Below are 329,630 nucleotides of genomic sequence, written 5' to 3' on the forward strand. Positions count from 1 at the left end.
CGCGCATAAAATACATTCGTAGAGACCATTTAGTTTTTCGCGCTGCTCAGGTGATTGCAGGCGCTCCGTTGGAGGTGGTGGCTGATCGTTGATTAGGAAAGGATGGATTTTTTCATATTGCTCATAGAACTGGTTCATATCGATAACCAAATCACGAACCACGGGTAGGCCTGGTAGTGGGCGAATAGTTATCTTTTCAGGCAAAGTATTCATGTTAGTTAAACATGCTAAGGCGTTTTTACCATTGATGTTCATACCATCAGATCCGCAAATGCCTTCACGGCAGGAACGGCGAAAGGTGATGGTTTCATCTTGTTTTTTAAGGCGTATCAATAGATCAAGCAACATACGGTCTGAATCTAATAACTCAATCGTATAGCTTTGCATACGTGGCGCGGCGTCCTTATCAGGGTCGTAGCGATAGATTTCGATGGTGCGATTACCTCGGCTCATAATGCTAAACTCCAGATGTAGGTGGTGGTTTTATGTAGAACAATAGCTCTACTTACGAACGGCTTTAACTTGCGCAGGCGTTACTTCGCCGCCATTATTCCTACAAGTATTGAGAACATAAGTCACGACGTTTGGTATTCTTTCGTCATCTAGCGCTAAAAGACAGGTTAAGGCTAAATTTGAATAGTTAAATATTTCTTTATGATGATTAAAAGTAGAATCGAATAAAAGCATAATAAGTTCTTTTTATTATGTGAAGCGGCTTAAGCTCTCTTACCCATATTTAAAAATAACAATAACTGATATCCCTGATAAGACTAGGCTCTTTAATATTCATCCTAAATGAAAACTATTACTTATGCGACTTATATATTCTAAATGAAGTATATATATCTACTTAACAAATAAATCTTCTATAACTTTAAATAATACTCATTAAATAAATATTTCTTGGGTATACCCCAGCGGAACCAGCTATTTCACTCTTCAAACCTATTAATAGACCACTTAAAATAGACCGCTATAATGGAGCTACTTATAACAGACTAACCAAATACACGCCACATTATCCAAAATAGCCCTGCCATAACCACAGCAATGATAAAGATTCGCTTCGCCCAATAAGGGATAATTGGTTTTTTATAGCCCAAATCATTGAGCTGACTGTCAACGGCATCTTGTAGACTCTGGAAGCCTTGCTCCGTTGGTGTGGTTTTAACGCGAGTCTTTGTCAATCGATCTGTCTCTTCTTTCACTTGCTCTCTATCAAAGCTAAAGGCTTGGCTTGGGATACCTTGTTTATTGGCGATAGTGATTAGTGTTTGCTGCTGTTTGTTCTTCAGTGCAAGCTCGTAAGCATCTATCCGAGATTTGGCGGCATCCATACTGATATTTTCATCTGCGGCCAATGTTTTAATTGCCTGCACTAAATTGCCTTTTTCGACCATCATCATCACGGTTTTTGGCAGTTTTTTATTGGCGGGCGTTGAGCATGAATCAGAGTCAAACATGACGGTCCTTATTTGAGCGTAATAATGGATAGATGAAGTTATTATAACCATTTTATCGCCACAAAATTCAAGCAAAAAAATACCGCAAGCATTATGATGTCTGCGGTATTGTTCATGGCGCTTATCGTACTTCAATAAACATCTTGCGATAGACGCTTTGTTAAATCATCTAGGATAATTTATAGGTCTTTCCAGCGTTGGATAGACTCTTTGATGACTTCTTTAGCTTCTGCTACGTCACCCCAAGATTCGACCACAGTGGTACCTGCTTTTTTAAGGTCTTTATAGTGGCTGAAATGGAATTGTAACTGGTTGATTAGCTGCTTTGGTAAATCTTCTAGGCTATTGTAAGCATTGCCTGTATCACGGTCGTCAGCAGGTACGACAACGATTTTGTCATCAACTTCGCCATCATCAACGAATTTCATGACGCCAATGACTTTTGCCTTTAAGAAAATTCCAGTCGGTAAAGGCTGTTCTGTGATGATTAGGGCATCTAACTCATCGCCATCTTCATCAAGGGTTTGCGGGATGAAACCATAGTTACAAGGTTTGGCAAAAATCTGTGGATCAACACGGTCAAGCTCAAATACGGCCAACTCGCGATTCCACTCAATTTTATGGCTGCTGCCGGTTGGGATTTCTACTACCACATTAATGATGCCACCATCGACGTCGCCTGCGTCTAAAATTTTATTAAAATCTGCCATAAATTGCTCCAATGTACTTTTGTTATGAATACTTCAAGAATAAAGGGTTTAATATTGGCGTGCTAGGATGATTGCTGCGCCCAATTTGTGCCGCCTGCGATTATAACAAGTTTGACTCAAATTTTCTCACAATGCTTAAGTCTAAGCGTGCACGATATTATGCAAAAAAGGATTATGCAAAAAACAGTAGTGAAAAACAGTAGATAAAAAAGACTTAAAAGAATTACTTTGAGGCCAGCGCGCGCAATTTTATGTGTCCAGCATGACGCTTGGCAATATTATCGATGAGCTTTTGGGTCACTTGCTCATAACTTAAAGCATTAGGAATTGGCTGAAATGGGTTTTCATCTGTTTGCATACACGTTTCCTCATCCATAGTCACAAAGTCAGCCAGTCGTAGCATTTGCATACCCGCATAGCCACACGGATTAATCGCATTAAAGGCCGATAAATCACAATCTAAATTAATAGCGACACCATGATAGCTAAAACCATGTTTAATTTTAAAACCAAGAGACGCGATTTTGCCCAACATAATGGCGTCATCAGCGGGTGTGTTAGAGAGTGGTTGAGAGTTCTCGTTGCTGGCAGTATTGATATGGCTATATAAATAAACACCGGGTGCATCACGGCGGGCATGGGCGCTGATGGAATCACTATTAGACGCGTGGCTTTTTAAGCAGTCATTGATCACATCTTCAATTGCTTGTTCGGCGTGCGATACCATATTGCGCACACTCCAGCCCAAACTGTCCAAATCAAACAACCAGTAGATAACCAGCTGCCCATGCCCGTGCCATGTCACCTGACCACCACGGTCTGTTTTGATAATAGGGGTGTCTGTACGTTGCAGGATATGTTCTTCTTTACCTGCTTGTCCGAGGGTATAGACATCATTATGATCGACCAGCCATAGCTCGTCAGGCGTGCGTAGACCTTGCTCTTTTTTGAGTGCGATACGCGCTAACGTCCGTGATAGCATGGCATCAAGGGTAGGTACATAATCAGCAGCTGAGAGTGATTTGCTTATAAGCATGTCATTGAGTGATTGTGTGACGTTTTGCATGAGGATGGCTGTCTTATGGTGTTGTTATTCAGGAATAGAAGGCTCAGATTATTGCTATTTGCATGCTGTTTTTTAAATCTAAATATTTAGATTTTAGCTGCTTAGCATCCGGTTTTAAAAAAGGTGACTGTTGCTGATATTCAGTGTAGCAGTTTTAGCATTTGTGCCCAAATTTAAATTTGCATTCGCTGCGCTATCGGTTAAACCTATTTAGCTACAGTAAAAATGCTGAAGAATACTTCTAATATAAGCGTTAACTGACACGTATTTTATACAAACTCAGTAGTCAATCAAAGAGGCTATTCATTAGCTATTCGATGCGCTACATTAAACCACATTAAATAAAATAATGTTGAATGGTATTGAATGGAATCTCATCTGCCTTCATTATTGAATACTGTTAATTAAAAGCTATTAATTGGCGGCGAATATATAAGTGCCCTATAAGATAAGGTCGGCATATATAGCCCCCGATCAAGTATTCAGAGTCTTAAATCTACTACAGCGTGCCGACTCTAACGCCTATGACAAGGAAGATAAATGACCGATAATAATCAAGACGCGCCGTCTCAGAATGAGCAAGCCACAACCTCAAGCCAAAATAGCCATACAGTCGAAGCGCTTAGTATCGTTAAGACAGTCGCTGATATGCAGGCGCAATTTTCACGCCTACAAACTTTGAGCCGTAATCAGCCAATTAATGATTGGGCAACTCGTGAAAATCAACTCGACAACCTAGAAGTAATGCTGAGCGACAATCAGGAGCTGCTTGCCAAAGCGATTAGTGCCGATTTTGGTTATCGTAGCCAGTCAGAGACCCAATTTGCCGAGTTGTTTCCAAGCTTTACTGGTATTAGTCATGCTAGAAAAAATGGTAAAAAATGGATGAAGCCGCAGCGTGTATCGATTTCAGCGCTTTATATGCCGGCCCACAATGAGATTCAGCCGCAGCCGTTGGGCGTGGTCGGTATTATGGTGCCTTGGAATTACCCGCTATTTTTAGCAGTTGGACCGATGATTGATGCGCTGACAGCGGGCAATCGCATTATGATTAAAATGAGCGAGGCAGCACCGCAATTTGCCCAAACGTTTGCAGAAACCGTTTCGCGTTATTTTTCACCCGATATGGTTTGTGTGGTACTTGGTGAAGTTGAGATTGCTGAAGCCTTTAGCAAACTGCCCTTTGATCATTTATTGTATACGGGCTCTACCGCGGTAGGCAAAAAGGTGATGGCTGCTGCTGCGCCGAATTTAACGCCGGTCACCCTTGAGCTTGGTGGTAAGTCGCCTGTTGTTGTTTTAGAAGGTGCAAACTTAGAAAACGCCGTCAATCGCGTGATGATGGGTAAAACCCTCAATGCTGGTCAGACCTGTATTGCACCTGATTATGTGCTGCTTCAGCGTCAATATCATGAAGAGTTTATTCGTCTGGCGAAAGAATGGATGGAAAAACATTATCCCAATATTGAAGACAATCCTGACTATTCACGTATCATCAATGGTGAGCAGTTTAAACGCGTCAAAGGCTATCTAGATGGTTTAGCAGACGAGGGTATTCATCCGCTGACTGATTCTGACGCCAATATTGATAGTCGATTGATGCCACCAGTGATTGTCAGTGAACCTGCCTCTGATAGTGATGTCATGCAAAACGAGATTTTTGCACCGATTTTACCGTTAGTGCACTATGATACGCTTGATGATGCCATTCGTTTTATCAATGAGCGTCCACGCCCATTGGCGCTATACGTCTTTGGTGATAATAATAGTGAGATAGATCGGGTTCGCAATAACACCGTATCGGGTGGTCTCTGTATCAATGAAGTCGTTATGCATGTGGCACAGCATGATTTACCATTTGGCGGTGTGGGACACTCAGGTACGGGCGCTTACCACGGTAAAGCTGGCTTTGAGCGCCTCAGTCATATGAAGCCTGTCTTTGTACAATCGAAGTTGAATGGACTGAATATTTTGTTACCGCCATACGGTGGCTTGTTTAAAAAAGCCATGGCGCTGTTTTTGAAGTAGCCGATATTAAAATAACCAATGTTCAAGTGGTTCTTGGTTAAGCAAGCAACCTTATAAAAAATAGTATCTACTGAGGTAGGTGCTATTTTTTTGCCTAAAATTTAATCTCTAATAGCCAATCGTTAAAAACCAACAATTAAAATTAATGAGCATTTGTCATCCTATCTATAAATCGCTACACTTTGTAGTAAGCCTAAACGATTGTAGTGCCAATTTTAGATAGACCAGTAATAATTAATTTAGTCAACAGTAACGAAGCTTGTTATAAGCAATACGCTTTTAGTTTAAGGTATCAGTGCTATTAACTTTAGCGTTAATACTAATACTAATAATAAAAATCATAAATAGGATATCCCATGCGCCAATGGATTGCGTTAAGTTTACTGTGTATGAGTACGTTGTTGCTGCCGATATCAGCGTCCGCAGCTTGCGCCGCACCCATCAAATTTGGCGCGCTGACATGGGAGAGCGGTCAGTTTATCTCTGGGGTACTTAAATACATCGTTGAAGATGGCTACGATTGTACGATTGAAGAGGTGCCGGGTGCCGGTCCTGCGCTTGAGACGGCATTGTCACAAAATGATATTCAAGTGATTGGAGAGCAGTGGGTTGGACGCTCGCCAATCATGGAGCAAGCCATTGCAAAAAATAAAGTAGCAGTCATCGGCGATACGCTGAAGGGCGGCGCGACCCAAGGTTGGTATGTACCCAAATATGTCCTAGACGAAAACCCAGGTCTACGCAGTTATCAGGATTTACCCAAGTATGCTGAGCTGTTTAAAGATCCTGAAGAGCCAAGCAAGTCACGCTTTATGAACTGTCCATCTGGTTGGACGTGTGAGGTTTTTAATACTCGCCTGCTTAAAAATACGGGTTTGGATAGTATTTTTAACAATGCCCATCCCGGAACGGGTGCGGCGCTTGATGCCGAGATTGCATCTGCTTTTGAACAGCATAAACCGCTATTATTTTACTACTGGCAGCCCACGGGCTTGATGGCAAAGTATGACTTTGCACCATTAGCATTTCCTGATCATGACGACGCTTGCTGGCAAGACTTGCTACTCGCCGATGGCACAGCCAACTGCGTCTCTGGATTTCCGGTATCTCCTTTAGGTATCGCGGTATCGACACCATTTATTGAGTCTAATCCCGAGCTGGCTGATGTCTTTAAAAAGGTTCAGTTTAGTTCCGATGAGCTCAACGGCGCTATCTTAGAGATGAGTGAGAGTAAGCGCAGTGGTGATGAGCAAGCCTTAACGTTTTTGCGTGAGAATCCGAGCGTGTGGCAAGCGTGGTTATCTGATGAAGCAGCCACCAGTCTTGCTGCGAAGTTAGGTATTAGCCTAACAGGCGATGCTGTTGCTAATACTGGCGTCGGTAATAATAGTGCAGCCAGTGATAAACCATTTAGCCTCTCGTCGAGCTTTCCTTCTTGGTCGCTTGAGACCCCGCTTAATAATACATTAGCAAGCACTGTTCAAAACTACGGTGACGTATTCCGTACTATCAGTACGGTGGCGTTAACCTATCTGTTGCTACCCATTGAGCGTCTATTAACGGTTATTCCGCCTTGGTTAATCATTGCGCTTGTGACGGTGTTGGCATGGTTTGGTGTGCGTAAGATTTGGTTTGCGCTGGCATGCGGGGCAGGGTTATTCCTCATTGGTGCATTTGGATTATGGGACGCTTTGATTGATACTTTTGCCCTGCTCATCGTATCAGTGTTGGTGACGGTAGTGGTCGGTATTCCCATTGGCATTGCTATGTCGGGTAGTAAAATCCTTCGCAAGATTGTGACGCCGATACTAGATGTGATGCAGACCATGCCAAGCTTTGTCTATCTGATACCGGTGCTGATGCTGTTTGGGATTGGTAAAGTGCCTGCGCTATTTGCCACTATTATTTATGCCTTGCCGCCCCTAATTCGCCTGACAACTTTGGGAATTACGCAAGTCAATCATGAGATGGTAGAGGCGGGGCGCTCATTTGGTAGCACACACTTGCAGCTACTCATCTGGATCAAATTACCGCAAGCGCTGCCTAGTATCATGGCGGGTATTAACCAAGCGGTAATGATGTCGCTGTCTATGGTGGTACTAGCTTCTATGATTGGCGCACCTGGTCTTGGTGAAGATGTATTGCAGTCTATCCAAACGCTCAATATCGGTCAGGGCTTGCAAGCAGGCACGGCAATTGTCATCGTTGCTATTATCATTGACCGTATCACGCAAGCGTTTGGTCAAGGTAAGCGTGCTCGGCAAAAAACCATCGACGCTGGCAGACATCCTATTGGTTAATTATTAATCATAAAGACAAAATGAGAACCATCATGAATCATATTCAATTGGAAAATATCAGCAAGATTTATAATGCCAATAGCTCGCAAGCACAATCGGCATTGGCGTTACTGGCTGAGGGTATGGATAGCATTGCGGTTAAAGAGCAAACGGGCTATTCGGTGGGGCTATATGATATCAATCTAGCGATTGAAGCGGGCGAGCTGCATTGTATTATGGGCTTGTCTGGCTCAGGGAAATCAACCTTGATACGCCATATCAATCGTTTGATTGATCCGACCAGTGGCAAGATATGGGTTGATACGGCTATTAATGCTAAAGAATCTGCGACTGAAATGCTTTCTAATTTAGCGGTTACAACCAACAATGAATTGCTAACAGAAAATGAGAAATCATCTTCTACTATCAATATCTTGGACCTCAACGATAAAGAGTTACAGCATTATCGCCAGCAAACAATCAGCATGGTTTTTCAGCATTTTGGTTTAGTGCCGCATATGACGGTGATGCAAAATGTCGCCTATGGTTTGCGTGTGCGTAAAATGAGTATCAAGGAGCGCCATGAGGTTGCAAGATATTGGCTTAATGAAGTTGGGCTACCAAACCTAGAAAATAGTTATCCTGATGAATTGTCTGGGGGTATGCAGCAGCGTGTCGGGCTGGCGCGTGCTTTGGCAACCGACAACCCGATATTACTGATGGATGAAGCATTTTCCGCACTTGATCCACTTATTCGTGCGCAGCTGCAAGATCAGTTGCTTGATTTACAAGCACGACTAAACAAAACCATCGTCTTTATCACTCATGATATTGATGAAGCGGTTAAGGTCGGTCAGCGCATCAGTATTTTAAATGGTGGGCGTTTGGTACAAACTGGTACCACCAGTGATTTACGTCATCATCCAGCTGATGATTATGTTGCTCAGTTTATGCGTGCAAAAAGTTAATTCACTCATGCGTTGGCTTCGTTCTATGACTCATTTCTTCTAATTTTGCTTGTGTAATCAAATTGACTTTAGGCGTTCAATCAATAGGTAAGGGATTGATTGCCTTAAAGATATTGATTTTCCTTTCATTTATCCTCATATAAAAGTGACTAATCACTCATTATTGGTTCCATCATTTCTCTATATCTATTTTTTATATCAACACTCTTACGGCGTTGTCAAAAAAGTGTATCAACCGCTTATTTACTATTAAAGTAAACTCCACTAGCGATGTATACTATTAAGTTAGTCTAATGCAGATAATGGTATTCTCTTTATCGCATTGTCCTATAAACATACTATTGGCATACAAATACGCTTCTCAGGGCTTTTACGTAAGATTCACTATTTTCGTTCGACTGCCTTTATTTAGATACAGCGTGTTTGGCTTATATATGACTCTCAACCCATTTACTTTTAATGGAATTCATTCTACTAGCCGCTACTGAACACCCTTAGCCTCCGTTAAATACTAAGCGTATACTCGCAAGACTGCGTAAAAGGACTCATCATGCTACATGATAAACAAAATAATATGCCTCATAAAAAAAATCGTCAGTATGAGAACAGCAATGCTAGTGATTTGGCACAAGAATCGCCACGTGTGGCAGCGCGTTGGTTAAAAAACGTTAGTGCTTTTGGGGTAACGACGGTACTAAGTGCGGGGATATTGGTTGCTTGTGGGCAAATGAGCAGTGCGGATAATAATGCCAGCAGCAGCGCCAATGCAAGTAGCAAAAATAGCGGCGTAAAAAGCTCACGTGATATGTTGCCATCTGACATGCTTGGGCAAATGCAGTCGTTGCCGCAATTGACCAATGGTTTGGGCAAAACAGGTTCTGCGGTCATTGATCCTAATAAACCAACCTTGGTTAAATTTTGGGCGAGTTGGTGTCCGCTCTGCCTAGGGACACTCGAAGAGACAGAAAAATGGCGTACTGATCCAAAATTTTCTGACTTAAATGTCGTCACTGTGGCAAGCCCTGGTCATCTTAATGAAAAAACAGATAAGGATTTCAGCAGTTGGTATGCAGGCGTGCAAGCTGATTATCCAAAATTGCCCGTATTATCTGATGCCTCAGGCGAGCTGATTAATAAGCTTGGAGTGCAAGTGTATCCAAGCTGGGCGATACTCGATAAAAAAGGCAACTTGGTACATTTGGTAAAAGGTAATATGTCAGCAGAGCAAGCTTATGCCCTTGCTGAAAATGCTGATAATGACTTTGCCGAGCTAAAAGCGGGTAATGCCAAACCGGCAAATGCACAAGTATTAGATAGTAACAGTAAGATTGAAACCATCAAGCAAAAAGATGGCGTCTACTATAACGATAAAGGTAAGGCGATTAATACGCGCTCAATTTATCTGGCTGGCGGCTGTTTCTGGGGCGTCGAAGCTTATATGGAGCGTGTTGAAGGTGTCGTCGATGCGGTATCAGGCTATGCCAATGGTGATACAGCCAATCCAAGTTATGAGCAAGTGATTCGTGGCTCAGGTCATGCCGAGACGGTTAAAGTCACCTATGATGCCGATAAAACTGATCTCGATACTATTTTGAAATACTACTTGCGCGTGATAGATCCAACCAGCTTAAACAAACAAGGCAATGATCGCGGTGTCCAGTATCGTTCGGGCGTTTATTACACCAACAAAGAAGATAAAGCAGTGATTGATGCCGCTCTCAAGCGCGTCCAAAGTCAGTATAAACAAAAAGTTGTGGTGGAAAATGAGCCGCTGGATAACTTTTACTTGGCTGAAATGTACCATCAAGATTATCTGGCAAAAAATCCAAATGGTTATTGCCATGTGGACTTAAGTCTTGCTGATGATAAGCCTGAGGGCACAGCGCGCACTAAGCTTGCACCTGTCAGTACGGTCGCTGAAACTTTAGATCCTAAGCGCTACGCTGGCTTTGATAAAGGCGCTCTGAAGAATACCTTGACCAAAGCGCAATATAATATCACGCAAGATGCCGGTACTGAGCGCGCTTTTAGTCATGAATATGATGACTTGTTTGCGCCTGGTATTTATGTTGATGTTGTAAGCGGTGAGCCGTTATTCTTGTCAACGGATAAATATCAATCCGGTTGCGGTTGGCCGAGCTTTACCAAGCCTATTGATATGCAAGTGATTACCCAGCACGACGATATGGCCTTTAATATGGTGCGTACCGAGGTTCGTTCACGGGTAGCAGACTCGCACTTAGGTCATGTCTTCCCTGATGGCCCAAAAGATCGTGGTGGCCTGCGCTATTGCATCAATGGCGGTGCCTTACAGTTTATTCCAGTCGATGTGATGCCGCAGTCAGGCTATGCGCCATTAGTGAAGTTGGTTAAGCCTGTAAAACCTTAATTATGAATGTTGGTAATTAACCTTATGAAAAGACGTTAAGCATATGTTTAGCGTCTTTTTTATGCTGTATGCGTTGAGCAAAAATGTGATAACAACACGATGGATGATTTTATTATCGTTGTATTTTTGCTGTTATGGCTGTTGAATTATGAAAAACGAGACAAACTTCGTTATACTCAAAATCTTAGTGTTTTCTATTATCAGTATTCTGATAGTTACCTATACCTATACCTATACCCATTCCGTCGCTGAATTTGTTTGGCGGCTTTTCATTTTTGCATTTAAGGCTGTAACATGACCGTTACTCATACTTTGAAATCTACATCTTTTGAACCCATTATTACTTCTTTACTTGATAACGACTTGTATAAATTCACGATGCTACAGGCAATGCTGCATCAGTTTCCGCAGACACATGGGGTTTACCGTTTCCGCTGCCGCAATAACGAAGATACGCTTTATCCATTGGCTGATATCAAAGACGATCTAGAGAAACAACTAGACAGCTTGTGTGAGTTGCGATTTTTAGAAGATGAGTTGGAATATTTACGTAAGTTGCGATTTATGCGCTCAGATTTCGTTGACTACCTTGAATTGTTTAAACTGAAGCGTCGTTTTATCAAGGTTAGTATCGACGACAAAGGCCGTTTATGTATAGATATCGAAGGGCCGATGATTCAGGCCATGTTCTTTGAAGTATTCGTACTCGCGATCGTTAATGAGCTGTATTTCAATGCTTTGGCAAATGCTAGTGTGATTGAAGAAGGGCAGCGTCGTCTGGATGACAAGGTGGCGCTGTTGCATCGTTATGCAGAACAACAAGAAAATTATAGCCGTGATAAACCGACACCACCGTTTATCGTTGCTGATTTTGGGACTCGTAGACGTTTTAGTAAAGTTTGGCAAGCTCATGTGGTTGAGACTTTGCATCATGCCGAACCAAAAATCGTGAGCGGTACCTCCAACGTTTATTTAGCAAAAAAACTCGGAATGACACCAATTGGTACGATGGCACATGAGTTTATGCAGGCATTTCAGGCGTTGGATGTGCGTTTGCGTGATTCGCAAAAAGCCGCGCTTGAAGCATGGGTACATGAATATCGTGGTGATCTAGGTATTGCGCTGACCGATGTGGTTGGCATGGATGCATTCTTGCGCGACTTTGACTTGTATTTTGCCAAGCTTTTCGATGGCCTGCGTCATGATAGCGGTGACCCGTATATCTGGGGTGACAAGGCGATTGCTCATTATAAAAAGCTTAAAATAGATCCAAGAACCAAGATTTTAACCTTTAGTGATGGCTTAGATTTGAATACGGCTTGGGATTTACATCAATACTTTAAAGGTCAGATAAAAACCAGCTTTGGTATTGGCACTAACCTCACCAATGACATGGGTATCACACCGATAAATATCGTCCTAAAATTGATTGAATGCAACGGTCAGCCAGTTGCTAAGCTGTCTGATAGCCCAGGCAAGACCATGATCAACAACGATACGTATCTTGCCTATTTGCGCCAAGTATTTGAGGTGGATGAACCCGAATAGAAATGGCTTAGCTGTCGCTATGCTCTGTTTTATCTTCTTCGGCTAAGGCTGCATCTAGTGCTTGCTGTACCGCATTGATGCGAGTCTCGCAAACGCGGTAAGCAGCAATCGACTCTTCAACCGTTGTCATTAAATTGTCAATATCTGGCTCGTCTTGTTGTTGTAGTTCAGCAGCATTGGTTTTTAGAATATCGTAAGCGGCCTTAAAGGTTTTTGGGGCGGCTTTTTTACGTCGGCGAGTAGGGGTTGTCATAAGGTTTCCTAATATCTAAGGTAAAAGTAATAAATAATCGTGGAGTTTTATAATAGGGTTAGGTTGAAGCTTCTGTAAATTCTGTGGGCTTCTTATCCATCTTAATGTCAATAATCTGTGCTTTTGCTTTGCCGTCTTTTAAGACAATATATACCGTTTGCTCAGTATAAAGCTGCGCACTGCTGGTCAGTATTTGCTTGTTTTTTTCATCAGTAAGCATGGTATAGCCTTGCTTCAGCACACGAGAAGGACGATGCAGTAACACAATATCCCGCAGATGCTCGCTGTCACGCTGTGCTTGTGCCAACTGCTGCTGAGCACTTTGCATAATCGTCTTATGATGAGTTTTACTATCAGTAGCGGTGACTGCTAGTCGCTGATAAGCAGAAGCTTGAGTTTGTACGTACAAATCGCTGGTTAGTCTGGCTGCTTGCTTTACTTGGCGCTGAGCGCTTTGCTGAATACTACGCCACGCATAGTCACTGTCTTTTTGTAATGCGGTTAATTGGCCAATCGTTTGCGATTGTATGTGGCTTAACTGACGCGCTGTTTGTTGCTCAGCGCTGCTTAGTTGGTGCTTGGCGGCTTGTTTAATGTGTGCTTGGTATTGCATCGTCTGAGTAACAAGCTGTGCTAAATGTGCCATGATAGCCGCAATCACTTTTGATGGGGTATCAAAGCTAGTGTGTGCGACTTCATCCAAGATAACTTTGTCACGCTCATGCCCAATGCCGACCCAGACGGGTACAGGTTGCTCGGCAACGAGAGCAGCAAGTTCATAGTCATTGAGATACGCCAAATCACCAACGGCACCGCCGCCACGGATAATGACCAATAAATCTGGCAGGCGCTGATAAGTGTCAAAAAACTGCTGCTGGGCGCTGACGATGGCTTGACGGATTTCGCTTGGAGCATGATTGCCCTGAAACGTGGCGTTATGATAATGGAAATGACAGGCACCTGTGCGAGCTAAGCGATCAGCATCGGCTTGAAAATCTCCCAATCCTGCAGCTTTTTCAGGAGCAATGACCAACACATGCTCGATATCAAATGGGGTAGGCCACTGCTGATTCAGGTTTAATAACCCTTCTCCCGTCAAGCGATCAACCATCTCCGCATATTGCCGTGCCAAATCGCCTAAAGTATAGCTGGGGTCAATATCTTCAATGGTAAGAGAGAATCCATATTGCGCATGGAAGCCTGCCGATACTTTGAGCAATACGGTCAAATCACGGTCAAGGGGCATGCCAGTTGCGCGCTCAAACTTTGCCAAGACGCGTGCCGCTTTAAAGCGCCAAAGGTTACCGCGGCAGCTAGCAATAACTTTACCCTCGTCATCTTTTTCTGCCAGCTCAAAATAATAATGCCCACCTTTGCTAGACAGATTACGAATTTCTGCTTTGACCCATACCCGGTGATTAAAGGTCTGTTTAATAACCATGTCAACTGCTGACAAATAATCACTAAGGCGCAAGACCGTATCTTCTAAATTGACTTCGAGACTATTTTCTTGCTCAGCCAGTTCGGCCTCCAAGGTTGCTAAATCTTTGGCAGGCGTTAATACCTTAGCTTGTTTAGTATGTGACAGGTTGGGTTTGCGCATAATAATAGACCAAAGGTGAGGAGTTTTAAAAACGGCTGCTTATAGTTGTATATTTATAGTCTGGTTATTTGTAGACTGATGGCGATGTGCTAAACATTAGATAGGGTAGTTTACCCCAAAAGTGTCTGTACAAAAAGAGAAGCCAATAAGTCAGCGATTAATATACTATCTTATCGCTGACTTATTGGCTAAAGGCTAAATAGCAGCCATGTTCTTAATAATATTATTGGCAACGGAAATTAATCATATACTCATAATCATCTTTACGTGACAAGTCTGGTGAGCCAGTACCAAAGATTGAACCGATGACTGCACCTGCTTGCCCAATCATACGACCAGTTTGCTCATTTAAAATACCATTATATTTTACGTTATCCTCGACGATAATGACCTGCTTGTTTCCGCAGGTTTTTTGTGCGCTGTTGATCGCATTTTGCTGCGCTTTTACTTTGGTATCAGCAATGCCAGTGGTTTCATAAAGAGAGTTAGCACGCTGGATAACCGGTGAAGAAGGCGTGCTTTGGCAAGCGCTTAACGCCAGTGCCGCCGCTAACGTCGCTGTTAAAGTCGCGGTTTTATTAAAAGTAATCATAACTGTTTCCTCATTCCTATCTGTGGAACATAAAAAGTAAGTATCTAATTTATACAGAGTTATACAAATCAAGTTAAAAAAATACTGGGCTAGTATTGCCTCAGCTATTAGGTCATCTTAAAAATAATGTCTAAAAACATGCCACTTAACAATATGTCGCTAACAAACAGTATGAATTTAACTCATTCCTGTATTGAGTGTCTAGGCGGTTATTGTGTGTGGTATTGCGCTTATATTGCAGACTAAAGTTGGTATAAAGTAAAGAGAATACTCTATAGTCATAGAGTGGCTGTGCACTCAAGCTATTTAAAGGTTCTCTGTGATATTTAATGATTATCTTTTAGTCGCTCATCTCCCATATTTATCAAAAAAATGTCACAGACGTCAGCCATACACAGCAAATCACTTGAAATATAAACCATATCTAGGATAATTGGACTATTCATTCTTAATTAGTAAGTAACTCTATGCAACTTATTCCTGCTCCTGCTGGCGTGCTCGAAGTCGATGCACTATGGCAACAAGATAACCCTAACGATCCAAATACTGATACGGTAGCGCTACTTTGCCATCCTAATCCATTATTCGATGGTACGATGAACAACAAAGTGGTGACGACGATGTATCGCTTTGCTCGTGATAATGGTATGCATGTGGTGCGTTTTAATTTTCGCGGTGTTGGACAATCCACTGGTGAGCATGATTATGCGGACGGGGAAGTAGTGGATGCGATGACCGTGCTACAATGGATTGCCGAACAAACCAACGCCCGCAAGCTATGGCTTGGTGGTTTTTCGTTTGGGGGTTACGTGACAGCGCGCGTCGCTGAGCAAGTCATGGTATCACCGCATATTTGGGGGTTAAGTGATTTTGAGATGTCAAAAGTTGCCCTTATCGCGCCGTCAGTTGAAAAAAACGACAGCAGTGATTTGAGCTTACCCGTTGCTAAAACCTTTGAGATATATGGTAATGCGGATGAGGTGATTGATCCTGCCATTATGCAGGATTTCGCTGAGCGCTTAGGTCTGGCTGTTAGTGTTGTCGATGGCGCTGGGCACTTTTTCCATGGGCGTTTGTCAGAGTTGAAAGGCTTGTTAGAAGAACATACCTTTGATTCCAAATAACAGCATTAAAGATAGTTACTTAAAATCAGCACTTAAGATAAGCACTAGCGAATAGCTTATGATTTAACCCGTTTAAGTAAGAGTGTTTTTAGCTATTTTTATATTTATTTTGTCTAATGATGAGTCGTATTATGAGTTTATCTCCCTTACAACGTTATGAGCAGGCCATTAGCACTGATGAGTTTACTCGAGATGAGCAGCAATATCAGGCAATGAGCTATTTAGATGAGTTATACCATCAGCTCAATAATAGCGTGGAACAAAAAAAAGGCTTTTTTAGCTTCCTAAAGTCAAAGCCTGTCGCGCCCAAAGGCCTATATATGTGGGGCGGGGTGGGTCGTGGTAAAACATGGATGATGGATATGTTTTACGACTCTTTGACTATCGAGCGTAAGATGCGTCAGCATTTTCATCACTTTATGCAGCGTGTGCATCAAGAGCTCAATAATCTACAAGGTCAGAGCGATCCGTTAGAAAAAGTTGCGGATATTATCTATGCAGAAGCGGTGATTATCTGCTTTGATGAGTTTTTTGTTTCCAACGTCTCGGATGCCATGATTTTAGGTGATTTGTTTACCATGCTATTTAATCGTGGCATTACCTTGGTAGCGACGTCAAACATTGAGCCATCAGGGCTTTATAAAGACGGTTTGCATCGTGACCGTTTTATGCCGGCCATTGCCGAAGTCGAGCGTCATACTACAGTGATGAATATTGACTCGGGCATCGACTATCGTCTGCGGGTATTGCAGCAGGCAGAGTTATATGAATCGCCGATGACCAAGGCCAACCATCATTGGTTAGCCAACCGTTTCGCAAGCTTGTCTAACAATCAAAAAATCAGTAATGAGCCCATTGTTATCAATGGTCGTGAGATAAAAATCAACGCGCGTACCGAAGATATCTTATTTTGCGACTTCCGTCATTTATGTATGGAGCCACGCTCAGCATCCGATTTTATCGAAATTGCCAAGCAGTTTAGCACCGTATTAATCAATGCCGTTCCAGCTTTAGATGATGACTTGCGTGATCCAACCCGCCGTTTTATTTATCTGGTTGATGAGTTTTATGATCGCCGTGTCAAACTATTGGTTCGAGCGCAGCAATCTATTCTTGAGCTATATCAAGGAGAAAAGTTGGCGTTCGAGATTGAGCGTACGCGTTCACGCTTGCTTGAGATGCAGTCAGAAGATTACCTGAGAATGGAGCATCGGGTCGAAGATACGGATGCAGCATAATAAAAAATAAGGATAAATCATGAGTAACTTAGAAGATGGTTCGGAAGATAATACGGATAATGGTAATAAGCAAGCCCATAAAAGTGAGGCACAACTCAATACCGAAAGTCCAATAGTGACAAACTCACAGGTGACGGATGAGCAGCTGATTAATTGGATTAAATCGAGACGCAGTATCGGCAATCTGAGTATCCCAGCACCGACAGAAAGTCAGATTAAGGCCGCTATCGATTGTGCGGTGACGGCTCCTGATCACAAAAAGCTGCGACCATGGCGTTTTATTGTCACGCAAGGTAATGCACGTCATGAGTTGGGTCGTGCTTTTTTAGCAGCCGCTGAAGCACAAGCAGCACAAGAGGGCGAAGCGCTGTCTGAGAAGTCTCGCCAAAAAACCTATAATATGCCGCTACGCGCGCCAGTGATTATTACAGTCGTCACCCAGATGCAAGTGCACAAAAAAGTGCCACCTTTTGAGCAGATGCTAAGCGCTGGTGCGGCAGTGCAGAACCTTATTTTAGCGCTAAAAGCACAAGGTTTTAGTACCGTTTGGCGCACCGGCTTGCTATGTAATGAGCCTGCCGTTAAAGCGTATTTTGGTGTTGGTGCAGATGATTACGTCACGGCTTTTGTTTATACTGGCAGCAGTCCCTGCGATATGCCCACGCGCAAGCCTATTGATATTGAACCATTGCTACGCTTCGAGTCATAAAGGTAGGACAGAGATACTGTTGCAGAGATATCAAGACAGAGTGATTGCGACAATAAAATGACTCACTAAAGAAAATAATGAGCAAATCAATCACGTTATTTGATTAAAATAGCGTTTTTATATCAATAATTGTTCAAACATGCCGTTAGTCTCACTGTATACTCAGCATAAATTCTATTCATAATTAAGTCAGTCAAAACGGATAAAAGAATATGACCAGCGCTAATGATAAAAATATAGAGGCAACTACAGATGACAGTCAAACAGACAATAAAGGGGCTGAAAAACAAAACAGTTTGCTATCCGGTATCATTGAGCGTGCCACCAAATCTGGGCTTGGACGTAAGAAATTAAATCCCAGCGCTGTTGAGTCTGCTGTGGCAAAAAATATGGCAGACATTCATAGTAATCCAACCAAGTTGCGACTGGTATTTTTAGGTGGCGGTAGTTTTGGTACGGCAATGGCAAACTTGGCTGCCCGCAATGGCTGTGATACCACGCTGTGGGTACGCAATAAGCGTACGGTTAAAGCCATGGCAAAGACGCAGACCAATAAAAAATACCTGCCCGGTTATAAGCTTGATGATCGCCTCAAATACAGCCACGACTTACAAGCTGCGGTCAAAGATACTGACATTATTTTCATTGCTGTTCCTGGCTTAGCCTTTCGAGAAACCCTTAAAAGTATCGCTCCTTTTATTAGCGGGCAATCTATCGTTTCTTTAACCAAAGGTATGGAGAAAGATACCTTTGCTTTAATGAGTGATATTATTAAAGATGAGCTGCCGGAAGTAAACTTTGGGGTAATGTCAGGACCAAACCTTGCCATCGAAATCATGAAGAACATGCCATCTGCTACGGTTATTGCTAGTAAGTCTGAGCCATTACGCCATGCGGTGCAGGCGGCGCTACATAGTGCTTTCTTTAGAGTGTTTGCCAGTGATGATGTTCGCGGCGTCGAGCTTGGCGGCGCGCTCAAAAATATTTATGCCATTGCGATGGGGATGGCAGCGGCTTATGAAGTGGGTGAAAACACCAAAGCCATGATACTGACCCGTGGCTTAGCAGAAATGAGTCGTTTTGGGGTTCATTCTGGTGCCAATCCGCTTACTTTTTTAGGTCTGTCTGGCGTGGGCGACCTATATGCCACCTGTAGCTCAGAGCTGAGTCGTAACTATCGTATTGGTAATATGCTCGGTCGCGGTATGACTATCGATGCTGCGGTCAAAAAACTGGGTCAAACCGCGGAAGGCGTGAATACCATTCAGCAGGTTCATGAAAAAGCCACTAAAGAAGGCATCTATATGCCGATTACTCATGCCCTGCATGCCGTCATTTATGAAGACAAAGCGGCACTTGGGGTTGCTTTACATCTTATGGAGGCGGGATTCCGTAGTGATGTTGAGTTTGTCATGGAGCATGACCATAGCAATGCTGCGCTAACGGCACAAATGCAAACGGCAAACAGCAACGCTAAAAATGAAAAAGTGGATGACGAGCGGTAATAAAGCGCTTAGCAAAGCGTGGTTGCATCAGTGTCAAAATAGCAATGGTGTTGAAATAACCAGGTAAAAAGCAACAAACAAGGTGGTTAAGATTATGAAAATTATCTTAGTGCGTCATGGTCAAGCAGAAGATGAAACGCGCCCAGACAGTGCGCGTCAGTTGACTGACTTTGGTCAGCAGCAAGCTGCGCAAACGGCAGAATATATTACAACCCATTATCAACCTGATTTTTTCGTTGTGAGTCCTTATAAGAGAGCGCAGCAGACACTGGCAGCACTACAGTTACGTGCACCTAACGTGCCATCACAAATACTAGATAATATAACGCCCTCTGACGATGCCCGTCAGGCTTTAATTGATATTGGCAATATTGAAGCAGAATGTCTGGTAGTAGTATGTCATATGTCTATTGTTGCCCACATCGCTGGTCTACTAACGGGTGATTACCCTGAGTCGTTTTCTCTCGCAGAAGCGCGTGTGTTTGAGATGGATTTTGTGATGACGGGTATGGCAACTGAGATGGATCGCTTTGTTCCAGATCAACCTTATTAATACAAACGCTCGTTAAACCATCTACATTCTTACTAGACCGGAGCTTCAATAAATGACAGCTTCAATAAATGACAGCTTCAATAGACAACAGCTTTAAACAACAGCTTCGATAATTAAGGACACATTTGGTGTTACATGTTTGGTTAAGAGCGCAGCACAGTCCATTAGCGGTCTGGCATGAAGATATAAAACAATGGCAATTGATTGACGGCTGGCAACAGCTGCATGACATCTATGGTAGCTATAAAACCAATAGCCAAAAATCTGTGTGTCTGTATTTTCCTTCAAGCCATGTCTTACAAATAACGTCTGAGCTGAATACTGTCCAGCTCAAACAATTGGGTATGAGCGGCAAGCAGTATTTATTTGAAGAAACCTCTCTGACGCCTGTTGAGCAGTTAACGATTCGGCAAATGACCGAGAATACTAGCCATCATCTATACGCCTTGGCACAAAGCGATATTGAATCATGGCAGCAAAGCGCGAAGCTGGTTGGTATGAATATCGTGGCCTTACTGCCTGATTTTCTATTATTGCCAACGCCAGAAGAGGGCGCAGGGCAGCAAATCATATTGTATCAAGATAAACACACCATGCTATTACGCCAATCCTTACATCAAGGCATGGCCGTAAGTTATCTGCCTTTGATCTTTGAGCGTTTTTCGCATTTAAGCGAAGTGCTGCTATTGCCAGCTATCGATAGTGCCTTTGATGACTCTAGTCACGCTTCTAATAATGATTTTTCTGAAGATTTTACTAATGAGCCAGCATTTGGTGATGGTATTGATTTAACAAAGCATGAAACTACCGCCAGCGCCTTTACTCAAACGGCGGCAATGATTGCCGAGCATCAATTATTATTGACCACGCTACCCGTTGTTCCTAAACCGCTTGAAATTCCTGAACGTCATGCGCTGAACTTTTTTATTAAATCGACCGATTCACAACTATCACCGTATCTGCGGGTGGCGATGATGGTCGCGCTGTCAGCATTGGTATTACAGATGGCGACTGATGGGGTGCAATGGTATCAGTATAAAGCGGCGACAGCGGCGACTAAAACTGAGATTGCCGCTCAGTATCAGTCTTGGTTTCCTAATGAGCCGCTTAGTGCGCGCACAAAGCTGCAAGTGCAATTGCAACCAAAACTGCGTAGTGACAGCCAAGCGCCTAACTCTCACATAGCCGTATTATCACGTATATCACCGTTGATTAAACAGTCGTCATTACGCGCACAAGCTCTAGTCATGCAGCCAACTGCGCTTAGCTTTACATTGATTGCACCAGACCGCGGTAGTCTTGATCAATTTACCAATACGCTAGTTTCTCAAGGCTTAAACGCCAAACTAGAACAAGTGAACGGCAATGAGCAAGGGCAGTTTAGTGGTCAAGTGACCGTTGACGTCGTAGAAAATAACAGCAGCATAAGCAATAAAGGGTAACCATGAAAAGATTACAGCGCCTCGCTAAACGCAGCACTATTGTGACTGACCCTAAAAGCAGTGCGTTATCAACGCGTATGAGTGGCTATCAAAGTATCTTGGCAACACGTTGGCAGACACTGTCTCCCCGCGACCAGTTAGCGTTGCTGTTATTATCGGCATTCTTGCTATTATTTGTCGGTGGCTATGGCGGCTATAGTGTCCATCAAGCAGCAAATGCGAGCAAAAATGAGTATCAAGAGCAGGTCGCTGATTATTTTTGGTTACGTGCCCAAGCTGGTAACATTGATAGCAATGCGTTAAATGCTGCTAGTACTGCAGATGGCGTAGATACCATGCCGCCGGCTAGTAGTATCAGTGCGCTATTAAATAATTCAGGGATTGCCGATGCGCAGGTCATTGCGGCTGGCGATGCGGTGCAACTGAGCTTTAAGCATCCAAGCCAAGCGGTAGTGAGCGGCGCACTGGGTAAGCTTGAGCAGCAAGGCTGGCAATTTACCCAACTATCGATGCAGCAAGATTTGGTCACCAAAGCGATTCAGGTACAGGCGACAGTAACCTCTTAAAAAACGACTTTTTGAGCAGTGATTTTTTAGATAGTGAAGTTTTAAGGAGCGACTTTCTCAACAACGATTGCTTAAGAGGTATGCTTAATAACCTTATGCCTAACAAAGGTTATGCTTAACCGCTTGTATATTTTAAAGTATGGCGCATTGAAAACCCGTTTATTTACCACAATAATATAGCTACAAACCACAGGATATAATGAGTAACAGTATGACAAACAATACGAATGACGGGATGAGTGATAATAAACAACGCTCCTTAACCACGTATAACCACATCACGTATTTACTATATGTGCTCAGCTATTTTACGGCTGGACTGCTGTGGATTGTGCCTATTTTTATGAATTATGCCAAACGCCGTGAGGCTGATAATACATGGCTTGCTACGCATTTTGATTGGCAGATTAAGACGTTCTGGTACAGTATTGTCTTGTTTGTCATTGGCGTGCTCATTATCACGTTTGCCTTAGGTGGTTTTGGCGTAAGCGTGTTGGCGGACAGTGGTAACATTGCCATTGGCTCGGTATTACTGGCCAGTTTGGGCTTTATTATCATGGGTTTTACTTTTATTTGGCATCTATACCGTATTGTACGCGGTTGGATTGCACTTACCGATGGACGCCCTGTCCCTTAATTTAGAAGATGGATGCGGATGAAACATACTTTCTGATATCAATTAACCCAGTAGGTTGGATGAGTCCGTTTGCAGCATTCACGATTGTTTATTCGTATGATATAGCGAAATTTGTCCTATGAAACTTTGGTCTTATTTCAGTTAAGCTGATATAATCGCTGCGCTTGACCTCATTCGTTTTTTTTATTCATTATTTCTTTTCAAGCAGGGTCTGTCATTACTATGTCTTATGCCTTACTTCGCCCTTTTTTATTCAATATGGACCCTGAACACGCTCATGAGCTGACGTTATCTTTATTAGATAAAGCTCATAAAGCGCGTGTGTTGGGCTTAGTATATGGTCAGTCGATGCAGCCAACCGACTGTATGGGCTTGCAGTTTGCTAATCCTGTTGGGCTTGCTGCCGGATTGGACAAAAACGGCGACTATATCGATGCGCTGGCAGAGTTGGGTTTTGGTTTTATCGAAGTCGGTACCGTCACGCCAAAGCCGCAAGCCGGTAATGAAAGACCGAGATTATTTAGAATTAAGCAAGCCGATGCTATTATTAACCGGATGGGCTTTAATAATGAAGGCGTTGATTACCTGATTGAAAATGTAAAACGCTGTAAATACAAAGGCAATATTGGCATTAATATCGGTAAAAATGCTGCGACACCGGTTGAAAATGCAGCTGATGATTATGTCTATTGCTTAGAGCGTGTCTATCCGCATGCGTCTTATATTACCGTGAATATTTCCTCACCGAATACCAAAAATTTGCGTGACTTACAAAGTGGTGAAGCGCTAACCCAATTATTAGACACCATTAAAAACCGCCACAATCAGTTGGCAACCGAATATGGTTTTTATGTGCCATTGGTACTAAAAGTTGCCCCTGATTTAGAGCCGTTACAAGTGGACTATATCTCCCAGCAACTGCTGGATTTTGAGATTGATGGTTTGATTGCCACCAATACAACTTTGAGCCGCGTGGGTGTCGAAGACTTGCCCGATGGTAACCAAGCAGGCGGTTTATCAGGTCGTCCTGTCAGCCACATTAGCACCCAGATTTTACAACAATTCTCCGATCAACTGGATGGTAAAGTAGCTTTGATTGGCGTTGGTGGTATCGATAGCGGTGCCAAAGCCGTTAAAAAAATCGAAGCAGGGGCAGATTTGGTGCAGCTCTATTCAGGGCTTATCTATAAGGGGCCTGGGCTGGTACAGTCTTGTGTTCAATCTATCGGTGGTTATTACGATGCCATGGAAGGTTAATCCTTTTAAAGACCTTTAAGATTCCAAAAATTTCACCTTTACTGAAATACCCGATATAAGATGCAAATGAGGCGATAAACATGAGTGGTTTGGACATTGTGATTGCTGTAGTTGTTTTGATTGGCTTATGGCGTGGTTTTCAGGTAGGTCTGATTAAAACGGCTGTCGGTTTGGTCGGTTGGTTTATCGCACTCATTGCTGCCACTCGATTGGCAGGCTCAGTTGCTCCGCAATTCTCAGGCATGGTAGAAAATCCCGTTTTGCAGATGGCGGTGGCTTTTTTAGTGATTGTGATTGCTATCTTAGCCATTATGCATTTGGTTGCGTTTGTATTCTCCGGAGTACTCAAAACCTTACGTCTTGGTGTCCTCGATAAAATGGCGGGCGGGGTCCTTGGGGCGGCAAAAAATGTATTAATGGTTTTAGTGGTTCTTAGCGTCAGTGCGCCATTATTGGTGCAAATGCCGCAATGGGAAACCTCGGTGCTCGCGCCTGAATTACTGCCTTATGCTCCCATGGGTAAAGAATTGGTCTCAGATATGTTTGGTTTGGCTTGGGATCAAGTCAATCAGTCATAAGCGTCATCAGTCATAAGTGTTCATAAAAAGCTATTCAATCCTCCTTAATATTCGTAAAATACACCTCTATTAATCATCAACAACTTGTCTTACGGATAATCGACCTTATCTATTATCCATAAGATGTTACGCTCAGAAAAATCGTCAGCTTGGCGGCAAATAGCAGGCAATATGTTAAACAACCTTGTCAGCAATGATGCCGTTATTGTGTTATCAATGTGTGGTACAAAATAGGATACAACTATGTGTGGAGTCGTTGGGGTCGCAGCTCATGAGCCAGTCAACCAAATTCTTTATGATGCCTTAACCATGTTGCAGCATCGCGGGCAAGATGCAGCAGGTATTGTGACTTTACAGGACGGGCGTCTTTATTTACGTAAAGAAAATGGTATGGTACGTGACGTTTTTATGAATCGTCATATGCTAAAGCTGGTGGGTAAGTTTGGTATCGGTCACGTCCGTTACCCAACCGCTGGTACCTCAAGTAGTGCCGAAGCACAGCCTTTTTATGTCAACTCGCCTTATGGTATTACGCTTGCACACAATGGTAATTTAACCAATGCTGAGAGCTTAGCAAAAACGCTTTATCAAGAAGATCGTCGACATCTAAATACTGACTCAGACTCTGAGGTTCTGCTCAATGTGTTGGCACATGAGATGCAGAGTATCGACAAAACCCATCCAACGCCTGCGGATATATTTGAGGCAGTAACAGCAGTTTATAGCCGTATTGAAGGTGCTTATGGGGTAGTCGCTTTAATTACCGGTAATGGTTTGCTAGCATTTCGCGATCCAAACGGTATTCGTCCGCTTATCTTTGGTAAGCGCATGGCGCCTAATGGCGGCACAGAATACATGGTAGCATCGGAATCAGTCGCTTTAACTGGTTCAGGTTTTAGTATTATTCGTGATGTAAAGCCTGGTGAAGCTATCTTTATTGACTTAGACCATAAGCTTCATACGCATCAGTGTGTCGAGCCAAAAGAATATACGCCTTGTATCTTTGAATATGTCTATTTTGCCCGTCCAGATTCTATTATGGATAATATCTCGGTTTATAAATCGCGCTTACGTATGGGCGAAAAATTAGCAGATAAAATCCTTGCTGAATGGGGCGAAAATCACGATATCGATGTGGTCATTCCTATTCCTGATACCTCGCGTACTTCAGCGATGGAATTGGCGCTAAAGATGAATATCAAGTACCGTGAAGGGTTTATGAAAAACCGCTATATCGGTCGTACCTTTATCATGCCAGGTCAGCAGCAACGTAAAAAATCAGTGCGTCAAAAGCTCAGTGCGGTGCCGCTTGAGTTTAAAGGTAAAAACGTACTATTGGTTGATGATTCAATCGTTCGCGGCACGACGTGTCATGAAATTATCCAAATGGCACGTGATGCTGGTGCCCGTAAAGTATTCTTTGCTAGTGCTGCGCCGCCGGTTAAATATCCAAACGTTTATGGTATCGATATGCCAGTGCGTAGCGAGCTTATCGCCTCAGGTCATAGTGTCGAGGAAGTGCGCGAGATTATCGGTGCTGACCGCTTGATTTTCCAAGATTTGGACGATTTGATTGAAGCCGTCAAAGATACTAAGCATAGCAAAGTCGAAGGTTTTGATTGTGCGGTGTTTAATGGTTGCTACATCACCGGACAAATCAACGAAGCCTATCTCGAGCACTTACAAGAGCAACGTAATGATACGGCCAAGACTGGTAAAAAAGGCGTGCAAATCGTTGCTGATACCCCAGTTGACATGATGGGTGTCGAAGAGCTTTAAGCACTTATAATTAGAACAGTTTTAAAAAGACTGATTTTAAAACGTAAAAGGCTGGATCTCGATGATTCCCGCCTTTTTTATTATCAAAAATAAATATGATGAAGAGTCAGGGTTTAATCAGCCTAAAAAGTGAGTGAATAACCATAAAAAGCCATTAATCGCGGCAATACCTACTATCATGCTCACCAGTAACTGACGACTAAGATGATAAATAAATAGTACCAATAGTAACGCCCCAATTTGCGCCATTAATAAATGCACTTCAGCACTATTTAATCCCGCATGTTCTGATAAACCTTGATAGGAAAGACTGGTTAAAATCAGTAATACCATGACAGAGAGCGGCAAGCTTTCATTTAAGCGATGCAGCCAAGGCGTATCCAGTAGCTTTTTGGGTATTAAAGCGGGTAGAGCACGGGTGATAAAGGTCACTGCGGCCATCGCTAAAGTCGCAAAAATTAGATAACTACTGGTCATGATTGCCTCCTTGTATACTGCGCTGCACCCAAAATCCACGTGCCAAAATCATCAGCATACAAATCGTAATCGCTACTAATAATAGCCAGTTGCTAGTAAACAATGAAGCAATCACTAAGGCAATCACAGCAATACCAATGGGGAAATAGCGTTTGATACTTTGAAACTGCTCATAAGCCAAAATGGCAAATAAACACACTAAAGCAAAATCCAAATGTGGCACTAAATCACTTAGCGCACTGCCGATGAAAACACCAATTGCACCTGCTAATACCCACCAGCCTTGATTGAATAAGCTTATGGGCACTATCAATGCCTGCCTCGATTCATTCGGCAAACTGGTCATCACCGAAAAAGTTTCGTCCGTTAAGGCAAATAAGCAATAGGTTTTGGCCAGTTTATTTTTTGGTAGATATTGTAATAACGGCATGCCATAAAAAACATGACGCAAATTAATCGCGGCAATATTGGTTGCGATATTACCGATCGGTAGGCCTGCGCTCAACATTGGTAAGCAGGCATATTGCGCCGCGCCTGCATACAAAACGATACTCAGCATAATAGTGGCCCACACAGGAATTCCAGCCACTTGTGCAAGCACGCCAAAAGCAATACCTGCTGGTAAATAACCCATGGCGACTGGCAAGCTTTTCTTAAAGCCTTCCGCCCAATCATAATTGTAGGCTTGATTTTGGTTTATCTCATTTGATTGAGTGTTCACGTGATATCCTAATTTTTTCTTACTTTAGTTTTTCGTTTATTGTCTATTTTCTAAAAACACATCATATAAACACCATTTTAGCTAAATGCTCTTAATAATCAGGCTTCAGGCTGCAATTTTTCATAACTGCCTGTTTGATGAGCGCGGAATAAAAATCCACCAAGAATAATTAATCTCAATAATAATAAGCACCAAACGCTAAGCCAGATTCCCGTCATATCCCATTGTTGATAAAGTAGCCAACTGAGTGGGAAGAAGATAACCGCCAATATAATTGCAGCATTACGAATCACATTACCGGCTGTTAAACCAAAAAATATCCCATCCAACCAATAAGCACCAACCCCAACAAGGGGAAGTAATACTGCATACAGGTGATAGTCATAAGCCAGTGCAAACACCGGCTCAATATTGGTCATCAATTGCAAATAAGTCGGCATGGCTAGCCACCATATTGCGCTTAGCATTATAGCGAGTCCGTAGCTGACAACGCCCGTGCGTTTAACGATAATACGAAAACGCGGCCAGTCACGTCGTCCAGCAGCTTGTCCACTTAAAGTCTCAGCTGATACTGCGACGCCATCGAGGGCAAAGGCGGAGATACTCAATACCTGTAATAAGATAGCGTTGGCGGCCAATATGATATCACCACTTTGGGCAGAAAGGCGCGTAATCCAAGCAAAGCTTATGGTTAAAATAAGCGTACGTATAAAGATGTCTTTATTTAATGAAAATAGCCTAAGCATTTTATCTTTGCTAAAGTGTTCTTTATTAGCGGTAAATAACGCGCGCCAAGAGATTTGTAGATGTCGACGACTAAGCCATAATGCCAATACCACGCCAAGCCAAAAGGCAATCGTCGTTCCTAACGCCACCCCAACCAAGCCCATTTGCATCACGTAAACAAAAAATAAAGTCAGAATAATATTAAGAATAGCGATAAAGACTTGTTGATAAAGCATATAGCGGGTCTTGCCTTGACCGGCAAACCAGCCAATAAATGCAAAATTCATCAGCTCAGCTATTACGCCCCAAAAACGCACGTCTAAGTAAGTCTTTGCCGCGCTGCCACTGTCAGGATTGGCTGAAAGTGCTTGTAGTCCCAAGTCAATCAGCCAAGGTTTCGCGACGAGCAAAACCGCACCAATTATAAAGGCCAGTAACAAAGCGCGTTGCAAAATTGATAGGAGCGGTGATTGTGTTAGATAAAATGAGTTTGATATCGCATGGCTAGAGGTGTCTTTATTAGCCAACTGACCCACTGCTTGCGCGGAAAGTCCAGAGGAAGCGTATTGCAAGAAGTTGAAGCTTACCAGTATTAAAGAGAGCAGTTGTATGGCTAATCCCATTCCAGCTAGCTTCGCGGTGTCATTCATATTACCGACAATTGCCGTATCAATAACGCTTTGTAGCGGCATTGCAAGATTGGCTAATAATACTGGCAACGCGATCGCGATGATGCGTGCATAGCGAGTATCAATCGGTGGCATAACACTTGGCGGCAGGGTAGATGACATAAAACAGTCGCTTATATAAATCGGTAGAACAGCTTGCCAACCGCTTATTAGAGAACATAATATTAATGGAAACAGTATAAATATAAAAGCACCTAAGGTTTAGGTGCTTTTATCGTATAACGCTTACTGGCCTAATAACTAAAGGGTTCAGTTATTACCTTTGATATAAGCGTTAGTCTTGCTCAAACATTTTTGGATCATTGAAGGTAACGATTTCTTCTTCAAACTCAGGTTTTACTTTAACGATAAAGTCATCACGTGATAAACCCATTCTTAAAGGAATAGAGCTTGCGATATAAGTCGATGAATAGGTACCTGCTAGTAAGCCGATAAAGAGCGCCACTGAGAACCAGTATAGACCATCACCGCCTAAGAATAGCATTGCGAGGACAACCAGCAGTACCGTTGAGATAGTCATAATAGTACGGCGCAGTGTCTCTGTTAATGATAAATCAATCGTTTGACGAGGCGTGATACCACGCACACGGCGGAAGTTTTCACGGATACGGTCATAGACAACAATCGTATCGTTCAATGAATAACCAATCAATGCCAAAATAGCGGCCAAGACCGTTAAGTCAAAAGGGAAGCCGAATAACGCAAAGACCCCGATGGTTACAATAGCATCGTGGAATAGGGATATTACCGCACCAAGAGCGAGTTTGAATTGGAAACGTAGGGCCACATAACCAAGCATACAGGCCAATGCCAACACCAGTGACATGACAGAGTTTAGGTAAACTTCGTTACCTACTTGACTACCAATAATATTAACATTACTGATTTCAACATTATTATTAGGCAGTGCCAATGCTTTGCTCAGACTGGCGTTAAGCCCATCGACGTTATCAGATTGGGGTGGTAAGCGTATTAGTAACTCTTGACGCGTTCCTAAATACTGTACGACAGCATCATCAAAGCCATTATCAGCCAAAGCTTTGACCACGTCGACTTGCTCAGCAGGCTGCTCGTAACGCACATCGGCTGAAACCCCGCCGGTGAAATCAAGACCTAGGTTTAGACCATTGACTGCAATTGCGATAATACTACCAATGACCAGAAGCAGCGATAGAATTGCCATTGGCTTTTCTATCTTCATAAAAGGAATGATACGCTGATCGCCAATGGCTTTAATACCGCCTTCAGCATAGGCCGCTGCATCGTCAGCAGCATCTCCTAAATCAGCTGATACTAACTTACTATCAGTCGCATCAGATGCTTGAGTAGTAAGTGCTTGACTGCCTTTATCCGCGGTTTTTCCACTATGGCGAGCCTTACTACCTGAGGTTTTGGTAGTGGCATGATTAGTTTGGCTATTGCTACCCTTACCATCACGGCGCGGTTTCTTACGGCGACGCGTACTAGCTTCGCTATTTGAGCCATTCGGTTCAGGATTGTTCTGTTGTTCTAAAGGGTTGTTATTATCGATGGCCATAGTTTTCTCCTAACCGATACTCAGACGTTTGATAGATTTACGCTTACCGTAAGCAATTTGTATCAGCGCACGCGTTACCAAAATGGCGGTAAATAGCGAGCTGACAATACCAATAGCTAACGTAATCGCAAAGCCTTTAATCGGACCTGTACCAATCGCAAATAAGATAAAGGCGACCAGTAAAGTTGTGATATTGGCATCGAAAATACTACTATAAGCGCGATCAAAACCTGCCACGATCGCAGATTTTGGTCTGACACCGTTTGCTAGTTCCTCACGGATACGCTCAAAAATCAGAACGTTGGCATCGACTGCCATACCAATGGTCAATACGATACCCGCAATACCAGGTAGGGTCAGTGATGAGCCTAAGATTGACATAACAGAGATGATAATAATCACGTTAACTGCTAGAGCAATATTGGCAATCACCCCAAATAGGCGATAGAAAATAATCATAAACGCAAAGACTAATAAATAACCAACTTGGGTGGAAAATAGCCCTTTATCGATGTTTTCTTGACCTAATGATGGGCCAATAGTGCGCTCTTCTACAAAATACATCGGCGCTGCTAACGCACCTGAACGTAGCAAGAGCGCAAGCTCAGCGGCTTCCGCACTACTATCAAGACCGGTAATACGGAATGATGAGCCAAGTACCGCTTGAATGTTGGCACGGTTAATGACTTTAGTTTCAGCGTAAGGAGTACGTACTTCCACCGTTTCGCCAGTCACTGGATCTTCTTCATAAGCGATACGTTGTTTGTTTTCAATAAACAATACGGCCATTTGCTTGCCAACCGCTGTACGGGTAGCATTTTGCATCAGCTTACCGCCAGCACTATCTAGTGTAATACTTACTTCAGGCGAGCCGCTTTCATCGATACCCGTTTGAGCGTTGGTTACCTTGTCACCTGTGACAATCGCTTGGCGCTCTAGCAACACTGGTGGACCATCAAGCGTTTCAAATGGGAACGCTTCGGTACCAGCAGGAGGAATGCCGCCCATATAATTTTCAGCGCCTTCAGCGACCATACGGAACTCAAGGTTGGCCGTACGACCAAGAACACGTTTTGCTTCTGCAGTATCTTGTACACCCGGTAGCTCAACAACAATACGGCTGGCACCTTGTGATTGTACCAAGGCTTCGGTTACCCCAAGCTCAGCAATACGATTGCGCAGAGTAGTCAAGTTCTGATTAACCGCGTAGCTGTTGATTTCATCAAGCGTTGCATCGTTATAAGCTAAAATCAGCGCAGGACCTTGCTCGTCAATAGAAGACTGTAAGGAGAATGTATTACCCATCGAACCTTGTAGGACGTTTTGCGCACGGTTACGGGTATCGGTATCAGCAAAATGTAGTACCACGCCACGTTTTTCTGTTTTGATACCTTTAACTGCAATACGCTCAGCACGTAGGTCACGGCGCATATCACGACTGGCGCTGTTTAAACGTTGCTCGAGCGCCTTGTCCATATCTACTTCTAGCACAAAACGCACACCACCGCGCAAATCAAGCCCGAGTTTCATAGGTCTTGCGCCAATATCACGCAACCACTGAGGGGTAGTCTGTGCCAAGTTCAGCGCGACTACGTAGTTCTCGCCCAAATTTTGACGCAGCACTTCCTGAGCTTTTAGCTGATCGACTGGATTGTCAAGACGCACCAGCGCGCTGTTGCCCTCAAAGGTACCGTCATGATTATTAATTCCAGCCTCTTTAAGCAAGCTTTGAGACTGAGTCAAGATACCTTCAGACAGCTGCGTACCTGCTGCTGCACTGGTAATCTGTACGGCAGGTTCATCAGGATAGAGGTTAGGAGCCGCGTATAGACCGGCAATGATGAGCACGACGACGATGAGTAAGTATTTCCAAGCGGGATATTGCATAATCACTTCTTTAAGTTGATAAACTACTGGCGACGCAGGCCACAAGTTAGCAGATGGGAAGTTAGCGATAACAGAGGTGAGTGACTAAATGGAGAGCTACTATATAGTATGAGTAGTCGTACTGAATCATGCACCACTGTGATCATCCGCGATGATAGTAAAGCAAAAAACGGTAAAGCGTAAAGCAGTAAAGCGAAAAATGACCGTAAATAATGTACGGTCATTTTAAAGTCATTACAACTATTAATTGATAACGGCCATCAATTAGTCACAACCAATGTTTAGCAATTACCAAATGTATCAATAATAATTAAACGCTTTCGATAGTACCGGCTGGCAATACTGAAATAACAGAAGCACGTTGTACTTTAACGTCAGTATTGTTGTTTAGGCTGACAACCGCATAATCGCCTTCTAGTGCTTTGATACGACCCATTAGGCCACCAGCAAATATGATTTCGCTACCGACGGTCAATGAATTGACCATCGCACGATGCTCTTTAGCACGTTTAGATTGGGGACGAATAACTAAGAAGTAAAAAATTGCAAAAAAGGCAACTGGTAATAAGATTTGACCGAACTGTTCCATATATCTCTCAATAAATTATAGATAACAATAAATTTAAACGCATAGTAACAAAAAATCCCAGACTTGGTAACTGTTAATCATAGGCTAGGCGTGTTTTTGTTAACCATATAGCATACTAACTGCCAATATTTGGGGTAGCAATCGCTTTACTGTCTTAGAAGGCAGGGTAATCAGACCCTTAGCTGGGAGAAAAGCCAAATGTTAAGTGGAGATATTAAGTTTTATAGAGTCGTAACAGTGAAGTGATTAGCATTGTTAGACCAGCTACATTCTTGAAATGAATAGTGATTTATTGTGAAATAGTACTATCGGTGCTACTATTCAAGGATTTTCTATATAGCTGTAAATGGCGCTATAGGCGCTATAATAGTATATCTTGAGAGCGCTTTTAGTGACCATGTAGATAAAAATTAGACTTCATCATTTATTATTTTCTATCTGCTACCGTCAGCTCATGATATATTGTGACTTCCTTTTTCTTCTTTGTTTAGGTTACCTAACTTGTTTACCTCTTTTATATCTGTACCTCGCTTATACCGTCCGCGCGCCTGTCGTAAAGACGCATCCGCTGAACCTCCCCCAACGATGCGTAACGATGATTGTTTTAGTAAAAATTGGTTCGGTATGATTCGCTTAAATATGTCGCGCCTTTTTGTAAAACGGCTTTCCATATTATTCGCACTGATAACGCTGCTAACCACTCTACTACTGCCGCAATCGGTGCTGGCTGCCGATGGCTTAGCAAACCCAAGCCCGACCAGCGTGCTACTACTTATCTTATTTGTGGTTGTAGCAATTGGCATCTCATTCATTTGTTCGTTGGCAGAGGCAGCATTACTCAGTATGACACCGTCATATATTGCTGACATTCAAGAAACCAATCCAAAAAAAGCCAACATGCTGAGACGTTTAAAGGTTGATAATATCGATCAATCGTTGGCGGCTATCTTAACCTTAAATACCGTAGCGCATACGCTAGGTTCTATCGGTGCAGGTGCTCAAGCCACCATAGTGTTTGGTAGTGCTTGGTTTGGACTATTTTCTGCGATCATGACGTTGGCCATTTTGTTTTTGTCGGAAATCATGCCAAAAACACTCGGAACTATATATTGGCGCCAATTAGGTGGCTTAGTTGCTTATTTTGTCCGCGGTATTATTTTGCTGCTATATCCACTTATTTGGTTTTCAGAAAAATTAACTAAATTGCTAGTACGCGGTAAAGAACCGCAGGCGTTTAGTCGTCGTGAGTTTGCTGCCCTTGCTAGTATCGGTGAAGAGTCAGGACAAATCGACCCATTAGAGTCGCGTATCATTCGTAACTTATTGGCATTTGGTGCCATCAAAGTCGAAGATATTATGACCCCACGTTCGGTAATGCTGGCATTTGAAGAAAATAAAACCGTTGCTGATCTGCTAGTTGACCGACCAAAACTTACTTTTTCTCGTTTACCAATTTATGATGGCGATTTAGACAATATCACCGGTTTTGTATTAAAAACCGACATGCTATTGGCAAAGTTCAATAATGCTGCCCACAAACCACTGACAGATTATAAACGCGACATTACCTTTGTATTTTCAAAGATGAAATTGTTTGATTTGTTAGAGTTGATGCTAAAAAACCGTCTTCACATTGCGATTACGGTTGGTGAGTATGGCGAAGTCAAAGGATTGGTGACATTAGAAGATGTGTTTGAAACCTTATTGGGTCTTGAGATTGTCGATGAAATAGATCGCGTCGAAGACATGCAGGCGTTAGCTCGGCAGATGATGGACAGACGGGTTGAGCGCTTGGGTATGAAGCTAAGTGATGACGAGCAGTACGAAGAAATCCCTACTGAGGATAAGCATTAACTATGCGTTTGATAAGGCTGCCTAAATTATTGATGATCTAGGCAGTTTTTATAAATAACATTGCATTTAATCATAGCATCTAACCTATACTGCTATCTTTGGTGATATTCGCAATAATTACACAGGGTGTCACATAGCTGTGAGAATTTAGTGATAGGCTAAAATTATCATAACAAAAGGCTGCTAAAAATCTTAAATTTGGCTAGATTTAGAATACTTAACGGATAAAAGCACGACTGATTCTTATAGCCGTATGATTTATAAAAGTACAATTTGGTTTTAGTTTATGGGATAGATGTTTATATACGAGAGCAGCACTTTATAATTAAATGATACATAACCGTTAAGCGTCATTGCATGATAACAATCACAAATGATCATAACGACAATAGTATCACTAAGGAATATCATGAAAAGACTATGGGGAAAAGGGCTGTTGGCTCTATTGATGAAAAGTGCTAGCGTGACCGCGATAGTGGCGGCTGCCAGCACAATGAGTATCAGTGCGCAAGCGGCAACCATGAGCGAAGCTTTGGTGCAAAACTATGCCACGGCGATGAAATCAGCAGCCAATAGCCAAAATGTCAATCAAGTCGCACGCCTCGTATCTGACGATGCGCTGATTTCAATGTCTAGAAAAGGCAAGTCTACCAGTCTCGACAAAGATGCTTATCTAAAATTACTGCAAAACAGTTGGAGTAACACTTCAAACTATCGCTATGATATCAATGTGGATAATATCGTCATTACTGGTGAGCAAGCAAAAGCCAATGTCACTACCAACGAAAGCTGGATAAAAGACGGGCAAAAGGTCTCATTTGTCACAACATCGAGAGTGACGCTTACCTTATCGACGGGTAATGCGGTACTTTTACGCGCTGTCTCACAAGTGGCGATTAATTAGTCATCAACAAGCCGTCATCAACAGCGCTAGTTAATGAATCGTATAAATAATACCGCTATTTAGCCATTGAAAGAGAGAGTAGATTAAATTCTACTTATTATCTTTCATAATAGGCTGGTCTTTGTTTGATATTGCGTACTATACTGTCGATTAACTTTATTTTATCACTTATTGTTGTTAGGAAACTTCCACTATCATGTCTACTGTGTCATCAAAATCTCGCTCATTTATAGCTTTACCACTGACGCTTGCGGTGTCGACTTTACTTATCAGTGCTTGTAGTAATACTTCGGCGGTGAAGAACACGGGTGCGACTGGCAGCTCAGCTGTGGTCACCAAGCGTCCCGTCACTCAAGCCACAAAGCCAAGCACTAGCGCTGATTATTCAACGGCATTTTTAGATGCTGAAAGCTTAGATGAGCTGGCCGATTTATTAGAAGCCACTGATATGACTATGGTTGAAGGCAATAAACTTGCGATTCAACAATATGGTGACTTATGGAATCGTTTGCGTGCAGGCTACCGAATGAATGGTGGGCAGCCTGTTTATAATCAGCGTATTGAAGCGCAAAAAGGTTGGTTTACCAGTCGTCAAGACTATCTAAATCGTTTAACCGCGCGTGCCAGTCGTTACCTTTACCATACGGTGCGAGAAGCTGAGCGTCGTAATATTCCAACCGAACTTGCGTTACTGCCTGTGATTGAGAGTTCCTACGATCCAAGTGGTACCAGTAGTGCGGCGGCAGCAGGTTTATGGCAGTTTATCCCGAGTACTGGGCGTATTTATGGTCTAAATCAAAGTAGCACTTACGATGGTCGCCGTGATGTGATCGAATCAACGCGAGCCGCTTACGACTTTCTAACGGCATTGCATAACCAGTTTGGTAGTTGGGAGCTGGCATTAGCGGCTTATAACGCCGGTCCTGGTCGAGTACAAAAAGCTATTGATGCCAATGCTGCTGCGGGCTTGCCGACGGATTACTGGTCACTAAGATTGCCTACTGAAACCATGAACTATGTACCGCGATTTTTAGCGGTTGCCGAAATCGTCGCTAAGCCTGAGCAATACGGTGTCTATCTACCCGCTATCGCTAACCGCCAGCATTTCCGTAGTGTGCCAGTCAACTATGGCGTCAGCTTAGCTGAAGTAGCACAAGTAACGGGTGTCAGTTATGATGAGCTAGAAAGATTGAATACGGCGCTCACGTCTGCCCGTATTGATTCGTCGGGTCCACAGCGTATCATTATTCCTAATGACGTCAGCTTGACGACAGATGCGAAACTGAGCGCCTTGAGAGGTAATGGCAGTAGTAATATTCTTGCCTCTAGCAATGCTGTTACGACGACTACGCCAAGCTACTCAGGCTCCACTGCTACTACGCCTAGCTATAACAATAAACCATATACCAGTGGTACGTCATTACCTTCTACCGGTAGTGCACTTGCTGATTATGCGGCGAGCGCCAGTGTGCCGCAGCAAACCACCAGTTATATCCCACCGACGACTTCAGCGACGAGCAGCTCTGTTTATAGCAGCAATCCCTCATTTCGTGTTGAGCCACCATTGACCTCAGCAGAAACTAAAAAGATTAATGCTGAGCTAAAGAGCAGTAATAGCTTGCCGACCACATCGGCGCAAATTACTCAAAACAATACCATTATTCAAGAACCGCCGCTAAGCAAAGAAGAGCGTGATTTCATTGCCAGTCAAATTCGTATCAGTACGCCTGAAACTAAAGTCATTAATGCCGATGGTAATATCAATCTATCAGCGGTCCAGACGCAGCAATCGGTGTTAGAGGCCAGTGGTCAAGAAAAGAAACTGAGTTTTCCAAAAACATCGGTGAGTAAGCCAAAACCACAAGGTACGCGTAGCACCTATACGGTTAAACGTGGTGATACCTTAGCAAATATCGCCAGTCGCGCGGGTGTAAGCTGGCGTGATATTGCTGAATGGAACCAGATAGATGCCAGTGCTAATCTATTAGCGGGCAGTACGTTATATTTATATAACGCCAAATCTATTGAACCATTGAGCAATGCCAGTAATACAGCGGCAAGCCAGCCTGAAAGCTATGTGGTACAAAGTGGCGATACGCTTATCGGTACGGCCAATCGCTTTGGTTTATCGGTGACTCAGCTAGCAACCTATAATAATTTGAGCAGTAGAGCCGACTTGCTACGTGGCCAAAAACTATGGCTTGTGCCTGGCAAAGTGACTGCGCCAGCCAGCACGCCTGCTGCGCCATCGACCAAACCTAGTAGGCCGAGCACAGCAACCAAAAATTATAAAGTCAAATCAGGTGATGGTCTGATTGCTTTGGCACGTCAATTTAATGTGCCTACCACCACCTTGGCGACGCTAAATAACATGAGTACGACCGATTCATTATATGTCGGTCAAACCTTAAAAGTACCAGCCAATGTGGACTTGACTCCGGCGAGTACCACGCCTAGCAGCACCTCCAGTAAGACAACTAATAATACTAATATTGCTAGCACGTCAAGCTCAGTACCAACGACCAACTATAAAGTCAAATCAGGTGATACTTTAATCGGTATTGCAAATAGCGTTGGCATTAGTCCTGAAGAACTGGCAGCCGTAAATAGCAACTTTGATGCCAAAGCGCGCTTACAACGTGGTCAAACGATTAAAGTACCTGTCACTAAAGATTTGGTTGATCGTCAGCTCAATGACAAGGCAGTCAGTTATAAAGTCAAATCAGGCGATACCTTGACGGGCGTTGCGCAGCGTTACAACATTGGTCTGGGTGATTTGGCCGCTGCGAATAATCTGAAAACCAATGCTAATTTAATACTGGGTCGTACGATTACCATTCCTGCCAATGGTACAGTGAGCGCTCCTAGCACTAACAGTAATACTAGTAACACCAGTAGCAAGAGTAACAGTAGTGCAATTGCGGAGACAAATAGCAGCGCCAATACTGCCAGTAGTAACGGCAAAAAACTCGGTAATACTGAGAGCTACAAAGTCAAATCTGGCGATGGTCTTATTGCTTTAGCGCGTCAGTTTGGCGTCTCGGTAGAGGACTTAGCAGCGACTAACAATTTGGCGACCAACGCCCAGTTACAACGTGGTCAAACGATCAAAGTACCGAAAGCTACGGTAAGCTATACCGTTGGCTCAGGGGACAGCTTGATTGGATTGGCACGTAAATATGGCGTATCAACCAAAGAGCTTGCTGATATGAACAACATCGCCGTAGATACTATGCTACAGCGCGGTCAACGTTTAACCGTACCGAATCGCTAATATAATTGTATTTAATAAATGTTGTAAATTAAAAAAAAGCTGCTCTTATAGAAGAGCAGCTTTTTTATTGCAAAGGTTTTATACGGATCTTATTTAGAAGCTTTTATTAAGAACTTTTCATTAAAAATATTTTAAAAACAAAGGTCATTAGACAGTTTGCGTTTTAATGGTCTCAAGGTAGCTTCTAATATTACTCACATAATGCATCGCCTGACCATAACGGCTATTTGAGGCTCTGTTCTCAGATAAGTAGGCATATATATTTGCCCAGCTTTTATCATCAATACCATTGGCACTCAATTTACGCTGGATACCTTTTACGGCATTTGGACCCATATTATAAGCGGCGAGGGCAAACCAGATGCGGTCAGTCTTTGGCACATCAGTAAAATCGGCTTTCATTTGCTCCAAATACCGAGCGCCGCCACCGATACTTTGGTAAGGATCAACGCGGTCAGAGACGCCCATGGCTTTAGCGGTATTATTGGTCAGCATCATTAGGCCGCGTACCCCTGTCGGTGAGACAGCATTAGCATCAAGATGTGACTCTTGATAGCCCATTGCCACCAGCAACTCCCAGTCATGGTTGTAATTGCGCGCTTGCTCTTCGAAAGAAGATTGATAGTCGGGTAATTTCTCTATCAGGGTCTTTTTAAAATGGTCTTGGCTATAAGCATCTTTTAATAAATTCTGATTATAAAATGCCGCCAATTTCTGTGTGTGTTCAAGCTTCATGCTATCACATAAGAAATAACTGGCTTTTTGTGATAATGGGTCATTGGCTGAATTAAATGTCCAACTGACCTTAGGATGTAGACCATTTTTGGTCAAGCTGGCGTCATAGCCACAGCTAACATTAACTGAAGATAAATTCAGCTGACTTTTCATCTGGGTGCTGGCGGTGGTCAATGCCATATCGGCATCGCCTGATTTTAACGCTCTTAACGCGGCTTCTTCACTAGCATAAGCTTTTAAATCGATTGTTACCCCAAGCTCATCCGCATAACTCCGTACTAAGTCGTAGCCAAAACCATGCTGAAAGCCGTCAGTCGCAAAGTAAGTACTGTCACCTGGCACGGCGGCAATCGTTAACGTTTTCTCCAACATGACATGGTCATAAGCTGGTATGGGTGCGCCCATCGTCATCAGACTCTCAGCAGGTAAAGAGAGCAGGGCAATGCTAGACACTTGTGCCAATTTTTTAGTTTTGGCAAAACGAGTCACTTTAATAGGTGCAACGGCTGGAACGAGGTTACTTTTGGTGTGTAGTAGGCGCTTAGATGGACGCAGTAAGTATGAGATACGGCGTTTAGCCCCTTGCGCAGATACTTTCACACGATAAGTAATACGCTGCATGGATGTCTCCTGATTTTAGCCATCCTGCATACCATAAAAATGCTCCAGCAATTTATGCTTATATATTCATATAAAGCGTATGGCTATATATGGGGCATAAATGTCATTGCATTTTAGATAGAATTGCCCTTATAAATAAAATAAGAACAATGTCATCTTGTTTACATATAGTGCTGCTAACCTCAAACATATAACCGTTAGCGTGCTAGTCTCTCAATTAGTTAACCAATGCCCAATGTTATCTTTTTTTAAATGAAAATAATTTCGAAAACTATTCTAAAGAAAAGACGCACCACACCGCGAAGGGTATAAATCGGATGATTCCTTCATCGATGATAGAGCTGGCTATTAATTAAAAGCCCCGTTATTGAACTATATTAAACATAGGTAAGGTCATGAATAAGTTATTGAGACAAAAACGTGGCATAAGCGCGGTACAGCTGCACTTAATCGTTGCTACGCTCATATTACTAACCAGCTACTCTTTAAATAGTTTGTAGGAGAGTAGATGGCCAATAATAGATATTGCCCAGCGATAGAAACAAGCAAATGACCTGTCTGACTACTCATTAAAAATAAGTAGCAAACACATTTTACTTAAGCAGTATCGCGACGCTAAAAACAGGAAATACTATCTAAACAGTATTCAGTGATTGATTATCTAAAAATTATTAATCAGAAAAATGCCATTAAAAAATTAGATAGTAGATAACCAACAGTGTTTTAGCACCATAACCGGAAGCTATAAAAATGGGAAGTCTCATGACAAGACATTCTTTCTTCAGGTACTAATATGCGGATATTCACTATATTATTCAAGTAGGGTTAATAAATTAGCGATAAAACTTAACAATAGCACTATAAACGGTAAAAAATGACCCTGTTTCCGCCACTCTACTGACAATAAACGTCAAAAAAAGTGATTGCCATAGGAAATAAAATGCTTTTACTGTGCTTAAAATGTTAAAAATTAGTGCCAAAACAACGAAAAATTTACTAAAACTGCTTAATCATCAGGCTGGATTATCGATATCTACAAAAGTCACTGGTAAGCCAAATTGCTGAGCAACGAGTTCTCCTAATGCTTGAATACCGCCACGTTCTGTCGCATGATGGCCACAGGCAAAATAATCAATACCAAGCTCGCGGGCAATATGCGTGGTGCGCTCTGATATCTCACCTGAGATAAAAGCGTCACAGCCCATTAGGGCGGCTTGTTCAATCATATCTTGCGCGCCGCCGGTACAGATACCCACTCTTTCAATCAGCCTGTTATTCTGTCCATTATATCCGTCAGTATCTGAGGCTTGATAATGAGCAGAGATGTGTAGTGGCAGGCGTCCTAGTGCATCGGTAATCTGCGTAATAAGACTTTGAGCGTTTTGCGGTGCGCAAGTGGCAATATTACCAACCGGATGTGATTCGCTAGGATAGAGGGCACTAATGATACTCATATCAAGTAGCTCAGCCAGTTTGGCGTTATTACCAATGCGAGGATGGGCATCAAGTGGCAGATGATAGCCAATCAAAGAGATACCATGTTGCATGAGTTTGCGGATGCGCTGGCCTTTCATCCCTGTAATGGGCGCAGGTTCCCCTTTCCAAAAGTAACCATGATGGACCATAATGGCATCAGCGTTGTCAGCAATCGCGGCATCAATCAACGCCTCACATGCGGTCACGCCAGTGATGAGTCGCCGGATAAGTCGGCCACCATCTACTTGTAAACCATTGGGAGCATAGTCTTTAAAGGCTGCGGCTGATAAGTACTCGTCACAAAATTCAGTGAGGGCTTGAGCACTAATCGTATTATTTAAGAGCTGGGTGGAAAATTCGCTTGAAGGTGGGTTTGAGATATTGTGCGTGGTCATGGTCTTTCCTTATAATTGTTTCAGTTTTTCACTGTTTTGATTTTGTACTGTTTTACTGCTAAAAGGGATCAGGTATTTACATTAGATAACTAAGTATTAAATAACTAAGATAATATTTATAAATCATACAGGATTTTTATCCTCGCTATTTTAGCATGCTGCTATAAAAGAGTAGACAAGTCGAATAACTGAAACGGTACACGATGCGTTACTATTTGGCACTGTTGCCAGTTATAATTTGCATACCTTAGTCTATATGATCTATAGCGTTTCTGAGTCTATGAGATCTATAGTTATTAAGTTGTCTAGCTTTACAGCCGATATACTTGATTGGTTAGAAGTGTTTTTACTGATTCATCATTCACTGTTTTTACAAAAACTGTTTTTAAAAAATATAGAGGTTTTTATATGTCGTCATCTCGGAACGCCAACGACAAGGCTGGTCTGGTAAAATGGTTACCTTGGATTTTGTTGCTGATAGTGATTGCAGCATTTATCTGGTTGTTTACGAGTATGAAGACGGCATCAGAGCAAGCATGGGAGCCACCTAGAACCACACCTGCTGAGCAGCAAGCTTCAGCGCCGGTTTCGGATACACCGGCACCGATTTCTTCTTATCATAATGGCGTTGCTCGCGCCTCACAGTCAGTGGTGAATATCTATACAACGCAGACGATGGCAGAGCATCCTTATATGAATGACCCTGTGTTGCGCCGGTTTTTTGAGTTTCATGGCGGACCGTCAGAAGAGCAGGGCAATACCAATTTAGGCTCTGGCGTGATTGTCTCAGAAGATGGTTATATCGTGACCAATGCCCATGTCATTGAAAAAGCCGATGAAATTACGGTCGCCCTTAATGATGGTCGCAAGAGCCGTGCTAAGCTGATTGGCACGGATCCAGACAGTGATTTGGCGGTGATTAAAGTCGATATGACGGGTCTGACACCACTTGGCTTCCGTGAAGAAGCTATTCGAGTTGGGGATGTCGCATTAGCGATTGGTAACCCGTTCGGTGTCGGTCAAACCGTGACCCAAGGTATTATTTCTGCGACGGGACGTACCGGACTTGGCGTCAATAAGTTTGAAGACTTTATTCAAACCGATGCTGCAATCAATCCTGGTAACTCAGGTGGCGCACTGGTTGATGCTCATGGTGAATTGGTTGGTATCAATACGGCTATTTACTCACGTTCAGGTGGCTCTATGGGTATCGGCTTTGCCATTCCTACCGCTATCGTTGAACAAGTGATGAACGCTATTATTAAAGATGGCAAAGTGAGCCGTGGTTGGTTGGGGATTGAGATACAATCACAATTACGTGACCCAACGCAGCTAGAGACCTCAACTGGGGTAGAAGTACTTAACGTCGTTCCTAAGAGTCCTGCCGCTAAGAGTGGTCTGCGTATCGGTGATATTATCTTGACGATTGATGGCATTGAGATGACGGATGCCAATACGTTGATTCAGTATGTCGCTCGTAAAGCACCTAATACAACGCTCAATGCTCAAGTCTTACGCCGCGGTAAAAACGCCCAAGTGAAGATACTGCTAGAAGAACGTCCGGCGCAAGAGCCGATGGCACGCCCCGTCATAATTCACGATGAAACGATTGGCGGTATGGCTGAACCAAATCTACAAGATGAAAGACAAGAAGTGCCGATGATGTCAGAAGCCGAGCGTGACCGTATGCGCGAAGAGCTATTGCAGCTGTTTGAAAGAGATGGCGCACCTTTATAAGTAAATTTATAACAGTATGCTCCATAAAATAAAGTTTAAGCAAACGGTTTTAGAGTTTATTCAATAATAAAAAAGCGCGTTATCTTGTAGATAACGCGCTTTTTTATTAGACTTTTAATGTTTAATAATAGCATTACTAATTTAGCAGTTATTTTTCTATCAGCTCATGATTGATATAAATCACCCCTTGCACGCGACAGCAGCACGGCAGGATTTCATCTTTTTCAATCATGGCCAGTGGCTCAAAAGGATAATCAATAACATGTGAGCTAGCAATCCGCTTAATGCGGCAACTGCCACAGTAGCCTTCCTTACATTGATAATTGATATCATGTCCGGTGCGTAGCAAGCCATCGAGCAGACTCTCGTCATCATGCAAGTAGAATTGCTTCTTACTCGTCATTACCCAAGTCATAATTCAACCCTATCCTAACTGGCTTTATAAGTATGCCAGTGTTCTTTAATGATTACCTTATTTATAAAATATGGCTAAAAAGATATTGGCTTACCTTTAAGATATTAAGGGCAAGCCAGTACAATCAAGTGATTAACTTTTAACTCTATTTAAGCTCAAAGCTTTTAAGACTTAAAGCTCAAAGTCATCAAAATCGCTGTCTGATAAGTCTGAATCAATTTGACCGACCAAGTACGAGCTGATTTCCGTCTCTTGCGGCGCCACTTGGACATTATCAGAAGACAACCACGTATTAATCCAAGGAATCGGATTTGATTTAGAATTGGGGAATGCCACTGGCAAGCCAACCGCTTCCATACGTAAGTTGGTGATATATTCGATATATTGGCAAAGGATGTCTTTGTTTAGACCAATCATTGAGCCGTCTTTGAACAAATAACCCGCCCATTCTTTTTCTTGCTCAGCCGCTCTGGTAAAGATATCAATGCTTTCTTGATAGCACTCATAGGCAATATCGACCATTTCTGGGTCATCTCTGCCATTGCGCATCAAGTTCAAGATATGCTGCGTACCGGTTAAATGTAGCGCCTCATCACGAGCAATGAGCTTAATAATCTTGGCATTACCTTCCATCAGCTTACGCTCAGCAAAGGCAAACGAGCAGGCGAACGATACGTAAAAGCGAATGGCTTCTAAGACGTTAACCGCCATTAAGCATAAATAAAGCTGTTTTTTCAACGACTTCAAACTAACCTTCACTTCTTTGCCATTGATGGTATGCGTGCCAGCACCATACATATTATAGAGCTGTGAATCGTAGTACAAATCATCATAGTACTTAGCGATGTCGGCAGCGCGCCCTAAAATGTGCTCATTTTGCATGATGTCATCAAAGACAATACCCGGATCATTGACGATATTACGAATGATATGGGTATAGCTGCGCGAGTGAATGGTCTCAGAAAATGTCCACGTCTCAATCCACGTTTCAAGCTCAGGAATAGAAACCAATGGCAACAGTACCACGTTTGGGCTACGACCTTGGATAGAGTCGAGTAGCGTCTGGTACTTTAAGTTACTGATAAAGATATGCTGCTCATGTGACGATAGATTGCCATAATCCATACGGTCTTTTGACACATCAACTTCTTCTGGACGCCAAAAGAACGACAGCTGCTTTTCAATCAACTGCTCAAAGACAGGGTGCTTTTGCTGATCATAACGCGCCACGTTGACCGGATTACCAAAGAACATGGGTTCGAGCAAAGCATTATTTGGTTTTTGCGAAAAGATTGAGTAAGTCATCGTGCCACCTTTATAAGTTATACAAATGGTTAATCTAAAATTGGATATGCGGTTTTAACAATGCGGTTTTAAAAGTATCAGTAAAATGGGTTATAGGCTCTGTATTATAAATTCTCTAGTGATATTTGTGTTGGTTCCTGTCCATCATTCATATAGGCCTTGAAAATCTCGCTAAGCTCACTATCATCTAAGCCTTCTAGCTCATCGATAGCACTCTTACGCAGCGTACTTAAATCTACCTCTGCGGCTTTCTGTGTTTCTTTTTTTAGCGGCTTTTTTACTGGTTTTTTTGCTTGTCTTGGCGCGTCCATCTTTGACACAGCGCTGCTATTCAATTGCTGACGAACCTCCTCGATATCGACTTCTACTTGCACGATATGCGAGCCACCATCGTTTAGGTCTGAAAATACGTTAGGGATAAACAAACCACCGTCTTTGATGATTGCGGTATATTGCACTCTATGACCTCCGTCATTTTTATTCTGTCTATGTTTTAATTATGGTTGGCGTGTCGCAAGCGCATCATATACTTTGTTATTCTCTCTTTTGCCTACTGCTAATACATAAACCACGATCACATCATCTTTGACGGTATAAACCAGGCGATAACCTATGGTGCGTAGTTTAATTTTATAGGCATCCGTATGTCCTGAGAGTTTTGAAGCAGGAACACGAGGATTTAATAAGCGCTGCTGTAATTTTTTCTTAAACTGCTGCTGAATACTGGGCGCTAACTTTTTCCATTCTTTTAACGCGAGAGGATGAAACTCAAGATTATAAGTCATCCAATGTGACCTTGATAGGTACTTGCCCGTCATTCATCCGTGCGCTAACGGTTTGGCTTAATGCCATATCGTCTATCACTTCCATCATGCGCTCATACATATCTGTGGAAACCAAGTAAGCCACAGGTTTATTGTGATTTAAAATAGCAATGGATTCACCATCCGACTGTTTAATCAGTGCCGAAGGGTTGGTCTTTAACTCTGAAATACTGGCTGTCTGTGTCGCAAATATTGGTTGCATGATTCATTCTCCGCTAATATTAAGCTCTAAATATAGGGCTAATTTTAGCACGAAAATTAGGTCTTAATTGTTACTCTATATATTTTGTAGGGTGCGCCTCGCGCACTGTTAAACACAATTTCCATATCATCGGTGCGCTGGGCGCACCCTACAATTTAATCTTATTAATGTGCTGTAGGTTAATTAGTTTTCAAAACAACAATTCAAAAACCTTCTTAATTTTCTATGCCTTTTACTACTTATTAAAGGCGTAAATTGCCTCATATTATCTGCTTCAAATAACTTAAAGCCTTCTCTGATATTACTGTGGACTTCATAAATACTATCTTTTAAACGTTCATTATCTTTTGTCATCTTATTTAGATCTTTGAAAGCTATATTTTCCTCATCGAACTTTTCTAAACTTTCAAGAATTACCTTATTGTTTTGAATCATATCTTTAATTTTGATTCTATCAACCAGATAGCCAAGACCTTTTAAATTACCTAAATTTTCAGAGATATAAAAAGGACTTTGAACAGTTTTTCCTGTTCTAACTTCTTCAAATTCAATCTCAGGTTTGGTTGCTCTACGCTGTATAGATATAGAAGAGCTTTTACTGTGCATCATTTGTTCTAACTTATTGTACAAACATTCAAGACCTTCTGATTTCATATTTCTATAAACGCTTTCAATCTTTTTCCAATCAGCTTCTATTTCACTTAACTTTCTATAATTCTCAGTAACATTCGATTTTGCTAATTTTATACTCTCAACTTTGTTGAAGTAATCAATCTCTCTACTAAGTTTGTTATTCAGAGAAGTAAAGTTTTCTCCAAAATACTTCTTACCGCAGTCATTTCCTAAATTAGTCAGCCTTCCAGATTCAGTTTCAACAATACATCCGATGTTATGAGGTGTACGACAATTTGATAAACCGCATCTTCCCTTGTTTGGAAGTTCATATTTAGTAATAACTTGCTTTAGTTTCTCCTTCTTAGGATCTATTGAGTCAGTATATCCACTCAATTTAAAAATATCATCCCAAGTAGTAATTCTCACAAAGTGCTTTTTACTAACTGACATATTCAAATTTCTATTCCTCTCAGCAACTTATACTCAATAGTGCGAAGGTGCCGAAACACCCGAACACTAAACCATTGAGGTTAGACTAAAGATCTACGCAATTTTTCTAGCATAAGTATATTTAGCATTTAAGTTTATGTATCCGTTAAGTCCATTTCCTAGTCTAGCCAGTCTTATCATATTATTGACATGATAAGAGCCAGTTGTGAAATAGTTATACAGATACGTACCGCCTTTCGTAAAACGTACAATTATAAAGTCGGTACCGACTTCAAACGCGCTTACGCCAGAGTCACCATGGGTATCACAATAAATCTCCATACTCATTACTCCTGAGTTGAAACATGTGTGACTATCACTTCACGGTTTGTCTTGGACAAGGGATAAGTTTTGAATTAGAATAGCTGCCTTACAACGGAAAGTTACTCTATTTTCTTACCACTTGTGGAAGTCGATAGTCTTAACTCCTTGATATTAAATACGCCAATATTTAATATCTCCAATGGCAAAGATGAGAAATCGTCTTTGCCATTTTTATTGCCTGATTCTTTTAGAGCCAAACAAATTTTAAAATATTCCTAAAATATATTACTGATATATAGCGAGCTTAACCCAAAAGCGAAACCCGCCATTCATCACTTGCTTAAATCTTACATGCACCGCCAGCACAATCATCTTCCATATCCGCTTGGGCATCGTTCGCACCATCACGAGTGTTATGGTAGTACAACGTCTTCACGCCAAGCTTATACGCGTTTAGCAGATCTTTTAGCAATATCTTCATTGGTACACGACCGCCTTCATAACGAACGGGATCGTAGTTGGTATTGGCAGAGATACTTTGATCGACGAACTTCTGCATGATAGCGACCAGCTTTAGGTAACCGTCATTGTTCGGCATTTGCCATAGTAGCTCGTACTGATCTTTTAGCTTATCAATCTCAGGCACGACTTGCTTGAGGATGCCATCTTTTGACGCTTTGATAGACACCAAACCGCGTGGTGGCTCGATACCGTTGGTCGCGTTGGCAATCTGACTAGAGGTCTCAGACGGCATCAAGGCGGTTAGGGTAGAGTTGCGCAGACCATGGGTGGTGATTTCAGTTCGTAGCGTTTCCCAATCTAAATGGAGCGGCTCTTGGCAGATCTTATCCAAGTCTTTCTTATAAGTATCAATCGGCAAGATACCTTTCGAGTAGGTGGTCTCATTAAAGGCAGGGCAAGCGCCTTGCTCTTTTGCCAATTTATTTGAGGCTTTCAAGAGATAATACTGTAGTGCTTCAAAGGTTTGATGGGTTAGACCAAGAGCACTATCGTCTGAATAGCGGACGCCATTTTTGGCTAAATAATAGGCATAGTTAATCACGCCAACACCTAAGGTACGGCGACGCATACTGCCATTTTCAGCTGCTTTGACTGGATAGTCTTGATAATCGAGTAGAGCATCAAGCGCACGGACGATAAGCTCCGCTGGCTCTTCGATATCGCTAACGTTTTCAACTTTACCTAAGTTGACCGCTGATAGGGTACAAAGGGCGATTTCACCAGTTTCGTCATTGATATTATCAAGTGGTTTGGTCGGTAGGGCGATTTCCATACATAGATTTGACTGGCGAATCGGCGCAACCGTCGCATCAAATGGGCTATGCGTGTTGCAATGGTCGACGTTTTGGATATAAATACGACCGGTGCTGGCACGCTCTTGCATCATCAGGCTAAACAGCTCAGTTGCTGGAATTTGACGGCTACGAATGCTAGGGTCATTCTCGTATTTGGTATATAGCTCTTCAAACTTGTCTTGATCTTCAAAGAAGGCATCATACAAGCCCGGTGTGTCGCTTGGTGAAAATAGCGAGATATCTTGACCTTTAATCAAGCGGGTATACATGGTCTTATTTAACTGTACGCCATAGTCCATATGACGGACACGATTGTCTTCAACGCCGCGGTTGTTTTTCAGTACCAGTAGCGACTCAACTTCCAAATGCCATAATGGGTAAAATAGCGTTGCTGCACCGCCACGGACGCCACCTTGTGAGCAGCATTTAACCGCAGTCTGGAATAGTTTGTAGAACGGAATACAGCCAGTATGCTGCGCTTCACCGCCACGGATAGGGCTACCAAGGGCGCGAATACGACCAGCGTTGATGCCGATACCAGCACGCTGCGATACATAGCGTACGATAGCGCTGGTGGTGGCGTTGATAGAGTCTAGGCTATCACCACATTCGATCAACACGCACGAGCTAAACTGGCGCGATGGCGTACGTACACCAGACATAATAGGCGTTGGTAGAGAGATTTTAAATTGTGAGGTCGCATCATAAAAGCGCTTCACATAATCGAGACGCTCTGACTTTTCATAGCTGGCAAACAGGCACATACCAACCAGCATATATAAGAACTGCGGGCTCTCATAAACGGTCTTGCTGACGCGGTCTTGTACGAGGTATTTACCCGCCATTTGTTCAACGGCAGCATAGGCCAGGTTCATGTCGCGCCAATGATCAAGATACTCTTCTAACTCGTCAAATTCCGCACGGCTATAATCCGCTAAGATATGCTGATCGTATTTACCGGCATCAGTCAGTTTCTTAACATGGTCATACAGATGCGGAGGCGTGAACTTATTATAAGCAATCTTACGCAAATGGAAGATGGCCAAACGCGCGGCTAGATACTGATAGTCAGGCGTGGTTTCAGAGATAAGGTCAGCAGCAGACTTGATGATGGTCTCGTGAATGTCACGCGTTTTGATGCCTTCATAAAACTGAATGTGCGATTTTAGCTCCACTTGTGACACCGACACATTATCTAAACCGTGAGCTGCCCACTCGATAACCTTGTGAATTTTATCTAAATCAATAGGCTCTAAACGTCCATCACGTTTGGTTACTTGGATTTTATCGATATGTGTCATGCTGACCTCGTAAGTTGATTGCTTGGTAATTATTTAATGATGCTGCACAGTTATATAGCTGGCAGGCATTCTTTATCACGCTATAACATCCTGTCACAGCAGAGTGTTTTCTAGGCAAAACGATGCCATTGCTCATAGTGATGGTTTAAACCACTGAGCACTACATATAGCGTATTTGTTAGTAGGTGGACACAATATAGCGGGAAAGTTTTGAAAATGCTATATTGATTTTAGCGGCAAACTATGTTGCCTAGGGGGTAAAGCGTGTCCAAATTTTGGCAAAGGACGATGGGATAAGGGTTAGACGCGAATAAGATAAATAATAAAAGTTTTGTAAAAAATGGCGCTGATTTACTTTTTATTGTTGGGTAAATTGACGCACGCAAATCTGCTGAATGGCGCTAATATTTTGGGTTGAGATTGTACCCTAGGCGATAAAAAATCGCCACCCATATGAGTGACGATTCGGACGAAAAATGGGCTGGTTTTTCTTAAATTAATAAAACTGTCGTTAGACGACCATACGTACGGTTTTTGCATTATCGAGTGACGCATAAAGCGTGTTCACTTGCTCAACGGTGGTTAAGTATAAATTGGCACGAACCGAATGAAAGCGTCCTGTTTTTGACGGTTTGACTTCCATAGAAGCCAAATCAAACTCTGGGAACTGGCTACCAAGTATGAGCTTCACTTCATTGAGTAAGCTGTCATGCTCGCCTTCATGACCGATGATACTCAATGGATAGTTCATTGGGAACTGCCAAAGTTCAGGGTTTTGTACGTCAGTTTTTTTGCCTTTTAAGACACCATTATTGGCAACCAGTTCAGTGACTTTAACGTCTCTTTGATTGGTTGTTTTTTGGTCGTTGTTTTTTTGGTCATCACTCATGGTTTTGCCTCGCTCTTATAAAATGCATTGTGCTGTTTATGATGGCATAACTGATGTTATTCAAGTGTTATTACCGCATCAATTTTAGCGTCTACTTTTTATAACCACAAATGGCCACATAGTCACCGCGATCATAGCCTTCGATGACCTCTTGTACCTTGTCATTAGCATACATAGGATGGGTCAATAGAGTTTGCGCATATTCAAAATCGACAAAGCCATTGGCTTGCATCAGCGCGATTTTTTCATCAGAGGTACGCCAGTTTGCTGATTTAACCAGTTCAATAGGATAAGGGTCGGCGGGGGAGATGTGCGCAAGTAATGGATGCTCCCACGTGTCTAACGAGCTGGCCAAATTGTATAAGCTGGCAAAGCCGCTTTCTTTTGGCACATCAATCAGGATAAGTTTACCGCCAGTCTTTAGAGCATCAAAGGCCTTTTTAATACATAAGCCTAAATCGCTGATATAGCTGACACTGCCGTTAAACATAATGATGTCAAACTTATTGGGCTCAATCTCGCACGTTTCAGCAGGGCTAATATCCACTTGTAAGCCGCGCTTCTCAGCGACTTCTGCCATATCTTTAGAAGGCTCGATACCGTGCGTGATATGAATATCGTAATCCTTAGCCAGTAGTGACTCAAACAGTCCGCTACCACAGCCGATAGACAGTATCTCGCTGTCTTTATCTAAGAAGTGAGCAACCAGTTTTAGTTCACTAGTCAGTAAGTTTTGATTGTCAAAAAACCAGCTGTCATACGCGCTTGCGTGTTCATCGAATGTGGCCATGAAGTTTCTCCTTGAGTGTGTTCGTTATTATATTGAGGGATTAATCGGATTTTTGAATATGAAAGGTATAGGCTATGACAAATCTAACGCCTGCTGCCAAAAATTAACTTCCATACGCGCGGCAGTATTAAATAACCGTTGGAATTTGTCTGCTTGAGCAGGAGTAGCATCGGCTAACAGCGTATTAATTTGTGCTTCGTTTTGCGCGGTAATTGCCTGAAAGTCATCGCTGGAAAACACATCAATCCATAGCTGATATGGATTATCAGCGATAAATCCTTGTTTTTTTATAGACTTGCCAATTTCTCCATAGCCCATCAAACAAGGGGCAATCGCAGCATAGAGCTCGGCTAGAGAGCCTGACATCGCAGCGTCTAATATATAGCGGCTATAAGCAATGGTCACGGCAGATTCAGGGGCGTTTTCTACTTCTTCAAGCGCAATACCCCAGTGGTGACAAAAATCCAAATACATACCGATTTCCATATCGAGCATGGCGTTGATACCCGCTTGGCCGACGCGCATTTGTGCCAATGTGTCACTCTTATACACGCTCAATGCCATCACACGGGTATAGTGAATCAGATATAAATAATCTTGGATGAGGTAGTGACGAAAGCTGTCAGGTGCGAGCGTGCCTGCTGCTAGCTGCTTGACAAAGTTATGTTGAGTATAATTATTCCATGTTGGGCAATTATGACGTAGCGTTTGGTAATCCATAGTTTTCACTTACTGTTATAAAGTGCAAGCAAGCAAATGGCAGGAAACGAGAAGGGATAAGGCACAAAAAATTAGCCAGTCTAGGTTAAATAGAGCGACAAAATATGAGGTAAATGTGACTTATATATCGACACGCTTGTTTCCTACGTCAGTGCTAACTGCATCAGGTTCGCGGGTAACTCTCAGCCATGATTTTGATTGTACTTAAAGCGTCAAAAATCAAAGCACCCCGACAAGGTTTATTTTTTAATAACAAATATAAAATTCTAATAGCTTTGAGCCGCTGTTAATTAGGTAGCCCAACTCTATGATAGGCGAACTCAGCCATCATTAGCAAGAGGCACCCAAAAAAGTGGATATAAAGAGGGTTTTGGCGTTATAAGCTTACAGGCACAAAAAAGCTGAGACATGCTCAGCTTTTTTGGTTTGGTTTTAAGAATGTTGATATATGTTTAGCTCATACTATCTACATTAGTCATTTTCAAGGAAAGAACGCAAGTGCTCAGAACGTGATGGATGACGCAATTTACGTAATGCTTTTGCTTCGATCTGACGAATACGCTCACGCGTCACATCAAACTGCTTACCAACTTCTTCCAAGGTATGGTCGGTTGGCATATCGATACCGAAGCGCATTTTAAGGACTCGTGCTTCACGCTCAGTCAGATTACCCAAGACGTCACGCGTCGCTTCACGTAGACCAGCTGCGGTCGCATCATCAACAGGGCTTGAGATAGTACCATCTTCGATAAAGTCGCCTAGGTGCGAGTCTTCATCATCACCGATTGGCGTCTCCATAGAGATAGGCTCTTTGGCAATTTTTAGCACTTTACGGACTTTAACTTCGTCCATCTCTAAGCGTTCGCCCAATTCCTCAGGCGTTGGCTCGCGTCCCATTTCTTGCAGCAATTGACGTGAGACACGGTTTATTTTGTTAATGGTCTCAATCATATGCACAGGAATACGAATCGTGCGTGCTTGGTCAGCGATAGAGCGGGTGATTGCCTGACGAATCCACCAAGTGGCATAGGTCGAGAATTTATAACCACGGCGGTATTCAAATTTATCAACCGCTTTCATTAAGCCAATGTTACCTTCTTGGATCAAATCCAAGAATTGTAGACCACGGTTGGTGTATTTCTTAGCGATAGAGATAACCAGACGTAGGTTAGCTTCGACCATCTCTTTTTTAGCACGGCGCGCTTTGGCTTCACCGACAGCCATGCGACGGGCAACGTCTTTCATGTCGTGAATTTTCATATCGAGCTGCTGCTCGTAATCACGAATTTTACGTTGCAGTAAAATCACATCGTCGGTGACTTTTTCTAGCGTACCCGCAAAAGCAGGCTTGCCTTTAATACGCTCAATTAGCCAATCAACGTTGGTCTCATTGCTAGGGAAAGTTTTACGGAATTCATCACGCGGCATACGACCACGGCGAATGACCAAACGCATGATTTGACGCTCTTGCTTACGCACATCATCATAGACGTCATGCATAATGGCCATGACTTGGTCTGACAAGCGATTATTAAGCTTCAACATCATAAAGCGTTCGGCAAGTAGGGCATAAGCCGCATCCGCTTCTACGCTACCACGGCCATAATCAAGCAAGGCTTGTTTGGCTTTGATAAATAAGTGCTCAATCTCTTCCAGACGTAGGCGTACTTCTTCTGGATCGATACCGCCGGTTTCTTCTTCGGCTTCTTCTTCAACTTCTTCTTCGTCCTCATCATCATCGTCAAGCGCTGCTTTTGCATTGGCTTTTGGTTTGATAACAGGCGGATTTTCTTTTTCTTCTTTAATGCGCTCACGCTCTTCTTTCGCCGCTTCTTTTGCTTCTTGGGCAGCGATTTTGTCTTCTTCGGTTTCAGGGTCTAAGAAACCGGTGATGACGTCAGACAATTTTTTCTCGCCATCTTGGACTTTTTGGTACTCGTCAAGGACGAACTGTACCGTACCGGGCCAGTAAGACATCGCATGCTGCACGTCACGAATACCTTCTTCGATACGCTTGGCAATGGCAATTTCGCCTTCACGGGTAAGCAGGTCAACTGTACCCATCTCACGCATATACATGCGCACAGGGTCAGTAGTACGACCAGGATCGGTCTCAACCGCTGCTAATACCGCGGCTGCCTCATCGGCTGCTGATTCGTCATCACTTGACTCATCGTTCATCAAGATGTCATCGGCATCAGGCGCAGATTCAAAAATTTTAATGCCAACGTCCGTTAGCATTTGCACGATATCTTCAATCTGATCACTTTCAGTAATAGAGTCGGGCAGTTGGTCATTCACCTCAGCATAGGTCAAATACCCTTGCTCTTTACCCATTTGGATTAAGGTGGCCAGTTGAGATGTGGACTTAGAAACTGACTTATCGTTCATAAATACTCGCTTGCTTGCATCGGACATTTTTATATTGTGACTCGCTATCGCTCGCTCAGTGCGTTGATACAATCAATCGATTCATCAAAATATGGCGTAAAGGTTGTCAATAATAACAAAAATGAGTGGATATGAATAAAGGCTCAAAATACTACAATTACAATGCTAAAAAACCGCTAAAAATTGGTCACGCGCAAAATATTTCAAAATAATATTACCTAAAAAACAATGCTACCTAAAAAACAATGCTACCTAAAACAAAATAATAATATTAGCTAAAAAATGGTGGTTCAAAAAATACAGCGATTTAAAACCAATATTTTAAAAAGCGCTTTAAAAATTGATACCTATAACTTTGTTTTACCTAAAACTGTGCTCAATGATGCGGGCTTATCGTCATCTATTCAGTCGTGCTATAAATATATAGCGACACAGTTTAACACAGACCAGCATAATCAAGCACGAGGTAGTGATGCTCGCTGCTATTTATTACCGATATTGCTGATTATTTTTTACCCATTGGTTTTTTATCCGTAGCTTGGTTTAGGACAGTATAGGTAAGCTGTGTATACGACTGGGCATAATCATTAATAGTGGGGGCAACCACGATACTTTTAAAGGGTGGCTACTCATAAATAAAAATTCTGCCTAGCTGCTAAGATTTAACCGTTGCCATTTGTGCCGATTGCTCTGCTTGCTGCGCACGTAACCAGTCATTCAATAATTGTGATTGCTTACGGACAATCGCCAGCTTTATGTTGTCAGGGTTCTTGACCAAATCTTGGATTTTTTTCTTCATATGACGTTCAATCAGTTGGCTGACCAATTCTTCGACCAAACCATCAAGGCTTAGGATATTGCGCGTGGTCAGTGCTTTATAAAAACCGCCCCAGTCGCGGCTAAGCGTCTCTTGAGTTGTTGGTTTGACATTGGATAAAATAAAGTGTGCCGCTGCATTGACGTCTTTTGGCAGATAATTAAGGCAGCGCTTAATGGTGCTGACGATATCGAGCAGGGCATTATCTTGCAAGTCTTCCCATGCGAGTGGGCGCAATGTATCAGCAGAGGCTTTTTGCTTAATATGAGCAGGCAATTGCAAATCGTTAATACCTGCTTGTTGCCAAATGGCTTCGATAGGGTCATCAACTAAGGCGCGCGGCTGGAATAAAAAGCACAACTGCAATTGCTGACTGATGGTCATATCACCATCAAAATCTAGCAGTGCGTCTTTGGCATCTTTGTTTTGACTACGCTTACCACCCAACTTTTGATAAATGTCATTATTCAGCAAGTAGCGAAAGCTACTACCTTTAGGTAGGGCGGTGGTCAACGCGCGCACCTGTGACATGAGCTTGGCTTTACCTTCTGCCAAGGTTAAGTCATAACGCTCGCTTAAATAGGCAAAAATATACTGAGATAGCGGCATGGCCGTGGCGATTTGCTCGCGCATGGCATCTGCGCCCTGACTTTTGATAAAGGTATCAGGGTCATGATTGTTAGGTAAGGTTAAAAATCGCAGCTCTTTATCATCACCAAGCACAGGCAGCGCCACTTCAAGCGTGCGCCAAGCGGCCTTTTGTCCCGCGCTATCGCCATCGAAGCTCAATGTCAGGGTAGGGTTTAATGTCAACAGCCGTGAGATCTGGCTCTCATTAATCGCCGTGCCCATGGATGCTACCGCACCATAAATCCCCGCTTGATAAAGGGCAATGACATCCATATAGCCTTCGACCACGAGCCAGTTATCTGCACGCTGTTGGCGAGATTCATAGTAGCCATATAGTACGTGCTGCTTATGGAAAACGGGCGAGTCGGACGAGTTGATATATTTGGGCTTTACTTCGTCATCAAGCGCACGACCACCAAAACCAATGGTACGTCCTTGATTGTCTCGAATCGGGAAAATAACGCGATCGCGCAATAGGTCGTAATCGCGCCCAGATTCTGACTTTCGTACCAAGCCCAAGGCTTTCAGGCCTTCAATATCTTGTGGGAATTGATGCTCAAGATGCTGCCAACCAAAAGGTGCATAGCCAAGACCAAAGGTTTCAAAAATATCTTCGGTGATACCACGCGATAAAAAATAATGCTTAGCATGCGGGTGGATAGTGAGATTATGCTGATAAAACTGCTGGATTTGCTCTAACAGCTCATAGAGATTGCCGTCTTTACCAGAGACGCTATTGTCATCATAGAGTGCAGCAGTGTCATCATCACCGGTCAACCATGCAGGCGGATAGCTGTCATCACCTTGATAATTAGCCTCATAGGTATCCGTTGCATAAGGGACAGAATCGTAAGCAGCTAATGGTGGGTAATGATCATAGCTATTACTATTGTTGTCATGAACACTCTGATCGCGATAGCTATTTTGGCTTTGTTCCTGACTATTAGAAACAGAAAGTATAGAAGGTGCATTAATGATTTGTGTTGGGCTTTTAGCGCTGACAGTTGAACTAGCTATTGGCGGTGGTGTAATAGATTTAGGAGAAATTCGCTGATAGCTGACATTTTGCTGCTCTTCTTTTGGTATTTCGATGCCCGTTTGTTTGGACAGCTCATTAACCGCTTCGATAAAGGTAAGGTTTTCATAATCACGTAAAAAACTGATGGCGTTACCACCGACGCTACAGCCAAAGCAGTGGTAGATATTTTTTTGTGGATTGACATAAAAAGACGGTGATTTTTCGCCATGAAATGGGCAGCAGCCCTTATACTCACTACCAGCACGTTTAAGCGTGGTATGACGCCCAATGATACTGATTAAGTCAGCTTGGCTATTTAATTGATCAAGAATGTGATTTGGAATACTCATGCAAAAAACAGTTTACCATAGGTGCATTATTTTAAGCATTACCAATATTGCACGCAGGCAATATAGAATACAAACAATGATGCAAAAACCAAAACAGAAAAAATAAGGCCAACTGTGTCGTTGACCTTATTTTTAGTTTACCTCTGTTAGCATAACGATACTCTGAATTAGACGCTAAGGATTAAAAGCGCCTAAAGGCTCTAGTATCAGGCTCTGATATCGCCATTATGCTGAAAATAGGCTTAATTACCCTCTGTCATATCGATGCTATCCTTTTCAACCGCACCTAAGCGCACACGGCGATTGTCATCAGTTAGGCGTAAAGGAGAGGTATTACTTGGCGCAGCTGTATTGGCAGCAGCATTGTCGCTAGGCAATCTTAATTGGCTGGCATTACGGATAACTTGAGTTTTGGTGGCACCGTTGTAATTGCCTTCAGAAACTGAGGTGTCTTTGTTAAAGCGGTTCAATTGCCCAAAGGTCAATTTAGTAAACAAAGTACGCTCACGCTTGGTGTTGAGTTTGACACGTCCATCAGCGCTGAGCATATTTGGATAGTTGATTTGCAACAGCGTTTTATATTCTTTTGCTAAGTCATCAAGACCAAGTTTTTCATGGCTATAAGCGAGTACCGCAATAGCGTCAGGTACAGATTCGCTTAATGGATAGTATTGGAACACCCATTTAGCACGGTTTACCGCAGCGACATACGCTTCACGCTCGATATACCAATTTGCCGCGCTCATCTCGCTTTCAGCAAACTGATTATAGATAAAGGTCATGCGCTGAGCGGCGTCAGGTGCATAAGGACTGTTAGGGTATTTATTGATAAGCTCTTGGAAGTTGGCAAAGGCAATACGCAAGTACGCGGTATCGCGTTCAGCTTGATTGAGCTTAAATAGTTTTAAACCTTCTGACGAGCCTTGCATATTGGCCACGCCGCGTACGTAGTAAGCATAGCTGACTTGTGGATTAGAAGGGTATAGGTTGATAAATTGCTCAGCGCTGGCTGCAGCGGTCTCAAACTTGCCACTTTCATATTGAGCGTACATCATATCGAGCAACGCTTGTTCGGCATATTGTCCGGTTGGGTAAAAGGTGCGCAGATTGGTCAAATCTTCGATAGCTTGCGTATAGCGACCTTTATCAATTTGAGCGATGGCGTCGCTATAGTAACGCTGTTCTGACTTCTCAGCAGTTTCAACCGCATCCACGTCTTTACCGCCGGTTAGGTTTTTAAACGTTTGACAACCTACCAAGTTGACACTTAGGGCAAGTAGGGTGATTGAGGACAGTTTGATAAACGTATTGCCAACAGCTTGCATACTTCTTCTCCGACACAAGACGCGTAATAGCAGCAACGCTATTAGGCTAAATAATAAAAGGATAATAATGAAAAACGATGTTTGCGGCATCCGCTAACTGTCTATTATTGAGTATGCTCTATAAATAAGCGTACTCATTATCAACATAATTTTTATCGAATGCAGTTTTGCTAATATGAATAAAATGTATTTATTTTAAAAAATCAGTGCCATAGCATACAGCAAAACATGGCTTACTTTATAGAATAACGTTTGCTTCGTCTATTTTTTCGTTATCTATTTTGTAGTTAAACTGCTAATGCTTTATGTATGGTTGTTTCTTGCCGTAGTGTAGCATGAGCCGCCGTCACGAGCGATATTGAATATGGCTGACAGGGACAAATATACAGTAAATTACAGCCAAGTCATATTTTAGAGAGTTAATCTGCCGAGTCATGTCTAGCGCATGACGGCTAAACACCTATTGCATGATGGTAATAAAATCATAGATAACACGCAGCTTCTGTAGGGCTTCAGCGCTCAGCATGTTACACTATGACGATGTGACTGTCGCTTTTTTGACCTCGCTTATTTGCGACGGCCAGCAAGCGCTAGTCTGCTCTCTTATGAAGTCGGCTTACACAACAGTGTAAGAGACTTTACTATGTATGAATCCGCTATGAATAATGATGCTATGACGACCAACTTATCTAATAATCAACCGCTAGATGCTGATCTATCAGCACAAGAGCTATCCGCGCAACACTTAGCAATGAAAGCTTCACCAACGAAAGGTTCACCAGTGCAAAAATCGACGATACCAAATGAGTTATTACAGGATAATGAGCTGCTTGATGACAATCAAAGTGCGCTTGATGAGCAGATGCCAGATATGTCCGGTGACGATGAGCTAGATGAATTGATGGATGGTGAGCTGATTGATGAAGAAGATGAGGACGGCGACGATGCAGGGTCAGTCGCTGGTCAAGTGGTTCCTGTCACCATTGATGTCACGCATACGGTGATAGAAGATGAAGCTGGTTTACGTATTGATAAACTGGCGTCAAAAATATTCACCGATTTTTCACGTGTCCAACTACAAGGTTGGATTACTGACGGCAGCTTGCTTTATAACGGCAGTGTACAAAAACCAAAAATTCGTGTCAAAGCTGGTGACGTCCTGCATTTATCAACGACCTTAGAACAGCATAGTGAAGATCAGCCAGAAAACATCGATATCGACGTGGTTTATGAAGATGATGATGTCTTAGTGATTAATAAGCCAGTCGGTATGGTTGTCCATCCTGGGGCTGGTAATCAGACAGGTACTTTGGTTAATGCGCTACTGTATCACTACCCACAGCAGCACCATTTGCCGCGTGCAGGGCTGGTACATCGTATTGATAAGGATACCTCAGGGTTATTGCTGATTGGTAAAACCAAGCCCGCGCAAATGGCATTGATGGAACAGCTAAAAGACAAGTCTGTCTATCGTCACTATCAATGTGTGGTAGCGGGTGATGCGGCAAGCTTACTGCGGCATCGTCGTATTGATGCGCCGATTGGTCGTCATCGCAATCAGCGTACCAAAATGACGGTGATGACGGCAGGGCGTGAAGCGGTCACACATTTATTAACGGTGACCCCGCTTAACGATAACTATTGTCTGCTGGACGTCAGTCTAGAAACAGGGCGTACGCATCAGATTCGTGTGCATCTCAGTCACATTACTTATCCGATAGTTGGTGACCGCGTTTACGGCGGTCGTCGTCAATTACGTGCAGGTTTAACAGAAGCGCAGCGTCAAGCGATTAACAATTTCCCGCGCCAAGCGTTGCATGCTTACACCTTGGGTTTCGTTCATCCAACGACTGGCGAAGATATCGAAGTTACCACGCCAATCCCTGAAGATATGCAGCAGCTGATGGCAGTCTTAAGCGATGGGTATGACGATGAATAAGTACTGACGAATAAGCACTACAAAGACATTTCATTAAAACGGTAAATCCGCTATGAAAAATACGCTTCCGATGACATTGTTGACACAGCTTGATGATATAGCTGTGTTTCAAACAGCCGCTTTTGCTGCGACTAAAAATGTAGACGTTGTTAAAGATGGGTGTGCAAGCAATCAGCCCATTTATCAACAGCAGCATCACGCAAGTTATGGGGCACTAAATTTAGGCTTGCATGTCAATGATGATGCAAAAAAAGTCTTAAACAATCGTATGCGTTTGCTCACCGCTATCAATGAGCAATTAGCAGCAAAGCAGTGCCTGTCTATTGAGCGCTTACACTGGGTCAATCAAGTCCATGGTAATCATATCCATGACATTGACAAGACAGCGCTCAGTATGGAGCCTATGGCTGCTGATGCAATGGTCAGCCGGCAATCAGGTTTAGGGCTTGCTATTATGACTGCTGATTGTGTGCCGATAGTTTTATACCAGCCAACAACGGGACAAATTGCCGCCATACATGCAGGCTGGCAGGGACTGGCATGCGGTGTTATTAAAGCGACGTCTGAATGCTTTGAGAGTACTGGACCAATCAAGGCATGGATTGGGGTTTGTATTAGTCAAGAAAATTATGAAGTGGGTACTCAGGTTCGAGATAAGCTGTTGGCAGGTTGTATCGAAAATCAGACCTTATCAAGGCAGCATTTAGAGAGCTTTGAAGAACGCTACGTCTTAGCGTCTGAAGCGGACAAAATTAAGCTGAACTTACCACAGCTTGCGGCTGATCAATTAAATGCAGCAGGTATTATCGTAAATAATCAGTCTGCTATACCTTGTAGCTATGCTGATCCGCATTACTATTCTTATCGGCGTCAAACGCATCTTCAGCAGCCTGCCACAGGACGTATGGCATTGGTCATTGTCCGCAGCCTTGCTGTCCCTTGATACCAGTAAGTGATAACAGTGCTCAACCAATGAAATGCAGCATATTGGTTATATAATAAAAAATAGCAGGCTTAAGATAAGCCTGCTATTTTTTTTGTTCATTTTATTAACTGGCGCTCTCATTTATCATGCAGTTTCTCTGAGTAAAGAGAAATGAGGATGGGATAGGTCTTAGCATACAGAATCGTTTGATTTTGGCACAGAAAGCCCGAATAAAGGACGCAAGTATAAGGCTAAAAAAGTTCCTGCCATCGCCATGATACCCCATATATAACCATGAGCACTGAAAGAGGCGATACCGCCGAAATAAGCTCCGATGTTACATCCGAATGACAGACGTGCACCAAAGCCCATCATTAACCCGCCAATCACTGAAGCGGCAAAATTTCCTAAAGTAATCTGAGTAAACTTGAACAAACCGCCCGCTGCCGAGGCAATAAAAGCCCCAATGATAATGCCGATATTCATTACTGTGGTCGAATCAGCGAAAATAGAGGCATTCAATGCGGCTGCATTAGCCCCTTGCCAGTAGCCCCAGTTAGCGACATCAACGCCAAAACTACTGGCGATTTTAGAGCCCCATAGTGAAAATGCAGAGGTAATCCCCCATGGTTGGCCACGCGTGAGCAATGTTAAAGCATTTAATATGGCCAAGACGATTGCTGCTGCGAATAACGGCCAAGAGCCCCGAAAAATACGTTTCCAACCTTTCTCCGTCGGCACGGGTGCCATCTTCGGGGCTTTGGTTTTTTTCTCAATAATGAGCGTGACCCAAGCAATCAGAGCAAACAGTACCAAAGACAACGCCCACGCACCACTATAGCCAAGCCCAGTAGAGGTTGCTAAAGAAAAAGGGGCAAAGGAGGGCATCTCTTCTGTCCAAAACGGCAGATAATAAGCACCAATGGTCGCGCCAATGACAAAGAAAATAAAGGTAATAAACATCACCGAACGTCCGCCACCTACTGCGTAAAGCGTGCCAGAAGCACAACCGCCGCCAAGCTGCATGCCAATACCGAATACGAAAGCGCCAACGAGTAGACTGACGCCAACTGGTGAAACATAACCCGTGACCGATCCGCCAAAAATCGTCGTACCATAAGCAAGAATGGGCGCAAACAAAGTAACCGCAACGGCCAACATCAGCATGTGAGAGCGCATTGCTTGTCCATTACCAACCGCCATCAGACGTCTAAAGGCAGAAGTAAAACCAAAGCGGGCATGAAACAGAGTATAGCCTAGCAATAAGCCAATACCAAAAAGCAGCGGTTGGGCGGTAGTCTGGGTAACAGACAGATAGACCAACATGATAAAACTGACAATAGCGCCACCTAATATCAATGGTTTTTGTGGATTATTTAAAGTCAGCGTGTCTCTCGTAATAGGGTTTTGTGTATCGTTCATGGGCTGAACGCTCGTCGTTATAGTCGTCAATGAAATCACATCCTTCTCTGATATAATGTTGCAGAGTTCATTATTTATGTGTTGTTTATAATAGCTTTTTGGAATATTTAATTCGTTTTTCTAAGCATGATTGAATAAGGGCTATATGATAAACCCGTTTTGAAGGATAACTACAAGAAGAGCGGGAATTAACATATTCAAATATGGAATAACTATTTAAATTTTAATGAATGCTAATCCTCAATGAATGCCAAAGCATGGATATATCTAAATACCTGTCCTTTTTCACTGAATTCAATCCATTTGATTTTGCATTTAAGTTAGATTTTAATCATTATGTATTTCTACCTCACAAATTAAGCGCGTAAAAATACCGGAGCTTAGTCAAGGTTGAATTTATCCAAGCTTGCCTCATATCAATTAACTACTGCGTCCGCTGTCCTATATAATAGCTAGTTGCTAAATAAAGTATTTATAATAAAAAGTATTTAACATTTTGAAAATCAATACTATTTACCCAATCCAAATCCATTATTAGAGTTTATATGAATACATCTGTTACACCGTCTATCGTATCACCTCATGACGATAGCTCTCCTAGTGTGTCAATGGCCGTGATCTACCATAGTAACTATGGCCATACCAAGCGTGTCGCTGAAGCAATCGTGACGGGCGCGCGTCAGCAACTACCAGAGGCGCAAGTCAAAGCCGTCGATGTCCATGATGTTGATTGGGATTTTTTAGATCAAGCGGATCTCTTGGTTTTTGGTAGTGCGGTATATATGGGCAGCGTGACAGCAGGCTTTAAGGCTTTTATGGATTCGACCTCGAAGCGTTGGTATCACGGTAAGTGGCAAGGCAAGTGGGCGGCAGGTTTTGCCAACTCAGGTGGGCTTAGCGGAGATAAACTTGCCGTATTACAGCAAATTTGTCTTTATGGCATGCAGCATGGGATGAACTGGATTGGGTTGCCGCTTAGACCAACTGGACATGAACCCCACGACTTAAACCGTTTATCGAGTAATTTGGGCTTGATGACCCAGTCGCTTGACGGTCCGCCGGAAGAGACACCAGGTACAGGCGATATTGATACAGCGATTTGGTTTGGTGATCATTTGGCAAAAACCGTCATCAAGCATCAGCCCAAACCGTCAATAGCAGCGTCCGATAGCTAAAGTAAGAGCTTACTAAGTCGCTATTAGTGTTTTTAATATCTTATTAAGCACAAAACAAAAAAAAGCAGGTATCGAATTGATATCTGCTTTTTTTTGATTTTATTGAGTGTTATTCGGTGCAGTAACTGTTTTTAATACAAACAATTTAAGCAGAAACCGTTCTAGTAAATAAAAATAGTGTTAGGAGCAATACCTTTAGCGGGAATAACCAGAGTAGGTGTGGTTGTGGCGGAGATACTCTCAACAAGGACAGTTTGGGAAGAGATATTTTTAACAGGAATTGGGCTTTCAACAAATTGAAATGATTGGCAACCTGTCAAAGGCATCGTCGCGGCAAATAGACATATAAAGGCAAATGATTTCATAAGGACATCTCAGGCTGTAATTAGCGACATTAAAATAGCGGCTATCATAAACAAAATAGCTGACAAGGCAAAAGGGTATTTATTATTGAGGTAGAGATTAGACTTAAAGTAGAGATAACAGAAGACATAAAGTCGATTTTGACCAATCGCTATGTATCTATTATGTACGCTGATAATTGATAATAATAAGCAATAAAGTCTGATTTTATTGGGTAAATAATTTATTATATTCGTTTATATGAATAAAAATAGGTTTTATCGGTCTTTAATGATTGTTTTCTAAAGGATTATTCTGATTATTTATAATTATAATATAAAAAAACATATTGTCTATTAGGCTTTGGCGATGATTCAACGTTTCTTTAAGTTTTGTAAAAACATGCAGTCAATGCGTTATTATTTAAGTAATAGTCGTGAAATAGTCTTACATTAGTGAGGTGAGGAGACATTCTTTAGCAACTATTTTTATAAGGTTGTTTTTATCACGCTATTTTATTCAGTATTTATTGGACGATCTGCTACATCATTTAATGGATTATCAATTGAGTATAACAAGTCATCAATCATAAAAATTTGCTCAATACCGCATGTCTCGTCTCAACAATAATTAAAACACCCTAGGTGCCAGCTATATGAGGATATTATGAAGCCACTTTCTGTGATGTTATCGATGCTAGCCATTGGTATTACTTCCAGTACCGTGATGGCTGAAGGTGCTAACCTTCCTAATGCCAGCTTACCCAATGTAAGCCCTGCCAATAGCGAGCTTGTCAACCGCGGTGCTTATATCGCCCGTGCTGCTGACTGTATGGCATGCCATGGTGAGAGTTACACTGGCGGTACAGCGATTGAAACACCAATGGGAGATATTTATTCAACCAATATTACCCCTTCTAAACGTTACGGTATCGGTAACTATACCGAGGCAGATTTAAAGAACGCTTTGCAAAAGGGTCGTGCACCCAGTCATATGCTGTATCCTGCCATGCCATATCCTTCTTATAGCGGCATGAAAGAAGAAGATATCAGCGCATTGTTTGCTTATTTGCAAACTGTACCAGCTGTCGATGAAGCACCGAAGCAAAAAACTGACCTGCCATTTCCTTTTAATATTCGAAGTCTAATGATTGGCTGGAATTTCCTCAATGTACCGTCTACCGAAAAGCGTGACGGACTGAACGAGACCCAAAAACGCGGTGAATATCTGGTCAATAATCTAGAGCATTGCGGCACTTGTCATACCCCGCGTAACAGCACCATGGGTTTCAATAAAAAAATGTACTTATCAGGTGCTCAGCTTGGTCATTGGCATGCGCCAAATATCACGCCCGATGAGTCGAGCGGTATCGGCAGTTGGAGTGAGCAAGATATTGTCACCTATCTGCGTACTGGTGAGCTTGATCAACGCGCTTATGCAGGCGGTCCCATGGGTGAAGCCGTCGCTCACAGTACGCGCTATCTAAAAAATGAAGATTTGAGTGCGATTGCCTCTTATCTAAAAGCCGTACCTGCTATTCAAACAGACGATAAGGTCTCAGCGGTTGATGTTTCTCGCTTGCCAACGCCAATTAACGAATCTATCACTCATGATTTACTTGCACAAAAAGATTATCTAGCCCAAGCAAAAACAGAGGTGAGTAATGGCAGCAATTCACCAGAAGCTTTATATTTAGCGGCTTGTGGTAGCTGTCATGGGGTTGACGGTTACGGTCAGCCTGATGCGCGTTATGCGCCTATCGTTGGACTCAGCAGCATTCGCCGCGAGAAGCCTGATGCCCTTGTTAATATGATACTGCACGGGGTAGAGGGAGCGACTGATACGTCGCCTATCATGCCGGGATTCTCAGAAGAGCTGAACAGTGAGCAGATTGCTGGCATTGCCAACTACGTACGTGTTAATTTTGCTGGGCTTGCTAACAGTAAGGTGAGTGCCGCTGATGTCGATCGTATCGCGACAACAGGGGTGGAGAAACCTTTCTTAATTAAATACGCAGGTTTATTAGCGATTATCGGCATTATCGTCGCTATCTTAGTCATTATATTTATTATACGAGCAATTTTACGTTCTAAGCGCCGCCGTTAATTGGGACTTGGTTATTTTCAAGAGCTTTTGTTGCAATGGTTTTGATTTAAATCATTTAAATTGACGTCATGCAAATAGCAAGAAATTCAATCAGACAGCGGATTATTAATCTTATCAATGCGTTTTAGGCAGCTATTATAAGACAGGGATTAACGGCAATACGGTAAGCAGAGCAGCTTGGCAAATAAACGCAGAATTAGCCCAAGCTGATAAACAGCATAAACACTTATAGAGAAAGGTAAGTGTTTATCGATAGCACCAGTGCTTACCGTTACGCACGAACGTCTACTTTAAGGATATTATTATGAAAGACATGCTTCAATCACCAACGCGGCGCCAACTGCTCTCGATGATTGGTAAAACAGCGGGTGCAACCGCGATGTATCAGGCAATGACGACGTTAGGATTTGCATCAGAATCGAGCTTTAAAGAAACCATGGATCTGAAGGGCGCACCGCCAGGCGCTAGTATTGTCATTCTTGGTGCTGGTCTTGGTGGACTTACTGCGGCTTACGAGCTACGAAAAGCGGGCTATGATGTCAAAGTTCTTGAGTTCCAAAATCGTGGTGGCGGTCGCAGTTGGACGCTTAATAGCGGTGATAAATATACTGAGCTTGGCGGCGAAGAAGTTACTTGCGATTTTGAAGAGGGGAATTATTTTAATGGTGGACCATGGCGTCTGCCAAGTCATCATTATGCCGTCTTCCATTATTGCAAACAGTTCGGCGTCGAGATGCAGCCATTTATTCAAACCAATGACCGCGCTTATCTCCATCGTAGCACCCATTTTAATGGTGTACCGCAGCGCTTAGGTGATGTAAAAAATGACATCCAAGGGCATGTATCAGAACTATTGTCAAAAGCGGTGAATGTTGGCGGTCTTGATCGTTCTGTGAATAAAGAAGATAAAGAAAAGCTACTAGAAGGATTGAAGGGTTGGGGTGTACTCGATAAAGACTATCGCTACCGTGCCAGCAATGCGACCAGTAAGCATCGTGGTTATAGTGTTTTTCCGGGTGGTGGCTTGATGCCTGATGAGAAACCCTCAAAGCCTTTACCTATCAGTGAGATATTAGATTCAGGTATGTGGGCGGATATTTATGGTAACCATATGACCTATGCTCACCAACCAACGATGTTTCAGCCTGTCGGCGGCATGGGGAAAATCGGTGATGCATTTACTCGTGAATGCCGCGATATGATTGAGTTTAATGCAAAAGTGACCAAAATTCATCAAGATGAAAGTGGCGTTACCGTCGATTATGTTGATAGCAACAGCCCAAATGGCGCGACCAAGACCATCCGTGCTGATTGGTGTGTCTGTAATATCCCGTTAACGGTACTGACCCAACTGGATATTAATGTCTCAAAACCGATGAAAGAAGCGATGGCAGCGGTGCCTTATGAGACTTCTTATAAAGTCGGTTTAGAGTTTAATCGCCGCTTTTGGGAAGAGGATGAGTGGATCTTTGGCGGCTTGACCTATACTGACATGCCGATCGCGCAGATTGCCTACCCGTCAGAAAATATGTTTAAAACGGGTACGGGGGTGTTATTAGGCGCTTATGGTTATGGTCCAACCTCTTATAAATTTAATACTTTAACTCCGCAGGAGCGTATCAATGTCGCGCTTGCTTATGGTAAATATATCCATCCTCAGTATCCAAAAGAGTTCCGTGCGGGTACGTCAGTGGTATGGCACCGTATCCCATGGACACTTGGTTGTTATGGTATTTGGAATGAGTCGACTCGTCGTCAGCATTATGACACCTTATGCAGTATTGATAACCGTATCGTACTAACGGGCGAGCATTGCTCACACATTCCGGCATGGCAAGAAGGCGCTATTTTATCTGGTATGGATGCCGCAAAGCGCCTACATAAAAAAGCAAAAATGCTGGGTTAATATGAATAACTATAAAAATTCAGAGGCTATCATGGACAATGCAATCGTGAATAAGACAATCATGAAAAACATGACACCCAAACTGCTGACTGTGATGTTGCTAAGTGTGATGAGCAGTACGGTGCTTTTAGGCTGTAGTCAACAGTCAGATGATGAAGTGACCGTTTCTAGTGTACAAGATCAAGATTCCTTAACAACCAACGACTATCAAGCAAGCCGTAATACGGGTGCTTGGGGCGGTGTTTATATGAGTCGTGAGGAGCTTGCCGCACCTGCTATCAACATCGTTGATGACAGCTCACTTCCTACTATGGATAGTGATCCGAGTATTACCGAATGGGAAGCAAAGTTTGAAGGAACAAATGCTTTTGTGACGACAGATGGTAAAAAGCTATATCACGACTCTTGTGCCGCTTGTCATATGCATAAAGGCGAGGGCGCTTATGGCGCAGGGTATTATCCACCTCTCGCTAATAACAGCAAAATGCAGTCAAAGTATTACATCATTGATATCTTAATTAATGGCTTTCGTGGAATGCCATCATTTCATAAGATGATGAACGATGAGCAGATGGCCGCGGTCACTCAGTATGTGGTCAGTGACTTAAATGGTTATACCGATACCGTTACCGCTGAAGATGTCGCGCAACTCAGACACGCTGTTCCACCAGCCAGTGATCCAAGTGATGAGTAATGTCATTACTTGCTAGTAACTTTTAAGCGTTGGGTTTTTTAGATTAGCCAGTTTTTAATATAATTGATTGTTCATATAAAAGTAGCTATATCATTCCAAGTTAAAAAAAAGCGCCTAATTATTTATGAGGCGCTTTTTTACATTTAGGGTTTTATTTCTGGGATTGCATTAACTCATAAAATGATAAGTGAATACATTATTTAGGGCTAGATGACCAGACAGGCGAGCGGATAGTGCCCTGACCAGATTTACCAAATGATTCGCCACCATTCAATGATTTAATGGTCAGTACGCCTTTACCACCTTGCTTTGAAGCGTAAACCACACGCTTACCATTGGGCGAAAAGCTTGGTGCTTCGTCAATACCGGTATTGCCCAAGTTGGCAGTAACCGCGCCGCCACTATTCATAATAGCAGCTGAGCGACCGCTTAAAAAAGCAATTTGTGAACCGTCGCTACTGAACTGCGGGCTGGTGGCATAACCACTACTCGATACCTGAGTCGTACGCCCTGAGCCAAATTCATAACGATAGATCCGTGGTTTATTAAATCCTGCACGGTCACTGACGAAGACAAAAGATTTACCATCAGGAGCGTAGCTTGGCTGTACTTCACTGCTTGGCCAATTGATGATACGTCGAGGCGTGCCGCCACTAGCGCTCATCTCGTAAATATCGGCACTGCCTTCAAAGCTGCTAGAAAACAGTATTTTGCTGCCATCTGGTGAAAATGATGGGCTGAGATTGCTACCTGGGAATGGCGTTAATGGTGTCGCACCGCCGCCGCTCACGCTTTGTATATAGATAACAGGATAAGACTTATCGCGCTGGACTGAATAAGCGATGCGATTGCCGTCCGGTGACCAAGTAGGCGAGAAAATAGAACCTGCCACCTCTGTAATGGTTTTAGCATTTTCGCCATCAGCATCCATCACTTTTAAACGCGATACCTTCTCTTTTCCAGTACCGATTTCTTCGATATAGGCAATGCGTCCTGAGAAGTCACCGGGAATGCCCGTGATAAGCTCATATATTTTATCAGCGATAACATGGCCTGCGTAACGCATGCTTTCTTTATTATTATCAGCCGTGAGGCTTTGTTTGCCTTCTATTACGCGCCCAGATTTAACATCAATGACTTCATAATCGGTGACTACTTTACCGCGATTACTGCGCGTACTGCCGACGACGAGATAAGGGATGCCCATGCTTTGCCAAACAGGTAGTGTGCCTGCTAACTCGCTACTACTGTGCGGCTGCTGCGGCAGGTTTTGACTGGTGAGCTTTAGCTCTGTTTTGCTCAAATCATTTAAGACAATAGATGATAAGGTAGCGTCACCGGCAAAGGGGACAAAAGCCACTTGGTTTTGTTGTACCGGAATCTCATAATCCAACTCTAGAACGACGGGTGCGGCGAAGACGCTAGGAGCAAGCAGTAAGCTTGAGGTGCTGGCAAGTAAAGAGAGGCATAGTTTTTTATGGATGCGCATGACCAAATCGAACTCCTAGGTTGGGATAATAGTTTTTTATAGGCGGTAAACTACCGATAACGGTAAGATAATATCGCAGTAGGGTTAAGTTACTTAAGGTAAAGTTAGCAATAATATTGTGTTAGAGCAACTGATTAATTGCTGCCCTTAAACTGTATGGTAAAGGTAGGGTATTTAGGATCATCGGCATCAATCGGTAAGCTGCCGGTATTTAATACCGCTTGCTTAGCCGCTTCATTGACCGCGCTATCAGGGCCTGAGGCGGAGACGTTAATCACAGTGCCGCTAGCATTGACAGTGATGGTTAAGGTAGCACGCTGAGTCGAGCCCTTAGCTGCTATCGGCGGATTATAGTTGCGTTTGATGAGGTTGATAATCTCACTGTTACTGGCACCGCGGCTGCCGCTTGATGCCGAACGACTGCTACCTTTTGCCGTACTTGAGGTCGTCGCATCGCCAGATAGGATTGATTGTCCATCATCTCCTAAGCTAAAGGTTTGGCCTGCGCTACCAGCACCACCGGTATTGATTTCTATATTTCGGTCGTTGGCCGTCGGGCGTTTAATCTTAGGGGGATTATCTTGTTTACTGCGAAAATCTCCAAGTCTTTTTTGTTCCTCAATAAGCTGTTGTCTTTTGTCTTGTTCAACTTGATCGTGCTCTTCTAGCACGGATTCATCTAGCTGCGCTGCCCACTCCGCCATATTACGCTCATAATCTTGATTTTGCTCAAGTAGGCGTTGGTGCTGCTCTTCGCTCATGAGCATGGGGCGACCAGCAGAATCGTCAGAACGGGTAAAAACAGGCACACGCTGAGAATTTGGCTGAGTTGGATTGTCGTAGCTGACACTGCCGTCAAAACTATTTTCTGGCATATTATTTGATGAGCCACTAGTACCGCTGTCGGCTTGCATGGCGCTGGCCGCCGCTGCACGATTGGCAAGTATCTGTCCTTGCATCTCAGCCAGTTGCTCAGGGGATATCATAATGGTTTCAATGGTGCCAGCGGTCTCAACTTCCATATTCTGATAAGAATAAATCAGTATGCCAATCACCAGACCATGTGCCAGAAAACTGAGAAGCGTAGGCAAGGCTAGGCCGTTACCTTCAGGTTCGGTAGGCACATAAACGGTCGGCGCATTACGCATGACAATGATACTCAAAAACGTAAGACTGAAAAAAGAAATTCATCAAATTATCTACTTTATTATAACCAAATGAGCTAAGAGTGGGATCTGTTATAATGTAGGCGCGGGCAAAGGCGCCCCTGTTAATAACCCTACTTTTTGAATGCCTGCTTGTTGTAAGGTTGCCATCAGGGTCATGATGGCGCCATACTGATTGTTTTGATCGGCATTAATCATCACTTGTAGAGGCTGAGCACCCGCTTCACTACTTTGATTTTGCAAATTTGATAAGGTATCAATCAGTTCCGGCTCACTAATTGGCAAGTCGATATTATTTTCATAACTGATAAAAATCTCGCCACTGTCGGTTAAAGATACAATCACGGGTAGCTGGCTTTGGCTCATCGTATTGGTTTGCTCTTTTGGCAAATCAACGTCGACGCCCGTAATTAGCATCGGTGCTGTGACCATAAATATAACCAGCAGCACCAACATCACGTCGATATAAGGAACAACGTTCATCTCCGCATTGAGCGCTTTTTTCTCACGGCGATAGGGGCTTTGTTTCATAGACCGGTTACCTGAGTGCTTTGATTCACTGATGGGTTTGCTTGCGTACTAGGCTGCGGATTGTCGATGCTGGTTTCGCGCTGTAGCATTCCTGTCATCTCGTCACAGAATAAAGCACGCGAATCGTATAGGCGGCTTGATTTGGCAGTAAAGTGGTTATAAGCCAATACAGCAGGAATAGCGGCAAATAAACCCATGGCGGTAGCAATCAAGGCTTCCGCAATACCGGGCGCAACGGTTGCTAAGGTCGCTTGCTCGCTTTGTGACAGTCCCAAGAACGCATTCATAATGCCCCAAACCGTACCAAATAAGCCGACATAAGGCGCTACCGAACCAATACTTGCCAGCGTCGTCAGTCCTGACTCTAACAATTGCTGCTGACGTCCCAATCCCACTCGAAGCTTACGTTCAACGCCATCGATGATGTCATCTTTAGGCTGGCGTTTCTTATGCATTCTTAAATATTCAGAAAACCCGACATAAAAAATCTGCTCAAGCCCTTGGCGCTCAGGCGAACCTTGCACACCTTGATAAAGTTTAGCCAAGTCTTCTCCTGACCAAAACCAAGTTTCAAACTGTTGGTCGAAGTTTTTGGCGGTACCGAGACGTGCACTCATACGAAAAATAATCACCCAGCTAAGCAACGAGGCTAATAATAACAATGCCATCACAATCTGTACCAATAGACTGGCTTGGGTGATAAGGTCGATAATATTTAATGATTCAGGCATGTGTTAGGCTCATGGGTAATGAATAATAATGGCTGTTAATAGGTAAGTGCTTATAAGTGCTCGGGGCAAGTAGGGATTTTCATGATAGGATGTTTTTCATGATAGGTTAATTCTGTTCCCCCGCCACAACCCGCTAGTGTACTGTTAAATGATGAAAAGGTCATTTATTATAGTGTTAAAGTGAAAAATGATAAACAGAAAGCTGCTGAAAAACTACAGGGGAGGGCAATAATAAGACTGACTAATAGCTGAAACATTGGCCGCTTAAGAATCATTAATTGTGCTAAATTGCAGTTTTGTACCCGCAAGGCACGGGTAATGATTGAATTTACACGCCAATTTCTCTAGAATGTTGCACTTTGTTACCGCTGCCTTTTGATAATGACGTCGCAATTCATTTGCTGACGTCATCTTTATTTTAGGCACCAATAAATTTGTTTTTTCACTAGCAAGCTGGGCGCGACACTTATGAATGCAATTGAACGCTATTTTGGAATCAATGGTGAAAACACCACGATCAAAACGGAAATCCTAGCCGGTATCACAACCTTTTTGACGATGGCTTACATCATCTTTGTGAACCCTAACGTGTTAGCAGAAGCGGGTATGGATAAAGGCGCTGTATTTGTTGCTACTTGTTTAGCAGCGGCAGTGGGCTGCTTTATTATGGGTATCTACGCAAGATTGCCTGTCGCATTGGCACCTGGTATGGGACTAAACGCCTTTTTCACCTATGGTGTGGTGCTCGGTATGGGCTATGCGTGGCAGACGGCATTAGGCGCGGTATTCTTATCGGGCTGCTTGTTTATCCTTTTAAGCTTATTTAAGATTCGTGAATGGATTATCAATGCTATTCCGACCAGCCTTAAACAAGGTATTGTCGCTGGTATCGGGGCATTTTTGGCCTTTATTGCCCTGCAAAGCTCTGGCATTATCGTCGGCCGTGATGCGACATTGGTCATGCTGGGTGATATGACGTCATTTTCGCCTATGATGGCAGCGTTCGGCTTCTTTATTATCATTGGTTTGGTATATAAAAAAGTTCCTGGCGCGGTCACCATTGGTATTTTGCTTGTTACCTTAATCAGTCTAATCACTGGTCATACGCAGTTTACTGGCATCATGTCGACGCCGCCATCAATTGCACCAACACTGATGCAGCTTGATATTGCAGGCGCGTTTGATATTGGCATGATTAGTGTGATTTTTGCCTTCTTATTCGTTGATTTGTTTGATACCGCAGGCAGTTTGGTGGGTATCGCTAATAAAGCGGGCTTAATCGATAAAGACGGTAATATTCCCAATATGGACAAAGCACTGCTCGCTGATTCAACGGCGACGGTTGCTGGTGCTATGTTGGGTACGTCATCGACGACCAGTTATATTGAAAGTGCGTCAGGGGTTGCCTCAGGTGGTCGTACGGGTTTGATGGCAGTGACTGTTGGTGTGCTATTTTTGCTCAGTATTTTCTTTGCCCCATTGGCCGGTATGATTCCTGCTTATGCAACCGCTGGCGCGATATTTTACGTATCCGTACTGATGCTATTTACTTTAAAAGACATCAACTGGGAAGACTTAACGGAAGCCGCGCCCGTCGCTGTCGTACTCTTATTGACACCGCTTACGTACTCTATCGCTGATGGTATTGCGCTTGGATTTATTACCTTCACGGCGGTGAAGCTAATGACAGGTAAATTCTCTGAGATTACCATTCCTGTTTGGGTACTGACGGCTATTTTATTGGCTAAGTTGGTATTCCTATAACTGGTATGGCTATACCCAGTTGAGTTTATACTAAACCCTCCTTATCTATTAAATGGTAAGGAGGGTCTTTTTATGTTTAAAAGTAGGCAGCTGCTGTGAATGAATCCAAGTCATTGATTCAAAAAACAATTAAACATTAATAGTAAAGCTGTATTTATAACCAAGGCGTCATATTTAATATATTATCAATAAATAATTGTTTTTAAACAACATTCTGCTTGGTTAAAATAAGTAATAGCGTGCGTTTGACGCTTTTTTTATGCTACTATGACCAAGCTAAGCGCATCACCTCAATCAACGCCGTAGAGGTTTTTCTTACAGTGAATTTGCGTCATATCAGATGACAGATGAGTGTTTATGAGAATCAAACCCGAATCTGAGCATTACACTCCATTCACTACTAACAAGAAGAAGGCACTAATGCCGCTTAGCTGTTCGTTGTTGCCTTTATATTGTTAACGTAGCCCGTTTAACACTAAAAAGACCTACTTGATCGTTTCCAGCGCATGCTGGATTTTCTTGTTTTGTGATGGCGGTGTTGGGTATTTTGATTATTGCTGTATATATCCATTCATAACTTTTATTTGATTTAACAATGGCTATGAATGTTATACAAAACGATCAGACTTCCTACCGTACCATTTATTATGGTTTTTAAACGATAGTTATGGAGTTGTTATGAACCCAGTAGAACAGTTTACCCCGCAAAAGCCGATTTTATTTAATCCGGTAGATTTGTTAGCGCCAGACTATATCAGCCAGCCAGCGGCCGAGCTTTATACCCGTATTTCACCGTTATATAGCGTGGATGAAGAGCGTTGGCTAACAGACTTATTGCCACTTGCCAAACCGACAGATAGCGAACGCGAAGCGGTTGCCACACAGACACGCCAGCTGGTCGAGCATGTACGTAATGATGGTAAAGCCGTGAAAATGGTTGATTCCTTATTACTTGAATATAGTCTTGATACCCAAGAAGGTATTCTGCTGATGAGTTTGGCAGAGGCATTGATTCGGGTGCCAGACAACTATACGGCTGATGCGCTGATTCATGACAAAATGAGTGTGGCTGATTGGAAAAAGCACATAAAAAATGACAATGGATTCATGGTCAATGCCTCGACGTGGGGTATGATGATGACTGGCCGTGTCGTCAGTATTGATAGTAATACCACCGCTTCAGGATTTTTGGATCGTATGACCAAAAAGATGGGTGAGCCGGTCATTCGCAGTGCGATGCAAAAAGCCATGCGTATTATGGGTCATCAGTTTGTACTCGGCGAAACCATTGAAGGTGCCAATAAAAATAGCCAACCATATCGTAATAAAGGCTATACCTATTCATTCGATATGCTAGGTGAGGCGGCAATTACTCATAGAGATGCGGAAAAATACTTCAATGACTATCTGCATGCTATTAAAGCGACTGCCAGTATTAAAGTTAAAGAGGGCATGCCAAAGCCGTCGGTATCTATCAAGCTGTCGGCATTGCATCCGCGTTATGAAGCGACCCAAGAGGCCCAGGTCATGGGGCTATTGCGTCAACGCTGTTTACTATTAATTGAAGCGGCACGAGAGGTCAATGTTGATATCAGTATCGATGCCGAGGAAGCCGACCGTCTTGAGATTTCTTTAAAGCTATTTGAGTCTCTATACCGTGATAATTTAACAGCCGGTTGGGACGGCTTAGGTATTGTGGTGCAAGGCTACTCTAAACGCGCGATTGCTATTTTAGCGTGGTTAGCGCGCTTGGCAACTGAGGTTGGCGATCGTATTCCAGTACGTTTGGTCAAAGGGGCGTATTGGGATACTGAGATTAAATTGGCTCAGCAAAAAGGTCTGTCAGGCTATCCTGTTTGGACACGTAAAGAAGGTACAGATACTGCCTATCTTGCTTGCGCGCGCTTCTTATTATCAGATCATTTACGCGGACTCATCTGGCCGCAGTTTGCTACCCATAATGCGCACACGTTAGCGTCGATTATGACCATGAGTGCGCATCGAGATTTTGAGTTTCAGCGTCTACACGGCATGGGCGATGCTCTTTATGATCATATCCTGCAAGCCTATCAGATTCCGGTACGTATCTATGCACCGGTTGGCGCGCACAAAGACTTGTTGCCGTATTTGGTCCGTCGTTTACTTGAGAACGGTGCCAATAGCTCGTTTGTCCATCAGCTATTAGACAAGTCTTATCCAATTGATAAACTGACCGTGCATCCATACGATAAGTTATTGACCAACGATACCTTACACAATCCTGATATTCCATTGCCGTTAGATATCTACGGTAAGCGCCGTGCCAGTTTCGGTCCCAATATCTTTGTGGAGTCACAATGGCTACCGTTTAAGGATGCTATCGATAGCCATCTACATAAGACGTGGTCAGCGACTTCTATTATCAATGGTAAAGCGGTTAACGACTATGAAGTCGATGGCGCTTCTCAACAACTTGAGTCGCAGACCGTACGTGCACCTTGGAATCATGAAGTCATCGCTGGTGACGTAAAGTATGCCAATGCTGAATTGGCACTTCAAGCCATCGATGCGGCAGTTGCGGGACAAAGTGCATGGCAAGCAGTACCGGCAGCGCAGCGGGCTGCTATATTGCGTAGAGTGGCGGACTTGTATGAAGAAAACTATGCGGAACTGATGGCGCTATGCCAAATTGAAGCTGGTAAAACCATGCAAGATGGTATTGATGAAATCAAAGAAGCGGTTGATTTTTGTCGCTTTTATGCCGACGAAGCAGAGCGTTTAGACACTGTAGTGCATGAGTTTACCGATTTGTCTGGTAAAGATTCTCGTCAAGTTTATAAAGCACGCGGTACTTTCGTATGTATCAGCCCTTGGAACTTTCCATTGGCTATTTATACCGGTCAAATCGTGGCGGCACTAGCAGCGGGTAACACCGTCGTGGCTAAGCCTGCTGAACAAACGAGCTTAATTGCGCATTTCGCTGCCCAATTAATGTATCAAGCAGGTATACCGGCAGAAGCGTTACAGTTAGTAACGGGTGCAGGCGATGTTGGCGGTGCACTGACGGCAGCTGATAATATTGCAGGTGTTATTTTTACGGGCTCAACACAAACCGCGCAGCGTATCAACCAAAGCTTAAACAATCATGTGCAAGCCAACGGCGAGCTGCCGGTCTTTATTGCTGAAACGGGCGGTCAAAATGCCATGATTGTTGACTCGACAGCATTGCCTGAACAAGTGGTTAAAGATGCTGTCTTATCTGCCTTTGGTTCGGCAGGTCAACGTTGTTCAGCGTGTCGTATATTATGCGTACAAGAAGAAGTCGCGGATGATTTAATCGAGTTACTGCAAGGTACTATGGCTGAGTTGATCGTTGGTAATCCACTGCACGTAACAACAGATGTAGGTCCGGTGATTGATGCGGATGCCAAGCGCAGTCTAGAAGCTCATATCGAGCGTATGGCTGCTGAGCCAACGGCGACTATTTTGGCGCAGACACCTATGAGTGCCAGCTCGGTTGTCAGCCAAGAGCAATCTACCTTTGTATTGCCAACGGCGATCGAGGTAAAAAGCATTGATGTCATCGGTGGCGAGCATTTTGGTCCGATATTGCATGTACTGCGTTATCAAGCGACTGACCTCAATCAGCTTATTGATGCTATTAACGGTACCGGTTTTGGTTTGACTTTGGGTATTCATAGCCGTATTGAAAATATTGTCGAGCATATTGAACGCCGTGCGTTTGTCGGTAATACCTATATCAACCGTAACCAAATTGGTGCGGTCGTCAACGTCCAGCCATTTGGCGGTTGTGGTCTCTCTGGTACGGGCCCGAAAGCAGGTGGTCCGCACTACGTGGCCCGTCTCATGCAGCTGCGCTCTGAGTCAATGACTAATGAGCATAACAGCGCTGCAAACCAAAACAATACGACTGAATCACTCACTCAAACACAAATCGCATAAGGAGTAGCAAGATGGCGACTGAATTTAAAAAGAATCATGCCCAAGTTTGTGAATCTTGGCGATTACTTGGCGCGGTCAATCGCGCAACTTATCTACAAGCGGCTATTGCAAAATTGGCGTTGCTGACTGGCGATGCCAATAAAGCAAAGCGTTTGTTCAATCATTTATTGAGTGCTGCGCCCAGTCTAGATGAAGTGCACCGTATGACGGGCGCGACGGGTGAGTCCAATGATTTATACGTAACCGCTCGTGGCAAAACCATGGTCATCGGCGGTGAGTCTGCTCGCGCAATGGCAGTACTTGGGCAGTTAATCGCCGCATTATTGACTGGTAACGAGGTGATACTACATTGCCCAAGCCAAGATGAGATGTGCAATGAGGCTGCAAAAATACTGTACGAGACGGGCATTAGTGATGATGTGCTGAGTGTGGCTAATGACTCGCAAACCGTTACGCTATTATATATTGACCGCCTAGCGCAAGTGGCTGTCGCTGGTAATCAAAGTGAAGTACAAGCAATCAGCCAAGAGCTTGCTAATACCGATGGTATCTTAACGCAAGTTATTGCTGTTACCGATATGGAAGGCTTGTCAGAGATGTTAACACCAGATTATCTCTATCGTTTTGTCACTGAGCGCGTGAAGACGATTAATACCACGGCGATTGGTGGTAATGCCAGCTTACTTGAGCTGGGAACAGATTAGATGCTTTAACCACGAATTTGCTTGGCGACTATATTGCTTTTTTAATAGTGACAAAAGCTCAGCGGTGTGAGAGAGAGATAGGACGCCAAACCCTATTTGAAAAATAGGTAATAAAAAACCGATATCTTCTAAATTAGATATCGGTTTTTTTATTGATATAAATATAATTGAGTATGAGTAAGCTAGAAATTACTCAGCAAAATCAATCCACACCCAGCCATTTTCAAGCCACTCACTTAATTCATCTGGGTCGATATCCATCACATCTGGACTCTGTAAATGTTCACCATTAGCCAAACGCATGAGGACAGCGGTCGCTTTATCATCCAAGCCATCAAGGCGTTGACCATTGGCATACAACGTAATGCCATCATTGGTCTGACGGTAAAGCAGACGATTACTATAATCCGCTTGCAGGGTAGCGCCATCGTTCAGGGCTTGCATGAGGTCATCGGTATCTAGTGTTTCTTCTGGTACCAACGCATCATATTGGCGTTTACTAACGACCTCAGAAACTGCCTGACGAATAATATCGTCACCACGCTCAGATTGTAGCATTTGTAATAACTGGTTTTTAATCGCCTCGATGCTATCTACTTGCAGTTCGCCAGACGCTTGCATTGATTGTGGTAATAGCATTGGGATAAATAAATCGCTGTCATTGGTGGCGATATCAGCTAAGCTGTCGATGATTTGCATTAAGTTTGGACGACGACAGCCAAACGAAAAGGTTAAGCAATCATCTTGAGCGACGCCAAAGTGCGATAATTTTGGCGGTACATAAAGTACGTCACCAGCTTCTAATATCTCATCAAAGATTATCTCGCCCATATCATCAAACAATCTAATCGGCTCATCGGCAACGAACTCAGTTGCTTTATCACAAAATTTGCCGAGCTGCCAACGTCTAGACCCAAATCCTTGCGCTAAAAATACATCATAATCGTCGTAATGCTTGCCGACTGAGCCGCCTTTGGGGGCATAAGAAACCATAATATCGTCGCGTTGCCATTGCGGGATAAAGTCAAATGCTTGCCATAATTGCCCAAGCTCAGGTGACCATTGCTCAAGGTTTTGCACCAGCACCGTCCATTGCTCTGGCAGATTGTCAAAATCAGCTTCAGCTAATGGACTTTTTTTAAGTTGCCATTGTGGCAGGCCTTCTTGCTTGCTCGCGGCTTGGGTTAGCAGGCGCGCTGAAGCATCCTCTTCTAGTGCCAGACCGAGCATATCGTCTGGCTCAAACATGCCAATAAGTTGCGGTAAACCTTGTTTAATAAGTAGTGGTTTCTTTTGCCAGTACTCACTTAAAAACTGCTCAGGAGTAATAGAGTCGGGTAAACAAAGAGGAATTAAAGTCATTGATAAATCCATATCTAAAAATGGGTATAAGAGAAATAACAAGAGATGCTTTATAGAATAATTTTAATAGTTTATGATGCTAATCCATCTGACGGCTATTGCTATATTTTTAACGACTATAGTTTTAATTATTAAGGTATTAATAGCCACCATCAGAGCATCTAATGATTTATAGGAATTTTATGAAAAAACTGCATTTTATCGTCATTATCGCGAGCATATTTTTATTACAAGCTTGTGTTCATAAGATTGTGACCGTACCCGCTAAAATCGCTTATAAAACCACCAAAGGCGTGGTCAAAGGTACAGTTGCGGTCGGTAAAGCCATCATACCGGGCGACAGTGATGATAAAAAAGACGATTAAAACATTTGCTTATCAACCAGTTTCTTTAGTTATTCCGTGATAATATGTGTATCACGGGCTTGAAATAACATAACAGTTGCCGCAATCAGCCCGCCAAGTAATGCTAAAGCCATGTCTTTGTGGGCATCCCACATATCGCCTTGCTGACCATTATAAGCTTCCGCAGCTTCTGGTGATAAAGTGGTCGCAATGCCCCATTCTAGTAGCTCATAAATCAAGCTTGATGACATATTGATCATGAGGGCAATAGCGATTAAAAGCTTAATTGATTGAATCTTAAAGATAAATTTTGAGCTTTCAACCATCGCTCTAAATAGCAAAAGCCCATAGCTAAAATGAACCAGCCTGTCATACATATTACGCTGCCAACCAAACATCTCGCTTAGCTGTATGCCAAATAGCTGCTGCGTCCAATCATCATAAGGCACATACGAATATAGATAGCGTGCGCCTATAATATGAATAAATAGAAATATGGCAGCGAGCACGTAAGAGCGCGAGCTGATAAACCAGTAGCGATAAGCAACAAGCATCAAGGCTAAAAAAAGCAGCGTACCCAGTTGATGCAGCAGATAGCTTGACCATTCTAAAGGCTCAATACTTGCCAATACCATGACGATAAACACCGCCATAGTACTGACAACTACCGGTTTAAAATTTCGATGCACAAAGTTTTGCTGCATGGTGGACACTTATTTTGGCTAGCTATGATTAATAACTAGTGATTAATAGCTAACGATTAAATCTTAGCAATCCACTCTTTAATGGTGCGTGCTTGTTCAGCCGCATTACCCGTATAGGTAGCAGGCGTCATTTCACGTAAACGTGCTTTATCCGCATCGCTAACCGCATCTAATTCATCACTTTCAACGAAGGTTAGCATGGCTTCACGCGTCATGGCATTACCACGAGTCAAAGCTTTTAGCTTCTCGTATGGGTTTTCGACACGGTAGCGACGCATAACTGTTTGAATCGGCTCTGCCAACACTTCTTGGGCTTGGTTTAGATCTTCATTTAAGCGCTGCGCATTCAATTCAAGTTTGCTCACACCTTTTAGGCAAGCATCAAACGCAATCATGCTCTGTGCCAGACCAACACCGATATTACGCAACACGGTAGAATCTGACAAGTCGCGCTGCATACGTGAAATTGGCAGCTTTTCGCCTAAATGAGCGAGCATAGCATTAGCCACCCCAAGGTTGCCTTCAGAGTTTTCAAAATCAATTGGGTTGACTTTATGCGGCATGGTAGAAGAACCCACTTCCCCGTCTTTTAGGCGTTGCTTAAAATAGCCTAAGCTAATATATTGCCAAATATCACGGTTAAAATCGATTAGAATGGTATTGAAGCGTTTGACTGCATCAAACAATTCAGCAATATAATCATGCGGCTCAATTTGCGTGGTATACGGGTTAAAGGTTAGATCTAAGCGCTGCTCAATAAATTGCTCAGCATGCGCTTGCCAATCAACATCGGGGTACGCTGAGAAATGCGCATTATAGTTACCGACCGCGCCGTTAATTTTACCGAGTAGCTCAACTTGACCGATTTGTTTGATTTGGCGGGCTAGGCGGTAAGCGACGTTTGCCATCTCTTTACCCAAAGTTGTTGGGCTAGCGGTTTGACCATGCGTACGTGACAACATAGGCTGATCGGCATGGGTAATTGCCAAATCAACAATACTATCAGTGACTTGCTGCATTTTAGCAACGACAATTTCGCGACTGTCTTTTAGCATTAAAGCATATGACAAGTTATTAATATCTTCACTGGTACAAGCAAAATGAATGAATTCTAATGAATCCTCAAGCGCTGCCTGACCACGGAATTTATCTTTAATAAAATATTCAACCGCTTTGACATCGTGGTTAGTGGTCGCTTCGATATCTTTAATCGCTTGCGCGTCCGCTTCACTAAAGTTATCAACGATGCTGTTTAAAAAGGCATTGGTATCAGCATCAAATGCTGCTAATTCACCAATCTCGCTATTATCCGCCAATGACTGCAACCAGCGAATCTCAACGGTGACACGTGCTTTAATTAAACCAAACTCAGATAGGTAAGGACGCAAGCTGTCGGCTTTAGATGCGTAACGACCGTCGATTGGGGAAAGTGCGGTAAGTAAATTCATAAAGATACCTCAAGTAGTGATCAGAAGGGTTAGAGATTAAGAATGACTACAAACTAACAAATAATACAACGCTTAATTTTTATAGGAAAATAGCTTTAAAACCCGCAAGGCGCATCAATAGAGGCAATCACACCGCCACCCAGACAAACCTCATCGATATAGAATACTGCTGATTGCCCAGGTGTGACTGCGCGCTGCTGCTCATCGAATAGCACACGGACTTCACTGCCGTCATCACTTAGCGCGTAAACACGGCAGGCCTGATCAGGCTGACGATAGCGCGATTTTGCCATGCAGCGTAAGCCATCTTGGCCAAAAATATCAGCAGGTGGTAAGCCATCGACCCAGTCAAGCTTATAAGCTTGTAGCTCATTACTTAGCATCATCGGATGCTCATGACCTTGACCGACGATTAAACGGTTCTTGTCCAAATCTTTTGCCAGTACAAACCAAGGCTCTTCAGGGCGGTCTTTGACCCCACCAATACCGATGCCGCCGCGCTGACCTAGGGTGTAATACATTAAGCCATCATGCTGACCTATCACATGACCATCGTCGGTGATGATATCGCCTTTTTGTGCTGGCAAGTACTGCTGTAAGAAGTCTTTAAAGCGCCGCTCACCAATAAAGCAAATGCCGGTTGAGTCTTTTTTGTTGGCGGTAATTAGGTCATGTTCTTCAGCGATTTGGCGCACCACTGGTTTTTCAAGCTCGCCAACTGGGAATAAGGTCTTAGCAATTTTATCGCCACCGACCGCATGTAAGAAGTAACTTTGGTCTTTATTGTTATCCAGTCCACACAATAGCTGGGCGACGGTTTCGCCATTTGCATTGGTATAGTTCATGCTGCGGCGTGTATAGTGGCCGGTGGCAATATAGTCAGCACCAAGGGTCAAAGCATAGTCTAAGAAGGCTTTAAACTTGATTTCTTTGTTGCATAAAATATCTGGATTTGGGGTGCGTCCGGCTTTATATTCGGCTAAGAAATGCTCGAAAACGCGATCCCAGTATTCCATCGCAAAGTTGGCGGTATGCAGCTTGATACCGATTTTGTCACACACCGCTTGCGCGTCTGCTAAATCATCCATCGCCGTACAGTATTCGGTGCCGTCATCTTCTTCCCAGTTCTTCATAAACAGACCTTCCACTTTGAAGCCTGCTTGCTGGAGCAAAACAGCAGAGACGGAAGAGTCGACGCCGCCCGACATCCCGACAATCACGTGCTTGCTGCTAGGATTGTCAATATCGGCAAGCGTCAAAGGACGATGGACGCTAAAAGAGTCTGAAACGGGCAGGCTTGAGGTGTTTGGCGTGGCTGACATAAAATTGCTCAACAATTTATACGTTATCCAAAATTGGAAATGACGCTATTCATTAATAAAACGACTAAGAGTGATAGACTTAGTCAGCGGATAAGGTCATCTCGTTTTTTGGACTGGGTATTTTGGTCTAGGTATTGTGATAAAATAAGCGTCATATTATAACAGTTAATTGAAAGCGGTGGCGACCTATGCGCGCCTACTGTGAGTAAAAGCGCTTGAGAAATTTAGATAGTGGTTCTAAATTATTTTAATCACCCCTAATTCACTTGGAATAATAATGATAAGAATTGGTCAAGGTATTGATGTTCATGCTTTTCATAATAATGGCCAGCAGCAGCAATATGTCATACTGGCAGGTGTGCCGATAGAGCATACGCATAGTTTGCTTGCGCATTCTGATGGGGATGTGGTACTGCATGCGCTTGCTGACGCCCTGCTTGGCGCATTGGCACTTGGTGATATTGGGCAGCATTTTCCAGATACTGATGCGGCGCACGCCGGTTTGGATTCGCGCGTCCTACTCCGTTATGTGTATGGTAAAGTCCAAGCAGCCGGTTATACTTTAGGCAATGCTGATATCACGGTGATGTGTGAGCGCCCAAAATTGGCACCCTATAATCAAGCGATGCGCGAAAATATCGCCAGTGACTTGCAAACCGATGTGAGTAATGTCAGCATTAAAGCCACAACGACTGAAAAACTGGGCTTTACTGGTCGGCAAGAGGGCATCATGGCCAATGCCGTGGTATTATTGGTGCCGAATACAAATCTGGCTAGCGATAATGTTTCTGATGTTAATACGCCTGACGTTTAATCCCTAATAGCAAGCGATTAGATGATAGTAAGTGATGATGGTTGCAATATAACGGCAATTGCCCCATGTAGCAGCTACATGCCAAATTTAATGTGACATACCTCTTTTTGATAATAGTTTTAATAATTTTTTATTTTAATAAATAGGAGCTTTTATGAGTGAGCAAACCCCAAATACTGCTGCAAACGATGTTGAACAGCTGATTCGTGATCAAATCAAAGACAATAAAGTCATTCTTTATATGAAAGGCACTCCGCAGTTCCCGCAGTGTGGTTTTTCTGCCAAATCGATTGAGGTTCTTACTCAGATTGGCCGTCCATTTGCCTTTGTTAATATTTTAGAAAATCCAGAAATCCGTGCCACATTACCGAAAATTGCCAATTGGCCAACATTCCCACAGTTATGGATTGACGGCGAGTTGATGGGCGGTTCAGACATCATTTTGCAAATGTATCAATCAGGTGAGCTTAAGCCTTTGGTTGAAGCCAATAGTCCTGCTGCTTAATATTTAAGCGCTTTTATTGGGTAGCTTATATGTCTCAATAAAGGGTTCGAAGCATTGAAGCACAGTAAACCCGAGTAGCCTTCCTTAATAGATTGGAGAGGTTGTTCGGGTTTTTTATTGTCTATGCAATTCATTGTTTTTATAGGTTTTAGCCCCATCTAGTGTTCAAGATAGATATAGTTTACATAAAAAGAGAGATTTATATGAACAATCCATTACAAAACAGTGAATTAACGGAGCAACAAGAAGCAGCTGAGCAAGCCGCCATTGAAAAACGCCGCGAGCATTTAAAAAACGAATCGATCCGTTTAATTGAGATAGCGGACAATGAGCCAAACTCAGCACTCAAATGTATCCACCAGCTTAGTGTGGCAGGCGGCGCAACTGAAGCGACTTATATTGCTATTGAGCAGCGTATCGTTGCTGATCAAGATGCTGCTGGTGCCTATCATTTGGCATTATTGGCGCAAAACACCCCGGATTTACCCATCGATGCGCGTCAGCTTATCGAGTTGGTAGTCAATAAAGGTGATAACGCTCAACGTTTGGCCTTGCTAAAAAACTTGCCATTACCGCCGGTTGAGATGATTAAAGAGCAAATCTTGGCCAGCGATGATGGTGATGCTATTGGGCAGATGAATGCCTATTTGCAGATTAATCCAGAAGGCTATGGCAGCCACCATATGCTGGCAAGTGGGCAGGCCGACCGTATTGTACCGCTCAGTCCTGGTAGATAAATTTAATTTAGGTTCATTAAGCTTCTAATGACGTTCCTTGATAGTTAATTTGAATAGTTTTTCGCATAACGTTTTTTAAGCGGCAAAAAATTGTTATAATTACCAGCTATCTAACCTATCTTTAACGGCTGGTCTGAGTCGTTATCTCTTTTTAAATTCGACTGACGTTTATTTACCGGCAGCCAGGCTATTTGATAATGGTCTTTGGCTCACGGTAGCGTTGAAAGTCAAGTGAGGCATACATGCAATACCCAAAAAATTACGACGTGATAGTGATCGGTGGCGGCCATGCTGGCACAGAAGCTGCTTTAGCGGCCGCACGTATGGGTGCGCAAACTTTACTTTTGACGCATAACATTGAGACGCTAGGACAGATGAGCTGTAATCCTGCGATTGGTGGTATTGGTAAATCACATTTGGTACGTGAGATTGATGCACTTGGCGGGGCAATGGCACTGGCAACGGATAAATCGGGTATCCAGTTTCGAGTGCTTAATAGTCGTAAAGGGGCAGCAGTACGTGCCACACGCGCGCAAGCGGATCGTATTCTTTATAAAGCCGCCATTCGGCATACGCTTGAGAATCAGCCAAATCTTGATATATTCCAACAAGCAGCTGACGATATCTTGGTCGAAAACGGTCGTGCAACGGCAGTGGTGACGGCAACGGGCATTATCTTTAATACTCAAACCGTGGTACTCACCTCAGGTACGTTTTTAGGCGGGGTTATTCATATCGGTCTTGAGAATTCAAAAGGTGGACGTGCAGGCGATCAGCCTTCTATCAAACTTGCTGACCGTTTACGTGAATTGAAATTACCCGTTGGTCGTTTAAAAACAGGGACACCAGCACGTATCGATGCACGTAGCGTTGACTTTAGCGTGATGACGGTACAGCCGGGCGACACACCTTTGCCAGTGATGAGCTATATGGGTGATGTCTCCATGCACCCTGAACAGGTCAATTGCTATATCACTCATACCAATGCGCGTACCCACGATATTATTCGTGAAAATCTAGACCGCTCACCGATGTTCTCTGGCAAAATCGAAGGAGTAGGTCCGCGTTATTGTCCATCGATTGAAGATAAGATTCATCGCTTTGCCGATAAAGACAGTCATCAAATCTTTATCGAGCCAGAAGGTTTAACCACGCATGAGCTATATCCAAACGGTATCTCAACCAGCTTGCCGTTTGATGTGCAATTAGATTTTATCCATAGTATGAAAGGCTTAGAAAATGCTCATATCACGCGTCCCGGCTATGCGATTGAATATGATTATTTCGATCCACAAAATCTAAAACCAACGCTTGAAACCAAATCGATTGAGCGCCTGTACTTTGCCGGTCAAATCAATGGTACGACCGGTTACGAAGAAGCGGGCGTGCAAGGTCTATTAGCCGGTACTAATGCGGCATTGATCACCTGTGAAAACAGTGAGTTTGATGTCTGGACGCCACGCCGCGATGAAGCGTATCTTGGCGTACTGGTCGATGACTTGATTACGCATGGTACCACTGAGCCATATCGTATGTTTACCAGCCGCGCCGAATACCGTTTACTCTTGCGTGAAGATAATGCTGATCAACGCTTAACCGAAACGGGTCGTAAGCTTGGATTAGTGGATGACGTGCGTTGGCAAGCTTATCAAGAAAAAATGGAAGCTATTGCCACTGAAACTTCACGTCTTAAAGATATCTGGGCAACCCCTGCTAATGCCTTAGGTCAGCAGGTCACCGAGCAGACAGGAGAGGTGCTGTCTAAAGAATCTACGGCGTACGATTTACTCAAACGTCCGCAAATACATTTTAATGATATTGCTGCTATTACAGGTTCGGAAGTTGATAGCCAAGTCGGCGAGCAAATAGAGATATCGGTTAAATATGCCGGCTATATTGATCGTCAGCAAGAAGATATCGACCAGATGAAGCGCTTAGAGAATACCGCCCTGCCAATGGATTTTGATTATAGTGTCGTGTCAGGATTGTCCAATGAGATTGTCCAAAAACTGGCGCAAATTCGTCCTGCAACCTTAGCACAAGCTGGGCGCATTAGCGGTGTCACGCCTGCAGCCATTCAGTTACTAGCGATGACCGTTAAAAAACAGAAAAAAGTACAGGCAGCGTTAAATGCGTCATAGTAATAACTTGAAAGATAAAAGTAAAAAGGTAAGATAGAATAGAAAAGTAACGTAGCAACAACTATCAGCTTAAAGCGTAAAAAAGCCCATAATGAGAAATCGTTATGGGTTTTTTTTGCCAAAATATCGCCGTTATGAAAAGAAAGTCGCATACTAGCTTGTCTTGCTTGCCGTTTTGTCTCTATACTCATATGACGAATCATCCTACTTATCATTCATTAATTTATCTCGCTGTTGTCCATAGTATGGTGGGCTTGTCACCGAATTGAGCTTGTTTATGACCGCTGCTATTATTTTTGCCATCACCATTGTATTGCCTAACCTTTTTTTAATGGGGTTGGGTTTTTTTATGCAACGGCGCGGTGAAGCGAGTCAAGCTTTTATCGATCAGGCATCGAGCTTTGTCTTTAATTACTGTTTGCCCTGCTTGTTATTCTTTAGTGTTGTTGATAGTGAGGTCGATTATGCTAAGCAAATGATTTTAATAATGGCTGGTATTCTTGTAACCTTTGTTTTATTTATTGGGGCAGAGATTTATGCCCATTGTTTTATCCCTAAGCCTGCCGACCAAGGCGTGTTTGTACAAGGTATCTTTCGCAGTAATATGGCGATTATCGGGCTGGCAACAGTCGCCAACGCCTACGGAGAGCAGGGCTTAAGTATCGGCGCCGTCTATATGGGTGTGGTGACGATATTGTTTAATATCTTAGCAGTTATTACGCTGAGTCGAGTATCCAAAAGCGCAGACGATACGTGGGTCAGTCGCAGTATAATGATTGTCAAAAAACTTTTTACCAACCCATTGATCATTGCCTTAGTAGCGGCATTTGCTTATAAAGCGTTACCGCTGCCGCCTATTACGGGCGTGATTCATACGACTGGCGATTTGCTGGCAGCGGTGGCACTACCGTTAGCGCTGATTTGCGCTGGTGCGAGTATTGATTTAAAGTCGATGTTGCATCTGTCTGGGTTGTCCATGCAGGCCAGCATTGGACGTATTGTTATTGCCCCTTTTGTAGCCATAGTCGTTGGGTTGAGTTTTGGCTTATCGGGCATGCATATGGGTGTGCTGTTTTTAATGGCGGCATCACCGACTGCAGCTGCCAGTTATGTGATGGCAAAGGCCATGGGTGGTAATGATATATTGGCTGCTAATATTTTAGCATTTACAACCGTGGTAGGAATGTTTGGCATGGCGATTGGCGCGGCAATACTACGTGTGTTAGGGTGGATATAGCACCAATCATTATGCTTAGTCATCGCGTTTAATTATGGATATAAACTAAATAATAAATTGATAAAAAGGAGCACCCAACGTGCAGTTATTAAATCAAGCAGTCGTGACAGAACATCTCAATATGCAAGCGGCCATTAACGCCATTGAAGCGATGTTACATCAACAAGCGGCGCATCCTAAGTGGATTAAAGCGCCTGAGCGTTTAGTCATTGAGACTTTTAGTGAAGATGATAAACACAGCTCAGGGTCGCATCTATCGATGCCCGCCACGATTTATGATGGTGAAAAAGAATATACTGCCGTGAAATTGGTGACCATTTGCCCTGATAATCCCAGCCGTGATATGCCAACGACTACCGCCCTTATTACCGTATCTGATAATGATACTGGCGTCATATTAGCGATTATGGATGGTATTTATATTACCCAAGTGCGTACCGCAGCATTGTCAGGTATCGCCACCAAATATATGGCAAAGCCTGATTGTCAAAGTGTGGCAGTGGTCGGCTGCGGCGGCATGGCTTATGAACAATTGCATGCGGTATTAACAGTCCGTCCTGAGATTGAAACGGTTTATTTATGGAATAGAAGCAGTGAAGGCGCTGGACAATTTAAAACACGTTTTATGCAGGATTATCCGCAATGGAATGTGGAGATAAAGATTTGCGAAAATATCAATGATGCTATCTGTGATGCGGATATTATCAATGTTGCCACGCGTGCGACGGAAGGCTTATTCGATAGCAATCATATCAAGCCTGAGGTGCATGTCAATGCGGTAGGGGCATATCAGCCGTCGATGAAAGAGATCAGTAATGAGGTTATCGCCAATAGTAATATGGTGGTGGTTGATGACTTAGCGGGTAGTCGCCATGAAGCAGGTGATTTGATTCAAGCGCACGATAGTTCTGATTGCGCATGGACATGGGATGACCTTAGTGGCGATTTACAAGCGCTCGTAACAAAAGAGATAGTAAGGTCAGAGAAGGGGATAACCTTATTTAAATCTGTGGGCGCTGCAAGTTTTGATGCCGCCGTTGCTTTATATGTGGCGAAACAAGCCAAACAAAAAATCTTTGGTACTGCAGTTGATTGGTAAGAATACTGACGGCTTTTAACGCCAATATTTGAATGTTTTTATCCCAACTATTATTACCATTAAAAAGCCTCCTTTTCAAATTAGAGAAGGGGGCTTTTAACATCGAATGTCATTTATTTAAGGTTATCTTTATTGCGTTTATTTTCAGTACGCTGTTTGCGCTTGGGGCTAATATGATAAGTAAAATAGCCGGCAACGACCATCACCGCAATAAAGGCCACGATATATAATAATATTGATAAATCGATAAAGGCCGAGGGTTTCATGACCGTAATCTCATTAGGGTTTATCAATAATTATGCGAGCATGGCAGTCTATTGTAAAGTAAACAAGTTTAGCTCAGGTGTAAGTTCCAGTGAACGCAAACGCGCTGCCTGATCATAAACATTGGCAGTGACAATCAATTCATCTGGCTGATACTGCGCAAGGAATTTAGCAAGTTTTGGTTTGACCGTTTCTACAGAACCGACAAATGAGACGGATAAAGCATTGTCTACCATCATTTGCTCGCTTGGGCTCCAGATGCTATCCATATCATAGGTCGGCATTGGCATTTGTCCGCGCTCGCCGCGACGTAGACGTACAAAGCTTTGCTGCGCTGATGTAAAGTGATACTGTGCTGTCTCGTCATCATCAGCAAGTAATAAGTTAGCTGCTAACATCACATAAGGCTTATCCAAATACGCTGACGGTTTGAACTGTTGACGGTAAGCGGTGATGGCTTGCCCCAGCATCTGCGGTGCAAAATGCGAGGCAAAGACATATGGTAATCCCAAGTGTGCCGCTAAAGTAGCGCCAAAAAGAGACGAGCCTAATATCCAAATAGGAATATTGGATTTCGCACCCGGGAATGCCTGTACAGGACTATCGTCCGTACCATCGCCTAAAAAGTACATCAATTCTTGTACGTCTTGTGGAAAACGATCGGCATCTTGCATTTGTCGACGCAATGCCTGGAAGGTGGCACCATCCGTACCCGGTGCGCGGCCCAGACCCAAATCCACACGGTCGCCATATAGCGCCTGTAAGGTGCCGAACTGCTCAGCAATGACCAGTGGGGCATGATTGGGCAGCATGACACCACCAGCACCGATGCGTATGCGCTTGGTTTGACTACCAATATGTGATAACAGCACTGAAGTGGCTGCACTAGCAATGCCAGGCATATTATGATGCTCTGCCATCCAATAACGGTTGAAGCCAGATTTTTCTGCTTGCTGAGCAATGGCAACCGTCTGTGCAATGCCTTCTGCGATGGTTTTTCCTTCAGGAACGGGTGCTAAGTCTAAAAAAGATAATGGAATTGTATTGGTCATGATTCACCTATTGTTATGATGCCGCCTTGCAACGACATTTTTATAGTTAGTTTTTTAAACATCAGCAATTGTAAAAACGTTAGCCATCATAATCCGTCAGTCTGAAAGTGCTGTTATCATGAATCTAAGGCTTTTATGCTGCTAAAGTAAATTGCTGCTTACTGATTATTCAATAGCTAGTATGATGGGGCAGTTATACGGAATATAAAGGTCAGAGCGCAAGGTAATAACAAATCTTAATAATGTGAGGCGCATATAAGAGTGCAAGGTAGATTTCTCGCAGAAATAAATAGCCTTATAAAAAGTAAATGGCATCGCTATATATTAATAACGATGCCATTCATATTTGATATAAGGTAAAACGTTTTTAATGTTGCTAATAACGATTAAATAAAGGCTTTACTGACTAAATTGCTTTTGGCATAGCTCCATAAAGGCGCGTCCATATTGACGAATTTCTGCATCATCACGTACGGCCATCCAACTGGTAAAACGTCCGAAGTGATCAACGGGAATCGCTGTTAGATTTTGATAGTGGCTTGGCTCAAACGCCATTTCGGCAATGATGCCAATGCCCAATCCTAATCCTACATAGGTGCTAATCACATCCGCATCAAGTGCTGCCAATACAATATCTGGCTCAAGTCCTGCATCGCTAAAGGTTTTATCAATGGCGCCTCGTCCTGTAAAGCCGCCGTGATAAGTCACAATCGGATAGCTGGCAAGCGTTGGTAAATCAATCGACTCTAAACCGGCAAGCTCATGGTCGCTTGGTACAATGACGCGATGCGTCCAATCATAATAGCGATAGCAGCGCAGATAGTTATTATGCAATAACGACTCGGTGGCAATGCCAATATCTGCCTGCCCGCGAATAACCATTTGTGCAATGGTTTCAGGATCTGCCTGTTGTAGGATCAAGTTAACCTTGGGGAAACGCTCCTTAAACTCTTTGACCACTACTGGCAATACATAACGTGCCTGCGTATGTGTGGTGGCAATTGTTAGCGTGCCAATATTAGGGTTATTAAAATCCAGACTGAGATTTTCAATGGTACGAATTTCCGCAAAGATAGACTCGATGTGCGGCATAAGCGCTGTGCCCATGGTCGTCAGCCCCGTTAGACGTTTGCCTTGGCGTACGAACACTTCAGTTTTAAGTTGGTTTTCAAGTGCCGCAATATGCTTTGATAAACTGGATTGGCTAGTATGCAGCACAGTAGCTGCTTGACTTAAATTATAACCATTGATTACCGTATGCCACACTGTTTCCAACTGCTTGAGTTGGATCTGTAGATGCCGCTGATTGACCACTACGTCGATTGCCATCACTTAACCCTATTGTATAAATATACAAACCTTGTCTGTATATAAAAATAAAAACGTACAAATACTCAATAAGTGGTTAGTGTAAATCAAAGCTATTATTCTTGTATATAATAAATAGCTATGAATTTATGTTAATTAGGAATATAGGGAATGTATTTTGTCTAAATGGTAGATAGAATTTCAATGCGTGAAGTAGGTAAAGAGAGTTATTTTAATATTCAGGTGATTTTATGATACATGCCGTTACTATCATGACATAGACGGCGCGGCCAAATGCTATAGTCATTAACTTAATGCAAAAACATCTAGTCAAGGTTAGCGTTCTCAAGTACCATAATTCAATTTTGTGCTAACAATGGTTTTTTGTACAACGCTGAGCAATCTTTATCGATCCTTTTTATCTATAATTAATAAGAAATGATTGATAAAAATTGTGCGCAGTTGTGTTTTTTTGTCTCAAGTTTTGGTGAGTTATTATGTCTGCTGTCCAACCTGTAACGCCTGATCAACCGATTGCCAAAAAATCATGGGGAGAAGCCGCCAAAGCTTATTTGGACCCACGTGTCATTATCATGCTGTTTTTAGGATTTTCAGCCGGTATTCCGATTCTGCTTATTTTTTCCAGCCTTTCATTATGGCTGCGCGAGGCAGGTATTGACCGTAGCGTTGTCACTATGTTTAGTTGGGCAGCATTGGGATATTCATTTAAGTTTATTTGGGCGCCATTAATCGACGCTCTGCCGGTGCCTTTTTTGACCAAATGGTTGGGACGCCGCCGTAGTTGGATGGTGGTGTCACAGCTGCTGATAATATTGGCCATTTTTTTGATGGCGACGGTCAATCCTGTCAGTGAAGACGTGTTGGTTTATATGGCAGCTGCGGCGGTTTTGCTTGGCTTTTCTTCTGCCACGCAAGATATCGTCATTGATGCGTACCGTATTGAGCTGGCACCGCCATCGATGCAGTCTATCTTGTCCTCTATTTATGTGTCAGGTTACCGTGTCGGTATGATTGTCGCTGGGGCAGGCGCGCTATATTTAGCAGATTATTTTGGCTCGACGGAAACTTCTTATAGTTATGAAGCGTGGCGTAATACCTATTATATTATGGCAGGGGTCATGACTTTGGGCATATTGACCACCTTTGCCAGTTATGAGCCAACCGCTGAGATTCTGCAAAGTAATAAGCAAAAAAGCAATCTTAAGGTTTTCTTAATTTACTCAGCGTTACTATTAATACCAGCCTTGTTGTTTGGCGTTGTATACCTCATCAATATCCTTATTAATAAGGTATTCGACAGTACCATCGCCCTGATACCGCTAATGGCAATGCCAAGTATTAAGTTTTACTTTTTAGCGCTAGTGGTATGCGCGCCTCTACTGCTGTTGTACTTCATCATCAACCAACCCAAAATTATCAATAAAGCACCTTTGGTAGCGGAAACGCGCGAAGACTATGTCAGATTGGTTTTATTGTTTGTGTTTGCCGTCGTGGCATTTATCGCGGCCTATGTATTAATAGGGCAAGTACTGCCAGAGTTTGAAGGGGTGTTTGTTAGCTTCATTAGTGAGACATTACATTTACTGGTAAGTTTAGCCGCAGCACTGACAGCAGGTTATGCACTGGTACAAATCGGTCTGGTCAAAAAAGAAATTGCAATGGCGACGTGGATTGAGCCCATCCTAGATTTCTTTAGACGCTATGGAAAAAAGGCGCTGTTGTTATTAGCACTGATTGGTTTGTACCGCATATCAGACATTGTGGCAGGGGTGATATCAAACGTCTTTTATCAAGACATGGGCTTTAGTAAAACCGATATTGCCAATGCGGTAAAACTGGTTGGCGTGATTATGGCCATCGCTGGTGGTTTCTTAGGCGGTCTATTGGCGCAGCGTTTTCGTATCATGCATGCCATGATGATTGGTGCCATTCTCGCTTGTGCGACCAATTTATTATTTGTGGTGCTGACCTATAATCCGGGCAGTTTACCCATCATGTATATGGCGGTGATATTTGATAACTTAGCTGCAGGTCTTGCTAGCGCGGTATTTATTGCTTTCTTATCAGCATTGACTTCAATACGTTTTACCGCGGTACAGTATGCTATCTTCTCTTCATTGATGACCTTAATACCAAAAGTAATGGGTGGTTATTCAGGTTCTATCGTTGATAGTATGGGCTATCCGTTCTTCTTTATTTTTACCTTTGCGATTGGTATTCCAATTCTTGTGCTGATTTACTTTGTCGATAAACATATCGTCATTGGCGATAACGACGATATTTATGGCGACAGTGATGGTGAAGGCGGCAAAGGTATTGGTGATAAGTTAATCAAAGCCAATCCGAATCTAACGGATACTAAAGAGCCACCACGTGCCTCAGAATAGCTAAGACAATGAAATATAACCAGTTCGACAGCTTTATTCAGTAAACAGTGATTTTATGAGTTATCTATGACAGCATTTACCATTGGTCAAATAAAACAGCGGATTCAGCAATTGACTAATGAGTCTGCGCGCAGCAGTTTGCCCTCATTTTGGCTCACTGATTGGTTGTTGTTTGTCATTGATAAGCCAAGCTCGTTTTTAATCACTGATGAGGGTTATGAGCTGAGCGAAAGGGAGCTTGAGCAATTTCATGCCGGTGTTAAGAAGATGCAGCAGGGCACACCGTTGGCGTATTTAACTGAACAGCAAGAATTTTGGTCGCTGAACTTTAAAGTCAATGAGCATACGTTAATACCGAGACCGGATACTGAAATATTGATTGAACAAGTATTAACTTGGATACAATCTCAGCCAAAAAGTGCGGATAAGGATAAAAAGCCAAAACGCCTATTAGATTTAGGGACAGGCTCAGGTTGTATTGCTATTAGCTTAGCGCATGAGTTAAAACAAAAACTTATGAGTTGTTCAGGAGAGAGCTGGCAAGTTGTTGCTGTTGACTTGTCGTTAGAAGCACTAAAAGTAGCTAAGCACAATGCAATGGTAAATGAGGTTGCTGACATCGAGTTTATCCAAAGTAGTTGGTATGGCGCGTTGTCTACTCATAATGAGCCGTTATTCGATGTGATTGTCTCTAACCCGCCTTATATAGATGAAGAAGATGAGCATTTATCACGGCTAGTCGCCGAACCGATTAGCGCATTAAGTGCGCCCAATCATGGACTTGCCGATATCGAGCATATTGTCCAACATGCTCCGCAATATTTACTTCAGGGTGGCCTACTAGCGATTGAACATAGTTTTGATCAAGGTGATGCTGTACGGCAGCTATTTTTGAATAGGGGTTTTGAGTCAGTATATACCGTACAAGATTATGGTGGTAACGATCGTGTGACGCTTGGCCCGTTACTATAAAAATACGCAGTTGCTGTCAAAATAAGTTTCAGTGCTAAGCCTTGGTAATGACTATGAGTGGCATTTATGAGTGATATTAGAGAGACGGAAATGTTAGGAGATGAAGAGCTGCTGCGTTATGCGCGCCAGATACTGCTTGATGGTTGGGATATTGACGCTCAATTACGCTTAAAAGCATCGCGAGTGGTGATGATAGGCGCAGGCGGTTTAGGTTGCCCCGCTTCTGAGACGCTCGTGCGGGCAGGCTTGGGACACGTGAACCTAATAGATGATGATATAATTGAAGCCAGTAATCTGCAGCGCCAAACGCTATTTTTACCTGAGGATATCGGTAAACCTAAGGCGCTAACAGCGGCGCAAATGCTAACCAAAATTAATCCTCTTGTTAGTGCTCTTGGTACAGTGGCAAGATTGAGCGAAGATAATGCTTATGAGCTGCTTGATATGGCATCTGGCAAACCTGATTTACTCCTAGACTGTAATGATAACTTTGCCACCCGTGATATTATTAATCGCATTAGTGTCCGTTATCAGATTCCGTTGCTATCTGCTTCAGCGATAGCCATGCAAGGACAGTTGGCATTATATGAACCGCACTTGGATACCGGCTGCTATCATTGTGTGTTTGGCTCAGTGATACCCGATGCCGAGGCTGATGAACGTACTTGTGCCAATTCAGGGGTACTTGCTAGCACGACAGCTATCATGGGTAACTTACAAGCAAATGCCGCCTTACAATATCTAGGATTAACCAAAAATCCACTGACAAATAAGCTATTAATATGGGATGGTAGCCAGATGCAGCAACGCCTGATGGGCTATCGAAGAGATGCGCATTGTCCGATTTGTGCCAAGCATTAGCAAATTGCTCAACCTTTTTAAGTCTCCACATCCTCATAACCTTCTTTTTATTACCATAGTTGTTTTTTATGAAAATCCATCGTCCGCATTTATTAAAGCACACCTTTAATGTTGTTAATCGCATTCGCCAAACCGCGAGTGTGGCTGGTTTGTCTGCACTAAGAGTGGCAAAAGGTGAAAAACCTGATGCCATGCTGCTAAAAGAAACCTTTGAACAATTAGGCACGACCTATATCAAAATCGGGCAGTTTATTGCCAGTACGCCGTCACTATTCCCGCGCGAATATGTGCAAGCATTCCAAAGCTGTCTGGATCAAACGACTCCCTTGTCCTACACTTATATTGAACAGGTATTAAAAGAGGAACTAGCCGTTGATGGGCTAACGCTTGAGGAGATGTTTGCTCACATCGATGCAAAGCCGTTAGCATCAGCCTCTATTGCCCAAGTTCATGCGGCGCGTTTGCATAATGGCGATGAGGTGGTGCTAAAGGTACAAAAACCGGGCGTTGAAACCATTATGCAAACCGATTTGGGTGTTTTACATGGTGTGACCAAGTTGGTTGAGCTACTAATGCCTTCGATGCGCTTTGCCAGTATTGCGCCGATTATCGATGAAATTCGTCTACGTATGCTTGCCGAAACCGATTTTATCGCTGAGGCGCAAAATATCCGCGATTTTCAGCAATTTTTAGCGATATCAGGAAATACACGCGTCGTTGCGCCAACCGTCTATGACGAGCTGACCACCAAGCGTGTACTGACCATGAGCCGCTTATACGGCGTCTCTATGGTAGATGAAACAGTCATGCGTCAGTATTGTAATGACCCAGCACAAGTAATGGCAGATACGCTTAATACGTGGTTTGCCAGTTTAATGCTGTGTAATAGCTTCCATGCGGATTTGCATGCGGGCAATTTGATGCTATTAACCGATGGGCGTATTGGCTTCTTAGACTTCGGTATCGTTGGTAAATTGAAAGCTGAGAGCTGGCGCGCCTGTATGGGTATGATGCAAGCGATGCAAGACAGTGATTATCACGCAATGGCGCGCCATATGATTGATATGGAAATGACCCATGGCGATAATCAGGTAGATGTGGTGGCATTGGGCAATGATTTGCAGCGCATGATGAAAACCATTATGGCTGAGGACAAGGCTTTTACCAGTGGTGTGCCTTTTAATAGCAAAGAGCAAGCCGATGAGTTAAATACAATGATGCTGGAGATTGTTGAGGTCGGCAAGCGTCATGGCATTCATTTCCCACGTGACTTTGCCTTACTGACCAAGCAGATGCTCTATTTTGATCGTTTTATGCGCACGCTTGCCCCTGATATGGATATGTTTAGTGATCAACGGGTACAGATGCTTGGGCAATCAGAAACCGCCGAGCAAGCCAGTCGTCCAATCCAAAATATTTCTTAGCAGTAATCGTTATAATTAGAACTCTTTTATTTTATCTTTGCTTGGTTATATATCACTGCTTTTAACACAAAGGATTGTGTGCTTTTTGCCACAAAATGGCTCTGTCATGATGACTGTACTTAAAAGCCGTGCTACTACTATCATTACCAATGAAACAGCGGTTGCTTGTATAGGGCTGTATTGTTTGGCGGTGGTCATGGGATTTGGGCGGTTTTTATTTACCGCAACCTTGCCTGATATCATGACGCAATTATCGTTATCAACAGTCATTGCAGGCTGGCTGGCCTCGGTTAATTACAGTGGCTATTTCATTGGGGCGCTCATTGCGATGTTTGTGCCCCATCGTTTGACATGGCAAATGCTCATAGTATGGACAGCAGTCAGTGTCGTCACCACCATGTTATTGGTGGTGCCAAATCTGTCATTGAATCTCTGGTATGTCATTCGGCTATTATCAGGTATCGCAAGCGGCGTGGCGATGATTTTGAGCTCATCACTGGTGATTCAAAGCTTTAGTCATGAGCGCCGCTCGGTACTCTCAGCACTGCATTATGCGGGTATTGGCGTCGGTATCAGCGCTTCCGCCGTACTGACGTGGTGGTTGTTAACGCTCGGCTATCATTTCGATATCATTTGGCTGGTAGCAGGGATTATCAGTCTACCGTTATTATGGCTGCTTTATGCCATCAGACCAGAAAACTCAACCCCATTTAAATCAAAAGCAAATAACTCGCAGACATCCCAATTACAAACCTCTAAGCAACAAGCCGCTGAATTAAAATACGGTAGTCAGCGGCTGTCCGTACAGCAAACTTATCTCAATTTTAAACATTCTTTATATGAAGCAGTGGCTGGTCATACTAAGGCGATTGTATTACTGTCGGCAAGTTATGTGTTGGCGGGGTTTGGGTATATTACTTCGGCGACTTTTTTGCCCGTGATGGCGGCACAGCGGCTCACGACACAAAGCTATGCAGGATTACTGATTTGGCTTGTGGTTGGGATTTTTGCCATGCTATCAAACCCTATTTGGGGCGCGCTTGCCAAGCGTATCGGCGAGACTAAAACCTTAATGGGGTTAACGTTATTGCAAGCGTTTGGTATGGGCTTACCGATATGGTTCGATGGCGCTATTGGCTTGTACGGTAATGCGGTGATTTTAGGCTTAACCTTTGTTGGCATGGTTTCAATGACGCTAAATTTGATTAAAAACATTAATCCTGCTTACTCTAACTTATTGATTGGTCTAGCGACTTTGGCCTATGCCATAGGGCAGTTCATGGGACCGCTCGTCACGGTGGCGCTGGCGGGTAAAACTGATAATTTTAATGCCGGTTTACTGGTCGCTGCTATCGGCTTATTATTAGGATTGATTTTAGTCTTCTTTTTCCGGCGTCAAACACAGTCGCATTCCTAGTTTGATTGGTAACCACATTAACCGCCACACTAAACCACACTACGGCTAAATACTTCCCGTAACTCAAAGCTGGTATGGACTTGTGCCACGCCTTCGATACGATTCAATCGGTGCAATAAAAACTCCTCATAATGCGCCATATCGCGTACGCGTACTTTAATGAGATAGTCTTCGGTGCGACCCGTGACAATACTACAGCTGACCACTTCATCAAAACTTTGGATTTTCTCTTCAAAATACTCAAAGCGATCTGCGGTATGCCGATCCATACTAATCGCGATAAATACTGCCAAAGGGTAACCGAGTTTTTGCGCATCGGTCTGAGTATGATAGCCAGTGATGATACCAGCATCTTCTAAGCGTTTGATACGACGCGCGCAAGGAGTAGCAGATAGATTGACCCGTTCGGCAAGCTCGGTAATACTCATACGTGCATGGGTTTGTAATAAGCGTAATAACTGTTTGTCGGTATCATCTATATCAACGAGTAATAAGCTGTTTGTATGATTATTTAGCATGTAATATCGCCTTATAGGTGAATTAATCTAATTATAATCATTAGTGTAAAGTTTTTCACTAAAATAACGTAAAATTTTGTGAAATAAAGCTGATTTCTAGCGCAGAAACTTTGTTATTATAATGGCATAAAATTTTATTATCTCGTATGATAAAGAATGATTTGGTCAATAGTTGCCCAGCTAAAAATCTACTCTTCAACTCATCTTTTCATTTTATCTAAGGATTGATTATGCCTAGTCAAGCAACACGCCATGCAGACAGTGCGTCTGTAAAGATTACCCCGAAAAATGCCGCTTTCGATTTCCGTAAATATCGTCCATTTGCGTTTGCACCTGTGCTGACAGATCGCACTTGGCCGAGCAAAACGATTGAGAAGTCACCAATTTGGGCAAGCGTGGATCTGCGTGATGGTAATCAAGCACTGATTGATCCGATGACTATTGAACAAAAAATGCGCTTTTTTAAAACCTTAGTGGACGTTGGTTTTAAAGAGATTGAAATCGGTTTCCCCTCAGCTGCACAAGTTGAGTTTGATTTTGCGCGGAAGTTGATCGAAGAAAACCATGTGCCTGCTGATGTTACCTTGCAAGTGTTGGTGCAGGCTCGTGAGCATTTGATTGCCCGTACCTTTGAGTCGTTAAAAGGAGCGAAGCGTGCCATCGTACACGTTTATAACTCAACGTGCCGTATCCAACGTGAAAAAGTATACGGTAAAGATAAAGCTGAAATTAAAGAGATTGCTATTAGCGGTGCTAAATTATTGGTTGAATACGCGGCCAAATATCCAGAGACAGAATGGGTATTCCAGTATTCACCTGAGAGCTTTAGCCAAACCGAAACGGAATATGCGGTTGAGGTCTGTGACGCGGTTTGTGACGTTTGGAAGCCTGAGAACGGTCAAGAAGTGATATTAAACTTACCTGCAACGGTTGAAGCATCAACACCAAACGTGTTTGCTGACCAAGTCGAATATTTCTGCCGTCATCTTGCCAAACGTGAGCATGTGACTATCAGTTTGCATACCCATAATGACCGTGGCTGTGCGGTGGCTGCTGCTGAGCTTGGTGTGCTTGCTGGAGCAGATCGTATTGAAGGAACCTTGCTTGGTAATGGTGAGCGTACCGGTAATATGGATATTATGGTCATGGCGATGAACTTGTTCAGCCAAGGCGTCGATCCAGAACTTGATTTTAGTAATATGAGTGAGATTGTACAGGTGGTGAGCGAATGTAATAACTTGCCACTTCATCCTCGTCATCCGTACGTTGGCGAACTGGTCTTTACCGCCTTTAGTGGCTCGCATCAAGACGCCATCAAAAAATGCCTCGATTATAATGAACAGCATGCCGAACAGACGGAAAATGTTTGGGATGTCGCATATTTGCCGATTGATCCGGCGCATATCGGTCGCAGCTATCAAGACGTGGTTCGTATCAATAGCCAATCTGGTAAAGGTGGCGTTGCTTATATCTTGCAGCGTAACTATGGCTTTAATTTACCACGCTGGATGCAGATTGACTTTAGTAGCGTAGTACAAAAGCAAGCGGAAAGCGCTGCTCGTGAATTGCAGAATGATGAAATCTTACAAACCTTTGAAGATACTTATTTGCAGCAAGGCAGCTTTGAGCTTCTAGATTATAGTGTCAATAACAAGGGCGGCGAGGTGTACTTTAACGGTCAAGTACAGATGAATGGCGATACCATTACTATTGATGGTACAGGTAACGGTCCTTTGTCGTCGTTTATTGATGGACTTGCGCAGCATACTGGCAAATCCATTCATGTCATCAACTACGCTGAGCACGCGATTAATCCGCAGCATAATAGCGGTGATGGCATCGATGATGATACCAATAATGACAACAAAACCAATGCCAATGCTGCCGCTTACATTCAGCTAAATGTCGATGGTGACGTTTATTCAGGCATTGGTACCTGTAGTAGTACCGTATCGGCAATGCTTAAAGGTGCCTTATCAGCCTTTGCGCAGGTAGCCAATACTGTTACTGCTTAATAAAGTAATAATATTGGTATTAAGACAGCTCATTTAACACTTTAATCTATAACGTCATGGCTAATTGCAATAAGCCATGACGTTTCTTTATATTAGAAGCTATTTTTATTTGAAAGAGTCTTATTTAAAAATATCCTCTTAAAGTATTATTTAAGGAATAGTTGTTTTAATTAATTGTGATGGTTTATTTTTTTATCACTGGACTTGTGATTAGTTAATGCTATTACGACTAATAGCATAATGTTACTTGTATTTTTGGTGTCTAAGACTTACGCTAATGTATACATCATTCATTATTATAATATTAGAAAAACAAGGTTAATTATGGAACCTATATCATTTGCTTCATTCACATTGGCATCTATTTTAGCTTCATTGCCGGCGAATGGTGAAGCTGTCAGTAAGCCCACGATTACCACCCATATCAGTCCTGCCATTGCCGGACAGTGGGAGATAGATTTGGACAGTAGCATCACGATGACCAAAGAAGCACAAGCCAGACAAGCGGCACCAAACAGTCTAAAAGAGAAAAGTAATGAGCCAAAAATAAATGCTGATGCTAAAGATGGGTTGCTGACCCAAAACGAAAAACGTATTGTTAATATTCAGCCGAGTAGCAGTCAAAAACTGATGGCTTCAGCGGCGAAATCCAATCAATGCCGTGAGTTATATAACTTTGCTGCTGATAATGAGATGTGGGCGGTCAGCGGTAAAGAATGGACGTACGGTCGCTACTTAGTCACCCACCGCGAAGAAGGGCTACCAATTATTGCCATCAAGACGGTGTATGACAATAATGAGGTCGATTGCTCAGGCAATCAGATAGATCAGACGGGTGAGGCGCTGATCGCGTTTTTAAACCATGATGGCAACCAAATGCAGTGGTGTGCCGACCCTGATGGTACAGAATGCTTTATGAATTTCAATAGAGTGTTGCCGTAGGACGTTATCTTTATTTATAAAATTCAAAACAGTTCTTTATGAAATTAATATTAAAATAAAAAACCGCTACCTAAATAAATAGGTAGCGGTTTTTTATTTTAATATTAAACAAGAGCTTAAAAACAGCTTATGAATCAGCCTTGTCTTTATTAGCCGTTAATAACTCTCTTTCGAGATAATGAATGTTTTGTGCTTCATGAACAAAATTATCATCGGCTAAAATAACATCACGGTGCATTGGTATATTGGTTTTAATACCCTCAATCACCAATTCATCAAGTGCGTGTAACGTTTTAGATATCGCTTGCTGGCGAGTCTGACCATGACAGATAAGCTTGCCTATAAGTGAGTCATAATAACTGGGAATCTCATAACCTGGATATAGATGTGAGTCAAAGCGAACACCAGCCCCACTAGGTGCATACAACTGAGTGACCGTACCAGGTGATGGCATAAAAGTTACTGGATCTTCAGCATTGATACGACATTCAATTGCATGACCTTGGACCTCAATGTCGCTTTGACGATAGGACAAACCGTAGCCCGCTGCGATTTTAAGCTGCTCAACGACCACATCAATACCAGTAATCATCTCAGTGATGGTGTGCTCAACCTGCACCCGTGTATTCATCTCGATAAAAAAGAATTCATTATTTTCAAATAAAAACTCAAACGTACCAGCACCGCGATACTTGACCAGCTTACAAGCTTTGACACAAGCATCAAGGATAGGCTGACGTACATCATCAGGGATATCAGGGGCAGGGGCCTCTTCTAGCACTTTTTGATGGCGGCGCTGTAAAGAGCAATCACGGTCATAAAGATGAATCGCATTACCATTGCCGTCACCAAGTACTTGTACTTCTACATGGCGGGGATTTTGTAAGTAACGTTCCATATAGACTGTATCATCGCCAAACCATAGCTCAGCTTCTTGCCTAGCGGCTTGCACTTGACCAATGAGCTCATCAAAGCGTTCAACAACGCGCATACCACGACCACCACCACCTGCAGCTGCCTTAATGATGAGCGGAAAGCCAATATTACGTGCTTGCTCTTCAGCATTGTGCATGGTAACTGCACCAACTGAACCGGGTACCGTTGGCACACCTGCTTTTTTCATCGCATTAATAGCAGAGACTTTATTACCCATTAAACGAATATGGTCAGCACTAGGACCAACGAAAGTTAGACCTGCTTCTTCAACGCGTTCAGCGAATTCAGCATTTTCAGCTAAAAAGCCATAACCAGGATGGATGGCATCAGCGCCCGTAATTTCAGCAGCGGTCAAAATGGTATTTATATCAAGATAGCTTTGGTTGGCATTGGGTTTACCAATACAGATTGCTTCATCAACAAAGCGTAAGTGCATCAAATTTGCATCAGCCGTAGAATAGACACCGACGGTCTCTATGCCAAGAGCCTTACAAGCTCGAACGATACGTAGGGCAATCTCACCTCTATTGGCGATGAGCAGTTTTTTTATCATGGGATGATCCTTGTTGAAGCGGCAGTCATTGATAAATTCGCTATTTTAGACATCATAGAAATAAATAACGATGCGTCTCATTTAGGTTTCTTGAGCGCTGATGCCGTATCAATAATAACGAGGTCTCAATCATTACAAAGTAAAGGCTAGCGAATATCGTTATGCTTTGTAGCGTATAACCGGCTGACCAAACTGCACAACATCAGAGTTGTTCACTAAAATTTCATCTACAATACCGCTTTGAGTCGCTTCAAGAGGATTCATGATTTTCATAGCTTCAATAATACCAAGTGTGTCACCCGCTTGTACTTTTTGTCCGACTTTTACAAACGGCGGATCATTAGGGCTCGGGGCTGAATAGAAGACACCAACCATTGGCGATGTTTCAACGCTACCAGCTTTGGTAGCGGATTTGGCTTCAGCAGCGATTGGGGCGGCGCCAACAGTCGGTGCGGCCATCATCGTCGGTGCTGGCGCATCATAGTGACGAGTTAAACTAATATGCTCGTCGTCTGAGCTGATTTCTAAATTAACCAGTTCACTTTCTTCCATGAGTGCGATCAGGGTGCGTATTTTTTCAATATCCATAATTTTAATTTTGCCTTGTACTAAATTCGAGAAAATAATGTAACTAAATATTGTGTTGGTAATTGCTAATGATACCTATATTCACGCCAATGAGCAATCGATGTACAGTTGTTAACTGAGTTTTTTTACATATTATGACGTAAGCTATCTTAAGCGTAAGAAATGTACAATGATTTATCATAGTCTATGTGACAAGGTAGCGCTAGTAGTGGTTACTAGACGCTACGATTGCTAAAGGTCATTACGACATTAAGCCCACATCGTCGTCAAGCGTTTTTGCTGATAGCGCAAACGTAAGGTAAGCAAAATAGAAGATAGGAATAATCCAGTGATAAGCGCCATCCAAAAACCCTGCGCGCCTAGATCGGTGAAACGTACCAGATAAATACCTAGCGGTAGCGCTACTATCCAATAACAGAATAGCGTCACCCACATCGGCACAGTAGTATCTTGCATACCGCGCAATATCCCAGCGACATTGACCTGCCAGCCATCAAATAACTGATAAGCCAGCGCAAAGATAAGCAGATGCATGGCTTGTGCTCGTACCACCGGGTTGTCAGTGAAGGCTGCGGCCAATTGTGGTCTAAATAACCAAACCCCAATCATACAAGCCAGTGCAATGATTACCGTCCATATCAAACCCGTGGCTTGTACTTGACGCAATGCCATCAGATTCTTTTCACCAAAGCGGTTGGAGACCATAATGGTGAGTGCCATAGCGACTGAGATGGGAATCATAAACAGCTGTGAGGTCACTGATAGTGCCACTTGATGCGAAGCGGTCGCAAGCTCACCTAAGGGGCTGATCACCAATGCTCCTAAGCTAAATAAACTGGCTTCAAAAAAGATAGAAATGCCAATCGGGATACCAAGCTTTAATAGTTTTTTTATTTGAGCGCGATTGGGACTGGCAAAACCGTAAAAGAAGCGCGTACTGGCAAATTGCTGACGCTGAGTAAAACTGGTATAAGTCGCTAATAGTAAGACATTAATCCAAAGGACTATGGCGGTTGCAACCCCGCAACCTGCGCCGCCCATCTCAGGCATGCCAAATAAGCCATGGATAAAAATATAGTTAAGCGGAATATCGGCAAGCAGCCCGATGATACTGATAACCGTCACAGGCTCGGGTCGACCAAGCGCCTCACAATAACTACGCAGTACCGCATAGACAGCAATCGCAGGGAAACCAAACGATACACCACGTAGATATTGGGAAGCGATCGGCTGGATGTTTTCTGGAACACCCATAATTCCAAGTACGTTGGGTGCTAAATTGACAACAATAAAGCCAATGATACCAATGACGCCAGCGGTCCATAAAGACTGCTGGGTAATGTGTGGTACTTGGCTGTGTTTGTTTTGCCCTATTGCTTCGCCAATGAGCGGCGTCGTGGCAATTAAAATGCCAGTCGCTAATAAAAACAGTGGCAGCCAAATACCAGAACCGACGGCTACTGCGGCCAAATCAAGAGCGGAAACTTGACCCGCCATAATGGCATCGACAACCCCAAGTGCTGCTTGACAAAATTGGGTAATTAAAATGGGCAGTGCAAGTACGCCTAGGCGTAAGCTATAACTTTTAAAATCTCTGAAAGATAATGGGAAAACCATAATGAGCAACTTTTTATTCTTTGCGGTAATTATTGTAGATGAGCAAATGCTGCTATCAACAAGGTAATAGCGAGACAGTAAAATAGGATTCGTGCGACGATAATACTCCGATAAATAATATGAGCAAGTTCATTCTGAGTAACAATAGATGGACAGAGTATAAAAATAAAATGGGCGACCCTAAAATAAAAATAACCCGTCAATCCGTGAGAGGAATCAACAGGTCATCATAAGAAAAAATGTTAAATAAGTTGGGGTTGGATGTCAACGTTTTAGCAGCGTTTGCTAATGCTTAGATTCATCGAAGATTTATCAGCCTAGCGCTATATATAAAATCAAATATTTACAATGATTCAGGTAAGTCTTGCACCAACGCTTGATAGCCAATCAAGGTGTTGTTTGAATCGAATGCCTGTACGACAATGGCATAATTGGTTGACTTATCTGAAACCACAGGAGAAAACTGGGTTTCAAGATTGCTTAATACCAAATTTTGGACATAACCGTTAGCACCGGATTCTGCTTTATTAACATCAATTTGACTCACTAAGACATTCTTAGTATTGTTAGGGTTTTGCCACGTGACGGTCTTTTGGCTACCATTACCGATAATATCGAGATTTAGAGTGCCAAGTTTATAATCGAGCGGATAGGTCTTGAAGTTAGAGCGGTCACTGATAGTATAAGTAACCTGACAATTATCTTGACCACTTGATAGCTTTTTACCACCGAGACCATCTTGGTATTCAAAACTGCCTTTCCAAGGCTTACCGATTTCATTTTTTGCAAAATTACCAGCAAAGGTTGTTAATAGGTTTGGTGTCTCTATGCCTAAATCACTGACATATTTAATATCTAAAAATTCTAATGTATCAAGGCTGCCAGTCACTTTCCCAGCGATATAGTTATCGACTTTAATAGCTGAATTGATACCTAAGGCATTGTTCTCTTGGCAAGCTTGCTGCTGATAACTAAAGCTACCATCAACACTACCAGCCCCATCTTTACTGATGTCAAAGTATACAGCACCGATATCGATGTCACTGTTATCACCGTCATCGATTTCGACAAAGTGCCCAACATAAAGACCACCGCGACCGCCTTCTGGCGTTAGTTTATCCAAGAACTTATCAAGCGATTCCTCTGGTAAAAAGACAGACTCCAAAATCTCAGCCATAGATTTTTCATCATCGCTCAGCTTATCTTCGACTGCTTTATACTTCTCTTTTACTTTATCTTCCAAACGGTCGTATTCGTTTTTTACTTGATCTTCTACGCGATCATATTCTTTCTTAACTTTATCGCCATCACTGCCACAGGCGCTTAGGGTAAGACTTAGTACGCTGGCCGTTAATACAGATAATAGTAGCTTGGGTGCGCTCATAAATGAGTCCTGATGATTGATTGCTATGATAGAGAAGGGTAAATGAAAAATTAATTTCTGTGCATAAATATAGCAAACTCCATTAGATATGTACGCGGATAAATGTGCGCTGATGACATAGAAATTCTTACGCCATCGTTACTATCAAAGACTGTCATCTGCTGATAACAGGTTAAGATCTTCTGCCATATCCATAATCGTGCTCCAATGTTTGGGTTCAAGCGGAAGGATAGTCAGCTGCTCACAGCCTTTTCTCAGTAATAAGGAATCCTCAAGCGCAGGTAAAAATTTGAGTTGGGCTAATGGCAATATATCCGTAAAAGCTTGCTCGAAAGTCACATCGACCATATACCAGCGTGGCTCATCCTCAGTTGCTTTGGGGTCATAATGCCGATGTTCGGGATGAAATTGGGTGCTGTCAGGGTAGCCGGCTTTACTGATAGTCACAATGCCAGCGACACCAGAAGGCTTGGCGCTTGAATGGTAGAAAAATGCTTGATCGCCGACCTTCATATCGTCACGCATAAAGTTGCGAGCACGGTAGTTACGGACGCCATCCCACATTTCGGTACCTGCACGTTGTAAGTCTTCTATATTAAAACAGCGGGGGTTGGATTTGATAAGCCAATAGGCCATTATTTTTATCCTTTTAAGAGTTGTTATTCTAGTAAAAATGATTTTAAAAGCTACTAATAACGTATTGTCATTTTAGGTGGTCATTGCGTTTGCTTACTGTTTCATCTATCAGATATTCACTTAAACACCCGTTTTTTTAATGCTTTTATAGCTAATTTATGGTGACTGGGCTTTTCTTTAGCTCTTACAGCCGTTATCCTAGCGCTACTTTCTGCTCATCACTGCAGATCACCCTTTATAGATAAGTCCGCTTATGTCAAATATAAAACCTTTTCATTCTTCTAGCGATATTGGCTCTGTTAATCGTGACAATATAAGTATGCTCAATGTAAGAGAGATTCCGCTAGCGCTTTATATCCATATCCCATGGTGCGTCAAAAAATGCCCTTATTGTGATTTTAATTCGCATGAACTGCCGATTGACAGTCAGCTATCTATGTATGATGAGTATGTCGATGCGCTATTACTCGATGCAGCAGCGCAGCAGCCGTTAACCCAAGGGCGAGAAATCAGCTCAATATTTATCGGTGGCGGTACACCCTCGCTACTGCCCATTGACCAGTACCAGCGTTTATTTAACGGTTTGCGTAAGGTTTTTAGATTCTCAGATGATATTGAAGTCACGATGGAGGCCAACCCAGGCACCCTTGAGCATGCACCATTTGCTGAATATTTAAAGGTAGGCATCAATCGTTTGTCTATTGGGGTACAAAGCTTTTCTGCTGAGCAGCTCACCACGCTGGGGCGTATTCATAATCCAGCCCAAGCGCTCTCTGCCATTAAAGCGGCTCGTAGCGCTGGATTTGAGCGCGTCAATGTAGATTTGATGCATGGACTGCCGCAGCAAATGATGAGTGAAGCGTTGGAAGATATCCAAATCGCGCATGACGCAGGTGCCACTCATATCTCATGGTATCAACTAACCATTGAGCCAAATACTGTGTTTTATCGCAGTCAGCCGATTCTACCCGATGAGGATAACTTGGCAGATATCGAGCAGGCCGGTCAGGCACTGCTTGAGCGTTTAGGCTATAACAATTACGAAGTGTCGGCATGGGCAGGCGCGTCCGATAAACCTTGTCGTCACAACGTCAATTATTGGCAGTTTGGTGACTATTTGGCGATTGGTGCAGGTGCTCACGGTAAAGTTACCATTGATGACGCCGCGATTAAAGAGTGGAATGCGGAGAAGGTGTCAAATGAGGCGTTGAAAGAGGCATTAAAGGAGACAGTAGGCGAGTCAGGTATTTATCGCTTTAGCAAATCACGTATGCCCAAAGACTATATGGAATACCAAGACAAGGCTCAGCAGAATGAAACAAGTGAGCAAAATCAAATAATAACTATGATGCTAAAAACGCCAATGCCGCCAAAAATGGTAGGCTGGCAGGCAATTGCGAGTGATGAGCTGGTCAGTGAGTTTATGCTTAATGCTTTACGCTTACATGATGGTGTGGCGTGGTCATTGTTTAAAGCTCGTACGGGGCTTAGCTATGACAGTATTGCTGTAGAGGTGAATAAACTCATTAAACAAGGTCTTTTGATAGATGACAATGAACATTTACAGCCGACTGCATTGGGTAGAAGGTACCTTAATCAAATACTAAGAGTCTTTTTATAAAGGCAGGAAACAAAAAAGAGGCTTACCAAATGATAAGCCTCTTTAAAATAAGTCTAACAAGATCAGAGCTTAGATTTTGTTTTGTACTTCTTGTGCAGTACCACTTACAGCGCTACCAGCGCTTGATACGTCTTGGCCTAGACCTTTAAAAGTATTACAACCAGTTAATACAAACATAGCAGCCAAAGATGCGATAACTAATTTTTTCATAATTTTTTCCTCAAAAAAGACAGGGTGTTATAAGTAATAACAGTAAAACCTAGCATTTTGCTTAAGTTTTACTGAGGGGTTGCAGGATACGATGATAATGTTTTTGGATCATCTCGTTATCCGTTACAGCCATCATAATCAAAGTTAAAATCAGAGCACAGTATCAAAATGTAATTATTGGCAGTAAACTGTAACTTTTGATTACGCCTGCTATATACGCCCAATATAAAGTCCAAACCATTGACGGAGTTCGTATGACCATTCATATCGTGTTGGTAGCGCCAAAAATGCCTAGTAATACGGGTAATATCATTCGTCTGTGTGCCAATAGTGGGGCGCAGCTACATTTGGTCAGGCCGTTAGGGTTTGAGCTCGACGATAAAAAGCTACGCCGTGCAGGCCTCGATTATCATGAATATGCACATCTGCAAGTACATGATGACTGGGCAATGACCAAGCAAGCGCTGCAAGCTGCGGGTTGCGATACTATTACGGCGCTGACGACCAAGCTGAGTAAACCATTTTATGAGTATGATTTTAGCGTGCAGAAGACTGACCATACAGATAATCAGTCGACTACTAGCCCATCATCAAATCATGTTGCTCTAGTTTTCGGTTCAGAAACGGCAGGGCTGCCAGATGATATCCGTGCCGATATTGGTGCTGATAACTGGCTACGATTGCCAATGCTTGCTGATTCGCGTAGTCTAAATCTGTCTAATAGCGTGGCAATATGCTTGTATGAAGTCTGGCGACAGCAAGGGTTTGACGGCGATGAAGGGCGCAGTATCGGTTATAACACACTGACGGTTTATGATCCGAAATAGAGAAGGTAGTTAAGTTAAAAAAAGGTTAAATAAAATCATCGGTTTGATTTTTTAACCTCTTTTTTTGTAGCACGTTTTTTATAAACAATTAGGCGGTTTTGGTAAGCCAGCAAGACGATTAACATGACGGGCGACCAAGCCAGTATTAAATAGCTGCTGTAGCTTTTGATTACTGATGTCATGATCGGGTAAGGTTTGCTGTAGCCATTTAATCAGCGGACGGGTAGCAGGCGCGTGGTTAAATTTGACATAAAATGTGCGTACTTGCTGCAAGATGTCCAAATGTTCAGCATTAATAGTCACATCAATAGTGTTAGCTAGCTGCTGCGCGATAGCAGGCGTCCAAATTGTATGGTCGCATAAATGCCCGTCTTGGTCTAATGCTACGTCACGTGTTACATCAGAAGATGCAATAGAAACAGATTCAGAGGAAGTGGAGTCAGAAGCTGTAGAGTAAGTCATAAGGCAATCGTTACCACTTTATCAAAATTGGTACCGTCAGCGAGAGTGTTTTGAGTCAAGGCAACCCATTCACTATCGCTTAAAACAGCAGTTAATTTGGCAGTGAGATTAAGCTTAGCGCTTGTATTGTCGCTCAGCTGCGCCACATCCTCTGTGAGAGCATAAATAGCAGCGATATCTTCTATCTCGATGCTCTCAAGGTCACCCAAATAGGCATTAAACCAGTCAACAAAAGCGACGGTTGATCCTAATAATATGATGCTATCACCCGCATGCCATGTCGATGCCATTTGTTCTGTGCTGCGTCTGAGCGTGTCCATAGTGCAATGTAATTGGTATAAAGTTGCCATAATCATCGTGTCCGCTTTCTTACTGTATTTATTGTCATATTAAGCTAAGTATTAAGAATAGAAATTCGCACTAATATTTGAGATTTATAGTGGTTTGAAAGTTAGAATTTCAATTGTTGATATTTCTAAATACTGATGTCAAAAAACCAGAATCTGGTCAAAATCTTGCGAATTTATTCCCTCTGGTATCAAGGTCAGTTGGGTCGCCAAATCAGTCGGTAGCATACCCGTAATCCAACCGCTAAACACATCGTCAGGTAACCAAGCGGCTGGCATATCATATAATTCAAGCGACTGAATCATGCCGTGCAGACGTGAATCAGGCTGCATCAAAAAGCCAAATACAGGCGCATCTAAATACAGCTGTACCTCATGACCAAAAGTAGCTAAAGTCAAAGCCAGCGCGCAGCCTTCATAGCTTGTCATCTCAGTAGGTGTGTGCAAGCGAATGAGTAATTTCATGATGTCTTCCTAATCTTATGTATCGCTAGCCGCTATTGCTAAGCCGCTTATCAATAATCTGGCTGTTTTTAGAGCGAGCTATGATTTCAATGCTGATTAAAACTGTATCAAACGACAGTCGCCTTGCATCATCATGGCAAGCTCACTCAGTCCAACCAACTTAAAACCAGCTGCTAGATTTTCGCTATCTAATTGATGACGGGTACTATTTTCACTATCTGAAATACCACGGCTGAGGGCCGTACTGACACAAACTGGGAGCGCCAACTGATATTGTTTGGCAAGCTTTTGCCATTCTTGAGTGATATTCATCTGGTCTGCTGATTGCCAGCGTAATCGATTGGCCGTATTGGCAGCATCCGCATAGAAAAAAATATTTAACGACGCATGCGGGTTTGCAGGGCGGTCGCTATTATCGGTCTTATCATTATTATTCGTGTCAGTGCTTTCTAGATAAGTACGAGCATAGCGTAGCGCAATATGTGCCAACGGCTGGCTGGGATCAGCAGTAATCAATAATAGCGGGGTTGAGGTCGTCATAATCGCGGTGTCACTTATGATTAATGAGTATGAATAAAAAAGCACAGCGCCTTAAGTTTTTTAAGACTCAAGATTTTAAGGCTTAAGTTTTGAAGCCTTTTAAGCATTGGCTATTGTAGCATTATTCACGAATTTTTCTTATGTTCGTCAGTTCTTAGTTAGTAGAGTGCTGTCAATAGCATGGTTGAGAATTTATGCTACTATAAAAACCCTAAAATAAGATTGTTTATAGCCACTTTAATATTATAAAAATAATTTTTCCGATTGATGTGGTTTTTATAGCTTTATGCTGCAAGGAGTTGTCGTCGTTATGCTATCTACCGTACTTAGTGGTACAGGCTTCCAGCCCGCACCAGAGCAGCTACAAGTGCTACAGACTGCAAGTGAGTTTGCTTATCAGGTTTGGCAAAGTCGAACGGGCGCTTGCCAGACGTTTTTGCGCAGTTATCCGTTACAAAGCACCTTAACACGCCAGCAAATTGACGATTTGATTCAAGATTATACCTTGGATGAGAATTACCAACTTGCCAATGAAGCTAAGGTGATGAGCGGCTTGCGGCATTTGCGTATGTTGTTAATGATGCGCTGGATTTGGCAAGATGCCTTGGCAATGATTGAACTTGAGCAATTGACCGATGAGCTGTCTGAATTTGCGGATGGCTGTATTTTATTTGCCAAAGACTATACCTACCAGCAGCTGATTGCGCAATATGGGCAACCGACCTTTATTAATGCGCAGGGCAATGTGCAAATGGATGATATGGCGATTATGGCGATGGGCAAGCTTGGCGCCCATGAACTGAATTTATCCAGTGATATCGATCTTATATTTGTCCATCAGGCGCGCGGTGAGACAGACGGTGACAAAGCAAAAGGTACGCGCAGCATTGATAATAAGCGTTTTATGACGCGGCTTGGACAAGGCATTATTAGACTGCTCGATAATAATACCGCTGATGGCTTTGTGTTCCGAGTCGATATGCGCTTGCGTCCTTGGGGTGATGGCAGTGATTTGGCGATTCATTTATCAGCACTACAGAAGTACTTTGCTCAGCATGGGCGGGCATGGGAGCGTTTTGCTTGGCTCAAGGCACGGGTGGTTGGGCACATAGAACAGCCGTTTTACGACGATATTCAAGCGCTGATTAAGCCTTTTGTGTTTCGTTATTATGTTGACTATAGTGCTTTTTCGGCCTTGCGAGAGATGAAGTCCCTCATTCAAAATCAAGTCGCTCAACGTGAGGATTTGGACAATATAAAGCTTGGCGCGGGTGGTATTCGAGATATTGAGTTTATTGTCCAAGCCTTCCAATTGATCTATGGTGGGAGGCATCCGCAGCTACAGGTTAAGTCTTGTTTGGCGGCGATGCAGGCGCTCTGTCAGCTTGAGTATTTAGAGCAGACCACTTATCAAGAGCTACAAGCCGCTTATCGTTTTTTACGTCGTCTTGAACACGGTATTCAAGCAATTAATGATCAGCAAACGCAGCGCTTGCCGCATGATAGACAATGGCAGCATAATTTGGCGGTCACACTTGGCTTTAATGATTGGCAAGGGTTATTAGCGACACTCAATCATCATCGCTATCATGTTAATGTGCCGTTTGAGCGTATGGTCACCGAACGGCAAATACCGGATCAAGACGATGACGAGCTTGAACCGGAACGTTTGAATGAGCAGATTGCACGCTTAAATGAGGTATTAACTGAAGAAAATCGCGCGCGCTTACAAGGCTTTTGGCAGTCAAAAATGGTCGCTAATTTAAGCGATGAAGCGCGTGAGCGTTTGGATGACGCTTATCCTGTAATCGTCCATGCGTTACTTGCGCATCAAGAACAGCAGCAACTGGCCAATATTGCTTTGCCCCGTTTAATTACCTTGCTAGAAGCTATTTGCCGCCGTTCTATCTACTTAGTCATGATTGCAGAAAATCCCAATGCTACCGTTGAGCTGATTCCAATGTTATCAGCCAGCCCTTGGATTGCAAAAGAATTGGCGCAGTATCCCGTACTTTTAGATACCTTTTTACAGCAGCGCTATCGTCACTTACCGGACAAGCCGGAGCTACGTGATATTTTACGTCAACAGTTATTACGGGTTGAACCTAACGATGAAGAGGAGCTACTGAGCGTACTGCGATTATTTAAAAAGAACCAAGTATTGGCAGTGGCTGCCAGTGATGTGTTGGCAGAACGCCCAATTATGAAAGTGTCAGACTCACTGACTTATATTGCTGCTGTGGTACTCGAGGCAGCGCTTGAGCGTGCCTTTGCCGAAATCGTCAAACGCTATGGCTATCCGATTGCTCAAGATGGTGATCCGGTCACTGAAGCGGACTGCGGCTTTGCCATTATCGGCTATGGTAAGCTTGGCGGGTTGGAGCTGTCATACTCTTCAGATTTAGACTTGGTTTTTTTGCATAAAATAAAAGAGCAGGGCATGACCACGGGTGAAAAATCCGTCAGCGGCATGAAGTTTGCGGCACGTTTGGCACAAAAGCTGATGACGTACCTTAATACCCAAACCCGTGACGGCCGCGCTTATGAAGTCGATATGCGTCTGCGTCCCTCAGGTAATGCCGGCATGATGGTGGTTTCTTGTCATGCGTTTGAGACTTATCAGCTTGAGAAAGCTTGGTCTTGGGAGCATCAAGCGCTGGTGCGGGCGCGGGCCATCTGCGGTGATAAACGCGTGACCGCCCGTTTTTGTGATATTCGCCGAACTGTTTTGGCATTACCGCGTACGATTGAGCAAGTCCGCATTGAAGTCACGAGTATGCGTATTAAAATGCAAAAACATCTAGGTACCAGTCAATGGCAACAGCAAGCCGGCAAGTTCCATCTTAAGCAAGATGCGGGCGGCATTGTAGACATCGAGTTTCTCGCGCAGTTTGCGGTACTGGCTTATTCGCATGAGCATCCAACCCTGACCAAATGGAGTGACAATGTGCGCATTTTTGAAGAGATGGCGACTTTGGGTATTTGGGAGGCGAAGGTGTGTCAGGATTTGACCGATGCTTATTTACGCATACGCGCAGCGACGCATCAATTGGCATTGTCAGAGCAGTCGTTATTGGTTGATGAGGCGCTTTGGACAGAAACACGAGCACTGGTACAAACGCAGTGGCAACATCTGATGGGCGTAGACTCAGCAGAATAGCGCTGCTGTCATATAATGACACGGCCAAATGATACGATAAGAAGCACAGCGCTTCGATAGCCATTCTACCCAAGGGTGTATGAATAAAAGCCATGCAGTGATAAACTAAAATATTGTATTCGCTTCGCTTGCCGGTGATATAATCGCTGGCACATTAAATGTGTATATAAAAAATTGCACCTGAAAATAGACACTCAGTGTCAGCATACTATTTTAATTAAAATTATCTACTTAACACTCAACAAAAAAAGTTAGACGTCAGTGCTAGCATAAGGACTATTAAATGAATATGGCAACACAAGAAGGTAAGCTTTGGATGAATGGCACAATGATTGAACAGCCAGATGCCAAGGTTCATGTGCTTACACATAGCCTGCATTATGGAATGGCTGTGTTTGAAGGTGTACGTGCTTATCAGACTGCTGACAACCGTACGGCGATTTTTCGCTTAAAAGACCATACCGATCGTCTATTGGGTTCTGCAAAAATCTTCCAAATGAATGTGCCTTTTGATGCAGCGGCACTTGAGCAAGCACAAAAAGATGTGGTCAAACAAAATAACTTGGCAGAAGCCTATATTCGTCCGCTTATCTGGGTTGGCGCAGAAAAATTGGGTCTGTCATCGCGTGACAATAGTATCAATGCGATGGTTGCTGCTTGGCATTGGGGCGCCTACCTAGGTGAAGACGGTATCAAAAACGGCATTCGTGTAAAAACCTCTTCATTTACCCATCACATGACCAATGTGACCATGTGTAAAGCAAAAGCCTCAAGCAATTATCCAGTCTCTATCATGGCCAACCAAGAAGTGACTCGTAATGGCTATGACGAAGCAATTTTGATGGACCCACAAGGCTACGTCTGCCAAGGTGCTGGCGAGAACTTGTTCTTAGTCAAAGATGGTGTGCTGCATACACCAGATTTGGGCGGCGGTGCGCTTGACGGCATTACCCGTCGTACCATCATTCAATTCGCTGATGATTTAGGGATTAAAGTCGTTGAACGTCGTATCACTCGTGATGAGTTCTACTTGGCAGATGAAATATTTATGACTGGTACCGCAGCTGAAGTCACGCCTATTCGTGAGTATGATGATCGTACTATCGGTAATGGTGGTCGTGGCCCGTTGACTGAAAAACTGCAAACCTTGTACTTTGATGTAGTCCATGGTCGCAATGAGCAGTATATGGATTGGTTAAGCTTTATTGATTAATCTTTAAAACTGCGTTGTATGAAGTAAAAAAGCTAAGACTGTTTTGAGTCTTAGCTTTTTTTATTTCTGTTATTTAGCCATTCTTATTAGAGGTTTGGCTAAATGATCAAAAGCTTAGTAAGCTGAGGCAATATCTGACCAGCTTAGTAATCTCACATTATACTTATGCAATAAATCTTCAAACTCATGGCTTATTAGCCAATCATACTCCATCTCTCGAGCCGCTTTGATTTCATCTTCCCAATTATTGCTACCATTTTCAGGCACAGCAGGATGACACATAATCAAAGTAGGTGATAGGTGAACAGGTGTTGTCGATAGCGTGGAATTTAACGTAAGTGGCTTTGTAGATAAGCCAACATTACGCGGTGAACTTTGCAGCCACTGCTCCCACAGCAGCGCTAGCTTTTGATTATCAGCATTAAAACCATAGACCCCACCGAATTTATCATTGGTTTTAATATGGTTATGCTCACAGGATTGACGCCATCCATAGCCGCCCAAGGCGTAGATTATCCAAGATTTTAAATCTTTAATAAGCGGCGTGGTAACGCGTGCGCTCAGTGCACCTTTTGATATCTCGTTACTATAACGATTGGTCAACTCTTTAATTAAACAGTGACGAATAATCGGGAACTGATGGATATGTTGATGTCCGTCAATAAACAAGGGTGCATGATTAAAGCGATCTTCAAATCTATCCAACTGTTGTTTAATAATATCAGTTACCTGCATAGGATTAAATCGACGCAAGTAACTGTCGACGATGATTGATTTTAATGAACCACGTAGGGCAGAGGGGAATATCCCTGTTAAATCTAAATGTAAGCCGACATCTACATTGAAATTTTTAAGTTGATTGATATCGCTAGCTGTAATCGTACCGCCAACCATATAGCTAGTGGCACCAATACGACCAAGCTCGGCAAGATGGATAACCGCATCATTAACCGCAGTAGATAGCCCTAAATCATCAACATTGATAATAATAGGGCGTGAATAATCGGTTGGCGATGATGCTTGTTTTTGATAGTTAGGATGGCTCATGATTTAAACGCCCAAAACTTGCCCAACGCAAATGTCATCACCGTAATAACGCCAGTAACTAATAACCATATCATCATATAATACTGCTCGCCAAACCAATGTAGACCTAAAACAAATAAACTCTGATTGGCAATAAAACCTGCTGTGGAACTACTAAACCATTTGATTAGTGCAGATAGTTGCTTACTTCTATAGTTTTTACTATCGCTTTTAGTATTGTCGTTTTTAATAATATTGCTTTTGAAAGTAGGGCTATTCTGACTGGTCTCATGTGAGGTATTTGCCTGTCTAAAGGTGAGATAAAAATGCCCAAAAAAACTCACCACAAAAGCGATTAAAAAAGCACCTACGTTTGCCCATGCTGGAGTGATTGTAGTGATGTTGACAATACTCACTAGTACCAAAAAGTGCACCAAAGCTGCACTGGCACCGACTGCTAAAAACCGAAGTGCTTGCATGGAATTTGATTTTGTTTCTGCTGCTTTATTCATCAGCTTGTTTATCCATCATCTCTATCTATCGTAGTATCGATAGTAGCTTGTGAGTAATCATCAGCATATTGATGGTGAGTATTGGAGGATTTGCTATTAATGACCTCATCAATTAAATATAGTGGGCGCTGTTTGACCTCTTCATATAGCCTACCCACATATTCACCAATCACACCAATACAAACCAATTGAATACCAGTGGAAAACATAATCCCTGCTGCGACAGTTGCCCAACCTGCGACATCACTACCAAATATTAACGTATCTATTACAATATATAAGCCGTATAAAAAAGCCAATGCAGAGACGACAAAACCCATGCGTGATATTAGTCTTAATGGTCGTTGAGAAAATGAGGTAATGCCCACGAGTGCCAATTCAAATAAGCTACCATAATTAAATTTACTTTCACCAGTATCACGATTGGCAGCGGTAAAGGGCAGGTAGACCGTATTAAAACCAACCCAAGCATACAAACCTTTCATAAAGCGTTGGCGCTCTGGGAGTGAGCGTAAGGCATTTAATACCTTACGGTTCATCACTCGAAAATCGCCAGCATTGGGACGAATCTCGTAGCGTTGGCTGTCTTGGATAAAATGATAGAAACTGCTCTTTAAAGTTTTTGCCAACCTGCTCTCATGCGGACGATTGGCCTGAATGCCTGCAACCATATCAATATCTGATTGCTCAATCATCGCTAGCATTTGCGCAAGTATTGGTAAAGGGTGCTGTCCATCAGCATCAATCATAGCAACCATATCACCTCTCGCTGCGGCTAGCCCTGCACTGAGTGCAGGCTCTTTACCAAAGTTACGTGATAAACGTATGATTTCTAACTCTGTATTTGATGGGCGAGTAGTCATCAAATCTGTCACCACATCAACAGAATGATCGCGGCTACCATCATCAACAATAATAATCTCACAAGTTGCTATCGTCGTTTCACTGTTTTGTTGTGTCGATGAGCTATCTGTTACAGGAGAGCGCAGTGTCTGTGTAAACGCAAAGACTTCTGGTAAAAAGCCCTCTAAGGCATCAGCATCATTATACGCGGGTATGATAATAGATAAATAAGGGCGAGATTGCGACGGATGATGTGACATAAAAAACTCAATTAGTTTATTCAATATAAATGATCGTTAAGTAGGTATTTATAGACAATACATTATTTGGAATGCTGGAAGCAGCGGCTCGGAACATAAGCCACCCAGTTTATTAATAACGGCTTCTTTACCTTGTCATCACGCCAGTCAATTCGCCATTGCCCTTGTTGTTTGACCAAAGTGTTTTTATTGGCGTGATTGCTACCTAGTTCATTGGCCTTGATAACGCTGACATCGTCAAGCAAGGGCAGCACGATATCTTCCTCACTCTCTTGCCACATCACTAATGTACCGTGCTCTTGAAGACGCTCAATATTCATCCAAGGCGAATGACTGGCAGGTCCTGATATCATTTGTGATGGAAAGCCACTATTTATCGCTACTAAAGACCCAAGCCAGCGATCACCCGACACACTATCAAGTCTGCAGCTACTCAATGACTGCCAAGTATCTTGAGCTTGAATGGCTAACGCCTGTTCTGGCCATTGCATACGAGAAGGTTTATGGCGAATCTTATCCCCAAAACCCACATATACTATCATTAGGGCGGTGACAATAGACAACCAAATAACAAGTGCTTTACGAAGCTTGATAATGGTCAATAACTGAGTAGCGGGCGCGATAAATGAGGCTGCGAGCAGCCCCGACAACGCCCACATTGGCATACCCCACATATCACGCAACCCAAATCCAAATACCAAGCTTAAAGCGACTAATACGGCGATTGGTGATAACCACATATACCATAGCAATGACGCACAATTTGGCAAACTCTGTTTATAGCTAGGGACATTGACTAAATGTTTACGGTTGAAAACAAGCATGATTAATAGTGGAATATGCGCGACAAGCTGAGCAGTGATAAAGCTTATCCAACTAAAATGCCGCTTGATGTTATATGCACCAGCATCGACTTCTTGTGAGCGTCCACTTGCATAACTAAGCGGTAACCAATCATGGGCTATCAGCCAATATAAATGTGGGGCAAAGATTGCGAGCATCACAAAGGCCGCTATCCACGGCTTTGGCTGTTTTAAGAGCGGCCATTGTTTTGGCAGCACTAAATACAACGCCATTGGTATTAATAAAAATATCACCGTGTATTTGGTTAGCATGCCAAGCCCACCAAGTACACCCAGCAATAACCAATCTCTTAGACGGTTTTGAGTCAGGGATTGATAAAACGCTAAATACAGTCCTGCCCAGATAGGGAACTGAGCCACGTTATGATTGAACTCAAGACTAGGATAGGTGTAATAAACAACTGCAAAGGTTAATGTACTGCCTATCAAAGCAGTGGTAGGTGACCAGATTTTTTTACCTAACTGATAAAGTATGACTAAGGTAAGTAAGACATATAATTGGCTGAGCAAATAGGGACCTACATGTCCAAATAGCTCATAAAAGCTGTATAATATCCATGACGACAGTGGGGGGTGTTTATAGTAACCCCATTGCCATTCGCTACCCCAGCTGATGCCCTCGCTCACATCAAAGGGCACACTACTGGCGAGAAAGCTTGGTAAGATAGACCAAATCAAAAAATAAGTGATTAGCAATAAGCCAAACCAATACCAAGAATTTAATTTTTCATACTGATGTTCAGGCTTATTACTAGCACCATTATTTATAGGCTGAGTATAAGAGGATGATCTATCAGTGGGTGTCATAATAGGAGCCTTTAATAATACGACTAGCTTATAAGTTTTTCAGTATTATAGAGATTATTGATAGATAGTCATAGTCAGGCATAATTTTTATCTCTCGCCTTTTAAGTTTGTAATGATTAAACATAATTAGGGCGTGTTGAGCATTTGATAATGATACTGACTATTCTTGAGTGTTTAATACACCCTGATATATAGTGATTTTTATTATATTTATTTAGTAGGATTTAATTATGAGTGATGGGATTATTAAAGTCTTTGTGGGATGCGATCCTAACAATTGCGATTTAGAGCAGATGATGGTATTGGAATATAGTGTCCATAAACATACCAGCTCGCCAGTTGAAATTGTATGGATGCAGCTATCACGCAATCCAGACAGCTATTGGTACTCAAATCCTGAGACAGGCGAGGGTTGGAATACTACCAAGTGGGCAACACCTTTTTCAGGGTTTCGCTGGGCGATTCCTGACTACTGTAATTATTCTGGCAGAGCGATTTATATGGATGCTGATGTGGTTATCCTCAGCGATTTAGCTCAACTTTGGCAACATCCTATTGAAGGAAAAGCTATCGTAGCTGCAAAAACGAATACTGATATGACACGATTATGTACCTGTCTATGGGATTGTGCAAAAGCGAAAAGTAATATAATGCCGATCAATCAGCTTAGACAAGACTTTGATAGTCATCAAAAAATGATGGATCTATTAAAAGTTAATTCTCAACTGGTTGAACCTTACAAAGATAGTTATAATTGTGTCGATGGTGAAGACTTAGCCTTAGAAGAGATTAAGATATTACATTATTCGGATATGGGCACTCAATTCAGCCATAAATACGCGCTCGCAAGAGTTCAAGAGGAAGGGTTTACACATTGGTTCGATGGTAAAATAATGCCACATCCAAGAGCCGAGCTTAGTGAGTTATTTGATCAATACTATGCAGCAGCAATAGCGGCAGGCTACAAATTAGATGATTATAGAGTAAAAACGTTTGGCCAATTCCCCAAAAAAACTCACAAACGCTATAAAGGCAATAAGATAACTCGTCAAAATTCGACTAGGTCATTTCTTTCGCGTTTATTTAATTTATAAACTGTTAATAATATCAAAATACGGTTAGCATGCAACCTTATAAAAAGAGGATTGAGGAATAATTAATGCATGTTATGGCGTCACATAAAGATAAGATTGTATTGTCTATTAACTCCCTACAAGGTGCGGGTGCAGAGCGATTTGTATTAACGATAGGGGCTGCTTTTCATCAATTAGGATTTGATGTTCATGTATTGCGGTTTAATGATAAAGTTGAGTTTAGCTTAGATAAAGACTTAACCTATCATTTAATAGACTATGAACGTTATCGATGGTTGCCAAAAGGTAAAATACGCCACTCCGTATTGGCCAAAAAAGTAGATAAGTATATTCTTAAAAATATTGGGCAGCCTACTTTATTATTATCTAATCTTGAGCGTTCAGACAGTATTTTTTGTTATAGTAAACTGCCGAATATTGTTTACGTTATTCACAATACGTTATCGTTATACTACAAACTTAATGAGACAGATAGTGATAATTTAAAGTTAACACTAAGAGATAGATATTCAAAACATCCTTGCGTGTGCGTAAGCAAAGGGGTTAAAGAAGACTTTATAAAAATTTTTGGTAATAGTATCCCAGTAACCGCTATTCATAACCCGATTGATAGAGACGGTATTCAAAAGTTAGCCGAAGCATTTATTCCAAAGTATCAAGATTATATTATTCATGTCGGTAGTTTTAAGGAAGCAAAACGGCATGATATTTTATTAAAAGCTTATGCGCAGACAGATCGTTCTTTGCCATTGTTGTTAGCAGGGCAGGGTAAACTTAAAAGTGAAATAGAGCAACTGGTTATAGAGCTTGGTTTGTCAGATACAGTTATTTTTCTCGGCTTCTGTGAAAATGTATTCCCTTATATTAAACATGCCCGATTTAAAGTATTAACCTCTAATTGGGAAGGGTTTGCTTTAGTTATTGCAGAATCTCTAGCATTAGCTACACCTGTAGTTAGTACTGATTGTCAATCTGGACCCAAAGAGTTACTACCAGAAAAGAATTTGATGCCAACAGACGATATTGATGCTATCGCCAAAAAGCTCAGCCAAGCGATGCAAGATTCACTACAATTCTCTGCCCCCTTTAATGAAGCGTTACTGCCTATTACCATTGCTAAAAAATATTTAGACTTTATAAAAAGCTTTGCTAAACAAAATATTACGAGTTAATTGATAGATATTTAGCCATTTCTAGAATGCTAGGTATTCAACTCGAAAGATATTTATTTTAATGAGTTAAAAATAGCTATATCTACGCCAAGCAAGGTAAATAATATAGATATATTGTCTGCATTATTTACCTTGTTCGGCTAAAATTTAACTCGCTTTTCTCGTCATTCTCAAAATGACAAACTCCAATAAACAGCTGTTATTTAGTGAGTATAATACCAAGCGTTATAATAATTAATAATACGATACCGCCTATCACTCTATTACGCTTTCTAATATTTTGCCGCTTAAGCTTGATATGACCACGGCTCGCCTGATATTGCTCAATATAGATCTCACCATCATAATCTTTATCAAATATTTTTATATAGCCCGGATTGAGAGCTTCCACGGTTAAACTATTTCCAAGCTTATGCATAGCACTATCAAGGCTGTCTTGATCTACTTGTGTTTTTTTACCATCTATTTGCTCTGCTATCCATTGTTCCACTAAAGCCATAGTGTTAGCGGTATTGTTAAAAAACATGGTACTAGCCAAATAATCATGCGACATGCCAGGCATACCTTTGGTCTTATAGAATGCTACATCGGCAGTGATAGTATTGAAATAATCTAAGGGTTTTTTAACAAGAGCGTCAGCATCTAAATATAAGACGTTTTTATTGGGAAATTTCTTTAGACACTCCAAGATGAAATGTGGTTTGATACGAGTATTGGCTTCCCAATATCCAGCATCTTCAACTTCTTTAAAGTAGTAGTTTAGGTTAAAGTCATCGAGAGATTGTTTTAAATGTAAAGCATGACTGCGATAACTGTCGGTATAAAAACAACAGATAATAAAATTATCCGTGGCACTGATGTTTTCAAAAAATAATGGAGATGAAACTGAAGTCATGGAGTGCCTATAATTTTAATAGCAAAATGTTAATTGTGAAAATTCTTTGGACAATAGTAAATGAGGAGTTTAGACCTTTCAAGCAGTATCAATAGCTACTTTTAATCTAACCACCACTTAGATCTTTCGCATTTGTGTAATGACCGCATGGTAGAAAAAGCACTTTGATGACTTTGCAGCCTCTCAAAAACGGACAATAGCATAGTCGCCGCTAGCTTATCTGACTCATAAAATCTTTCGTAACGATTGCGCATATTTTTTAAAGTATCATCAGAGCCAACACTAAAATAAGTCAAGCCATCATATAAAGGGAGGTCCCTACGATAGAGAGCATTAATGTTGTTCTCAACTAAAGGCAAGGAGTTAGAACCAGAAGGACGTTGCAAAAACTGTTTAGTTTCATATACCCTTAAAGTAGTCATAAGCGTAGTGATATTCATCAAGATAGCAGCTCTAAGCATATCAGCCGAATGATCGATAAAAGTATCACAAGCAGAGACAATCCAACGCAAAGACAAATGATCCAACAGATAGTCGCTTTCGGTATGCCATAACTGTTCAAATTCAGTGAAGATTTCTTTAGGTTTATAATCACGCCGTAATAATACTATAAGAGTTGCATGATAAAAACAAAGCTCTGACTGACCAATGAACTGATGTTTCAAATTCTCTAAGTGAGCAGTTAAATCGTTGGTTCGAGGTTTGTGAGTTAAGGCTAACTCATCACATATAGATACTGTGATAATGGTTGATTTCATTTCATCAACGCTTTTATTCATAAGATTTTTGACAATTCTACCGGCATTGAGTTTTTTTTCACTTTTGAACAGTAAAATAGCTCTTCTTTGCCATCCTGTAGGTGTTGCCATTTTATAACCTTACTAGGAAATATACTATTGATTTTTGCTAGAACTATTTTGACAAAATTTACGCTATTAAGCTACTGATAACCTTTATTAACCATAAATAGACTGACTAACTTATGACTCAACCAATCATTGTACTTATATTAAAAGCATTGGAAGGTCGCGGTGCTGAACGTATGGTCACCACGTTAGCGCACGCTTATATAGAGATGGGTTATAGCGTCTATGTTCTATGTCTAGAGGATACTCAAGATATGCCTTTAGATACCCGAGTAAAGTATCATATAGTTCCTTACTATCAAACCTTCTCTAACCAACAAATAGAAGAAAACTCCATTCAAGCAACCGCTTATAAAACAGTAGCTGCACGCATTGATGAGTATGTTCTTAAAAACATTGGTAAACCAGATTTAATTTTGGTCAATATATATAAGCTCAATTGGATTATGGCCTATAGCCGCTTGCCAAATATTGTTAATGTACTTCACACTGCTGTATCCAAACAATTCGAAGCTCAGCTGACTGCACATCCTGTACAAACTATTAAGCACTTAAAAATGGTTTATGGGGCACACCCTTGTAGCTGTGTCAGTGTAGGCGCAGGTAAAGATTTGCTGGCACTGATAGGTAAGAACACAACAAGAACCACCACGATTTATAATCCCTGTGACGATTATGCTATCAAAGAAGCCGCGGGGCGCTTATCGGATATTTCTCAATTCGGTTTGACGACATGTGCTTACATGATCCATGTCGGCTCATTTGACACCATGAAAAATCATCATGACTTGTTACATGCTTACGCTCAAACATCATGTACACAGCCTTTAGTGTTGGTAGGACAAGGTCGTCTTGAAAATGAGATTAAGCAGTTGGCTGTCCAATTAAATGTTCAAGAGCAGGTGAAGTTTTTAGGATTCCAAGAAAATCCGTATCCATTAATCGCCAGTGCAGCTTTACTGGTATTAACGTCTAAATTTGAAGGTTTTGGTTATGTGATTGTCGAGGCGCAGGCGTTAGAAGTGCCGGTCATTAGCACGGATTGTCCCTTTGGACCAAGAGAGTTGTTACCTGAACAAAATTTAGTTCCTGTTGGCGATATAAGCACTTTGTCCAGTTTGATGAAACAAGCAATCAGCAATCCTGATAGTTATAAGATTAAATTTAATCAACAATTGCGACCACCTATCATTGCCAATCAGTACTTAGCCTTTAACAAAGGGTTGTGACTCCAGACCACGAAATAAATCTTTTGAGATAGGGGAGTGATTATAAACAGTGATACCCTGCTTTTTATAAGTATGTCCTAACAAGTCAAATGAAGGGACAATACGTTCACTAATAGCCTTATCTAGTTTACAAGGCGCACTATTACTCTTATCCTCATAAAATCGAGGTTGGTCAGTATTTAATAGATCAATACCATACAGATGGATTTCGCCTGCACCACGTGAAAAAGCCAACTGAGCCGCGACATAAGCAACAGTGCCTGCTTCTACAAAACCATGGGTAATATCTAAAGATAAGCCGATAGGGGCAGGCTGATGATGCGCGTCGATGACAAAGTTGCGTTGATTTACTAATGTCGATAGCGATGTTTTTTTACTAAGTGAATAGTGCTTTGATAGTAGTCGACTAAACCAAAACTTATTTGTTTTGACGCCCCAAGGTCTATCTACAGGATAAATAATACGCATGGCGCTATGATAATTAATTATTATACTAGGGTGTGTAACTGCCAAGGTTTCTAGTACTGCCAAAGTGGCATATAGAGGCTGACCTCTGTAGTGTTTGTTTAAAATATCTGGCTGATGCCTGATAAAGCGTGCATCGCTAATGACATAACCTACTATATTGGTAAAGTTGTGCTGAGCAGTTAAGCTTATACTGCCATTGACAAAAATAGTAGCAGCATCTACTAAATCTATAAATTTTATATTAGCAATGGAAGGACCAGAGGCAATGATGTTAACCGATTGCTGATGAAGATTTTGCTGGGCTTCTTGCGCATCAAAAGCTTGAATAGAAATGGTTTGATTGCCAATGTCAAATGTTAAAGCAGGAGGTAGTTCCACGTTCAACTCCAGATATTCTAATAACTAGATTATAGCCAATATTCTTTCAACCAAGGACTAGGCTTGACATGACGATACCACTTACCGCCGCCGCCTTTGATGGCATCTGGTGGATTAATCTCACCATGAAAGATAACGATTTTTGCGCCATTAGGAAGCGTCGGTGCACGTACGAAATTCAAAGGAGTAGGTGCCATACACTGGTATTTAAAACTGACACACCAGCCTTTATCCCAGTACTCTAGATGGTGATGTTCGCGTAGATAGTTAGAAAGATAGGCTTGCTCATGGCGTACTTGGGTGCGAATGGTTTCAAAGTTGCGCTCAAAGTTTGCCAGCAAATCGGGATATGTATTCAAACCGACATTAAAGCGATATACCGAGCTATTACCAATCATACGCCACGGTTTTTTCCAGTCACGAATGATGACCACACTGTCATCGTGTGCAGCTTTATAAGTGAAAAAAGCATCGATATTATCGACGATAACGATATCGATATCTAAGAATAAGGCGACACCTTTAAGGTTGTATAGCTCAGGTTTAAAAGTCGTCAGCTTCTTCCAACCACGCTCTGGTCCTGCTGGCAAATTCATGTCAGGTATGGGATGACAAGTAACGGCAGGGTCGATGCCCGTGCTATCATCTGTTAAACAAACCATCTGAAAATCTAAAGTCAGATGACGACTGACCATATTATAAAGACGGTTGACGTACTCAGGACCGTATTTATCGCCCCATTTCATACAAATAATATAACGCTGTTCGGAGTGTTTAGGATCTGTTAGCGCTTGATCCGTTGATAGTTTTTGCTTTACGTCAGTTGCCATAATGCACTCATATTCGTATAAATGAAGAACTAATGTTAAAGAAGAACCAGTAATTAAAAAAGAAAAAATGATATAAATATCAGCCAATGTTAACACGGCTTTTATTCACTAAATTTCTTAGAAGTTAGATATTGGTAGTGTTTCTACTTCTTATTAAGCTGATCATCATTATTAAACTAAGGTTTAGCATGCTTAGACTTATCGTTATGAAGAAAAGCTGATAACGATTTTTTATCAGCAGTATAAGGATTATTTAAAGTAGGTATGTGCTTAAAGCGACGATAACCCCACATATAATGACTGCATTTGTCCTCAATCATATGTTGCATCGCTAGATTGAGCGCATAAGCAGCGGTTTCAGCATTGCGATCATATAGCGCTGGGTCGTCTAATTTATAACAATAGATATCAAAGCCACGTCCATCGTCACGGCGAATGCACGATAAGCCGACCAACGCACATTTAGTTTTGCTCGCAAGTTTAGAAGCAAGTGTACTGGTCAATGTCTCAATACCAAAAAAGGGTACTATCACGCCACCTGATGGGTCAGGAACATGATCGGGCAGTACAATACTAAAGCCACCTTGTTTAAGGGTTTTAAATACCGCTTTGACACCGCTGCCATCGGTCGGTACCAGTGTTGCATTAAGCCGCGCACGGCCTTGCAGTACAAAATCATTAGTGATTTTGCCTTTAACCGGCTTATACATGATAGTTGGCGAGCCGAACTGATTAAGCCAAGCGTTCATCATCTCCCACGTACCGAGATGTGGGACAATCGCCAGCATGCCGTTAGGATTTGCAAGACCTTCTAATAAAAAGTCTTTATTATGAACGTCGCGAATTTGGGCAATGCTCCATTCAGGTGGCATCGCCCAGCTCTTGACAGATTCAATAGTGGTTAAACATTGATGATAGATGATATCTTTGGTTAAGGCTTGTTTTTGACGATTAGATAACGACGGCGCAATCAGTGCCATATTGATACTGACAGTACGCATGATGCTAGCGTTTGGTAGCCGTAATATTATCCAAGCAGAAAATCGTGCCAGCATCTGCAAGACAGACAGTGGCACGATTTTGAAAATATGATACGGATTCATGACCATTCACACGATGATGAATCACGTAACCAATTAGATAAAAAGTAGGTAACCATTATCTGACTATTTTTGAGCAGGTTTGTTAGCATCTGCTTGTGCTTTTTCACGCACACGGATACCAAGTTCACGTAGCTGTTTGCTATCGACTTCAGCAGGTGCTTGAGTTAGTGGACACTCAGCAGTTTTGGTTTTTGGGAAGGCAATCACGTCACGGATAGAATCCGCGCCGACCATAAGCATAATCAGACGATCCAAACCAAAGGCCAAGCCACCATGCGGAGGCGCACCGAATTTTAGGGCGTCAAGTAAGAAGCCAAACTTGTCTTGAGCCTCTTGCTCGCCGATACCTAAAGCATCAAGTACCGCTTGCTGCATATCATAGGTGTTGATACGTAGACTACCGCCGCCAACTTCTGTGCCATTCAGTACCATATCATAAGCGATAGATAGCGCTTTTTCTGGATTATCTTTTAGTTCCTGTACCGATCCTTTAGGCTTAGTAAATGGATGATGCATTGAGGTCCAGCGACCATCATCAGTTTCTTCAAACATTGGAAAATCAGTTACCCAAAGTGGTGCCCACTCACATGTCGTCATTTCTAAATCTAGACCAATCTTTTGACGTAGTGCACCGATTGCATCGTTTACTACACTGGCTTTATCCGCACCAAAGAAGATAATATCATTACTTTCTGCACCAGTACGCTCAATCAGGCTTACCAGTACATCATCAGTCATGTTTTTGATGATTGGAGACTGTAGGCCAGACTCTTTATGTACGCCATTGTTGATGTTGCTAGCGTCGTTGACTTTGATATAAGCCAAACCACGAGCACCATAAATACTCACAAACTTAGTATAAGCATCGATTTGTTTACGGCTTAATGAAGCGCCGCCAGGGATGCGTAGAGCAGCAACGCGACCTTTAGGATCGTTCGCAGGACCAGCAAATACTTTAAAATCAACGTCTTTCATTAAATCGGCAACGTCGACCAATTTTAATGGAATACGTAAGTCAGGCTTGTCTGACGCATAGTCACGCATCGCTTCGGCATAAGTCATACGTGGGAAGTCTTCAAACTCAACATCCATCATGGTCTTAAATAGATGTTTGATAAGACCTTCGTTGATATTCATGATTTCTTCTTCGTTTAAGAAAGAAGTCTCAATATCCACCTGTGTAAATTCAGGCTGACGGTCAGCACGTAAATCTTCATCACGGAAACACTTAGCAATTTGATAATAGCGGTCAAAACCTGAAATCATTAACAACTGCTTAAATAGCTGTGGTGACTGCGGCAAGGCAAAAAAGTTACCCGGACGTGTACGTGAAGGCACTAGATAATCACGCGCGCCTTCAGGGGTCGCACGAGTCAAGATAGGGGTTTCAACGTCTAAGAAGCCATGATCATCTAGATAACGACGAATCGCTGAAGTGGCTTTGGCACGGAAAACCATACGCTCTTGCATCTGCGGACGACGCATATCAAGGTAGCGGTACTTTAAACGCAAGTCTTCTGATACCGTGGTTTTCTCATCATTTAATGGGAAAGGCGGTGTTTCAGATTTTGCCAATACTTCAATCTCTTTGCCCAATAGCTCAATCTGACCACTGGTCATATTGGCGTTTTCAGTGCCTTCATAACGGCGACGTACGCGACCGGTAATTTTTAGCACATATTCAGGACGTACCGCATCAGCAGTCGCAAATGCTTCTGGAGTGTCAGGGTCAACGACGACCTGCAAGATACCTGCGCGGTCACGCATGTCTAAGAAAATCACGCCACCGTGATCGCGACGACGATGTACCCAGCCTACGATGCTAATGGTTTGCTCAAGTAAGCTTTCGGTTACGGCTCCGCAATATTCGTCTCGGTATTCGCTATGCGTCATAGTGCTTTGCGTCATAATATAGTTATCCAGTTGTCAGCCCAATTCGAAATACGATCATGCAGCCATTATTGCGCGATTCAAGCCATCGGCTAAAAAAGCGCAAATAACGCGATTCAGACAAAGGGTCATCACGTTGGCTACAGAAAATTTGGTGTAAACGCATATTATGCCTAATCTGCCTTTGTTATACAACCAGTGGCATCCAATCGATGCGTAGGAAAGCATCAGTATTAGGCGTATTTATTCAGTAACATTTGCATTGGGTTAAATATTGTCATTTTGCTTGAAAATATTGGCCACCATGCACATATCAGCCTAACTTATAAAATCTTATTAAAACACTTTCAATCATTAAAGGAATTCCGCTCATGCTTTTTCATCCCTCTAAAAACCCTGTTGAGCTAAGAGTTATCCATCTAAATAAAAGCCAAGAGCAACGTCGTGAAGATCTGATGGAGGCGACGCAAGGTAAAGCAGCACTTAAACAGCTGAAAAAAGCCATGGCTAAAAAAGCCAGACAAGCTTTAAAAGTAAAAAGCAAAAGCAAAAATAAAAAGAACCCTAGCGATACCAAACAACAAGTCTTTGTGCTTGACTTTGATGGCGATATTAAAGCCACGGCTGTCAAGCATCTACGCGAAGAAATCAGCACATTAATCAGTACTGCCAATAAAGGTGATGAAGTCGTCGTGCGTTTAGAATCAGGCGGCGGCTTGGTTCATGGTTACGGTTTGGCGGCGGCACAATTGGCTCGTCTTAAAGATGCGGGTCTAAAATTGACCGTCTGTGTTGATAAAGTCGCGGCCAGTGGCGGTTATATGATGGCTTGTGTTGCAGACAAAATCGTTGCGGCGCCATTTGCTATTATTGGTTCTATCGGTGTGGTATCACAATTGCCGAACTTCCATAAATGGCTTAAAAATCATGATGTCGATTATGAGATGTTTACCGCAGGTGATTACAAACGTACCGTGACTGTATTTGGTGAAAATGACGATGAAGATCGTGCCAAATATCAAGAAGAGCTTGAGCAAACGCATGAGTTATTTAAGCACTTCGTCAATCGTTATCGCGGCGGCATGCTTGATGTGGATAAAGTTGCGACAGGTGAACATTGGTATGGTGAAGATGCGCTGCATTTGAACTTGGTGGATAAATTACAGACATCAGACAGCTATCTATTAGAGCGTATGGAAAACAATGAAGTGTATGCGCTGCATTCGCGCCAAAAGCCAACGTTAGCAGAAAAATTAGGACTGTCACAAGCTGCAGAAGCAACACTCAGCATGGCGATTGATAAATTACCAGATGCCTTGGCGCGTTTTGATTTAAACAGCCGGTTAAACCTTCTAAAATAAGTTTCAATGTCATTGTATTATTTGATAGATAGTATTTTAGCGTTGCAATATTGAATCGCTTGTTGTTGTTTACATTTTGTAAAAGGCGTGTCCTAGTGGGTCGCGCCTTTTTGCTGTTTATTCATAAACGCTGTGTTATAAATGTGGCATACAGAATAGAGTATACGTGCGTACATTACAAAATTGTCATTAAGCTTTTTATGAAAGTTTGATGTGAATGTGATGAAAATAATTAACTCTTAGCAAAGAAAAGGATGTCAGCTATGTCTACCGATACACTCATGTTTACCGCCACCGAACATGGTCAAGCCATGTATGCCAAAGTCCAAGCGTTTATCGAGACGCAAATTGAGCCAATCGAAGCGCAGTTTTGGGCGGATTGTCATGCGCAAAACCCCGATGGCGATTGGACCAAATGGCACTGGCCAGAAAAGTACGAGAGCTTGCGTAAACAAGCACGCGAAGCGGGTCTATGGAATTTGTTTTTGCCAGATGATACGTTAGGTGCAGGGCTTTCGGTCACGGATTATGCACCGATTGCAGAGCTGACCGGTCGCAGCTTACTGGCGCCTTACGTATTTAACTGTAATGCCCCTGATAGCGGTAATATGGAACTTTTATGGCGCTATGGCTCTCAAGAGCAGCAAGACAAATGGTTAACACCAATCTTGGAAGGCAAGACACGTTCAGTGTTTTGTATGACTGAGCCTGATGTAGCTTCTAGTGATGCCACCAACATGCAAGCGACGGCTGTCGTCGATGGCGATGAGATTATCATCAATGGCAGTAAATGGTGGTCGTCAGGTCTGGGTGACCCTGCGGTTGATGTATTGATTGTCATGGCCTATACCCCTGATGATAATAAAGACCGTCATCACCAGCATTCGATGGTATTGGTGCCGGCAAAGACAGCAGGTGTTAATATCGAGCGTATGCTGAAAGTATTTGGCGATTATGATGCGCCGCACGGGCATGGTGAGGTCAGTTTTAATAATGTACGCGTACCGGTCAGCCACTTTATCGGTGGGCCGGGTATGGGTTTTGAGATTGCGCAAGGTCGCTTAGGGCCAGGTCGTATTCATCATTGCATGCGTTGTATCGGTGCTGCTGAAAAGTCGCTAGAGCTTGCGGTTAAGCGCGGTATGCAGCGTACTGCGTTTGGTAAACCATTGCTACAACTGGGCGGTAACTTTGAGCGTATCGCTGACGCACGTATTAAGATTGACCAAGCGCGCCTGCTGACGTTATACGCGGCGCAAAAAATGGATGCTCAAGGTACCAAAGCCGCATTGACTGAAATTTCTGCGATTAAAGTCGTTGCACCAACGGTATTACAAGAAGTGGTCGATATGGCGATTCAGATTCATGGCGGCATGGGCGTTTGCCAAGATACGATGCTACCCGCTTTCTATGCGCAAGCACGAGCGCTACGCTTAGCCGATGGACCTGATGAAGTACACAAAACCATGATTGCGAAATTAGAATTGAAGCGTCAAGGCTTTAGTCGTCCGTCTAAACCTGCTAAATCTTAATGTAGCTTAGACATGAGTCTGTCATTTAGTAAAAAACGGGCTCAACTACCACTGTTACTAAAGATTCACTATCGATTATTTGATAGTGAATCTTTAAACCTTAATCTCATACAAAAATAAATGACCACACGATAAGGAACATCTCATGGTAACTGATAATCAGGCCAAGAATATTGACACTGACAATCAAACACTTAATAAAGTCTTAGATAAAGGTGGCGAAGTGCGCGAGGGCGAAGAGCTTGACGCTAAAGCGGTCAGCGCTTGGCTACGTGAGCAAGGCGTTAATATAGAAGGCGAGCCAACCGTTACTCAATTCTCAGGTGGCGCTTCAAACTGGACTTATCGCTTGCAATATAATGGTGAGGGCACAGACCAAGATTTGATTCTGCGTCGTCCACCAAAAGGCACTAAAGCCAAATCAGCGCATGATATGGTGCGCGAATATACCGTGCAAAAAGCCTTAAAAGATGCTTATCCGTATGTACCAAAGATGGTCGCGCTCTGTACTGATGAAGACGTTATTGGAGCAGATTTTTATGTCATGGAGCGTATGGAAGGCATCATTCCGCGTGCCAATTTGCCAAAAGGCGTTGATTTAGATCCAGAGCAAACGCGCGCCTTATGTACCAATGTTATTGACGCTTTGATTGAATTGCATCAAGTAGATTATAAAGAGCATCCTGATTTAGTAAATCTTGGGCGCGGAGAAGGTTATTGCGAGCGCCAAGTCACTGGTTGGGATAAGCGTTATGTCAAAGCCAAAACCCCAAATGTTCCTAGCTTTGCGTTGGTACGTCAGTGGCTAGGTAAGCACACTCCTGCTGATAGTAAGACTTGCTTGATTCACAATGATTGGCGCTTTGACAACGTTATTTTAGATGCTGCTGATCCAACTAAGGTTATCGGCGTACTTGATTGGGAAATGGCAACCTTGGGTGATCCTTTGATGGATTTGGGCAGCGCATTGGCTTACTGGATTGAGGAAGATGATAATATCGTCATGCAGCAATCACGTCGTCAGCCGACGCATTTAAAAGGGATGATGACCCGTGATGAAGTGGTGAGCTATTACCTTGAAAAAACGGGCCTCAAGATAGATAACTGGACCTTTTATGAAGTATTTGGTCTATTCCGTCTAGCAGGTATCGTGCAGCAGATTTACTATCGCTACTATAATAAACAAACCACCAACCCTACCTTTAAGAATTTTTGGCTCATTGTTCATGTATTGCATGCTAAGTGTCTGAAACTTATCGCTCAGTATGAAGGCGAGGTTTTATTTACCGACTACGTACAACCACATTTGCAAGATATAGGTATCGATGCGGCGATGATTGAGCAACTGCCAAGTCCTATACAGTCTGTTATTAAAGGGATTTTACCAAAAAGTTATTTTGGACAAAATGCTTCTAAAGATGAAAAGTAAGCAAATATTTATATAAGTCTAAGAAACTTATAAAAGTATTATTAATAAGGCAACATTTTATGACAACCATACTTTTAGCCCGTCATGGTCAGGCGTCCTTTGGACAAGAAAATTATGATCAACTCTCAAAGCTGGGCGGTGTGCAAGCGCAAATGCTCGGTCAACATTATGCAAGCACACAACGCCAAATTGATGCGATTTTTACGGGAAGTTTGGTAAGGCAACAAGACTCTGCGCGGCATTTTTGGGACAGTTATCAGTCATCTGTTGCGATAGATACTGACAAGCCTCGCACGCCTGCTATTGATATTAGCGAGCCTGATAGCTATGTGCTGCCCCAATTTGATGAATTTAATCACAAAGACGTGTTAATAAAATCAAACCCTGCTTTTGGCAATCGTACGGCAATCGCAGCTGAGATTGCGCAAGCAGAAGTGCCCTCTACGCGTTTAGCTGAGCTGTTTGATGCCGCGATGCAGCGCTGGCATGCGGGTGATAATGACAATGATTATATCGAGAGCTGGCTGCAATTTAATGAGCGTGCAAAGCAAGCGCTTGAGCAGGTACGTCTACAAGTTGCCAGTTTGCAGTTGGGCCGTGATGCTACAGTGTTAGTATTTACCTCGGGCGGTATCATCGCTGCCATCACCGCGCAGTTATTACAACAAGGCAGCTCGACTGCTTATCAAATCAATAAAAGCTTGGTTAATACTGGCGTGACGTCTCTCACTCTCAAAAATGAACGGACTCGCTTATTGTCCTTGAACGAATACAGTCATTTATTTGCTGACGGCAAACGCTTTGTGACATGGCGATAAAAGAGTACGTAGTCATAAAATATCAAAATCATGACGGATACTAGGAGAAAGCGGTTATCTTAAACAGGTAACCGCTTTTCGTCACGTTTTTAATTTGTGCGATAGCTGCTAAACTAACTCTATGGATTTGCGCTATGATGGCCAATCAACGTTATTTTATATTGATACAAACAGGACGTTCTATGAAAAATACATTGATAAACTTAATCACTAAAAGCGCTAAACAAAGCAAGGATCAGCTGTTTAGTGCCATTCAGCCAGCACGTTACCTCCAAGGTTTGAATAAGCAGCAGGTTGGTCGGGGTAAAACAGTTCTCATCACTGGTGCCAGCTCAGGATTGGGTGAGGGCATGGCAAGATTGTTTGCAAAGCTTGGTTATAACCTTGCTATTTGTGCCCGCCGTGCCGAGCGTTTGGAGCGTCTGCAAATAGAATTGATGGCAGAGTATCCTGATATTCGTATTGAGTATCGGGTATTGGATGTCAGTGATTATGATTCAATTTTTGAAGTGTTCAATACATTCGCGGCGGATTTTGGTCATATCGATCGTGTCGTGGTTAACGCCGGTATTGGGGACAGCCGCCGTATTGGTAAAGGGCGCTTTGACACCAACCGCCGTACCGTTGAAATTAACTTTATTTCTGCGTTAGCACAATGTGAAGCGGCGATGACCATCTTCCGTGCACAAAACAGCGGTCATCTGGTGGTGATATCCAGTATGTCAGCGATGCGTGGACTGCCAAAGCATCTGACCGCTTACGGCGCAAGTAAGGCAGGTTTGGCGCATTTGGCAGAAGGCATCCGTGCTGATATGCTATTAACCAAATTGCCGATTCAAGTCTCTACCATTTATCCAGGTTACGTGCGCACGGAAATCAATACCAATGCCAAGCCTTTACCGTTTGAAGTAGACGCAGAGACCGGCACAAAAGCAATCGTCGCAGCGATCGAGGCGAAGGTAAATGAAGCTTGTGTACCAAGCCTGCCATGGTCGCTTGTCGGTCAAGCAATGAAGCATTTGCCACTACAAGTGGTCAATAAAGTCAGCTAGTAGGACTCAAGGGATGGTGGTTTGATATACATCATTGATAATGGTGTGACTGTACGGGCCTAATTATCAGTTGAGTAATAAGAAGATTAAAAAAGCCCTCTACATTATGATGTAGGGGGCTTTTTTAATCGCTTTGAAACTTCCTGTATTTGGGAAGTAAAGTAACAGTATGTGAAAACTACAATATTTGCGGGTTGTCTAACATATGTTTTTCACGCAGTTTTTGACGTAGTACTTTGCCGACATTACTCTTAGGTAGCTCGCTCACAAACTCAATATGACGCGGACATTTATAGCCAGTTAAGTTATCGATAGCAAACTCTTTTACTTCACTTTTGGTGACATTGTTATCGGCAGGCACGATATAGATTTTAACCGCCTCACCTTGATGGTCATCAGGAATGCCAATGACTGCACACTCGACAATCCCTTTACAATCAAGCATGACAGATTCGATTTCATTAGGAAAGACGTTAAAGCCTGAGACCAAAATCATGTCTTTTTTGCGATCAAGTAGGGTGATATAACCCTTTTCATCCATGCTGATAATATCGCCGGTACGGAAATAGCCGTCTTTGGTAAAGTCGTTAGTATTGTCTTTATTAAAGTAGCCTGAAGTAATATTTGGTCCTTTGATGCACATCTCACCCGCTTGATTGTAGCCAACGGTTACGCCATTATCATCGACCACGATAATATCGACACTTGGGACAGGAATACCAATAGTGCCATTAAATTTGCGATCTGTGATGACGTTGGCGGTACCGGCAGCAACGCCTTCGGTCATGCCCCAACCTTCAACCATTGGACAACCAGTGACCTCTAGCCAGCGTGCCGCCGTCTGTTCGGTCGCCGCCATGCCACCTGCCTGCGAGATACGTAATGAGCTAAAATCTAAGTCTTTAAAGTTCGGCTGATCAAGCAATCCTTTAAACAAGGTATTAACCGCAGGGAAAATATGGAACGGTTGTTTCGATAATGTCTTAATAAACCCAGGCATGTCACGTGGATTGGGTATTAATATAAAAGTATAACCTGAACGCATACCGAGTAGGCTCAGCATAAAGGCGAAAATATGATAGAGCGGTAACGCCATCACCATATTGATATAAGCCTCATTAATATCTGAGGTAATCGGGCGATACCAAGCTTCTGACTGCATCGCTGCGGCGACGACGTTGCGCTGCGTTAATACAGCACCTTTAGATAATCCTGTCGTACCACCGGTATACTGCAAAATAGCTTTTTGTTGCAATGAAGTTTTTGGCGCTTGAAAAGGTAGGTTTTTACCTTTTTTTAGCACATCAGGAAACTTAGTAACATTATATTTAGGATCGTTTAGATTGTACTTCGGCACCAAGCGTTTGACCTGACGGATAACGGTATTGACCAAAATACCTTTTAAACCCATCATATCGCCCATTTTTGATAAGACAATACGTTTAATGTCCGTCTCTTCGATGACCTGCTCAAGCGCTTGAGCAAAGTTATCAACCACAAAGATAACCTGCGCACCTGAATCATTTAATTGATGGCGTAGTTCACGACCGGTATAGAGAGGATTGATAGGCGTACAAACGTAGCCTGCACGCAAAATACCAATCATCGTTGGCAGATATTGCGGCACGTTCGGCATCATGAGCGCCACGACACTGCCTTTAGGAATACCTTGCGCTTGTAACCATGCGGCAATTGCAAGAGAGGCCTGATCAACATCACCATAAGTGTGGGTCACGCCCATACAAATAGTCATAGGGTGCATACGAAAGCGGTTAAAGCACTCTTCATATAACTCTATAAGACTTTCGTATTGATCAGGATTAATGGTATTTGGTACGTTTGCTGGATATTGAGCAAGCCAAGGTTTATCAGTGGTCATACTTAGCGTCCTTAAATTTTCGATAAGTTAAGGTTCTATAAAAGAGGAGCCACATCCTTGTCAACAATACTATCATCGCTCTATAAGCGATGGATTGTCGAGTGTTATCCTATTGATTCACAGACTGCTAAAATACGGTGGCCTTTATACAAATGTATTTAATTAGAAGATTGTTTAACTAAAAAATATTTAACTACCAAGAATTAGCACCTAAGTAGATTAAACGGCTAGTGAGTACTTTTGATACTAAAGGTGGGACTGGAAAAATATCATGTCCAAACAAGGTTAGTAGATTAACCTCAGTCTAAGAGACTATTAATATAAGTTAATAAATAATAGCGTAACATATTTTGGCAGTACATTAACATAACTACCATTGCGCTTGTTATTCTTATACAAGAACTTGTTAGTTTATAATTCAGTTTGATAAAACGAAAAAACTGTGTTGCAAGCTAAAATAGATAAGTGGTTGCTAAAATAAGATGAAAGGTTCTTTGGGTAAAAAATAGCTAATAATACCAGTAAAGGTTACTATTATGAGTAAAGGTGTCCATAAAACCTATAGATTAAGTATTAGATTAGCTAACTAAGCATTTACAAACCGAAAGGTTTTGGTAGTAAAGAAAAATGGTGAAAGATTAAAAAAAGCGCCCTACATCGATGGTAGGACGCTTTTTTATGACTGAGAGATTAAAGTTTTGCGTTGATTAGCGCTGTGGATTATCAGCGATATGTTTTTCACGCAGTTTTTGGCGCAGTACTTTACCCACATTACTTTTTGGCAGCTCAGTCACAAACTCGATATGACGCGGGCATTTATAACCGGTTAAATTATCTAAGGCAAATTCTTTGATCGAGTTTTTAGTGACATTATTATCAGCAGGGACGACATAGATTTTGACAGCTTCACCTTGACGTTCGTCAGGAATACCAATCACGGCGCAATCAATAATCCCTGCACAATCAAGCATGACGGATTCTACTTCGTTCGGAAAGACATTAAATCCTGAGACTAAAATCATATCTTTTTTACGGTCTAATAGTCTAAAGTAGCCTTTTTCATCCATGCTAACGATATCGCCAGTACGAAAATAGCCATCTTTAGTAAAGTCATCACTACTGTCTCTATTAAGATAACCTGAGGTGACATTGGGGCCTTTGACGCACATCTCACCCGGTTGGTTGACACCAACACGATTGCCTTCATCATCGATGATGATAACGTCAACGCTAGGGACAGGCACACCAATCGTGCCATTAAACTTACGGTCAGTAACGACGTTTGCAGTACCGACTGCAACGCCTTCAGTCATACCCCAACCTTCAATCATGGCGCAACCGGTGGTCTCGAGCCAGCGTGCCGCAGTCTGTTCGGTCGCCGCCATACCACCTGCTTGCGAGATACGTAATGAGCTAAAATCTAAGTCTTTAAAGTTTGGATGATCAAGCAGCCCTTTAAACAAGGTATTAACCGCAGGGAAAATGTGGAACGGTTGTTTTGATAAGGTTTTGATAAAGCCAGGAATATCACGTGGATTGGGTATCAAGATAAAGGTGTAGCCTGCACGCATACCGAGCGAGCTAAGCATAAAAGCGAAAATATGATAGAGCGGTAACGCCATCACCATATTGATATAGACCTCATTAATCTCTGAGGTGATAGGACGCGTCCAAGCTTCTGACTGCATGGCCCCTGCAACAATATTACGCTGAGATAAAATAGCGCCTTTAGATAAACCCGTCGTACCACCGGTATATTGCAAAAAGGCTTTTTGATCCAGTGACATCTTTGGCTTTTGGAAGGGCAAGTGTTTACCCTTTTTTAGCACATCTGGAAACTTAGTCACTTCATGCTTAGGATCGTTGAGCTTGTATTTGGGTACCAATCGTTTGACCTGACGGATAATGGTATTCACTAAAATACCTTTCAAACCCATCATATCGCCCATTTTTGATAAGACAATACGTTTGATATTGGTCTCATCAATAACCTGTTCGAGGGCTTGAGCAAAGTTGTCAACCACAAAGATAACCTGAGCGCCTGAGTCATTTAACTGATGACGCAGCTCGCGTCCAGTATATAGTGGGTTGACTGGGGTACAGACATAACCTGCGCGCAAAATACCAATCATCGTCGGTAAGTATTGCGGCACGTTTGGCATCATCAATGCAACCACGCTGCCTTGAGGCAGTCCCTGCGCCTGTAACCAAGCGGCGACCGCAAGAGACGCCTTATCAATGTCATCATAAGTATGGGTTACGCCCATACAGATACTCATTGGATGCAGACGGAAGCGATCAAAGCACTCTTCATACAGCTCCATGATGCTGCCATACCTATCTGGATCGATAGTTTTTGGTACACTCTTAGGGTATTGGGCAAGCCAAGGTTTATTCAACATCATAGTCAGCGTCCTGGAAGTTCAATTAGGTTTCTATCGTTAAGCAGTCATATCCATGTCAATAAAAAAATCAGCGCTGACTTAAAACCATTGCCGCTGAGTTTGATAACGTCCTTATCTATTGACGGACCACTAAATTCTTTTACTGTTGTTCAGTTTTGATGAGTGATAAAAGTGTCGGTTTTAAATGAATACAATCATCTTAAAAAATGACGCTCAATTTTAAAGCATTTTTACCCGTTACTCGCAACCAAAAGATAATGCATCGACGATATAATGATACATTTAAGCAATACATTAGCATGAATCTAAGTAAAGGCAATATTAACATGAGCGTACTGCCCAGTACATATTTAATGCTAATAAAAACATTTAACTATTATGCAAGAAAAAAATGACCAACGGTCGTTATGGTAGGACGAGCTGCTGCTTTTTATTAAAAAAACGCCGATGAATGAGTAAAGCGCTTATCGTACAGCCAAAGGTACTACTGACGCAGATTAAAAACATCGTTACAATCTGATAACGTACCGCTTGGGTAGGGTCTGCGCCAGCAAGTATTTGCCCAGTCATCATACCTGGTAGGCTGACAATACCGACAACCAGCATTGAATTTAGGGTGGGCGTCATGCCATTGATGATCGCAGCTCGTATTTGTTCATGTACCGCTTCAAATGGTGTGGCAGATAGGCTTAACATCATCTCTATGCGCCCTTGTTGCCCGTGGAGGTTTTCGATAAGCTGGTTGCTGGTCAAGGAGATAGCGGTCAAAGAGTTGCCGAGTATTAAGCCCAATATAGGAATGATGAACTGCGGTGTATACCAAGGTTGCACCTGCAAAATCAGACTAATGGCGATGACCGTCACCAACACCGCTGATATGCTGACAGCGATTAGCGTATCGACTAATAAGCCTTTATAAGTACGTTTGACTCGATTTTTGGCAGCGCTACTTGCAATCAAGGTCATGATGGTCAAAATAATAAGGACTTCGTACCATTGTTCCCGAGCGAAAATCCATGCCAATATCAAACCGATAAAGCTCAGCTGTATCACTGTACGGATAGCAGCAATGACGAGTGTTTTGGTCAATCTTAGACGTAAGACCCATGAGACGAGCAGCACGATGATAATCAAACTGCTGGCAAGCGCAATATCAGCGTAAGTCAGTACGATTTGCATATTGTTTGTACTCATTACAGGAACTCGCTATAAAAGAAATGAATGTCAAACAAGTAAGGCTTAAACAAATAATAGTCAAATTAAGCAACATTGAGCGATTGATGGTAAGCATAGGATTTAAAAAGTGGCTTAACTTACTTTGGTTAAGATGCCTGCTTGCATATGCCAATGCTTATCTGCTAACGGCATAATATCGTGCGTGTCATGAGTCACCCATAGTAATGTTCGCTTTGGCTCACGCCGTAACCAACTGACAAGCAAGTGGACGAGTTTCGCTGAGGTATCGACATCTAAGGCCGCAGTAGGTTCATCCAATAACAGCACTTGCGGGTTTAATTGTAATAAACGCAGCGTATTGACCAGTTGCTTTTCACCACCTGACAAAGTATTAGCGTCTTGTTGTAAAAAGTCAGGGGTGCGCTCTAAATGCTCAAGCTGCTCGATATGCCAATCGATATTAAAATGCTTTTGCTGATGGGTTGCCAAGCGGTAAGGCAACTGCAGGTTATCAACCACGCTGCCTTCTAGTAATTGAGGCTGCTGCGCGAGAAGGGCGACCTGTGAGCGCCATTGCCTGAGTGCCATTTCATGAATGCTATGACGAGTATGGCTATTTTGTTCATCGCTTTGTAGCCAAACATCGCCTGTGGTCATAGGCAGTAGCCCTGCCAATACACGCAATAAAAGGGACTTACCACTGCCAGAAGCACCGGTCAAAACAGTTACTTGCCCAGCCAACAAGGTACCACTGCTGCCACTTATCAGTGCTCGTTTATTAATAGATAAAGCATCAACGCCATCGGACGCTGAGTTCTTCTGTCTTTTTGTGCGCCATCGGCGGTAAGTAGGAAACGGAGTAAAGCTTGAATGAGCAAGCGCGCTATGATTAGGGTTTGCTATCGCAGCGCCCTTGCTATATATCCAGATATCTTCAAATGCTAGCATAAAAGGCCTTATTATTTGTCTTATCAGCGCTCATAGGCCAGTCAGTTAAGTGTTTTATTGATCAGCGTGTTGTGTGATTGCTTGCTGAATGGTATCGCGCAATTTTTGCGGTACACGAATAGGACGCATGGGCGCGTTGTGATTCACAGTAGCATCAGAACCATCATTCGATATAGAAGTTGGCATGATTTGATTTTGTACACAAGCGATAACGATTTTGGAGCTGCTTAATAAAGTACTGTTTAAAAAAGTAGCGCTCGCTTGAGTGTTATCATCTGCATCTACATTTGGCAATGAGCGATGGATACTTTGATAAAATATAATGCTGGCAGGTTTGAGCTCAACCTTATCGATGCGTACATTTATAACTTCGTCTAATAGAATGGCTTTTTTGTATTGCAGGTCTGCTTGACTGACGACAAAGTGCTGAATGTCACCATCATCGGTCTGCAAAAAATACCCATTTAAACCAAGCTTGGTAAACCAGTCGCGGCGACAGTTTTCAAAAAATACTAAATGATTGGCATGATAGACTATGCCACCTGCATCAGTATGGTTAATATACACATTATAGTCAGTGGCAAATAGCGGTTTGGTTGCGCTAATGGGTGTGGTATCGGTATTTTTATTCGGGGTTGTTATCATAATAATGCTCAATAAATTTGCTTGAAAAAAGTACTTAGTAAAAGGACTTAACCAAAGCGTCTAATAAAAAAACTGCTTCATTAATAATGTAAACGCACAGGTTGTGACTTCTAACAGCTACTCTATCGTAAGAAATAAGGGCGCGCAACAGATAGCCTTGCCGATGTCTGTTATCATAATCCTTTATATATTGCCGCTTTGTCTAGTTTATAGCAGCACTTTTAACAGTAGCACTTGTTTATAGTCACACTTTGTTTTAATTCATTACTATAGGATAATTTATGACCCGTTTTGTCAGTTTTAATATCAATGGTATCCGCGCTCGCCAACACCAGCTAGAGGCGGTACGAGAGGTAATCGACCCTGATGTGATGGGTTTGCAAGAAACTAAGGTACATGATGAGCAGTTTCCACTCGAAAATGTAGAGAGCTTGGGTTATCACGTCGAGTATTTCGGTCAAAAAGCCCATTATGGTGTCGCTTTACTGTCCAAAGTTGCCCCTATTTTTGTACAAAAAGGCTTTCCGGGTGAAGATGCGGAGGCGCAAAAACGCTTTATCCATGCGCGCTATGTGTTCAATGGCCGTGAAGTAGATGTCCTCAACGGCTATTTCCCGCAAGGAGAGAGCCAAGACCATCCGACCAAATTTCCTATGAAGCGTGCCTATTATGCAGATTTGATGACCTATATCGATACGCTAAAAGCAGAAGGGCGCTCTTTGATTATCATGGGTGATATGAATATTGCCCCAGAAGATACCGATATTGGTATCGGTGAGGTCAATGCCAAGCGCTGGCTGAAAAATAGAAAGACTTCGTTTTTACCTGAAGAGCGTGAATGGTATAGTGACTTGATGTCGCGCGAGCTGACTGATACTTATCGTCTCCATTATCCAGAGAGTACCGAATTATATAGCTGGTTTGATTATCGCAGCCGCGGCTTTAATGATGAGCCTAAACGTGGACTGCGTATCGATCACATTTTATGCACGGCAGATCTAATAGATAACTGCGTCGATGCAGGTATTAGTTATGAGCTGCGCGGTATGGAAAAACCGTCTGATCACGCGCCAATTTGGGCAGCGTTTGACTTAAACAAAGTATAATAACTTGCTTTTAATATCAGATTTTAATCACCAAGTTTTATATCTAAGACTGTAAAACTAAGAGTGTATAACTAAGATTTTATAAAAGATAACTTATAACCAATAAATAATGCATCAGCATTGATGAATAAGGATTGAATGATGGCTGTCGGCAACGTTGCAGTACCCAATACGATTTATCCTATTAATGGGATTAAGCTAAGCGCCACTGCTGCAGGTGTACGCTATAAAGACCGCGATGATTTGGTGGTGATAGAAATTGCTGATAGCGCCAACACTGCGGTTGTTACTACGAAAAACACTTTTTGTGCCGCGCCCGTACGCGTCTTACGTGAACACTTCGCTAAAGCCAGTCCGCGTTATCTCGTCACCAATACGGGCAACGCCAATGCCGGTACAGGCGCTGATGGCATGCGCCGTGCGGTTGATATCTGTGCTGCCTTAGCTGCTAAAGCTGGCGTGGACGTCAGTTCCGTCTTGCCATTTTCGACAGGTGTGATAGGCGAGCCACTAAACAGTGATGCTGTCATCGCAGGTTTGGACAATGCATTAGCCAATTTAGCCCCTGACAATTGGTTGGCAGCCGCGAATGGTATTCGTACGACAGATACGATTCCAAAGATTGCCAGTGAAAAGGTGGATGTCGACGCTAGCTGTTATCATATTACGGGCATGTCAAAAGGGTCGGGAATGATACGCCCTAATATGGCCACCATGCTTGGTTATGTGGCTACGGATGCCAATATCGCTGCTGACTTACTGCAAGAAATGCTTAGCAAAATTAATGAGCAATCCTTTAACCGCATCACCGTCGATGGCGATACCTCAACCAACGATTGCTGCGTGTTGATTGCAACTGGAACGGCGAGCTCAGAGATCATTGATAGCCTAGAGCATCCACATTATCAGTCGATATTTGCTGCCTTAACCGCCGTATTTGTACGTTTGGCGCAATTGATTGTGCGAGATGGAGAAGGTGCCACTAAGTTTATGACCGTAAAAGTCACGGGCGGTAATACCACGCAAGAATGCTGCGATGTGGCATATGCCGTTGCTCATTCACCACTAGTTAAGACCGCATTTTTTGCCAGTGATGCCAACTGGGGTCGTATCTTAGCAGCAGTTGGTTATGCGGGTATTGAAGACCTTGATACAGAACAAGTCGATGTGTATCTAGACGAGGTGATGATTTGCAAAAATGGTGGCGTTGCCCCGAGTTATACGGAAGCTGCGGGCAAAGAAGTCATGAGTCGTCCTGAAATTACCATTCATATTGATTTAGCACGTGGTGATGCTCACGATACCGTTTATACCTGTGATTTATCTTACGATTATGTCAAGATAAACGCGGATTATCGTAGCTAAAAGTCGTTCATAATTTTATAAAGACGATCAGAATTAAACAGTTCTGAGCGTCTTTATATTCTAAATATCGTCTGATTTAGCGAAGCTCTATCAAGATAGCTTTGTTCAATACAATATTGTCTAAAAATAGGCTCTTTAAAATAGTACTACTCCTATGTTAATAAAAAACCACTAATAAAAACGGTTCAATAACATCCGTTGCAAAATCTGACGTTACGTTACAAAGCAGTCATAGAGGATAAGCAGCTGAGCGACCTATACTAACGGCAGTAAACAATAGACGGTACTGCTCAAAGCTCATGGGTTTTATATAAATCGAGTGTGACTCGATTTTATCATTGGCTTATCATTAAGCGGCGAGTTAAGTTTGAAACTGAGCTTGTTGTTAACAGTACCTTTATAAATGCTTGCTACCTTTTGAATAGTAATAATTGATTAGAATGAGTTCAAAAGGTAATGATTAATACTAATAAACTGAGGGTTTAATAATGAAAAAATTAGCAATTGCTGCATTGATGACGACTTTTGTTTTGTCAGGTTGTTCTACCATGGGCATGAATGATGAGCGTACTATGGTGGTTGAAGGTCAGCCTCTGAACGTGAAAGTGGTTAATATTCCAAGCTTTAAAATAGAAATAGCACCACTTAAAGCAGTATGTGAGCTACCAACTGCAAATGGCACTATGGTTGAGTCAGAATGCCTACAATATCGTCAGACTTATCAGAAAAACTACACGCCTTTAAACGGTGATATTCAAGGCTTTACTTACGAGCCAAATTATCGCTATATTTTAGATGTGCGCCAAGAAGCGGTTATGAATGAAGCAACAAAAGTAGTTAAGCCAGTTTGGATTCTAAACGAAGTGGTTTCAAAAACGGCGGAGTAATTCTAAACTTAGTTAGCATTAGCTAATAATAAGTTAGACAAACTACTTATCTAATGATAAAAAAAGCCTCTAATGATTAGAGGCTTTTTTTGGTGATGAGTTTAAACAATGAAAATCGATGTTTATATTAACATTGACTATAATTAACACTAACGCCACGGGTGGCAGTGGGGATTCGGTTGTCAGCATAAATAGCAAGACCGCCGCGCGCGGTTTCTTTATATTTATCAGACATGTCAGCGCCTGTTTGCTTCATAGTCTCAATGGCTTTATCCAAGGAGACAAAGTGCTGACCATTGCCGCGGCAGGCAAGACGAGCCGCGTTAATGGCTTTTACCGCGCCCATCGCATTGCGCTCAATACAAGGAACTTGCACCAAGCCGCCAATAGGGTCACAAGTAAGACCTAAATTATGCTCGATGCCAATCTCGGCGGCATTCAAGCATTTGGCTGGCGAGCCACCCATAATCTCTGCCAATGCTGAGCCTGCCATGGCACAGGCTGAACCCACTTCACCTTGGCAACCAACTTCAGCCCCAGAGATAGACGCGTTTTGTTTAATCAAGCTACCAATAGCAGTGGCATTTAATAAAAATTTACGTACACCGTCTTGGCTATAATTCGGTAAAAAATCACGATAATAGTGTAATACAGCAGGGATGATACCTGCTGCACCATTGGTTGGTGCCGTGACGACTTTACCGCCATTGGCATTTTCTTCATTGACGGCAAGTGCGTATAAGTCCACCCAATCCATCGCTGCCAGTTTATCCGTTTGGGCGATAGGCATATCTTTTTCAGCGCATAGTTGTTTATGTAGGTCGTGGGCGCGACGTTTGACATCAAGTCCACCTGGTAAAATACCGCTATTTTTACAACCTTGGGTCACACAGTCTTGCATCACCTCCCAAATCGTATCTAAATAGCTAAAAATGTCTGCTTGATTGCGATAGTGACATTCGTTGGCGAGTACCAGCTCACTGATACTTAACCCATGCTCATGGCACTGCTCAAGCAACTCTGCGGCATTATTAAAAGGGTAGGGAACGATATCAATCGTTGGACTGGCATGATCCTCATCGGGATTGTTTGCATCATCTTCATTAATAACAAAGCCGCCACCAACCGAATAATAGGTCTGCTGGTACTTGCTACCATCGGTCAATATAGCACGGATGCTCAATGCATTAGGATGATAAGGCAATACTGTATCATCGTACCAATACATATCACGCTCGGTATCGAAGTCGATAACATGTTTGCCAGACAGGTTAAGCTGATTCTTAGCAAAAATAGGTGCCAGATATTCGTCCGTCAAACGTGTGTCAATTGTACTGGGCGTATGTCCGAGCAAGCCCAAATATATGGCCGTATCGGTTGCATGTCCTTTACCTGTGGCTGCTAAAGAGCCATAAAGCTCTATTTCAATATTGTTAATCGTCGTTAATGCGGTTTGTTTAAGCAATGACGTCAAAAATAAGTTGGCAGCTATCATGGGTCCGACCGTATGAGAGCTCGATGGTCCAATACCAATTTTAAATAAGTCGAAAACACTAATCATAGAAATACCGATAAATTGTCAGTGTGTCAGCGTATGTGATAGATAGGCTTGAGTACTGATGTTAAAAGATAATAGATAATGGCCCCAAAAGCCTTGATGAATACAGCGCAATGACAAGGGCGGGCATTTATTTAAATGCGCACTTTAATGAATATGAGTATTTAAAAAATATGGGATATTATCTATAAATGTCTCTCAGTATAGGCGTACAGAGACCTGCTGAATAATAACTTTTATTTATCATAGAACTCCGTTATCATGCTCGCAGCCAATACCTGTGTAACATCCTGTAAGCTTGTTGGCACTATATAGTGAACAACGTCGCAGAAGGCCTTAAATTGCTTTTAATAGAACCTATTTGACGGTCTACATTTGGCCAAAGTAAATAAATTTTCCTACTGCTATCGTTTTTTTAATTTCTCTATAGTTGTTGATAATTAGCACGACTTAGCTGTTATCGTTTTGACTTAATTCATAGTTGTATTTCTCACAGTTTTTTAGCTGACTAATATCATCTCAGCTCAAATAGGACAGCGCATGACAACTCCCGAACCTCACGCTTCAAAATCCGAAAATAAGACTCAAGTACCCGCTGCTCACAATGCACTAGAAGCGGCTGGCATTGATGCAGCAGCGGTGAGCTATCCGCACAATCCAGACTTTGATAATGGTCGCTGGTTTCCAACGTGGCGTCCGTATGGCGGTGATTTGGATCGTGATCCGGTAGGTATTAATGAATATTTACCGCCTGCTAAGAGCGTTTTATTAGGTGTACAGCATACTTTTGCAATGTTCGGGGCGACGGTGCTAGCGCCATTATTAATGGGCTTTGACCCCAATTTAGCCATTTTGATGTCCGGTATTTGTACGGTGATGTTTTTTATAATTACTGGTGGGCGTATGCCCAGCTATTTGGGCTCAAGTTTTGCCTTTATTGGCCCTGTGATTGCGGTGACTGCTTATGCGGGTGTGGGATTTAATGACAATTTGAATGTCGCCTTGGGCGGTATCATGGCATGCGGCATAATCTATGCATTGATAGGTTTGTTGGTTATGAAAACGGGTACAGGCTGGATTGAGCGCTTGATGCCACCTATTGTTACTGGTGCAATTGTAATGATTATTGGTCTAAATTTAGCGCCAGTGACTATTCAAGGGGTTTCCGCCAACCAATTTGATGCATGGATGGCCACGCTGACAGTATTGCTTATCAGTGGAGTAGCAGTGTTTACCCGCGGTATGCTGCGCCGTCTGTTACTATTGGTTGGTTTGATATTGTCTTATATCGCCTATTTTTTCATGACCAATGTGCTCGGTTATGGCGTTCCGATTGACTTTACTAGTGTATCAGCGGCTTCATGGTTTGGTCTGCCAAGTATTCATTCGCCACGTTTTGAGATGAGCGCAATTATATTAATTGCTCCTGTCGCCTTTATTTTAGTTGCCGAAAACTTAGGGCATTTTAAAGCAGTGGAAGGTATGACTAAGGCACGAGTGACACCTTATATGGGTCGAGCTTTTTTTGCTGATGGTTTGGCGACGACTTTTTCAGCGGGTTTTGGTGGCACAGGTGTGACCACTTATGCAGAAAATATCGGTGTAATGGCGGTTACCAAAGTATATAGTACGACGATTTTTGTAGTCGCAGGTCTCGTTGCTATAATGCTGGGATTGTCCCCAAAATTTGGTGCGATTATTCAGACGATACCACCTGCTTTATTGGGCGGCGCATCCATTGTCGTGTTCGGTCTGATTGCGATTGCAGGGACAAAGATTTGGATAGACAATCATATCGACTTTAGTAAAAACAGCAATTTAATCATTGCGGCTGTTACCGTTATCATGGGGACTGGTAATTTTAGCTTGCACCTAGGTGGATTTGACTTAGGCGGTATTGGCACCGCCACCTTAGCCGCGATTGTGCTTAATGCGCTATTTAATCGCCAAAAAGACTAACCGTTAAAAAAGATTAAGTTTTTAGTGCTCAAAAGCTGAAGGTGATAAAAGTTATTAAATAATGACATTAGCCACTGTTTTATCCCCAACAAATAAAAGCCACAATTATTATTGTGGCTTTTATTTGTTATGATACTTATTTATAGTCGCGTTTATAAAATCGTGAAAAAAAACGATAACGTCGTAGCGCGCGTGGTTTAGGTTTTAGTGAACCCAGATAGATGGCAAACATGGTCAGCAGCGCACCACTCCATTGTAAAGTATTAATCGGTTTGTCGAGCCAGCTATAGTCAATCACTAAGGCTGCAATGGGTTCAGTTAATAATAGTAGGCCAGTCAATGCCAAAGACAGCTTAGGGATAGAGTAGGCGATAAGTCCCCAAGCTAAGCATTGCATCACAGTGCCATAAATCAACACCCACCCAATCTCAGACCACGTATTGGGCAGAATATTACCCATATCAAACACAAACATCGGGACAATCATTGCCACTACGCCGCCGATGCTAATCAGTTGCATGAGCATAAATATCGGCGTTGGCTCAGTGTCGTGGGTCTTACGGATAAAGGTCATCGACGCGGCAAGCATGGCGCCTGAAACGATACCAGTGACGAAACCCCAAGTCGCGGCAGTATTTTGCGCAAACTCAGGACTGCCTATCATTGCAACACCTAACATCGCTAAAAATAAGCTGATGAGCTGCAAGATAGATTGACGCTCATTAAAATATAAAAAACCAATGGCTGCTAAAAAGAAAATCTGCAAGCTATTAAGTAAGGTTGAGATACCAGGGCCTACCGCATAAATACTCTCGTGCCATAGTGCCAAATCGAGTCCTAAAAATACACCCGATAATAAACCGTAAAAAATAGCACGTTTTGAGCGCGGTAGTCGTTGCCCCGTTGCTTTAGCCAATACAGCAAACACCACGCCTGAAATAGCCAGCCGCCAAAATGACATGGCCCAGCCACCAATATCGACATGAGCGACAATCAAGCTGCCCAAACCAAAAATAATACAACCAATGACTAAGCCAGTAGCGGCGGAGCGTGAAGCGGCAATAGCCATGCAATATCCTTATCTCATTACTATGATAATTTTTTATCGTTGTTTGCTTAAGAGGTTACTAAAATAAGCTATATTGTCATTGTTTTGCGCTTGAAATGGAATGGTTTGATGCGATTTATTTTATGGTGATTTATCACACACTATCTATCTATAAATAAATCCGTCACCTTCTTACAGGAATAGCATTGGCGTCAACGTTGCTATTTGTTACTCTACTGTCTATCAGTATCTTGAAGCCGTTAATACATTTAAAATAGCAACAACATTAAAACACTTAAATAGCCTTTATTACTCTTAGCCTAGGTTTGCTTATGCTGCAACGTTCTATATTAAGACGAAAAATACTATCGTTATCTAGCTCACCGCCAAAACTGTCGCGCGACAGTTTTGTTGTGAGCCTGTTTTCTTTGATTATTGTAGCTGCCACGCTTTCTCTAATGTCAAACGCACAAGCAGCCAGCTGTAAAATTCCCAAAAGTTATTATAAAAACGTTTCTTGTACCGCAAGCAGTGGTTATTTTTTAGCGATAAAAGACTTTGGCGCTCCAGTAGCATTGATTAATAAGCAAGGTAAAAGCGTGGTTGACTTATCACGCTATCAAAAAGTGGATGCTGATAAAATATCTAGCGGTTTGTTACCCGTACTGCGTAACGGGCATGTGGGCTATATTAATATGCAAGGTCGTGAAGTTATTCCTGCGATGTACGATATGCTCAAGGACAGCCAAGGTTGGGCACGTCCCGTCTCTGAGGGTCGCATTGTGGTTAAACAGAATGGTCATTATGGAGTTATCGATACTGCTAACAAGATAATCGTACCATTTACCGCAGCAATTAGTAATATCGATGATTATCGCGGCGGCATTACTCGAGTACGTAAGAACCAAGCAATAAGTTGGTTAGATAAAAATGGCAATACCACGCGTGACCCCAACAGCAGTGCCGACGGTCAGTCATCGACCAATAATACTGAAGACAACGTCAAGGATCAGCAGAAATCAGCCTCATCCAGTCGTTTTACTACGTTGCAGCCACATCAACAAGATGGTCGATGGGGCTTTGTTGATGACCATAATGTCACTATGATTACGTATGCATTTGATGAGGTGCGTCCATTTTCTGAAGGGTTGGCGGGCGTGCGCATCGATAACGAATGGGGTTTTGTCAATTTAGGCGGCGAGCTGGTGATTCCTTTTCGCTTTAGCAATAGCGGTGTGAGCGTGGGTGATCGTTATAAAAATGAGCCTGCATTTGTATTCACAGGCGGCAAAGCGTGGATTGGTAATTTAAAAAATGGCGATAAGATGTGCATTGATAAAGAGGGCGCTGGTGTCAGTTGTGATTAATATTTATCACCATGCTTAAATTTTCAGATAAAAAAAGAGTGGCAGAATGATGGGTAATCTATCATTCTGCCACTCTTTTTTATTGCTCACTAATTAGCAGCACCGTGCTTAAAACACTACTTTTCTAATAAATGATTGCTGATTAAATCAACCATATAAGGCTGATAATATTCAGGAATATCGTGCGCCATGCCTTCAATCAAATGAAACTTGGCATTAGGAATGGTTTTAGCGACCACGCGACCTTGTGATGCCGGTAACAGCCCATCGGCGCTACCGTGCAGTACGATCGTCGGTGCTTTGACTTGCTTACTATATTTACTGATAGAGCCTGAAGCCAAAATAGCATTGAGCTGCTGCACGGTGCCAAGAGGATGGAAATTGCGCTGATAGCGTATCTTGGCAATATCTCGTACCATACGCACATTCACATGCCCTGGCGTACCGACAGTTTTCATAAACCACACGCTATGACGCACAATATCACGCTCAGAATGGCTCTCTGGACGATTAATAAGAGTGTAGAGCTGTTTGGGCTTTGGCGGTTTTAAAAAAGCACGATTGGTGGTGGTAAACATCAATGCCATGCGCTGCACTAGGCTTGGATAACGCGCCGCCACGATTTGGGCAATCATACCGCCCATAGAAGCACCAAGCAAATGCGTCTTACCCAGTTGCAATGCCTTAATTAAACGTGCCGTATCTTCTGCCATATCGGTTAAATTATAAGCAACCTGTGCCCCTTTGTTAGAGAGTCCTGTCTGCAGGCGCATCATCATTTTTAACTGACTGATACGTGGTAAACCATCAATCTGTACTTTAGATGACAAGCCGATATCACGATTGTCAAAACGAATCACAAAAAAACCAGCATCAATAAAGCGTTTTATGAAGTTATCTGGCCAAAATACCATTTGCGAGCCAAGCCCCATAATCATGAGTAGTGGCGGATTATCTGGGTTGCCACCCGCTTCAACGCACAGCTCGATACCATCACCAATATCTATCATTGCTTGATGAAGATGCTCGCTCAAGTCGGAAGCGTGCCAATGGTGCTCACCAAATTTTCGCCATTCAGGCGTTGGGTAGCTAAAGCTGCTATCTGATGTCTCAGGCAAATCGGCGCTATTGATGTCGTTTGTTTCTGTCATGAAGTATCCTATTTAGATGGTCATTGGCTTAAATTTCGAGCATTTCAAAATCAAGCTTGCCAACGCCGCATTCTGGGCAAATCCAATCGTCGGGAATATCTTCCCATTTAGTACCAGGCGCGATGCCTTCTTCAGGACAGCCGAGTTCTTCGTCATATATCCAACCGCAGACAATACATTCATAACGTTTCATAAATAGTCCTATCAATCATTGTCACTGTTACTACTGCCAGTGTTACTAGGTGTTTTGTTAAGACTCGTATTCACTATTATAGTCAAGATTGAGCCCGTAAAAACGCACGTAGTTTAGCATATAACAATCATTTTTATAGTTAAGTTTACACTTGTATATTGAGATTAACCAGCTTTTATCAAGTCATTAACCGTCAGTTTAAGGGTTTCAAGAAAGGAGGTTTTACCAGTTTTGCCGCCACCATAAAGCCGATTATGCTATAATTCTTGCTACTAATTTTACCAATTGATATGTCGATTACCACTGTCATATCATAACTTCAGTACTATAAGCCAAGGGTTATTATGAGCGCTAATGCCGTCGTTACGTCCACTAAAGTCAATAGCACAACCGAGTCGTCACATACGCTCAATACCGACCATCCATTTTGGCAAATCATTCGCACAGTACCAGACTTCCCGAAAGCTGGCATTGATTTTTATGATATTACCCCGTTACTACGCAGTCACATTAATGCGGTGATTGATGAGATGCTTGCGGCACTGCCTGCTGGTTTGCTTGATGATGTAGATTGCTTGGGTGCAGTTGAGGCGCGTGGCTTTGTGTTTGCTAGTTTGCTGGCAGGTAGATTGGGTAAGGGTATGATCTTGCTACGTAAACCTGGTAAGTTGCCACCACCCGTCGCTAATAAAGCCTATGCTTTAGAGTATGGTAAAGACACGCTTGAGATGCAAAATAACTTGCCACCTGAGCGCGTATTGTTGGTCGATGACATTCTGGCAACGGGTGGCACGCTCACCACCGCTTATGAGCTGTGTAAGTCTGCTGAGCATACGGTGGTCGGCGCTTTGGTATTGTTAGATCTTGTTGATTTGCATGGCAAGTTCCCTGTACCTGTCTATACAGTCTTAAAGGCTTAGGAAATAGGGTGTTTATGATAAGAAAAAGCGCGCTGAATGAATTCAGCGCGCTTTTTTCGATTGAGCTTATCTTAATACTACTTAGCTTGCTGGTAATTTTCACATGCCTGCTCTACTAGTATGCGACTAATCGTTTTCGGCTTAGTAACTTTAAAGTCTTTGGTGGTCAATATCGGCTTTTCTGATTGCCAAGACTTTAACACCTTATCGTCAGCAGCATAGTTGACATAAGCGCGACGATAATAGCTTGCATCCTTACAAGAGATGAGCCATTGCTGGTCGCTATGATGAATGTCACTTTCTTTAGTCTGTTTCTCTTTACTGTCTTTCGTGACGATTTTTGGCGCAGGATAGGTTCTACGAATCGAGACGGTAATATTTTCGACCGCTTTTTCGTCAATAATATGAATGTCTGAGCGTTCGATAGAATCTATATCTAAGCTGAAAATAGAGCCAGTCTGACTTTCTGATACCTCTAACCAGTTTACCGCATGGGCACTCATTGCAAGCGTACTACCTGCTAATATCACTGCTAGCCGTTTCATAATCGAGCCTTGCTTTTTGTTATATAAAGTCGTTCATCATAGCCAACTTAATATGAGCAGGCAAATTTCTTTTATGACAAGTGGTTCACGCTGAAACAATCTCAGCACAATTAATTAGCAGGCAGATGTCTAAGACGTATAATAAATAGGGCAGTTAATCACGCATGGCTGCTAGCATTTGCGCAAGCTCATCACGTGCACCGATAAAGCCATCAATGCCCTTTGGTAATAAGTCTTGAGTAACGGTATCTTGCTGATAGGCGGCACTGAATTCGTCATGCGTTAAGCTGACTTTGGTCATGTCGGCCAAATCCATGGACATGCTTGGTGACAGTTGGCGCGTGACTTCAACATCCATGGCTGCCAACTCATCAATTAGATTGGGCGCGATGGTCAGTAAATCGCAACCTGCGAGTGCCAATATTTGCTCAGTCGAGCGGAAGCTGGCACCCATCACTTGCGTTTTATAGCCATGCTGTTTGTAATATTGATAAATGAGTTTGACCGATTGCACGCCCATATCATCTGCAGCTGGTACGTTTTGGCGATTTTGTTGACGTTTTTGCCAGTCTAAAATACGACCAACAAAAGGGGAAATCAGCGTCACGCCAGCATCTGCACAGGCAATCGCTTGATGCTGACCGAATAATAAAGTCAGGTTGCAGTGAATACCCTGAGTTTCAAGATAACGTGCTGCTTCAATTCCTTGCCACGTTGCTGCCATCTTAATCAACACGCGCTCTGAGTCGATGCCTGCTTTTTGATAGGCTTCCATAAAGCTTAGGGCTTTATCAATGGTGGCTTGGGTGTCATAAGACAAGCGTGCATCGACTTCGGTTGAGACGCGACCTTCAATCAACGCCAGAATATTACAGCCAATTTGAATGGTTAGCTCATCAATCACCGCATCGATATCGCCCCGATGGCGACTCATGGTTTCTGACAGCATGGCCTCATTATCCGGATGAATAAGAGCTTTGGTAATCAGGCTTGGATTGGTAGTGGCATCGATGGGTTTTAGACGCGCAATGGCGGCAAGGTCGCCCGTATCAGCGACAATAGTGGTCATGGTGCGAAGCTGTTGTAATGCGCTCATCAGATATCCTTGGTATGGTCAATTAACGTTGTTATGTTCTTGTTTAGAATGGTTATTCAAGTTTGTACTCCATGATATTTTTTATTTATAAAGCTGTTTATCATGGTGAGGTTTCTAGAGGTTTTGGTTAGTAGTAATGCCTCAAAGATTTTCTTAAGCCTAAACCTATTAGACGTATGCGCTGTTAAAACTATGAGCTGTTAAAATTAGGTGCCTTTAATAAGAGCCTTTAAACTGTATCATAGATTTGAGCGTATGTAGCCCGATAGTTTTACAGCACTTGGTCGTTACAGGGCATAACTGTGCTAAGATTTATAGCAAATTGCCCATTAACGCGCATTTACGAATGGGCACTGTCGATAGTTTTTGCTATAGTAGAGCCGATCAGCTGTTTGCCTCGCGCGAAACATCAAAAGTAAGTATTTATTATTAAAATAAACATATTGAACAGAGAGTCACCCCTAACAGTGATAAAACTCAGTAATAATATTAGAGAAAGGATGGGCGGTAATGAGTGAGCAGTCACCAGAGCAAAATGTAGACAATCTAAATCAAATCAATACAAACGATATGGCCAATGAAAAAGAGTTTTTGGATAGTATCCGCCAAAATATCGATGCGGTAGACTGCGAAATACAGACGCTGATTAACAATCGTGCCAAACTGGCTCAGCAAGTGGCAGTCGTGAAAAAAAGCCATATTGCTAATAATCCAACTGCCGACAATACCAATCCTATTTTTTATCGTCCTGAACGTGAAGCGCAAGTGTTAAAGGCGGTCATGGAACGCAATACCGGACCCATCGCTGATGAAAAAATGGCGCGTTTGTTCCGTGAGATTATGTCGGTGTGCTTGGATTTAGAAGCGCCGCAACGTATTGCGTTTTTGGGCCCTGTCGGTACCTTTACCCATGCAGCAGCGTTAAAACACTTTGGTAAAGCTGCCGATACTGTGCCACTAAATACCATCACTGACGTCTTTCGTGAAGTTGAAGCGGGCACGGCGATGTATGGTGTGGTGCCAGTCGAAAACTCATCAGAGGGCGTGGTCAACCATACGTTAGATGGCTTTTTATCTTCTACGCTAAAAATAATCGGTGAAGTTGAGCTGCCTATTCACCAGAATTTCTTAGTCGCTGAGCATACCAAACTTGATGGTTTGAGCCGTATTTACTCGCATCAGCAATCATTGGCGCAGTGCCGTCATTGGCTTGACGTCAATTATCCTAATGTCGAGCGTGTGGCTGTGTCGAGCAATGGTGAAGCGGCCCGTCGTTTAAAAAACGAGTGGCATTCAGCGGCAATTGCAGGTGATGTGGCGGCGGCAGAGTACGATTTACATAAGCTTTACTCAAACATCGAAGACAATCCAAGTAATACCACGCGTTTCCTCATTATTGGTCACGAGGCGATTGCGCCATCGGGTCAAGACAAGACCTCAATCATGGTTTCGGCGCATGATAAAGCGGGCGCCCTGATCGAAATCTTAAAACCATTGTCCTATCATGGCGTGTCGATGACCAGTATCGAGACGCGTCCTGAACGTCCTAATAAATGGGCTTATGTGTTCTTTATCGATATGGATGGGCACATTGAAGACGCAAATGTGAGCGCAGCTATCGCTGATATCCGCCCATTAGTCAAAGATTTGCGTGTACTAGGCTCTTATCCAAAAGCAGTATTGTAAAACTGATTTAATCAAATTGTTTATCAAACGAATAACAGGTATTAACGAACAGTAGATGCGTTATCACCTCTAAGGATAAATCATGCAGTCATCTCATTCGACAGAGTTAAATTTATCACCGCTTGTGCCTGCCTATGACAGTATTCTAGAGCTGATACCTTATCAGGCTGGAAAACCAGTTGAAGAGCTGACACGTGAGTATGGCGTCTCAGATGTGGTAAAACTTGCCAGTAATGAGAACCCAAGAGGCTGCTCACCGCACGTTACGCTGGCGATTACCGAACAGTTGGGTCAGCTGGCACGTTATCCTGATGGCAATGGTTATTATCTAAAACAAGCGCTTGCTGATTTTAACGATGTCCGTGTCGACCAGATTACCTTGGGTAATGGCTCTGATGATTTGCTTGATATTTTAGCACGTAGCTTTGCTGGTGCTGACGATGCCATTATTTACAGTCAGTATGCTTTTATCGTTTATCCGATGCTGGCTAAAATGCAAGGGGCGACAGGTATAGAAGTACCTGCTCATCGCTTTGGTCATGATCTAAAGGCGATGAGTGAGGCAGTTCAAGACAATCCTAATACCAAAATGGTGTTTATCGCCAATCCTAATAACCCAACCGGCACCCAGCTTTCGCATCAAGAGTTGCAAGCGTTTATGGGCAGTGTGCCACGCTCGGTATTGGTGGTATTAGATGAAGCCTATATCGAATATAGCCCTGAGAGTAATAATCGGGCGCTGTTAGATGAGTTTGATAACGTGGTCATCGTACGTACCTTTTCCAAAGCTTATGGACTGGCGGGCTTGCGTGTTGGCTATGCGTTAAGCTCAGTGCCAGTCGCTGATTTACTCAATCGAATTCGTCAGCCATTCAATGTGAGCAGAGTTGCGCTAGCTGCTGCCGCTGCGGCGCTTAACGACCAAGATTTCATTGAAAAAACGAGGCTTACTAACCAAGAACAAATGCGCTGGTTAGAAAAGCAGTTTGATGCCTTGGGACTAGGGTTTATCAAGTCGCATGCCAACTTTATTATGGTTGAAATAGAAGTCGAGATGGAAGACATAACAGCGGCTTCTATTCATCAAGCATTGCTAGAGCAGGGCGTTATCGTGCGTCCATTAGAAGGTTATGGTTTGCCTAATTGGTTGCGTATTACGGTAGGGATTGCAGAAGATAACATGCGTCTGATTGATACGCTGCGCTCCATATTGACCGACGATTAAATAATCTTGCGAAGTGTTTTTTGAGGTCAGTCAATTATCCACTAAATTTTATAAAATGAATGTCAGTTTGCTTTATCTAAAAAGACGTTTATTTGTTCAAAGAGAAATGCCGTGAGTCGCCAGCAAAGCAATCAAAACAATAATATGCAATCCATTAATACTCAGCCGCCGTTATTTAAGCAAGTTTGTGTTATCGGTCTCGGGTTAATTGGTGCCAGCCTTGCCCAAGCCATTAAAGACAATGGTTTGAGTGAGCGATTGGTGGCGGTTGATAGACATGCGCCAAGCATCGACGAAGCCATTCAGCACGGTTTGCTAGATGCTGGTAGTGCCGTCTTAAGTGAAGTAGTATCGGGCAGTGACCTGATTGTCATCGCCGTACCAGTGCAAGCGGTGCAAGCCGTGTTTGTCGATATCAAAGCTGCCATGGATAATGGGCAGATTTCTTCTGATTGCATCATCACTGACGTCTGTAGCACCAAAGGTAATATCATTGATGCAGCAAAAGCGGTCTTTACTTCGCTACCAACTGGCTTTGTACCAGCGCATCCGATTGCTGGCGCTGAAAATTCAGGGTATCATGCCAGGCGCGCCACATTATTTATCAATCATAGCGTTATTATTTGTGAGCTCCCAACGACAAACCCTTGGGCGATTTCCAATCTGCGTCAGTTATGGGAAGCGGTAGGTGCGACTGTCATGTCAATGGATGCCGAGCATCATGATGCTATCTTAGCGCATACCAGTCATTTACCGCATCTGCTGGCATTTAACTTGGTCGAGCAGCTGGCGAGTCATGATGATAATTTAGATATGTTTCGTTATGCAGCGGGCGGCTTTCGCGACTTTAGCCGCATCGCTGCCAGTGACCCTAAAATGTGGCATGATATATTTTTTGCCAACCAAAGCGCAATCGTAAGCGCCCTTGATGAGTATGGCATTTATTTACAGACCATGCGTCAGCTTATCATTGATAAAGATTCAACCGCCCTGATGGGACTTTTGGGCCGCGCGCAAGCCGCACGGCGACATTTTGGCCATATGTTAGCCAGCACCCCTTATACGGATACTCCTGCTATGTCAGCTTCTTATATCATTACCCCTAGCAACACCGTTTCTGGCACCATTACCATTCCTGGTGATAAGTCTATCTCTCATCGCAGTATTATGCTCGGTAGCCTTGCAACAGGCGTCACCAAGGTCACTGGATTTTTGGAAGGGGAAGACGCGCTTGCTACTTTGCAAGCGTTCCGAGATATGGGCGTGACCATTGAAGGCCCTGATAATGGGCAGTTAACCATTCACGGTGTTGGTATGAACGGTCTAAAGCCAAGTAAAACGCCATTATATATGGGCAACTCAGGCACCAGTATGCGTCTGCTAGCGGGTATCTTAGCCGCACAGTCATTTGATAGTGTATTAACAGGTGATACCAGCTTAAACAAGCGCCCAATGGAGCGTGTGGCAGCACCGCTACGTGACATGGGTGCGGTCATTCAAAGCACGGGTCATAGTGGCACAGCGCCACTTAGTATCACTGGTCGAGATAGTGTTGGCAAACCTCTACAAGGCATAGAGTATGATATGCCGGTTGCTTCTGCGCAGATTAAATCTTGCTTATTACTGGCTGGACTGTGGGCAGAAGGCACAACAACTGTGATTCAGCCTGAAATCAGTCGAGACCATACCGAGCGTATGCTCTCAGCCTTTGGTTATCCCGTTACCGTTGATGGCAATCGTATCAGTGTTGAGGGCGGTGGTAAACTCACAGGCGGTGACATCGCGGTCCCTGCTGATATCTCATCAGCGGCATTCTTTATGGTCGCTGCGGCTATCAGTCAAGGCAGCGAGTTGACCTTGAAGCAAGTTGGCATTAATCCAACGCGTACCGGTATTATTGATATTCTAAAGTTGATGCAAGCGGATATCAGCCTGAGTAATGAGACTCATGTCGGTGGTGAACCAGTAGCAGATATCACTATTCGTGGCTCAAACTTGGTCGGTATAGAAATACCTGAGTATCTGGTGCCGCTCGCGATTGATGAGTTCCCAGTATTGTTCATTGCTGCCAGCTGCGCCCAAGGTCGTACAGTGTTAACGGGTGCAAAAGAGCTGCGCGTTAAAGAGTCAGATCGTATTGCCGTCATGGCAGACGGCCTACAAACGCTAGGTATTGATTGTACGGTTACCGAAGATGGTTTAATTATTGAAGGTAAAGGGATTGAAGGCAAGGGCAATAGTGCTGATATCAATGAAGTGAATAATAGCCAACCTGTCTTTGGTGGCGGACATATTACCTCGCACCATGACCATCGTATCGCGATGAGCTTTGCTGTAGCTAGTCTGCGCGCATCCAAGCAGATTACCATTGAAGGTGTTGAGACTGTTAATACCAGCTTTCCAGGATTTGCAGAACTTGCCAATCAAATCGGTATGTCTATTCAAGTGGATAAGGGTGCGGCTTAGGCCCTAAAAGACTACTCACTTGATAAGCACTGGTATTGGTTTTTGTAGTGTTGGTTTCGCAATTCAATGAAGTCCATAAGGTTAATTATTAACCTTGACGTAAAAGTTGTTTTTAAAGTTGTTGTCGTTAGCAATGTGTTGATACTTGAATGGTATTAACGCATTGCTTTTTACTTTCTACCCTATATATAGTAACCCTGCGCTCTTATCGCTAAGTCTTTATTATTCATAAATACTAAGTAAGGTCGCGCTTTGCTCTAATTAAGTTGTCTTGCCTTATGACCACTCAAAATGTCGTCAAAAAACCAGTCGCTCCAATCAAAACCACACGAAGTGGCATCGTCACTGCGCTGATCGCTTTTTGTATATGGGGCGCGTTTCCTTTATATTTTAAACAGCTATCGGCTTATAATGCGACAGAAATTATTGGTCATCGTATTGTTTGGACGTTTGCGTGTTTACTCATCGTCGTGGTTGTAACCAAACGTTGGCAGTGGATAAATACCTTAAAGCAAAACCCAAAATGGATAGCGTTGACTTTTTTGTCAGGTATTATTATTGCGACCAACTGGCTCACGTACGTATGGGCGGTCAATCATGATCAGATACTTGAGGCAAGCTTAGGATATTTTATTGGCCCACTCGTTGGTGTGGCGTTATCGATGATTTTATTCAAAGAACGCCTACGTACCCTGCAATGGGTCGCGATTGGTTTTGCGCTATTGTCTGTGGTCATTCAAGTGGTGATGCTGGGTAGCCTGCCATGGTTATCGCTCATTCTTGCTTTTAGCTTTAGTACTTACGGCACTATCCAGCGCCAAACACCATTGACTGCGGTCGATGCGATGTTTGTTGAAACCACGATGCTGGTACCTATCTTTATTTGGTGGTTTTGGCAAGCGGATGTGGTCAGTAGCCAGCTGAGCTTTTGGTTTACGCCAAACATTTGGCTATTGATGCTGGCAGGTCCGATTACGCTGATACCGTTATTACTCTTTAATAGATCGACTAAGTTGGTTGCTTATAGTATTTTAAGCTTTATGAATTATTTGACGCCGACCTTTATTTTCTTCTTGGCCGTATTCTATTATAAAGAGCCTTTTGACCTAAATCGTTTAGCTGTCTTTGGTTTGATTTGGCTAGGGTTGTTATTATTCAGCATTGACTTGTGGCGTCATCGCCCTAGTAAAGCGTTAAAAGCCGAGCGTCTGCGTGAAGAGGCTTTGCAGCAGAGTAAGTAAAAACTTGATTGCAAAACTAAAGTTAGAAATCCGGATTGAAAATTAACAAACAAGGCTAAAATCATGTTTCATACCGAATCTGATGTGGTATTTGTCAAAGGCTTAACAGTAGAAGCCGTCATCGGTGTCTATGAGTGGGAGCGCACCATTACTCAGCCATTACTGATTGATATTGCGCTTGAAACAAATATCAGCCGTGCTGCTGTCTCAGATGATGTGAATGATGCACTCAATTACAAAGCAGTCTGTGATGACGTTAGCGACTGGTGCCAAGTTATTCAGGCGCAATTACTTGAGCATTTGGCTGGGCAAATCGCTGATAAGCTGCTTGCAAAGTATGCCTGTCAAAAAATAACGTTAAGTATTGCTAAGCCGACGGCTATTCAGCAGGCTGATGCGGTTGGTGTACAAATCACGCGTTATGCAGAAGCCAGTGAAGATAAACCTTCTATAAGCAAAGGTAATGATGCATAAAAATCTGGCTGGTTTGAATCTTTCAACATTTACAAGATGCGCCCCCGAACAGTTGCAAACGCAGTCTGTGATAGCAGTGCTATTGGCTTTGGGCAGTAATTACCAAGCTGAGCATTATCTGCCGCGTGTCCGAGAAGCTCTAGCGGCGCTAGGGGAAATACAGTTATCTACTGCGTTTCAAAACCCTGACTTTACATCTACTAAAGCGCAACCGAAGCCTGACTATACCAATCAGTGTGTCCATATTTCGCTAACGTCACCGATGACATTACAACAGTTACAGCAAACCTTTAAACAATTTGAATGTGATTGCAATCGGCAGCGTTTAACAGAAGCTCAGACGCCAATAAAGAAAGTTACGATGGATATCGATATTCTGCTAATACAAACGGCTTTTAATGAAAATAGCCTAAGCAAGAAAAAGCTATCTAACTGGATAATCATGGCAGATCGTTATCCATTTAAAGCGCATGAAAGAACAGGAATCGAGGAATTGATTTTGAAAGGTTCTTTAAAAGGTTAAATTAAGTGGCTAAGATTCTGATAAAAATAGGATACTGTTGAAAACAGGCAGAAGCTGTCGAAAGCGGATAGCTCTATTAAAACCTCTCAAAATAAGAGCTAGGCAAGATGCCTAGCCTAAACTGACTACTCAAAATAGTTTTGAATCAACTACTGCGCCGTCAAACCACCATCAACGATAAACTCTGAACCCGTTGAATAGCTTGAATCATCAGACGCTAAGAATAGTACCATGCCGCTGACTTCTTCTGGCTGTGCCACGCGTTTCATCGGAATGCTCTTAGCAAAAGCTTCAACCGCATCTTTGGTGTCGCCCTGCATAATCATTGGCGTGGCAATAACGCCTGGGTGAATGGAGTTAACGCGAATGCCGTAAGGTGCGCACTCCAGTGCAGCCGCTTTAGTCATACCGCGTACCGCAAATTTAGAATCGGTATACCCAATAGCACCGCCAACCAAACCATTAATCGATGAGATATTAATGATAGAGCCTTGTTTAGCGGCTTTCATGGTTGGAATAACCGCTTTCATGCCTAAAAAGACTGATACTTGGTTAATCTCTAGAATCTTGCGATACTCTTCTACCGAGGTATCTAAAATAGATTTGTGCGTGGTAATACCTGCATTATTGACCAGCACATCGACTTGACCAAATTTTGCTTGGGCCTCTTTAATGACTTTTGCCCAATCATTTTCATTGGTGACATCATGCTTGATGAATAGGGCGCTATCGCCAAGCTCTTTTGCCAACGCTTCGCCTTTTTCGCTATTGATATCGGTTAATACTACTTTAGCGCCTTCTGCCATACACAGACGCGCATGGGTCTCGCCCATGCCTTGAGCGGCACCAGTAATGATGATAACTTTATCTTGTAAACGAGCCATAATGTCTCCTAGTTTTTTTAGTTGTGGATATTGAAAGAGTATAAGACATAATCGCTAAATACTCATTAGTGGTTATGAAACCATCACTCAACATTCTATGTTTTTAGACAATATCTTTAAATTACACCTTTAAATTATGTCTTTGAATAGTGATAGTGAGAAAACAATGTATAAAGCCATATTAGATTTTTGTTTCAATAAGGTCGGTAGCCAAAAGTTTTTTGAGAAAGACATAGGTTTTGATAAGCTTTTGATAGAGCGGTACAGTAATTTGCTTGAGCAGGCAGCGGCGGCAGAGCTTTATGAATGGCGAAGTAGCATTGAGGGCAGGTTAGCGGAGATTATCGTATTAGATCAATTTTCGCGTAATATTTACCGCGATTCGCCAGCTGCCTTTGCCCAAGATGCCATGACACTAGCGCTCGCACAAGAAGCAGTTACTGCTGGCGCATTAGAAGCGCTTGAGACCGTAGAGGCGCGAAAGTTTATACTCATGCCTTATATGCACAGTGAGTCAAAACTGATTCATCAACGAGCAGTGCCCTTGTTTGAGCAATATACCAATGCCGATACCATAGAGGCTGAGATAAAACATAAAGTGATTATCGATCGATTTGGTCGTTATCCGCATCGCAATGACATTTTAGGACGGGTTTCGAGTAGTGAAGAAATAGAGTTTTTGACGCAGCCTGACTCGTCATTTTTATAAATATCATTTAATAAATAGCTAATCGATAAAGCGCTATTTATCAATTGGTTAAAATACAAAAGAGGCTGTTTGGCCTCTTTTGTATTTATTTTGGACTATCGCTAGCAGCTTACTTCTGCTCAGCGCCTGCTGCATCCATATCAGTACGGCCAATAACATCTAAATCCTCTAAGCAAAGCTTATCGTATTCCTTTTTGCAAAAGTCAGGATCGATTTTGCACATCGCCGTTTGCAGCTGATCGAGACGATTTTCTGATTGCTGGATATGCTCGAGCATTTTAGCAAAGGCTTCTGCGACAGGGTCTTGAGAGAATGGATCAATACCATAGGCTTGAAAGGTAGTGGTTCGTTTATTGTTTGGCACAGGATTTTTTACTTTATCGCTATCGGTATGAGCAGCTTGTGCGACTTTTCCTTGCTGTTTGGTGTCCTCTACTTTGGTCGTAATAGGATTGCCTTTTTCGTCATGATTGTCTGAGATCATACGGGCGGCACTACCGACCATCGTCGCCCCTGCTGGCACTGCTTTTACCACCACGGCATTTGAGCCAATTTTAGCGCCTTTACCGACCGTGAAAGGCCCTAATACTTTGGCACCGGCACCGACAATGACACCGTCTTCTAAAGTAGGATGACGTTTGCCATTATTCCATGAGACACCGCCAAGGGTCACGCCATGATATAAAGTGACATCATTGCCAATCTCAGCTGTTTCGCCAATCACAACGCCAACGCCGTGGTCAATAAAGAAGCGCTTACCAATTTTTGCGGCAGGATGAATCTCGATACCGGTCACGATGCGGGAACCATATGAGATAATGCGCGCTGCCAGTTTTTGTTCATGATTCCAAAGATAATGGGCACCACGATGTAAGACAAGCGCATGGATGCCAGGATAGGTCAGGATGACTTCCAGGCTATTACGTGCCGCTGGGTCACGGTTGAATACCGCATCGATATCTTCTTTTAAGTCTTTTTTGATGCTGGCAAGCGATTTGAACAATTTGGCTGGCAATGACATAAAGCGTCCTATCGTATTTTTGATGACAATCTCTTTAGTTATAGCAGTTTCGCAGTACAAAATATAGCGATGAATAATAAATTAAAACAGATTGTTTATAGATGAACACCAAGCAGTGGCGATTTTCCTATAGACAATCATAGGTGACTTGCACAGGTTACTTAGCTGTCACTGGTAACATATTTTAGCAGTTCGATAACCTGTTCAGGCGTTTGCGCCCATGCCATTGCAGCCGCATCCACTTCTTTTAGTGGATGAATAATATCTTCAGCATGTAGCGTGATATAAGGCTTGCCCAAAGCGGCGCAGTAGCCCGCGTCAAAGGCGGCGTTCCACTGTTTGTATTTATCACCAAAGCGAATGATGGCAATATCACATTTTTGAATCATATTTTTGGTACGAATCGCATTCACCTTTGATGACTGATGGTCGCGCCAGAATCCATTGTCATTTTCACCCAACACATCACCAGCCGCGTCGCTGGCTTCATGGTCAGTCACGGCGGATGTAAAGGTAATAGCAAGACCATGCTCTTTTGCGCCTTGCATGATTTTTTGGCGCCAGTCGCTGTGTATCTCTCCAGATAAATAAACAGTCCAGTTCACTGTTAACTCCTTTTTATTATTAAATCATATAACTTGTAAAACATTACTAGTGCTGCTAATGCCAAACACTCAATGCTTGAAACTTTGCGCATTAGAAACTTTAGTCTTTTGAAAGCTTAGCAATCAATGCACTCAATAGCTGATATTCTTTTTGATCAAGCTGTAAGCGTGAGCCCAGTCGTGACAGTCGCGACGGTAGAGATTTCAGATTGTCGCTATCGGCCAAACCACGTTGAACCATCAGTTCAGTCGTACGATGAGTCAGCTGTTGCAGTTGCTGCTGGGTAATGGCTGGCTCATCCCATTGTTGACGTAAGGTCACATCAAGCGTCGGTTGGATGCTAGCGTTTATATCAGTATCTAAATCATCCGCTTTTTGACAATGTGTCTGCGCGTAAGCAAAAATAAAGCTGGCAATGACTTGGACGGCTGAAGCAACATTAAGTACGGGGTACGCTGGATTGGCATCAATTTGAATATGATAATCGGCGTAAGCCAATTCTTCATTGGTCAAACCGCGGTCTTCACGACCAAATAAAATGGCGATATTTGGCTTGCTTATAGGTTGAGAGTTTTCACTCAGTTGAGGGTTTGCATTGTTATCCACCACATCGACAGCCATTTGCTTATCTATAAAGTCAAACATGATTTTGGCGGCTTGCGTAGGCGTCACTACAGGGCGCGGTAAATGCCTGCTACGACTGCTGGCCGCAAATACCAACTGGCAATCCGCTATCGCAGATTCTAACGTCGGTGTAATAGTGGCTGATGATAGTAAATTATTGCCGCCTGCTGCATGAGAGACACTGGTCTCATCAATAGGCAGCTTGGGATTAACGACGGTCAAGCGCGATAAACCCATGGTGTGCATGGCTCGTGCTGCTGAACCAATATTGGCAGGTAGGGTGGTGTTGACCATGACGATTTGCAAACAAGACAAATAGTCGCTTACCGTATGAGGAACGGCTGATGCTGCTAATAGTGAGGAAGAAACTTTACTCATTACAATCCCAATCTTTGGTTAATTTCTTGCTCAACCCGTTGTAACGCCAATGCAACTGCTTCAATCAGTTCAGCTTGGTCGCTGATAAGACGCTCACGGCAAGCTTCTTGCAACTGCCCACTAAGATGCGTTAATTGGGTCGCGCCCAAATTGACACTGGCACCTTTTAGCGCATGAGCAACCTCATAGCCATTGGCATTGTCACCTTTTTGTTGAGCGTTTCTTAAGTCAGCAATGCGCTGTTGACTGTCGGTAAAATACACTTGTATCAAATCGACAAAGTCTTCTTCTAACAAGTCACGCATGTCATCAAATTGCTCGTTATTGATAATCTCGTCAATTTTAGTATTCATATTATTATCTGGGTTGTCAGTCATGATCATGTGTCCAATATGGTAAAAGTTAAAGCAGGACAGTTAACTAACAGTCAGGTTAACTATAATGAAAGTGCAAGTTATCTTCACTAACCATGCTCTTTAATTGTTGTAAGTTGTCATCGTTAGGGTAGATGCGCCAATGTTCAGATAGTCCCACATTGGCAATACCAAACTCTTCATAAATGCTCAATCCAAGCGGTAGGCAGTTATCATTAATAGAGGCATCTGTGTTGCTAAGGGCATTATTGGCATAACCATTGCTATTTTGATACAGCGCGTCTTGATTCATATCATTTTCTAGCGCCAATAAATCATTGCCATTTTCATCATATAAGTTACCACCCATGGATGGGTCATACGCACCGTTACCACCGCCACCATTATTACCTTGCTCGTCCTGCTCATCGTTATAAGACAACCGCGGTGCAGGGATGATGTCTGCTTGAGCAGATTTAAGCAGTGGCTGCATACGTGTCAGCAGATTAATATCGCTACCGTGGACTTTGATGCTGATTTTTTTGAGCCAACGCAAGCGCGCATCCACCATACTCATGGCATTATCAAGGCGGGCAAACAGGCGTCCGTCACGCTCACGAATACTGCCTTTAATTACCACCACTTCATCGATTTTTAGTTGGTCTTTCACGCGGTTAAAGCGCTCAGCATAACAGCTGACCTCTAACCGTGACGTCCCATCGTCTAAGGTAATGACATTACGAGTGCCAAAATTGGCAATATCAATGATCAAACCGGCAAAATAGCAGCTACCGTTATAGCCAGTATCTGTCAGCTTATCGAGACGTGCGCCTGAAGTATAACGTTTTAGCTCCTCACGATATTCATCGATAGGATGTCCGGTTAAATAGAGCCCTAGAGTATTTTTCTCCGCTTTTAGACGGTGTTTGTCACCCCAAATCAGCTCTGGCGTCATAACCAATGGCGGCGCAGCAACGACACCATCCAGCTCACCAAACAAGTCCATCATACCGATTTCTCGATTTTGACGGTCTTGTTCAGCGGCTTGTACGGCGCTTGGAAGCTGACTCATTAGTGCACCGCGAATCTCGTAAGCTTCATCGGCTGGTAAGTCAGGTCGCAATGTCGCTGCAAAATCATCAAAACAGCCGGCACTAACCAATGCTTCAAGCGTGCGTTTATTGACTTTTTTGATATCTACTCGGCGACAGAAGTCATATAAATCTTTAAAAGGTCCTTCACGGCGGCGCGCTTCAACGATAGACTCAACTGCACCTTCACCAACGCCTTTAATCGCCCCCAATCCATAAATAATATTGGTCGGGGTGTCGGCGACGAAATGCCATTCACTACGATTCACTGATGGATTAACGACGGTTAAATCAAAGTTTTCACGGCAATCATTAATGAAGAAAACCACGTTATCGGTATTGTTCATGTCTGAAGTTAGTACCGCTGCCATAAATTCGGCAGGGTAGTATTGTTTTAGGTAAGCGGTCTGATAAGCCAGTACGCCATAAGCAGCCGAATGCGAGCGGTTAAAGCCGTAACCGGCGAACTTTTCCATCAAGTCAAAGACGCCGCCTGACGTTGCCTCATCAATACCTTGCGCCGTCGCACCCGTGATAAAGATATCACGCTGCTTAGCCATTTCTTCAGGTTTCTTTTTACCCATGGCTCGGCGTAGCATATCCGCGCCGCCCAAGCTATAGCCTGCCATCACCTGCGAGATTTGCATGACCTGTTCTTGATAGACAATAACGCCGTTGGTATTTTCTAAAATAGGCTCAAGGTTTGGATGGTCATAAATGACTTCCTCACGACCATGCTTACGGTCGATATACATATCTACCATACCTGCATCGAGCGGGCCCGGGCGATAGAGCGCACACATGGCGATAACGTCCTCGATATTGGTCGGTTGTAATTTTGCTAAGTACTTTTTCATGCCCATACTTTCTAACTGAAAGACGGCAGTGGTCTTAGCATCTTGCAATAACTTATAGGCTTTTTTATCATCTAGTGGCAGGTCTTCTAATACCAGTGCATCCTTGCCTTCTTTTGCGCGGCGCAGGTTGATATTTTCGACAGCCGCATTAATCACCGTTAAGTTACGCAGACCCAAGAAATCGAACTTGACCAGCCCAACCGCTTCGACATCATCTTTATCAAATTGGCTGACACGATGACCTTCGTCATCACAATAAATGGCGCTAAAATCGGTAATTTTGTGCGGTGCAATCAACACACCGCCGGCATGTTTACCGACGTTCCGGCAAATGCCTTCAAGCTTAATGGCCATCTCCCACACTTCGATAGCATCTTCATAATCCATATTATCAGGATTGGAGATTAAGTCTTTGAGCTGTGGTTCTTGTTCAAGCGCTTGACTCAGTGTGATTCCCGGTGTCTTGGGAATGAGTTTCGACATCTTACTCGCAAGGAAGTAGGATTTACTTTGTGCACGTGCCACATCTCGTACCACTGCTTTTGCTGCCATCGTACCAAAGGTAATGATTTGCGAGACTGCTTCACGACCATAAGTTTGCGCCACATAATCAATAACACGGTCGCGCCCTTCAATACAAAAGTCAATATCGAAATCGGGCATTGAGACACGCTCAGGATTTAAGAAGCGCTCAAATAATAAGTCATAGTGAATAGGGTCGAGGTCAGTGATGTTGAGCGCATAAGCGACCAGCGAGCCTGCACCGGAACCACGACCGGGGCCTACGGGTACGCCATTGGCTTTTGCCCAGCGGATAAAATCCATAACGATAAGGAAGTAGCCGGGAAAGCCCATTGAGAGGATAACCTTTAGCTCATACTCTAAACGCTCATCGTACTTTTGGCGAAAGTCGTTCCAGTTATCACCGCGTTCCTCAATGGGAAATAGTTTGTCTAAGCGATTTTCAAGCCCGCGCTGCGACTCTAAGCGAAAGAAAGATTCAATCGTTTCGCCTTCAGGAACAGGGAAGTCAGGCAAGACGTTAATGCCAAGCGTCAAGGTCACATTACAGCGGGTTGCTAGGCGCAAAGTATTGTCGATCACCTGCGGAATATCAGCAAATAATTGCTGCATTTGCATTTGAGTTTTTAAGTACTGAGCATCGGAATAGGTCTGCGGACGATTGGGGTCGGCAAGTACGTACGAGCCTGCGATACAGACGCGCGCTTCATGGGCATCAAAATCGTCTTGCTCTAAAAAGCGCACATCATTATGAGCAATGATAGGAATGCGATGCTTGGCACCTGCGTGAATAGCTGCTTTAATAAAAGCGTCTTCACCTGAGCGATTGGTGCGTTTGATAGCAAAGTATAAGCGGTCATCAAATTTTGCTTGCCACTCCGAAAGCAGCTCGTCGGCTTTTTCTGGCATGGAGCCGACCAATGCTTGACCAACATCGGATTTTTCAGTAAATAAAACTATGACACCTACCGCGTGCTCTAAAACATGGCGACGTTGAACAACCGGCACACCATGATTGGCAGCATCGGCCCGCCCTTCGGTAAAGCCAAGCGATACGATACGAGTGATATTTTGATAGCCTTCATTGTCCATCGCCAACAATACCAACCGCGTGTCTTCATTATCCATAATGATTTCACTGCCGATAATTGGCTTGATGCCCGCACCTAAGCAGGCGCGATAAAACTTCACCGTGGCATACAGGTTGGATAAATCGGTCAACGCCAACGCGCTTTGATTGTCTGCTGCCGCCGCTTTGATAAGCGGCTTTATACGCACGATAGAATCGGTAATTGAATATTCGCTGTGGATGCCAAGGTGTACAAATGCCATAGAGGACTCTTACGGATGCGATCAAAAGGGTGTGGTGCTAAGAGAGAAGGTCAGAAGACAGCGCAAGCTAATACACGAAGCTTTAGCAGTGTTTATGCTGCGATAAGCGGTTAATTGCTTGGTTTAAGCCTTCTAATCTTAACGGATAATAATAGCATTCTTTGCCAGTAACAGCCACTGATTCAGCGACTAAGAGTGGGATGAGAGATATTGATAGTGGGTTTGCTCATCCCTAAACTATGGTAATCAAAGATGCCATCATTGGTTTTTTGATTGATAACCGGCTAATCAGCTGTTTATATAAAGCGGGCAAGTTGATAGGGTTTTGGGTCGATAGCGTGCGCTTCATCAAAATAGTATGCCGCGATCATTTGTGCGCTAACAACCGCTTGCGTCAGCCCTAAATGCTGATGGCCAAAATTTAAAAACACGTGCTCAATATTATCGATAACCGGTAAGGAGTCTGAGGTCGATGGTCGAAAGCCCATCCATGGCGCATTATCAACCGAATTTAATGGCGTTTTTAACATGGGCTGCGCGTGTTGTAAGAGGATGTGTGCCCGTTGCATATTAGCAGGGGCTTCAAGTCCCGCATATTCCACTGTGCCCGCCAAGCGTAGACCTTCTTGCATCGGTGTCATCACAAAGCGCCGATCTAGACTGGTTACAGGCATCTGTAAACGTGCGTTTTCGTGCGGTAGCATTAAGTGATAACCACGTTCGGTGTCTAAAGGAACATTGACGCCTGTTAGCTGTTTGGCCAATATTTTAGAATGAGCCCCGGCCGACAACATCACCTTGGAAGCTACCATATCACCTTGGTTGGTCGTTAAATGGATGCCTTCAACGTTAGTCTTCGCTTCAAAGACACGGCAATGTTCAATAATGTGACCGCCTAATTGTCTAAATGTGATGCTAAGCTGGTTGATGACTGCTGTTAAGTTGGTGATATGGCCTGTATTTGGGAAGAATAACGCCGCTAACTGGTTATCTTGTAAGGCAGGTTCACGCTCTAATAAGCTCTCTTTCGTCAACAACTCATTAGCTACGCCGACATCATTAAGACGTCTGCCATGGGTCTTCAGAGAGTCTAAACTACTAGTCTTCTCGACTGTTAATAACGAGCCTTTCACTTTTATCCAATCGTCTAACTGCCACTGCTGGGCGAAGTCTAACCATGCTTGTAGGCAATTATCATTTAAGCTTAATAGCGCCTGATGAATACGAGCAAATGGTTCAGGGCGCATATTCATTAGTAACTGAATGGCCCAAGGCGTCAAGCGTGGCAGATAGCGCCAATCTATGCGCAGTGGACCTGTTGGATTCAATAACATAGCTGGAATATGACGGAGCATACTGGCATCGGCAATCGGGAATACATGCTCTGGCGCGATATGTCCTGCATTACCAAATGAGGCACCTTGTCCAACTTCATTTGCCTCTAGTAGAGTGACCTTTACACCTCGTGCTTGTAATGTCACTGCAGTTGCCAGACCAATAATACCGCCACCGATGATATGTAAATCGAAGTTTGGGGTGTCCATAAACGTTCTCTGTGAAAATTCTAAAAGTGCTCATGCACTGATTAAGGAGGAAGGAGTAACTGGTGTTATAACGGTCATCTAGCTAAAACCAATAACCTTAGGGCGTGCCTTCATTTTAAAAATGGGGATAAAAATGACGACACGCCCAGTTCAATGGATTAAGAAAATGAGCGCTATTTACATAACTGAGATAGACAGCTGTTAATCAAATATCGTTGAAGGGCGGCTATTTTAGCCGGCAGTTCAAATAATTTATGGGAATATCGCCCACTCAGTTTTACCAGATACATTTACTGTAAAATCAAATCAATAGCCGACCACTGCCGCATCGACAATACGTGGGTCTGAAGAACCATAGACACCATTTGGCGTCATCATAATCGACTGTGTTGAACCCATAGCTGACTGCGGACTGATCTTATGTCCCATTGATTCAAGTTTTTTAATCGTATCGACATTCAGTGCTTTTTCGATACGAATCTCATCGGGTAGCCATTGGTCATGAATCCGCGGTGCATGCGTAGCTTCAGCGATATTCATATCATGGTCGATGACGTTGGATATCAATTGCGTGACGGTTGTGATGATGCGGCTACCACCTGGGCTGCCCGTGACGATATAAGGTTTGCTGTCTTTAAATACGATTGTTGGACTCATCGAAGACAACGGACGTTTATTCGCTTCAACCGCATTTGCATCGCCGCCGATTAAACCATAGCCATTGGGTACGCCAGGCTTGGCAGAAAAATCATCCATCTCATTATTGAGCAGGATACCCGTACCTTCAGCGACAAGCCCAGTACCATAAGAGAAGTTCAGTGTATAAGTATTGGCGACCGCGTTGCCGTCTTTATCAACAATAGAGAAGTGCGTGGTTTGATCGCTCTCGTACGGTAGAGGGTTATTGGCTTTTATGGTCGACGCTGGTGTGGCTTTATTTGGATTGATTAACGCGCGCAGTTTATCGGCATAAGCTTGTGAGGTTAACCCGCTGGCAGGAACATCGATAAAATCAGAATCACCCAAATACTCAGAACGATCGGCATAAGCAAGCTGCATAGCCTCAGCCATCAAATGAATGGTTTGCGCGCTATTTTGACCATAGTCTTTTAGCGGATAACCTTCCAAAATGTTTAAAATCTGCACAATATGAATACCGCCAGAAGACGGTGGTGGCATTGAGACAATCTCATAACCACGATAATCACCTTTAACGGGCACGCGAGCGATGGCTTCATAATTTGCCAAGTCCTGCAAACTCATATTGCCACCAGCATCATTGACCGCTTTAACCAATTTACGTGCCGTTTCCCCTTTATAAAATCCATCAGCCCCTTTGGCTGCAATCAGTTTTAGCGAATGGGCAAGCTCAGGCTGTTTTAAGCGCTCACCCGGTTTATAAGCGCTGCCATCAGCTTTAAAAAATATCTTTTTGGTGCTAGGCCATTTTTGCATGCGCTCGCTTAACGCTTCTAGTGATTCAGATAGTCCAGGTGTTACCACGATACCTTTCTCTGCCAGTGCAATCGCTGGCGCCATCACTTGCCCGCGGCTCATTGTGCCGTGATCTTCTAATGCTTTGAGTAAGCCTGCAACTGTACCCGGTACACCAACGGCTAAGCCATGATATTGAGATAAGTCGCTGACGGCGTTGCCATCCTTATCAAGATACATATCGCGTGAGGCGCTACTGGGGGCTTTTTCACGATAATCGAGCGCCACGGTTTTACCTTGTTTGGCATCATAAACCATCATAAAACCACCGCCGCCGATATTGCCAGCTCGCGGCAATGTGACTGCTAGAGCAAAACCAACCGCTACAGCGGCGTCAACGGCATTACCGCCCTCTTTTAAAATCTTTAGTCCAATATCAGAAGCCATTGCTTCTTGGCTTGCGACCATACCGTTTTTTGCCCAAACAGGGTGGTGAATAGCATCTTCAGAATAGATGGCTTGATCTGTTTTGGCTTGGATTTTTTTAGGCGTGAGCGTGTTGGTTTTCGCTCGTGTAACGCGCTGCGTTTCAGACAATATGGTAGGGTTCTCTGCCATAATTGCAAGATTAATTGCATTGGTATTGATTGAAGTCGAGTTGATAGTATTTTTTGTATTGGCCATCGGCTCAGCAGCATGAGCGGATAATGAGACTAAAAACGTACTACTGATTAACAAGATAGCCGCTTTAATCTTTGCTCTAGCTTGAAGGTTGCTATGAGGAGCGTCTATTTTGTTTTTTAGTGCTGAGTTTTGCATCGCAAATTCCTTTTTACGAGTGGGTTAGAAGTAAAGTTATCTGATGATTATTCGTTATGAGACAAACTTATCGACCGTTCTTATAAAAACGGTCGCATTGCTTAAAATAATAAGATAGCATGAGAATCAAGTTATATCACTTACATATGTTTATTAGAACGATGGAGATGACTATGAAAAGGTTAATGGCTGTGAGCGTTGGCTTAGCTTTTGCATTTAGCGCTGCCCAAGTACAAGCTTCGCCGACTATTGAAGAGTTTATGTCTACTAATAATGGGCCAGGTTATTTTAATTGTGCTTATAAACTTAAAATTGCCAGCAAAAAATGCTTGGTAACAACCTCAACTATTAATTCTTCAAAGGATTCTAGATCTAAACGGATTCTTGGTGCTGATGAATATCTGCCATTATTGACTATCAAATGGCCAGATGGTGACAGTAGCCGTTATGTAGATATAGGTGGCGATGAAGTGTATGAGCTCATCAATTTAGCAGACCGTAAAAGCTATAATTATAGAACGATTAAAAACGCTCGCCAAAATATAGATTTTTCAAAAGGTTTGGTCATTATCAATGATGATGGTAAAGAACATATCCGTTTATGGTAAATGTCTTTAATGCTTATTTAATATGCAGCGCTATCTTATCGGATAGCGCTTTTTTGTTTTCTCGAATATAAGAGTAATTATAAAAATTTCATTAAAATATTTCTGTATCTTTCCTAAAATGTAACCTTTTATGTTATAAATAACAGAATAATGACTAAAGTTATCATTGTCTGTTTTTATCAAATAAAGGGATTTTTATGGGGCAGCTTACTTCTAAAAAACGCACCTTAGCGTATGACTCTCAAGCGTCAGTTGTACAATCATCGATTATCTGTAAAAATCATCCTATAAAACTGGCTATCTATGCGTTTACCGCCGCTAGCGCCACGACTATACTGATGGGCTGTCAGACAAATACAGCGTTGCCGCAGTCGAGCCAAACACCTGCCACGACTATAGATTTTAGTGTTGCAGATAGCGGTCGTAACCAAGCTCAATCTCAAGCCTTTAGCAGTCAATTAAATGCTAATGCAGAGCAGTATCAACAGCTGTTTGATCAAAGCAAAAACCCCAATATGGAAACGCAAGCCAAGACCCGTCTACTTAGTGCTATTCGTCAGCACTTAGCTGGCGAGCACGTGGCTGTCTCAAAAGCTAATTATCATTCTATTCCCTTTATTAAAGCCGGTAGTATTGATGCTGGATCCAGCAGTTTTTTTAGAACGCTGCTTGAGCTGTATCTCTCTAAAAATACAGAAATAGATGATTATAGTGAATACGAAGAAGCGGCTGATGCGATTGGAGAAGATAGTGAGATGGATAATGCTACTGGTAGCTATAATGAAGAAGATAGTGCAGTCGAAGTAGAGGAAGCAGCTGCAACTGAAGTACTATCATATGACGAGTATGGCTATGATGAATATGGTAATTCTCAAGATAGTAGCGATGATGAAAGTGCAAGCGATTATGATAATAACAGCGACAGTGACTACAATAACCGGGATTTGTCATCGAGAATCCGTAGCATGGACTTTCGCGGTTTCCTCAGTGAATACGAAAATATGCAAGCGAGCAAAGCTGCAAATGGCACTCAAGATGACAACGCCGCTCGCACTTATCCTGGAATGCTAACCCAGCTTGTTAATATGTTTATCCGTACGCCACAGCAAATTGAGGCAATAAACAATTATCACTATCAATATCTCACGGTGAATAGTGTCAGTCATTATAAACCGCAGCAAAAGCAGCTACAGAGCGTATACAGCTATGATTATGTAGCACCAACGATCAGCTCATCGATTCAATTACCCATTGCACTTGATTTTAACAAAAGTGCACTCACTGTCGATCCATCGGCATTGTTACCTATCCTGGCATTGGCCAATCCTGAGCATGCACCACTACCGACGCAAATGAGCTCACACACCATAAACTTTGGTTTACCTGAAGCTATTAGCTCGCAGATACCTTCGGCGGTGATTTATGATGCCGTCATTGCGGCGCTACAAAACAGCATGGCAGAGCTTGAACCAGAGTACTTCAGCGCGGTTGATATACGCGATGATACCTTTGCCAAGCAAGTAGGCGCCAATAGAGCCATCAAAGTTTACTTCGGCAGCAAGCAAAGTGGTGAGATGCTAGGCAAAATGATTAAAAATATCTCACGTTCGCTACAAAAGTATATCGATGAGAATCCTAATAGCTATCCTGATGACAGTATATTAAAAACTGAGATTGCTAGGCTTGAGCTCTATAACAAAGGCTATCAAAGTGCAGACGTTGGTTCGTTACTACAGCTAATCGAAGCGGTTAGCCCTATCTCTTTTAATCATATCAACTACTATTATTTAGATGATTCAGACCACCTACTGGCAAAACAGCAACGGCTTAATATTGGTAGTGACTTTTTTGGTTCACAAAATACCGTATTGAATCAAACGCTTTATGATAGTGCCAGCTTCAATAAGCATCCGTTAATGCCGCTATTGGAGCAGTCTTTTGGTGCAAAGGCGTCAGCAGCTATTGATGGCAATGCTTGGCTGGCAAAACAGCGCCAGCAAAAAGAGAGGTTAGAGATGGCACGTGATGCGCGTTATGACTATGTAGAAGCGACTGAGGCGATTGCTGATTATACCGATTATGATGTCACAGACACAGCAGATGAGGCAATCTCGTTTGATGATAGTCACTGATATATTGTCACTGATATATTTTCAGGGTCAGTCATCGTTGCACTATGTTTAGAAAAATATAACGCCTTCCAAGGATAGAAAAAATGAAAAAATTAAATGTGGCATTATCTATTATTAAAAAACCAGAAAAAATGAGCGTATTATCCTCTAAATCAATGATAACAGTAAGTACGTTAGTAGCCAGTACACTACTGATAACAGGTTGCCAATCTGTCAATCTGAGTCAATCAAAAAACTTGCCTGCAGATAATACGCCAAGCGTTGCGAAGGCCGCATTAGCAACCGCGCTACAGCAGCAGCGTCGGCAGTCTTTTGCTTATCATAGTAATGTTGAGATTGTTAATGAGCAGCAGTTTACAACCATTGATAGCACGCAACTGGTAACCTCAGAATATGTCGATAGCTATTGCGAGGATAACCATGATCAAGCTTATGCAGCTTTATTAACAAAATCAGAAGCACAAAATAAAGCTATTACGTCGATTGATTACGAGCCTCAGCGTCATGCACTCAAACAGTCTTACTTAGCATGTGTGGATGCTTATGAAGCATGGAGAGACGCTCACTATGATAGTGACGCCTATAGCGTGGATGTGGCGGCTGAGGACGTTGTAGATGCGGTAGCAGAAATGGCGCCGATAGCGTCTGAGATGGATTCCGCTAGTGACGCCAGCGTTACGACTGCCTCTGTCTCACCATATTATGAGAAGCTATTTAATGAATATGAGAGTAAGACAAGTAAACTAGATATCAAAAAATCACAATTACTAGATGCTTATCTGCTAAAGCCATTGTCTATGAATGTGCAGGGAGTTTATCAGCCGCTGGCTGGCAAGTTTACCATGCTAGGTAGTGTGCAGTATTCAGCGCGTAACCATCGCACCAGTATCAATCAGCCTATCTATGTCGATTTTAAAACTGGTAGCCTGTATTTATGGGCAGACAATTTTGCCTTGCTCACCTCGAAGCTTGCTGATGATAAATTAGGTACCAAATGGAAAAATAAATGGTTGAAAATAGCCCTTGATGACGGTACGTTACCGAAGGATTTTGGTCGTGCCGTAATAAAAAGCCACATTCAAGCAGAAGACAGTGTCTATGCAAAGGCTGATGTGAGCCAGTTTGATTTTATCGCTCCAAATATTTTGACGGCGCTGTCACCCAAATTACCTGAGCAGCAGCTAGTACCAATGCTCAATAGCGAAAAAATCATTCGCCGTGTACAAAGTAGTGCTAGTGATGAACAGGCATATAAAGACTATATGGGCACATTCTATAAACTCATCACTCAGCAATACCCTGAGCTTATAACGCAAAGTGTCTCTGATACGCAAGATGACATTTATCCTGCGGATAATAAAATCACCAGTAAATCGATAGTCAAACAAGTTTTATTAAAAATGAAAGGTTTTGCTGATGACAAAGTGCTAAAAACTCAAGAGACTACCTTACCTATATCAAGATCAAATCTGCCTGTACAAGAGTTATATGGTTTTAGTAAAGGAGGGCAACTGCAATGGCAGCATAGCCGCCATTATCTTCCGACCAAAGCCAGTAACGACGCCACTGAAAAAAATAGTCTCGTTATTGATGCGCTCACTCAATACATGTCTATCCGCGCGCAAGATAAGGCGTTTCCCAATTTAGCCAGTGACAGTCAGGTGCCAAATGCTAGCAACAGTATCGATTTAAAAGAGTATAGCATTGAGCTTGCGGAGTATTACCGCCAAGGTAATGGTACAACGATGGGCAAAATGTTATTTAGTATGCTACCGATGTATAAACAGCGCTTGGGCTCAATGGATTAAGAAAATGGGTTTTATTTTTTAAAGTAATTAAAGAGTTAGATGGTTTCTTATAAATAGAAACATTATTTAAATTAAAAAGGATAGATATGAAACAGTATTTAGTGGGTATTATCTTTGCTGTAATTACTTGTAGCTCAGCACAGGCAGGATGCATTGGAAGCTCGACATTTTCGACATGCTCTGATGCAAGTGGGAACTCGTATACGAATAGTAGAATAGGAAATACAACCTATACGTCTGGTTATAATAGCAATACGGGAAGTAATTGGAGCCAGAATACAAATAGAATTGGGGATACTTCATATACTAATGGCACTAGTGCTAATGGGAGTTCTTGGAACAAATCTTCTCGCCAGATTGGGTCTTCTACTTACCATAATGGTAGCGATAGTGATGGAAATAGCTTTAATTACTCATGCAACCAATTTGGGTGTAATTAATCCTATAAAGAAAGCATTTGAAATCAAAAAAGCGCAGCGATTAATCGCTGCGCTTTTTAATGGCTGTACTTTATCTAACTAATGTTTTCTAATTATATGCTCGATATTTTATCTTACTGCGCTTGGTTATGCATCTTACGCTGTTTTGAACCATGATGACCTTTTGCTTTTCTCTCTGATTTTAATTGCGCCATTTTTTGACGCTGTTCAGGGGTCAGTATTTGAGAGATAGCGTGTTGAGTTTGGACGCTTTCAATAAAGCGCTGCTTGGTTTTCGCTGCTTGCTGATCCGCAAGACGGTTGAGTGCTACTGTGTCTAAGGTTTTGGCATTGGTCAACGTCTGCATTTGTTGTTGCATTTGCGCACGTTCTGCTTGATATTTTGTGCGATCGTTTTTGTGACCACTATATTTTTCTTGCATAATGGCTTTGATTTGCGCCTGCTGCGTCGCTGTCAAATCTAGCTGTGACATTGGGCCTCTCATGTCGCCTTTGTGCATGCCTTCTTTCATACCAGCTTTATGCTGCTTTTGCATTTGGGTTGTTGCTGGCGTGGTATCGGTAGTGGCATTAACACTGGTACAGCCCGTAACAGTTAAGATGCTAGATATCGCGAGTACTGAGCCCATGAATAATTTTTTCATCATTATTACCTTAAATTATGGTGCAAACGTTATTTATTGTGAAAAGTGGTTTTTATCTGATAAGTAATGATGGTCAAGTGTCCCGGATAGCCACTATTAATCAGTATTCCCCATGCTGCTAGTTAGTACTGCCAATCACTACTTGTCATCAGTGTTTGTTGCTGATAGGCACTATCATACGACAGCTAGAAGTTACGAACATTTATGAAATATTAAGAAAGGTAACGTTTGTGGCGCATTGATGGGCGCTTGCCTGATAATATGCACCATACTATGGCATGTTATAAATAATAATATGAGTAAGCTGCAAGAGGGTGGAGAGGATAGATATGCCAAATATTTTATTGGGTGACGATGACGAAGAGTTGACCCAACTGTTGCAAGAATATTTGAATAATCACGATATTCGCTGTGACTGTGTTCATGATGGTGAAGCGGTCATAGAGCGGTTAAAGACTGCGATGCAGAATAGTTTGCCTTATGATTTATTGGTGCTGGACATTATGATGCCAAAGATAGATGGGCTGAGTGTCCTACGTCAGCTGCCCGCTATCAGCGATATCCCCGTCATCATGTTGACTGCAAAAGGCGAGGAGATTGATCGCATTATTGGGCTGGAGCTTGGCGCAGATGATTATATTACTAAGCCTTGCAACCCGCGTGAGCTGCTGGCACGTATTAACGCGGTGATTAAACGTACCAATGCTGCTTCATCAGAGCACACGCCCTTACCAGATAGCCGTTTGCATTTGGATCAAAATCAGCGTATTTGTCAAATAGATGGCGTCGAGTTACAAGTCACCGGTACGGAATTTGATTTGTTGGTGGCGCTACTCAAACAAAAAGGCGAGGTGGTGAGTAAAGCATGGCTCTCACAAAATGTCTTACAGCGTGAATTACAGCCGTTTGATCGCAGTCTTGATGTGCATGTGTCACGCTTGCGCAAAAAACTTCAGCCTTTTCATCATGAGTCTATCAAAGCGGTTCGTGGAAAAGGCTATCAGCTGGTGCTGTAATGACGGACTCATCGATGCATATACCTACATTTAAAATACGAATCACTCTATTTTGGCGGTTATTTCTGAGTCTGCTATTGACAGTGCTCATCACTTCTATCATCTCTGTCATGGTAGAACGCTGGCTCAATGGCAAAGAGTTAAGCACTCGGATGGATGTGCAAATTGACAGTCTTTTACTTAAGCGCCAAGAAGTGGTTGAGGCGCTACAAGCTGGCGATTTATTGGCAGTCAGGCAGCTGTATCGGCAAGACCGACGGTTGATGAGTCAAATCAGGATTTATGATGAGCAGGGCGCTATTATTTTTCCGCGCTATCGTTATAGGGAGGAGCGTCAAAAAAATGGGCAGGAAGTGGAGTATGCCTTGCCATCAAATCGTATGTCTGACAATCGTAAAGCCTACAATGATAAAAACGACAGAGTCTATGAGAAGCCTTCTATTCTTAATGAAATCCTGCATCCAACAATGCCTAATAGGGAAGTGATTTTTGACCCCAATAATCGTCCAGAACTGGCAGATTTAACAGTAAGTTTACCAGACGGCCAAACTGCCATTATACAATTGCGTCCGCATCTGCGTTTTGCTGACGTCTTGGCGCTGCAACGCGGTAATTTTACCGTACGTTTGCTACTGATTATTGTCTTTAGTATTTTGGTTTGCTTTTGGCTCAGTCGTACACTGACTCGGCGCATTGGTCGGGTACAACATGCTGTGCATCGTATGATTGATGGCAACTATGAGGCCAATCCCAATTTATCAGAATTGGGCTCTGATGAGCTAGGCTTATTGGCAAAAGATGTGGCTCTGCTATCGACGCGATTGGCAGACAGTGAGCTGGCGCGCAAACAGATGTTAAGTGATATCTCTCATGAGCTACGCTCGCCATTGGCACGTCTTGATGTTGCTACTGAGCTGACCCGTGATTTTGCGCCCAATGCCAGTCGCTATCTCGACCGTATCGATAAAGAATCCGCACGAATGAATGAGCTGATTGAGCAAATTATTCATATTCAATCGCTACAAATGCAGCAATATACCGTCGATAATTTAGAAAACGAAGCCGTGGATATGGTTGATATTATCACTGAAATTGGTAACGACGTCTGTTTTGAGTTTCAGCATAAAAATGTGCGCTGGCAATGGACGCCGCCCGATGCTTTATTATCACCATCAACTGTCGTGTCTTTGACAGTGCTTGGCAATCAAGAACAGTTGCATAGTGCCTTTGAAAATATCATTCGTAATGCTTTTATGCACACCGCTTCAGGTTCAACCGTCACTGCTGAATTGATAAAAACACAATTAGATAATAAAAGAGATGCCATTACAATTAGCATCACAGACGAGGGTGGCGGGGTAGCAGAAAAAGATTTAGAGCGCATTTTTCAGCCTTTTGTACGGCTTGATAGTGCGCGCCATCGCGAAACGGGCGGATACGGATTGGGCTTAGCAATCGTTCACGCGGTTATCCTCGCTCATAAAGGTCAAATCAGTGTTTATAATCGCCAAGACGGTATTCAAGGATTGGTGGTTGAGATTATACTGCCTGTTGAATAGATTAGCTAAAAGCCGATTCAGCTATTGTTTGATATTAAATTGTCGTAATAACCTTACGATTTTGTATCATAAAATTTGCAGTAATGGGTGAAGTATTCATGATTTGTAGTATTCAGAGTTCTTTTATATTCATTTTTTGATATATATAAGATTAACGGTATAAAATAGCCGACGAACGGTATTGATACTCTCTATATATTCATTAATAATCATATATAGAGAGTAATAATAAACATACAATATAAAACCTACCTGTTTCCTAAGTTCTAATAACAGTTACATTTCATTATAAAAACGGCGTTTATGTAAACTTTATAGGCGTTTTATTTGATTATTTTTATTCTCTCTAACACAGAACGTATTTTTCCGTCAGTTTGTCAGGGAGTAAAAGTTATGAATCGCAATTATAAAGTGATCTGGAATGCGTCATTAAACTGTTTTATGGCAGTTGCTGAATACGCAAAAGCACGCGGTAAGTCATCTAGCGGTACAGTGACCTCTAATGCGAGTCCAACAAGTTCAGTAGTAGGGGGCGCAAAATGGTTACGCTTAAGTTCATTGTGTTTGGGAATGGCAGCCGCTGGCTTTAGCTTACAAGCGATTGCTGTGGCGCCTGCTACAGGTGCTTTTTATGTCGGTGTTAACTCTACTGCAAATGGTGCCAATTATAATGGCGAAGGCGCAACAGGCTGGAACGCCATGGCCATGGGTCAAAATTCAATAGCTACAGGTACTCAAGCCATATCTATTGGTAGCAGCTCAGGCGGCCAAAAAACCACAGCGAGTGGCGAACAGTCAATTGCTATCGGTGCCAATGTAGTATCAAACGGAGCATCTTCTATTGCTATCGGTGGTGACGATTTGGAGGAAGCATCCAAAGCCAATCTTAACAGCAGTCCTGCTCTCGATATCTCAAATAGCGGCAGCGTTAATACTGCATTTAAATACTATGCCGGTCGTGACCTCGTCGAAGCAGGAAATTATATTAGAAATACCGAAGCTGGTGGTGCCGCATCTATTGCTATTGGTACAAAATCACTATCTACAGGGGCGCTTTCTACTGCTGTTGGTGTGCAATCCACTACAGAGGGTGTAGCTGCATCAGCCTTTGGTATGGCTGCATCAGCGAGTAAAGATGGCTCAGTGGCTCTTGGTGCAGGTTCAACCACACTCACTAATGCAACCTTCCAAAAAAAGCTTACCATTGGTAATAAAAACTATTATTATGCTGGTGCAACAAAAGATCCAGGAGCACAAGTCTCTGTTGGTTCTGTAGGGAAGGAGCGTCAGATCAAGCACGTCGCTGCTGGAGCAATCAATAAAGACAGTACTGATGCTGTCAATGGCAGTCAGTTGCATGCTACCAATCAGTCTATCGAAAACCTGAGCACTGGTATCACAACTAAAGGTTTAGATTTTGCAGGCAATGATGGCGTGAAGATTCATAAGGATCTTGGACATAAGCTTGAAATCGTGGGTACTTTAGCTGACTCTAAAACAGCGTCTGCAAAAAATATCCGCACTGTAGCGAAGAATGGTAAGTTAGAAATTCAGTTGGCTGATGACTTGGACGTGACATCTGTTACCACTGGTAATAGCTTGCTGAATAATGCAGGTCTTCAAGTTGGTAATAATGTTTTTATCACCAATCAAGGTCTGCAAGCTGGTAATACCCGTATCACTGATGGCGGTCTAACTTTTACAGGTAGTACTGTTGCGGTAACTGCTGGAGGTATTAACGCTGGCGGCAAAAAGATTACCAACGTTGATGATGGCGTGGTTGCAGTAGGTAGTAAAGATGCTATCAACGGCGGTCAACTACAAGAGGTTAAAAACGCTGCAGCCAATGCTAATAAAGGCTGGGACATTAGTGCTGCAGGAGGTACTGCAACCAATGTAGCCCCAGGAACGGTGGTTGACTTTAATAGTAAAGACACTAATATCACTGTGTCAAAAAACGTAACCAGTGACGAAACCTCTGTCTCTTTTGAGTTAAATAGAGACCTCAGTTTAGATAGCGCGACATTTGGTGATGTTAAGCTCTCAACGACTGGCCTTGATAACGGTGGCAAGACCATTACTAATGTAGCTGATGGTGTTATAGGAGTTAATAGTAAGGATGCGATTAATGGAGGTCAGTTAGATCAAGTGGTTGCTGCTATGGAGAACAGTACAAGTGTACTTGCTGAGCAGATGGATGCAGGTCTCAACTTCAGTGCGGATACAGGTGCAGTCATTAATAAAAAGCTTGGCGATAATGCACTTAGCTTCAAAGGTGGTAATAATATCACTACTACGGCAGAAGGTAGCAGCATCAAGTTCGACTTAAACGGGAACATTAATGTCGAAAGCGTCACAACCGGCAATACGACGGTGAATAATAGTGGTGTTACTATTAAAAATGGTCCAAGTATGACAGCCGCCGGTATCTATGCAGGTAATGCCGAAACGGCCCCTAGTATGACAGCAGCCGGCATCAATGCCGCTGGTACTAAGGTAACCAATGTTGCGGACGGCATGGCACCTAGAGACGCAGTAAACTTCGGTCAATTAGATGCAGTAAGTAGAAATTTAAATAATAATATCAATGAGCTAGGTTATAAAATTGGCGAAGTCGAGGACGACGCCAATGCGGGGATCTCAGCCGCTATGGCCATGTCTTCATTGCCACAAGCTTACATCATCGGTAAATCAATGATAGGGGGTGGTATTGCAGCGTATAATGGTGAAAGTGCCGTCGCTATTGGTTTCTCTAAATTATCTGATGATGGACGTTGGGTGATGAAATTAAACGGAACGGCGGACACCCAAGGCAATGTAGGTGCCGCAATTGGCGCAGGCTTCCACTTTGACTAGTTAGTTAATTAAGCTAAATAGTCATTGAATCATCAAGTAAAGCAAAAAAAAGCAAGGCATCGGATGCCTTGCTTTTTTTATGGATGGAGATTACTTGATAAAGTATATGGCGTTTAATTACATTGATGAAAAGTAACGGTGTGATATTAAAGGCTGTAATATTAAAACTTATAATATCAAGTGTTTAGCGCACTAGAATAACGGGCGATAGAGTGCTGGCAATAATCTCTGTCGTGGTACTGCCCAAAAATAAATGCTGGAGTTTAGAGCGTCCATAAGCGCCAACCACAATGATATCGATTTTATTTTCAAGTTGAAAGCCGAGTAAGCCATCAACCGCATCAAGCAGTGGCAGGTGATGGGCATCTACGCTAAAGCCTGCTGTGCTCAATTGCGTGGTAGCGTCGTCAAGGCTTTTTTTAGACGCCTCATTATCATGACCGACCATCACGATATGACCTTTCAGCCCTTGTAAAAGGTTGCTTTTCGCTAGCATCTGGATGGCATTCATCGCGGTTTTACTGCCATCAAACGCCACCATATAGGATTGGGGCTCTTTAAATTTCTCGGAACAAATTAACACAGGTATGTTTGAGGCACGGGCAACCGTTTCGATTTGGCTACCGATATTGATTCGGCTGTTTTTATGATCTTCACCGCGGCGGCCCATGACGATAGCACGGTTTTTTGCTTGAAAGTATTCAATCGCTGGCAGCAGCTTCCCGCGGCGTTGATAGATGCAGACGTTCACGCCTTTAAAGTTACTTTGGATATGACTTTTTGCGTCTTGTACTAATGCATTGCTGTAGCTGTTTACCACCTGCGCCCGTTGCTCATCCAGCTCGGATAACTCATCGAGTAAAGACTGGCGACTATTAATGCCAATGGCGCCAGATAAATCGCGTCTGATCGAAGCTGCTACGTCGCTAACGTGCAATAATGCTACCGATATGTCCAGCTTGCTTGCGTACCACGCGGCATAATCACATACTGAGCCAGTCACCGCTGAGCCATCGATACAAGCCAAAACGTGCTCTTCCGTTATCATAATCTGTCCTTAGTTTCATCTATCATCTGATAAGCGTCTTTTATCCTGATGTTATAGATATTTTTTAACCTAAATTGCTAATAACTTGTCTTTAGCTATTATCTTACCTCAAATGCAGTCATTTCAACATTAAAGCACTGTGCTTTAAATTTCTTTCCAAGAATATATTTTTTCAAATATAGAACAATATTTCATTAGTTAAGTCATCATGAGTAATGACTTATGACAAACAATAGAGTGCATTGAAATTATAAAACATGAGTATGACCGACTAATAATTGCGTTTTCTAAAAATTATCAAATAGGTCTGCTAGTCAAAAAGCTACTATCTATCAAAACTTCATCTATTAATTGATAGATAATAGTTATATGACTTCATATTAGTTGAAAATTATATTTATCATATTCTTTATTTAAGAAATATCTTCTCTTAATATTATTTTTTAATCGCTATAATTTGGCAACTACTTAGCTATAAAAGTAAAAAAGACAATTATGTGAACCACCAAAGAGCAGCATACAACTCAGTCTACAGTCACTGCTTAAAGCAGTCCATAGTTCTTTAAAGTTGCAGCTATCTGAATAAATATTTGAATATTTATTCAAGAAATTTTTCAAATTCTAACTAAGTATAAAGTTTTTTTGGTTATATATATTTGAAGAAAATTTAAACTAGCATTACAAAAAAATTAAAAAAGAAGATTGGCTGTCATCATTAATAGTGAACTATTGTTAATAATTATAATGATATTTAATGTGAAATATTAAAATCTAAAACAATCGGCTTGTCTTTTATTGTAAAGTTGTTAATATACTACATCGTATTTTATTGCTATTTCGGTATCAAATTTATCATTATTGTGAGAATTTGGTTTTAATAGGGAAGTTACTAGGAAAAAAGGTATGAGTGCAATTAATCACGAAGAGCGCGTCCGTCATGAAGGTTTACGTGAAAAAATCATGTCTGCGGAGCAAGCAGCGACATTTATCTCACATGACATGAATGTTGGAATGAGTGGTTTTACGGGAGCAGGTTATCCAAAAGCTATCCCAGCTGCATTAGCAGAGCGTATGAAAGCTGCTCAAGCACGCGGTGAAGAATTCAAAATCGGTTTATTAACCGGCGCGTCAACTGCCGCAGAATGTGATGGTGTATTGGCTGAAGCCAATGGTATCAAGATGCGCACGCCTTATCAGTCAGAAGCCGCCCTTCGTAAACAAATTAACGCCGGCGAAACCCATTATTTTGATATGCACTTATCGCATGTCGCTCAGCAAAGCACCTTTGGTTTCTACGGTGATATGCATGTGGCGGTGGTTGAAGTGGCCGGTATTTTACCGGACGGTCGCCTGATTCCTTCTACCTCTATCGGTACCAATAATGCATGGTTGCATAATGCTGACAAGATTATTCTTGAAGTAAACAGCCGCCAAAGCCTGTTATTAGAGGGCATGCATGATATCTTTGATGATATTGGTGTACCGCCGTATCGCAAACCGATTCCAATTACTACGCCGGGTGAGCGTGTTGGCTCGCCTTATCTAACCTGTGATTTGGATAAAGTCGTTGCCGTAGTCTTAACAGATTCACCAGACCGTAATAGCAAATTTGCTGATCCTGATGAATGCTCGAATAAAATTGCCGGTTATATTATTGACTTTTTCCATGAAGAAGTGAAAAAAGGCCGCATGCCAGCCAACTTATTGCCTATCCAATCAGGTGTAGGTAACGTTGCCAATGCGGTATTGGCAGGATTGCAAGCCAGTCCGTTTGAGAATTTAACCGGTTATACCGAAGTATTGCAAGACGGTATGTTAGATTTGATTATGTCAGGAAAAATGACCCAAGCTTCTGCGACTGCTATGTCGTTAAGTCCAGATGCGCTAGACCGTTTTAATGCCAATATCGAAGAATTGCGCAAACGCATTATCCTGCGTCCGCAAGAAATCACTAACCATCCTGAAGTCTCGCGTCGTCTCGGTGTGTTGGCTATCAATGCGATGATTGAGTGTGACCTTTATGGTAACGTCAACTCAACCCACGTCATGGGCACCAACATGATGAATGGTTTGGGCGGCTCTGGCGACTTTGCTCGTAACGCCTTTACTTCAATGTTTGTAAGTCCTTCGGTTGCCAAAGGTGGCGCTATTTCGTGCATCACGCCGATGGTGTCACACGTTGACCATACCGAACATGATGTGATGGTAATCGTCACTGAGCAAGGTTTGGCTGATTTGCGTGGTTTATCACCGCGTCAACGCGCGCAAAAAATCATTGATAACTGTGCCCATCCAGACTATCGCCCTATGCTGCAAGATTACTATGATCGCGCTGCACAGACCGCTGGTATGCAAACGCCTCATATCCTGAGTGAAGCATTGTCTTGGCATCAACGTTATGTTGAAACCGGCGATATGCGCGTCAAAAAAGGTTTGGCTTTGGCGGTTTAAACGCTTAATTAAAAGCTTAACGCCAAAATCAGCGTTATAGCTAGCTGATGACACCATTAAAAACACCGCTTGTCTATTCAGATAAGCGGTGTTTTTTTATACTTTTATAATACTTAAACAGAGATTTAAAGTTACCGTAAAAATCTCAACGCCATTCGCCAAACGCATGGTTTTTCCACAGTTTCCATTTTTACGATTACTTTTGCAGCATAGTCACGATCGATTGGTGGGGGCACTTCAGGCGCTTGGTTGATAATGGCGTCAATGATTGGTAGCTCACCATTTTTGGTATTTTGAGCCTTGCTGTCCTTTTGAACTTGTGTGGTTTCTTCTGTGGTTACACTAGACTGTTCAGTGGTAGATCTATCACAGCCGACGATCCCTGCAGTAGCAAGAGTGAGTAAACAAGCAAGTGCAAGCTTAGAGTAGGTAAGTTTCTGATGTTGAGAGATAGCTGAGTCGAAAAGGCGCATAAGGCAAGGCTGTCCAAAAATTCAAAATAAGTGGCTCATTTAACAAAGCTCAATTTTTATCGATGTTTATTACCCTAATATCAATGATGTTAAGTATCAAAAATCACTATTTAATAAAAAGATAAAACGAGAAAGTGATAAAAATAACAAGCTTAAATTGTCTTCTATAAAATTCGTATTAAATGAATGTTTAAAAATAAGCGAATTATTCCTATCATATTTCTTCATTCTTTTTATACTGGAGAGTTATATATTTGGCTGTAAAGTTGTACGATTAAGTGCGCAATAAGAGAAGATCTAAAAAGCTGTGAGAGGGTGTCAATAAAGGTATGAAAAAAAGGAATTATGAAAACCGACCAAAAGAACTATTAACAATTTCGGCAATTTTTTCTTAAGGCTCATCGGTGTTTTTATGGGTATCAACATTTTTTTGACTGTCTAGATGATGCTTGATGAGCAAACCGATGACCATAACCACCACTATTATAACGATGGCTTTAGAGTAAGGCGCTAACATGCCTGCGACAGCGTCATAGTTTTGACCTAAATAGTAACCGGATAGAGCCAATATTGCTGTCCAAATACTAGCCCCTAAAGCCGTCAATGTTAAAAAAGGCAATAGGGGCATTTTATTCATGCCAGCAGGGATTGAAATCAGCGAGCGCACGCCGGGTACCATACGTCCAAAAAATACTGCCTTCTTGCCATGTTTATCAAACCACGCATTTGCCGCAGTGATGTCAGCAGGCTGCACAAACAGATATTTACCATATTTTTTAGTAAATGCAACCAAGCGGGGCTCATCAAATACACGACCCAAGTAGTATAAAGGCAGCGCGCCCAGCACTGCCCCAAGCGTACCCGTTAATATCACTAAGATTATGCTCAGATCGCCTTTTGAAGCGGCAAAGCCAGCGGCGGGCATAATAACTTCAGAAGGGATAGGTGGAAAGATATTTTCAGCAAACATGGCAAATATAATGCCAAAGTAACCGAATTTTGCCATGATACCGAGCACCCATGCACTCATTTGGTCCATTGTAAAAACTCGCTAAAGGTTAGGATAGAAATAGAATAGATGATACGGATATTCACCAAAACTATCTGTACTAATGTAATTGAATAGTGTGTATTAAATATTACTAACAATTTATTGTGCCGTATTTTTTCAGTATAGGGCGTAATCAGTACAGGCTAAGGGTTTCGTTTGCCTTAATAAATAGTTAATAAAAACAAACAAGAAGCTCCTATTTACTGCTAAGTTTATGGCATAAGGTCATCTTAATCGTGCTTATTTTAGACTGTTCATATTGCATAATGGTTTTTTGGCACAAAAAAACCGCATTATAATGTTAAATAGCTATCAAGGAGAGTAAGATGAAAAAGTTAACAGCAAATGTAGGATTAACGAAAGCGCGACAGGTATTATGGATAGCATTGTTCGCCAGTTTCGTCGGCGTCACCGGTTGTAGTAATGAAAAAGAAGATATGGCAGTAGATTCTGATAAAGGGGCAGTCGTTGAGGAAAGTGAAGGAGGCAGTGAAGTTGTCGAAACTGGCATGACTACACAAACAACGGACACGACTACAGATGGAATGGCAGATGCAAATAACGAAGGTGAGCAAAAAGCCGACGACACCGTCACTGTCAATGAAAGCAATCCAAATCTGGAGCAAACACCAGCAGATGGTGTACAGTAAGTATTTAGATAACTTAAGCTTTTAATAGCCAGGTTTTCAATAATAGTAACTTACCAAAATACGAAGAGCTGCAAGTTATTTACAGCTCTTTGTCATTAAATGCCAGTAAAAATTACATCTGTTTATAGATAGGCATTAACAAAAATTATCGGCTGGTAAAAACAATCGTTTTAGCGCCATTAACAGTTGGTTGACTAATCGTTACCTTGCTATCTAAAATATCGCCGCGCGCATTGATTTTATAGCATTCTGATGAGGTACCATTAGGATCATTATTAAGTAGTAGATTCGCTGAAGTTTCTATACAGAACCACGCGGTATTATTACTGTCTCTTGTTAAAGACCAATCCTGGTTATAGGTGCCTATTTTTTTACGCATACTTCTATCGGCATAGACGTCTTCAGTAATCAATTTGCTAGAGGAGCCAACCGTTGCCATTTTGGGAATGGTCGTGGTCTGATTTGATAGCGAATACTTGCCTGAACTATCAGTAAAACCATGAAATACCAAGGGATTAAGCGTAAAGTAGTTAATAGCGACTGATTGATCAGTGATTTGATTGTTCACTTTGTTAATAGTATTGACTTCAGCGCCTTGTACTTGTTTATTATTAAATACCATGCTGCCTTTGGGTGTCACTTTGATATCTGCAGAGGCCGTTTGATTGCCTACGGTCGCCACTAAGCTTTGACTGCGAGCTTTGGTGTAGATATTGAGCATGGCCGCTTCAATCGGATATTGAGTGACAATGTTATTTGAATTGCCCGGCATGGTGCCACCGTTCATACCGCTCGCACAAGCGCTTAATCCTATCGATACAGCGATAATTAATCCTAATTTTTTCATGGTTTATTCCCTCGATTTATTTAAATTCAGTTTATTAATAAGTTATAGGCCTATCTACTATAATCGAATTTTTAAGCGATGGCAGCTGCTGTTTATCCTTGCGCCTGCCATCCTTACATCATTATAACAACCGATTATTTTATAGAAATTTATTGAATAAATGAGCGATAAAAACTGCTAGCCAATTAAAACATGATAAATAGGTGTTTTTGCTGCTCATACTTCTTTAGTCTGTTATCATTTCGTCCTGCAAAAACTCAGTTATTTTTTATAAGCACCAGTCGTTAGGACGTTAAAATGATCGTCAAGCAAAAGCCAAGCGCTATCAAACTGCTTTTTACCTTGCGTGGTTCTATCCTTCCAAAGGTCTATCCACAAATTTTGCTGATTAGCCTGATTAGTGCCTTCATTACCAATATTCAGCACGGATTCCCCAGCTCTTTTTCTTCTTATAGCGTCGCGCCCTTTACCTTACTTGGGATTGCGTTATCGTTGTTTTTAGGCTTTCGTAACAATGCCAGCTATCAGCGTTGGTGGGAAGCTCGGGGGTTGTGGGGTCAATTGGTCTACGATACGCGCAGCTTCACCCGTCAAGTGTTGTCTTATATAGAGGAAAACAGTGAGGAAGGACGAGACAGTCAGCGACGACTGGTTTATTTGAGCATCGCTTTTACCCATGCATTGCGTCATCGACTGCGAGACAGTTCGCCCTGGCAAGATGTGGAGCATTTTGTACAGCCCATCCATCATGCCAGCATGAGGCAAACGCAAAATCTGCCAAATTATCTGCTACGACTGTTAGGTAAAGAGCTTGGCTATTGTCGGCAGCAGCGCTTGACATCAGAGCATATGGTGCAAAACATGGATGAACGCCTGAATTCGATGACGGTGGTTTTGTCTGCCTGCGAGCGTATCCATAGCACGCCTTTGCCGTTTGCTTATACGCTATTGGTGCATCGTACGACCTACCTGTATTGTTTCATGCTACCTTTTGGTCTGGTTTCTTCTTTAGGCTGGGTGACGCCCTTAATCTGCGGGGTTATTGCTTATACCTTCTTTGGTCTGGACGCGTTAAGTGAAGAGTTGGAGGAGCCTTTTGGGTTGGCTGCCAACCAATTGCCGCTGACGGCATTATCACGTACTATCGAGATTAATTTACTTGAATCTTTGGGCGAAACTGAGCTGCCACCCAATATCACGGCTGAGAACGGTTACTTGCAATAAATAATTGATCGTGGCTGTATTGAATTGGGAAATACCTATCTTATGCAAACCTCAGTATCTGAAAAAATATTTGCAAATATTCTATTATCCTCACCTAGTTATGCGGATAATTCGATTAAAATAAGCAAAGAAGCTGCTTCATTTGCAGCCCTGCCACTCAGCATCCAAAACGCCTTGAAGCAAAATAAAAGAATTGTATTTATAGCTAATAATCCTTCTATTGGGATTGATATGCTTGAGCATTTATTACGTCCTGATGATGTTTTGGTGTTATTTAACCATTTTATCTACGCTGAATTTTTTGCCAACCATCCGTTGGCTAGCACGCTACCTAAATTGTTGTTTTTTCGGCAGATTGGCGATAGTAAACTGCATTTTGGCTTGCCACCTAGAAGTAACAACGTATCGGTGATGAAGCGCATGGCAGAAGCGGCGCCATTAGGTATTCTACTGAGTAATCAGCCTTATCAGTTTCCTTTGCCAAGTGAAGACCCAAGCCCTGATGATGACCCGATTGATGATAATAGAACAATAATTATTTCACCGATTGTACAAGAGCTATTGCAGGATGAGGCGCATCATAGCGTATTATCGGAGCGCCATCTAGTTGTGGCTGACTATCCTTATTTTACGGATATTCACTCTTCAGCCCCTTCGTCAGGATTTTTGTTGTATCGATTAGTATTAGCGGCTAGAGAGCATGTGCAGTTGATGCAGAAAGCCGCGCTGCCGCTGCAATTATTAATGATCGGTTTTAATGATAATGATAAAACTGCACATTTTTGGCAAGGGCATAATTGGGAATTTGAACGTCGCGAAATGAGTTCGCCACCGCTAGAGGTAGAAATCATACGGCAGTACTAAGTATTGATACGTTTGTTATTTAAGCATTTTCTGTTGTAATAAATGCTTTCTAAACATAAGCGGCATTGGGGTAATGAGCCAGCTCTATCTCTTTACTGCTAGGTTTGCGTAACAGCGTAATTGGAGTGGATTGCTCGTTCGCCCAATCAATCAAACCCATTTCAGAGAACTGCTCAAGCCAGCCCCCCATTGGCCAGCATTGCCATTTTTCATAAAAACGATTGGCATTGATGATAATACTTTCTAAATGATTGAGAGGCGGACGATACACAGCGTGCTGTTGATGATAAATGAGGTCGGCAGTAAGATAAAAATCAATATCTAACTGATGGGCAGTAAAAGCAAAGTCGGTATCTTCAGCCCCATAACCGGTGTATTGCGTATCAAAGCCACCTATCTGCTCAAATTGTTGCCGCTTAATCGCAAAACATAAACTCCAAAATGCTCCATAATCATCAGTTTTTTTAATAGCTGTTTGTACTGTCGCAGTAAAAATCGATTGCTTCTCGTCGAAGTTATCACGATAAGGGTTATAAACAGACAATTGATTCAGATGAGAAGTAGTCAGCGCGACGCTTTGCAACTCTAAGCTTTCCTCGTCCGACAAAGGTCGCGTCAAATAGCGCGGCTGCCCCATGAGTAAAGCCTTTGGATGCTGGGCTAATTTTACACTCAATTGCTCAATAAAGGTCGGTGCTACGATACAATCAACGTCCAAAAATATAAGCGTATCATGGGTGGCATGCGCGGCGCCACTATTGCGATTATGACCAATATCAAATTCCGTTTTGATTGATTTATCTAACGTTTGATGGTCTGCTGCATCTACTAAATCTGCGGTGGTGGGAATCTTGACAATATTTAAAGAGAACTCAGCCAGACGTTTAGGGTCAGTATCCTCATTGACAATAATAACTTCATCGGGCTTAACGCTACCATTCGCAAGACTACTCAAGAGATTATACAGGTGACGGTTACGGCCGTAACAAGTCGTAATAACCGTTACCGGTGCGTGCTCATGAACAGCATTAGGATTGGTGATGGGTTTTTCGGTCATTGCTTGTCAGTGCCTCTCTTGTTAATTTAGCTTTTATATTTTTCCTACGAAGTTATTGATAATTATTGCATTTAGCGTTCAGGCTTTAATTCAAGCTGCAGTAACAACCATTGTTCAAACCAGGCTTTGGTGGTTGGATATTGAGTCGTACTATGCATAAACGCTTGGCCAGCAGACGTAAATTCTTGATTAAGACCTACCTTATAAGAACTTGATATGAAAATGGAGTGTGCGGATTGATTAACAGATAAACCATTAAGCTTAGTGTCGTCTTGTCCGTTTATCATGTGCTTAAATTGCTCCCAACTTAATGCACGTCCTTGGGCTATTAAAGCCTCTGCCATTACTTCTTGCTCTTGGTGTGGACGATCGTCAGGTAGGACGACCAGCGGCGTCGCATAATCATAGGCTTGGGCAATGGCGTTTAGACCACATGCCATCAGTAGATAATCGCTATGCTCGATAAATGGTGTGACGTCGCTTACTTGAGTCGCGATATCAACATAATGCCGGTTATGATAGTAGATAGGACCGAGCGATATGATAAAGGCCGTGGATAATAGGCGGCGCAGCTCAGGCAGCTTTGCATCAATGGCCTTATGACCACCGTAACCTTTGATAACGGTAATAATAGAAGAGAGATTTTGGTTTTTATCTTTATCCTCTAACATCAAAGAAAGAACTTTTCTGTTGGCTGTCATCTGCATCAATGCTTTTATAAAATCATAGTAAGTTTGCGATTTTCGTTGTTCAGTATTAATAAAATCAAGATAGAGCGTTTTTTTAGCTACCCAATCAGGTGTCATCGCGGATTCTAATAGGCGAGGATAAGGGGCGAGTAAAGCAAGCGCACCAGCAAAGGCGTTCAGATGTGGGATATCATCGCGAACACCCGGAAGCCTAATATAAAGGTATGGAATGCTCGCGGCTCGGCATAGCATGGCGACTTCAACGCTGACATCAATAATCATCAAATCAATGCAGCGCTGATAAATCGTATCTAGTATTTTATGGCTTCGCTTTTGAATATCGCTATTACCGACTGGCGAATAATGTAGGCTGGCTGGTTGCCAATATTCTCCTGCGCGCCCCGCAAGCACATCATCTACATGCTCATTCTCTGCAACTAACCGTATAACTTGTTCTTCGTTTATAGAAGTAAACGTATAAGTATCTGGGCTTAGACTAGTAAATACCGTTAGATGTTTTCTTACCTCAATGGTTAGTAGGGCGGCTAGTTTATCAACTTGGCGGCAATGCCCTGAACCGTGATGATGCGCATAATAACCTAGTCGCATCACCCTTGTTCTCCAAGATTTATAGTGACAGCCTTATTGTTTAAAGTACTGTTTGAGCCACTATCTAAACTATTATTTAAGCCTCTAACTGAAGCAATGGATGGTTTTGACTTATCATTATTTAAGTTAAAGGAATTCATTGCTAGGTGCCCATCTTTTTGATTGTCGAAAGACTTTTCCTGATGGTTTGCTGCTACCGCGGTTTTATAGAGTACCATTTTATAAAGTGCAAGATAGCCTTCTACCATTGCAGCTACTGAACAAAAATTTAAGGCGCGTTCTCGGCATGCCTGACGTGAGATATTTTTAATATTAGCAAAGCCTTTTATAAAGGCGTCTTTATCTTCTTTAGCAACGATAATACCAGTGCTTGGCGTGACGATTTCAGCGCTAGCGCCAACATCAAAGCCAATAACTGGAGTGCCACAAGCCAAGCTTTCAGCCAGTGTTAAACCATAAGGTTCATCCCACGTGCTCGTAAATAGCATAGCAGTAGCTTTACATAGGTAACGATTCACCTCGTCCTTGGTAACATGACCAACATAATCAAACAATTTTTGCGCGCCATTCTCATTGTCTTTAGCTAATAGCGGCGCCACTTGCTCATCGAAATACGCTTCATTGCTTTTAGGTCCGGCGATAATGAGTTTTTTCCCAGCTTCCATACAGTACTGCATGGCTAAATGAGTACCTTTCTCAGGACAAATACGTCCGTACCAAAAATAGACCTCCCCATGCTCACAGGTAAGATTATCCGTACAGTCAGTATTGGCGTCAAAGGATTCTACATCAATGCCGTTATAAACCACTTGTGAAGGCACGAACTCAGAGAATAGCTGCTGTTGGTGTTTACTAATAGCCGTAAATTGAGTTTGCGTACCGTGACGTAAGGTTAGCAGTGCCAAACGTAATTGCGGAAAAATGGGTGTATGAAAGGTGGTGAAAAACCGAGCGCCAAAAGCTTGACCTGTCATCATGGGAATATGATGCAAACTATGATTATGCACAATATCAATCTCGCCCCGTTCGTCGCGCTCTATGATATCGCGCATCGCGTCTTGATAAACCAAATACTGATACATCTCCTCGCGGCTCATGCCAACAGATACATGCTCATTAATATAAACCGTGGCGTCAAACTCCTCTCGTGTCAGCAGCGGAACTAAAGTAGCGTGGATGCAGCTGTCCGTGTGAGCATAAAGTAGTACCTCATGACCTTGAGCGAAAAGCTCGTCGCATATAAGCTGGGTAATCATCTCAAGCCCGCCTGCGTAGGGCTGCGCAATAGGGTATAAACAGTGAGCAAGAATTGCTATCCGTAATGGCCTATCAGATGTTTCGATAGATGGTTTATGACTGGGATTTATAGTGTCTGTCAATTCAACAGAGTTTGCATAAGATATAGAGCCAGAAAAAGACATAGAAACCTCAAAGTAAAACTGACGATCGTTCTAAATTAATAATAAATATAAATGAGCCAAACCGCTTCAAAGTGTGAGATTTTTCAGCATAAAGTACGCTAAGAGCTCTTAAGAATTAATAGTTTTTTTATCTTCAAACACGGTATCGATTTTAAGCTCAGAAGGCATAAGCGATTTGGTTTGCTTACGACCTGTTGCGACCGCAGGCTTGGACTTAATACTAATAGTGGTCGGTCTTTGCTCTGGCACAGTAAAGTTATCAAATGCTACTTTTGCCGCGCTAATTTTTAATATACAGATAGCTACAGCACAGACGGATAGTATAGGCGAATAGAAGGGCGAGAACGGCGCTACGATAAGAGCTGTTATGATATTGAGCACCAAAAGAAGCTTGGGTAATGCCACCAAATTTGCTTGTCTCAATGAACGGCGGCTACGAATATAAGCCTGTTTTGGCGTACATATAAACGGCTTTTCACTGCCCCACAAAACCGGCAACCAAGATAATGCCCCAAGTTCCCAAAAGTTCAAATGCATCAACCATGCTCTCAAGCTTTTCTTTATACTTGGCCGATAGTCCTCATTGATTTGTTTATTTAGCGGTGCACGATCATGGAAATATGCCCATAAACGTCTCAGTAGAAAAAAGGTATAGCTGGCATAGACTAGATACAAAGGCGTAAGCAGGGATAAATCAGCAATACGGTCAAAAATTTGAATATTAAAAATTGCACTGCCGATAATTAAGACGGAAGCAATGTGTAGCAAGATAAATAAACCGGTTAAGTTCATCCACGCGCTAAGCTGAGAGAGATGCGAGCGCGTATAGGCTAAGCATTTAATGATACTTTTTTCTGGAGATTGTTGGCGCTTAAGGAGAAGTGCTGACGATAAATAGTTGTTTAATACTTGCATATTGCCGTAAATCCAGCGCCGGCGTTGGCACATCAAGTCATCCAAGGTATTAGGCAATAAGCCCGTCGCAATAACTTCTGGTATGAACTTACTAAGAAAACCTTTTTGATGCATCAACACGCCCATTTGCGCATCTTCGGTAATGGAAGCCCCTGACCAGCCGCCCAAACTTAAAAGATTGGCACGGCGAATCACGGCATAAGTACCTGTCGATAATGCTCGCTCACGATTGAAAGGACGATACAGATGGTGATTAAAATAATGGTTAAGCTCGCTATGAGCATTCACTTGACCAGCGTTACGGTAAAACTGTGGGAACTGCAGAAGGGTATGGTTAGGATAGCATTTGATAGCATTGGCAATAGAGGTTCTTGCATGCGGAAGTGCTTGATAGTCACTGTCCACCACCACAAGATGTGTACAGTTTGGGTTCATAAGTCCCAAGGCCAAGTTTAATGCACCCGCTTTAAAGCCTACTACGTCGTCAATATGATAAAAATGTACATTAAGCGCTGGGTCTGAACTTGCGCAAAACGCTGCCAATGGCTCATATAATGAAGTTTCAGTATTATTATTATCAATAATCAGTATTTCATCATTAGCATCTTTTACCGCCAGCAAAGATTGTATGGTAGCAATAACCAGTTCAGGAGGTTCAGCGCGCGTCATTAACTGAAAGCTTAAAGTAGCATTTGCGCTGGCATGTGTAGCTTTGTATGAAAGCCTGTCATCCGAAGAATCGTTTTGCAGATACGGCTTTTTATGAGAAGCCGCGATAGCGTCTAGTATCGTTTTATAAACCACTCCATTATTGACCGCCATGATTTGCCCTTAATTATTATTCACATTATTAGTTACATAATGGCAAAACCGTTTTATTTCATTAGAAGAAATAGTCGCGTTATAAAAATATAATGAGACGCTAATAAACGGGTACACATTTGTTGTTTGAACAATCATAACTCAGAGCATATTAAGAAATTGATGGTTAAGTGTTTAAGAATACTTAGTAATGTAAGGCTAGGTAAGTTTTGTAAAAATACAAACAGTTCAATTACTTATTTATATGTAGGAAGGAAGAAATACTATTTATATGAATAGTTTGAAGAGTTGAAAAGGGGCCGAGGATTTGAACAGAATCACGCTTGGAAGAGTGCTCAGAAGGCGGATGGTGAATTTAAAAATGGAAAAAGCGTGTTGAGCATGATGGATATATCTCCAAAATGCCCAACACACTTATTAAGATAGATTATTTGTTACTAGAATTGCTCATACTAGCATCAGTTGTTTGCTGGACGATTTGTTCGACTTGCATAAAATCTGTATGCCGCACATCTTTGCCGCTGGTGCAAAAAATGACCAGTTCAGCAATGTTTTTAGCGTGATCGCCCACCCGTTCTAAGGCGCGTAACACCCAAAGTATGTTAATCACTTTGGACACATGGCGGCTGTCTTCCATAATATAGGTCATCAAGGCTCGAGTGGCAGATTGGTACTCTTCATTAACCGCTGTATCACTTTGCAATACCGAAAACGCTTGCTGAGGATTCATATGCGAAAAGGCGTCAATCGCATCAAGCAGCATCAGGCGCACCTGATTGGATAAGTGCTGAACCTCTGAATAGCCTCTTGGAGAGGCGCCATCTTTAATCAGTTTGCATGCCATACGGGCAATTTTTTCTGCTTCATCTCCCACACGTTCAAAGTCAACAATGCCTTTACTAAGCGCCATGACTAAGCGCAAATCATTGGCGGCTGGTTGGCGTTTGGTGACTAACAAAATGACTTGCTCGTCGATTTTAATCTCTAGCTGATTGATTAGATGGTCGTCTGCAATCACTTTTTTTGCAGTTGCTTTATCTGCAGCTATCAAGGCACGTGTCGCAACCATGACTTGCTCTGCTGCTAGGTGACCCATTTGCATAAACAGCTCAATCACGTCATGTAAGTCATTATCAAAACTCTTTGATAAATGCTTTGCTGTTATCGCCATGCTTACTTCCTTAATCGTATTGATGTTGCTCATAAAAATATTGCCAAAATGAGTAGCGTGATAAATGACTGCTAGAAATGATTGCTTTAAACAAACAGCAACTTAGCCATAACGACCGGTAATATAATCTTCAGTCGCTTTTTGTGCGGGGTTGGTGAATATTTGATCTGTTTCACCCATTTCTACCATATCTCCCAAATACATATAAGCGGTATAGTCGGAGACACGTGCAGCCTGCTGCATGTTGTGGGTCACGATAGCAATCGTATAGTCGTTTTTTAAATCGGTAATCAAATCTTCAATCGCGCCGGTAGAGATAGGGTCAAGCGCTGACGTTGGTTCATCTAATAGCAGTACTTCAGGCTTCGTTGCTACTCCACGAGCGATACACAGTCGCTGCTGTTGACCGCCAGATAGTGACAATCCTGAGGCTTTAAGTTTGTCTTTGACTTCCAGCCATAATGCCGCTTTTTTCAATGCCCATTCGACACGCTCATCTAGCTCCGCTTTGCTGAGTTTTTCGTAGAGACGGACGCCAAATGCCACGTTGTCATAAATGGACATCGGGAAGGGTGTGGGCTTTTGAAAGACCATACCGACACGCGCACGCAGCAAATTAACATCCATGTCTTTTGCCAGGATATTTTGGCCATCAAGGGTGATTTGACCTTCAGCATGCATACTCGGATATAAGTCATACATACGGTTAAAGGTACGTAGTAGTGTTGATTTTCCGCAGCCTGAAGGACCAATAAAAGCCGTGACCTTTTTTTCTGGAATATCGATATTAATATTTTTTAACGCTTGAAAATCACCATAATAAAAGTCCAAATCGCGAATGGTAATCTTAGCAGGCGGCATGTTGTCCGGCATGTCCGCCATGGTTTGCTTGATAAGATGGGCGATATCTGGCTGTTTATGCTGACCATTGTTAAACATAGCGTCATCCAGTAAACGGCGTTTGCTGCTGGTATCTGTCATCGGCTTAGTCGCTTTTCTCTCTAATAAATCAGTCATAATGGTATCCATCTGTTTTAAAGTTTTATTAAATGGGGGTGTTTTTTTGCTATTAGCTGTGTGTCTGTTAGCCTTAATCTATCTGCTATGGTCTTTGCCACCGATAAAGCGCGCCGCAATATTTAAGAATAATACTGTCGCGGTAATGAGTAGCGCCGCCGCCCAAGCCAGTGCATGCCAGTTGTCATAAGGACTCATGGCAAACTGATAAATCGTATTGGGTAAGTTGGCCATCGGTTGACTCATATCGGTACTAAAGTATTGGTTGTTTAGCGCCGTGAATAGCAAGGGTGCGGTTTCACCGGTAATACGAGCAAAAGCGAGCAGCACACCTGTGGTTAGACCAGCTTTGGCAGCTTTCAGCGTCACTGTACTGACCAGCTTCCACTTTGGCGTACCCAGTGCATAAGCGGCTTCGCGCAGTGTATTAGGCACAAGGTTTAGCATGTTTTCCGTCGTACGCACGACGATAGGAATCACAATCAGCGCCAATGCCAATGCACCGGCCCAACCCGAAAAGCTCTGTCCTTTGACCATCAAGGCATAAATAAACAGACCAATCACGATAGAGGGGGCAGACAATAAAATATCGTTTAAAAATCGCGTGACTTTACCCAGCATACTGCCATGTGAAAACTCTGCTAAATAAATGCCAGCCATCATGCCTATTGGCGCACCAATCGCCAAGCCCGAAAAAGCCAACATCACTGAACCAACAATAGCGTTACGTAGACCACCTTCGCCCATCGGTGGCGGGGTATCTGCCATAAAAACAGGCATCTCGATTAAACCTTGAAAGCCTTCAATAAACAGCGTAATCAAAATCCAAGTCAGCCAAAACAAACCAAATACAATCGCTGATAAGGCAAAACCAAGTCCCAGTCTATTGATAAAACGGCGCTTGTTATAAAGCCGCTTGTTGTAGCGATCTTCAAAGCTTGTAGAAGGCTGGCTTGACTGGGTCATTTGAGTAGTGACTGGTGCTAAAGTCATGAAGTGTTCGTCCTTCTTGGGTCAAATAATGGCTGCAAATAACGTGTTTAGTTTGTTTTGATTTGATTGGTTTTGTTGGCTATTTAAAATAGTGTTTCTAATTGCCTGCTTTTTGGTCAATACGCATGAGCATCAGCTTAGATATCGACAAAACGATAAAGGTAATGACAAACAGTATTAACCCTAAATGTAATAATGACGCTAAGTGCAGCTCACTTGACGCTTCGGCAAACTCATTGGCCAGCGCTGAAGTAATGGTCACCCCAGAGGTGAACAAACTTGGGCTGATATTAAAGGCATTACCAATCAAGAAGGTAACAGCCATCGTCTCGCCAAGCGCTCGTCCAAGCCCTAAAATCACGCCACCAACTACGCCCGCTTTGGTATAAGGCAAGATGATTTTGAACATGACTTCCCACGTGGTTGCACCCATGCCATATGCCGATTCTTTTAGCAGGTCTGGCACCACAGAGAAAACATCGCGCATGGTGGCGGCAATAAAGGGAATAATCATAATCGCCAGTATTAACGAGGCGGTAAACATCCCTAATCCCATCGGCGCACCGGTAAAAACCTTGCCAATAATAGGTAGGGGGCCGATATTTTCAATAAACCAAGGCTGAATATGATCACCAAAAAACGGTGCAAAGACAAACAAGCCCCACATGCCATAGATGATAGAAGGGATACCTGCCAGCAGCTCGATAGCAATTCCCAGTGGCTTTTTCAAAAAATTGGGGCAAAGTTCCGTTAGAAAGATAGCAATCCCAAAGCTGACTGGCACGGCAATACAGATAGCGATAAGAGAGGTGACCACCGTCCCATAAATGGGTGCAAGCGCACCGTATTGATCGTTCACCGTATCCCAGTTATTGCTGGTATAAAATCCCAAACCAAACTTAGTGATACTTGGCCACGCACCGACAATCAATGACAGCATGATGCCGCCAAGCGAAAAGAGCACTAATATTGCAAATGCTTTGGTGGCGTTGACAAAAACCGCATCGTAGCGTTTTTGTTTTGCCAGTTGGGATTTTAGGTCTGCCATAAAAGCCTCTATTGTTTATCGATCTAACGCTTTATTGTGTTGACGCTTATTGGTGTTCGCTGTAGCGTCTTACCGTAATAAACTGTTTACTCTAACGACGTATCATTAAATTCATTACGGCTAAGACGTCACCAAGCAAACACGCGTTTCAGTATTTGCTTAGTGACATTATTTAGTTTGTTCTCAATTTGCTTCTTTTCGAATAACTAAGTTGCGAATTACTGTGCTGGGGTATAAACAGGCTTACCTTCGCTGTCTACCACCTCGTTCCATTTCGCTTTAAATAAAGCCACGGCCGTATCAGAAAAAGGCACGTAATCGAGGCTCATCGCGTCATCATCGCCTTGGGTATAAGCCCAGTCAAAGAAGTTAAGGACGCCCGCCACTTGCTTGGCGTCTTTTGGTTGTTTATGGACTAAGATAAAGGTCGCAGCAGCGATAGGCCATGCTTGAGCTGTCTCAGAGTTGGTGATGACTTTATAAAAGCCTTCTTGCTTTGACCAATCGATGTCACCAGCGGCGGCGAACGTTTGCGCAGAGGGTTGAACGACATTGCCGGCAGCATTTTTCAGGGCAACGTGTGACATACCATTTTGCTTAGCATAGGCGTATTCGACATAGCCGATAGAGTTTTTCATACGATTCACATAGCTTGAAACGCCTTCGTTACCTTTACCACCAGCACCAGTTGCCGAGGTTGGCCATTTCACGGTTTTGTCGACGCCAACATTGTCTTTCCAGTCGTTTGAGACTTTGGCTAAGTAATCGGTAAAGTTAAAAGTTGTGCCCGAACCGTCTGAGCGGAACACCGTGGTAATAGCCGCGTCAGGAAGGGTTAAATCAGGGTTCATGGCTGCGATGGCAGGGTCGTTCCATTTGCTGATTTTGCCAAGATAGATGTCAGCTAGCATTTTTCCATCTAGCTTTAATTGACCAGGCGCAACGCCATCGATGTTGACGATAGGTACTACGCCACCGATAACGGTTGGGAATTGAATCAGACCGGCTTCGTTTAATTCAGCTGGCGTCATTGGCGCATCAGACGCCCCAAAATCCACAGTTTTTGCGACGATTTGTTTGATACCACCCGATGAACCAATCGACTGATAGTTCACTTGACCGCCTGTTGCTTTATTATAGGCATCTGACCATTTAGCATAGATAGGCTGCGGGAAAGAAGCGCCCGCGCCGGTGATGTTCATCGACACATTGTCCGTCGATTGAACCTTTGCGGTGTCGGTAGACGCGGTGGTTGATTGCGCCGAAGTAGCTGGCTCATTGCTTTCATTACTATTGGGGGTTTGATTACAAGCAGCTAAGGTAAAGGTACTCGCGACTGCTAAAGCCATTAATGAATAGCGCATTATTTCTCCTAAAAAGTAATCAGATTTAAGTATGGGGCGTTTATGAATAACAATGTCGATGCCCAGGTTTTTAGTAATGTATTGCTAACGATGTTTGGTTAGCAACGTTTTGCTGCAAAGACGCTCGGTGGTCAATGAGCATATTGTGCCGAGCAAATATGACAGTTTGATGAAATAAGACATTTTTATGAAAAAAGTCGGTCAATTAAAGAAACAGCCTAATAGAGCGGTCATTTAAGCGGATTGCAGCTGATATCTAGAGCAAAATTCGTTATGATGAGCCGTTGGTTTTTTGGGGGAGTAAGGGTGTAAGACTAAGTTTTTAAAGTGCAGTCTTTAAAAAGCCCTGTTTGAAGCGTCGTATTTAAATTAAAGTGTTTGAGGCGCAGTGTTTAAGGCAAAGCATTTAAAGTATCGAGTCACTGTGTCATCAAACTGTCATAATTAAGCCGTTTAATGGGCAGGCGTTGATAAGTGCTTAGTATTCTTATTTTCTAATTTTTTGTCTTTCAATAATGAGGCGATGGTATGCGCAATGAGCAGATTTTGATTGTCGAAGATGAACCTGCAATTCGTGAGATGGTAGTAATGACGCTAGAAATGGCGGGCTTTGAGAGTTTACAAGCGGCTGACGTCGCAGAGGCGCATCAGCAAGTGGTTGACCACAGACCTGCTTTGATTTTGCTGGATTGGATGTTACCAGGCGATAAAAGCGGTATTGATTTTTGCCGCATGCTAAAAAGCGATGAGATGCTGGCTGAGATACCGGTGATTATGCTGACGGCCAAAAGTGAGGAAGATAGTAAGGTTCATGGACTTGATGCGGGCGCTGATGACTATATGACCAAACCCTTTTCAACGCGTGAATTAATCTCCAGAATCAAAGCGGTGTTGCGTCGTAGTCGTGCACTTAGTAGCGATAAGCTAATTGAAATAGGCAAGCTTACTCTCGATCCCAAAAGCCAGCGTATCACCGCTGATAATAAAGTCATCGATATCGGTCCGACAGAATATCGATTGCTGGCATTTTTTATGAGTCATCCGGAGCGTGCTTATACGCGCACCCAGCTGCTAGATCAGGTCTGGGGCGGCAATGTCTATATCGAAGATCGCACGATTGATGTGCACATCAGACGCTTGCGCAAATTACTACAGCCTTATGATTGCAGTACATTGATTCAAACGGTTCGCGGTACCGGTTATCGGTTTTCTAGTCTGGTTGAATAATGCTATCGATTTTGAAAAATAGCCCATTATTCACAACGCAGCGAAACAGCGATAAGAACAATCAGTGCTAAGAGTCATAAATATTTAAAATTATAAGAACTAAAAACCATAAATACTAATAATAAGTGCTAAGCATCATACTGTTAATAGAGAAGAGAGAAAAACATGATAACGCCTAGGGACATAGAGCAAGAGGACATAGAGCAATACTCCACCGATCAGCTTAAAAAAATCAGAAGTGCCTTACGCGCACTGCGAGATGCAGTTATCTTGCTAAATGACGATGATGGTTTGGAGTGGTGGAATCAGGCCGCCGAAGATTTATTATTGCTGCAGTCAGCGGATCATGGCAAAAGTATTTTTGATTTTATTAACGTCCCCGAGTTCCAACAATACTATCAGACCATGGTGGCACCCAATGATGGTGTGCATATGAAATCATGGCGCGACCCTAACCGTTATCTCAAGTGCGAGCTTACGCCTTTTGGCGATGAAAAACTCCTGATTATTTATGATGTGACCCGCTTACAACATCTAGAGCAAATGCGCCGCGACTTTGTTGCCAATGTCTCTCATGAGCTACGAACGCCACTGACCGTCCTAATGGGCTATTTGGAGAATTTTTCAGATCAGGAAGATGTTCCGCGGCAATGGCGACGCGGGTTTGAGTTAATGACGCAGCAGACTGCACGCATGAATAGAGTGGTCAATGACTTATTGCTATTGTCTCGAATTGAAATCGAAGAAACACATGAGCTGCATTATATTGATATGACTAAGCTGCTCACTCATGTCTATGATGATGCGCAGGCTTATAACCAAGAATATGGCCATACGCTGCATTTACAGATAGACACCTATGATGGTCTATATGGCTCGGAGATGTATCTAAACAGTGCTTTATCCAATCTGGTCATCAATGCCATCAAATATACGCCAAAAGCAGGCAACATCGTCATCAGTTGGGCGAGGACCGCAGAAGGCTGTCGGTTTGCTGTTACCGATGATGGTATTGGTATTGCGCCACAACATGTCGCACGGTTGACCGAACGTTTTTATCGAGTGGACAGCGGACGCAGTCGTGCAACAGGTGGCACCGGGCTAGGGCTGGCGATTGTAAAACATGTTCTCTATCAATATGATACGACCTTACAAATTGAATCGTCAGAAGGCAAAGGCTCGACATTTAGTGCCGTTTTCCCAGCCACCCATATTCGATCTGCTCCTATGGACTAATGCTAGACTTGTCGTCATCAGAAGTGTTTATTTTAGAAAAGTTATTGTAAATTATTAGTTTCTAAAGTCGCCAGAAACGCGGCAAAACCTTCTGTTGCTCGAGCTTGTAGGCGACTGCTAGTAATGACCCGAACACGATTGCTCCAAGTGATAGCACAGCCTTGGCTCTCAAACCTTTTAACCAAATCAACATCCTCGTGACAGCTTAATGGCGCAAAACCGCCAGCCACAAGATAGGCTTCACTACTAAAACTTAAATTTGCCCCATGAATATGACGATGTCCCATCCTATCTTGATAGTGAGCCGTATAATCTTTGCGCGTTTGCGGCGTCAAATGCGCCCAACTATCAACGCTCACCACACCGCAAATCACATCAGTAGGCTGGTCTTTGATATGAGCGATTTGTTGCGTCAGCCAATCTTGAGTGACGATTGAATCAGCGTCTGTACAAGCAAGCCAAGTCGCGCCAGAGGCTATAGCATGACGAATGCCTAAATCCCGTACTTGTCCGATACACTGATAGTCACAGCATAGATAATCCACGCTTGCGCTTTTGAGCCGCATACTTTCAACCAATGTAAGCGTATCATCGCTACAGCTATCAATCACCACCAGTACAGTCACCGTAATGGTGGAGGGGAGCTGCTTAATGGCTGCCTGTATTGCTACCAAGCACTGAGTAATAGACGTCGCCTCATTATGTGCAGGAATAACAATACTAATTTTTATATCGTCCATCTATTCCCCTTGGTTTGCTGATTGTCGTATGCTCTTATACTAAATTCTCTTGCATGGCGACTGAATTGGGCGAGTATTGCCAAACATCTAATAGAAAATCGCTATCAATAATCTGGCTTTGATGAGTAAGAGCTGAATGGTTAAATGCTTGATGCAGACGTTGATGTACCGTCTCGCCCGTCATTGCAAAGCCATCAATGACATAGCGCCAATGACAGCAGAGTAACGTGCCACCTATAGCAAGGTTTTGTTTAATCCAAACGATAACCGTATCAATATCATTGGGTGATAAATAATATAAAATCTCACTAATGACGATTAAATCAAAAGTCGTTTTAGCAGTTGGTAATGAGTCAGGAATAACCCCTTGTAGCACTCTGACATGAGAGGACTCTGCCAAGCGTTGTTTGGCCAGTTGTATCGCCTGTTTGTTACAATCAACACTTAACAAAGCATGACAACGAGGCGCAAGTAACGCACTAAATACGCCGTTTCCGCAGCCTAATTCAATGGCATTGTCATATTGTGCTTTTGGCAACACGGCAAGACACATATCGCGTTTACGCTTTTCGTACCAGCGAGTCTGATACTGCCATGGGTCACTATTGTCGCTATATAAAGCATCAAAATAGGTTTCTGCATAGTTGGCAGCTTGCATGTCAGTATACAAACCGTCAGCTGTCTCACTTTTAGAAAGCGTTGAACGGTTTGCAAAATTCATTGGCAGCGTAGATTTAGGGTGTTGGCTCATATAAATACACCTCCCAAGGCTGGCTAATTCTGGCAATGGCTTGAGGCGATAAAATGGGTGGATTACCCGTACTTTCATCAACAGTAATTTGGCTAGTAAAGCAAGTAATGGCTTGGGCTTTACGCTGTAATTGCTTAGCGCTTAAATCCACTCTATTTGCATAATGCCAAGGAATACGATTATCGGCAGGCTTTGCCCAATGCCACGCCCAAATTAAGATTTGATAGCAGGTTAAACGGTGTTGCTCGGCAAATGCAGCGACCACTTGCCCTGTCGCCTCGTGGTCAGGGTGCCCGTCGTGTATAAAGGGCGTTACCAAAATATCATCAGGCTGAATCATCGCTATTAATTGTCTTTTAAACTGCTCTTTTTGGGCAAACACATTACCATCGGTTAAATCCATAAAAATAACTTTCACTTGATGAGATATACCCAATGCTTCTAACGCTGCAACGCTTTCTTGCGGTCGAATGACATCAAGCGCTTTCGGAGGATAAATCTGCGAGTCAGGATGGCTTTGCGTGCCATTGGTCACATGGACCAGTAGGATAGGATTGCCGTTAGCTGCTAGTTGTTGCAGCAGTCCGCCGCAGCCCAATACTTCATCATCAGGGTGCGGAGCAAAAATACAGACCCGCTGATGCGCTGGAAAATTTGTTGCTATATTTAATCGCGGCATGTTTTGTAGCCCCGACCAATTCTGCCAAGCTTCCTGACTGGTGCCGTCGCCTTCAATAACACGGTCACCAACAATCGGATGGTTGTGTTTTGACAGATGAGTAGGCGTGACAGTGTGATGCGTTAAAACATCTAAAGTACCTAAAACATCAGTGTTGCTTGCCATATCATCATTAAGACATGCAGGTTTTACAGTTTTATTAGATATTATAGTGGCCATATATTTACCTGCCTATCCAATAAATCACTGCTCTTGTCGCTGGCCAATTCACTCGCTAACATACTAGATAGCTCACCGATTTGCTGTAAATCAAAGGCTCCATGGCTTTGGCGAATAAACACGGTCAAATCCGCTGATAATCTTGCGAAATGGGCATTATTACAAAATGGCGCTGCACCCAATGCCTGTCCAACGACCTCGATTACTTGACGAGCTAGCTGTTCAACGCTTACTCTTAACTGGCGGATGGCAAGTTCGTGGCTTTGCTTTGGCTCAGCATCTATTAAGTCAGCAATATGATGAAAATATTGCTGAGTGACGGCCAGTGCCGTCCCGATTTGCCCCAAATACATGGCCTTATAGTCGTTTGGTTTTTGCTGATAAGCGGTGATTAAATGACTGGCTAGGCAAGCCGCTGCTCCATACCAGCAAGCGGCAATTCCTGCTGCCCCGTGCCAAAATCCCACACGTTCTAGGTATGAATTTGGCGCGCCAACGTTACTGGCTGCTACTTGATCGAAATGTAGGATTGCCGTATTAGTAGCGTGCATACCGACTGCTTGCCACGCACTATTATCAACCTTAATTCCATCTTGATGCATATCTACGATAAGCAGTTGCGCGTGACCTTGAGCATCGCGATAAGTCATTAGCCCGTAATCAACGGTATTTGCTCCCGAACACCATGCCTTGGTACCGATGACTTTGCCCTGCCGATAGCGTATAGGGTCAGGATGGCCCTCTGCTGCCCAAACCGCCCATAATCCTTGTGTGGCTTTATCATGACCCAGTTCATGCAAGATGCTTAAGGCGTCTAAATGCGATTCAAACCATTTTGCAATCGTCAAATCTAGACTGGCCACATAGGCCAAAATTTGCCAACGAATCAAAGTTTTTGAGTTGGCTTGAGCATTATTTTCTTTAGTATTATCAGTACCACTGGCAGGATGAGGGATTTTATCGCTATAGCTGACTAAGACTTTTAATATCTCATAGCGCAGCTTATCAGTGATAACCAAGCTACTAATGGCTTGATTGCCAACGAATACGACATTTTTTATAGCAGATTTTATGTCCGACAATAAAGGGTCTTGCACCGCGAGCATAAGAGCCTCCTAGTTATTTTTGTGAGCCAGACATTTACAATGCTGCGGAAACGCTGTCCGTTTGATATTTTTTACTATCATATGAGTCCTCTAAATATAGGTCGTCTAAAAAACTTTGCTGCCAAGCGAGTAAATTATTTTGCTGCAATCCTTGCAATAACACTTGATAGCGAGATTTTCGTTCTCCTAGTGGCATCGTTAATGCAGTTTTTAGCCCCTTAATAATACTTTTTGGTTGATGCGGATCGATAATGAGCGCTGCTTGCATTTGCTCGGCTGCTCCTGCATAACGTGACAGTAATAGCACCCCAGGATTATCAGGGTTTTGAGCGGCGATATATTCTTTGGCGACCAGATTCATACCGTCTTTAATGGAATTTACCCAGCCAATATCGCTATGGTGAAATGCCGCCATCACAGTCTCATGGCTTAACACTTTTTCGCTATAGGCAATCGCCTGCCAATGCTTTATAAGGTCATCACTGGTAAAGGCATCAGCTGCAACGCCATCTGTTTCAAGCCCATTGGCTTTGAAAGCATTCGTTTGCGATTCATAAGGGCGTTCACTAGATAAAAAATGCTGGTTAATATTATTGACGGCTTGTCTGATACTTTTATGAAGGCTTTGATAAGTAGATAAATCTAAACGACTGGGACAGGCGATTTGTAACAATTGCAGCTGATCTTGATAGACTGGGTATTGCTGTAGAAATTCGCGATACGCCGAAAAACGCTCTAATAAACCTTTGGAATAATCAATTCTATCGGCAGCAATGATGCGTTGTGTAGCAGACTTCACCGTGTCGTTCTGTTGAGTATACTGAGTAAAGGGTAAGAATAAATGGCTGACCTGCTGCTGAATCTTTTCGACATTAACACCGATAGGATAAGCATTAATTGTTAAGTGATGTGAAACTCGCAAATCTAAATTAAGCATCAACTGCGTACCAGAGTTGTTATGAGCTCTGAAAAAATTCTGACAAGGATGTAAAATATTTATTGGTGACTCTGAAAAGCTTTTTTCTACCAAGCTGTCTTTCAAATAATGTTGAAAAACGGCAAAACAATGGGCTCTATCTTGCTGGGTTTGGGTACCAAGCACATCATAGTGGGCAAGATGCTTAATAAGCTCAGGGCTTTGAGTGAGTGACTGCCAAAACGGCAAGGGCGCAAATGGAATATGTAAAAAAAAGCCGATACGATTATTTATCCCAAGCGTCCTGCAATAATACGCCACACTTAAGAAATGATAATCATGTACCCAAATAACGTCGTCAGGCCGAATGATGTTTTGTAATTGTTTGGCAAACATGTAGTTTACCGCTTGATAGCCTACATAGTCCTCTGGTGCTTGATTAACCAAATCAGTTTGCTCATGTAACAAGGGCCACAGTACATTATTGGCAAATCCACAGTAAAAATGCTGATATTGTCGGGTAGTGAGGGCGGTGGTTATATAAGTGACTTCTGAATCAGCCCCTTGCATTTCAGTGCTTGCTATAGCATGGCTGCTAAAGTCATTGGTTTTACAGTCGTCAGTGCTATTAATAATGTCACCATTCCAGCCCATCCAAACAACGGCGTTTCCCGTTAAGATGTCTTGCAACGCTACTGCCAATCCGCCTGCCATAGGAGTGTTGTCGGGCATTTTCACTCGGTTCGATAATATGATTAAACGGCTCATATCAGTTGCCTCCTATGGTTGTTGGCCTTAGAGCTATTAGTGACATGGGCGTCTGGTACATCAGATAATAGAGTACTGCGTTCTTGATAAAAAGTTAAAAAACTCTCAAGTAAAACCGTCACCTCGTGAATGTTATTGACATAGTGATGGGCGCACGTTGGTTGATGGCACTCCTTACCTACTTTGATGCCTATGCCATGTAATGGCTGTTGGTTTTTTTCTATTGAACGGCTGCTGTCTTGTACGGCAATAAATCCTGCTTCATCGGTGATGTCATCACCAATAAAGATAGGACAAAGGTTATCGCGGGTCTGCATTTTTTTTAGTAAGGTTAAAATCGCAGTGCCTTTATCTGCAGTTTTAGGAGCTATCTCCCACACATATTTGCCCTTTTTTAATAGCCAGTTAGAGTGGTCTTTTAACGTTGTTGACATAATAGTATAAGCCACATTGGCTAAAGCAGGGTTTTGCCGATAATGGAGGGCAACGGAGTAAGGTTTATCTTCTATCATCAAATCATCATAAAGCGTACAAGATTGCCGAATAGCCTGCTTGATGGCGGTAAGTTCGATGAAGTCAATTTGCATAGGAATTTCCCATGCATCATCAAACGTTATTTCTAGTCCATGAGTTGCTGCAATGGGCAGCTTTATAGGAGACAGCATTTGCTTTGCTTCAGTCAGACTGCGTCCCGTAACAATAGCGATTTTAACGCCATGATTTTGTATTTTTCCTAGAAGTATTAATGTAGCAGTAGGAATGAAGCTGTGTTTTGGATCCATGGTGAAATCTGCAAGCGTGCCATCTATATCCAAAAATAGGCAATAACCTTGCTGAGGCGATAAATAATCGGCAAAGTGCTTTGGTGGGATGTATATAGGTGCGCTATGCGCGCTGGCGCTTCTTCCTGAAGTCACACGTATTCCTTTATTTATGATTTTGCATTAAAGCAGCAGATTTTTATCTAAGGTAGGTTAAGTTTGGGATAAACTATCTACTAGCAGTCAATGCGATTTTTCATGTACGGATTCGTAGCGTTTTTTAGTCTGAAGTCATAGGAAAACCAAGATTCAGTAATCAAACGTTATGATAAGCAATCAAACCTGATAAGAGAGTGTGGCATAAACTCCGTTACACTGTGATGGATAACATATTGAGTTTAGTATAAGTTTTTTTAATATCAGTCTTTAAATTTACAAAAAACCATTAAGGAAAGATTATGCATATAACTGCAAATTTTGACGCAGGTAATATTGACGTTATTAGTTTAGAAGATAAAAAAAATATTCAACTAGCAATTCGCCCAGACGTTGGTGACGAGTTTTTCCAGTGGTTTAACTTTCGCCTGACAGGTCAGGTTGGCGAGCAATATGTGCTCAATATTGTGAATGCAGGGCAGGCGTCCTACCTTGAGGGTTGGGAGAATTACCAAGCGGTTGCGTCTTATGATCGAGAGCACTGGCTCCGCCTGCCGACTTCGTATAAAGACGGCAAATTAACCATAATGGTAGAGCTTGAATGCGATACGATTCAAATTGCGTATTTTGCCCCTTACAGTTATGAGCGTCATCAAGACTTATTAGCTGCCGTACAAACGCACCCATTAGTGAGTTTAGAGCATTTAGGCGAAACGCTTGATAAGCGCGACTTAACCTTAGTTAAAATCGGTAATGGCGATAGCAATAGTGATGTGAATAAACGCAATATTTGGATCACCGCGCGTCAGCATCCGGGTGAGACGATGGCTGAGTGGTTGGTTGAGGGATTGCTATATAGCCTGCTAGATAGTGATAACGCCACTGCTAAATTATTATTAGAAAAGGCGAACTTCTATATTGTGCCAAATATGAACCCTGATGGTAGTGTGCGCGGACATCTGCGTACTAATGCAGTCGGTACTAATTTAAACCGTGAATGGTTAAATCCAAGTTTAGAGAAAAGCCCTGAAGTGTTCCATGTCATTAATAAAATGGAAGCAACGGGCGTTGACTTATTTTATGATGTGCACGGTGATGAAGCGCTGCCTTATGTGTTCTTGGCGGGCTCACAAGGAACGCCAAGTTATAATGACCGTCTTGCAGGTCTACGTGATAAATTTTCAGACGTCTTAAAATTAGCTAGTGCCGATTTTCAGTCTGAATTTGGTTATGACGTTGATGCGCCGGGCACCGCGAACATGACCATCGCCACCCACTGGGTAGCGGAACGTTTTGATTGTTTGGCCAATACCTTGGAGATGCCGTTTAAAGATAATGATAATGTACCTGATGCAGATATAGGCTGGTCACCAGAGCGTTCAATTAAGCTTGGTGAAGCCTCCTTAGTTGCGATGTTGGCGGTCGTGGATGAGTTGCGTTAGTGAATGATTGAAAGCAATATCAAGATTCAAGTGAAAATAATCATAGATATCGTTTTTGATAAAATATTAACCATTTAAAAATAGCGCCCATTCTAGGCGCTATTTTTGTTTCTCGTAATAAAGACAATAATCAATGGCTGGTAGACATCATCTCTCATTAAGATTAGGTCTTAACTATATATGGTTACCATTTATAGTTGGTTTTGATCTGTTTTTCTAAAAACTTAGTTGCAACGCTATTATAAAGATCGCAATCTACTACACCTTTAGTGAAGTCAGTATCAGAGTCTTCTTGTACATCTTTTTGATAATAATAAGCATTATAAACTAAACCATTATATTGAACTGCTGCCTCGATTTCACCATTTTCATCGGTATATCTGACCGCTGTCAGCTCATTATTACGACCGACTTTTTCGTTGATTATATTAGTTACAGTATTATATTTTCTTTGTTCATCAAGCCATTCGTTAATAGTAATATCTTCTCTAGAGGCTAAATCATAAAAAGTATAGTATGACTGAGAAGGTGTTTCTTGTAAGATATAACACTGCGAACCTGTAGGGAAAGCAACATTGCTTTGGAAGCCATCGTAATTTAAATCAGTATTAATACCAGTTTTTGCGTTGACAGCTAACTTTTTAACGCCGCTGAGATCTAACGTCTTGATATCATAAACTGCGTCTATGGAGCGGTTATCGGTCTGAATTTTCAACTTAAAGGTGTCGCTATCAATAAAATTAACTTTATAGAATGAGTTGTCAAATCCATCTTTGACTTTTGCGAATGTCTTATCAGCGACGTAGTAGTCATGATGGCCTTCTTCATCGCCTATGCTAATTTGATAAGCATTATCAGAGCTGCCAACTACAGTAGAGGTGGTACGAGTCAAACCATTGTTATTAAGCTTAAAGGTTATTTTACCCCAACCTTTTTTGTATAAACCATTTGAAACATCAGTAAAAGAATCAAATGCTGTGTAGTTCAGCTCGTTATTAACAATGGGACCGCCATTATCATCGGTGATGATGGTTGAGTCTGAATCATCACTTCCGCAGCCTGTTACTATTAAAGTGCTTGCCAATACAATACCTGTGTACAGCTTATTGATCTTCATATCTTTACCTATCGTTAGTGCCCCGTAAGAGGCTCAATGATAGTGAAAGCAATTTTTAATTGCAAAACAAAAATTCAGTATTAACATTGTTGCTACAGTAATACGTCATTCTTACTAAATTTAAGTGTGTGTAAAACTTATCTTCATAAGTATGTTGATTGATAAGAGGTCTTTTGGAAAATAAGCTTGCAATAGTACAAGCTATAGTTAATGACAATGAATGAGATAATATTAAGCCATAACACTCGTCTAAAAGCCGCCTTAAATTGATAAGAGGCTTGAAAACCGTCTAAAGAATACCTTACTGCGTTAACGATGCGAGAAAGCCATTCTTTAATTCTTTATAAAGCTATTGATAATGAATACTAAAGGTACTGCCGCCCCCAGCATTGGCTTGGTGCGTCAGCTTCCAATCCATATGGGACATGATGCGTTGCACAATACTAAGGCCCAAGCCTGTGCCTTCAACTTTATAGCTAGAGTATCCTTTTGATAACATATCTGTATCCAATTGTGCCTCATTATTCTGTTGCGCTAGACGCTCAAATCTCTCATATAGCAGTGGCATCATCGTTTCAGGGATGCCGAGACCAGTATCAGTGACGGTGATTTTCTCCGCGTCGATACTGATCATAACTTCCCCTTCGTCAGTATATTGGAAGGCATTTTTTATCAAGTTTCCTACTGCCATCTTGAGCAACTCAGGTCGCACGTATGCAAAATATTCTTGTTCAGCCAGGACTGTGCAAGTTACTGACTTATAACGTAATAAGTAATTTAAACGCTCAACTTCATTGAAAGTGATGCGATTAATGGACGTTTGCGGTGTGTCTAGTTTTTCAGGCGCACGAGAGAGCAATAGTAAAGCGGTGATGATTTCAGAGGTTTCTTTGGCGGTATTGCTAATACGATTGGTAAATTCGCTCAAGTGACTGTCATCGGTCAATTGCGATGCCAATACTTCTGATGCGCCCATAATAATGGTTAGGGGCGTGCGCAATTCGTGGCTGACATCACCTGTAAATAATTGCTCACGCTTTAAATACTGTTCAAGCTTTTGGTTTTTCTCGTCAATGGCTCGAGCCAAGACGCCAACCTCTGAAGGCAGATGCGTCAATTGGGTTAAGTTTTGATGATTTGTTTCTACGGCGTTTTTCAGGTCTAACAAAGGCTTGGTAATTTGCCTTGAGGACAGCTGAGAGAATATCGCGGCGATAAGTAGGCTTAAGATGACGGCAAATGTTAAGGCATTGGTAAATATGTCTTCTAATTGCTCGAATATCGCCAAAACAGGATAGCTTTTCATCACCATTGCACTGTCTTCTAAGTAGGTTAAAAGATAGCTGTGGTTGTTTTGTTGATATATAAAAAAATGCAGGTTGGTTCTTATATTGCCTGCTTCAGTATTAACAGTGACAGGAGTTTCTTGCACTGTTTCGGTTGCGATGGCTTTTAAATGATCAGGCGCACTCTCATAATCATAGATTTTGATATCTGGATTGGCAATATAAACCGGTTGTTTACCATCCTTTTCTTGACTGAGCGCCAATTGTTGAATCAAGCGCGCTTTGACCAGCTCTTGCTCGAGCCTGGCTTCAGCATACATAAAAATACTGACGAAAGTAGCGCAAAGCAATAGCGCAAAGAGGAAGTATGAGATTCTAAACTTATTGGCAATGGAGTCTATACTGAACATGGTATTCACTTCGTAATGGAAAGCAGTAGATAAAAAAGTTAAATAGAAGGACAAGAATGAATGAGCCGCCTCGACTTTATCGGAGGTTGATTTACTTGAGTCAGGCAGCGATGCGTGACAAAGTCAAAGTATTATAATACCGCTTTTCAAACTCAAAAGAAGACACATAAAAAATCATACTGTGAAATCGCATTTTATTGAAACAATCTATGCATTCAAGAGTTGACAGTTCAGCATCACTGACAACAGTCCGATTTTCTTTTTAGTCATGAATTACTTCAGCCTTATAAGGCCCATTGATCGCTTCAGCCAATCCATTATCAGATGAATCGCCAGTGGTACCTACAGAGACGATCAGAGATGATAACGCCGGACTCAGTAATCTTACCTTTGTCATACCAACAGAATGCTGAGTCTGCGACAATACAGAGACGGTTCATTATCTATCAACACCCATTACTAACAGTACCATCTAACAAAACTAAAAAATACCAAAGCCTAATATGCTATTTCTTGTCATGTTTTTTCATCGAAGTGTCATATCTGATAGATACACTGCTGACCTACGCCAGATAAGTAATTAAATGGATGATTATAAGCGATTGGGTGAGTGGCTATGTTAGAGCTAAGACAAGTTACAAAGAAATATGATGGTAGCGTGATTTTCGAAGATCTTTCACTCAAAATTAATAAGGGTGAGATAGTTTCAATTTTAGGGCCATCTGGCTGCAGTAAGAGCACTTTACTGCAAATGATTTTGGGTTTAACCGATATTAGTAGCGGTCGGATTACCTATAATGGTGCAGATATTACTCCTGTACCTATGAGACAAGGAGGGTTTAATTACATTTTCCAGGATTATGTCTTATTCCCCAATCTCAATATCAAACAAAACATCGAGTATGGTCTACATAGTAACCCCAATGTTAGTACACAAGAAGAAGTCGATGAGCTGATCGAGTTGCTCGATATTAAAGCGTATCTCAATAAGCGTATTCATCAGCTATCTGACGGTCAAAAGCAATGTGTCACTCTGGCTCGCACCTTAATCATGAAACCTAAGTTGCTACTGTTAGATGAGCCTTTATCTGCATTAGATGGAATGATTAAAGAAATCATCAAAGAGCGCATTCGTGAAATTGTAGTGCGCTATCAGCTGACTGCCTTGATTGTCACAAATGACCCAGAAGAGGCCATGACGTTATCTGATCGTATTTTACTGCTATCAGATGGCAAAGTGGCACAATTCGCTGAACCATCTGAAATCATCCATAATCCTACCAATGATTTCGCCACAAACTTTATTTTAAATCAGCTCAATATCAAACGTCGCAATATCTTAAGTTTATTTGCTGACGGTATCTCTCAAGCTGATCCATTGAATTGACTATAGATAAAAGCCATCATGCTTGCTGATCTAAGGCGATGACTGCCTTTTTTAACCAAGTCCCAGCCTTACCTAAAGGCTTTTCTTTATGCCAAATGAGCTCAACCGCAACGGGCCAACTGTGCTTATCAAAATCCAGTTTTGGTGATACCAAAGAGCCATCTTTTAACGCATCAACAAGAATATGCTCAGGTACTAACGCCCAGCCAAGGTTACGTTGGACAAGCTCAATAATCACCCACTGACTCTCAACCCACCACACATCAGCGGCAACCCGACGCTAGCCATTTTGTTTGGCAGCTATAGATTGTCTGTCGGTATCAATTTATTGTATTAATAATGAATACTGAGAGGTTGTATATTGAACAAAAGATAAGTATTAAAAATATCATAACTGGTTACGATTATTTAAAAACAGTTTTAGTGGATAGTGAAAAAAAGGCGTATAAGTATTATCGTTACTCCTTTCATGGAATTAGGCTATGCACCCAGCCCTACCGTATCGGCTGTTGAATAAGTTCACTATTGTTATTGGCGCTATTGGCGTCGGGACTGCCTTAGTCGATAGTGGTTTTACGCTCACGACGTGGCTACAACATGTTTTTCATATTTTTTACTTAACGATTATTTTATTGGGTTTTGTTGCCACGGTATGGCGTTATATTCGTTCAAAGTCTCGATTGTCTGTTAACAAAGTCGCGGTTTTCGATTTACTAACCAGTGTCGCTATTTTTATATTATTGGCGGTACATTTCTTTGAGCTGGCGCGTTCAGGATTATCAATGCCAGTTGATGATTTTATTGCGATTAAGGTTGCCGTTTTTGTCACTTTCATCCGTGAGATATCCGACAATAATTTTAGTCTGAACCGTGCCTTTTTAAATCCTGGTCAGTTTTTTATCTTAAGCTTTTTATCCGTGGTATTGGTCGGAGCATTGTTGCTTATGATGCCCAATGCCACCACTGAGCCAATATCCTTTGTCGATGCGCTATTTACGGCTACCAGTGCAGTCTGTGTGACAGGGCTGATTGTGGTAGATACGGCGACCCGTTTCACGACGTTTGGGCAACTGATTATCATCGGACTGATTCAAATTGGCGGTTTGGGTATTCTTACCTTTGTGACGTACTTTAGTTATTTCTTTAAAGGCGGCGTCAGTTATGAGACGCAGCTAAGTATCAGTGAGCTCAACGTCTCACAACGAATGGGTGATATGGTCACCACCCTCAAGTCCATTTTATATGTGACGTTTGGGGTTGAGGCGCTGGCTGCTATCTTGATTTTTATTAGTATCTATGATTTGCCAGGGATGAGTTTTGCAGAAAGACTGTTTTTCTCGATCTTTCATGCCATCTCTGCTTTTTGTAATGCTGGATTCTCTACCTTTAGTGCCGGCTTATATGATGATTCGCTGCGCTTTAATTATCCTTTACAGCTCATTATTAGCACCACTTTCTTATTTGGCGGTATGGGTTTTATCATTGTTGTCAATTTATTACGCTATCTGCGTCACCGTGCCCAAAGAGCCATTTTTAAGAATGATCCACGTTATGGTTACCAGCCGTGGCTGCTTAGTATTAATAGCCGTATCACTTTAATTACCTCCGGCACTTTATTGTTGATTGGACTGGTTGGGGTCATGGTATTTGAATACAACGGCATACTTGCTGAGCATCAGAGTTTTTACGCTAAGGTGATTACAGGGCTATTCACGGCAGCGACACCGCGTACCGCAGGATTTAATATTGCGGATATGGATGCGCTCGCATTCCCGACTATCATGCTGACGATTTTTTTGATGTGGATTGGTGCTTCGCCAAACTCTACCGGTGGCGGTATAAAAACCAGCACCTTTGCCATTGCGATATTAAACACCTTGAGCTTAGCCCGTGGTCAGAATAAGGTTGAAGTATTTCAACGCGAGATTGCTGATATCTCTATTCGTCGAGCGTTCTCCATTATGTGGTTGTCGCTATTGGTCATTGGACTGGGCGTCACGCTCATTAGTTATGATCAGCCTGAGCTTGACTTGATTAAAGTGATTTTTGAGTGTTTTTCTGCCTATAGTACCGTTGGTTTGAGCTTAAATTTGACCGCCGAGCTATCCACTTTTAATAAGCTAGTCGTTTCAGCGATTATGTTCGTTGGGCGCGTGGGGATGTTGACGATATTTATTGCGCTACTTAAAAACAGGTATCAACGTAACTACCGTTATCCGACTGAAGAGATTACTATTAATTAACCAAATATTCACTAATTAAGTATTAACTAAAAACGGTACGATTGCTGCATTTATAGTTGCATGAGTGACAAGGAATATTATGAAATACATTATTGCAGGTTTAGGTAGCTTTGGTTCTTCATTGGGCATGGCGCTGACGAGCCAAGGCCATGAAGTCATCGCCATTGATAGCAACATGCAAAAAGTTGAAGCTTATAAAGAAGCAATCACTCATACTATCTGCATGGATGCTACCGACGAATATACGGTTAATGGCTTGCCTATTATGGATACCGATATAGTGGTGGTGGCCATTGGTGAAAATGAAGGGGCTAATATTATGGCAACGGCGCTGTTTAAAACCCTAAAAGCCCGGCGCTTAATCAGTCGTAGTATCAATCCTTTACATGAAAAAGTGCTACAAGCGATTGGGGTTGATGATATTTTTCATCCTGAAAAAGAATCGGCGATGCGCTGGGCAAAACGTCTATCGCTACGTTATTTCGTCGACTCGTTTAGTTTAACGGAACACTTTAGTATCGTTGAGATTAGTATTCCAGATATTTTAGTTGGAAAAACGATTGCAGCGTTACAAATGGAACATAAATTCAATCTTAAACTGCTAAGCACCATGCGCTATGAGCATTATGAAGACAGCTTTGGTCGTCGTCAAAGTAAACCCAGCATTCAGGGATTAGCCACACCAGAGCAAGTGCTACAAGATAAGGATGTGCTGGTGGTGTATGGGGCTAATAAACATATCAATAACTTCTTACGTAGTGTAGGGGTTAAAGTACACTAATCGACAGGGATAACGTTATGAATAAGTGTCGCATATCCGTACTATGTCTTGCCAGCCTGCTATTATTTAACGGTTGTGATGAGTCCAAACAAAACCCAAATGTCATGTTTTCAGAGAAGCATCAAGACCCCATTCAAGAGCTTGAAAAGCACTCTAAAAAAGTCGATCACAGCCAGTTCGGCTACAAACAAACCTTTTATGTACCGATTTATTCAGATATCTATACGGACAGGGATAACCGTAAGGTCTTACTGTCAGCGACCTTGAGCGTTCGCAACACCACCTTAAAAAAATCGCTCTATATTAACAAAATAGATTATTACAGTACCGATGGTGATCTTGTAAAGTCATATTTAACAGAGACTATTGAGCTACCGGCCATGGCAACCTTGAATTATATTGTCGAAAAAGAAGAGGATAAAGGCGGTTCAGGGGCAAAATTTATCATTGAAGTCGAAGGAGTAGATGAGACGGTCAGACCAGTCATTGAGGCGGTAATGATTGGTAACTTCAGCAATAAAGGTTTCGCTTTTAGCACGCAGGGTACACCAGTTTTGTATTGATAGACTTGTACGCTTTATTAATATGGATAATCCAAATTTAGGAGTGTTGCCATGTTAGTGTTCACCCAAAATTTAACTTTACCAACCATTAAAACCACACTGCTTATTACTGTCTTGTTCGCTACTGCGCAACTGATGGCAGGCTGTGATTTACAGTCTTCATCTTCAAACAATGACATCACAGCACAAACGGATGATGTACATAAAAGCAAGCCTGAAGATAATAAAACCCCTATAAATCCTGCACCTATAAAATCCGCTACTGCAGATAAAGCGCCAGCTATCGAAGTATCAAAGCTATCTAATGATAAAACCGTAACGCCAGCAGGCTACCAAAAGCTAAGCTTCGGGCAGGTTATTACCCCTGAATTGCTAAATGAGTTAGGACTGACTAAAGCAGAAACGGACAATGAGCAATGCTATTACGTCAGTAATCCAGCAGTGAGCTATACGGATAAAGAGTACGGTAAACGTGCCTCTGTGTTATATCAAATGATAAATAACAAAGTTGCTCTGATCACTATTCAAGCTCCAAATATACCTTTTTATACAGATATCTATGTTGGCGATTCAGTGTCAGAAGTCATGAAAGCGCATAATAACGAGCTGACTTATGAGGTCGATAAATATGCGCTTAATGGCGACTACTATAGCTTGATTGCTAACGTTAATTTTAAGGTGATAAAAGAGCCCCAACTCGGAGAGTCGTTAAAGGACAACAATATTGAGCTTAATGGTAAAGAGGATAAACTACCCATACAAATTGAATACCACATCAAGGGCGGTCAAAGGCTGAATGGTTATAGGATTAAATCAACAGAGTGGACGGCAGATAATCGGAGCTTATTAAAAGGGGAAGTAGAAAGTATTGATATCGGTATACCAGAAGCAATCTATCTGGTCGAAGGTTGCTCTTAAGGAGTAAACGCAAACAGTGTGTAGCTTCAAGTTCATATTAGAAATAGGATAATCTTTCGCCGATCATTATCTAAAAATTTGTCATCAAGTTGTCATGGAGTTTCAGTAGACTCAAGCGTAAATCGTATTTTAGTGGTTGCAACGATAAAGCCGCAATATTTTCTATGCCAATCCAGCCTAAAAGGTAACTGAACATGACCTCATTGAATAACAAGCAAGAGCTAACGCACGAATTTGTTGAAGACTCTAACCCAACTAATAATATCAACTTTCAAACCATTATCAATCGCCGTATGAACCGCCGCAGTATTTTAAAAGGCGGCACAGGATTAACGGCGGCGGCGTTTTTTGGTGCATTACCTTTAGTCGGTTGTAGTGACGATGATGATAGCAGCTTGCCTGTTAATCCTAGCGACGATAACAGCGCTGCTATTCCCGCCCAAGGCGATTTAAAACGCCCCGAAACCTTAAAGTTTACAGCAGTGCCGCATTCAACGGCTGAGACGATGAGCGTAGCAGCAGGCTATAAAGCCGAGATGATATTACCACTAGGCACGCCGCTGATATCTGGCATCGAGGATTGGAAGGACAATCGTGAGCAATCCGCTGAGTCGTTTGAATGGCGTATGGGTGACAACCATGATGGTATGTGGTTCTTTGGCAAAAAGGGCAATACGTACGATGCCAAAGCCTCAGAAAACGGTCTGTTGGTGATGAACCACGAATATGTAAACAGTAGTGAGCTTAGCCCATTTGGTTACCATGTCATCCAAGATAATAGTGCCCCGCCAATTTTCCAAAACCGTCGCCTCGCGAGCGACGTGCGCCGCGAGGTCAACTGTCATGGAGTTACTGTGGTTGAGATGAGCCGACGCGCTGACGGTATGGGTTATGAGATGGTGCCCAATTCGAAATACAATCGCCGTATCACCAGCAGTACGACTGCCCAATTAGCAGGCCCTGTTGCTGGCTCTGATTTGGTTAAGACCAAGTTTGATCCGACAGGATTTCAGACTCGCGGTATTAATAATAACTGCGGTGCTGGATTATCACCTTGGGGCACCTATCTGACTACCGAAGAGAATTTTTTAGGCGTATTTGCCCGTGGGCAAGATGCCCCTCAATTGAGTGCTGCACATAACTACGGTCGCGAGCGCTACGGGGCAACGGAGAATTTCCCTGGCTTTGAATATCTGTGGCATACACCTGACGCCAAAGATGCTGCCATCCCCGACGAGTTTTCACGTTGGGATATAACAGCCGTCGGTGCGAGTGCTGCCGATGACTACCGTCATGCCTTTAATACCTTTGGTTATATCACCGAAATCGACCCTTTTAACCAACACTCTGTACCTCAAAAACGTACCGCACTAGGGCGTTTTGCCCATGAAAATTGTGCCTATGCACCTGTTGAGCAAGGCAAACCTGTGGTCTTTTATATGGGCGATGATGCCCGCGGCGAATATATTTATAAGTTCGTCTCCAAAGCCACGTGGTCAAATGCGGATATCGGTGGCGGCTTAAAAGCGGGTGATAAATATATGAATGAGGGCACACTATATGTCGCGATATTCCATGAAAATGGTCGCGGTGAGTGGAAAGCACTGATCCATGGTCAAAACGGACTGGATACCTCTAATAGTATATTGCCGTTTCATGGACAAGATGAAGTGCTGGTTTTCGCCCGTGCCGCTGCCGATGTAGTCGGGGCAACCAAGATGGATCGACCCGAATGGGTGTCGGTCAGCCCCATAACTGGTGAGGTATATGTGACCTTGACCAATAATAAGTATCGCGGCGTAAGTGATGATCAACCGCTTTCAGCGTCCAACCCACGCAGCTATCAAGTCGGCGGCAAGGCGGCTGGTAATGATAATGGTCATATAATTCGCTGGGCAGAAACAGGCGGCGATCATGCGGCAACAAGTTTTGAATGGGATATTTATTTGTTTGCCTCGCCAAGTGATTTGTCAGCAGAGAACTTATCGCAGCTAAATGACAACAACGATTTATCATCGCCAGACGGACTGTATTTTGATCCACGTGGGGTGTTGTGGATTCAGACAGATGATGGTGCTTATACGGATACCAGTAGTTGTATGCTATTAGCAGCACTACCGGGCAAAGTCAGCGATGGCACCCTTAAAACCACTTCGGCAGGGCAACAAACCCGAGTCGGCATGCCTGCCAGTAATGACAATATCAAACGCTTTTTCGTCGGTCCTGAGGGCTGTGAGGTGACTGGTATTACGATGACGCCAGATTTCAAAACGTTGTTTATCAACATTCAGCATCCAGGCAATAGCTGGGGCGCCGTCGCCGGCGGCAGTACTCCGCGCTCAGCGACGGTCATGATTACGCGAGAAGATGGCGATGTTATATTGGCTGAGTCCTTTGATGATACTATTAGTAGCACTTAAAACTACTAGCACTTAATAATCTTCCTAATCGTTAACGAAAAAACCAATATGCTTGATGTTCTTTTCTGCGTTTATAGAGAATAAGGATGCAAGTATATTGGTTATTGTGTTTTTAAACGACACTTTTAAGAAGAGGTTGTGCGTTCAGTTATTACTTTGCTTAGGTATTCCATTGCCCTTGAACCATAATACCTGCGATAGGATTTAATCCCATTTGATAAGCAAGATCAGCAGGGCGGCTGATATCCCAAAGCGCCAAATCAGCATCGTAACCCACTTCTATTTTGCCTTTTTTGGCTAGACCTAACGCTTGTGCCGCATGAACGGTTGCCCCAGCCAATACTTCTTCAGGGGTTAAATAAAATAGTGTACAGCCCATATTCATTGCTAATAATAGCGACGTGAGCGGTGAAGTGCCAGGATTACAGTCGGTTGAAATAGCAATGGAAACTTGATGTTTACGTAACTCTTCAATCGGTGGTAGTTTGGTATCACGTAGTGTATAAAACGCGCCCGGTAATAGCACGGCAATGGTGTTGCTCGCTGCCATTTTTTTAATGTCGTCTTCTACTAAATGCTCAAGATGGTCGCTTGACAATCCTTTATATTCTGCTACCAGAGCACTAGCGCCTATATTTGACAGCTGCTCAGAATGCAACTTAACTGGCAAGTCTAACGAGCGAGCCACTTCAAAGACGCGCTTAATCTGCTCAGCAGTAAAGGCGATGTTTTCACAAAAGCCATCGACCGCATCGACCAAACCTTCAGCATACAAAATTGGTAACCACTGGCAAACTTGCTCTATATAATCATCCGAGTGGTCCTGCATGTGAGACTTGTATTCAGGTGGTAGGGCATGGGCAGCTAAATAAGTGGTACTAACATGGATGTTATGCTTTTTACCAAGCTTACGCGCGACTGTTAGCATTTTGCGTTCAGTTTCTAGGTCTAGTCCATAACCAGATTTTATTTCGACACTGGTAACGCCTTCTTTAATGAGCGCGAGCAGACGTTTTTCACTTTGGAAAAATAGTTCTTCTTCATTAGCTGCGCGGGTAGAGCTAACCGTTGAGATAATGCCACCACCCTGTGCAGCGATATCTTGGTAACTGGCGCCGTGCAGTCGTGCTTCGAACTCATTGCTACGGTTGCCAGCATAAACGATATGGGTGTGGCAGTCGATGAGCCCGGGCGTTATCCAGTTGCCATCAACGTCTTTGATTTGATTGTTTTTATAATGGCTCAGATGCGGCGTTATTTGTGTATGCGTGCCAACCCATGCAATTTTACCGTCTTTGATACCGATAGCGGCGTTTTCTAACTGACCATAAGGTGTGCTTTTATTTTGACCATTATTTTGATTGGCGCTATAAATATCAAACCCGTATTGCGCTGAAAAGGTAGCGAGATTGGCATTAATAATGATGTGGTCAAACGATGTCATGCTATCCATAACGTCTGTAGTATTGATAGAGTCATCAAATATCTGTTCGCTAGAGTTATTCATAATGTGCTCCTGCTTATTTTGAAGCTAGTGCGTTTCGGTGATAAGTAAATGCTGCTCTATAATAGTCGCCAAGAGACGAGCGGCGACTTTACAGCTGCGTTGATCAATATCAAAGGTAGGATTAATCTCAGCGATATCGGCTATTTTTACTTTGTTTGATGCCATGATAAGTTTGACAGCGCGCTCAACGAAACTGAACTCAATACCATAGGCCGCTGGCGCGCTGACACCGGGTACGATACTTGATGGCAAGCAATCCATATCAATCGTTAAATAAATAATATCAACGCTTTCGATAAAACCTGTTATTTGAGCTGCAATTTTTTTCCATTTCTTATTGGTACAGTCTTCATCACTGATGATATGCACGCCTAATTGCTCAGCACGATCAAAGAGAGCGGCAGTGTTGGAAAAACGACTGACGCCGATACAGCAATAGTGAAAGGGCTGACCATGTTCATCAAGATGCTCGGCAATTTGTCGGAATGGTGTGCCAGACGTTGCGACATCAGACTGACGAATATCAAGATGTGCATCAAAGTTGATAATGCCGATACGCGGCGTCGCGTCTTTATGGGTTGTGAGATCTGTTTGCGGTAGAGCTTGCCACAATCCTAAAAAGCTACCATAAGCGATGGCATGACCACCGCCAAGACCGATGGGCAAACCGCCTTGTTTGATAATCTGACTCACTGTATTGGCGTATGTTATCTGTGCTTGTTCTAGCATGTTGGCAGCAAAATCATCATGATCGTGGCAATGAATATCGCCAGCGTCACCCAGTAAGGTTGGCAGTTGATTATCAAAGCGCTGCTGTAGCTCCGCGATGACGGGCAGCGTAGCAAACGCCTGACGAATCAATGGCGGAGCAGCTCTTGCACCCACGCGTCCTTGATTGCGCCTGACACCTTGGTCACAAGCGAAACCGACCAGCCCAATACGCTGCTGCATATAAGGCTGAGCCAACTGATACCAGTAGCAGGCGCGTGCTGTCTCAAACGGCTCTGCACGTCCTGTCCATCGACTCATATCAGCACCTGTTTGGCTAACGGTTGCTGTATCGGTTATGGTACTCGTTGCTGTGTTGGTTAATGATGCCATCGTCAGCTTCCTTGTTTCATTCGCCTTTATACTATTAGATTTTATTGTAAAGGCTGTTATTTAGAATCATACCAATTACTACGCAATGACTGCCAATGCTCAGCAAGCGTGCCAGCTAATACTAACTGCTTTGCTGCTTCAATATCAGGGGCTAGGTAACGGTCTTTATCATAAAAAGTTACTTGTTCACGCAATTTCTGATGCGCAACAGTCAACGGCTCTGAGGTCTCTAATCCGCGATGGAAGTCGATACCTTGACCGGCAGCCAAGAGCTCAATACCAATAATGGTGGCGGTATTTTGTGCCATCTCGTATAGGCGTCGTGCGCAATACGTTGCCATCGACACATGGTCTTCTTGGTTGGCAGAAGTTGGGATGCTATCGACACTACCGGGATGGGCGATAGATTTATTCTCTGAGGCAAGCGCTGCTGCTGTGACATGAGCAATCATAAAGCCTGAATTTAACCCTGCATTGTCAACTAAAAATGGTGGTAAGCCACCTGATAACGTAGCATCGATTAACAAAGCGATACGGCGCTCAGACATGGAACCAATCTCAGCAATGGCCAAGGCTAAAATATCGGCAGCAAAGGCAACTGGCTCAGCATGAAAGTTACCGCCTGAGATAGCAACAGGACCATCTTCATTGTTAAAGATAAGAGGGTTGTCCGTGACGGCATTAGATTCAATCAATAACGTCTTTCCTGCTTGATTAATAATATCAAGGCAAGCACCCATCACTTGTGGCTGACAACGCAGGCAGTAAGGATCTTGTACTCTATCATCTTGCTCGCCATCATGGGAGGCGCGAATGGCACTGCCTTTGATTAGTTGACGATGTGCTTTGGCGATTTCGATTTGACCATGATGACCACGTACTTCGTGAATACGCGCATCAAATGGCGCATCTGAGCCTTTCGCGGCATCGATAGACAGTGAACCGACGATGGTTGCCGTTTCAAGCAAATCACGTGCTAAGAAATAACCACGCAATGCTAGCGCGGTTGATACCTGGGTACCATTAATAAGAGCAAGACCTTCTTTTGCCGCTAGAGTAATAGGCTCAAGACCATGCTGCGCTAGCGCATCAGCGGCCAGTACTTTTTTACCCTCAACATAAACATGACCTTCGCCCATCATAGCCAGTGTCATATGCGATAAAGGTGCGAGGTCACCAGAGGCACCTACTGAGCCTTTGGCAGGAATATTTGGGGTAATTTGATTATTAATTAGGCCAAGCAAGCTATCAACGACCTCGCGACGTACGCCAGAGAAGCCTTGAGCCAAACTGGCAACTTTCATGACCATAATCAATCGAACCACGTTGGCGGGTAATGCTTCACCAGTACCAACCGAATGAGAGACGATAAGGTTACGCTGTAGTAATTCTAATTGATCATCGCTGATACGAGTTTTTGCCAATAGACCAAAACCGGTATTGATACCATAGGCGCTCTTATCGCGCGCAATGATGGTGCGTACATCTTCGTGTGAGGCATCTATCGCTTCATAAGCGCTGTCAGGTAGCGTCAATACAACAGGTCGCTCGTAAATATCGCGCAGCATTTCAAAGCTTAATTGACGTGGCTGTAGTATTATTTTTTTGATATCAGTCATAAGGGTAATCCTAACTTTAGGTGCTATATTAATTATATTATTGGTTGTCTACACACTATATATAGTGATGTTATTTGAGTTTTCTTAACTTATCCAGCCAAGAGACATCGCCAAATGTCCAAAAGCTGCTGCTAACAAGATACTAAGTGCCACACGCTGGAACCAAACGATGACCATTTTGCCAACAGAGATGGGAATTTCGGTCGCCAGTACACAAGGAATCATGGCAGAAAAGAACAGCACGCTACTAATAGAGATGACGCCGGCGACATAACGGGTCAACATATCCGCTTCACTGAGCAATAAGGCGGGCAAGAACATCTCAGCCAGTCCTGCTGACATACCTTTGGCAGCGACGAGTGGCTCTGGCAAACCGCCTAACCATGTAAATGGGTATAGTAGCAACCCTAGAGCGTCAAATACCGGCGTGTACTTGGCTAATAATAGTCCAGTGAGTCCAACGGCTATGATAGAAGGCACAATAGCCGCTGCCATGGTCAAACCATCACGAAAATTAGACCATAGAATTTGTTTGAAATCCGATGCACGGCGTGAGGTAGATAAACCCAGCTCATACGCCGCTTTTAGACGCGTGCCTCTTTTGTAGTCTAAATTTGGACGGTCCAGCTCATTATCAAACCGGCTAATCGGTGGAATACGGGCAGTAATAGCGGTGACAATAAAAGTAATCACCAACGTTGACCAAAAAAACAGATTCCAAAATTCCATCAGCCCCAGTGTTTTGGCAACAATTACCATAAATGCTGCCGATACTGTAGAGAAGCCAGTAGCGATAATGATAGCTTCACGCGCAGAATACTGCTTTTGTAGATAAACGCGATTGGTAATTAACAGTCCAATCGAATAACTACCAACGAAAGAAGCAACCGCATCAATGGCTGATGCGCCAGGTGTTCTCCAGATAGGCTTCATAATCGGTTGCATCAGCACACCAACCATCTCAAGCAAGCCAAAACCTACTAAAAATGCCAGAATCAACGCCCCAAGCGGGACAATCATGCCAACCGGTAGCGCCAGTTTTTCAAACAGAAACGGCAGCATATCCTTTTCCATCATAAAGGCGGGCGCGTTACCGCTGATATACATCACGGCTAATACCAGTCCCAGCACTTTAAAAACGGTTAGGATTTTATGGGTGATATTTTTGCGCCATGAGCCATCGATAAATGGCTTACTTACACCAAATATCATCAGCATAAACAGTAAGATAACAGATAAAGTATGTTGCTGATTGACCAGATAAGTTGCGCCGTGATCGAACAAAATTGTGCTCTTCTCACCAATGGTAAAAGGAACAAAAAACATCACCAGACCAATGGCACTAAATACAATAAGCTGTATCAGCGCCATAGGCTTTGATAGCAACTTTTCAGGCGGCGTCATATCAGATGTTGGAATGCCTAGTAGTAGGTCAGGTACTGGACTAGCTGGTGGCATAAGATCTTGGTTAGACATATTATCATCCTTGATAAAGTATTGATGATGTCCTTATGTCGATTGATATCGTGTAAGGACAAGGGCAAGTTATTTAATCATCGGTAGCTTTAAGCCATAATCTTTGGCAGTTTTAATCGCTAGCTCGTAGCCTGCATCTGCATGACGCATAACGCCAGAACCACAATCATTGACTAATACTCGTGCCAAGCGTTTGGCTGCCGCATCAGTACCATCAGCGACGATGACCATGCCTGAGTGCTGTGAGTACCCCATACCTACGCCACCGCCATGATGCAATGATACCCAAGTGGCACCGCCTGCGACATTTAGCATACCGTTCAATAATGCCCAATCTGACACCGCATCTGAGCCATCTTTCATACTTTCTGTTTCGCGGTTTGGGCTGGCAACAGAACCGGTATCCAAGTGGTCACGACCGATGACAATAGGACCTTTAAGCTCGCCATTTTTGACCATCTCATTAAAAGCAAGACCTGCTTTATCACGCTCACCAAGACCTAACCAGCAGATACGTGCCGGTAGACCTTGGAACTGAATGCGCTCTTTTGCCATATCAAGCCAGCGATGAATGTGCTGGTTTTCAGGGAAAAGCTCTTTAATCTTTTGATCGGTTTTGTAGATATCTTCTGGATCCCCTGATAATGCGACCCAGCGAAAGGGACCTTTACCTTGGCAAAACAGTGGACGAATATAAGCAGGGACAAAACCCGGAAAGTTAAAAGCATCTTTAACCCCTTCATCAAAAGCAACTTGACGAATGTTATTGCCATAATCGGTTGTTGGGATACCCATGGCTTGTAGATCTAGCATCGCCTGTACGTGTACGGCACAAGACTGAGCAGCGGCTTTGGTTAAGGCAGCGTGTTGCTCTGGGTCTTCTTGTGCGGCTTTCCATGCTTCAACCGTCCAGCCACTTGGTAGATAGCCGTTAATCAAATCATGTGCTGAGGTTTGGTCAGTGACCAAATTGGGTTTGATTTCACCTGCATTGGCGCGCTTGACCATCTCGGGCAAGATATCGGCGGCATTGCCAAGTAGGGCGATAGAAACCGCTTCACCAGCTGCGGTATGTTGCTTGATGAGTTCATAAGCATGGTCTAAATCATCAGCTTGTTTATCGACGTAGCCGGTACGCAAGCGGAAATCAATACTAGATTGCTGACATTCTATGTTTAAAGAGGTCGCGCCGGCAAAGGTAGCCGCTAGTGGCTGCGCGCCACCCATACCACCAAGACCAGCAGTCAAAATCCAACGTCCTGCCCAGCTGCCATCATAATGCTGACGACCGGCTTCAACGAAGGTTTCATAAGTCCCTTGAACGATTCCTTGGGTACCGATATAGATCCAACTACCCGCAGTCATTTGGCCATACATAAATAAGTCTTTACGATCTAGCTCATTGAAATGCTCCCACGTTGCCCAGCGCGGTACAAGGTTAGAGTTGGCAATCAATACGCGCGGCGCATTTTCATGAGTTTGAAAGACGCCAACAGGCTTACCAGATTGCACTAACAATGTCTCATCGTCTTCTAATTCTTTGAGTGACTCTAGGATTTGATCATAGCTTTCCCAGTTACGGGCTGCGCGTCCAATCCCACCATAGACGACCAAGCTTTTTGGGTTTTCAGCCACATCAGGATGCAGGTTGTTCTGCAGCATGCGATAAGGGGCTTCGGTCAGCCAGCTTTTACAATGTAGTGTGCTGCCAGTTGGCGCGGCGATATTGCGACTCTCATCACGGCGAGTATATGCAGGGGTTTTGTTCAATCCATTATCAGTAGTCATGCTCATATCCTTTTGATTATCTGTACAGCTTGCTAATGTTATGTTGTTGGTAGTATTATTTGGTGTAAACAATAAGTTGTATATACAAATTATCAAAGATTATTTTTTCATGCAAGCATTTTTTTATAAGTCGTCGAATTATTTATGCGGTTGATGGGTTGAAAAGGCTATCTCATGGTGATTATGATAATGGTCGTGATATTATGTCAGCACTTTTATAGTTGCATAGTTGAAATAGACAGTTGAAGACAAGCATGACAAAGGTGAAGCGTGACATGACAAAAGCAATTCCAGCATATCAGCGGATTAAAAACGCAATACTGGACAATATTCATTCGGGTAAATGGCAGGCGGGTAATGCGATTTCTACAGAAATGGCGTTGGCAGAAGAGTTTGGCGTCTCTCGTATGACGGTCAACCGGGCTTTAAAGGAATTGAGTGAAGAGCGGGTATTAGAACGCCGGCAAGGGTCGGGGACGTTTGTCGCCCAGCAGCAGTTTAATCATACTTTTGTGGAAGTGCGTAATATCGCTCAAGATTTAAAATCGGCCAATCGTGATTATCAGGCACATGTTGTGAGCAAGCGTGCTATTACTGCGAGTATGTTAGATGATGAAATGTGTGGTAAGTTTGATCTTGATACAGCAGTAGTATCCTCTGATTCAGAGGATACTCATAGCAATGAAATAGCTGTGTTATACGAAGTAAAAATCGTTCATTTTGCTGATGGTCAGCCGATACAGTTTGAAGAGCGCTGGGTAGATGCGAAAAAAGTACCACAATTTCTCGAGCAAGATTTTAGCGTGGTCAATACCAGCGATTACCTCATTGCCAAAAGCCCACTAGAGCGCGGTAGCTATACCATTCGCGCAGTGGCAGCACCTGATGAAATTGCAAATGCGTTGCAGGTTGCACCGCAGTCACCAACGCTAGTACTGCGCCGTCAGACGTATTCAGCAGGACGGGTACTGACCTTTGTGAAGATGTGGCATGCAGGGGATCGTTATCAGTTTACAGGGGAGTTGTAGCCTTAATTTTCATTGCTATAGCTGCCAATTTCTTTAGTTTAACATTAAGTTTATATTTGACGACTATATTTACGGACAAGATAGCGGTCATCCTATTGCTTTTTGCTCATCTCAGATAACAAGTCAAGTTGTATCTCTTGTATTTCAGCGAGCCTGTCCCATTGATGCATTAAAAGGTGATCCAGCTTTTCATGCAAGTGTTGGATTTCAAGCTCGGCTTTTAAGTTAATTTGATAATCATTTTCTGAACGCAATCGGTCTTTGGTTTCTTGCCTATTTTGGCTCATCATAATCACAGGTGCTTGAATAGCAGCGATACAGGATAATATTAAATTTAATAGAATAAACGGGTAGGGATCAGCAGGACGGGCGACCATTACCACGGTATTGACGATAATCCAAATGGCTAGAAAAATGGCAAAACAAATGAGAAATGTCCAACTACCACCAAAGGTTGCAATTTTATCTGCCAATCGTTCACCAAATGTCCATTCTTGGTCTAGGGTTGTATCAATATTTTTGGTGATAAGTTCATGCTGTTGCATACTTTTAATCAATTCAGATTCAAGATCTGTCACCTCACCTTTTTCAGAACTTAGCGATGATTTGACATACTTCGTTCGATACTTACTTAAATCGGTTTGGCAAATATAATCTTTAGGCAAGCATTCGGGGAAATCATGTAAAATTTCTTCTGTGATTGCTTTTCGTACTGTGCCTATAGGGGTAAGGGTTTTTATAGGATAATTTTGTCCACAGACAATACAGTGATAAAAGCCATTTTTTTTAGTCATAGTCACACTCTTTTATAGTCATTACCGTATTATTGCTTAGCGCTATCATTAAATAATGAACCAAGTCATTACAGTCACTCTATTTCATTATTATCTAACGCAAGCAAAGAGTTTCTATAAAGCACTTTTTATAATACAGCTGTTTTATAATAAAATTATTCACTAGGATCAGAACCGGGCGGAAAATCATGACGGAGCTGAGCGACATTGGCAGCAGTGACTTTATCGGTAAATTTATTCAGATCACTATGCACATATTGAGTGACCGCTGCTATTTGCTCATCGTTCATCATGTTGTGAAAGGAAGGCATACCGCGTAGACCATTCATCACAACACTAATAATATAATATTTTGATTGCATCTTACTGTTATCGGCAAGCGGCGGATAGTAACCCGCTCCTTGTGCACCCTTGCCATCTGGCATATGACAACCCGCACAAGAATCGTCATAGAGCTTTTTGCCGTTGGTCGTTATAAATCCCTTTTTACCTTCAGAGCTATCTTCGAATTTTGTAAGCCATTTTTTCAGGCTAGCATCTTCTGCCATTGTTGGTATTGAGCTGATATCGACGATATTAGCTCTTGGCGACCTAAGCGCCTCTTTGGACATATAGACGGCACCCCACGCGCCATTATTGCGACTGGCTTGATTATCAAAGACCATTTGTGTGGCTTGTTGCTGACTGGCAAGGGTGGCTGTTGTATGAGCGGTTTGGTCTTTTTTATATTGACTACAGCCAGATAACGCAACTGTAGCTCCGACACTCAATATCATTACTACAGCAAGTAGGTTTGATTTGCTCATATCCATGATGACCTCTGAATTTATTATTGTTATCACTATTTAAGTATTTTTACTAATCAACGCCACCAATCAATGCCGTTAATCAACAACCACTCCGACTAGACAAGCTTTTTTGCCTTTTGATGTAGTCGCTGAGCGGCATCCATGCCAGATAAAATTGCGCCTTCTTGCCATGCTGGGATATGTGAGCAGTGTTCACCCGCCAGCACGATACGGTGATCAATCGCGCATAGCGTATCGTAGTACTGATTACGGCTCGATTCACTCCAGATACCATAGCAACCGAGCGACCATGGAATACGATGCCAAGCGACCGAGGTTCCAGAGCGGAACTCTTTGGTATATTGCGGATGAATATGTTTGCCATACTGTAGTGCCGCATCAATACGCTCTTTTGGATTAAGGGTATTAAATTTATAAGAGGCTTCCCCAAATCCATAGGCGCCAAGTAGCACCCCTGAGCCTGTGGTAAACATATCGTGTGAGGGATAGGAGATTTGGGAGATGGGCATATCGGTATAGCTGATACCGCCATAAATCCACTCGTCTTCTTCCCAAAATCGGCGTTTGAACTCTAAACCTACTTTATAAGAGGTGTCATAAGGGACCGCTGCCATCGCTTGCTTCATTGGTGCTGAGACGTTAATGTCAATCTGGGTCAATACCGACAATGGAATATTGCAAATACACCAGTCAGCACGCACGGTTTTAGTGGCGCCATCAGGATTGTTACTATTGCTGCTACTATCGACGTAATCAACAGTGACGCCGCTCTCATCTTGATAAATCTTAGTGACTTTAGCGTTGAACCTAATCAGGTCTCGGCATTCGCGAGTGAAGGCATCACCGATTTTTCCCATCCCGCCGACAGGTTGGAACATCGCTGGTTGATGGTCATATATCGTATAGTTGCTATAAATATCTGACCACATGCCTGAATTTAATAGTTTGTTCATCGGTATCGGTGTCGAGGGCTTAGCATCAGGCATGAGCCCGCCACCCGGATAAACGCTATAACCACGATGCTTGCTGGTTTCATGGCTCTTAACATAGCGATAATTATTATCAAGGACACCCCAACCTTTTAAGCCTTCTAATAGCTTTTCTTTGTCCTCTTTACTGACTGTCTTATCCAGGCTACCGGTATTAACCGCTTTAGATAATAGCTCTGAGACATAACCGCGGATATCGCTTTGTACCTCGCCTAAGCGCTGCGGTGCGCCATTAAAATGGCTGGTACGGTGCAAATAGGCGCGGTCATTAGTTTGTATAAAGGGCTGTAATGCCACACCGAATTTTTTACAATAATGGAATACCGCATAATGATGCACCGGTAGCCGCCATGGCCCACCGTTAAAGTAGTTGCCTTTTTTAAAGTCACAAGTTACCTCGCCGCCACCAAGCTCGGTATATTTATCACCTGCGTTTAGTGTCCAACTGCGCCCACCACCGCGATTTTGAAACTCAAGAACCGTCACTTTATAGCCAGCTTTACGTAGCTCATAAGCAGCGGTGAGCCCGCCCAATCCTGCGCCAAGTATCACAATGCTCGCACCAGCAGGCGCACCCTTTAAATCCATCTCTTTTTTAAAGCTAGATTCAGAAGCAAACCCTAACGTAGTCATCGCTTGATACATTGCAGTCGCTCCTGCGGTCTTACCAATCATTGACAGCAGTTGCCGGCGTGTGGGCGATTGAAGCATATCATTCATTTTATTATCCTTATTATAGAACCGTCATCCATGACATCAGGTAGTAATAGCTGGATTAATAGTGGGGTTAATAGCACTACTTTAAGATGTGTTTGACGTCAGCAGCACTCACATTACTACTTGGTAAACCACCGAAATTTATCCGCACGTAATTGGTAATACTGGCAATCTGCGCATGAGTTAATTCTTTCTCAAAGCCGGGCATTTTGGGTGCTGTGTTTAACGCACCTTTAGCACCATACGCAATGACATTAATGAGCGCGTCTGGCTTAATGCGGCGAATACTACTCAGTCCTACGATAGAAGCGTAACGAGCATCGGGCTGCGCGTATCCATCTACCCCGTGACAGCTCCCACAGGCAGCAAGATATAGCGCTTTTGGTGAGTTGCGGTCGTTATTGAAATCAGCATTAGTCGCTTTTGCCTTTGCTAAATAGTCTTTTTGCTCGATTAAATTGTAGGTAATAGAACGACTTACTGGGTTTGGCAGTCGTGACGTATCTACGGGTATCACATAATCGTCCGTCTTGATGATAGGGACGACTTTTAGATAAGCAGCCATTGCGCTTAGGTCTTCATCGCTGAGATAGCGTGTACTGTGGGCGACGGCTTCAGCCATTGGTCCACCCGCATAAGCCCGTTTATCCAGCAAACCGGTACGTAGATAAGTGGCGATATCACTTTCGCTCCAACGCCCTATACCACTGTCATTATCTGGGGTGATATTGGGCGCATACCACTTACCAAGCGGCGCGCCAGATAAATACTTGTCTTTATCAAGACCTTGCGTGAGGTTGCGCGGGGTGTGACAAGTGCCACAATGTTCTAAGTTATTCACCAGATATTCACCGCGTTGCTGAGTTTGGGTGAGACCTGTACGGTTCTCTGTAGAAGGTACATTAATCACATTCCAAGCCAACATTAGAGTGCGAATATTTAAGGGGAAGGGCAATCTAGTAGTTTTTTCAGGTGACTCCTCTACTAGAGGTACAGTTTGAAAGTAGGCAAATAACGCACTGATATCCGCATCAGCCATCCCATGATAAGACGGATATGGCATCGCAGGATAAAGCTGATGCGTGGGTGCACGACCTTTTTGCAGGGCTTTTTTAAAGTCAGTTTCAGTATAGTTGCCGATACCATAACGTTGAGAGGGTGTGATATTGGTTGAGTAAATATTACCAATCGGTGTTTCAATCGCGACGCCACCGCTATAGTCATCGCGATGACACGCCATACAATCAGCAGTACGGGCAATATAGGCGCCGCGATTGGCCAAATCGCTATTTAAGGGGCTTACATTAGGTAAGTTAGTAGCGGGGCTGATATTGAATAGGCTCGTCGCATGAGGTAAATGTGAGCTATCAGCCATGACAGCGCTGGAAGCCATAATAAGCGTAAGTGCTGATAACATTATAGGATTTGGCTTCATAATATACTCACAAGGCTAGGAAAACTCATTTTTAATTGTTTTAGCTATGACTTTTTGACACGTTTATTGCTTATCGAAGCTAAAAAGACTACTGTTTAGCCGCTTCAACTTGAATGTTTAAAGTCAGGTTTTTAGTCATTCCAAATAAGACGTATTTTTTGATATTCCACTGAGTACGGTCAATGGTGGCAGTAAAACTGCCACCACATACCGTTCTATTAAGTGGGGAACTCAGATAGCAATTAAATTTGGTTGCCAGTAAGCTAATAGGGTGGGTCTGACCGTTTAAGGTGAGTTTGCCATCCACTCGTGTGACTTTTGGGTTTTCTTTGTCAGAGGTGAAATGCCATTTGGTAGATTCAAAATGAGCCAATGGAAATTGTTCCATATTAAAAAAATCAGGCCCCATCAGTTTAAGAGTGAATCCTTTATTGGCTGTAGTTAAAGATTTTATGGGAATAATAAGTGAGATATCACCGGTTTTTGCGCTCGGGTCATACTGGAGTATTCCCGTCACATTATAGAAGCCGCCAGTGGTGGCAGAGGTTTTGAGGTGGTCAATAGCGAAGCGTACGTTGGAGGTGTCAGGCTCAATTTTATAGGTAGCGGCATGGCTACTAACCGTAAAACCTATCAGAAATAATAGTGTCCCTAATGGCGTGCAGTAACGTAATACGGCTAGGTCAAATAGAAATTGACTCATGACAACATTCCTTTGTTGTGTGATCTTATTTATGACACGCTTTTTAAAATTTTACTAGCCCTGTCCTATTAAAATGAATACAAAGGTTACTATCTACATTAGATAAACAAGTAGGTTGTTAATTGAAGGTTACTCATATTATGCCCAACAGTTAATTAGGTCGGGCAGTTAAACGATGTTTCATAAATCAAGCAATAATGATGTCCAGCATTTACGCGCTTATTTGGCTCATTACAATACTTTATTAAGTGACGGGACTAAATAAATAGTAGGTATGGTCAAGCTTAAAACACCTATTAAGTAACGGATGTGATTTTTTGAACCATAAGCCAATACATCACATCATGCATTCCTATCTCTATCATCATAACTTAACCTGGCGTTAAGATAGCGTTAAGGTGAAGGGCTGTGTGAAGGAATCATAGTGTTTTAGGGATAAGAAGTGCTCTAGACAGCCACACCAAATAGTCGTCCAATCAATGACGTCGCTACCATCGCTAGCACACCCCAAATAACCACCCGAGCAGTAGCAGGAATAACAGGTGCACCGCCCAAGCGAGCCGAGATTATCCCAAGTAGTGCTAAGCCTACTATCGTCAAAGTCGCGAGTGACCAAACCAGTGTTTGTGCTGGCAACAGCAGAATACCAATAATCGGCAATATTGCGCCAGCAATGAATGATAATCCAGAAGCAACTGACGCATGAATCGGCTTAGCTTGACTCAGATCTGTTAAGCCAATCTCATCTCGGGCATGAGCCTCAAGGGCATCATGCTCGGTCAAAGCCACAGCAACTTGATGAGCCAATACGTGATCCAGTCCCCGTGTCTCATAAATTTTTGTCAGCTCAATAAGCTCACGCTCTGAGTTATGAGTCAGTTCATGCCGCTCTTTATCCAAATCCGCCTTTTCGGTATCTGCTTGAGACGATACTGAAATATACTCTCCAGCCGCCATCGATAACGCACCCGCGGTCAATGCTGCCATTCCTGTTAATAGCAATGTTTGACTACTTGTACTTGCTGCAGCCACACCGACTAATAGACTGGCGGTTGAAATCAATCCATCATTTGCACCCAGGACTGCCGCCCTTAACCAATGATTGCGATTGCTTAAATGTATTTCATCATGAATAGAGTGCTGCATAGATACCCTCAAACGGTGTCGACATAGATTTTAATATACTAGTGTAGCTTATAATTTCACATCAATTTAGACAACTTGATAAAGATTAATACCATTTCATATATAGTCACTTAGCTTGTTTTAGCGCCACTAATCGATAGGTCATCAGTACAAAGACTGTCGTTTGACTAGCTGCATAAAATAACAATAGAGGCAGCGCTCGACTGTCTGAGCCTACCATAAATACATGAATGCTAATAAACATATAAGCCAAAAAGGTCAGAAAGTGTAGCCAGCGCCATGCTGATTGTCCAATATACTTCTTAATATAAAAGCTAAAAGCGCAGATGAATAATAGCCAAAACCCCAATTGTCCTAATGCAACGCCCACACGCTCAGTTTGGAAACCAAAAGGCAGTAAAATTTGCCATAAGTTAAGATTTAAGAAATTATCTGCTAATAAGATACCCGCATGGAACGCGGCAAAACCCACTGCTATCAGACTTAAATACTGATGTAAGGCAAATACTCGTGCCATATTAAAATGCTTGCCTAAACGAGTGCTGAGCAATAAACCAAAAACGACTGCCAGCCAAAATAACGTATAAGCGATAACACCACTTGCCCGTGATAAATACCAGAAATGTTTATCCGTGGCTGTCAGTAGCTGAGAAACGGTCTCTCCCCAAGTTAACAACGCATAGCTGCCGATCCCGATAGCAATGCTTAAGATTAAGCCAATCGATAGCACTTTAGTAAGAAGGGTTGTATTGGAAGCAGTATGACTGCTGGCAGGGTTATCGGTGTGCATGGCTATGCTCCTATGAATGATGGCTTTACTTAATGTATTGATATCTAGCGCCTGTAACGTGGTCAGTTAACCAGCAATCAAGTGTGGCTGTACTAAATTTGGCTGTACTAAGCTTGGGCGCATGGCAGAGGTCACCAACACTTTGTTATTCGTATCGATTAAGAGCGCAGCAATATCATGTTTATTAAGCCATGCCATCGCCTCTGTAACGCCAAGAAGCACGCAGTATTTTGCGTAGACCTCTGCGATTAGCGTATCTGTGGCAAGTACGGTAGCGGTTAGGATATCACTGCCTACTGGACGAGAATAATGAGGGTGGATTAAATGGTGTTGCCAACGACCGTCGTGCCACCAGCGACGATAGTCTTGCCCAGATGTGGCGACAGCACCAGAGCTAAGGGCAAGAATGGCGACATCTTCTTCCTCTTGAATGTGTTCACTATTAGAAAAGTAAGGTTTGGCAATAGCAACTCCCCAAATAATTGGTTTATCTATTCGGTGTTTTGGAACGCCAATCGCGATATCTCCACCCATATCTACTAAGCAAGGAAGTTGCCAGTCATGAACGTGGCTAATATGCTCAGCCAGTTGCATGGCGCACCAGCCTTTGACGTAACCATTCAAATCCAGCGCCATTCCCGCTGGCAGGTATACTTGATGCTTTCCATCAGCTAACTGGCGCAGCTGAATACGTCCTATCTGCTGACTGTCATTGCTCGCCCTAGGGATATCTTGCAAGCTTGCACTGGTATTTAAGGTCATATTTGAGGATGTATTTGAGCTAATCTTCGAGCCAGTCATGGGCGCGGATGGCATAGACATTTTGGGTAAAGTCTCAAATGAATATTTGTAGCCAGTATCCCAAAGTTCTTTCAGTAAAGTCGGAGTTACCAAACCTTGAGTCTTTGAGGTAAAGTGAATCGCGCGCTGTAAAACCTCGAATAATTCTGGGCTCACCTTAATCCATTGGTTGGTTTGGTTATTCAGTTGCATCAGCTCACTGGTCTCATCAAAACGACTGAAAATTTGTTCCCATTGCGCTATGCGTTTTTGAACATCACTTGTTAGCAAAGCAATCTGTTGATCTATTACTATCTGTGAATAACGCGGGTTAAGCCTTGTGGTATTTAAGTTGATTTGAATATGACAACCCATGGCGAATAGTTTAATCGTTGCCAGCTCAGATGTGTTTTTATTGGGCATATTGGTTTTCATTTGCCATTTCCTTTACCACAAACTTAAATTCAGTCACCGTTAACTTCCTCTTCACTTATTGAGAAGAACGTGTACGGGCGACCACTCTTATTGCCTGGGCAGGCTCTACTTCATTGACCTGTCGCAACTGGCTGATATCAACGATGGGCATTGGCTCAACAGCCATCTCGCTATTCTGAGAGACGGTAGTACTCAACAAAGCGGTATCTATAGCTGGCGTATCTGTCTCTTGATTGAGTAATACTAGCCATCCCGCCATCGTGCCTGCAATCGAGACAATCATAATGCTGCTCTTAAGAGTGACAAAAGGATCTGCTTTTTTAACAGCTTTAGTAGTGGCTATATTAAGGCCTTTAGCCTGATGTGATTTGGTATTAGTCATCATAGCTATCCTCATCATGTTGCTGATAGCTGGTAGCGATTAAACGCTCACTGTCTTTATAACGTTTATCGTCGTGTTTTTTGCTGCGGTGTTTATCATCTTTATGTTTGTCAGCATGCTTATCATCATCGCGATGCTTATCTTTATCGTCATCGTGATCATCGTCTTCATCAAAGCCCTCAGCACGATAGTCACTAGTAACAGTTGAGCTAGAAACTGGATTTAGAACGGCACCAAGATTGGCATCAATATAAGTAGCGCCACTGTCTAATAGCACTTCATAGACAGCTGTGCCGTTATAGTTGATAAGCTCTGGGGTCGCCTGCAATATCGAATTAGGAGATTCTTGTTTGGCAAGCGCGGTTGCTTGCGCAGCGCTGAGGGCAGCAAGCGATGATGGCTGGGTAGATTGAGATTGTGTGACGAGGTTTGCCACTGATAGGACGTTATCAGCGTTAGGCGACTGGGTAGATAAGGCAATGACGCCACCAAAAAATACCAATGAGGTCGCACCGACAGTCAATAATAAGGGTTTTAATAGAGGTAGGCTCATAGCATGTACTCCGTATATGTTAGTAGGGAATACAAACAGCATACGGGGTGAATATTAACTCAAGCTTAAGACCACTTATTTTAACTTTTTATAGCTCATTTTTATTTCTGACTGTTACGATAAAGCCAGTCTCTGGTTGAGAGCGGTTAGCAAACTCTAACGTGAGACCGTGAAGCTGTGCTATTCGATTGGCAATTGATAGTCCAAGACCGCTACCTAATTGGCTTTGACCTGCTGGACGATAAAAGCGTTCGCTTAACCGAGTGAGTTGTGCTGGCTCTACACCTAAGCCGTTATCGACCACTCTAATCGCACTACTATCAAGTTGAAGCTCAATCGATGAGCCTTCGGGACAATAGCGAATAGCATTGTCTAACAGGTTGCGAATTAACAGTTTAAATAAAACTGGATTAATAAGGATAGGTAGAATATCAGCAGGACTGTCACAGTTCACGGTGCGTTTTAATTGAATGTGCTTTTCACGAGCGAGACGATTGACATCACTCAGCACTATATCCGTAAGCATCAACCAGTCTGGACTTTCTAATTGCTCAGGGGGCAATTGTTGTTGCGGTTCTATTTTGGCCAAAATCAGCAGTTGATCAACTAAATGAGTGGCACGTTCAATGCCATTACTAATTTTCTGGGCATGATAAAATAGCTGATTCTCATCTTCCACGCCAGATTCTAAGCCAGACAACTGCAATATCTGCTGCTGCAATAAATCAGCTTGTAGTTTTAATGCCGCTAGCGGACTTCTAAGCTCATGCGAAGCATCGGCGGTAAAACGTTGCTCACGTGCTAGCGTGTCAGCGACTTTTACAAATAAAACGTTTAAGGCAGTTACTAAAGGCTGAATCTCTTTGGGTACATCGGCGGTGATGGGACTATCGTCTTGCGGTTGACGCTGTTCGAGCGCCGCACTTATCTGAGTTAACGGCATAAATCCACGTCGAATCAATAGAATAACCAAAGCCATAAATGCAAATAGGCCAATCAACATTGGTAGTACTTGTACTGACATGGCATCAACAATCATCCCTTGGCGAGATTTTAGGTTCTGACCGACGGCAATCACCCGACCTTCGTACTTATCGTCATGATCATCATGCACATAAAATAAACGCCAGCGCTTACTAAAAGGGTTCAGGCGCTGATAGGCAGAATCCTGTTCTTCTAAAAATCCATGCTGGTCTGGCAAAAAAGCAAATGACTCACCATTTTCATCAGCCATCAATAGGCGTCCTTTTTTATCCCAAATGGCAAAGCCCATATAGTCATCTTCAGCCTCGCCAAGGTCACCTGATAGCTGCTTACTTTTTAAATTATAGATTTTGGCCGCATGCTTTTTATTATGTTTACTTTCGTCTTGTTCATCATGGTCTTTATCATGCGCTTCTTTAGGGGCGATACCGATTAAGTAACGGGCAACTTGGGTAATCTGCGTATCATTCATCTCATTGATTTCGTGCCATAAACGCCACGCAATAAAGCTAGAGGTGAGTACCCAAAGCAGGGGTAGACCAATCAGTAGAGATGTTAATAGCCGTTGCTGGATACTTTTCATAGGCTCACACATTAGGAGATGAAGTGTTAGAGGGTAAAGTGGATAAGCTAAACGTAGACGTAAGTCCTATTAGTGACTGCTAACCACGGCTATAGACTGGATTGAGATAATAGCCGATACCGCGTTTGGTCAAGATAAAATCATTGCCCAGCTTTTTGCGTAAATGATGGATATGTACTTCAATGGCATTACTTTCGATATCTTGTTGCCAACCATATAGCTTGTCTTCTAAACTTGCTCGGCTATGTATCTGCTTAGGATGGGTCAGCATTTGCTCTAATATGGCCACTTCCTTGACGGTCAATTCAACGGTTTGACCTTGATAAGAGACTTGCTGAGTGTGAGGGTGATAGGACACTTCGCCATAGCGGATTTCAGGCTGACTGCGTCCCTGACTGCGTCGCATTAAGGCTTGCAGACGGGCAATGACTTCATCTAAAGCAAACGGCTTGACCAAATAATCATCAGCACCAGCATTGAGTCCAGCCACACGATTGGCAATCGCATCGCGTGCCGTGATAATCAATACTGGTGTGTCTATCTGTTTGGCTCGCCAGTTTTGCAGTACAGTCATACCATCACCTTTTGGTAAGGTCAAATCAAGCAGCACCGCATCAAACATGGCCTCTTGCAGCGCCATTTCACCTTGCTTGGCATCACTAAACCAATCGACCATCATGCCGTGACTTTTTAGCCCAAGGATGATGCCTTCAGCAATGGTAATATCGTCTTCTATCAATAATATGCGTGCCATGTTTATTCCATCGCTTCGTTTATTTCACATCGGACGGCTTATCCGTCACCGTTTTCTTGCCCGTTATCATTGATTTAATCAGGTTTTGGCGTTGCCAATAACTCATGGCAATCGCAGCGACGATATGTAAAGGAACAAGCAAATATAAACTGTTGGCTAATAACTCATGTATTTCTTCAAGCACATCTTTATTACCAAGCAGCTGTATGCGACTAAAAATATCTGTTTCCATCAGATAGCCGGTGACTCCTAACCCTATAATCACTGCCCATAACGATAGCATCATAATGGCTGCCAATGGGTTATGACCGAGGTGCTGTTCATCAACCTGGCGAACATTTAAAGCTGATAGGTGATGTTTAAGTCGTGCCGGTGTGGGGAAGAAATTGGTAAAGCGTGCATAGCGTGTCCCTACTAAACCCCAAAGTAAGCGTACAACCACTAATCCTACCACGGTATAGCCTACATAGACGTGAAGGTCGCTGCCGTCTTCGGTAAAAAGTAGATTAGCAATAATACCAGCCGCGACTGTCCAGTGGGTAATTCTTACTAAGATGTCCCAGACTTTTACCTGCTTAGTTTTAGACGTATTGGGTGAGTTTATAATAGAGTCGTCGACCACATCAATCATGTCTTGTTGGCTCATGGTTGTTACTCCCTTAATAAGTTGTTTATTGATTGACGATATCCTGCTGCTAAAAACAAAAGCTAAGCGAGGTATCGTAAGCAGACTAGAGGTAGCATCATCTGTCTTAGAGCTATTACAACAAACAAATCTTAAGATGAGCTTAGGAAGCTAAAAAAATAAACATTCAAGCAGTGGTTAATATTTCATGACATTTATAAACAGACCTATTTTGTGATGCTAGCAATTTTCTTATTAGTTTTAGCCGCAGATGCGTTTGCTGCTTCAAACCCCAGTATTGGGCACATCACCTAAGTAACAGAAATATAAAAACCCTTCAGGCTTTTTTTACATAGCCTGAAGGGTTTTTATATTTCAATTGCTTAAATAGTTTATTTGGGTTTATTTCTTATTTCAACGTCATAGTATCTGTTTCTGCGTCAATTATCTGCTGTACAAAATGGGCGAACTTATCAATAAGCTGACTCATTTCGCGCTCAAGACTTTGGTGGACACTCATTAAATGAGTAAATCCATGTGGTACGCCAAGGACGGTATGAGTCTGGACGGTGATGCCATAATCATGTAGCTGCTTGGCATAAACCAGCGCTTCGTCGCGTAAAATATCCAATTCAGCAGCCACGATATAGCTTGGGCACATTTTTGTATTATCACCACACATCGGTGAGATAAGTGCGTGTGGTTGCGTTAAAGAACAGTCTTGCAGATAAGCGGCATGAAACACGGCAACATCATCATACGTCAGCATTAATCCTTGACCGTACAACTTCCAGCTTGGATAGTCGGTTCCGATATCCGTAATCGGGTACAACAAGAGTTGTGCTAGTGGGAGCGGCAAATTCTGTAGTTGCTGGAAAATATCAATGGTGAAGTCATCAAGCGTATTCATATATTGCTGTTTATCAGAGGATTGACTAACAGTGGCATTGCTTACCTGCTGCGCGACCAATGCCGCAAGACCACCGCCCGAGCTATCACCCGCTAAAACGATACGAGATGATGATGCGCCAATGGTAGGAGCATGCTTAGCCAACCAAGTATAAGCCTCGAGACAATCTCTAATAGCGGTAGGAGCAGGGTGTTCAGGTGCTAGGCGGTAGTCAACACTGACAACTGCCCAGCTGGTTTGGGCACAAACGACATGACAAAATTCATGATCTGTATTCACATCACCGACACAGAATCCGCCGCCATGAAAAAATAACATCACTATTTTTTCAGGGTTATCGCCACTTTGTTTAGGATTTTGAGTAATGCTGGACCCTGCTTGATAACAGCGAATAATCATATCACCACCATCCGCGTTAGCAATCACCTTGTCTTGCCAGCTCACTGAGTTGCTATTTTCTTTATTATTCTTATTTTTGTTTTTAGAGTTGTCGTCAGCATTTATTTGCTGCCATACGCTTGGAGATTGCAGAGCGACCATCTCGGTTGCAAATTTTTGCCGTAACTCTACTAATTGGGTGATTTGTATAGGCGGCTTAAGCTTATAGTTTAACCCTATAATGAGTCTCATATGCGCATCAGCATTAGGGTATTGCTCAGTCGTAGGCGCCTTTAGATAGTGATTGAGTCGCTCCAAAAGCGGTGTTGGCAATTCGCCTAACCCCTTTAGAAAATAATGCAAGACGTGTCGCTGATTGCTACGGTTAAGCGCAGTGGTTTCTACTGTTTTTATTGCTTTTGTTAGCAATGCATTTAGCGATGGTATAGGCAAGACTTCCATAAGTCCCCTCATTTAATCAAAATTAGCATTGGCTTGCATCTTATAGTCAGTCTTTTATGCATAAAACACAATGTATTTAAAATCATTAGAAAGAAATACATAATCAACAGACTTTCGAGCGTAATTGATTAAGGGCGTCAAAGACATTAATAATGATACGGGATTTAGTCGTTCGACGAGTGATGATATGGTTAATAGAAACTTTGGTCGATACAATCGATTCAATAGTGTTTTAACTAATATCAATATCTAATCAAGTTAAATATAGCTAGAATTAAGAAGCTCGCTGTTGCTTTTAATCGCACTAGCGTAGTTGGTACATAAGAATCTGCATGCTAAATAACAGTAAGGAATGTCTGCGTAGTATATAAGTTCGTCTTATTAAATTGGATGTGTGCTTTTCATAGAGAGAGAGTAATAATCATGCCTACATTTAAAACTTCTATCATTCATAAAATACTAATTTTAAGCTTATCGCTCGGGCTGACCTTCTCAGCGGTTGCGGCAGATTTTTCACCAACTCAAACGTTGGCGGAGCAAGGAGTTGCTGATTCTCAATATCGCCTTGGTTTTAAATACTATATCGGCAAAGGCGTTGAGCAAGATTATGCCAAGGCATTCGAATGGTATTTAAAGGCTGCTAATCAAGGTAATGTTGAGGCTCAAAATAATCTTGGCGAACTATACGATAAAGGCAAAGGTGTTGAGCAGGATTCGGCTAAAGCTTTTGAGTGGTATCTGAAAGCAGCAGAGAAGGGCAATGCTAAAGGGCAGTTCAATGTTGGTGCTCTTTATCACAAAGGTGAAGGGGTCGAGCAGAGTGATAGCAAAGCCATAGAATGGTACTCAAAATCTGCTTCTCAAGGGAATGAAGGCGCTAAAAATAACTTACAGCTCCTAAACCTTAATAAAGAAAATAGACCTCAAAACCCAGCTAAAACGATTGAATGGCTAACCAAAGCCGCTAACGAAGGTGATGCGAATGCTCAGTTTGAACTTGGGGTTTTGTATCATGAAGGTGATGGAGTAACACAAGATTATAGCAAAGCTGTTGAATGGCTCACCAAAGCGGCTGATCAAGGACAAGTAAAAGCCCAGTACGTTCTCGGAGCTATGTACTACTTTGGCAGAGGGGTTGAGCAAGATTATACCAAGGCTAGGGAGTGGTGGCAGCAATCAGCCGATCAAGGTTATGACGAAGCTCAGTACAACCTTGGGGTTATGTACAGTCATGGCGAAGGCGTTGCTCAAAGCCATAGCAAAGCGTTTGAGTGGTATCAAAAAGCGGCCAAACAAGGACAAGTCGATGCTCAAAATAATCTTGGGGTCATGTATGAAAATGGCAGCGGCATTACTAAGGATTATGTGAAAGCGTTTGAATGGTATCAAAAGTCTGCGTCTCAAGGCTTATCTGAAGCCCAATACAATCTGGCATGGATGTTTGAGAATGGCTATGGTGTAAAGAAAGATTATAAGCAAGCGTTTAACTGGTATCTCAAAGCGGCTAAGCAAGGTGATGCCATGGCAGCATATGTCATCGGTACGATGTACAACTATGGTAGAGGTGTGGCGCAAGATAAATCTCAAGCCGATATATGGTTAAATCAAGCTTGTGGGAATGGGGTAGAAATGAGCTGCAATCAGTAACAGCTGCTTTTTCGAGAACACTTAATTAATAAAGCGTTTCGCATATCCGCTGTATCTAGGCAAAATCTTTATCATTATGAGCGTCTGTATTATTAAGGATAAGCCATGACTGTCTCTATGCTGAAAACGATTGTTATCCATACAATGATGATACTAGCTTTATGGTTTGGACTAGCTGTGCCAGTCATAGCTTCAGACTTTGCAACCACTAAGCTGAAAGCGGAACAAGGGTATGCTGATGCCCAGTACCGCCTTGCGCTAATGTACGACTATAGCGAGGAAGTAGAGCAAGATTATTCTCAAGCCTTTAAGTGGTACCAAAGGTCTGCTAATCAAGGATATGCAAACGCGCAATATAATCTTGGTTGGATGTATAAAAACGCTCATGGTATGCCAGAAGATAATACAAAGGCGGTTGAGTGGTATTTGAGAGCCGCCAACCAAGGTTATGCGTCGGCTCAAGCCACGCTTGGTTCAATGTACTATAGTGGTAAAGGGGTTGCTCAAAGTTATGCCAAAGCCCTTGAGTGGTATTCGAAGGCTGCCAACCAAGGAAACGCAGTCGGTCAGTATAATATGGGAATAAGCTATTACCAGGGGCTGGCCTTACCTCAAAACTATGAGAAGGCTGTCGAATGGTATCAAAAAGCTGCGGATCAAGGTCTGTCAGACGCACAATATAATCTAGGTCTTATGTTTGAGGAAGGAGAAGGGGTCAGTCAAGATTATAACAAGGCGCTGAAGTGGTACCGAGACGCTGCAGATCAAGATGATGCCGATGCTCAGTATCGCCTTGGGGTCATGTATGAAGCAGGAAAAGGCGTTGCTAAGGACAAAGTCGAAGCACAAGAGTGGTATCAAATCGCTTGTAATAACGATTATGCAAAAGGCTGCAAAGCCTATGATAGGCTAAATGCGAAAGAGCTGCGCCGTCATTAAGGTTTTTTAATCAAGATATATCCCGTCCAAAATGGCTAACAGACGTCTTCAGCAGTGTATATCTAGCTTGTCTAACAGCAAGGCACTCTTTTCCATTGATCCTCTACACGTTTAAGGGTGTCGTCGTTAAAGCGCGCCAGTTGCTTATGCGGATAACGTGTTGCATAGCCTAAAACCGCCTCCAATGTTTTATTACGTACAAACTTTTTGCTTTGTGGATCATAGAGCCAGTAAATGTATTTGTCACTATGGTCGCCTTCTGCGACGTTCAACACTAGATCAAAATAGCCGTCGTAGTTCATGTCCACGTATCTGGTACTGTGCGCCGCGGCTTCAAAACCCGTTAACTTCTGCACAACTTTATTCGTATCTTTATTGATGACATCCACTTGAGTAATGGTAGAACCATACCAACGATCATTGTTAAAGCCATAATATTTAAAAACAAACTGTGGGCAGGTTTTAATAGGAATCGCTGGGGAAAAAGTGGTTTTTTTGATTGTCGCTTCGCCCTCTGGATAGTGAATGATTGTCCCTACTAATGTATTGTTACGCAGATTTAGGGTGCCATCGATGGCATATTCTGGTGGCGCTTCTAAACCAATCTCTGGGTCATATGATTTTAGGGTGATATTTAATCCTTTCTGAAAACCCTCGACTGAAACGCCGCCATCTTTGTTTAGATAAAATAACGTGCCATGAGGGTTCCATATCCCTGAATATATCGTTAATAAGAATTTTCCGTCATCTGAACGCCAATCACGCTCGGCATAAGTGGTGACGCCCGTGATTAGCTTGACAGGTTTTTTCATAGCAGAGTTGGTTGTCAAAGTGGTTTTTACAGGGGTAGCTGCTTGTGTGCTAGGTACAGTATTAACTAATAGCGCTGGCAATATGAAGCAGCTTAAATAACTTTTGAAAGTCATATATTGGCATTTTGATCGAAGTTCTAACATAGCCTATTTCCTTATAAAGCGTTTGTGTGGTTATACGTCTGCACCTTATTTATCGATTGAACGAAATCCACATATCGTGCGCACCTTCCTTGTTTGTACTTTTATTTTAATAAGTGAACGATTTTTTGATTATAACTATGTTTGAATAGATACATCATTCTTATGCTATTCCGTATAGAAGCATGATGCTTTTTACCAAATATGTATTATTTAAGAGATAGAGAAATTATTTCAAGTCTCAAAATTCAATTGATAAACCCCTTAAAGCTATCTGCACGCTACTTTCTTATCTGACTTATTGATACAAACAGTCTCGTCATTAATAGTAGCAACTTCTGCTATACCCTCGTAGAAGTTAAAATAGGTTGCACCCATATAGTTGACGCTATAACGTTGAACGTTACTATCTGCATATTTGAATGGAATGATGGTTTTGTTTGCGCCATTGATAAACCCCCATTTACCACCTTTGAGTACGCCAGCTAGCCCTTCGCTAAAGGGACGGATTTCATCATAGATGAAGGGTATAGCAACCACACCGGTTTTAGTAATAAACCCCCAGTTCTCGCCCTTTTTAACGCCAGCCAGCCCTTCTGAAAATCCGTAAGGGCCGGCAAAGTTACCGTCGACTCCATCGTATTGAGGGGCAATAACCTCTCTACCATCTTTATCAATAAACCCCCATTTAGACGATTTTGACATGACAGGTGCCATACCCTCGCTAAATGATTCAATGGTTTGGTATTTATCGCTAAAGGGAAGGATAACTTTGTTGTTGATATCAATAATGCCAAATTTCCCACCCTTAGATACTAATATACGCCCATCTGCTACTGGCTCTGACCATGTCTCATCATATTTATCATCAGGATCTCTCATGACATCGTAAACGGTTGGAATAACCAATTTACCTGTATTATTCATATAGCCGACTTTATTATTCTTCAAAACGGCAAATATACCGTCTTCCCAATACCAAGCATCTACATCGTCATAACCTTTTAAACTGGCAACGACTTTACCTTGCTTATCCAATATGGCTTGTGGTTTATAGTGGTTATCAAAAGCAATAAAATATGATTTATCTGATGTGCATTGAATTTCTGCATAATTTGATTTTGGGGGCTTACAATCCTCTTCATTAGCTTGAGCAGGGAGGGCAGAGGTGACAAAGGTTAATGCAGTAGCCAATGGCAGCATACGAATACAGAAAGAGGTCATGATTTACTATCCTTGTAATTATGTTTGTATCAGGGCTAGATTGGTGGAGTAAGCTAAATATTGGGTATGTTCATTTATTCTACATAAGTAGGATAGTTATTAAAATTCTTTCTAGTAATCAATGAACATAAGCTGGTACGCTCAATTCAAATATTTCAACTTACGCTATCATCCCAAGCACGTATCGGTGCCCAATAAATAATGAGATGAACTTATGATCGAAAAAATTTTAAAACTGCGCCTTTTATATGGTCAGTTGCTGGGCTGTGAGCAAAGGCTTAAATTCTGATGCTCCAATGAAATACTCTGGCGTTGAATGGTTGGGGGAATTGAATGACAAGGAGAATGCCTTACCGCTTTAATATCCGCGGCTGTTACGGACAATATTGACGTGTGTGACTCGGTGAAGCCTAAGTAGACAGTAATAAAAAAAGTTAAGCGAATTTTTTTGCTTAATAACTATGAAAATAAACAAAGGGACTTAATTTATGAAAGTAATTACCGTAGCAGCCTTACTTGCTTCAATGGCAGTAACCACTATCGCCCAAGCTGAGGTCTATAAATGGCAAGATGAGTTATGCGATATAAAAGGAAGTTTTGACAGTAAAAAATGCACCGCCAAGCAAATCAAAAATTCCCACTTCGTACTAGAAGGCTTAACAAGAACAAATCTAAATAGCTTTTTTCCACCTATGGATATTGATACGCTAGACAAGTTATCTATGAAAGATATAGATACGCTTACCAAAGAATATAAACAAGTTAAAAGTAATGTCGAACGACTTGACGTAGTTCCTGAAGCAAAAGGGTATAAACAAGATCTAGTTAAGTCTATTGATGGAGAATATGAGCAAAATAAATTAACTATCTAAAAGCGAAAGAGGACTCCGCCCGACGTTAGGGTGGAGATGAATTTCGCCTAGTCGTTATTATATATTCATACAAGTTATCTACTAAAACAAGCTATACTAAAATTTAGAATTTGTATTACATCAAAGAAAAAGAATTGGCGTTATGAAAATTAACAAAGCGTACAAGTTTAGGCTTGAGCCTAACGCGGAGCAAGAGATTATTCTAAATAATCTTGTCGGCTCTGCACGCTTTGTTTGGAACCAAATGCTAGCAATCTCATTTGAGATGTTTGCCAAAAATGAATTTATTAATGCCACCAACTTGGTTAATAAAATCATGGATCTAAAGAACAATCCTGATTTTGCTTTCTTAAAAACCAGCGCTAATGCAGTGTCCTTACAGCAAAAAGTACGTGATCTCGCCTCTGCTTGGTCACGATTTTTTGACTCTAAAGCTCATGCTAGGCTTAAAGAAAATAAAAAGAAACCTCGTAAACCCAAGTTCTTTAAGCTAAGCGATGGCACAGAGATTAAACTACGACCACTGATGCCAAGATTTAAGCGCAAATCCGATGGACGGGATTCAATCAGGCTTGTTCAGTTTGATAAATATTGCCGTATTGAGGGCAACCGCGTCAAACTACCAAACGGTGTTGGTTTGGTGACGTTTAGAAAATCGCAAGACATTATCGGCACCATCAAAAATATCACCATTACTAAAAAATCAGGGCGCTGGTATCTGTCTTTTGGCACTGAGCGTGAACTGACTGAGAATCCGCGTCACCCTGCCACAAGCGCCATTGGCTTGGACATGGGTATCACCAAGCTCATCACCACCTCAAACGGTGAAACCATCCAACCTAAGAACAGCTTTAAAGCCAATCAAATCAAACTGGCTAAATTGCAGCGGCAATTAAGTAAAAAGGTTTTGTTTAGCCAAAACTGGAAAAAGCAAAACCGTAAGATTCAAAAACACCACCATCATATCGCCAATATTCGCCATGACTACTTGCACAAAATCACCACCACAATCAGCAAAAACCACGCCATGATTGCTTGTGAAGATTTAAAAGTCGCCAATATGTCGAAGTCGGCTAGCGGCTCTGTCACTGAGCATGGGCGCAATGTCAAAGCCAAATCAGGATTGAATAAATCCATCTTAGATCAAGGCTGGGGCATGATGGTTGATATGCTTGAGTACAAGCAGCAATGGCAAGGCGGGTTACTCATCAAGGTAAACCCACGCTACACCAGCCAAACCTGCTTTGAATGCAAGCATATTGCGAAAGAGAATAGACGCACTCAAGCCAAGTTTGAGTGCGTTAAATGCGGTTATATTGCGAACGCAGATGTGAATGCAGCTCGTAATATATTATCGGCAGGACATGCCGTTTTGTCTGTGGAGGGAGGATGCAGTAAAGGTCGCCCGTTGAAACAGAAAACTTGTGACGGTCGTGAGAAAGTCGCCTAAGAGCTTATGCTTTTAGAATCCCCCATTTGAGCTTGTCGAAAGTGGTGGGAGTATGTCAACTTGGCTTATCTGAACCCTAGTGAAGCTCTCAAGCAAAGCCCGCAAATGTGTAAAAATTATATTGCACCATTATTGCAGAACGAAGCGGCGTTACAGAACAGATGGAAGCAATTCGTTGAAGAGGAAATTCAGGAGCAATGCCAACATGGTGCTGAGCAATTAAAGTCTTATCGTAAAATTGCAACGACGCGCTATCAAGAAGAAAAAGCCAGTAATCCTTCTAAGTATGCCAAAATAAACTTGGTTACTTTTGGTTTTAGTAACTGCGTGAATAATCAAGGCTATCACGCGGACTCTGAGAAAGTCTTTAAAGATTCTCAAAAACTGAATAAAACATTGTTTGGTAAGAGCTTGACTATGATGTGTGAGGAACCATAAGGTTTCATTTAGGCTTAATAAAAAATAGAGTTAAATATGAAAAAGCAGAAAATAAAATATCGCAAAATACGAGGTATCAACCGCCGTAAGCGTGCTATTGAGCAATGGGGCGCACACCATCAAACATTAGATATTGAAAAATTAAAAGAGACGCATCGAGATTATGTCAAATTTTGGGTGCGTCCGTGGACCGATTTTAGTCTCATCAATAGCGTATATCCTGAGCCAACTGGTGAGCTTAAAGCCTCACTCATTGCCAATCTAATGACAATTTATGAGTCATGGGATGAGCTCTTAAAGCAATTAGAGCAGCCGTATTATTTGCAAACGTGGCTATTTGAAGGCGCGATCAGCCGCTCACAAATCATATGCACTATCCAAGAGCCGATGGACTTTACTAATGTATTTCAGCCAGTAGACGAACAATCTAACGAAGGTATCAAAAGCTCAAGCCATTACAATGAGCAGACGGCTGAAGTCTTAGACCGTTATCAGTGGAAGTTACATCGCTATATACAAGCGTACGACCTAGCCGATCCCTGGGATGCTGCATATATCGAAAGTTTAGATAGCCAGCAATTATTAAGAAAACAAACCATCGGGCAAAAAGAATATCAAATTGCCGAAATCGATAAAGTATGGTTACTCGCATAAGCCAAATTTATCACTAAAAATTCATAATAATAACCACACCATGACTCAAAACAGCACTGCTGCTCTGATCAGCAATCCGCTTCGATGACGCTAGATCTGCTGATTACTGATGCTGCGATTATAGTAGTTTTATGGTGTAGAAGCTAATGCTTTGCCCATGCTTATTATGGTAAAATTCTGCCGGTGAATTTTTATTAAAGGTGTACTTCATAAGCTGTCAGTGCGAGCATAGTTCTTCGACGTGCGTCCCTAAAACAGTCTGCCAAACTATTTTAGTGCTTTGTAATTAGGGGTTTGTTAAGATAAAATGAGCGAAAATTATTGTTTAAATATTCCTCTATAAATTATTTTCGATTTAGGTGCAGACTTTAGCTTGCGCCTATTTTTTAGCTCTCGTTTCGCGCTTTTACGATACCGCCACTAACGTACAAGACTACGCTGATCAGCTTGCTAAAAATTCAGAAACTTATGTTGGTGTAGACAAGGGTGGTAATGAGATGGTTTATCAAAGTCGCGCTTATTCCGCAGTGGACAAAGCTGATTTTTATATCGTCCACCTATCATTTTAGGTAGCAGTCCTGCCACAGGGGCGAGTGCTAGGCTTGTTATTAGCATGTTCTCCATGCAGGTTTTTAGATTAGAACTGTAACGAACGAAGGCATCGCTGATACGGAGTTGTACAAGGGTTTTGTTCAGTGCCGTCAGAACCAACAGTCTACCGCAAGAAGTATTCTAGGTAATAGATATAATGATGATGTGAACAGCGATGTTTATTCTAAATGCCTAAATAAAGACAACTATGATTTTAAATCTAATCCTAAATATAGGCAGTAAAGCCAAGCGCTTACCATCCTCCAAAATTTAATGATTAGCGTTGCACAAGCTAACATAGCGGCGCCAAAGATTAGACCACAAAAAAAGCACCGAGCCTCAAGGGTTTGGTGCTTTTTTTTAGCTCAGTAATTTTTTCTAGTTGAAAGCTAGCATTTTATTTACAGCAATTCTTTACGCAGCTGGGCAGGGGACTTTGGCGACAATAAGCCAGGTGCCACGTCGAGCACGGTTTTTGCACCAGTTTCGCCAGCTAAGTTCATCTTATAGGCGGCACGGGCGTAGGCCACTAGCACGCTGGCGGTAAACTCAGGATTACTGCCAAGCTTTAATGAAAACTCCAACACTTGGTTGTTCTGCTCATTATCGATGCCGCTGACTCCACTGCGAATGACGAAGCCGCCGTGGGGCATTTTTTGGTGCTCACGCTCAAAAGTTTGTTGGTCGATAAAGTGTATCACGGTGTCGTAATCGGCAAAGTAATCCGGCATGGTCACGATGGTGTTGCGCACGGCATCGGCATCAGCGCCATCTGCCAACACAATATAGCATTCGCGGGTGTGCTTCTCGCGTGTGCTGAGTGTGGGCTGCTCGCCGCCCCGTACCCGTGCCATGGCTGGTTCCGAGGGAATGGTATATTGCACCCCAGACTTAACACCATCCACACGGCGTACCGCATCCGAGTGTCCTTGGCTCAAGCCTTTGCCCCAGAAGGTGTAGGTTTCGCCGACTGGTAAAATGGCTTCACCGTATAAACGGTTGATAGAGAATAAACCAGGATCCCAACCTACAGACAACATGGCTACTTTGCCCGCTTTCTTAGCAGGTGCATCAAGTGCTTCGAAGTACTCAGGAATTTTCGCGTGAGTATCGAAGCTGTCGACGATATTAAATAAGCCGGCGAACGCTGGGCCTTGCTTAGGTAAATCAGACTTGGAGCCACCACATAAAATAAGCACGTCTATGTCATCTTTGTATTGTGCAATATCGTCCATGGCGTAAACGGGCACGCTATCGTCAATCAGGGTGACGGAGGTGGGATCTCGGCGGCTGAATACACAAACTAACTGCATATCTGAACTTTGCTTGATGGCGGCTTGGGCGCCGCGGCCTAGGTTGCCGTAACCGGCGATAGCGACTCTAATTGCTGGTATCATTATTATATTAGCCTTACGTTGGTGTAGCGGACAGTCAGTTACTGCTAGTGTGATACGTATCGAGTGATACCTGTTGTGCAATAAGGGTTTGCAGTAAGCTGCACTGTAATTAAGTGATGATCTATACAAATAGCACTTATTTTAGATGATTACTATCACAAGTGATAGCTTACTTTGCCTATTTGAATCCATCTATAAAAGACTACTGATTTAATCCACCTACAAATCAGTTGTTGCTATCATTATTGGCATAAAATAAAACCGAAATCAAGAAAGTCAGTAAACACTGGGATTATAGCTGTTTACTTATTTCCTACCATAAAACTAAAATTGATATTCAGTCACCATTGCTGGTTAGGCTGACTACAACATGCTGGAAAATCTAATCGTAAGCACGACTGCTAATATAAAAATTATACCGATTATCCATAATGACTGTAAGAAAAATTTTCTATCATCCATAATCAATCGCCTTATATTCTTTTTATTGAATATACACGTTAATTATCTTCTGTTGTAAAAAAATTACTCCAAATATCACTATTGAGGACACTTATCTATATTTAATCCTTTCGAGATTAGAAGCTTACCATAATGAGTCTGGTATCTGTTACAGGGTTTAAACGGTTTATGAATGCTGTCTTTGTCGTTTCATCAATATAAATCACTTACCTGATGTCGCTCTATCATTGATAAACGCTCACCAACAAACCAATCTGGGAAAAGCACAATCCCCATACCTTTGAGTGCAGATACCATAAAGATTCTGCATTATTGGACATCAATAAAGCGGGCACTAAGAATGGCGTCCAATATTCACTTTCTGTTTTAAAAAGCCAACTACTGACCCCTGTTGAGCCTTTGTATACTAGGCATTTATGGTGGGTCAGATCTGCTGGCGATTATAGTTTACTATGCGTGCTTATGTACACTGGAGAGGCAGCAAGATGATAGGTTTGCTTGCCGTTTCATCTCATCTTGCACATAAAAACCAAGTTTGCTTTGTTCAATATTTTCATCTTGACGATAGACGCCTTTTTTGGACAGGTTTTGAAGACAAAAGAGACTGTATTTTATTTCCTTTTAGGTAGAAGTGAGTAACTGGTGCAAATTAAAGAATAGGAGTATTAAATATCGACAATAGTGATAAAAACAATGATTATTGTTATCACTAATAATTTACAATAAGAGGTTTTATAGAAGGGTTAGAGTTGATGAGTCAGGGTATTTATGTTGGTTATAGATAGAGATTATAGAAAACGGACTATAGTTAAGGGGCTAGAAAAGAAAGGTATCAAAAAATGAATGATTATCAAAATCAAATCTATATAAGTAGATTATAAGATAAATGACACCTAGGGCGTGTCATCAATTAAGCCAAATTACACAAGAAACTAAGTGAATCGCACTAAGGAAATGACTGGCTAACTTATCATAACGAGTGGCAATCGCACGGTACTGCTTGATCTTGGCAAAGAAATTCTCGATCAGATGCCGTGCTTGATAGAGCTCTTTATCCAAGTCTCTTGGCTGCAGTCGGTGACACTTAGGTGGTATGACTGCATGGCCTTGTACCGCTTTAATCGGTTCAATAACGCGGGCATCACATCGTAAGCTCTATCAGCAAGCCATGTTTGGCTAATACTGACATCAAGCAGTTCATCTGAGCCACATAGATCATGAGCTGCGCCACCCGTTAGATAAAAGCCAGTAGGATTGCCTAGCGCATCTGTACGAGTATGTATTTTAGTGGTCAGTCCACCTTTGCTGCGTCCAATGGCTTGATCCCTTTTTTTCCAGCACTGTGCTGATGGGCCTTAACAATCGTGGCATCTAGCATGGCATATTCATCATCTGATTGTTCGGACAGCTGATTAAACACCTGCTTCCATACGCCTTTTTTTGACCAGCGGCTAAAACGAGTATGAATCACTCTGAAGTCGCCAAAGCGTTCAGGTAGGTCACGCCAAGGGATGCCGGTCTTATAGCGGTAAAGAACTGCTTCTACGAACAAGCGGTTATCCTTTGCAGTAACACCAACGTCACTTGGTTGACCTGGCAGGAGGTCTTTAATTCTCTCCCATTGGTCATCACGCAGGGCATGTCGTCTTGTCATAATAGTTGAGCTCAGTTTGCTATATATAGAATTAGTATCGCTTATTCTAAAATAACGGTGCTATTTGATGACACGCCCTAATATATTGCCAGTTATTTGCCATGAACTGCAGTGTTCTAATAAGTTTTCTTGTATGATGCTGCCATCTTAAAAATCAGTATGTTGGCTTGAAAGTGAGTCCGGTCTAATTTGAAAATTCACTATTTTATATTACTAATATCAATACGTTTATGACGTTAATTGAGCAACAAAAGATGGTTAAAGGTTATATTTATGAGCAGAGACACACGTCAATCCACCAACAATCAACGCTATTTTACGGTATGGAGATGGCATTTTTATGCAGGCATATTTATCGCCCCTTTTTTAATCATTTTAGCGTGTACCGCGCTTGGTATGTTACTTATAGCCAATACGGCAGGTCGGGATAATGACCGTTTGACCATCGATATCTCGGAATCAACTATTCAAGCACCAATTGCTACCCAAGCCAAAAATGCGCTTAATACCCTACCTAATAGTACACTTGTTAAATACATTGCACCGCGCGATATTGATACGGTCGCCTTGTTTCAAATCAAGTCGGAAGAACATGACAATATGGTAGCGGTCAATCCTTACACTGCTGATGTCGTTGTAAGCAATCCGACCAATAGTAATTTGTACTATACCTTTGATAGCATCCATAGTGACTTGTTATTAGGCAAATTCGGTGACTATATCCAAGAAACCACGGCTTCTTTAACCGTTTTAATGATTTTAACAGGCTGGTATTTATGGTGGCAGAAACGTAGATCGCTTAAAGCCATGTTGGTTCCTGATAACAACACTCAACAGCAGCAAAAACGTGCTTTTTTCCGTACCATTCACGCGACCTTAGGCAGTTGGATATCGATTTTGCTGCTGTTTTTCTGTATTTCAGGAATGGCATGGGCAGGCGTTTGGGGCGAGCGAATCGTGCAGGCATGGAGTCAGTTTCCTGCAGGTAAGTGGGGCGTCGCGCCCATGCCCATTTCTATTGACCATAGTCAACATAACGCCACTATAAATGAGTCTGCTCCAGAACCGCACGTTCATGGTGCCACCCCTGTCGTTGCACCAACACACGGCAGTGCATTGAGTGCTGGTAAGACTAAGGATGTACCTTGGGTATTGGAGTTAACACCGATGCCGCTGTCAGGTACAACTAAGGGTGAGGACGGTATCGCGGCCAACATACCAATTATGATTGACACTGTCGATCGATTTGCTCGTGAGATTGGTATTGTAGGGCGTTATCAGCTGAATCTACCACAAGGCGATGCAGGAGTTTGGACGATTAGCCAAGACTCTATGAGCTACGATATGAAAAGTCCAATGGCTGATCGTACTGTCCATATTGACCGCTATTCGGGTAAAGTATTGGCTGATATCCGTTTTGATGATTACAATAATTTTGGTAAGTTTATGGCGGCGGGTGCGGCTATTCATATGGGTACACTTGGTTTGTGGAGTGTGCTGGCTAACGTTTTATTTTGCTTATCTGTTATTGCTATTTGTATGAGCGGTTATGTGATGTGGTGGCAACGCCGTCCTCGTCAAGCTAGCGATATGATTGAACTAAATCCACCAGCGCGTGGTCAGGTTCTTTCTATATGGTGGCCGTTTGCTATTCCGTTACTCATTGTGGCCGTCATATTCCCAACCGCAATCATCGCTATTATCATCATTGGATTATTAGATTTGTTGTTAATATCGCGCTTTTCATTCCTACAAAAGCTATTAAAATAAACGATGATAGTCAGTCAATAATTTCGGTGCTCAACGGGGCGACTTTTAGAGAGTCGCCCCTTTTTTGCTATTGTAATATATTTTAATTCTAGTGAGAGCCACTCTAACATAGCGATTGTATCAGCATTGGCATGCTGTCCCTCTTCAGTATTTAGCTCAATTAATCTTCCTCTTTCATCATCAGCAAACGGTCAGCATGCTCAAAATAACCGTTATCATGACTGATAATAAACAGCGTCTTACCCATGGCTTTTAGTTGAGGAATAAGCATTTGCTTATTGTCGAGTCGTTATTTACCAAGTTCCGTTCTACTCTACAGTTTCTTTAGCATAACTTATCACTAGGAAGACTTATCCTGCTGTTGGCGGCTTCAACACTGTGCTTTGTCATGAAGATGTATATTTATTTTAGCGCTTTGAAAGCCAGGTATTTGATATTGCTTGGGAAAATCGCGTTCGTGTTATGAATATCAGTGGGTTATAAGCTTTGATAACAGAGACTTTCGCAGCATCTCTAACGAATATAGAACAAAACCATCTACATTGAGATACGGAATATAAAACCATACTAACTTACTATTAAGTGTAAATAAACTTCAATAATAGAGATTATAAATTATGTCAAATAAGTCTACTAATAACGATAAAATAGAGAGCGCTTTAGAGTCTCTCGAAAATACAGCAGTTACGCCTTCAAATGATGGAGTAATAGGTGTTGAGGTTTTAAAAGGTGATACTGTTGTGTATGAAGATGGCGATTTTGATGATTATAATGCCGAGAAAAATATCGAATCTGAAAAAGAAGATAAGTCTGAAAAAGAAGATAAGTCTGATAAAGAAGATAAGTCTGAAAAAGAAGATAAGTCTGAAAAAGAAGATAAGTCTGATAAAGAAGATAAGTCTGATAAAGAAGATAAGTATGGCATGACGATCACTAATATCTATCAATGGGTTTCTAAGCTCAAAGATGACCTTACATCTGATAAAGGCAATAAATCTGATTCTAATGAAAAGGATTCATCTGATAAAGAAACCAGTAATAGTGTGACAATATCGCATATTTATCAATGGGCGTCTAAACTCAAAGATGACTTTACTTCTGAAGCGTCTACTATGGCGCATGAAGTTTCTGAAAAAGCGGTAGCTATCATGCTTAAACGACTTTTAGACACTGTAGACGCTGAACTAGAAGCTTTTGATAAAAAAGGTGAGGATTCCGAGGAACTGTCTGCCAATGCAGAAGAGGAACGCGAGAAAATCGTAGCTAAGAAAGATAAATACCAAGGTATGATTGACCAACTCCAAAGTTAATCATCACTTTAAATCTTTAATATTACTGCTCCAATTATAGTGTTTTACAGGCAAAAAATCCCCAGTTGTTAAACTGGGGATTTTTTATCTAATAAGTATAACAGCCGTCAGTTCTTTATAAATGAGTGTAGTGGTCAACTGTTTATACAACTATTAAGGTGTTTCGATTAGGGCGTACCTCACTTGGACTATCTATTTAAACCCATAATCTAGCTCGCAGGCTACCTAAAATACACTGAAGTGGCAAACCCACTCTTAGTATCCTGTTATTAGTCTATAGACAGTTACAAGACTCAATCTAATATTTTATTACTATTTGCCAGCGAGAAGCCAGCATGTCTAATCTAACGTTAACGATTAATCAGCAGTATTATGAGTTTGATAATCTTGACCCGCGAACGACATTGCTGGATCTATGTCGTCATCATTTACATATCACTGGACCAAAAAAAGGCTGCGATCATGGGCAGTGTGGCGCTTGTACTATGCTTATTAATGGGCGACGAATCAACTCTTGTTTGACATTAGCGGTCATGCACGATGGTGATGAGATTACAACCATTGAAGGTATCGGACTACCTGAATCACTATCAGAACTGCAACAGGCCTTTAAAGATCATGATGCGTTTCAATGTGGCTATTGTACGCCGGGACAGATTTGTTCAGCGACCGCATTGATAGAAGAAATAAAGCAGCAGTGGTCAAGTCATGTGACTACTGACTTGCAAAATCCTGATGGACTGTTAGTACAAGAAATTGCTGAGCGCATGAGTGGCAATATCTGTCGTTGTTCAGCGTATCCTAATATTATCAGAGCCATCTCACAGGTGCTCGAAAAGCAAGTATCAAATTCATCTTCGATGACCGACGATGCGCCTAATAATAGCGCAGCCGATGTAGCTATTAGCGGTATTTGGTCACCGCCGCCGAGCGAGGCACAAATTGGCAATCAGTCAGTAGTAAAGCCAACTGCCTATGCCGCCAATGCTGAAGGAGGCCGTTCATGAAACGCTTTGAATATATCCGCGCCCTTGAACCGCAACAAGCTGTGATGTTTGCCACGCCTAAAGACGCTTCATTTATAGCCGGTGGCACCAATTTATTGGACTTAATGAAGATCGAGATTGAGACTCCTCAAAAATTGGTTGATATTACGCGCTTAGAGCTGCAACAAATAGAGATTACCGCTGATGGTGGGTTACGCATTGGCACGCTTGTGACGAATAGTGATTTGGCCGCGCACTCAGCAATTACGGCAGGTTACCCTGTATTGGCTCGCGCGATGCTAGCAGGAGCGTCAGGGCAGTTACGAAATAAAGCGACCACAGGCGGCAATCTATTACAACGCACCCGTTGTTACTACTTTTATCAGCCGGATGGTCCCTGTAATAAACGCAATCCTGGTTCTGGCTGTCCAGCTATCAATGGTGAAAATCGCCCACTTGCCATCTTAGGAACGAGTGACGATTGTATTGCCCAGCACCCATCAGATATGGCGATAGCGATGCGCTTACTCGATGCCACCATTGAGACGCTCCAAGCAGACGGCACCTCGCGTCAGATTCCGATTAAAGACTTCTATTGCTTGCCAAAAGATACGCCAAATATTGAAACTGTTTTAGAGACAGGAGAGCTGATTACTCATATTGTTCTCCCAGCGCCCATTAAAGGCATGCACACTTATGACAAAGTCCGTGATCGCGCCTCTTACGCCTTTGCTTTAGTGTCATGCGCTGCAGTAATCAATGTTAATAATCAGAGAGAATTAGAAACGGTACGTTTGGCATTTGGTGGTATTGGCACTAAGCCTTGGCGTAATGAAGCGGTTGAGGCGCTATTAACGGGCACAGATGGTAACCTTGATATTATTTCACAAGCGGCTGATTTATTATTAAAGGATGCCAATGGTAGTGGTCAAAACGACTTTAAGATACCGCTGACGCGTCGCTTGTTAAAACAAGTTATTGAGCGCGCACTAACGGGCAAGGAAGCATAATCATGTCACTATTGGACTCAGTATTGCCATCAGAACCCACAAAAAAATTGACCATGGATAACCCAGTTAATACTCTTTTTGATAAGACTGCCAGTCAATTGGTTGGTAAACCTATCAACCGTGTAGACGGCTCCTTGAAAGTTAGTGGACAAGCGACTTATAGCGCAGAATTTTATATTGAAGGACAGGTTTACGGCGTCTTAGTTGGTGCGACCATTGCTAAGGGCAAGGTTAAGCACATCGATAGTCGTGCAGTAGAGGCGATTCCAGGCATTATTAAAGTGGTCACTGATCCCAAGCATTTTTTGCGTAACGCTCAGCAAGGTGGAGAGAAAAAAGCACCCACTCAAGGAGTCGCTGAGATTTTCTACTATGGTCAGCCAATAGCTGCCGTGATCGCTGAAACCTTTGAAGCGGCTACTGAAGGCGCAAAAGCTCTTAAGGTGACTTATAAAGACGAAACAGAAGATGCTGTGATAGATTTTAGCTCAGCATTGAAAAATGCGCATCCGGTTGATGAAAAGAAAGGCTCGGACAAGAATCATAAACAGGGCAGCCCAGAGCAAGGACTTAAAGAGTCTGAGATTTCGTTTGATCAGATTTATCATACGCCAAGCCAGAGTAATTCGCCCATGGAGCCACATGCCACCTTGGCTTATTGGGAGGGTGAGAGGTTAATCATGTATACCTCCAACCAGATGTTATCCTCTTGCAAACAACAAGTGGCGGATGCCTTAAATTTGGATCCAGATAATGTGCAACTGATTGCTCGTTATGTTGGTGGCGGTTTTGGCAGTAAACTTGGTATTGCCCCTGAATCGATTGCTGCAGCAATTTCGGCAAAAGAGCTAAAGCGTCCGGTGTTGATTGTGATGACTCGTCCGCAAGTCATGGAAACCACCATAAGGCGCTCTAATACGCGTCAACGTATCGGCATTGGCTGCGATAAAGAAGGTATCATTAATACGTTTATTCATAATACTATCACCAGCAATTTACCGGGTGAGAGCTTCTTTGAGCCTGCAGCGCTGTCTACTCACTATCTATACCGCGGTGAAAATCGTCAGGTCGACTATCAGATGGTTGATGTCAATAAAGTCCTATCAGGTTCTATGCGCGCCCCTGGGGAGGCAGTCGGATTAATTGCTGTTGAATGTGCCATGGACGAGTTGGCCATTCAATTAGATATGGATCCTATAGAGCTACGCCGCCGTAATGAGCCCCAACAAGACCCTAGTCAAGAGATACCTTTTTCAACTCGGCAGCTGATTGCCTGTATGGAAAAAGGGGCTGAGCAGTTTGGTTGGGAGAAGCGCAATAAGATGCCTGCTAAGTGCTTAGAAGGAGACTGGTGGAAGGGTATCGGTATGGCTGCCGCTGCCCGTGGTAATCAGTTAAAGCTTTCTGAAGCACGAGCAACCCTACAAAGCGATGCCTCAAAAATGCTTGGGGTCAAAGCTATTATTGAGACTGATATGACCGATATTGGTACGGGCTCTTATACCGTATTTACCCAAATTGCTGCTGACCTATTGGGTCTACCGGTTGATCATATTGAGATGAAGCTTGGTGATACAAGTCTGCCGCCTGCCGTTGGTTCAGGCGGTAGCATGGGTGCGGCAAGCTCAGGTAGCAGTATTTATCTGGCTTGTCAGCAATTGCGTGAAATGCTGGCAGACAAAGTCGGACTATATTCAGATACCATCGAACTAAATAACGGGCAGATCAGGAAAATAGGACAGCATGAATCGACAGTAACAGAGACTATCATTGAATCTGGTAAGGATGCCGCCACCGAGCTTGTAGAGAAGTTAGCAGAAAAGACGAGCGTGTCTCTCCCTGAATCTTTATTGGAACGCTTGCCAGAGAAACAGACGGCTAAACAAAGCAGATATGATTTTAGTAGCCATAAAAGTTATTCACTAGCCGATATTATTGCGCAATATGACGACCAAAAGTTAAGTGCCAAAGGCGCAATTAAGCCGGGTAAAAATGAAAAAACCCATCGCCAAGCCTCCTACGGTGCCAATTTTGCGGAAGTCGCTGTACACCGAGTAACTGGTGAGATTCGAGTCAAGCGTATGACGGGAGTATTTGCCGCAGGGCGTATCCTCAATCAAAAAACCGCTACTTCACAGTGCTATGGCGGTATGGTTTTTGGCATAGGTTCAGCTTTGATGGAAGAGGTTATTCATGATAAGCATGACGGGCGCTTGTGTAATCATGACCTCTCTGAATACCATATTCCTGTTAATGCTGACGTACCGCAATTGGATGTTATTTTGCTAGAAGAAGATGATCGTTATACCAATCCGATGCATATCAAAGGGATTGGTGAAACGGCAATTTCAGGCGCTGCAGCAGCGATTGCAAATGCTATCTATAATGCGGTCGGTATCCGGGTTCGAGACTTTCCGATTACTCTAGATAAGCTTATTGAGCAACTGCCAGATTGATTCTTATCAAATACTGTTTTGCTAAAAAAACCCGATTAAACAGCGGGTTTTTTTAGCTTATTCTCTAAGCTTATTGTTAAGTCTATAAGGAACGTTATGAATCAAACTGCTGATATCCTTGACCTTGCTATGCAAGCGATACAACAAAACATCGATGCCGTATTAGCAACCGTGGTTCGTACAGAAGGCTCGGCGTATCGGCAACCGGGTGCGATGATGATTATCTGCGCTGATGGACGTTCGGTGGGAATGATTAGTGGAGGCTGCCTTGAGCCGCACATTATCAAACGTGCATTTTGGCTGACCCGCTATGGCGCGAGCGTTCAGATATACCAAACAGGGGATGATATTGGATATCTTAACAATGCCGATCCTGATTCAACTGTTATAGAAGAAGGCACTACTGTCAAAGATGAAGATAGGTCTGAAGACGATCCTTTAGAGGGCGAGCTCAATTTTGGCTTGGGTTGTAATGGACGAGTACATGTATTGTTTGAGCGTTTAGCGACAGCAATACCGCTACTCGATTTAATCCGTCAGGTTCGTAATACTCAACAGCCGGTAACCATTGCCACTCTTGTTAGGTCTGATAGTCCTAAAATCAAAGGGACAGAGATGCAAGTTGGTACCCGTATTTATTTAGATAAGTATTTAAAAACAGGAAAGCTAGCTGATGTATATTTGAACCGCCATATGGCAGGCGACTCGAATACTTTGATAGATGATATGTTTTTAAATGCGATCAAAAAACTATCAAAGTATAAATTTCATAAAAAAAATGCTGAATACATTGAGCTAACGGGCAATTTAGAGTTACAACCTACAGGTGGTTGGCAGCATGAGGCTGAGTGGTTATTTCAGCGCATTTGCCCACAAAACCGATTACTCATTTGCGGGGCAGGTAACGATGTTATACCACTGGTGACAATGGCAAAGCTCCAAGATTGGCATGTCACAGTAATAGACAGTCGTCCACAATATGCAACACGTTTGCGCTTTAGCCAAGCAGACTCAGTATTGTGTTTAGCCTTGGATGATACTGAAACATTGCTCAAGCTCAGTGCTGGCGCCGCCGTTGCTGTGATGTCTCATAGTCTGGCCCAAGACCATGCTCGACTAGCCGTGCTACTAAAACATTCTACTCAATATCGTTATCTTGGACAGCTGGGACCTCGTTATCGTACTGAGCGTTTAATTAAAGAAATTAGTGAAATAAGCGCTAACCCGAATGTTTTAGCGGATGGTATTCGTAAACTGCATTATCCTATCGGCTATAAATTGGGTGGGGATGGACCTGAAGCATTGGCACTCAGTATCATGGCACAAATGAGCGCGGTGATTTATGGACACACGTCGCAAACATCACTTCCAAATAACCACTATGATCTGGGCACCTCAGAGCAATCAGTCTTCAATAATTATAAAAATGATTACGCCCATGACTAGCGATGTTGATACTCATAATTCTATTTTACCAACCAAAACGCCATTGTTTAGCAGTATAGAAAATAATGAAAAAAACCATGCTGTTATTATTTTAGCAAGCGGGCTGAGCGAGCGTCTTGGTCAACCCAAGCAACTGCTTAGCAAGCATGGCGAACCTCTTATCTTTTATATGACTAAAATAGCATTAGCCACAAATCCTATTGCTGTTATTGTTGTCATTCCTCAAGATCAACCAGCAATTGCTGATGCGATTAGTGGGTTAGTCCGTCAAAATACCATAATCTATTCCGTGGTTAATTTAATACCTAAAACGGGTATGGCGCATAGCTTGTCTCTTGGTATTGACGCTTTAATTAACTTGGAGATCTCGTTGATTAATCGCGTCTTAATCATGGGTGTGGATCAAGTATTGTTAGATAATGAGCATTTAACAGAATTATTAGTGGCCAAAAGCACAGTGGTTGCTAGTAGTTATCAATGTCTAGATAAAGCCTCTTCTACTGATACAAGTAAAAGTAATATCGTTGGTCTTCCGATAGTCATTAATGTTGAGTGTCTCAAACAGTGGCAGCCAGCACTGATAGGGGATAAAGGTCTGCGCCATTTGATTAGAGCCTTACCACCCAATCATTTAAGTACGATCATAAACCATCAGCTTAGCTATGATATAGATACACCCAAACAACTTTTTTACGCCAGACAACAGCACTGGCTTGATGCTTAGTCATTTATAAAAAATGCGTAGTTATAAGCACATAAATACTGAATAGGAAGCTATGCTCGTCAGATTTAACCACTCCAATTTTATCAGATGCCGATGTATCATGATCAGGTAGTGAAGGATGCAGACCTGTAAAATACTGTCCAGTTATTCACCCTATCTTTCTCAAATTCTTCATATACTGCTTAAATGAGTTAGCGCGATTATTTCGAATCATCTAGGGTTTATTATATCCTTAAAGGATATTGAGACTTCAATATCGTATTAAAGCGGGCAGTATCCGTGATGACACTCAAAGGTCTATGCAAGTAGGTTTCTGGTGGTTACGGTCACGAGCAAGTTCATTTTGTTGCTCCTGATGCTGATAGGCTAGCAGATAAGCAAGGCAATATAGATCTGGTCATCAAAGCAGATATCGCTCATTTATGGTTTGTAAAGATCCATTCTTATTATCGGGGCAGTTCATTATTTATAATAGATATAGAAACACCACCTACATTTATAAATATAGGTGGTGTTTCTATATAAGCATATAGCAACTATAGCTCTTTCGAACGCATCTTGTCTAAGATTAGAGCTTTGAGTAAACTAATAGCCATTAAAATAATGATAAGTGAAAATGGTATTGCTGCGACAATCATAGCTGAGGTAATAGCGTTTAGCCCTCCAGCGAGCAGTAAAGCAGCAATTATGGCAGTCAAAGCAACACCCCAAACTATAATATGCTTTGACCCGTTTTCAACTTTATCCTTGCCTGCGGAGTTGAGCATATTAACGACTAATAATGCAGAATCCGCAGAAGTCACTAAATATGTTAGCAGTAGTACAACTACCATTGCGGACAACATATTTGCCATTACGGGCTCGAGCATAAAGCCAATAATCTCGAATAGCTGAGCGGTTAGTCCTGAATCAAATATTTTGCCGCCAGCAACACCGCTTAATTCTAGATTAATACCTGTACCACCAATAAATGAGAACCAGACAAACAGAGTGAGGCTAGGGGCTATAATACCAATCAACCCGAATTCACGAATGGTGCGATTCTTGGAGATACGAGCTAGAAACATACCAACGAATGGAGCAAATGCAATCCACCATGCCCAGTAAAAGATAGACCAACTGGTTTGCCAGCTACCTAACTCAGTATTAGGATCCCATACAGTAAATACCATTGCGGGTAAATGCACTACATAAGTCAGAATACCTTTTCCCAACATCTCTAAGGCAAACATAGATGCCCCGAAAATCAGGAAAAATGCTAATAGCAAATAGGACAATATCATATTAATGTTACTCAACCACTTTATGCCACGTCCAACCCCTGACAAGGCAGAAATTATCGAGAGACACATCACTACAAACAGTGATACTAATAAGGCCCCTGTCGTTGGTTCCGGATTAACGGGGTTAGTTACTAACCAGCTAATACCAGTAATACTATATAGTCCTGAAGCAAAAGAACTTAAGCCTATACCAATGGTTTGGGCAATACCAAATAAAGTTGCAATTACTGCAGCAATATCGATAACATTTCCTAATGCTCCTTCTAAGTGTTTACCAAATAAGGGAGTTAGTGCGGAACGTATGGTTAGTGGTAGACCACGGGAATAAGCAAAAAATGCTAAACAGATGCCAACTAAACTATAGGTTGCCCAGGCACTGATACCCCAATGAAGAAAAGAGTAGCGAAAGGCTGCATCTAAAGCATCCTCTGTCTTAGGCGTGACAATACCATCGATAGCATTTAATGTATTAGCATTGACTTGATCTTGATAAAAAGTAAATACATCGGCACCTTGAGGTAATTTTAAGCCGTTAGCATTTAAAGCCGATATTATTATTTCTTTTGACATAATAGTATCTGGGTTGTTTGCCAAATGCCAAATTGGTTCAGCTGCACTATATGTTAATACACCAATACCAATACCTGCGCCAAAAATCATGGAAAACCACGAGAAATTTGAAAACTCGGGTTTTCCATTAGGGTCAGAACCAAGTTTAGTGCGTCCAAATGGTGGCCATAAAATTACCGTAAGGCAAACTAATAAATAAAATGCTATAGAATAGGTATAGTAGCTGTTGAGGTTGGCATACGACCAATTTTTCATGGTATCTAGAATAGCGCCAGAACGATCTACATCACTCAAAATCCAAACGACGATCAAAATGACTAATATTTTTGATGTTATGGTGACAAAGCGATTAAAATCCTTATAAAAACCTTTATCATGAGTTTTTATATTTAACTCTTTTAATGGGGGACGAATAGGCATAGTTTTTTCCTTAAAACTTAATACGATAGATGGTTAACTTACAACCATTCAACGATAGTGTTACTCAAGTATTTGCCCTTTATGTATTTTCCTAATTCTAAAGCGATCTCATAAGCTTCAATAGCACTATTATTAGTGAATTCTGCTAATAATCTGATTGATTCTTCTTCATCCAAGTCGTTTATCTTCTGCTTCAGACGCTGTTGCTCATCAAACAATTTATGCTGCAATTGATTGAACTTAGGGATTACTAGATTCTTGGCTATAGCGTCATAATTACGATAACAAAGCTGTCCGACCTCTTGAAATGCCCACCAAGCAGAATCCAAGTCGTAGTCTCCAGTGACTGCCAACTGATAAGACTTAGGTATATTACTGGCTGCTAGGTAAAATGGTACAAAGCAGCTAAGCTTACTTGCTGCGGATGCTATCCACATACAGCCTGCTGTATTTTTATTGGCGTTTTTGAAAGCATCTTCATTATCTGATAACTCAAAGACCATAGAAAATACTGTGCCACCTTGGCCAATACTGTGACTGACCTCCATCCAAAATGGATTGTGAGCTACCCCTGCTTCTTGACGCTGGGATAAATCATATTCAGTATTCTCAAAGGTATCTCCCAATAGACTCATAACATCCGCTATAGAAAGTTGCTTATTAGGTTTTCCTTTATATATATATAGACTTGGATCATGGTTGAGACTACATAATCTATGCACACAGTTATATCTTCTCAGCGTATTAACGGCTCTATCTGTGCCGCCAAAAGCATCGGAGACAATTGGACCTTGACTAAAAATTTTGGAAAAATTAAAAGGCTCACTCTCGTCATATAAATTATGTTCTTTAGCATACGAGCGCAAATTTGCTGAATAGATAAAGGTGTCATGATCTGAAAAGTTGATTTCTTGCGTCCCAAAGCAATTTGGACGACACTCAACCTCATAATTACTAACTCTTTTGGCAGCCCATTGACCACCAGGAACAAGCTCTAAGAAAAATCCTTCTTTTGGGTCAGATATCGCTATGGTTACCGCACCTTTACCGCCTTCTATAGAAGACACGCTATAGCCATACTTATCAATTAATTCACCAATCATTTGCACAGATTGTCTGGCTGTTTTACCTCTCTCTAAGGCTAAAATTGAGATGTCGTCAGCTTCTAGGATGTCTTTTTTACCTTGTCCGTTATGAAAGGTATAGACTCCTGTCATGCCTACCGCGACTTGATTTTCATTAACACCGTTAGCCCATGATAGAGGGCGGGTGCCTGTCTCATAATCACATACTGTATAGGTATAAGCATAGGTTTCTGATGCTTGTGGTATTTGAACGCCTTTCACTGTGACAAAGACGTCTTCTTTCTTATGAAATTTATGGGGCTGGTGATGAACTTGCCCCGGGCTACCAGGCCAATCATCATTAACACCCATAATTACGCACCCTGTTGTGGTGGTATTACGTCCGGCGATAACAGAGAAACACATGATTATTACTCCTATTTCTATGAGCTATTTTATTATTCATATCTTAATGTTAGGTTACGGTTTCTAGCTTGCTACTGGCTAAACGTTTAGTCGCTGCATTTTTGCCTATGAAATAATAAACAAGACAAGTCACTAAGAAACTAAAGAACACACTACCAATAGTACTACTGACAAAAGGTAGATTTGGGGCAACAAAATACGACCCTGCGCCTATAAACCACGAAACGATAGCCATGGCGTTTATGCCATTGCCATACCAATATGGGCCGCTTTTATCATTGAACTTGGTAATATCATAGTCTTGTTTACGCAGCAGATAAAAATCCACTAACATAATAGCGATACAGGCTGGGAAAAATGCGCCTAAGAAAATAAGGAAGACTTGGAAGGTATCTAAAAATGAGCCTAGTATTAAAGGTGATAAGCCAATCAGAGCGGCTAATGTGCCAACGACGATCATCGAAAGCTTGGCTGGAAGTTTTTCACTGATGTTGGCAGTTGAAAATCCACCAGAGTAGATATTAATCATATTGACGGCAACGGTAGAGATGACAATTAAGATATTCGCTACCATGCCCATACCTAGTGTGCCTGTGATATAAGCCAAATCTGCAGAATAGGGGTCAAATAATCCGCCATTCATAACAGCAACGGCGATGGCGCCAGCCGCACCAACTATGAGAAACCATAGCATACCGAATGCAGCGCCAAGCATAGGCCAAATTGTCGCCGCTCTTTTGCTGGTTGTATAACGGGTATAATCAGCAATACACATTACCCACGCAAAGCCATTAGCCAAAACGATATCTAAACCACCACCCATGGTCAGAGACCAGCTAGTGTTTTTTGGATTGTCTGCTAACGACCAACCCCATAAATCGGCAAAAGACACTAAAGTAAAGATTTTGTAAGATATCCATACACTCAAAACCACAAGACAGACTACTGCTATCACTTGCGCTTTTGAGATATATCTAGCACCGTAAACTGCAGTGGCAGTAGAGACCAACATAATCAATAAGACAGAGACAATGATATTGCCTGCGAAATAAATATCGCCACCGGTAAAGTAGCTGATTATCGTAGATAACGCTGTGGCCGCTATATAGGTATTGACCCCACACCAGCCAACGAACTGTAACGCATTGAGAATGGATGGTAATTTACTGCCCTTAATGCCAAAAGGTACTCGGCACAAGCCCATATTGGTTGAAGCTATCTTATAGCCCATAAAGCCTACTAAGGCTAAAATAATATAGACAATTGGATTGCCTATTAAAGAGGCGATAACAACCCCGCTTAAACCTAAGGCGCCCATGATGGTGCCCATATACCAAGTGGTTGGATTTGCATTAGCACAAATCCAAGTGGACATCATCTCTTTGCCACCGTAATATCTGGCGTCCATGGGCACATACTCATCAATGGCGTAGTCGCGTATTTTGCTTTGCTGCTTATCATTGTTTTTTTCCACTGTGAATTCCTTTTCACGTCTTATTTAAAATACAGCCAAACTTAATTAAAGGTTTTTAGCAGATTCAGGTAAATAGCTATTAACCATAGTTTTCCTCAAAATATAAAGCACAAGTGTTGCTATATTTTCTAGGTAGTACAATGAATTACATTTGCTAATTATGGTCTAGATCAATCCTCTCATAATTCTTTATTGTATTACCTCATGACAAACGGATTAGCCATCGGCTCCGCCGAAATATTAATCCATGTGGTTTTTGTGCGTGTATAGGCAAGTACTGATTCGCTACCGGCCTCACGCCCATAACCTGACTGGTTATAGCCACCAAAAGGCGCCATAGGAGAAATAGCTCGATAGGTATTAATCCAACATACACCTGAGCGAATTTGCTGTGAAACGCGATGTGCTCGGGCTAGGTTTTGAGTAAATACGCCTGAGCCTAAACCGTAAACACTGTTGTTTGCCATCGCAATGGCTTCTTCTTCGGTATCAAATGCTACCAAAGACATGACAGGACCAAACATTTCAATTGTTTGGGTTTCAATATCCGTATTCGGGCATTCGACTAGCGTTGGACAAAAGTAATTGCCGTCTGCTAATTCAGATTGTTCAGGGGAATGACCACCAAAACGTATCGTAGCGCCTTGGGCAACAGATTTTTCTAACGTGTCTTTAATACGCTCAACTTGAGCTTTGGTACATAAAGGCCCGACGTGGGTGTCAGGATTGAGTGGGTTACCAATGACAATGTTTTTGGCTTTTTCTTCTATACGTTTGATAATTTCAGGCAAAATAGAGCGTTGAACAAAGCCACGAGATCCTGCGACGCAAGACTGTCCAGAAGCGCCAAAGTTACCCGCAATAAGACCATTAGCAGCACTTTCCAAATCTGCATCGTCAAAGACAATAATTGGCGATTTGCCACCTAATTCTAGGCTGGTGACCGCAAAGCTATTGGCAGAGTTTCTAACCACATGCCGCGCCGCTTCAGGCCCACCAGTAAAGGCAATCTTGTCTACATCTGGATGACTGGTTAAGGGAATGGCGCAGTTTTCGGCATCGCCTGTAATGACAGAGACAACCCCTTTAGGAAAGCCTGCTTGTTCTACTAATTCGGCGAAGGCAAACATAGGGCAGGGTGCGATTTCGGACGCTTTCAGAATCATGGTACAACCAGCGGCTAGCGCAGGCCCTAACTTAGTTGCAGTCAAGAACATCTGGGCATTCCATGGCACCACAGCGGCCACCACACCGATTGGTTCACGAGTCGTAAAGACGTGCATATCGGGTTTATCAATCGGTAGCGTTGCACCTTCAACCTTATCGGCAAGGCCTGCAAAGTAACGATAATAGTCACCAATATAACGTGTCTGGGCAACGGTTTCGTGAGCCAGCTTGCCGCTGTCAGTGGTTTCAATTTTGCCTAATTTCTCTGCGTTTTGCTCGACAAGCTCGGCTAGGCGGTAAAGTAGTTTCCCACGTTGAGTCGCTGGCATTTTTGCCCATTCAGGATTGTTTAGTGCTGCTTTAGCAGCGCTGACAGCACGGTCAACATCGGCAGGACTGGCACAGGCAAAGGTTGCCCACGCTTCACCCGTAGCAGGGTTATAACTTTCTAGGCGTTGGTTGTTACTACCTTCGCACCACTCACCATCGATATAGAGCTGGTAATGAGGTTTGGTCATGGTGATTCTCCAAATTTTTTATTGGGTTGTCTGTTCATCATTCACTAGAGGAAGAGTCTGAATAAGGTTATGCAAACGCTGGCATGACATCATCAATGAAACGGCGTAACGATGCCCGCTTCTGCTCATAGGTCATGCTAGAATCAATCCAAAACGCAAATTCGTCATAACCCAATTCTTCATATATTTTGAGTTTTTCAATGACTTGATTTGGTGTCCCTATGGGCATGTTTTCTAACATTTTTTCAGGCGCGTACATGTCGATTTTTGACATCTCTTCTTCGGTCAATGTTTGAATAAGTCCTTGATGAATCGGACGTTCATTTTTGAACCATGCACCAAAGTAGCAATAAAAACGGCTGATACATTTTGCTGCTTCCGCAACGTCATCGGCATTACTACCAACGTAAGCGTGCTGTAAAAGCATGATTTTGGGGTTTTTACCTTCTCCGTACTCAGTTTTTGCATTTTCAAAGGCTTTCATTAAGCTTTGGATTTCTGTCATACCTTGCCATAGTGGGGTAACTTGCACGTTGCAGCCATTTTCAACCGCAAAATTATGGCTATGAGGGTCGCGTGCAGCAATCCACATTGGTACACCACCATCTTGTAGAGGTTTTGGGGCTGAGGTAGTAGATGGAAATTGTGTGTATTTGCCATCGTGCGCGTAGTCACCTTTCCATAGTTTTTGGACGGCAGGGACAAGTTCGCGCATACGACCTCCTGCTTCCATAGCATCCATACCCGGCATCAAACGTTCGTATTCAAAATTATAGGCACCGCGAGCAATCCCTAAATCCAATCTGCCTTTGGTAATAATGTCGGTCATTGCGGCTTCACCCGCCAGTTTAATAGGGTGCCAAAATGGAGCAATAACCGTTCCTGTACCCAAACGTACATTTTTAGTATGGTGTGCCAAATCGATTAAGTTCAAAAATGGGTTGGGGGAGATGGTAAAGTCCATACCATGATGTTCACCTGTCCAAATAGCATGCATACCTCCCTGATCAGCCATTTTTGCTAGCTCAATAAAGTCATCGTGGAGTTGTTGATATGTTTGTGTCTCGTCGAGGCGTTCCATATGCATAAATAATGAAAATTTCATAAGGCAAATCCCTTGCTGTTTGTTTTAAGTTGAATATAAGATTTAATGGACCTTGCCAGACTCTTCTTGTCCGACATATACACCATAGAAGCCATTTTTGCTTTCGGTCGCATAACGGTTCATCATAGTAGCCATGGCTGGGGTCGCAAAATTTTGTTCTGCGAGACTATCAATAGCGACATATTCTCCCAATCCTTTGGTATCTGACGATTCTGCAAAGGCTCGGTAAAAAATATAGTTGTTATTGTTTTTTGTATTTTCATAAATTGAGAAAACGGCACCTAGCTGAGCTTCAATACCATTTTCTGCTAAAAATTGCTTAATAGTACTGACAGCATTAGTGTTTTCGTCAGTAATAGTGTTTGGTAAGTTGGCTTTACCATCACTTTGGCTCAATAACACTTTTCCAGCATGTTCAATAATCACACCCACACTCACTTGTTTTTGCTGGGTACTAATCTCAGCTGCTTCGCGTTCTAGTCCTAAGCTAAAATAACCACCCGACGCATAACCTAAGCCACGTCCTTCACGAGCTGAAAAGTCTAGTACTTGGCCAACTAAAAGATGATGATCTCCTGCTTCAAGATTGCGCTCCGTTTTACAAGAAAAGTGTGTTAATGCACCATCGATAATTGGATTGCCTTGCTCATCTGTATGCCAGTCAATTTGACTAAAACGGTCGTCTTTTGAGCCAGCAAAGATGTTTGAGATGTTCTGTTGGTCTTCGCTTAAAATGTTGACGGCAAAGTGTTCACAGTTGGCAAACACATCAAAACTGGATAGAGATTTTGCTGGGCACACTAATAGTAATGGTGGCTCAAGTGATACCGAAGTAAATGAGTTTGCGGTAAAGCCCACGGGTTTACCATCGTCAGTCATAGCGGTTATTACAGTAACGCCAGTCATATAGCTACCAAATGCATTACGTAAGGCTTTAGAGTCAAGTTGCTTCATAACTACCTCTTCTTTTAAATTAGTATGCTTTTAAATTAAGCAAGCGTCATATTGTATGATTCGCATTGAGTAAAGAACGTCGCCAACGCTGCATTAACGTCGTTAGCGTGGGTCATTTGGGTCATATGGCGAGCTTCAGGTACGATAACCGCATGACCATTGGGTAATAACTTTGCCATCGCCAGTGACATTTCAGGCTTAGAATTAATGTCCAATTCGCCCGTTAGAAATAACGTAGGTACAGCAATAGATCTTAAGTCGGCTGCTGCAATACCACGCAAATGGGCAAACATCTGATAAGCCCGTGCATACCCTAAGCGACTGCCGTTATCCAACCATGTCCGGCATAACTCTGCTTCTAAGCAGTATTGAGGGTCGCTATCAAACCATCGAGCAATCGGTTGGTCAGTGACATTTTGGTCAAGGTTGTTCAGCAGCGATTCAGCCCGAGCTTTTACACCTTGAGCAGCTGCATCCGGACGATCATAGATGGCATTAAGTGCAGCAATACCGCGTACCACTTGGGGGTAAGATACTGCAGTTTGTAACGCTGTCATCGCCCCTAATGAATGCCCAACTATGATTGCTGGCTGACAAATAACGTTATTGATGAATGTTTTTAGCGCGTCAGCAAAGTCTTCTAATATCAAAGTGGAGTTAGGCAATGACTCACTTTCCCCATGTCCTGGCATGTCAATCGCATAGCAGTGGTAGCGGTCGTTGAATACCGGTAATTGCTTATACCAACTTTCCGCCCTTAAGCCAACGCCATGAATGAAAACGATAGGAATAGCTTTATTGTTTTCATTACCGCTATAGTGATAAGCAAGCCCATCAGAGATTTTGCGTGCCCATTTCATCAGTGATTGCTCCTTAGACTGCTGCTGGGTTATTCAAATCACGACCAAGATCTTCTAAATCCTGATAGCGGTCTCCGATTCGATGATGCGGACGACCACCCGTTGCTCCGCCTAAAACAATCACAACTTCATCGTCACGAGGTGCATCAGGAATTGCAAATTGAATCGTCAAGTAATGTGAGCGGCGGCCCGCATCATCTTTATCCATTAGAGGGACCATAATGGGTGTATTGGCAGTGCCGCGTATGTTAGTAAATGCTAAATAAGTATTAGCAGATAAAGCTTCACGATAAAAATTGCCAAAATGCAATGTATGAATTAAACCTGAGGCATGTTCTATCTCACCATTTAAACCCACGATGGCTGCTTTACCATAAGCTTCTATCTTATCTGCACCACCTGCTAATTTAATGATTTTATCAGTAAGAAGTTTACCCAAAATAGGTGCGAAAGCTTGTATTTCAGGTTTAAGGTCAGCAGCATAACGTCCTGCCCATGGATTGGTAATCACCGCAGCAACAGCAAACATACGCAGTGGTTTTTCGGCAGCTTTATAGCCTTCAACTAAGATTTCTTCTTCAAAAGTCACGATTTTTCTAATCTCTGGTTTTTGCATTATAACTTACCTCTATTGGTTAATAGTTGCCAACAATATTGGTATACCATAATACGGTATTAAATAAATTACTAGCTTTTTTTTAAAACAAATATTATGGTATACCGTAATACGATATGAAAGCGTACTGCTTTTTCGCGTCATACTCGTTATACTTCTTTTCTATGTTTAAGAGGGTAGAGACGTCATGTTAGAAAAAGTAGAAAAGCCAAAAACTTTAAAAGACACTGCACTAGAGCAATTGCGACTAGCAATTATGATAGGACAGCTAGCCCCAGGTAAGCGATTGGTGGAGCGGACTATTTGTGAACAGTTGGGCGTTAGCCGAACTGTAGTACGTGAATGTATAAGACATTTAGAAAGCGAGCATTTAGTTACCTTTTCTGTAGGAGGTTCTTCAGTTGCTGTATTAGAAAGCAGTGAAATTCGCCAAATTTATCATCTGCGTGCGATGTTAGAGGGTGAGGCGGTTCGCCATTGCGCGGAACAAGTGACACCTGAACTAGTAGAGAATCTACAGAATGATTTGATTCAGATTCGAGATAATTTACATGCAGGAGACGTAGTAAAAGCGCTTGCGCACTCCTATTCGTTTTACGAGCGTCTATTCTTTACTGCTGGCATGACAGTAGCATGGGAATTGACAGAACGATTGAATGGTCGTATTGGTCGCTTACGATTTATGACTTTATCTACACCAGAGCGAGCAATCAAGGGTCCAGATAATTTGCAAGAAATTGTTAATAATATTGCAAAGGGTGATAGCAAAGCGGCAGTCAAAGCTTGCCAAAAGCATATTGATGAAGCATGCCGGATGGGTTTGCATCTTAATGAACAATAATAAGGAATAGTAATGGATAAACAGCGATTTGAATTAGGTCTAACCCAGCGTAAAGCAACCTTAGGCGCTGAGTACGTTGAGAAAAATTTAGCGGCTGCTGATGACTTCAATCGTCCATTCCAAGAAGCCATGACTGAGTGGTGTTGGGGATTCGGTTGGGGTGACGCGGCTATTGATGCTAAAACCCGTTCATTAATGAACTTAACCATGATTGCCGCCTTAGGTAAAATGCATGAATGGGAGTTACATCTAAATGGTGCAATCAACAATGGTTGCTCTATTGATGAAATTCGCGCTGCTATCCATGCCATTGCGATTTATTGCGGTGTACCACAAGGGGTAGAATGCTTTCGCATTGCCCGTGAAGTATTAACTAAACGCGAGCTTCTATAAATCTGAAAGTAAAACAGCTGGAGATAAAGATGCAATTAAAAAATGAGCAGTTATTCAGACAACAAGCCTTTGTCAATGGAACATGGTGTGATGCTGATAGTAAGAAAACTCATGATGTATGGAATCCCGCCACAGGAGAGTTAATCGGTACAGTACCAATGATGGGTGCTGATGAAACCCGTCGTGCGATCGAAGCTGCAGATAAGGCTCAGATAATGTGGTCAACAAAAACGGGTAAAGAGCGTAGCTTAATTTTGCGTCGTTGGCATACGTTGATTGCCGAAAATGTCGAAGATCTAGCTGTATTAATGACGTCTGAGCAGGGTAAACCAATCGCGGAAGCTAAAGGCGAGATTCAAAGTGGATTAGATTATTTAGAATGGTTTGCTGAAGAAGCCAAACGTATTTATGGAGATTTTATTCCAGGGCACATGTCAGATAAGCGTCTGATCGTTATTAAACAGCCTGTTGGCGTAACAGCGGCAATTACTCCATGGAATTTTCCTCATTCAATGATTAGCCGTAAGGCAGGTCCTGCACTAGCAGCAGGTTGCCCGATGGTTGTTAAGCCTGCAATAGAAACACCTTATTCAGCATTAGCAATGGCTTATTTAGCTCAGGAAGCTGGTATTCCTGACGGAATTTATAGTGTAGTAACAGGTGACCCGTTTGCTATCGGAGAGGAGATGACAACAAATCCTCTTGTTAAAAAAATCAGTTTCACAGGCTCAACCCGTGTGGGGAAGATACTGATGAAGCAGTGCGCTGACACGGTCAAAAAAATGTCATTAGAGCTAGGTGGTAATGCTCCTTTTATTGTTTTCAATGATGCTGATATAGACGCAGCTGTTGAAGGAGCTATGGTAAGTAAATACCGTAATAGTGGTCAAACCTGTGTTTGTGCCAATCGTTTTTTTGTACAAGCGGATGTTTATGAGGAATTCTCACAAAAATTAGCAGAAAAAGTGAGTGCTATAAAAATTGGTCATGGTTTAGAAGAAGGTGTAACTCAGGGCCCGCTAATTAGTCAAGCTGCTGCCGATAATGCTGAAGCATTTGTTACTGATGCTAAAAGTAAGGGCGCTACTGTATTGTATGGTGGTCAGAGAGTTAAAGAAGGTCAAAACTTTTTTCAGCCGACCATTTTAACTGATGTCAATAACAACATGCGAATTGCTAATGAAGAAATATTTAGTCCCATTGCACCGATTTTTAAATTTGAAACGGACGATGAAGCAGTTTCTTTGGCAAATCGAACTGAATATGGTTTAGCAGGTTATTTTTACAGTCGAGATATTGGGCGTGTATGGCGTATAGCTGAAGCACTGGAAGTGGGTATGGTAGGTGTCAATACTGGAATGTTGACTACGGAGTTAGCTCCATTCGGTGGAGTTAAAGAGTCAGGATTAGGGCGTGAAGGCTCAAAATATGGTATTGAAGAATATGTTGAGACGAAATATATCTGCTTAGATATAAGTTGATCTTAGAGCACTATTTATTGTTAATACCTTATAATAAATAGTGCTCTTGAACATAGGTCACACACAGTTCGTAAAAAGCTTGAGCAGGCGGAGAGATAGACTTATTCGCCAATTTAAAAATACCTATTTGCCTGTTTAGGGACGGCTCAATTAATTCTATCCATCTCAGCTCCGGCTCATTAGTAGGAAAGGCAAGTTTTGGTAAGGTGGTGATACCAAGGTCGTTTCTTAATAATGAGAACAGTGAGGTAATATTTTCTACCGTATAGCGAGCTTTACGATTGAGCGCTTCTGCAGGCGTATTTTCAAGCAATCGACAGGTGCCGTTATAAATAAATGGCTCACCTATGAGTTGCTGCCATTCTAACCCTTTCGACTGACTTAGCTCAGTGTTAAGTTCATTACTTTTAAGACAGACCACACCAATCGGATCTGATATAAGTAGGGTGAAATCAATCTCTTTTTCATCAATACTAGTACAGTTGCCCAAGGCTAAGTCTACTTCACCAGTCAATAACCGATTGGCCACGCCAACCGCATTATCATCTATCAATACGATTTCAATATCGGGATATTTTTTCGAATAAGCAACTAATACGCTAGGTAGTAGCTTAGTTACCAATGATGGCACACTAGCAATTCTGATTTTCCCTTTGTCCCCTGATGCGATTGCTTGTAAATCATCTTCTAACGCTTGATAAACAATAAGAAACTGCTGAATCTTAGGTAAACAGCTCTCCCCAAAAGATGTTAGGGTCGCTTTATTGCCGACTTCAAATAAACGCTGATCTAGTGTCTTCTCAAGCTCTTTTATTGATGCCGATATTGCAGCTTGTGAGCGATTAGCACGATTGGCTGCCGCTCGAAAGCCACCTTCTTCTACCACAAATAAAAAATGCCGTAACTGCTGTAGTTTCATGGTGGTTAGCGCCTGTGTGCTTATTAATATAATCAGAAATACTATAATTTAAACGATAGATTAAATCTATCATATTTAATATTTAATTGGTTAGATTTATCGCTAATAAGTGCGTAGCATGAATCTCATACCAGATAAAAGGTAAGAAAGAGTTTATCAAATCTCCATTCAAAGGAATTGAATCTATGACCACTCACTCAACTAAACAAGCGGTTAAAACCTCACTTTATGCATCTAGGTCGCCTCTTGAATGGGCAGTCACTAACAATGGCACATTATATACAGCGCAAATTCCTATCGATGAAAATGGAGAAGTAGTAGCCGGTGGTATCAAAGCCCAAGCTAAGCAAACACTTGATAACCTTAAACATACCCTAGAATGTGCTGGCACAAACATGGATTCAGTATTGCAGGTACTGATTTATGTCACAGATCGTGAGTATCTAAGAACGGTCAATCAAGTCTACGCTGAATACTTTACTGTACCCTACCCAAATCGAGCTGCTTTAGTCATATCAGGATTGGCGCGAGAAGAAATGCTGGTTGAGCTGGTTGTTTATGCAGCTGTACCTTAGGCTTTCATTTGCAAGTTTATATCTGTTTTATGACTCATAATCTATTTTATTTTTTAAAAACTCACTCAAAATTGTTATTAAGGATATTTTTTATGTCAACTCAAGCCTTCAAACAAGACCCAAAAAAATCACTTTACATTAATGGCGAATGGTTAAGTGGTGCAGATACGATTTCTAATATTAACCCGTCAGATATCAGCGAAAACATCGGTAATTTTGCTCAAGCCAGTAGCGACCAAGTACAAGATGCCATTGCTGCTGCACGCCTTGCGCAGCCAAAATGGGAAAAAACGCCTATGGAGAAAAAGCAGTCTATCTTGCAAGCGATTGGCGATGAGATGATTGCCCGTTGCGATGAGTTAGGTACTTTGCTATCACGCGAAGAAGGTAAGCCGTTTGCGGAAGGTCGTGGAGAGATTTATCGTGCCGGTCAATTCTTTCATTACTATGCCGCTGAAGTATTGCGTCAAATGGGCGACCTTGCTGACTCAGTACGCCCTGGTGTCAAAGTTGAAGTCACTCGTGAAGCAGTCGGTGTTGTCGCTATAATTTCACCTTGGAACTTCCCAACCGCTACTGCTGTCTGGAAAATCGCGCCAGCACTCGCTTATGGTAATAGTGTTATCTGGAAGCCTGCTAATCTAACGCCAGCCAGTGCAGTGGCGTTGGCGGAAATCATTCACCGTCAAGGATTGCCAGAAGGTACGTTTAACTTGGTGCTTGGTGGCGGCTCATCAGTTGGTGATGCGTTGATTGATTCAAAAGACATCGATGCGGTCAGCTTTACTGGTTCAGTAGCGACTGGTCGTAAAGTTGCTGCCGCTACCGCGCTAAACTTTGTGCGTTGCCAGTTAGAGATGGGCAGTAAAAATGCCTTGGTCATCGCTGATGATGCTGATTTGCAAGTTGCTATTGATGCTGCCGTTGCTGGCGCGTTTGGTGGTTCAGGACAAAAATGTACCGCATCTTCACGTCTGATAGTCATGGACGGTATTCATGATGCTTTCGTTGATGGCGTTATTGCAAAAATGAAAACCTTAAAAGTTGGTCATGCGCTTGATGACGGTGTCTTTATGGGTCCAATCGTTGATGACAAGCAGCTTGCTTCTAACATGGATTGGATTGAAAAAGCCAAACAAGCTGGTGCCAATTTAGCCTTTGGTGGTGAACGTTTGGACATGCCACATGATGGTTACTATATGTCACCTACCTTGTTTACCGAGACTGATAATAGCTGGGACGTTAACCAAGAAGAAGTATTCGCGCCAATGGCGTGTGTGATGCGTGTCAAGAATTTAGAAGAAGCGATCGCCATGACTAATGACACGCGCTTTGGTTTGACTGGTGGCATTATCACTCAAAGCTTGCGTAATAGTGCGATGTTTAAAGAACAAGTGCAAGCAGGCTGCGTCATGGTCAATCTAGCAACGGCAGGTACCGATTATCATGTGCCATTCGGTGGTCGTAAAGAGTCAAGCTTTGGTCCACGCGAACAAGGAACGTATGCCAAAGAGTTTTATACCATCGTTAAAACCGCTTATCAGAAAGCGTACTAGAAGCGGATTAAAAGGGATGCTAGTCGCAGTCAATTGATTAATTAATCACGGCGCAACTGGTTAAACCTGCGCCAAGCGGCTACTTACAAAAAGCATAAAGGGAGTTTGAGATGTACCAAGACTATATCATCATTGACGGATTACAGTATAGCCATTGGGATCGTGATTATTTCAAGATGCTACAAGCCAGTGGTGTCAATGCGGTACACGCCACCTTGGTCTATCACGAGGATGCACGGCAAACCCTAACGCGCTTTGCTGAATGGAATGCACGCTTTGAGCAAAATAGCGATTTGATTTTGCCCGTTTATTCGGTCGCTGATATTAAGACGGCAAAGCAAAAAGGCAAAGTTGGTATCTTTTTTGGCGCGCAAAACTGCTCGCCTATCGATAATGAGATTGGTTTGATTAGCGTCATGCGCCGCTTAGGTTTACTGATTATGCAATTAACCTATAACAATCAAAGCTTACTGGCGACAGGTTGTTATGAGCAAAACGATTCAGGGGTAACGCGTTTCGGTCAACAAGCAATAGCCGAGATGAATCGAGTCGGTATGATTATTGATATGTCGCACAGCGCAGAGCAATCAACGCTTGAAGCCATTGAGATATCGAGCCGTCCAATCTGTATCAGTCATGCCAATCCAACTACTGCCCATGAGGCATTACGTAATAAATCCGATACTGTCATTAGTGCTTTGACCAAAGCGGGCGGACTGTTAGGTTTCAGCTTGTACCCGTTTCATTTACCGAACGGCAGCGCCTGTACGCTCAATGATTTTTGCAGCATGATTGCTAATTGTGCGGATAAATATGGCGTTGAGCATTTAGCGATTGGTAGTGACTTATGCATTAACCAACCACAAGCCGTGCTTGAGTGGATGCGTAATGGTCGTTGGTCAAAGGCGATGGATTATGGTGAAGGTAATGCCAATAATTCAGGATGGCCAGATACCTTGCCGTGGTTCGCTGGCAAAGACGGTATGGAAAATATCTATAACGGTCTATTACAACATGGTTTCAATGAGACAGACGCCGGAAAAATTATCGGTCAAAACTGGTTTGATTTTCTTGAAAGTGGCATAAAGCCTTTAGCTTAAATTTTTACGAAGCATTCAGCGTTATATAACGTTGAATATTATGTAAATCAGAAAAAATTAAAGTATGGAAAGGCGAAATAAGACTGTTTAGATGTAACGCTAATTTAAATGACGCAACATTATCATATGGAGCCATACCATGGCTGATTTAAAGGGAATTAATAGTAAGTATAGTGAGCAAGGAAGCTCAATCATTCCGGATGTTTCACTGGACAATTTGGTTCAAAACGAAGAGTCATCAGATACTCTAGGACTGAAAAACCCCGCATTTTGGTACAGTGGTGGTTTTATCGTTATCTTTGTTTTAATGGCGATCTTTGCAGAAGCGCGTTTAGCAAAGATAGTGGAAACGGGTTTTACGTGGTCGGCAACTGTCTTTGGTCCGTTTTGGCAATTGTTATTATTAGCAACCTTTGTGATTGCGTTAGCGGTTGGGGCTGGCCGTACGGGACGGGTTATTTTAGGTAACCTAGCTAAACCTGAAATGGATAATTTCAAATGGATGGCGATTCTATTCTGTACTCTATTGGCTGGTGGGGGTGTTTTCTGGGCAGCGGCTGAACCTATCGCGCATTTCGTTAGCGCACCACCTCTTTATGGTGAATCTACTAACATCCAACAACGAGCTATTAATGCATTGTCACAATCGTTTATGCATTGGGGGTTTTTGGCGTGGTCGATCGTTGGTAGCTTGACGGCTATTGTGGTGATGCACTTGCATTATGACAAAGGGCTACCCCTCAAACCGCGTACGCTGTTATATCCGGTATTTGGTGAACGTGTTATGCATGGTCAAACAGGCGCAATCATTGATGCATGCTGTATTGTGGCGGTTGCTGCTGGCACGATTGGTCCTATTGGTTTTTTGGGGTTACAAACCAGTTATGCACTCAATACGCTCTTTGGTATACCTGATACGTTTGTCACCCAGCTTATTATCATTATATTTGCCATCGTGCTTTATACCTTATCAGCCATTAGTGGACTGGCTCGCGGTATGCAAATACTGAGTCGCTTGAACGTGATATTGGCTTTTGGGTTGATGGTCTTTATTTTAATGTTTGGACCTAGTAAGTTTATTATCAATGGCTATATTCAAGGCGTTGGCACGATGGTACATAACTTTATCCCGATGGCAACATATCGTGGTGATGAAGGCTGGCTTGGTGGTTGGACGGTGTTCTTTTGGGGTTGGTTCTTGGGCTATGGTCCAATGATGGCTATCTTTATCGCTCGTATCTCACGTGGTCGTACGATTCGTCAGTTAATTACCACCGTTTGTATTATCGCCCCGTTGGTTACTTGCTTTTGGTTCACAGTGATTGGCGGTTCAGGTTTGGCGTTTGAGATTGCTAATCCAGGAAGTGTAAGTACGGCTTTTGAAGGATTTAATCTTCCGGGTGCGTTATTAGCTATTACTCAGCAGCTGCCATTCCCATTGATTACCTCGTTACTATTTATCATTTTGACTATGATCTTTATCGTGACGACGGGTGACTCGATGACCTATACCATCAGTGTCGTTATCAGTGGTGAGCGCGAGCCCAATGCTACGATTCGTACCTTTTGGGGCATCATGATGGGTGTGACAGCGATTGCGCTAATCTCACTTGGTGACGGCGGCGTGACGGCTTTGCAATCCTTTATTGTGATTACTGCGGTGCCTGTATCCTTTATTCTACTGCCGTCGTTATGGAACGGACCAAAAATTGCGCAGCAAATGGCGCACGACCAAGACCTTTATCGTCCTAACCGAGTGGAAACAGCTCATCGACTCGCTGAAGAAAAGCGTGCCAACGAAACAGTTACCAAAAAAATCGATTAAGTGCGTCATTACTATAGCGGATGATTTATTTACTCATTTAGTTCAGTATTTAGAAGTAGCGAATAAGTTATTTGCTCAACCTATTATTTAAGGTGATAGTTATATGGAACATACTTTGCCAGTCAATGATAATCTAGACGCAGTCAGCTTTCGTACCCCCGATGTGGTGATGCACTCTGAAAGATTGGGCGCGATGCACCAAACCCGTATCAGCTTCGTGCGGACGCTACTGCGTAAAATCGATAAAGAAAATTGGACGTTAAGTAAGCATCTCTGGGATTTAGATGAAAATGGCTACGGACAAGTTATTTATTGTTTACAGACGCCCGAGCACGTTTATCACTTAGTCGTATTCTGCAATCAAATCGCTGATGAAGAACGTAACGATCGCGTGATTGCGCAAAAATGGGACGTGACGTTTGCTTTGGTTTATGGCGAAATAGGCGATGAGCTACTAGCAAACCTGAAAGCCAATGTGCCACTACAAGAAGCCGGTCGTAACTCAAACATGGTGATGGTGCTGGCACGCGCTAATAAAAGCGTGCGCGTCTTTGATCATATTGTCAGCTCGCTTGCCAATGGTCAACAGCCTGATTTGGACGTACTGGCGCAAGTCGGTTATATCCTGCGCACCACTGCCGTTTATGGCAATGGTAAATTCGGCATTTACGACTTTAAACCACTTGATCATAGCGAAGACTTTAACCAATCTTTTCGCGCGCAGATGTGTGCAGTTTATCTAATCCGAGAATTTAGCCTTGATTGGGTCGATTATTTAGCGAAGAAAAAAGGCGGCGATAAGGCAGTAAGCTTACATCCAGAGACTAAGAAATATCTGGGTATCGGTAATGCCACTGGTCTTGGTATGGCACCTTACTTAATTAATCATCCTTGTGTCGTTGATCAATGGTTAAGTACTCGCGAAGGGGCGCTACAAGCCGTATTGGTCTGTGATATTGAGCTTGAATCTGACAATAGCAAAGTACAGCAATTCTCAACCTTAATGAATCGCGCCATCCAACACTTCTCTGAAGTAATCACCATCAATGAGCCGCAAATTCTACTGAATAGTACGGTTGTTAAAGAGTTAACAGCGTTACAAGAAAAACTTGAAGCTGAGCTTAAAGACTGCGATACGTGGGCTGATTTTTTACATCGCAATGACCATCTCAGTTATGAGAGTCAAGAAGTCATTATCTCATGCATGATGGAACTTTATCCTGAGCTTGTAGATGATTTTGCAGGGCAGATAAACGCTGATGAAACTATGTCACTACCGAGTGGCAAAGTCGTTCAAGACTTGATTGAGGCATTAGAAGCGCGTTATCAGTGGGCAATTAACATTGATTTTGCCGCAGAAGAAAACGTCTATTGGTTCTGGTATCGCTCTGAGGATAAAGAAGAGCCGAGAATGGGCGTACGTGGACAAGAGCATGGCGATGATAAAGAGTTCTTGTTAGATATTGGCAGACAAGCGAATACGCTGTATTTAGCTTTACAACAAGCAGATCCACAACAGTTGCTATCAGAATTTATCTTAACGCAGCCAAAATATCGCACCATCGCCCGTCGCGTTTGGACGATGGGTCATAAAAAGATGGGCGATATTCAAATTAACGTCTTGCAAAAAACGGCGTTACCGATGCATTTATTGCGCTGTAAATTGTCCATGTTTGGTGCCACTAAGTTTGATCCGCGTTCAGATCGTTGGGTGCGTGTGACCTTGTTCCAAGGTGCGCCGTTATTTAATGATGTCCATAGTGATGAGTGGCTATTTCCTTTATTACCGAAAATAAATGAGTTTCCGACTTTACCATTAGCTGCCCAATAAGGAGTATTGAGACATGATTGTATCGCATAATGAAATCGTGACCATGGTGAATAAAGCCTTTTTGGGGTTGCAACGTGAAGTCGGGGAGGCTGACTTGATTGCCTCCATGGTAGCAGAGCTACAGATGGCAGGGCTTAATGGTATCACACACTTTAATAATGCCAGTCCATTTATTTTATCTGAACGTGATGAACCTATTGATATCGTCCATCAAGCTGACGGTGAGGTCAGTTTAGATCTACATGGCAGCAGTTTGGTCTGTCATCTGCCGGCAGTGATGGACTATGCCATTGAAAAAATGGGTGATCATGATCATTTTAAAATCTATCTGCACGACTGTCACAACCGCTGGTTGGCTTATAGTGAGCTCGTGAATCTTGCGGCAAAAGGTATCGCTTGTTTGGCTAAGTGGGACAATGGCACAGCACCTAAGCATACCATTTTTACTTTAGATAAAAGATTTGTTTATCCTGATCTATATTTTTTCAATGAGGCGCAGGATAACTATAATACCAATGATATGGTGATTGAGTTATCGACAGCTAACTTTGATATTGAACAAGAAATCCAAAATTTTGATCAAAAAGTATCAATGGATGAGCTGTTTGAAACCCATAAACGGGCATGGAAAGAAGGTATCTATGTCGATGATGAACAGTGGGCAATTCTGAAAAAGAGCGCTGCAGCAATATTGGTTGAAAACAGTGAGGCGTCAAGTAAAGGGGCAGGAGGTATATAGGCTACAGAACAAGCACTCATCGCTGCTCAAATGACCACAGATAAAATCATCCATAAGGCGAGTTTTTGGCAGACCCATCGACAGCATGCCTTAAATACCAGACAAGCAGTTATGCTAGTACTTTACTCGCAGACTTTTATGGCAAGTTGACTACCAAGAAATGGGCAGTGATGACTAAGTTCTTTATAGACACAGCATTACCTAATATCAATGATTTGATAGAGAAGGGATGCTGAGAAAGTCTGAGGCTTCTGGGCGTAGTACGAGTTATAAGATGGCTTTGTGATAAAGATCAAATGGTTCTAAAATGCATAACGCAATAGACGACCTAGTTCAGTGGTCTGTTATAAGTAGTTCCATTATACCAGTCGGTTTTAAGTGGTCTATTAATAGGTTAATTACCCTAATTAGGTGGTTCTGCTAGGTTATACGCTATAATTAAGAAAGCAGCAGCTCCACACTGACCTGAAAACAATATTCATCTTTGACAGTGATGCTCATTTTGCCGTCATGGGCGTTAACAATCGCTTGTACGATCGATAACCCTAGACCTGTGCCAGAATGTAGAGAGTTGCGTTTATGATGACGATAAAAGCGTTCATGCAATTTATTCGCTTCTATTTGTGTTAAGGGCTCATACAGTTGATTAGTGAGCGTTATTTTTAGGTATGGCTTTAAAAATGACTGGCTTGATACCGATCGATTTCCCCTCTCTGTATGATTCATAGTGCTATTATCGGTAGTAGAGGCGGCAATAGTAATGACACTATCACTGGCCGAATAATAGATAGCATTTGATATCAGGTTGGCAAACAGCCTTTGCAATAAGCTGTCATCTCCCAATACAGCTTTAAAGTCTCCGCTTTTTTCAAATACAATCCCACGATCTTCCGCTATAAAATCATAATAAGAAATCATTTTAGTAATGAGGGAGTCGGTATCGACTGCAGTAAACTTGGAGTCATAGACGCCTTTTTGCGTTTTTGCCAATAACAGCATGTTATTAATCAAGTTAGATAACTGCTCAAGTGTCTCATGCTGATCGTGCAGTTGCTCAACGTATTCATTGCTGTTTCTATGCTTACTTAACATCACTTGGGTTTGGGTACTTAAGGTAGCAAGTGGGGTACGAAGCTCATGGGCAATATCATCTGAGAATCGCGATAACGACTCAAAATTTTGCTCAAGTTTTTCCATCATATCGTTATAAGCATCAGCAAGCGGTCGTAATTCACTGGGCATCTCATTAACTACAATACGATCATCGAGTTTTTCAGCATTGATACGTGTCATCTTCTGCCTGATAGTTGATAGTGGGGCAAATCCTAAATGGACACTGAAAGCCGCAACAGAAACCAAGATAAAAGTAATCGCGATTAAGATAAGAATGAGCTGACGGTTAAACTGGGCGAGGTATTGATGATGAACATCAATAGGTAGAGCGATGAGCGCAAAACGCCCGGAATGCTGAATGACAATCGCTCGATAATGACGACTGTCAATTTTTAAGTTAAACGGCCGATCATGATGTTGCTGCCATAAATCTTTTACTGAACGTTTACTATTCGACTGACTCATAAAGCCTTTGGGGTTACTGGTAAGGACTTGTCCCTGATTATCAGTAATCATCGTTTTTACATCATACTCCAGTACAGCATCTTGTAGTTGCTGTGGCTGCTTACTCACAGGCTGATTAGAAAACCATGTTTCACCCTGATCATTGAGCAAGCTATCCGTCATCTGCTGACGCAAATTAAAAGCAGCATGCGTTAAAATCTCTGAGTCCATTTGCTCAAAGTGACCATTAACTGAACGCTGAATCCATAAATAAAGACAGATTTGGGTAATTACTACACAAAGCGTCAGTAAAAACAGTGTCCGCCATAACAGTGATAAGCGTCCGTCTGTGACAATAGGTGTCATATTATTGGCTATCTGTGGGATATGTTAAATCATGAATATTATCCACAACCTCTAAGCGATAGCCCATACCGCGCACAGTGTGTATCAACTTTGTCTCATAGTCATCATCGATCTTAATTCTTAAGCGCCGAATGGCCACATCAATGACGTTGGTATCGCTATCAAAATTTATATCCCAAACTTGCGAGGCGATAACGGAGCGCGGTAATACTTCACCTTGGCGCTCGAGTAAAAACTGTAATAGGGAAAATTCTTTTGCGGTTAATTTAATAGACTGCTCATCTCTATGCACGGTGCGTTTAGCGATATCCATCTTTAAATCTGCAATTTGTATAAGATTGCTACTGTAGTCAGACTGGTTGGCACGACGCAATAAACTTTTTATTCTTACTAACAGCTCAGCGAATGCAAAAGGCTTGGTAAGATAATCGTCACCGCCAATTTCAATGCCCTTTATGCGATCACTCAAATCATCTTTAGCGGTCAAAAATAAGACTGGGGTGTGCTTACCAGCGGCGCGGTAATTACGTACTAACTCAAAGCCATTGACATCAGGTAGCATCACATCCATAACCACAACGTTAAAATCCTCACTCATCAACGCATGGTAACCATCGAGTCCAGTGGTTTGATGCTCAACGATAAAGCCTGCTTCGGTCAGGCCTTTTTTTATATAGTCACCAAGCGACAATTCATCTTCGACTAATAATACTTTCATAGCAGACCCATGCTGATTCGTTAGGTTAATGGTGTTGATCATAGAGGAATGCAGACAATATTCCTATGCCAAAACCGCGACATGACAGAACTGTCATCTTAGCGTCATGTTGTTGTCAGAGCTGTAATGTTACGCTGTTATTAATGCTAGAGCTAATTCTGATGCTAACAGTTACGGAGAAATACTATGTTGAACATTATAATGCATGGAAGCATGATGAATGGTATGGGCTGGGGAATGATGGTTATCTGGCTACTGTTTGTAATACTAGTTTTTACCATACTTATATTGACCGTTATGGCTCTGCTCAAGTATCTGCGTAAACCAGAATAAGCTTAACGAAAAACACCTAAGTTTAACAGTAAAAAACGGTGTTCGAGTACCAATCGCATAGATTCTAAACCTTTACTCACAGTCTTCAAGGAATGGTTTGATGAAACATGATATGCGCGAAGAAGAAAGAGAAATTGACAATAACTATAACTACGTAAGCGGTAACGAAACAGTGAGTAAGGATATAAAGTCTGTCAAAGGTGGCGAGTACGATAAAGTGCCAGCTGGCTACAGCGGAACTGTTTATATTTGTCCGATGCATCCTGAAGTCAGAGATATCGAGGATAGTCGCTGTCCTTTATGTAATATGTTCCTCAAATCTGAAGAGTCGGTTGTCGAGATGGCAGAGATGACTGACAAAAATACAAAAGATGATCATGCAAGCTGTCATAGTCATAACCACAGCGCGTCTAATACAGAGTTAAAATCTATCAAAGGCGGCAAATACGACAAAGTACCAGCTGGCTACAGCGGCACAGTCTATACCTGCCCTATGCATCCTGAAGTCAGAGATGTGAAGAATAGCGGCTGCCCAATATGTGGAATGGCGCTTGAGCCAGAGACGGCTACTATTGGTGAGGAAGACACCTCAGAGCTAGACGATATGACTCGCCGTTTTTGGATATGCACGGTGCTGACCATACCGCTGTTTTTATATGCAATGAGCCATATGGTAGGTATAAACCTAGACAACCTTATTAAGGGCGATATCTCTGGGCAGATCGCTCAGTGGATACAGCTGGCGCTCGCAACACCAGTCGTTTTATGGGGAGACGCACCATTCTTCGTCCGTGGTTGGCAATCAATAAAAAGTCGCAACCTGAACATGTTCACTCTGATTGCAGTGGGCGTAGGCGCAGCTTTTGGTTTCAGTCTGATAGCAACCTTTGTTCCGGGTATTTTCCCAGACAGCTTCAGGGATGCTTCTGGTCAAGTCGGCGTCTACTATGAAGCGGCAGCTGTCATCGTGACCTTGGTACTACTGGGTCAAGTTCTAGAACTCAAAGCCAGAAGTCAGACCTCAGGCGCAATCCGTGCTTTACTTGAGCTGGCTCCACCAACAGCAAGACGTGTGGATGAGAATGATGTCGAGATAGAAGTATCACTTGACGAAGTTGTTAGCGGTGACACACTGCGAGTGAAGCCAGGAGAAAAGCTTCCAGTAGACGGCACGGTGCTTGAAGGCAGTAGCAGCATCGATGAATCGATGGTGACTGGCGAACCCATTCCGGTCTTAAAGGCACAAGGGGATACGGTTACCGGCGGAACAGTCAATGGTACTGGGACACTACTGATTAAAGCGGTCGACGTTGGTGATGACACCGTATTATCCAAGATCATCAAGATGGTTGCTGAAGCTCAGCGCAGTCGCGCACCAATACAGAAGCTGGTAGATAAGGTAGCTGGGTGGTTCGTGCCGATCGTACTTATCTGTTCTGTTATAACCTTTATTGTCTGGGCCATGTTCGGACCTGCGCCTGCAATGGCTTTTGCACTGGTCAATGCTATCGCGGTATTAATCATCGCCTGCCCTTGTGCGTTAGGGCTCGCCACACCAATGTCGATTATGGTTGGTACTGGCAAAGGGGCTCAAAACGGCGTACTTATCAAGAATGCTGAAGCGTTAGAGAGCATGGAAAAAGTCGACACCATCGTTGTAGACAAAACAGGAACACTAACAGCAGGCAAACCAGAGCTTACCGCTATCGAAGCGCTTGGAGGCTTAGATGAGGATGAACTGCTTATACTTGTCGCAGCGGTAGAGACTGCTAGCGAACATCCTTTAGCAGAAGCTATCGTCAATGCTGCAAAGACAAAATCTCTCGATATGGTCAAGGCAAGCGATTTTAGTTCGACCACTGGTGAAGGCGCGCAGGCGCTGGTGAATGGTAAACAAGTAGCCGTAGGCAATTCTAAATTCATGCAACGTCTCAATAGTTTTGACAGTGCGCTTTCAGACCGTGCCGACAAACGTAGAAAAGATGGTGAAACCGTCATGTTCGTTGCAGTAGATGGGCAAGCCGCTGGTCTAATTTCAGTGGCTGATCCGATCAAGCCGAGTACGAGCGAGGCAATATCTCTGCTGCACAAAGCTGGACTACGGGTAGTCATGCTGACGGGTGACAATGAGATAACGGCTAGAGCAGTTGCCAGTAAGTTAAATATTGATGAGGTACATGCGGATGTCTCTCCAGAAGATAAAAATCGTATCATCAAAGAGTTGCAAAGTAGTGGCAAGATCGTGGCTATGGCGGGTGACGGTATCAATGATGCTCCCGCTCTTGCACAAGCTAACGTTGGTATCGCCATGGGCACAGGTACAGATGTGGCCATGGAAAGTGCTGGCATTACGCTCGTGAAAGGCGATCTAATGGGGATTGCTAGAGCCCATAAACTGAGCCATTCTACAATGCGTAATATCAGACAGAACCTATTCTTTGCCTTCTTCTATAACGCGCTTGGCATACCGATTGCTGCTGGCGTCCTGTATCCGTTTTTCGGGCTTTTGCTCAGTCCAATGATTGCGGCCGCTGCGATGAGCCTTTCTTCAATATCGGTTATTGGTAATGCGCTGAGACTGCGTCGTCTTAAGCTCTAATTTTAGAGCGTTGATCAAAGATAGAGCAGTGTTAGCGGCATTAACATGCTATGACCGCAACATGACAGAATTGTCATCTTAGCGTCATGTTGTTGTCAGAGTCATCATACTAAGCTGTTCGTAATCTTAATCTAATGCCAAATTTATTATTAAACAATATCAGGCGTTGCATAGTGCGCACTATGCACTATGCACTATGCACTATGCACTGTGCGACCAATACGAGACTCACTATGACAGTCCTCATAAAAAAATCAAACCTTCAGCCTAAACGACAATCCTATAAGCTAGTGCATAGCGCACTGATATTACTTGGTGCGTCAGCCTTATTTGCTTGTAGCCAACCGGAAAGTAGTGCCTCTACTGCCAGCACAGTAAAGGCTGAGCATCAGGCTGTCACTGCAAACGTAGCTGAATCAAAGACTACTTCTGCCTCTGTGATAAGTACGCCAGTAAGCAATCCAGACTTACTTAAAAATATCTCAGCAACCGTCTATAAAGATGCGAATTGCGGCTGCTGTAAAGACTGGATAAGCCATGCAGAAGATAATGGTCTAGGCACAACGACGCAGGATGTTGCTGATGTGGCATTATTTAAAGACCGTTATGGCGTACCCACTGAGATGCGTTCTTGCCACACGGCAATCACCACTGATGGTTACGTTTTTGAAGGTCACGTACCCGCCAAGTATATGGCAGAGTTTTTAGAGAATCCGCCAGCACAAGCCATTGGTCTTGCGGTACCCGGTATGCCAGTTGGTAGCCCAGGTATGGAGTATCAAAATAAATTCATGCCGTATCAAATTATGCAGCTCAACAAAGATGGCACTACCCAAGTGTATGCAGATATTAAGTCTACGACGCAACAATTATAGCTTTGATACTGGTATGCATTTTTAGTAACGATAACAATGGCTTTATGGATAATGCCCATAAAATCAGATAAATCCTTACGTCAAACTCATCTCTGATGACTTTGACATCTAAAATATTTATAAAGTTTTGAATAAACCATTTCAAACAGTTAAAGATATTTAACTGATTCAAGCCAAGGATATACCATGAAAACTCATTACAAATTACGCCTATCTGTTATTGCTGCTAGTGTCAGTGCCGCTCTTTTATTAAGCGCCTGTCAGCCTGCTAATGATAAGGTTGAAGCGCCCGTAGCTGAAGAAGGAGCAACAGTTGATGCCACTCAAGCAGATGCACCAGCGATGGATCCACATGCAGGGCATGATATGAGTGCAGATGCGATGGTAGCAGACGGAACTCCGATGACACCTATGCTCAAAGAGTACAGCGAATCAATGACTAAAATGCATGAAGATATGATGATTGGTATGGATTATAACGATCCCGATGCGGCATTTGCTCAAGGTATGCTTGGTCATCATATCGGTGCGGTAGATATGGCAGAGATTGAGCTCAAGTACGGTACTGATGCAGAGATGCGTAAGCTGGCGCAAGAAATCATCGACGCCCAGCAGTCTGAAATTAAGCAGATGAAAACATGGCTCGCTAGTAATCCAGACACTAAAACTCCAACAGCGGATACCAAAGCGATGCAGAAAGCCTATGCTGACGGTATGGATGCGATGCATGATGATATGATGGCAGGTATTGCAGACCCAGTGCCAGATATGGCATTTGCTCGTGGTATGTTACCGCATCACGTTGGCGCGGTAGATATGGCAGAAACTCAGCTTAAATATGGTAAAAACCCCGAAATGCTGAAACTGGCACAAGAAATTATCGATGCCCAAAAGGCTGAAATTGAACAAATGCAAAGCTGGATTGCAGCCAATAAAGTATAAGCGCATTGTTCAAGAACTTGTCACTGAGCATTAATCTATTTAAACGATGATTAATAAGAATTAAAAAAGCAGCCCCCTAGATATTCTAGGGGGCTGCTTTTTTAATTCTTATTAATAGCGTAAAAAATGCTAATTTGTAAGGTATATTACTTTTCACCGCACTTGCAGCATTTCGAACACATATCGCATTTATCACAGGTGGATGGGCAGGTACAGCCACATTTCGAGCAAGTACAGCTCATATTATAATGAATAGAAGGCAACTCTGAATTCAACTTATCTTTAGAAGTAAAGTTCATATCAAGTCCTTGTTTATTATTGATAACTTAGTGTGGCAGGTGCTAGTAGGCTACTATGTGCTTTTATTGTCAACTTAATAACATGATTGGTTAATGTTTTTTAATATAGCGTCAAATAAGTATTGAACTATTTTTATAGCTGGCTTTATATATATATCACTGCATGTACACAGCGACTATTTTAGTAAGAAAAACCGTTGATACCATTAGCCTACAGCTTGATATACAAACCCTCACTAGGTAGCAGCCCTTGTTCCCATAACGGTGATTATGACAAATGACTGTAGATAGAAGAAGTCGGTTTTCAATGGTTTCTTTGAGATATATTTCAACAGAACCTACCAAACAGACCTCTTAGACACTTTCCGATTGAATTATGCCACTACAAGTCTGATTTATCCTCTCAAATTAAGAATTTTAAATAGATTGTTGTTTTAAAACACAGTAAGGCTCGACAAAATTCCCTACCGCTCTATATGGTCCGAATACTCAGATGACTCCTAATTAGTTGATATTTATGCAGCCTAAGTTGAGTATAGTTCCTGTTCCTGTTCCTGTTCCTGTTCCTGTTCCTGTTCCTGTTCCTGTTCCTGTTCCTGTTCCTGTTCCTGTTCCTGTTCCTGTTCCTTTTTAAATTTTTAGTTTTAAAGTAATAGGTTTTAAGTAGAAAACTTAATATTTAATTGCGAATGTTTCTCATTTCTATTATAATCCTCATTTCAAATTTCGAGCGAACACAATAGGGTTGTTTAATACTGCTCTAACCCTGTGGATTATAAAATGACCCAAGTAATGAGCGAATATATCATTCGTGAGCAACGAAAAATCGAGAACAAGCGCCGCATGGTATTGTTGGTGTTTGCGCTAGCGTGCTTAGTGGGACTGATTTTGGATGTGATGACAGGCCCTTCGATGTTGCCTATAAGGGATGTGATTGAGGCGTTATTACGGCTGACGGGTGTGGAAGATACCACCCATACCATTATTTATGATTTGCGACTGCCCATTGCCTTGATGGCATTAGTGGTCGGTGCATCGCTTGGGGCAGGCGGTGCTGAAATGCAAACCTTATTAAATAATCCTATGGCAAGCCCTTATACCTTGGGGTTGGCAGCCGCAGCAGGTTTTGGGGCGTCGTTAGTAATTGCGTTTGGTGGTTTTGGTTTGCCTATACAATATGCCGTACCGATTGGGGCATTTGTCATGACCATGCTAGCCTCAGCGGTGTTGTTTTTATTCGCTTCTTTAAAGCAATTTGCCGCCGCTACTTTGATACTAGTAGGCATTGCCCTGTTGTTTATTTTTCAATCGCTGTTATCGCTGGTGCAATTTATCGCATCGCCTGAAGTGTCTCAGCAAGTTCTATTTTGGCTATTTGGTAACCTTAACAAAGCTACGTGGACAAATCTTGCTGTGGTTGCGGTGGTCAGTACGGTTTGCATTACCTTATTGATGCGAGATGGTTGGTAGTTAACAGCTTTACGTCTAGGCGAAGACAGAGCCGCTGCCCTCGGCGTGAACTTAACAAGATTACGTATTAGAACGCTAATTTTGGTCGCTATGATGACGGCAACGGCGATTAGTTTTGTGGGGGTAATTGGCTTTATTGGTTTGGTTGCCCCGCATGTTGCCCGGCTATTGGTAGGAGAAGACCAACGCTATTTTTTACCCGCAACCATGCTAGCGGGCGCCGCTTTTTTATCATTTTCATCGGTGTTGTCAAAGGTCATTATTCCCGGGGCCTTATTTCCTGTGGGTATTGTGACCTCTTTTGTGGGCGTGCCTTTTTTATTTTGGATTATTTGGAGTAAACGATGAGACAAGTTATTCGTGCCACATTGGCGACAGCAGTATTAATGACAGCGATGGGTGCACAAGCTGAAATAAAGACGATTCATGATGTGTTAGGGCGTGACGTTAAAGTTGACGTGCCGGCCAAACGGGTAGTGTTGGGGTTTTATTATCCGGATTATATTGCGGCAACGGGCGCTGAAAATTTTGGACATGTGGTGGGTATTTCCCGAGAGTTCTGGGAAAGTTTTAACCCTGGTAGCTGGCAATTATATAGTCAAAAACTACCCAGTTTACAAGGCATTGGCGATATTGGCAATATCGATAGGGGCACATTCTCGCTTGAAAAAACCTTGGCAATGAAACCTGATGTGGTGATATTGGCAAAGTGGCAATACGATACGCTAAAAGCCGAAATGCCGCGTTTTGAGGCGTCAAATATCCCTGTGGTGGTGGTCGATTATAATGATCAAAGTATCACAAATCATACCAATAGCACCAAAATATTTGGGCAAATTGCAGGGACAGAGGAGCGCGCTAACCAAGCTGCCCAAGAGTACGCTGATGGGATTGCCGATATCCAAAAACGGGTTCAAGCCGCAGGGTCAGCCAAGCCAAAAATCTATATTGAATTTGGTGATAAAGGACCAAAAGAGCACAGTTTTACGTTTGGCAAAAATATGTGGGGTGCGATTGCCGATACTGTGGGCGGTGATAATATTAGTAAACCGTTTGTCGAAAATTGGGGCCCTATTAACCCTGAGCAACTATTGGTAAGTAAACCGGATGTTATTATCATCTCAGGCACAGAAGTTGGTATGAAACAGACCGATGCTATGGCCATGGGCATCGATATTAGTGCCGATGAAGCCCAACGTCGGCTCAAAGGCTTTACTACACGTAACGGCTGGGCAAGTCTACCGGCGGTAAAAAATAACCGGGTGTATGGCATTTATCACACTGCTTCTCGCTCGTTGTCTGATTTGGCATCGGCTCAGTTTATGGCAAAGGCCTTATATCCTAAAGTCTTTACCGATATCGACCCTGAAAAAACCTACATGGATTTTCATGAAAAATACTTGCCAGTCAAGCCCAACGGCACGTTTTTTATCCAGTTAGGCTGCGGCGCAAGTGTTTGTAAAGACGACGTATCAACGACAGCCATAGCGCCCGACTCAGTAAAAGCCACAGCTGACTCTACGCCAACCACGTCAGCACCTGAAACGATGTCATGGTGGGATAAGCTAGGTAATTGGCTGCGTAACCTGTTTGCTTAATTTTTGCTATTAACTTTATAAAGATATAATAATGCTTGAACTTGATCATTTAACCGTACAGCGTGGCTCGCTCACCGTTGTCAAAGCTATCAATGCCCAGTTCCACGCCGGCAAAATATATACGCTGCTTGGGGCAAATGGGGCGGGCAAATCGAGCTTATTAAAGGCGATTTTTGGTGAATTAGCGTTTTCGGGCAATATCCGTTATCAAGATACCGTGCAACGTAAAGCCCATCTGATGGCATGGCGTAAGCCCATTGCCTATATGCCGCAAGATAGCCACACCGATGCCGAGCTTAATACGCTTGAGGTAGTGCTACTGGGGCGTATGGATGCGTTGGGTCGGCATATTAGCGATGACTTAATGCGTGAAGCCATTGACCTGATGGCACAATTAAATATTGCCGAACTGGCACATCGTCCTATCCGTGCGTTAAGTGGGGGGCAGCGTCAGCTTGCTATGTTTGCCCAAGCCTTGCTACGTCGTCCCAAAATTTTACTCCTTGATGAGCCGGTGTCGGCACTAGACATGGCACATCAAATTAATTTATTACAAAAGGTGAGCCATTATACTCAAGAACATCAACTTATTTGCTTGATGGTATTGCATGATTTAAGCCTTGCCGCTCAGTTTTCTGATGAATTATTGCTGTTGGCAGATGGTAAAATACAAGCACAAGGTACGCCTCAAGAAGTGTTACAGCCGCAAATCTTACAGCAAGTATATCAAGTAGACATCGAGATTTTAACCAGTAGCCGAGGGTTGCCGGTTGTGCATCCTTACCGAAAAACTGCTTAAATTATTGATAATAGTTAATGTAATTTTAATCCGCGTTTTTCTTCTCAGGAAAGCTACTAACTACTCCTGCCAAAATCACGGCTACAATGCCTAAAATTTCTATTAGGCCGATTGTTTCGCCCGCAAAAACTACCCCATAAATGGAAGCAAATACAACGGTCAAATAAGACAACGCTGCCACCGTAAATTTCTCTCCCACATGATAAGCATGGGTCATGGCCAGCTGTGCCAATAGCCCGGCGCCTCCAATACCGACTATATAAGGCAGGCTTGCCATGGTCAGTGGATGCCAGCCCACCCACGTTGCTACCACTGCCGAAATGGCCGCTGCCACTGCCGAAAAATAAAATACAATCCGCCAAGCAGGCTCGCCCATGAGCGACAGCGCTCGCACTTGTAATAGGGCAAAAGCGGTAAAAATTCCGCCACTCAGCGTAATCAAGGTTTGAATTAACCGGTCTGACTCAAAGGCAGGTTGCAACATCAAACAAATACCGCCCAAGCCCATTAACAGCGCTATCCATGTTTTTAAGGAGGGCGTTTCTTTTAGCCAAACAATGGATAAAATGGCAATGAATATTACTGACGTATAGTTAAGGGTCACAGAGGTTGCCAAAGGCAGCTGACTTAACCCATAAAAAGCCAGTAATAAAGCCGTTGTGCCTGCGACGCTACGCTTCATGTGCCCCCAAAAAAATGGGGTTTTAAGAGTTTGCCGACGCACTAACGTACCACAAAAAATCATCAATGCCGGCAAAACTGACCGCCAAAACGCCAACTCGTAAGGATTCATATCAAGCTGTGTGGCGGCATTTTTTACCAAAATGCTCATTAAGGCAAATAAAAATGCCGCCACAATCATCCATGCCGAACCTAAAGCATACTTTGTTTTTATCATCTTAATTTATCGAATCATGAAAAAGCGCTATTGTAGCATTCTGCCTTCCTGTAATAGGTATGACCCCTGCTGTCAATCACGAAAAAAACACTTGGTAGATTATGTCAAGCTGCTTTGCAGTCGCTGAGATATTGCCATTATTGTCTGCTATCTTCTTAACGGCTTCACCTTTGAAAGCTGTACTATAGATTCTGATTTTCTTAGTCATGATAAACTCCTCATTGAGTCGTTAGTTTACCAAGTTTGGTTCTACGGTTTTTTCAGCATAGCTCAACTCATGTAGTCCTCGGCAATGGCTGCAAACGTGTTATTAGATAATAATACTTGCGCTTGCTCGTTATCAATTTTTTGCTGTTGCGGATCGATACCTTGCGCTGTATTCGAGCTTGTGACAAAGTAACGTCAGGATAAAGCCCTAGGGTTATAGTAGCGCGCTTCTTATTAATAGGTTTGATATAATCCATACGCCAAGATTTAGCGCCTAGTTTGCTGACGTATAAATAAAGACGCCCGCCATCTGCCAGCTTGTAGGGTTTGTCTTGCGGCTTGGCTTGTTTGACCTGTGAATCAGTCAAGGGTTTTATTATTTTAGCCATTTTGACGGTATCGATGAATACCGCCTATGATACCGTTATTAATCGGTGGCCATCGTATATTAAACAATAAAAAATCCTTGCAGCGCTTGGTTCACAAGGGTTTATCGTGTCATGTCGTTATGTCTGATGGTGCGCCCACAGCGCATCGACCATTTCTACGCAGGGCTTTATTAATATACAATTAATAATTAAATTATATTAATTTAACAACAATGAGATATTGAAATATTTGTTTGGGTCTCGACTTTAAGGTAGTAATTCGAACTATAGGAATTTTACATCTATATAAGCAAGAAAGGGGTCATCCAAGATAACTGAGGTTATTTAGGATGACCCCTAAACTTTACTGAAATTCAGAGAAAGTTGGAGATGTAGTAAGGATGCTATCGTCAAATTGATTTATGAAAAGCTAATGCGTTAACAGATAGCTCCTCTTAAACATAGTAGGTTTGGATTTGTTCAGCGCAATCTCGTAATATGGGCAAAAATTGCTCCATTAGGGTTTCATAAGAGATACGTGAAGCGTTTGTACTAATATTAATAGCACCAATTAATTCATTGTTTGATTTGTAGACGGGAAGTGCAAGAGATAATAAGCCTGTATCCAACTCTTGATTTACGACCGCATATTGATTTTCTGCTGCTTGTTTTAGTGTTTGAAGAAGTTCATCACGGTCGGTAATACTGTAGGGGGTGTGTGCAATTAGTTCAACGTCATTGACATAGTTCTCAAGTTGCGTATTAGGAAGATTAGCGAGAATAGCGCGCCCCATCGAGGTATAAGCAGCAGGGAGTCGTGTTCCAACTGAGATACTGATAGACAGTAAGCGATGTTTGGCTGCAGAGCGAGCAATATAAACTATATCGTCGCCATCCAATACCGCAAAAGAACAAGACTCACCTGTTTTTTCAGTCACGCGCTCTAGATAAAACCGAATAATATCATGATGGTGAACACCGCTTAAATAGCTTGCGCCAACACTTAAAGTCTTAGGTGTTAAGCTAAATTGTCGCTTATCTTTATGCACATAACCAAGAGCATGCAATGTTAATAGATAGCGTCGAGCTTTCGCTCTGTCTATATTGGCACGTTCGGCTACTTCACTCAGCGTCATGCTAGAGTGGTTTTCATCAAAAGTCAGTAATACGCTTAGACCTGCTGCAAGAGAAGCAACAAAGTCTGGACTATCAAAGGGTATTTTCTTATCTTGTTCTTTATACATGATGTTTAATAATTACCAATTAATGATTAATAAAACTAGGGATTCTAAATGCACATTACTCAATTAATCAATCAGCCTTTTGTACATTCTAATATCGCCAATAACTTCTCTGATCGTCTGTTTGTACAAGCGATGTTGGATTTTGAGCTGGCTATCATAGAAGCCAGAGAGCATCATAGCCTTATTCCTAAAGGTATTCTACAGCAATTTAAGCAAGCATTATCGATAGATTTATTCGATATTGATGCGATTGGATCGCAAACCTATCTAGGCGGTAATGCGGCCATTCCATTTGTCGCCCAAGCCAAATCATTAATTACTCAAGAACTAAAACCATATTTTCATCAAACAGTGACCAGTCAAGATGTGGTCGATACGGCGATGATGATGATGCTGAAGCCTGCAATAGCAAATATCAGTCATGACTTGAGCGAAGTGCTTCAAGCATGCGCCGTACTGATAGATACTCACAATATGACACCGATGGCAGGTAGGACTTTGTTGCAACAAGCTTTACCAATTACTTTTGGAGTCAAAGTGTCACAGTGGGCAGCATCTTTAATCGCTGTAATGCCAAATCTAGCACAATTAGAGAAATCAGGTTTTTATTTACAATGGGGTGGGCCCGTTGGTGTAAGCGATCAAGAAAATGAGCATCATGAATTACCCCAGCACGTCGCAAACCTGCTTGGATTGTCATTGCCACTATTACCTTGGCATACCAACAGGCAACCTATTCATGCGATAGCTTCTACACTAGATGCTTGTGCAGGTGCAATGGAGAATATCGTCGAAGACATCGCATTAATGTGTCAGTCTGAATTGGGTGAGGTGGCTGAGCCGGCCATCAGAGGTATGGGTGGATCATCCTCAATGCCTCATAAACGTAATCCTGTATTGTGTGCATTGATTAAAACAGCCACCTTAAGAATGCATGGTCATCTTAGTGTTATCAGCAGTACAACAGCCCAACCCTTTGAACGCGCATTAGGTCAGTGGCATGCTAGTTGGATGCCTTTAGTTGAGGGTATGGCCTTGGTTGCGGGTGCTGCAGCCTATTTGAAAGATTTGCTACAAGGATTGCAAGTCTACCCAGAACGTATGGCTGCCAACCTTGATTTAAATAGTGACGCATACCTTATTCAACCTCTGCAGCATTACTTTTTAGACAATCAAGGTCAGGTATATCCATTAATAGAGCAAGCCAGCCAAGAAGCGCATAGAGACCACAGAGGGTTTGTACAGACTTTTTTATCTTTACTAAAAGAGCAGGCTATATATAGAAATGCTGATAGAGCTAGTGGTGAGCTTGAAGTTATTCTATCGCCCTTAACTTATTGTGGTGCTGCAGATAGGCAATGCCAAGTGATATTAAAAACCATTGAAAAGCTTATTTAAACTTTAAATAGTGGTAAATAGAGAGTTATAAATCAAATAACTAGATTGACAGAAGGAGAGAAAAGGGTTAATTTAATTCACTTTACGAACAAATATTCTATTGCAGAACAAATTAAACTCTTCTATGGAGTGTTTGATTTTGCATTCTATCAAAGTCATTTTCATTATAACCTTAAAGAAAGATAGGCCTGACTTGATAATAGAGCTTTTGTATTAGAATTAATTTAACCATCAAAAAGGATTTTATGATGAAGAAGACTCTGTCACTTAGTATGGCATTAGCCGCTATGATTGGTATTACTGGTTGCTCGCAGTCAAATGATACAGCCGGTGATGGTGCTGCTGTAAATTCTAAAGAAACCACTACATTACGTTTTGCCCATTTTTGGCCAGCGACTTCAGCGACGCATACAGACGTTTTTGAACCTTGGGCGCAAAAAATTGAAGAAGAGTCAGAAGGACGGTTAAAAGTTGAAATTTTTCCTTCTGCAACACTCACTAAAGCTGACGCTGCCTATGACTCAACTGCTAAGGGTACTGTGGATATAGGTTCACAGCTTCAAGGTTATACAGCCGGTCGTTTTCCATTGACTCAAATCACAGAGCTTCCAGGTCTCTCTAACTCAGCAACACAAATGAACTGTATGCTACAGACTTTGTATGATGATGGGGTGATATCAAGTGAATATGAAGATACACACCTATTGTTCATGATGGGTACCGGTCCTGGAGGAATTCATACGGTTAATCAACCTATCAACAAACCCGATGATTTGAAAGGCTTGCGTATTCGTCGTCCATCGGCCATCGCCGGAGACATCATTGAGGCGGCAGGGGGAACGCCTGTAGGTTTGCCTGTCACTGATGTTTATACTTCGCTACAACGCGGTGTTTTAGATGGTTTAAGTCTTCCTTGGGATGCCATGGGTTCATTTAAACTGACTGAACTTTCAAACACTCATACAAATATTCCTTTTTATAGTTCCGCTATTGTGGTCACTATGAACAAAGGTCGATACGAAGGTTTGCCAGAAGAGCTGAAACAGGTCATCGATAATAACTCTGGAAAAATGATGGCTGCTCTTGCTGGGAAAGTGTTCGATGCAGACGATGATAAATTTATGGCCGAGGCTAAAGCAAAAGGCGATGTGATGATAGACATCCCTGATCCGTTGAATGACCCTGCTTGGAAAGCACCGTTAGAAGCAGGCACTCAAAAATACTTAAAAGATATTGAAACACTTGGATTGGATGCCAAAACCGTTTATCAAAAAGCCAAGGAGGCCAGTGCGGCTTGTAAGTCCTAGTTTACTCTTTTCCATAACTGATATTGGAAAAATTGTCAATTGCTAATAAAGCTCTAAAAACTAAATAGTTTAGAAGCTAAAAGACATCATTCATGTAGAGTATAGAAGTCAGTTCTTTGAGTATTCTCTAAGGTGTGTCATCGGTTTAGATTCTCTCGTGATTATAATAATTGGGGCTGTCCTAGATGACTAGTTCAGTTCCTATGGTAAGCATCCCAAACATAAGACACCTAATAAATGGAATTAAGCTGCCTGATTTAGTTTCTGTATCGGCGTAAAGCCGCCATTGCACATATTAGGCCGTTCGTTATTGTAGTGATACAAGCAATCCTCTGCTCGCTGACGGACTTGATCTAAATCAGTAAACAACTCTTGATTCAGCTAATCATACCTCATAGTTCTATTGTAGCGCTTTACATAAGCGTTTTATTGTAGATTGCAGGCTTTAAACGCATATACAACGCCACTTTTGAGCAAATGCTAGACGCCATGAAAGAGCATGAAATATCCAAGACTAAGTCAAGTCGTCCAATTGAGATTAGCTTATAGGTTCAGATATTACTGCCACTGACTTATTAGCGAGAAAACCGAACTTTCTATCATATTGGCATGGACTTTAGCGTTAATAAATCCTCTACCAGTCTCATTGTCAGAAAAGTAGAAGATGTTCTTATTCATTCACGCAAGTTTGACTTACCACGAAAACTGCCACAAGGTAAGCCTGAGGATACCAATCGGACAGCGGTCATTATAGATGCAAACGAAACGCAAATTGAGCGTCTAAAAAACAAAGCGAGTACTATAGCGGAAAAAAGAAGCATCATACTTTAAAAGGGCAAGTCTTCGTACATTGGAACATGGGTCTTATACTTGATCTGTAAACTTGCAGTGGCTCGGTAAATGATTTTAACTTTATAAGTAGACCTGCCCTTATTGGCTGCCCGATAAAACTAGCTACTTAGTAGACAGTGGTTACCAGTGTATAGCCAAGCTACATAACCATACCTTTACTCCTTTTAAAAAACCAAAGGGTGGTGAGTTGTTAGTACTCTTTAAACAAGCCAATCAGTATTTAGCAAAGTATTATTGTCAACTTTATAACTTAATAATGAAGTTGTTCGCAGGACTAGTGAATTTCGAGCTTAGTCTATGACTTTTGCAAGAGGTCTATTTAATATACTCGAGAACTCAAGTTGGAAGCGATGAGCTTAGTCATTGATTACAACCGCAGTATACTGACATGGTAAGCTCGCTTGTCATTAGCAAATTAACTTTACAAAAATGGCTAACTCGGTATCAGAAAAGAATAACTAGGTAACTCCTGAAAATAGGCAAAGCTCTAACCGATGATCAGTAAGAAATACAAGAGTTATGCAAAGAGAATAAACGCATGAAGGTTGAGCGCAATGTATTTAAAAAAGGACTCTGCTCTGTTGGCATTGTATAGTCTGAATGACTATCTCTGATCCGAAGCTTGCAGAGCAAGAAAAATGGAGATGAAAAGTCATCTGTGCAAGCTATTAGGCATGAAGAAAATAGCCGATCGATGAGTCTGGTTTTATATTTATAACAATGTAAGACATCACTTAAGTTTGAATATGAAAACACTGTCTGAGATACATCTCTATTACTTATGTCTTGTTTAATATAAAAAAAGCCAGATACTCAGGGTATCTGGTTTAGCAAGAAATTATTAATCTATTTTAGGATGGTCATCAAGCTATCTAAATAACTTATCGATCATGTCAGAACCTAGACCAACTTTATTATAATGTTTGCGGCATAGGTCAATATAATCATGAACATCAAAGTAACCTGTGGTTTCACCGTTTTCATCGAGCCAGATTAGAGGTCCTTTAACAATAAAAAAAACTCTCATTGGCTCTTCATGTTCATACGCAACCAAAGTATGACCTTCTCCCGGTGTTTCATAAATAAAGTCCCCTTTAGTAGCAACCCAATCATGCTCTAAATATCCCCACTTCCCCGAAATGGTGTAACCAAAAACTTGATGAGGATGATAATGCCGATTAACTAACCCTGCTCCTTTGGCCATTAAAATATCACACCAACTATTTTGAGAAGGAGAAATCCATAACGGACGAGATGAGACAGTATCACTGAAGGGTACGTAATATCTTTCATCGTCAATTGCTGCATCTTGTAAATAAACCTCAGGCAATGCGTCAGGCTTAAAAACATTGGCGATTGGAGGGATGTCCCTCCAGAATTCATTATTGTGCTTATCCATAAGTCACCTCAATAATATTAAAGTTAGAATTAATTGCAATATAAAATCAACTATAGTTCATTTTTTAACCTCACTTTGTTTAGTAAATGGAAAATTTAATGCTAGTGTATCTAGGTTTTTTAATGGTCATTTGGCATCGTACTTAATGTGTTAACTTAAGAGATATAAACCAATATTTTTGATTAGATATCTAGGATCAGTAATTCGCTCTTCGCACGCGAACAGCAAGGCGTGAACTGGTCATTTTTTGCCTGTTCTTCCTCTGTGAGAAAAACATCGCGGTGATCCGGTATTCCCTCTAGAATGCGAGTTAAACAAGTACCGCAAACCCCTGATTCGCAAGAAAAGGATATTTCTATATCAAGTTTTTCTAGCACCTCGAGGATTGTTTTGTCAGCAGGAATCTCTACAATCTGTCCTGTGCTACTGATCTTGACTTCGAACCTGCCATCGTTGGTGTTGTCGACTGGATCCGCAGAAAAATACTCGCGATGTAATTGTTTTTCTGACCAGTTCAGCTCCTTTGCAGTATTAAGAATGTACTCCATAAAACCTCCAGGACCGCAGACATATACATGAGTATTAGAGTCAGGGGTCGCAAGTAGGCTTGCAGCATCAAGCTTTTGTGTCGCATTACCATCATCAAAATGGAAGTGCACCTGATCGGCAAATTCTGAGGCCTTGATATGTTCGATAAAGGCTGTTTTAGCTGGAGTCCGAGTGCAATAGTGCAACTCGAAGTTTGCTCCAATATGCGCTAACCGTTCAGCCATACAAAGAATCGGCGTGATTCCAATGCCACCAGCAAATAATAAGCTGCGCTTAGCTTCATGGGCAAGAGGGAAGTGGTTTCGTGGTTCACTGATCTGAAGACGGTCACCTTCGTTGATTTGCTTGTGCATTGCTAAAGATCCACCACGTGAGAAGGGATCTTTTAATACAGCAATTTGATAACGATGGTTTTCATCGGGATGATTGCATAATGAGTATTGGCGAGTGATTCCCTCAGGTAGTTCAACATCTATATGAGCTCCCGCACTAAAGGGTGGCAATGGAGCGCCTTTTAGGCCAGCGAGTTCAAATAGGCAGATGTCATCGGCGACGACTTTTTTTGAAATAACCAAAACTTCAATCATAATAGATATCCCTATCAGGCATTACATACAGTTCGTGATTAAATAATTTAGTAATTTGTGAATCTATTTTGGACGCTAGCTAAAAGTTAGAGATTAAGAGTCTCTATTGATTGTTGCTCTTCTTTTAACATGTTATCCAAGATACGTCTTGACCTAACGCCGCCAGTATCGATATTTAGCTTTAAGAGTTTACGCTCAGGATAAGCTAATAGATTGAGCTGTTGGCGCTCAAGCATTTCCAAGTCTTCACTAAAGATATGATGTTGTCCTTCGCGGATCTGCTTTGTCAGCTTTTCATCCTCTGGTTTGAAGTGGCGTGCCATACCCCAAAAATACCAGATAGAAGTTTCCGTTTCAGGGGTAATGAAGTCCACGACGATGCTACTTACTTTAAATTCAGGATCAGCTTCGTATCCTCCTTTTCCAGCATGGGCTACGCCGACTTCGATCATCACGTGACTTGGAGGGGTGAAACGACAAATCTGCCATCTGTCCACTGGGACGTCGTCAGCTAAGTTGTTTGCACGTAAGGCTGCTTGCCAGAATGGTGGTGCTAGAACATTGTCCATAAAGCGACTGGTAACCACCATATCTTCTTCTGAAGTAGTATGCACAGGAGCTTCATCAATTTCTTCTTGTCCTATACTACTCGTATGTACATAGGTCTCATGGGTCAGATCCATGAGGTTGTCGATCATTAAACGGTAGTCACAATTTATGTGGAACAGACCGCCATCATAAGCCCATTCGGGGTTATTTGCCCATTCTAACTCTGGAATTTTGGCAGTATCAGCCAGTTCAGGATCACCCGTCCAAACCCAAACAAAACCATAACGTTCGACCACGGGGTAATTACGAATACAAGGGAAGCCTCTCACACGTTGTCCAGGCATAGCTACAGTCTTTCCGTCACTACCCATTTTTAAGCCATGATAACCACATACCAAAAGTCCATCTTCAACGTAACCGAGTGACAAAGGTGCCCCTCGGTGTGGGCAGAAGTCTTCAACTGCTGCCACACCATATTTACCTTTGTAAAAAACAATATTCTCACCACATATTTGGCGACCTAGTGGTTTTTTGTTGAATTCATCTGGAGTACAAGCAACATACCAACAGTTTTTTGGAAACATATCAAAATCCTTTTTTTTGCAAATATTGTACTTAATTTGATTCAATTTAGCACAGAAATAAGTTTTGTCTACTGGTTTTTGAATAAATTGGATCCAATTTCTAGTAAATCTGGATTTTATCGAGGTTGGTATAAACTTGGTAGAGTCAGTTGTTATGATATCTTTGTATCATTTTTTAGTTTGACTAGGCAGAAAAATAATTTAGGATCTTGACCCTATAACTCGTATTTATAATGCTGCTTTTTAACTTGCAAAGACCATTAATACTAATATGATGCTATTCTAGGTTCTGGAATTGGAACTCGTTCCATTTTTATTTTAGAAGCTTTTATTTCTTGTGAGGTTTCAATGAGTAAAGCGGGACAGCGTGTACTTAGTGCGTTACGACAAATGATTATTTCTGGTGAGTTGGAGGCTGGAGAGCGTGTTGCTGAAATACCAACCGCTGAACGTCTTGGCGTCTCACGTACACCTATACGTATGGCGCTACGTACCCTTGAACAAGAAGGGCTTCTTATCAAGTTAGAGAATCGCGGCTATCGCGTTCGTGAAGTGACTCTCGAAGAAATTAATGGGGCTGTAGAAGTCAGAGGTGTTTTAGAAGGGTTAGCAGCGAGGCAAGCGGCTGAGAAAGGTCTAAAAACAGAGCATCGCCAAGGTTTACTGAAATGTCTTATAAGAGGTGATGAGTTATTTTCACAAGGCTATGTCACTGAAGATGATCTTGAGGTGTATCATGACCTTAACAAACGTTTTCACTCTATTATTATTGAAGCGAGTGGCAATCCGGCGATTGACATGGCACTAACTCGCATTGAGCATACACCATTTGCTTCGGTTAGTTCGCTAGCTATTGATCGCAATAACCTGGTTAGAGAATATCGCCGATTTAACTTCGCCCATATGCAACACCACGCTGTTTTTGATGCAGTGAGTAATGGTCAAGGTGCTCGAGCTGAAGGAATAATGAGAGAGCATGCAAATGCTACACTGCGATATGCAGAGACATTCAATTCAGGATTGGCTCATACTGATAATATACGAGTGATCAGTGAGGATCTAATTTGATTAATAATGTAAATAATATATTCGCTGTTTATTGGGATAGTTTATTCATAAGTGTGATTAGTAATAAGGCCCTCTTATCTTAAGGTCAACATATTTTAATTGTTAAATTTAAATTAAGCTTAATAATTAGGAAGCCAAATATATTGACAGAATGCTAAACAATGTATAATTTAGTTCATTTTAAGAATAATAGTTCTTATATCGCACAAAAACATCAAAAAAGGAATTTATGATGAGAATGATACTTCCATTTGGTTTGGCGTTGGCAGCTTTGATAGGTCTTACAGGATGTTCGCAATCGAGCGACAACGCTACTTCAAGTTCAGAAGAGACGACTATCTTGCGCTTCTCGCATTTATGGCCTGCTACAGCAGCAACCCATACTGAAATTTTTGAACCTTGGGCGAAGAAAGTTGAAGAAGAGTCAGGTGGCAGGATTAAGGTAGAAATTTATCCTTCAGCCACACTCAGTAAAGGTGGAGCCACTTATGATGCTACTGCTAAAGGAGCGGTCGATATAGGTTCTGAGCTCCAAGGTTATACAGCGGGCCGTTTTCCATTGACTCAAATTACAGAGCTTCCAGGCCTCTCTAGCTCAGCAACGCAAATGAACTGTATGCTACAGACTTTGTATGATGATGGGGTGATATCAAGTGAATATGAAGATACACACCTATTGTTCATGATGGGAACTGGCCCTGGAGGTATTCATACCATCGACAATCCTATTAGTAAACCGGATGATTTAAAGGGGTTACGTATTCGTCGTCCATCGGCTATCGCCGGAGACATCATTGAAGCGGCAGGTGGTACGCCTGTCGGCTTACCGGCTCCTGATCTTTATACTTCGCTGCAACGCGGTGTGCTTGATGGTGTGAGTCTGCCATGGGATGCCACCGGATCTTTTAGATTGATTGAGCTGACCAATACTCATACTAATATTCCGTTTTATAGCTCGGCTATTGTGGTCACTATGAACAAAGGTCGATACGAAGGTTTGCCAGAAGAGCTGAAACAGGTCATCGATAATAACTCTGGAAAAATGATGGCTGCTCTTGCTGGGAAAGTGTTCGATGCAGACGATGATAAATTTATGGCCGAGGCTAAAGCAAAAGGCGATGTGATGATAGACATCCCTGATCCGTTGAATGACCCTGCTTGGAAAGCACCGTTAGAAGCAGGCACTCAAAAATACTTAAAAGATATTGAAACACTTGGATTGGATGCCAAAACCGTTTATCAAAAAGCCAAGGAGGCCAGTGCGGCTTGTAAGTCCTAGTTTACTCTTATCTCTCATTAAATCTGAAAAAAGGCCCAACTTTGAGTTGGGTCTTTTTTTTACATTTTACGCTGAGAGTCAAGTGTTTGTTTTCTACCAAGCATATGTTTGTATTTATAATAAAAAGGCGAATCTCTTTTAAAAAATCAGTCAATTATATTGACAGAAGGATAGGAAAAGTATAAGTTAATTCACTATGTGAACAATAATTCTGATATAGAACAAAATTGGTCATGATTATTATTGAATTGTGATAATCATCAAAGCATATAAATAGTTAAATAGCGACAATGAATCGACCTAACATCATCTCTAGGGAGAGAGAAACATGACAGCAGTTTATATTTGTCATCCAAAACGTTCAGCGGTAGGCCGCTATGGTGGCTCTTTAGCTGATATTCGTCCAGACGACTTGCTTGCACAAGTAATTAAGGCAGTATTGGCAGATGCACCTGAGTTTGATCACAGTGCAATTGAAGATGTTTTTATGGGTTGTGCCAACCAAAGCGGTGAAGATAATCGTAATGTTGCCCGTATGAGTAGCTTACTATCTGGTTTAACAGAGAAAGTACCGGCCACGACTATTAACCGTTTGTGCGGCTCTGGTTTAGATGCGGTAGGAACGGCTTTTCGCGCGATTTCTAGTGGTGAGATGGAGTTGGCACTTGCTGGCGGTGTTGAGTCGATGACTCGCGCCCCATTTGTAATGGGTAAGCCAGAAAAAGCTTATGATCGTGGTCAGAAGTTGCAAGACACCACCATGGGATGGCGCTTTATTAATAAAAACCTTGATTATATGTATGGTACAGAAGCGATGCCACGTACCGCAGAGAATCTAGCAGAAAAATACAATATTTCTCGCGAAGATCAAGATGCTTTTGCGGTATGGTCACAACAAAAAGCTGCCCAAGCACAAAATGACGGTCGTTTATATGCAGAGATTACCCCTATCACTATCGAGAGACGTAAACAAGAGCCGCTTGTTGTAGACACAGATGAACACCCACGTCCCAATACTGATATGGCTACTTTAAGCAAATTGCGTCCGATATATGAAAACGGCACAATCACTGCAGGAAATGCCTCTGGTATTAATGACGGTGCAGCAGCGATGTTAGTTGCCAGTGAAGCCGCTGTAGAAAAGTATGGCTTAACACCTGTGGCAAAAATCGAAGGTATGGCTACAGCCGGTGTCTTGCCAACGATCATGGGTATTGGACCTGTACCTGCTACTCAGAAGCTATTAAAGCGGCTTAATCTCAGTTTGAATGATATCGATATCATCGAACTTAATGAAGCTTTCTCTGCGCAAGCGTTGGCCTGTTCACGTGAGTTAGGACTTGATGATCGTGATGAGCGCATTAACCCTAGAGGTGGTGCTATTGCTTTGGGTCATCCACTAGGTGCATCGGGCGCGCGTATCTTGATCTCTGCTATCCATGAGTTACAGCACACTAAAAAAGACAGAGCGCTTTGTACCATGTGTATTGGCGTCGGGCAGGGGATTGCTTTAGTAGTTTCACGAGTAGGAGAATAATCATGGCATTTTTGGCAACAGACGCCCACCTTATTGCGTATCAAGATAGTGGTGAAACTTATTTACCGGCATTATTTATGGCGCATCCACTAGGAATGAGCCGTGATGTTTGGGACGAAGTGTGTGACCAACTGCATGGACATTATCGTTGTATTCGCTGGGACCTACCAGGTCATGGTAGTAGCGGCGCTGCAGCAGATGGATTATCAGCAGAGCTGCTTGCTAATGATGTCCTTGCGTTGGCTGATACCTTAAAGATTGATGGTTTTAATTTTATCGGTACCTCCATAGGTGGTGTGGTTGGTCAAAGCTTGTGCCAGATAGCGCCTGAGCGTTTAGAGCAAGTTTGGCTCACCAATACCGGTGCGGTGATCGGTACTAAAGAAGCTTGGGCTGAACGTGCAGAAAATGTCCGTCGTTTAGGCTTGGCTGAAATGGCGGAGGCTATTGTGCCGCGCTGGTTCTCACCAAGTTATGTTGAACAAAACCCTGAAGTATTACAAGGCTGGCAAGTGCAACTGTCACGCAGCGATGATGAAAGTTATGCCAAGCTTTGTGAGGCATTAGCACAAGTAGATAATCGCAGAAAGCTAGCTGATTATGCAGATAGTGTGGCGTTGATAGCGGGTGCAGATGACGTCTCTACACCTATTACTGCCTTAGAAGCACTGAAAGCTGAGTTTACTGGTGCTAACCTAAGTATTTTTGAAGGGGTGGGTCATGTGCCGTCGGTTGAGGCGCCAAGTCTATTGGTTAAGCATATTCAAACCAATGCAGACCGCGCGACTGTTGGTGAAACAGGTATTAGCTATGAACAAGGTTTGGCACAGCGTAAGCGCATTCTAGGAGAGGCTCATGTGGAAAAAGCTTCTCAAAATGCGACTACGTTAGATAACCCATTTCAGCAGTTTATTACACGTAATGCCTGGGGCGAACTGTGGGGCAATCCTATCTTGACCGTACAGCAACGCAGTATGATTACCACAGCTATATTAGCAGCGCTAGGGCGAGATGGTGAGCTAGGTTTACACCTGCGTACTGCAAAGCGTTTAGGTATCAATGAAGATCAGTTGCGTCAAGTACTGATGCATGTGTCAATTTATGCTGGTGTACCAGCTGCCAATCATGGTTTTGCTTTAGCCAAAGAAAATGGCTGGGGTAATACCATCTCACAACATCAAGGTTGTAGAGAATAATATATATATTATTCTCGCTTTATAAGAATGGAGAAAATCATAATGAGTCAAAAGTACCCCCGTTTTCTTGCTCGTGATCGGGCATGGCAACCAGCACAATATACGCCAAGCTATAAAACATCGGTTAGCCGTTCACCGCGCCAAGCACTAGTTAGTATTCCAAATGCTAGCCCTTCCGAGCGTAGCGGTCCAGTTTTTGACGGCTTAGAGCTTGGTCAATACGACAATGATTTATTGATGAACTTTCGTGCCGAAGGTGCGACCGCAGGCTTACCTATTGGTGAGCGTATTATTATGCATGGGCGTGTAATAGATCAGTTTGGCAAGCCAGTGCCTAATACTTTGGTTGAGATGTGGCAAGCAAACGCAGGTGGTAAATACCGCCACAAAAAAGATGGTTATTTAGCACCATTAGACTCCAATTTTGGTGGGGTAGGCAGATGTATTACTGATGCCGATGGTTGTTATCGCTTTCGTACAGTACGTCCAGGCCCTTATCCTTGGCCCAATGACATTAATACTTGGCGCCCAGCTCATATTCATGTATCAGTAATGGGACCTTCGATCTCAACTCGTTTAATCACGCAAATGTACTTTGAAGGTGACCCTCTTATTCCGCTATGTCCTATCGTACAAGTCTTAAAAGATCCAGAAGCAGTTGAAACGATGATTGCACGCTTAGATATGGCTATGAGTAAGCCCATGGACTGCTTAGCATATCGTTTTGATATTGTCATTCGCGGTGCATTACAAACCTATTTTGAGGAGTAAAACATGTATAGCCAATACAAACTGCAAGATGAAACAGGTGTATTACGCGAAACAGCTTCGCAAACGGCAGGTCCTTTTGTACATATCGGCTTGGCATTAGAAATAGCAGGTTTTGAATCACGAGCAGATGAAATATGGCAGGATTTGGCCAAAGAAAGTGCTGAAGGTGAGCATATTGAATTGGTTGGTCGGGTATATGACGGCAATGGCGATTTAGTGCGTGATGCCTTAATTGAGATCTGGCAAGCTGATAGTCAAGGCAACTATATTGCCAATTTTGATAATAAGAAACCTTTTAGCGGTTTTGGGCGTAGTGCTTGTGCTGTAGATGGTGATTTTCATTTTAATACAGTCAAACCTGGGCAAGTAGACTTTAATGGAAAGCCGATGGCGCCGCATGTCAATATTGCTGTTTTTGCACGCGGTATCAATATTCATCTACAAACCAGAGCGTATTTCGATGACGAGCAAGAGGCTAATAATAATTGTCCAATCTTAACTAGTATTCCATCGGACGTACGCCGTAAGACCTTAATAGCAGTAAAAGAAGAAGGCAAGGGTAAGCCGCGTTATCGCTTTGATATTTACCTGCAAGGTGATGGTGAGACGGTGTTTTTCGACTTTTAATATCTAACTGCTCTATAAGTTTTAATAATAACTTAATTAGACAATGAGAGGGATTTCATGACTAAAGCTCAAGCAAACTCACAAGCAACGATCAAAACCCAAGTAGCTATTATTGGCGCCGGACCTTCTGGCTTGTTGCTCGGCCAATTACTTACCAAAGCTGGTATTGATAATATTATTTTAGAAAGAAAATCTGGAGACTATGTCTTAAGTCGCATTCGTGCGGGTGTTTTAGAACAAGGCACTGCAGATTTGATTCGTGAAGCGGGTGCTGGTGTACGTATGGATAAAGAAGGCATTATCCATAAGGGGACAGATTTTAGTTTCCAAGGTGAGCACCACCATTTGGATCTAGAGAAGTACAGTGGCGGCAAACATGTAATCGTATATGGCCAAACTGAAGTAACCCGTGATTTGATGGATGAACGTAAGAAATCTGGTGCTAGCACCATATATGAAGCTGATCATGTCAAACTACATGATGTTGATTCAGAGAGTCCTTATGTGACCTACCATCATAATGATGAACCGTTCCGTATCAACTGTGATTATATTGCTGGTTGTGATGGTTTCCACGGTGTGACACGCAAATCAATTCCGCAAGACAAGCTAGTAGAGTACGAGAAAGTTTATCCTTTTGGCTGGCTAGGTCTCATGAGCGATACACCGCCAGTACATGATGAACTAGTGTACTGTGCTCATGAGCGTGGCTTTGCTTTATGTTCAATGCGTTCAGAGACACGCAGTCGTTATTATCTACAGGTACCTGATACCGATACTATAGATAACTGGAACGAAGAAAAATTCTGGGATGAGTTAAAGCGTCGTATCCCACCAGAAATGGCAGAACGTTTAGTCACAGGCCCTGCGTTAGAGATGAGTATCGCACCATTGCGCTCTTATGTCTGTGAAACCATGCAATATGGAAAAATATTTTTATTAGGGGATGCTGCACATATCGTACCACCAACAGGAGCTAAGGGCTTAAACCTTGCTGCTAGTGATGTAGAAACTGCATTCCGTCTGTTTGTCAAAATCTATAACGAAGGACGAACTGATCTGATTCCTCGCTATCAAGAAATTTGCTTAGCACGTGTCTGGAAAGCGGTACGTTTTTCGTGGTGGATGACTATGTTCTTACATCGTTTCGAAAGCGCTGGTCGTTTTGATTTCCGTGTACAACAAGCTGAGTTTGACTACTTCATTCACTCAGAAGCAGGCAATACAACCATTGCTGAAAACTACGTTGGGTTACCGCTTGAAGAGCTAGAATAAGCTATTCAGACTCAGCTATTCAACTCTTTTCATATAGGATGACTCAATGTTAAATAAAGTGACAGAATCTGTGGCTGAAGCTATCAGCAATATTAATGATGGTTCAACCATCTTGATAGGTGGATTTGGGTTAGCAGGACAACCAGCAGAACTCATTGATGCTCTGATTGAGCGTAATGCAAAGGACTTAACGATTGTCAATAATAATGCAGGCAACGGTGATACAGGGTTGGCCGCACTATTGAAGGCAGGTTGTGTACGTAAGATTATCTGCTCTTTCCCGCGTCAGCACGATTCATATATTTTCGATGACTTATACCGAGCGGGGAAAATTGAGCTTGAAGTAGTTCCACAAGGTACCTTGGCTGCACGTATTCAAGCTGGGGGTAGCGGTTTTGGTGCGATTTATACACCGACAGCCTATGGGACTCTACTCGCTGAAGGCAAAGAGACGCGAACCATTGACGGTGTTGACTATGTATTGGAATATCCTATCAAAGGGGATTTCGCGCTCATAAAAGCCTTGAAGGGCGATCGTTGGGGTAACCTGATTTACAATAAAGCAGCGCGAAACTTTGGACCTATTATGGCTGCTGCCTCAAATCATACCATTGCTCAAGTCAGTGAAGTGGTGGAGTTGGGTGTTTTAGACCCAGAGCATATTGTCACCCCAGGTATTTTCGTTCATGAAGTTGTTTGTATTGGAGCAAAAGCATGATGACTAATCATACACCATGGTCAGTAGATGAGATCGCTAAACGCGTTGCTCAAGATATTGAAGAAGGCATGTACGTTAACTTAGGTATCGGCCAGCCAACTAAAGTTGCCGACTTCTTACCTGAAGATAAAGATATTTTTTTACACAGTGAGAACGGTGTGTTAGGCATGGGTCCTGAACCTGCTGAAGGTGAAGAGGACGGCGATTTAATTAACGCAGGTAAGCAATATATCACCTTGTTAGAAGGCGGTAGCTATTTCCATCATGGCGATTCTTTTACGATGATTCGTGGTGGTCATATTGATCTATGTGTTCTAGGAGCATTTGAAGTCGCCGAAAATGGAGACATCGCTAACTGGTTTCTAGGTCGACCAAAAGATATTCCCGCAGTAGGTGGGGCGATGGATTTAGCCGTTGGTGCGAAAAAAGTTTATGTGATGATGGATCATGTCAGTAAAAATGGTGATCCTAAAATTATTGAGAAGCTTAAGCTACCTATCACTGGTGAAAAATGCGTCAATCGTATCTACACTGATCTAGCGGTGATTAACGTTACTGATAAGGGGTTGGTAGTACGCGAAATGATCGATGGTTTAACATTTGAGGAGTTGCAAGCTAAGACAGGTGCTAAGTTAATCGACAACACTCAATAAATATATATCCAATCAATACATACCCATCAAGAAAGGATTTCATGATGAAGAATAATTCAAATTTTAAAGTAACGACAGCTCCTTTATACAAGGCGTCTAGGCTTAAGATGTGTAACGTATCTAATAGTAAAGTATCTAATTATTATGATACAGGAGAGGTTAAAGCAACTCGATTTTCACACTATGTGGCCGCCAGTGCCGCCTGCAAGGTCTAACCTAAAGGAGTGGTCACATGGCGTTTTTAGTCAAACTTAGCACCCTTATCTCAAGGTTTTGTCAGCTTATTGGTGGTATCAGTCTTATCATTATTGTACTGGCCACCATGCTAGATGT

Annotated in this window: 270 protein-coding genes, 4 pseudogenes and 1 riboswitch (1 of these 275 cut by a window edge); of the genes and pseudogenes, 128 read left to right on the plus strand and 146 right to left on the minus strand. The window is 42.5% G+C overall.

All coding sequences use genetic code 11. The features are described 5' to 3' along the window. The 4 genes from FQ084_RS07095 to lipB form a co-directional block, all read right to left on the minus strand. On the minus strand, positions 1-453 hold the 5' portion of the coding sequence (locus FQ084_RS07095; protein ID WP_149489932.1) for a succinate dehydrogenase iron-sulfur subunit. It extends 258 nt beyond the left edge of the window; only the first 453 of its 711 coding nucleotides appear in the window; the start codon lies at positions 451-453; its stop codon lies beyond the left edge, outside the window. A gap of 545 nt (positions 454-998) precedes the next feature. Next, complete coding sequence (locus FQ084_RS07105; protein WP_149489934.1) at positions 999-1,463, minus strand: hypothetical protein; 465 nt, start codon at positions 1,461-1,463, stop codon at positions 999-1,001. Positions 1,464-1,642: 179 nt separating this feature from the next. Continuing rightward, positions 1,643-2,173: an inorganic diphosphatase gene (locus FQ084_RS07110; RefSeq protein ID WP_025651820.1), complete on the minus strand. Its 531-nt coding sequence runs from the start codon at positions 2,171-2,173 to the stop codon at positions 1,643-1,645. A gap of 223 nt (positions 2,174-2,396) precedes the next feature. Continuing rightward, positions 2,397-3,239: a lipoyl(octanoyl) transferase LipB gene (lipB, locus tag FQ084_RS07115; protein ID WP_149489935.1), complete on the minus strand. Its 843-nt coding sequence runs from the start codon at positions 3,237-3,239 to the stop codon at positions 2,397-2,399. A 540-nt stretch (positions 3,240-3,779) separates the two neighbouring features. Here lipB and FQ084_RS07120 point away from each other — a divergent pair. From FQ084_RS07120 to pncB, 5 genes are all read left to right on the plus strand, one after another. Continuing rightward, complete coding sequence (locus FQ084_RS07120) at positions 3,780-5,267, plus strand: coniferyl aldehyde dehydrogenase (RefSeq protein ID WP_149489936.1); 1,488 nt, start codon at positions 3,780-3,782, stop codon at positions 5,265-5,267. Positions 5,268-5,623: 356 nt separating this feature from the next. Continuing rightward, complete coding sequence (locus tag FQ084_RS07125) at positions 5,624-7,567, plus strand: glycine betaine ABC transporter substrate-binding protein (protein WP_149489937.1); 1,944 nt, start codon at positions 5,624-5,626, stop codon at positions 7,565-7,567. Positions 7,568-7,599: 32 nt separating this feature from the next. Then, positions 7,600-8,514: an ATP-binding cassette domain-containing protein gene (locus tag FQ084_RS07130; RefSeq protein ID WP_149489938.1), complete on the plus strand. Its 915-nt coding sequence runs from the start codon at positions 7,600-7,602 to the stop codon at positions 8,512-8,514. 550 nt (positions 8,515-9,064) lie between these two features. Beyond that, the gene (gene msrAB / locus FQ084_RS07135; protein WP_149489939.1) at positions 9,065-10,903 is read left to right on the plus strand and encodes a bifunctional peptide-methionine (S)-S-oxide reductase MsrA/peptide-methionine (R)-S-oxide reductase MsrB; all 1,839 of its coding nucleotides are present in this window, start codon (positions 9,065-9,067) and stop codon (positions 10,901-10,903) included. Between the two features lie 294 nt (positions 10,904-11,197). Continuing rightward, the gene (pncB, locus tag FQ084_RS07140) at positions 11,198-12,451 is read left to right on the plus strand and encodes a nicotinate phosphoribosyltransferase (RefSeq protein ID WP_149489940.1); all 1,254 of its coding nucleotides are present in this window, start codon (positions 11,198-11,200) and stop codon (positions 12,449-12,451) included. A gap of 7 nt (positions 12,452-12,458) precedes the next feature. Here pncB and xseB read toward each other — a convergent pair whose 3' ends face one another. From xseB to FQ084_RS07155, 3 genes are all read right to left on the minus strand, one after another. Continuing rightward, positions 12,459-12,704: an exodeoxyribonuclease VII small subunit gene (gene xseB / locus FQ084_RS07145; RefSeq protein WP_149489941.1), complete on the minus strand. Its 246-nt coding sequence runs from the start codon at positions 12,702-12,704 to the stop codon at positions 12,459-12,461. A gap of 58 nt (positions 12,705-12,762) precedes the next feature. Beyond that, positions 12,763-14,307: an exodeoxyribonuclease VII large subunit gene (xseA, locus tag FQ084_RS07150; RefSeq protein ID WP_149489942.1), complete on the minus strand. Its 1,545-nt coding sequence runs from the start codon at positions 14,305-14,307 to the stop codon at positions 12,763-12,765. A gap of 223 nt (positions 14,308-14,530) precedes the next feature. Next, on the minus strand, positions 14,531-14,899 hold the full coding sequence (locus FQ084_RS07155) for a hypothetical protein (protein ID WP_149489943.1): 369 nt from the start codon (positions 14,897-14,899) through the stop codon (positions 14,531-14,533). Between the two features lie 467 nt (positions 14,900-15,366). Between FQ084_RS07155 and FQ084_RS07160 the strand changes: the two genes are divergently transcribed. From FQ084_RS07160 to purF, 11 genes are all read left to right on the plus strand, one after another. Beyond that, positions 15,367-16,023, plus strand: coding sequence for an alpha/beta hydrolase (locus FQ084_RS07160; RefSeq protein WP_149489944.1), 657 nt, complete (start codon positions 15,367-15,369; stop codon positions 16,021-16,023). A 131-nt stretch (positions 16,024-16,154) separates the two neighbouring features. Continuing rightward, a complete protein-coding gene (gene zapE, locus FQ084_RS07165) occupies positions 16,155-17,261 on the plus strand; it encodes a cell division protein ZapE (RefSeq protein WP_149489945.1) in 1,107 nt (368 codons plus the stop codon). Positions 17,262-17,280: 19 nt separating this feature from the next. Beyond that, a complete protein-coding gene (locus FQ084_RS07170) occupies positions 17,281-17,970 on the plus strand; it encodes a nitroreductase (RefSeq protein ID WP_262880689.1) in 690 nt (229 codons plus the stop codon). Positions 17,971-18,182: 212 nt separating this feature from the next. Then, the gene (locus tag FQ084_RS07175; protein WP_149489946.1) at positions 18,183-19,475 is read left to right on the plus strand and encodes an NAD(P)H-dependent glycerol-3-phosphate dehydrogenase; all 1,293 of its coding nucleotides are present in this window, start codon (positions 18,183-18,185) and stop codon (positions 19,473-19,475) included. 94 nt (positions 19,476-19,569) lie between these two features. Next, complete coding sequence (locus FQ084_RS07180; RefSeq protein WP_149489947.1) at positions 19,570-20,028, plus strand: SixA phosphatase family protein; 459 nt, start codon at positions 19,570-19,572, stop codon at positions 20,026-20,028. A 128-nt stretch (positions 20,029-20,156) separates the two neighbouring features. Beyond that, positions 20,157-21,470 carry a type II secretion system protein GspL gene (gene gspL, locus FQ084_RS07185; RefSeq protein WP_149489948.1) on the plus strand — a complete coding sequence of 438 codons (1,314 nt, stop codon included), beginning with the start codon at positions 20,157-20,159 and terminating at the stop codon, positions 21,468-21,470. A 2-nt stretch (positions 21,471-21,472) separates the two neighbouring features. Further along, the gene (gene gspM, locus FQ084_RS07190; RefSeq protein ID WP_149489949.1) at positions 21,473-22,036 is read left to right on the plus strand and encodes a type II secretion system protein GspM; all 564 of its coding nucleotides are present in this window, start codon (positions 21,473-21,475) and stop codon (positions 22,034-22,036) included. Between the two features lie 211 nt (positions 22,037-22,247). Beyond that, on the plus strand, positions 22,248-22,673 hold the full coding sequence (locus FQ084_RS07195) for a DUF4870 family protein (protein ID WP_188032922.1): 426 nt from the start codon (positions 22,248-22,250) through the stop codon (positions 22,671-22,673). 222 nt (positions 22,674-22,895) lie between these two features. Further along, the gene (locus tag FQ084_RS07200; protein ID WP_149489951.1) at positions 22,896-23,930 is read left to right on the plus strand and encodes a quinone-dependent dihydroorotate dehydrogenase; all 1,035 of its coding nucleotides are present in this window, start codon (positions 22,896-22,898) and stop codon (positions 23,928-23,930) included. 80 nt (positions 23,931-24,010) lie between these two features. Further along, positions 24,011-24,508 (plus strand): CvpA family protein, encoded by a 498-nt coding sequence (locus FQ084_RS07205; RefSeq protein ID WP_149489952.1) that lies wholly within the window; start codon positions 24,011-24,013, stop codon positions 24,506-24,508. A gap of 243 nt (positions 24,509-24,751) precedes the next feature. After that, positions 24,752-26,287 (plus strand): amidophosphoribosyltransferase, encoded by a 1,536-nt coding sequence (purF, locus tag FQ084_RS07210; RefSeq protein ID WP_149489953.1) that lies wholly within the window; start codon positions 24,752-24,754, stop codon positions 26,285-26,287. 117 nt (positions 26,288-26,404) lie between these two features. Here purF and FQ084_RS07215 read toward each other — a convergent pair whose 3' ends face one another. The 6 genes from FQ084_RS07215 to yajC form a co-directional block, all read right to left on the minus strand. Then, a complete protein-coding gene (locus FQ084_RS07215) occupies positions 26,405-26,764 on the minus strand; it encodes an AzlD domain-containing protein (protein WP_149489954.1) in 360 nt (119 codons plus the stop codon). Then, on the minus strand, positions 26,754-27,485 hold the full coding sequence (locus FQ084_RS07220; RefSeq protein ID WP_149489955.1) for an AzlC family ABC transporter permease: 732 nt from the start codon (positions 27,483-27,485) through the stop codon (positions 26,754-26,756). The genes FQ084_RS07215 and FQ084_RS07220 overlap by 11 nt, the downstream gene beginning before the upstream one ends. 98 nt (positions 27,486-27,583) lie before the next feature. Continuing rightward, complete coding sequence (locus FQ084_RS07225; protein ID WP_149489956.1) at positions 27,584-29,002, minus strand: MATE family efflux transporter; 1,419 nt, start codon at positions 29,000-29,002, stop codon at positions 27,584-27,586. 172 nt (positions 29,003-29,174) lie between these two features. After that, the gene (gene secF / locus FQ084_RS07230; protein ID WP_149489957.1) at positions 29,175-30,437 is read right to left on the minus strand and encodes a protein translocase subunit SecF; all 1,263 of its coding nucleotides are present in this window, start codon (positions 30,435-30,437) and stop codon (positions 29,175-29,177) included. A gap of 9 nt (positions 30,438-30,446) precedes the next feature. Then, a complete protein-coding gene (gene secD / locus FQ084_RS07235; protein ID WP_149489958.1) occupies positions 30,447-32,324 on the minus strand; it encodes a protein translocase subunit SecD in 1,878 nt (625 codons plus the stop codon). 310 nt (positions 32,325-32,634) lie between these two features. Then, positions 32,635-32,913: a preprotein translocase subunit YajC gene (yajC, locus tag FQ084_RS07240; RefSeq protein WP_149489959.1), complete on the minus strand. Its 279-nt coding sequence runs from the start codon at positions 32,911-32,913 to the stop codon at positions 32,635-32,637. A 516-nt stretch (positions 32,914-33,429) separates the two neighbouring features. Between yajC and FQ084_RS07245 the strand changes: the two genes are divergently transcribed. The 3 genes from FQ084_RS07245 (at position 33,430) to FQ084_RS07255 (ending at position 38,945) form a co-directional block, all read left to right on the plus strand. Continuing rightward, positions 33,430-34,767 (plus strand): hemolysin family protein, encoded by a 1,338-nt coding sequence (locus FQ084_RS07245; RefSeq protein ID WP_149490206.1) that lies wholly within the window; start codon positions 33,430-33,432, stop codon positions 34,765-34,767. Between the two features lie 409 nt (positions 34,768-35,176). After that, entirely contained in the window at positions 35,177-35,671 is a 495-nt protein-coding gene (locus FQ084_RS07250) for a nuclear transport factor 2 family protein (RefSeq protein ID WP_149489960.1), read from the plus strand. 196 nt (positions 35,672-35,867) lie between these two features. Beyond that, a complete protein-coding gene (locus tag FQ084_RS07255) occupies positions 35,868-38,945 on the plus strand; it encodes a LysM peptidoglycan-binding domain-containing protein (protein ID WP_149489961.1) in 3,078 nt (1,025 codons plus the stop codon). 147 nt (positions 38,946-39,092) lie between these two features. Here the strand turns inward: FQ084_RS07255 and FQ084_RS07260 are convergent, their stop codons facing one another. Together FQ084_RS07260 and FQ084_RS07265 are read right to left on the minus strand one after the other, a co-directional pair. Beyond that, positions 39,093-40,301: a transglycosylase SLT domain-containing protein gene (locus FQ084_RS07260; protein WP_149489962.1), complete on the minus strand. Its 1,209-nt coding sequence runs from the start codon at positions 40,299-40,301 to the stop codon at positions 39,093-39,095. Between the two features lie 1,013 nt (positions 40,302-41,314). Further along, positions 41,315-42,172 (minus strand): Nif3-like dinuclear metal center hexameric protein, encoded by an 858-nt coding sequence (locus FQ084_RS07265; protein WP_149489963.1) that lies wholly within the window; start codon positions 42,170-42,172, stop codon positions 41,315-41,317. A gap of 408 nt (positions 42,173-42,580) precedes the next feature. Between FQ084_RS07265 and FQ084_RS07270 the strand changes: the two genes are divergently transcribed. Continuing rightward, on the plus strand, positions 42,581-43,909 hold the full coding sequence (locus tag FQ084_RS07270) for a trypsin-like peptidase domain-containing protein (RefSeq protein ID WP_149489964.1): 1,329 nt from the start codon (positions 42,581-42,583) through the stop codon (positions 43,907-43,909). Positions 43,910-44,057: 148 nt separating this feature from the next. Here FQ084_RS07270 and yfaE read toward each other — a convergent pair whose 3' ends face one another. The 13 genes from yfaE to FQ084_RS07340 all read right to left on the minus strand — a co-directional run bounded on the left by yfaE (position 44,058) and on the right by FQ084_RS07340 (position 59,570). Next, complete coding sequence (yfaE, locus tag FQ084_RS07275) at positions 44,058-44,324, minus strand: class I ribonucleotide reductase maintenance protein YfaE (protein ID WP_149489965.1); 267 nt, start codon at positions 44,322-44,324, stop codon at positions 44,058-44,060. A 171-nt stretch (positions 44,325-44,495) separates the two neighbouring features. Then, on the minus strand, positions 44,496-45,629 hold the full coding sequence (gene nrdB, locus FQ084_RS07280; protein ID WP_149489966.1) for a class Ia ribonucleoside-diphosphate reductase subunit beta: 1,134 nt from the start codon (positions 45,627-45,629) through the stop codon (positions 44,496-44,498). 104 nt (positions 45,630-45,733) lie between these two features. Continuing rightward, on the minus strand, positions 45,734-46,087 hold the full coding sequence (locus tag FQ084_RS07285) for a hypothetical protein (protein ID WP_149489967.1): 354 nt from the start codon (positions 46,085-46,087) through the stop codon (positions 45,734-45,736). Positions 46,088-46,126: 39 nt separating this feature from the next. Further along, complete coding sequence (locus tag FQ084_RS07290) at positions 46,127-46,414, minus strand: type II toxin-antitoxin system RelE family toxin (RefSeq protein WP_149489968.1); 288 nt, start codon at positions 46,412-46,414, stop codon at positions 46,127-46,129. Then, positions 46,404-46,655: a type II toxin-antitoxin system Phd/YefM family antitoxin gene (locus tag FQ084_RS07295; protein ID WP_149489969.1), complete on the minus strand. Its 252-nt coding sequence runs from the start codon at positions 46,653-46,655 to the stop codon at positions 46,404-46,406. The genes FQ084_RS07290 and FQ084_RS07295 overlap by 11 nt, the downstream gene beginning before the upstream one ends. A gap of 183 nt (positions 46,656-46,838) precedes the next feature. Next, positions 46,839-47,726: a hypothetical protein gene (locus FQ084_RS07300; protein WP_149489970.1), complete on the minus strand. Its 888-nt coding sequence runs from the start codon at positions 47,724-47,726 to the stop codon at positions 46,839-46,841. A gap of 637 nt (positions 47,727-48,363) precedes the next feature. Then, entirely contained in the window at positions 48,364-50,640 is a 2,277-nt protein-coding gene (gene nrdA, locus FQ084_RS07310) for a class 1a ribonucleoside-diphosphate reductase subunit alpha (protein ID WP_149489972.1), read from the minus strand. A 511-nt stretch (positions 50,641-51,151) separates the two neighbouring features. Then, positions 51,152-51,529: a YbeD family protein gene (locus tag FQ084_RS07315; RefSeq protein ID WP_149489973.1), complete on the minus strand. Its 378-nt coding sequence runs from the start codon at positions 51,527-51,529 to the stop codon at positions 51,152-51,154. A 91-nt stretch (positions 51,530-51,620) separates the two neighbouring features. Then, a complete protein-coding gene (locus FQ084_RS07320; protein ID WP_149489974.1) occupies positions 51,621-52,319 on the minus strand; it encodes a class I SAM-dependent DNA methyltransferase in 699 nt (232 codons plus the stop codon). Between the two features lie 72 nt (positions 52,320-52,391). Continuing rightward, entirely contained in the window at positions 52,392-53,039 is a 648-nt protein-coding gene (gene tenA, locus FQ084_RS07325; RefSeq protein ID WP_149489975.1) for a thiaminase II, read from the minus strand. Positions 53,040-53,162: 123 nt separating this feature from the next. Next, positions 53,163-53,281: riboswitch (TPP riboswitch) on the minus strand. A 229-nt stretch (positions 53,282-53,510) separates the two neighbouring features. Further along, entirely contained in the window at positions 53,511-55,430 is a 1,920-nt protein-coding gene (rpoD, locus tag FQ084_RS07330; protein ID WP_149489976.1) for an RNA polymerase sigma factor RpoD, read from the minus strand. Between the two features lie 655 nt (positions 55,431-56,085). Next, positions 56,086-58,245, minus strand: coding sequence for a DNA primase (locus tag FQ084_RS07335; protein WP_149489977.1), 2,160 nt, complete (start codon positions 58,243-58,245; stop codon positions 56,086-56,088). 242 nt (positions 58,246-58,487) lie between these two features. Continuing rightward, on the minus strand, positions 58,488-59,570 hold the full coding sequence (locus FQ084_RS07340) for an outer membrane protein assembly factor BamD (RefSeq protein WP_149489978.1): 1,083 nt from the start codon (positions 59,568-59,570) through the stop codon (positions 58,488-58,490). Between the two features lie 901 nt (positions 59,571-60,471). On the opposite strand from FQ084_RS07340, the gene FQ084_RS07345 reads away from it, so the two are divergent. Beyond that, the gene (locus FQ084_RS07345) at positions 60,472-61,509 is read left to right on the plus strand and encodes an RluA family pseudouridine synthase (RefSeq protein WP_410477334.1); all 1,038 of its coding nucleotides are present in this window, start codon (positions 60,472-60,474) and stop codon (positions 61,507-61,509) included. A 52-nt stretch (positions 61,510-61,561) separates the two neighbouring features. Next, positions 61,562-62,452 (plus strand): polyphenol oxidase family protein, encoded by an 891-nt coding sequence (locus FQ084_RS07350; protein ID WP_149489979.1) that lies wholly within the window; start codon positions 61,562-61,564, stop codon positions 62,450-62,452. Positions 62,453-62,623: 171 nt separating this feature from the next. Here the strand turns inward: FQ084_RS07350 and FQ084_RS07355 are convergent, their stop codons facing one another. Beyond that, entirely contained in the window at positions 62,624-63,856 is a 1,233-nt protein-coding gene (locus FQ084_RS07355; protein WP_149489980.1) for a YeeE/YedE family protein, read from the minus strand. Between the two features lie 545 nt (positions 63,857-64,401). Between FQ084_RS07355 and FQ084_RS07360 the strand changes: the two genes are divergently transcribed. Further along, on the plus strand, positions 64,402-65,031 hold the full coding sequence (locus FQ084_RS07360) for a flavodoxin family protein (RefSeq protein WP_149489981.1): 630 nt from the start codon (positions 64,402-64,404) through the stop codon (positions 65,029-65,031). Between the two features lie 161 nt (positions 65,032-65,192). Here FQ084_RS07360 and FQ084_RS07365 read toward each other — a convergent pair whose 3' ends face one another. After that, positions 65,193-65,396 (minus strand): hypothetical protein, encoded by a 204-nt coding sequence (locus FQ084_RS07365; protein ID WP_149489982.1) that lies wholly within the window; start codon positions 65,394-65,396, stop codon positions 65,193-65,195. Between the two features lie 643 nt (positions 65,397-66,039). Here FQ084_RS07365 and FQ084_RS07370 point away from each other — a divergent pair. From FQ084_RS07370 to FQ084_RS07380, 3 genes are all read left to right on the plus strand, one after another. Beyond that, positions 66,040-67,479: a cytochrome c gene (locus tag FQ084_RS07370; protein WP_149489983.1), complete on the plus strand. Its 1,440-nt coding sequence runs from the start codon at positions 66,040-66,042 to the stop codon at positions 67,477-67,479. A 304-nt stretch (positions 67,480-67,783) separates the two neighbouring features. Then, positions 67,784-69,385, plus strand: a complete 1,602-nt coding sequence (locus FQ084_RS07375) for a flavin monoamine oxidase family protein (protein WP_149489984.1) — start codon at positions 67,784-67,786, stop codon at positions 69,383-69,385. Positions 69,386-69,446: 61 nt separating this feature from the next. Continuing rightward, a complete protein-coding gene (locus tag FQ084_RS07380; RefSeq protein WP_188032936.1) occupies positions 69,447-70,079 on the plus strand; it encodes a c-type cytochrome in 633 nt (210 codons plus the stop codon). A 196-nt stretch (positions 70,080-70,275) separates the two neighbouring features. Here the strand turns inward: FQ084_RS07380 and FQ084_RS07385 are convergent, their stop codons facing one another. The 4 genes from FQ084_RS07385 to tolQ all read right to left on the minus strand — a co-directional run bounded on the left by FQ084_RS07385 (position 70,276) and on the right by tolQ (position 73,996). After that, complete coding sequence (locus FQ084_RS07385) at positions 70,276-71,568, minus strand: PD40 domain-containing protein (protein ID WP_149489985.1); 1,293 nt, start codon at positions 71,566-71,568, stop codon at positions 70,276-70,278. Positions 71,569-71,702: 134 nt separating this feature from the next. Beyond that, positions 71,703-72,731 carry a cell envelope integrity protein TolA gene (locus tag FQ084_RS07390; protein WP_262880691.1) on the minus strand — a complete coding sequence of 343 codons (1,029 nt, stop codon included), beginning with the start codon at positions 72,729-72,731 and terminating at the stop codon, positions 71,703-71,705. Positions 72,732-72,806: 75 nt separating this feature from the next. After that, positions 72,807-73,265: a protein TolR gene (gene tolR / locus FQ084_RS07395; RefSeq protein ID WP_149489986.1), complete on the minus strand. Its 459-nt coding sequence runs from the start codon at positions 73,263-73,265 to the stop codon at positions 72,807-72,809. Beyond that, positions 73,262-73,996 (minus strand): protein TolQ, encoded by a 735-nt coding sequence (tolQ, locus tag FQ084_RS07400; protein ID WP_149489987.1) that lies wholly within the window; start codon positions 73,994-73,996, stop codon positions 73,262-73,264. Before tolQ ends, tolR begins: the two co-directional genes overlap by 4 nt. 468 nt (positions 73,997-74,464) lie before the next feature. On the opposite strand from tolQ, the gene FQ084_RS07405 reads away from it, so the two are divergent. The 3 genes from FQ084_RS07405 to FQ084_RS07415 all read left to right on the plus strand — a co-directional run bounded on the left by FQ084_RS07405 (position 74,465) and on the right by FQ084_RS07415 (position 80,406). Further along, a complete protein-coding gene (locus tag FQ084_RS07405; RefSeq protein ID WP_149489988.1) occupies positions 74,465-75,760 on the plus strand; it encodes an NCS2 family permease in 1,296 nt (431 codons plus the stop codon). Positions 75,761-76,438: 678 nt separating this feature from the next. Continuing rightward, on the plus strand, positions 76,439-79,702 hold the full coding sequence (gene putA / locus FQ084_RS07410) for a bifunctional proline dehydrogenase/L-glutamate gamma-semialdehyde dehydrogenase PutA (RefSeq protein ID WP_149489989.1): 3,264 nt from the start codon (positions 76,439-76,441) through the stop codon (positions 79,700-79,702). Between the two features lie 11 nt (positions 79,703-79,713). Further along, positions 79,714-80,406 carry a 1-pyrroline-5-carboxylate dehydrogenase gene (locus FQ084_RS07415; protein WP_149489990.1) on the plus strand — a complete coding sequence of 231 codons (693 nt, stop codon included), beginning with the start codon at positions 79,714-79,716 and terminating at the stop codon, positions 80,404-80,406. Positions 80,407-80,595: 189 nt separating this feature from the next. Here the strand turns inward: FQ084_RS07415 and FQ084_RS07420 are convergent, their stop codons facing one another. Then, a complete protein-coding gene (locus FQ084_RS07420) occupies positions 80,596-81,768 on the minus strand; it encodes a cupin domain-containing protein (protein ID WP_149489991.1) in 1,173 nt (390 codons plus the stop codon). A gap of 182 nt (positions 81,769-81,950) precedes the next feature. Between FQ084_RS07420 and FQ084_RS07425 the strand changes: the two genes are divergently transcribed. Next, positions 81,951-82,133, plus strand: coding sequence for an NF038104 family lipoprotein (locus tag FQ084_RS07425; RefSeq protein WP_149489992.1), 183 nt, complete (start codon positions 81,951-81,953; stop codon positions 82,131-82,133). A gap of 29 nt (positions 82,134-82,162) precedes the next feature. Here the strand turns inward: FQ084_RS07425 and FQ084_RS07430 are convergent, their stop codons facing one another. The 3 genes from FQ084_RS07430 to mnmA all read right to left on the minus strand — a co-directional run bounded on the left by FQ084_RS07430 (position 82,163) and on the right by mnmA (position 85,586). Next, complete coding sequence (locus FQ084_RS07430) at positions 82,163-82,816, minus strand: DUF2238 domain-containing protein (RefSeq protein ID WP_149489993.1); 654 nt, start codon at positions 82,814-82,816, stop codon at positions 82,163-82,165. Positions 82,817-82,872: 56 nt separating this feature from the next. Continuing rightward, entirely contained in the window at positions 82,873-84,264 is a 1,392-nt protein-coding gene (gene purB, locus FQ084_RS07435) for an adenylosuccinate lyase (RefSeq protein ID WP_149489994.1), read from the minus strand. Positions 84,265-84,359: 95 nt separating this feature from the next. Then, positions 84,360-85,586 carry a tRNA 2-thiouridine(34) synthase MnmA gene (mnmA, locus tag FQ084_RS07440; protein WP_149489995.1) on the minus strand — a complete coding sequence of 409 codons (1,227 nt, stop codon included), beginning with the start codon at positions 85,584-85,586 and terminating at the stop codon, positions 84,360-84,362. 277 nt (positions 85,587-85,863) lie between these two features. Here mnmA and ispF point away from each other — a divergent pair, with 277 nt between their 5' ends. The 6 genes from ispF (at position 85,864) to FQ084_RS07470 (ending at position 92,119) form a co-directional block, all read left to right on the plus strand. Next, entirely contained in the window at positions 85,864-86,400 is a 537-nt protein-coding gene (ispF, locus tag FQ084_RS07445) for a 2-C-methyl-D-erythritol 2,4-cyclodiphosphate synthase (RefSeq protein WP_149489996.1), read from the plus strand. 154 nt (positions 86,401-86,554) lie between these two features. Continuing rightward, a complete protein-coding gene (gene grxD / locus FQ084_RS07450) occupies positions 86,555-86,905 on the plus strand; it encodes a Grx4 family monothiol glutaredoxin (protein WP_025653310.1) in 351 nt (116 codons plus the stop codon). Positions 86,906-87,108: 203 nt separating this feature from the next. Beyond that, complete coding sequence (locus FQ084_RS07455) at positions 87,109-87,642, plus strand: hypothetical protein (RefSeq protein WP_149489997.1); 534 nt, start codon at positions 87,109-87,111, stop codon at positions 87,640-87,642. Positions 87,643-87,884: 242 nt separating this feature from the next. Then, positions 87,885-89,783 (plus strand): tRNA uridine-5-carboxymethylaminomethyl(34) synthesis enzyme MnmG, encoded by a 1,899-nt coding sequence (gene mnmG, locus FQ084_RS07460; protein WP_149489998.1) that lies wholly within the window; start codon positions 87,885-87,887, stop codon positions 89,781-89,783. Between the two features lie 277 nt (positions 89,784-90,060). Beyond that, on the plus strand, positions 90,061-91,020 hold the full coding sequence (locus tag FQ084_RS07465; protein WP_149489999.1) for an AEC family transporter: 960 nt from the start codon (positions 90,061-90,063) through the stop codon (positions 91,018-91,020). Between the two features lie 79 nt (positions 91,021-91,099). Continuing rightward, positions 91,100-92,119 carry an ornithine cyclodeaminase family protein gene (locus FQ084_RS07470; RefSeq protein WP_149490000.1) on the plus strand — a complete coding sequence of 340 codons (1,020 nt, stop codon included), beginning with the start codon at positions 91,100-91,102 and terminating at the stop codon, positions 92,117-92,119. 113 nt (positions 92,120-92,232) lie between these two features. Here FQ084_RS07470 and FQ084_RS13260 read toward each other — a convergent pair whose 3' ends face one another. The 3 genes from FQ084_RS13260 to FQ084_RS07480 all read right to left on the minus strand — a co-directional run bounded on the left by FQ084_RS13260 (position 92,233) and on the right by FQ084_RS07480 (position 94,764). Next, complete coding sequence (locus tag FQ084_RS13260) at positions 92,233-92,385, minus strand: hypothetical protein (RefSeq protein ID WP_188032923.1); 153 nt, start codon at positions 92,383-92,385, stop codon at positions 92,233-92,235. Between the two features lie 48 nt (positions 92,386-92,433). After that, positions 92,434-93,435, minus strand: coding sequence for an LLM class flavin-dependent oxidoreductase (locus tag FQ084_RS07475; RefSeq protein ID WP_149490001.1), 1,002 nt, complete (start codon positions 93,433-93,435; stop codon positions 92,434-92,436). 399 nt (positions 93,436-93,834) lie between these two features. Further along, positions 93,835-94,764, minus strand: coding sequence for a LysR substrate-binding domain-containing protein (locus FQ084_RS07480; protein ID WP_149490002.1), 930 nt, complete (start codon positions 94,762-94,764; stop codon positions 93,835-93,837). A 476-nt stretch (positions 94,765-95,240) separates the two neighbouring features. Here FQ084_RS07480 and FQ084_RS07485 point away from each other — a divergent pair, with 476 nt between their 5' ends. From FQ084_RS07485 to FQ084_RS07505, 5 genes are all read left to right on the plus strand, one after another. Further along, the gene (locus FQ084_RS07485) at positions 95,241-97,151 is read left to right on the plus strand and encodes an AmpG family muropeptide MFS transporter (protein WP_149490003.1); all 1,911 of its coding nucleotides are present in this window, start codon (positions 95,241-95,243) and stop codon (positions 97,149-97,151) included. A gap of 66 nt (positions 97,152-97,217) precedes the next feature. Beyond that, positions 97,218-98,123 (plus strand): peptide chain release factor N(5)-glutamine methyltransferase, encoded by a 906-nt coding sequence (gene prmC / locus FQ084_RS07490; RefSeq protein ID WP_149490004.1) that lies wholly within the window; start codon positions 97,218-97,220, stop codon positions 98,121-98,123. A 66-nt stretch (positions 98,124-98,189) separates the two neighbouring features. Continuing rightward, a complete protein-coding gene (locus FQ084_RS07495; protein WP_149490005.1) occupies positions 98,190-98,984 on the plus strand; it encodes a HesA/MoeB/ThiF family protein in 795 nt (264 codons plus the stop codon). Positions 98,985-99,052: 68 nt separating this feature from the next. Beyond that, positions 99,053-100,408, plus strand: coding sequence for an ABC1 kinase family protein (locus FQ084_RS07500; RefSeq protein ID WP_149490006.1), 1,356 nt, complete (start codon positions 99,053-99,055; stop codon positions 100,406-100,408). Between the two features lie 106 nt (positions 100,409-100,514). Beyond that, on the plus strand, positions 100,515-101,825 hold the full coding sequence (locus FQ084_RS07505) for a YbfB/YjiJ family MFS transporter (protein ID WP_149490007.1): 1,311 nt from the start codon (positions 100,515-100,517) through the stop codon (positions 101,823-101,825). 29 nt (positions 101,826-101,854) lie between these two features. Here FQ084_RS07505 and FQ084_RS07510 read toward each other — a convergent pair whose 3' ends face one another. Next, positions 101,855-102,343: an Lrp/AsnC family transcriptional regulator gene (locus tag FQ084_RS07510; protein ID WP_149490008.1), complete on the minus strand. Its 489-nt coding sequence runs from the start codon at positions 102,341-102,343 to the stop codon at positions 101,855-101,857. A 230-nt stretch (positions 102,344-102,573) separates the two neighbouring features. Between FQ084_RS07510 and leuA the strand changes: the two genes are divergently transcribed. After that, positions 102,574-104,358 carry a 2-isopropylmalate synthase gene (gene leuA, locus FQ084_RS07515; RefSeq protein ID WP_149490009.1) on the plus strand — a complete coding sequence of 595 codons (1,785 nt, stop codon included), beginning with the start codon at positions 102,574-102,576 and terminating at the stop codon, positions 104,356-104,358. A gap of 324 nt (positions 104,359-104,682) precedes the next feature. Continuing rightward, entirely contained in the window at positions 104,683-105,300 is a 618-nt protein-coding gene (locus FQ084_RS07520; RefSeq protein ID WP_149490010.1) for a hypothetical protein, read from the plus strand. 127 nt (positions 105,301-105,427) lie between these two features. Here the strand turns inward: FQ084_RS07520 and accC are convergent, their stop codons facing one another. From accC to FQ084_RS07545, 5 genes are all read right to left on the minus strand, one after another. Beyond that, positions 105,428-106,789 carry an acetyl-CoA carboxylase biotin carboxylase subunit gene (gene accC / locus FQ084_RS07525; RefSeq protein WP_149490011.1) on the minus strand — a complete coding sequence of 454 codons (1,362 nt, stop codon included), beginning with the start codon at positions 106,787-106,789 and terminating at the stop codon, positions 105,428-105,430. A 159-nt stretch (positions 106,790-106,948) separates the two neighbouring features. Next, entirely contained in the window at positions 106,949-107,377 is a 429-nt protein-coding gene (gene accB / locus FQ084_RS07530) for an acetyl-CoA carboxylase biotin carboxyl carrier protein (RefSeq protein WP_149490012.1), read from the minus strand. Between the two features lie 249 nt (positions 107,378-107,626). Then, complete coding sequence (locus tag FQ084_RS07535; RefSeq protein WP_149490013.1) at positions 107,627-108,994, minus strand: MATE family efflux transporter; 1,368 nt, start codon at positions 108,992-108,994, stop codon at positions 107,627-107,629. A gap of 343 nt (positions 108,995-109,337) precedes the next feature. Then, a complete protein-coding gene (locus tag FQ084_RS07540) occupies positions 109,338-110,378 on the minus strand; it encodes a hypothetical protein (protein WP_149490014.1) in 1,041 nt (346 codons plus the stop codon). A 144-nt stretch (positions 110,379-110,522) separates the two neighbouring features. Then, on the minus strand, positions 110,523-111,014 hold the full coding sequence (locus FQ084_RS07545) for an EVE domain-containing protein (protein ID WP_149490015.1): 492 nt from the start codon (positions 111,012-111,014) through the stop codon (positions 110,523-110,525). A gap of 253 nt (positions 111,015-111,267) precedes the next feature. Here FQ084_RS07545 and hemW point away from each other — a divergent pair, with 253 nt between their 5' ends. Then, positions 111,268-112,635, plus strand: a complete 1,368-nt coding sequence (gene hemW / locus FQ084_RS07550; protein ID WP_149490016.1) for a radical SAM family heme chaperone HemW — start codon at positions 111,268-111,270, stop codon at positions 112,633-112,635. Between the two features lie 69 nt (positions 112,636-112,704). Here the strand turns inward: hemW and FQ084_RS07555 are convergent, their stop codons facing one another. After that, positions 112,705-112,845: an entericidin A/B family lipoprotein gene (locus FQ084_RS07555; RefSeq protein ID WP_011280495.1), complete on the minus strand. Its 141-nt coding sequence runs from the start codon at positions 112,843-112,845 to the stop codon at positions 112,705-112,707. 254 nt (positions 112,846-113,099) lie between these two features. On the opposite strand from FQ084_RS07555, the gene FQ084_RS07560 reads away from it, so the two are divergent. After that, positions 113,100-113,672: a tRNA (cytidine(34)-2'-O)-methyltransferase gene (locus FQ084_RS07560; RefSeq protein ID WP_149490017.1), complete on the plus strand. Its 573-nt coding sequence runs from the start codon at positions 113,100-113,102 to the stop codon at positions 113,670-113,672. 78 nt (positions 113,673-113,750) lie between these two features. On the opposite strand, the gene FQ084_RS07565 is transcribed toward FQ084_RS07560, so the two are convergent. The 4 genes from FQ084_RS07565 to tusD all read right to left on the minus strand — a co-directional run bounded on the left by FQ084_RS07565 (position 113,751) and on the right by tusD (position 115,486). Next, complete coding sequence (locus FQ084_RS07565; RefSeq protein ID WP_149490018.1) at positions 113,751-114,134, minus strand: TusE/DsrC/DsvC family sulfur relay protein; 384 nt, start codon at positions 114,132-114,134, stop codon at positions 113,751-113,753. Then, positions 114,131-114,484: a hypothetical protein gene (locus FQ084_RS07570; protein ID WP_149490019.1), complete on the minus strand. Its 354-nt coding sequence runs from the start codon at positions 114,482-114,484 to the stop codon at positions 114,131-114,133. Before FQ084_RS07570 ends, FQ084_RS07565 begins: the two co-directional genes overlap by 4 nt. Before the next feature lie 138 nt (positions 114,485-114,622). Next, the gene (locus FQ084_RS07575; RefSeq protein WP_149490020.1) at positions 114,623-114,946 is read right to left on the minus strand and encodes a hypothetical protein; all 324 of its coding nucleotides are present in this window, start codon (positions 114,944-114,946) and stop codon (positions 114,623-114,625) included. A gap of 96 nt (positions 114,947-115,042) precedes the next feature. Beyond that, entirely contained in the window at positions 115,043-115,486 is a 444-nt protein-coding gene (tusD, locus tag FQ084_RS07580) for a sulfurtransferase complex subunit TusD (protein ID WP_149490021.1), read from the minus strand. Positions 115,487-115,796: 310 nt separating this feature from the next. On the opposite strand from tusD, the gene glnE reads away from it, so the two are divergent. Then, positions 115,797-118,646 carry a bifunctional [glutamate--ammonia ligase]-adenylyl-L-tyrosine phosphorylase/[glutamate--ammonia-ligase] adenylyltransferase gene (gene glnE / locus FQ084_RS07585; protein WP_149490022.1) on the plus strand — a complete coding sequence of 950 codons (2,850 nt, stop codon included), beginning with the start codon at positions 115,797-115,799 and terminating at the stop codon, positions 118,644-118,646. Positions 118,647-118,929: 283 nt separating this feature from the next. Further along, positions 118,930-119,859, plus strand: a complete 930-nt coding sequence (locus FQ084_RS07590) for a branched-chain amino acid transaminase (protein ID WP_149490023.1) — start codon at positions 118,930-118,932, stop codon at positions 119,857-119,859. A gap of 114 nt (positions 119,860-119,973) precedes the next feature. On the opposite strand, the gene FQ084_RS07595 is transcribed toward FQ084_RS07590, so the two are convergent. From FQ084_RS07595 to FQ084_RS07610, 4 genes are all read right to left on the minus strand, one after another. Continuing rightward, on the minus strand, positions 119,974-120,906 hold the full coding sequence (locus tag FQ084_RS07595) for a ChbG/HpnK family deacetylase (protein WP_149490024.1): 933 nt from the start codon (positions 120,904-120,906) through the stop codon (positions 119,974-119,976). Further along, positions 120,903-121,397, minus strand: a complete 495-nt coding sequence (locus FQ084_RS07600) for a GtrA family protein (RefSeq protein WP_149490025.1) — start codon at positions 121,395-121,397, stop codon at positions 120,903-120,905. Before FQ084_RS07600 ends, FQ084_RS07595 begins: the two co-directional genes overlap by 4 nt. 8 nt (positions 121,398-121,405) lie before the next feature. Continuing rightward, entirely contained in the window at positions 121,406-122,500 is a 1,095-nt protein-coding gene (locus tag FQ084_RS07605; protein WP_149490026.1) for a glycosyltransferase family 2 protein, read from the minus strand. Positions 122,501-122,562: 62 nt separating this feature from the next. Continuing rightward, positions 122,563-124,170: a glycosyltransferase family 39 protein gene (locus FQ084_RS07610; protein WP_149490027.1), complete on the minus strand. Its 1,608-nt coding sequence runs from the start codon at positions 124,168-124,170 to the stop codon at positions 122,563-122,565. Between the two features lie 230 nt (positions 124,171-124,400). On the opposite strand from FQ084_RS07610, the gene FQ084_RS07615 reads away from it, so the two are divergent. Together FQ084_RS07615 and FQ084_RS07620 are read left to right on the plus strand one after the other, a co-directional pair. After that, on the plus strand, positions 124,401-125,264 hold the full coding sequence (locus tag FQ084_RS07615; RefSeq protein WP_149490028.1) for a glycosyltransferase: 864 nt from the start codon (positions 124,401-124,403) through the stop codon (positions 125,262-125,264). A 74-nt stretch (positions 125,265-125,338) separates the two neighbouring features. Next, a complete protein-coding gene (locus FQ084_RS07620) occupies positions 125,339-126,436 on the plus strand; it encodes a glycosyltransferase (protein ID WP_149490029.1) in 1,098 nt (365 codons plus the stop codon). A 199-nt stretch (positions 126,437-126,635) separates the two neighbouring features. Here the strand turns inward: FQ084_RS07620 and FQ084_RS07625 are convergent, their stop codons facing one another. Next, entirely contained in the window at positions 126,636-127,331 is a 696-nt protein-coding gene (locus tag FQ084_RS07625; protein WP_149490030.1) for a putative nucleotide-diphospho-sugar transferase, read from the minus strand. A 101-nt stretch (positions 127,332-127,432) separates the two neighbouring features. Further along, positions 127,433-128,200, minus strand: coding sequence for a hypothetical protein (locus FQ084_RS07630; RefSeq protein ID WP_149490031.1), 768 nt, complete (start codon positions 128,198-128,200; stop codon positions 127,433-127,435). 113 nt (positions 128,201-128,313) lie between these two features. Here FQ084_RS07630 and FQ084_RS07635 point away from each other — a divergent pair, with 113 nt between their 5' ends. Next, entirely contained in the window at positions 128,314-129,426 is a 1,113-nt protein-coding gene (locus FQ084_RS07635; RefSeq protein ID WP_149490032.1) for a glycosyltransferase, read from the plus strand. Here FQ084_RS07635 and FQ084_RS07640 read toward each other — a convergent pair. From FQ084_RS07640 to aspS, 4 genes are all read right to left on the minus strand, one after another. After that, on the minus strand, positions 129,403-130,272 hold the full coding sequence (locus FQ084_RS07640; protein WP_149490033.1) for a hypothetical protein: 870 nt from the start codon (positions 130,270-130,272) through the stop codon (positions 129,403-129,405). The genes FQ084_RS07635 and FQ084_RS07640 overlap by 24 nt on opposite strands. A gap of 29 nt (positions 130,273-130,301) precedes the next feature. Then, a complete protein-coding gene (locus tag FQ084_RS07645; RefSeq protein ID WP_149490034.1) occupies positions 130,302-131,102 on the minus strand; it encodes a glycosyltransferase in 801 nt (266 codons plus the stop codon). Positions 131,103-131,278: 176 nt separating this feature from the next. Beyond that, on the minus strand, positions 131,279-132,205 hold the full coding sequence (locus FQ084_RS07650; RefSeq protein WP_149490035.1) for a lysophospholipid acyltransferase family protein: 927 nt from the start codon (positions 132,203-132,205) through the stop codon (positions 131,279-131,281). Between the two features lie 63 nt (positions 132,206-132,268). After that, entirely contained in the window at positions 132,269-134,098 is a 1,830-nt protein-coding gene (aspS, locus tag FQ084_RS07655) for an aspartate--tRNA ligase (protein ID WP_149490210.1), read from the minus strand. Between the two features lie 368 nt (positions 134,099-134,466). Here aspS and sohB point away from each other — a divergent pair, with 368 nt between their 5' ends. From sohB to FQ084_RS07680, 5 genes are all read left to right on the plus strand, one after another. Beyond that, the gene (gene sohB / locus FQ084_RS07660) at positions 134,467-135,456 is read left to right on the plus strand and encodes a protease SohB (RefSeq protein ID WP_149490036.1); all 990 of its coding nucleotides are present in this window, start codon (positions 134,467-134,469) and stop codon (positions 135,454-135,456) included. A gap of 281 nt (positions 135,457-135,737) precedes the next feature. Beyond that, positions 135,738-136,988, plus strand: coding sequence for an acyl-CoA dehydrogenase family protein (locus FQ084_RS07665; protein ID WP_410477335.1), 1,251 nt, complete (start codon positions 135,738-135,740; stop codon positions 136,986-136,988). A gap of 145 nt (positions 136,989-137,133) precedes the next feature. Beyond that, positions 137,134-138,417: a phosphotransferase family protein gene (locus FQ084_RS07670; protein ID WP_149490038.1), complete on the plus strand. Its 1,284-nt coding sequence runs from the start codon at positions 137,134-137,136 to the stop codon at positions 138,415-138,417. Positions 138,418-138,476: 59 nt separating this feature from the next. Further along, complete coding sequence (locus tag FQ084_RS07675; RefSeq protein ID WP_149490039.1) at positions 138,477-139,235, plus strand: histidine phosphatase family protein; 759 nt, start codon at positions 138,477-138,479, stop codon at positions 139,233-139,235. 182 nt (positions 139,236-139,417) lie between these two features. After that, entirely contained in the window at positions 139,418-140,287 is an 870-nt protein-coding gene (locus FQ084_RS07680; protein ID WP_149490040.1) for an SDR family oxidoreductase, read from the plus strand. 178 nt (positions 140,288-140,465) lie between these two features. Here FQ084_RS07680 and FQ084_RS07685 read toward each other — a convergent pair whose 3' ends face one another. The 5 genes from FQ084_RS07685 to FQ084_RS07705 all read right to left on the minus strand — a co-directional run bounded on the left by FQ084_RS07685 (position 140,466) and on the right by FQ084_RS07705 (position 147,340). Continuing rightward, complete coding sequence (locus FQ084_RS07685) at positions 140,466-142,166, minus strand: AMP-binding protein (protein ID WP_149490041.1); 1,701 nt, start codon at positions 142,164-142,166, stop codon at positions 140,466-140,468. Between the two features lie 707 nt (positions 142,167-142,873). Continuing rightward, positions 142,874-144,571: an AMP-binding protein gene (locus tag FQ084_RS07690; protein ID WP_149490042.1), complete on the minus strand. Its 1,698-nt coding sequence runs from the start codon at positions 144,569-144,571 to the stop codon at positions 142,874-142,876. A 405-nt stretch (positions 144,572-144,976) separates the two neighbouring features. Next, positions 144,977-145,765 (minus strand): ABC transporter permease, encoded by a 789-nt coding sequence (locus FQ084_RS07695; protein ID WP_149490043.1) that lies wholly within the window; start codon positions 145,763-145,765, stop codon positions 144,977-144,979. A 114-nt stretch (positions 145,766-145,879) separates the two neighbouring features. Next, complete coding sequence (locus tag FQ084_RS07700) at positions 145,880-146,695, minus strand: ATP-binding cassette domain-containing protein (protein WP_149490044.1); 816 nt, start codon at positions 146,693-146,695, stop codon at positions 145,880-145,882. A gap of 54 nt (positions 146,696-146,749) precedes the next feature. Further along, a complete protein-coding gene (locus tag FQ084_RS07705) occupies positions 146,750-147,340 on the minus strand; it encodes a hotdog domain-containing protein (protein WP_149490045.1) in 591 nt (196 codons plus the stop codon). 281 nt (positions 147,341-147,621) lie between these two features. Here FQ084_RS07705 and xthA point away from each other — a divergent pair, with 281 nt between their 5' ends. From xthA to FQ084_RS07720, 3 genes are all read left to right on the plus strand, one after another. After that, positions 147,622-148,446: an exodeoxyribonuclease III gene (gene xthA, locus FQ084_RS07710; RefSeq protein WP_149490046.1), complete on the plus strand. Its 825-nt coding sequence runs from the start codon at positions 147,622-147,624 to the stop codon at positions 148,444-148,446. A gap of 141 nt (positions 148,447-148,587) precedes the next feature. Next, on the plus strand, positions 148,588-149,811 hold the full coding sequence (gene argJ, locus FQ084_RS07715) for a bifunctional glutamate N-acetyltransferase/amino-acid acetyltransferase ArgJ (RefSeq protein ID WP_149490047.1): 1,224 nt from the start codon (positions 148,588-148,590) through the stop codon (positions 149,809-149,811). A 488-nt stretch (positions 149,812-150,299) separates the two neighbouring features. Then, the gene (locus FQ084_RS07720) at positions 150,300-150,698 is read left to right on the plus strand and encodes a DUF4377 domain-containing protein (protein WP_149490048.1); all 399 of its coding nucleotides are present in this window, start codon (positions 150,300-150,302) and stop codon (positions 150,696-150,698) included. 127 nt (positions 150,699-150,825) lie between these two features. Here the strand turns inward: FQ084_RS07720 and FQ084_RS07725 are convergent, their stop codons facing one another. Further along, a complete protein-coding gene (locus tag FQ084_RS07725; protein WP_149490049.1) occupies positions 150,826-152,259 on the minus strand; it encodes an L-serine ammonia-lyase in 1,434 nt (477 codons plus the stop codon). 537 nt (positions 152,260-152,796) lie between these two features. On the opposite strand from FQ084_RS07725, the gene FQ084_RS07730 reads away from it, so the two are divergent. Further along, positions 152,797-154,215: a solute carrier family 23 protein gene (locus FQ084_RS07730; RefSeq protein WP_149490050.1), complete on the plus strand. Its 1,419-nt coding sequence runs from the start codon at positions 152,797-152,799 to the stop codon at positions 154,213-154,215. A gap of 136 nt (positions 154,216-154,351) precedes the next feature. Here FQ084_RS07730 and FQ084_RS07735 read toward each other — a convergent pair whose 3' ends face one another. Next, positions 154,352-155,284 carry a DMT family transporter gene (locus FQ084_RS07735; RefSeq protein WP_149490051.1) on the minus strand — a complete coding sequence of 311 codons (933 nt, stop codon included), beginning with the start codon at positions 155,282-155,284 and terminating at the stop codon, positions 154,352-154,354. A gap of 311 nt (positions 155,285-155,595) precedes the next feature. On the opposite strand from FQ084_RS07735, the gene FQ084_RS07740 reads away from it, so the two are divergent. Next, positions 155,596-156,630 carry a WG repeat-containing protein gene (locus tag FQ084_RS07740; protein WP_149490052.1) on the plus strand — a complete coding sequence of 345 codons (1,035 nt, stop codon included), beginning with the start codon at positions 155,596-155,598 and terminating at the stop codon, positions 156,628-156,630. Positions 156,631-156,746: 116 nt separating this feature from the next. On the opposite strand, the gene FQ084_RS07745 is transcribed toward FQ084_RS07740, so the two are convergent. Together FQ084_RS07745 and FQ084_RS07750 are read right to left on the minus strand one after the other, a co-directional pair. Then, positions 156,747-157,781: an alpha/beta fold hydrolase gene (locus tag FQ084_RS07745; protein WP_149490053.1), complete on the minus strand. Its 1,035-nt coding sequence runs from the start codon at positions 157,779-157,781 to the stop codon at positions 156,747-156,749. Between the two features lie 28 nt (positions 157,782-157,809). Beyond that, positions 157,810-157,974, minus strand: a complete 165-nt coding sequence (locus tag FQ084_RS07750; RefSeq protein WP_149490054.1) for a rubredoxin — start codon at positions 157,972-157,974, stop codon at positions 157,810-157,812. A gap of 344 nt (positions 157,975-158,318) precedes the next feature. Here FQ084_RS07750 and FQ084_RS07755 point away from each other — a divergent pair, with 344 nt between their 5' ends. Beyond that, positions 158,319-158,894 carry an adenine phosphoribosyltransferase gene (locus FQ084_RS07755; protein WP_149490055.1) on the plus strand — a complete coding sequence of 192 codons (576 nt, stop codon included), beginning with the start codon at positions 158,319-158,321 and terminating at the stop codon, positions 158,892-158,894. A gap of 77 nt (positions 158,895-158,971) precedes the next feature. On the opposite strand, the gene FQ084_RS07760 is transcribed toward FQ084_RS07755, so the two are convergent. Then, positions 158,972-159,439: a hypothetical protein gene (locus tag FQ084_RS07760; protein WP_149490056.1), complete on the minus strand. Its 468-nt coding sequence runs from the start codon at positions 159,437-159,439 to the stop codon at positions 158,972-158,974. A gap of 154 nt (positions 159,440-159,593) precedes the next feature. Beyond that, positions 159,594-160,535 carry a transaldolase gene (locus FQ084_RS07765; protein ID WP_149490057.1) on the minus strand — a complete coding sequence of 314 codons (942 nt, stop codon included), beginning with the start codon at positions 160,533-160,535 and terminating at the stop codon, positions 159,594-159,596. Between the two features lie 570 nt (positions 160,536-161,105). Here FQ084_RS07765 and pheA point away from each other — a divergent pair. The 6 genes from pheA (at position 161,106) to FQ084_RS07795 (ending at position 168,150) form a co-directional block, all read left to right on the plus strand. Then, positions 161,106-162,221, plus strand: a complete 1,116-nt coding sequence (gene pheA, locus FQ084_RS07770) for a prephenate dehydratase (RefSeq protein WP_227686218.1) — start codon at positions 161,106-161,108, stop codon at positions 162,219-162,221. Between the two features lie 82 nt (positions 162,222-162,303). After that, entirely contained in the window at positions 162,304-163,446 is a 1,143-nt protein-coding gene (gene hisC / locus FQ084_RS07775) for a histidinol-phosphate transaminase (protein ID WP_149490059.1), read from the plus strand. Between the two features lie 144 nt (positions 163,447-163,590). After that, positions 163,591-165,912 carry a bifunctional prephenate dehydrogenase/3-phosphoshikimate 1-carboxyvinyltransferase gene (locus tag FQ084_RS07780; RefSeq protein ID WP_149490211.1) on the plus strand — a complete coding sequence of 774 codons (2,322 nt, stop codon included), beginning with the start codon at positions 163,591-163,593 and terminating at the stop codon, positions 165,910-165,912. 278 nt (positions 165,913-166,190) lie between these two features. Then, a complete protein-coding gene (rarD, locus tag FQ084_RS07785; protein ID WP_149490060.1) occupies positions 166,191-167,153 on the plus strand; it encodes an EamA family transporter RarD in 963 nt (320 codons plus the stop codon). Between the two features lie 63 nt (positions 167,154-167,216). Next, the gene (gene folB / locus FQ084_RS07790) at positions 167,217-167,627 is read left to right on the plus strand and encodes a dihydroneopterin aldolase (RefSeq protein WP_149490061.1); all 411 of its coding nucleotides are present in this window, start codon (positions 167,217-167,219) and stop codon (positions 167,625-167,627) included. Further along, positions 167,617-168,150 carry a 2-amino-4-hydroxy-6-hydroxymethyldihydropteridine diphosphokinase gene (locus FQ084_RS07795; protein WP_149490062.1) on the plus strand — a complete coding sequence of 178 codons (534 nt, stop codon included), beginning with the start codon at positions 167,617-167,619 and terminating at the stop codon, positions 168,148-168,150. The genes folB and FQ084_RS07795 overlap by 11 nt, the downstream gene beginning before the upstream one ends. A gap of 149 nt (positions 168,151-168,299) precedes the next feature. Here the strand turns inward: FQ084_RS07795 and FQ084_RS07800 are convergent, their stop codons facing one another. Next, complete coding sequence (locus tag FQ084_RS07800) at positions 168,300-169,034, minus strand: glucose 1-dehydrogenase (RefSeq protein ID WP_149490063.1); 735 nt, start codon at positions 169,032-169,034, stop codon at positions 168,300-168,302. Positions 169,035-169,200: 166 nt separating this feature from the next. Here FQ084_RS07800 and FQ084_RS07805 point away from each other — a divergent pair, with 166 nt between their 5' ends. Beyond that, positions 169,201-169,743, plus strand: a complete 543-nt coding sequence (locus FQ084_RS07805; RefSeq protein ID WP_149490064.1) for a DUF924 family protein — start codon at positions 169,201-169,203, stop codon at positions 169,741-169,743. Positions 169,744-169,852: 109 nt separating this feature from the next. On the opposite strand, the gene cysE is transcribed toward FQ084_RS07805, so the two are convergent. The 7 genes from cysE to ggt form a co-directional block, all read right to left on the minus strand. Then, positions 169,853-170,725, minus strand: a complete 873-nt coding sequence (cysE, locus tag FQ084_RS07810; protein ID WP_410477336.1) for a serine O-acetyltransferase — start codon at positions 170,723-170,725, stop codon at positions 169,853-169,855. Between the two features lie 200 nt (positions 170,726-170,925). Then, positions 170,926-171,369: a YtoQ family protein gene (locus tag FQ084_RS07815; RefSeq protein WP_149490066.1), complete on the minus strand. Its 444-nt coding sequence runs from the start codon at positions 171,367-171,369 to the stop codon at positions 170,926-170,928. 100 nt (positions 171,370-171,469) lie between these two features. Continuing rightward, positions 171,470-172,372: an RNA methyltransferase gene (locus FQ084_RS07820; protein ID WP_149490067.1), complete on the minus strand. Its 903-nt coding sequence runs from the start codon at positions 172,370-172,372 to the stop codon at positions 171,470-171,472. Beyond that, complete coding sequence (locus tag FQ084_RS07825) at positions 172,372-172,749, minus strand: Hpt domain-containing protein (protein ID WP_149490068.1); 378 nt, start codon at positions 172,747-172,749, stop codon at positions 172,372-172,374. Before FQ084_RS07825 ends, FQ084_RS07820 begins: the two co-directional genes overlap by 1 nt. A 55-nt stretch (positions 172,750-172,804) precedes the next feature. Further along, positions 172,805-176,527, minus strand: a complete 3,723-nt coding sequence (gene dnaE / locus FQ084_RS07830; RefSeq protein WP_149490069.1) for a DNA polymerase III subunit alpha — start codon at positions 176,525-176,527, stop codon at positions 172,805-172,807. A gap of 296 nt (positions 176,528-176,823) precedes the next feature. After that, a complete protein-coding gene (locus tag FQ084_RS07835; RefSeq protein WP_149490070.1) occupies positions 176,824-178,071 on the minus strand; it encodes an NAD(P)/FAD-dependent oxidoreductase in 1,248 nt (415 codons plus the stop codon). 306 nt (positions 178,072-178,377) lie between these two features. After that, positions 178,378-180,324, minus strand: a complete 1,947-nt coding sequence (ggt, locus tag FQ084_RS07840; RefSeq protein WP_262880692.1) for a gamma-glutamyltransferase — start codon at positions 180,322-180,324, stop codon at positions 178,378-178,380. Between the two features lie 173 nt (positions 180,325-180,497). On the opposite strand from ggt, the gene FQ084_RS07845 reads away from it, so the two are divergent. The 3 genes from FQ084_RS07845 to FQ084_RS07855 all read left to right on the plus strand — a co-directional run bounded on the left by FQ084_RS07845 (position 180,498) and on the right by FQ084_RS07855 (position 184,872). Beyond that, complete coding sequence (locus tag FQ084_RS07845; RefSeq protein WP_149490071.1) at positions 180,498-180,932, plus strand: hypothetical protein; 435 nt, start codon at positions 180,498-180,500, stop codon at positions 180,930-180,932. 197 nt (positions 180,933-181,129) lie between these two features. After that, positions 181,130-183,064 carry a hypothetical protein gene (locus FQ084_RS07850; protein WP_149490072.1) on the plus strand — a complete coding sequence of 645 codons (1,935 nt, stop codon included), beginning with the start codon at positions 181,130-181,132 and terminating at the stop codon, positions 183,062-183,064. 83 nt (positions 183,065-183,147) lie between these two features. Continuing rightward, a complete protein-coding gene (locus tag FQ084_RS07855; RefSeq protein ID WP_149490073.1) occupies positions 183,148-184,872 on the plus strand; it encodes a hypothetical protein in 1,725 nt (574 codons plus the stop codon). 553 nt (positions 184,873-185,425) lie between these two features. Here FQ084_RS07855 and FQ084_RS07865 read toward each other — a convergent pair. Beyond that, the gene (locus FQ084_RS07865) at positions 185,426-185,956 is read right to left on the minus strand and encodes a Spy/CpxP family protein refolding chaperone (protein WP_149490075.1); all 531 of its coding nucleotides are present in this window, start codon (positions 185,954-185,956) and stop codon (positions 185,426-185,428) included. A gap of 329 nt (positions 185,957-186,285) precedes the next feature. Here FQ084_RS07865 and FQ084_RS07870 point away from each other — a divergent pair, with 329 nt between their 5' ends. The 3 genes from FQ084_RS07870 to FQ084_RS07880 all read left to right on the plus strand — a co-directional run bounded on the left by FQ084_RS07870 (position 186,286) and on the right by FQ084_RS07880 (position 191,387). After that, positions 186,286-186,972, plus strand: a complete 687-nt coding sequence (locus tag FQ084_RS07870) for a response regulator transcription factor (protein WP_149490076.1) — start codon at positions 186,286-186,288, stop codon at positions 186,970-186,972. A 14-nt stretch (positions 186,973-186,986) separates the two neighbouring features. Further along, positions 186,987-188,531, plus strand: a complete 1,545-nt coding sequence (locus tag FQ084_RS07875) for a sensor histidine kinase (protein WP_262880693.1) — start codon at positions 186,987-186,989, stop codon at positions 188,529-188,531. A gap of 393 nt (positions 188,532-188,924) precedes the next feature. Continuing rightward, positions 188,925-191,387, plus strand: a complete 2,463-nt coding sequence (locus tag FQ084_RS07880; protein ID WP_149490078.1) for a YadA-like family protein — start codon at positions 188,925-188,927, stop codon at positions 191,385-191,387. A gap of 184 nt (positions 191,388-191,571) precedes the next feature. Here the strand turns inward: FQ084_RS07880 and FQ084_RS07885 are convergent, their stop codons facing one another. Then, positions 191,572-192,435, minus strand: coding sequence for a universal stress protein (locus tag FQ084_RS07885; protein WP_149490079.1), 864 nt, complete (start codon positions 192,433-192,435; stop codon positions 191,572-191,574). Between the two features lie 903 nt (positions 192,436-193,338). On the opposite strand from FQ084_RS07885, the gene FQ084_RS07890 reads away from it, so the two are divergent. Further along, complete coding sequence (locus tag FQ084_RS07890) at positions 193,339-194,886, plus strand: acetyl-CoA hydrolase/transferase family protein (protein ID WP_149490080.1); 1,548 nt, start codon at positions 193,339-193,341, stop codon at positions 194,884-194,886. 131 nt (positions 194,887-195,017) lie between these two features. On the opposite strand, the gene FQ084_RS13315 is transcribed toward FQ084_RS07890, so the two are convergent. Then, a complete protein-coding gene (locus FQ084_RS13315; protein ID WP_223144869.1) occupies positions 195,018-195,359 on the minus strand; it encodes a hypothetical protein in 342 nt (113 codons plus the stop codon). A gap of 391 nt (positions 195,360-195,750) precedes the next feature. Beyond that, the gene (locus FQ084_RS07900) at positions 195,751-196,398 is read right to left on the minus strand and encodes a DedA family protein (RefSeq protein ID WP_149490081.1); all 648 of its coding nucleotides are present in this window, start codon (positions 196,396-196,398) and stop codon (positions 195,751-195,753) included. 338 nt (positions 196,399-196,736) lie between these two features. Between FQ084_RS07900 and FQ084_RS07905 the strand changes: the two genes are divergently transcribed. Next, complete coding sequence (locus tag FQ084_RS07905) at positions 196,737-197,060, plus strand: hypothetical protein (protein ID WP_149490082.1); 324 nt, start codon at positions 196,737-196,739, stop codon at positions 197,058-197,060. Between the two features lie 145 nt (positions 197,061-197,205). Here FQ084_RS07905 and FQ084_RS07910 read toward each other — a convergent pair whose 3' ends face one another. Beyond that, positions 197,206-197,907 (minus strand): hypothetical protein, encoded by a 702-nt coding sequence (locus FQ084_RS07910; RefSeq protein ID WP_149490083.1) that lies wholly within the window; start codon positions 197,905-197,907, stop codon positions 197,206-197,208. A 297-nt stretch (positions 197,908-198,204) separates the two neighbouring features. Here FQ084_RS07910 and FQ084_RS07915 point away from each other — a divergent pair, with 297 nt between their 5' ends. Beyond that, complete coding sequence (locus FQ084_RS07915; RefSeq protein WP_149490084.1) at positions 198,205-199,131, plus strand: bestrophin family protein; 927 nt, start codon at positions 198,205-198,207, stop codon at positions 199,129-199,131. Between the two features lie 42 nt (positions 199,132-199,173). Continuing rightward, positions 199,174-199,995 (plus strand): hypothetical protein, encoded by an 822-nt coding sequence (locus FQ084_RS07920; RefSeq protein ID WP_149490085.1) that lies wholly within the window; start codon positions 199,174-199,176, stop codon positions 199,993-199,995. Between the two features lie 49 nt (positions 199,996-200,044). Here FQ084_RS07920 and FQ084_RS07925 read toward each other — a convergent pair whose 3' ends face one another. The 9 genes from FQ084_RS07925 to pstS all read right to left on the minus strand — a co-directional run bounded on the left by FQ084_RS07925 (position 200,045) and on the right by pstS (position 211,101). Further along, entirely contained in the window at positions 200,045-201,052 is a 1,008-nt protein-coding gene (locus FQ084_RS07925) for a glycosyltransferase family 2 protein (RefSeq protein WP_149490086.1), read from the minus strand. Between the two features lie 71 nt (positions 201,053-201,123). Then, entirely contained in the window at positions 201,124-202,350 is a 1,227-nt protein-coding gene (locus FQ084_RS07930; protein ID WP_149490087.1) for a hypothetical protein, read from the minus strand. Further along, positions 202,350-203,771 carry a glycosyltransferase gene (locus FQ084_RS07935; protein ID WP_149490088.1) on the minus strand — a complete coding sequence of 474 codons (1,422 nt, stop codon included), beginning with the start codon at positions 203,769-203,771 and terminating at the stop codon, positions 202,350-202,352. The genes FQ084_RS07930 and FQ084_RS07935 overlap by 1 nt, the downstream gene beginning before the upstream one ends. 108 nt (positions 203,772-203,879) lie before the next feature. Next, positions 203,880-205,508: a glycosyltransferase family 2 protein gene (locus FQ084_RS07940; protein WP_149490089.1), complete on the minus strand. Its 1,629-nt coding sequence runs from the start codon at positions 205,506-205,508 to the stop codon at positions 203,880-203,882. A gap of 427 nt (positions 205,509-205,935) precedes the next feature. After that, positions 205,936-206,679 (minus strand): phosphate signaling complex protein PhoU, encoded by a 744-nt coding sequence (phoU, locus tag FQ084_RS07945; protein WP_149490090.1) that lies wholly within the window; start codon positions 206,677-206,679, stop codon positions 205,936-205,938. Between the two features lie 102 nt (positions 206,680-206,781). Further along, the gene (gene pstB / locus FQ084_RS07950) at positions 206,782-207,561 is read right to left on the minus strand and encodes a phosphate ABC transporter ATP-binding protein PstB (protein ID WP_149490213.1); all 780 of its coding nucleotides are present in this window, start codon (positions 207,559-207,561) and stop codon (positions 206,782-206,784) included. A gap of 213 nt (positions 207,562-207,774) precedes the next feature. Beyond that, positions 207,775-208,689 (minus strand): phosphate ABC transporter permease PstA, encoded by a 915-nt coding sequence (gene pstA / locus FQ084_RS07955; protein WP_149490091.1) that lies wholly within the window; start codon positions 208,687-208,689, stop codon positions 207,775-207,777. A gap of 97 nt (positions 208,690-208,786) precedes the next feature. After that, a complete protein-coding gene (gene pstC, locus FQ084_RS07960; RefSeq protein WP_149490092.1) occupies positions 208,787-209,737 on the minus strand; it encodes a phosphate ABC transporter permease subunit PstC in 951 nt (316 codons plus the stop codon). A gap of 218 nt (positions 209,738-209,955) precedes the next feature. Then, positions 209,956-211,101 (minus strand): phosphate ABC transporter substrate-binding protein PstS, encoded by a 1,146-nt coding sequence (gene pstS, locus FQ084_RS07965; protein ID WP_149490093.1) that lies wholly within the window; start codon positions 211,099-211,101, stop codon positions 209,956-209,958. Positions 211,102-211,629: 528 nt separating this feature from the next. On the opposite strand from pstS, the gene phoB reads away from it, so the two are divergent. Beyond that, complete coding sequence (phoB, locus tag FQ084_RS07970) at positions 211,630-212,328, plus strand: phosphate regulon transcriptional regulator PhoB (protein WP_149490094.1); 699 nt, start codon at positions 211,630-211,632, stop codon at positions 212,326-212,328. Between the two features lie 165 nt (positions 212,329-212,493). Next, entirely contained in the window at positions 212,494-213,564 is a 1,071-nt protein-coding gene (phoR, locus tag FQ084_RS07975) for a phosphate regulon sensor histidine kinase PhoR (protein WP_149490095.1), read from the plus strand. Between the two features lie 41 nt (positions 213,565-213,605). On the opposite strand, the gene FQ084_RS07980 is transcribed toward phoR, so the two are convergent. The 6 genes from FQ084_RS07980 to otsB form a co-directional block, all read right to left on the minus strand. After that, a complete protein-coding gene (locus tag FQ084_RS07980) occupies positions 213,606-214,295 on the minus strand; it encodes a glycosyltransferase (protein WP_149490214.1) in 690 nt (229 codons plus the stop codon). A gap of 43 nt (positions 214,296-214,338) precedes the next feature. Then, positions 214,339-214,962, minus strand: a complete 624-nt coding sequence (locus FQ084_RS07985; protein ID WP_149490215.1) for a class I SAM-dependent DNA methyltransferase — start codon at positions 214,960-214,962, stop codon at positions 214,339-214,341. A 76-nt stretch (positions 214,963-215,038) separates the two neighbouring features. Further along, positions 215,039-215,899, minus strand: coding sequence for a PIG-L deacetylase family protein (locus tag FQ084_RS07990; protein WP_410477331.1), 861 nt, complete (start codon positions 215,897-215,899; stop codon positions 215,039-215,041). A gap of 41 nt (positions 215,900-215,940) precedes the next feature. Beyond that, positions 215,941-217,059, minus strand: coding sequence for an acyl-CoA dehydrogenase (locus tag FQ084_RS07995; protein WP_262880694.1), 1,119 nt, complete (start codon positions 217,057-217,059; stop codon positions 215,941-215,943). A 34-nt stretch (positions 217,060-217,093) separates the two neighbouring features. Continuing rightward, on the minus strand, positions 217,094-218,743 hold the full coding sequence (locus FQ084_RS08000; protein WP_149490097.1) for a trehalose-6-phosphate synthase: 1,650 nt from the start codon (positions 218,741-218,743) through the stop codon (positions 217,094-217,096). Beyond that, the gene (gene otsB, locus FQ084_RS08005; protein ID WP_149490098.1) at positions 218,740-219,660 is read right to left on the minus strand and encodes a trehalose-phosphatase; all 921 of its coding nucleotides are present in this window, start codon (positions 219,658-219,660) and stop codon (positions 218,740-218,742) included. Before otsB ends, FQ084_RS08000 begins: the two co-directional genes overlap by 4 nt. Positions 219,661-219,962: 302 nt before the next feature. Here otsB and FQ084_RS08010 point away from each other — a divergent pair, with 302 nt between their 5' ends. Beyond that, positions 219,963-221,102, plus strand: a complete 1,140-nt coding sequence (locus tag FQ084_RS08010; RefSeq protein WP_149490099.1) for a carboxypeptidase family protein — start codon at positions 219,963-219,965, stop codon at positions 221,100-221,102. Between the two features lie 184 nt (positions 221,103-221,286). Here the strand turns inward: FQ084_RS08010 and FQ084_RS08015 are convergent, their stop codons facing one another. Continuing rightward, the gene (locus FQ084_RS08015) at positions 221,287-222,219 is read right to left on the minus strand and encodes a hypothetical protein (RefSeq protein ID WP_149490100.1); all 933 of its coding nucleotides are present in this window, start codon (positions 222,217-222,219) and stop codon (positions 221,287-221,289) included. Positions 222,220-222,568: 349 nt separating this feature from the next. Continuing rightward, entirely contained in the window at positions 222,569-223,915 is a 1,347-nt protein-coding gene (locus tag FQ084_RS08020) for a sensor histidine kinase (protein ID WP_149490101.1), read from the minus strand. A gap of 616 nt (positions 223,916-224,531) precedes the next feature. Here FQ084_RS08020 and FQ084_RS08025 point away from each other — a divergent pair. Beyond that, positions 224,532-225,302, plus strand: coding sequence for an ABC transporter ATP-binding protein (locus tag FQ084_RS08025; protein ID WP_149490102.1), 771 nt, complete (start codon positions 224,532-224,534; stop codon positions 225,300-225,302). 16 nt (positions 225,303-225,318) lie between these two features. On the opposite strand, the gene FQ084_RS08030 is transcribed toward FQ084_RS08025, so the two are convergent. Continuing rightward, on the minus strand, positions 225,319-225,564 hold the full coding sequence (locus FQ084_RS08030; protein WP_149490103.1) for a LysR substrate-binding domain-containing protein: 246 nt from the start codon (positions 225,562-225,564) through the stop codon (positions 225,319-225,321). 220 nt (positions 225,565-225,784) lie between these two features. Between FQ084_RS08030 and FQ084_RS08035 the strand changes: the two genes are divergently transcribed. The 5 genes from FQ084_RS08035 (at position 225,785) to FQ084_RS08055 (ending at position 232,227) form a co-directional block, all read left to right on the plus strand. After that, positions 225,785-227,545 (plus strand): TrkH family potassium uptake protein, encoded by a 1,761-nt coding sequence (locus FQ084_RS08035; protein WP_149490104.1) that lies wholly within the window; start codon positions 225,785-225,787, stop codon positions 227,543-227,545. Positions 227,546-227,624: 79 nt separating this feature from the next. Beyond that, the gene (locus FQ084_RS08040) at positions 227,625-228,326 is read left to right on the plus strand and encodes a potassium channel family protein (protein WP_149490105.1); all 702 of its coding nucleotides are present in this window, start codon (positions 227,625-227,627) and stop codon (positions 228,324-228,326) included. A gap of 17 nt (positions 228,327-228,343) precedes the next feature. Further along, positions 228,344-228,889, plus strand: coding sequence for a DUF3124 domain-containing protein (locus FQ084_RS08045; protein ID WP_149490106.1), 546 nt, complete (start codon positions 228,344-228,346; stop codon positions 228,887-228,889). Between the two features lie 51 nt (positions 228,890-228,940). Next, positions 228,941-229,807, plus strand: coding sequence for a hypothetical protein (locus tag FQ084_RS08050; RefSeq protein ID WP_149490107.1), 867 nt, complete (start codon positions 228,941-228,943; stop codon positions 229,805-229,807). 194 nt (positions 229,808-230,001) lie between these two features. Continuing rightward, positions 230,002-232,227, plus strand: coding sequence for a PhoX family protein (locus FQ084_RS08055; protein ID WP_149490108.1), 2,226 nt, complete (start codon positions 230,002-230,004; stop codon positions 232,225-232,227). A 160-nt stretch (positions 232,228-232,387) separates the two neighbouring features. On the opposite strand, the gene hutI is transcribed toward FQ084_RS08055, so the two are convergent. The 5 genes from hutI to hutU form a co-directional block, all read right to left on the minus strand. Next, on the minus strand, positions 232,388-233,734 hold the full coding sequence (gene hutI / locus FQ084_RS08060; RefSeq protein WP_149490109.1) for an imidazolonepropionase: 1,347 nt from the start codon (positions 233,732-233,734) through the stop codon (positions 232,388-232,390). Positions 233,735-233,758: 24 nt separating this feature from the next. Beyond that, positions 233,759-234,835 (minus strand): formimidoylglutamase, encoded by a 1,077-nt coding sequence (hutG, locus tag FQ084_RS08065; RefSeq protein WP_149490110.1) that lies wholly within the window; start codon positions 234,833-234,835, stop codon positions 233,759-233,761. 56 nt (positions 234,836-234,891) lie between these two features. Beyond that, the gene (gene hutH / locus FQ084_RS08070) at positions 234,892-236,454 is read right to left on the minus strand and encodes a histidine ammonia-lyase (protein ID WP_149490111.1); all 1,563 of its coding nucleotides are present in this window, start codon (positions 236,452-236,454) and stop codon (positions 234,892-234,894) included. An 84-nt stretch (positions 236,455-236,538) separates the two neighbouring features. Further along, on the minus strand, positions 236,539-237,930 hold the full coding sequence (locus FQ084_RS08075; RefSeq protein WP_262880695.1) for a YjiH family protein: 1,392 nt from the start codon (positions 237,928-237,930) through the stop codon (positions 236,539-236,541). 69 nt (positions 237,931-237,999) lie between these two features. After that, complete coding sequence (hutU, locus tag FQ084_RS08080; protein WP_149490112.1) at positions 238,000-239,718, minus strand: urocanate hydratase; 1,719 nt, start codon at positions 239,716-239,718, stop codon at positions 238,000-238,002. Between the two features lie 275 nt (positions 239,719-239,993). Here hutU and FQ084_RS08085 point away from each other — a divergent pair, with 275 nt between their 5' ends. Next, a complete protein-coding gene (locus FQ084_RS08085) occupies positions 239,994-240,746 on the plus strand; it encodes a UTRA domain-containing protein (RefSeq protein ID WP_262880696.1) in 753 nt (250 codons plus the stop codon). 92 nt (positions 240,747-240,838) lie between these two features. Here the strand turns inward: FQ084_RS08085 and FQ084_RS08090 are convergent, their stop codons facing one another. The 14 genes from FQ084_RS08090 to FQ084_RS08155 all read right to left on the minus strand — a co-directional run bounded on the left by FQ084_RS08090 (position 240,839) and on the right by FQ084_RS08155 (position 254,975). Further along, on the minus strand, positions 240,839-241,540 hold the full coding sequence (locus tag FQ084_RS08090; RefSeq protein ID WP_149490114.1) for a DUF1003 domain-containing protein: 702 nt from the start codon (positions 241,538-241,540) through the stop codon (positions 240,839-240,841). Between the two features lie 155 nt (positions 241,541-241,695). Next, positions 241,696-242,352: a c-type cytochrome gene (locus FQ084_RS08095; protein WP_149490115.1), complete on the minus strand. Its 657-nt coding sequence runs from the start codon at positions 242,350-242,352 to the stop codon at positions 241,696-241,698. A 92-nt stretch (positions 242,353-242,444) separates the two neighbouring features. Continuing rightward, the gene (locus FQ084_RS08100) at positions 242,445-244,058 is read right to left on the minus strand and encodes a flavin monoamine oxidase family protein (protein WP_149490116.1); all 1,614 of its coding nucleotides are present in this window, start codon (positions 244,056-244,058) and stop codon (positions 242,445-242,447) included. 76 nt (positions 244,059-244,134) lie between these two features. Then, the gene (locus FQ084_RS08105) at positions 244,135-245,490 is read right to left on the minus strand and encodes a cytochrome c (RefSeq protein WP_149490117.1); all 1,356 of its coding nucleotides are present in this window, start codon (positions 245,488-245,490) and stop codon (positions 244,135-244,137) included. Positions 245,491-245,578: 88 nt separating this feature from the next. Further along, positions 245,579-246,193: a YceI family protein gene (locus FQ084_RS08110; protein WP_149490118.1), complete on the minus strand. Its 615-nt coding sequence runs from the start codon at positions 246,191-246,193 to the stop codon at positions 245,579-245,581. A 447-nt stretch (positions 246,194-246,640) separates the two neighbouring features. Continuing rightward, complete coding sequence (locus FQ084_RS08115) at positions 246,641-247,339, minus strand: VIT family protein (RefSeq protein ID WP_149490119.1); 699 nt, start codon at positions 247,337-247,339, stop codon at positions 246,641-246,643. Positions 247,340-247,445: 106 nt separating this feature from the next. Continuing rightward, a complete protein-coding gene (locus FQ084_RS08120; RefSeq protein ID WP_149490120.1) occupies positions 247,446-248,129 on the minus strand; it encodes a ferric reductase-like protein in 684 nt (227 codons plus the stop codon). A 66-nt stretch (positions 248,130-248,195) separates the two neighbouring features. Then, on the minus strand, positions 248,196-249,344 hold the full coding sequence (locus tag FQ084_RS08125; RefSeq protein WP_149490121.1) for an FAD:protein FMN transferase: 1,149 nt from the start codon (positions 249,342-249,344) through the stop codon (positions 248,196-248,198). 55 nt (positions 249,345-249,399) lie between these two features. Continuing rightward, the gene (locus FQ084_RS08130) at positions 249,400-249,729 is read right to left on the minus strand and encodes a hypothetical protein (protein WP_262880699.1); all 330 of its coding nucleotides are present in this window, start codon (positions 249,727-249,729) and stop codon (positions 249,400-249,402) included. Then, entirely contained in the window at positions 249,719-250,279 is a 561-nt protein-coding gene (locus tag FQ084_RS08135; protein ID WP_149490122.1) for a hypothetical protein, read from the minus strand. The genes FQ084_RS08130 and FQ084_RS08135 overlap by 11 nt, the downstream gene beginning before the upstream one ends. A gap of 88 nt (positions 250,280-250,367) precedes the next feature. Continuing rightward, the gene (locus tag FQ084_RS08140) at positions 250,368-251,846 is read right to left on the minus strand and encodes an ATP-binding protein (protein WP_149490123.1); all 1,479 of its coding nucleotides are present in this window, start codon (positions 251,844-251,846) and stop codon (positions 250,368-250,370) included. A 79-nt stretch (positions 251,847-251,925) separates the two neighbouring features. Further along, positions 251,926-252,600: a response regulator gene (locus FQ084_RS08145; RefSeq protein ID WP_149490124.1), complete on the minus strand. Its 675-nt coding sequence runs from the start codon at positions 252,598-252,600 to the stop codon at positions 251,926-251,928. A gap of 19 nt (positions 252,601-252,619) precedes the next feature. Then, positions 252,620-253,246: a cytochrome b/b6 domain-containing protein gene (locus FQ084_RS08150; protein WP_149490125.1), complete on the minus strand. Its 627-nt coding sequence runs from the start codon at positions 253,244-253,246 to the stop codon at positions 252,620-252,622. 388 nt (positions 253,247-253,634) lie between these two features. Then, positions 253,635-254,975, minus strand: coding sequence for an alpha/beta hydrolase (locus FQ084_RS08155; protein WP_149490126.1), 1,341 nt, complete (start codon positions 254,973-254,975; stop codon positions 253,635-253,637). Positions 254,976-255,398: 423 nt separating this feature from the next. Between FQ084_RS08155 and FQ084_RS08160 the strand changes: the two genes are divergently transcribed. Continuing rightward, entirely contained in the window at positions 255,399-256,622 is a 1,224-nt protein-coding gene (locus FQ084_RS08160) for an SEL1-like repeat protein (protein ID WP_188032924.1), read from the plus strand. Positions 256,623-256,727: 105 nt separating this feature from the next. After that, positions 256,728-257,561 carry a tetratricopeptide repeat protein gene (locus FQ084_RS08165; protein ID WP_149490128.1) on the plus strand — a complete coding sequence of 278 codons (834 nt, stop codon included), beginning with the start codon at positions 256,728-256,730 and terminating at the stop codon, positions 257,559-257,561. A gap of 71 nt (positions 257,562-257,632) precedes the next feature. Here the strand turns inward: FQ084_RS08165 and FQ084_RS08170 are convergent, their stop codons facing one another. Further along, a complete protein-coding gene (locus FQ084_RS08170; protein ID WP_149490129.1) occupies positions 257,633-258,487 on the minus strand; it encodes an XAC2610-related protein in 855 nt (284 codons plus the stop codon). Positions 258,488-258,784: 297 nt separating this feature from the next. After that, positions 258,785-259,738, minus strand: coding sequence for a WG repeat-containing protein (locus FQ084_RS08175; RefSeq protein ID WP_149490130.1), 954 nt, complete (start codon positions 259,736-259,738; stop codon positions 258,785-258,787). Between the two features lie 488 nt (positions 259,739-260,226). Between FQ084_RS08175 and FQ084_RS08180 the strand changes: the two genes are divergently transcribed. The 4 genes from FQ084_RS08180 (at position 260,227) to FQ084_RS08195 (ending at position 263,152) form a co-directional block, all read left to right on the plus strand. Continuing rightward, positions 260,227-260,610, plus strand: a complete 384-nt coding sequence (locus FQ084_RS08180) for a hypothetical protein (protein ID WP_149490131.1) — start codon at positions 260,227-260,229, stop codon at positions 260,608-260,610. 142 nt (positions 260,611-260,752) lie between these two features. Next, on the plus strand, positions 260,753-262,060 hold the full coding sequence (locus FQ084_RS08185; protein ID WP_149490132.1) for an RNA-guided endonuclease InsQ/TnpB family protein: 1,308 nt from the start codon (positions 260,753-260,755) through the stop codon (positions 262,058-262,060). A gap of 105 nt (positions 262,061-262,165) precedes the next feature. Next, positions 262,166-262,498: a hypothetical protein gene (locus FQ084_RS08190; protein ID WP_149490133.1), complete on the plus strand. Its 333-nt coding sequence runs from the start codon at positions 262,166-262,168 to the stop codon at positions 262,496-262,498. A gap of 36 nt (positions 262,499-262,534) precedes the next feature. Then, complete coding sequence (locus tag FQ084_RS08195) at positions 262,535-263,152, plus strand: hypothetical protein (RefSeq protein WP_149490134.1); 618 nt, start codon at positions 262,535-262,537, stop codon at positions 263,150-263,152. 992 nt (positions 263,153-264,144) lie between these two features. On the opposite strand, the gene FQ084_RS08205 is transcribed toward FQ084_RS08195, so the two are convergent. Both FQ084_RS08205 and FQ084_RS08215 read right to left on the minus strand, forming a co-directional pair. Then, positions 264,145-265,140, minus strand: coding sequence for a diaminopimelate dehydrogenase (locus FQ084_RS08205; protein WP_149490218.1), 996 nt, complete (start codon positions 265,138-265,140; stop codon positions 264,145-264,147). A 1,368-nt stretch (positions 265,141-266,508) separates the two neighbouring features. Continuing rightward, positions 266,509-267,256: pseudogene (locus FQ084_RS08215) on the minus strand (IS5 family transposase). A gap of 273 nt (positions 267,257-267,529) precedes the next feature. On the opposite strand from FQ084_RS08215, the gene FQ084_RS08220 reads away from it, so the two are divergent. From FQ084_RS08220 to FQ084_RS08255, 7 genes are all read left to right on the plus strand, one after another. Further along, positions 267,530-269,026, plus strand: coding sequence for a PepSY-associated TM helix domain-containing protein (locus FQ084_RS08220; RefSeq protein WP_149490135.1), 1,497 nt, complete (start codon positions 267,530-267,532; stop codon positions 269,024-269,026). A 617-nt stretch (positions 269,027-269,643) separates the two neighbouring features. Continuing rightward, the gene (locus tag FQ084_RS08230; RefSeq protein WP_149490136.1) at positions 269,644-270,336 is read left to right on the plus strand and encodes a hypothetical protein; all 693 of its coding nucleotides are present in this window, start codon (positions 269,644-269,646) and stop codon (positions 270,334-270,336) included. Positions 270,337-270,671: 335 nt separating this feature from the next. Further along, a complete protein-coding gene (locus FQ084_RS08235; protein ID WP_149490137.1) occupies positions 270,672-271,343 on the plus strand; it encodes a 2Fe-2S iron-sulfur cluster-binding protein in 672 nt (223 codons plus the stop codon). Next, entirely contained in the window at positions 271,340-272,332 is a 993-nt protein-coding gene (locus FQ084_RS08240) for an FAD binding domain-containing protein (protein WP_149490138.1), read from the plus strand. Before FQ084_RS08235 ends, FQ084_RS08240 begins: the two co-directional genes overlap by 4 nt. A gap of 2 nt (positions 272,333-272,334) precedes the next feature. Further along, positions 272,335-274,788, plus strand: coding sequence for a xanthine dehydrogenase family protein molybdopterin-binding subunit (locus tag FQ084_RS08245; RefSeq protein WP_149490139.1), 2,454 nt, complete (start codon positions 272,335-272,337; stop codon positions 274,786-274,788). A 96-nt stretch (positions 274,789-274,884) separates the two neighbouring features. Continuing rightward, the gene (locus FQ084_RS08250; RefSeq protein WP_149490140.1) at positions 274,885-276,234 is read left to right on the plus strand and encodes an XdhC family protein; all 1,350 of its coding nucleotides are present in this window, start codon (positions 274,885-274,887) and stop codon (positions 276,232-276,234) included. Further along, the gene (locus FQ084_RS08255; RefSeq protein WP_149490141.1) at positions 276,227-276,958 is read left to right on the plus strand and encodes a nucleotidyltransferase family protein; all 732 of its coding nucleotides are present in this window, start codon (positions 276,227-276,229) and stop codon (positions 276,956-276,958) included. Before FQ084_RS08250 ends, FQ084_RS08255 begins: the two co-directional genes overlap by 8 nt. Before the next feature lie 536 nt (positions 276,959-277,494). On the opposite strand, the gene FQ084_RS08265 is transcribed toward FQ084_RS08255, so the two are convergent. The 8 genes from FQ084_RS08265 to FQ084_RS08300 all read right to left on the minus strand — a co-directional run bounded on the left by FQ084_RS08265 (position 277,495) and on the right by FQ084_RS08300 (position 287,415). Further along, positions 277,495-279,231 (minus strand): BCCT family transporter, encoded by a 1,737-nt coding sequence (locus tag FQ084_RS08265; protein WP_149490142.1) that lies wholly within the window; start codon positions 279,229-279,231, stop codon positions 277,495-277,497. A 38-nt stretch (positions 279,232-279,269) separates the two neighbouring features. Continuing rightward, positions 279,270-280,721: a C69 family dipeptidase gene (locus tag FQ084_RS08270; protein WP_149490143.1), complete on the minus strand. Its 1,452-nt coding sequence runs from the start codon at positions 280,719-280,721 to the stop codon at positions 279,270-279,272. Between the two features lie 49 nt (positions 280,722-280,770). Next, positions 280,771-282,195 carry a purine-cytosine permease family protein gene (locus FQ084_RS08275; protein WP_149490144.1) on the minus strand — a complete coding sequence of 475 codons (1,425 nt, stop codon included), beginning with the start codon at positions 282,193-282,195 and terminating at the stop codon, positions 280,771-280,773. 197 nt (positions 282,196-282,392) lie between these two features. Further along, entirely contained in the window at positions 282,393-283,880 is a 1,488-nt protein-coding gene (locus FQ084_RS08280; RefSeq protein ID WP_149490145.1) for an aldehyde dehydrogenase, read from the minus strand. A 67-nt stretch (positions 283,881-283,947) separates the two neighbouring features. Beyond that, entirely contained in the window at positions 283,948-284,985 is a 1,038-nt protein-coding gene (locus FQ084_RS08285) for an LLM class flavin-dependent oxidoreductase (protein ID WP_149490146.1), read from the minus strand. Between the two features lie 42 nt (positions 284,986-285,027). Beyond that, entirely contained in the window at positions 285,028-285,939 is a 912-nt protein-coding gene (locus FQ084_RS08290; RefSeq protein ID WP_149490147.1) for a flavin reductase family protein, read from the minus strand. 35 nt (positions 285,940-285,974) lie between these two features. Further along, positions 285,975-286,799 carry an alpha/beta fold hydrolase gene (locus FQ084_RS08295; protein ID WP_149490148.1) on the minus strand — a complete coding sequence of 275 codons (825 nt, stop codon included), beginning with the start codon at positions 286,797-286,799 and terminating at the stop codon, positions 285,975-285,977. Between the two features lie 13 nt (positions 286,800-286,812). Continuing rightward, positions 286,813-287,415: an amino acid synthesis family protein gene (locus FQ084_RS08300; protein WP_149490149.1), complete on the minus strand. Its 603-nt coding sequence runs from the start codon at positions 287,413-287,415 to the stop codon at positions 286,813-286,815. A gap of 187 nt (positions 287,416-287,602) precedes the next feature. On the opposite strand from FQ084_RS08300, the gene FQ084_RS08305 reads away from it, so the two are divergent. From FQ084_RS08305 to FQ084_RS08315, 3 genes are read left to right on the plus strand one after another with little or no spacing between them, the layout of a single operon-like run. Continuing rightward, positions 287,603-288,256 carry a GntR family transcriptional regulator gene (locus FQ084_RS08305; protein WP_149490150.1) on the plus strand — a complete coding sequence of 218 codons (654 nt, stop codon included), beginning with the start codon at positions 287,603-287,605 and terminating at the stop codon, positions 288,254-288,256. A gap of 12 nt (positions 288,257-288,268) precedes the next feature. After that, positions 288,269-288,649, plus strand: a complete 381-nt coding sequence (locus tag FQ084_RS08310; protein ID WP_149490151.1) for a carboxymuconolactone decarboxylase family protein — start codon at positions 288,269-288,271, stop codon at positions 288,647-288,649. A gap of 29 nt (positions 288,650-288,678) precedes the next feature. Continuing rightward, entirely contained in the window at positions 288,679-290,130 is a 1,452-nt protein-coding gene (locus tag FQ084_RS08315) for an NAD-dependent succinate-semialdehyde dehydrogenase (RefSeq protein WP_149490152.1), read from the plus strand. A 28-nt stretch (positions 290,131-290,158) separates the two neighbouring features. Here FQ084_RS08315 and FQ084_RS08320 read toward each other — a convergent pair whose 3' ends face one another. Next, positions 290,159-291,049, minus strand: a complete 891-nt coding sequence (locus FQ084_RS08320) for a LysR family transcriptional regulator (protein WP_149490153.1) — start codon at positions 291,047-291,049, stop codon at positions 290,159-290,161. Between the two features lie 185 nt (positions 291,050-291,234). On the opposite strand from FQ084_RS08320, the gene FQ084_RS08325 reads away from it, so the two are divergent. The 6 genes from FQ084_RS08325 to FQ084_RS08350 all read left to right on the plus strand — a co-directional run bounded on the left by FQ084_RS08325 (position 291,235) and on the right by FQ084_RS08350 (position 298,675). Next, positions 291,235-291,624 carry a RidA family protein gene (locus FQ084_RS08325; protein WP_149490154.1) on the plus strand — a complete coding sequence of 130 codons (390 nt, stop codon included), beginning with the start codon at positions 291,235-291,237 and terminating at the stop codon, positions 291,622-291,624. Positions 291,625-291,716: 92 nt separating this feature from the next. Further along, positions 291,717-293,180 carry an aldehyde dehydrogenase family protein gene (locus FQ084_RS08330; protein ID WP_149490155.1) on the plus strand — a complete coding sequence of 488 codons (1,464 nt, stop codon included), beginning with the start codon at positions 291,717-291,719 and terminating at the stop codon, positions 293,178-293,180. Positions 293,181-293,290: 110 nt separating this feature from the next. Then, the gene (locus tag FQ084_RS08335) at positions 293,291-294,280 is read left to right on the plus strand and encodes a membrane dipeptidase (RefSeq protein WP_149490156.1); all 990 of its coding nucleotides are present in this window, start codon (positions 293,291-293,293) and stop codon (positions 294,278-294,280) included. A 139-nt stretch (positions 294,281-294,419) separates the two neighbouring features. Beyond that, positions 294,420-296,105, plus strand: coding sequence for a BCCT family transporter (locus FQ084_RS08340; protein ID WP_149490157.1), 1,686 nt, complete (start codon positions 294,420-294,422; stop codon positions 296,103-296,105). A gap of 103 nt (positions 296,106-296,208) precedes the next feature. Further along, positions 296,209-297,936, plus strand: a complete 1,728-nt coding sequence (locus FQ084_RS08345) for a hypothetical protein (protein ID WP_149490158.1) — start codon at positions 296,209-296,211, stop codon at positions 297,934-297,936. Between the two features lie 13 nt (positions 297,937-297,949). After that, positions 297,950-298,675 carry a DUF3726 domain-containing protein gene (locus tag FQ084_RS08350; RefSeq protein ID WP_149490159.1) on the plus strand — a complete coding sequence of 242 codons (726 nt, stop codon included), beginning with the start codon at positions 297,950-297,952 and terminating at the stop codon, positions 298,673-298,675. 438 nt (positions 298,676-299,113) lie between these two features. On the opposite strand, the gene FQ084_RS08360 is transcribed toward FQ084_RS08350, so the two are convergent. Together FQ084_RS08360 and FQ084_RS08365 are read right to left on the minus strand one after the other, a co-directional pair. Further along, on the minus strand, positions 299,114-300,598 hold the full coding sequence (locus FQ084_RS08360; protein WP_149490160.1) for a histidine kinase dimerization/phospho-acceptor domain-containing protein: 1,485 nt from the start codon (positions 300,596-300,598) through the stop codon (positions 299,114-299,116). 1 nt (position 300,599) lies between these two features. After that, complete coding sequence (locus FQ084_RS08365) at positions 300,600-301,316, minus strand: heavy metal response regulator transcription factor (RefSeq protein WP_149490161.1); 717 nt, start codon at positions 301,314-301,316, stop codon at positions 300,600-300,602. A 433-nt stretch (positions 301,317-301,749) separates the two neighbouring features. On the opposite strand from FQ084_RS08365, the gene FQ084_RS08370 reads away from it, so the two are divergent. The 6 genes and pseudogenes from FQ084_RS08370 (at position 301,750) to FQ084_RS08400 (ending at position 310,231) form a co-directional block, all read left to right on the plus strand. Continuing rightward, positions 301,750-304,248 carry a copper-transporting P-type ATPase gene (locus tag FQ084_RS08370; RefSeq protein WP_262880701.1) on the plus strand — a complete coding sequence of 833 codons (2,499 nt, stop codon included), beginning with the start codon at positions 301,750-301,752 and terminating at the stop codon, positions 304,246-304,248. Between the two features lie 233 nt (positions 304,249-304,481). After that, a complete protein-coding gene (locus FQ084_RS08375) occupies positions 304,482-305,123 on the plus strand; it encodes a DUF411 domain-containing protein (protein ID WP_149490162.1) in 642 nt (213 codons plus the stop codon). Between the two features lie 186 nt (positions 305,124-305,309). Further along, positions 305,310-306,065, plus strand: coding sequence for a DUF305 domain-containing protein (locus FQ084_RS08380; RefSeq protein ID WP_149490163.1), 756 nt, complete (start codon positions 305,310-305,312; stop codon positions 306,063-306,065). A gap of 1,142 nt (positions 306,066-307,207) precedes the next feature. Continuing rightward, positions 307,208-308,182 (plus strand): annotated as a pseudogene (locus FQ084_RS08390) (FecCD family ABC transporter permease). Then, positions 308,179-309,432 carry an ABC transporter substrate-binding protein gene (locus FQ084_RS08395; protein WP_149490164.1) on the plus strand — a complete coding sequence of 418 codons (1,254 nt, stop codon included), beginning with the start codon at positions 308,179-308,181 and terminating at the stop codon, positions 309,430-309,432. The pseudogene FQ084_RS08390 and the gene FQ084_RS08395 overlap by 4 nt, the downstream one beginning before the upstream one ends. A gap of 31 nt (positions 309,433-309,463) precedes the next feature. Beyond that, positions 309,464-310,231, plus strand: coding sequence for an ABC transporter ATP-binding protein (locus tag FQ084_RS08400; protein ID WP_149490165.1), 768 nt, complete (start codon positions 309,464-309,466; stop codon positions 310,229-310,231). Between the two features lie 25 nt (positions 310,232-310,256). Here the strand turns inward: FQ084_RS08400 and FQ084_RS08405 are convergent, their stop codons facing one another. From FQ084_RS08405 to FQ084_RS08420, 4 genes and pseudogenes are all read right to left on the minus strand, one after another. After that, the gene (locus FQ084_RS08405) at positions 310,257-311,129 is read right to left on the minus strand and encodes a DMT family transporter (protein ID WP_149490166.1); all 873 of its coding nucleotides are present in this window, start codon (positions 311,127-311,129) and stop codon (positions 310,257-310,259) included. 91 nt (positions 311,130-311,220) lie between these two features. Then, positions 311,221-311,337 (minus strand): annotated as a pseudogene (locus FQ084_RS08410) (IS3 family transposase); the annotation flags it as partial. Between the two features lie 67 nt (positions 311,338-311,404). Then, positions 311,405-311,725, minus strand: a complete 321-nt coding sequence (locus FQ084_RS08415; protein WP_149490168.1) for an integrase arm-type DNA-binding domain-containing protein — start codon at positions 311,723-311,725, stop codon at positions 311,405-311,407. Between the two features lie 434 nt (positions 311,726-312,159). After that, the gene (locus tag FQ084_RS08420; RefSeq protein WP_149490169.1) at positions 312,160-312,948 is read right to left on the minus strand and encodes an IclR family transcriptional regulator C-terminal domain-containing protein; all 789 of its coding nucleotides are present in this window, start codon (positions 312,946-312,948) and stop codon (positions 312,160-312,162) included. Positions 312,949-312,996: 48 nt separating this feature from the next. On the opposite strand from FQ084_RS08420, the gene FQ084_RS08425 reads away from it, so the two are divergent. Then, positions 312,997-314,346 carry a lyase family protein gene (locus FQ084_RS08425; protein ID WP_149490170.1) on the plus strand — a complete coding sequence of 450 codons (1,350 nt, stop codon included), beginning with the start codon at positions 312,997-312,999 and terminating at the stop codon, positions 314,344-314,346. A 248-nt stretch (positions 314,347-314,594) separates the two neighbouring features. Beyond that, positions 314,595-315,653 (plus strand): TRAP transporter substrate-binding protein, encoded by a 1,059-nt coding sequence (gene dctP / locus FQ084_RS08430; RefSeq protein WP_149490220.1) that lies wholly within the window; start codon positions 314,595-314,597, stop codon positions 315,651-315,653. Between the two features lie 243 nt (positions 315,654-315,896). On the opposite strand, the pseudogene FQ084_RS08435 reads toward dctP, so the two are convergent. Continuing rightward, positions 315,897-316,079: pseudogene (locus FQ084_RS08435) on the minus strand (integrase core domain-containing protein); the annotation flags it as partial. 183 nt (positions 316,080-316,262) lie between these two features. On the opposite strand from FQ084_RS08435, the gene FQ084_RS08440 reads away from it, so the two are divergent. After that, entirely contained in the window at positions 316,263-316,484 is a 222-nt protein-coding gene (locus FQ084_RS08440) for a hypothetical protein (RefSeq protein ID WP_149490171.1), read from the plus strand. Positions 316,485-317,373: 889 nt separating this feature from the next. On the opposite strand, the gene FQ084_RS08445 is transcribed toward FQ084_RS08440, so the two are convergent. From FQ084_RS08445 to FQ084_RS08455, 3 genes are all read right to left on the minus strand, one after another. Next, on the minus strand, positions 317,374-317,904 hold the full coding sequence (locus FQ084_RS08445; protein ID WP_149490172.1) for a 2,4'-dihydroxyacetophenone dioxygenase family protein: 531 nt from the start codon (positions 317,902-317,904) through the stop codon (positions 317,374-317,376). A 182-nt stretch (positions 317,905-318,086) separates the two neighbouring features. After that, positions 318,087-319,040, minus strand: a complete 954-nt coding sequence (locus tag FQ084_RS08450) for a PDR/VanB family oxidoreductase (RefSeq protein ID WP_149490173.1) — start codon at positions 319,038-319,040, stop codon at positions 318,087-318,089. Positions 319,041-319,126: 86 nt separating this feature from the next. Continuing rightward, the gene (locus FQ084_RS08455; protein ID WP_149490174.1) at positions 319,127-320,173 is read right to left on the minus strand and encodes an aromatic ring-hydroxylating oxygenase subunit alpha; all 1,047 of its coding nucleotides are present in this window, start codon (positions 320,171-320,173) and stop codon (positions 319,127-319,129) included. Positions 320,174-320,521: 348 nt separating this feature from the next. On the opposite strand from FQ084_RS08455, the gene FQ084_RS08460 reads away from it, so the two are divergent. The 9 genes from FQ084_RS08460 to FQ084_RS08500 all read left to right on the plus strand — a co-directional run bounded on the left by FQ084_RS08460 (position 320,522) and on the right by FQ084_RS08500 (position 329,297). After that, positions 320,522-321,241 (plus strand): GntR family transcriptional regulator, encoded by a 720-nt coding sequence (locus FQ084_RS08460; protein ID WP_149490175.1) that lies wholly within the window; start codon positions 320,522-320,524, stop codon positions 321,239-321,241. A gap of 232 nt (positions 321,242-321,473) precedes the next feature. After that, positions 321,474-322,520, plus strand: coding sequence for a TRAP transporter substrate-binding protein (locus FQ084_RS08465; RefSeq protein WP_149490176.1), 1,047 nt, complete (start codon positions 321,474-321,476; stop codon positions 322,518-322,520). 328 nt (positions 322,521-322,848) lie between these two features. Beyond that, positions 322,849-324,057 (plus strand): 3-oxoadipyl-CoA thiolase, encoded by a 1,209-nt coding sequence (gene pcaF / locus FQ084_RS08470; protein ID WP_149490177.1) that lies wholly within the window; start codon positions 322,849-322,851, stop codon positions 324,055-324,057. A gap of 2 nt (positions 324,058-324,059) precedes the next feature. Next, on the plus strand, positions 324,060-325,253 hold the full coding sequence (locus FQ084_RS08475; RefSeq protein WP_149490178.1) for an alpha/beta fold hydrolase: 1,194 nt from the start codon (positions 324,060-324,062) through the stop codon (positions 325,251-325,253). A 39-nt stretch (positions 325,254-325,292) separates the two neighbouring features. After that, a complete protein-coding gene (gene pcaH / locus FQ084_RS08480) occupies positions 325,293-326,024 on the plus strand; it encodes a protocatechuate 3,4-dioxygenase subunit beta (RefSeq protein ID WP_410477337.1) in 732 nt (243 codons plus the stop codon). 3 nt (positions 326,025-326,027) lie between these two features. Beyond that, positions 326,028-326,651 (plus strand): protocatechuate 3,4-dioxygenase subunit alpha, encoded by a 624-nt coding sequence (gene pcaG / locus FQ084_RS08485; RefSeq protein WP_149490180.1) that lies wholly within the window; start codon positions 326,028-326,030, stop codon positions 326,649-326,651. Between the two features lie 57 nt (positions 326,652-326,708). Next, a complete protein-coding gene (gene pobA / locus FQ084_RS08490) occupies positions 326,709-327,926 on the plus strand; it encodes a 4-hydroxybenzoate 3-monooxygenase (RefSeq protein ID WP_223144863.1) in 1,218 nt (405 codons plus the stop codon). 46 nt (positions 327,927-327,972) lie between these two features. Further along, complete coding sequence (locus tag FQ084_RS08495) at positions 327,973-328,644, plus strand: 3-oxoacid CoA-transferase subunit A (RefSeq protein WP_149490181.1); 672 nt, start codon at positions 327,973-327,975, stop codon at positions 328,642-328,644. Continuing rightward, on the plus strand, positions 328,641-329,297 hold the full coding sequence (locus FQ084_RS08500; RefSeq protein ID WP_149490182.1) for a 3-oxoacid CoA-transferase subunit B: 657 nt from the start codon (positions 328,641-328,643) through the stop codon (positions 329,295-329,297). Before FQ084_RS08495 ends, FQ084_RS08500 begins: the two co-directional genes overlap by 4 nt. Positions 329,298-329,630 lie beyond the last annotated feature (333 nt).

Origin of the sequence: Psychrobacter sp. ANT_WB68, assembly GCF_008369115.1 — a bacterium.
Classification (GTDB): domain Bacteria; phylum Pseudomonadota; class Gammaproteobacteria; order Pseudomonadales; family Moraxellaceae; genus Psychrobacter.

Coding starts and splice junctions, on each gene's coding strand:
- FQ084_RS07105 (WP_149489934.1), bottom strand. CDS start 1,463: ATGTTTGACTCTGATTCATGCTCAACGCCCGCCAATAAAAAACTGCCA.
- FQ084_RS07110 (WP_025651820.1), bottom strand. CDS start 2,173: ATGGCAGATTTTAATAAAATTTTAGACGCAGGCGACGTCGATGGTGGC.
- lipB (WP_149489935.1), bottom strand. CDS start 3,239: ATGCAAAACGTCACACAATCACTCAATGACATGCTTATAAGCAAATCA.
- FQ084_RS07120 (WP_149489936.1), top strand. CDS start 3,780: ATGACCGATAATAATCAAGACGCGCCGTCTCAGAATGAGCAAGCCACA.
- FQ084_RS07125 (WP_149489937.1), top strand. CDS start 5,624: ATGCGCCAATGGATTGCGTTAAGTTTACTGTGTATGAGTACGTTGTTG.
- FQ084_RS07130 (WP_149489938.1), top strand. CDS start 7,600: ATGAATCATATTCAATTGGAAAATATCAGCAAGATTTATAATGCCAAT.
- msrAB (WP_149489939.1), top strand. CDS start 9,065: ATGCTACATGATAAACAAAATAATATGCCTCATAAAAAAAATCGTCAG.
- pncB (WP_149489940.1), top strand. CDS start 11,198: ATGACCGTTACTCATACTTTGAAATCTACATCTTTTGAACCCATTATT.
- xseB (WP_149489941.1), bottom strand. CDS start 12,704: ATGACAACCCCTACTCGCCGACGTAAAAAAGCCGCCCCAAAAACCTTT.
- xseA (WP_149489942.1), bottom strand. CDS start 14,307: ATGCGCAAACCCAACCTGTCACATACTAAACAAGCTAAGGTATTAACG.
- FQ084_RS07155 (WP_149489943.1), bottom strand. CDS start 14,899: ATGATTACTTTTAATAAAACCGCGACTTTAACAGCGACGTTAGCGGCG.
- FQ084_RS07160 (WP_149489944.1), top strand. CDS start 15,367: ATGCAACTTATTCCTGCTCCTGCTGGCGTGCTCGAAGTCGATGCACTA.
- zapE (WP_149489945.1), top strand. CDS start 16,155: ATGAGTTTATCTCCCTTACAACGTTATGAGCAGGCCATTAGCACTGAT.
- FQ084_RS07170 (WP_262880689.1), top strand. CDS start 17,281: ATGAGTAACTTAGAAGATGGTTCGGAAGATAATACGGATAATGGTAAT.
- FQ084_RS07175 (WP_149489946.1), top strand. CDS start 18,183: ATGACCAGCGCTAATGATAAAAATATAGAGGCAACTACAGATGACAGT.
- FQ084_RS07180 (WP_149489947.1), top strand. CDS start 19,570: ATGAAAATTATCTTAGTGCGTCATGGTCAAGCAGAAGATGAAACGCGC.
- gspM (WP_149489949.1), top strand. CDS start 21,473: ATGAAAAGATTACAGCGCCTCGCTAAACGCAGCACTATTGTGACTGAC.
- FQ084_RS07195 (WP_188032922.1), top strand. CDS start 22,248: ATGACAAACAATACGAATGACGGGATGAGTGATAATAAACAACGCTCC.
- FQ084_RS07200 (WP_149489951.1), top strand. CDS start 22,896: ATGTCTTATGCCTTACTTCGCCCTTTTTTATTCAATATGGACCCTGAA.
- FQ084_RS07205 (WP_149489952.1), top strand. CDS start 24,011: ATGAGTGGTTTGGACATTGTGATTGCTGTAGTTGTTTTGATTGGCTTA.
- purF (WP_149489953.1), top strand. CDS start 24,752: ATGTGTGGAGTCGTTGGGGTCGCAGCTCATGAGCCAGTCAACCAAATT.
- FQ084_RS07215 (WP_149489954.1), bottom strand. CDS start 26,764: ATGACCAGTAGTTATCTAATTTTTGCGACTTTAGCGATGGCCGCAGTG.
- FQ084_RS07225 (WP_149489956.1), bottom strand. CDS start 29,002: ATGTCATCTACCCTGCCGCCAAGTGTTATGCCACCGATTGATACTCGC.
- secF (WP_149489957.1), bottom strand. CDS start 30,437: ATGGCCATCGATAATAACAACCCTTTAGAACAACAGAACAATCCTGAA.
- secD (WP_149489958.1), bottom strand. CDS start 32,324: ATGCAATATCCCGCTTGGAAATACTTACTCATCGTCGTCGTGCTCATC.
- yajC (WP_149489959.1), bottom strand. CDS start 32,913: ATGGAACAGTTCGGTCAAATCTTATTACCAGTTGCCTTTTTTGCAATT.
- FQ084_RS07250 (WP_149489960.1), top strand. CDS start 35,177: ATGAAAAGACTATGGGGAAAAGGGCTGTTGGCTCTATTGATGAAAAGT.
- FQ084_RS07255 (WP_149489961.1), top strand. CDS start 35,868: ATGTCTACTGTGTCATCAAAATCTCGCTCATTTATAGCTTTACCACTG.
- FQ084_RS07260 (WP_149489962.1), bottom strand. CDS start 40,301: ATGCAGCGTATTACTTATCGTGTGAAAGTATCTGCGCAAGGGGCTAAA.
- FQ084_RS07265 (WP_149489963.1), bottom strand. CDS start 42,172: ATGACCACGCACAATATCTCAAACCCACCTTCAAGCGAATTTTCCACC.
- FQ084_RS07270 (WP_149489964.1), top strand. CDS start 42,581: ATGTCGTCATCTCGGAACGCCAACGACAAGGCTGGTCTGGTAAAATGG.
- yfaE (WP_149489965.1), bottom strand. CDS start 44,324: ATGACTTGGGTAATGACGAGTAAGAAGCAATTCTACTTGCATGATGAC.
- nrdB (WP_149489966.1), bottom strand. CDS start 45,629: ATGACTTACTCAATCTTTTCGCAAAAACCAAATAATGCTTTGCTCGAA.
- FQ084_RS07290 (WP_149489968.1), bottom strand. CDS start 46,414: ATGACTTATAATCTTGAGTTTCATCCTCTCGCGTTAAAAGAATGGAAA.
- FQ084_RS07295 (WP_149489969.1), bottom strand. CDS start 46,655: ATGCAACCAATATTTGCGACACAGACAGCCAGTATTTCAGAGTTAAAG.
- nrdA (WP_149489972.1), bottom strand. CDS start 50,640: ATGACACATATCGATAAAATCCAAGTAACCAAACGTGATGGACGTTTA.
- FQ084_RS07315 (WP_149489973.1), bottom strand. CDS start 51,529: ATGAGTGATGACCAAAAAAACAACGACCAAAAAACAACCAATCAAAGA.
- FQ084_RS07320 (WP_149489974.1), bottom strand. CDS start 52,319: ATGGCCACATTCGATGAACACGCAAGCGCGTATGACAGCTGGTTTTTT.
- tenA (WP_149489975.1), bottom strand. CDS start 53,039: ATGGATTACCAAACGCTACGTCATAATTGCCCAACATGGAATAATTAT.
- rpoD (WP_149489976.1), bottom strand. CDS start 55,430: ATGAACGATAAGTCAGTTTCTAAGTCCACATCTCAACTGGCCACCTTA.
- FQ084_RS07335 (WP_149489977.1), bottom strand. CDS start 58,245: ATGAGTATTCCAAATCACATTCTTGATCAATTAAATAGCCAAGCTGAC.
- FQ084_RS07340 (WP_149489978.1), bottom strand. CDS start 59,570: ATGCAAGCTGTTGGCAATACGTTTATCAAACTGTCCTCAATCACCCTA.
- FQ084_RS07345 (WP_410477334.1), top strand. CDS start 60,472: ATGGATGGTGAGCTGATTGATGAAGAAGATGAGGACGGCGACGATGCA.
- FQ084_RS07350 (WP_149489979.1), top strand. CDS start 61,562: ATGAAAAATACGCTTCCGATGACATTGTTGACACAGCTTGATGATATA.
- FQ084_RS07355 (WP_149489980.1), bottom strand. CDS start 63,856: ATGAACGATACACAAAACCCTATTACGAGAGACACGCTGACTTTAAAT.
- FQ084_RS07360 (WP_149489981.1), top strand. CDS start 64,402: ATGAATACATCTGTTACACCGTCTATCGTATCACCTCATGACGATAGC.
- FQ084_RS07365 (WP_149489982.1), bottom strand. CDS start 65,396: ATGAAATCATTTGCCTTTATATGTCTATTTGCCGCGACGATGCCTTTG.
- FQ084_RS07370 (WP_149489983.1), top strand. CDS start 66,040: ATGAAGCCACTTTCTGTGATGTTATCGATGCTAGCCATTGGTATTACT.
- FQ084_RS07375 (WP_149489984.1), top strand. CDS start 67,784: ATGAAAGACATGCTTCAATCACCAACGCGGCGCCAACTGCTCTCGATG.
- FQ084_RS07380 (WP_188032936.1), top strand. CDS start 69,447: ATGAAAAACATGACACCCAAACTGCTGACTGTGATGTTGCTAAGTGTG.
- FQ084_RS07385 (WP_149489985.1), bottom strand. CDS start 71,568: ATGCGCATCCATAAAAAACTATGCCTCTCTTTACTTGCCAGCACCTCA.
- tolR (WP_149489986.1), bottom strand. CDS start 73,265: ATGAAACAAAGCCCCTATCGCCGTGAGAAAAAAGCGCTCAATGCGGAG.
- tolQ (WP_149489987.1), bottom strand. CDS start 73,996: ATGCCTGAATCATTAAATATTATCGACCTTATCACCCAAGCCAGTCTA.
- FQ084_RS07405 (WP_149489988.1), top strand. CDS start 74,465: ATGAATGCAATTGAACGCTATTTTGGAATCAATGGTGAAAACACCACG.
- putA (WP_149489989.1), top strand. CDS start 76,439: ATGAACCCAGTAGAACAGTTTACCCCGCAAAAGCCGATTTTATTTAAT.
- FQ084_RS07415 (WP_149489990.1), top strand. CDS start 79,714: ATGGCGACTGAATTTAAAAAGAATCATGCCCAAGTTTGTGAATCTTGG.
- FQ084_RS07420 (WP_149489991.1), bottom strand. CDS start 81,768: ATGACTTTAATTCCTCTTTGTTTACCCGACTCTATTACTCCTGAGCAG.
- FQ084_RS07425 (WP_149489992.1), top strand. CDS start 81,951: ATGAAAAAACTGCATTTTATCGTCATTATCGCGAGCATATTTTTATTA.
- FQ084_RS07430 (WP_149489993.1), bottom strand. CDS start 82,816: ATGCAGCAAAACTTTGTGCATCGAAATTTTAAACCGGTAGTTGTCAGT.
- purB (WP_149489994.1), bottom strand. CDS start 84,264: ATGAATTTACTTACCGCACTTTCCCCAATCGACGGTCGTTACGCATCT.
- mnmA (WP_149489995.1), bottom strand. CDS start 85,586: ATGTCAGCCACGCCAAACACCTCAAGCCTGCCCGTTTCAGACTCTTTT.
- ispF (WP_149489996.1), top strand. CDS start 85,864: ATGATAAGAATTGGTCAAGGTATTGATGTTCATGCTTTTCATAATAAT.
- grxD (WP_025653310.1), top strand. CDS start 86,555: ATGAGTGAGCAAACCCCAAATACTGCTGCAAACGATGTTGAACAGCTG.
- FQ084_RS07455 (WP_149489997.1), top strand. CDS start 87,109: ATGAACAATCCATTACAAAACAGTGAATTAACGGAGCAACAAGAAGCA.
- mnmG (WP_149489998.1), top strand. CDS start 87,885: ATGCAATACCCAAAAAATTACGACGTGATAGTGATCGGTGGCGGCCAT.
- FQ084_RS07465 (WP_149489999.1), top strand. CDS start 90,061: ATGACCGCTGCTATTATTTTTGCCATCACCATTGTATTGCCTAACCTT.
- FQ084_RS13260 (WP_188032923.1), bottom strand. CDS start 92,385: ATGAAACCCTCGGCCTTTATCGATTTATCAATATTATTATATATCGTG.
- FQ084_RS07475 (WP_149490001.1), bottom strand. CDS start 93,435: ATGACCAATACAATTCCATTATCTTTTTTAGACTTAGCACCCGTTCCT.
- FQ084_RS07480 (WP_149490002.1), bottom strand. CDS start 94,764: ATGGCAATCGACGTAGTGGTCAATCAGCGGCATCTACAGATCCAACTC.
- FQ084_RS07485 (WP_149490003.1), top strand. CDS start 95,241: ATGTCTGCTGTCCAACCTGTAACGCCTGATCAACCGATTGCCAAAAAA.
- prmC (WP_149490004.1), top strand. CDS start 97,218: ATGACAGCATTTACCATTGGTCAAATAAAACAGCGGATTCAGCAATTG.
- FQ084_RS07495 (WP_149490005.1), top strand. CDS start 98,190: ATGAGTGATATTAGAGAGACGGAAATGTTAGGAGATGAAGAGCTGCTG.
- FQ084_RS07500 (WP_149490006.1), top strand. CDS start 99,053: ATGAAAATCCATCGTCCGCATTTATTAAAGCACACCTTTAATGTTGTT.
- FQ084_RS07505 (WP_149490007.1), top strand. CDS start 100,515: ATGATGACTGTACTTAAAAGCCGTGCTACTACTATCATTACCAATGAA.
- FQ084_RS07510 (WP_149490008.1), bottom strand. CDS start 102,343: ATGCTAAATAATCATACAAACAGCTTATTACTCGTTGATATAGATGAT.
- leuA (WP_149490009.1), top strand. CDS start 102,574: ATGCCTAGTCAAGCAACACGCCATGCAGACAGTGCGTCTGTAAAGATT.
- FQ084_RS07520 (WP_149490010.1), top strand. CDS start 104,683: ATGGAACCTATATCATTTGCTTCATTCACATTGGCATCTATTTTAGCT.
- accC (WP_149490011.1), bottom strand. CDS start 106,789: ATGATAAAAAAACTGCTCATCGCCAATAGAGGTGAGATTGCCCTACGT.
- accB (WP_149490012.1), bottom strand. CDS start 107,377: ATGGATATTGAAAAAATACGCACCCTGATCGCACTCATGGAAGAAAGT.
- FQ084_RS07535 (WP_149490013.1), bottom strand. CDS start 108,994: ATGGTTTTCCCATTATCTTTCAGAGATTTTAAAAGTTATAGCTTACGC.
- FQ084_RS07540 (WP_149490014.1), bottom strand. CDS start 110,378: ATGAGCGCACCCAAGCTACTATTATCTGTATTAACGGCCAGCGTACTA.
- FQ084_RS07545 (WP_149490015.1), bottom strand. CDS start 111,014: ATGGCCTATTGGCTTATCAAATCCAACCCCCGCTGTTTTAATATAGAA.
- hemW (WP_149490016.1), top strand. CDS start 111,268: ATGTCAAATATAAAACCTTTTCATTCTTCTAGCGATATTGGCTCTGTT.
- FQ084_RS07555 (WP_011280495.1), bottom strand. CDS start 112,845: ATGAAAAAATTAGTTATCGCATCTTTGGCTGCTATGTTTGTATTAACT.
- FQ084_RS07560 (WP_149490017.1), top strand. CDS start 113,100: ATGACCATTCATATCGTGTTGGTAGCGCCAAAAATGCCTAGTAATACG.
- FQ084_RS07565 (WP_149490018.1), bottom strand. CDS start 114,134: ATGACTTACTCTACAGCTTCTGACTCCACTTCCTCTGAATCTGTTTCT.
- FQ084_RS07570 (WP_149490019.1), bottom strand. CDS start 114,484: ATGGCAACTTTATACCAATTACATTGCACTATGGACACGCTCAGACGC.
- FQ084_RS07575 (WP_149490020.1), bottom strand. CDS start 114,946: ATGAAATTACTCATTCGCTTGCACACACCTACTGAGATGACAAGCTAT.
- tusD (WP_149490021.1), bottom strand. CDS start 115,486: ATGACGACCTCAACCCCGCTATTATTGATTACTGCTGATCCCAGCCAG.
- glnE (WP_149490022.1), top strand. CDS start 115,797: ATGCTATCTACCGTACTTAGTGGTACAGGCTTCCAGCCCGCACCAGAG.
- FQ084_RS07590 (WP_149490023.1), top strand. CDS start 118,930: ATGAATATGGCAACACAAGAAGGTAAGCTTTGGATGAATGGCACAATG.
- FQ084_RS07595 (WP_149490024.1), bottom strand. CDS start 120,906: ATGAGCCATCCTAACTATCAAAAACAAGCATCATCGCCAACCGATTAT.
- FQ084_RS07600 (WP_149490025.1), bottom strand. CDS start 121,397: ATGAATAAAGCAGCAGAAACAAAATCAAATTCCATGCAAGCACTTCGG.
- FQ084_RS07605 (WP_149490026.1), bottom strand. CDS start 122,500: ATGTCACATCATCCGTCGCAATCTCGCCCTTATTTATCTATTATCATA.
- FQ084_RS07610 (WP_149490027.1), bottom strand. CDS start 124,170: ATGACACCCACTGATAGATCATCCTCTTATACTCAGCCTATAAATAAT.
- FQ084_RS07615 (WP_149490028.1), top strand. CDS start 124,401: ATGAGTGATGGGATTATTAAAGTCTTTGTGGGATGCGATCCTAACAAT.
- FQ084_RS07620 (WP_149490029.1), top strand. CDS start 125,339: ATGGCGTCACATAAAGATAAGATTGTATTGTCTATTAACTCCCTACAA.
- FQ084_RS07625 (WP_149490030.1), bottom strand. CDS start 127,331: ATGACTTCAGTTTCATCTCCATTATTTTTTGAAAACATCAGTGCCACG.
- FQ084_RS07630 (WP_149490031.1), bottom strand. CDS start 128,200: ATGGCAACACCTACAGGATGGCAAAGAAGAGCTATTTTACTGTTCAAA.
- FQ084_RS07635 (WP_149490032.1), top strand. CDS start 128,314: ATGACTCAACCAATCATTGTACTTATATTAAAAGCATTGGAAGGTCGC.
- FQ084_RS07645 (WP_149490034.1), bottom strand. CDS start 131,102: ATGGCAACTGACGTAAAGCAAAAACTATCAACGGATCAAGCGCTAACA.
- FQ084_RS07650 (WP_149490035.1), bottom strand. CDS start 132,205: ATGAATCCGTATCATATTTTCAAAATCGTGCCACTGTCTGTCTTGCAG.
- aspS (WP_149490210.1), bottom strand. CDS start 134,098: ATGACGCATAGCGAATACCGAGACGAATATTGCGGAGCCGTAACCGAA.
- sohB (WP_149490036.1), top strand. CDS start 134,467: ATGCTTTTTCATCCCTCTAAAAACCCTGTTGAGCTAAGAGTTATCCAT.
- FQ084_RS07665 (WP_410477335.1), top strand. CDS start 135,738: ATGTTTACCGCCACCGAACATGGTCAAGCCATGTATGCCAAAGTCCAA.
- FQ084_RS07670 (WP_149490038.1), top strand. CDS start 137,134: ATGGTAACTGATAATCAGGCCAAGAATATTGACACTGACAATCAAACA.
- FQ084_RS07675 (WP_149490039.1), top strand. CDS start 138,477: ATGACAACCATACTTTTAGCCCGTCATGGTCAGGCGTCCTTTGGACAA.
- FQ084_RS07680 (WP_149490040.1), top strand. CDS start 139,418: ATGAAAAATACATTGATAAACTTAATCACTAAAAGCGCTAAACAAAGC.
- FQ084_RS07685 (WP_149490041.1), bottom strand. CDS start 142,166: ATGACCACTGATAAACCTTGGCTTGCTCAATATCCAGCAAACGTACCA.
- FQ084_RS07690 (WP_149490042.1), bottom strand. CDS start 144,571: ATGATGTTGAATAAACCTTGGCTTGCCCAATACCCTAAGAGTGTACCA.
- FQ084_RS07695 (WP_149490043.1), bottom strand. CDS start 145,765: ATGAGTACAAACAATATGCAAATCGTACTGACTTACGCTGATATTGCG.
- FQ084_RS07700 (WP_149490044.1), bottom strand. CDS start 146,695: ATGCTAGCATTTGAAGATATCTGGATATATAGCAAGGGCGCTGCGATA.
- FQ084_RS07705 (WP_149490045.1), bottom strand. CDS start 147,340: ATGATAACAACCCCGAATAAAAATACCGATACCACACCCATTAGCGCA.
- xthA (WP_149490046.1), top strand. CDS start 147,622: ATGACCCGTTTTGTCAGTTTTAATATCAATGGTATCCGCGCTCGCCAA.
- argJ (WP_149490047.1), top strand. CDS start 148,588: ATGGCTGTCGGCAACGTTGCAGTACCCAATACGATTTATCCTATTAAT.
- FQ084_RS07720 (WP_149490048.1), top strand. CDS start 150,300: ATGAAAAAATTAGCAATTGCTGCATTGATGACGACTTTTGTTTTGTCA.
- FQ084_RS07725 (WP_149490049.1), bottom strand. CDS start 152,259: ATGATTAGTGTTTTCGACTTATTTAAAATTGGTATTGGACCATCGAGC.
- FQ084_RS07730 (WP_149490050.1), top strand. CDS start 152,797: ATGACAACTCCCGAACCTCACGCTTCAAAATCCGAAAATAAGACTCAA.
- FQ084_RS07735 (WP_149490051.1), bottom strand. CDS start 155,284: ATGGCTATTGCCGCTTCACGCTCCGCCGCTACTGGCTTAGTCATTGGT.
- FQ084_RS07740 (WP_149490052.1), top strand. CDS start 155,596: ATGCTGCAACGTTCTATATTAAGACGAAAAATACTATCGTTATCTAGC.
- FQ084_RS07745 (WP_149490053.1), bottom strand. CDS start 157,781: ATGACAGAAACAAACGACATCAATAGCGCCGATTTGCCTGAGACATCA.
- FQ084_RS07750 (WP_149490054.1), bottom strand. CDS start 157,974: ATGAAACGTTATGAATGTATTGTCTGCGGTTGGATATATGACGAAGAA.
- FQ084_RS07755 (WP_149490055.1), top strand. CDS start 158,319: ATGAGCGCTAATGCCGTCGTTACGTCCACTAAAGTCAATAGCACAACC.
- FQ084_RS07760 (WP_149490056.1), bottom strand. CDS start 159,439: ATGAAACGGCTAGCAGTGATATTAGCAGGTAGTACGCTTGCAATGAGT.
- FQ084_RS07765 (WP_149490057.1), bottom strand. CDS start 160,535: ATGAGCGCATTACAACAGCTTCGCACCATGACCACTATTGTCGCTGAT.
- pheA (WP_227686218.1), top strand. CDS start 161,106: ATGGCCAATGAAAAAGAGTTTTTGGATAGTATCCGCCAAAATATCGAT.
- hisC (WP_149490059.1), top strand. CDS start 162,304: ATGCAGTCATCTCATTCGACAGAGTTAAATTTATCACCGCTTGTGCCT.
- FQ084_RS07780 (WP_149490211.1), top strand. CDS start 163,591: ATGCAATCCATTAATACTCAGCCGCCGTTATTTAAGCAAGTTTGTGTT.
- rarD (WP_149490060.1), top strand. CDS start 166,191: ATGACCACTCAAAATGTCGTCAAAAAACCAGTCGCTCCAATCAAAACC.
- folB (WP_149490061.1), top strand. CDS start 167,217: ATGTTTCATACCGAATCTGATGTGGTATTTGTCAAAGGCTTAACAGTA.
- FQ084_RS07795 (WP_149490062.1), top strand. CDS start 167,617: ATGATGCATAAAAATCTGGCTGGTTTGAATCTTTCAACATTTACAAGA.
- FQ084_RS07800 (WP_149490063.1), bottom strand. CDS start 169,034: ATGGCTCGTTTACAAGATAAAGTTATCATCATTACTGGTGCCGCTCAA.
- FQ084_RS07805 (WP_149490064.1), top strand. CDS start 169,201: ATGTATAAAGCCATATTAGATTTTTGTTTCAATAAGGTCGGTAGCCAA.
- FQ084_RS07820 (WP_149490067.1), bottom strand. CDS start 172,372: ATGAGTAAAGTTTCTTCCTCACTATTAGCAGCATCAGCCGTTCCTCAT.
- FQ084_RS07825 (WP_149490068.1), bottom strand. CDS start 172,749: ATGACTGACAACCCAGATAATAATATGAATACTAAAATTGACGAGATT.
- dnaE (WP_149490069.1), bottom strand. CDS start 176,527: ATGGCATTTGTACACCTTGGCATCCACAGCGAATATTCAATTACCGAT.
- FQ084_RS07835 (WP_149490070.1), bottom strand. CDS start 178,071: ATGGACACCCCAAACTTCGATTTACATATCATCGGTGGCGGTATTATT.
- ggt (WP_262880692.1), bottom strand. CDS start 180,324: ATGCAAAACTCAGCACTAAAAAACAAAATAGACGCTCCTCATAGCAAC.
- FQ084_RS07845 (WP_149490071.1), top strand. CDS start 180,498: ATGAAAAGGTTAATGGCTGTGAGCGTTGGCTTAGCTTTTGCATTTAGC.
- FQ084_RS07850 (WP_149490072.1), top strand. CDS start 181,130: ATGGGGCAGCTTACTTCTAAAAAACGCACCTTAGCGTATGACTCTCAA.
- FQ084_RS07855 (WP_149490073.1), top strand. CDS start 183,148: ATGAAAAAATTAAATGTGGCATTATCTATTATTAAAAAACCAGAAAAA.
- FQ084_RS07865 (WP_149490075.1), bottom strand. CDS start 185,956: ATGAAAAAATTATTCATGGGCTCAGTACTCGCGATATCTAGCATCTTA.
- FQ084_RS07870 (WP_149490076.1), top strand. CDS start 186,286: ATGCCAAATATTTTATTGGGTGACGATGACGAAGAGTTGACCCAACTG.
- FQ084_RS07875 (WP_262880693.1), top strand. CDS start 186,987: ATGCATATACCTACATTTAAAATACGAATCACTCTATTTTGGCGGTTA.
- FQ084_RS07880 (WP_149490078.1), top strand. CDS start 188,925: ATGAATCGCAATTATAAAGTGATCTGGAATGCGTCATTAAACTGTTTT.
- FQ084_RS07885 (WP_149490079.1), bottom strand. CDS start 192,435: ATGATAACGGAAGAGCACGTTTTGGCTTGTATCGATGGCTCAGCGGTG.
- FQ084_RS07890 (WP_149490080.1), top strand. CDS start 193,339: ATGAGTGCAATTAATCACGAAGAGCGCGTCCGTCATGAAGGTTTACGT.
- FQ084_RS13315 (WP_223144869.1), bottom strand. CDS start 195,359: ATGCGCCTTTTCGACTCAGCTATCTCTCAACATCAGAAACTTACCTAC.
- FQ084_RS07900 (WP_149490081.1), bottom strand. CDS start 196,398: ATGGACCAAATGAGTGCATGGGTGCTCGGTATCATGGCAAAATTCGGT.
- FQ084_RS07905 (WP_149490082.1), top strand. CDS start 196,737: ATGAAAAAGTTAACAGCAAATGTAGGATTAACGAAAGCGCGACAGGTA.
- FQ084_RS07910 (WP_149490083.1), bottom strand. CDS start 197,907: ATGAAAAAATTAGGATTAATTATCGCTGTATCGATAGGATTAAGCGCT.
- FQ084_RS07915 (WP_149490084.1), top strand. CDS start 198,205: ATGATCGTCAAGCAAAAGCCAAGCGCTATCAAACTGCTTTTTACCTTG.
- FQ084_RS07920 (WP_149490085.1), top strand. CDS start 199,174: ATGCAAACCTCAGTATCTGAAAAAATATTTGCAAATATTCTATTATCC.
- FQ084_RS07925 (WP_149490086.1), bottom strand. CDS start 201,052: ATGACCGAAAAACCCATCACCAATCCTAATGCTGTTCATGAGCACGCA.
- FQ084_RS07930 (WP_149490087.1), bottom strand. CDS start 202,350: ATGCGACTAGGTTATTATGCGCATCATCACGGTTCAGGGCATTGCCGC.
- FQ084_RS07935 (WP_149490088.1), bottom strand. CDS start 203,771: ATGTCTTTTTCTGGCTCTATATCTTATGCAAACTCTGTTGAATTGACA.
- FQ084_RS07940 (WP_149490089.1), bottom strand. CDS start 205,508: ATGGCGGTCAATAATGGAGTGGTTTATAAAACGATACTAGACGCTATC.
- phoU (WP_149490090.1), bottom strand. CDS start 206,679: ATGGCGATAACAGCAAAGCATTTATCAAAGAGTTTTGATAATGACTTA.
- pstB (WP_149490213.1), bottom strand. CDS start 207,561: ATGGCGGACATGCCGGACAACATGCCGCCTGCTAAGATTACCATTCGC.
- pstA (WP_149490091.1), bottom strand. CDS start 208,689: ATGACTTTAGCACCAGTCACTACTCAAATGACCCAGTCAAGCCAGCCT.
- pstC (WP_149490092.1), bottom strand. CDS start 209,737: ATGGCAGACCTAAAATCCCAACTGGCAAAACAAAAACGCTACGATGCG.
- pstS (WP_149490093.1), bottom strand. CDS start 211,101: ATGCGCTATTCATTAATGGCTTTAGCAGTCGCGAGTACCTTTACCTTA.
- phoB (WP_149490094.1), top strand. CDS start 211,630: ATGCGCAATGAGCAGATTTTGATTGTCGAAGATGAACCTGCAATTCGT.
- phoR (WP_149490095.1), top strand. CDS start 212,494: ATGATAACGCCTAGGGACATAGAGCAAGAGGACATAGAGCAATACTCC.
- FQ084_RS07985 (WP_149490215.1), bottom strand. CDS start 214,962: ATGCAAGCTGCCAACTATGCAGAAACCTATTTTGATGCTTTATATAGC.
- FQ084_RS07990 (WP_410477331.1), bottom strand. CDS start 215,899: ATGGCAAGCAACACTGATGTTTTAGGTACTTTAGATGTTTTAACGCAT.
- FQ084_RS07995 (WP_262880694.1), bottom strand. CDS start 217,059: ATGCTCGCGGTGCAAGACCCTTTATTGTCGGACATAAAATCTGCTATA.
- FQ084_RS08000 (WP_149490097.1), bottom strand. CDS start 218,743: ATGAGCCGTTTAATCATATTATCGAACCGAGTGAAAATGCCCGACAAC.
- FQ084_RS08010 (WP_149490099.1), top strand. CDS start 219,963: ATGCATATAACTGCAAATTTTGACGCAGGTAATATTGACGTTATTAGT.
- FQ084_RS08015 (WP_149490100.1), bottom strand. CDS start 222,219: ATGAAGATCAATAAGCTGTACACAGGTATTGTATTGGCAAGCACTTTA.
- FQ084_RS08020 (WP_149490101.1), bottom strand. CDS start 223,915: ATGTTCAGTATAGACTCCATTGCCAATAAGTTTAGAATCTCATACTTC.
- FQ084_RS08025 (WP_149490102.1), top strand. CDS start 224,532: ATGTTAGAGCTAAGACAAGTTACAAAGAAATATGATGGTAGCGTGATT.
- FQ084_RS08035 (WP_149490104.1), top strand. CDS start 225,785: ATGCACCCAGCCCTACCGTATCGGCTGTTGAATAAGTTCACTATTGTT.
- FQ084_RS08040 (WP_149490105.1), top strand. CDS start 227,625: ATGAAATACATTATTGCAGGTTTAGGTAGCTTTGGTTCTTCATTGGGC.
- FQ084_RS08045 (WP_149490106.1), top strand. CDS start 228,344: ATGAATAAGTGTCGCATATCCGTACTATGTCTTGCCAGCCTGCTATTA.
- FQ084_RS08050 (WP_149490107.1), top strand. CDS start 228,941: ATGTTAGTGTTCACCCAAAATTTAACTTTACCAACCATTAAAACCACA.
- FQ084_RS08055 (WP_149490108.1), top strand. CDS start 230,002: ATGACCTCATTGAATAACAAGCAAGAGCTAACGCACGAATTTGTTGAA.
- hutI (WP_149490109.1), bottom strand. CDS start 233,734: ATGAATAACTCTAGCGAACAGATATTTGATGACTCTATCAATACTACA.
- hutG (WP_149490110.1), bottom strand. CDS start 234,835: ATGGCATCATTAACCAACACAGCAACGAGTACCATAACCGATACAGCA.
- hutH (WP_149490111.1), bottom strand. CDS start 236,454: ATGACTGATATCAAAAAAATAATACTACAGCCACGTCAATTAAGCTTT.
- FQ084_RS08075 (WP_262880695.1), bottom strand. CDS start 237,930: ATGTCTAACCAAGATCTTATGCCACCAGCTAGTCCAGTACCTGACCTA.
- hutU (WP_149490112.1), bottom strand. CDS start 239,718: ATGACTACTGATAATGGATTGAACAAAACCCCTGCATATACTCGCCGT.
- FQ084_RS08085 (WP_262880696.1), top strand. CDS start 239,994: ATGACAAAAGCAATTCCAGCATATCAGCGGATTAAAAACGCAATACTG.
- FQ084_RS08090 (WP_149490114.1), bottom strand. CDS start 241,540: ATGACTAAAAAAAATGGCTTTTATCACTGTATTGTCTGTGGACAAAAT.
- FQ084_RS08095 (WP_149490115.1), bottom strand. CDS start 242,352: ATGGATATGAGCAAATCAAACCTACTTGCTGTAGTAATGATATTGAGT.
- FQ084_RS08100 (WP_149490116.1), bottom strand. CDS start 244,058: ATGAATGATATGCTTCAATCGCCCACACGCCGGCAACTGCTGTCAATG.
- FQ084_RS08105 (WP_149490117.1), bottom strand. CDS start 245,490: ATGAAGCCAAATCCTATAATGTTATCAGCACTTACGCTTATTATGGCT.
- FQ084_RS08110 (WP_149490118.1), bottom strand. CDS start 246,193: ATGAGTCAATTTCTATTTGACCTAGCCGTATTACGTTACTGCACGCCA.
- FQ084_RS08115 (WP_149490119.1), bottom strand. CDS start 247,339: ATGCAGCACTCTATTCATGATGAAATACATTTAAGCAATCGCAATCAT.
- FQ084_RS08120 (WP_149490120.1), bottom strand. CDS start 248,129: ATGCACACCGATAACCCTGCCAGCAGTCATACTGCTTCCAATACAACC.
- FQ084_RS08125 (WP_149490121.1), bottom strand. CDS start 249,344: ATGAAAACCAATATGCCCAATAAAAACACATCTGAGCTGGCAACGATT.
- FQ084_RS08130 (WP_262880699.1), bottom strand. CDS start 249,729: ATGATGACTAATACCAAATCACATCAGGCTAAAGGCCTTAATATAGCC.
- FQ084_RS08135 (WP_149490122.1), bottom strand. CDS start 250,279: ATGAGCCTACCTCTATTAAAACCCTTATTATTGACTGTCGGTGCGACC.
- FQ084_RS08140 (WP_149490123.1), bottom strand. CDS start 251,846: ATGAAAAGTATCCAGCAACGGCTATTAACATCTCTACTGATTGGTCTA.
- FQ084_RS08145 (WP_149490124.1), bottom strand. CDS start 252,600: ATGGCACGCATATTATTGATAGAAGACGATATTACCATTGCTGAAGGC.
- FQ084_RS08150 (WP_149490125.1), bottom strand. CDS start 253,246: ATGAGCCAACAAGACATGATTGATGTGGTCGACGACTCTATTATAAAC.
- FQ084_RS08155 (WP_149490126.1), bottom strand. CDS start 254,975: ATGGAAGTCTTGCCTATACCATCGCTAAATGCATTGCTAACAAAAGCA.
- FQ084_RS08160 (WP_188032924.1), top strand. CDS start 255,399: ATGCCTACATTTAAAACTTCTATCATTCATAAAATACTAATTTTAAGC.
- FQ084_RS08165 (WP_149490128.1), top strand. CDS start 256,728: ATGACTGTCTCTATGCTGAAAACGATTGTTATCCATACAATGATGATA.
- FQ084_RS08170 (WP_149490129.1), bottom strand. CDS start 258,487: ATGACTTTCAAAAGTTATTTAAGCTGCTTCATATTGCCAGCGCTATTA.
- FQ084_RS08175 (WP_149490130.1), bottom strand. CDS start 259,738: ATGACCTCTTTCTGTATTCGTATGCTGCCATTGGCTACTGCATTAACC.
- FQ084_RS08180 (WP_149490131.1), top strand. CDS start 260,227: ATGAAAGTAATTACCGTAGCAGCCTTACTTGCTTCAATGGCAGTAACC.
- FQ084_RS08185 (WP_149490132.1), top strand. CDS start 260,753: ATGAAAATTAACAAAGCGTACAAGTTTAGGCTTGAGCCTAACGCGGAG.
- FQ084_RS08190 (WP_149490133.1), top strand. CDS start 262,166: ATGTGTAAAAATTATATTGCACCATTATTGCAGAACGAAGCGGCGTTA.
- FQ084_RS08195 (WP_149490134.1), top strand. CDS start 262,535: ATGAAAAAGCAGAAAATAAAATATCGCAAAATACGAGGTATCAACCGC.
- FQ084_RS08205 (WP_149490218.1), bottom strand. CDS start 265,140: ATGATACCAGCAATTAGAGTCGCTATCGCCGGTTACGGCAACCTAGGC.
- FQ084_RS08220 (WP_149490135.1), top strand. CDS start 267,530: ATGAGCAGAGACACACGTCAATCCACCAACAATCAACGCTATTTTACG.
- FQ084_RS08230 (WP_149490136.1), top strand. CDS start 269,644: ATGTCAAATAAGTCTACTAATAACGATAAAATAGAGAGCGCTTTAGAG.
- FQ084_RS08235 (WP_149490137.1), top strand. CDS start 270,672: ATGTCTAATCTAACGTTAACGATTAATCAGCAGTATTATGAGTTTGAT.
- FQ084_RS08240 (WP_149490138.1), top strand. CDS start 271,340: ATGAAACGCTTTGAATATATCCGCGCCCTTGAACCGCAACAAGCTGTG.
- FQ084_RS08245 (WP_149490139.1), top strand. CDS start 272,335: ATGTCACTATTGGACTCAGTATTGCCATCAGAACCCACAAAAAAATTG.
- FQ084_RS08250 (WP_149490140.1), top strand. CDS start 274,885: ATGAATCAAACTGCTGATATCCTTGACCTTGCTATGCAAGCGATACAA.
- FQ084_RS08255 (WP_149490141.1), top strand. CDS start 276,227: ATGACTAGCGATGTTGATACTCATAATTCTATTTTACCAACCAAAACG.
- FQ084_RS08265 (WP_149490142.1), bottom strand. CDS start 279,231: ATGCCTATTCGTCCCCCATTAAAAGAGTTAAATATAAAAACTCATGAT.
- FQ084_RS08270 (WP_149490143.1), bottom strand. CDS start 280,721: ATGTGTTTCTCTGTTATCGCCGGACGTAATACCACCACAACAGGGTGC.
- FQ084_RS08280 (WP_149490145.1), bottom strand. CDS start 283,880: ATGACCAAACCTCATTACCAGCTCTATATCGATGGTGAGTGGTGCGAA.
- FQ084_RS08285 (WP_149490146.1), bottom strand. CDS start 284,985: ATGAAATTTTCATTATTTATGCATATGGAACGCCTCGACGAGACACAA.
- FQ084_RS08290 (WP_149490147.1), bottom strand. CDS start 285,939: ATGAAGCAACTTGACTCTAAAGCCTTACGTAATGCATTTGGTAGCTAT.
- FQ084_RS08295 (WP_149490148.1), bottom strand. CDS start 286,799: ATGAAATGGGCACGCAAAATCTCTGATGGGCTTGCTTATCACTATAGC.
- FQ084_RS08300 (WP_149490149.1), bottom strand. CDS start 287,415: ATGCAAAAACCAGAGATTAGAAAAATCGTGACTTTTGAAGAAGAAATC.
- FQ084_RS08305 (WP_149490150.1), top strand. CDS start 287,603: ATGTTAGAAAAAGTAGAAAAGCCAAAAACTTTAAAAGACACTGCACTA.
- FQ084_RS08310 (WP_149490151.1), top strand. CDS start 288,269: ATGGATAAACAGCGATTTGAATTAGGTCTAACCCAGCGTAAAGCAACC.
- FQ084_RS08315 (WP_149490152.1), top strand. CDS start 288,679: ATGCAATTAAAAAATGAGCAGTTATTCAGACAACAAGCCTTTGTCAAT.
- FQ084_RS08320 (WP_149490153.1), bottom strand. CDS start 291,049: ATGAAACTACAGCAGTTACGGCATTTTTTATTTGTGGTAGAAGAAGGT.
- FQ084_RS08325 (WP_149490154.1), top strand. CDS start 291,235: ATGACCACTCACTCAACTAAACAAGCGGTTAAAACCTCACTTTATGCA.
- FQ084_RS08330 (WP_149490155.1), top strand. CDS start 291,717: ATGTCAACTCAAGCCTTCAAACAAGACCCAAAAAAATCACTTTACATT.
- FQ084_RS08335 (WP_149490156.1), top strand. CDS start 293,291: ATGTACCAAGACTATATCATCATTGACGGATTACAGTATAGCCATTGG.
- FQ084_RS08340 (WP_149490157.1), top strand. CDS start 294,420: ATGGCTGATTTAAAGGGAATTAATAGTAAGTATAGTGAGCAAGGAAGC.
- FQ084_RS08345 (WP_149490158.1), top strand. CDS start 296,209: ATGGAACATACTTTGCCAGTCAATGATAATCTAGACGCAGTCAGCTTT.
- FQ084_RS08350 (WP_149490159.1), top strand. CDS start 297,950: ATGATTGTATCGCATAATGAAATCGTGACCATGGTGAATAAAGCCTTT.
- FQ084_RS08360 (WP_149490160.1), bottom strand. CDS start 300,598: ATGACACCTATTGTCACAGACGGACGCTTATCACTGTTATGGCGGACA.
- FQ084_RS08365 (WP_149490161.1), bottom strand. CDS start 301,316: ATGAAAGTATTATTAGTCGAAGATGAATTGTCGCTTGGTGACTATATA.
- FQ084_RS08370 (WP_262880701.1), top strand. CDS start 301,750: ATGAAACATGATATGCGCGAAGAAGAAAGAGAAATTGACAATAACTAT.
- FQ084_RS08375 (WP_149490162.1), top strand. CDS start 304,482: ATGACAGTCCTCATAAAAAAATCAAACCTTCAGCCTAAACGACAATCC.
- FQ084_RS08380 (WP_149490163.1), top strand. CDS start 305,310: ATGAAAACTCATTACAAATTACGCCTATCTGTTATTGCTGCTAGTGTC.
- FQ084_RS08395 (WP_149490164.1), top strand. CDS start 308,179: ATGAGACAAGTTATTCGTGCCACATTGGCGACAGCAGTATTAATGACA.
- FQ084_RS08400 (WP_149490165.1), top strand. CDS start 309,464: ATGCTTGAACTTGATCATTTAACCGTACAGCGTGGCTCGCTCACCGTT.
- FQ084_RS08405 (WP_149490166.1), bottom strand. CDS start 311,129: ATGATAAAAACAAAGTATGCTTTAGGTTCGGCATGGATGATTGTGGCG.
- FQ084_RS08415 (WP_149490168.1), bottom strand. CDS start 311,725: ATGGCTAAAATAATAAAACCCTTGACTGATTCACAGGTCAAACAAGCC.
- FQ084_RS08420 (WP_149490169.1), bottom strand. CDS start 312,948: ATGTATAAAGAACAAGATAAGAAAATACCCTTTGATAGTCCAGACTTT.
- FQ084_RS08425 (WP_149490170.1), top strand. CDS start 312,997: ATGCACATTACTCAATTAATCAATCAGCCTTTTGTACATTCTAATATC.
- dctP (WP_149490220.1), top strand. CDS start 314,595: ATGAAGAAGACTCTGTCACTTAGTATGGCATTAGCCGCTATGATTGGT.
- FQ084_RS08440 (WP_149490171.1), top strand. CDS start 316,263: ATGGACTTTAGCGTTAATAAATCCTCTACCAGTCTCATTGTCAGAAAA.
- FQ084_RS08445 (WP_149490172.1), bottom strand. CDS start 317,904: ATGGATAAGCACAATAATGAATTCTGGAGGGACATCCCTCCAATCGCC.
- FQ084_RS08450 (WP_149490173.1), bottom strand. CDS start 319,040: ATGATTGAAGTTTTGGTTATTTCAAAAAAAGTCGTCGCCGATGACATC.
- FQ084_RS08455 (WP_149490174.1), bottom strand. CDS start 320,173: ATGTTTCCAAAAAACTGTTGGTATGTTGCTTGTACTCCAGATGAATTC.
- FQ084_RS08460 (WP_149490175.1), top strand. CDS start 320,522: ATGAGTAAAGCGGGACAGCGTGTACTTAGTGCGTTACGACAAATGATT.
- FQ084_RS08465 (WP_149490176.1), top strand. CDS start 321,474: ATGAGAATGATACTTCCATTTGGTTTGGCGTTGGCAGCTTTGATAGGT.
- pcaF (WP_149490177.1), top strand. CDS start 322,849: ATGACAGCAGTTTATATTTGTCATCCAAAACGTTCAGCGGTAGGCCGC.
- FQ084_RS08475 (WP_149490178.1), top strand. CDS start 324,060: ATGGCATTTTTGGCAACAGACGCCCACCTTATTGCGTATCAAGATAGT.
- pcaG (WP_149490180.1), top strand. CDS start 326,028: ATGTATAGCCAATACAAACTGCAAGATGAAACAGGTGTATTACGCGAA.
- pobA (WP_223144863.1), top strand. CDS start 326,709: ATGACTAAAGCTCAAGCAAACTCACAAGCAACGATCAAAACCCAAGTA.
- FQ084_RS08495 (WP_149490181.1), top strand. CDS start 327,973: ATGTTAAATAAAGTGACAGAATCTGTGGCTGAAGCTATCAGCAATATT.
- FQ084_RS08500 (WP_149490182.1), top strand. CDS start 328,641: ATGATGACTAATCATACACCATGGTCAGTAGATGAGATCGCTAAACGC.